Source organism: Flexivirga sp. YIM B11880, from assembly GCF_058148645.1.
In genome coordinates, this window is the sequence record NZ_JBMAMH010000001.1 from 505,816 (window position 1) to 967,188 (window position 461,373).

The following is a 461,373-nucleotide window of genomic DNA, read 5'->3' on the forward strand; positions in this document are numbered from 1 at the left end:
GGGGCCTGCGATCGGCAACAGCGGACGACGACCCGGTCGGGCGCCAGCGTCGAAGCGCATGATCAATAGTGCACGCTCAGCGGGGATCTCCGGCAGTTATTCGCAGAACTGCGAAGCCGCTGAAAGCTCACTGCACGACGGAGTCCGAAGGAGGCGGGGTGATCGTCATCGGCAGCATTTCCGGCACGTCCGTGGACGGCATCGACATGGCCGAGGTCGTCAGCCGACTCGTGCCGGGCTGAACGCCGCCGAGCTGCGGGCGTAGCCGATCGCCAGCACGACGGCACCGGCGATCACCACGGTGCTCGGTGCCAGGGTGGCGGCGAATCCGCCTGCCAGCACGACGATCCCGGGATGCATCGCCCACAACACGCCCATCCCCCGGCCGGGACCGGTGCCCATCAGCCCGCCGGGCGCCGGACCCTTGTGTGCGTAGAGCAACTGCCCACCGCTGATCAGCAGCGCCGCGCCGAGGCCGTATGCCGCGGCACTCGCGCCGGATCCGGTCAGCACACCGACCGCCGTGACGATCACGAACTGCAGCACCGCCACCGGCGCCAGGTGCAGGATCGCTTCGTGCGACCAGGACAACCCGAGCAGCGACTGGTCCCCGGCCGCGGCGGCCTGCCCCTGGAGCCCTCGGGTGAGTCCGGTCGCTGCGATGTGCGCGAGCACCAGCACAATGGGCAGCAGCAGCGGCGAGCTGGCGTTCTGCACGGCGTGCAGCCCGACGACGACGAGGGCGAGGAGCTCGAGCACGGCCCAGCCCAGGGACGAGGTCCAGGTCCGCAGGATGCCGTAGACGTCGGCCATGATCACGGTCAGGTGGGGACCGGCGACCCGGATCTGCTCCGGCGTGTGCCGCAGTTTCAGCGAGAACGCCTGCGCCCGCGCGCGTCTGGTGTCGGACACGATCAGCGACGAGGTGACGGCCTCGGACAGCAGCGACTGGCGCAGCAGCTCCGGTCCCGGCAGCGCTTCGACGAGCGGCCAGCTCGCCATACGGCCGATCGGGGCGTGACCGCGCGCTTGTCCGCGCAGCCAGGACTGCACGATTAACAGGCCGCCGAGCAACCCGATCACGGCGCCGATCGCGAGCGCGACCGGAGCACCGCCGGACATCGCGAAGCCGATCGGGATCGCGACGCCGAGGCACAGGCAGGCGGTCATCACCATCAACTGGCTGCCCCACCACGAGTCGCGCAGCGTCAGCCGGCGCGGAAGGTCTGTCGCCACGACGAATTCGATGTGCCCCGGCTCGGGCAGCACCGGCCCTCTGGCGGCGCCGACCTTGAAGGCGACGGCCGCGAGCACCAGCACGGTGAGGATCGCGATGCCGATGGTGGCGAACGGCTGCTGCTGGAAGAAGCGCCGGATGCCCGGCCACTCGTCGAAGAGGTAGTGCGCCAGCATCGAGCCGTACACCGTCCCCACCAGCGCCGCGAGGTAGGCGCCGAACAGTGACGACGACATCGGGCCGCCGTCGCCGCGATAACGCAATTCGTAGGCGTCGGAGAGCCTTTCGCGTTCCTCGGGTGTTGCCTTCGTGGTGGGCATCACTTGCCCTGCGGGAAGCGGACGATGCGGGTGGCGGTCGAGTCGGCGAGCGCCTTGTCGTGGCAGACCCAGACGACCGCGCCGCCCGCGTCGGCCCGCTCGCGCAGCACCTCCCCGAGCAGGGCACGGCGTTCCTCGTCCAGGCGCTGCTCCGGCTCGTCGAGCACGAGCAGCGCCGACGGGCGCAGCAGCACCATCGCCAGCTCGACGAGTTGTCTTTGACCGGAGGACAGTTCGGCCAGGTAGCGATTGCCGAAGCGCATGATGTCGAGCCGGTTGAGCACCGCGGCGATGCGTTCGCCGGCGCCCTCCCGGTCACCGCCCCAGGTCTGGTCGATGAGGATCAGGTGGTCGGCGACGGTCAGGTCCCGGTAGCCGGCGACCGGGCCGATCAAGGGCGCGATGACCCGCCGGGTGGCCGGGTCGCGTTCGTCGATGGGCTGGTCGTCCATCGTCACCGTGCCGCTGGTGGGCTGCAGGTTGCCGGTGAGCACGCGCAGAAAGGTTGTCTTACCGGCACCGTTGGCACCGACGATCGCGATGTTCTCCCCGGCCTTCACCGTCATCGAGGTGGGCGGCAGCATCGTCACCTCGCCCTGCACACAGGTGACCTTGTCCGCCTTGATCCGCTGGAAGGTGGGCACCGCGATGCTCATGAGAGCCACCCGACGTGGCCGACCAGCACGGCATACCCGACGAAGGCGACCGAGTCGAGGATCGTGTGGGTGATGATCAAGGGAAGAACTCTCCTGGTGCGTAGATAGACGGTGCCGAGGATCAGCCCCATCACGATATTGCCGGCGAACCCGCCGAACCCTTGGTAGAGGTGGTAGCTGCCGCGGATCAGCGCCGAGCAGACGACGACCGCGGGCAGCGCCCACCCCGCCTGGCTCCAGCGGGTGTAGAGGTAGCCGACCATCACGACCTCCTCGGCGATGGCGTTCTGCGCCGCGGAGAGCAGCAGGATCGGCGTCACCCACCAGTGGCTGCCGAGATCGGCGGCGACGACGGTCGTGTTGAGCCCCAGGTCGCGGGCGACGACATACAGCCCGAGCCCCGGGATGCCGATCAGCGCCGCCATCCCCGCGCCCCAGGCCAAATCGGTGCGCCAGTGGGTGGTGTCGATGCCGAGATAGCGCCTCGTGCGCGGGATGTCGCGTGCCAGCAGATGGATGGCGAGCAGCGCCGGCACCACGCCGAGGACGATACCGACCAGCTGGTAGACCAGGTCGAGCCACGACTGGCTGGTCGCCGAACTGTTGAGCGAGGAGGTCTGCTGGTTGAGCGCGACCGTCGACTGCAGGTCGCGAATGATCGACAGGATCGAGTAGATCGCCGACGCGCCGAGACTCAGCAGCAGCAGCAGAATCGTCTCGGTGACCAGCGTCGGTCGCCGTAAAGAGGTCGACGGCACTCGCAGCGGTCCGCGCCACAGCGTGCGAACTTCACGCGTCAGGGCCGTCACCCGGCCATATAACCACCTGACCCTGGGCCGACGCAGGCGCGTCTGCCCAGGGTCAGGTCGGGGCGACTACCTCTTCAGGTGGTCCCAGTGCTTGAAACCGGCCGCCTTCGCGGACTCCTCGTCGGTGAACCACACCTCGGCCTCGGTCTGCTCGTAGTGCGGGCTGTCCGGTGTGTGGAAGAGCATGGTGTCGGCGTTGCCCTTGATCGTATGGCGAGCCGACGGCGCGCTCCCGTCTTCCCGGGGCGAGGCGGCGCCCTCCCCGAACTGCTCGCGCATCGGGTCAGGCTGCGCGGTTTCGTCGGCCGGGAGCGCCGTGGACTGCTCAGCCTGTGCGGGTGGTTCTTCCGGCTCGGCGGGCAGCGCCGTCGACTCCTCCACCTGCGCCGGCGACTCGTCCGGCTGGGCCGGCAGTGGCGACTCCTCGGCCGGTGCCGGCGGTTGCACCGGTTCGGTCGGCAGCGCGGAGCCGGGCTTCGTGACGTCCTGCTCACGTGCCGGCATCGCGCTCTCCGTCGGTGCGGCATCGCCGACCGGTGGCTGGGCCGGGATCGCGCTGCCGCGCTTCTCACGGTCCCAGTGGGCGAAGCCGGCCGAGGTGGCCGCCGCCTCGTCGGTGAACCACACCGCCGGGCTGGTCGCCTCGTAGCGCGGGCTGTCCGGCGTGTGGAAGAGCATCGAGTCGGCGTTGCCCTTGATCGGGTGTCCCACCGGCGCAGAACCGTCCGGCCGGGGGGACACAGCTCCCACGCCGAACCGCTCGGTCATCGGGTCGACGCCGGACTCGTCGGCAGCCACCGCCTCGTCGGCGCCGCCGCCCACCGCGGCGTAGCCGGTGCTCTCGCGGCTCTGGTCGGCGCTCTCTTCGCTCGACGGCGGTGCCGTCGAGACGTCCTCGGCGGCTGGCTCGGCGGCAACCGGTTCCGGGGTGGTCGGTTCGGCGGCAGCCGGTTCGGAGGTGGTCGGCTCCGGGGTGACCGCTTCGGAGGCAGCCGTGTCCGGCGCTTCGGCTTCGCTCGCCGACCCGAGTTGCCCCTCGGCCGGCTGCTCCACCGGGGTTTCCGGCAACGAGGCGTCGTCGTGCTGCACGGCCTCGGCGGCGGTTTCGCCGGGGGCGCCCGCCGGGCGGATCATCGGGTCGTCGTTCTCCGCGGCGACCTCCGCGTCGGCGGCGGCGCGGACCTGGGCATGGTCGTCGCCGGCGGCGGTGCCGCTCGCGACCACCTCTTCGTCACCCAGCGAGCCGGTGTTGTGCACGACGGGTTCGGGCGCGCCGGACGCTCCACGCGCAGCCTCGTCGGGGCGGGCGACATATTCCGGTTCACCGGCTTCGTTCGGCCGGCCGACGTCCTCCGCCGCCTCTTCCTCGGCGCCCACCGGTTGACCGCCCAGGTCGGTGCTCGGACGCTCGGCGCGTGCTTCCTGGTCGAACACCGGTTGACCCGTGGTCCCCGCGGCGGCTCCGGCCGCTGTCGTGTCCGCGGGGCGGTCGCTCGACGCCACGTGGCGCCCGATCGTGGCCTGGCCACCGGCACCGCCCACGCTCTTGCGACGGGACAGCAGCCACCAGACGATCAGTGCGATCACGATGATGGCGATCACAATCCAGATCCAAACCATTTCTGACCGACCCCTTTCAGTGAAGAACGTTGACGAATGGCGCCCGGGAGACGGGCTGCCGACCGCCGTTTCGCTCACACTACGGGTAGAACGTGCGGGCGCCGGGTTAGCGCGCCGCGCCTTTCCATCCCTCCTTAAGCTGGCGCTCGTGTCAACACTTTTCCGTCATCCGCGCATCTACACCGGCAACGCGGAGCAGCCGTTCGTCACCGGACTCCTCGTCGAGGGCGACCGGATCATCGCCGCCGGAACGTACGGCGAGCTGGCCGCCGGCCACGCGCCGGACACGACCCTCGATCTGCCCGGGGCGCTCGTGCTGCCGGGGCTGCACGACGCGCACATTCACACTGCCGGCGTGGCGCGTGCACTGGCAGCGGTCGACCTGCGGGCCGCCCGATCCCTGGCCGAGGCGCTCGAGCTGGTCCGCGCCCACGTCGAGGGTTTGCCTTCTGGCGCCTGGGTCTTCGGCGGCCGCTGGGACACGAACAAGTGGGAGCGGCCGGTCCTGCCGACGGCTGCCGACCTCGACGCGGTGAGCGGCGATCACCCGGTCGCCCTGTCCAGCATCGACGGGCACACCTTGTGGGCCAACACGGTGGCATTGCGGGCCGCCGGCATCGACGCGTCGTGGCCCGACCCGCCCGGTGGTATGGCGGTGCGCGACACCGCAGGCAACCCGACCGGCATCCTGCGGGAGAACGGCCAGGACCCGATCGGTGAGATCGCCGCGGGGCCCGCACAGGGTGACTTGCGCGGGCCGTTGCTGGCCGCTCAGGAGCACTTCCTCTCGGTCGGCCTGACCTCGGTGACCGACCTCAACGGCGAGGAGACCCGGGCGGCATACCTCGCGATCAAGGATGCCGGACAACTGAAGATCCGTGTCACCAAAGGCATTCCGATGGAGGCGCTGCAGACGGCCATCGGCGAGGGGCGGCGCACCGGGGACGGGGACGACTGGTTCCGGGTCGGGCCGGTGAAGTTCTTCAGCGACGGGGCACTGGGGTCGCGTACGGCATACCTGAGTCAGGGCTACGCCGACAACCCGGCCAATCGCGGGATGCCGGTGATGACTCACGAGCAGTTGTATGACGCCGCGCGCGCGGCCGTCGAGGCCGGGATCGCGGTGGCAACGCACGCGATCGGCGACGAGGCCAATCATGTGGTGCTCGACGTCTACGAGCAGGTCCGCCGCGACACGGGCACGACCTTGCCGCTGTCGATCGAGCACACGCAGTTCCTCCAGCCGGGCGATGTGCCGCGGCTGTGTGAGCTCTCGGTCACCGCATCGATGCAGCCGACCCATTGCACCAGCGATATCGACCTGGTGACCGCGCTGCTGGCCGACCACGATCTGGTCGGCTACGGCTGGCGCAGCGTCCTGGATTCCGGTGCCGAGTTGGCGTTCGGCTCGGACGCGCCGGTCGAGGAGGCCAATCCGTTCCACGGCATCCACGCGGCGGTGACCCGGCAGCGCGCGGACGGCTCGCCCGAGGGTGGCTTTCAGGCGGCCGAGCGGATCACCGTCGCGGAGGCCATCGCGGCATACACCACCGGTCCGGCGAAACTCACCGGCGCAGCGAGCGTCAAGGGCACGCTCATGCCCGGCCGGCTGGCGGATTTGATCGCGGTCGACACGGACATCACGGATCCAGCGGTGCTGGTCGACGAGCCGCTGCGCATCCGGGAGACCCAGGTGCTGCAGACGATCGTCGGCGGCGAAACCCGCTGGCACCGCGACTAGTCCCTCTTGCTTGCGTTGTGAACCTGCGCCGCCGCCGAGTGGCACAGTTGCCACCGAGTGGCACAGCTGCAGCTGTGCCACTCGCGAGTTGCTGTGCCAGTCGGCGGCGAGCAGGCCCGCACCTCAATCCGCCGCGCGCTGCTCCCCCGGCCGCACGAGGCCCGCTTCGTATGCCGCAATGACCGCCTGTGCGCGGTCCCGGGCGCCGAGCTTGGCGAGGATCCGGTTGAGGTGCGTCTTCACGGTGCCTTCGGACACGAAGAACAGCTGCGCGATCTGCGCATTGGAGCGCCCGTGCGCCACCTCGCGCAGCACCTCGCGTTCCCGAGCGGTGAGCGCTGCGAGGGCAGCCGCGTCCTCGCCGGGCGGCGGGTGCCGGGTGAAGTCCTCGATGAGCCGGCGGGTGATGCTCGGCGCGAGCAGTGTGTCACCGGCCGCCACCTGGTGCACCGCGTCGACCAGCCGGTCCGGCGGCGCGGTCTTGAGCAGGAACCCGGCGGCCCCGGCGCGGAGCGCGGCATACACGTACCGATCGGTGTCGAAGGTCGTGAGCGCCAGCACCTTCACCGGCAGGCCGGCGTCGCGCAGCGCGGTCGTCGCCTCGACACCGTCCATGCCCGGCATCCGCAGATCCATGAGCACGACGTCCGGCCGGTGCTCGCGGCATGCGGCCAGCACCGCGCGCCCGTCCTCCGCCTCCGCGACCACCTCGATGCCGGGGTCACTCTGCAGGATCATCCGGAAACCGGCCCGCACCAGCGCCTGGTCATCGGCGATGACCACCCGCAGCACCTCGTCCGAGTTCACCGCTGCTCCACCGGAATCCGCGCGCAGACGCGGAACCCGCCGGCCGGCGTACGGGTAGCGTCCACCGTGCCGCCATACACCTTGGCCCGCTCACTGGCGCCGCGCAGCCCGAACCCGCCACCGGGTGTGGCCGGCTGTTCGTCGCGCGCCGGCCCGTCGTCGTCCACGGTCAGTTGGAGTATGCCGTCGACGAGACGCACCTGCGCCCGTGCCGACGGTGCGGCCGAGTGTTTGCGCACGTTGGTGAGCGCCTCCTGGACGATCCGGAACGTCGCCAGTTGCGGCCCGACCGGCAGCACCTGGGCGAGCTCCGGCGCAACGTCGGCCTGCACCACGACGCCCGCGGCAGCGGATCGCTCGAAGAGTTCCGGCAATGCACTGAGGCCCGGTTGTGGTCCCAGCCCTAGCGATTCGTCTCCGTCCCGCAGCACGCCGAGCAGCCCGGCGAGCTCACCGAGCGCCTGCCGGCCGACCTGCTGGATGGTGCGCATCGCCGCGGCCGCCGAAGGGTCGCCGTCGCCGGTCCGCTCCGCCGCACCGGCCTGCACGACCATGACCGTGACGGAATGCGAAATGACGTCGTGCAGTTCCCGTGCGATCCGGCTGCGTTCGCGCTCGGCGGCATCCCGTGCCTGCAGCTCCAGCTGCGCCTCATGTCGGACGGCCGCCTCACGCAATCGCTCCGCCTCAGCTGTGCGCGCCCGGATGGTCCAGCCGGCGACCAGCGTCGCGATCACGAAGACGAAGCCGAAGAGCCAGTTGCCGATGCCGTTGCCGAACGACCAGGTCTGAATTGCGAAGGCTGCCAGAAAGATTGCCGCCGCGATGAGGGCGGTCCGGGTCGACGTCCAGGCGCAGACGGTGTAGACAGCGACCACCGGCGCCAACAGCACCATCATCCCCTGATTGAGCGGGACCCCGGACACCGTGTCGCACACACCGGCGAGCGCCACCACCACGACCACCGCCAGCGGCCGCACCCTCCGGAAGGTCAGGGCCGCCGCCATCACGACCTCGGCGAGCAGAGCCGGCACCTTCGGCGCGAGAGCAGGAGTGCTGAGAACCTCCACCACCGCACCGGCCGTGAGGGATCCGCTGAGCGCGATGTCGAAGAGCGACGGGCGGGTCGGGCGGTCCATCCCGACATCGTCGCGCCGATCGGGCGCCGGCGCGTCCACTTCCGGTTGAATGCGCCCTCCACCCACGGGTCGAGACCGGCACCACCGGACGTCATACCGCCACGACGGCGAGTTCCGACCACAGGCAGACGCGCACCACTGCCCGTCCGCGACACCGTAGGTCGTGCCGGCGAACGACCGGCAGCCGATCCCGGCACAACCGACGGATCACCTTGACGGAGAAGGGGATTACCCAATGCGCACATTCACTCGCACCTCGCTGACGACCACTGCGATCGCCGGGCTGCTCACCGCCGGCGCGGCCGGGGTCGCGCACGCAGCGCCGGCCGGGACCGCCCAGGCCTTCCAGCTGCACTACAACTCGGCCGTTTCCGAACAAGTCGGCCAGGTCATCGGGCACGGACCGATCAGCGGCGCCGGCACCGACGTGGAGAACATCGGCGACACCGGTGGCCAGGCGACCTTCACCTTCCGCGACGGCACCGTCGTGCTCAACGTGCGCATCGGCAGCGAAACGCCGGCGCTGAATCTGACCGCCTGCCAGGCGAAGGTCGCCCTCGAAGGAACCTGGGACATCGACCACGGCACCGGGGCGTATGCCGCCGCCACCGGCAGCGGCACCTACAGCGGCTCCCGGATGATCTACGGCACCCGGATCAAGGGCGTCTGCCAGGGTCCCGACTCGGGGGTGGAACCGCGCATGTCGACCGAGAACGTCGTCCTCACCGGTGGCGTCTCGGCCGGCTAACCCCCACTACGTCACGTCCTGGATCCGTCGCCAGGGCCGCGCCTCCTCGAGCTGCAGCGCCAGCCGCAGCAACATTGACTCGGTGCCGTGGTTGGCCGAGAGCATGGCGCCGATGGGCAGCCCGTCCTCGGTCGTGCCGGCCGGGACGGAGAGGGCGGGAGCACCCGTTGCGTTGTGCAGCGGGGTGAATCCCGCGTATTCGACAAGCCGGCGGAAGTGCTCTTCGGCGGGCAGGTCCGCGGCGAGGTAGCCGAGCTTCGGGGTGGTGTGCCCGACTACCGGGCTCAGCACGACGTCGGGTCCCTTCGCGAAGGCGGCCCGCGATGCCACGGACGACGCCAGCAGCCGGGAGAGGTAGACCGGTGCCTTCCAGAGCCGCCGGCGGCCCGCCGCGGCGAGCCCGAGTGTGAGCGGCTCCAGCTTGTCCCGGTCGAAGCCCGGTCCGAAGACCCGCGGGCCGGTGGCCGCCAGCACCATGGCCAGGAATCGCCAGTAGTCGACGAAGTCGTCGCGGAAGAACTCGGGCACCGGCAGCTCATAGGGCTCGACCTGGTGGCCGAGCGTCTCCAACAGGTCGGCGAGGGACTGCACGGCGGCGCGGGTCGGACCGTCGGTGGGCGCGGTGACCGGTGAATCGAGCAGCAGGCCGATGCGCAGCGGCCGGTCGATCGGCCGGTCGACAGCCTCGATCGGTGGCAGCAGCCGGTTGCGGTGCACCCCTTGCGCGGCGAGGTAGAAGTTGGCGACGTCCCGGACCGACCGGGCCAGCACGGAGTCGGTCACGATTCGCACCGGCATGGCCTCGCCGCCGTCGGTCAGCCGCAGCCGCCCACGGGTCGGCTTGAGCCCGATCAGACCGCAGGCCGCGGCCGGGATCCTGATCGAGCCGCCGCCGTCGTTGCCGTGCGCGATCGGGACCACGCCGGCCGCCACCCAGGCCGCCGAGCCGCCCGAGCTGCCGCCGCTGGAGTGGTCCAGATGCCACGGGTTGTGTGTCTGCCGGCTGAGCGTCTCGGTCGTCGCGGTCCAGCCGAACTCGGGCATGGTCGTCGTGCCGATCGGGATGATCCCGGTCTGCCGGAATTGCCTGACGACGCGTCCGTCCTTCGCCAGCGGAGTGGCCGGTATGGCGGCCGAGCCCTCCCTCATCGGCATACCGCCGACTCTGACGTTGTCCTTGAATGCAGCGGGCACGCCCGCGAATTCGGCACTTCCCGGCGTCCGGGCGCGGGCCCGCGCACGCTCGAAGTCCGGACACGCGAGAGCCTGCAACGCCTCCTCCACCCGCTCGGCGCGCGCAATGGCCGCGTCGACTGCTTCGGCGGCACTGATCTCACCGGACCGGATCCGGTCGGCGACACCGGTCGCGTCCAGGTCACCCAGGGCGTCGTCGGTGAAGGCGTGGACTCTGGTCGTGGTCTCCCGAGTGGTCACGCCGCCAACTTACTCGTCGGTATTTACGGAACAGACAAACGCAAGCCGCGGGCCCGGCTTGGCAGTGACTCCGCCGGACTCGCGGCTTGCGCCATTGGGGTCATCGAAAGGGAGAATGACGACCCGACAGGTGACCGGAGAAGTTGCCTCCGCCGGCCACCTGCTTGGTTGGGCGAGGTGACGTCAGCTCACCCAGAGATCGGACAGGCTCGGCATGCTGATCAGCGGGTCCATGACCACGTTGTGCACGTTCTTGCCGTACGTCGCGCTGTTCATCGAGTAGTTGTCCGGCAGCGACGGCACGTAGGTCGTCATCAGCTCCTTGTCCAGGGCAGCCCACTTGGGAGCTGCCGCGGTCGGGCTCAGCGCGCCGATGGCGTCCATCTGCTTGTTGACGGCGGCGTTCTTGAACTGACCCACCGACAAGCCGGAGGAGATACCGGCACCGTTGAAGAGGACCGGGTAGACCGAGTCACCGGTCGGCCAGTCGTAGCACCAACCCGGCGTGCCCTGGCCCATGTTCACCGGGGCGCTCGGGTCCGCGATCTTCTTCTCGTACTCCGCGGTCGAGACCGGCAGGTCCTTGACCTTGAAGCCCGCGGCCGTGAGGCCGGCCTTCAACGCGTTGTTGGCGTTGACGGCCGTCGGCTTGTCGCTGCGGAAGTAGTAGGACAGCTGGAAGCCCAGCTTGTTGTCCTTCTTCAGCATCGCTTTGGCCTTGGCCGGGTCACCGTTGCCCTGACCGGTGGCGTAGGGCAGCGGCGGGTACTTCTTGAAGCCCTGCAGGCTCGGCGCCGCGAACGTGGTCGCCGGCTGGTAGCTCAGCGAGGACAGGCCCTCCGCCTTGCGGATCTCGTTGAACGGCCACGCGTAGCCGATCGCCTTGCGGATGTCGAGCGGCACCTTGCGGCTGTCGATCTCCACGAAGTACTCACACGAGGACGGGCCGAGCGCGAACTGGTTCTTCTGCGCACCGGTGACCTTGGACGCCAGCGAGGAGTCGATCGGGTCGATGTTGACCGTGTTGGTGCCGACACCGCTGTTGGACAGGATCCGCTGCTGGGAGGGCAGGTCGACGATCGAGAAGTTGATCTGGATCTTGTCCGGGTAGGCGTGCCGCACCGGGTCGGTGTTCGCGTTCCAGTTGTTGTTGCGCACCAGGACCATCTTCTGGCCCTTGGTGAAGCTCTGCACCTTGTAGGGACCGGTGGTGACCGGGTTGCTCTGGTAGTTGCCCTTGGTGTCCTTGGCCTTGGGGACCGGACTGAACTCCGGGAAGGATGCGAAGTAGTTGAACGACGGCATCTTCTTGGTCAGGTGGAAGACCAGCGTGTCGGTGCCCTGGGTGGTGACACCCGGGAACTTCACGTTCGGCTGCGCGTAGGGGCCCTTGTAGGTGTCGCCGCCCTTGAGGAACTGCATCTGGTAGTTGGTGCCGTTGGCGCCGACACCCTTGGTGTCGAAGGTGCGCTCCATGCCGTAGACGAAGTCCTGGATCTTGACCGGCGACCCGTCGGAGTACTTCAGGCCCGGGCGGATCTTGAACGTCCAGGTCAGGCCGTCCGCGGACGGGGTCCCCACGTTGGTCGCCAGGTCGGGCACCAGCACCGGCTTGCCCTTGACGATCTTGTACTGCGTCAGCGCCCGGTAGAGGTACTGCGTGGCGAACGCGTTCGAGTCGATGTAGTAGATGCCGGCCGGGTCCATCGTCGGCGGGTTGGAGCCGTCGTCGATGTACAGCGTGCCGCCCTTCTTCGCCCCCGGAATGGCCGGCGCCGGACCCTTGAGGTTCGGGTCGGTGGCGGCCACCGCCGCCGAGGTCTGCTGCGATGCCGCGGTGTTGTTCCCGCCTCCACCACTGCTCCCGCTGCCCGACGGGCCGCCGCTGCTACAGGCGGCCAATGACACAGCAGTGGCGCCCGTGGCCGTCAGCACGACCATTTTCGTCCAGCGCATTGTGATTCTCCTTTTGATCGTCACTTCCTGGGGTTGCCAGGAAGAGTCGGTTCATCACTCCGCCCCCAGACCCCCGGCTCGCACCACGCACTGAGCAGTCCAGGTCACTGCTCAGGCCACGTGGTCAGGAGGTGGAACCAACATTCGCGAAAAGTAACGCCGGACTTTGGGGACTTCCTGGACGGTTTCTGAACGTTCCGAGTTCGATGCCAAGTCGTAATGGGCGTGCTCTTGCGGGTCGATGCGGAACGTTACTCAGCTGTTTCTCAGCTGACTCCCTCATCGACGCCAGGACGTGCTGCTGCACGCGCCAGATCCCATCGGCGCACACCCTCAGTGTATGCCGGAACCGCGGCCAGCCGGTCGTGTTCGACCGCGGCATCGAGCCACCCCAGCAACGACGGATCCGCTTGCTGCACAAAGAAGCTCAGCTGCCCGGCGTCGAGCGACAACACCCGGCGGCAGAGCCGTGCATTGGGCGCGAAGCGCCGGCCTGCAGCGATGTCCAGCAGGTCGCTCGGACCCTCGATCGCGGCCTCGTTGAGGATCGACTCGATTTGGGGGCTGTCGGCGAAGCGCGTCGCGTCAACGACATACAAATGCAACATTTCGGCGACGCCGGCCGCCGCGAGACAGCGGTCGACGGCGAGCTCGTGGTTGCCGGTGACCCGGATGTCGTCGAGCGCCAGGACGAACGCGCCGGCGAGGTCACGCTCGGGGGTCAGGTCGCCGGCGCCGATCGCACCGCGCCGGTCGGCCACCGTCATCCGGGCATAGTCGCCGTTGCTCACCCCATCGCGCCTGATGCGGAAGGTCCCGACCTCGAGGTCGGGCCGCAGGGCTCGCAACTGCTGCACGAAGGGCGCGAGCAGGCTGTATGCCGCGGGCGGCACGTGCCCGAAGGCCGAGGTCGTCACCAGCACGGGGCGGCTCGGCAACCGCTGGGCGGCCAGCGCGGCCAGCGCCACCGCGAACCGCCGAGCGACCGCCACGTCGCCGTGCTTGAAACGGGAGTAGCCGCGGGCGTCGACGACCGTTGTCCGCAGCAGTCCCGGGCCTCCGGCGGACGGATCGAGGGGCGCCGCGTCGGGCAGCCCCTGCGCCGACGACAGCTCGGTCAGGCAGATGCGCGCCGCACCCTCAGCCATGACGTGCTCCTTCCGGCGTCGCAGCGGACCGTCGGTCCGACTCGGCGAACAGTGCGGCGGTTCCGGCCGGATAGCCGGCCAGGAAGTCCGGGCCGGTCGCCTCGGCATCGGCCCGGAAGCGCTGCACGAGGTCCGGTGGGCACTCCGCGAGGAAGTCGCCGACTCCGGGGTCGGCCAGCAATCGTTTGAGGAAGCGGATCGTGGGGACGAAGTCGCCGCGGTGCACGGACGGCAGCATGTCGTGGACCGTGCGGACCCCCGCGTGGTTGAGGGCTGCCTCCACGCTCGGGTCGGCGGCCAGTTGCTCGTCGCAGGTCGCGATGTATGCCGCGACGATCTCGCCGATGCCGGCGTCCTGCAGCAGATCGAGCATCACCCGCTCGGCCAGTCCGGTGACGCGCACATCGTCGACGACGACGGCCACCGCGTCCCGCACCGGCTCGGTGAGCCGGAAACCAATACGGGCCAGGTCGTTTCGCCGGTCCTCCGCAGATGATGCCGCGTAGTCGATGTGCGTCACGGCATCCTTCCGGACCTGTATGACGCGCGCCTCCGGCGCGTCCGGCCGCAGCTCGCGCAGCCGGGCGGCGACCCGGTCGGCGAGGTAGCGACACGCGGGCGGCGCGACGAGGAAGGCCACCGGCAGGACCACCGGTCGCGGATCCGCGAGCAACCACGGGCAGTCCGCGATCAGCGCATCACTGACCTCGTCGGCGAGCCGGTGCATGGCCGGCAGGTCACCATGCTTCATCAGGGAGTAGGTGCGGGTGTCGAACGGCGCACCCGTGCGCGCGTCGACCGGCTGCGTCACGGTGCCGGTCAGCGCGTGGGCCGTGACGCGGGTGACCCGGGTGATCATCGGAATGCCTTCAGCACGCGCAGCGTCGAGACGTCGTCCGGCTGCACCAGGGTGGCGGCGAGACCGGCGGTCCGCGCGCCAGCGACGTCTGCGGCCGGGTTGTCGCCCACGTGCAGCACGCGCGCCGCCGGCACACCGAGCGTCGCGCACGCCTCGGCGAACATCCGCGGATGCGGCTTGGCGACGCCCAACTCGTTGGAGAAGACGGCGGGTAGGCCGCCGAAACCGGCTCGCACCAGCAGTTTTCGCATCAGCTCACCGCGCAGCATGCCGGTGTTGCTGGTGAGCACCACCGGCATCGGCAGCCGGGACACGGCCGCGGGAAGTTCCACGTGCAACGGCCGCGGCGGATGGGCCAGTGCGAGGCGCTGCTGCGCGTCATACAACTCCTCGACGCGGCCGGGGAGCGGGGCGGTGGACAGTCCGAGTGCCAGCAGCGTGGCCTCGATCCGTCCGGCGAAGCCGACGTCGACGCCGTCCCGCACGCAGCGGTCGTCGACGTCCCGGTCGGCCTGCCGCATGGCCGCGTGGAAGACACCAGCCGGCACGGAGGGCGCCAGCGCGTCGCGCAACATCGTGTTGCGGGCCGGTTTGAACGCCGGGTCACTGGCGAGCAGCGTGCCCCAGATGTCCAGACTGATCCCCGCGGGGCGCGCCGTCGCCATACGTAGACCTCTACAAGACGCCGAGCGCCAGCGGCTCCAGGTCACGTGCGGTGCGGCCGTTGCCCGGGGCGCCGATGGCGGTGAACGCCCAGCCGGCCGGCGTCCGCGAGACCCGCGCCATCACCAGTGCGGTGTGCGTGCCCGAGCCGGTCAGCTGGAAACGAGCCAGCTCGGTGTCACCGGCCATCGAGTCGACGACCCGTACGAACGCGTTGTCGATCTCGGTGAAGTTCTCGCCGCTGTAGGAGTTGACGACGAAGACGATGTGCTCGACCGAGCTGTGCACGGCGGCCAGGTCGACGTTGATCGACTCGTCGTCGCCCTCACCCTCGCCGGTGAGGTTGTCACCGGTGTGCTGGATCGCGCCGTCGCTGGAGCGCAGCTTCCCGAAGTAGACGGTGTCGAGCACCCGGCCACCGCCGATCACGAGGGCGGACGCGTCCAGGTCGATGGCTCGCTGGACCTGCTTGGTGCCCCCGAAGAGGGTCTTCTTGGTGATCACCTTGGTGTCCCAGCCGAGGCCCATGCGGACCCTGCTGAGGGTGCCGCCGTCCTGCTTGCGCAGGTCGACCGTCTGACCCTTGGACAGGCTGATGCTCATGCCGACTCCCTCCTGCGTCGGGAGTTGGCATTCGCCCTGTGCTTATTCGATCGTGCGCTTCGCTCACTCATGTGTGTGCTCCCTCGTTCTCGATTGCTGCCGCAGCCCCCTCGGCCGCCGCATCACGTTTGTTGGCCTGGATCGAGCTGAACCACGCGGCCACGATGAAGGCGATGCCGATGCCGCCGATGACGAATTCGTCCAGATTGACCCGGATGCTGAGCACCAGCATCACCGCCAGCGCGCCGATCGCCCAGTGGGCGCCGTGCTCCAGGAAGCGGTATTCGGCGAGCGTCCCCTGGCGGACCAGGTAGATCGTCATCGACCGGACGTACATCGCACCGACGCCCAGGCCCATCATGATGATGATCGGGTCCGGTGTGATCGCGAAGGCACCGATGACTCCGTCGAAGGAGAACGTCGCGTCGAGCACCTCGAGGAAGATGAACATCGAGAACGCCGCCTTGCCGGCGAGCAGCACCTTCTGGCCGGTGGAGGAGTGCGCGTCGGCCTCCTCGAACTCGTGGTCCTTGCTCTCCTCGCGCGCCTCCATCATGGTCGACAGGCCGTTGACCGCGAGGTAGCCGATGATGCCGAGCAGGCCGGAGAAGAGCACGATCGAGCGCATCTGCGTCTCGGTGTGCACGTGCGTCTCGTGCACCAGCGTCTCGCTGGCGACCAGCAGGAAGATGCCGGCGATAACGACGGACAACACGTCCAGCTTCCCGAGGCGCTGCAACGGCTTCTCGATCCAGCGCAGCCAGTGGACGTCGCGCGCCTCGTCGAACATGAAGTCCAGGAAGAGCAGCAGCAGGAACATGCCACCGAACGCGGCGATCGCCGGATGTGCCTCGGTGAGGATGTAGCCGTAGGTGCCCGGCGTGTGCGGGTCACCCTTCTCCAGCGCCAGGTGCAGGGCCCGGATCGGGCTGATCGACCCCGACACACAGACGATGACGAACGGGAAGACCAGCCGCATCCCGAACACCGCGACCAGCACGCCGACGGTCAGGAACATGCGCTGCCAGAAGTCGTTCAACCGGTCGAGGTACTTGGCGTTGACCGCCGCGTTGTCGAACGAGAAGACGATCTCGACGACGATCAGGATCGCGGTCAGCCCGACGCCCGCCCACGCGTCGTAGAGAAAGGCGACGGCCAGCACCGCTGCGGTGATGACGAAGTCGATGCGGAAGTGCTTCAGCGCTTGCAAAAGGTGTGCTCTCTCGAGGTGACGGGCGGGCGGGTCGGTCGTATGACGGCAGGCATGCCCGCGAGGTTTCCCCACCGTTGCTCCGGTTGGGCCAACGGCGCAGCCCGCCAGGGAGTTCCCAGGAAAGATCCTCAGGGAGGTGGGTAGTGCCTCAGTCGGGGCCCCCACGAAGTATCGGGGGAGCGAGCGGGGTCCCCACGAAGTATTCGGAGGAGCGCAGCGGGGGAGAAACTTCGTGGGGTGCCGGAGCGAAGGAGAACTTCGTGGGGTGACTTAGCCGACGTGGAGGCCGAACTGGGTGATCACGTTGGCCAGACCCCCGGCATACCCCTGCCCGATGGCGCGGAACTTCCATTCGCCGCCGTGCCGGTAGAGCTCGCCGAAGATCAGCGCCGTCTCGGTGGAGGCGTCCTCGCCGAGGTCGAAGCGCACACCCTTGGTGGTGTTGTTGGGGTCGTCGGCGTCGAAGATGCGGATGTAGGCGTCGGCGACCTGACCGAAGTTCTGGCCGCGCGCGTCGGCCTGGTCGATGGAGGCGACGACGACGATGCGCTGCACGTCGGGCGAGACCTGGCTCAGGGCGACGTGGATCTGCTCGTCGTCGCCCTCCCCCTCACCGGTGCGGTTGTCACCCTGGTGCTGCACCGCACCGTTGTCTCCGGTCAGGTTGTTGTAGAAGACGAAGTCGGCGTCACCGCGGACCTTGCCGTTCTCGGCGAGCAGCAGAACGGACGCATCGAGGTCGAACGGCGCACCGTCGGTCGTGCGCGGGTCCCAGCCGAGGCCGATGACGGCGTTCGTCATACCGGGTGCGGCCTTCTCCAGTGAGATGTTGCCGCCCTTGCTGAGGCTCACTGCCATGGTGATTCCTTTCGGTCGTGACTCGTCAGACGAGTGGGGTGTAGGGGTCGCGCCAGGAAAGCTCGCGATAACCGTAGGCCGCGCAGACCTGCTGCAGCGTGCCGGAGTAGGGATCGTGCTCGGCGCGCAGGACCAGACGGCCCTCGACGACATACCCGCTGAGCAACGCCTGGGCGCCGAGGGTCGGCCCGGCAACCAGCGGCAGTTCCAGCCGGGAACCGCCGTAGGTCGTCACCGTCACGGTGCCGCCCGGCAACTGTTTGCTGGGCCGGGTCGGCACTGCGAAGAGCAGCAGCCGATGTATGTCGGTGACGCGCCGCAGGTTGACCGCGACCCCGGCGGAGGTGGCCCGGAAGGTGGGTCGGCGCGGATCCGGTCCCTGCTGGGAAAGGCCCGGTAGGACGAGGGATTCGCGGCGGTCACCAGTTTCGAAGACCACGCCGAGCACGACCTCGGACGGGTTGGCCACCGCGACCCTCGCTTCGAGCGCGCCCGCCGCGGACTGCATCCGGGTGAGTTCGACGACCGGCTGCTGCTCGGTCAGCAGCCGGCGCTCGTCGGCCTTGATCCCGGGCAGGCCGAGGTCGTGGTCGGGAGTGCGGGTATGCCGACCGGCACCCACGCCGGTCGAGTAGGGCGAGCGCCGTCCTGAGTAGTCCGGAGCTTGCGACGGACGTATCGAAGGGCCGCTAGGCGAGCCCGTATCGAGACCCGAGGCACCGAGATCGAGCGATGTACCGCTGCTTGGTCTCGATACACCTCCCCCGCTGCGTTGTTGGCTCAGCTCCTCGCGCCCCGGCTGTGCCGCTGGGCTCGCAAGCTCGCTGCGCGCCACATCCGCGGCGGTCGTCGCTTCGCGGTGCTCCTCCGGCACTCGACCAGCGCTCTCCTCCGGCACTCGACCAGCGGGCTTTGCACCGGCGGAACGCAGACTGCGGGCACGCAGGTAGGGTAGGTCGGTGCGTTGCGTCACAGCGCAACCCCGAATTCGTTTGCCACTCCATGCAATCCGGACGAATAGCCCATGCCGAGCACGCGCAGCTTCCACTGCCCGCTGTGCCGATAGAGCTCGGCCAGCTTGAGCGCGGTCTCGCCGGTCAGACCTTCGGCCAGGTCCACCGAGGAGACGATCGAGGCGCCGCCGTCCAGGTTGAGCAGCCGGACGACGAGATGCTTCAGCTGGCCGAGCGTGCGGCTGCTGCCACTCCCCTCCGACAGGTAGAGCACGAAGACGACCTTGGCGACCTCGTCGGGCACGCCGGTCAGCTCGACCTCCACCTGTTCGTCGTCACTGCCGAGTGCCTGCTGGAGCTGCGCGGTCGACAGGTCCGCCGAGACCAGCTGGTTGAAATGGACGACGTGGTCGGGCGAGAGCGCCATACCGTTCGCGCCGACGAGCACGGTGAGCAGCGTGAGGTTGTCGTCGAGCACGCGCTCGCCGCCGGTGTCCCAGTCGACCCCGAACACCACGCCGGTGAGGTCGGGCAGCTCCCGCTGCAGCGCGATGTTGGCTCCCTTGGCCATCGGGCTCACGGCCTGCACCTCTCCACTGTCGAATTCACCGGTCAGAGATTCAGCTCTGACTCGCCGAACTTGTCCTCCAGGAACCGGCCGTGCACCTGCAACGCCTGCAGGTCGCGGCTCCGGCTCGCCTCGGCCAGCTGCTCCACGCTGCGCCGCAGCGTGGTCAGCTGTTCCACGAGCGCGTCGGTCGCCGAGTCTTGGTCTCGATACCGTGCGCCGCTGCGCTCCCCCGCTATCCGACCAGCGGCTCCGGCCGTCGCGGCCCGCACGGCCCCGACATACGCCCTGATCGACCCGGGCAGGTAGTCGGTCAGCGTGCCGTTGATCGCCACGCGCACCCCGATGTCCAGCCGGTCGGCGTCACCGGAGGTCAGCACCTCCCGGATGGTGTCGGTGACGGCACGGGCCAGCACCACTCCGATGGTCGGCAGATCGCCGGCACTGCTGTTGATCTCCAGGATCAGCGACTGGTTCTTGCGCAGCAGCGCGTCCACTGAGTCACCGGAAGGATCGGTGACCGCCTCGCTCACCGCGTCGAAGCGGGTCTGGGCCTGCGCACGCAGCCGACTCGACGAGCCGTCCGGGTCGAAGAGCCGCGACAGCAATCCCATGGAACGGCGACCTTACTGGTTGCCACCCGGCAGCTGCTGATTGCTTCCGGTGGGCTGGAAGGTCGCCGCGGTGCGGGCGTCCAGACCCTGCGCCCGCATCGACCGCTCCAGGTAGGGCTTGGCGCGTTGCACCTGGCCCTCGAGCGCACCGATCGTCTGCGCCATGGACTGCGTTGCCTGCGAACGGAACTGGTCGATCGCATCCATCGTCGCGAAGACGTTGTCGAACGCCGCCTGCAGCTTGTCGATCTCGATGGTGCTCGACGCCGCCTGCTGGTTGATCTCCGCACCTTGGGTGCGCAACTGCTGCGAGGTCTGCTCGATCATCGTCGAGGTGGTGCTGTTGAGCGCGGTGATCTGGTCGAGGACGACCTTCTGCTGCGCCAGAGCCTGGCTCACGATGACCGCGGTGCGCAGGGCAGCGATCGTGGTCGTCTGCGCGCGGTCGACGCCGCGGATCAGCTCCTGGTTGTTCTTGCGGACCAGGTCGAGCGCGAGATAACCCTGCACCGACACGGCCATCTGGGTCATGATGTCCTGCCGCCGCTGGCGGACCGCGAAGAGCACGTCGGACTTCATGATGTCGGCGTCCTCGGTGCGCCCGCTGGTCTGCAGCTCGGCGATCTTGCCCTCCACCGCCGAGTCGAGCGCCGTTGCCAGCTGGTTGTATTCGCCCAGCTTCTGCATGGCCTGCCACATGTTGTTGCGCTCCACCTCGATCGAGGCATTGTCCTTGCGCAGCTCGTCCTGGCCGGCCGACAGCGACCGGATGATCGAGTCCAGGTGGCTCTGCGCCGACTGGTATTTCATGAAGTAGTTCTCGATCTTGTTGCCGCCCGGCAGCCACTTCAGCAGCTTCTTGGGACCCTTCAGGTCGGCCCGGTTGGGATCGAGGTCGGTGATGGTGCGTCGCAGGTCGATCAGCGTGCCGCCCACCTTGGACTGCGCGGAATCCTTCCCGGCCTGCGCGGCCGGACGCTGCAACATCCGGTTGGACACGTCCGAGGACCGGCGAATCTCCGAGTCGCCCATGTTGACGATCGAGTTGACCTTCTCGGTGAACGCGGGCGCCTTCATGTCCATCGCGGTCAGCTCGTTGACGAACGCCTGAGCCTTGCGCTGCAGCTCGGTCTGCGCCTCCGGTGCGACGGGCACCGCCTGGACCGCCTGCTGGTCCTGGATCACCGGGACGGGAGCGGGCGCCTCGAGCACCAGCCCGCCCGATGCGGGCGCCGAGACGGCGGGCATCGCCGGAGCCGGGGCGGGTGCCGTCTGGCTGGGCGGAGCCGCCGGCGGCTGCTGGGGTGCGACCGGTTGTTGCTGCGGACCCGGCGACGGCTGCTGCGCCCCACCGGAGTTCTGCTGCTGGAACTGGTCACCGAGCCCACCGCTCAGATCGAGGTTGGACATGTTGCAAGCCTCCTAGCTGCCGCGGAACCTCCGCGAATCCCCGAGTGATCCCTCTTACCTTATGTAGTCGCGCACAGCGGCGCAGCCCGTGCACGTCATACGACGCACGGGAGCCGGTCGCGTTCCACTCCACGGTCCAACGTCCGGCGGGTGCGCCTCGTGCCCCGTCCGGTCTAGGGTCGCGCGGGTGAGTTCTCTGCGGATCGCGTTCATCATCGGCAGCACCCGGCCGGACCGGGTCGGCCCCACGATCGCCGACTGGGCGTTCGAGCACGCACGCAAGCGCGGCGACGCCACATACGACCTCGTCGACCTGGCGCGGGTCGCCCTCCCGCTGCTGGACGAACCGGAAGCGGCCGCCGCGCACCACTACCGCCACGAGCACACCAAGCGGTGGTCCCGGCTGATCGACTCGTATGACGGCTTCGTGTTCGTCGCGCCCGAATACAACCGTGGTGTCTCGGCGGCACTGAAGAACTCGATCGACTACCTCTACTCGGAGTGGAACGACAAGGCGGCCGGGCTGATCTGCTACGGCTCCAGCGGCGGCCTGCGGGCCGGCGAACAACTGAAATCCACCCTCGGCGAGGTGCAGATCGCGACCGTGCGCGCGCAGGTGTCGCTGTCGATCTACGACGACATGGTCGACTTCGTGCAATTCACCCCGCGGGACTACCAGCTGGGCAACCTGGACGCCATGCTGGACAGCCTGCTGCGCTGGGCGGCCGCGCTCCGGGCGTTGCGCGCCGGGCTGGTCACGCCGTGAGCGAGCGAAGCGAGCGACTCAAAGGCACAGGGCGAATCGGACGAGACCCGAGGGACGAGGGGATCGTCATTCGCTGAGCACGTCGTTCGGGAAGCCGGGGCTGCGGTGCCCGTCGCGGCCGATCATCGTGTCGGCCGCAACCAGCACGTTGACGACGGCTTCCTCGGTCGCCTGCACGACTGCTTCGTAGAGAACGTCCATCGCCGGCCACGGCACGAAGTCGAGGTGCCGCAATCCGCTTCCTGCGCCATCGATTCCGCTGTCGAGTGCGCCCGCATTGGCCGTCGAGAACGCCAGGAACACGTCGCCGGAGAAATGACTGCCGGTGGTGCCCGTGCGAGCCAGGCCGTGGGACACGCGCCGGGCGAGCGCCTTGCACTGGCCGGGCAGCAACGGCGCGTCCGTCGCGACGACCGCGATGCACGAACCGGATCCGGGCGGCGGCAACCAGTCCGTGTCGTCCTCCATCGGATTGTCGTCCAGCAGCTGGACGCCGAGCCGCCGCCCTCGGACGACCAGTTCCTTGCGCGAGCCGAAGTTGGCCTGGGTGAGAACGCCGACGGCATACGACCGCCCGGCGACCGTCACGATCCGCGAGGCGGTGCCCGTGCCGCCCTTGAAGCCGTAGCAGTTCATCCCGGTGCCGCCGCCGACGTTGCCTTCGGCAACCGGCCCGGACGCCGCGGCGTCGAGGGCCGCGATCGCAGTCTCCTCCCGGACGTGCCGGCCGTTGATGTCGTTGAGATAGCCGTCGAAGGTCTCGCCGACCACCGGGAGATGCCAGCGGGGCTGGAGCGCAGGGTTCCGGGACAATGACCACTCGAGCACGCCGCGGTGCACGGGACCGACCGCGTGCGTGTTGGTGATCCCGATCGGCAGCGCGAGCGACCCGCTCTCCTCGACCCAGTGGCTGCCGGTCAACTCACCGTTGCCGTTGAAGGAGAACATTCCGGCGGCGACGGCAGTGCCCACTCGGTCGCGACCCAGGGGCAGGATCGTCGTGACTCCGGTCCGCACCGGACCCTCCCCGGGAACCAGAGGTCCGTCCCCCTGGATCAGCGTCGTACAACCCACCTCGACGCCGGGCACATCCGTGATGGCGTTCCACGCTCCAGGGGTGCCGTCGAAGTCGACGTAGTCGCGAGCCCTCATGCTTCCTCCGGGTGTCGGGTGGTGTGGATGCCACTCAACCAGCTTCTCGCCCGAGCACTGCGCCGGTTCAGCGATAGCCGGCGGCCTGCAGGCTGTAGAGCGCGGCGTAGTGCCCGTCGACCGCCATCAGTTCCTGGTGGGTGCCCTGCTCGGCGACCGTGCCGTCGGCCAGCACGATGACCCGGTCGGCCGAGGCGACGGTGGAGAAGCGGTGGGTGACGATGAGGGTCACTCCCCCGGCGCGCGACGTCTCCCTCGCCGCGGCCGCGTAACGGTCGAAGAGCGCGTGCTCGGTGGCCGGGTCCAGCGCCGACGTGGGCTCGTCGAGCACCAGCAGCAGTGGCGACTGCCGCACCATGGCGCGGCCGATGGCGAGGCGTTGCCACTGACCGCCGGAGAGATCGACGCCCCCGGGCCAGGAGGAGCCGAGGCGGGTGTCCAGACCGTCCGGGAGAGCGGTCAGCACATCGGCTGCCGCCGCGTCGTCGAGCGCCTGCAGCAGACGGTCGTCGTCGGGTATGGCGGTGTCGGGGCCGAGACCACCCACGCCGATCGCCTCGCGTGCGGTGAGTTCGAGCTTGAGGTGGTCCTGGAAGGCGCCGGCACAGCGCAGGCGCCAGTCGTCCAGCGAAAGGTCTTGCAGATCGGTTGAATCCACCAGGACCCGGCCGGCGCTCACGTCATACATGCCGGTGAGCAGGCCGATCAGGGTGGACTTGCCCGCGCCGTTCTCGCCGACCACCGCGACCACTTCGCCGGCCGGAAGGTGCAGGTCCACATCGTGCAGCGCTTCGCGATCGGCGCCGGGGTAGCGGAAGCCGACTCCCTGCAGGGTCAGCCCCTCGCGCAACACCGTGGGCGCAGAACGGCTTCCCGGATGTGCGGCAGCCGCCTGCTCGCCATACGCCTCCAGCCAGCGGTAGCGCTTGACCGTGCGCAGCGTCTGGCCGAGGAAGTGCACCGTCGACTGCAGGCTGCCGACCACGTCGCGCAGCTGGCCGACGACGAGGACACCGGTGGCGAAGCGGGCCGGTGAGACGCGGCCGTGCAGGGCGTCGTGCGCCATCCAGAGGAGGATCGCCATGGCAGCGGCGACATATACCAGAGTCACCGCGCTGGAGAACGCTGCTCCGCGAGCTTCGGCCCGCGCGAATGGCTTTCGCCACTCGTCGGCCTCCCGGCTGAGCAGACGGAGCAGGAGGTCGCGTGCTCCGAAGATCCGCAACTCGGAGGCGGCGACCGGGTCGACGGCCAGTCCGGAGAAGTGTTTGCTCCGCCGGCCCGCTGCCGCCGAGCCGTCCTCCGCCTGCTGCTCCCAGCGCATCGTGCAGCTGGCCCACCAGGTCGCGGGAGCGCCGATGAGCAGGAGCAGCAGCAGCCGGATGTCGGCACCGGCCGCGACGATGATCGTCGTCACTGGCGCGACCAGGTTGTTGACGGCGTTGATCAGCGAGTTGTACGCCATACCAAGGGCGCCCATCCGCTCACGCAGTGCGTGGATCTGGTCGCGGTAGCGCGGGTCCTGCAGGTGGTCGAGCGTCGCGGCGGTGCCGCTGATCCGCGCCACCTGGGAGTCGAAGTGGTGACCGATCCGCTCGTTGAGACCGACGCGCGCCTGAACACCCGAGACGCCGAGGACGAAGCCGAACGACTCGGTGAAGGCGAACCCGCTGAGCCCGAGCACCACCAGGGGCAGTTGGCGGGTGGTCAGGCCGCCGACGATCAGGCCGAAGAACAGCGGCCGAAGATACTGCAGCACCCGGCCGACGGCTTCGAGGAACGCGACGATCGTCGCAGTCCGGTTGATGCTCCACGATGTCCGCAGGATCAATCCGATGGACTGCAGGTGATATCGAATCATCAGTGCTCACCGGCCATTTCCGTTGCGCCGGCGGCCGCGAAGCGTGCCGCCTGCAGGCGAAACATGTCGGCATACGGGCCGCCGACGGCGAGCAGTTCCAGGTGTGAACCGTCCTGCACGACCCCGTCCGGGCCGAGCACCACGATGCGCTCGGCGTGCCGCACGCTGGAAAGACGATGGCTCACCAGGATCGTCGTCACCCCGCGCGTCACCTCCAGGAACCGGCTGAAGATCTCCGCCTCGGCCCGCACGTCCAGGGCTGCGGTGGGTTCGTCGAGGACCAGGACTCCGGCGCCGGCGGCGACCGCCGCGAGTGCTCTGGCGAGCGCGACGCGCTGCCATTGACCGCCGGAAAGATCTGTGCCGCCGGCGTATCCCGGCTCCAGGATGGTGTCCCAGTTGTGGTCCAGCCGAGTCAGGACGTCGGCGCCTGCCGCGTCCCGCAGCGCGCTGTCGGCCGTATGACGCAGTGCGGCCGGGTCGGCCTCCGACGCAAGGAGCGGCAGGGCGACGTTGTCCTCCAGGCTGAGGTGGTAGCGCACGAAGTCCTGGAAGATCGTGGCGACCCGCCGACGCGCCCGATCGTCCTGCGCCGGGTCCTGGCCGTCCACCCGCACGGTTCCCGAGTCGGGAGCGTAGAGGCCACACAGCAGTTTGATCAGGGTGGACTTGCCGACGCCGTTCACACCCACGATCGCGACGGACTGGCCGGCCGGGATGTGCAGGTCGAGGTGCCGGAAGACCGGCTCGGTGCGTGACAGGTAGGTGAAGCTCACGTCGGTGACGTCGACAGTCGCGGCCGCCGGCTCGTGGTTTCGATACGCCTCCCCCGCTTCGCTCCTCCGGCTACCCGTCGATATGCCCGTCGCAGGCTCCGGGCTACTCAGGACGGCGCTCAACCGACGAGGTGATGGGCCCAGGCCGTGGTCGGCACGCAACTGCCGGATCTCGTTCTCGTAGAAGCGCGCTCGCACCGCTTGCACGTTGATGTCACCGAGCGCACCGAGCGCGGCCATCTGCATCAGGCCTTGCAGCACGGTGACGGTCGCGCCGACGGCGAGGCTGCCGGTCCAGGCCGCGTGACCGACCCAGACGTATGACGCGACCAGCATCGTGCCGGACACTGTGCAGCCGATGAGCGCACCGCGCAGCGCGCGCGACCGGCGCTGCCAGATGCCGGCGAAGGCTTCCGTCCAGACCTCGGCGTAGCGCCGCAGCACCCACGGCGTCATCCCGAAGAGCCGCAATTCCTTGCCACCCTCCCGTTCCAGCGGCAGGGAGCGCAGGTAGTCGGCCTGTCGCCGCCCGATGCTGCCGTCCTCGACCAGGTCCTTGAGCAGAACGTTCAGGTATGCCGTCCACGTCACGTGCAGCAACCGGAAGGCGAGCAGTGTCCAGAGCGCCGCCGGCCAGGACCACTGCGCCACGGCCACGAGACCACCGATCCCGACGGCGGCATACCCGATGACGGCCCACACGGCATACATGGCATTGACGCCGAACATGCCGCGCACGTAGTCCTCGATGTCGCTGAACCTCGCTCGCAGCTCTGGCTTTTCGAGGTGCCCGATGCCGTGTGGTGCGTTGGCGGCCTCGGCCAGCAGCAGCACCTGCTGGCGGGTGAAGCGTCGCTGCAGCGCGACCGCACCGGACATCTGCCAGGCCTCCGCCAGCGGCTCGACGCCGATGCCGACACCGGTGAGCACCAGCCACAGCCACACGTCGCCGGAGCGCTCGGTGACCGCTTGCAGCGCGTGTCCGCTGGCGTAGACCATGAGCCAGATCGCCGCCCCGCGCAGCGCGACGACGACGAACAGGGCGCACACGAGCCGCGGGCTCGAGCGCCACATCATCCGCCAGAAGTGTCGCTCCACACCCGCCCAGCGCAGCATCCATCCCCTGAGACGCGATATATCGAGAGTCCGCACAAAGGGAATGTAAACACGAAGCTACTTCGATTGCTACTGCATATTCTGAGTAGGTGAAGGTCACCGATCCGGTCATGGTTCGCTCGCTGCTCCGGGATGAGGCGGCGCACTATCTCGCGCCGTTCCTGCACGAGGACCACTCGGTGGCCGAAGCCGCGGACTTGTTGCACATGCCACTCGGCAAGGTGCACTACTGGGTGCGGAGCTTGTATGACGCGGGCATTCTCACGGTGCTCCGCGAGGTTCCCCGCAAGGGACGTCCGATCAAGCGATACCAGGCCGTCGCAAGGGAATTCGTCGTTCCCGCGGAAGCACTTCCAGATGACTACTTCGCGCGGGTGATGCGCCGGTCCAACGCCGAGATGACCGAGGCGATCGCAGCTGCGGCGCCGGAGTGGGTGATCGGCGGGGACTTCCGGATCAGCGCGTCGTCTCCGGTCCGGGGCAGCCAGGACCGGCTGCAGCGCGAGGGCACGGGGTCCGGCATACCGACCCATCAGAGCGGGTGTGCGCTGCGCATCAGCGACGACGCGGCGCTGGAACTGACCGCCGACCTCAGGGCGTTGCGCGACCGGTGGATCGCCCGCAGTGCCGACGAGTCTGACCTGCCGCTCTACCAGCTGAACATCGCGTTCGCCCCGATGCCCGGCTGATTGACCGGCATACCGATGCATTCAGCGGCGTACGGAATCAGCTCGATTCGGTATGCCGGTCGATACATCGGTATGCCGGTCAATCGTGCGAGAGTCGCTGCTGGAGGGCCTCGTGCAGCACGATGGAGGCGGCGGTCGCGGCATTCAGCGAGCTGGCCGAGCCGACCATCGCGATGCTGACGATCCGGTCGCTCGCCTCGCGCCAGGCGCGGCTCATGCCACGCGTCTCGTTGCCGATCACGATGACCGACGGGCCGGTGAAGTCGATGGCGCGCAGGTTGGTCTCGCCTCCCTCGTCGGTGCCGAAAACGGTGTAATCGACTCCCGATCGGCGCTGTCGGCCGATCCACGCGAGCACGTCGTCCGCCGACGGCGAGCGCACGGTCGGCACGGCGAAGAGTGAACCGGTCGAGGCCCGCACGGCCCGCGGGTCGTAGGGGTCGGCGCCGTGTCCGCACACGACGAGGCCGGTGCCGCCGAAGGCGTCGAGCGACCGGATCAACGTGCCGATATTGCCGGGACCCGAGGGCCGGTCGAAGACCGCGACGAGCGGCGTGCTTCCCGGGACGACGAGCCGGTCGAGGTCGTCGGGCGGCATCCGCACGATCGCGACCAGCTCCGGCGGCTCGCCGGAGTCACGTTCGGCCAGCTCGGCGAGCAGCTCCTCGGGGAGCTCGTAGCGGCGGCCGGGCGCGTCGCGCCATACCTCCTCGGCCCACCGCGACGGGCGCGCGCCGACCGGCCGCAACAGCGCACTGAACTCCCAATCATGCTGCAGAGCCAGCGAAATCGGCCGCACGCCCTGCACCACGAATTCGCCGGCACGATGCCGCTTCGTGCGGTTGCCGAGCAGCGCCTCCCACTGCTGGAAGGTCGCGTTGCGGGTCATCACTCGCTGCACCACGTCACCATGGTGCACGGTGGCACCGGGCGGAAGCCTGACGGTCGAACAAAGGCCTGACGGTCGAATCGGACCGTCAGCCCTTGTGTCGACCGTCAGACTCGACGAGGAGGTCGCCGCCCTCCGGCAACGCCGCCGAGGCCTGCGGGGCCGACCACACGCTGACACCCGCCGGGTCGACGTCCACCCGCACGACGTCGCCGACCGCCGGCCGGGCGGTGCCGGACGGCGAAATCACTTGATGGGCCTGAAGATCCAACCCGTGCGACCACCGCAGGTGCAGCAAGAGGTGGCTGCCCAGGTCGGCCACGTCGGAAACCGTCGCCGCGTGCTCGCCGGACGCCGCGAGGCGCACGTGCTCGGGCCGGACGCACCAGGTCACCGGGGTGTCCGGGGCGATCGTGGCGTGCGTGCGGATCCGGACGCTCTCGCTCTCCAGCACACCGTCGGCCCGCATCACCCCGTCGCGGACGTTGGTCAGACCCAGCAGCCGGGCCACCGCGGGCGACGCCGGCGCGTCGAAGACCTCCCGGACCGTGCCCGCCTGCGCCACGCGACCCTCGGCGATCACCACGATCTCGTCGGCCAACATGGCCGCCTCGACCGGGTCGTGCGTCACGAGGACCGTCGCGAGAGAGTCCTGCTGCTGCTGCAGCCGACGGACCAGCGCGGTCAGCTCCTGCCGCACCGGGTAGTCGAGCGCGGAGAACGGCTCGTCCAGCAACAGCAGCCGGGGCGATCCGGCGAGCGCGGAGGCGATCACCACCCGCTGCCGCTGACCGCCGGACAGTTGCTGCGGCAGGCGGTTCTGCAGGCCGTCGAGCTGCAGTCGCTGCAGCCACCAAGCCGCCACGCCGGGGTCCGCGTGGACGCCGAAAGTGGCCTGCTGCCAAGCGGTTCGGTCCGGGAAGAGCCCGTGCTGCTGCGGAACGTAGCCGAGCTGCCGGTCCTCCACGGCCACTCCGGACAGCTCGACGTCGCCGAGCCGGACCACCCCGACGTCCGGGCCGAGCAACCCGGCGAGCGAGCGCAGCAGCATCGACTTGCCGGCACCGGATGCGCCGAGCACGGCGATGCGAGGACTGTGCGCGGTGTGCGCCACCTGCAGCCGGAAGTCGCCGACCCGGGTGTCGATGTCGAAGGACACCGGCCGGGCGGCGATGCCCGGTGGCCGGGTGGGTTCGACCATCGGCGCGGGTCGGTGCAATCGGTCCCGGATTGCGCGCGGTAGCCGAAAACCGGCCAGCAGCAGGACGACCGCCGCGATGAGGAGCGCAAGGGCGGTGGGTGCCTGCGTCGTCGGGATGCCGGTCGACGAGAACTGCACGTAGGTGAAGACCGGCAGCGTGTAGGGGTGGTAGGAGAGGAGGACGGTCGCGCCATACTCCCCGAGCGCACGCAACCAGGTCAGCAGGAGCCCTGCCCGGATCGCCGGAGCGGCGATCCGCAGGTCCACCCGCACAAAGCGGGACAGCGGACGGTGCCCGAGCGTGGCCGCGACGTCCTCCAGCCGCGGATCCACCGCCTCGAACGCCGAGCGCGCGGCGATGATCAGGAACGGCGACGCGACGAACGTCTGCGCGATCACCACGCCGGCCACCGACTCGGTCAGGCGGCCGTCGAATCGCTCACCGAGCCACGTGTAGGGCCCGACGACGTAGACCAGCACGATGCCGCTCATCACCGGGGGCAGGGCCAGCGGCAACTGCACGAGCACGCCGACGACGCGGTGCAGCGGCCCCCGCGAATGCGCCAGCCAGTGCGCGAGCGGGACTCCCAGCAGCGTCACGATCGTGGCGCTGATGGTGGCACTGATCGCCGAGGTGCGCGCGGCGTCGAGCAGGCCGGACTCGCCGAACCCGCGATCGCCCGCGCCGGCCAGTCGGACGACGAACGCGACGAGCGGGATCGCCAGGTAGAGGACGAGCAGCGCCCCGAGGGCCGCGACCGGGCCGCTACGTCGCCTGCCGATCACGGGCCGGACAACACCTTGCGGACCGTGTCGGGCACGCCCGTGCCGGTGACGGTCGGCGGGGACACCAGCTCGAAACCGTCCCTGCGCAGCATCTTCCGGGCCTCGGCACCCAGCAGATAGGCCACGAACGCCTCGGCACCCGCCTGGTTCGGAGCATTCTTGACCACCGTTGCAGTGTAAGCAGCGGCCAGCTTCTGGCCGGTCAGCTGCACGGTCGGTATGCCGGCCGTCGTGGCCTCGCTGGAGTAGAAGAAGCCGGCGTCCAGCTGCCCGGACTGCAGGTCGGCGACCAGCGTCTCCTCGGGGAAGACGATCTTGTCGTTGTCCGCGAGGTCCACCAGCTGCGGGTGCTGCTTGCCGGCGTCCAGCAGCGCTCGGTGGGCCAGCTTGCCCTTCGGGTCGGCCTGCGGGTCGGTGGTGCCGACGCGGAAGCCGTGCTGGGTGATCACGTCATACCAGGGGCCGGCCTTGATCTTCGCCGCGAACCTGCTCTTCGGGTTGTAGCCGAGCACGAGTGGCGAGCTGGCATAGCGGACGTACCAGCTCACCCAGTCACCGCCCGCCGTTCCCATCAACTCGGCGTCCGCCGTGGGACTGGCGCTGACGAACACGTCCGCCTTGCGGACCTTGCCCTTGATCTGGGCGGCGAGCGCGCTGGACCCGGCGCCGAAACCGGCGAAGGTGTAGCCGGTCTCCTTCTCGTATGCCGGGCCGAGTTGCTTCTCCATCAGCGTGACGAGCGAGCCGGCGTAGAGGACGTTGACGGTGCCCGATCCGCGAGCGGCGCCGGTGCCACCCCCTGAGGTGGCACCGGCACCGGACGCCGGATCCGAGCCGCCGCCCGACGAGCCGCAGGACGTCAGTGCCGCCGCAGCGCCGATCAGTCCGAGGGCCAGCAGTCCGCGACGGGGAATCTCACTCATGGGAGCCGAAGCTAGCAGTGAACTAGTCACACTGCGACTAGTCCCTGTGCCGGTCCGCTGCGGCGTCCGATCAGCGCGCGTCGAGTGTTTCCAGGAAGTCGAGGATCGCTCGCGTCGAGCTGACTCGCCAGAGTGCCAGGGTGCGTTCGAAGCTGCCCGGCTCGGCGGCGCCAGCGCGCGCCTCGAGTTCGCCGAGCCGGGCGGCGAACACCTCGTGCTGCGCGGCGATCAGCCGCCTCGGGTCGCCACCGCTGCGGTCGTGCAGCGCGAGCTTCAGCAGGAGCGCCGAGCGGGCATCCCGCGCGCGCGGGACCGGCTCGTCCAGCCACCGGCCGAGTCGGTCACGCCCCGCGCGGGTGATCTGCACGATGGTCCGGTCCGGCCCCGGCCCGTCGGTCTCCACGCCGGCCGCATGAACCAGCGCGGCGTCGGTCAGCCGGCCGAGTTCCCGGTAGACGACGGCACGCGGGATGCGCCATACCCGGCCCAGCTCGCCGTCGGCGGCGAAGAGCGCCGCTACCGCGAAGCCGTGCGTCGGTCCCTCGGCGACCACACCGAGCACCCCGAACGCTGCGGTGCTGACTTCCGACATGGACCCACTCTGACATGCGGGTCACAGGAGCGAGACGCGTCGGATTCCTGCTCCGCTGGTGCTGCCGGTGTCGAAGTGCCAGAACTTGACGGTTGTCTTACCAACTCGGGCGAATTTCCTTACACCCCAAGACCATCGGCCGTAGGTGACGCATGGGACGATTGAGAGGTGACACAGCCTCTGCGCAACTCCACGACCGGCGATGCCGACGACGACATGCACGAGGGCCGACGGCGCGATCTGGCCGTCGCCGCGCTGCACACGTGGAGTGAGCACGGCTATTCGCAGGTGTCGGTCCGCAATGTCGCGCGGCGCACCCGCTTCTCGCACGGGATGGTGCACTACTACTTCCACAGCAAGGACGCGCTCGTCGCCGAGTGCGTCCGGATGATCGCCGACGCGCACATCTTCGCGTCCGACGGCGCCGAGACGGCGGACGTCACCGACTACTCACACAAGCTGGCGGCCGCGCTGAGCGAGAGCTTCCGCTCCAACCGCCGGATGCACCGGATCCGCTACGACCTGCGCAACCAGAGCCAGTTCGAGCGGAGCCTGCGCGAATACGCCGCCGAGGTCGAGGACGGCCGCGAGCGCTGGCAGCAGGATGTGCAGCAGCGCTACGAGGCGATGGGCTGGAGGTTCGACCCGCCGTTCGAGCTGCTCGCCGAGCAGGTCGACGCGCTGCTCGAACGCGCGGTGCGCGACGAGTTGCTGGGGGCCGACCTGGCCGACACCACCGAGCAACTGCGCCGCGACCTGCTCAAGATCCTGCCGAGGCGCGGCTGATTCAGCTCGTCGGGATCGCTCCGGCCAACTGGTCCCGGGTGATCGTGCCCGCGCCGGAGCGGGCGATCATGTCACGTGCCTTGCCGGTGGAGTCCCAGACGTTCCAGAGCAGCACGCCGCGCACGGTGTCGTCGCGCAGGTAGTAGACGACCGCGGCGGTGTGGTCGTCGTTCCAGTCCTCGACCGTGTCCAGCCGCGAGTCGAGCTCGCCGACCGCTTCGTAGCCGTTGTCGAACAGGTCGGACCAGAAGATCGGCGTGTAGTCGTAGGGCTCGTCGGCACCGGCGAGGTTGCGGCCGGCCTTCTTGCCCATCGCCTCCGCGTTGTCGACGTGCTCCACGCGACGCCTGCCCAACAGGGCGTCGTCGTAGCTCGCGACGTCGCCTGCGGCATACACGTCGGCCGCGGAGGTGCGCAGCCGGTCGTCGACGACGATGCCGTTGTCGGTGGTGATGCCGGCCTGTTCGGCGAGTCGCACGTTGGGGGTGACACCGACTCCGACGACGACCGCGCCGGCCTGGACCAGCGAGCCGTCGCCGACCCGGATGCCGACCCGGTCGTCGGCGAGCTCGCCGCCGGACACCGTCTCCTCGGTCAGCAGCCGCACACCGTGATCGATGAAGTCCTTGGTGATCAGCTCCGCGAGGGGCTGCGGGAACAGACGCCGCTGCACCAGGTCCTCGTCGAAGATCATCGTGACCTGCACGCCGTTCTGGGCCAGTGCAGAGCCGATCTCGGCGCCGATGTAGCCGCCGCCGACCACGGTGACCGGAGTGTCCTCATCGGCGAGTTCGCGCAGCCGCCGGTAGTCCTCGGCGGTGCGGTAGTAGATGATCCGGTCGGAGTCGGGCAGATCGAGCCGGCGCGGGCTCGACCCGGTCGCGAGCAGTAGCTTGCCGTAGGTGATGGTGGCGCCGCCGGCTTGCACGGTGTGGGCGCCGGGGTCGATCGCGGTGACCGGGGTGCTGGTGTGCAGATCGACCTGCTGCCCGTCGAGGAGCCACGCCTTGTCCAGGCTCGCGTCCTTGTCGAGCCAGAGCTTCTTGGACAGGTCGGGTCGATAGACCGGGCCGTCGGGTTCGGCGCCCAGCACGAGCACCGAGCCGCTCTCGTCGAGCTCGCGAATGCCGCCCACCGCGGCTGCCGCCGCCACACCGCCACCGACGATCACGTAGTCGTAGTTGCTGTCGGAAAGCTCCGTCATGACACTCCTCGGGTCGCGCGAACGCGCAGGTTGCTGCGCTCAACCTGATCGTATGCCGGGAGCGGTCGCGCCGCCCAGGCCCGTCCAGCAGGCGCTTCTATTCCCATGTCGACGTGTGAACTTTCTTACCGCGCAATGGTTTTGCTGCCGGTTGGCCGGCGCTCCGGCGAGGTCTATCGTCGTTCGTATGCCGACAACCACACCTGCACTGTCCGTGTCCGCAGCCGGTGAGAGCTTCGCTCCGATCGAGCTGGAGCGCCGTGACCTGCGCGACGACGACGTCCGCATCGACATCGCCTGGGCCGGGATCTGCCACAGCGACATACACACCATCCGTGAGGAGTGGGACGGGACGCGCTTCCCGCTCACGCCCGGCCACGAGATCGCCGGCGTGGTGAGCGCCGTCGGGACCGGCGTGACGCGACACAAGGTCGGCGACCGCGTGGGGGTCGGCTGCCTGGTCGACTCGTGCGGCGAGTGCGAGCAGTGCAAGAACGGCTTCGAGCAGTTCTGCGAGCGCGGGTCGGTCGGGACCTACAACTCCACCGGGTATGACGGACAGCTCACGCAGGGCGGCTACGCCCAACAGGTCGTGGTGTCCGAGCGTTTCGTGTGCCGCATCCCCGACGGCATCGAGCTGGACGTCGCGGCACCGTTGCTCTGCGCGGGCATCACCACCTATTCGCCGCTCAAGCGGTGGGGCGCCGGTCCCGGCACGACCGTGGGCGTGCTCGGCATGGGCGGCCTCGGCCACCTCGGCGTCAAAATCGCCGCGGCGCTCGGCGCGGAGGTCGTCGCGCTGTCCCGTTCGACCGCGAAATCGGCTGATGCCAAGGAGTTCGGCGCGACCGACCATCTGGCGACCGCCGACGCCGCCGTGTTCGAGGACAATGCCGGCCGGTTCGACCTGATCCTCAACACCGTCAGTGCAGATCTGCCGATGGAGGACTACCTGCGGCTGCTGAAGCCGAACGGCGCGCTGGTGTCCGTCGGCCTGCCGACCCAGCCCTACGCGATCCGTCCGGGCAGTCTGATCGGTGGCAACAAGGTCGTCGCCGGGTCGATGATCGGCGGCCTGCCGGAAACCCAGGAGATGCTCGACTTCTGCGCCGAGCACGGCATCGGCGCCACCGTCGAGCGGATCAGCGCCGACCAGGTCGACGAGGCCTACGACAAGGTCGTCGCGGGTGACGTGCGCTACCGCTACGTGATCGACACCTCGACCATCCAGCCCCGCGCCTGACCGCCGAGAGGCCCACATAACGCCGACAGGCCCAGAACTACGGCTCGAGAGGACCCGTATTTCTGGGCCTTTCGGCGTTTGCTGAGCCTGTCGGTGAGAGGCGCGAGGTGCCTCAGCTACCGGGCGGGGTCGATGATCGTCATCCCCGCCGGCGCGGCGGTCGCCATGGCGGGCAGCAGGTCGGCGGCCTCCTCGAGACCGACGACCCGCTCGATGAGGTCCTGCGGTGCGAGCGCGCCGGAGGCGATCAGCGCCAGCATGCCGGGATAGTCGGCGGCTGCCATGCCGTGGCTGCCGAGCAGGTCCAGTTCCCAGGCGATTGCGCGCGCCATCGGGACGCGCGGGTGCCCGTCGACGGGTGGCAGCAGGCCGACCTGCACGTGCCGGCCGCGCCGGCGCAGGCTGAGGATCGAGTCGGCGCAGGTCTGTTCGGTGCCGACGGCGTCGACGGCGACATGGCTGCCGCCGGTCAGTCCGTGGATCCAGGCGGGTATGTCGCAGCCGTCCTCCGCCAGCATCAGATGGTCGGCGCCGAGCTGACCGGCCTTGGCCAGCGCCGTCTCGTGGCGGTCGACCGCGATCACTTGTGCGCCGAGTGCTTTGGCGATCATGACGGCAGAGAGCCCGACGCCGCCGGCGCCGACGACCGTCACCCACTCCCCGGCGTGCAGCCGCGCGCGCCCGACCAGCACCCGGTAGGCCGTGGCGAACCGGCAGCCGAGACTGGCCGCGGCCTCGAAGGTCACCTCCTCCGGGATCGCGACCAGGTTCGTGTCGGCGGCGTGCAGGGCCACCTGCTCGGCGAAGGATCCCCAGTGGGTGAAGCCGGGCTGCTCCTGATCGGGGCAGACCTGGGCGTTGCCCGTCATACACCACTCACAGCGGCCGCAGCCCTCGACGAACGGGACCGTGACCCGGTCGCCGACCCGCCAGCGCGTGTCGCCGGCGCCGACTGCCGAGACGACGCCGGCGAGCTCGTGACCGGGCACGTGCGGCAGGGTGATGTCGTCGTGGCCGGCCCAGGCGTGCCAGTCGCTGCGGCACAGGCCGGTGGCGTGCACCTGCACCACGACACCGCCGTCGGGTGCCGCCGGCGCCGGCACCTCGCGCACCGCGAGCGGCCCCGCGATCCGGTCCATCACCAAGGCGCGCATCACGGGTCGATCATTCCTCGTCGTCGTCGAAATCGTCGGTGTCGTCCGGCTGCCGGCCACGACCACGGGTCAGCAGGATGAGCACTGCCCCGGCGACACCCGCGACGACGATCACGATGACGGCGACCACGGCAGCGCTGGGAACGCCTCCGCTTGTTGATTTCTCGGCTGTCGATGCGCGTGCCGTGCATGTCTTCGGAACGGCGGTGCCGGTCCGCCCGGTGGCTTTTCCGGTATAGCTGAACGAGATGGTGTCGGACACGGGATGGCCGTCGGCGGAGACAATCCGCCAGGTGATCGCGTAGCGGCCGGCCGGCCCGAGCGCGATCGGGGTGGTAACGACCCGGTCGGCGACCGTGCCGCACCCGGTCTCGTAGTAGCGCCCGTCGGGGCCCTTGACGGTGACCTGAGGGCGCGCCGGCCGGCTGAGGACGATGTCGTTGAAGGTCAGCGTCACCTTGGTCGGCGCGGTCGCGACCGAGCCGTTCGCCGTGGGGGTGCTGCCGACCAGGTAGTCGTGCGCCTGGGCGGCCGGTATGACGCCGCACACGGCCACGAGGAACGCGATGACCGCGAGGACTGCGCGCCGCGGCGTCATCCGTTCACCGGGTCCGCCGGGTGGCGGCATACAGGGCCACGAGCAGGGCGACCACGCCGACCGCGATGCCGCCGACACCGAACCACACCGCGCTGCCGGAGTCGCTGCTCGAGGACTTCGGGGCTGCGGTCACCACGGACGGGACGGTCCTCGGTGAGGCGGTGTTGCTGGGCTCGGCACCGATTGTGAGGACCGGCGCGGGGTGCTCGGGTTCGGCCTGGCCGGCCTTCGTCGGCTGGTCCCACTTCACGACCGAACCGTCCGAATAGGTCTGGATGGCAGTGAAACTCACTGACGGCACATTCGGGACGACACCGACGGACACCGGAAACTGCTGGAACTGGCCGGGTTTGATCGCGGCAGCCGGTGTCGCGGTCCAGACGATCTTGGTCGGCGCCTCGGTGATCGTGCCGTCCTCGGTCTTGACCGGTGTGGTCAGCTTGGCCGTCGTCACCACGGTTTTCCACCCGGCCACCGGCTGGTAGGACACGGCGGTGAACGGGTGCGCCGTCGGCAGATCGATCTCCAGCTTGGTGGTCGATGCGTCGGCCTTCTCCGTCGGCACCTTGAAGACCAGCGTCGCGTAGGAGCCGGCGGCAGCGGTGTCCGGGTTGACCGTCACGTGGGCCTCCGCGGCGACCGGGATCGCCACCAGCAGTCCGGAGACGGCGATGGTGGCGCCGGCGCGCACAAGAGAGCGTCGATGGGGAGTCATGAGGTCAACACTACGTTCGGTAGTAATGGCGCACCCGGGCGGCCTCGTTACCGCTCAGCGGAAGGCGGACTCGCCGGTCAGCGCCTGCCCGATGATCAGCTGATGCACCTCGCTGGTGCCCTCGTACGTCAGCACCGACTCCAGGTTGTTGGCGTGCCGCATGACCGGGAACTCCAGGGTGATGCCAGCCGCCCCGAGGATGGTCCGGCACTCCCGGGCGATCGCGAGCGCCTCCCGCACGTTGTTGAGCTTACCGAGCGAGACTTGTTGGGCAGCAAGCTTTCCGGTGTCCTTGAGGTGTCCCAGGTGCAGCGCGAGCAGCATGCCTTTCCCGAGCTCGAGCGACATGTCGGCCAGCTTGGCCTGGGTGAGTTGGTATGACGAGAGCGCCTTGTCGAAAATCTGCCGGTCCGCGGCATACGCGATCGTCGTCTCCAGGCAGTCCCGAGCAGCGCCCAGCGCACCGAAGACGATGCCGAAGCGTGCCTCGTCGAGGCAGGACAGCGGTCCGCGCAGCCCGCGAACCTCCGGGAGCGCCGCCGAAGCGGGCAGTCGCACGTCGTCCAGCACGAGCTCACCGGTGACCGACGCCCGCAGCGACAGCTTGTGCTGGATCTTCGGCGCCGAGAATCCACGAGTGTCCGTCGGAACGACGAATCCTCTGATCTCCCGGGCCGTTTCGCCGGTCTGCGCCCACACGACGGCGACGTCGGCGATCGGGCCGTTGGTGATCCACATCTTCGTGCCGGTCAGCACCCAGTCACCGCTCGAGGCGTTGCGGCGGGCGCGGGTGCGCATGCCGGCCGGGTTGGAGCCGAAGTCCGGCTCGGTCAGGCCGAAGCAGCCGATCGCCTCGCCGGTGGCCATCCGTGGCAGCCACTCGTCCTTCTGCTCGTCGCTGCCCCAGCGATGGATGGCGAACATCGCGAGCGACCCCTGCACCGACACCAGCGAGCGGATGCCGGAGTCGGCCGCCTCGAGCTCCATGCAGGCCAGGCCGTATGCCGTGGCCGACGTCCCGGCGCAACCGTAACCGTCCAGGTGCATACCGAGGACGCCGAGTTCGCCGAGCCGACGGGCCAGTTCGCGGGCGGGAAGGTCACCGGCTTCGTACCAGCCCGCGAGCTGTGGCTTGAGCTCGGCGTCGACGAAGGTCCGGACCGCATCGCGCAGTTCGCGGTCGTCCTCGGCGATCAATCCGTCGGTGGCGAAGAGTTCCAGTGGGGTCTGGGTCATGCCTTCCATGATCGCCGAAGACCTGGACGGCGCACACCGCGTCCGCCGACTGGCACACTTTCCGCCGAAACACAGCAGCAGCTGCGTCACTCGGCGCTGGCTGCGCCAGTCGGCGCGCGTCCCGCCCAGCGACCACGCGTCTGCGCGATGTGCCGCTTCATCAGCCGGGACACCAGGCGCTTGTCCCGCTGTTCGATGGCATCGAGGATGGCGTGGTGCTCTGCCGCGCTGTCGACCAGTTGGCCGTCGCCGGAGATTGCGGTGAGGCCGTACAGCCTGGTGTGCGCGCGCAGTTCGGAGATCAGCCCCGTCGCGCGCTGGTTGCCGGCATACTCCAGCAACCGCAAGTGGAACATCCGGTCGCTCTCGGTGTAGTCGATGAGGTCACCCCGCTCGGCGCCGCGCACGATGGCATCGGCCATGCGTCGCAGCTCCGCGAAGTCGGCCTCGGGCACTACTCCCGCCGCACGGGCCACGAGCGGCGGCTCGACCAGCATGCGCAGCTCGGTGATCTCGTCCAGCTGCTCGTCGCTGATCGCCGTGACCCGATATCCCTTGTTGCGCACGGTGACCACGAGGCCCTCACGGACCAGGTCGAGCATGGCCTCGCGCACCGGAGTGGCGGAGACACCGAAGCGTTCGGCGAGGGACGGTGCGGAGTAGAGCACGCCGGGCACGAGTTCGCCGCTGATGACGGCAGCGCGCAACGCGTTGGTGACGTCCTCGCGCAGCAAGCCCTTCTGCAGCGGCTGGAATTGGCCCGACATGTGACACATCGTAGGTGTGCGACGGGGGCTCGGCGGGTCACGCTCTCCGCAGACATGTGAAATGTACAATTGCACTGCCACTCGACCGTCGCACCATCGTTCGGAGCATCCGATGACAGAGCAGCCACCTGACGTGCCGGACGTGCGGATGCGCGGCCTCATCCCGCTGGGCGAGGCACCGGGCTTCCAGGACGGCATCCGCACCGGCTGGGCACGGCCGGCGCGCGACGCCCAGATGGTCCGCGGCGCGCCTGCCGCCGCGGCGGAGCACCGGCGACGGCTCACCGAGGCGTTACCCGGACGGGTCATCGTGATCGGTGCCGGGCGGGCGCCCGTGCGCAACGACGACAACGACTACGAGTTCCGCGCACACTCCGACTTCCTCTGGCTGGTCGGCGCACCGATCGCGCGTGCCGTGCTGGTCCTTCGCGGCGCGAACCCGACCTTGTATGTCGCGCCGCCCGCCGTTCCCGGCGACCCGGGCTTCTACTCGGACAGCACCTACGGCGAGTTGTGGACCGGGCCGTCGCCCCACCTGGCCGACTGGCGGCGGGCACTCGACGTCGACGTGCAGCCGCTGGACAAGCTGGCCGGGTCGCTGGCGGCCGAGTCCGACGTGCTGGTCGGTGGTTTCGTCGAGGACGACGTCATCGGCGCCGTACGTCGGGACGACACCAGCATCCTCGGCGAGACGTTGTCGCGGCTACGGATGATCAAGGACGAGTGGGAGGTCGAGCAGTTGCGTGCGGCGGTGGATCTCACCGTGGGCGGGTTCCGCGCGGTCGCGGCCGAGATCCCCGCCGCCATCCGGTCGGGCGGCGAGCGATGGCTGCAGGGGACCTTCAACCGCTATGCGCGCACCTACGGCAAGGACGTCGGCTACGGCACCATCGTCGCGACCGGCCGGAACGCCGCGGTGCTGCACTGGACGCGGTGCGACTCACCGCTGGGTGAGCAGGACGCACTCCTGTTGGACATGGGGGTGGAGGGCAGGAGCTGCTACACGGCCGACGTGACACGTACGGTGCCGGTGTCCGGCACCTTCACCCCCGAGCAACGGATGGTGCACGACCTCGTCGAGAAATCGCACCGTGCCGGCCTGGACGCCGTTCGCCCGGGACGCACGTATGTCGACTTCCACCACCGCTGCCTGGAGGTCATCGCGCAGGGGCTGCACGACTGGGGTCTGCTGCCGGTGTCCGTGGACGAGGCGCTGTCACCACACGGTCAGCAGCACCGCCGTTACATCGTGTGCGGCATCGGCCACCACCTCGGGCTGGACGTGCACGACTGCTCGAAGTCGACGGTCGAGGACTACCAGCTGGGTCCGATCGCCCCGGACATGGTGCTGACCGTCGAGCCCGGGCTCTACTTCCACGCCACCGACGAGACCGTGCCGCCGGAGCTGCGCGGCATCGGGGTGCGGATCGAGGACGACGTGCTGGTCACCGAGACGGGCATCGATGTCCTGTCCGACGTGCTGCCGATCACCGCGACCGGGCTCGAGGAGTGGACCCGCGCCCAGCGAAGCTGAGGGACCGAATCTGCGAGGAGGGGCGTGCCGCCCCTCCTCGCACGTCGAGAGGCTCAGCGGGCATTCCGCCGCTGCGCCACACCCCACGGGTTGTCGTCGCGCAGCGGCTCGGGCAGCAGCTCCTGCGGCGCCGACTGAAAGGCGACCGGGCGCAGCAGCCGGCTGATCGCGGCGCTGCCGACGGAGGTACCCGTGTCATTGGTGGTCGCCGGCCACGGACCGCCGTGCTGCATGGCGGGGGTGACCGCGACACCGGTCGGCCAGCCTCCGACCAGCACCCGGCCGGCGCGCTGCGCGAAAAGCTGCACCAGATCGGCGATCTGCGGGTCCGACGCCTCGTCGGTGGTGCAGTGCACGGTGGCGGTCAGGTTGCCCGGGAACAACTCCCCGAGACGCGGGGTCAGCGCACCGAGGTCGTCATACTCGACGATGATCGAGAGCGGGCCGAAGGATTCCTCGAGGAGCTCGTCGCGGTGTGCGACCAGCTCCGCGAGTGTGACGCGCACCAGAGTCGGTGTGGTCCACGCGTTTTCGTCCTCGTCGACGCGTACGCTGCCCTCGGCCACCACGTCGACGCCCGCGCCGAGCACGTCGGTGCGCCGCTGCTGGTACCCCTGCGAAATAGCGGGGTTGAGCAATCGGTGCTCGGCGACCTGAGCTGCCTCGGTGCGCAACGCGTCGTCCAGCTCGTGGCCGGCCGGCGCGAAGAGGAAGCCCGGCTTGGTGCACAACTGACCCGCGGATCCGCTGACGCTGGCGACGTAACCCCTGACGATGTCGTCGGCGCGCTCCCGCAGTGCGGCAGCGGTCACCACGACCGGGTTGACACTGCCGAGTTCGCCGTAGAACGGGATGGGGTCGGGGCGGCCGGCGGCGATGTCGGCGAGCGCGCGGCCCCCGCGGACGGAGCCGGTGAAGGTCGCGGCCCGGATCGCGGGGTGCCGGAGCAGCTCGACGCCCTCGTCCTGGCGGTGGACGAGTTGCAGGGTGTCCGCCGGCATCCCGGCGGCGACCAGCGCCCGCGCGGCCAGAGCGGCGCAACGGTCGGACAACCGGGGATGTCCGGGGTGTGCCTTGACGACGGTGGCGCAACCGGCCGCGAGCGTCGCCGCGGTGTCCCCACCGAGCACGGAGAAGGCGAACGGGAAGTTGCTCGCGGCGAAGTTGAGGACCGGCCCGACGGGCAGCAGGCAGCGGCGCACGTCCGGGCGCGGGCCGAGCGCGAAGTCGGGGTCGGCCTCGTCGATGCGAACGTCGAAATAGCTTCCGTCCTGGACGGTTTCGGCGAACGCGCGCAGCTGGTATGCCGTGCGCTTCACCTCACCGGTCAGTCGCGTAGCGCTCAGGCCGGTCTCGGACTGCGCGATCGGGACGACCTCACCGTCGGACTCGAGCGCGTCGGCGACGGCGGTCAGCGCGCGGGCCCGTGCGTCCGGCGCTGTCCGGGAGAAGATCGCGTGCGCCTCCTGGGCGCGGCGGGCGACGTCATCGGTGGTGCTGGTCACGATGCTCCTTTTTGGGGAATCGGCTTGGGTATCTTCAGAACTCGAAGCCTGCTGGGAAGGGGTCCGTGGGGTCGAGCAGGTACTGACCGATGCCGGTCACCCAGGCGCGTCCGGTGATGGTCGGTATGACGGCCGGTCGCCCGCCGATCTCGGTCTCTCGCACGAGGCGGCCGACGAACCGGCTGCCGATGAACGACTCGTTGACGAAGTCGGTGTCCAGCGCCAGTTGCCCGCGCGACCACAGCTCCGCCATACGGGCGGACGTGCCGGTGCCGCACGGCGACCGGTCGAACCAGCCGGGATGGATGGCCATCGCGTGCCGTGAGTGTTGTGCTGTCGAGCCGGGTGCGATGAATTCGACGTGGTGGCAGTGGTTCACGCCGTCGATCGTCGGATGCTGTGGCGGCGCTTCCTTGTTGATCTGGTCCATGATCGCGAGGCCGGCCTCGAGGATCTCCTGCTTTCGGGTCCGGTCGAACGGCAGTCCCACGTCGGCGAGGTCGACCATGGCGTAGAAGTTGCCGCCGAACGCGAGGCTGTAGGGCACCGTGCCCAGCCCCGGCACGTCGATCGTCTCGTCGAGCCGGTCGGTGTAGCTGGGAACGTTCTCGATGGTGGCCGAGTCGGCGTGTCCGTCGGTCACGGCGACCCGCGCGACGACCAGCCCGGCGGGTGTGTCGAGCCGGATGGTCGTCACCGGCTCGGTCACCTCCACCATCCCGGTCTCGACGAGCACCGTTGCCACGCCGATGGTTCCGTGCCCGCACATCGGCAGACAGCCGGACACCTCGATGTAGATGACGCCGTAGTCGGCATCCGGTCGCGTCGGCGGCTGCAGGATGGCGCCGCTCATGGCGTTGTGCCCGCGCGGTTCGGTCATCAGCAGCCGGCGCAGCTCGTCGTGCTCGGCGATGAAGCCGAGCCGCTTCTCGTTCATCGTCGCGCCCGGGAAGACGCCGAGGCCTCCGGTGACGACACGCGTCGGCATACCCTCCGTGTGCGAGTCGACGGCGCTGATGACCTTGCTGGTGCGCATGCCCTCAGTCTCCGTCAGGCACGTGACGCGCAGTAGTCGAGGGCGCGCTGGGTGTCACGGCGCACGATCTCGGCCTGCTCGGCCGAGAGCGGGCCGCGCGGCGGTCGGGTGCGGCCACCGTAGCTCTCCCCGGCGACGTCGATCGACAGCTTGATCGCCTGGACGAACTCGGTGCGCGAGTCCCACCGGAAGATCGGCACGAGGTGCTCGTAGAGCGTCCGCGCCTCATCGATCTTGCCGCTCGTGATGAGTTCGTACAGCTCCACCGCCTCGCGCGGAAAGGCATTGGGGTAGCCGGCGAACCAGCCGACCGCACCCGCGACCAGTGACTCGAAGAGCAGATCGTCGGCGCCGGCGATCACGTCGATGTCGCACAGCTCCTTGATCTCCAGCACCCGGCGCACGTCGCCGGAGAACTCCTTGACGGCGACCACGTTCTCCAGTTGGGCGAGTTCGGCGACGATGTCCGGCGTGAGATCGACCTTGGTGTCGAACGGGTTGTTGTAGGCCATGATCGGCAGTCCGACCTCGTTGACGGCCTTGTAGTGGTCGATGATCTCGGCCCGGTTGGCGCGGTAGACGATCGGCGGCAGCAGCAGCACACCGTCGGCGCCGTCTTCCTTGGCGCACTGCGCCCAGTGCACCGCTTGATGGGAGCCGACGCCGTGGACGCCGGCGACCACCAGGCCGCGACCGCCGACCGCCTCGACGGCGGTCCGCACGACCTGGCGGCGCTCGTCGTCGGTCAGCGACGAGTATTCACCGAGCGATCCGTTCGGGCCGACGCCCCGGCAGCCGTTGTCGATCAGCCACGAGCAGTGCGTGGCGTACTTCTCGTGATCGACCGCCAGACCGGCCGGCGCCGATGCATCCTCCCTGAACGGCAGGGTGGTGGCGACGACGACGCCGCCCAGATCGAACTTCTCGTGGGACATGCGGTTTCCTTTCCGAAGCTGTTGTTCTTGTCAGAGGATGTCGTTCAGTCGCGCGCGAATTCGCCGAGCCGCAGCGGCGCCGCGATCGGTCGTCGGTCGGTGGTCGTGTCGCCGAGCAGCCCGGAGCCTCGGCGCAGAAGCTCTTCGACGGTGCGTCCGCAGGTGCGTCCCTGGCAGATCCCGAGACCGGCCCGAGTGGCCAGTTTGGCCGCTCGCAGGGAGCGGCTCGAGTTCGCGTCGGTCGCGAGCGCGGCGTACGGCACGTCCTCGCAGCGGCACACGACCGTGTCCTCGCGCAGCCAGTCCGTCCAGCCGGGCCGGATGCCGTGCGCGCGTTCGATGCGTATGGCGAAGGCGCGCTGGCGGGTCCGTTCGGCGCGCAAGCGCTGCGGTATGGCGGCTCCGGTCGCAGCGAGTCCCGCGATGCTGCCTTCCGCCGCGGACAGCACCATCCCGCCGATGCCGGTGATCTCGCCGGCGGCATATACACCGGCCACGGTGGTGGCCTGCTGGTCGTCGACGGCGACGAACCGATCCGCGGTGATGGTGCAACCCGCGGCGATGGGCAACTCGAGACGCGGCGTGAAGCCGTGGCTGACCGCGACCGCGTCCACGGGGATCTCGCGCTCGCTGCCGGCGACCGGCCGCCACTGCTCGTCGAGGCGGGCGACCCTGGCCGACTCGACGCGGCCGGCGCCCTCCACGGCGACGATCGCGCTGCCGACGACGTAGGGAATGCGCTGTCTCAGGTGCAGCGCGGTGTATCCGGCGAACTCCTTCAGTTTGCTGGCGGATCGAGCCAACTCCCAAGGGCGGGACAGCCATCCGTGACCGAGCGCCCGCGCACCGGCTGCCTCGTGCACGGCGATGACCTGTGCACCCGTCGCCGCCAGCGAGGCCGCGGTCGCCAGCAGGAACGGTCCCGCTCCGGCGACGAGCACCCGGCTCCCGACGGCGACCCGCTCACCCTTGGCGAGGGCCTGCGCGGCACCGGCGCTGAACACTCCCGGCAGGTCCCAGCCCGGGAAGGGCAGCACCCGGTCGTGGGCACCGGTCGCCAGGACGAGGCGGTCCGGTCGGAGGAGAATCTCGTCGCGGTGCGCGCTGCCGCACGGTCCGGTGAGCGCATGGACGCGGGCGGCCGCGCCGGCCGTGCCCGGCTCGATCGCCCAGACCTCGGTGCCGGTGAGGATGCGGCAGCGCGGGTGGGAGTGCAGCCGAGCACGCAACTCCTGGAACGACTTCCAGTTGTGGTGCAGGACTTCCTCGTGCGCTACCGCGCGCTCCGCGGGCAGGTGGCGCCAGAACTGTCCACCGAGGTCGTCGCTCGCGTCCAGCAGGGTCACATCCGCGCCCTGGTCGGCTGCGGACAGCGCCGCGTGCAGGCCGGCCGGCCCGGCTCCGATGACGAGCACGTCACTCATCGCGTGCACCACCTTGACTCATCACCGCGTCGCCCTCGGCCGCCCGCCGCTGACAGAGCCGCACGTCGCGGAGGCCGTTGACGGTCGCGATGCAGTCGAAACACACCCCGATGCCGCAGAAGACGCCACGCGGTTCACCGGAGACCGAGTTGCGCCAGCTCAGACAGCCGGCGCCCAGGAGAAGGCCGGCGAGGGTCTGGCCGGCGGTGCCGGTGTAGGACCGGCCGTCAAGGGTGATCGTGACCGGGTCGTCGGCGGGCGGGCCGACGCGGTCACCTGCCGTTGCGAGCCGCCGGGAAGTCATCGCGCCACCTCGACCTGCAGATGAGATTGCAGCGTCGCTCGGTCCAGGGCGAACGGCGCCGGATCGATGGCGCACCGCCGGCCGGCCATCAGGTCGCCGATGAGTTCCGCTGTGCCGAGCGACAATCCGATGCCGGCGCCCTCATGGCCGGTCGCGTGCCAGAGGCCGGGCAGCCGCGGGTCCGGACCGATCACCGGCAGGTGGTCGGGCATGTAGGGGCGGAAGCCGCCATACGCGCGCATGACCGGCTGTCCGGCGAGGAACGGGAACAGTCGTATGGCGCGCGCCGCGATCCGGCGCAGCACATCGACCTGCAGCGTCTCGTCGAAACCGATGCGCTGCCGCGAGGAGCCGATGAGAACTGTTCCAGCAGCAGTGGATTCGACAACGCTCGACACCTGGACGTCCGCGTCGTCGGACGCGACGGCCCCGACATAGTCACCGTCATAGACCTTGTGCAGGATGCGGTGCGGCATCCGGCTGGTGACGAGCACCATCCCGCGGCGCGGCAGGACGGGCAGGCGCACTCCCAGGCGTTCGGAGACCGTCGTCGACCACGGTCCCGCGGCCACGATCACCCGGTCCGCGGCGAGATCACCGGCCGACGTGCGTACGCCGCGCAACCCGCCGGCGCTGTCGAGCAGCGGCCCGATCAACTCGTCTCCTTGCCGGATCCGGGCGCCCCGCCGCCGAGCCGACTCCAGGAACGCCTGGGTGGCGGCGACCGGCTGCACCTGGGCGTCCTGCGGGTAGTGGACAACACCGGTGACTGCGTCGGTCAGCCACGGCTCGTGCTCGCGCGCCTGCGCCGGGGTGATCTGCCGGGCCTCGACACCCGCCCGGCGCTGGCCGGCCGCGAAGTCCGCGAGCGCCTCGGCACCCTCGTCGGTCAGCGCTGCGACGAGACCACCCTTGGCGTCATACTCGATCGCCGGCTCGTGGCCGAGCTCGTCGGCCAGCTGCGTCGCGAGCCCGGCCCACAAGCGCGCCGACAGCTGGGCGAGCTCCAGCTCCGCACCCGGGCCCTTGTCCGACACCAGGAGGTTGCCCTCGCCCGACGCCGAGGTGCCGTTCGCCGCCCCGGCGCGGTCGATCACCGTGACGTCGTGCCCGTCGGCCGCCAGGCGGCGAGCACAGGCGGCACCGACGATGCCGGCACCGACCACCACGATGTGCACACCGACTCCCTCTGCGCGATCCTTTCCGAACCAGTGCAATGTTACATGACACAACGTGTCGGGTAAATCGATGGCGCGGCCGACGGACGACAGCGTTGACTGTCGGTATGACGAACTCCACCGGGTATGACGGCATGTGGCTCCCCGTCGAGGACGACCCGCGCAGCTACGAGAATCCGCAGGGCGAGCTGGCGACATACCGCCAGTACCTCGGCAACTACCGCGCCACGCTGCAGCTCAAGTGTGCCGACCTCACACCCGGGCAGCTGGCGACGCAGAGCGTGCCGCCGAGCACGCTGAGCCTGCTCGGGCTGGTCCGGCACATGGCGCGGGTGGAGAACGCGTGGTTCACCTGGTTCCTGCAGGGCAAGTGGGAGACGCCGCGCCTCTACAAGACCGAGGCCGAGCCGGACCTCGACTTCACCGGCGCCACCGGGACGCAGGAGTGCGTCGACGACGCGTTCGCGGCCTGGGGCCGGGAGATCGCCGCGGCGGACGCCTGGCTCGACGAGCTGACCGAGGACCGGCTAGGTGAGGAGTTGCGCTTCCCGGACGACCGTGACAAGGCGAGCATCCGCGACGTGCTGGTGCACATGATCGAGGAATACGCCCGGCACTGTGGCCACGCGGACCTGCTGCGTGAGTGCGTCGACGGCCGCACGGGGCAGTAGGACCGTCAGCCGCCGGTGCTGTCGTCGGCGACGGCGCGCACGAGCGCTTCGATCGGGGCGCGGTCAGGACCCATCTCGGGGTGCCACTGGACGCCGACACAGAACACCGAGTCGCCCTGAGATGTATGGCGTTCCATCGCCTCGACGGTGCCGTCGGCAGAGCGGCCGGTGGCGACGAAGCCGGGGTGAGTGGCCACCGACTGATGGTGATGACACGGTGCGACAACAGTCTCGGGCTCGACGGCGGCGAGCTGCGAGCCGGCGTCGAGCTCGACGTCGATGCTGCCGAAGACATCCCCGCCCGGGGAATGCCCTGTGTGGCCGACGGCGTCCGGCATGTGCTGCTGGAGCGTGCCGCCGGCGTGCACCGCCATCAGCTGCATGCCTCGACAGATGCCGAGGGTGGGCAGCCCACGTGCACCGGCCGCGTCCAGCAGGGCCAGCTCCCAGGTGTCGCGGTCCGGCCGGATGCCACCGGTCGCGGGATGCGGCTGCTCGCCATACCGATCCGGGTCGATGTCCGCCCCGCCGGCGATGATCAACCCGTCGAGCCGGGCCACCACCGCCGCCGCCGCGCGCCCGGGATCAGCGCCGGTCACCGGGGCCGGCGTGAGCAGCACCGGCACGCCTCCCGCCTCGACGACTGCATCGGCATACTGCACGAACTGCACGTCGGCGCGCTGGTGCCAGACACCCCAGGACGCGTCCTCCCGGTAGGTGCTGATCCCGATGACCGGCAGCGAATCTTCTTCGATCACAACGGAGTCACGTAGGCCCCGGAGATGCCGCCGTCCACCAGGAAGGTGTTGGCGGTGATGAAGCTGGCGTCGTCGGAGGCAAGGAAGAGCACGGCGCTGGCCATCTCCTCCGGCTCGCCGAAGCGTCCCATCGGCACGTGCACCAGCCGGCGGGCGGCGCGTTCGGGGTCGGAGGCGAAGAGTTCCTTGAGCAGCGGGGTGTTGACCGGGCCCGGGCACAGCGCGTTCACGCGGACGCCTTCGCGGGCGAACTGCACACCCAGCTCGCGAGTCATCGACAACACGCCGCCCTTGGACGCCGAGTAGGAGATCTGCGAGGTCGCGGCCCCCATCACCGCGACGAAAGAGGCTGTGTTGATGATGGATCCGGACTTCTGCTCGAGCATGTAGGGCAGCGCCGCCTTGCAGCACAGGTAGACCGAGGTGAGGTTGACCTCCTGCACCCGGCGCCACGCGTCCAGGTCGGTGTCCAGGATCGAGTCGTCCTCGGGTGGGCTGATGCCGGCGTTGTTGAACGCGATGTCGACCGCGCCGTAGGTGTCCTTGGCAGCCTTGAAGAGCGCGTCGACCTGGTCCTTGTCGGTCACGTCGACGTGTACGTAGGTCGCGATGTCGGCGCCGCCGAGGTCGGTCACCAGCTTGGCGCCCGCATCGTCGGCGATGTCGCCGATGACCACCTTCGCGCCCTCCGCGGCAAAACGTTGCACCGTCGCCAGCCCGATGCCCGAGCAGCCGCCGGTGACCACCGCGACCTTGCCGTCAATGCGTCCTGTCATGGTCTGAATCCCTCAATTCCTTGTGTTGACTTCATGTCGGTCGAGTAGGGCGAGCCGCTGGGCGAGGCCGTATCGAGACCACGCGAGCGGCACGTGGTCTCGATACACCTCCTCCGCTGCGCTCCCCCGGCACTCGACCAGCGTGTTCGATCGTTACTCGACCGGCGTGGTGGCGAAGAAGACGTTCTTGACCTCGGTGAAGCCGTCGGGTGCGTCGGGGCCGAGCTCGCGGCCGAGGCCGGACTGCTTGAAGCCGCCGAACGGCGTCCAGTAGCGCACCGCGGAGTTGCTGTTGACCGACAGGTTGCCGGACTCGACGCCGCGCGCGACGCGCAGCGCGCGGGCCAGATCGCGGGTGTGGATCGACCCGGCGAGGCCGTAGTCGGTCTGGTTGGCGAGCGCAATTGCCTCCTCCTCGTCCTCGAATGTCATGACCGACACCAGCGGCCCGAAAACCTCCTCGCACCAGGTCGGTTCGTCGGTGGACTTCGCCTCGGCCACCATGGCGGGCAGCCAGAAGCCGCCGAGGTCGGGCGTCTCGCCGCGGATGACGACGTTCGCGCCGTCGACATACGACTGCACCTTGTCGCGGTGCGCGGCCGAGATGAGCGGGCCCATCTCGGCTCGCTCGTCGGTGGGATCCTTCACCTGGATGCCGAGCACCGCGGGCTCGAGGTGCGACATGAATTCGTCATACGCAGAACGCTGGACGAGGATCCGGGAGCGCGCGCAGCAGTCCTGGCCGGCGTTGTCGAAGACGCCGTATGGCGCCGCCGCCGCGGCCGCCGGGATGTCCGCGTCCGCGAACACCAGGTTGGAGTTCTTCCCGCCGAGCTCGAGGGTCACGCGCTTCACCTGCTCGGCACAGCCGGCCATGATCCGCTTGCCCACTGCGGTGGAGCCGGTGAAGCAGACCTTGCGCACCAGGGAGTGCGTCACAAAGCGTTCTCCGACAACGCTTCCCGCGCCGGGCAGCACGGTGAAGACGCCCTCGGGGATGCCCGCTTCGATGGCCAGCTCGCCGAGCCGGATCGCGGTCAACGGCGTCAGCTCCGCCGGCTTGAGCACCACCGTGTTGCCCGCGGCCAGCGCCGGAGCGAACCCCCAGCCGGCGATCGGCATCGGAAAGTTCCACGGCACGATGATGCCGACCACGCCGAGTGGCTCCCGGAAGGTCACGTCGACACCACCCGGGACCGGGATCTGGCGACCGAAGAGGCGCTCCGGCGTCGCGCTGTAGTAGTTGAGGACGTCCCGGACGTTGCCCGCCTCCCAGCGGGCGTTGCCGATCGTGTGACCGGCATTGCGGACCTCGAGCTGGGCCAGCTCCTCCAGGTGGTCGTCCACCACGGCGGCGAACGCGCGCAGCAGCCGGGCGCGTTCGCCGGGCGCCACGGCGCGCCAGGAGGCGAACGCGTCGTGCGCGCGCTCGATGGCCGCGTCGGTCGCCGCGACGTCCAGCAGCTCCACCTCCGCGAACGCGTCGCCGGTGACCGGGCTGATCAGGGTATGAGTCGTCAACTGCGTCAGTGCCTTTCGAGTGAGAGCGGTTCGAAACTCAGAGCCGTTCGAAACCGCGGCGGCGCTCCCAGTCGGTCACCGCGGCGCCGAACGCCGCGAGCTCGACGTCCGCCATGTTCGTGTAGTGGTCGACCACCTCTTCGCCCAGGGCTGCACGCGCCACCTTCGAGGAACTGAAGACGTCACGCGCGGCCGCCAGACTGTCCGGCACACGCGGCAGGTCGGTGAGGTACGCGTTGCCCTCGACGGGCGGCGGCAGGGGCAGGTCCTCCTCGATGCCGTGCAGGCCGCCCGCGATCATCGCGGCCAGTGCCAGGTAGGGGTTGACGTCGGCGCCCGGCACGCGGTTCTCCATCCGCGCCGCCGCGCCGTGTCCGACCAGCCGTACCGCGCAGGTGCGGTTGTCCTGTCCCCAACCGATGGTCGTCGGGGCGAACGTACCGTCGGCAAACCGCTTGTAGGAGTTGATGTTCGGCGCATAGAGCAGCGTGAACTCCGCCGCAGTGGCGAGCACGCCGGCGACGAACTTCTCGTAGAGCACGCTGCGGCCGTCCGCGTCCGGGCGGTCGGGGTCGGTGAACACCAGCGAGCCGTCGGCACCCCGCAGCGACAGGTGGATGTGGCAGGACGAACCCTCGCGCTCGTCATACTTCGCCATGAAGGTCAGTGACTTCCCGTGCTGTGCGGCGATCTCCTTGGCCGCGGCCTTGTAATAGGCGTGGTTGTCGGCGGTCACGAGCGCCTCGTCGTACAGGAAGCCGATCTCGTGCTGGCCGAAGTTGCACTCACCCTTGGCGGACTCCACGTTGAGCCCCGAGTCGTAGAGCCTGTTGCGCAACTCGCGCAGCAGCGGCTCGATGCGCGCGGTCCCGAGCAACGAGTAGTCGACGTTGTACTGGTTGGCCGGCGTCAGCCCGTGGTAGTCGCGGTTCAGGGCGTCCTCGTAGCTGTTCTCGAAGACGATGAACTCGAGTTCCGTTCCGGCGTATGCCGTCCAGCCGTGGTCGGCGAGCCGGTCCAGCTGGCGGCGGAGTATGCCGCGCGGCGACGCCGCGACCGGCCGATGGTCCGGCCAGACGAGGTCGCACTGCAGCATGGCGGTGCCCGGCTGATGTGCCACCCGACGGGCGGTGTCCCAGTCGAGGACGAACTCCATGTCGCCGTAGCCCTTGTCCCACCCGCTGGTGGCGTAGCCGTCGACGGTGTTCATGTCGACGTCCACCGCCAGCAGATAGTCGCAGCCCTCGGTGCCGTCGCTCGCGACGTGGTCGAGGAAGTGCCGCGCGTGGAATCGCTTGCCCTGCAAGCGACCCTGCATGTCGGTGAAGGCCGTGACGACGGTGTCGATCTCACCGGCCTCGATCAGATCCTGCAGTTGTTGTCGGGTCAGATGACGATCGTTGCGCAAAGCCATGACGTCCTTCCTGATGTCTGTGGCGGTGTTCATCCGAGCAGGCCGCGCAGGAGTGCTGCGGTGTCCGAACAGTGTTGGTGCATGACGCGTTTGGCGCGGCCCTCGTCACCCGCGAGGATCGCCGTGACGATGGCGCGATGCTGGCTCGCGGAGTGCTTGATGTTGCGCGGCAGGACCGGGATCGCCTGCAGCATGGTGTGCAGGTCGTCCTGCGCGTCGGTGACGGCGGTGATCAGCCGGGGCGACCCGGACAGCCGCGCGATGGTCAGGTGCAGGATGCTGTCGGCGCGGCGGTGGATCGCCTCGTCCGGCGCCCGCTCGACCGTCTCGAGAGCGGCCTCCAGCGCGGCACGATCGTCCGCGCTCAGCTCGTCACGGGCCGACCGGGCAGCCGCCACTCCGGCGGCTCCCGGCTCCACGATCGCCCGAAACTCCAACGCATCTCGCAGATCCTCCTGGCGACCGGCGATGGCCGACCGGTGCCCTTGCGCAGGCATGACGTCGAGCACCTCCGTGCCGCCGCCGCGACCCCGGCGGGTCTGCACCACGCCGGCTGACCGCAGCGCGGTGATGGCCTCGCGCAGCGTCGCCCGTGAGACGGCGAGCAGCTCCGCCAGGTCGCGCTCCGGCGGCAGCATGCTGCCGGGTGGGTAGATACCGAGCCGGATCGCGATCGCGAGCTGTTCGACGCAGGCCTCGAAGGCGTGGTGTGCCCGCACCGGGCGCAGCACCACCCGATCGAGCCGGTCGGAGTCGGTCACGACGCCACCTCCGCCTCCTTCTCCACCTCGTCCTCCGGCTCGATGGTCTTGAGCATGAAGTGGGTTCGGCCCCCGGCATACCACGTGGCGATCGCGAACGCGGCCACGACGAGCACGGCGATCGGTGCGTAGTTGAAGTTGTCGACGGTGACCGGCGAGGCCGGCGGCAGCACGAAGAGGATGCAGATGAAGACCACCCAGACGACCGCCACCCAGCCGACCAGCGGACTCCACCTGCCGAGATTCCACGGACCGGGGTTGAAGTCGGGCTGCCGGCGGCGCAGGAAGACCGGCACGACATACGCGATGTAGAGGCCGATCACCGCGATCGACGTGACGGCAAGGTATGCCGTGGTGCTGAACAGCGCCGGCGAGGTCAGGATGATCGACAGCACGATGCAGAACCAGATGGAGTTGGTCGGGGTCCCGGTGCGCGGGTTGACCTTCGCCCACAGCTTCGACCCCGGCAGCGCATCGTCGCGTGAGAACGCATAGGTCATGCGGGAATTGGCGGTCACGGACGCCATACCGCAGAAGAACTGCGCGACGCAGACGATGAAGAGCAGGAACTTCGCCATGAAAGGGTTGTTCAGCGCGTCGAGGAAGACCTGGGCAGGCGGCAGACCGGTGTTGCTGCCGGCCAGCTTGTCGAGGCCGGCGGACGAACCGTTCTGGATGGCCGCAGTGATCGAGAAGAGCAGCAGAAAGCCACCGATCACCGAGATGACGACGCTCATCACGATGCCGCGCGGCGCTGCCTTGGCGGCGCCCTTGGTCTCCTCGGCGACGTGCGCGGAGGCGTCATACCCGGTGTAGGTGTATTGCGCCATGAGCAGGCCCATCAGGAAGACATAGGGTCCGAAGCTCCAGCCGGTCGCGTTGTGCGACTCGGTGAGCGTCCAGCCGATCGACTGGTGGTGGTCCGGCAGGATCCAGAGCACCGCGACGATGAACAGCGCGCCGACCACGTGCCACCAGGCGGAGACCATCGACAGCAGGCTGACCAGGCTGACGCCGAAGGTGTTGAGCAGGCCGTGGACGATGATGATGCCGACGAACAGCAGGAACGTGCCGGTCGCAGTGACACTCGTGCCCCAGGTGAGGTTCATGAACGCCATCCACGTCGTGGCACACCCGAAGTCAATCGCCGCGGTGACTGCGACCTCGCCCATGAAGTTGAACCAGCCGACGAACCAAGCCCACTGTCGGTTATTGCGTTTGGCCAGTCGGCTGGCCCAGAAGTAGAGACCGCCGGCCGTCGGGTAGACCGAGCAGACCTCGGCCATCGCCATCGACACGCAGATCACGAACACGCCGACGATCAGCCAGCCGAGCGTGATCGCCGCGGGCCCACCGGAGTTCAGGGCGATGGCGTATGACGTGATGCAGCCGGCCAGGATCGAGATAATCGAGAACGACACGGCGAAGTTGGAGAAGCCGGACATCCCACGATGGAGCTCCTGCTTGTAGCCCATCTCCGCCAGCAGGCGGGCGTCGTCGTCGAGATGGTCCTGGGCTGATTGCGTGTCGTGGCTCACTGCAGGCTCCCGTGCTCGCGGATGCGGACGGTTCACGAGTGTGGCGCAGATCACGCCGATTGGTCAATGGTTGAACTTCAGACCTTTACTTACTTCGCGCGACGCTCCAGCAGGTTCGCCTGCACGTAGGCGACCAGCACCTCACGCATCGCGCTGATGGTGATGTCGGGTGCTCCGGTGAGTACCTGGATGGCGATGCCGTCGGTGAGCGCGGTCAGCTGCAGTGCGGTGAGGTCGGGATCGGCATCGCTGCGGAACTCGCCCTGCCGCTGTCCTCGCTCCACGATCCGGACGACGGTCTCGCGCCACCGCGCGTAGAACTCGTTGTGCGCAGGGCGCAACTCGGGCCGGATGGTCGCTTCGGCCCAGTACTGCATCCAGATGGTCCATTCGTCGCGCACCTGGCCGAGCTTCGGCAACTGCATGTCGATCAGCCGCAGCAGCCGCTGGTGGGCGCTGTCGATCTTGCGCAACTCCTCGCTCTGCCGCTCGAACGCGCGGTTGACGCCGTGCTGCAGAGCCAGCGTGAGCACGTCGTCCTTGCCGGGGAAGTAGTAGTGCACCGCGCCACTGCTGCTGCCCACCGCGCGAGCGATGTCGGCGATGCGCACCGCGTGGTAGCCGCGCTCGGCGATCAGCTGTGCTGCTGCGTCCAGGATCGCCGTCTTGCGCCGGTCCTCGACCGCGGCTTCGACCGTCATGTGCACTCCTCGCTCTCGCGTCGCCTAGGAGACCTTCTCGAGGCCCCCTCACCCAAACGAACCCTCTGCGCTCAAAGTATCCCGGACCGCACTGAACATCCAGTCATCAATCCATGGTCTGACTCATGCGTCAGATTTTCTCGGTGAATTTTTCTGCGCCCTGCGGATCGGACAGCAACGGCCACGTCATCGAAACGTGATGATCGGCAGAGGTTTTGGCGGCACGCGTCCCATGCTGTCCGACGAGAAAGCGTCAGCCATGAAGGCTTGACGTGATCCGGATCACCTGTTTGACTGGCGCATCAGTCAGACATGTCAACCAGCTGAAGGACGACCCATGAACTCTCCGGCCACGCACCCGGACATCCGGGAGATGCTGCACCCGCAGCTGCTGCGCGACCGCGTTGCCCTCGTCACCGGCGCCGGCAGCGGTCTCGGTCGGGCGATCGCGATCGACCTGGCCCGCCTCGGCGCGAGCGTGGTGCTCGCCGGCCGGCGCCAGGAGCCGCTGGAGAAGACCGCCGCCGCCGTGCACGAGTCCGGCGGCCGGGCGCTGGGGATCGCGACCGACATCCGCGACGAGGAGCAGGTCACCGCCATGGTCGACCGGGCCCTCGCGGAGTTCGGCCGCATCGACGTGCTGGTCAACAACGCCGGCGGTCAGTTCATCGCCCCAGCAGAGGAGATCACCCCGAAGGGCTGGCGCGCTGTGCACCGGCTCGCAGTGGACGGCAGCTGGACGGTGACCCAGCAGGTCGCCACGAAGTCGATGATCCCGAACCGTTCCGGCGTCATCTTCTTCATCGCGTTCTCGCCGCGGCGCGGCATACCCGGCATGGTGCACGCGACCAGTGCCCGCGCCGCGCTGGAAAACCTCGCCGCCGGCCTCTCCCTGGAGTGGAGCCGCTACGGGATCCGGTCGATCTGTGTCGCCCCCGGCACGATCGTCACCGAGGGCCTCGCGGAGAACTACTCCGAGACCGACCGCGCCGGCTGGGCGCAAGGAGTTCCACTCGGCCGCCTCGGCGAGCCGGGCGACGTCTCGGCGCTGGTCGGCTTCCTCGCCTCGCCGGCCGGGAGCTACGTCACCGGCACCACCGTGGTTGTCGACGGCGGCACGGACGCCTGGGGCACCGGCCGCCCGGTCCCCACCCTCGAGACGCACCCCACGGAGGACAGCGCGCAATGAGCCGCAGCATCGACGCACTCTTCGACCCGACCTCCGTGGCGATCGTCGGCGCGAGCAACGACCACACGAAGTACGGCAATTGGCTGAGCGTGCAGGCACTGCGAATGGAGGGGCGGCTGCCCGTCCATCTCGTCAACCGCAAGGGCCTGCCGGTGCTCGACCGCCCAACCGTCACCTCGCTCGGCGAGATCGACGGCGGCGCGGACCTCGTGGTGCTCTGCGTGCCGGCCACCTCGTTCGAGCAGGCCGTGATCGAGGCACTCGAGACCGGCGCCCGGGCGATCGTCGGTGTCACCGCCGGCTTCGCCGAGCTCGGGCCCGAGGGCAAGGCGCTCCAGGACCGAGTCACCGAGCGGGTCCGCACCTCCGGCGCCGTCCTGCTCGGACCCAACTGCCTGGGCGTTGCGGACTCGACCTCGGGTCTCACCCTGACCTCCAACCCGCTCCCGGAGGGCAGCGTCACGCTGCTCTCGCAGAGCGGCAACATGGCCCTGGAGCTGAGCCAGTTCCTGGCCGGCCACCACCTCGGCTTCGCCCGGTTCGCCTCGCTCGGCAACCAGGCGGACCTCGGGGCCGCCGACCTGATCCGAGCTTGCACCGATCACGAGGGCACCAAGCTGATCGCGCTCTACTGCGAGGACTTCGGCGACGGCCGCGACTTCGTGGCTGCAGCGGCGGACGCCCGGCGTCATGGAAAACCGGTGCTACTGCTCACGGTTGGCGGCAGCGAAGCCTCCATCCGCGGTGCACAATCACACACCGGCGCGCTCACCTCGGACTCCGCCGTGATCGACGCGGCGTGCCGCGCGGCCGGCGTGCACCGCGTGTCCAGCCCACGCCAGCTGGCCGACGTCGCGGCACTGCTGATCGGCTCCGGCACCGCCCAGGGCGGACGCGTCGCCGTGCTGGCCGACGGTGGCGGCCACGCCGGTGTGGCGTCGGACGTCGCCGAAGCCGCGGGACTGTCGGTGCCGGAGTTCTCCGCCGCGACCGCGAGCGCGCTGCGGGCGGAGCTGCCGCCGTCCGCGGGGGTCCGCAACCCGATCGACCTGGCCGGCGCCGGCGAGCAGGACATCACCTCGTTCGCCCGGGTTCTCGACATCACACTGCGCGACCCGGACGTCGACGCCGTACTGATGACCGGCTACTTCGGTGGCTACGCGGAGTATGGCGAGGGCCTCGGCCAGCGCGAGATCGAGACGGCTGAGCGGATGGCCGAACTCGCCGCCGCAGCTGGAAAACCGGTGGCAGTCCACACGATGCGGCCGGACAGCAAGGCAGCCGCCGTGCTCGCGGACCATGACCTGCCGGTCTACCGGGCGGTGGAGGACGCCGCAGGAGCACTGGCGCTCATCGCCGCCACCGGTGAACCCCGCCACCCCGCCTGGGCCGCCGTCGAACCCAGCGACCCGATCACCGACGACGGCTACTGGGCGTCGCGCAGCGTGCTCGCCGGGGCAGGCCTGACCTTCCCGCACGCCGAGCTGGTCGACACCCTTCCCGCGGCGCTCGAGGCCGCCGATCGCGCCGGTTACCCCGTCGTCCTCAAGGCGATGGGACTGTTGCACAAGTCGGACGCCGGCGGCGTCGCCCTCGGCATCACCACGCCGGAGGCACTCACCGCGGCATACGAGGACATGGACGAGCGGCTCGCCGCACCGAGCTACTGCGTGGAGGCGATGGCCGACCTGCGCGACGCGGTCGAGCTGATCGTCGGCGTCCAGACCGACCCGCGCTTCGGCCCAGTCGCGATGGTCGGCCTGGGCGGCGTGCTCACCGAAGTGCTCGGCGACGTGGCCTTCGCGCTGGCACCGGTCGACGCCCGCACTGCCCGGCAGATGCTCGAATCCTTGCGCACCGCAGCGGTTCTGCACGGTGTGCGGGGCAAGCCCGCGGTCGACATCGACGCCGCCGCCGAGGCCATCGCCACAATCTCCACCCTCGCCGCCGCCCACCCGGAGATCAGCGAGTTCGAGGTCAACCCGCTGCTCGTCACCACGACCGGTGCCACCGGGCTGGACGCGCGCATCGTGCTCAGCCGGCCCACCACCACGAACTAGCAACAACACATCGAGAGGAACCATCCATGGACTTCGCCTACACCCCGCGGCTGCTCGAGCTGAAGGAGGCGGCCCGCACGCTCACCGAGAAAATCCTCCCCTTCGAGGACGAGTGCGAGCGCAACAACGGCCTGTCCGCCGAGTCGCACGCCACCATCAAGGCGGCGGTGCTCGAATCCGGCCTGCAGGCGATCAACACGCCCACGGAGTTCGGCGGCGCCGGCCTCACCGTGCTGGAGCAGGTCGTCGTGCAGGACGAGCTGGGCAAGCTGACCAACGCCCTCTGGGACACCGTGTGGCGCCCGGCCAACCCGCTCTCGCACGCCAGCCCCGAGCAGCGCGAGCGCTACTTGATCCCCGGCTGCCGCGGTGACCGCCGCGACGCCGTCGCGATCACCGAGGCCGACTCCGGCTCCGACTTCTCCAAGGCCGGCACCACCGCCGTCCCGGACGGCAACGGCGGCTACGTCATCAACGGCGAGAAGTGGTTCGTCACCGTCGGCGACGTCGCCGACTTCCTCATCCTGCTGGCGTATGTCGAGCCGGAGCACGCACCCACGATCTTCCTGGTCGACACCGACACCCCGGGCGTGGCGATCACCAACGTCCCGCGCTTCACGCACACCTTCGTCTACGAGCACCCGGAATACACCCTCACCGACGTCCACGTCGGCCCCGAGGCGGTGCTCGGCGGTGTCGGCGAGGGCCTGGAGCTGACCCGCGACTGGTTCACCGAGGAGCGGCTGATGATCGGCGCGCGCACCATCGGCGCCGCCGAGCGGGCGCTCGAGCTGGCCATCGACTGGGCCAAGAACCGCGTCCAGGGCGGCGAGCCGCTGATCAACAAGCAGCTGATCCAGGGCATGATCGCCGACTCGGTCGCCGACATCGCGGTCAACCGCGCCTACACCCACCAGGTCGCCTGGGAGTTCGACAACGCGGACCCGAACGACGACAACGTCCGCAAGACGCTGCACGCCAAGGCCGCCACGGTGAAGCTCGCCGCGTCCGAGGCCTCCAACCGGGTCGTCGACCGCGCCCAGCAGATCTTCGGCGGCCGCGGCTACATCCGAGACTACCCGGTCGAGCGGCTGTGGCGCGAGCTGCGCGTCGACCGGATCTGGGAGGGCACCTCCGAGATCCAGCGGCTGGTCATCGCCAACGAGACCAACAAGCGCGGCCTCACCGGCCTGGTCGCGCTGCCGACGAAGGGCAACTGAGCCATGTCGGCCGAGAGCACCGGCACCGTGCAGGTCGAGGTGACCGACGACGGCATCGCCGTCGTCCGCCTGCAGCGCGAGGCCAAGCGCAACGCGCTGTCGACCCACCTGGAGGCACAGCTGCTCGACGCCCTGTCCGGCGATGCCGTGCTCGGCAGTCGCGCGGTGGTCGTCACCGGCGGTGACCAGGTGTTCTCGGCCGGCGCCGACGTCACCGAGCTGCGGGAGATGACCCCGCAGGCGATCGCGGACTACTACCGCACCACCGGCTCGGTCTACGAGCGTCTCGCGCAGTTGCGGATGCCGACCGTCGCCGCCATCGCCGGCTACTGCCTCGGCGGCGGACTCGAGCTGGCCCTCGCTGCCGACTTCCGGGTCGCCGACCCGAGTGCGCAGTTCGGCTTCCCCGAGATCGGCATCGGCATACTGCCCTCCTCCGGCGGCGTCACCCGGCTCGTGCGAGACGTCGGGCCGGCGCGCGCCCGCGACCTCGTGCTGCGCGGCCGCCGGTTCGGCCCGGACCTCGCCGAGCGCTGGGGTCTGATCACCGAGGTCGCCGCACCCGGCGAACACCTCGCACGCGCCCTCGCCATCGCCGGCGAGGTCGCCGCCGCACCACCGCTGGCCGTCGAGCTGACCACCCAAGTCATCGACGCCGCGGCCGAATCCTCGCACCGGACGGCCCTGCTGCTGGAGCAGCTCGCCTACTCCGCGCTCAACCGGACCAACTGACAGCGCGGGCCCCACCCGCGCTGCCACCACTTCCCTCCCTGGAGGAATCATGATGGACACAGTCAAATCGCCATCGACCGAAAACGGCCACATGCCAGCACAATCCGGGCTCGCCAGCCGACTCGAGACGCACTCGATCGACTACGTCCCGCTGCGTGAACGGCACGGCAAGGTCTGGCACCTCTTCCCCGTGTGGTTCGCCGGTGACGCCCACCTGGCCACCATCGCCGTCGGCGTCATCGGCATCACGCTCGGCAGCAACCTGATCTGGACCGCGATCGCCGTCGTCCTCGGCGGCGCCTTCGGCACCTTCTTCATGGCCTTCCACTCCACCCAGGGCCCGCAGCTCGGATTGCCCCAGATGGTCCAGTCCAGGCCACAGTTCGGGTATGTCGGAGCGCTGCTCGTCTGGCTGGTCGCGCTGGTGATCTACATCGGCTACACCGGGTTCAACGAAATCCTGGTCGGCAGCACGCTGCAGCACTTCGGTGGCGTGCCGGTCGGAGCCAGTTACGTCGGGTATGCCGTCATCGGCGTCGTCCTGGCGATCGTCGGCTACGACCTGATCCACAAGGCGTCCCGCTGGCTGACCTACATCGTGATGGCCGTGCTGGTGGTCTTCTCGGTCGGCATCGTGGCGCTGCACCCCTTCACCTCCGCCCAGCTGGACCTCACGCACTTCTCCCTGGTGCCGTTCCTGGTGCAGTTCTTCACCGCCGCGGTCTACCAACTGTCCTGGGCCATCTACGTTTCGGACTACTCGCGCTACCTGCCGCCGAACGTCGGTGTGCGCTCCTCGTTCTGGTGGACCTACATCGGTGCCTGGGTCGGTGGCGCCTGGATGATGCTCGTCGGCACCGCCGCCGCGGGCCTCTTCCCCAAGGCCGAGGTCGTCGATGCAGTGGTCTCCTCCGGTGACCGGATCTTCTCCGGCTTCGGCAACATCCTGCTGATCGCATCGGTGGTCCCGCTCGTGACCATCGGCACGCTCAACTTCTACGGCGGCAGTCTGACCCTGTTGTCGGCGGTCAGCTCGGTCAAGAAGTTCACACCGACCCTGCGCAGCCGGATCGTCTCGCTGCTGGTCATCGGCGTGCTCGCGACGCTCATCGCGTTCACCTCGACCGAGAGCTTCGTGACGCAGTTCGGCAACTTCCTCACCGTCCTGGGCTACCTGCTGACCCCGTGGACCGCGATCAACCTGATCGACTTCTACCTGGTCCGGCACGGGCACTACTCGATACGGGAGATCTTCAACCCCAACGGCATGTACCACCGCTGGAACTGGCGCGGTCTCGCGGCATACTTCGTCGGCTTCGCGGCGATGATGCCGTTCGCGATCGTCGGCAGCGTCGAAGGTCCGGTCGCCAAGGCGTTCGGCGGCATCGACCTGTCGATGATCGTGGGTCTGGTCGTGTCGTCGATCGTCTACCTGATCGTGTGCCGCGGGGTCGACCTGGCCGCCGAGCGCGCCCGGGTCGAGGCAGCGGACGCCGGGCTCGAGGACGAGGCCGCCGTCGCTCCGATCGCCGGCTGAGGCGCTCGCTGATGTCACGCCGTCCCGGCAGCGCCACGGACCAGGTCCGGGTCAGCTGCCGGGACGGTGTGCGTCTGGCGACCGACGTCTATCTGCCGGTCGTCCGGGCGACGCGGGTGCCCGCGGTCCTGGTGCGCACGCCGTACGGCAAGAACGCGCCGGAGTCACTGCTGCCGTATGTCGCCGAGCGGCTCGCCGACGCGGGGTATGCCGTGGTCGTGCAGGACGTGCGCGGCCGCGGCGCGTCCGAGGGTCGCGCGGTGCCGTTCGTGCACGAGCTCGATGACGGCGCCGACACCCTGGGGTGGCTTATCACTCAACAGTGGTCGAACGGTGACGTCGCATGTTGGGGCAACTCCTACTACGGGTTCACCGCCTGGGCAGCGGCCGCGTCCGGGCATCCCGCGGTGCGCGCCCTGGTGAGCCGGCTGACGACTCCCCGGCCGACGGCGTTCAGCCACGACGGTGGCGTGCTGCGACTCGGGCCGATGGTGGAGTGGCTGCGCTCGACGTGGGACGGCCCGGACAACATCGTGCCGGTGCTCGACTGGTCGACCCGACCGCTCGGCGAGCTGCTCACCTCCGACCAGCGCACCGTGCTGCAGGACACCGCCGGCACCTGGCAGCGGATCGGGCGCGCGGTCGGCGCGGCGCTCGGCCGGCTGCCGACACTGCACTGGGCCGGGTGGTTCGACCTCTTCCAGCGCGCCCAGCTGCATGACTGGCGGACGATGTCCACGGTGGCCGGGCAGTTCCTCGTCGCCTCCGCGAGCGACCACCAGGACGACAGCTGGACGGCCACCGGATCCGGACCGGACCACCTGGTCGACGCGGCCGCGCGCGACGCCGTGCTGGACCGCACGATCGACCCGGTTGTCGAGTTCCTCGATGTGCATCTGCGCGGTGCCTCCGGTCGATTGCCCTCTGTGCGCTGGGAACTCGCCGGTCACACCGGTTGGCAGACGTCGCCGGCGTGGCCCCCGGCAGGCGTGGCCCGTCATACCTTGCGACTGTCTCGTTCCGGACGGCTGCTGCCCGACACCGATCCGGCTCCGCCCGGAACGGCCGGCTGGGAGCACCTGCCGGAGCAACTGGTCCCGATGCCCACGACGGACTGGTGGCGTCCGCTGCTGCGGCAGGGTGATGCCCGGTCCTGGTCCCGCCGGGACGACGTCTGCACGTTCAGCACCGAAGCCGCCACGGCACCGCTCGACCTGGCCGGTCCGGTCACCGTGCAGCTGGCGGTGCGGTCGACGGCCCCGGTCCACCACGTCGTCGCGACGTTGTGTGACGTCGCGGCGGACGGCACCAGCCGGGTGGTGCTGCAGACGGCCCGACGACTGCCCGGCTTTGCCCAGCGGGCCGTCATACCGTTGGGGGACACGGCTTTTCGACTCCACGCCGGACACCGGCTGCGGTTGCACGTGGCGTCGAGTTGCTTCCCCCTCTACCTGCCGCACTCCGGCTCGTCGGCCGATCCGCTGACGACCCGCGCACTCCGACCGAGCCGGCAGCAGCTGGACCTCGGGCAGTGCACGCTGACCCTCACCGTCCTGCCCTATCCCCACTCCGCCGATCGAGAGGTGCCGTCATGACAACCAACGCGAAAGCCTTTGAAGCACAGGTGCGTTCCCGGATGGCCGGGTTCGACCACCGCGAGCTGCCGGTGACCGACCTACGGGCCGCCGCGGTGTGCGTCGCCATCGCCGTCCACGTGGGCGAGCCGGTCGTCTGGCTGGAGGAACGGGCTCCGACGCTGCGTTCGCATGCCGGCCAGTTCGCGCTGCCCGGTGGCCGGATCGATCCCGGCGAGACTGCCGAAGAAGCGGCGCTGCGCGAACTCGAGGAGGAGCTCGGCGTACACGCCGAACCTCACCAGATCGTCGGACGACTGGACGACTTCGCGACCCGGTCCGGCTTCGTGATCTCGCCGTTCGTCGTCTGGCTCGGGGAGCTGCCGAACGCGCCGCAGTGCAGCCCGGCCGAGGTCGCCCGGCTGCACGTGATCACCCTGCCGGAGCTGGATGCCGAGCCGTGGTTCGCCGAGCTGCCCGATGTCGAGGGACCGGTCTTCCAGTGGCCCTACCAGGGTGATCCGATCCACGCGCCGACCGCCGCGATCCTGCACCAGTTCCGCGAGATCGTGCTGCACGAACGGCACACCCGCGTCGCACACTTCGAGCAGCCGCGGTTCGCCTGGAAATAGGGCCGGCGGTCGTTCGAGCGGCGACGGGCACGGCAGCCCACAGTGGCGTCCGGTCCCGGTACGGCTCACCGGCAGACAGCGCGCGAGCGGAGGCGGCGGTCCCCCTGAGACCGCCGCCCTCACTGATAGAGAACGGCGAGTCTCGAAAGTGTGACGCTGCGGTGTCGCTGGTGCGCGCGATCGGTCGTCAGCGTTCCGGCAGATCGGCGAAGGCCTGCTTCATGTCGCGGTACCAGCCCATCGACTTCTTCGGGTGCCGCCAACGACCCTTCATCTCCTTGCGCGCCGCACGGTGGGTCGTGTCGCCGGCCTGCTCCGCGTCCTTCAGGTGCTGGTCCTGTGCCTTGATCACGTCGTCGGCGGTCTCACCGCGGTGCTCGAGGTCGCACGGGCCGCCCAGCTGGCGACAGGTCATCGTCTTCATGGTTCTTCCTCCCGGTGTCGGATGTTCACCTGGATGACGAGCGGCCACCCGAAAGTGTGACCGCGGCCGAGGGATTGCACCCGACTGACGCGTCCTGGAGTGGGCCGTCAAACTCCGGCATACCTTCGCTGCTCGACGAATTCGACCCGGCCGCCGATGGCGACCGTTCCGTCGGCGGCCGGCCGGACGACGATGCGGGAGCCGACGCCCTGGTGGATCGTCAGCGGGCGTTGCAGCAGTGCGCCGAGGCGGATGGCGGCAGCGCCGGTCGCCTCGTCCTCGGCGATGCCCATGCGGGTCGGGAAGACCCGCACCCGCACGGTGCCGGCCGACTCGTCCTGCCACGCCCACACCTGCAAGTGTTCGCCCGGTCCTGCGCCCGGGTGAGCGTCGACCTCGGTGGGCGAGGCCAATTGACGCATGTCGAACTCGGGCGCCCACTCCGGACGGGCGCTGATCCAGATGTCGTCGCCGTCGGCCCAGGTCGGTACGCCGCCGGCCGGCGGTCGTAGCACCGGAACCTCGAGGCCCTCCCGGTGCAGCAGCCATGACGTGCCGACCAACGGGTGCCCGGCCAGCGGTAACTCCACCGCCGGCGTGTGGATCCACAGCTCGCCGCGTGCAGCGTCCCGCACGAACACGGTCTCGGAGAAGCCGAGGTCGGCGGCGACCGCCTGCCGCTGCTGGGCCGGCCAGTTCCCGGCGTCGAGGAAGACCCCGAGCGGGTTGCCCCCACCACCGTCCTCGCCGACGAACACCTTCACCACGTGCAACAAGGTCATGGCCCGAAGTTAGTCGCTGCGGACGCTGCGCCATACGAGCGCCGCCCCGGAGAGCACGGGCTCACCGGGGCGGCGCGTCGCCATACCGAACGGGTGACCGCTCAGTTCAGGTTCGACGGTGCCGAGTCGGTCTGGCGCTGCTGAATGCGCTCCAACTCCCGCGCCGCCGCGTCCCGGCCGCCGAGCCCGAACGCGATCGCGGCAGCCGCCGCTCCACCGATCACCAGCGCGCCGAAGGCGAGGTTGATGATCGAGTTGGCCAGCCCCATGTAGCGCAGCCCGACCGCGGCGAACAGCACGATCGTGGCGATCTTGACGATGTCGCCGGTGCGCCCGCCGACCATCGTGGCGAGCAGGCCGGCGATGAAGACGCCGGCGACGATCACCGCGGCACCGAAGACGACCCGGCCGCCCAGGTTGAGGACCGTGTTGAGGATCTCGGTGATCTGCGGGAAGTGCAGCACGTTCGCGGCCGCGACCGCGAAGAAGAGCACGATCGCGACCTGCACGATGCGGGCGGCGATCTTCGGCACGTCCGTGCGCTGTGGGTCGATGCCGAGGTTGCTCAGCGCCGTGCCGGTGTTCATCCCGCGCAGCAGGTTCTCCACCAGGCTGCCCACGAACTTGGCGATCAGCCCGCCGATGACGAGCAGGATCGCGGCGCCGACGATGAACGGGATCGCGTCCAGCAGCAGCTGCAGCATGTGGGTCGCCGGACCGGAGATCGACTTGATGTCCAGCACCTGCAGCGCAGCGATGCCGACGACCAGCAGGATGACCGTAAAGACCAGCTGGCCCACCATCGACGAGATGCTGACCGTGTCAGTCGCGTCGTACCGACTGCCCAGGCTCGGGTTGGTGGTGTCGGCGGCCGGTCGTCCGTCGACCTGCCTGCCTGCCGTCTCCGAGGTGCGCTCCCCGACGCGCTGCATGAATCGGTCCGCGTTGGCGGCGTGCAGCGCGGTCACGACCAGCTCGCGTGCGATCTTCGCCAGCACGAACCCGATGAACAGCACGATGCCGGCGCCCAGGATGTTGGGCAACGCACCCAGGATGCCGTTCAGCATGCCCTGGATCGGCGTGACGACCTGCGTCAGCGCGAACAGGTTGAGCACCGCGATCAGCCCGAACAGCCAGACGATCAGTGCGGCGATGCTGCCCAGCGACTCCGCCAGCGTGCCGTCACCGCCGTCCGTCGTGCGTTGCAGTGCCTTGACCTTGCCGAGTTGGCGGGTCAGCAGCTTCTTGAGCAGCTTGGCGATCAGCGCGGTGATCACCACGATGATGATCGCTGCCACCACTTTGGTGATCATGTCGGACCAATGGAAATCACTGAGGTTCATCACATCTCCTGCCAGGTGATCGGTGGCGACGTCACATCGCCCGTCCGGAGGAGAAGAGTCGTGACCGGTCGTTGTATGACGCGCGTCGCGCGTCAGCGGCCGATCCCGTCCTGCCGTGAGGTGCCGGCCCGGCATACAAAAAGTCCCGAGTCGGACATCGGAGATGTCTCGACCCGGGACCAAACGTGCGCGAGGGGGGATTTGAACCCCCACGCCCTTTCGGACACTGGCACCTGAAGCCAGCGCGTCTGCCGTTCCGCCACTCGCGCGAGTGCCGGACCAGTGTGCCTTGTTCAGCCGCGGAACGCCAAATCCGGCGCAGAGCGGGGCACTCTGACGGTCCGATTCACGGTTGACGGGCGAATTCGAGCGTCAACTGTGAATGCGGCCGTCACGGTGGCGCGCCGCCCGCGATCGGGAGGATCCCAGCGCGTATGCCGGGCCGTCATACGCCACACAGTTACCATGGCGTGCGCGGCGCGACCGCCACGACGCACGACCCGTCACGACCGGAGCAAGGAGGCGACGCGTGGGCATCTTCGACAAACTGGAGCGCAGCATCGAGCGCGGTGTCAACGGCGCCTTCGCGCGGGCCTTCCGCTCCGAGGTGCAGCCGGTGGAGATCGCCAGCGCCATGCGACGTGCGATGGACGACCGTGCGGTGAGCGCCGGCAAGGGCAAGCGGCTGATCGTGCCCAACCTCTTCGTCATCGAGTTGTCGAGCACCGACTACGAGGCGCTGGTCACCGAGCACGAGGACGACCTCGCCGACGATCTGATCGCCACGGCGTCCGAACACGCCGAGAGCCAGCGCTACCAGCCGGGCGGACCGGTCAGCGTCCAGTTCACCGAGGACGAGAACCTCGAGACCGGTGTCTTCCGGCTGCGTCCGTCCACCGCCCGGCAGGTCCAGCCCGGCATGCGGCACATGCCCGAACGTATGCCGCCCGCGCGCACTCCCGACGACCCGCGCGCGCCGGTGGGGCACGAGCCACCACACGGGGCGCGGGACCTCGATACGGGCTCGCCTAGCGGCTCGCCCTACTCGGCCACCGCGATGCCCCAGGCGAGCGCCACACCAGCTCGCAAGCGCGAGGATCACCGGCCGTCACCGGCCGCACCCCGCCGCCTGCGCCAGCGCCCGTGGCTGGACATCGACGGCGACCGCTACCCTCTCCTCGGCGCGATCACGGTGATCGGCCGGGACGACGACGCCGACGTCGTGCTGGACGACCCGGGTGTCTCGCGGCGACACAGCGAGATCCGGATCACCTACGACGGGCCGCACCAGGTGATCACCATCCGCGACCTGGGCTCCACCAACGGCACCTACGTCAACGGCGACCCGATCACCTCCACCCACCTGTCCGACGGCGACCGGCTCACCATCGGGCGCACCCACCTGCTCCTGCGCGAAGGCGGGGCCCGGTGAGCGAACTCACTCTCACGGCGATCCGGCTCGGGTTGCTGGCGCTGCTCTGGGCGTTCATCTTCAGCATCGTCAGCGTGCTGCGCGGCGACCTCTACGGCACGCAGGTGGCGCCCCGTGCGCGGGGCGGGTCGTCGCCGGCCCGACCGGCCAAGCCGATCCGCCGGGGCCCCACCCGGCTGGCAATCATCGAGGGCCCGATGCGCGGCGGCAGTGTGCCGCTGACCGACAACGGCGTGTTGATCGGCCGCAACCCGGAGTGCACGCTGGTGCTGTCCGACGACTTCGCCAGCGGCCGGCACGCCCGGATCTACCGCGACGGCGACGGCTGGCTGATCGACGACCTGGGTTCCACCAACGGCACGTTCGTCGGCGCCGAGCGCATCGGCCAGGGGATGCCGCTCGGGGAGGGCGCGCGGGTGCGCATCGGCCAGACCGTCCTCGAGGCCAGGAAGTAGTCCATGTCGATCTCTCTGCGGTATGCCGCCCGCACCGACCTCGGTCTCGGCAGCAAGACCCGCAACGAGGACTCGGGGTATGCCGGGCCGGACCTGCTGGTCCTGGCCGACGGCATGGGCGGCCACGCCGCCGGGGACATGGCGAGCTCCACCGTGGTCACCGAACTCATCGGCCTGGACGGTGAGTCCTACGGCACCGACGAGGCGCTGCGCCGGCTCGCGACAGCGGTCCACAACGCCAACTCGCGGTTGCGCGCGGAGATGGACGACGACCCCGACCTGGAGGGCATGGGCACCACCCTCATCGCCTTCCTGCGCAGCGGAAACATGTTGGCGCTGGCCAACATCGGCGATTCCCGTGCCTATTTGGTCCGCGACGGCGTCTTCAGCCAGATCACCAAGGACCACAGCTTCGTGCAGACCCTGCTCGACGAGGGGCGCATCACCCCGGAGGAGGCCGAGCACCACCCGCAACGGTCCCTGGTCACGCGGGTGCTGACCGGCCGCGACGACGACGAGCCGGACCTCTCGCTGCGTGAGGCGAAGCCCGGCGACCGGCTGCTGCTGTGCTCCGACGGATTGCCCGACTACGTCGCCCATTCGACGATCGAGGAGATCGTCACCGGCGACGGCACACCCGCCGAGATCGCCGACGCGCTCATCGCGATCGCGCTCAAGGCCGCGACCCGCGACAACGTGACGGTCGTCGTCGCCGACGTCGTGAACGGTGACGACCACACCGCCCACCCCACGACGCCGCAGATCGTCGGCGCCGCGGCCGCCCACGACACCGACGGGTCGGGCGCCGACTCCGCACCGCGCACCCCCGCCGAGAAGGCCGCCGCCCTCAGCCGGGAGGTCAACGCACCCCAGACCGACGACGAGGACGATGACGACGATGACGGCCGTCCGTTGCTCGCGGAGGAGGGGCCGCGCCGCTTCGCCTGGCTGCGCCGCGGGCTGCTCGCGCTGCTGATCGTCGCGGTCCTCGCCGCGATCGCCGTCTTCGGGTATGCCGCAAGCCAGCGGCAGTACTACATCGCCGAACACAACGGCAAAGTGACGATCTACCAGGGCATTTCGCAGAACCTCGGGCCGATCCGCCTGCACTCGGTCAACACCGTCAGCGACATCTGGGTGGCCGATCTGCCCAGCTACGACCGCAGCAAGGTGTCGTCGCGGGGCATGACCGCGAGCAACCGCGAAGCCGCCATCGGCATCGTGGAGAACCTCCGCGCCGACATGGTGACCTGTCAGACGCAGGTCGCGGACGGAAGCAGTTGCTAGCGTGAGGATGCGGACCGCTGCACCGAGGACCCGTCGCAACACCGAGCTGGTGTTGCTGGTGGTCGCCGTCGCGATCGTGCTCGTCGCCTACGCCAACGTCGGGTTCGCCGTGAACAACTCGCTGCCGGTCGACTTCTACACCCTCGGCGGCGGTTTCGCGGTCGTCGCGTTCATCTTCCACCTAGTGCTGCGCTGGAAGGCGGCATACGCCGACCCGGTGCTGCTGCCGATCGTCACGCTGCTCAACGGCCTCGGCCTGGTGATGATCCACCGCATCGACCTGGCGCCGGGGTCGCCGCACGCCGCGCCCAAGCAGCTGATGTGGACCGCGGTCGGAGCCGCCGCCGCGGTCGCGCTGATCTTCTTCGTGCCGGACCACCGGCGACTACGGCGCTACACGTTCATCTTCGGGCTGGCCGGATTCGTGCTGCTCCTCACGCCGCTGCTGCCCGGGATCGGCCGCAACATCAACGGTTCCCGGGTGTGGATCGGCCTCGGCGGCTTCTCCTTCCAGCCCAGTGAGATCGCCAAGATCCTCATCACCATCTTCTTCGCCAGCTACCTGGTGCAGACCCGCGACGCCCTGTCGCTGGTCGGCCGGCGGGTGCTGGGGCTGCCGTTGCCGCGCGCCCGTGACATGGGCCCCATCCTGATCGCCTGGATCGCCTCTCTCGGCGTGCTGGTCTTCGAGTCCGACCTCGGCACCTCGCTGCTCTTCTTCGGGCTGTTCGTCGGCATGCTGTATGTCGCGACCGAGCGCCGCTCCTGGATCATCATCGGCCTCGGCCTGTTCCTGGTCGGCGCCTATACCGCCTACCTGCTCTTCGCGCACTTCCAGGAGCGGGTCTCCTTGTGGCTCGACCCGTTCCAGCCCAACCTGTCCGACCAGATCGCCAAGGGGCTGATGGGTATGGCGGCCGGCGGCCTCTTCGGCACCGGGCTCGGGCAAGGTCACCCGGAGCTGACCTACTTCGCCAACAGCGACTTCATCATCCCGTCGTTCGGCGAAGAGCTCGGCCTGGTCGGTCTGTTCGCGATCCTGGTGCTCTACGGCCTGATCGTCGAACGCGGCCTGCGCACCGGCATCGCCTCCCGGGACGGCTTCGGCAAACTGCTCGCGACCGGACTCGCCTTCTCCATCGCGTTGCAGGTGTTCGTGGTCGTCGGCGGTGTCACCCGGGTGATCCCGCTGACCGGGCTCACCACACCGTTCCTGTCCGCCGGCGGTTCCTCGCTGCTGGCCAACTGGGTGATCATCGCCATCCTGTTGCGCATCAGCGACCAGGCCCGCCGGCCCACCACGGACGCCCGCGCCGAGCGACTGAACGACGACGACACCCAGATTGCGAAGACCCGATGAACGCCCCCATCCGCCGCCTCGGGCTCGTGGTCGCCGGCATGTTCTGTGCCCTGCTCATCTCCACCACGCTGATCCAGTTCGTGCAAGCCCGCGCCCTCGACAATCGCCCGGGCAACCGGCGCACGCTGCTCGCGTCATACAGCAAGGAACGCGGCTCGATCCTGGTCGGCGGTGACGCGGTGGCCGTCTCGAAGAAGACCGACGACCAGTTCAAGTGGCTGCGCAGCTACCCCAAGGGGCCGCTGTATGCCGATGCCACGGGCTACTTCTCCTTCACCTACGGCAGCACCGGGATCGAGCGCAGCTACAACGACTTCCTCAACGGCAGCTCGGACAAGCTGTTCTACCGACGGCTGACCGACATCATCACCGGCCAGTCCGCGCAGGGCGCCAGCGTGCAGTTGACGCTCAACGCCAAGGCACAGCAGGCCGCGGCCAAGGCGCTGGGCAACCAGCGCGGCGCAGTGGTCGCGCTCGATCCGCGGACCGGCGCGATCCTGGCAATGGTGACCAGCCCGACCTACGACCCCAACCTGCTGGCCAGTCATAACCTGGACGAGGTGCAGTCGGCGTTCAGCAAGCTGTCCAAGGACCCCGCGCAGCCGCTGCTCAACCGGGCGATCAACGGCAATCTCTACCCGCCGGGTTCGACCTTCAAGCTGGTCGACACCGCCGCCGCGCTGGAGTCGGGCAAATACACCCCGAGCTCCGTGCTGCCCGGCCCTGCCAAGCTGCGGCTGCCCGGCACCAACAGCTACCTGCCCAACGACTGGCCGGGCAACTGCGGCGCGAACGACAAGGTGACCCTGAAGCGGGCGCTCACCATCAGCTGCAACACCGCCTACGCGTCGCTCGGCATGAGTCTCGGCCAGGACGCGCTGCACAGTATGGCGACGAAGTTCGGCTTCGGGCAGCCCCTGTCGATCCCCATGTCGGTGACGCCGAGCGTCTTCCCGAGCAACGTCAACGAGCCGCAGCTGGCACAGTCGGCCATCGGTCAGTTCGACGTGCGCGCCACACCGTTGCAGATGGCAATGGTCAGCGCGGCGATCGCGAACGGCGGCAACGAGCTGACGCCATACCTGGTCCAATCGGTGCGCGACAAGAACCTCGACGTCATCGAGACGACCGACCCCAAGACCTTCTCCACGCCGATCTCGAAGGGCACGGCCGACGCCCTCACGAGCATGATGGAGTCCGTGGTGAGCCAGGGCACCGGAACCAACGCGGCCATCCCAGGCATCAAGGTGGCGGGCAAGACGGGCACCGCAGAGCACGGTCAAGGAAGGAACGCCGACGTGTGGTTCACCGGGTTCGCACCCGCGGACAACCCGAAGGTGGCGGTGGCCGTCCTGGTCGAGAACGGCGGCACGGTCGGACAAGAGGCGAGCGGCGGTCTGGTGGCAGCACCGATCGCCAAGCAGGTGATGGAAGCCGTGATCGGACGATGACTGAATCACGCGACTCGGGCAGGGACCCGATGACCGACACGCACGACGCGAGGAAATCGATATGAGTCAACCCGGGGACCTCATGGGAGGGCGCTACCGGCTGACGGACCGCATCGCGGCAGGCGGCATGGGCGAGGTCTGGCAGGCGCGCGACGAGATCCTCGGCCGCACCGTCGCGATCAAACTGCTCAAGGAGGGGCTGACCGACGAGGAGGGCTTCACCGCGCGGTTCCGCAACGAGGCGCGCCTGTCCGCGGCCCTTGCCCACGGCAACATCGCCCAGGTCTACGACTACGGCGAGGAAGGCAACCTCGCCTATCTGGTGATGGAATACGTCCCGGGCAAACCGCTGTCGAAGATCCTGCACGAACGCGGCCCGATCTCTGCCGCGGACACCGCCAACCTGATGGGGCAGGCGGCCGCCGCGCTGCACGCCGCACACCGGGCCGGGCTGATCCACCGCGACGTGAAGCCGGCCAACATGCTGGTCACCTCCGACGGGGTGGTGAAGCTGACCGATTTCGGCATCGCTCGGGCGGTCGGCTCGGCCGCGATGACGCGCACCGGTGAGGTGATGGGTACGGCGCAGTACCTCGCGCCGGAGGCCGCGATGGGCCGGGAGACGACGGCGCTCACCGACGTCTACTCGCTCGCTGTGGTGACCTACGAAATGCTCGGTGGGAGAAGGCCGTTCAACTCCGACAGTGCGGTCGCCCTCGCGCTCGCGCACGTCAACGAGGAGCCGCCGCCGCTGCCGACCGAGGTCCCCGCGCCGATGCGTGCGGTCGTCCACGCCGGGCTGCGTAAGGATCCGGCCGAGCGCCCGGACTCCGCGCAGGAGTTCGGCCGCGCGCTGCGTCAGGCGGTCACCGACAGCGAACAGATGGGCCTGAACGTCTGGGCCACCGCTCCGCGCCCTGCCCCGGCGGCAGCCGGCGGTCCGTCCGGGCCGAACTCCTGGCCGTCCGGCCCGCAGTCGGCAGCGCAGTCCGGTCCGCAAGCCGGGCAACCGTCCGGAGGTCAGCAGGCGGTGTCACGCGCGCAGCGGCGGCAGTCCGGGCCGCAGCCCGCCGCCACGTCCGGTGCTCAGCCGGTCCCGGCGAAGGCCGGCGCGCGGGGCAAGCTCTGGCTGATCATCGGTGCCGTGGCAGCCGTCGCGGTCGTCGCGATCGTCGTGGGCGTCATACTCGGCAGCGGCGGGGGAAGTCCCAGGGTGCCCACCGCACCGGACACCGGCCCGTTCAACAACAACCTCACCACCTACTCCCCGGAGGGCTCATCGTGACCGATGGCCTGCCACGCATCCTCGGCGGCCGCTACGAGGTCGGTGAACTCATCGGCCGTGGCGGTATGGCGGAGGTGCACCTCGGACACGACAACCGGCTGGGCCGCACCGTCGCCATCAAGATGTTGCGCGCCGACCTCGCCCGGGACAGCACCTTCCTGACCCGCTTCCGCCGGGAGGCGCACGCCGCCGCGGGCCTGTCGCACCACGCCATCGTCGCGGTCTACGACTCCGGCGAGGACACCTTCACCGAGACCGGCGGCGCGAGCGTCGACATCCCCTACATCGTCATGGAGTATGTCGACGGCCAGACGCTCCGCGAGATCCTGAACGAGGAGGGCAAGCTCTCTCCCGACGAGGCGGCCCGCGTCACGATGGGCATCCTGTCGGCGCTGGAGTATTCGCACGACAAGGGCATCGTGCACCGCGACATCAAGCCGGCCAACGTGATGCTGACCAAGGGCGGCAGCGTCAAGGTGATGGACTTCGGCATCGCGCGTGCGCTCGCCGACACCGGCGCCACGATGACGTCCGCGCAGGCCGTCGTCGGCACCGCCCGCTATCTGTCGCCGGAGCAGGCGCAGGGTGAGACGGTCGACGCGCGCTCCGACCTCTACTCCGCCGGCTGCGTCCTCTACGAACTGCTGACCGGCCGCACGCCGTTCGTCGGCGAACCGGTCTCGCTCGTCTACCAGCACATCACCGACCCGCCCAAGCCGCCGTCGGTCTACGAGCCGTCGGTGCCCCAGCCCATGGACGCGGTCACCCTGCGGTCGCTCGCCAAGGCGCGCGACGACCGCTACCAGACGGCCGGCGACTTCCGGTCCGACCTGCAGGCGGCCCGGACCGGCGCCCCGCTGAGCGTCGGCGCGACGGCGGTCCTCAGCGCGGCCGCGGTCGGCGGCGGCGCCCTCCTGGACCGTGAGCCGCAGGCGCCGGTGCCGCCGCCGCGCCGAGACCACACCCGCGAGATCCACGAGAGCGAGCCGCAGCGCAAACTGACCGGGCTGTGGGTCGCCGCCGGCGTTGTCGCGTTGCTCGCCATCCTCGGCATCGGCTACCTGGTGATGAACGGCCGCGACAGCGGCACGCCGAACGAAGTGATCCCCAACGTGGTCAACCAGTCGCAAGCAAGTGCCGAGCGGATCTTGCGCGAGCACGGCTTCGACCACGTCCAGGCCCACACGGTCAGCAGCAACGACGTCGCCAAGGGGTATGTCGTGGGGACCGACCCCAAGAACGGCACCTCGGTCGACCCCGCCAATCTCGTCCTGCTCAACGTGAGCGGCGGGCCGAGCCTCGCGTCGGTGCCGGATGTGTCCGGTATGATGGTCGACCAGGCCACCCAGGCACTCCGCAAGGCGGGCTTCAGCAAGGTCACGGCCGCGTCCCATGAGGTCTCGGACACCGACTACGACAAGGGCCGGGTCGCGTCGACCCAGCCGTCCATCGGGTCGTTGGCCGATCCCAGCCAGACCGTGACGCTGCACGTCAGCAACGGCAAGGTGCACGTGCCGGACGGACTCCTCGGCCAGGAAGCCGGCGACGCGCAGTTCGCGCTGCGCCAGGCACACCTGAAGTGGAAGACTCAGCAGGTGCCGGTGGCCGACGCCGGTCAGGGCGGCAAGGTGCAGAAGGTCTCACCCGCCCAAGGAACGCTGGTCGACAAGGACTCGACCGTCACCCTGACCATCGGCGTCTACTCGCCCACGGTCAGCGCGACGGTCACCGTCACCCAGCCGCCGAGTTCCACCAGTTCACCGAGCTCGCCGAGCAGTTCGCCCAGCAGTTCGCCGACCTCACCGAGCAGCTCGCCGTCGTCGACGACGCCGACCAAGACCCCCGGCGCCGGCGGGGGGTGACCGGGGGCGGTATGCCGGGCCGCTACCGCGCCGCGGTGTGCACCAGCGGAGCCAGCCCGGCGGACCGCTCCACTGCACCGGCGAGCCCGCACAGCTCCAGCCAGTTGGCGAGCATCCGGTGCCCGCCCTGGGTGAGTACGGACTCGGGGTGGAACTGCACCCCGTGCAGTGGCAGCGTGCGGTGCTGCACGCCCATGACGACTCCGCTGTCGGTCCGGGCCGTGACGACCAGCTCGTCCGGCACGGTCGCGGATTCGATCGCGAGCGAGTGGTAGCGCGTGGCCGTGAACGGCGTGGGCACGCCCTCGAGCACACCGGTGCCGTCGTGGACGATGCGCGACGTCTTGCCGTGCAGCAGCTCCGGCGCCCGCCCGACCGTGGCGCCATACACGACGCCGAGCGCCTGATGCCCCAGGCACACGCCGAACATCGGCTGCGATCGCTCGGCGCACGCCGCGATCATCGCGGTGGAGACGCCCGCCTCCTCCGGGGTGCCGGGCCCGGGCGAGACCAGCACGCCGTCATACGCGGCACCCTCCGCGGGGGTGACCGCGTCGTTGCGCACGACCGTCGTCTCCGCGCCGAGCTGCTGTAGGTAGCCGACGATCGTGAAGACGAAACTGTCGTAGTTGTCGATCACCAATATCGAGGTCACTTCTGCCCTACTTCCCGACTTTCGCGTATTTCAGGTCGAGCGCCCCCTGGTATGCCGGGAACGTCTCCTTGCCGGTGGTCTGCACGTCGTAGCCCAGACCGGCGAGCGGCACGTAGGCCTGGTAGTTCTGCACGTCCGGGTTGTCGTCGAGTGCCTTCTTCAGCTGTGCCGGATCACCCATCGCCTTGATGACGAACGGCGGCGAGTAGACCCGGCCCTGGAGCAGCAGCGTGTTGCCGACACAGCGCACGGCGGAGGTGGAGATCACCCGCTGGTCCATCAGCATCATGGCAGTTGCCCCACCGGCCCACAGCGCGTTGACCACCGCCTGGACGTCCTGCTGGTGCACGACCAGCCAGTCGAGGTTGGCGCCCGCCGGCAGGGTCGACGGATCCCGGCTCGAGTCGTTGAGCGAGACCGTGACGACCGGACCGGTGACCGCGTTCAGGCCGGCCGTTCCGGCGTAGCCGTCGGCGGTCCGGACCGTCGTGCGCAGCTTCGACGAGCCGGGGGCGTCCCGCTGACCGAGTCTGGCCACCTGGGTCTGCAGCGCCGCGACCGTCGCCGCCTGCCCGGCCACCTTCCGGTTGCCGTCCTGCACCACCTGCACCAGATCGCGGGTGCCCGGCCGCAGATCCGAGCCCTGGGAAGTGGCGGCGCTGACCCCGAAGAGCAGCCCCGCGGCGACACCGATCACCGGCACGGCATACGCCCATCGATTGCGTGGTCGCCACATCTCGCACACCGCCATTCAGGTCGCCGGGCACCGGCGTCACACCGCCGATGACTAGTCTTGTGCGCGATTCTTTCATTCCGCCGTAAGAGAGCGATCCTGCTGTTATGACGAAGCCCGACAAGCGAGCCGACGAGGCCGACACCGACGAGGCCGAGCTGATCGCCGAGCAGGAGTCGCGCGCCGCGACGAGCGACAAGGGCGCGGTGGCCGCCGAGGCGATCGACGACCTGGCGGCCAAGAAGGCCGCCAACCTGGCCGCCCAGCGCGAGGCCGAGAAGGAAGCCGCCCGCGAGGCCAAGAAGGCGGCCCGTCGCGCGGCGGACGCCGAGCGCGAGGAGAAGCGCGCCGCCAAGGCCATCGACGCCCCGAGCCCCGGCTGGTGGGTGCCGACGTTGTGCACCTTCATGGTGGTCGGGCTGTTCTGGCTGGTGGTCTACTACCTGTCCGCCGAGAAGTACCCGATCCCCGGCATCGGGCTGGCCAACATGGCGATCGGTTTCGTGCTCATCCTCGTCGGCTTCGGTATGACGACCCGCTGGCGCTAGTCAGCCGGTCCCGACGCCGGACCGGCCTGGCGTTACCCACAGGTTTTTCCACAGGTGGTGGAAAACTACACCGTTGTGATTCACCGCTCGGAACACTGGGACCCGGGGCGGTGTGACCTGCCACGACGCCGCTGAGCTGCGATGTGCGGCGCCATACCGACCGCTATTCGTCAACCGTCACGCAGATTTTCGGGCCCACATGCCGGCTCGGCGCGATTACACGGCGGCATACCTCGTCTCCGAAGCCAGCTGGTGTGCCGTTGTCCACAGGGTTGTCCACACGCAGTGGAAAACGACATGGGTGTAACTTCGATCGGGTGAACGACCCGGTGCGTGAGGTCTGGACGATCGGCCACTGGACCAGTCCGCCCGCCGACTTCCTCGCGCAATTGCGGCGGCACCGCATCGATGTCGTGGCGGACGTGCGCGCCCATCCCGGCTCGCGGCGCAACCCGCAATACGGCGGCGACGCCATGGCACGGTGGCTGCCGGACGCCGGCCTCGACTACCTCCAGCTCCCTGCGCTGGGCGGCCGCCGTCCGCGGCAGGACGTCGACCCGTCACTCAACGCCGGCTGGCAGAACGCCAGCTTCAGAAACTATGCCGACTACGGCCTGACCCGCGACTACGAGCGCGGCATCGAGCAGCTCACCGAGCTGGCCGGCACCCGGCGGGTGGCGATCATGTGCGGCGAGCCGATGCCGTGGCGCTGCCATCGGCTGCTGATCGCCAACACGCTGGTGGCCCGCGGCTGGACGGTGTGGGACATCCTGCCGGGCGGTGAGGCGCGCCGGCACGACCTCGGCCAGTGGGGTGCCGAACCGGTCGCCGACGAGCGCGGCCGGCTCACCTATCCGCCGCCCGCCTCAGAGGTATGACGTCACGCGACGAGCAGGTGCACCGACTCGAAGCGCACGGCCGCGAGCACGACGAGCAACGCGCTGATCGCGGCGAGCGCCGGCCACTGCCAGCGGGCGCGCTCGCGACCGAGCAACGCGATCGCGCCGGCGCACAGACCGCCGGTGACCGCACCGCCGAGATGTGCCTGCCAGGCGATGTCCGGCAGCACGAAGCCGATGACGGCGTTGATGACGATCAGCCCGATCATCGGGCCGCTCTGCAGGCCGAGGTGACGGTTGAGCACGACCACCGCGAGGAACAGCCCGAAGACCGCCCCGGACGCGCCGACCGTCGGGGTGAACCAGCCGGTGTTGACGTCGTTCACCGAGTGCGGAGTGGACGCCAGCAGCTCGTAGCCGACGGATCCGCCCACCGCGGAGATCAGGTAGAGCGCGAGGAAGCGGGCACGGCCGAGCATCGGCTCCAGATACTGCCCCACGATCCAGAGGGCATACATGTTGAACAGCAGGTGCAACGGGGTGTCCGGCGAGTGCACGAAGGCGGCGGTCAGGAAACGCCACGGGTCCGCGCCGGAGAGGACCGGCGCGTAGAGCATGTCGGCGGTGACGGTCGGGTCGACCTTCTGGCCGATCCACACCACGACGCAGATCGCGACGAGCCCGATCGTCACCACCGGCCGCCCTTGCACCGCCCGGCCGCCGAACGCGGTGACCAGGCCCCGGGACTGTCTCCGCTGCGCCCTCACACAATCGACGCACTGCACCCCTACCGCGGCCGGACGCTGACATTCCGCACAGGTCGGCCGGCCGCAGCGCTGGCAGGACACCAACGCCACCCGGTCCGGGTGGCGTGGGCAGCGGGGCAGGTCCCCCATGCTGTTCGTCACTTCTCGATGGTGACCTTCTCGATCACCACGGGCTCGACCGGGCGGTCCTGCGCACCGGTCCGGACCGCTGCGATCTTGTCGACCACGTCGCGGCCGGCCTGGTCCGCGACCTCGCCGAAGATCGTGTGCTTGCCCTGCAGCCAGGTCGTCGGCGCGACGGTGATGAAGAACTGCGAACCGTTGGTGCCGTGGCCCCCGCGCTTGCCGGCGTTCGCCATCGCGAGGATGTATGGCGCGGAGAAGTTGCGGTCCGGGGAGATCTCGTCGTCGAACTCGTAGCCGGGACCACCGATGCCGATGCCCTTGGGGCAGCCGCCCTGGATCATGAAGCCAGGGATGATCCGGTGGAACGTCAGACCGTCGTAGAACGGCGTCGGGTTGGTGCGACCGGCGTCGTCGCGGTATTCCTTCGTGCCCTCCGCCAGGCCGACGAAGTTCTCGACCGTCTTGGGCGCGTCGTTCGGGAAGAGGTTGACTTTGATGTCGCCGTGATTGGTGTGCAGCGTTGCGATCATGCGCCCAGTCTTGCATCCCCGCGACGTCATACCGTCCGGGCACCGGCCCCGGCATTGCCGCTGTGCGGACGGGCTTGGCAGGATGACATGGAACTCACATGTCTAGGAGGGCTCCCGTGCTCAGCAAGACCTCGCGCAAGGACGTGGCGAAGGACAAGGTTTCCGAGGCGGTGGCGGCAGCAGGCGACGCGGCCGAAGCCGGTCGGGAGAGGATCGCCCCGGTCGTCGAGACCGCCGCCGCCACGCTGGCCGACGCCGCCGACGCAGTCGAACCGCAGCTCACCAAGGCGAAGAAGTCGGCCCGCAAGGCCGCCCGGAAGACCTCGGCGGCGCTCGCCGACGTGGCCAGCGCCGCCGAACCGGAAGTCAGCACCGCGACGAAGTCGGCGCGCAAGGCTGCCGAGAAGGCCGCGAAGGAGGCGGCGAAGAAGGCCAAGGTCGCGAGCGACCAGCTGTATGCCGCCCTGCCCGAGCAGGCGCGGACCACGGTCGAGCTCGCCGTCCCCGCGATGGCGACGAAGCGGCGCACGAAGGGCAAGCTGTTCATCGCGTTCGGCCTGCTCGCCGGCGCCGGAGCGGTGGCGCTGTTCCTCAACGGCAAGAAGAAGTCGGCCGGCTCGACCTCGGGCGAGTTCCCGAAGATCGAGCGTCGCGACGCGCTGGCCGCCGAGGCGGTCGACGACGGGCCGGCACCGGTCAGCACCACCGACGACGCGGTGGGCACGACGGAGGAGCAGGTCGACGCCGCGGTGTCGGGGACCCGCCGCGGCCGCCACGCCGCCCGGGAGTGACGCGCGCCGAGCAGCCTGAGGGGTCGCCGGCGCTCGAGGAGATCTTCGAGCGGCCGGCGGTAGGGCCGTTGACCGGCGTTGTGGTCGCCGATCTCAGCCGCGTGCTCGCCGGTCCCTACTGCACGATGTTGCTGGCTGATCTCGGCGCCCTCGTCATCAAGGTCGAGAGCCCGGGCGGTGACGACACCCGTCGGTGGGCGCCGCCGCGCTGTGGTGCGGACAGCACCTACTACTTGTCGGTCAACCGCAACAAGCACTCGATCGCGCTCGACTTCACGGTCCCGGACGACCTCGCGGTCGCGCGGCGCATCATCGATCGCGCCGACGTGGTGATCCAGAACTTCAAGCCCGGCGGACTGCGGAAGTTCGGCCTCGATCAGGCCAGCCTGCGATCGACACGACCCGACCTGGTCTACGCGTCCATCTCCGGGTTCGGCACCGAAGGCGGCGCGCACCTGCCCGGCTACGACCTGCTGGTGCAGGCACTCTCCGGTCTGATGGACCTCACCGGCCTTCCCGACGGCGAGCCGACCCGGGTCGGGGTCGCCGTCTTCGACGTCATCACCGGACTGCACGCCGCGGTCGGCATCCTGGCTGCGCTGCGGGTCCGCGACGAGACCGGCCGCGGCGACCACGTCGAGGTCAACCTGCTGTCGTCGGCGCTGTCCGGGCTGGTGAACCAAACGGCCGCGTATGTCGCCGGCGGCGTGGTGCCCTCCCGGATGGGCAACGAACACCCGAGTCTCTATCCCTACGAGCCGTTCTCGGCCGCCGACAAGGAGATCGTGATCGCGGTCGGCAACGACACGCAGTTCTCTGCGCTGTGCCGCTGCCTGGACGTGCCGGAGCTGGCGGGCGACCCCCGCTTCTCGTCCAACGAGGCTCGCAACGCCCACCGTGCCGAGCTGCGGCCGCTGCTCACCGAGCGATTGGGCACTCGCCCGGCGGGCGAGTGGTTCGAGCTCTTGCAGGCGGCGAACGTGCCGGCCGCCCCCATCCTGACCGTGGCGGAGGGCACCCGTTTCGCCGAGCAGCTCGGACTGAAGCCCGTCGTCGAGACGGGTCGTGGAGACCGGCGCATCCCGACCATCGGCAACCCGATCCACTTCGCCGAGAGTGCGATGGACTACTCCAAGGCGCCGCCGTCGTTGGGCGCGGACCGGGATCGGGTGCTCCGCTGGCTGGGCACACCCGACAACACCTGAGCCGTCGAGCGTCCGCGCGTGCCGCGGCGGGCTCAGGCGGCGGTGTAGGCGTCGGCGCGCCAGCCGGGCATGGCGCCTTCAATGAGGTGCCAGACGACGCCGCGGTTGGTGACGGTGGCGTAGTAGCCCTTGCGGTGGACTATCTGGTGGTGGCGGCAGCAGACCAGCGCGGAGTTGAGTAATGAGGTGACTCCGCCGGCCCACCACGGCGTGAGGTGGTGGACTTCGCAGTATCCGGGTGGCCGGTCACACCCCGGGAAGGTGCATCCGCGGTCTCGATGGACGACGGCGGCGCGCATGCCCTTGGTGACCAGGCGTTTCTCGCGGCCCACGTCCAACGGTTGGGACGGTGTCCCGAGAACGATCGGGATGAGCTTCGCATCGCATGCGAACCGGCGCGCTGCAGCGGGGTCGAGGGTGTCGCCGCTGATGGTGGTCGCCCCGTTGATGCGGTCGATCAGGTCGTTCAGGCCCATGGTGAGCAGCACGGTGGCGCCGGCACCGACACCGGTGCCGTCCCCAGAGGCGGTCTTCGCCCCGGCAGAGACGAGGTCCAGTAGGGCGTCGGCGCGTCGTTTGCCCGGGGTCCGCTCATCGCGCAGCTTCTCAGCGGTGCGGTCCTCGTCGACTTCCTCGTCGGATGCGTGTTGTTCCCTGGCCGGCTGCGGCGCGGAGAGGCTGCTAATGGCTTGTTTGACTATGGCGGCGCTTGCGGGTGAGAGGTCGGCAACCAAGCGAATTAGGCCGGTCGGCAGGGTCCGCCACGTGAGGGTTTCGACCCCTTCGAGCTTCGCGTCCTCTGCCGAGAGTTTGTCGGCGTCGTAGCGGGCGATGATCCGCCGGGTCAACTCATTGACGCCGCGGAACCCCAGGGAGGGATCCAATTGGAGGAACCAGGACTGGATCTCCTCCCGGGTCGCGGTCGGGACTACTTCAGCGACGCGCGCGGTCTGCTGCACCGCGGCGCGAGCTGTGGCCAGCGTGCAGCAGCCCTCTCGCACCGCCGCGGTCGCGACCTGGTTGCGCCTGTCCCGGCACGACTGGGCGACGTTGGCGATCAGAGACGCATCACGGGGTTCGACCGGCACACCCGCGCTGGCAGCGCAACTTTGCACCCACCCGGTCGGGTTGGCCGCGGTCGAGGCGCTGATCACCCCTCGGCTGTCCGCATCCGCGACCACCAACGCACCCACCTGGCCGGCCCGTGCATGCAACCGCAGCAGCACACCCATCAACTCGGTGATCTGCTCCTGCCCCAGCTGCCCTAGCACGTCCGGCGTTTCGTCCAACAGCTCGGCCGCCTGGCTGAGTGCGGTCAACACCTGCGGTCCACGACCCGGGGCCGGCCGCTCATCCACCGCGACAATGTCCCACCGATCCGTATCCGGTCGAATCGGCTTGGGTTGTTCCGGAAATCGCAAGGGAGAATCGATCGACATGATCGCGAACTCCCTCCCCTTGAAGTGTTTTCGTTGCTCACCAGACTATCAGCGAACCGCTGTCGTGTACATCATTTTAGCGAACTGATTTTCGATTTGATTGACAAGAAATCGCCAGCGGGGATCAACGACCGACGACGCCGATACGCGTTCGACGAGGTCTCCTCTGCATGTCCAGCGGTCAGTCCGCCTGCCCGGTGCTCCGGGGGCGTGGTAATGCCAGCGCGGCAGCAGCGCAGCCGCCCGTTCAGTGCGAGTCGAGCTGGGGCGCGCTGAAGCCTTCGGACCGGCCGAGCAGCACGGCCCTGGTCACCGCGCCGCTGCCGAACTTGTCCCGCACCGCATCGAGCGCTCCGTCGAGCCGGCTCGGTGCGTCGGTCGCGAACGGCAGCTCGAGCTGCTCGTCGGCTGCCTCGTCGAGTCCGGTGATGCTGATGCCGAGCAACGTCACGCCGCGGTCGGCGATCAGCGGCATCGCTTCCTGGAGCAGCGTCCGGCCGGCGGCCAGCCAGGCATCGGTGCCCGCCGTCGCCCGGCGTACCGTGCGAGACCTGGTCACGCGGGTCATGTCCTCGAAGCGCAGGCGCAGCACGAACGTGCGGCCGATGCGCTCTCCGGACCGCATCCGCCGAGTGACCCGGTCGACCAGGCTGACGAGCGTCGCGTCGAGTTCCTCGGCGGTATGACGGCCCCGGCCGATCGCCCGCTGCGCGCCGATCGACCGGCGACGACGCCCGGTCTCCACCCGACGAGGGTCGTGTCCGTGCGACAGGGCGTGCAACTGCCGGGCACTTCCCGGCCCGACGATGGCGGCAAGCGTCGGCTCGTCCAGCCGGGCCAGCGCCCCGACGGTGGCGATGCCGCGGTCATGCAACCGGCTCGAGGTGACCTTGCCGACGCCCCACAGCGCCTCGATCGGCAGCGGATGGAGGAAGTCCAGCTCGGCGCCGACCGGCACGCTGAGCAGTCCGTCCGGCTTGCTCGCGGCGCTCGCCACCTTGGCGAGGAACTTACTGCTCGCGATGCCGACCGAGATGGGCAGGCCCACCTCCGCCTTGACCCGACGCCGGAGCAGCGCACCGATCCGGCTGGGCGAACCGCTGAGCCGGGCGAGGCCGCCGACATCGAGGAACGCCTCGTCGATCGAGATGCCTTCGACAACGGGCGTGATGTCCCGGAAGACGGCGAAGACCGCTCGCGACGCCTCGACATACGCGGTGAAGGTCGGCGGCACCTCGACCAAGTCAGGGCAGAGCCGGCGCGCGATCCGGCCGGACGTGGCGGTGCGCACGCCGCACGCCTTGGCCTCGTAGCTGGCGGCGAGCACGATGCCGCCGCCGACCACCACGGGCCGGCCGCGCAGTGACGGGTCGTCACGCTGCGCGACACTGGCATAGAACGAGTCGAGGTCGGCGTGCAGGAAACTTCCCTCTGCCACGAACTCATGTTCGCACCCAGCTCGGACACCATGCCATCGCCGGAATGCCGCTAGCCTGGCCTGCCATGAACATCGTCTTCGTCGAGCCGAACTTCCCGCGCAATCAGCGCGAGTTCGCGCGAGCGCTGCACGAGGTGGGCGCAACCGTCTTCGCCGTCGGGGAGACCCCATGGGAGTGGCTCGACGAGCAGTTGCAGTCGTGGATCGACCACTACTACCAGGTCGGTTCGGTCACCGACGTCGACCAGTTGCGCACGGCGGTCGAGCATTTCCAGTCGATCGCCTGGATCGACGGCATGGAGGCGACGATCGAGGCGCACACGCTGCCGGCAGCGATCGTGAGGGAGGCCCTCGGCATACCGGGGACGTCGGTGCGGACCACCTGGCTGTGCCGGGACAAGCCGGCGATGAAGGAGGCGTTGCGGGCGGCCGGCGTGCCGACCGCCGCGTCCGCCGCGGCGCACGACCTGGACGACCTGCGGGACTTCGTCGACGAGCACGGTTATCCGGTCATCCTCAAACCGCGGGCCGGCGCCGGCGCCGCGGGCACGACCCGCGTGGACAACTACCGCGAACTCGTCGAGGCGGCAGCGACTTTCGGCGCGGCCGACTCGATCGCGATCGAGGAGTTCGTCGAGGGGCACGAGGGCTTCTACGACACGTTGAGTGTCGACGGCGCGATCGCGCTCGACTTCGCGTCGCACTATTACCCCGGCGTGCTGGAGGCGATGCGCAACCGGTGGATCAGCCCGCAGTTCGTGGCGACCAACCGGGTCGACTCCGAGCCGTTCTACGCTGAGCTGCGGGCGCTGGGTGAGCGGGTCAACGAGGTGCTCGGCATCCGCACCGCGCCGACCCACATGGAATACTTCGTCAGCCCGAAAGGCTTGCGGTTCAGCGAGATCGGCGCGCGGCCTCCGGGTGTGGGTTGCTGGGACCTGTATGCCGCCGGCAACGACATGGACATCTACCGCGCGTGGGCCGACTCGGTGGTGCACCACCACGTGTGGCACGTGCCGAGCAGGGCGTATGCCGCGGGGATCATAGCCCTGCGGCCGGACCGGGACGGCATCATCACCTCGATCGACGGCCTGGACGAGGTCAACGCGCGGTTCGGCGAGTGGATCCTCGACTCCCACCTTCCGGTCGGCGCGGCCACACAGCCGATCGAGGCCGGCTACATGGCCAACGCGTGGATCCGCATGCGCCACGGCGACTACGACGTCCTGCGCGGCATGCTGGACGAGGTGGGGCGCAGGGTGCAGGTGCACGCGGCGTGATTCCGGATCGTCCGTGGATGGTGCTGCTCGGTCCGCAGCGCCGTCCGTCACTCGACAAGGTCGTCGCCGGGCTCCACGTGGACGGACCGTTCGCGACCGTCACCGCGGGCTGGCTCGAGCGCGAGGTCGTCGACGACGAACTGCGCGAGCACCTCGGCGGGCGAGCGGTCAATCTGGCGCTCTGGACCCGTCGGCAGGACGTGCTCGACCGGGACCCCGACTTCGCCGCTGCGCACCGGGCGCGCCAGGCGGAGCTGTCCGACATACAAGATCTCTATCTCATCGGAGTAGGTCACACCTCCCGGGCGATCACCGAACTGCGCGAGCAGACCGAGCGTTCACCGCGCGCCCAGGAGCAGGCACTGCGTGACGCGGAAGAAGTGCTGCGCTCGCTGGACCGGCGGCACCTGGAGCGGGTGCGGGAGGCCAACGCCGAGTTCTACGCGGCGACCCAGCCGCACGAGCATCCGTTGGTCGCCGCCCACCGGGCGGAGGTGGCCCAGATCCTCGCCGAGACGCAGGCTGTGGTCATCGCCGGTGGTCATGTCGGTGAGCTGCTCGACGCGCTGCACCTCTTCAACGTCGTCCCGGCCGGCCTCGACCGGCTGCCGATCATCGCCTGGTCGGCCGGCGCGATGGTGCTGACCGAGCGCGTTGTCCTTTTCAACGACAACGCGATTCGCGGACCGCGCGCACCCGAGGTGTATGACGACGGACTCGGTCTGCTGTGCGGGACCGTCGTGCTGCCGGCAGCGCACAAGCGCCTGCAGATGGCCAACACGGAGCGAATGTCGTTGCTCGCCAAGCGGTTTGCCCCGGCAATGTGCGTGCCGCTCGATCCGGGAGCGCGCATATCCGTGGCGGCGGACGGTTCACTACCCGGAGACACACCGGTCATCGGGCGATCCGGTGAGATGTCCACTGTCGCTACAGCTTCCGAGGGTGCCGTCGATGGCTAGACAACTGGCGATCCACCGGCTCCGCTCGCGGAAGCCGTTGGACGAGAACGCCATCGACCGCTTCCTGCACCAGCACGACGTTCCGATCGTGGAGGGCGAGCGCTGCACCTTCCTCTACCGAGGGGACGCCGACGAAGTCTGGGTGCGGCACCGAATCGTCGGGCAGCAGCAACGGGTACCGATGCAACGCCTCGCCGACACGTCCCTGTGGTACGTCGTGCTGGAGCTGCCGGCCGGGTCTCGGGTCGAATACCAGCTGGAAGTGCGACACGGCGAACATCACGAGCAGGGCAACGATCCCCTCAATCCGCACGTGGCCAACAGTCCGGTCGGGTCGTCGTCGGTGTGCCAGGCCACCGGGTATGTCGTGCCCGACTGGGTGCACCCGGACCCGGACGCGCGACCGGGTGAAATCGTCGATCTGACAGTGCAGTCCAAGGCGCTGCGGCGACGCAGCGAGTGCCGCGTCTACCTCCCGGCACGGTTCCGCAGCACGCACCGTTATCCGCTGCTGATCGTGCACGACGGCGACGACTTCCTGCACTACGCGGCGATGAAGACCGTGCTGGACAACCTCATCCACCGGCTGGACATGGCCGAAACCGTGGTGATCTTCACCAACCCGGGCGACCGCACTCGCGAATACGCCAACTCCGTCCAGCACGCCCGCTTCATCGCCAAGGAGCTGCTTCCGACGGTCGAGGACGAGTTTCCTTTGCTTGCAACACCTTCCGCCCGCTGTCTGATGGGGGCATCGTTCGGTGCGGTGGCGAGCCTGTCCACGGCATACCGCTATCCGGACGTGTTCGGCTCGCTCATCCTGCAGTCCGGCTCGTTCGTCTTCACCGACATCGGCACGGACCATGGAGGTGGTCCGGCCTTCGACCCGGTCGTCCGCTTCATGAACCGCTACCGCGCCGCACCTCGCAAGGTCGCCAGTCGCCTGTTCGTTTCATGTGGAACCTACGAGGACCTGATCGTCTACGACCGGTCGATGGTGCCGGTCTTCGAGCGGGCCGGTATGCGGGTCCGGTATGTCGAGGCGCGTGACGGTCACTCCTGGGAGGACTGGCGCGACCGCCTTCGCGACGCTCTCTCCTGGGTCTATCCCGGTCCGCACAAGTACGTCTACGAGTAAGTCACCTGCGCTGCGTCGGCTTCGCAGTGGTGTCGCAGTGAGCTCGCAGCGCTGCTGAGCAGGCTGACTCCTGACCCCACGACCCAGGAGGAAACCATGCGCAGGACACATTTCAAGCTCACCGCAGCGCTGGTGGCGGCACCCACGCTGCTGCTCGGTGCCGGCGCGCTCGCCGCGTCGCCGGCTCACGCGGCGACCGCCCGCAACGGGGTGTGTGAGAGCGGCGAGTTCTGTCTCTACTACAACTCGGATGAGGCCGGCTCGGTGTCGGACTTCACCACTTCGATCAGCGACTACGGCGCGACCCAGCCCAGCTGCTACGAGTTCAAGGGGCCCGGCGCCGGGCAGGGTCTGTGCGTCAAGAACAACGCCGCGTCGGTGTGGAATCGCACGAGCAAGCCGGTCACCGTGTTCTACAACTCCGGCTATGCCGGGCACTCGCAGACCTTCGCGGCCGGCGTGAAAGGCAACCTCGACGCGACGCTGAAGAACAACAACGCCTCCCACCGGATCGGCGCGGCGACCGCCAGCGTGCACGGGATCGACGTCAGCGACAACAACAGCACGATCAACTGGGCCGGTCAGTACTCCTCGGGGGTCCGCTTCGCCTATGTCAAGGCCACCGAGGGCAGCACCTGGACCGACCCGACCTTCGGGACGAACTACCAGGGCTCGCGCAACGCCGGACTGGTCCGCGGTGCCTACCACTTCGCCAATCCGGCGGGCGCCTCCGGCACCCTGCAGGCCGACTGGTTCGTTGCACACGGCGGCGCCTGGCGGGCCGACGGCTACACGCTGCCCGGCGCGCTCGACGTCGAGGGCACGTGTTACGGCAAGACGCCGACGGCGATGGTCAACTGGATCAAGGCCTTCGTGGCCGAATACAAGCTGAAGGAGGGCCGCACCCCGGTCATCTACACCAACCGCTCCTGGTGGCAGGACTGCACCGGCGACAGCACCGCCTTCCACAGCAGCGCGCTCTGGTTCGCACACCCGACCACTGTGGGCACGCTGCCCGGCGGCTGGGCCAAGCAGACGATCTGGCAGTACGGCATCACCAACGGCATCGACCAGGATCGGTTCAATGGCCCGATGACCGCGCTCAAGGCGTTCGCGAACAACAGCTGACCCACCGACGACGCGCCGCCTCACTCATTCGAGCGGGGCGGCGCCCGGTCGTCCGCGGTGCGTATGACGAGGCGAGCACCCCCACCCAGCGCTACTGTGAGGGCTCCAGGGACCGGTGGCACCGGTGGCCGACGGCTGTCCACGACATCGGAGAACGAGGGGACCGGCAGTGAGCGAGCGCAGCGAGCGACCGGACGGGTACCGGACGAATGCCGACTCCCGAAGCAGGAGGGAGCACGCGTGAGCAGCGCCACGTGGGAACACCTCGCCCTGCGTCGACTCAGTGCGCTCATCTCACGCGCCGCAGCCCAACCGAGCCTCGGCGAGCTGCTCGATCTGGTGACCTCGGGCGTCTCGGACATCGTGGGGTTCCAGGTTGCGGCCGTGAGTCTGTTGCAACCGGGCGACGAGTTCGAGGTCGTGGCGGTGGCCGGTGATGAAGACGCGCGGACTCAGCTGATCGGCGCGCGCACCCCACGGGCGCAGATCGAGTCCGAGTTCGCCGAAGCCGAACGCTGGGGCAGCCTGTGGTTCCTCCCGCACGACCGGCTGCCGGCCGACCACCTCGCCGGCTGGGTGTCACCGGACTGGCACACAGCTGATCACGGCGCTCTGCCCGAAGCCGAGCTGTGGCACCCCGAGGACACGCTGATTGCGCCATTCTTCTCGGCGTCCGGCTCGATGCTCGGCTATCTCTCGGTCGACCTGCCGGACGACGGGCGGCGACCAGGAGAACTCCGCCGGGGGGTGCTGGAGGTGTTCGCGGCCCAGGCGGGCATCGCGATCAGCCACATGCGGCAGCGGGCTGCGCTGGCCGAACGCGACCGCCTGGTCGGGGCCGTGCATTCGGTCGTGCGTGCCTCGCAGCAGTCGCTGGAGATCGACCAGATCCTCACCGACACCATCAGCGGATTGGCCGACGGGCTGCGCAGCCAGCGGATGTGGGTGAGGGTGTTCGCGGGCATCGACGACGCCGGGGACCACGGTCACCAACGGCAGTACCCGGACGGCATGTCCGCCGAGATCCCGCCGGCTCTGCGCAAACTCGCCGGCCGGATGGCGCAACACTGCTGGCTCAGCCAACGCCCGGCCATCGTCGCGCACCGGCACATGGAGCCGCGCGAAGCACTCTCCGAGGACGAGGCCCGGCTGGTGCTGGACTTCATCACCGGGATCGGTTCGCACTCCCTGTTGCTGGTGCCGTTGGGTGCCGCGACCGAATGCGTCGGCTATCTGGTGATGACCCGCGAGGCGGCTTTCCCGACCTGGAGTCCGCAGGAGGTCGACGGTGCCATGGAGGTCGGCCGGGACCTGGGTCGCTCGGTGCTCAACGCCCGTCTGCTCGAACGCGAGCGCCACCTGGTCGGAGTGCTCCAGGACGCCAACCGGGCCAAGAGCACCCTGCTGGCGACCGTGTCGCACGAGTTGAAGAACCCGCTGAGCTCGATCCTGGGACACGTCGAGGTCCTCACCGAGGAGATCGGTGAACGGCAGGGCCGTATGCCGAGCCGATCCCTCGCGGTGATCGAACGCAATTCCCGCCGTCTGTTGTCCCTGGTCGAGGAGCTGCTGTCCTTCTCCCGGCTGAGCGACCCGGACCGGCCGCTGGAGCGTGTCACCGTGGACCTCCACCAGGTGATGTCGGACACGGTCGAGGTGCTGTCGCCGCTGGCCACTGCGGGTGACGTCCGGATCGAGGTGCAGCTGCCGGCCGGGGGGTTGGCTGTGGAGGCGGACGAGGACCAGTTGACGGCCCTGGTGCTCAATCTGGCGAGCAACGCGGTGAAGTTCAGTCCACGCGGCTCGACGGTCCGGCTCAGCGCCCACCCGGTGCCCGATGCGGTCGAGATCCGCTGCGTGGACGAAGGCATCGGCATCTCCGAGGACGACCAGCGCAAGCTCTTCGCGGAGTTCTATCGCTCGAGCAACCCGGCGGCCCACGAGATCGCCGGCACCGGCCTGGGCCTCAGCATCGTCAAGCGCATCGTGGAGCGACACGAAGGCCACATCGCGGTCTCTTCCCGACTGGGCGAGGGCAGCATGTTCACCGTCACGCTGCCGACCGCCTGCCAGGTGCCCCGGCCGGCCCGGCGATTCGGTGCGCCACAGGACGCTGCGCGGACTCCGTGACGGTTAAGGTGTGGCTGTGGTGGAGGAGATCCGCCAGAACCCGCCCCGGCTCGCGGTGCTCGATGTCATGATGCCCGGCTTGTCCGGCCTCGATCTGCTGCGGACCATCCGCGCCGACGAACAATTGGCCGACGTACGCGTCGTGCTGCTGACCGCCCGGACCCGCGACAGCGATGTGGATGCCGGCTTCTCGGTGGGCGCTGACGACTACGTGAGCAAACCGTTCAGCCCACGAGAGCTCGTCCACCGGGTTGCCGGTCTGCTGGGGCGGGGTGCGTGACAGCACCCTCGCTGATCAGCAGCGGGCTGCTGCACATCGTGGCGATCGTCGTAATCGCGCTCTGCGTGCTGCTCGCGGTAGTGGTGGTGCTGAGCAAACTGATCACCAGCCGCCGGGAGGCGGCGACTCGTTCCCGAATGGCACCGCTGCGACCCGACGTGCTGGCGGTGGCCGCCGGAGAGGACGGCGACGGCACGGCGCGTGCCCGGCTCATCGCACACCCGGATCAACGCGGCGAACTCGACCGTGCGCTGGTCGGTGTGTTGACCAAGGTGCGTGGGGCGCCGGCCGACACCCTCGTCGACGTGCTCCGCGGCCGGGACGCGGTCACCCGGACGGTCCGCGCAACCCATGCCACCTCGAGTGTCCGGCGCGCACGCGCCTTCCGCACCCTGGGGCTGCTCCGCGACCCGGACCTCACCTCCGATCTGCTGCGCGGCCTGCACGACCGCTCGCCGGAGGTCCGGCTCGTGGCGGCTCGAGCGATCGGAGCGGTCGGGCCGCCGGCCGGGGCCGATGCTGCGCGTGCGGTGCTGCGGGCCGTGCGCACCCATCATGCGCAACCCGGTGTGGCCGCCGGCACGGCGACCGATGCGCTGGTCCGGCTGGGTGTCGTCGCAGAGCCGGCGATCCGCGACGGAGTGGCGGACGAGGACTCGGGCGTGCGGCTGGTCGCGGCGAAGGTGGCCGGGCGGGGACTGTTCAGCTCGTGCGCGTCGCAACTGGCCGCGCTCGCCGGCAGCGACCCCGACTCATTGGTCCGGGTCGCCGCCACCACAGCGCTCGGTGAACTCGGCCGCCCGGCGGACGGACCAGTGCTCACTGCGCTGACTGGCAGCGGCGAACCGTCGTCGGTACGTCGTGCCGCGGCGACCGCACTGGGCAAGCTCGGCACCGCCGACGCTGCGGTCGCACTCGCGGCCCTGCTGTCCGACTCCGACCGGCGGCTCGCGGCGGTCGCCGCCGCTGCACTCGGAGACTCCGGCGAGGGCCGGGCGGCGTTGCGACGCGCGGCCGCCGACGCGGACAACTCCCCGTCGGCCGTGCGCGCAGCCAGAGCCACCCTCGAGGTGTTGCGGCTGCGCGGTGGAGAGGAGGCCTGATGGACTGGCAGGCGTTCAGCGACAGCCTGCGTGACGTGGTGCTCACCGCCCTCGGAGTGGTGCAGTGGCCGATCCTGATCTATTTCCTGGTCATCAACACCTCCTACCTGATGCTGATCGGCCTGGCCGCCTGGGATTTCGTACACCACCTGCGCCGGGTGGAGCAGTCCGGCCGGCCCGAGCGCATCGCCGGTGACTACGCACCGTCGGTGGGCGTCGTGGTGCCGATGCACAACGAGGCTGCCGGCATCGTGTCCTCGCTGCAATCCCTCCTCGCACTGCACTACCCGCACCACGAGGTGGTCGCGGTCGACGACGGCAGCACCGACGACACCTTCGCGGTGCTGCAGCAGGCCTTCGACCTGGTGCCGGTGGACCGGGAGATTCCCATCGAAGTGCCGGTCAACGCCGAGATCCTCTCGGTCAACATTCCGCGCGACGGACGCACACCGCTGACCGTCGTCCGCAAGACCAACTCGGGCCGCTCGGACGCGGTCAATCTCGGCATCAACGCAGCCAGCACCGACCTGGTCGTCTTCGTGGACGCCGATTCGATCCTCGACCCCGACGCCCTGATCACGGTCACCGTCCCGTTCGCCGACGACCCGAACCGCATGGTCGCCACCGGCGGTGTCGTCCGTGCCGCCAACGGGAGCCGGATCGTCGCCGGCCGCCTGGTCGAGGCGCGGATGCCCCGTCAGTTGCTCCCCCGCATCCAGATCGTGGAATACCTGCGAGCGTTCCTGCTCGGCCGCACCGGGTGGTCCCGCATTCGCGCCCTCCTGCTGATCTCCGGTGCGTTCGGCGTCTTTCGCCGGGACGTGCTGGTGGAGGTCGGCGGGCTGGACACCACCAGCATCGGTGAGGACTTCGAACTCGTGATGCGCGTGCACCGTACGATGCGCCGCGAGGGCCGCGACTACCGTGTCCAGTTCGTCGGTGAACCGGTGTGCTGGACCGAGGTCCCGTCGACCCTCAAGGTGCTGCAGAAGCAGCGCGCCCGCTGGCACCGAGGTCTCTGGGAGACGCTGTGGAAGTACCGCGGCATGGTGTGCAACCCGCGCTACGGCCGCCTCGGCATGATCGCGCTGCCCTTCTACTGGGCCTTCGAATTGATCGCACCGTTGCTGGAGTTCGCCGGGCTGCTGCTGATGGTCCTCGGTCTCGCACTGGGCGTCGTCAACGTCCCCTTCGCGCTGTTGTTCCTCCTCATCGCGTACGGCTACGCGATCCTGGTGACACTGGCCGCGATGACGGTCGAAGAGCTGACGTTCCACAAGTACACGCGCTGGCGCGACCTGGGCGCGATGGTCACCGCCGCAATCGCCGAGAACCTCGGCTACCGCCAGCTCACCGCCTGGTGGCGGCTGCAGGGGTGGTGGGCCAGCCTGCGCGGCAAGAAGCAGGTGTGGGGCACCATGACGCGCGTCGGACTGGGCGAGAGCACCGACCAGTAACGACGCCCGGACTCACCGGTTCCGTCCGGCCACTCCCTGCTTGGCCATCGCACCGGCCGCCCGCCGTCGCGGTTGCTCGACCGGCAGTTCGACACGGAAGGTCGTGCCGACGTCCTCGGTGCTGCTCAGCGTCAACGTGCCGTGATGCGCCTCGACGATGGTCTTGACGATCGTGAGGCCGAGCCCGACCCCCGGTATGGCGCGGCCGACAGCGGTGGACGCGCGGAAGAAGCGCTGGAACATCAGGCGCTGCTCGTCGGCCGGTATGCCGATGCCGGTGTCCGTGACCTCAATCGCGACGCCGGGGCCCTCCGCCGCCAGTTTCAGGTCCACCCGTCCTCCGGACGGGGTGAACTTCAGCGCGTTCGACAGCAGGTTGTCCAGCACCTGCCCCAATCGTCCCGGGTCGCCGGTCACCGTGGGCAGCTCGTCGGCCTGCACCTGCAGCGTGATGTCACTGGCCGCCGCCCGGGGCCGGGCCGCCTCCACCGCCGCGGCGGCCAAGGCCTCGACATCGACCGGTTCGAGTTCGAGGGTGACACTGCCGGCGTCGATCTGCGCGGTGAGCAGCAGGTCGCCGACCAGCCGCAGCAGGCGGTGCGCGTTCCGGTCGATGGTGGCCAGGAACTGCAGCTGGGCATCGCTGAGATTGTCCGTGTCGTCCAACAGCATCTCGAGGAATCCGATGATCGACGTCAACGGCGTGCGCAACTCGTGCGAGACAACCGCGAGGAACTGGTCCTTGAGATGCTCCGCGGCGCGCACCTCCGTCAGGTCGCGGGTGATCAGACTGAAGCCACGCAGCTGCCCTGCCGTGTCGTGGATGGCGGTGATGACGACGCCGGCCCAGAAGACGCTGCCGTCCTTGCGGGCGATCCAGCATTCCTCCGCGAATCGGCCGTGCTCCGCGGCCTGGGTCAGCGCGCGGTCGAGATCCGTCCCGGTCTTCTGACCGGGCGGGTACAGCGCCGAGAAGTGCCGCCCCACGATCTCGTCGGCCGCGTAGCCCTTGAGCCGCTCCGCGCCGGTGTTCCAGGTCTGCACCCGTCCGTCGGGGGCCAGCATCAGGATGGCGTAGTCGGTGGTGGCGTCGATCAGCAACCGAAGACGTTCTTCGCTGTCCCGGACCGCCTGCTCGGCTTCCCGGCGTTCGGTGATGTCGTGCATCGCCACCACGGCGCCCAGCACGCTGCCGTCACTGCGGATGATGCGCTGACCGTGGACCACGGTGCGACGCGGGGGGCCGTCGACCGGCGTGACCACGATCTCCTCGTCCTCCACCGGCTCACCCCGCAGCACGCGCGCCAACGGTGCGTCGGCGGCAGGGATCGGGGTCACGCCGTCGGCGGCGAACAACCGGAAGCCGCCCCCCGGCTCGCTCACCGACGTGCTGATGCCGTGGAAACCGTTCGGCGGACCGGAGCCGTGGATGGCGCGGGCCGCATTGTTCTCCAGGCTGGGCCGCCCGGCCGCGTCGCACGCGGTGATGCCGACGTCCACGCTGTCCAGGACCGCTTGCAGGAAGACCCTGCTCGTTTCCAGATTGTCGGCCAGGGACTCCTGTTCCTGCACCAGCCGGTGCACGGTGTATCCCACGATGGTGGCGAGCACCGGCCAGAGGATCACCCGGGTCCACTCCCGAGGCGGGTAGTCGGGTGCGCCGACGACCAGGATGGGCACCAGGAACGCCACACACGCACCGACGACCGCCACCGTGAGTTGCCGCCACGTGCCGTAGAGAGCGACCCAGAGCACTGGGAGGATGATCAGCGCCGACAGCTCCGACCGACTCGCGCCGTCTGCATCGCGCAGCAGCGCCGCCACGGCGAGAAACGCCACGGGTATGACGACCTGTGCCCGTGCCGGCAGCGCTCTCCACGGCAGCGCCACGACCGCAATCGCCAACACGCAGGTCAGCACCACGGCTGCGGCCAGCGTTGACCCACGAAGCTCGTGGCCGGGCAGAGCGAGGGTGACGAACGCGACGAGGGTCGCGCCGGCAAAGGGCAGGATGCGCCGGGTGCGCCCCGGCCCGACCAGCGGACCTCGGGAGCCGGTGGGCGACGCGTGCGTCACGCTCGGCTGCTGCTCCATGTCGCGCGCCGAACCGCCGGTCCAGCCTCTCCGTGTTGCCCGGCTCGTCCCGCTCATCCGGCGTTCTGCGCGATCAGGGAGGTCAGCAGGTCCTCGAGTTCACGGCGGGTGAACGGCTTGGGCAGCACGGCGTCCGCCGTCGACGGATAGCGGTCGGTATCGAGCACCGAGGTGATCACGACGCGGCAGTGTGCCGTCTCGGGATCGGCACGCAACTCACGCATCACCTGCTCGCCGGGGATTCCGGGCAGCCGCAGGTCGACGATCGCGATGTCGGGTCGCTGCAGCCGCGCCGCGGGCATGGCTTCCTCCCCACTGCCCACGCCGACCACGCTGCAGCCCAGCCGGCGTAGGTGGGAGCTGAACAGGACGCGGGTGTCGACGTCGTCCTCGACGAGGAGCACACGTGGCTCGCCGACTGCGTTCGCCGCAGTCGACCGGGGGTCGTCCTGATCGTGCTGGGTCATGAACTTCCTACGAGATCTGCTTTCCGGAGGCGCTACAGCCCTGGCAGCGTCTTCACTACCCGGTTCCGAACGGCCCGACCCTGTTGTGAGCACTCAGGATAGGGGTCGGGAGGCGGCCAGAGCGCCTTTGTGCACCCCGAACCTATGACGGAATCCCGAGATGGCGGACAAGTTGCTGACCGGCACGCTGCCGTCGGCCAACCGGGCGTTCTAGCTGGAGCCGGGTGGGCGTAGGGATCGTCGGGCTTCCCGAGCGGCAAGATCGGTCGCCTCGCTTGCGGACCTCGCGGAAGGGCGTTGCGACCGCGGACACGAAAATCCCGGACCGCGTCATACGGTCCGGGATCAGCCGGTGGAGCCAAGGGGACTCGAACCCCTAACCCCCTGCTTGCAAAGCAGGTGCGCTACCAATTGCGCCATGGCCCCGAAGGGACGGCCACCCGAGGGCGGCCGAAGGTGTCAGTTGCCGGCGGGTTTGTCGGCGGCCTGCGCCCACAGGTCCTTGGTGTCCTTCTTCTGGGACAGCTTCTGCTTGGCCACGACGGCCAGGCCGGCGACGCCGAGCAGCAGGACGAGCTTCTTGAACATTGGCGGACTCCGATCGGCTCCGGGGGAGGGTGGTGGTGGGCCTAACAGGACTTGAACCTGTGACCTCTTCCTTATCAGGGAAGCGCTCTAACCGACTGAGCTATAGGCCCGTGCACCGTCCGGCGTCCCGCGGCTGCTTGCCCCGGGCGCCGGACGAGACTATCTCACCGAGGCGGGCAGCACCAAAACGAGGTCGTATGGCGCCCGCCCGCGGCCGCTAGTCGTCGGACAGCGTCATCTGCACGCCGCCGACCAGCGAGGCACAGATGTTGTAGAGGAACGCCACCAGGGTCGCGAAGGCCGTCATCAGCAGCACGTCGACCACGGCGATCACGACCGACAGCGACACGACGCGGCCGAAGCCGACGTAGTCCATGATGTCGAAGCTCTTGCCGTTGGTCTCCAGGGTGCGCAGCAGGGCGTTGATGTTGTCCCAGACGCCCATGCCCTTCAGCACGATCCAGAGCATCGCGATCATCACGACCATCGCGATGCCGATGGCCACGGACAGCAGGAACGCGATCTTCATGACCGACCACGGGTCGATCCGGGAGAGGGTCAGCCGCACCCTGCGGGGTGTCGTCCGGCCCGGTCGTCGTGGTGCGCCAGGGCGCTGCGGCGCGGCGCGACCGGGCGTCCTGGCGGCGGGTTTGCCGCCGCCGCCCTTGGCAGCGGGCCGCGGCGGGGTGGCGCGTGTGGTGCCGCCCGCGGCCGCGGCCGGCAGCTTCACCGCCCCGGTGTCGGTCGCCGTCGTCCCGGCGCCCTGGGCGTCGGATCCGTCAGTGCTGCTCACTCATCGTCTCCCGGCTCGTCCGGAGTCTGCTCGACGTCCGCCTCCGCCGACCCGTCGGTGACGGGGGCCTCGGCGACCGTGGCACCGTCCTGCGGCACCTCGGATGACGGTACGCCATCATCCTGGTCGTCTTCGACCTCCTGCTCGGCGTTCCGGGCGACGGCGACGATCGAGTCGTTCTTGTCCGGGGTCGCGAACTGCACACCCTGGGTGGACCGGCCGGTCCGTCGGACCTCGACGACGGGGGAGCGGACGATCTTGCCCTTCTCCATGACGACGAGGACCTCGTCGGTCTCGTGGACGGTCAGCGCGCCCACCAGGTCACCCCCGCGATCGGAGATCGCCGCGACCTTCACCCCGAGCGTGGCCCGACCCTTGACCGGGTAGTCCGAGGCGGCGGTGCGCTTGGCCAGGCCGTTCTCGAAGACGACGAAGACGTCCGGGTCGGTGCCGGCATGGATGACGTTCATCGACAGCAACTCGTCGCCGGCGCGGAACTTCATGCCGGTCACGCCGGACGTGGACCGGCCCATCGGCCGCAGCGTGTCGTCGGTGGCGTGGAACCGCACCGACTGTCCCTTGCGGGACACCAGCAGCACGTCGTCCTCGGAGCTCGTCAGTCCGGCGCCGACGAGTTCGTCGCCGTCGCGCAGGTTGACCGCGATGAGACCGCCGGTGCGCGGCGAGTCGTAGTCGGTGAGCCGGGTCTTCTTGACCAGGCCCCGCTTGGTGGCCAGCAGCAGGTAGGGTGCCTGCTCGTAGTCGCGCAGCTGCATGACCTGGGCGATCTGCTCGCCCGGCTGGAAGGCCAGCAGGTTGGCGACGTGCTGACCCTTGGCGTCCCGGCTGCCCTCGGGCAGCTCGTAGGCCTTCGCACGGTAGACCCGACCGGCGTTGGTGAAGAACAGCAGCCACTGGTGGGTCGTCGTCGTGAAGAAGTGCTCCACCACGTCGTCACCGCGCAGGCTGGCGCCGCGGACACCCTTGCCGCCACGGCGCTGCGAGCGGTATTCGCTGGTCTTGGTCCGCTTGGCGTAACCGCCACGGGTGATCGTGACGACGACGTCCTCCTCGGGGATGAGGTCCTCCATCGACATGTCACCGTCGAAGGGCACGATCTGGGTGCGCCGGGCATCGCCATACCGGTTGACGATCTCGCCCAGCTCGTCGCTGACGATCTGCCGCTGCCGCTCCGGCTTGCCCAGGATGTCGCGGTAGTCTTCGATGGCGCGCTGCAGCTCGTCGTGCTGGTCGACGATCTTCTGCCGCTCCAACGCCGCCAGGCGGCGCAGCTGCATGTTGAGGATCGCGGTCGCCTGGACCTCGTCGACGTCCAGCAGCTGCATCAGGCCGGTCCGGGCCTCGTCGGCGGACGGGCTCCGCCGGATCAGCGCGATGACCTCGTCGAGCGCGTCGAGCGCCTTGAGGTAGCCGCGCAGGATGTGGATCTCTTCCTCGGCCTTGCGCAGCAGGTATGCCGTCCGGCGGCGGATCACCTCGATCTGGTGCTCCACCCAGTAGCGCACGAAGGCCGAGATCGGCAGCGTGCGCGGTACACCGTCGACCAGCGCCAGCATGTTGGCGCCGAAGCTCTGCTGCAGCTGGGTGTGCTTGTAGAGGTTGTTCAGCACCACCTTGGCGACGGCGTCGCGCTTGAGCACGATCACCAGGCGCTGACCGGTTCGGCCGGAGGTCTCGTCGCGCAGGTCGGCGATGCCGCCGATGCGGCCGTCCCGGACCAGCGCGGCGATCTTCTCGGCGAGCGCGTCCGGGTTGACCTGGTAGGGCAGCTCGGTGACCACCAGGCACTGCCGGCCCTGGATCTCCTCGACGTTGACCACCGCGCGCATGACGATCGATCCGCGACCGGTGCGGTAGGCGTCCTCGATGCCCTTGTGGCCCATGATCAGCGCGCCGGTCGGGAAGTCCGGGCCGGGGATGATCTCCAACAGCTTGGCCAGGAACTCCTCGCGGCTGCACTCCGGGTGCGCCAGCAGCCACTGGGCGCCGGCGGCGACCTCGCGCAGGTTGTGCGGCGGGATCTGCGTCGCCATACCGACCGCGATGCCGGCGGCGCCGTTGACGAGCAGGTTGGGGAAGCGCGCCGGCAGCACCGTCGGCTGCATGGTCTTGCCGTCGTAGTTCGGCTCGAAGTCGACGGTGTCCTTCTCGATGTCGCGCACCAGCTCCATGGCCAGCGGCGCCATCCGGCACTCGGTGTATCGCGGCGCGGCGGCTCCGTCGTTGCCGGGCGAGCCGAAGTTGCCCTGCCCGTCGATCAGCGGGTAGCGCATCGACCACGGCTGCACCAGACGGACCAGCGCGTCGTAGATCGCGCTGTCACCGTGCGGGTGGTACTGACCCATCACGTCGCCGACCACGCGGCTGCACTTGTTGTAGCCGCGGTCCGGGCGGTAGCCGCCGTCGAACATCGCGTAGACGATGCGGCGGTGCACCGGCTTCATCCCGTCGCGCACATCGGGCAAGGCGCGGCTGACGATGACCGCCATAGCGTAGTCGATGTAGCTGCGCTGCATCTCGGTGTTGAGATCGATGGGGTCAATCCCGGTGCGGGTGATCGCCTCGTCACCCACCTGGTCCGAGCTGCCCACGATCTCGTCCGCGTTGTCGTCCGGCGGAGTCTGGCCGTCGTCGTCGCTCATCGATCTCCCTCAGTTCCCAATGCAATTCGAAGTTGTTGTATGGCGCTTCACGTCGGTCGAGCGTTGTCCTGAGTAGCCGGCGAGGTACGAGCCGGCGTATCGAAGGGTGCCCGGGGGAGCCAAGCGGAGGAGGTGTATCGAGACCACGTGCCGCCTCGGGTCTCGATACGGGCTCCGCTGGCGCTCCGCCCTACTCGACCAGCGAGGCGTCAGATGTCAAGCCCTTACGACATCTTCCTCGTACTCCGCTACGGCCGGACACTCGCTGCGCTCGCGTCCAACCTCCGCTGCGTCCTTCGTCAGATGTCAAGCCCTTACGACATCTTCCTCGTACTCCGCTACGGCCGGACACTCGCTGCGCTCGCGTCCAACCTCCGCTGCGTCCTTCGTCAGATGTCAAGGAACCGCACGTCCTTGGCGTTGCGCTGGATGAACCCACGCCGGCTCTCGACATCCTCACCCATCAGCACCGCGAAGATCTCGTCGGCGGCGGCCGCATCGTCCAGGGTGACCTGCAGCAGCGTCCGGTGCTCGGGGTCCATGGTGGTTTCCCACAGCTCCTGATAGTTCATCTCGCCGAGACCCTTGTAGCGCTGCACGGCGTTGTCCTTCGGCAGCCGCCAGCCGTTGCTCTCACCGATCTTGATCAGCCCGTCGCGTTCCTTGTCGGAGAACGCGAACTCGTGCTCGTGGTTGCTCCACTTGATCCGGTAGAGCGGCGGCTGCGCCAGGTAGACGTAGCCGGCCTCGATCAGCGGCCGCATGAAGCGGAACAGCAGGGTCAGCAGCAGCGTGCGGATGTGCATGCCGTCGACGTCGGCATCGGCCATCAGCACGATCTTGTGATAGCGCGCCTTCCCGATGTCGAACTCTTCGCCGATGCCGGTGCCGAACGCCGAGATCAGCGATTGCACCTCGTTGTTGGCCAGCACCTTGTCGATGCGGGCCTTCTCGACGTTGAGGATCTTGCCGCGGATCGGCAGGATCGCCTGGTTGAAGGGGTTGCGGCCCTGCACCGCCGAACCACCGGCCGAGTCGCCCTCGACGATGAACACCTCGGAGATCGTCGGGTCGTTGCTCTGGCAGTCCTTCAGCTTGCCGGGCATCGCCGCGGTGTCCAGCAGGCCCTTGCGCCGGGTGGCCTCGCGCGCCTTGCGCGCCGCCATCCGGGCCGCCGCGGACTGGATCGCCTTGCGGACGATGCCTTGACCCTCGCGCGGGTGCTGCTGCAGCCAGTGGTCGAACTCGTCACGCACCGCCGACTGCACGAAGCCCTTGACCTCCGAGTTGCCCAGCTTGGTCTTGGTCTGCCCCTCGAACTGCGGCTCGCCGAGCTTGACCGACACGACGGCCGTGAGGCCCTCGCGGATGTCGTCGCCGGTGAGGTTCTCGTCCTTGTCCTTCAGCAGCTTCTGGTTGCGGGCGAAGGTGTTGACCAGCGACGTCATCGCCGCCCGGAAACCCTCCTCGTGGGTGCCGCCCTCGTGGGTGTTGATCGCGTTGGCGTAGGTGTGCACCGACTCGCTGTATGCCGTGGTCCACTGCATCGCGATCTCCACGGACAGCAGCCGATCCGGGTCCTCGTGCTCGAAGGCGATGATGTCCTCGTGCACCGGCTCACTCTTCTTGGAGGAGTTGAGGTGCTTGACGTAGTCGATCAGGCCGTCGTCGTAGCGGTAGGTGACGGTGCGCGGCTTGCCCGACTCGTCCTCCACCTCGTCCTTGGCCGTGGCACCCGCGAGCGCCTCCTCCTCGGCACCCTCGTCGACCTGCTGCACCCGCTCGTCGGTCAGCGTGATCGCCAGGCCCTTGTTGAGGAAGGCGTACTGCTGGAAGCGGGCCCGGATCGTCTCGAAGTCGTAGTCGACCGTCTCGAAGATGGCCGGGTCGGCCCAGAACGTGATGGTCGTGCCGTGGTCGGACGGATCGGTCTCGCCGATCACCTCCAGCGGTGCCTTGGGCACGCCGTGGTCGAACTCCATGTAGTAGATCTGGCCGTTGCGCCGGACGTCGGCGGTCAGCCTGGTGGACAGCGCGTTGACGACCGACGAGCCGACGCCGTGCAGTCCGCCGGAGACCTTGTAGCCGCCGCCGCCGAACTTCCCGCCGGCGTGCAACTGGGTCAGCACCAGCTCGACGGTCGAGACGCCGTAGGCCTCGTTGATCGCCACCGGTATGCCGCGAGCGTGGTCACGCACGCGCACACCGCCGTCGGCCAGGATGGTGACCTCGATGTGGTCGCCATACCCCGCCATCGCCTCGTCGACGGAGTTGTCGACGATCTCGGTGACCAGGTGGTGCAGGCCGCGGATACCGGTGGACCCGATGTACATGCCGGGGCGCTTGCGGACCGCCTCGAGGCCCTCCAGCACCTGGATGTCCTCGGCGCCGTAGGTGGAAGCACCACCGTCGTCTGCTGCTGCCGGCCGGGTTTCCGGCTCATTCGTGGACGAATCGTGCGCAGGCGTGTCGGTCACAGTGCTCCTTCGAGGCGATGCGAGACGAATCCGAGCCGGGCACACGTGCGGCTCGCCGAGTGGCGAGCCGCAGGAGGGGGCGACAATGCTCAGATTTCGTCTTCCAGCATACCTTGCTGGGCACGCAGAACGGCACGTGAGGTGTCGTCAATGGCATTTTGCGGGCCGGACGGACCACTTCTCGACTCCCCACACATGACCGGGGGCGGCAGTGCGCTCACGCCGCGTTCAGCGGTGGCTCACTGGTGCAGCACGTAAACGATCGCTCCGGTCTCCGTCGTGCAGGTGACGTAGGAGTCCTCGTGGCAGGTCACGGCGTACTTGTCGTGCGTCTCCGGTGACTTCGCGCGGAACGACGCGTCGCCCGCGCTGTTCTTGTTGGCGTTGTAGAGCGTCGCCACGACCGCGGCGAAACTGCACGACGTCTTGGGCCCCGTCCCGTAGGTGCTGGATCCGGGACAGGGGGACGCCGAACCGGGCAGTGTGGTCGCGTAGCTCGGACTGGAACTCGAACTGCTCGACGCGTGCGAGGACGACGACGAGGACGGCGCGGACGACGACGGGGCCGACGACTGCGACGGTGTCTGCGTCCTCGTCTTCGTCACGGTGGCCGTCGGCGTGAACGCGCCCTCGGTCATCCGGCCGGTCGAGTTGTTGAGAATGATCGCGATGACCACCGCGACGATCGCGAGGGAAACCACGATGACCGCCACCGGCGCCCACACGGCACCCTTGCGCTGCGGCGGCTCCTCGTAGAAGGCCGCCGGCTGGTAGTGGGTCTGGTCGGCCGGTTGGTACTCGTCATACGGCTGCCGCCCCGGCTGCGGAGCCGGGCGGGCGTAGGTCGCGTGCTCGCTCGAGCGCGTCCGGTCGCTGTCGTATGGCGGGCCGGCCCACGCCGTGGCATCCGGGTCGTGCGCGCTTGTCGAAGTGCTCTGATCGCTGAAAAAGTGGTCGAACTCATCCCGGCCCCCGCCCGGGTTGCTGCCCTGACCTTCGTGGTCATGACTCACGTCGAAACTGCTTCCTGCCGCTAGGGGTCGGTGTGCACAAACTCGACCCACTGTACGTGGCGGTCCCCTGCAGCGGCCAAATGCGAGCTGCGAGCTGAATCACCCGTAGGTGTCTCGCGGCCCCCGCCCGTCCCGCACCACCCGTGGTCCCTTCTTCCAGCTGGGGGCGTTGGGACCGACGATCCGCAGCGACCGCACCACGTCCGCACCGACGGCCTGCTCGATGGTGCCGAGCAGCGTGGAGGTCAGCAGGCGCAGCTGGGTCGCCCAGGCCGTGGAGTCGGCCCGGACGGTGAGTTCGCCACCTTCGAACGACACCGCCTTGGAGTGCGCCGCGACGGCCTCGCCGGCGATGTGCGGCCACCGGTCCATCACCGAACCGGCCGCGACGTCCACCTGCCAGCCCCGGTCGACGAGCAACCGGTCGAGCTGGTCGCCGATCGGCGCCGGGTCGCGTCCGTCGTCCCGCGCGCGGCCGGTGCCGAGGTCGGCAGCCGTCCGGCGGCGGCGCGGTGCCGGTGAGCCCGGCCGAAAACCCTTCTCCCGGGCGGCAATCCGAGCGCGGCGGAGCGCTTCACGCACCGCGTCCAGTGGGTCGGGTGCGTCGGTCTCGTCGGGTGGCCGCTCCGTCATACCCTCTGCACCGAGCCCAGTGTCACGCTGAACTGGCTGCCGGTCAGCGACTCGGGCACGTCGTCGTCGACGGCGGCCGTGATGAGCACCTGCTCGCAGTCGGCGACCATCAGCGCGAGCCGGCGGCGCCGGCCCACGTCGAGTTCGGCGAAGACGTCGTCGAGCACGAGCACCGGATCGGTGCCGATGTCGTGCCGCAGCAGCTGAAAGGCCGCGATCCGCAGGGCGAGCGCGAACGACCACGACTCACCGTGGCTGGCGTAACCCTTGGCCGGCAGGTTGCCGAGACGAAGCACCACGTCGTCGCGGTGCGGTCCCACGAGCGTCTGCCCCCGCTCCACCTCGGCGCGATGCTGCTGCTCGAAGCTCTTGGCGAAGCCGGCCTCGAGTTCGGCCACCTCGGGCACTTCGCCGGCGGCGAGCTGGGCGGCGAGTTCGTCGTACAACGAACTCTTGTATGTCGTGCGTGCCTCCGACTGCCCCGCGCTGACCTCGTCATACGCCAGCTGGAGGTAGGGGTGCAGGTCGCGCAGCAGCCGCAGCCGGGCGTAGACCAGGTTGGCGCCGACCGACGCGAGATGGCTGTCCCAGACCGGCAGCGTCGCGAGCGCACCGGCGCGGTCGGGGGCGGTGCGTGCGGTCTTCAGCAGCGCGTTGCGCTGCTTGAGGATCTTGTCGTAGTCGCTGCGCGCGCCGGCCCACCGCGGCTGGCGCGCCACCAGCAGGTCGTCCAGAAACCGGCGGCGCTCGCCGGGGTCGCCCTTGACGAGGGCGAGGTCCTCCGGCGCGAACAGCACCGTTCGCAGTGCCCCGAGGATGTCACGAGGCCGGGTCACCGGCGACTTGCCCAGCCTGGCCCGGTTGGCGCGGCCGGGGTTGATCTCGAGTTCCACCTGTTGCTCGCGACCGTCCCGGACCACGGCACCCCGGACGATCGCCTGCTCCGCTCCGGCCCGGACCAGCGGCGCGTCCTGTGCGACCCGGTGCGACGACAGGGACGCGAGATAGCCGATCGCCTCGACGATGTTGGTCTTGCCCTGACCGTTCAGTCCGACGAAAGTGCTGACGCCGTCGGTGAGTTCGAGGTCAGCGGACTCGTAGGACCGGAAGTCCCGAAGAGTCAGATGCCGCACGAACACACAGCTGAGTCTAGGTTGCCCAGCACCACCGGACGCCCGCGCGACGACGACCAGGTCAGCCGGCGGCGCGAGCGAGCCGCGCCGCCGGCTGACCTGCGAGGAGTCGAAGCAGAGGAATCAGTGGTCGGTGACGATGCCCTTCTCGCCCTTCTTGGTGACGGCGTGGCCACCGAACTCGTTGCGCATTGCCGCGACGGCCTTCATGGCGGGGGAGTCGGTGCCCTGCCGGGAGAAGAAGCGCTGGAAGAGTGAGGCGGAGATGACCGGCATCGGCACGCCGTACTCCACACCTTCCTGGACGGTCCACCGGCCCTCGCCGGAGTCGTTCACGAAGCCCTCGATCCCTTCCAGGCCCGGGTCCTTCTCGAGCGCTGCCGAGATGAGTTCCTGCAGCCAGGAGCGCACGACGGTGCCCCGGGTCCAGGCCTTGAACGCCGCCGGGACGTCCTTGACGATCTCCTTGGCCTCGAGAAGCTCGTAGCCCTCGGCATAGGCCTGCATCATGCCGTACTCGATGCCGTTGTGGACCATCTTCACGTAGTGGCCGGCGCCGACGTCCCCGGCGTGGCAGAAGCTCTCGTCGCGAGGACCCTCGGGACGCAGCGCGTCGAAGATCGGCATCAGCCGCTCGATGTTCGTGTCTGAACCGCCGGCCATCAGCGCGTAGCCGTTTTCCTTGCCCCACACGCCGCCGGAGACACCGCAATCGGCGAATTCGATGCCCTTCTCCGCGAGTTCGGCCTCGTGCCTGGCGTCGTCGGAGAACTTGCTGTTGCCCCCGTCGATGACCAGGTCGCCCTCGTCGAGCAGGCCCTTCAACTCGTCGATGACCGATTGGGTGATCTTGCCTGCGGGCACCATCACCCACACGTTGCGGGGGGCGTCGAGCTTGCTGACGAGCTCCTTGAGGTCCTTGACGTCCGAGACCTGGGGGTTGGTGTCGTAGCCGACCACCTCGTGCCCGGCCGCCTCGATGCGGCCGCGCATGTTGCCGCCCATCTTGCCCAGGCCGATCAAACCGAGTTGCATGCCGCGCCTTTCGTCGATGTATGTCGTACGTCGTGCCCGACGCTACTCCGGAAGCGTGTTGCGGGCTGGCGCCCGCCCCAAGCTTCCTCCGCCTGTGTCGGAAAACTTCAGCGCGCACCTCACGACGCGAAGCGCACCGGCATCAACACGTAGCGGTAGGACTCATCGGCGTCGCCGTCCGCCTCGGCCTGCCCGGACAGCACCGCCGGACTCTTGGGCTGGGTGAACGACATCCGGGCGAACTGCGTGCCGAGCGCACCGAGGCCGTCCAGCAGGAACTGCGGGTTGAACGCGATCTCGATCTCCGGGCCGGTGAGGGTCGACTCCACGGCTTCGGACGCCTGCGCGTCGTCGCCCTGGCCCGCCTCGATGGCCACCTGGCCGTCCGAGAAACGAAGCCGCACAGGGGTGTTGCGCTCGGCGACCAGCGAGACACGCTTGACGGCCTCGCTCAGTGCCGCCGTCTCGATGACCGCGACCGAGTCGACGCTGCTGGGGAAGATGGAGGAGACCTTGGGGTATTCACCGTCCAGCAAGCGGGTGGTCGCCCGGCGCTGGCCGGCCTCGAATCCGACCAGCCCGTCGCCGCCGGCAGCGTTGCCGAGCGCGACCTGCACCGAGCCGGAGGCGCCCAGAGCCTTGGCAGTGTCCAGCAGCGTGCGCGCCGGGATCAGCGCCGTCTGCTCCGCGTCGGCGTCGGTGGGATTCCAGGACAGCTCCCGCAGCGCCAGCCGGTAGCGGTCGGTCGCCAGGAGGCTCAGCTTGTCGCCTTCGATCTGCAGCTTGACGCCGGTGAGGATCGGCAGCGTGTCGCTGCGATCGGCCGCAATGGCGACCTGCGACACGGCCTGCGTGAAGACGTCACCGGGCACCGATCCGGTCGGGTCCGGCGAGGTCGGCAGCGTCGGGTAGTCGGCGGTCGGCATCTGCTGCAAGGAGAAGCGGCTGGACCCGCAGGTGAGCTCGACCTTGTGCTCGTCGGCGGTGATGGTGACCGGCTTGTTCGGCATCGACCGGGAGATCTCGGCGAGCAGCCGGCCGAGCACCAGCACCTGGCCGGGCTCGTCGACCTGCGCGTCGACGGTGACCTTCGCCGACACCTCGTAGTCGAACGCGCTGAGGGTCAGCCCCTCGTTGGTGGCGTCGAGCAGCACGCCGGCCAGCACCGGCACCGGCGGCCGGTTGGACAGGCCGCGGACGGCCCAGGTCACGGCCTCGGCCAGGACATCGCGATCGACGATGAGCTTCACGTACAAACCATCCTTGTTCCTCAAGGCTGCCGTCGGGTATGACGAGGCGCCTTCCGTGGCGGTGCTTCACGCTCGACCTGCGTCCCCCCGCGAGCTGCACGGGACGGTCCGGGCGCACGATGACCCTAGTCGCCGTGTCTCACCGGCCGCTACCGCGGTCTGATGTCTCGGGTCAGCCGTCCGGCTTCGTCCGGTTGGCGGCCACCATGGCGTCATACACCTCGACGAGCGCGCGCCGCTGTGCCGCCGTGAGTGACCGGTCGGCCTTGATCGCTGCGCGCAGGTCCGGCTCGATCGGCTCCTCGTCCTCCACGCGCAGGTCCTCCGGTGACAGCCCGAGCGAGCGGGCGATGTTGTCGAGCACCTGCTCACTGGGCGCACGCAGGCCGTTCTCGATCTGGGACAGATAGGGATTGGAGATGCCGACCATGCTCGCGAGCTGGCGCATCGGGAGCTCGGCCAGCTGTCGCTGCTTGCGGATGAGCTCGCCGAGACTGGACGGGAGATCGTCGATCGGGTCCTTGCCGGGCACGGTCCCAATCTAGTCGCAGCTTCCCGGACCCTTGGCATGCTGCCGTTTTCAGCGCACGATCGTTCTCATCACTGACATCCGAGGAACGAGGGGACCGGCATGACGACCGACAGACGCGAACCGGATCTGATCACCAGGGTGCAGGCCAAGCTCGACCCGCTCGGCTGGACGACCGCCACGGCGACCGCCTTCGGTCACGCCGTGCGCAACCCGGCGCCGATGGCCGTGGCCGGGGTCCGGCTGATGACCGGTCTGGCCACCTTGCCGTTCGCCGCAGCCGGGAAGGCGCTGGCCATGCCGGTGGCGCCACCCGTCGCACCCAACCCGAAGGACCGGCGCTTCGCGGACCCGGCGTGGGAGGAGAACGCCTACTACTTCGCGGTGCGGCAGTTCTACGACCTGGTCTGCCGGTATGTCGACGAGGTGCTCGCGGCCGGCAGCACCGACGACCTCACGGACCTCAAGGCCGCGCTCACCACGCACCTGCTCACCGACGCCGCATCACCGACCAATTTCCTGCCGACCAACCCGGTGGCGCTGCGGACTGTCCTGGAGACCGGCGGCAGGTCGCTGCTCGACGGTGCCAGACTCGCCCTGGCCGACCTGATGGAGCGCAAGGGTATGCCGGAGAAGGTGGACGCCTCCGGTTTCCGGCTCGGCGAGGATCTGGCCGCCACCAAGGGGTCGGTGATCTTCCGCAACGACCTGATCGAGCTCATCCAGTACGCCGCGCAGACGGGGCAGGTGCACGCCATACCGCTGCTCGGCAGCCCGCCGTGGATCAACAAGTACTACGTCATGGACCTGGCGCCCGGACGCAGCCTGGTGGAGTGGGCGGTGCAGCACGGCCGGACGGTTTTCATGATCAGCTATCGCAACCCCGACCGGTCGATGGCCGACGTCACCATGGACCACTATCTCGAGCAGGGCGTGCTGCAGGCGATGGACGTCGTCCAGGAGATCACCGGCAGCGACACGATCGACGTGGTCTCGCTCTGCCTGGGCGGTGCCATGGCGTCGATGGCGGCCGCGCACCTCGCCGCCCGCAACGATCCGCGGCTCGGCTCACTGACCCTGCTCAACACCATGCTCGACTACTCCGAACCGGGCGAGCTGGCGGCCTTCGTCGATCCCGAGTCGCTGGACCGCATCGACGTGCGGATGGGTGAGACCGGCTTCCTGGACGAGGGCGACATGGCGCTGGCGTTCGACCTGCTGCGCGCACGGGACCTGATCTTCCGTTACATCCCCGAGCGCTGGCTGCTCGGCAAGGCGTCGCAGCCGTTCGACATCCTCGCGTGGAACGGTGACGCGACCCGGATGCCGGCCGCGATGCACTCGTCATACCTGCGGTTCTTGTATGGCGAGAACCGGCTGGCCCGCGACGAGATGGAGCTCGCCGGCGAGCGGCTGCACCTCGGGGACGTGCACTCCGACGTCTATGTGGTCGGTGCTGTCAACGACCACATCGTGCCGTGGATGGCGTCATACCAAGCCACCCGGCTGTTCGGCGGCGACGTGCGTTACGTGCTGTCCTCCGGGGGCCACATCGCCGGCGTCGTCAACCCACCGACGCCCAGGGCGTGGTTCGAGGTGCTGCCGGAGGCTACCGGCAATCCGAGCGGCCCCTTGCAGTGGCGCGAGGAGGCGATCCGGCACGAAGGCTCCTGGTGGGAGGACTGGATCGGCTGGTCGGTGGCCCGCGCCGGCGCGCTGGTCGCGGCTCCCAAGAAACCGGGAAATCGGAAGTATCGTCCGCTGGAGGACGCGCCAGGCACCTACGTGCGCCGCTAGTTAGCAAGATGTTGCGATGTTAGCCAATACTTGCTAACCTATGGCCAAGAGGTTCCGGCGCAGCGCCGGCGCCGCAACGAGAGGAATCACCGAGATCATGGCCGCTTCCAAGAACGACCCCGCCGACGCGTTCACTCCCGACTTCGAGGCCGCGGCCGAGCGGGTCCGCGAACTGAACGAGAAGATGATCGATGCCGCCAAGAAGAGTGGCAACCTGACGCTCGACGCCTACGAGAAGACCCTGCAGGGTCTCGTCGAGTTCGAGGAGAAGGCCGCCGGGGCGTCCCAGCTGGACTTCGTCAACGCGCTCGCCAAGGCGCACGCGTCCTTCGTCACCGAGGTCAGCAAGGCGTTCACCTCCGCGGCGCGCGACGCCCTGAAGTGACCGATCACGAGCGGGCTCGCTCTCAGCCCGAACGCTGGATGCAGGCTCCGGTCGATGCAGCGTTCGCGGTCTGGGGCGGCTGGCTCGACTACGCGTCCTCCGCACTGGCGCACTCGCGGCTGACACCGCTGGGCGTCGCGGAGGACGCGTTGCGTTGGTGGGAGGTCGTCGCCGACCGGCGGGAGCCGTCGTGGGCGACCCGGCACCGCATCATGCGCCGCTGGCCCCAGGCGCGACTGCTCGACTTCTCGACGGCCGACCAGGGCACGCCGACGCTCCTCCTGCCGCCGCAGGCCGGGCACGCTTCGACCATCGTGGATTACTCCGCGGCCCAGAGCCAGGTGCGCACCGCACGCCGGGCGGGCTTGGAACACGTCTACGTGCTGTCCTGGAATCCCGCGACGCCGGAGACATCATCGTCCTCCATCGAGGACTACATTGCCATCCTCGACGAGACGGTGCAGCACCTCGGCGGGCGGATTCACCTGGTGGGCGACTGTCAGGGCGGCTGGCTGGCGACGATCTATGCGGCCCTGCGTCCGCACGCTGTCGCGTCGCTCACCGCCGCCGGCGCGCCGATCGACTTCCACGCCGGGCACTCGGCCATCCAGGAGTGGGTGCGCAACCTCAGCGCGCGCGGGGAGATGCGCTTCTACGAAAAGCTTGTCGAGTTCGGCCGGGGCAACCAAATGGGCACCAGCCAGATCATCTGCTTCAAGATGCTCGAGCCGGCCGAGGAGCCGGCCCGGCTCGCGGGGCTCTGGGGGCACATCCACGACGACGCCTACGTGCAGCGCTACACCGACTTCGAGAACTGGTTCGCCTGGGGCCAGGATCTCCCCGGCGCCTTCTACCTGTGGATCGTCCAGCACCTCTTCATCCGCAACGAGCTGGTGCAGCGAAAGTTGCGCGTCGGCGCCGAGATCGTCGACCTCGGCGCGATCTCCTGTCCGGTGTTCATGCTCGCCGGGACGACGGACCACATCACGCCGGTGGAGCAGATGTTCGCGCTCGCGGATCACGTGGCGACACCGCAGGCCGACCAGCAACAGCACCTGGTCGGGGCCGGACATCTGGGCCTCTTCATGGGCCACGCGGCGCTGGACGGTGCCTGGACGGACGTGTTCCGCACGATTGCCGCACTGGACCATCCCCAGCCGTCAATGGCGAAAACGCCATCTTTGTCTCGTCAGTAGTCGTAGTAGCAGGTGTGGAAACTGTGGACAACCAGCGCGTGGCGCACGATTCTCGACATCGGGCCTGTGGACAACCTGCTCGTTTCCGCTGTGGACAGCTGCCGAGGCTGGGGGGCGGACGGCGTTGTCCACAGGTCGTCCGCAGCCCCGGTGTGCGGCCGGGGGAGGTTATCCACAGAATGACGACCCTTGTCAGCAAGGGCTGTGGAGGGCGCCTCGTCGTCGGCGCGCGCAGCCGCTCCCGGCTACCCACACGTTTATCCACAGGATGTGGACGACGCGACGGGCAGCACCGGGTGTGGGCCGGCGGGGGCAGAGTCAGGCTGCCGGTCCCGCGACGGTCCGGACCCGCGCTCGGCATACCGGAGAGAGGTTGTCCACAGATGGTGTGGACAACGTCGTGAGGGGTGGCTTGATCAGGCGGTGGCGCGTCGGATCTGGGTGGTGAGTTCGCTGATCTGTTCGTAGAGGTGCGCCCGCTCGCCCATCAACTGCCGGATCTTGCGGTCGGCGTGCATCACCGTGGTGTGGTCCCGACCCCCGAACTGCTGACCGATCTTGGGCAGCGACAGGTCGGTCAGCTCGCGGCACAGGTACATCGCGATCTGCCGGGCATTGACCAATGTCCGGGATCGCGAGGAGCCGCACAGCTCCTCGACGGACAAACCGAAATACTTGGCGGTCTGCCGCATGATCGCCATCGCGCTGATCTGACCGGAGCCCGAGCTGGGCATCAGATCCTTGAGCACCCGGCCGGCCAGCTCCTCGGTGACCCGTTGGTTGGAGACGGACGCGTAGGCGGTGACCCGGATCAGAGCGCCCTCGAGCTCGCGGATGTTGCTCGGCACCTTGCTGGCGATGAGGCTGAGCACCTCGTCCGGCAGTTTCATCGAGTCGGCGACCGCCTTCTTGCGCAGAATGGCGATGCGCGTCTCCAGGTCCGGCGGTTTGACATCGGTGGTCAGGCCCCACTCGAAGCGCGACCGCATCCGATCCTCCAGCCCGGACAACATCTTCGGCGGCTGGTCCGAGGTGAGCACGATCTGCTTCTCGCTGTTGTGCAGCGCGTTGAAGGTGTGGAAGAACTCCTCCTGGGTGCCGTCCTTGCCCTGCAGGAACTGCACGTCGTCGATGAGCAGCACGTCGACGTTGTCGCGGTAGCGCTTCTGGAAGCTGGACGCCTTGTCGTCACGGATGGAGTTGATGAAGTCGTTGGTGAACTCCTCGGAGTTCACGTAGCGCACGCGCATGTGCGGGTAGTAGTTGCGCACGTAATGACCGATGGCGTGCAGCAGATGCGTCTTGCCCAGACCGCTGTCGCCATACACGAACAACGGGTTGTAGGACCGGGCCGGCGTCTCGGCGACCGCCTGCGCGGCCGCACAAGCGAAGCGGTTGCCGGCACCGATGACGAAGGTCTCGAAGGTGTATTTCGGATTGAGCCGGGCGTCCTGCACCGGTTCGGTGGTCGCCGGTGCCCGATCGCGCGCGGCGGCTGCGGTGAAGAGATCCTCCTCGGCATCGGACAACTCCGGAACGGCCGGACGCTGCGGCTCGTGGACGTCGTCCTCGGCCGGCCGCAGGCTTTCGTCGACGGTGACGGCGAGCCGTATGTCGGCGCCCAGTTGCGCACCGAGGGCGTTGCAGATGGGGTCCTTCAGCGTCGTCTCGACGAACAGTTTCGTGTGATCGAACGGGACCGCCAGCAGCGCCGTGTCCCCGACCAGACCGGCCAGTCTGGCCAGCCGCAGGTAGGCCCGGTCGCGGGCGGGTATGCCGGAGTCCTCGATGCCGAGCATCGCGCCGTGCCACACGTGAGCGAGATCGATGTCCGGTTCGCTCACGACTACTGCGTCCTCCCTGGCAGATGGCGATGGTCACGGTGCGGTGAAAGCAGGCTTTCGACGGACATGCTACGCCGTCGTCCACATGGTTATCCACAGGCTGTGAATGAACGAGGGTACGGCAGCCGTGCAGGGTGCGAACCGACCGGGAAGACGCCGACGCTAACAAGGTGGACGGCTGTCCGGCAAGCGGGTGACGAAGATTTATTTCACTCCTCGGCGTGTCGCGTGGAAATGTCTCGGAAAGGACGGTTTCATGTCCGGTTCGCCATCTGCGGCACCTGGAGGGCTCGGTTTGACCCTGTCTGCCGCGGCCCCGTATCGTGGATCGGAACCATCTTCGCTCGTGCCTGCCTCGACCATTTCGGTTACTTCCGGCAGGTGGGCCTGACCTGTCCTGCCCAGGCGAAGACCCATGACCGAAGCACGACCGGGCCGCCATCGGCTCGCACATTCCGACGGAGACGACAGTGAGCAAGCGCACCTTCCAGCCGAACAACCGCCACCGCGCCAAGACGCACGGATTCCGCCTCCGGATGCGCACCCGCGCCGGCCGCGCCATTCTGTCCGCCCGACGCGGCAAGGGCCGCGCCAAGATCTCGGCCTGAGGGACACCCCGGGGGCCTGGCTGGTCGGGCACGTGTTGCCGACGAAGCATCGACTGCGCGACAGTGCGGATTTCACCGCAGTGTTGCGCAGTCGTCGTTCCGGCCGGGCCGCGGGCAGCCAGCTGGTCGTCACGGTCGCCGCACCCCAGGGCGCTTGCAGTCGGGTCGGCCTGGTTGTGTCGAAGGCCGTGGGCAACTCGGTGGTCCGCAACCGCACCAAGCGCGTGCTGCGTCACGAGATGGCGGCGTTGTTGCCGTCGCTGCCCGGTGACCTCGACATCGTGGTCAGGGCGACTCCCGCGGCCGGCGCGGCGTCCTCCGTCGTTCTGCGGTCCGAGCTGAACCGCGTGCTCGACGTCGCCGTCCAGCGCTGGCGGCGGTGACCCATCGTGTCGCCACGTCACCTGCTCGCCCGCCCGTTGATCTGGCTGGTCCGCCTCTACCAGCTGCTGATCTCCCCGCTTCTCCCGCCGAGCTGCCGGTTCACGCCGTGTTGCTCGACCTACGCGATCACCGCGCTGACCCGCTTCGGGCTCTTTCGAGGTAGCTGGCTGACCGTTCGCCGGTTGGCCCGGTGCCACCCCTGGAACCCTGGCGGCGTCGACCACGTTCCGCCTCTTGTCACCGCGGACGACTCCGGCGCACCTGCGCCGGCGCCGCTCAACTGAAGGACCCGCCATCTACGACTTCTTCGACACGATCCTGTACCCACTCGAATGGTTCGTCGCCTTCGTCATGGTGGGTTTCCACAGGATCTTCACCGCCATCGGCATGCCCGCCGCCAACGGCTGGACCTGGGCGCTGTCCATCGTCGGCCTGGTCATCCTGCTGCGCATCCTGCTGATCCCGCTGTTCGTCAAGCAGATCAAGTCCTCGCGGCGGATGCAGCTGATCCAGCCGGAGATCCAGAAGATCCAGAAGAAGTACAAGGGCAAGAAGGACGCCGAGTCTCGTCAGAAGATGACTGAGGAGACGATGGAGCTCTACAAGAAGACGGGGACCAACCCCTTCTCGTCCTGTATGCCGATCCTGCTGCAGTCACCGTTCTTCTTCGCGCTCTTCCGGGTGCTGGACCGGCTCAAGGACATCGGTCACGGCACGCATCACCCGATCGGTGTGATGACGAAGAGTCTCGCCGCGCAGGCGGAGAGTTCCACGCTCTTCGGCGTGAAGCTGTCGTCGGCATTCCTGCACCCCGCGGATTCGCCGGTGGGCGCGACTCGCATCCTGACGATCCTGTTGATCGTCATCATGTCGGTGACGGTTTTCACCACCCAGCATCAGTTGATGCGCAAGAACATGCCGGCATCCGCGCTGGACAATCCGCTGGCCAAGCAGCAGAAGTACATCATGTACATCATGCCGGTGTTCTTCGCGATCTCCGGCGTGAACTTCCCCATCGGTGTGCTTCTCTACTGGGTGACCACCAACCTGTGGACGATGGGCCAGCAGTTCTACACCATCCGTCGGATGCCGGCTCCCGGCTCGGCCGCCGAGAAGGCGCTGGAGGAGCGCCGGAAGGCCAAGGGCAAGGCGATCACCAAGCTGAGCATCCCGGGGCTGCACACCGCCGAAGACGAGACCGCCGACTCGGCCGCCGTGGAGCTGGCCAAGTCGAAGACACCACCTGGCAGTCCGGGCCTCGTGACCGCGGAGGGCGGCACGGCCGGCAAATCCGGCGGCCAACGCGTGCAGCCCAAACGCAACAAGAAGCGCAAGCGGTAGCGCAGCGCGCGCACGGCACCGGACGGGTTGTTCGGCGCTGCCGGCAGGTCGTCCCGCACGGGATGCCGCCAATTCGATCACTGAGACCAACCGCACCGGGAGTGAAGAATGACTGACGTGACCACCCAGGACGCGCCATCCGAGGACGAGTCGTCCGTCGGGCAGCCGAGCAAGACCGTAGACCTCGACCGTGAGGGCGAGGTGGCCGCCGACTTCCTGGAGACCCTGTTGGACATCGTCGACATGGATGGGGACATCGACGTGGACGTCGACGGAGACCGTGCCTCGGTGTCCATCGTGGACTCCGAAGAGGGCCGCGTGCCACGTCGGCTGGTCGGTCCCAATGGCAAGGTGCTCGACGCGCTGCAGGAGCTGACCAGGCTTGCCGTCCAGGCGGAGACCGGCAACCGCAGCCGGCTCATGCTCGATATCGCCGGCTTTCGCGCCGACCGCCGCGCCGAGCTGGTGAAGCTGGCCGAGGAGGCCGTCGCGTCGGTGAAGGCGAACGGCGAACGCGTCTCGTTGCAGCCGATGTCGGCGTTCGAGCGCAAGGTGGTCCACGACGCGGTGCTGGCCGGTGGGCTCCGATCGGAGTCGGAGGGTGCGGAGCCGCGGCGTTTCGTGGTTGTTCTGCCGGCGGACGACTGAGGCGTTCCACGTGAAACTTGATTCCGGGCAGCACTCCGAGGAGCTGGAGACCGCCGACGTCCCGCCGCCTCCCGCAGCTGCAGACGGAATCTTCGACGGGCGACTGCCCGTCGCGCAGCGGTATGCCGAGATCCTCGCGGGCTCCGGTGTGATTCGGGGCCTGCTCGGCCCGCGGGAAGCGCCGCGACTCTGGGAGCGGCACATCCTCAACTGTGCGGTCATCACCGAGCTGATCGAGGAGAACAGCACCGTCATCGACGTCGGGAGCGGAGCCGGACTGCCCGGACTGGTGATCGCCATCCGGCGGCCGGACCTTCGGGTCACGCTGATCGAGCCGCTGTTGCGGCGTACCCGCTGGCTCGACGAGGTCGTCGAGGAGCTCGAGTTGTCGAACGTCACCGTGTGCCGGGGTCGCGCGGAAGCGTTGTGGGACGAGTTGCCGCCGACGGACGTCGTCACCTCTCGAGCGGTTTCGGCGCTGGAGAATCTGGCAGTGTGGTCCGTCCCGCTGGTGCGCCCGGGCGGCTGGTGGCTGCCGATGAAGGGCGCGTCGGTGGCGGACGAGATCAACGGCTGCCGGGATCTGCTCACCGACGTCGGCATCACCTCGATCGAAATCATCGAATGCGGCGCCGAACTGCTCGACGAGCCGACCACCGTGGCGCGCCTGGGAGTCGGCACGCCCCGACGGCTCCGCCGTTCCAGTGCGAAGAAGGCAGGCGGCGCGAAGCTCGCCCGCCGGACGAAGAGAGGCGAACGGTGACCACCAGCTCATTGCCCACGGGGTGGCTCGGCGCAACCGAGCAGGTAGCCTCGCCGGAGCCGGTGGGCTGGCGCAACGCGGCCCGACTGCACCCCACCGTGCAGCTCGGCCCGCTGCATCCGGTGCCCGCCGGCGCCGCGGAACGACCGAATGTTTCACGGGAAACCACAGCAGCCGCTTCCCGTGAAACAAGCGAGCCGAGCGCCCCGCCTATGCCCTCGTCGCCGCTTGCCGATGAGCTGGTCGACCAGGCCCGGCGCCGAGCCGCCCTGAAGGACGGCACCGTGCCGAAACCGACCGAGCCGCGTGTCCTCACGATTTCGAACCAAAAAGGCGGTGTCGGAAAGACCACGACGACGGTCAATGTCGCAGCGGCACTTGCGCAGTTCGGGATGCGCGTCCTCGTCATCGACATCGACCCGCAAGGCAATGCGAGCACGGCGCTCGGCATTCCCCACCATGCCGAGGTCCCGAGCATCTACGACGTCGTGGTCGATGACCAGGAGCTGGCCGCCGTGCTGCAGCAATGCCCTGACGTCCCCGGCCTCTGGTGCGCACCGGCGACGATCGACCTCGCCGGCGCCGAACTCGAGTTGGTGTCCTTGGTCGCTCGCGAATCCCGGCTGAAGCGGGCCATTGATCACTACCAGGACCATCCCGGAGCCGCCGGCGTCTTCGACTTCATCCTGATCGATTGTCCGCCCAGCCTGGGGCTGCTCACGGTGAATGCCTTCGTGGCGGCGCGCGAGGTGTTCATCCCGATCCAGTGCGAGTACTACGCACTGGAAGGGCTCAGCCAGTTGCTCAAGAACATCGAACTCATCCGGGCGCACCTGAACCCCGAACTGCACGTCTCGACCATCCTGTTGACCATGTATGACGCCCGGACCCGCCTGTCCGCGCAAGTCGCCGACGAGGTCCGCACCCACTTCAGCGATCAGGTGCTCAAGGCGACGATTCCGCGCTCGGTCCGCATCTCCGAAGCACCGAGCCATGGCCAGACGGTCCTGACATACGACCCCTCGAGCAGCGGCGCGCTGTCGTACGCAGAGGCTGCCAAAGAGCTGACCGCGCGTAGCACTACGATGACGCGGTGAGTGAAAAGCGACGCGGACTGGGGCGCGGCCTCGGTGCCCTCATCCCGACAGCACCAGCCCCGTCGACAGGCGCATCCCGTCCGTCCGATGTGTTCTTCCCCGGCGCCACCAGCCCGACGGCGGCTACTGAGGCTTACGGCGACACGCTGCGCGATGGTTTCACGGGAAACACTCACCGCGCCGATCAGGACGGCCCGCACGACGGGAAGTCGGCAGAGGCTTCGGTTCCGGAGCCTCTGGACACCGACGCGTCAGCTGCTGAGGAGTTGCAGGAGGTTCCGGGCGCAACCTTCGCCGAGCTGCCGGTGGACACGATCCGGCCGAACCCGCGCCAGCCGCGCACCGTGTTCGACGAGGACGAGCTGGCCGAGCTGATCCACAGCGTCCGCGAGATCGGCGTGTTGCAGCCGATCGTCGTTCGTCGATTGCCCGCGGAGGACGCGGCGTCTGCGGGCGTCGACTACGAACTCATCATGGGCGAACGCCGTCTGCGCGCGAGCAAGGGCGCGGGCAAGGAGACGATCCCCGCGATCATCCGCAGCACGGACGACGACGCCATGCTGCGCGACGCTCTGCTGGAAAATCTGCACCGTGCGCAGTTGAACCCGCTCGAGGAGGCTGCGGCCTACGGTCAGCTGCTGGACGACTTCCAGTGCACCCACGAGGACCTCGCCGCACGGATCGGCCGGTCCCGTCCCCAGATCAGCAACACGCTGCGCCTGCTCAAGCTGCCGGCCCTGGTCCAGCGGCGCGTCGCGGCCGGCGTCCTCTCGGCCGGCCACGCCCGAGCACTGCTCGGCCTGCCCGACGCCGCCGCCATGGAGCGACTCGCCCAGCGCATCGTCGCCGAAGGGCTGTCGGTCCGCACCACCGAGGAGATTGTCGCGCTCGGCGGAGACCAGGAGAAAGCCACGCGCCGCTCCCCCCGAACTGGCCAGCACCACCCGCAACTGGACACCCTCGCCGCGAGCCTCTCGGACCGACTCGACACCCGCGTGAAGATCGCCCTCGGCAAGACCCGCGGCAAGCTCACCGTCGAGTTCGCCAGCGTCGAGGACCTCAACCGCATCATGGACCAGCTCGGCGTCCACCACGCGGTGGACTGAGTAGCGAAGCTTTGCAGGCGGATTGACTAGCGAACCAGGGAGAAATAGAAACCCGCTGCGCTGCAACGCATTTCGCGCCATCGTGGTTACGATGGCGGGTGGTTGCCTTGTGGGGTGCTGAGTCCGCCGCGTGGCCGGACTCACTCCGCTGCGTTCCGCTAACGCTCCACTTCGCTGCATAGGCCCGGCCCCACGACGAACTCAGCACCCTCGGTGCGCACCTCGTCGTGTGAGCGGATCTGCTGTGGCTCGCAACGTTCAGTTCTCGTCCTGCTCGGCGAGCTGGCACGCACCAACGACAACTGGCACCGCGCGGCACTCACTCGATGCACCACGCGAACATGCCAATGCACGCGATCGCGCCGGCACCAAGCAACAAAGGCGAGGTGAGCGCGAGGCGAGTAGCGAAGGCGACGGGTGTGTCGTCGGGCCCGGCCTATGCAGTGGAACGGAGCGCTAGCGGAGTGCAACGGAGTGAGTCGGGCACGGCGGCACAGCCGCCGCCCCACCAAGGTGACCAGACGACGGCGACAACCAGGCATGGGGAACGAAAAGCGGTGCCCCCGAAAGCGATTCGGGGACACCGCTAGTCAAGCAGTGGCCGTCAGCCGATGAAGGGCTCGAGCTCCTTGACGAGCTTCGGCTTCGGCATGACGCCGACGATGCTCTTGACGACCTCGCCGTTCTGGTAGACGTTGAGCGTCGGGATGCCGGTGATGCCGTACTTCGCGGAGGTGGCCGGGTTGTCGTCGGTGTTGAGCTTCACGACGGTGAGCTTCTCCGCGTTGGCCTCGGCGATCTCGTCGATGATCGGGGCGATCATCTTGCACGGCCCGCACCAGGGCGCCCAGAAGTCCACGAGCACCGGCTTGTCGCTCTTCAGGACGTCTGCCTCGAAGGTGGCGTCGGACGTTTCCTTGGTGTGTGCACCCATGGTGTGTGGGTCCTTTCGTGTTATCGGTTACCGCTGAATTACGTTGTTAATTAAGGAAATTAGCGCACTCAGACGCTGACCGCAGCAGCGGTCTTCGGGTCGTTCGCCGACTCGTGATCGGCCAGGAAGCGCTCGGCGTCGAGTGCCGCCGCGCAGCCGGAGCCGGCGGCGGTGATGGCCTGGCGGTAGGTGTGGTCGACCAAGTCGCCACAGGCGAACACGCCCGGCAGGTTGGTGGCCGTGGTGCCCTGGCCGACGAGCACGTAACCCTCGGCGTCGGTGTCGACCTGGCCGATGATCAGTTCGTTGCGGGGCAGGTGCCCGATGGCGACGAAGACGGCGGACGTGTCGACGTCGCGGGTCGCACCGGTCTGGGTGTCCTCGAGCGTGATGGAGCTGACCTTCGGGTTGCCGTGGATGCCGACCACCTGGCTGTTCCAGGCGAAGTCGATCTTGTCGTTGGCGAGTGCGCGATCGGCCATGATCTTGGAGGCGCGCAGCTCGTCGCGGCGGTGGACGATGGTGACCTTCTTGGCGAAGCGCGTGAGGAACGTCGCCTCCTCGATCGCGGAGTCGCCGCCGCCGACGACCATGATGTCCTGGTCGCGGAAGAACGCTCCGTCGCACGTCGCGCACCAGGAGACCCCGTGCCCGGAGAGGCGCTTTTCGTCCTCCAGGCCGAGTTCGCGGTATGCCGACCCCATCGCCAGGATGACCGCGGTCGCCTCGTGGACGTTGCCCTCGCCGTCGGTGACCCGCTTGACCGGACCGGTCAGGTCAACCGCGGTGACGTCGTCACGGACCAGGTCTGCGCCGAAGCGCTCGGCCTGCTCGCGCATCTGCATCATCAGCGCCGGGCCCATGATGCCGTCGGCGAAGCCCGGGTAGTTCTCCACCTCGGTGGTGTTCATCAGCGCGCCACCCGCGGTGACCGAACCCTCGAAGACCAGCGGATGCAGGTTCGCGCGGGCGGCATACACGGCGGCGGTGTATCCGGCCGGACCAGAGCCGATGATGATCAGGTTGCGCTCGCTCACGGCAACTCCCTCCTTCGTCGGGAGTGGCCGTTCGCCCTGAATTCGATTGGTCGCTCGCTGCGCTCGCTCACGGAATCTTCCTTGGGGTCGGGTGACAACTGCCCTGCCGGCATGCAGCAGCGCACGCCTTGCACAACAGATCGTAGGCGGCGGATGTTCCGCGTCCCGAAGAGACTCTCAGACGGTGCGCGGGGCGGCATAGGGCTGGTCGCCCTTGCTGCAGGTCGCGGAGACCGCGAAGGCCGTCTGCTTGCCCGCGTTGGTCACCACGACGATCACTGCCGGTTTGCCCTCGAAGGTGGCCAGGTCGACCTTGATGCTCGAGGGGTTGTCGAGCAGCGTGCCGCCGATCGAGCGGGCGCAGGCGAGCAGTGCGCGCGGCTTGGTGATCGACCCGAACTCGGTCACCACCGAGGGATTCGGGCTGCTGCTGGCGGACCTGGTCGCCATACTGGCGGCCTGCGCGTTGAACGACGCCGGTGTGTAGTTGGTGCCGGTCGTCTCGACCTGCATGCGGCCGGCCAACTGGTCTCCGCTGACCGAGGTGTGCGCGGTCACCGAGGGCAGCGCCGACGTGGGGGCGTTGTTCTGGGTCAGCGACCGGACGCCGACGACCGCGACCGCGGCGACCGCCGCCGCTGCGACCAGGCCGCCGACCGCCTGCATCCAGCGGCGCCCGGCCGGCTTGCCGACGCCGGGGCGTCCGGTGCGGGTGAGCGGTGTGACGGTGCTGTGCTCGTTCCCCGACCTGCCGCGCTGCTCCTCTGCCAGAGCAGCGGTGATCCGGTCGGTCACGTTCTGCGGCATCGGACCCGGATCGGGCAACGACCGCAGCAGGTCACGCATGCCTGTCGGGTCGTTCTCGAAAGCATCGCTCTCGACGTCCTCGGGAGGTGTCGTCACGGCTTTCCTCCAATCGGTTCAGCAGCTGAGACGACGAATGCACGGTCGGGGTTCCGGCTCTCCGAGCGGAAAGTCGGTTGTGGGGACACCAACATCAGTCGCGGGTATGACGAGTCACGGACGCAGCCGGTTCCATGGGCCATCAGGTGCCGCCGACGTAACCGTCACCGTGCTTGTCGCGCAGCAGTGCGGCGAGCGCGGACCGGCCTCGAGCGCACCGCGACTTGATGGTGCCCTCGGCGACACCGAGCACCTCCGCCGCCTCGGCGACGGGCAGACCCTGCATGTCGACCAGGGTCAGTGCCAGCCGCTGACCCTCCGGGATCTTCCCGAGCGCCTCCTGCACGTCCAGCCGGACGACCGTGCTGGAATGCGCGTCGTGCCGATCGGCGAGGTCGTACTCGGGAAGCTCCGAGGTCGGCTTGATCCGGCGCAACCGGTCCAGGCAGGCATTGACGATGATGCGGTGCAGCCAGGTCGTCACCTGGGCGTCACCGCGGAACGAGTCGGCCCGGCGGAACGCCGAGATGAAGCCGTCCTGCACCGCGTCGGCCGCGATCTCCGGGTCGCGGGTGGTGCGCAGCGCGACCGCCCACATCCGGTCCTTGTGCCGCCGGAACAGCTCACCGAACGCGTCCGGATCGCCGGCACAGTGCGCCGAGAGCAGCTCACGGTCGGTGTATTGGGCGAGCTGGGTCACGGGAACACCTTGACCTCGTTGATGCGCTCCTGGAACGACCCGTCGGACTGCTTGCTCAGCGAGGTCACCCACAGGGTGATGTAGCGCGCCTGCACCCCGTGCAGGTCGGCGGTCTGTGCGCCGCTGCCCTTCAGGGTGGTCTCCGGTTGCCGGGTGCTCACCGGCTGGATGGTGTCACTGACGAAGAACTCGATGTTCGATGCGCCGCCCGAGGTCGTGATCTTCAGGTCTTTCACCGTCTTCACGCTGCCGAGGTCGATCAGCAGGCCGGTGCCGCCGCCGCGTCCGCCCAGGTCGGCGGAGGCGTACTGGGCGGTGTTCCAGTAGGTGTCCGGGTTGCCGTCGGTGGCGTTCTTGGCCAGCGCGTTGTTCTCACCGCCGTTGATCCCGTATGACGTGATGCGGTTGATCGTGAGCGGCGTCGCTGTCGGCCGCGGTCGTGCGGAGGTGCTGGTGCCCGACGCCGACGAGGAAGCCGTCGACCGGGTCGGCGACGCAGCGGTCGTGGACTGCGGCGAGCCGGACGACCGGCCGATGCCGCGCAGCCCGATGCCGGCGAAGATCACCGCGATGATCACGAGCAGCACCACCAGGGCCAGCGCCAGCCGGCTGCTGCGGTGGTCCGGCTCGAAGTGGCCGCCGAGGCCCGGCACGGGTGGCTCCAGCTCGGTGAACGTCGGGTCGTAGTCGTCGTCGAGATCGTCCGGCGGCGGCGCGGCCGCGGTGCGCTCGCGCGCCTTGATCAGGTCCGAGTGGGAGATCTGCGCGGTCTCGTCGCCGTCCGGGATGGTGCTGGTGGCGGCCCGCGGCAGGGCCGTCTTCGCCGGCAGTTCCGTGGTGGGGTCCGCCGACCCCGTGCCGGGCGCATCGGCCTTCGACGGCCGCACGACCTGCGTGCGGTCGCCACCCGGGACGGCCCGCAGTGTCGCGCCCGACCGACCGTCGGCGGCGGTGTTGCGCCGGGCCCCGCCGGTCACCCGCTCGGAGGACCACGGTGCCAACTGACGCGCGAGTTCGCCCGGCGTGCGCGGCCCTTCGCCGGCGTTCAGCGTGGTGCGGCACAACGCGTCGAGGTCGCCCGGCACGCCGGACACGAGTTCGCTCGGCGCCGGCAACTCACCGTCGGCGCGTCGAGCCACGTCCCGCAGCCCCGGCACCGCCTGGTCGCCGGGCCAGAACCCGGTCAGTCCGGCATACACGATCTGGACCAGGGCAACGGTGTCGGCGCGCGAGGCGTCCTCGGAGGACAGCTCGTCGGCGCCGGCCAGCGCGGCGTCCGTGGGCAGGCCGAGCACCGAGACGGCTCCGTCCGGCGAGCAGACGATGTCGTGCGGGGTGAGCTGCAGATGGTGCAGACCGCGGGCGGCGGCCGCCCCGAGGCCGCTCGCCGATTCACCGACCAGCCGGCGGACCTCCTCAGCGGGTAACGGGTCGAACTGCAGCATCGCGGCGATGGACTCCGCGCCGTGCAGCGCCTCGGAGATGACGTATGCCGTGCCGTTCTCGGTGCCGACGTCCAGCACGCGGGGCAGGTGGTGGTCCTCCACGCCGGCGGCGCGCCGGGCGCTGTCGAGGGCCGCCTCGGCATGGACGAAGTCGGCCGGGAAGATGGTCGCGGTGACCTCGCGGTCCAGGGTGGCGTCGGTCGCGATCCACAGCTCCTGATCGGGCCGCCCCGCGAGCTTGCGGGTCAGCGTGTAGCGCTGTGCCAGCACGGTGTTCTCGCCGATGGCTTGCACTGACTCGGTGCTCCCTGTTCGCCGTGACGGTCACCGCTGCTGCGCGGCACCGATGGTCGAGGACGGTGCAGCAGGCACCGACACACCGCCACATACTAGGAGGCTGCGGCTGGTCACTCCGCGCGGACACGCGCCAGGTCGGCCGATCAGCGGCCCACTAGCCGTCGGGCACCGCCCAGTTTGCTGCCCACGGCGTCCATGAGCTCCTCGACTTCCTTGACGTGCAGGCGCCGAGAGAAGACGACATACAAGGCCGCGAAGACCACCGCGGTCGGGACGAGGATGATCAGGTTCGTCGCTCGCGAGTCGGTGCCGACCGCCGCGCTGAGCAGGAAACGAACGACGAGCGCAACGACCACCGCGAAGATCGAGGCGACGATCAGCCGGGCCCACGTCTGCATGACGCCGACCATCCGCAGCTGCGGCAGCCGCTTCCGGCGCAGCGACCGGAAGCCGATGGTGGCTTCGACGAAGTAGGCGATCGAGCCGGCCAGGCAGACCCCGAATCCGATCCAAGCATTCGGCAACAGCAGACAAGGCAACGCGAGAGCGGCGGTGATGATCGTGCACCACACCTGCATGACGAACGGTGTGCGCGCGTCCTCGTAGGCGAAGAACGCGCGCTGCACGACGACACAGACCGTGAACGGCACGAGCCCGAGGAGCAGTGCGATGCTCTGCCGCTCGACCGCCGTTGCGAACGGCGGGTAGAAGAAGCCGGCCAGCGGACCGGCGATCGCCAGCATGCCGATCGTCGCCGGAATCGTGGCCACCGCGGACAGCCGCAGGGAGAGGGCGGAGTCATCGGTGACGGCCTGTGTCCGTCCTTCGTGTGCCGCGCGCGACATCCTGGTGAACAGCACGGTGATCAGACTGAGCGTCACCAGCGAGTGCGGCAGCATGAAGAAGAGGAAGGCGTTGGTCTGGGCCTGGCTGGCCGACGGCACCTTGTTGAGGATGTTGCTCGTGACCAACAGGCCGGCCTGCTGCACGATGACCGCGGCGAAGGCCCAGCCCGCCACTGTCGAGGTACTGCGCAGGCCCACGCCCCGGAAGGAGAAGTTCGGTCGCCAGGTGTATCCGGAGCGACGCAACGGAATGATCAGCACCACAGCCTGGGCGACAATGCCAAGTGTCGTGGAGCCGCCGAGCACCAGGATCATCGGGGTGGTCCAACGGGCTGGCTCGGTGAGGTGATGTGGATAGGCCGCCAGCAGCCAGATGAGTCCCGCGATCGCGAACACGTTCGCGAGGACCGGTGACCACATCGGAGCACCGAATCTGCTCCGGGCATTGAGAATCTCGCCGAGCATCGTGTAGAGGCCGTAGAAGAACAGCTGCGGCATGCACAACAGGCTGAAGATGATGCCGAGCCGCCAGGTGGCCCCCGTGGCATCGAGGAAGAACACCTTGAAGATCAGCGGCGACGCCGCGGTCAGAATCAGCGTGGCGCCGAGCAGGATCGACATCGCCAACGTCAGGACTCGGTCGGTATAGGCCTGCCCCCCGTCCTCGTGTTTGAGGGCCCGAGTGATCTGCGGGACGAGTACCGCGTTGATGACGCCGCCGGCGAGCAGCAGATAGATCATGTTGGGCAGCTTGTTCGCGGTGTCCCAGACGTTGCCGGCCACGTCGTAAATGACCACGCCGAGCAAGATCGTGCGGACGAAACCCAGAGCTCGTGAGGTGAGCGTGCCGAGAGCGAGTATGGCGCTCGCCCGGCCGATGCCGCCCTCTGCGGCGACCACCGGCTCCGCCGCCGGAGCGGCATACGGGATCGCCTCGGGGTCCTCGCCGCGCGCGATCGCGTCCTTGCGCGCCCGCACGACGTCGGCGTCCGGCAACGGCAGGTAACCGGAGTCCTCGCCGATCCATGACGAGTACAGCGCCCCCAGACTGGCGCCGCCGTCCGCTGCACCCTGGGGGACGAGCGGCCGGGCACCGGACTCGGCATACAGCTGCCCCAGGCTGGGCCGGCTCTCGTCAGTCATCGGTCTCCCGCGGTCTTGTCGTCGGTCGGCTGCTGAGTGGTCGGGCCGGCGTCGACGATGGCTTCGTTCGGCGTCGGTTGCCCGGCCGGCGCGGGCCCCGAGGCGGTCCGGGGGCCACGGCGTACGGCGCGCCACAGGCCGATCACCAGGATCAGCGCCGCGAGAGCGCCCAGAACCCACATGATCCACCCGGACGTGGGATGAACGTTGATCTTCAGCTGCGACGGCGCGCCGAGCGGCCCGAGGGGGGCGCCGTTCGGCGCGTGCAGCATGGCGTCGACCGGCACGGTGCCGCCGCCCACGGCCTTGATGTGGAACCGTGCGGTGGCGTGGGCGCCGGCCTCGATGTCGATCGTCTTCTCGTCGTCGGTGACCTGGACCAGATATTTGCGCGGCTGCAGGTGCAGCAGGACGCCGTGCACCGGCCGCGCCAGCTGGTTGGAGATCGTGACGCTGATGTCTCCGGAATCGGCGAAGAAGTTGATGGTGGACGACCGGATCGACAGCTTCGCCAGCATCGCCGACACCGCCGCGTCGTCCCGGTCCGCGACCGACTCCAGCTTGGCGGCGGCACCGCGCCACCGGGCGGAGCCGATGATGTCCAGCGCCCGGACGCGTTGCGGCAGCACCTCGTCACCGCCGACCATCACGCTCTGCAGCGCGGCCAGCCGGTCGCGGGACAGGTCCAGGTCGCGCAGTTCGCCGGTGCTGACCGCCTTGCCGGCGGCCGTCGGGTAGGGAGCGCCCGCGCGTGGCGTGCCGAGCACCGTGGTCGCCGTCGCCTTGGTGAGCGCAGTCCCGGTCTGGGCGCCGGTCCGCAACGTGACCCAGGCGGCGGCCTGCAGGGCAGTGACCTGGGCGGCCAGCTGGGTCGGGTCGGCGGCACCGGTCCGCGGAGCGACCAGGGCCAGGGACCGTGGTGTGCCGGGTGACTGCTGGTAGACGGCGAGCAGTTGGGTGAGCAGCCGGCCCGCCTGGGTCCCCGGCGAGGTGGACGGAGCGCTGAAGATCCGGGAGAGGCGCTCGTCATACGTGAGGACACCGGAGGTGCTCGACAACCGGTGCGTCGCGCCCGAGGCGGACACCGGGAGGCCGCGATCGGGCAGCAGGGCGATCGCGCGGTTGCCGTGAGCCGCCAGTTGCGTTGCCGAGGAAGTGACGACCGACCCCGGTGCGTCACCGATCGGCCAGACGACTCGGACGGCGCCCGCCTTGCGCACCGCCTGGGGAAGCGGACGGGTGAGGTCGCGGGCCAGCAGCGCCCGGCCCCGTGGGCCGGCCGCCTGCAGGGCAGCGAGGTCCGGGTCGTCGGCCGGGAGCCACCACACCGAGTGAGCGCGCTGGAGATTGGCGATCCGATCGGTCAGGCTGTCGACGGCGGCGGTGATCCGGCCGGACGGTGTGGTCGGCGGGGCGGTGCTGCTGCTCGTGGACGACGACGGCTCCGAGGCGCCGGACGACTCCGGCGAGGTCGAGCCGCCGGTGCCGGTGCCACCGCTGGTGGCGCCGCTCGTGGTCGAGTCCGGGGCCGTGGTGGCCGGCGCAGCAGCGCCGGTGCTCGTCGGCGTGGGCGAGGACGGAGTGCCGGAACCGGTGCTGCCGCTCGCCGAGCCGGTGCCGGGGCTGCCCGACGACGAGGTCGGGCTGGGTGTGGGCGCCGGCACGTTGTCGTCCGCGGCCGCGGGTGGGTCGATCAACTCCGGATCGACGGCGAAGACGACCGGCATACCGGCGAAGGCGTCGAGCGTCTGCTGCACGGTCGACTCCGGCCCGACCGCACGCTCCCACGCTGCCGCGCGCGCGGCACCCGCCGGACCGAAGAGGTCCGGGTCGGCCGGCAGGGTCAGCGGTATGACGACGCTCAGCTGCAGCGGTGACCGGACGGTGGTGTTCTGCTGGTGCAGCGTGCTGCGCGCCGTCCCGCGGATGGCCGACGCTGCCGCCGACCGTCCGTCGGTGACGGTGATCGAGAGGGGCAGCGAGGCCAGGCCGTAGGAGAATTTCAGCTTCGTGCCGGGAATGGTGACGGCGAAGGACGTCGTGCTGCCCGGGGCGACCGGAGCCGTGCTGCCGGTGGCGACCTGGGTGACCGGCACGTCGAGCTTGCCCGACATCCAGTCCTCCGCGGTGGATCGCGTGTCGAGCAGCTGGGTGCTGTTGAGCAGGACGTGCACCACCGGGTCGTTGATCGTGGCCGAACCGGTGTTGGTGATGGTGCCGGAGACGACGACCGGCTGACCGGAAGCGGAGACCTCGGGGACGTTGGCGTCCAGGGAGATGCGCGCCGAGGTCGAGTTGTCGGCGGCCACCGCGCGGGACGTGCCGAAGGGCAGGAGGCAGAGCGCCAGGGTGAGCAGCGCCGTGCACGCGGCTGCGAGATGCCTACGCCGACGGCGCCAGGTGCTGCCAGGCGGTCTGGACGATGCGTCGCTCATTGGGAAAGGTCAGCTTCCGCTGCACCCGGTCCAGGCGGAACCAGCGTGCGTCGACGGCCTCGTGGTCGGGGTCGCCGTCGATGCTGATCTCGCCACCGAGTGCCTCCAACATGTAGTGATGGACCCGCTTGTGGATGCGTAGTTGCGGGGTGCTGAACCAATAGTCGATCGTGCCGAGGGTGAGCAGGGCACGTCCGATGATGCCTGTTTCCTCCCTGACTTCGCGAACCGCGGTCTCGACGAGCGTCTCGCCCGGCTCGACGTGGCCCTTGGGCAGACACCACTCCAGCCGGCCGGCGCGGTTGTGCCGGGCGATGAGCGCGATCCACGCGAAGCCACCGGCCACGTCGATGATGACGCCGCCGGCCGAGGTCTCCTCCACCGCAGGCAGCCGCCGCAGGGGGCGGTCGGCGCGCGGCGGATAGAGCGTCATCTCAACACTGTAAACCGCCTCCGCGCGGGCACCGGGCCGATCTGTCGATTCATCGGCGGGCGGGCGGCCGGTTCATGGCCGTGGTCGGTGGGTGTCGCTGCTCGCCATACCCTGTGATGGTGCGAGAAGCCCCGCGAACCGACGATTCCTTGTCCCTCGGCGAGCTGCAACGGCGCGCCGTCGGGCAGCTGGCGCCGGCGCTGCCGCTGCTCCGTGAACTCGGCGACCTGTTCGCCGGCGCGGGGCACGAGCTGTCCCTGGTCGGTGGGCCGGTCCGGGACGCGTTCCTCGGGCGGACCTCGCAGGATCTGGACCTCACGACGTCCGCCCGCCCGGACCGGATCGAGGCGCTGCTGAAGCCGTGGGCCGACACCACCTGGGACATCGGGCGCGACTTCGGCACGATCGGTGCCCGCAAGGGCGACACGATCGTCGAGGTGACGACGTACCGTGCGGACGCCTACGACCGGCAGACCCGCAAGCCGGTGGTGAGCTTCGGCGACTCGCTGACCGACGACCTGGTGCGTCGCGACTTCACGGTCAACGCGATGGCATTGCGACTGCCCGAGCTGGAGTTCGTCGACCCGTATGACGGCATGGCCGCTCTCGCCGGGCGGACACTGATGACCCCGTCGGCACCGGAGGTCTCCTTCGGCGACGACCCGCTGCGGATGATGCGGGCGGCGCGGTTCGCGGCGCAGCTGGGGTTCACCGTCGACCCGCGGGTGCGTGCCGCGATGACCGAGCTGGCCGCGTCGATCCAGATGATCTCCGCCGAGCGGGTGCACGACGAGCTGGTGAAGCTCATCCTGGCGCCCGACCCCCGGGCGGGGCTGACGCTGCTGGTCGACACCGGCATCGCCGACCACGTCCTGCCCGAGCTGCCCGCGCTGCGGCTGGAGGTGGACGAGCACCACCGGCACAAGGACGTCTACGAGCACTCGCTCACTGTGCTGGAGCAGGCGATGGCACTGGAGGGGAGACGAGTGGTGCCCGGTCTGGAGTCGCCCGAGCTGGTGCCGGGCCCGGACCTGGTGCTCCGGCTGGCCGCGCTGCTGCACGACATCGGCAAGCCGGCGACCCGCCGCTTCGAGAAGGGCGGCGGTGTCTCCTTCCACCACCACGAGATGGTCGGCGCCAAGCTGGTCCGCAAGCGACTGCGCGCGCTGCGCTTCGACAAGGAGACGATCAAGCAGGTCGCGCGGCTGACCGAGCTGCACCTGCGGTTCCACGGGTATGGCGGACCGGGTGTCCCGTCGCCGGAGGCTGCGGGCGGTGTCGACTCGCAGTGGACCGACTCGGCGGTGCGTCGCTACATCACCGACGCGGGCCCGCTGCTGTCCCGGCTGCACCTGCTGACCCGGTCCGACTGCACCACCCGCAACCGGCGGAAGGCAGCGGCGCTGTCGGCGGCATACGACAGCCTCGAGGTGCGGATCGCGGCGCTGCGCGAGCAGGAGGAGCTGGACGCGGTCCGCCCCGAACTCAACGGCAATCAGATCGCCGAGGCGCTCGGCATCAAGCCGGGTCCGGTGCTCGGCAACGCCTACAAGCACCTGCTGGCGTTCCGGTTGGACAACGGGCCGGTCGGCGAGGACGCGGCACGCGAGGAGCTGCTGCGGTGGTGGGCCGACCAGCCGGAGGCGCAGTGATCCCACCCCGAAGGGGTAAGGACGGTCAGGTGCCGGCCAGCGAGACGGGGGCCGGCTTGTTGCTGCGCCGCCAGCGGGAGGAGAGGACGGCGTCGACGACGTGGTCGGCGTCCAGGCCGTATGCCGCGAGCAGGTCTGGCCGGTTGCCCACCGGCACGAACTCCACCGGCAACCCCATCGGGATGACGCGCGTCGCGAGGCCGGCGCGGTGCGCCGCCATCGACAGCGCCGCACCGAGTCCGCCGCCGATCGCGTTGTCCTCGAGGGTGAGCACGACCTGGTGGTCGGCGACCAGGGTCATCAGCTCCGGTGAAACCGGGTGGATCCAGCGCGGGTCGGCCACCGTGGCTGAGACACCCATGCCGGCCAGCCGGCGCGCGGCTTCCACCGCCACCGCAGCCATCGGTCCGCTCGGCACCATGAGCACCTGACCGCTGGACTGAAGTGGCGTGAGCAGGTCGACCGAGCCGATCCGGTTGTACACGCAGATCGGCGCGGGCGCCGTCCCCTTGGGATAGCGCAGGACGGTCGGGCCGGACTCGTGCGCCAGTGCTTCTCGCAGCAATTCGCGCAGCCGGACCGCGTCGCGTGGCGCGGCGATGCGGATCGCCGGGACACCGCTGAGCATCGAGACATCCCACATGCCGTGGTGCGAGGGGCCGTCGGGGCCGGTGATGCCGGCCCGGTCGAGCACGAAAGTCACCGGCAGGCGGTGCAATCCGACGTCCATGAGGATCTGGTCGAACGCGCGCCCGAGGAACGTGGAGTAGATCGCGACGACCGGGTGGAGACCGGCCGTCGCCAGCCCGGCGGCACAGGTGACGGCATGTTGTTCGGCGATGCCGACGTCGACGATCCGGTGCGGAAAGCGCTCACCGAAGGGTCCGAGCCCGGTTGGCAGTCGCATCGCGGCCGTGAGCGCGACCACGTCCGCTCGCTCCTCCCCGATGGCAGCCAGCTCACGGCCGAAAACCGTTGTCCACGCTTCCGTTCGGGGCTGGCGCGTCGTGTCGGCGACGACTGCGGCCGGTGGTGCGGCCGGGCTGATCGAGTGCATCCGGTCGTTCTCGTCCTGCTCGGCCGGCGCATAGCCGCAGCCCTTGCGGGTCGCCACGTGCACCACGACCGGCCCGGTGTGTTTCCGGGCGGCTCTCAGCGCCTTGTGCAGCGCCCGGAAATCGTGCCCGTCGACCGGGCCGATGTAGCCGAATCCCATCGATTCCAGAAGGTTCGACGTGGCGGTTCCCGCGCGCAGCTCGGCCAGATGCCGGGAGAAGGCGCCGACCGTCGGGTCGTAGGACCGGCCGTTGTCGTTGAGCACGACGATCACGGGGCGGTTGCTCGCGCCGATGTTGTTGAGGGCCTCCCACGCCATACCACCGGTGAGCGAGCCGTCACCGACGACCGCGACGACCCGGCGGTGCCGGCCGGTCAGCTCGAAGCCCCGGGACAGTCCGTCGGCGTAGGACAAGGCCGTTGAGGCGTGGGAGTTCTCGACGATGTCACAGTCGCTCTCGGACCGAGAGGGATAGCCGGTGATGCCGCCGGCGGTGCGCAACTGTTCCAGCCGGTCGTCGCGGCCGGTGAGCATCTTGTGCACGTAACTCTGGTGACCGGTGTCCCAGACGATCGCGTCCTTGGGAGCCTCGAACTCCCGGTGGATCGCGATGGTGAGCTCGACGACGCCGAGGTTGGGGCCGAGGTGGCCGCCGGTGCGGGTCACGACGTCGACGAGGCGGCGCCGGATCTGTGCGGCCAGCTCGGGAAGTGCTTCTCCTGGCAGGACTTTCAGGTCACCGGGGGAGGTGACGTGATGCAGCAGCTCCGGCGCGGACATCACGCCACCGCCGCCCGGATGGTCTCCTTGAGGGACCCCATCGTCGCGATCACGGCGGTCGGCTCGTAGCCGCAGTGCGCCATACAGTTGGCGCAGCGCTCGTCCTTGCCGCGACCGAACGCCTCCCAGTCGGTGTCCTCGATCAGCTCCTGGTAGGTCGACACGTAGCCGTCGTCGAGCAGGTAGCAGGGCCGCTGCCAGCCCTTGAGGCTGTATGACGGGATCGCCCACGGAGTGCACTCGTAGTCGACCTTGCCCTCCAGGAAGTCGAGGAAGAGCGGCGAGTGGTTGAGCCGCCACTTCTTGCGCCGGCCCTCGCCGAACGCCTTGGCGAACAACGTGCGTGTCTCCTCGACGCCGAGGAAGCCCTCCTGGTCCGGCGCCTTCCAGTAGGCGTAGCCGGGCGCGATCTGCATGTTGTCGACCTTGACCTCGTCGTTGAGGTAGTTGAGCACGTCGATCACGTCCTGCGGCGAGTCGCTGTTGAACACAGTGGTGTTCGTCATCACGCGGAAACCGCGGGACTGGACCAGTTTGATCGCGTCGATGGCCGCCTCGAAGCCGCCCTCGTGGCTGACCGACGCGTCGTGGCGCTCCTTCATGCCGTCGACGTGCACCATCCAGGAGAAGTTGCGGTGCGGCGTGAACTTGTCGATGTGCCGTGCCATGAGCAGCGCGTTGGTGCACAGGAAGACGATCTTCTTACGGTCCAGGAGTTCCTGGACGATCTCGTGGATCTGCGGGTGCATGAGCGGCTCGCCGCCCGCGATCGAGACCATCGGCGCACCGCATTCCTCGATGGCGGCGACGGCTTGTTCGACCGGCATACGTTGTTTCAGCATCGCGGCCGGTTCCTGGATCTTGCCGCAGCCGACGCACTTGAGGTTGCAGGCGAAGAGCGGTTCGAGCTCGACGAGCAGTGGGAACTTGTCGCGCCGGGCGAGCTTCTGCTTCATGAGGTACTGCCCGAGGCGAACGGACTGGCGGAACGGCATGTGTGGCATCAGACAACCTCTCGGGGCAGGGTGAATTGGATGGTCTCGGTGACGCCGCCGACGCGGGTGACCTCGAGGTCGCCGAACGCGGAGAGCGCGTCGATCAGCTCGGTGACGAGCGATGGTGGTGCCGATGCGCCGGCGCTCACGCCGATGCGGCGCACGCCGTGCAGCCAGCGCAGCCGGAGGTCGGCCGCGTCCTCGATGAGGTGGGCGCGGGTGCCTGCGGCACGGGCGACTTCGGTGAGCCGCATCGAGTTGGAGGAGTTGGGCGATCCGACGACGAGAACGAGGTCCGTCACCGCCGCAACTTCCCGGATCGCCTGTTGCCGGTTGCTGGTGGCGTAGCAGATGTCGTCGCGGCGCGGCGCCTGCAGGGCCGGGAAGCGCTCGCGCAGCACCGCCGCGATCTCGTCGGCCTCCTCGACGGACAGCGTCGTCTGCATGACGTAGGAGACCTGCTCGGGGTCGCGCACCGCTACGGTGCGTGCGTCGTCGACCGACTCGACGAGCACGACGTGGTCGGGCGCCTCGCCCTGGGTGCCCACGACCTCCTCGTGTCCGGCGTGGCCGATGAGGAACACCGTGCGGCCGCCGCCGGTGAAGCGGCGTACCTCCTGGTGCACCTTCGCGACCAGGGGGCAGGTCGCGTCGATCACCTGCAGGCGACGCTCGGTCGCCTGGACCCGCACCGACGGCGCGACCCCGTGCGCGGCGAGCACGGCGACCGCGCCCTCGGGCACCTCGTCGAGCTCCTGCACGAAGACCGCGCCACGGCGTTCCAGCTCCGCGACGACGTGGGTGTTGTGGACGATCTGCCGCCGGACGTAGACCGGTGCACCGTGCCGGGCGAGGGCGCGCTCGACGATCTCGATGGCGCGCTCGACGCCGGCGCAGAAGGACTGCGGCTCGGCCCGGACGATGGTGCGGTCGCCGCAGGCGTCCAGCCAGTCCTGCACGACCGGGCCGGCGTGCCGCAGACTGCGCAGTGCGGCGACACCGCGTTTGAGCGTGCCCGGGTGCACGAGCGGGTCCTCGCCGGTGTCGACGACGGCGCGGATCACGGCGAGGTGCTTCGGGTCGAGTTGGGTTGCCAGGTAACCGGATTCGGTGTCCACGGCCAGCGCGCCCCGCTCGGCGAGGTGACGCCGCTCCGCACCGGTCACGACGTGGTCGGTGGTCTCGATGGTGCCCACGTGCACGGTGAGCCCCGCCCGGCGCAGTTCGCCGGCGAGCACGGGTGCGGAGGGCAGCACGACCTCGGCGGAGTCGGTGCGCACCCGGTCGGCGACGACCAGGTCGGCGGGGCGAACGTCGGGCGACAGCGCTCCCGCGACCCCTGCGACCACGGTCGGCAGGTCCGTCTGCGGCGCGCGCCCTGCTGGACCGCGGCCCGAAACGTATGGCGCTCGGCGCATTCCGTGCTCGAGCGCCAGTCGCTCGATGCGCAGCGGGGTGAGGACCTGTCCACTCATGCAGAACCCCTCCTTCGTCGGGCTTCTGCCTTCGTCTGAACCGTTGTTCGCTCGCTGCGCTCGCTCATACTGACCCCCTGGCCGCGAGTCTCAGGCTGGGCCGGTCACCCTGCTCGCCGCCGTGCAAGGCGCGTACGGCGCGGCCGAGTGCCCAGACCGGGAAAATGATCCGGTAGAGGTGATAGGCGATGTAGAAGTCACCGGGGAAGCCGGTGCCGGTGAACTTCTCCTCGTCCCAACCACCGTCCGACCGTTGGGTTTCCGCGAGATGCACGATGCCTCGTTGCAGCGGCTCTCGGAGCTCACCGGCCGCGACCAGCGCCATGAGGGCCCAGGCGGTTTGGGATGGGGTGGAGTCACCGCGGCCGATCCACGCCGGGTCGGCATACGACCGCAGGTCCTCCCCCCACCCGCCGTCGGCGTTCTGGTGCGCGATCAGCCAGCGGACGGCGGCACGGATCGGCGGGGAGTCGGCCGGGACACCTGCGGCGACGAGCGCGGGCACGACAGCGCCGGTGCCGTAGACGTGGTTGGCGCCCCAGCGGCCGAACCAGGAACCGTCGCGCTCCTGATGGTCCAGCAGCCACTGCACGCCGCGCTTGCAGCGCGCACCGCGGGAACGCCCCACTGCGGCAAGCATTTCCACCACGTGTGCGGTCACATCAGCGGACGGTGGGTCCGTCACGGCTCCGAAGTCGCAGAACGGCAGCCGTGCGGGCCAGCGACTGGTGTTGTCGGCGTCGAAGGCACCCCAGCCGCCGTCCGCGGACTGCATGCCCGCCGTCCAGGCGATGCCGCGCGACACGGACTGCTCCTGCAACGGACCTTTCGTCGTCATCACTCGGTTGAGCGCCATGACGATGATGGCGCTGTCGTCGGTGTCCGGGTAGGTGTCGTTGGCGTATTCGAAGGCCCATCCGCCGGACGGCAGCTTCGGGCGGCGCACCGTCCAGTCACCCTGTACGGTGATCTGCTCGTCCATCAGCCACTCGGCGGCCTTGCGCAACGCCGGATCGCGAGCGTCCACGCCGGCGTCCAGCAGTGCGTTGAGCGCGAGCCCGGTGTCCCACACGGGCGACTGACAGGCCTCGAGACGACGTAGTGGGCCGTCCGGGGTGTCCTCGGTGATGGTGAATCCGTCGAGCCCGTCGATGGCCGCCTTGAGGACCGGATGGTCGAGCGGGTAGCCGAGCGTGCGCAGCGCGAGAATGGAGTAGACCCAGGGCGGTTGGATGCCGCCCCACCCGCCGTCGGCCTCCTGACGGGCGACGATCCACTCCGCCGCGCGACGCAGGGCGTTGCGGCGGACCGGCCCGATGGCGTGCTGGTGGTAGGCGTGCAAGCCGGTGTCGAGGCGGTCGAAGAAGCCGCGACGGCGATCGAGTATGCCGGCCACCTTCCGTCCTCGCCGGGTCGAGCCCTCGCCGCCGCCGACGCGAATCTCGTCGAGCTTCCATGTCATCCGGCGCTTCGGCCGTAGGGTGCAGACGACGGTGAGTGGCACGACCGTCTGGCGTGCCCAGCAGCCCCAGTCGTAGATGTTCAGCGGGATCCGCTTGCCGAGGTAGATCAGCTCGGGCGGCATGGCCGGCAGGTCCTGCCAGTCCCACCAGCCGAACAGCGCGCACCAGACGCGCGTGAAGACCCGCGTCCCTTCCAGACCACCGGCGCCCAGGATGAATTCGCGGGCACGCACCATGTGCTCGGCGCTCGGCTTGTCGCCCGCCATCCGCAGCGCGATCCAGGCCTCGACCGTCGTCGACAGGTCGCCGGGGCCGCCGGCGAACGTGGCCCACGTGCCGTCGGCGCGCTGCTGGCTGCGGATCCACCGGGCGGTCTGGTCACGCGTTTCCGCGGTGTCGATGCCGAGGAAGACACGCAGCATCATGTCCTCGGCGTCCATGGTCACGTTGGTCTGCAGCTCGCCCTTCCAGGCTCCGGACGGCAGCTGCAGATCGCGCAGTCGTCGGACCGCGCGATCGAGCGTTGCGCGGGCGATGTCCGCGATGCTGTCCGTGGCTGTCTCAGCCAGCACTTCTGCCATGTGTCAGACGTCCCTTCCGGCGACGTAGTGCGCCACCTCGGTGAGTGCGACGATCGCGTCGCTGTCCAGGTCGGCGTCCCGCAGTGCCGAGATCGCTTCGTCGACCGCCTGGTCCGCGCTGGTGCGGCACCAGCGGCGCGCGCCGATTGTGTCGAGTTCTGCTGCTGTTCGGGCCAGCTCGTGCTCCGACGTCTCACCCCTCGCGAACCAGTCGCGCAGCGACTCCGTGCCCGGTTGTTCGAGCGCCCAACTGACCGGCAGCGAGTGCTTCTTGGCTCGCAGGTCCGAGTGATTCGACTTGCCGGTCACCTCTGGATCTCCCCAGATGCCGAGCAGGTCGTCCACGAGTTGGAATGCCACACCGAGCGACCGCCCGTATGCCGCCAGCGCGCTGCGCTGCTCGCGGTCGGCCCCGGCGAGTACTGCGGGCAACTCGGTGCTGCAGGCCAGCAGCACACCCGTTTTGGCGGCGGCCATCGCCCGGCAGTCGGCCAGGGAGACCTGAGCGCGCCGCTCGAACTCCATGTCGAGCATCTGCCCGTGGATGAGTTCCTGCGTGGTGGCGGCGAGTAGGTGAGCGGCGCTCGCCGCGTGCGGGCTCGGATCGGCGAGCAGCGTCTCGAAACCGAGCGTTTGCAACGCATCTCCGGCGAGTATGGCGGTCGCCTCGTCCCACACCGACCACACGGTCTCCCGGTGCCGCCGGGTGCGGTCGCGGTCCATGATGTCGTCGTGGACGAGCGAGAAGTTGTGCACCAGCTCGACGGCCACGGCCGCGCTGACCGCCTGGGCGGGGTCGACGCCGACCGCGGCGGCGCTGAGCAGCGCGAGGGTCGGCCGCAGCTTCTTGCCGCCGTCCTCCTCGACCGGATTGCCTTGGGTGTCCACGAAACCCAGGTGGTAGGCAACCACCAGACGCTCCTGCCCGGTCAGGGTGTCGACCGCCTTGTGCAGCGCGGGCGTGACGAGGGTGCGGGTGAGTTCCTGTGCCTTGGCGAACGTGGTCATGGCGAGGTCCTCCGTTTCGTGTCGCCGGTGGCGCCGGCCGAGTGGCTCCTGCCGGAGATCGGCGGAACCCTGCCCCGCCAGCACCACGGCAGCGGCCGAATGCCCGCTCAGCACAGCGCCTTCCATGGTTGCGGGCCAGCCGGTCGCGGTCCACGCTCCGGCCAGCACGATCCGCGGCTGAGTGGTCCGTGCGGCCGGCCGCAGCCGCGCGCTGCCCGGCGCCGCGCGGAACGTCGCCTCCGGCTCGCGCGTGACGAAGAAGTCCCGGATCTCCGCATCGTCGATGCGGGGCAACAGGTTTCGCAGATGCGGCAGCCCCCACTCGCGCAACTCGGCGTTGGTGAGTCCGATCAGCTGGTCCGCCGCGGAGAGCGACACCGCGAGGTATTGCCCGTCCGACAGTCCCGCGGCCGTCGTGCGGTCGAAGACCCACTGCAACGGACTGTCGATGGCGGCAACGAATTCGGTGTCGAGCACCGGGCGGTCCAGCACGACGTGCAGATTGATGATCGGCGAAAGACCCAGCCGTCCGGCGATGTCGGCGGGCAGGCCGAGCACGGTGGGATCGAGCACTCGCGCAAGCGCTCCGGGAGGTATGGCGAGCACGATCGCGTCATACAGCTCGTCCGTGGTGCCGGTGACGACGCGGACTCCGCGCTCCTCCGGGAGGACTGCACTCACCTTGGCCCGCAGCCGCACCTCGCAGCCGACCTCCGCGAGCGCGCGCGCCGCGGCATCACCGTGCAACTGCTGCAACGGAACTCGCGCCCAGCCGAGGTCGGACGCGCCCTTGTCCTGCAGCATGCCCAGCTGGAAGACCGTTGCGGCGAGGGCCAGCGAGCACGCGTCGGCGTCGGCATTGAGGGTGGCCTTCCCGATCAGCTCCCACAGCACCTCGATCGACCGGTCGTCGGCGCCCTGGGAGCGCAGCCAGCCGCCGAAGGACTGCGCGTCGACGCTCGGATCGTCCGGGTCGAGGCGACCAAGCGCGAGGGCGATCCGGCCGACGAGCAACCGCTGCCGCAGCGGCATCCAGCGGTGCCGCAGCAGGGAGCCGGTCAGGTGCAGCGGGGCCGGTAAGTCGTTGCGACGCAGGTGGGTCCGCTGCGCCGACGCCTCACTGGCGATCGGGACGTCGAGCCGGTCCTGCAGGTAGGTGAGGTGGCGGACACCCAGCCGGTCGAGCAGCCCGAGGTATGCCGTGCAGCAGCGCAGGAATGCGTGCTGGCCGCCGTCCACCCAGAGCTCACCGCGCCGGAAGGAATGGGTCAGCCCGCCGAGCCGGGCGCGCGACTCCAGCAGAGTCACGTCCAGGCCCTGGTCGGCCAGGTCGAGGGCGGCCGTGATCCCGGCGAGGCCGCCGCCGACCACGCAGACCGAGGTGCGCACGGTGCCCGTCATACCGGCAGCACCGCCCGGGTCAGGGCGGTGAGCGCGACACGGCCCTTTTCGTGCGCTGGCAACGACATCCGTCGCTCGTAGACGACGGTCGGGTTCTGCTGGATGCGCAGCAGCAGGTGGTGGTAGATGCCCGACATCGCCGCGCAGCAGGCCGCGCTGCGGTGGTCGAGCTGCGGCAACAGGCGCAGCCCGAGTTCGTACCAGTGCTGCGCGCGGTCGGCGGCGAACCCGATGTATGCCGCCAGTCGCGCGTCCGGGTCGTGCAGCGTGCCCTGGTCGTCCAGCTGCAGCCGCACACCGAACTCGTCCAGCTCGGCCGTCGGCAGGTAGACCCGGCCGAGCAGCAGGTCCTCGCGGATGTCGCGCAGGATGTTGGTCTGTTGCAACGCGATTCCGAGTTGGTCGGCGAAAAGTGGCGCCCGCGGGTCGGTGCCCTTGCCGAAGATCGACAGGCACAGTCGGCCGATCGACCCGGCGACGCAGCGGCAGTAGAGCCGCAGGTCGTCGAAGGTCTCGTAGGTGCTGCCGTCGAGGTCCATCTCGACGCCGTCGATGAGCTCCTCGAACGCTTCGAGCGGCACCGGGAAGCGGCGTGCCGTCTCCGCGACGGCGACCAGCACCGGGTCGGTGGCCGAGTCGATGTCGGACAGCTGCTTGCGGACCAGGGCCAGCGCGGCACGCTTCTGCGGCAGCGGTGCTTCCTCGTCACCGATGTCATCGATGCGCCGGGCGAGCGCGTAGAGAGCGCACAGTCCCTGGCGTTTGCGCGAGGGAAGGAGACGGATGCCGTAATAGAAGTTGCGTGCTTCGGTGCGGGTCACCGTCTCGGCCGCGAGGAACGCCTGATCGATGGTCATCTCTCATGCCCTCCTGGTCAGCAGCAGCCGAATCCCGTGTCGCAGCATGGTGATCCGTGAAGGTTTCACGGGTGCGTGCGTGACGACGTCCCCTCGTGCGCGTTCGATCGCATCGGCGGTGGCGAGCCCGCCTGCGACGTAACCCGCGACCGCGAGTCGCCCCCAGCCGCGCAACTGCGCAACGAGCGGCGTGCCGGCCCGCAACATGTCGCGTGCCGACCTCACCTCTCGCAGCACTACCCGGCGCAGCGCCGGCGCATTCGCCGGCCGCAGGAGGGTGGCGTCGGTGAGCCCTTCGTCGGCCAGGTGGTCCTGCGGCAGGTAGACCCGTCCGGCGGCTCGATCCTCGGCGACGTCCTGACAGTGCTCGAGCACCTGCAGCGCGGCGCACACCGAGTCACTCCAGCCAGCGCGTGCGGGCGTGGACTGCCCGAACACCGCGAGGACGAGCCTGCCCACCGGATGCGCCGAGAGCGCGCAGTAGCCGAGCAACGCGTCGAACGTGGCATAGCGGGTCACCCGCTGATCCATCACGTTGGCTTCGATCAGATCGTCAAAAGACTGCAATGGCAAGGCAAATCGGAACGCGTATGGCGCCAGATCGCGCAGCACCTGCTCTGACGGTTGCTGCCCGTCACGCAACCGGCGCAGGTCTGCTCGGAACGCCGTGAGCGCCGCCACCCGGTCGCCCGGTGCGGCATCGCCGAGTTGGTCGATGGCGCGTGCGACCTCGTAGATCGCGAAAAGTGCTCCCCGGTAGCGAACAGGCAGGATGCGCAGCGCAACCGGGAAGTTCTCGGTCGCTGCCGTGGGCGCGCCGTCCGCGTTGACGACGCCGGATGAGCAGGCTGCGTCGATCATTTGATCTCAGGATCTCTCGGATGAATCTCCGGGCGCTGCACCGGAAGGTGTGGCGTCGGGGCAGATTGTTTGTCACCAAGTGATAGATCTGACGAATCTATGGGAGCCTTGACCTGATGGGGCAGACGCTGCAGGTTGCCGGGACACCAGGGCCGCCACCCGAGTTGCGGATCCTGCAGACACGCCTGCAGACGCGGTTCGCCGAGATCATGGCCGCGGTCGCCGAAGAGCTCGAGGTGCTGTGGCCGGCGTGCCTCGCGTTCGCGTCGGAGCGCGGCACGACGCTCGCCGAGGCTGCGGATCAGGTGATTCCGCGACTGCTCGCGACGATCAACGGAGCGGCGCTGGAGCGTCCGGTCGTGGCACCAGAACTCGATCCGTTGCTGGTGGCGATGTTCGATCAGCTGGGACGTGCGCAGTTCCAGCAGGGACGCGACCTGAACGGCATTCTCACGGCATACCAGGCGGGCGCCCGCGTCGCGTGGGCGCACATCTCGCGGGAGGCGATGGAGGTAGGGCTCGACACTCGCAGGCTGTCGCGGCTTGCCGAGACGCTCTTCATGCTGACCCACGACATCTCGGCACGCACCACCGACGGCTACGTGCGCGAGCAGTCCGAGCGCGGGCTGGTGTCACACCGGGCGCGTGGCGAGTTGTCCGGTCTGCTGATGTCGACGATTCCGGACCGCAACGCCGTGCTGCTCGCGGCCGATCAGGCCGGCTGGGTGGTCCCGGACGAGCTGGCGTTCGTCCTGCTGCGCGATCAGGACGACCCGCCGCTCACGACCCGCCCGCGGCTGGACCCGGAGTGGCTGGTCGTGCACGTGGGCGACGTGGTCGGCTGGCTGGTCCCCTGGGTCGCGGGGATCGGGCCCCGCCTCCAGCGCGCGCTGGGGGAGGTGCCGGCCGTGGTCGGCCCGCCGGTCCCGGTCACCGAGGCGCGTCGCAGCATGCGCGTCGCGCGCAGCGCACGCCGTCTGCAGGGCGCCGGCGTGCTGCCGGCACGGGTGATCTTCGTGCCGGAGCACATCGACACGATGCTGGTCCACCGCAACCCGGAACTCTTGGCAGCGTTGCGTTCTCGGGTGCTGACCCCGCTCGACCGGCTGCCCGGCGGAAGCCAGGAACGGCTGGTCGAGACCCTCACCTCGTGGCTGCGGCACTTCGGCTCCCGGGCCGCCGTGGCCGAGGAACTGCACATCCACCCGCAGACGGTGCGCTATCGCCTCGACCAGCTCCGCGGAGTGTTCGGCGACGCCCTCGACGACCCCGAGCAACGCGCCCAGCTGTTTCTCGCACTCGTGTGGGGCGCGCCCGCGGAGTGAGGCCAGCCGGGGCTCAGTGCAGCGCCATCTCCGCACCCTCGTCGCCGTCGAGCAGCGGTGACTGCAGCACCCGTTCCTGCAGGACCTGCGCGAACGCGCGCGCATCGAGCACGTCCGCGTCGGTGACGACGGTGATGCCGAGCGAGCCGTTCCAGCTGAGTGCTCCGACGGTCAGTGGTATGCCGGGGGCCGGCGGCAGGATCGGGTGCACGCGCACGAGCGGGCAGCCGACCATGGTGAACTCCTGGTCCGGGCCCGGCATGTTGGAGACGATCGCCTGAAAGAACTTGCGCCCGTAGACTGTTCGGGCGAACAGCCGGCGGCCGCGGTGCGGCACCGCGCGCAGCGCCGAGGCCATCACCCACCGGGCGGCCAGTGCCCGGGTCGGCGTGCGCAGGGCGGATCCGGCACGGCATACCTCGTCGTGCACGGCGTCGATCGACGCTTTCCGGGCCGGTGTGTCGACGATCACCGCGCCGGTCAGATTGCCACCGTCGTCCGACCCCGCGCCGGGCGCCCGCAGCATGACGGGCACCGACACGCGCAGCCGGTGGTCGCACGCGCCGGCCAGCCCCGGGTCGACCTCGGCGAGGGCGATGCCGGTCGCGGCGAGCAGTAACTCGGTCACCCGCATCCGGTGACCACGCGCGACCTCCTGCACCGCCGGGAGCGGCACCTCGACGGTCGCGAAACCGCGCCGCGGCCCACCCGGTGGCAGCAGCGCGGCCGGCTTGCCGTCCGTCGCCAACTGCGCCAACCCCTGTATGACGCCGCCGCCGCGTTGCAGCAACGTCGGACCCGGACGGTCCGGGATGGGCAGTGCATGGTGGGGCTGCAGCAGATTCAGCAGCTTCGCGACCGCACCGATGCCGTCCGCCATGCAGTGGTGCATCACGATGCAGAACGCCACCTGGTCACCGGCCCCGCGGATCAGCCAGACCCGCCAGAGCGGCCGGTCCCGCGGCAGCTCTTGTCCGGTGAGTTCACCGACCAGCGCGTCGAGATCGGCGCCGGCCGGCAGCGTTCGCTCCACCAGGTGGTACGACCAGTCGATCGGCCCGGCCGGCACCCAGCGGTAGGTGGTCGGTGCGACCAGCCGGTCGGTGAAGTGCGGCAACGCCCGCAATTGCGCGGCCAGGTTGTCGCGGATCGCCGCGTAGTCGGGTGTGCCCTGCAGCATCGCGAGTCCGCCGACGTTCTGCGCGTGGCCGGGCGACTCGACGTCCAGGAAGAAGGCGTCCGACGTCGGCATCGGCTCCTCCCCGGGTCGCCGACGGTCCCACCACTCGGTCGCCGCCACGGCGACCACTACGACGGCCGCCGCCCCGACGGCGTCCAGCAGGTAGTGGTTGGCGGTCGCGAGCACGACATACAGGGTGACACCCACGTGGACGGCGCTGGTGACCTGGAGCCACGCGCTGCGCGACATCCGGGCCAGCATGACGCTCACCCAGAGCGCCCAGGCCATGTGCAGCGATGGCATCGCGGCGAGCTGATTGGCCCCCGCGACCAGCGGCGAGCCCCATGAACCTACCGTGCCGCCCGTCGCGACCGTGTCGACGAAGTCGGGCAGCATCCGGGGAGGCATCAGCGGCAGCGCCGCGAAGCACACGAACGCGATGAGGTTGAGCACGATGAACGAGTTGCGGGCCTGCCGGTAGAGCGGCGGCGCCCACACATAGGTGATCACCAGCAGCAGCGCTGCTGACACGAGGTAGGTCGTCGCGTATTCGTAGTTGGCGGCGGTCATCAGCGCCGGGTGCCCCGCGAGCCAGCTGTTCAGGCCGCGCTCGAGGTCGAGGTGCAGCCATTGCTCCAGCCGGAGCAGCTGCTCCCCATGGGAGCGGGCGGCGGCCGTGCGGGCGGGTGTGTGGAACGAGTCGACGAAGAGGTATGCCGCGAAGAGTGCGGCGCCCAGCGCGAGTTCCCCGAGGAGACGCGGTCGCCGCGCCTGGGGCACGGGCGGTCGATGTGGATGCGGCAGGCGGGTGTGCGTCGCGCTCACGCGGACTCACCGCCGCGAAGAGCTCGATGCCTCCGTAACTTCGTGGGGCTCAGGCGAAGGCGATGGTGAAATCGGGCATCCGGCGCAGCCGGCTCCAACCCCAGGCGATGCACACCGCGATGGTGAGGACAGTCAGCGACGTGCTGAACAGTCCACGCGACAGCAGGGCATTGCGTGCTCCGAGGTGCAGGAAACCCATGCTCATGCCGACGTCGATGAGCCGTGAGGCGCCCCACAGGATGCAGACCTGGCTGAACATCCGGTGCGCCCGCTTGTCGTGGAAGAGCATCTGCGGCAGCGCGACGAAGTCGCGGCACAGGTGCTTCGTGATCGGTTTGCCGATGGCCGCACTGCCGAGGAAGATCACTGCCATCATCAGCGATCCGGCGATCGGCTGCAGCAGGTAGATGTAGATGCTGGACAGGGCGAGCGACAGCGATGTGCGGCCGACCAGCATCAGCACCGCGATGAGCAGGGTGCGGGGCACGGTGGACTGGCTGCGCACGCGGACCGCCACGATGAGGCCGGACCAGACCAGCACCGAGATCAGCCCCCAGAGCTGTCCGACGGTGGCGAGGGCGGCATACAGCAGCAGGGAGGGGATCACTGCTGCTTCGAGCGCCAGGCGGCCCGCTCGGAGCACGGAAGCGCGCACGAACGCCCTGTCGATGATCAGCTGACAGGCCGGCGAAGCCGCGGCTGGTGGCAAAGGCATAGTCCACTATGGCACCGCCACCTGTGAAGGAGCCTCGCTCCGGCTGCGCGTGAGCGGCGAATGGGCCAGTCCGCTGATCCCGATCCCGATCAGGACTGCGGTGACCGACACTGCGGCGAGCGCTCCCGGCGAGTGCGGTGCGGTGACGTGGAAGCCGAAGATGCCGGCCAGGTAGCTGATGACCGGGTTGGTGATGCTCATCGCGGCGACCGCCCACGGCAGCGAGCCGTGTGCGAAGGCCGCCTGCTCGATGAGCAGCCCCGACGCCGTGGCGACCGCCAGGCTGTAACCCGGCCAGTCCAGCGCGGTGTGCAGCACGCCGGGCCCGAAGAGGTCCTCGGTGGTCAGCTTGATCAGCACCGCGTTGCCGGCGAAGCAGATGCCCGCCGCGATGGCCAGCAGCAGGCTGGCGGCACGCGCACCGGCCTGCCCCCGGGCGGACGCGACGAGCACGACCACGCACGCGGCCATCGCGAGCAACACCCAGATGACCCGCTCCCGGTCGGGCGCGCCGTGCAGCGGCGCCGCGCCGCCCACGGAGAGCAGCACGACAAGGCCGACGCAGATGCACAGCACGTAGAACCAGTCCTTGGCCGTCGGGCGCAGCCGGCTGCCGAGGCCGGTCAGCAGCAGTGCGAAGAGCACCTGGCTGACCATGACCGGTTGCACCACCGCGACGCTGCCCACGTGCAGGGCGGCGGCCTGGATGAGGAAGCCGACGTTGTTGATCACGAAGCCGGTCAGCCACAGCTTGCGGCGGACCAGTGCCCGCACGAAGGCCGAGAAGCCGTGCACGGTGTCGAGCGAGTGTGAACTGTTGGCCTGGGAGGCGGCGCGCTGCTCCAGCATGGCGGAGAGTGCGAACGCGAACGCGGCCGCGCACGCGAGCAGCAACACCAGCCAGAGCATGCTCAGCCGTCCCCTTTCAGCCTCGTCTCCTCACCCCAACGCCCGGCCAGTCGGTTGTATGCCGTGGGCCACATCGCGCGGATGACGGGGGCGACCCGGAGTGCTGGATCACTCCATCGCTCGATACCACCGGATGCGATGAGCGAAACGACTTGCCGGGCAACGCGTTCCGGGTCGCGGGGCTTCGGAGAACGGCGCTCGTACGGCGCACCGCGGTGGGTGAAGAACTCGGTGTCGACCACGGCGGGGACGAACGTGCTGACCTCGACACCGCTCCCGGCCGCTTCCAGCCGCAGCGAGTCGGCGAACGTGTCGAGGCCGGCCTTGCCGGCGGCATACACCGCCTCTCCGGCGACACCGGAGCGGCCCGCGATGCTGCTGATGAAGCACAGATGGCCGCAGCTGCGCTGGAGCATTCCCGGCAAGACTGCGCGGGTCAGCAGGATCGGCGCGGTGAGATCGGTTGCGACGAGTTCGGTGACGCGCTGCGGTGGCATGGTGTCGAAGCTGCCCTGCCAGCCGATGCCGGCGTTGTGGACGACCAGGTCGAGCCGGCCGTGGGCCGCGGTCGCCTCCTCGGCGATGCGCTGCACTTGCGCGGGATCGGTGAGGTCGCCGACGACCTGCGCCGCATCGAGTTGTTGTGCAACGCTTTTGGTGCGTTCGGCGTCTCGGCCGTGCACGACGACGCGCACTCCGTGCCGGGCGAGCTCGCGTGCGACGGCCGCGCCGAGGCCGCCGCTGCTGCCGGTCACCAGAGCGAAACTGCCGCGCAATCTCATTGGTGCACAAGACCTTTCCGCTCGTCGATGGCTGAGGGTGGACGGTGACCGCTCGAGCGGTGACGTCAATCCTCCACGGACCCAACCATATTGGAGGGGGCACGCCGGATCGACGGATTTGCTCAGGCCTTCACGCCGACGATGCGCGCCCAGGCGGCCAAGGTCGGCTCGGCGGCCAGGTCGGCGAAGCGCACGACGCGACCGGTCAGCCGCGACCAGCGCTCGGCCAGCTGGATGACCCGCAGTGAATCGATGCCGTGTTCGATGAGGTTCGCCTGGTCGGAGAGTCGCTCGATCGGCACGTCCACCAGACCGGCGATGGCAGCACGCAGATCGGCGGCCCGCAGCAGGGCTCTCCTCGACGTATCAGCGGTCGACATGCGACTGAGGTTACCCTTACTTCCTGAGCGTTTGCAGCCAATCGTCCGACACGGTGCTCAGCAGCGCGGCACCGGCGCGCTGTAGCCGGTGCTGCTCCGGTCGACGACGTAGTAGTCGCTCACCCAGCGGCCGTTGTCGAGCTGGTCCCAGATCTTCGTCGTCGCGACCTGCTGACTGCTGCGCTGGCACCAGACCCGAGCCAGCCCGCCGTTCGGGATCGTCCCGACCACCCCGTATGCCGTCGACGGCCCGGACCGCACGTTGAGCGTGTCGGCGACCGCCACCTGGTAACTGTGCGCGCACCGCGGCGCCCCGGACCAGGTGGTCCGGGACGGGGTGCTCACCCAGTAGTCGCTGACGTAGGTGCCGTCGGTGAGCCGGTCCCAGATCCGCGTGGTGGCGACCAGTTCCCCGCTGACCTGACAGAGCACCTGCAGGCTGCTGCGCGGTTGATGGGTGCGCACGACCGGGTATGTCGTGGCCGGTCCGGACCGGGCGTTGAGCGGCACGCTCGAGGTGACCGTCCATGCGCCGGCGACCGATGCGACCGGCGCGTCCCACTGGTCGGTGTCGATGTTGATCGTGACACCGCCGTAGGTCGCGTCGTGGCCGCCGAGATACTGCTTGCCGCGTTGGTGGAAGGCCCAGTAGGTGCTGCTGATCCCCGACCAGCCGGTGGTCGAGCCGACTCCGTCATACCGGGCCACCCACAGCGCATCCGGCCGCGCGTAACCCGTCGAGTTGTAGACCGCCGCGAGGTCCGTGGCACCCAGGGTGAGGTTCAGATACACCCCGGCCAGGTAGCCGCGGGCGTGCAGCCGCGTCGTCCACCCAGAGATGAAGGACAGCACCGCGGTGCGACAGGTGGTGTTGTTTCGCGCGTAGTTCTCGATGTCCAGGTAGAACGCGCTGCCGGCTCGCAGGCCGAGCGTGCCGGCCTTGCTCACGGCGTCGTCCGCGCTGGCACTGCCCTGCGCGAGCGCGGTGGACGGGTTGATCTTCGGGTCGGTCGTCCGCCCACCGCACGGTGGTTGCAGGCCCTTGTAGATCGGGATCAGCCGCCAACCCATCCGGCTGGCCTGACTGACCCATGATGCGGTCAGGTTCGGCTGGCTGCAGGTGCGGCTCACGCCACCGAAGTAGATGCCGATGCCGCGATAGGGAGACGCGAGCCAGGCCCGCATGGCGGTGATGGACGGCGCCGCGCACGCGTCGAACGCCTTGCCGGCGAACCTGTTGGTGGTGGACGCGGCCGGGTAGCCGATGGAGGTGGCCGGGTCGGCCACGGCCGCCGGCGCCCAGATGAGCGCTGCGGACGTGGCCAAGCCTGAGCCGATGACTAGGGTGCCGAGCCGGCCGACGCGCGAGGACAACAGCATGGCCGCCTCCTCTCGGACGGTGACGGGGATATTCATTGAACTCCCAGTCGTCTCACAGCACCAGAGGCTGGTTTCAGCCGATCTCCAGGGCAATCTCCTCCGTGTCCCGCAGCTGTTCGACCGGCTGGGCGGCGTCCCGCGCCGCCGCACCCCGCGCCGGCCGCCGCATGACGAGCAGCACGAGCGCGAAGGCCCCGAACAGCATCAGCCCACCGACCTGGAAACCGCGGTCGACGCCGGCCACGAAGGTGTGTATGGCGTGCTCGCTCGCCCCTGGCGCGACGGCCGGATCCTTGCCCGCCGTGGCGAACACCGTGACCAGCACCGCGAGCCCGAGCGCGCCGCCCAGTTGCTGGGTGACGTTGACCAGGCCCGAGGCGACCGAGGTGTCCGACGGCTCGACCCGGGACAGCCCGGCGGTGGTCAGCGGCACGAAGGCGATGCCGTTGCCGAGGGCGAAGACGACGAACCCCGGCAGCATCTGCAGGTAGGTCGTGTGTGCGGTCAGCGTGGTCAGCATCAGCATGCCGACGGTCGACAACAGGGTGCCCACGGCGGCGATCGCCTTCGTCGAGTAGTGATTGGAGATCACCCGGGCGACCAGTTGCGAGCTGACGAAGATGGTCACCGGGAAGGGCAGGAACGCCACCCCCGACTGCCACGGCGTCCAGCCGAGGACGATCTGCATGTACTGGCTCATGAAGAAGAACGAGCCGAGCGAACCCGCGACGAGCATCAGCCGGGCGAGGTATGCCGTGGCGCGATCGCGGTCGGCGAAGAGTCGCAGCGGCATCACCGGTGCGGTGGCCCGCAGCTCGACACCGAGGAAGACGGCGAGCAGTGCGATGCCGGCGCCGAAGGCAGCGAGCGTGCCGCCGTCCGTCCAGCCGTCGGAGGCTGCACGGATGAATCCGTAAACCACGGAGGTCATTCCGACGGTGACGAGCAACGCACCCGCCACGTCGACGGAGCCGCGCACACCCTTGTCGCGCGAGAGCGAACGCCAGCCGGCGGCCAGCACCGCGATGCCGATCGGAACGTTGACGAAGAAGACCCAGCGCCAGGAGGCGACCGAGGTGAGGATGCCACCGGCGAGCAGGCCGGTCGCGGCGCCCGACGCCGAGACGACGGTGTACCAGCCGATGGCGCGGGTCTGCTCCGCGCCGGGCTTGTAGAGCGACATCAGGATCGCGAGCGCGGAGGGTGCGGCGAACGCGGCACCGGCTCCCTGGAGTGCCCGGGCGGCGAGCAGGAGCCCCTCACCCTGGGACACGCCCCCGGCGAACGACGCGGCGACGAAGACCGCCATACCGGCCAGGAAGGTGGTGCGCCGGCCGAGGATGTCACCGGCACGGGCGCCGAGCAGCAGCAGGCCGCCGAAGGCGAGCGTGTAGGCGTTGACGATCCAGGACAGCGAGGCCGACGTCATGTGCAGCTGGCTGCCGATGTCCGGCAGCGCGATGTTCACGATCGCGGCGTCCAGCACCAGCATCAGCTGGGTCACGAGCACAGCGGTCAGCACCAGCCCTGTGCGGTGGGGGCGCTCCCGGTCGCCGAGCCCTGTCGTCGCTGGTCGAGTAAGGCGAGCCGCTAGGCGAGCCTGTATCGAGACCCGACGTCGGTGGCGCCTGTTATCGGATTCCCCGTTTGTGGGACGAGACTTGGTAGTAATGGTCACGAGTGATGTCCTTCGCGAGAGCGAGGCGTACCATGAATATGGAAGCGGAGAGGATCTCCGCTTAGAACTATACGGAGGCATCCTCCGGTTTTGCAACCGGGTATGCCGTTGAGGTGTGAGGACGATGGCCCGAAGCGGCACGGCAACGACGCCCAGAGCGACGGCGAAGAACGCGCGCGAAACCCCGGAAAGCGCTGATAAGGCAACGGATTCGGCCTGCGGTGGCAAGCCGCTACGGGCCGACGCGGCGCGCAACCGGCAGAAGCTCATCGATATCGCGACGAAGGCCTTCACCGAGGACGTCGACACCCCGCTGGACGAGATCGCCAAGCGTGCAGGGGTGGGCATCGGGACCCTCTACCGGCACTTCCCGACCCGCTGCGAGTTGGTGCTGGCGGTCTACGGCGATCAAGTGGCCGGTCTGGAGCAGCGGTCCTACGACCTGCCCAAGGAGCTGGAGCCCGGCGAGGCGCTGCACGAGTGGATGCGCGGCTTCGTCGAGTACTACGCGGTGAAGATGGGCCTCATCAATCTGCTGCGGTCGATGACGCAGGGCAATCCGGAGACCTTCGAGTCGGCGCGTCGGGTGATGCGGGAGTCTGCCGAGCGGGTGTTGCAACCGGCGATCGCAGCCGGTGTGGTGCGCCCGGACGCCACGGCGGAGAAGCTCACCCGGGCACTCGGCGGCATCTGTCTGGCGTCCACCACCCCGGAGGGCCAGCAGACCTCGCTCGCCGTCGTGGACCTCGTCTACGACGGCCTCCGCTTCGGCGCCCCGAACGCCGTCCCCGCCGACTAAGCACAACACGCCGCTCGTCCCCCTTGCCGAGAGGCTCAGAAAGGGATCGAGAGGCTCAGCAAAGCCGGCACTTCGGCGCGCTCGTTCTGGGCCTCTCGGCATTTACTGAGCCTGTCGGTCACGGGGGCCTCAGGGGGTCGACCGGTCCACCACCTGTACTTCGGCCATGGCGTTGAGCGCGGACTGCGCCTTGTCGAGCGTTTCCTGCCACTCCGCTTCGGGTTCGGACAGCTGGGTGATCGCGCCGCCTACTCCGAGCACGAACCGGTCGCCGGTCAGTTGGAGCGTGCGGATGGCGACGTTGAGGGTGGCGGTGCCGTCCAGCCCGAGCAGCCCGATGCTGCCGGAGTAGACGCCGCGGCGCTCGCCTTCGAGTTCGCCGAGGATCCGCACCGAGCGTTCCTTGGGTGCGCCGGTCATCGAGCCGGGCGGGAAGGTGGCGCGCAGCAGCTCGACCACACCGGTGCCGGCCGGCAGGTCGCACTCGATCGTGCTGACCAGCTGCAGCACGGTGGGGAAGCGGCGGACGTCATACAAGGCGGTGACGGTGGTCGACCCCGGCACGGCGACGCGGTGGAAGTCGTTGCGCATCAGGTCGACGATCATCAGGTTCTCGGCGCGGTCCTTGCGTGAGCCGGCCAGTTCGGCCGCGGTCGCCCGGTCGGTGCCCGCGTCGACGGTCGCAGGACGAGTGCCCTTGATCGGCTCGGTGCGGGCGTGGCCGGCGGAGTCGACCGCGAGGAAGAGTTCCGGTGAGCCGGACACCACGACGTGCTCGTCGTCGAGGCGGAGGTATGCCGCCCGCGGCACCCGGCCGCCCGCCCGGAGCGCGCGGAACAGCCGCACCGCGTCTCCGCCGAAGGTGCCGTGCAACCGGTTGGTGAGGCACAGCTCGTAGGACTCACCGCGGGCAATGGCGTCCTGGCACGCGCCGATCAGCCGCAGGTATTCGTCGTGCTGCCAGCGGAATTCGACGGCCGGCGGCGTATCGGTCCTCGACTGACCGGCCGGCACGCGCGCAGCGGACAACCGGTCACCGGTTGCGTGCAGCCAGGTGTCCAGCGCGGCAACCGACGCCGCGTTGTCCGGGTCGTCCAGTCCCGCTACCCAACAGGTGTCTTCCGGTCCGACGACGACCGCCCGGGTCACCAGGGTCCACCAGGCGTCCGGCCAGTGCGGATCCGAAGCACGCGGGACGTCGAGCCCGAGCAGCTCGAATCCCATTTCGTACCCGAGGAATCCGGCATACCCGAGCGCGATGGCTCCCGCGCCGTCCTCGATCACGCCGGGCCGCAGCCGGCGTTGCAGCTCGTCGAGCACCGACGAGGAGACCATGGTTGCGGTGCCGTCCGGGTAACTTGCGCGCGTCCCGCCGCCGGCCACTCCGGACAGCTCATGCGACCAGGGCGAGTCCCAGCCGAGGACGGTGACCGGCCCGGCGGCACTCTCGATGCCGTCCAGCACGATGCGCGGCCGTTCGCCGATCCGGTCCAGTACCTGCTCCACCGAGCAGCGTCCCGGCAGCGGAACGGAGCGCTGCCGCGACGGCATCGGGGCGGCCGGACCGCGTGCAGCGGTCGCGGCCGCGGCGAGGAAGTTGCCGATCAGGGTGGCGCCGTGGTCGCTCCCGATCGACTCCGGATGGAACTGCACGCCCCAGCGCGGCCGGTCGCGCAGCCGCAGCGCCATGAGGGTGCCGTCGTCGGCATACGCGAGGGGGACGATCTGCTCGGTGAGTGTCCGCACGTCCAGGCTGTGGTAGCGCACCGCGGTGAATTCCGTTGGTATGCCGTCGAACAGCGCATCACCACGGTGTATGACGGTCGACGTCTCGCCGTGCCTCGGATGCGGTGACCGGTCGACCACCCCGCCGGCGAGCAACGCCAGCAACTGGTGCCCGAGGCACACGCCGAGCACGGGCAGGTCGCTGTGCTCGAGCACCACGCGCGAGATCCCGACGTCGCCGTCGACCGCCGGATGACCCGGTCCGGGCGAGATGACGACCGCGCCATAGCGCGTCGACCAGTCGGCCGGCAGTGGGGCATCGTTGCGCAGCACGTCGACGGTGACACCGGGCACCGCACTCACCAGCTGCACCAGGTTGTGCGTGAAGCTGTCGTGGTTGTCGATCAGCAGGACCCGCACGAGGCGCTCCTCACGACCGGTCGCCGGGCCGACTCGAGCGCCGCCTGCAGCGACTTTCGCAGCTCATGATCCGGACGCAGCGTCCGCGGCCCGAGACGCTGGACGACCCGCACCCCGTGCAACGCCGAGAGGAGCAGCAACGTGTCGGCTGCGCTGACCGCCGCCATCGTCACCTCTTCGTCGCGGACGGACCAGCCGAGTGCCGGCGCCTGCTCGCGCAGCACTGCCAGCGTGACGCTCGGCAGTCGTGGAGCGTTCGGCACCACCAGCTCACGGCCCCGTATGACGACCAGTGTCGCGAAGACCGCCTCGCTGACCAAGTCCTCGGCGGTGACGAACAGCCGGTCGTCGTACCCCTCGGCGACGGAGTCGCGGCGCCGGCCGAGCTGCCACAGGTGGTCGATTCCCTTGACACGAGGCTGTTCTCGCTCGTCTGCCACCGGCTCCGCCGCCAGTGTCGCGGCGGTGCGCAACTGTTCCACGGGAAACGGCCGGACGCAGCACCGAAGGCCGGCGTTCGTCCAGACGAGCGCCGGGAACCACGAGCCGGTCCGCGGCAGGTGAGTCAGGGCGTGGTCGTATGCCGCGCGCGCTGCCTCGCGTCCCACACCGAAGATGGCGGCCGCGTCGGCGGTGAAACGCTCCCGATGGCGGTCCACCGCGACAGCCGCGCCGTCATACAGCTGCCACGAGTCGAGCACGATCGGCGACTCGCGGGCCAGCTCTTCGACGGTGCGGTCGGTGAGTACCGCGCATGCCGAGCCGCGCGTGCACGCCATCGCGGATGTCATGCCTGATGAGTAGCACACCGCGTGTGACGTCGGGCGGGACGGCCGAGGTTCGGCATACTCGCGAGGAGTGCCCTGGTCAGGGGCGAGGTGAAGGTGAGGAAGACGTGAGCATTCAAGGCAGGCGAGGACGCATCGCGGTGGTCGCGCTGGTCGGCGCGATGGCGATGGCCGGGTGCAGCAGCACTGGCGGCAAGAAGGCGACGGAGCAGCAGAGCGGCAGCGGCGGGCACGCCAACACGCCACGCTTCACCGCGGCGCTGATCACGCACTCGGCGCCGGGCGACACCTTCTGGGACATGGTGCGGAAGGGCGCGCAGGCGGCCGCCGACAAGGACAACGTCGACCTGCAGTACTACTCCGACCCGGACGCGTCCAAGCAGGCCAGTCTCGTGCAGGCAGCGGTGGACAAGAAGGTCGGCGGCATCGCGGTGACGCTGGCCAAGCCGGATGCGTTGAAGAGCGCGATCAAGAACGCCGAGGCCGCCGGCATTCCGGTCGACGGGCTCAACTCCGGCACCGACCAGATGGGGCCGATGGGGCTGATCGGCTTCTTCGGGCAGGACGAGAAGGTTGCCGGCGAGGCGGCCGGCACCCGGCTGAAGGAGGCCGGCGCGAAGCACCCGATCTGCATCATCCACGAGCAGGGCAACATCGGGCTGAACGACCGCTGCAACGGCGTGAAGGAGAAGGTGCCGGGCACCCAGATCGTCTACGTCAACGGCGCCGACCTGCCGTCGGTCCGGTCGACGATCACCGCAAAACTGCAGCAGGACAAGCAGATCGACTGGATCATGGCGTTGCAGGGCGACGTCGCGCTGAACGCCGTCCAGGCCGTCAGCAGCACCGGATCCAAGGCGAAGGTGGGCACCTTCGACACCAACGCCGGCATCGTCAAGGCGATCACGGCGGGCAGCGTGCAGTTCGCGGTCGACCAGCAGCCGTGGCTGCAGGGCTACCTCGCGATCGACGCGCTCTGGCTCTACCGCACCAACGGCGACACGATCGGTGGCGGCAAGCCCACCCTGACCGGGCCGGCATTCGTCGACAAGTCCAACGTCGATGCCGTCGCCGCGTATGCCGAGAAGGGCACCCGCTGATGGCGAGCATTGCGACGGCCACCGACACCCGCACCGCGCCGCGCTCGCCGATCGCGACGCTGCTCGGCAAGCCGGAGATCGGGGCACTGCTCGGCGCCATCGCGATCTGCGTGCTGTTCCTGTCAGTCGCTCCGGCGTTCCGCGGGCTGGCCAACGTCGGCACGATCCTCTACCAGGCGTCGGCGATCGGGATCATGGCGGTGCCCGTGGCGCTGCTGATGATCGGCGGCGAGTTCGACCTCTCCGCGGGCGTCGCAGTGACGAGTTCGGCGCTCGCCGCCTCGATGCTGGCGTGGGAGTTCAACTTCAACATCTGGGTCGGCGTGTTCCTCGCGCTGGTGGTGTCGCTGCTCGTGGGTTTCGCGAACGGCTGGTTACTCCACCGCACGAAGCTGCCGAGCTTCCTGGTGACCCTGGGCACCTACTTCGTGCTGCAGGGCGCCAACCTCGCGGTGCCGCGGCTGATCGACGACAACGTGACATCCCCGAAGATCGATGACATGGCCGGATTCGGCTCGGCGCACGCCGTTTTCGCGTCCAGCCACACGTTCTTCAAGTCCGGCTCGTTCGAGGGCGTCACCATCAACATCTCGGTGCTCTTCTGGCTGCTGCTGACCGTCGTCGCGGGCATCGTGCTCGCGCGGTCGCGCACCGGCAACTGGATCTTCGCGGCCGGCGGCGATGCCGAGGCGGCGCGCGCGAGCGGCGTGCCGGTGGTCGCGACCAAGATCGGGCTGTTCCTCTTCGTCGGGTTCTGCGCCTGGCTGCTGGGGATGCACACGCTCTTCAACTTCGCGACGGTGCAGTCCAATCAGGGCGTCGGCAACGAGTTCATCTACATCATCGCGGCAGTGGTCGGCGGCTGCCTGCTCACCGGCGGCTTCGGCTCGGTCATCGGCGCCTCGATCGGCGCGCTGATCTACGGCATGACCAACCTCGGCATCACCTATGCCGGCTGGAACGTCGACTGGCTCAAGACGTTCCTCGGGATCATGCTGGTGCTCGCCACGCTGATCAATCTGTGGGTGCGACGACAGGCGGAGCGGCGATGAGCGCCGACCGAGCCGAGGACACGAACGGTCGGGGTCCCCGCGAAGTATCGGAGGAGCGCAGCGGGGGAGAACTTCGTGGGGTGGCTGAAGTGAGGCCCGGAGGCGAGGGAGAAGAGATGAGCGCCGAAAGGTCGGTCGGTCGAGTGCCGGAGGAGCGCAGCGGGGGAGGTGTATCGAGACCAGGTGTATCGAAAGCCGCTCCCGTCATACGCATGGACGGCGTGGGCAAGTCCTACGGCACCGTGCGCGCCCTGTCCGGCGTCGACCTGCAGGTGCGCGCCGGGGAGGTGACCTGCGTCCTCGGCGACAACGGCGCCGGCAAGTCGACGCTGATCAAGATCATGGCCGGGCTGCACGACTACACCGCCGGGACGATGGAGATCGACGGCACTGCGCGGCATTTCGGCAGCCCCCGGGACGCGGTGGACGCCGGCATCGCGACGGTCTACCAGGACCTCGCGCTGGCCCCCTTGATGTCGGTATGGCGCAACTTCTTCCTCGCGCACGAGCTCCGCAAGGGCCCGCTCCGGCTGCTGGACTCGGCCGCGATGCGCCGGATCACCCAGGACGAACTGGCGAGGATGGGCATCGACCTGCCGGACGTCGACCGCCCGGTGGGCTCCCTCAGCGGCGGTCAGCGGCAGTGCGTCGCCATCGCCCGCGCCATCTACTTCGGCGCCAAGGTGCTGATCCTGGACGAGCCGACCGCCGCGCTGGGCGTGAAGCAGTCGGGCGTCGTGCTGAAATACATCGCCAAGGCTGCAGATTCGGGCCTGGCGGTCGTGTTCATCACGCACAACCCGCACCACGCCTACCTCGTGGGCAACCACTTCGTCATCCTCAAGCTCGGGCAGATGGTGCTCGACCGGCCGCGGGACCAGATCACGGTCGAGGAGCTCGCCGCCCAGATGGCCGGCGGGGACGAGCTGGCCGAGCTGGAGCACGAGCTGCGCGACGCCTGACCCGCGACGCGGACTGCGATCCGCGGTCGCGGTCAGTCCACCGGTGACACCCGGATCAGGTTGCCGTCCGGGTCGGCGGCGACGAAGGTGCGCCCGAAGACCTCGTCATACGGCGGCTCGACCACGGTGACGCCCTTCGCCGCCCAGTTCCGGTGGACGGCGTCGATCGCCTCGGGTCCGCCGGGGATCATCAGCCCGACTTCGCAGGTCCGCGGCAGCTCGCGGCTGACCTGCTCGCTCCGGCCGGTCCAGACGGCGAACGTGTCATGTTTCCCGACCGAACCGGTGGGGGGAAGGCGTCCGGCATACGGCTCAGCCATGACCGACGCCAGGCTCGAGTCATGACATTCGGCACAGGTGCATCGGCCGATCGCTGTCTAGCGTGGAGACCAGTTGCGGAGGACTGACTCGACAAGGAGCGAACACGATGGCACCGATCCGGTTGCACCGGTCGCAGTTGTGGCTGCTGATTCCACTCGGCTGGATGCTCGTCTCCGCCGTCGGATCGTGGCTGGTCTGGCCGATGGTGATCCTCACGGTCGTCCTCGGCAGCGGTGGTCTGTCCCGGTGCGGTGGCCGCACCTCCCGACTCGAACGACGGCAGCAGCAATGGCGGTGGGACGAGGAGCACCTGGCTGAGCACCGCGCTCGCTGGGAGGGGTTCGATGCAGCCGAACCACATGTCCCGGCACCGCGGGTCGACCTGACCAAGCGGCTGCCGGCCGACACGCTGGTGGGTCTCAGCGGCGTGGCGCGGATGCCGGCCGACATCCGCGAGCGTGCCCAGCGGCTCGACCGGGAATGCGTCAGCATCCTCACCTACCTGCGTGAGCACGGCGCACCCACCGAGCAAGTCTTCGAGGTCGAGCAGATCCAGACCGACTTCGGGCCGCAGGCGCTGCGCTCCTATCTCGCGCTGGCACCGGGCACCGAGGACACCGATCCGGTGCTCGACGGCAAGACCGGACACCAGCTGATCGTCGAGCAACTCGACCTGCTGCTCGACCAGGTCGCGGCCCAGCTGCACCGGGCGTCCCGGCTCGGCAGCGACGAACTGCTGGCGAACCACCGCTTCCTCACCGAGAAGTTCGGCCATCGGGGCGACTCGGAGCTGACCATCTGACCGACGCCGGAGACCTGCGTATGGCGCTGCACCTCGGGGGTGCGGCGCCATACGTATGCCGTGGCCGCGCGGCGTCAGCGCAGGCGGACGGCGAGCTGCCCGTTGTCCAGGAGTTTGGTCTCCAGCAGGTCGTCGTGGCTCTCCACGAACGCCCGGAACGACGAGAACCCGAGCGATTTCTCCTTGAACGTCGAGTCCAGCCGCTGCATCTGACTCTTCAGGCTGGAGGAGTGTTGCCAGCCGTCCTCGCTCTTCTCGGCGCCGATCTGCAACGCCCGCCGCAACAGTGAAGTCGCCTGTGCTTCAGCGGTTTTCGGTGTCTTCCGAGCCGACGATGACTTGGTCTTCTTCGCCGCGGGCTTCGTGGCGGCCCTGGCCGGCGCTTCGTGGGTCGCGTCGGTGACGCCCGGGAGATCGCCATACGAGCTGAAGTCGTCGCACGCCGCGACCAGCGCGCGGCTCGTCGACCCGGCGACCCCGATGCCGACCACGAACCGGCCCATCCGCTTGCACCGTTGGGCGAGCGCGATGTAGTCGGAGTCCCCGCCGACGACGACCACGTGCGTGAGGTCGGCGTGCTGGAAGAGGTCGTCGACCGCGTCGATGGACAGCCGTATGTCGGCACCGTTCTTCGTCCCGGACGTCGCGAAGAGCTGAACGAGGTCGACCGCACGATCGGTCAACTGCCGCTTGTATGCCGCATTCGCCGGAACCGACCAGTCGGCATACGCGCGCGTCAGCGCAACTGTCCCGAACGACGACGCGTAGTCGATGATCGCGCCGAGGTCGACCTCGGCCTCGATGAGCCGCCGGGACACCTCGTTGTCCCCCTCGTCCGGCGCGTGGTGCCACGCGTCGTCCTTGCGCCAGCGGCCCGACCCGTGCAGGGCGTCGTAGCGGGAGATCACCATGTTGTCGAAGTCGATGTAGACCGCGACGCGGGCTCCGTCACTCATGAGCCGACCCTAATGCGCAGGTCGGAAGTATGGCGTCGCGTGACGCGCTGCCCGGTCCGGCGCAACCTGGAAACGAGGTGCTCGAAAACCCTCCGGAGAGGGTTGCACAGGTCTTCAATGTGATGTGGCACACACCTCGCCACACTCTAGGAGCTCCCATGTCCCGTGCTTCGCTCTCCCTCAAAGTCGGTGTCACCTCCGCCGCGCTCGCACTCGGTTTCGTCCCGGCGCTCGCCGCACACGCTGCGGGCATCAACTATGTCGCCCTCGGTGACTCCTATTCCTCCGGCGTCGGAGCCGGCAGCTACATCAGCAGCAGCGGCAGCTGTGACCGCAGCACCAAGGCCTATCCCGCGCTCTGGGCTGCGGCGAATCACCCCACGTCATACACCTCGGTCGCCTGCTCGGGCGCGAAAACCACTGACGTGATTGCAAATCAGCTGCCTGCGCTGTCCAGCAGCACGACACTGGTGAGCATCACCGTGGGCGGCAACGACGAGAATTTCAGCACGATCATGGAGGACTGCGTCATCTACGGCACGTCCACCTGCGTGAGCGAGGTCGACGCCGCCGAGGCGGACGCCCGCGCGAACCTGCCCGGCAAGCTTGCGAACGTCTACAGCGGCATCAGGGCCAAGGCGCCGAACGCGCACGTCGTCGTCCTGGGCTATCCGGACTTCTACGACCTCACCAAGAACTGCATCGGCATCAGCCAGACGTCCCGCACCGCGATCGACGGCGGCATCAACCTGCTCGACTCGATCACTCAGACGGCAGCCCAGTCGGCCGGCTTCACGTATGCCGACGTGCGTCCCGCCTTCACCGGCCACGAGATCTGTGACAGCAGCAGCTGGCTGCACTCGGTTGACTGGTGGGACATCAGCGAGTCCTACCACCCGACCGCGACCGGCCAGGCGAGCGGCTACCTGCCGACGTTCGCGGCCAAGGCCTGATTCGCCGAGAGGCTCAGAAACGCACTGAGAGGCTCAGTAATCCGGGCGAAATCCGCTCCGATTACTGAGCCTCTCGGCGTTTGGTGAGCCTCTCGGCGGGAGGGTCAGCGCGGTTCGTCGCCCTTGATGAACGCCTCGAGCTTGGCGCGGCCCTCGGTGTCCTCACGCTGCTCCGGCGGGGACTTCATCAGGTAGGCGGCCGGCGACAGCAGGGGGCCGCCGATGCCGCGGTCCTTGCCGATCTTGGCGGCGCGGATGGCGTCGATGATGATGCCGGCCGAGTTGGGCGAGTCCCAGACCTCGAGCTTGTACTCCAGGTTCAGCGGCACGTCACCGAACGCGCGACCCTCGAGGCGGACGTAGGCCCACTTGCGGTCGTCCAGCCAGGCGACGTAGTCGGACGGGCCGATGTGCACATTGCGGTCGTCGACCTTGCCGCCGAGCGGGCCGGTCAGGTTGGAGGTGACGGCCTGGGTCTTGGAGACCTTCTTGGACTCCAGGCGCTCGCGCTCGAGCATGTTCTTGAAGTCCATGTTGCCGCCGACGTTCAGCTGGTAGGTGCGGTCCAGCGTGACGCCGCGGTCCTCGAACAGCTTCGACATGACGCGGTGGGTGATGGTGGCACCCACCTGGCTCTTGATGTCGTCGCCGATGATCGGCACACCGGCGGCCTCGAACTTCGCCGCCCACTCGGGGTCGGAGGCGATGAAGACCGGCAGCGCGTTGACGAAGGCGACGCCGGCGTCGATGGCGCACTGCGCGTAGAACTTGTCCGCCTGCTCGGAGCCGACCGGCAGGTAGGAGACGAGCACGTCGACCTTGGCGTCCTTGAGCGCCTGGACGACGTCGACCGGCTCGCTGTCGGACTCGGTGATCGTCTGGGCGTAGTACTTGCCGATGCCGTCCAGCGTGGTGCCGCGCTGCACGGTCACACCGGTCGGCGGCACGTCCGCGATCTTGATGGTGCAGTTCTCCGAGGCGTTGATCGCCTCGGCGAGGTCGAAGCCGACCTTCTTCGCGTCGACGTCGAACGCCGCCACGAACTCCACGTCGCTGACGTGGTAGTCACCGAACTTCACGTGCATCAGGCCGGGCACGGTCTCGTCGGGCGACGCGTCCTTGTAGTACTCAACACCCTGCACGAGGGAGCTCGCGCAGTTGCCGACGCCGACGATGGCGACGCGAATGGAACCCATTTCTTACTCCTTGTCGGATTTTTCGCGGGGTCCGGAAGGCTGCTCCGGGAGATCCCCATCGACCGGCTGCTCGGCTGGCGCCGTGCTGCCGGGGTTGGTGGTGCGGTATGCCGAGCGTTCGGTCTCGATCAACTCGCTCAACCACCGAACCTCACGCTCGGTGGACTCGAGGCCGTGGCGGTGCAGCTCGGCCGTGTATTTGTCGGTGCGCTCACGGCGCTCGCGGGACTGCTCCCGCGAGGCGTCGAGGCGCTCCTCCAGCCGACTGCGGCGACCCTCCAGGATGCGCAGCCGCACATCACTGGAGGCCCGGCCGAAGAAGGCGAAGTGGACGTCGAAGTTCTCGTCCTCCCACGACGCCGGGCCGGTCTGGGACATGAGCGTCTGGAACTGCTCCTTGCCCTCCGCGGTCAGCTCGTAGGTGATCCTGCTGCGCTTGCCGGTCAGGGCCGCGGTCATCCGGTCGTCCTGGTCGGACGCGGTGCGCTCGGTGATCCAGCCGCGCTCGACGAGTCCGCGCAAGGCGGGGTAGAGCGAGCCGAACGAGACCGCGCGGAAGGCGCCGAGCACGCCGGACAGCTGCTTGCGCAGCTCGTAGCCGTGCAACGGCTGATCGTGCAGCAGGCCGAGAATCGCCAGCTCGAGTATGGCGCCGCGACGTGACATGCGAAGCCCTCCTCGAGGTGTCGGTGTCCCGGTGGATGTGCGACCACCATACAGCACTCGATGTATCGGTTCGATACATCCGACATACATAGCGTGGTGCCACACGAAGGATTCCCGCTTCCAAGCCGCGGCGGTTACTCTGCACCGGTGACGGATGAGCCTGATGTGCCCTCGCCGGGCCGGAACACGCCGCGTGGCGCGCCGCGGCCGCAGCGACCGAAGAAGCAGCACGGCCTCTTCTTCAAGGTCTTCTGGCGAACCGTCCTCGGCTTCCTCGTCCTGGGGGTGCTCTGCTTCGTCGCGCTGGTGATCATCTACCTGCGCACGCCGATCCCGCAGCCGCAGGCCGACGCCGGCAACCAGGTGTCGATCATCTACTACAGCGACGGGCACACCAAGCTCGGCTCGTTCGGCGCGATCAACCGGCAGGACGTCAAGCTGGACCAGATCCCCAAGACGGTGCAGCGGGAGTTCCTGGCGGCCGAGGACCGCAAGTTCTACAGCGAGCCGGGCGTCTCGGTCACCGGCACGCTGCGCGCGGCGTGGAGCACGCTGTCCGGCGGGCAGGAACAAGGCGGCTCGACCATCACCCAGCAGTACGTCAAGAACTACTTCCTGACGCAGGACCGCTCGGTGAAGCGCAAGGTCAAAGAGATCATGATCGCGCTGAAGATCGACCAGAAGTACTCCAAGGACCAGATCCTGCAGGACTACCTCAACAACATCTACTTCGGCCGCGGCGCCTACGGCATCGAGGCCGCCTCGCAGGCCTACTTCGGCGTGGACGTCGAGAAACTCGACCCGAGCCAGGGTGCGTTCCTGGCGTCGGTGATCAACGCACCCGGTCTCTACGACCCGCAGTACGGCGCGGCGGCAGCGGCCCGCGCGAACGCCCGCATGGCCTACGTCCTGGACGGCATGGTCAAGGAGGGCTGGATGACCCAGGCCGAGCGCAACAAGCAGCAGATGCCGGTCTTCAAGAAGTACAACCCCAACTCAGCCGTCGTCTCCGGCCCGAACGGCTACATCGTCGCCGCGGTGCGTCACGAGCTGCAGAGCAAGCTGAAGCTGACGCCGGAGGACATCGACCGCGGCGGCCTGCGGATCACCACCACCATCGACAAGAAGTCGCAGCAGGCCGCGGTCAAGGCCGTCGCGCAGAACGTGCCGAGTCAGACCGCCCGGCTGGACGCGCTGCACACCGGCCTCATCGCCGAGCAGCCGGACGGCGCCATCGTGGCGATGTATGGCGGGCAGGATGCCGCCAAGGACATCAGCGCGGCGAACGACGCACAACTGCAAGGTGGTTCGAGCTTCAAGGCGTTCGCGCTGGCGGCCGCGTTGCAGGACGGCATGACGATGCAGACGCAGTTCAGCGGCGCGTCGCCACTGCGGCTGAGCATCAAGGACCGGAACGGCAAGCCGGTCACCGTCACCAACGACAACGGCGAGCAGTTCGGCATGCTCACCCTGAAGCGCGCCTTCGCGGTCTCGTCCAACACGGCGTTCGTCCGGCTCAACGAGGCGCTCGGCACCGGCAAGACGCTGGCCGCTGCGCAGCAGCTCGGCATACCGGCGAAGTCACCCGGCATGAACGACCCGGTGCCGACCGACGTGCTCGGCAGCGCCGCCGTCCGGGTGATCGACATGGCCAACGCCTACAACACGATCAGCGCGAAGGGGAAGAAGGCCGACCCCTACTTCATCCACAAGGTGAGCAGCGTGGTCGGCGACTACGGCTACGACGCGCACCCGGCGACCACGCAGGCGATCTCGAAGGACATCGCGGCCAACCTGGTCAACGGCATGACGGGGCCGCTGCGCGACCCCGAGGGCACGGCGTACCACACGGCCGGGCAGTTCAACCGTCCCGCGGCCGGCAAGACCGGCACGTCGAGCCACTACGTCTCCGCGTGGTTCACCGGTTTCACGCCCGACCAGCTGACCGTTTCGGTCGGCATGTATGCCGGCACCGGCAAGAAGGCCGGCACCGTCGGCCTGGACAAGGCCACACACAACGCGTCGTTCTACGGCGGCGACACCCCGGCGACCATCTGGCTGGACTTCATGCGGGCCGCGCTCCAGGGCAAGCCGGTCGCCAAGCTGCCGGCGACCAAGCAGGTGACGTCGAGCACGACCTACACGCCGAGTTCGCAGCCGACCAGCACCTCGAGCGCCCCGCCGACCACGCCGTCCAGCACGCCGTCCAGCACACCGTCCGGCACGTCCTCGACGACGTCGACGACGTCCTCGACCTCTCCGACGCCCACGACCACCACCAGCAGCACGACGACCACGACGACCTCGCAGCCGCCGAGCCCGACGTCGTCGCCGACGACCACCCGGTCGAGCCTCCCGATCACCCCGCCCCCGATCAACCCGGGCGGGCAGCCGTCGTCCCGGGAGCCGCAGCCGACCCCGTGACAGCCGGCGCCCGGCACGGGATCGCGGGTTAGGCTCGCGATCGTGTCTTCGCCCACTCGCCTGACCGCGCCCAGCCGCGGCGAGGAGCCGGCGGCGCTCGCGACCGGCATCATCGGCGGCCCGGTCGGCCGCTTCGCCGCCGTCGGCCGCCGCGGCTGGATGTTCGTCGCGGCGATGCTCTCCGCGCTCGCGTCGGTGCTCGTCGCGCTCGGCGTACTGCAGAAGGGCCACTGCGTCGAGGACGGCTGGGGATCGCCCGGAGCGCTGTGGCGGGCGTGTTATTCCGATCTGCCGGTCGCCTCCGGCGGCTCGCACGGCGGCACTCCGTGGGCGATCGGCGGTCCCGGGCACACCCAGCCGGTGCTGACCGCGATCCTGACCTGGATCGTCAAGCAGCTCACGCCGACCGGTAGCGGCCTCGCAGCCCAGCAGATCTACTTCGCGATCGGGGCGGCGGTCATCGTGCTGCTGGTCGCTCTCGCCACGGTCGCGACGGCGTCGATGATGCCCACGACCCCGTGGCTCGCGGCGCACGTCGCGCTCAGCCCGGTGCTCATCACGGCTGCGCTGGTGTCCTTCGACGTGCTCGGTGTGGCGCTCGCGGCGGTCGGTATGGCGCTGTGGGCGCGCAAGCAACCGCTCGCCGCGGGCATCCTCCTCGGCGCAGCGGTGATGGCGCGCACCTATCCGCTGGTCGTCCTCGGGGCGATCGTGCTGATCGCGCTGCGGGACGGCGCACGGGACGCGCTGGGTCGATTGCTCGGCGGTGCCGCGGCGGCGATCGCGGTCTGCATCGCCCTCGCCTACCTGTGGGGCGGTGACTCGCTCGATCCCTATCGCGCGTGGTGGCAGCAGGATCCGGGCTACGGCTCGCTGTCCTACCTGCTCACCGTGGCGCACCACGCGCTGCCGGCCACGTCGGCGTCGATCATCGCGGTGCTCGGCTGGGCGATCGCGTTCCTGCTCGGGCTCTACCTCACCGGCCGGCCCGCCGAACGCACCCAGCTCGCGCCGCTCGCCCTGACGATGCTGGTGATCGTGCTGCTCACCGGCAAGTCGATGCCGGTGCAGACCTGCCTGTGGGTGCTGCCGCTGATGGCGCTGTCCGCGCTGCGCTGGCGCGAGCACCTGATGTGGGCGGGCGCCGAGATCGTCTACTTCGTGATGGCCTGGATGTACATCGCCAGTCCGACCAACCCGGCCAAAGGTATGCCGGGCGCGGCATACAGCTTCTTCGTGCTGATCCGCGCGATTGCGTATGTCGGCATCGCGTGGGCCTCGTGGGAGTCGGCGCAGGACCTGCCGCGCGACCCGGCCGAACCGTACAGCGCGCCGGTGGCGGACGGCTGGGCGCGGGTCGACGCCGCCGCTGCCACGGATCGACCGGCATCCGCGGCCGATTAACGCCGGCGACCCGCCAGCGGATAAACTCGCGCCTGGCCCATTGCCATCGACCCTGTCGGTCGAGGGCGGCATACTCCCGGGAAACACCGGAAGCGGTGACGACCCGGGGATGCGGGGCCACGCTGCAACCCTCCTGTCACGGAGAGACCGTGACCGCTTGAGACCGAAGGAGGTGGGTTAACGCATGCGTCAGTACGAATTGATGATCATCATCGACCCCGAGCTCGACGAGCGCACCGTCCAGCCCACGCTGGACAAGTTGCTCAAGGTCGTGACCGCCGAAGGCGGCAAGATCGACAGCACCGACATCTGGGGCCGTCGTCGTCTTGCCTACGACATCAAGAAGAAGTCCGAGGGCATCTACGCCGTTGTGACGATGACCGCCGAGTCGGCTACCGCCAAGGAGCTCGACCGTCAGCTGTCGCTCAACGAGCAGATCATGCGCACCAAGCTGCTGCGCGTGGACGCCTGAGACTCGCAACGACACCCGAGGGAGCTCACGCATGGCCGCAGGCGACACGCAGATCACAGTCATCGGCAACCTGACCCAGGACCCGGAGCTGCGGTTCACCCCGTCAGGGGCGGCCGTGGCCAACTTCACCGTTGCGTCCACGCCGCGTTACATGGACCGGCAGACCAATGAGTGGAAGGACGGCGAAACGCTGTTCATGCGCTGCTCGGTCTGGCGGGAGGCGGCGGAGAACGTCGCCGAGTCGCTGGTCCGTGGATCGCGCGTGATCGTGTCGGGCCGGCTGAAGTCCCGCTCGTGGGACGACAAGGAAACCGGTCAGAAGCGCACCACCATGGAGCTGGAGGTCGACGAGGTCGGCCCGTCCCTGCGCTATGCCACCGCGAAGGTCAACAAGACCCAGCGGGGCGGCGGCCAGGGCGGTTTCGGCGGCGGTGGCCAGCAGGGCGGTTTCGGTGGTCAGCAGGGCGGTGGCTTCGGTGGCGGACAGCAGTCCGACCCGTGGGCGACCGGCGGTCAGGGCGGCCAGCAGGGCGGGGGCCAGCAGGCTCCGCAGTCCGGCGGCGGCCAGGGCGGCTGGAGCACCGGCCCGTCATACGACGAGCCCCCTTTCTAAAACGACGAGCCCCCTTTCTAAAACACAGTTCAACCCCATCCCGAGTGAAGGCTCGGGCTCTCGGAAACGAAGGAGAGCACCACGATGGCTAAGCCCGTCATTCGCAAGCCCAAGAAGAAGGCCAACCCGCTGAAGCTGGCCAAGGTCGAGCAGATCGACTACAAGGACGTCGCGCTGCTGCGCAAGTTCATCAGCGACCGTGGCAAGATCCGCGCCCGTCGGGTCACCGGCGTCTCCGTCCAGGAGCAGCGGCTCATCGCCACGGCGGTCAAGAACGCCCGCGAGATGGCCCTGCTGCCCTACTCCTCGTCGGCACGCTGAGACCGCCGAATCGCTGAAGGAAGACAGATATGAAGATCATTCTGACCCACGAGGTCGCCGGTCTCGGCGCTCCGGGTGACGTCGTCGACGTGAAGGACGGCTACGCCCGCAACTACCTGCTGCCGCGCAAACTGGCCACGCCGTGGACCAAGGGCGGCCAGAAGCAGGTCGACGCGATCACCAAGGCACGGGCCACCCGTGCGGTGAAGTCGCTGGAGCAGGCGCAGTCGCTCAAGGGCAACCTCGAGTCGTCGGTCGTGACCCTGGCGGCGCGTGCCGGCCAGTCTGGCCGCCTCTTCGGTGCCGTCACCACCGCCGAGATCGCCGACGCGGTCAAGGCTGCCGGTGCCGGCGAGATCGACCGTCGCACCGTCCAGGTCGCGCAGCCGATCCGTTCCGTCGGCAGCCACGAGGTGCGCGTCAAGCTGCACCCCGAGGTCGAGGCCACGGTGAAGCTGGCGGTCGTCGCCGCGAAGTGACGTCCCGAGCCGAGAGCCGGTCACCCCTGTCGGGGTGGCCGGCTCTTCGGCATGGTTTCCGGTTGGCTCACGTTCGCGGCTATGCCCATCGCGCGGTATGGCGCGCGCTCGGCATAGCCGAGACGTTCTTGGTGCGCGTCAGACGCCGGTCACCAGCCACCGGTCCGACCGGGCGCGTAGCCCGAGCGCGACGAGCCGCAGCACCATGAAGCCGGTGAACGCCCACCACAGCATCATCAGCGCGTGTGCCGGGCCGGCTGCGCGCAGTGCGGTGGCGTGCACGTGCACCAGCCAGATCAACGGCAGGTATGCCGCCAGCACCACGACCTGGAGCCAGGCCAGCGCCGTGCCGTCCCCGGCACCGATGAGCACGCCGTCCAGCACGAAGACGACGCCTGCGATCGGCTGGCCGACCGCGACGATGAGCAGGGCGACGCCGAGCGTGTGCCGCACGTCGCCGTCGGCGGTGAAGACGATCGGCAGCACCGTGTGGGTGGCCGCGACAAGTACGCCCAGCACGATGCCCATCCACCACCCCCACCAGAGCATCAGCCGGGTCGCGGCCCGGGTGCCGTCGACGTCCCGGGCGCCGAGGGTGTGGCCGGTGATCGCTTGCGCCGCGATCGCGAGCGCGTCGAGGGCGAACGCGAGGAAGCCGAAGACCGTCATCGCGACCTGGTGCGCGGCCAGCGGGACGTCGCCGAGCTCGGTCGCGACCCAGGTGCTGGCCAGTATGGCGCCGCGCAGCGCCAGGGTCCGCACCAGCAGCGGCACACCGAAGCGCGCCGCGGCCAGCACACGCCCCGGATGCGGCCGCAGGCTGGTGCCCAGCCGGTGGGCGCGTCGCAGCACCACGAGCAGCAGTCCGGCGGCGAGCCCGGTCTGGGCGAGGACGGTGCCGAGTGCGGAGCCGGCGATGCCCATGCCCACGCCATACACCAGCAGGACGTTGAACAGCAGGTTGACGCCGAACCCCGTGGTCGCCCCGATCAGCGGTGTCCGGGTGTCCTGGAAGCCGCGCAGCACGCCGGTGGCGGCGAGCACCGCGAGCATCCCCGGGATGCCGAACGCGCTGGTCCGCAGGTAGATCGTCGCCTCGTCGGCGACCGCCGGAGATGCACCGAAGAGGTTGCAGATCGGTCCGGCGAAGACCGCGACCACGACCGTCGTCGCCGCCCCCAGCACCACCGACAACCAGATGCCGTCCACGCCCGCACCGACGGCCGCCGACTCCTGCCCGGCACCGAGCCGCCGCGCGACGAGGGCGGTGGTGCCGTAGGCGAGGAAGACGTAGATGTTGGCGGCGGTGAGCAGCGCGGCGCTGGCGACACCGAGGCCGGCGAGCTGGTCGGTGCCCAGGTGCCCGACGATCGCGGAGTCCCCGAGCAGGAAGAGGGGCTCGGCGACGAGGGCGAGGAAGGCCGGGACGGCGAGGGCGAGGATCTGCCGGTGGATCGACGTGCTGGCTGCCGCGTCGGGCGCCGCGGGAGTGACGGGCACCCGAGCAGCCTATGGTGCGGGACCGACGTCGCAGGCGCGCGGTCTCCCGGTGTCGTCGCCCGCCAGCGTCTCGGCATACGAACTGTGGATATCTCATATCGCAGACAACGCGAAAAGTGCTTCCGAGCGGTCGCGAGCGTTGGCCGCGAAAGCCGTCAGCTCCCAGCATTCCGCGGAAAATCACGGAATGATCACGGCCGCCGCATGCCGCCGAACGCCGCGGCTGCATCCGACGCCATGAACGGTTGTCCACAGATATCCGGGAACGACTTTGGTATGCCGCGCGGGTGCGTCATAGTCGTTGACCGTGCCACCGGCGATTCGGGGAGTCGGCTGCACAGCGTGGGTGGGGTGAACGATCCCGGGGCGACGACGCCCGCACCCGTTGCTTGTCAATGCAGTCCATCTGAAGGGTCCCTGATTCATGCGTTCGTACTCCCCGCGCCACCTGCAGCGTGAGTCGAAAGTTCTCAGCAAGATCGGGCGGCGCGGTGCGGCGATCGCCGCCGCCGGTGCCGTCGTCGTCCCCCTCGCGGGCATGGAGAGCGCCTCAGCTGCGCCCGCCACTGGTTTGGCACAGACCGCCTCGCAGACCGCGGCCGTGAGCCACGTGTCGGCCGTCAGCTACCTCGCCGCCTCGGTGCGGATCGGCCCCACGGTGCGCTACGGATCCCGCGGTTACGCGGTGAAGGTCGTGCAGCGCAAGCTCGGCGGTCTGACCGTCGACGGTGTCTTCGGTGCGCGCACCCGAGCGAAGGTGCGCGCGTTCCAGCGCCGCCACCACCTGGCTGCGGACGGCATCGTCGGACCGCACACCTGGGCGGCGCTCGGCGGTTACCCGGGGTCGACCCCGGCTCCGGCGCCGACATCGCACTCGTCGGTCGTCAGCATCGCGATGAGCCTGCGCGGGACGCCCTACCGGTATGGCGGTGCCTCGCCCGCCGGCTTCGACTGCTCGGGCTTCACGTCATACGTCTTCCGGCGCGCCGGCGTCAGCATCCCGCGCACCGCGTCGGGCCAAGCGGCCCGTGCCACGCGCGTCTCCTCGCCGCGTCCGGGCGATCTGGTGTTCTGGGGCTACCCGGCCTACCACGTGGCGATCTACATCGGCGGGGGCAAGATCATCGCCGCCCGGCGCCCGGGCACCGTCGTCGGTGTGCAGAACCTCTGGGGGAGCCACTACTTCGGCCGCATCTGAGGCGGCCGCTTCGAGCCTTCCGTCCTGACCGCGATCCGCACGGGTATGTGCCGAGGACAACTTCATCGTCGGTCACGATGTGCGGCGGCGATCGAGGCCGCCTGCGGCACGATGCCGCTGCGCCGGGGCACCGATACCTTTGCCCACCGGAGGTTGCGGCTCTGGTGGTATGACGGGCGCCATGACATGAGGCGGCCGGACTCCCGTTGATCGGGGTCCGGCCGCCTTTCGCGTCCCGCTGCGATGGCACTGGCTGCCGCCATACCACCTCGTCTGTCTCACATTGTGAGATGTGTGTAGAAAGATTTCACTTCGGCGTGTCGTTCGAACAATTTCGCGGTCGAGGCTGCTAAAGGGCCGGTTTTTCGTCATAGATCGTTGAAATTGCAATGCACCGCCACTTTGACGCCTCGAGAACCCACCAAATCCCATCAGTCACAGCAGCAACACCTGTCACGACGGCCCATTTGCCCTCATATTTCGCGCCTTTCACAGCTTCGGGGACCCCGGCATAGTGCTTCTTCGTGCAGCGCCTTCTTCGGGGAAGGAGTAGGCGACATCGGGGGATGACACGGCACGCGCGTCATCCCCTTGCGCGCGTTGACGGACCGGACGAGGACCGAGAGGGTCACATGACCACGATTACTACTCCCAAACATCGCAAACCACGGCCTGGCTTATCCGCCAAGGTCGCCCCGGCGATCACGTCCCGCAAGGGCCTGGTGGTGACCGGAACGCTGCTCAGCGTCCCGGCCACCGCCGCCAGCCTGGTGCAGGCCGCACCGTCGTTTGCTGATCCCAGCGGCGGCGCGACCAGCAGCAGCACGGGACACACCACGGCGGCCACGGGCAGCGGGCGGACGACGGCGGCCACGGTGACCATCGTCTACCTGCGCTACGGCTCGACCGGCAGCCTGGTGAAGACGGCTCAGCAGCGGCTCGGGGGGCTGCAGGCGGACGGCGTCTTCGGCTCGCTGACGCTGGCCAAGGTAAAGGCGTTCCAGCGCAGCAAAGGGCTGGTGGCCGACGGCGTGATCGGACCGATGACCTGGAACGCCCTCGGTGGCTTCCCGGGCAACACCACGCCGCCGCCGGCAACCAATCCGACGCCGACGCCGACGCCGCCCACGCCGCCACCGGCACCTACGCCGCCGCCGTCGTGCAGCGTCCAGGTGTTGCGCTACGGCTCGACCGGCAGCAACGTCAAGGTCGCCCAGCAGCGGCTGGGCGGGCTGGTTGCCGACGGGGTCTTCGGGGCCGCCACGCTGTCGAAGGTGAAGTCGTTCCAGGCCAGCAAGGGGCTGTCGGTGGACGGCATCATCGGCCCGGCCACCTGGACCGCGCTGGGGGGCTTCCCGTGCGGCACCGGTGGCACGAATCCGACGCCGACACCCCCGACGCCGACACCGCCGCCGCCTCCGTCGACCAACCAGGGCGTCGACGCGGTCGTCTCGATCGCGAAGAAGTACCTCGGCATCCCGTATGTCTGGGGTGGTTCGTCGCCGTCGCAGGGCTTCGACTGTTCGGGCCTGACGTCATACGTCTACAAGCAGGCCGGGCTCTACATCCCGCGGACGGCCAGCCAGCAGCAGGCGTTCATGAAGAAGACCACGAACCCGCAGCCGGGTGACCTGGTGTTCTTCGGCTACCCGGCGTATCACGTCGGCATCTACGTCAGCCCCGGCATGATGATCGCCGCGCCGGTCCCCGGCGACGTGGTCAAGTTGCAGACGATCTGGATGACGCCGACCAACTACGGCACGTTGCGCTGACCCCCGGACTCCGGTCCACGCGGCCACGGTCACCTCTCGAGGTGCCCGTGGCCGCGGTCGTGTTCCCCGCTGACGGTTGTGTCCGCCGCTGACGGCTGAACCCGCCGTTGACGCCGCAGCTGCATCGTCAGCGGCCGGTTCGGGCGTCAATCGCGCGACGGGGAGGCCCAGCGGTGTCGAAGTCTCCGGTGGTGGCCGCGTAGTTGGGGCAGCGCCGGCGTCAGGGCCGTCCAGTAGGCCCGGGGAGCGCAGCCGAGGAGGCCGTATCGAAACCAGCGCCACCACCCATTCAGAATCACTGTGGATAACTTCTGCGCCGAATCGTCTCGAAAGCGCATGATGCCGAGATGTCGTATGACGAGCCGCCCGCGGCTCTTGACCGAAACTTTAAGGAGCGGCCTTCCAGTGGAGGGCGCTGCTCGCGGATAATCACGGGGCATTCAGGTTTCGCTCAGGGAGGGACACACCGATGCGAACGAGACGACTCATGGGTCTAACCGCGCCGCTGGTCGCCGTGTTCGCGACTGCCGGCTGCAGTAGCGGCTCCGGCGACAAAGCCGCGACGTCCCAGTCCACCACGGCGACGCACAGCGCCTCCTCGACGACTTCAGTGAGGCCGACCAGGAGCTCGACGTCGCCCAGCCCCACTTCGAGCGGGACAGCTGCTGGCGCACCTGGTGTGCCTGGGCCCGCTCGTCAGCACACCAAAGCTGGCGCAAAGGCGTTCACAAATTACTATCTAGACAGATCAAATAAACTCTTCCGGAATCCACAATTGGGAACAACCGAGGACCTGGAGCTGCCCAGTTGCCAGGCCTGTGCTACCAATACCGCCGCCTTGAAGGACATGGCTGCCAAACACCAGCACTTCGATCGGGATCAGGTGGCATTCAAGACGACTCGGGTGTTGAGCGTCGATACTGATTGGACCAATGTCTTCGTCGACATGAAGCAGAATCGCGCGCGCCTCCTCGACGCGACCGGGAAAGTGGTCAGCGTTACTCCAACGCCTCACGTCAAAGCTGTCGTGTTGTTGACTTGGATTGATCAAAAGGGTTGGCGGATCAGGGACCTCGGTCATGAATGACCGGCGAGCTAGGCTCGGCGACTGGCACCTTCGCTTGACCGGTCTAGTGGTTGCCTCCTTGATGCTCCTCATACCATTCCCAGCAAAGGCTAATGCTGCGGAAGGATCAGGCGCTCCATGCTTTGCATGCGGATTTCAGGGAAGCGATGCATACGTGGGACTTTCTGAGGAGATGACGAGACAGCTGCCGAGGCAGGGGAGAACAACCGTCACGGAGAAGGGAAAGACCGTCGTCAAGGTCGTGTCTTATGAATACCGAACACCGCTTGCTTGTCCGTCCAATGACGCTGAAACTGAAAACGAGGTCGGCTGCGAGAAGGCATATAAGACCTGTGTGGACGTGAAGAATGCGGTTGGTCCACTGGTGTCCGTCTTCCAGCGTCTGGCGATGCCTAAGGGGCAAGAGAAGCCATGGACCAAAGTCGGCGAGACGTGTTGGCCGAATCTCGTCCCGAACGCCAAGCAGCGGCCACAGCTGACGGTGGCGATGATTACCGCAGCCTTCGCGCAGACCCCGTTCGTGAAACCCCGGGTTTCCGTGGAGCCGGTCGGCAACAAGACCCTCGTGAACCTGCCGACGTACTTCGCTGCCGACTTCTCAGGTCCGGGTTATGGGCCTGACGAAGTACGCACGGTGACGCTGCTCGGCCACAAGGTGCAGATCAAGCCGGTGTTGAAGTCCAACACGTTCCACTTCGGCGACGGCAGCAGCTTCGGCCCGACGACATCGCGTGGCGGCACGTACCCAGACGGCGACGTGAAGCACACCTACCTCAAGCGCGGAACGGTCGCGACCTCGATCACGACGGTCTATGGCGGGCAGTTCGCGGTGGACGGTGGCGACTTCACCGATCTGCCAGGAACAGCCACCGTGACCGGCCCGGTGCAACAACTCCAGATCCTCGAGGCGACCGATCACCTCATCCGGTAGGCGGCTCAGCGAGGATGGCCGCTGCGCGATCCGGCTGTCCCCGGGGCTCCGTCGAAGCATCCGATCGTCCTCTCTGTCAGCACTCGAGCGCCATCGCAGCATCGCTCAAGGGTCAAAGTGGACCATTCGCGCGCCCGCCTAACTGACCGATCCATCGATCCGCTCAAATGAGCTGTTTTGTGACCGCTGTACCGGCCCGATGCAGCTGCGTCCTGTGGGTAACTCCCAGCCGGCAAGATTGCGAAAACCAATTCTTGTGCACAGCCGATGGATGACGTTTCCGCAGGTCACAGTCCTGCAGTCCCGTCAAGTGTGAGGATATCCACAACGTTTCCCACAGGACGTGCACCGGCATACCGGCGATATCCACAACTTGTCCGCAAGTGCTCCACAGGGCCGGTGGACGGGGGGTTTGCCGGGAAGCGGTGAGGGGTTCTAGCGTGGCGTTTTCGCGTGTCGCAAGCACCCTGTCAGTGTTGTCGGAGGTCGGTGGTGCAATCGACGCATGTTCGAAAACAGCTTCGAGGAGTGCCTGCGTGGCGATTGCTGAACTGCCCCCTGACTACACGCATGAGGGGGCGCAGGGGGGCGGCATGGTGCCGCCGCAGGATGTTCCGGCCGAGCAGTCGGTGCTGGGCAGCATGCTGCTGTCCAAGGACGCGATCGCTGACGCGGCCGAATGCGTCGACGGGCGCGACTTCTACCGGCCGGCGCACGAGGCGATCTACGAAGCGATCATCGACCTCTACGGCCGCGGCGAGCCGGCCGACGCCATCACCGTCGCCGACGAGCTGACCAAGCGCGGCGAGCTGAGCCGCATCGGTGGCCAGGCCTACCTGCACGAGCTCATCCAAGGCGTCCCGACCGCCGCCAACGCCGGCTACTACGCCGAGATCGTCGCCGAGCGCGCGGTGCTGCGCCGCCTGGTCGCGGCCGGCACCCGCATCGTGCAGATGGGGTATGCCGACGGCGGCGGCGACGTCGTCGACGTCATCAACGCCGCCCAGGCCGAGGTCTTCGGCGTCACCGCCGGCAAGGAGGCCGAGGACTACGTGCGGCTCGGCGAGATCATCGCCGAGACCGCCGACGAGATCGACGCCGCTTCGAGCACCGGGGGTCAGATGACCGGTGTGCCCACTGGTTTCACCGATCTCGACGCGCTCACCAACGGATTGCACCCGGGGCAGATGATCGTGCTCGCCGCACGTCCCGCAGTCGGCAAAGCCCTCGCACTCGACACGCCGCTTCCCACGCCGACTGGCTGGACCACCATGGGTGAAGTCCAGGTTGGCGATCAGCTGATCGCGGCCGACGGCACGCCGACGAAGGTCGTCGCAGCGACCGAGGTGATGACCGAACGTCCGTGCTACGAGGTCGAGTTCTCCGACGGCACAGTGATCGTCGCGGACGAGCAGCACCAGTGGCTCACGGACACGAGGGCCAGCCGCAAGTCCGAGCAGGCCGCACGGGACCACCGCAATCGGACAGTCAACCAGCGCACTCTTCCGCAGGTTCGCACCACGATTGAGATCGCCGGAAGCGTTCGAACCAGGACTGCGGATGCTCGGTTGAATCACAGCGTGCGACTCGCAAAGCCGCTCGAGCTGTCGGACGCGGAGCTGCTCGTGCCGCCCTACGTCCTGGGTGCCTGGCTCGGGGACGGCACGACGGCGGCGGCTGCCATCACGACCGCCGATGATCAAATGGTCACCCTGCTCGAGGCTCAGGGCCTGCACCTCGTCAAGACCTCAGCGCCGATGCGCTACTCCATGCGACTGCCCGTTCCGGAGATCGAGACTCGGGAATGCGTAGTGTGCGGCGCGGTGTTCGTGCCGCACACCAGCGACGTGCGCACCTGCGGCCGAAGCTGTGGCGGCAAGGCGAAGGGCATCGGTCGGCGGGTCTTGCCCACCTGCCCGGACTGCGGCAGTCCATCGAGTGGTTTGCGGCTGTGCCAGGTATGCCGGGACGATCACGGCACTCTCCACGCTCGACTGCGGAAGCTTGGCGTTCTTGGAAACAAGCACCTGCCGGCGGCATACCTCCGCGCGAGTGCCTCGCAGCGGTGGGACCTCCTGGCCGGCCTGTTGGACACCGACGGCACCGTGACGGCGTCGGGCTGCGTGCAGTTCACGACGACCGATCGCCGGTTGCGTGACGGTGTGGCGGAGTTGCTTCACACACTGGGGCTGCGGTTCGGGATTTCGGAGAAGAGGGTGCGCGGCCGTTCGGCACAGACGTCGACGGCGTTCACGTTCACGTTCTCCACCGACGAGGACGTCTTCCGGTTAGATCGCAAAAAGCTGCTGCACAAGGAGCGGCGCGCCCGCACCTTTCAGCGACGAAACTCTGTCTTCATCGTCGATGTTCGGCCCATCGCGTCGGTGCCCGTGCGATGCGTGGAGATCGACCATCCAGATCACCTCTACCTCGCCAGCGAGGCGATGATCCCCACGCACAACTCGACGCTGGGTCTGGACATCGCTCGTGCGTGCTCGATCAAGGCCGGCCTGACGTCAGCGATCTTCTCGCTCGAAATGAGCAAGACCGAGATCTCCATGCGTCTATTGTCTGCCGAGGGCGGTATCCAGCTCCAGCACATGCGCAAAGGCACGATGCGCGACGAGGACTGGACGCGCCTCGCGACGACCATGGGCAAGGTCGCGGATGCCCCTTTGTTCATTGACGATTCGCCGAACATGTCGCTCATGGAGATCCGCTCGAAGTGCCGGCGGCTCAAGGAGCGCAACGATCTGAAGCTCGTGGTCATTGACTACTTGCAGCTGATGACGTCCGGAAAGCGCGTCGAGTCGCGCCAGCAAGAAGTGTCGGAATTCTCCCGTGCGCTGAAGCTCCTAGCCAAGGAGCTCAATGTGCCGGTCATCGCGATATCGCAGCTCAACCGTGGTCCCGAGCAGCGCACAGACAAGCGGCCGCAGATGTCCGATCTTCGCGAATCGGGCTCGATCGAGCAAGATGCGGACATGGTGATCTTGCTCCATCGCGAGGATTCCTACGACAAGGAGTCCGAGCGAGCAGGTGAGGCCGATCTGATCGTGGCCAAGCACCGCAACGGCCCGACCGACACGATCACCGTTGCCTTCCAGGGGCACTACTCGCGTTTCACGAACATGGCGCAGAACTTCTGAGTCGTCTGTCGAGATGCAGCCAAGATTGACCAACTGGTCGCTGTAGTTAATCATTACTAACTGTTATTGATATGAATCCAAGTGTTATATCAGGCAGTGTCGGTGCGTTGGTTCGCGCTACTGCAAGCCGCGGTGCGACTGCCCATAACCGACCGACGGCAGCGGGGCTGCCACAAGTCGGGTCAAGCAGCGGGGCCCGCCGCGCTCATCGTGCCAACGACGAACGCATCAACCGATTCCAGCTTGACCCGCATCAGCACCCCGCCATTGCCGGGTGCGAGCTGTCCATTGCTCGCCATCCATTTCGCGTTCGCGAGGTTGACGAAATAGGGTCCGCTGTTTTCGAGAAACTCCCTGTCGTCATCCGTCGTCGGGATGTTGTCTTCGCGGCTGAGTAGTTCGCGGACGCGCTGCTCGTCGGCCTTGGCCTGCTCGGCGCAAAGCGCAAACGGACCCCGATCGTCCGTGCCTTGGTCCTTCCCTTTGCCGAAGTCTTCGAGCATCTGCCAGGCCGGTATCAGATTGCCTGTGATGACGTGTCCGTTCACGAACAGCGTCACGTCGACCCCCTTAGATGGCTCGATGCGCTCAGTCTTCGCGTTCATGATGTTCACGTAGGTGGTGAGGGTGATGTCGTTTGGCATGCCCTCAACGTACGCGACGGCTCCGACATCCGGCCGTCGCTCCCTGAACACCGACATTTGTAACGTTTCGAGTGTCGCTTATCGGCGGATTGCCTTGACGTTTTCATGGACAAGTTCTGCCAGAAGCCTGACTAGCTGGACCTTGACCCTCTCGTCAGTGAAGAAGTAGTCGACCATCTTGTTGTGGCTGGTCTGGTTGCCAGCGACCGCGTCGGTGACGGCGTCGGTCAGGTCTGGTGACTCGACGAATTGGCGGACACTGTTGGCGCGCGCCTGGGTGGTGACGGTCTCGTTGTCGAGCAGGACGGTAACGATGCCCTCGACCCACGATTGCTGCTCGCCGGGGGTGAAGTCCTCCCCGGCAAACAGGTCATTGACCTTTGCCAGCACCTCAGCCAAGCGCACCATTCGTGGATCCCGCGCGGCTCCCGTCCCCGTTGCGGCGACCGGTTGCAGGTGACGCGTCTCGCCACCGGCGAGGTCCAGGTCGTGGTCTCCAGAGCGAGCTTGTTTGATGTGGGTGAGTTCGACCGTGCTGAAGTCGACTGCGTCCGCTCCTGTCCGCCCTGTCAGTCGCCGCTGCAGGAACCGCAAAAACAGTGAACGTTTCTCCAGGTCGGTGTCCTGGTAGTTGATGATCTGCGACAGGAAGTCATAGAGCCTCACGAATGAGCCGACATCCTTGCGGAACAGATCCAGCTGCTCCGCCGCGGTCTTGTCTTGGGATGCGAGAGCTGCCGCGTATTGGTCGTTGAATCGATCAGCGGCCGACTTCAGCGGCGCGCTGATGGCACCGTGCTTCCCGCTGAGGTAAGCGGTAGTGAACCTCGACTTCGCCGTCGGTGTAGATCCCGGCTGCGTCGAGTTTGGCCTGCAGGTCATGGACGATGTCGGGGTCCGTGACGTCTTCGAGGCTGGCCTGCCGGTAGTACGGTTTGAACGACTCAAGGATCTCGTCGGGGTCGTTGACGAAGTCTAGGACGTATGTCGTGTCCTTGCCGCCGGCCGAATAGGTGCGGTTGAGCCGGGAGAGCGTCTGTACGGCGGTCACGCCGGACAGACGCTTGTCGACATACATCGCGCTCAGCAGCGGCTGGTCGAACCCAGTCTGGTACTTGTTCGCGACGATCAGGATCTGAAAGTCATCGGTCCCGAACGCGACGGGCAAGGTTCGGCCTCGTAGTCCGCTGTTGAGGTTGGTCTCGGTGTAGGGCTGCTCGACTCCGGCAAAGGTGACGTCATCGAGTTCGATCGATCCGGAGAACGCGACCAGCGTCGCGAGCGGGTAGCCGCGTTCGGCAATGTACGCGTCGATCGCTTCCTTGTAGCGCACGGCGTGCTCGCGAGACGAGGTGACCACCATCGCCTTGGCGTGCCCGTCGAGCAGGTGCCGCACGTTCGCGCGGTAGTGCTCGACGATGATCTGCACCTTCTGGGCGATGTTCGTCGGGTGCAGCGACACCCACCGCATCAGCCCCTTGGTCGCTTCGGTCTCATCGACCAGCCTCACCTCCTCCAGGTGCCGCTTGGACTTCTCCGCGATCTGGAAGGCGGTGTTGTATGTCGTGTAGTTGCGCAGCACGTCGAGGATGTAGCCCTCCTCGATCGCCTGCTGCATCGTGTAGGTGTGGAACGGCTCCGGTCGCCCGTCTGCGCCTGGCCGACCGAACAACTCCAATGTCTTGTTCTTCGGGGTCGCGGTGAACGCGAAGAACGACAAGTTGGGTGACTCCGCCCGCGACTCCATGTCTGCGGCGAGGATTGCCTCGGTGTCGATCTCGCCACCATCGGCCAGCGCCTCCAGCTCCTCCGACGAGAGGACTGCCCGCAGCTTCTTCGATGCCTGCCCGGTCTGGGACGAGTGCGCCTCGTCGGCGATGATCGCGAATCGTTTGCCCTGCAGGCCCTTGTTCTCCCGGATCGTTTGCAACGCGAACGGGAACGTCTGCATGGTCACGATCACGATCAGCCGGCCGGCGAGAAGTTCCGCAGCAAGCAGCCCGGACTTGGACTTGATGTCGTCGCTGCCGGCGTTGCGGACCTCGTCGGCGTTGATCTGCGCGACGGTACCGTCGACCCCTTCGATCTGCTTGATCGCTTTCTGCAACTGGTCGTCCAGCACGGTCCGGTCGGTGACGACGATGACGGTGTCGAAAACCCGCTGGTTCTGCTCGTCGTGCAGGGTTGCCAGCCCATGTGCGGTCCAGGCGATCGAGTTTGTCTTGCCCGACCCGGCCGAGTGCATCGCCAGGTAGCGGTGTCCAGTGCCTTCTGCTCGGACGGTCCCCAGCAGTTTGGTGACCAGCTCCCATTGGTGGAATCGCGGGAACAGCAGTGTCGTCTTGCGGGTCGCCTCGCCCGTGATCGGGTCGATGTCGGTCCGCGTTTCGAGGTGCAGCAGACGCCCGATGATGTGCAACCAGGCGTCTCGCTGCAGCACGCGCTCCCACAGGTATGACGTCGCCGCGCCGCCCGGGTTCACCGGGTTCCCCGCGCCACCGTCGTGACCAATGTTGAACGGCAGGAAGTGCGTCGCAGTTCCGGCGAGGCGGGTGGTCATTGCGACTTCGTCGTTGGAAACGGCGAAGTGCACCAGGCAACGGTTCGCGAACCCCAGCAACGGCTCCCCCCGCGGGTTGCGGTCCAGCCGGTACTGCGTCGTCGCGTCCTCGATCGACTGCGTATTGTCTGTCTTCAGCTCGATCGTCGCGACCGGCAGACCGTTGACGAAGAGAACCAGGTCGATGCTGTTTGCGGTCGTCGTGGAGTAGTGCACCTGCCGCATCACTCGGATTCGAACTGCCGAATACCGTTCCAACGCAGAGGCGTTCAGCGTTGTAGCCGGTTTGAACTGGCACATCGAGAACCGTGCTGGGGTCTTCTTGAACCCACCCCGCAGCACGTTCAACGTGCCGCCGCCCGCATCGAGAGGAGCGTCCAACGTCTTGACCAGTCGGTCAAGTAGTTGGTCGCATGCCCGTGCCAGCTCTTGCGCAGACATCGTCGGTTTGACGACCTTCGCTAGCGCGTCCGGTTGCGTCTCCTCCAACCAGGCGAACACGTCCTGCGGAAAGAGCGCGCGCTGCTTGTCGTAGCCGTCGTCGTTCGCGGAGTACAGCCAGCCGTTCGCCGCGAGGTGCGCGCAGATCTCGTCCTCGAACGCTTTCTCGTGCTCGACTGCCATCAGGCCACCTCCCCCTGAACGTCGAGCTGCCCGGTCACCGCGGCCGTGATCAGGGCGGAGCGCCGTTCCTTTGACAACTCGATGAACTGTTCGGCCTTCTCGATCAGCGCATTCGATCTTCCCAACTTCGGCTCGACCAGTTTGAAGACCGTCGCGTGGCGCACCGCTTCCACCAACAGGGTTGGTCGCAGCGCGACATCGCGGCACTCCTACACCTCACGCAGCCGCGCGTGCATCGAATGCTGGCTTACGTTGAAGAGTTCGGCGACGAGGTGACTCCCGAAGAAGTGATCCTTCGCGCCGCCGTCGATGGCACCGACCGCGACGAGCTGGTGAGCGTGTTGTCGGAGATGAGCTACACGTTCACCGAGCACCCGCCGGGGTTGCTGGCAGACGGGTCGAAGCCGGGCACATGGACTGACCTGAGCGTCGCTGTGGCGGGCGGATACCTGAGCCATGAAGAGTTCGCACGTGTCTGCAATGCAGTGCAACCGCCGACCTCATGACAGACCGATCACGCTCCAAGTGGTCCCGGTCGGCCGAGTTCGCTGAGGAATCGATCAGCGCAACGGCCCCTCGTCGCGCCGGACGCGAGTCTGCCTCATGACCCATACGAGGTTGTTGTCACCGGATGCCATCGCTCTAGAGGTCACGCCGGACGGTCGGCCACGATGCCGCCCAGCCCACAGATCATGCGAGCGGCAACCGGTCTCATCTCCGCCCAGCGGTAGTCGTCGAGAGCGTTTCGAACCGTCGAGGAGACGGCTTCACTCCACTGAGGTTCGGTTGTCGCAAATACCACCTCATCGGCCCGGAGCAGTTCGGCGACGAGCAGTCGCTTGTCGATCGCCTTCGTCAGAGATGCTCCCCTTCCAAGGTCGCTGTTGCTCTTGGCTTCGGCGACCACGAGCCTGTCGTCGATGAGGGCGATCAGATCGATCTCTACACGCGAGGTGCCGTCCTTCTTAAACTCCAGTTCACCGATATCGGCATATCGGGTCGTCGGCCTCGTGAGGTGGTTGGCGAGGAGGAATGGCACGTCGCTGTGGCTGGTCAGCAAATTGGACGCGAGAGGGTGGGCGTCATAGAACCATTTCGGTTCAGCCGTCGGCATTCTCCAGCTGGTCCGAGCTAGGGGGATGTCTGCGAGGCATCGGGTACACCTGCTCAGCTGGCCAAGGTCATCGATTGCGATGAAGTCCAGGCGGGTGCAACCGGGGCATCGCAGAAGAAGTCCTCGCCGGAAGATCCCTTTGATGGTCAACTCGTCGATGAGATCGCGGACCGTCTCCTCCGCGGTTCCTTCTGGCCAGCAGGCATGCATTCCCTGGAAAGTCATGACACCGCGATTCGCGTCCAGACGAACGGCTTGGCCTTTCAGGTAGGAGTCGCCTTTGCCTCGTGGCGGTGTCGCCAGCTGCCGTAACACCTCACGCAGGGGCCCGTCGAGCGCGGCGGTCATGGCCGTCCGCCCGCCCCATAGCTCCGCGAGGAGTTCGCTCTTGCGGCCGGCGTCGGACAAGGACACTTCGTACCCGGCCTGGTGGGCCATCTGGTCGACCCAGGCACGAAGACTAGGCAGCTGCAGTTGCGGCGTGGCCAGTTGCCCGTGATTCGTTGCTCCAGCAGCAACGAAGTCGAAACGATGCGCCTGGTAAGAGACGGCGTCGCGTCCACTGCGCACCCAGGTGTGCCAATCGTCGCGCACGAGCATCACATGGCCGTCGAAGCCGCGCCCGGTCGGGAAGAGGGGGTCATCGAGTCCCAGATCTACCTGGTACGGCAGCAGCGCGGCCTGGCCGGTCGTGGTGTTAGGCAGCGGAAGGGTTGCCGCGATCGTGACACTGCTGTCGGCCCTGGTAACAACGGGGAGGGGTATCTGCTGGTCAAACTGGTCACTGGCGGCCAGGTGAAGGTTGCGTTCTCGGTCGGGCCACGGCCCTCCGATGCTTACCTGCCGGATCTCGTTCGCAGGAGGTCGCAGGGTTCCGCCATCGAGTTCCCACGCACGCCTTCCGAGGCCTCGCAGCACGTCAGCCCACGGTCGCAGTTGTTCGGCGGTCCTTGAGGTCGACAAGATGCTCAGCGAAGTCCAGCGCGTTGACGGGGCGTGAAACCAGTTGCTGGTGGCTTCCTCGACTACGCGGGCGACTTTGGTTTCGCTGCCGGGTAGCCAGTCTGGGTGCATCCAGAAGGTGTTGGCGCTGATCCGGTTCAGGATCATTGCCAGCGAAAAGTCGTCGGCGCTGTCCCCGACGACATACCGGAACGGGTGGGGTAGCCGGCGAGAGCGGCCTACCCAGGTGAGGCCCACCTGTGTTGTGTCTAGGGCCCGTGGCACGAGCGCAGTGTCAAATCCGAGATCAAGACCGGACGCGGAATGGACGAGTCCGGCTGGTAGACCGTGGAGCCACTTCACTCCCCAGGAGTGAGCGAGAACGTCCGCTACGTCATCGTCGCCCAGCTCGATCGTGTCTTCGGCAGGCTCGTCGATTACCCCGAGTGCAACGGCCGCTGCGAGGGCGGCTGGTCCGCGCCAGTTGGCGGGTACCGCTAGGCGTGGTGAACCGTCAAATGTGACGGCAGTCGACGGGATGCTGGTTGTCGATGCCAAGGCAAACGACCCGTAGTCCCGGCTCTCGCCTTCTCGACGCAGATACGGGCTGCACCAAGCAGCGAGACTCTCCGCAGCGTGGTGTGCCGGCGCGTCCTGACGGATGTGGTCGCCGCTGGTGCGCAGCAGTTCGGCAGCCTGTTCCTCCGTGCAGTCAGTCACCATCGAACGAATGGACCCTGCCCTGAGCGCCTCGAATTGTCGCAGCCTGCGCTGCGCAGGGACGACGAAGTCCGGGTCGTACGCGCGTACCGCTTCCGCGAGAGTTGGGTTCACGACGCCGTTGTTGTGTGGCACGAGCACGAAGCCTGCTCCGCCCCAGGTGTTCGTAACATCGCGCATAGCGGTCAATGCCCAGAACTGCCAATCGTCCCCGCCATCGAAGACGACTGCCACCCGCGGTGCACGCAACGTGAAGTGGGCAGACTCGTAACTCATGGCACTGGACGCTGCAATCTCACCTGTCGTCACAATGGCGATTCTGCACGGTAACCCGGACAGGCATACCCCCTGTCTGAGGATCCAGCAGCGGCACACGAGCTCGCGGAAGAACGATGCTGAACATGCAACGCGAACGCATGTGTTGCGGTCGGACGGCGCGTCCGACGCCCTCGGGCGTTCTAGTTCCGATCCGCTTCGTCCTCCGTTTCTCGGGCCGTGTCGAACTCCGCGGGCTTGTCGCCGTCGCGCGGATGTGCGAGCGGGGGCGGCGCGAACATCGGCGTGCCATCGAAGTCCATGTCGGCGAGGCCACCACTCGCATGGATGTTGATCAGGTCTGGGTCGGGCAGGTTCTGTGGGACGAATCGTTCATCGTCCGGGTGGAGGTACACGTATTCCCTCGCCGACTGCACGGTGTGCTCGTTGAACAGCTTCTCCATCGCGGTCGTGCCGACCTCGGGATGGTCGACTTCCCCCGCGAGCACGCGGGCGTGAACCTGACCCAGGAGCGGGCCATCGGCTGTGATACCCGGCAACGCAGCCAGTACGTCGGTCATCAGGAGCCCCAGCTTGCGGGTGAGCGGGAACGTCACGCCCCACGCCGTTCCGAACCCGACCCCATCCCAGGGCAGGCCGTCCTGCCCGCGCACCAGGCCGACAGGAGCGTCCGACGTGATGAGGGAGCGCCTGTCGAAGCGCACGAGGGTCCACGGCCGGCCCAGGAGGTACGGCGTCAGGGCCTCTGCGGTCTGGACGGCGTTCCGGATGTGGGCCAGGTTGGAGTAGGTGATGGGCGGACCACCAGGCCGTGTGGCTTCCTCCCAGATGCGAGCCTCCTGCTCTGGAGACGGGTCGAACCCGAGGCGGGAGCGGATCCAGGCACCGACATTTTCTCGCCCGCCCACCCCCACTTCGATCCGGACCATGCGCGCGCTGACGTACTCCGACATTGTGCGCGTGTCCGGCCCGCGCGCGATCTGCATCGCGACGTAGAAGGACAAGATCCACCTGTCATGCTCGGACGGGGGAAATTCGCCCCGCTCGAACCGCCTTAATGACGCCCAGTGCGTTGCTCTCCAGCTCGCTTAGCGCCTTCTCGAACGTGTCCGGCTCCTCCAACTCATTGACGGTGTAGAAGTGGTTCTGAGCCGCGATGTTCTTCACACCGGGCGTGAATGGCTTTCGGGAGCGGTCGAGCGGCACAACCCGGATGCACTCCTCCGGAGTGGCGAAGCCGCGGAGGTATGCCTGGGGCACGTAGTGGTGGAGCTTCGCCGTGGTCTTCTTGCCGGTCACGCGTGCTGTCCTTCCCGCCAAAGTGCCGCTGCTTCCTACGATATGAGTCGGTCGTTCATCGACAGCAGGGGCACCTCCCCGCGTATCCGTGGGGAGGTGCAGGTGCGTGTATAAATTCGTTGCGAACGCAAGCCAGGAGGCGCTGACCACGAATACAGTCCGCCATGAAAGATGCGCACACGTCATCCAGCAGCCCCAACGGGCAGGCACCCTTCCGAGTAGTCGACGGACCCGGACGGTCACGGTGGTGCTCGGCGCAATCACCCAAGCCACCAATATCGACCGAGTTGCAGTCCTACTCGCCGGCAAACCCACGCAGCTCGCTCGAAAAGTCGTGAAAGAGAACGGAATCGACGCAGACGTCATCTGGTGGAACGGCATCATGTTCCAGCACGAAGCCTTCGCGTGACGACGTATCGGGTCCGCGGAAGCATCAAGCCGCAGGAACCGAGACCGATCTATCGATCGCTGGCATCGCCTAGTCTTGCTGCCCTCAGTTCTTGGTGCCGTGGTGTCGGACCTCGCCGCCATCACCACGACACTCAGCGACCTGCGGTGGCCGAGTACGCGGCAGCCAAACCAAGCAGGCGAGGTCTGCGGTCACCACCACGCCTGAGCGCGCGTTCGTAAGACCGTAGCGAGCTGGTCGAGTTCCCGCACGCTACTCAGTTGTATCGGACCGGAGCGGGTCAGGAGAGCGCGGTGGAGCGTCTTTAGCGCTCGGTCGACGTCACTCGAATGCTCGGCACGGGTCGGGCTGTCGCCCACTCGCTTGTGTAGCTCGTCCCACCGTCGCCGGTCCGCCCGGGTCAGGCAGTGGCGGTCGTTTGAGTGCACGGTGTCGCGAGCGAACTCCAGCGCAGACGCGGAGTAGCCCCGGCGGTCCAACGCCCAGACGAGCAACTCGGCGGACTCCAGCATCGACCACTCTCCGAGGAAGCTGTCCTCGCGAGCCGACAGCCAGTAACCGACGAGGGCGTCAGGCACTGGAGTTGTGTCCTTCTGCAGCTGACGGAGCCACATGACTTCTCTGCCCCCGGTGATCTCGTCGTCGGTGAGCATCTCGTGAGCCTTGCTCAAAGCCTCGTCGACCACGCTGCGATGTTGTCCGGTCACCATGAGCATGCGCACAACGCGTGCCGTCGCCGCAAACCATTCGTCGTCGACGTCATCGAGTGTCTCCTTCTGGTAGATCTCGACAGCCTCTGACGGGCGGTCCAGCTCTAGCAGCGCGCCGATGCCGGCGTGATACGCCGCTCCACGAGCGAACTTCAGTCGGCGGCGCTGCAACTCAGTGTGCGTCGCGGTCATGGCCGCGTCGAAGCTCTTGCCCGCCACAAGGGAGAGGCGGAGCAGCAGCCGGGTCTGCGACTCGACTTTGCCTTGTTCGCCTGCCAGTTGCGAGGCCCGGCCCGTCGCGCCTGGCGAACCGGATGCCGGGTGCTCGGCACCCAGGGGTGGCCCGAGCAACAGATCCGTCAGGTCGACGTCGTTGACGCCTGCGCGGTAAGCGGAGTCCGCGATCGATTGCAGCAAGCGCGGAGTTACCGCTCGCAGCCCGCCGTTGACTGTTGGATTCTGCACTATCGCGGCAGCGATGATCTCGCGGACAGCCGGACCGTTCTCAACGCCGATCTGTCCTAGGCCGCGGAGGCGTTGGGATAACTTCAGCAAGTCCTTGTGCGGGGCCGTTTCGATGTCCTCTGCCAAGCGCCAGAGGGCGCGGTCCCACTGGTCGAGCGCTACGTCTTCCGCGACGTAGTCGCCGAGTTCGTCGCTGCGCCAGAGGGCCTCAGTAAACATTCGTTCGACCACTTCGTGGCCTCTCGATCCGGAGTCTGTCGGCGCTCCCCAGTACTTACGGAAGGTCTTCTGGTTGTGCGCGGGGTCCGGCTTACGAACTGTGTACTCGCCGACATCTCGATCAGGTATCCGTTGGATCGCCCGCGCCGCGACCGTCAACCCGTCGTTGACCTGGAGGGAACCGTGCGTGTAGGCGATCAGCGCGCGCCGCAGGATGCTGAGATGTCCAGTTCGTGCCGGACCCGGCATGGCTCAGACCTCCGCCATTGCGAGTGGATGAGCATGGGCAGAACCGCCCGAGAGGTGCTCCATGACTTCGATCACGAGCGCCACAGCACATTCAGCGACTCGATACGGGACTCCGATCGCCTCAAGAAGCACGGCCAGGCCCGACGCGAGCAGCCCGGGTATCTGCAAGGAGCGGTCTCCGTCCGACCGCTCCGTCTTGCCACCATCGGCTCGTACGAGGGCGTTGCCCCGACGTGCTGAGCCAACTTCGACTCGGCTCAGAATGTCCCTGATTCTGAGGTAGGCACGCTTCAGGAGCTCAATCACGGCATCTCTCCTTCGAGCTGGTGGAGCCGCGTGTCGGCTCCACGAACTCCTACTGTCCTGCCACCAACCAGGGCCAAACAAGGACAGGATTTTGGGATCTGTTCGTCCAGTCGTATCTGTAATAGGCGGGTCGGGGACCCGCGCGGCTAGCGACGCAGCCGTACGCGCCGGTCCGCGGGCACCTGCAAAACGTCAGATTCCTGATCATGGTGCGCGAGCAGGACACCGAGATGTGGGATATGTGGGCTTCTCAGGCGAACGAACACCTGCAAGCAGGATCTTTCCGCGCGGGTGACCGAGTCTGCCGCGTAGAAGGCAGAGCGATCGAGCTCAGCCACCACGAGTCCCGCTGCGCCGCCGGTCGTGCAGCTTCTCGGCGGCGCATAATGCCGACGCTACGGCCGACGATGCTGTGCTGACCCACCCTGGAACCGTGGTCTGCCGGAGAGGACTTAACGGCCACTGTCCAGAACGCAACACCATTTGAAGGAGGATCCAGCGCCACCATCCGCCCGCGTAGCGAGCCGTGACGCTGCTCGGCCTTGGTCGATGGTTGGGCCTGCGCGAAAGTTCTCGTTCCACGAACCTTTCGCGGAGTTTTCAGGCGCGGGACAGCAAGTGTGATGTACGCGACACTCTGATCTCGATGTGCAGATCACAGGCACCTTGCCGGTTCTTAGCTGCAGGGGGACGGGATCTCGGCAGCCTCGGTTCGCGTCAGACTGGCAGGCGGATCGTTGAGGTCGACATCTTGCGTTTCGCTGCTTTGGCTGCTCCGACCTCAGCCCGTCGGCGCCTCTATGAGTGAATGCGACCGTCCGAGCGGCACTCGTCGAGGGCGTCTGGCAGCATGACGGCATGGCGAGTAGAACGTGCTGGCACTGCGACAAAACAGCCCTGATGACGCCGCAAGAGAAGGGTGCGTACCGGTTCACCGACGACGACCCGTGGGCACCCCGGGGGCCAAAGCAGGCCACGTTCTACGCCTGCCCGGGCTGCGGGTACCCGAGCATTGGCCTCCTGGACGTCGATCCCGCAGAGTCTCGGCGGGTGGTGGATTTCGCTCGGACGAAACAGGACGCGTGGCTGCCCTTTGCGCCCGGAGGAAAAGACTTCCCGGACGTGCCGCCCGCGATCGCCGCAGCCGCCGACGAGGCGCACCGCTGCCACTCGATCGACGCGCACCGGGGCACCCTGATCCTTGCCCGCGCCGTCATCGAAACGACCTGTAAGGACCAAGGCGTGAACGGGAGCAACCTGGAGACGCGCGTCGATAAGCTCCACGAGCTCGGAAAGATCAGCGAGGACGTGCGCGATGAGGCGCACGAGATCCGCCACATCGGCAACGATATGGCGCACGGCGACTTCGAGGTGGGGGCGACCGAGGAGGACGCTGCCGAAATGCTGGAGTTCATGGCTGACATCCTCGAAGCGGTCTACCAGCGGCCAGAGCGGGTCAAGCGCCGCAAGGGCGCGCGAGAGGCGGCGAAGGAAGCACGGGCGGGCGACGCCGCGGGCTGACGCACGCGGTGCCGTCCGGTGCTTGACGGGACTGTTAACCACTGTCAGTCGGTGTCGGCTAACGGTCAGCTCGAACCACCCTCAGCACCAACGGTGTTCGCGGCCGCCTCGCACCTTCGTTCCCTCCCAACGAGACCGGCGAAAGCGTCGAACCGCGTTGCCCCTCAACGAAGCCTGAGGCAGCGTCTTTGCCTCAGGCCTCGCGCTGGGGCGCTCGGGGGCCACAACTTTCACGCACAACCTGACGGGCCCTGCGGGCTGGGACGTAAACCTCGACTGAGCTCGCGAACACCTCGTCGGTTCGACTTTGCCCTGCTTCTTGCAGGCGACCGATCGCAACGTCCGATCCCACGCCTCCCGACTCGTGTCAAGAGGACACGCCACCTTCGGGACAGATTGGCCAAGTTTCTACTTGGCGCGATCTGGTCAGTCTTCAGGGCGTGTCGTGGTCAATCTTGGTTGCATCTCGACAGTCGTCGTCGTGGTGTGCAGCGCTCGCGCAGCGCCGGACTCGAGTGCTGAGCGTCGGAGAACCTCTCTGTGGATTTGCACACACCGTTTCGCGGGCTCGTTCGGGTGTCCGCCGTGGTTGCTGCGTCCTACCGCCCAGAATGACGTGCCTCCGCCAACCGTGGTCTCACGGGGATAGGTTCTGGTTGTGTGGATCCGCGATGTAGATGTCCCAGGTGAGTTGGTCGAAGCAGCCCGCGCCGGGCGGCTCGTCGTCTTCGTCGGCGCCGGCGCGTCCGTGGACCCACCGGCCAACCTTCCGGACTTTAAGGGCCTCGTGAAAGAAGTTGGTGCCCGTGCCGCTACCCCGCCGACGGAGGCCGAACTCAAGCGCCTCGACAAGTTCCTTGGCGAGCTGGAGGACCGCGGCATCAGGGTCCACGACCTCGTCGCCAAGGCGATCGACATGCCGAACTCACGACCGAACCGCCTGCACCAGGCGATCATCGATCTCTCGCGCGCGCATCCACCCGTACGGATAGTAACGACCAACTACGACCAGCACTTGACCACTGCTGCAGCAGCGGTCGGACTCGATGTCGAGGTTTTCCGCGGACCGGCGCTACCGGTGGGTGACGACTTCAAGGGCATCGTTCATCTCCATGGGGCACTGCACCAAGAGCCCCGCCGCCTTGTGGTCACCGATACCGACTTTGGGCACGCGTATATCCGCGAAGCATGGGCAGCTCGATTTCTCGACCGGATGTTCTCGGCCTTCACGGTCCTGTTCATCGGCTACAGCTACGGCGACCTGGTCATGCAGTACTTGGGTCGCTCGCTGGGACGCGTTGGCAAACGGTTCGTGTTCACCCATCGCGAGGACTTGCCCGAGTGGAAGTCGTACGGCCTCACTCCGGTCGTGTACCGGGCGCCTGAAAACTCGCACATTGCGCTGTCCGAGACGCTGGAGGCATGGGCTCAATCCGCAACGCGCGGACGGGCGGAGCACCGCCGCCTGATCGCCGACCTCGTCACCACAGGCCCCCCAGTCAACCCCGCTAACGACGACGACCTTGTCGAAGCGGCTAGCGTCCTCCCACCCGAACGCGTCCTCACGCCTGAGGAGAGCTCCTACCTCGAGGAGAGCCTCGGCGACCCCGAACGAGTCCAGTACTTCGTAGAGAAGGCGCGGGGGCATGACTGGCTCTCGTGGGTCGCTTCGCGTCCCGAGTTCACTCGGCTGTTCGCAAACGCGGAGCCGAAAGACGAACGGGCCTTGGCCGTCACTCAAGCCATCATCGCATGGGTCGTGAACCACTACGTGATCGTGGAGGGCGAGTCACCGGCCGCACTACGGGTCATGCGCGATCGGGAGTGGTCGCAGTTCACCCTTGCGAGCATCACGCGGCGGCTGTGTGCTCAAGACGGGGTCGTACCGGTCTGGCAAACACCATGGCTCCTGCTCGCCTTGCAGCAGGCGCGCCTAGGCCGCAACGACGCGCTCGACATGCTTCTCACCAAGGAGGGCTGGAGAGAGAGGCTGGACCTCGCTCTGCTGCTTTTTGAGCACCGCACCCGCCCGATCCTCGCCTCCGGTATCGACTGGGGCGATACAACGACCCAGCCGAGCTTCGACATCGACCTCGTCGGCACGGAGTACTGCCTGACCTCCGCCTGGACCAAGGTGTTCGTGCCGATCCTCGATGAGCACGCCCACGCGCTCCTCGACCTGGTGACCGGCCACCTGTGGACTGCCCACCGAATGCTGCGATCTATTCGTCCAGATGCCATATCCGACATCATCAGCTTGGGTCGGTCAGCCATCGAGCCGCACCAGCAGGATGAGATCCGCGAGTCTATGGATGTCCTCATCGACGCCGCACGCGACTGCATCGAACGGATGCTCGTCAGCGATCCACTCGCGGCCACAGCCTATCTCGATGGATGGGCGAGGGCGGCCAATGCGCTCTTTCGCCGGCTGGCGGTCCATGGCTGGAGAATGCGCACAGACCGCGGCGCCGACGAGAAGCTCAGCTGGATCTGCCAGCAGAACATGCTCTACGACCTCGACGTACAGCACGAGGCGTTCCTACTCCTAAAGCAGGCGGTCCCTAGCGCCACACCTGATGCGGTGCAATCCCTTGTAGAGCGGGTCATTGACGGGCCTCCCACGGGTGACGACGGGGACCCGTCTCCGTACCGCAAGTACAACCTCCTCGCGTGGCTTGCCCGAGTCGCTCCTCAGATCTCTGCCGTCACGGACGCCTTCGACAAGGAACAGGAGGAACACCGTGAGTACGCGCCGCGGGCGGACCCCGACCTCAACATGGTCATGACGGCAGGCATTGTCGAGGATGCCGAACCATTCACAGTCGATGAACTTCACGCCAAGATTCAGAACGCCCCCGAGGCAGCGATGACCGAGATACATACCTTCCAGTCCGTCGACGAATTCCAGCTAACTGGACCAACCTGGCATGGAGCGGTCGGCACCGTCCGCGGCTGCGTCAAGAAGTACCCTGCCGACGGCTTGCTCGTAGCAAGTCACCTCGACGAAGATGATCGGGACCTGCGCTGGGCGCTGATCGACGGTTGGGCTGAGGCCGAACTGGACGACCGACAGATCACGGCCGTGATCGATACGACCAGTGCTTGGCCGACCGGACAGATCCGAGGGAACGCGGCACGGATGCTCGCGAACGGCGGCCGCGACGGGCGCCCCACCGCATGGCATCAGTACGAGTCAGCGCGCGAACTGGCGACCCGCCTCTGGCCTGTCGAGGAGGTCACCGCGAACCTTTCTGGCGGCGACGACCGCGTCCTCGAGGCCATTAACCATCCGGCCGGCAACCTCGCCCAGTTTTGGACGAAGGTGGTCAAGTTCGAGTGGGGTTCAGATCAAGGCGACTGGTCTGGACTGCCAGATGAGCTAAAAGGTCAGTTGGACCTCCTGGTCGAGGCCGAACGTCGTAATGGCCTTCTCGCTCGCACAGTTCTCGGGTCAAACCTGCGCTTCTTCTTCGCGGCCGACCCGGAGTGGACAAGCGCAAACCTGCTGCCTCTCTTCGATTGGAGTACCGACCGGACCGACACGCCAGCTGTTTGGCAGGGGTTCCTGGCCAGAGGACGTCCCGACGACGGTCTCCTAGAGGCTGGCCTGCTCGACCTTTACCTGCAGTCGTGCCAACATACCGAGGACCTTGGACGAGAACAGTCCCGAACCCAGCTCGCAGACCACTTCGCCTTGATCGCGATGTTCACGTCGGTCGATGCCGACACTTGGCTTCTACGCTTTGTGACAACTGCCTCACCAGAGCTGAGGACAGCTTGGGCCAGCCGCGTTGCCGCCCGCCTGTCAGACCTCAATGACGACGACGCCACGCAGCAGTGGACCCGATGGATTCGCAAGTACTGGACGGGCCGCGCCGAGTCCGTCCCGCTACCGCTCACAGTCGAAGAGGCGTCGGTAATGGCTCGGTGGGTGCTCGAACTCCGGAGCGAACGGGCTGCAGCGGTCGGCTTGATCAAGCAGTCAGACGCCAGATTCGTGAACCACGACCTGCTGCTGCACCGTCTCGCCGAGGAGGACCTAGTCGCCGAAGCCGAGACCTGGACGGACTTCATCACACAGCTTCTCAGCGGCACTACCGAACAGCTCTGGCAGCTCGGGCACTATCTGCCCCAGATCGTGGAGGCCCTCAAGAACGGAGACCCGCGTCCCGATCTGTCGGCGCTGATCGACGAGGCGATGCGCCTCGGCTGCACCGACGCAGCAGAGTGGTGAGCCGTATCGCCTCTGCCCGATGTATGTAGAAACTCGATTTGGGCCCGCCGGGGTGCCTGCGAATGAGGCGTAAACGACGTTCCTGGTCGACGCAATGCAGTCCGAACCAAATGGATCGGCAGACCTCCCACCATGAGCCGCTTTGCTATCTAGGTGCCGCGACCCGTTGCCCCGGCGACATCCTTCACGATCGCCAGGCGGTCTGCAGCGAAACCGTGATCACTCAAAGTGCCGGTTTCGACACCTGCGACGCTGCCGCAGTTCCACCCGGCGACGCTCGACGGGTGTGTGCTTCCTGGTGGTTCTCTGCGCCCCCGGTGCCACGCCGGAAGCGCGGCATACCGCCGCCAGGTTCGTGGGTGCGTCACCGGTCTGAGGAACGTAGCGTCGTTGGTGTCCGAGTGCCCGACCCGCGCTGGCGGCGAGCGGGTTTCGGACGTCATCTTCTGCGCCGCAGGGTGACCTCATGTCCGCAACCACCATCGTTTCGCCGTTCCAACCGGCGACAATGTCGGCCGCCCACTTGGCGGCAGTCTCCTTCCTCGCCCGATACTCCGGCCGAACCCACACCCTCTACGCCTTCCAACTACGAGAATGGTTTACCTGGTGCGAGACCAACGGCCTGGAGCCGTTGACCGGCATCCAACGTGCCCACGTCGAGCTCTACATCCGCAGCCTCGGAGAACGCGGCCTGATGGACTCCTCGATCAACACGATGATGCACGCCGTGCGCGGATACTTTCGCTTCGCGCACATTGACGGTCTCATCGGCTCCGACCCAGCCGTGTACGCGCGATTGCCCAAGATCCACCGCGACGAAACCCGCACCCAAGGGTTGGACCGGCTCGAGCTAATCCGCTTCCTGCAGGTCGCCCAAACCATTACCGTGCACCACGGCGCCCTCGCGTATCTACTGGGCATCAACGCGTTACGCGCCTCTGAAGCGGCCGCCGTACGGATCGAGGACTACACCGACACTCTGCGCGGGTACCGGGTGCTGCACCTGGTCGGCAAGGGCAACAAGCCAGCGACCATGCCACTGACCGTCCCGGTACTACGGGTGCTGGAAACCTGCCGCGGCCAGCGCACCACCGGCCCCCTGATCCTGCGACCACTCTCCGGGAAACCCATCGACCGTCGCGACGTATACCGGATGGTCACCCGCATCGCTCATGCCGCCGCGATCCCACGACACATCAGCCCACATTCGCTGCGCCACGCCGCGATCACCAACGCCCTGGACGCCGGAGTCCCGTTACGAGACGCGCAGATCCTGGCCCGGCACGCCGACCCACGCACCACCGAACACTACGACCGCGCCCGCGGCAACCTCGACCGCCACGGCGTCCACTTCCTCACCGCCTACGTCGCCGGCGTCTGAGCAACCACTCGGCGACGCCGGATCCGCCCAGATAGACCAGTAGGCGAAGCGTTGCGTGGCACACAAGTACTGAAAGTCCACATATGGTAGGGTGTATGTATGGATAGTGACTCGGAACTGCTCAGCGTCCGCGAGACCGCCCGTCGGCTTGAGGTGCACGAGAACACCGTGCGGGCGTACGCCAGGCAGGGACTGCTCCCGGACGCGCGGGTGCCGGGGACGTCGTTTTACAAGTTCCGCGCGAGCGACGTAGAGCGTCTCAAAGCGCAGCGTGGAGCGCCGGCCGTGAGTCTCACCGCCGAACGACGAACTGCCAGTCCCGAACTTGCGACAGCAAGCCAGCTCGCGCTGTGGCCCCAGACCAATGCTCGCCAAGCTCAGGATCGGCTTCCAGAGTTGGTGCGCAGGCTGTTGTTCGAGACGCCCGGGGCTGGCCAGATATCGATTCGGACTAGGGATGGAGTCGCCCTGGCCGGTAAGGACGGCGTAGCGACCCTCGAGGGGCAGACGCAACTGTTGCCGGCCGGACAGATTTGGTTCGAGTTCGGCACCGACAAGGACCCTAAGCGCAAAGCCACCAAGGACTACGACGAACGAAAGGGCGAGGCATCGCAAGATGTGACCTTCGTCTTCGTGACAGTCCGTCGTTGGCAAGGCAAGGACACGTGGGCCGCCGAGCGACGAGCCGAGCAACTCTTCAGGCACGTCCTCGTCCTCGATGCGGATGACCTCGAAACCTGGCTGCAGGTTGCGCCCGCCGCGCACCTGTGGATCTCGGAAACTCTCGGTCTTCGACCCCGGGACGCGCTGACTCTGGAGGCTTGGTGGGCCCGCTCTTCCGCTGCGACCGAACCGGCTCTTCCGCTGAAGCTCTTCATCGCCGGGCGAGCTAAGGAGGCCCAGCAATTGCGCTCACTGCTTGGCGAGGAGCCGAGGATTACGTCGATCCAGACCGAGTGGGTAGACGACGCCTTGGGGTTTCTGCACGCGTGCCTCACGCCCGACGACGATTATTCGAGTGAGCCCGCCGCCGTCACAATCGTCCGGTCGACGGACGTCTGGGATCGAATGGTGGCACTCCCCGGGCCCGGCATCTTGGTGCCCGACTTCGACAATGCAGAGGTGACCCGCGCCCTCGCTAGCGGTAGGCATGTCGTGTCCATCGTCGATAGCGGCTCTGCCGTGCGCCGCAGCGTCGACATTCGCCTGCCGAGGGTTGGCCGAAACGAGGCGGCCGAGGCCTTCCGAGCAGGCGACGTCGAATGGCGCCAAGCCGATCGCCTCGCGGTACTTGCTCGTCGGAGTATGCCCGCATTGGCGCGCCGCCTTTCGCGCTCACCCCGCGTGCAGCAGCCCGCGTGGTCTCAGCCGCCGCTGGCCGACACGCTCGCCGCACTGATGCTAGCCAGTCGTTGGACCGATCTACCCGAGGACCTGCACCTCCTAAGCGAACTGGCCACCGCCCCCCTGGTCGAACTGCAGCGCGCCATCGCCGACGCCAGCCGCGGATCCGATCCGGCGATCCGGAATGTGCGGAACGTCTTTGTATTCACCTCCTTGGAGGAGGCGTTCCTCGAGTTCGGCAACCGGGTGTCATCAGATCTGGCGTCGCGATGGGCAGAGATCGCAACCAGCGTTCTTCTGGACCCAAATCCCTATGAAGGCCTCACTTCACACGAGCGGATCGCGGCTCAAATGAAGGGACAGCGCCGAACCTACTCGCCTGCCCTGCGGCGCGGCATCGCCGACAGTCTCGCCCTGGCAGGAGCGATCGAATCAGTCCCCGGTGGCACCAACCACGCTTCCTCAGTGGCCGAACGCGTCGTACGCGACGTGCTGCGTCAGGTCGTTGCCGGCTCCGAGGGCCACACCTGGGGAGCGATCGCCGACGTGCTTCCCCTTCTTGCCGAGGCCGCTCCTGACACCTTCCTCTCGGCGCTCGAAGATGACCTTGCAACCAGCGAGCCGACCGTCGGCCGCATGTTCCAGGCTATTGACGATCCGCTGGCACTGGGGCCGTCGGGTCAACAGCATCACCTGTTGTGGGCCTTGGAAGTGCTCTGCTGGTCGCCGGGCCACCTCGTTCGCGCAACACAAATCCTGACCGCACTCTGCCGCTACGACCTGCCGAAGAACTCCGGCAACACTCCCCTCGCAAGCATGTCGACCGTCCTTTGCGGTTGGATTCGGAACACCGGCGCAGATCTTGCGACCCGGCTCCAAGCGCTCGATGCGTGCCGGGTCGTGAGCGCGACGACAGGTTGGGCTTTGCTCAAGGCGCTGTGGCCCGACAGCAATGCCTGGGTCTCGCCGCCCAATGAGCCGCGCTATCAACTCTGGAAGCCCCCCAGCGACCGGATGCCGAACAGCGAATGGTTCGCGTTCGCGACGAGCCTGGTCGACCGAGCACTCGAATGGGTCAAGGCCGACCGCACCGCCCTGCCCTGGCTTGTGGAAGCGCTCTCCACGGTTGGCCCAGACGAAGCGAATCGGATCATCGAGTTCCTCGAGGAGGAAGCATCGCGGAGCGACTTGGATGAAGACGTTCGACTAGCCCTGTTCGAACAGGCCCGAGAGACCGCAGCGCGGCACGAGCGATTCCAAGACGCCGACTGGGCGATGCCAGCGGAGCGACGCGCCCGCTTACACAACCTGGCCGAATTGCTCCAACCCGCTGATGACCTACGCCAGTTCGCATATCTCTTCAATTGGCACCCCGACCTGCCGGATGCAGACCTGAATGACTACGAGCACTACCGGACAGCGCTGGAAGCCAAACGGCGCGAAGCACTTGACCTCCTGTTTGCCCGCCCCGACGCTTGGGAACAACTCGCCGCAGTGACGGCCCGGACTGAGGCTCCGACACAGGTCGGTTGGGCGCTGTCAACCTACGAGCCGGTTGATGCTCTCGGCACCATGCTGGAATGGCTGGCATCGGAGAGCGCAGCGCTCCAGGGAGCCGCCGCGACGTGGGTCCGTAGCCACCTCGCGGTCGATGGGCCAGCGGATCTCAGGCGAGCGCTCGAGCGGGGCGACGCGGGGAGCGAGGCCCTGAAACGATTCGTGCTCAATGTCCCGACGGCGAGCCGGTTTTGGGAGATTCTCCGCGAGTTCCCAGATGCTGAAGCCCTCTTCTGGTCCGAGGCGCCTTTCGAGGTCGTTCCCCATGAAGATCTCATTGGAGCTATCGAGTTGCTCCTTGAGCGAGCACGAGCTTGGTCAGCGATTGCGATCGCAAGCCACGGCATCTTCAACCCGACAGCAGACCAAAAAAAGCATCTCCCGAGCGCCACGCTGGTCCTATCCGTCTTGCGCGCGGCGATCACCCAGGACCCGGGTGGGGCGGGGATATCACAGATGACCGGCCACTACGTGGGGACATTGCTGGACTACCTAGCCGCAGCCGACGTGTCGGTTGCCGACTTGGCATCTCTGGAGTTCGGCTATTTCAGGATCCTCGAGCACAACCGCGAGCCACGCGCCCTCAACCGGGCACTTGCCTCGGACCCCGCCCTGTTCGTAGATCTCGTTCAACGAACGTTCCGGGGTGCAAACGAGCCTCGCCGTCAGAGCAAGAGCGCGGATCCGCTAACTGAGCACGCTTGGTGGGTCCTTCGCGGTTGGCACGGCTTCCCGGGACGACAGGAGGACGGCACACTTAGTGAAGCCGCGATGCAGGAGTGGATCAGGCAGGCTCGTCTGCAACTATCCGACCTCGACCGAGCGGACATCGGTGACGAACTGATCGGCCAAACCTTTGCCCACGCGCCGGTCGACGCCGACGGAATCTGGCCACCAGTTCCAGTTCGAGATCTCATCGAGTCGATCGGGAGTCGCAACCTAGAGAATGGCGCAATCACCGGCCGACTGAACAACCGTGGTATTACCTGGCGTGGTGCCTACGACGGCGGCAGCCGGGAGCGAACACTGACTGAGCAGTACAAGCAATGGAGTCTGGCGGTCCAGGTGCAGTGGCCACGAACTGCACGAATTCTGCGCGCCATAGCAGAGTCGTACGAACGGGACGCCATCCGTGAGGACCTACGAGCCCAACTGGACCAAGACTTGGACTGACCTAGCTGGCAACCTAGCGATGAGCGCCATGGCCGTCGCTGCAGTCGTCGCCGATTTCCGGCACGCCCGAGGTCCGCCTCTGCCATGAACGATCGTTCTCCGACCTGCGTCACACCGCCGCGAGGGACGCGCTTTACTGGCAAGTGCCGACTTCGTCATCGACGACGCCCAAGGCCATTCGGACGAGTGACTCCAGGAGTGGTTCACCGTGCCAACGGGTGGCGGTCAGGTCGTGACCCCACATCGCCGTCGGTTGGATTAGCGGCCGCTTAGCTGTCACGCGGGCACCGAGTCACCCGGGAAGCTGACGCAGGCGAACACCTCGCAGCTCATCATGCCGGCCTGGACGCACGGGTCGTCGGCCACGATCTCCTCGGCTCGCTCCGGCGGCACGGTCAGTATCGCCATCCCGGCCAGCGTGTCGGACAGGACCGGGCAGAGGATCGCGATCACTCCGTCCGCGCGCAAGCCCACCATGCGTCGCTGGTGTTCCAGCTCGATGGCGTCGGTCCCGTCGCGGTGGCGGTCCGGCGTCCACCGCAGCTGCACGAGACTGAACGGTTTGGCCGACGCCGCCACCTCCTGGATCCGTTCATCGGTGACTTTCGCGCTCATCGGCTCACATTCCGATCTGCTCGTGGTCGACCTCGATCAGGCCGACGACGCGCTCGACCTCCCGGCCATACGGACCGCCGATGTACTTGGTGGCGATCTCGTCCACCAGCTGCCAACCCTGTTCGCCGGCCAACCATCCGACGAGCCGCCCGCGGAGTATGACGGGCGAGAACGGCTGGTCCGGCGGGGTGAGCGAGATCGCGACCCTGGGATCGCGGCGCAGATTGCGCGCCTTCCGGGAATCCGGCCCGGTCATGATCGCGACCCGGTCACCGACGGTGGCGATCCAGACGGGGACCGAGTGCGGCGATCCGTCGGGCAGTGTTGTCGCCAGGTGGGCGATCGGGGTGCCGTCGAGCACCGAGCGAAGGTCGTTGCTGAGCATCGTTGTTCCTTACTTGTCGATCCGGTAGTGCAGGTGTGTGACACCGCGGCCGGCCACCACGTCGATGAGCGTGAGCGGGATCTGCTGGGAGAGTTGCCCGAAGAACGGCCGGCCTTGGCCGAGCAGGACGGGCACCTGGTGCAGGATCAATTCGTCGACCAGGCCGGCCTCCAGCGCGGCGGTCACGGTGACGCCGCCCTGGATGCCCACGTCCTTGCCCTTTGCGAGTTCCGTGCCGCGCGCGATGCCCTCCTCGATCGAGCCGGTGAAGACCTGGCGCGGCGACTCGGCATACTCGCTCGGCTGCGGGCGGTGGCTGACCACGACCATCGGGGCGGTCGGGTGCGGGCTGCCGCCGGCGAAGCCCTCGCAGTCGTCGTAGGTCGTGCGCCCGGTGACGACGGCCCCCACCCGATCGGCGAGTTGCTGGTAGACGGCGGCGTTGCCGGCCTCGCCATACCAATCGAACAGCACGCTGCCTTCGCCGAGCTCGTGGCCGGGCCGAGGGTTCCTGCCGGTGATGTAGCCGTCGACCGAGACCGCCAGCGCCGCGAAGACCGTGCTCATGCCGTTCCTTTCAAAGTTCCTTGAAGAGACGCTCAGCACGCTATCGCATCAAGTTCCTTGAGGGAACCCCAAATGCTAGATTGAGGGTATGCAGCGCACCCAGTTCGGCGAGATGGCCTGCTCGATCGCGCGGACATGGGACGTGATCGGCGAGCCCTGGTCGGCACTGATCGTGCGCGACGTCTGGGTCGGCATCCGCCGGTTCGATCAACTGCAGGCCGACCTGGGCATCTCCCGGAAGGTCCTCACCGAACGCCTGAACCACCTGATCGACCGCGGTGTGCTCGAGCGACGACCGTATGGCGCCCGCCCGCGCTTCGAATATCACCTCACCGAGAAGGGGACCGAGCTGCTCGACGTGCTCATGGTCATGGTGCGCTGGGGCGATCACTGGCTGGCCGGCGAAGCCGGACCGCCGGTGCTGTACCGGCACCACGCCTGCGGCCAGATCGCCGACGTCGACACGCGCTGCAGCAACTGCGGCGCCCGGATGCACGCCGACGACGTCGACGTCCTCCCCGGGCCGGGATCGGCCCGGTGACCTCGACAAGCATGACCGCCAACGGGACGGCGGTCGTCATCGAGCAGCAGCCCTGAGTGCTACGCGCCGCCCGCGGAGACGATGGCGTCGGTGAGGAAGCCGGCGAGCAGCCCGATGAGCAGGCCGTAGGCGACCAGGTCGGCGCGCTTCGCACGGGCGGCGACGCCCAGCAGTTGGGCGATGACGTAGACGATGGAGCCCGCGGCCAGGGTCAGGAAGACGACGCTGACCGGCTCGGAGGTGAAGTTGTAACCGACGGCGGTGCCGACGAAGGTAGGGCCGCCGCCGATGGCGGCCATCGCCAGCAGGAAGCCCCAACCGGGCCGATCCGCGTCACCGTCCCGGTTGGCCGTCATCGGCGCCACGATGCCGAACCCCTCGGTGGCGTTGTGCAGCGCAAAACCGATCACCAGGACGGTGGCCAGCGCGATCGCGTTGCTGGCCGCCGCCTGCCCGATCGCCAGACCCTCGGCGAAGTTGTGCAGCCCGATCCCGACCGCGATGAGCAGCGCCATCCGACGTGCAGCTGACCAGCCGGCCGGGCCGCGCCCCGGCGCCGGCTTCTCGGTGATCGCCATGGCGCCCGGGCCGGCGTGGGCGGTGGTGCGGGTCGCTCTGAACATGTAGCGGTCGTATGCCACCAGGCCGAGCAGCCCGACGCCGAGCCCGCCCGCGAAGAGCGCGCCATACCCGACCGCCCGGCCCACACCCCCGTGTCCGGCATGTATGTCGCCCAGCGCGGCAACGATCGGTTCCCACGCGGCGGACAGCACGTCCCAGAACAGGAACATCAGCACGCCGACCGCGACCGCGTTGAGCACAGTGCGCAAGGACGGCGCGGGCCGACGCAACCGGCCGATGGGCAGGCCGAGCAGGATGGTCACCCCGGCGATGAAGCCGAGGAGCAGGGTCGCCGGGAAGCTCATATGCAGCATCGTACCTGCCGATTAGGTATGCCAAACCTAACGAAAGCTGAACGCCGGTCACGGTGCCGCGCACGACCAGGCATCCCGTCAATATCCGCACCGTCCGCGTTAAGAACGCGTCAAGATCCTGGTCGGCCGGATCATCGTCGACCGACGCTGAGGACATGAGACGAAATGCTCCGGATGCCATGGCGACTCGGCCCGCGAGGTCGCGATGACCTCGGGCACGGCGGATGCCCTGAAGCGACTGGTGGTCGGCCGGGCGCTGGCCAGTCACCGGCTCGGTGACACCCTGCTGCCGAAACGCCTGGCGCTGCCGGTGTTCTGCTCGGACCCGATCTCGTCGGTTGCGTACGCGACCGAGCAGATCCTGCTGGTGCTGGGCACGGGCGGCGCCGCGTCGCTGCTCGGCCTGTCGATCCCCGTCGCGGCCGCGGTCGCGCTGTTGCTGGTCATCGTCGTCGCGTCATACCGGCAGACCTGCTTCGCCTACCCGTCCGGTGGCGGCGCGTATGTCGTCAGCCGGGAGAACCTCGGCACCCGGCCGGCGCTGGTCGCCGCGTCCGCGCTGCTCGTGGATTACGTGATGACCGTTGCGGTCTCGGTCGTCGCCGGGGTCGTCGCGATCACCTCGGCGGTGACCTCGCTGGCGCCATACGCCGTCGAGCTGTCGGTGGGTTTCGTGATCCTGCTGGCCGTCATCAACCTGCGCGGAGTGAAGGAGTCGGGGACCGCGTTCGCGCTGCCGACCTACGCGTTCGTCGCGCTGACCCTGCTGTTGCTCGGCTCGGCCACGGTTCGCGCCCTCGTCAGCGGCATCCCGCAGGCCCCGAGCGCCCAGCTGACCCTGGTGCGTACCGAGCACGTCGGCGGTGTGTTCACGCTGTTGTTGTGCCTGCGGGCGTTCTCGTCCGGCTGTACGGCGCTGACCGGCGTGGAGGCGGTGAGCAACGGTGTCCCGTCGTTCCGCAAGCCCAAGAGCCGGAATGCCGCGATGACGCTGACCATCATGGGCGGTCTCGCGGTGATCATGTTCGTCGGCATCACGGCGCTCGCGCTGGCGACCCACGTGCGCGCCTACCCGACCGGAAACCCCTCGGTCATCAGCCAGATCGCGCAGACCGTATGGGGCCGCGGGCTGCTCTATTACGCCTTCCAGACGGCGACCGCCACGATCCTGGTGCTGGCGGCCAACACGGCGTTCAACGGGTTTCCGACCCTTGCCTCGATCCTGGCGCAGGACGGGTTCCTGCCCCGGCAACTGCACAATCGCGGCGACCGGCTCGCCTTCAGCAACGGCATCCTCCTGCTCGCCGCGGTCTCCGTCGCTCTCATCGTCGGGTTCGGCGCGAACATCGACGCACTGATCCACCTCTACATCATCGGTGTCTTCACCTCCTTCACCCTGTCCCAGGTGGGCATGGTCCGGCACTGGAACGGCGAGCTGGCCGGCGTCACCGCCGGGGCCGCCCGCCGCCGGATGCGGCGCGCGCAGATCGTCAACGCCGTCGGTGCGGCCGCGACCGCGCTGGTGCTCGTCCTGGTGGTCGTCTACAAGTTCGCCGGCGGTGCCTACCTGGCGATCGCGGCCATGCTGGTGCTGTTCTTCGTCATGCGCGCGATCCGCCGGCACTACGAGCGGATCCGGGCCGAGCTGGTCCCCGGGCCGGCCGGTGTGCTGCTGCCGAGCCGGAACCACGCGGTGGTCCTGGTCTCCAAGATCCACGCGCCCACGCTGCGCGCGCTCGCCTACGCCCAAGCCACCCGGCCGAGCGACCTGACCGCGCTCACCGTCGCGGTCGACCCGCACGAGGTCGAGACGCTGCGTGCCGAGTGGGACGCGCGGGAGATCCCGGTCCCGCTGACGGTCGTGGCCTCGCCGTTCCGCGAGGTCACCCGGCCGGTGCTGGACTACGTCAGCCGGATCCGCCGGGACAGCCCGCGGGACGTGGTCACGGTGTTCATCCCCGAGTGTGTCGTCGGCCACTGGTGGGAGAACCTCCTGCACAACCAGAGCGCGCTGCGGCTCAAGGGGCGGCTGCTCTACCAGCGCGGCGTCATGGTGACGTCGGTGCCGTTCCAGTTGCAGTCGTCCGGTTCGCTCGTCCGGCCGACCGCCCGCAAGGACGACGCCGCCCCAGCCGGAAGGTGAGATCCTGGGACCGTGTCGACTCCGCAGCGAGTGGCGTCTCCCGAGCACGGTGTCCGCGCTCTCCCCGAGGCGACCGGTGGCCTGTCTCGCACCCGTCGGGCGCTCGCGGGCGGGGTGCTTGTCGTCGGGCTGCCCGCCCTGACGGCGCTGATGGTGCCGCACCGCGACTCGGTGTCCTACGCGACCCCGATGCTGCTGGTGCTGATCCTCGTGGTGACGGTTGCGCTCATCGGCGGCATCTGGACCGCTCTGCCCGCCGCGGTCGCCGGCGGCTTGGTCCTCAATTGGTTCTTCACGCCACCGTTCGGCACCCTCGCCGTCGACCGCTCCGATCAAGGGCTGGCCCTCGTGGTCTACCTCGGTGTCGCGGTCGCGGTCAGCGTGATCGTCGATCTGGCGGCGCGGCGGACGGCCGAAGCAGCCCGCGCCCGGGCCGAGGCACGCGAGCTCAGCTCGCTGGCCGGTTCGTCCCTCGTGGGCGCAGACTCGTTGCCGGACCTGCTCGAGCGGGTGCGCACGACGTTCGGGATGCAGCGCATCAGCTTGCTCGAACGAAGCGGCGAAAACGCTTCGGATCATTGGGTGGTCGTCGAGTCGATCGCCGCCGGCACACCCGATCCGCAGCACGTCGAACTCCGGGTGCCGGCCGGCAGCGAACTCGTCCTCGTGGCACACGGTCCCGAGCTCTTCGCCGAGGACAAGCGAGTGCTGCGCGCGTTCGCCGACGCGGCGGCGACCGCACTGGAGGGTCGCCGACTCGCCGCCCGCGCCCAGCAGAGCGCGCAACTCGAGGCGGTCAACCGGCTGCGCAGCGCGTTGCTCGCGGCCGTCGGGCATGACCTGCGGACACCGCTCGCGGGCATCAAGGCGGCGGTCAGCAGCCTGCGCCAGACGGACGTCGAGTTCACCGCTGCCGAACGCGACGAACTGCTGGAGACGGTCGACCTGGCCACCGACCGGCTGCAGCAGCTGCTGGCCAACCTGGTCGACGCGTCGCGCGTGCAGGCCGACGCCGTGCCCGTCCAACTGGAACCGACCGGCGTGGCCGATGTCGTCGGGGGAGTGATCCGCACGCTCAACCCCGCAGACCGGCAGCGGCTCGACGTCGAGCTGCCGGCCGAGTTGCCGGACGCCGCCGCCGACCCGGGACTGTTCGAGCGGGTCGTGGCGAACCTGCTCAGCAACGCGTTGCTCCACACGTCGGCGGACCGACGGGTCGCGATCGTCGCTCGGGCCGGCCGGACGAGTGTGGTGTGCGACATCGTGGACCACGGCCCGGGCGTTCCGGCGGGCGACCGTGAGGCGATGTTCGCGCCGTTCCAGCGGTTCAGCGATCGCGCACCGGGCGGGATCGGGCTCGGCCTCGCGGTGGCGCGCGGTTTCACCGAAGCGATGTCCGGGACGCTGGAGCCACTCGAGACGGACGGTGGGGGATTGACGATGCGGATCACGCTGCCGCAGGTGCGCTTCGCTGTCGCGCCGGACCGGCATACATCGGCACCGACGGTGCAGGCGCCGTGACCAGGATCCTGGTCGTCGACGACGACGAAGCGCTCGCCCGCGCGCTCCGGATCAACCTACGCGCCCGCAAGTATGACGTCGACGTCGCGACGACCGGTGCGGGCGCGTTGCGCGCCGCCGCCCAGCGACCGCCCGACCTGGTGATCCTCGACCTCGGTCTGCCCGACCTCGACGGGACCGAGGTGATCGCCGGCCTCACCGGCTGGAGCACCGCTCCCATCCTCGTGCTGTCCGCGCGGGAGACCCAGGCGGACAAGGTCGCAGCTCTGGATGCGGGGGCTGTCGATTTCGTCGTGAAGCCGTTCGGGATGGACGAACTGCTGGCTCGCGTCCGGGCCGGCCTGCGACGCTCCCCGTCGCCCGGCACCCCGGTCCTGCGCACCGCCGCGTTCACCATCGACCTGGACGCGAAGATCGCGACGCGCGACGGTGCGACCGTGCACCTCACCCCGACCGAATGGCGGCTGCTCGAAGTGCTCGCCCGCCATCCGGGCCGGCTCGTCGGGCACCAGAAACTGCTGCAGGAGGTGTGGGGCCCGGCATACGACGAGCAGACCAACTACCTCCGGGTCCACATCGCCGCGCTGCGCCGCAAGCTCGAACCCGATCCCGCGGCACCCGCGCACCTGCTCACCGAGCCGGGCATTGGCTACCGCCTCGAGCCGGGCCCGGGAGGCGGGGCTTAACCCCTGGTCCGCGTGCGCTGTAGACGGAGCGCGGCCGCATCCGCTGCGTCAGTGGAAGACGACCGTCCGGCCGTTCCCGAGCAGCACGCGGTGCTCGCTGTGCCAGGCGATCGCCCGGGCGAGCACCTGAATCTCCACGTCGCGGCCCCGCGCGATCAGGTCGTCCGGCCCGAGTGAGTGCTCGGCCCGCGCCACGTCCTGCTCGATGATCGGGCCCTCGTCCAGGTCCGAGGTGACGTAGTGCGCGGTCGCGCCGATCAGCTTGACCCCGCGCGCATACGCCTGGTGATAGGGCTTGGCGCCCTTGAAGCTCGGCAGACAGGAGTGGTGGATGTTGATCGCGCGCCCGGACAGCCGCTCACACAGCCCGTCGGACAAGACCTGCATGTAGCGCGCCAGCACGACCAGGTCGATCGACAGGTCGTCGACCAGCGCCAGCAGCTGCGCCTCCGCGTCGGCCTTGGTGTCGGCGGTCACCGGGATGTGGTGGAACGGAATGCCGTATGACGTGACGAGGTCCTCGAACTCGCGATGGTTCGACACCACGGCCGGGATCTCGATGTTCAGCGCGCCGATCCGGTTGCGGTAGAGCAGGTCGTTGAGGCAGTGCCCGAACTTGCTCACCATCAGCAGGGTCCGCGTCGGCTCGGACGAGGCGTAGAGGTGCCAGTCCATCTGGAAGGGCTGGGCGATCCGGCCGAAGTCGGCGCTCAGTGCCTCTGCGTCGTCGCGGAGCAGGCTGAACTGCACCCGCATGAAGAACAGACCGGAGTGGGGGTCGTCGTACTGCTGGCTCTGCCGGATGTCGGCCGAGTGCTGGACCAGGAAACTGCTCACGGCGAAGACGATGCCCGGAGTGTCCTTGCAGGTCAGCGTGAGGACGTATTCCGACAGCTGCGGGGTGTTGTCCATTGCGCTCCTTCAAACTGTGCGACATGCGCAACACGATGTACCATGCGCAACAGTGTCAGACCGGTTGTCGCCCTGTCAACGCTTCGTTCGGCGCACGAGGTCCCGGCAATGTGACCCTTGACACATCGCCGAAGCCCCGTCATGGTTGCATATCGAGCAATCATTCTCGCGATAAGCAACACCGCACTGCGATGTCCTACGACGGGAGAACCGATCCGTGGCAACCCTCTTCATCGACGGCGAGTGGCGTAGCGCCGTCGCCGGCGGGACCCGCCAGATCTGCTGTCCCGCCGATGGCCGTCCGGTGGTCGTTGTCGACGAGGCCGGCCGCGACGACACGGTCGCCGCGATCCAGGCCGCCCGGGCCGCGTTCGATCACGGGCCGTGGCCCCGCCTCCCGGAGCGCGAGCGCGGCCGCATCCTGTCGACCGCCGCCGACCTGCTGGTGGCGCGCAAGGACGAGTTCGCCCGCGCCGAGTCGCTGGACACCGGCAAGCGACTTGTCGAGGCCGAGTACGACATGGACGACATCGTCAGCTGCATGCGGCACTACGCGGGCATCGCCGGCACTCAGGCAGGACGTGTCATCGACACCGGACGCACCGATGCGATCAGCCGGGTCGTTTACGAGCCGGTCGGCGTCTGCGGACTCATCACGCCGTGGAACTACCCTCTGCTGCAAGCGATCTGGAAGGTCGCGCCGGCGCTGGTGGCGGGCAACACCTTCGTACTGAAGCCCAGCGAGCTGACGCCCTCGACGTCCGTGCTGCTGATGGAGATCCTCGCCGAAGCCGGTATGCCGGCCGGCGTCGGCAACCTGGTCCTCGGCGCCGGCGCCGACACCGGTGGCGTGCTCGCCGAGCACCCGGACGTCGACCTGGTCTCCTTCACCGGCGGGCTGCACACCGGGCGCACGGTGATGGCGGCCGCGGCGGCGACCGTCAAGAAGGTCGCGCTCGAGTTGGGCGGCAAGAATCCCAACGTGGTGTTCGCCGACGCGGACCTCGACCTCGCGACCGACATGGCGCTCACCGCGATCTTCCTGCACTCCGGACAGGTGTGCTCGGCCGGTTCTCGGCTCATCGTCGAGGAGTCGCTGCACGACATACTCCTCGAGCGGCTGGTTGAGGGCGCCGGGCAGATCCGGCTGGGCGGCCCGTTCGACGCGGACGCGCAGACCGGCCCGCTGATCTCCGCAGCACACCTGGCCAAGGTCGAGCAGTATGTCGCGGACGGCATCCGCGAGGGCGCCCAGCTGCGCTGCGGCGGCCGGCGACCCACCGACCCCCGGCTGGCCGACGGATTCTTTTACCCGCCAACGATTCTCGACGGCTGCGACACCAAGATGCGCGTGGTCCAGGAGGAGTCGTTCGGACCGGTGCTGACGGTCGAGACGTTCCGGACCGAGGACGAGGCGGTCACGATCGCCAACGACACGAAGTACGGGCTCGCCGGCGCGGTGTTCACCGCTGATGTGAGCCGGGCGCAGCGAGTCGCTCACGGGCTGCGGCACGGAACGATCTGGATCAACGACTACCACCCGTATGTGCCGCAGGCGGAGTGGGGCGGTTTCAAACAAAGCGGCATCGGCCGCGAACTCGGCGAAGCGGGCTTGGACGAGTACCGCGAGGCCAAACACATCTGGCAGAACATCGATCCCCAGCCGCAGCACTGGTTCCCGACCGCGGACACCGATCCGCAGCCGGCCCCCTGAGCGCGGACAGAAGGTGAGCTTTTCATGAGTTCGACATCGAACGAGTCCGTCGTCGACCTGGCTCCTCCCACGGCCGGCGACGAGCAGGACACCGGCACGCTGTTGTGCGTCCGCAAGCTGTGGAAGGTGTTCGGGAAGCGTGCCGCCGAGGTGCCCGGCTCCGAGGAGTTGCGCAGCCTGTCCCGGCGGGAGCTGATCGAGACCACCGGGTGCACGGCAGCGGTCCGGGACGTCAGCTTCGACGTCGCCCGCGGCGAGGTCTTCGTCATCATGGGCCTCTCCGGCTCCGGCAAGTCCACCCTGATCCGATGTCTGACCCGGCTGATCGAGCCGACCGGCGGCGAGATCGACTTCGACACCCAGGATCTGCTGCGCGCCGACGCCAAGCAGCTGCGCGACCTGCGCCGCCGCCAGGTCTCCATGGTCTTCCAGCACTTCGGGCTGCTGCCGCACCGGTCGGTGCTGGACAACGTGGCCTACGGACTGGAGATCCGCGGCGCGGGCAAGGCCGAGCGGCTGGCGCGCGCCGCCGAGATGGTCGACCTGGTCGGCCTCACCGGCTACGAGAAGTCCTTCCCGCACCAGCTGTCCGGCGGCATGCAGCAGCGGGTGGGGCTGGCGCGGGCGCTCGCCGTCGACCCGCAACTGCTGCTCTTCGACGAGCCGTTCTCCGCGCTCGACCCGTTGATCCGGCGGGACATGCAGGCCGAGGTCATCCGGCTGCACCACGACATGGGCAAGACGATGGTCTTCGTCACCCACGACCTGTCCGAGGCGCTGAAGCTCGGCGACCGGATCCTCATCATGCGCGACGGCGCCGCCATCCAACTCGGCACCGGCGACGAACTGGTCGCCAACCCGGCGGACGACTACGTGCGCGACTTCGTCCGCGACGTGCCCCGGCAGGACGTGCTGACGCTGCGCTGGGTGTCGACGCCCGCCATACCCGGTGAGGACCTGTCCGGCCCGGCGCTGCCCGTGCACACGCTGCTCAAGGACGCCATCCGGCCGGTGTTCGAGTCCACCGCCCGAGTGCGGGTCATGGACGGCGACCAGCTCCTCGGCCTGGTCGGTCCCGACGAGTTGCTGCCCGTGCTGACCTCGGATCCGGCATGACGACGGTGACCGCCACCGCCCGCTCGGTGCTGCACCGCACGCGGTCCCGGTGGGCGTGGCCGATCCTGATCGCGGGCTGGCTGCTCGGGCTGGCGGCGTTCCACGACACCCTTACCCTGCCGCTCGGCGCGACCTCGACGACGACGCTGCACGACAAGCTGAACGCCTTCAACAACAACATCTCCGGCGGTCGCAACTCCAACCCGATCTTCCTCTACGGGATCAACTACCTGCAGGTCGGGATGACGCACTTCGTCGACTTCCTGCAGTCCCTGATCTCCCAGCCCGGCTTCGGCCGGCCGGCGCCGCTCATCGGCTGGTTCGGTGTGCTGGCCATCGTCGGGTTCGTCACCTGGCTGACCGCCGGATGGAAGTATGCCGTGCTCGGCGTCGCCGGGTTCTACTTCCTCGGCCTGCAGGGTCTGTGGCAGGAGAGCATGGACACGCTGGCGCTCACGCTGGCCGCGGTGCTGATCGCGGTGGTGCTCGGCATCCCGCTGGGCATCTGGATCGGCACCCATGACCGGCCGCGCCGATTCGTGCTGCCGATCCTCGACTTCATGCAGACGATGCCGAGCTTCGTCTACCTGGCGCCGCTCACCCTGCTCTTCCTCATCGGCAATGCCTCGGCGACCATCGCGACCCTCATCTTCGCGATTCCGCCGGTCATCCGGCTCACCGATCACGGGATCCGCAGCGTCTCGGAGTCGACGATCGAGGCCAGCGAGTCGCTCGGGTCCACACCCTGGCAGCGGCTGACCAAGGTGCTGCTGCCCATGTCGCGGCGGACCATCGTGCTCGGCATCAACCAGACGATGATGGCCGCCCTGTCGATGGTCACCATCGCGGCACTGATCTCCGCGCCCGGACTGGGCCAGGTGGTGATCAACGCGCTGCAGACCCTCGACGTCGGCACCGCCTTCAACGGCGGCCTGGCCATCGTGGTGCTGGCCGTCGTACTGGACCGGATCACCACCGCGGTGGGCGAACGCGCCGGCCAGCCGGCGGTCGAGCACCGGCTGTCCCGGACGCAGCGCCGGGTCGTCGAGGCGGCCGCGCTCGCGGTCACCGGGTGGGCGGTCGTCGAGTCGGCGATCTTCGTGTGGGCCAACAGCTTCCCGTCCTCACCCGACATCGGTCCGAACATCGTGAGCGCCGCGACCAACACGTCGAACTGGGTGCAGAACACCTTCTCCGGGCTCACCCAGGGCCTGCGCTCGGCGGTGACCGACGGCCTGCTGAACCCGTTGCAGGAGCTGCTCACCCGCTCGCCGTTCTGGCTGGTCATCGTGGTGCTCTGCCTCATCGCCGCCGTGATCGCCGACCGGTGGGCCGTCCTCGCGACGCTGGTCTGCCTGTTGCTGATCGTCGCGCTCGGCGTCTGGCAGGACGCCATGCAGACCCTCGCCATGACCCTGGTCGCCACGGTGCTGACGATGGTGCTCGGGCTGGTGTTCGGCGTCTGGATGGGCCGGCGACGATCGGTCGAACGCGTCCTGCGGCCGATCCTCGACGCCTTCCAGGTGATGCCCGCGTTCGTCTACCTGGTGCCGTTCCTCGCGCTCTTCGGCGCGTCCCGCTTCACCGCGATCGTCGCCGCCATGGCCTTCGCCGTGCCGGTCGCTGTCAAGGTGGTCGCCGACGGCATCCGGGGTGTGCCGGAGACCGTCGTCGAGGCCGCGACCGCCGCCGGGTCCAACACCTGGCAGCTGATCACCCAGGTCCAGTTGCCGATGGCCATGCGCTCGATCGCGCTGGCGACCAACCAGGGCCTCATCTACGTCCTCTCGATGGTCGTCGTCGGCGGCATGGTCGGCGCCGGCGCCCTCGGATACGACGTCTACAGCGGCTTCGTGCAAGCCCCCTTGTTCGGGAAGGGACTGGCCGCCGGTATGGCGATCGTCCTGCTCGGGGTGCTGCTCGACCGCATCAGCCAGGCGGCCGCCGGCCGTCTCGACCCGAGTCGCAGATGACCGGAAACCACAGCAGGGAGACAGTCATGAAGATCAGTCGGTTCCGGTTCGTCCCGGTGGCTGCGGCCGCGGCCGCGATCGCGCTGGGCGTCGCCGGGTGCGGTGGCGCCCGGGTCGGCGGGGTGAGCGGTGGCGGCGGCGGTGCCGTCGCGGGCAACTTCCGCTGCGGCCAGGTGAACCTCGCGATGAACGACTGGGTCGGTTACACCGCGGACGCCGCCGTCTACACGTATGTCGCCGAGCACGGCCTCGGCTGCTCGGTGAAGCAGACGCCGCTCGCGGAACAGGTGGCCTGGCAGGGCTTCTCGACCGGGCAGATCGACCTGGTCCTGGAGAACTGGGGCCACCCGGACCTGGTGAAGAAGTACATCACCCAGCAGAAGATCGCGGTCGACCTCGGGCCGACGGGCAACATCGGGCAGATCGGCTGGTACGTCCCGCCGTGGATGGTGAAGGCCTACCCCGGGATCCTGGACTGGCACAACCTCAACAAGTACGCGTCGATGTTCCGGACCTCCGAGTCCGGTGGCAAGGGTCAGCTGATGGACGGCGACCCGTCATACGTCACCAACGACGCGGCCCTGGTGAAGAACAACCACCTCAACTTCAAGGTGGTGTATGCCGGCAGCGAAGCGGCCCTGATCACGTCGTTCCGCCAGGCGCAGGCGCAGCACAAGCCGATGATCGGCTACTTCTACAGCCCGCAGTGGTTCCTCTCCGAGGTCGCGTTGCGCAAGGTCAGCCTGCCGCCGTACAAGACCGGCTGCGACAGCAACCCGCAGACCATCACGTGCGACTACCCGACCTACGACCTGAACAAGGTGGCGGCCGCCCGGTTCGCCAAGCAGAACCCGGCCGGGTTCCTGCTCGCCAAGGCGTTCCGCTGGACCAACAACGACCAGAACACCGTCGCGAAGTACATCGCCCAGGACAAGATGTCGCCGGCCGCGGCCGCCGAGAAGTGGGTCAAGGCCCACCCGGACATCGTGAACAGCTGGCTGCTCGGCATACCCGGCGCCAAGCAGCTCTGACCAGCTCGACCCCACAGACCAGGCGAAGGAGCCTACGCATATGCCACACCCCAAGGTTGTCGTCATCGGCGCCGGAGTCGTCGGAGCCGCACTCGCGGACGAGCTGACGGCGAAGGGCTGGACCGACGTCACCGTCGTCGACCAGGGCGACGTGCCCGCGACCGGCGGATCGTCCTCGCACGCACCCGGTCTGGTCTTCCAGGCCAGCGGCGCCAAGACCCTCACCGACCTGGCCCGCTACACCGTGGAGAAGTTCTGCGCGCTGGAGCTGGACGGCGAATCCTGCTTCTACCAGGTGGGCGGTCTGGAGGTCGCCACGACGCCGGAACGGCTGCGCGAGATCCAGCGGCGGCACGGCTGGCTGCAGTCCTGGGGCATCGAGGCCGAGCTGCTCGACGCCGAGCAGACCGCGAAGCGGCACCCGCTGCTCGACCCCGCACTCGTGTTGGGCGGCCTGTTCGTCGCCACCGACGGCCTCGCCCGTGCGGTCAACGCCGTGCAGGCGCAGCTCGAGCGGGCGACGAGCCGCGGCGCGACCGTGCTGCCCCGGCACGAGGTGCTCGACGTGCGCGTCGAGGACGGTGCGGTCCGCGCGGTGGTGACCGACCAGGGTGAGCTGCCGGCCGACATCGTGGTGTGCTGCGCCGGCATCTGGGGTCCGAAGGTGGCGGCGCTGGTCGGTCTCGACCTGCCGCTCACCCCGCTCGCGCACCAGCTGGCCTGGACCGGCCCGGTGCCCGCGCTCGCCGGCGCGACCGCCGAGGCCACCCTGCCGATCCTGCGGCACCAGGGACAGGACCTCTACTACCGGGAGAAGTTCGACCGGATCGGCATCGGCTACTACGGCCACCGGGCGATGCCGATCGACGCCCGGAAGATCGCCGCGATCGACGCGGCACCGGTGATGCCCTCGGTCCTCGAGTTCACGCCTGAGGACTTCGCGCCGGCGTGGCAGGCCACCCAGGAGCTGCTGCCGGCCATGCGGGAGGCCGAGATCGAGTCCGGCATCAACGGGCTGTTCTCCTTCACCACCGACAACATGCCGCTGATCGGCGAGTCGCCGGACGTGTCCGGGTTCTGGGTCGCCGAGGCGGTCTGGGTCACCCACTCGGCCGGTGTCGGCCGGGCCGTCGCGGAGGTGCTGGTCGACGGCTGCAGCACCAGCTTCGACCTGCACGGCTGCGAGCTGTCGCGCTTCGAACCGCACCAGCTGGCCCCGGACTACGTGCTGGCTCGGGACTGCCGCAACTTCGACGAGGTCTACGACATACTGCACCCGCTGCAGCCGCCGACCGACCTGCGGCCGATCCGGGTGTCGCCCTTCTACCGCCGGCAGGTCGAGCTCGGTGCCGAGTTCCTGGAAGCCGTCGGCTGGGAACGACCGCAGTGGTATGACGCCAACAAGGACCTGCTCGAGGACCACGAGGCACCGCAGCTGGACGACTGGGCCGGCGCGTTCTGGTCGCCCATCGTCGCGGCCGAGGCGCAGGTGACCCGCGAGCGGGTCGCGATGTACGACATGACCGCGCTGAAACGGCTGGAGGTGTCCGGCCCGGGTGCGACCGAGTTCCTGCAGGGCATGGTCACGGCGAACATCGCCAAGTCGGTGGGTGGCGTGACCTACTGCCTGATGCTCAACCCGGACGGCGGCATCCGCAGCGACGTCACCGTGGCGCGGCTCGGCCGGGAGCACTACCAGGTCGGCGCCAACGGGAACGCCGACCTGGACTGGCTGCGCCGGCACCTGCCCGCCGACAGCGCGGTCCAGGTCCGCGACATCACCGCCGGCACCTGCTGCATCGGCCTCTGGGGACCGGCGGCGCGCGACGTGCTGCAACCGCTCACCTCGGCCGACCTCGGCAAGGACGGGCTGAAGTACTTCCGCGGTGCCTCCTTCTACGTCGGCACCGTGCCGGTCACCGCGCTCCGGCTGTCGTATGTCGGTGAGCTGGGCTGGGAGCTCTACACCACCGCCGATCACGGCGAACGGCTCTGGGACCTGCTCTGGGAGGCGGGCCGCGAGCACGGCATCATCGCCGCCGGACGGGGCGCGTTCAACGGGCTCCGGCTGGAGAAGGGCTACCGCTCGTACGGCGCCGACATGACCGCCGAGCACGACCCGTTCGAGGCCGGAGTCGGTTTCGCCGTGAAACTGGACAGGGACTTCATCGGCCGGGACGCGTTGGTGCGCCGCCAGCAGAACGTGACCCGCAAGCTGGTCTGCCTGGTGCTCGACGAGCCGGGCACCGTCGCGATGGGCAGCGAGCCGGTGCTCTCCGGCGGGCGCCCGGTGGGCTATGTGACGAGTGCGTCATACGGCTACACCGTCGGTGCCGGGGTCGCGTACGCCTGGGTCCCGGCCGAGCTCGCCGAGGTCGGCACCCAGCTGGAGATCGGCTATTTCGATCGCCGGCTCCCGGCCACCGTGGCGGCCGAACCGCTCGTCGACCCCGGCATGGAGCGGCTACGGGGCTGACCGGACGTGCCGCCGGCGGGCGGGACGGGTCAGGGCCGCAGGTAGCCCAATCGGGCGCTCGCGGCCCGGCCCGCCTCCTGGACGGTCTCGATGATCTCCGGCAGCCGGTCGTCCTCGAACCGGTAGGAGGGCCCGGACACCGAGATCGCCGCGACGACGTCCCCGGTGTGGTCGCGCACCGGGACGGCAACGGCGCGCAGGCCGAGCTCGTATTCGTCCTCGGTCTGCGCCCAGCCGCGTTCGGCGGCCTCCTTCAGCTGCGCCTCCAGCACCGCGCCGTCGGTGATCGTGTGGTCGGTGTATGCCGTGAGGTCGCGCAGCAGCGGCGCACGCTCCTCGGGTGCCAGCGCCGCCAGCAGCACCTTGCCGCTGGACGTCGCGTGCGCGGGGGTCAGTTCACCGATCCAGTTGTGCGCCGCGACGGCCGAGCCACCGATGGACTGTCCGACGTTGACGACGATGTGGTCGCGCAGGACGGCGACGTTGACGGTTTCGCCGAGCCGCTCGGCGAGGTCGTCCATCACCGGCCGGGCCTGCCGCACCAGGTCCATCTGACCGGTGACGGCGCTCGCCAGCCGCTGGATGCCGAACCCGAGCTCGTAGTGGCCCCGCGATTCGGCCTGGCGGACCAGGTCGTGCTCCTCGAGCGCGGCGAGCAGGCGGAAGGCGGTCGACTTGTGCACGCCGATCTGTTCGGCGACCTCGCTGACGCCGGCACCCCCTGTAGCGGCCAGGATCTTCATGGCGCGGATGGCGCGATCCACGGACTGCACGCCCCCGAGGGTGCTGCGGGCCTTGCCGCCGCGAGCCGCCGTGCCGGTGTCCGGTCGATCATCGTTGTTGGACGGCCGTTCGTTGCTCATGACGCAACCGTACCTGATACTGCGCTGAACGCCCTGGGGATGCTCGATAAGTTGCGTATTACGAAGACTAGTGCACATGACGCAATTGCTGTTACCGTGAGGTGCAGCAGGTGACGCAGACCACATCGATGGCGTTGGGAGTACACATGGACGAGCGGTTCGACTACGTGATCGTTGGCGGCGGCTCGGCGGGCTGTGTCCTGGCCAACCGGCTCTCCGCCGACCCGGAGAACCGCGTGCTGGTCCTCGAGGCAGGTCGTCCCGACTCGCTCTGGGACGTGTTCATCCACATGCCGGCGGCGCTGACCTTCCCGATCGGCAGCCGCTTCTACGACTGGAAGTACGAGTCGGAGCCGGAGCCGCACATGGGCGGCCGGCGCGTCTACCACGCCCGGGGCAAGGTGCTGGGCGGCAGCAGCAGCATCAACGGGATGATCTTCCAGCGCGGCAACCCCATGGACTACGAGCGCTGGGCAACGGTGCCGGGCCTGGAGGAGTGGGACTACGCGCACTGTCTGCCCTACTTCAAGCGGATGGAGAACGCCACCGCCGCTGCCCCGGACGACCCGTGGCGCGGCCACGACGGACCGCTGGTGCTGGAGCGCGGACCGGCGAAGAACCCGCTCTTCGAGGCGTTCTTCGCCGCGGCGGAGCAGGCCGGCTATCCGCGGACCGAGGACGTGAACGGCTACCGGCAGGAGGGGTTCGGCAAGTTCGACCGCAACATCAGCCGCGGCCGCCGGCTGTCCGCGGCGCGTGCCTACCTGCACCCGGTCGAGAGCCGACCCAACCTGGAGGTCCGCACCGGCGCCCTGACGACGGGCATCCGGTTCGAGGGCAAGCGGGCCGTCGGGGTGACCTACGACCAGGGCCGCAAGCGCGGTCAGTCGGTGGACGCGGGCACGGTGATCCTCTGCGGCGGCGCGATCAACTCGCCGCAGCTGCTGCAGCTGTCCGGCGTGGGTCGGGCCGAGGAGTTGCGGACGCTCGGCATACCGGTGGTCCATGACCTGCCGGGCGTCGGCGAGAACCTCCAGGACCACCTCGAGGTCTACATCCAGCACGCCGCCAAGCAGCCGGTCACCATGCAGCGCTACCTCAAGCACCGCTACAAGCCGTGGATCGGCGCCCAGTGGCTCTTCGGCCGGCGCGGTCCCGGCGCGACCAACCACTTCGAGGGCGGCGGCTTCGCCCGCAGCAACGACGACGTCGCCTACCCCAACCTGATGTTCCACTTCCTGCCGATCGCGGTGCGGTATGACGGGTCGTCGCCCGAGGGCGGCGAGGGCTACCAGGTGCACATCGGGCCGATGTACTCCGACGCGGTCGGCTCGGTGAAGATCACCTCCCGCGACCCGCGGCGCAAGCCGGCGCTGCGGTTCAACTACCTGTCGACCGAGCAGGACCGGCGCGAGTGGGTGGAGGCCGTTCGGGTCGCCCGGGACATCCTGGGCCGGCCGGCGCTCGCGCCATACAGTGCCGGCGAGATCTCGCCGGGGCCCGAGGTCGAGACCGACGAGCAGATTCTCGACTGGGTCGCCAAGGACGCCGAGACCGCCCTGCACCCGTCCTGCTCGCTGCGGATGGGCACCGACGAGAACGCCGTGGTCGACCCGGCCACGATGGCGGTCCACGGCCTCGACGGCATCCACGTCGTCGACGCCTCCGTGATGCCCTACGTCACCAACGGCAACATCTACGCCCCGGTGATGATGCTCGCCGAGAAGGCCGCCGATCTCATCCTCGGCAACGAGCCGCTGGCCGCCGAGCACCTCCCGTTCTACCGGCACGGCGCCGGCATGGACCTCAACCCGCCATCCACTCTGACTTCTGTGAGGTGATCCAGATGCTCTCCGTCTGTCCGCTGTCCGAGCTCGCTCCCGGCGACGCTGTCCGTGTGCCGGTCAACCCGCCCATCGCGGTCTTCCACACCGAGGAGGGCGAGCTCTACGCGATCGACGACACCTGCACGCACCAGGATGCCTCGCTGGCCGACGGCTGGGTCGAGGGCTGCGAGGTCGAATGCCCTTTGCACGCATCCCGATTCGACCTTCGCACCGGTGCCGTCGACGCGCCCCCCGCGAAGCACCCGGTCCGCGCCCACCGGGTCGAGGTGTCCGACGGGATGATCCAGGTGGAGCTGTCCACCGCCGTCCCCGTGCTGCCTCCCGGCGTCCCCGGATACGACGCTCATGCGTGACATCACGATCGTCGGTGCCTCGCTCGCCGGCCTGTCCACCGCGCGGGCGCTCCGCGCCGAGGGGTATGACGGGCGCATCACGCTGATCGGCGACGAGCCGCACCGCCCCTACGACCGGCCGCCGCTGTCCAAGGCGTTCCTCGCCGGCACCTGCACCGAGGCGGACCTCGCGCTGGAGGAGGCCGACGAACGACTCGACCTGGTGGAGCTGCTCGGCCGGCGAGCCGTTGCGCTGCGCCCGGACCGGGTCGTCGAGCTGGACGACGGGACCCGGGTGCCCGGCGACGCGGTCGTCCTCGCCACCGGGGCGCGGGCGCGCCGGCTGCCGTGGGGCGAACACCTCGCCGGTGTGCACGTGCTGCGGACCCTGGACGACTCCCGCGCGCTGCGCGCGGAGCTGCTGCCGGGAGCTCGGCTCGTGGTGGTCGGCGCCGGATTCATCGGCGCCGAGGTTGCCTCGACGGCCAGCACGCTCGGCCTCGACGTCACCGTCCTGGAGGCGGCACCCACCCCGCTCGCCGGACCGCTCGGCGCGCAGCTCGGCGCGGTGCTGGCCGGCCTGCACCAACGCGCCGGTGTCACCCTGCGGACCGGCGTCGCGCCGGTCGGCTTCGAGGGGGAGCAGCGCGTCTCGGCGGTGCGACTCGCGGACGGCACTTCGGTGGCCGCGGATGTGGTGGTCGTCGGTGTCGGCGCGGCGCCGAATGTCGAGTGGCTCGAGGACTCGCCGCTGACCCTGGCGAACGGCGTCGCCTGCGACGAACACGGCGCGACGAGCGTGCCGGGGGTTTTCGCGGTCGGCGACTGCGCCGCCTGGCACGACCCGTCCTCGGGCAGCCCGCGCCGGGTCGAGCACTGGACCGGCGCGCTGGAACGCCCGACGATCGTGGCGCAACGGCTGTTGCACGGCCGGGCGCACGGCTCGCCGCGGCCGGTCTACTTCTGGTCCGACCAGTACGGCGCTCGCATCCAGTTCGCCGGTTCGATCGCCGGCCACGACGCCGTGACGGTCGAGGACGGCGACCTCGAGGAGCTGCGGTTTCTCGCGACATACCGGCGCGACGGCGAGGTGATCGGCGTCCTCGGTGTCGACAGCGTGCGGCAGTTCACCCGCTGGCGCCGGCAGCTGACCCCCTTGGCCCAGCCAGCCTGAGCGAGCGCAGCGAGCGACCAACACGACTCAGGGCGAATGCCGCAGCCCGACGAAGGAGGGCAACGGCATGAGCGCCTCCGACGAAGCATCCAGCCATTTCCCGTCGACGACAGTTCGTCGACCCAACTCACCTAGGAGCGACGTGACCACGACGACCCAGCCCGGATCGACCCCGGACCTCACCGACGGCACGCAGGGGAGCCTGCTGCGGACGCTGCCCGGCAGCACCTATGTCGACCCCGAGTTCTTCGCCACCGAGCAGGAGCGCATCTTCGAGCAGCTGTGGTTCTGCGCGGCACGCGGGGCCGACCTCACCGGCCCCGGCTCCTTCCGGACCGTGCAGATCGGCCGGGAGAGCGTGCTGCTGACCCGCAACCGCAAGGGCGAGGCCAAGGCGTTCTTCAACATCTGCCGGCACCGCGGTGCGAAGCTGTGCACCGAGGACTCCGGCGAGGTGAAGCGGGCCTTCCAGTGCCCCTACCACGCGTGGACCTACGACCTCGACGGCAAGCTGATCGCCGCGCCCAACCTGACCAAGATGCCCGACATCGACCGGGTCGAGTACGGCCTGCGCCGGATCGCGGTGCGCGAGTGGCTCGGGTACGTCTGGGTCTGCCTGGCCGACGAACCGCCGTCGTTCGAGGAGACCGCCATGCAAGAGGTGATCGACCGGCTCGGCGACCTGGAGTCGATCGAGCACTACGGCCTGGAGAACCTGCAACTCGGCCGGCGTATCACCTACGACGTGCGCGCCAACTGGAAGCTCATCATCGAGAACTTCCTGGAGTGCTACCACTGCGCGACCATCCACCCGGAGCTCACCGAGGTGCTGCCGGAGTTCGCGGACGGGTATGCCGCCCAGTACTTCGTGGGTCACGGCGCCGAGTTCGGTTCGGACGTCCAGGGTTTCACCGTCGACGGGTCCAGCGGCGTGGAGCGGATCGCCGGTATCGGGGAGGACCAGGACCGTCGCTACTACGCGATCACCATCCGGCCGCAGGTCTTCGTCAACCTGGTGCCCGACCACGTGATCTTCCACCGGATGTACCCCCTGTCCGCCGACCACACGATCGTGGAGTGCGACTGGCTGTTCATGCCGGGCGTGGTCGAGTCGGGCGTCGACACCGACGCCTCCGTGGAGCTCTTCCACCGGGTCAACCAGCAGGACTTCGAGGCGTGTGAGCGCTGCCAGCCGGCGATGTCGTCGCGCCAGTATGCCGAGGGCGGCGTGCTGGTGCCGAGCGAGCACCACATCCGCGCCTTCCACGACTGGGTGCTCGACAAGGTCGGCGACCCGCAGTGACCCTGGAGCTCGCCGAGCCGCCGGTCCGCGCCGTCCGGATCGACGGCCAGGCGGTCGCCGCCCAGATCAAGCAGGACCTCGCCGAGCGGGTGGCCCTGCTGCACATCCAGGACGTCCGTCCCGGGCTGGGCACCATCCTGGTCGGTGACGACCCGGCCAGTCACAGCTACGTCGCGGCCAAGCACCGCGACTGCCGGCAGCTCGGCATCGCCTCGTTGCGGGTCGAGCTGCCGGCGACGGCCACCCAGGACGAGCTCGAGGACGCGATCCAGGGGCTCAACGACGATCCGGCGTGCACCGGGTTCATCGTCCAGCTGCCGCTGCCGGACCACCTGGACATGCACCGCGCTCTCTCGCTGGTCGACCCGGCCAAGGACGCGGACGGCCTGCACCCGAGCAACCTCGGCAAGCTGGTGCTGGGGATGCCGGCGCCGCAGCCGTGCACCCCGCGCGGCATCGTGGAGCTGTTGCGCCGGGACGGGGTCGTGCTGGAGGGTGCGCGTGTCTGCATCGTCGGCTGCGGGCTGACCGTCGGCCGGCCGCTGGCGATGATGCTGACCAGCCCGGCGGTCAACGCCACGGTCTACTCGTGCAACGAGGCGACCGCCGATCTGCCGGCGCACACAGTGAGCGCGGACATCGTGGTGGCCGCCGCCGGCGTCGCGCACCTGGTCCGGCCGGACTGGATCCGGCCGGGCGCGACCGTCCTGTCGGTGGGACTGACCCGGACGGTCGAAGGCGTGCTCGGTGACGTCCACCCGGATGTGGCGTCGGTGGCCGGGCGGCTCACGCCCACGACCGGCGGCGTCGGCCCGATGACCCGGGCGATGCTGCTGTCCAACGTCGTGGAGATCGCCGAGTCGAGCGGCGCGGCAGCGTCCTGACCGCGCTCGTCCGGACTTGTATTTCATTCACTCACAAAGGAGTTCGTCGTATGCCGTCAACCGTCAAGGGTGTCATCGCTCGCGCCAAGGGTGCGCCGGTCGAGCTGGTGGACATCGTCGTCCCGGACCCGGGACCTGGTGAGGTCATCGTCCGGGTCGAGGCCTGCGGGGTCTGCCACACCGACCTGCACTACCGAGAGGGCGGGATCAACGACGAGTTCCCGTTCCTGCTCGGCCACGAGGCAGCCGGCACGGTGGCGACCGTCGGCGAGGGAGTCACCGACGTAGCCCCCGGCGACTTCGTCATCCTCAACTGGCGGGCGGTCTGCGGTCAGTGCCGCGCCTGTGCGAAGGGCAAGCCGTGGTACTGCTTCGCCACGCACAACGCCGCGCAGAAGATGACGCTCACCGACGGCACGGAGCTGAGCCCGGCGCTCGGCATCGGTGCCTTCGCCGAGAAGACGCTGGTCGCCGCCGGCCAGTGCACCAAGGTCGACCGGGACGCATCGGCGGCCGCGGTCGGCCTGCTCGGCTGCGGGGTGATGGCCGGCTTCGGGGCGGCCGTCAACACCGGTGGCGTCGGGCGCGGTGACAGCATCGCCGTGATCGGCTGTGGCGGAGTCGGCGACGCGGCGATCGCCGGGGCGGTCGTCGCCGGCGCCACGACGATCATCGCGGTCGACGTGGACGACCGGAAGCTGGACACGGCGCGGGAGTTCGGCGCCACGCACACGATCAACTCCCGGTCGACCGACCCGGTCGAGGAGATCCGCCGGCTGACCGGAGGACACGGCGCGGACGTCGTCGTCGACGCCGTCGGCCGGCCGGAGACCTACCGGCAGGCGTTCTACGCGCGGGATCTGGCCGGCACCGTCGTGTTGGTCGGCGTGCCCGACCCGGTCGCGACGGTGGAGCTGCCGTTGATCGAGCTGTTCGGCCGGGGCGGCGCGCTCAAGTCCAGCTGGTATGGCGACTGCCTCCCGTCGCGCGACTTCCCGATGCTCGTCGACCTCTACCGCCAGGGCCGGTTCGACCTGGACCGGTTCGTCACCGAGCGGATCGGCATCGGCGACGTGGAAGCGGCGTTCGACAAGATGCACTCGGGGGACGTGCTGCGTTCGGTCGTCATCCTCGACGAGGCGACGGCGGACTGAGCGGGCGCGGCGTCAGACGCGGGCGTAGCGCACTCGCAGCAGCATGTAGACACCGAAGGTCGCGATGCCGAGGCCCATCAGGGTGAGCAGCACCTGCCCGCCGACCGCGTGCCGGAGGGTCAGCAGTGCACCGTCCAGGCCGCTGGCGTCGGAGGACCGGTGCTGCACAGCGGCGATCACGAACAGGACGCCGACGATGCCGAGCGCGACGCCCTTGGCGACATACCCGATCCGGCCGATCCAGGTGACCGGCCGGCCCGGGTCCTCGCGCAGGTCCTTCAGGAAGCGCTCCCGCACGCCCTTGTAGGCGTGGTAGATGCCGATCGCGAGGATCACCAGGCCGACGATCGCGATCAGCCAGCGGCCGCCGGGGTGCTTCATCACCGTGGCGCTCAGGTCGGTGGACCGGTGCGCGCTCGACTTGCCCTTGTTCCGGGCGAACGAGAACGCCGTCCACGCCATCACCAGGTAGACGACGGCCAGCGCCACGCACTTGAAGCGGTCGACGATGCCGTCCTGACGGCCCTCCCCGAGGACCGCCAGGGACAGCTGCCACAGGGCGAGGGCGACGAAGCCGATGACGAACACGATGAGCAGCGCCTTGCCGGCCGGGTGCTGCGCGAGCGTCGCCAACGCGCCGGACTGGTCGGTTTCCTTGCTCGCCTTGCCGAAGGCGACGCGCACCGCCAGGTAACCGATCAACAGGTGGAGCACTCCGCTCGCGGCGAATCCGGCCCGAGCTCCGACGTCGAGCGCGGTGCTGTGCCTGATCTGCCGGGCGCCGTCCCGTGCCTCGTCAATGCTCACGATGGGGGCAAACGTACCCCGCCGCGGGGCGCGGCACACCCTTGTTGCGCTCGGTCAGTGGCCGGTGAGGAGCGACAGCGCTTTTCCGAGTTTCGCCGGCCGGCCGGTCAGCCGTTCCTCGCGGTCGGCCCACGCCGCCACCTGCAGGCCGGCGTTGATCCCGAGCCAGCGGAACGGCTCCGGCTCCCACTGCTTGGAGCGGTGCTGCACCCAGGGAAGTGCGGAGATCGTGGTGCGTTGCCCGGTGACCAGCTCGGCAATGGTGCGGCCGGCGAGGTTCGTCAGGGCGACGCCGTCGCCGACGTAGCCGCCGGCCCAGCCGAGCCCGGATGCCGGGTCGAACCCCACGCTCGGTTGCCAGTCGCGCGGTATGCCGAGCGCGCCGCCCCACGCGTGGGTGAACCGAACCCCGTCGAGCACCGGGAACATCTGCCGCAGCGAGGATTTCAGCGTTGCGAAGACCTTGGGGTCCTCGTCGAACTCCGGCCGGATCCCCGACCGGAAGTGGTATGGCGCCCCGCGCCCGCCGAAGACCAGCCGGTCGTCGACGCTGCGTTGTCCGTAGACGATGACGTGCCGGTGCTCGCTGAACGTCTCGGCATCCGCGAGCCCGATCTGCGCCCATTGGTCGGCGTTCAGCGGCTCCGTCGCCACGATCAGCGAATAGACCGGTGCGACAGCGCGACTCGAGCCCGGCAGGTGCGAGGCCCAGGCCTCCGTCGCCCGAATGACGTTGGGGGCGTGGATGACCGGACCGGCCACCGTGCGCGCCATACCGCTCTCGATCGAGGCCACCGCCGTGTGCTCGACGATCCGGCCGCCCAGCCGCTCCACGGCGGCGGCGAGACCGTCCACCAGGCGGCGCGGCTGCACCCGTGCGCAGTGCGGGTTGTAGGTGGCGCCCGACGTGCCTGTCGCAGAAAGCCGTTCGGTCGCCTCCTCGCGGTCGAGCAGGACCGTTCCGAGCCCCCACTGGTCCGAGTGGGCGACCTCCTCCTCGGCACGGACGAGCTGTGCGCGGCTGCGCGCGACCACGACCGTGCCGCCCTGGCGGAACCCGCAGTCGATCCCTTCCGCCTCGACCACCCGGCCGACCTCGGCGACGCTCTCGCGGAGCGCGGCGTACTGGTCACGCGCCGCGGCCGCACCGTGCGCGACGGCGAGCACCTCGGGCGACGTCGGATAGAGCGCGGACACCCAGCCGCCGTTGCGGCCGCTCGCGCCGAAGCCGGCGTGCTCGGCCTCGACCACCAGCACGGACAGCGACGGATCAGTCCGCAGCAGATAGTAGGCCGACCAGAGGCCGGTGAAGCCGGCGCCGACGATGCACACGTCGACGGTGGTGTCGTCGGTCAGCGAGGGACGGTGGGTCGGCGGGGTGTCCTGCCACCAGAGAGGTCGGGCCGTCATACCGGTGATCCTCCCGGAGGGCACCCGTGGCTGACAAGCCGATTTGCAACGAAATCCGAAGTGAAAACCGGCATCTGAGACATACATCAGCAATTTTTGCCGCATCTCTTCACGAGAACCGTTGTCGCAGGCTAGTGTGACTGCCCACACAACCCCTGTGCCCAACCCCCCCCATGACGTGATGGGAGCCGACGGATGACCAGTCAGGCCGATGAGCAGCAACACGAGACTGCGTCGGAGGTCGACACCGCAGCGATCGATCTGCGTGGTGTCGAGAAGACGTTCTTCTCGAAGAACGAGACCTTCCGGGCCGTGCAACACCTCGACCTCTCGATCGGCGAGGGCGAGTTCTTCAGCCTGCTCGGGCCGTCCGGGTGCGGCAAGACCACGACGCTGCGGATGATCGCGGGCTTCGAGGAGCCGACCGCCGGGGAGATCCTGCTGCACGGCCGCAACATGGTCGGCGTGCCGCCGTACAAGCGGGACGTGAACACGGTCTTCCAGAGCTATGCGCTCTTTCCGCACATGACGGTCGCGGAGAACGTCGCGTTCGGTCTGGAGCGCAAGCGGATCGACAAGGCGGAGGTACGCGCCCGGGTCGCCGAGATGCTCGAGATCGTCGGCCTCGGTGAGCGCGGCAACCGGCGCCCGCAGCAGCTGTCCGGCGGTCAGCAACAGCGGGTCGCCCTCGCTCGCGCGCTGGTCAACCGGCCCAGCGCCCTGCTGCTCGACGAGCCGCTCGCGGCACTCGACCTCAAACTGCGGCAGGCCATGCAGGTGGAGCTGAAACGCATCCAGCGCGAGGTCGGCATCACCTTCGTCTTCGTCACGCACGACCAGGGCGAGGCGCTGACGATGAGCGACCGGATCGTGGTGATGAACGCCGGCCTGATCGAGCAGGTCGGCACGCCGCAGGAGCTCTACGAACGACCGAGAACCCGCTTCGTCGCGGGGTTCCTCGGCACCTCGAACATCATGGAGGGCACCGTCACGGCGTATGACGGCGGCGTCGCCCTCATCGACGCCGGCGCCGACGGCCGGGTGCTGGTGCCGACCGACAGCGCGTCCGTCGGTGAGCGGATCACGGTCAGCGTCCGGCCCGAGAAGATCGTCCTGTCGCACGCGGAGCCGCCGGCCGGCGACCGGCGGTGCAGCGTGCAGGGCACCGTCACCGAGATGGTCTACCTCGGCACGTCCAACACCTACGAGGTGCGCCTCAACGGCGGCGAGACGATCACCGTGCTGGAGCAGAACGGCTCGACCGCCGACGCGACCGCCCGCCGCGGCGACACGGTGTGGCTCAGCTGGCGGCCGCAGCACTCGCTGCACCTGGTCGGTGCGCCGGCGGCCGACGGAGGTGCGCTCGATGATGCCGGTTGAGCCGACTCCGGACCGGTCGGCGGACCTGCGCGGCCGCACCCAGCGGCGCTTCAGCCGCCGCGACCTGCTGCAGGCGGCGGCGTTGCTGGCCGGTGGCGGTCTCCTCGCGGGCTGTTCGGTGCCGGGAGCGCGGGCGAGCGCCATACCCGGCGACTACTGGGACGGCAAGCAGCCGAGCAAGTACCTGGAATGGGCCAACTGGCCGCTCTACATCGACGTGGGCAAGTCCGGCGGCAAGACGGTCCACCCCTCGCTGGTCGAATTCACCAAGCGGACGGGCATCAAGGTCAAGTACGAGGAAGTCATCCAGGACATGGACTCCTTCGTCGGCACCATCCGGCCGGTGCTGGCCTCCCACCAGCCCACCGGCTACGACCTGATGGTGCTCACCAACGGCATCTACCTGACCCAGATGCGCGAACTGAATTACCTGATCCCCTTGGACCACGCGCGCATGCCGAATTTCTTCAAGTACGCCGACAAGACGTCCAAGGACCCGACCTACGATCCGGGCAACAAATACACGGTGCCCTGGCAGTCCGGCATGACCGGCATCGCGTACAACCCGAAGTACGTCAAGCGGCCGATCACCAGTTTCGACGATCTCTTCGACCCGGCGTTCAAGGGCAAGGTCGGCATGTTCGCCGACAATCAGGACCTGCCCAACTTCGCACTCGTCGGCATCGGCGTGGATCCGGCCAAATCCACCGAGGCGGACTGGCGGCGGGCCGCCAAGAAGCTCACCCAGCAGCGGGACGAGGGTTTCGTCCGGGCCTATTACCAGCAGGACTACATTTCGCCACTGTCCAAGGGTGACCTGTGGATCACCATGGCGTGGTCCGGTGACATCTTCCAGGCCAACGCCTCCACTCCCGGACTGGACCTCAAATTCGTGGTCCCCGAGCAGGGTGCGGTCGTATGGACCGACAACCTGTGCATTCCTCGCTATTCCAGCAATCCGGTCGCGGCCATGGAGCTGATCAACTTCGTCTACCAGCCGCAGATCGCCGCGATGATCGCCGAATACGTCAACTACTTCACGCCGGTGCCGTCGGCCAAGAAATACATCCTGGCCGACGCGAAGGCGGCGACGGCAAAGGCCGACCGGGAGTCGCTGCTGGAGATCGCCGACAGTCCCCTCGTCTTCCCGACCGCGGCGATGGAGTCCAAGCTCTACCGCTATGCCACCTTGACGCCGGAGGAGGTGCCGGTATGGAACCAGATCTTCGAGCCGGTGTACGAGTCGTGAGCGACGCAATGAGCACCGACGACGTCCGGTTCAGCCCGCTGCGGGCGCGCCTCGGGCGGCTCACGGCATACTGGCTGGCGCTGCCGGGCGGACTGTGGCTGGCGATCTTCTTCGTCATACCGATGATCTATCTGCTGTCGCTGTCGCTGATGACCGGCGACTTCATCCACGGCTTCACCCAGACGTTCCACGTTTCCACCTATTGGCACACGATCAGCCTCTATCACGACCAGTTCATCCGGTCGATCATCTATGCGGTCATCGTGACGCTGCTCACCATTGCGCTGGCCTATCCGATGGCCTACTGGATCGCGATGCGCGGCGGCCGGCACAAGTCGACCTATCTGCTGATCATCCTGCTGCCGTTCTTCGTGTCCTTCGTGATCCGGACTCTGCAGTGGCAGTTCATCCTGGCCGACAACGGATTCGTGCTCGGGACCTTGAAGGACCTGCACCTGGTCGGTTCCGACTTTCACCTGCTGGCCACCCCGGTCGCGGTGATCTGCGGGCTCACCTACAACTATCTGCCGTTCATGGTGTTGCCGCTCTACGTCTCGATCGAACGGCTGGATCCGCGATTGATGGAGGCCGCGAACGACCTGTATGCCAGCAAGCTGCAGGCGCTCCTGCGGGTCGTGTTCCCACTGACGGTGCCGGGCATCTTCGCCGGCGTGCTGATGACGTTCGTGCCGGTGGCCTCCGACTTCGTCAATGCGCAACTGCTGGGTGGCGCCAGGACGACGATGATCGGCAACGTCATCTACACGCTCTATCTCACCAATAACGACTATGCCGCCGCGTCGGCGCTGTCGTTCACCCTGATGGGTGCGTTGTTGATCGGCATCTTCGCCTATGCGCGGGCGCTCGGCACCAAGGACGTGATGGAGGCGGCGGCGCTGTGACGATGACCAAGCCTGCTGCGGCCACACCGGGTGCTGTGCGGCGCAAGCCGAAACACAAGTGGACCCACTACATCCTGCCCGTCTACACCTGGGCGGTCCTGCTCTACCTGTGCCTGCCCATCTTCGTGATGATCCTGTTCGGCTTCAACGACACCAAGGGCCGCTACAACATCACCTTCCAGGGCTTCACGCTCAAGTGGTACAAGCAGCTCTTCGCGATCGACGGACTGACCAATGCGCTGATCAACTCGATCACCATCGCGGTCATCGCCACCATCGTGTCGGTGTCGATCGGCGGCGCGCTCGGGATGGCGCTCGGGCGCTATCGGTTCCGCGGCAAGGGGCCGCTGTCGCTGGTGGTTTTCGCCCAGATCGCCACGCCGGAACTGGTGCTCGGCACCTCGCTGCTCTCGCTCTTCCTGACGCTGAACATCCCGCGCGGGTACGTGACGATCCTGCTGGCGCACATCATGTTCTGCATCCCCTTCGTCGCGGTCACCGTGCAGGCACGGGTGGCGGGGCTGGACGGTTCGCTCAAGGAGGCGGCGCTCGACCTGGGCGCCACGCCGGCCGTGGCGTTCCGCAAGGTCACCCTGCCGATGATCATGCCCGGCATCCTGGCCGGTGCGCTGTTGTCCTTCGCGCTGTCGATCGACGACTTCGTGACGACCAGCTTCAACGCCGGGCAGACCGTGACCTTCCCGCTGTGGGTCTACGGTGCCTCCCGGCTCGGGATCCCGGCCCAGGTCAACGTGATGGGCACGTTGATCTTCCTGTTCGGGCTGATCCTCGCGGCATACAGCGTCCTGGCCGGGCGCCGCAAGAAGGACTGACCGGGCGCGTATGACGACGATCGACGCGCGCATCGGAGCGGCGCGCCGCGCACCGTTCTGGCTGGACACCCCTGACCGCCCGGCCGCGCGACCCCCGCTCGACGGGGACACCTCGTGCGAACTCGCCGTGGTGGGAGGCGGATTCAGCGGGCTGTGGACCGCCGTGCTGGCCAAGGAGGCCGACCCCGACCGGGACGTGGTGCTGCTCGAGGGCGGCCGGCTGGCGTGGGCAGCGACCGGCCGCAACGGTGGGTTCTGCGCCGCGAGCCTGACGCACGGCTACGACAACGGTGTCAGCCGGTTCGGCGAGACGGCGCAGGCCGAGCTGGACCGGTTGGGGCGGTCGAACCTCGACCAGATCGAGGAGGCGGTCGCGCGCTACGGCATCGACTGTCACTTCGAACGCACCGGTGAGGTGGACGTCGCGACCGAGCCCTACCAACTCGCCGACGCTGCAACGGCTTCCGACGGGGTCTATCTGGACCGGGCGGCGGTGCGGGCGGAGCTGGACTCACCCAGCTTCCTCGGCGGCGTGTGGGACAAGCAGGGCGTCGCGATGCTCGATCCGGCCCGGCTCGCGTGGGGTCTCGCCGATGTCGCCGAGCGGCTCGGGGTGCGGATCGTGGAGGGGACTGCGGTTCGCGAGCTGCGCAAGCACGATCGCGCGATCGAGTTGCGTACCGACCGCGGGACTGTGCGTGCGGAACGAGTCGCCTTGGCCACTAACGTCTTTCCGTCGTTGCTGCGCCGGCTGCGGCTGTTCTGCGTGCCCGTCTATGACCACGTGCTGGTCACCGAGCCGCTCACCGGGGAGCAACTGGCGGCCATCGGCTGGGAGCATCGGCAGGGTTTCGGGGACAGCGGCAACCAGTTCCACTACTACCGGCTGACCGCGGACAACCGGATCCTCTGGGGCGGGTATGACGCGGTCTATCACTTCGGGCGCCGGGTGAGGCCGGAGTATGACGACCGGCCCGCGACATACCGCACGCTCGCCGAGCACTTCGACGCGACGTTCCCGCAGCTGGCCGGCATCGGCTTCAGCCACCGCTGGGGCGGGGCGATCGACACGTGCACCCGGTTCTGCGCGTTCTTCGGGGCGGCACACGACCAGCGCGTGGCCTACGCGCTCGGTTACACCGGCCTGGGCGTGGGCGCCTCGCGCTTCGGTGCGCAGGTGATGCTCGACCTGCTGGACGGCGCCGACACCGAGCGCACCCGCACGCCGCTGGTGCGCACCCGGCCGCTGCCGTTCCCGCCGGAGCCATTGGCGTTCCTCGGGATCGAGGCAACGCGCCGGTCGCTGGCCCATGCCGACGCACATGCGGGCCGCCGCAACCTGTGGCTGCGCACGCTCGACCGGCTGGGCCTGGGTTTCGACTCCTGACCCGCGATCACACCATCGCCGAGGACAGCGCTTCCTCCGACGCGGCCACCGCGCGCTCACCGTGGCGCCGGCGTTCCCAGTGGGCGATGGCATCCGAGACCGATTGCAGCGCGATGTTCACCAGCATGAACAGCACGGCCCCGATCACCAGTGCCTGCAGCGAGGACTGGCTGTAATAGGCACCGATGACGGTCGTGGTGTGCAACAGCTCGAGGTATCCACCGAGCACGTACGCGAGCGCAGTTCCCTTGAAGATGATGACGAGTTGGCTGACCAGGGCGGGCAGCATCCGTCGGAACGCCTGCGGCAGCAGGAAGGTCACCATGGTGCGGCCCGGGGAGAAGCCGACCGCCGCCGCGGCCTCGGACTGGCCCCGGGGAAGTGCCTGTACGCCGGAGGCGACGAGGTCGCCGATCGACGCACCGCTGTACGCGGTCAGCGCGATGACCAGGAACCAGAAGTCGGGCAGGTCCAGGCCCCACGCCGGAAGGGTCAAGGAGGTGAAGAACAGCAACAACAGGACCGGGATGCTGTTGAAGACGGCGGTCAGTGATCCGCATGCGATGCGGATCGCTCCCGTCTGCGCGGTCAGCCCGAAGGAGAGGACGACGCCCACTCCCGTCGACAACACCATCGCCACGAGTGCAGCTGAGATGTTGTGCCAGAGGCCCGTTCCGATCAACCGCCAGACGCCCGACTGGCGGAGCGGTGCCCAGGACCGAGCGGCGAAGAAGCCCTCCGACGACAGCTTCGTCACCAGGCCCACCACGGCGGCGGCCACGATCAGGACGGCCACCCCCTCCAGGATGCGATGACGTCGCAGGGCGACCGGTCCTGGCTCGTCGAACAACTGCGGACCACTCATCGTGCGAACGCCACCTTCTTGTTGGTCAGGGTCACTCCACGCCGCAGCAGCAACCCGATCACCACATACGTGAGGGCGGCAGCGCCCAGGACGATGAACGGTTGCACCTCGGCGATCGCCACCTTGTTCGCCGTGAAGGTGAGTTCGCCGACGCCGACGACGGCTGCCACCGAGGTGTTCTTGAACGTCATGATCAGCAGATTGCCCATCGGGACCACCGTTGACGTGAACGCCTGCGGCAGCAACAGATAGCGGGTGGTCCCGATGGGTGAGAAGCCGAGTGCCCGGCTGGCCTCCAACTCGCCGGCGCTCACGTTGTTGACTCCGGACCGGAGCATTTCGGCGATGAACGGCGCGGTATAGACCATGAGCACCGCCAGCGCCGAGATGAACAACGAGAACTTGATCCCGATGAGTGGGAAGCCGAAGGCGAACGCCACCATCTGCACCGGTAGCGGAATGTTGCGGAAGACGAGGACGAATCCCGCCGCGATGAATCGTGCCGTGCGGATCGGACTGATCCGCATGGTGGCGATCAGCGCACCGAGCACCGTCGCGCCGATCCAGCCGGCGAAGATCAATTCGATCGTGAGCCACAAGCCATGGCGGAAATCCGCAAGGTGCGAGGTCAGATAATGCATGGCAAGCGCCTGTCCGTTCCTCTGCTGCGTTCTCAGTACAGGATTGCCGGTGGCTTCGGCGAATCCTTCGCAACGGTGCCGACGGTGCTGTCGTAGATCTTCTTCCAGCTGCCGTCGGCCTCGATCTGCTTGAGGAAACTGTCCAGGTAATCGTGGAAGGCCTTCTCGCCCTTCGGCAGGCCGATGGAGTCGTTGTCCGTCACGGTCTTGCCGTCGATGCGCAGGTCGGCACCCTTGGCGATCTCGAACTTTCCGGGGTTCTGGCTCATCAGGCCGAGCAGGATGGAGTTCGTCGTGACCACCCCGTCGACCCGACTCTGTTCGAGCGACTGCATGCACTCGGTGATCGAGCCGAGCGAGAGGAGTTTGGCCTTCGGCGCGACCTTCGGCACCTTGGTCTCCGCGCCGGAGCCGGTGGTCACACAGATCGGCTTGCCGTTCAGATCCGTCTGGGACTTGATGCCGGTGTAGCCCTTCCGGACCATCGTCGAGACGGGGCTCATCAGGTAGGGACCGGCGAAGTCGACGGCCTTCTGGCGCTCCGGGTTCGGTGGGTAGGTTGCGATCACGACGTCCACCTTGTGCTGCTGCAGGAACGCTTCGCGGTTTCCGCTGGTCACCGTCACGTACTGGACGTTGGCAGCGCTGCCGGTGATCGCCTTGGCGAGCAGCCCGGCGAGCTGAATGTCCATCCCCTCCAACTTGCCGCTGACCGGATTCTTCATGCCGAAGAGCGGAAAGTCGTCCTTCACGCCGACGATCAGCTTGCCGCGCTTCTGGATGGCGGCCATCGGAGTGCCCGCTGTAAAGGCGGTCGGCTTCACCGACGACGTGTCGGTGACCCCGCCGCCTCCGCCGCTCGCGTTGCCCAGCCCGGAGGAACCGGAGGCCCCACAGGCGGCGAGGCCTGCCGCGGTGGCGATGGCAAGCGTGACGGTGGCGAGTTTCTTCGAGCGGGACATGGATCGTTCCTCCTGGATTTGTGGGTTCAATACGTATGTTGGGAAAGGTGATTCAGTGGACTTTCGACAGGAATTCGGCCGCTCGCACCGATCTCGGCGCGCTGAAGAATTCATCCGGCTCGGAGTTCTCCAAGATTTCGCCGTCCGCCATGAAGACGATGCGGTCGGCCACGCTGCGGGCGAACGACATCTCGTGCGTCACCACGAGCATCGTCGTGCCCTGCTTCGCGAGGGTCCGCATGACACCGAGGACGTCCTGTGTCGCTTCCGGGTCGAGTGCCGACGTCGGTTCGTCGAAGAGAATGACCTTGGGGTCCATCGCGAGGGCGCGGGCGATCGCCACGCGCTGAGCTTGGCCTCCGGAGAGTTGGGACGGCAGTGAGTTCGCCTTCGACCGGATCCCGACCATGTCGAGCAGCTCGTGGGCGCGGTCGCGGGCCTCGTCCTTGTTCTTGCCGAGGATCTTGCGGGGCGCGATGGTCACGTTGTCCAGGGCCGTGCGGTGCGCGAAGAGGTTGAACGACTGGAAGACCATCCCGACCTCGGTCCGGAAGCGGTACAGCGCTTTGCCTTCGGCCGGTTGCACATGGCCGCCGACGAGGATCGTTCCGCTGTCGATGACCTCCATCCGGTTCACCGTGCGGCACATTGTCGACTTGCCTGAGCCGGACGGCCCGAGCACGACGACGACCTCGCCCTGACCGACGGTGAGGTTGACGTTGCGCAACGCCTCCACCTGGCCGAAGCGCTTGCAGACGTCACGCAGTTCGACGACTGGTGTAGCGGGGTCGGTCTTTTCGGGCATGGGGTATCTCCGTTGGTGGTGAGGTGCAGGAGCGTGGTGTGCGCGGTCGTCGTTACGCGGCCGAACTCACTGAGGGTTTGGGTAGCCGGCGAGTGATCCGGGCGTTGATCCGTTCCTGTTCGGTGAGGAATCTGGTGAATGCGTCTCCGGGCTTGAAGGCATCGGTCCAGCCGTTGACGGTCAGAGCCTTCTTCCACAAGGCGGACTGGTGAACCCGGCGCAGCAGTTCGACCCAGTGGTTTCGTGCAGCGGGTGAGATGCCCGGCGGCGCAAGGACGCCGTGCCAATTCATGAACGTGAGGTCGATGCCGGCCTGTTGCAGCGTGGGGGCTTCTCCCGATGGGTCCGGACGGGGCGAGGACACGGCAAGCACGCGCAGTTGTCCGGCGTGGATCTGCCCGCGGTACTCGGCCAGTCCGGCGACCCCGAACGTCACGCGGTGATCCAGCAGCGCCGGCAGGAGCTCGCCGTTGCCGGAATACCCCGTGTATTGCGCACCGGAAGCGATTCCGACCTGATGCGCGAGTTCTTGGGCGAACACGTAGTACGGCCCGCCTTCGCTCGAACCACCGCCGACCGCGAACCGGTAGGGATGCTGGCGCCATGCGGTGACCAGTTCACCGATGGAGCGGTATGGCGAATCCGCGGGGACCACCACGATGGCCGGCTGCTCGGTGAGCTCGGCGATCGGCGTCGCGTCGGACGGTCGGCAGGTGGCGCCTGAGGCATTACAGGAGCCGACCATGCCCAGACCCATCACCATCATCAGGTTGTCGTCGCCGGCTTCCTTCATCAGCCGGGCCATCGCGACCGTCTCGTTCGAACCGGTGACGTTGAAGACGTTCAGGTGGCCGACGATGCCATCGCGTTCCATGACGCTGGCGAGTGTGCGGCCCGTCGTGTCATACCCGCCGCCCTGTGCGTTGGGAATCATCAGGCTGGCCGGATGAATCGTCCCGTGGCCTGAGAAGGCCGAACATCCCGCGGTCAGTGCGCACGCCAGGACGAGGACACTCGCCCCGTGTGATCGACGCATCTGGACCTCCTCGTGATGTCGGCCGGGATTACTCTGCTTCCACGGAGGATCCTGATCGACGCCGTGACCGGTGTCACTATTTGTCAACCAAAGAAGGTTACGGTCTTTGTGGTCTCGCAACCCGGGGCGCCGGCGGCAGCCGGGTCGGCGTCGCCGTATGTCATTGTCCGGCAGGGTGTTCGGCCTGCAGATCGTGGTGATCACGGCGGTCCTGCTTGCCGTCACGTTCGTGTCCATCGCGCAGTCGCGCTCCGACTTCCACAACGCGCAGGGGCAGCGGATGCTGTCGAGCGCGGAGAGCTTCGCTTCGTCACCGCAGGTGGTCAGTGAGATCGGCCGGCCTCAGGCGGCATTCACTCTCGCACCGGGCATGGAGCGCACACGTGACCTGTCCAATGCATCCACCGTCGAGATCGTTGACCCGCACGGAAAGGTCGTCGCGTCCTCGGACCCGACGACGGTGGGAACCCGATCGGGGCTCGTGTCGCGGTCCGCGCTGACCGGCCGCTCGTGGGCAGGCGACGCCACGGACCACGGCCGGAAGTTCGTTGCTGCCGACGTCCCCGTCCTCACCTCGTCCGGAGACGTGGCGGGCATCATCGTCGTCGCGCAGGAGTACCCGCCGCTCGGGTCGGAACTCGCTGCGGCGGTGCCCAATTTGGCGCTCTTCCTCGGGATAGGGGCGGCGCTGGGCATCATCGGTTCGTGGGTCCTGTCTCGCTTGGTACGTCGAGGGACGCGCGGTTTGGAACCTCACGAGATCACCGAACTCGCCGACTACCGCGAGGCGCTGCTGTTCAGCATCCGCGAAGGAGTCGTCGGAGTCGACACCGCCGGACGAGTCACCGTCATCAACCAGAGCGCTCTGGAACTACTCGGCTTGCCGGAGTCCGTGTCCGGACAGCGCATTTCGACACTGCCCATCGATACGCACATTCGCGAGACCCTGCTGCAAGGTGCCGGGGAAGGTGACGTTGTCGCCAGCAACGACGCCCGCATCCTGGTGCTCAACCAACGCAGTGTCATCAGTCGCGGCAGCCACGTCGGAACGGTCACCACGCTGCGCGACCGCACCGAGCTCGCCGAGCTGCAGAGCCAGCTCGCGATGAATCGCAGCATCACCGAGACGATGCGTGCGCAGACGCACGAGTTCTCCAATCACCTGCACACGATTTCCGGGCTCGTGCAGTTGAAGAAGTACGACCAAGTGCACAAGTTCATCGGCGCCCTGTCGAGACGCAGCGCAGAGATCGTCGACGAAGTCGCCACGCGCATCGGTGATCCTGCAGTCGCTGCGTTGTTCGTTGCCAAGGCGAGTTTCGCTCGTGAGTCGAGGGTGACGCTGACCCTCGATCCCGAGAGCCGGTTGGGAGCCCTGGAACCCTCGTTGACCGCCGACGTGATCACCGTGGTCGGCAATCTCATCGACAACGCGATCGATGCCACGTCCGGGACGCCGGAGGGGGTCGTGTCGGTCAGGTTGACCCAGCACCGCGGGGACGTGTCGGTGACCGTTGTCGACAGTGGCCCCGGCATACCCGACGGTCTGATGGAGCAGATCTTCAATCGTGGATTCACCACCAAGCCCGCCGGTGTCGCGGGGCGCGGCGTCGGTCTGGTGCTCGTGCGGATGATCTGTACGCAGCGGGGTGGGAGTGTCTCGGTGGAGAAACGGATACCGCACGGAGCGTCCTTCTGCGCCAAACTGCCCTGTTCGGACGGAGTCTCATGATCCGTGTCCTCGTCGTGGATGATGATCCCAACATCGCCGACATCCACTGTGAGTTCGTCAACCGCACCGACGGCTTCTCCGTGGTTGCAGTCGCACACTCGGGTCAGGAGGCCGATCGAGCGCTGCGCGAGTCCACCCCGGATCTCGCGCTGCTCGACATCTACCTGCCGGATCGCACCGGCCTCGACGTGCTCCGTGACTGGCGGGCACATCGAGTGACCACAGGGGTCATCGTCATCACCGCCGCTCGGGACGCTGCAGCGGTGCGGACCGCGATGGCGGGCGGCGCGCTCCGCTACCTGATCAAGCCGTTCGATTACGAGGATCTCGCGCAGGCATTGCGCGACTTCAGGACGCAGCACGATTCGGTCAACGCCATGACTGTGGCATCCCAGGAAGACGTTGATCGGCTGTTCCGTGCACGGCACGGCCGACCCGAGCACGACGGGCGTCCTCTCCCCAAGGGAATCAGCGCCGAGACGGCCGCTCTGGTGCGCGAGGCGCTCACCGCCGATTCGGAACTGTCGGCCGCAGCGTGTTCGGAGAAGACCGGCGTCTCGCGCGTGAGCGTGCGGCGTTACCTGGAGTACTTCGTGAAGAACGGGATCGTGAGTGTCCGGCTGGAGTACGGCAAGGCCGGCCGTCCGACTCGGTATTACCGGTTGCGGTCCGAGGGCTGAATCTTCGGTTGCCGTAAAAGGCCCCGCAGGGTGTCTGTCAGGACGATACTTGTTTACGTCCGGGCTCACCCCCTGGAGCCCGGTGACGAGGAGGTCCACGAGATGGGTCAGCAATTTCCGATCAGCCGTCGCACTGTGCTTCGCGCGGGAGGGGTGATCGGCGGCAGCCTCGCACTCGGCGTCGCGGCGACGCCCGGCGCCCACGCCGACCCGCCGTGGTTCGTCGAACTGTCGCCGGAGCAGCAGGTCGGGCAGCGGGTGATCTTCTCGTACCCGGGGCCCGACCCGTCCGACGAGATGTTTCAGCTGATCAGGGACGGCCTGGTCGGCGGGCTGATCTTCTTCGGGGAGAACATCCCGAGCCTGTCGCACATCGCCGACGTGGTGAGTGAATTGAAGGCCGCACACGCGCAGAGCCCGACGAGTTCGTCGCCGCTGTTGCTCATGACCGACCAGGAGGGCGGCTACATCCGCCGGCTCCGGGGTCAGGAGCCGGTGCTCTCGGAGAAGCAGATCGGCGCGTCCGCCGATCCGCTGGCGGAGGCGACGAAGGCCGGGTCCGGTGCGGGCGCGGCACTCAAGGCGGTCGGCATGAATCTCAACCTCGCACCGGTCGAGGACGTCTACCGCGAGGAGGGCAACTTCGACGACCAGTGGGAGCGCTCCTACAGCTCCGACCCGGTCGTGTGCGGCGAGCTGGGCGCGGCATTCGTCCGGGCCCAGCAGGCGACCGGTGTCGCAGCCACGGCGAAGCACTATCCCGGGCTCGGGGCGGCGACCCGGGCCCAGAACACCGACCTCGGGGTCGTCACGCTGACCCAGTCCGCGGACGAGATCCGATCGGTCGACGAGCTCGCGTTCGCTCCTGTCATCGCGGCGGGGGTCGACCTGGTGATGACGTCGTGGGCGACGTACCCGGCGATCGACCCGACCTACCCGGCCGGTCTGTCGAAGATCTTCGTCGAGGGCGAGTTGCGCCGGCGGCAGCAGTTCCGCGGTGTGACGATCACCGACGCGCTGGAGGCCGGCGCGCTCGACCCGTTCGGCGACACCGGTCAGCGTTCCGTCCTCGCGGCGGACGCCGGCATGGACCTGCTGCTCTGCTCGGGTCGCGACGTCGGTCAGGGCCAGGCGGCCGTGAGCGCGGTGACAGCTGCCCTGCAGACCGGACGGCTGAACCCGGGCCACTTCAAGATCGCGCTGACCCGCGTCCGGCGGCTGCGGGACAGCCTGGGCTGACGGCCCGCAGATCTTGATCATTTCTTGAGCTTCGGTCGGACGGGACTTGAAACAGCAGCCGTTGACTGGATGCAGTCCCCAAGACCTACTGCATCAGGAGCTGCCGCATGTCTCGTTTCACCTTGTTCCGTAGCCGTTTCCGGCTCGTCATCGCGCTGCTGGCCGCATGGTGCGCCATCGGTGCCGGCAGCGTGATGTATGCCGGATCCGCTTCCGCGGCAACGACTCCCAGCCGGGCGATGTGGGTGTGGTCCAAGGCGAGCCCGACCGATGTGGTGTCCTTCGCGCAGAGTCACGGCGTGTCGCAGTTGTTCGTCGCGGTGCCGTGGAACGTCGCGAACTCCTCGGATCTGCCCCGCCTGCAGCAGCTCTCCGCGGCGGCCAGGGCGGCCGGGATCCGGGTGGATGCGCTCGGCGGTGACCCGACCTGGACCACCAATCCGTCGGCCGCGGTCACCTGGGAGCGTGGAGCCATCGCCACACGTCTGTTCACCGGTGTGCACGTCGACATCGAGCCCTATGCCCTCTCCGGCTGGAGCAATCCGTCCACGCAGGCCTCGCTCGTGACGTCATATCTGTCGACGTTGAGCAGCATGCGGTCGACGGCCGCGGCATCCGGCATGCCCCTCGAGGCCGACGTTCCTTTCTGGTACAACACGATCGCGACCGGCTCGACGACGCTCGCCGACGGAGTGCTGGCGCGGGTCGACGCGGTCACCGTGATGAGCTACCGCAACGTGGCGACCGGGCCCAACTCGATCACCGACATCGGTTCGGACATGATCGCCCGTGGCGCCGCGGCGGGCGTGCCGGTGCGCCTCGCGGCCGAGACGAACCCCCTGAGCGACTGTCCGACCTGCACCTTCGCCGGCACCTCGGCCGCCACGCTGAATGCGGCGCTCGCCGCGGTCGATGCGGCGGAGGCGGGCTCCTCGTCATACGTCGGTATGGCGGTCGAGGACTACGACGGATGGCGTGCGCTGCCTGCCACCTCGTGAGGAGGAGGGCTTACCGTGGCGACGATGCCTGAGACGAACAGCGCCGGACCGGCGTCCCTGCAAGGACGGGCGCTCGTGGTGGAGGACGACCAGGACATCCGTGAACTGCTCGCGATCGCGCTGACGTCAGCCGGACTCGAGGTGCAGTCCACCGGGTCCGGACGGGCCGCCGTCGGCCTGGTCCCGGACGGTCATTTCGACCTGATCACCCTCGACCTGTCACTCCCGGACCTCGACGGGATCGCGGTCTGTCGAGCCATCCGGCCGCTGACCAACGCCTACATCGTGATGTGCACGGCTCGGGGTGCTGAGGCCGACCGGGTGACCGGGCTCGACGTCGGTGCCGACGACTATCTGTTGAAGCCGTTCGCGATCAGTGAGTTGCGCGCTCGGATCGCCGCCATGCTGCGCCGACCACGCACCCTCCTGGACGGCTGACCGGCAACCTGCGAATGTCGAAAGCCGTTGTGACGGCGTGAGTTCCCTATCCTTGTGACGGTCTTGTCGAAGGAGGCGACCACGCTGAGTACGACGGCACCGCAGGCGACCACCCGCACCGCGCTGGTCATCGAGGACGACGCCGACACCCGCAGTCTCATCGAGTCGCTTCTGCGCAGCTCCGGGTTCGTCGTCTCCTCGACCGGCAGCGGTGCCGAAGGGCTGCGGTTGGCGCGGGACCTGGCACCCGACTTGGTGCTGCTCGACCTCGGCCTGCCGGACCTGCATGGCACTGAGGTATGCCGCGAGCTGCGCACCTTCACCGACACCTACATCGTGATCGTGAGCGGCCGGGGCGACGAGATCGACCGGCTTCTCGGACTTGAAGTGGGTGCCGACGACTATGTCGTCAAACCGTTCTCGCCGCGGGAGCTGCAGGCGCGGATCGCCGCAATGTTCCGCCGTCCCCGCCGGATCGGCGCCTCGTCCGACGGTCATCCGATGATGATCCCGGCGTTGCACGTCGGCGATCTGACGGTCGACATGGAGGCGCGCGAGGTGCGTGTCGCCGGTGAGAAGGTGCAGCTCACCCGGATCGAGTTCGAACTGCTCGCGGTGCTGGCGAGTCGGTCGCGCAGGGTCTGGGAGCGCGAGACGTTGGTGCGGCTGGTCTGGAAGACCGACTGGATGGCCGACACGCACACCGTGGACACCCATGTCGCCAATCTGCGCCGGAAGCTCGCTGCGAGCCGACCCGGTCCGTGGATCCAGGCCGTGCGAGGTGTCGGGTATCGGCTGGTCACACCGTCGTAGCCGCGGGACTGGTCAGCTGCCCTGCCAGGCATCGTCGACCGGGCGATAGCCGAGCGTGCGGCAGGTCTCGTCGAGGTCGGCAGCGCGAAACCGGTTCGCCGAAATTCCGTTGGCCACCAGGAAATCGAAGCTGCTCTCTGTTTCGACGGCGGCACGGACAAGTTCCGCCGCGTCCCGTGGGCTGAGCCACGCGGACAGTTCGTGGTCAGAGCTGGCTGGGTCGGGTCGGGTCTCGTGGAAGTAGCCGATGCGCAGGGCGACGACGGACACCGCGCTCGTGGCGGCGACCCATGAACCCAGCGCCTCTGCCCAGGCCTTCGTCGCGCCGTAGAGGTTCCGCGGACGGGGTGCGTCGCTCACGCGAGACTGCCTGTCGTCCGGCAGAGCGGCGACCGCTTGCACGCTACTGGCCAGCACCAGCCGGCGTACCTGGCAGTCGGCGGCGGCTTGGGCGACGTGGTGCGCGCCGACGACGTTCGCCGGCAGCAGGGATTCCCAGTCCGCGCTCGGGTCGGGGACTCCGGCCAGGTGAACGATTGCATCGGCCCCGGCGAACGTGCGCCGACAGGCTGCGAGGTCGGTGATGTCGAGTGCGTCGACGTCTTCGTCAGCGACCAGGTCGGTTCGGTGAAGCTGCCAGGTAGTGGGCAGTAGGGGAGCGATGGCTGTGCCGATCCGGCCCGCCGCGCCCGTGAGAACGACCTTGCGCGGTTCGGGTGTCATGCCGGCAGCGTAGCCGTGGCAACGGTCCTCGCCGGATCGGTCGTCACCGGATCGGTCGTCGCTGCAGCAGCACCGGTCGGTCAGAACGGCGGTTTGGTTTTGGGGAGTTGGACGTGTGGTCCGTTGCATCGTTGGATGCGCAGGTGGTAGCGGCGGGTGAGGTAGCGGCGTTCTCGTTCGTGTTCGCTGTCTTCGTCTGTGTCGTGCAGAAGGTGCAGGTCTTCCAGGTCGGTGAAGACGTGGGGTATCAGGTCGTGTTCGTGGTGGGCGGCCAGGAGGATGCCGATCTTTTGCTCGATCGGGCTGACCCAGGGTGGTGCCTGATCGTCCGGGAGGTGGTGGTCGAAGGCGGTGGTGCGGAACCGGCGGGTGAGGGTGTGCCAGCTGATGGAGGCGTCATCGTGTTGTCGGCTGGCCCAGAATCGGCCGGTTTTCGGGTCGTGGTGGCCGCGGTGCGCGGCGTGCAGGTTGTCCGGGTGGGTCGCCCCGTCTCCGGGGTGGGTGGCGCCGGGCTGGTAGGGGGTGTCGTGGTCCAGGTCCGCCTCGGCCGCGGGGACGGCGCAGTCGCCGGGTGCCCGGCAGGTGTGGTCGCGGGCGCGGACGAGCCGGTCCATTACTGCGGGTGCCCGGTAGGTGGCGGCGGCGTCGATGACGTGTCCGGTGACCGGGTCGGTGACCAGCCGCGCCCAGGTCGACCCGGCCTGTAACGCGACGGCCCGGACCTGGTCGGGGGCGAGGAATCCGAGGCCGGGGACTTCGGCCAGTCCGAACCCGGCACCGGTGACGCTGGGCGGCCCGTGCTGCGTCGCGCCGCCGTCAGCGGCAGCGCGGGCGGCATCCGTGACGAGGTCGTCGGGTAGTAGGGCGGCGAACGGGACGATCACCTGTAGCCGGCCGGCGGGTGCGTCGCCGAGGTGCTGGTGGTCGGGCACGACGCCACCGATGAGGAGGTCGAGGGCCAGGTCGGCGCGCAGCTGGGCCAGGGTCCGGGGGTCGCCGGAGGCTTTCGCGGCCCGGGCCAGGTCGGCGAGGCGTTGTTGGGCGGTGAACACGTTGGTGGCGTCCCCGGTGACACCGAGGGTGGCGGTGCCGTCCCGGCCGGGGAAGGTGCACGCGTCGCGGGCCTCCAACGCTTCGGCGTGTTTGCGGGCCCGGTCGGCCTTGACGCTGTCGATGAGGGCGAGTTGGCGGCGGATCCGCGCGCGGAACCCGGCGTGCGAGACCGCGATCCCCGGGTCTTCGCCGGCGGGGCCGGTGGTGCGCTGCGGGGGTGCGAGCAGCCGGTCGATGATCTGCCCGGACAGCACCGGGTCCAAGTGCGCTGTTTCGGCGTAGGCGATCCGGGCCCGGTCCCAGGTGCAACCACCGGCCCGCAGCAACGCGTGCGCGGCGCCGACGCGTTCGGGGAGGGCGGTGGTGAACCGGACCCGGTCGCGGGCCGCGGTCAGGGTGGAGCCGGTCAGCAGTTGCAGTTCGTGGACTACGGCCCGGCAGGCGGACTTGCGGTGCATGGCCACCTTGCGCGCATACCGGGGGTCGTCTCGCGGGATGCCGTGGTCGGCGGCGACGTCGGTGACCAGCGCGGCGATCGTGTCCAGCAGGCACGCTTCGCCGAATGATTTGACGGCGTCTCGGCGGCCTGGATCAGGTCGCCCAGGTGCGCCCGGAACGCCTCGGATCCGGCCGCACTCTTCCCAGTCCCGGCGGGCTCCGGGCCGTGCCGGTGCGGGCGGGTCTGTTGCTGGGTGACCAGGGCTGTGATCGCGTCCGCGACCGCCGGCGGCAAGGCCGACACATCGACCAGCCGTGCACCACCGCCGCCGTCGTTGACACTCATTGCCGCCTCACCTCACCCCGTGTGGTCGTTGTCCGATGCGTTGAGTCTAGGGGCGACCACCGACAACCCTCGCCGACGAAACCGCAATACTGCCAGCGGTTCCCGACGCGCTGCGGGGGTCTCGATACGGCTCGCCTGGCGGCTCGCCTACTCGACCGACGTGCTGCGCGGGTCTCGATACGGCTCGCCTAGCGGCTCGCCTACTCGACCGACGTGTTCGGCTGGCGCCTCGGGCTACTCAGGCGGTGCTCGACCGACGCGCAGCGCGGGTGACCTTGCGTGATCGACGCACGCTCGCGGGCGAGTACCGACCAGGTGCGTGGGTGGGTGGCGGGCCGGCACGCCGGCGGCGTCGCCGCCCCACGAGAACCGAGCCACGGTGAGACGAAGACGCAACCAGTGCCAGCGCCGCACGGGTCTCGATACGGCTCGCCTACCCTTCGATACGCGCGTCTAGCTGCCCAAGCGCTCTGCCAGCGGACCGAGGCCGGCAACCAGCTCGTCCAGTTCGTCCGCGGTCAGCAGGTCATACGCCGGAGCCGCAAGTTCATCGGTGAGCGCCTCGATCCGATCGCGGGTGCGCCGGCCGGCAGCGGTGAATCGGTCTGCCCCGTCGACAAGTCCGCGATCCCGCAACCCGTCGATCACCGCACGCAACCGCGCCCTGGGCAGGTGGTGGATCCGGCCGAACTCCTGCGGTCTCATGCCGAGCCGGAGTGCCATCAGCACGTGCGACTCGGTACCGCCGATGCCGTGGGCCACGAGTGCTGCGTTGTGCCCGTCGCCGCGATGCTCACGCAGCAGGGTCGCCGCGTGCCACAACTGCGCGACCGGGTCGACAGGAATGTCGAGGGCACGGAGCCCGGCATACAGGGGACGTCCTTCGGTCGGCGCGCTGAGTGCCGCACGGGTGGTGAGGTCGGCCAGCCGACCGAGACCGGGTGAGTCGGCCGGCGTGCCGATCTTCTGCCGCAAGGCGTTCGCGCTCCCACGTTCACGGATGGCGATCGCGTCCTGCGGGGTGATCTTGCCCCAGACCCACGGGATGTGGCGCGCCACCTCGCCGTCGGCGAAGTTGTAGAACACCGCATGCACCACGTCGGCGGGCGCCATACCGAGCGGTGCCGCGCGGCCGGCGAAGTAGCCGTCCCAGTAGTTGCGCATTCCGACCGCCCGGAACTCCGCGTCTGCCACTTCGGTGAACGTCATCGTGCCGATCGCCTCGACGATCTCGAACATCCGGTGGATCTTCGCCTGCGCGTGTCGCATTCCGTTCATCTCCCTGTGGTCGGGTGGCCACTTCGCGCGACCGTCTCACCCTGACGACGAACGAGACTGCCCGAATCCGACATCGCGTCCCACTCGGCGAACAACCCAGCTCAGCACCAGCCGCAGGTGAATACATTGAGAAAGTCGTCGAAAAGAGCGAGGAGCCTCACGTGTCAGCCAGCACGCACCGTGCGCCCGACCAGCTCGCTCCGGCAGGGGACTCCGGTGTGGTGGCGCGCGCCGCGGCCGACATCGAGGGCCTGGCGGTGCGAACTCCGTTGCAGGCCAACGATCGCCTCACCGAGCTGGTCGGCGCACGTGTCCTGCTGAAGCGCGAGGACCTGCAACCGGTCCGCTCCTACAAGATCCGCGGCGCCGTGAACCTCATCCGCGGTCTCAGCGAGCAGGAACGACAGCAGGGTGTCGTCTGCGCGAGCGCCGGCAATCACGCTCAAGGTGTCGCGCTCGCCTGCGCCGAGCTCGGCGTCCGGGCCCGAATCTACTTGCCACGCAACACTCCTCGACAGAAGCGGGACCGGGTCAGTCAGCTGGGCGGCGAACATGTCCGGCTGATTCTGCACGGTGATACGTATGACGACGCGGCCAAGGCCGCTGTCCTGGACGCCTCTCGGACGGGTGCGACGCTGGCCCCCGCGTTCGATGATCCGCGGGTGATCGCCGGGCAGGGCACCGTCACTCGGGAGATCCTGGAGGAGCTGGGCCGGGCGCCCGACATACTCCTCGTGCCGGTGGGCGGCGGTGGCCTGCTCGCCGGGGCGCTGCTGGCACTCGCCGAGGCGCCCGCCGGCTTCGCCGCCGACCGGTGCCGGGTGATCGCGGTCGAGCCGGTCGGTGCCGCCAGTCTGCAGGCGGCCCTCGCCGCGGACCGGCCGGTCGACATCGGTCAGATCGACACGTTCGCGGACGGGACCGCGGTTCGCAAGGTCGGGGAGCACACCTTCGGGATCATCCGGCGCGCCAGGGTGGACATCGCCACCGTCGAGACGGGTGCGATCTGCCAGGAGATGCTGCGGCTCTATCAGGTCGACGGCATCATCGCCGAGCCGTCCGGCGCCATGTCGATGGCCGACCTGGACCGGCGCGGGATTCCCGCGGGCGCGACGGCCGTCGCGATCCTCTCCGGTGGCAACAACGACGTCAGCCGGTATGCCGAGGTCATCGAGCGCGCGCTCGTGCACGAAGGCCGCAAGCACTACTTCCTGGTCGACTTCCCGCAGGAGCCGGGCGCCCTGCGCCGCTTCCTGCAGGACATCCTCGGACCGGACGACGACATCACGTTCTTCGAGTACGTCAAGCGCAACAACCGTGAGTTCGGTCCGGCACTCGTCGGCGTCGAGTTGGGTGACCCGTCGACGTTCGACGCGCTGCTGGCGCGCGCCAAGGCCTCACCCCTCGTGGTCGATCCGCTGCCGCCGGACAGCCCGATGCTGCGCTACCTGATCTGACCTGGTCCCCGGCTCACAACCGCGGCGTGCGGGGCGGCGCGGTGCGCCGTGAGCCCAGGGCCTCGAAGCCGGCGGCCATCCGGAGGAGTGCGTTGTCGTCATACGCCCGGCCGGCGAAGGTCAGGCCGACCGGCATCCCGATGTCGGCCATCACGCCCAAGGGCACGGTGACCGTCGGTATGCCGAGGTGGCGGATGACCAGGTTGCCGTTGGCCACCCAGGTGCCGTTGCGCCAGGCGAGGTCGGCCGAGGCCGGATTGACGTCGCTGTCCGCGGGTCCGACGTCGGCGACCGCGGGGAAGACCACCGCGTCCAGCGCCTGCGCGATCAGCCATTCCTCCAGGTCGACCTCGCGGGTGCGTTCGAGCCCGGGGAGGCCGTCCGGCAGCGTCCGGAAGTCCTTGAGGGTCGCGTCGGGGTGTTCGCGTACCCAGTCGGGATAGGTCGCGATGTCGTCCGGGAAACCGGTGTAGCGATCCAGCACGCCCGGCGGCTGCGGAAAGATCGTCGCACCGTCGACGGTGACCAGCGAGGACAGCGCCGGGTCGCCGTTGGCGGCCAGGAAGTCCTCCCACGCCCACGCAGACAGGCCGTTGATCTCCTCGGTGAGGAAGTCGGGGCTGACGAATCCCCGGCTGCGGATCGTCGGCGCACCGGCCCGGTCCCCCTCGTAGTTGGACACGACCGGGAAGTCCACCTCGACCACCTCGGCACCGGCCGCCTCCAGGTCCGCCCGGGCCGCCTCCCACAGGGCGATCACGGACGCACGGGTCTCGATGCGCTCGCCGGTCGGACCGCCGATCGTCGTCCCGGTGCCCGCGTCGGGGTCGGCGTTGATGTACATCCGCGGTATGCCGAGCCGTAGGCCGGAAAGCGAAAATCCCTCTGGTAGCGCGGGATAGGACATCGGACGGACCTCCGATGACGCAGGGATCGACACCCACGGCTGCACCCGCCAGAAGTCGCCGCGGGTCTCGGCGTCGTCGGCGACGATGACGTCCAGCACCTCGAGCAGGTCGGCCATGGTCCGCGTGTGCGGCACCACGACGTCCATCGTCGGCACCAGCGGCCAGTTGCCCCGCACCGAGATCACTCCACGTGAAGGCGTGTAGGCGCACAGGCCGTTGTTGGACGCCGGGCCTCGACCGCTGGACCACGTCTCCTCGCCCAGCCCGAAGGCGGCGAAACTGGCCGCGGTGGCGGTGCCGGAGCCGTTGGACGATCCGGAGGCGAAAGGTGCCGTCAGGAACTCGGCGTTGTAGGGACTCTCTGCCCGGCCGTAGAGGCCGCGCTGCATCCCGCCGTTCGCCATCGGCGGCATGTTGGTCAGCCCCAGACAGATCGCGCCGCCGGCCCGCAGCCGCTCGATGGTGAACGCATCACGTTGCGCCACCAGGTCCCCGAAGGCCGGGCTGCCGGCTGCCGCCGTCAGGCCCTTGACCAGGTAACTGTCCTTGGCCGTGTAGGGAATGCCGTCCAGTGGTCCCAGCAGTTCGCCGCGCTCGCGGCGCCGGTCCGACGCTTCCGCCTCGCCACGGGCGTCCGGGTTCGCCACGATCACGGCGTTCAGGGCGGTCGACGTGCCCGGTCCGTCGTATGCCGCGATCCGCGCGAGGTAGGCATCGACGAGTTCGACCGCCGTCGTCTCGCCCGCGTCGAGCGCGGCGCGAAGATCGCTGATGGAACGTTCGAGGACATCGATCACGAGGGCATTCTCCTACCGGTTGACGGGTCGAGGGGTTCGGCGCTGAACGAGTGCATCGCGTCCAGCACACTTCGGACCAGAGGGACTTCGTGCGTGCGGTAGATCCCGGTGCCGCCCAGATGAGCCAGGACCGCGAAAATCCCCTCAGCACTGCGGAACTGGTCCTCGAAGATGTCGAACGCGTGCGGCAGCGCGTGACAGACCGGCACACCGAGCTGCCGCAGCCGGAAGCTGTGCAGCAGCGCAGTCGCCTGATGCCGGGCGCGGGCCCGCTGGTCGTCCAGGCGAAAGCCGAAGCCCAGCCCCGGATCGATCGCCAGGCTCGTCACCCCGAGTTCCCGAGCCCGCTCGATCCGGGCACCGAACACCTCCAGCATGCCCGGCACCGGATCGGGATCGACGTCCTGACCGGTCAGCGCGCGAGCGTTCGGGCCGAGGACGTGGCAGAGCACGACGCCGGCGTCATACTTCGCCGCGAGCGCGAACATCCGGTCGTCGTCGTCCGACCCGGTGAGGTTGAGGACGCAGGCCCCGGCCGCCAGCCCGGCGCGGGCGACCGGCTCCGCGTAGGCCTCCACGGACACCGCGATGCCCTCGGCCGTGAGCTGCTCGATGACCGGCGCGAGCAGCCGCTGCTGGGCCGTGCTGTCGGCCCGTGCCGCGGTGGCGCGGCTGGACTCGGCGCCGATGTCGATCAGATCCGCCCCGGCCGCCGCCTGCACGCAGGCCTTGCGGACCGCGGATTCGCTGCTCACCGCGATGCTTTCGCGGTATGACGAGTCGCGCGACAGATTGACCACTCCCATCAGCACCGGGTGCGCGTCGGTGTCGATCGACCGGCCGGCGAGCTGCAGCGGCGCAACCGGAGCCTCCAGCTCGGCGGCGTGCTCGACGGCCAGCTTGGCTAATGCGGCAAGCGAGATCATCGGTCGGCCAGGTAGCGCATCATCAGCGCTCCGTCACCCTGCAGGACGTGCGCCAGGCGGAACCCGGAGACGTGCGCGAGCACCGGCGTCGTCGGTGAGCCTGCGGTGCCGGCGAAGACCGGACTGACCGTGATGTCGGCCTCGTCCACCAGCTCCGCCGCGACGAGCTCGTGCAGCAGCCGGGGACCGCCCTCGCACACGATCCGGGTGAGCTTCCGCTCCCCGAGCGCCGCGATGATCGCCGTCGGAGTGATGTCGTCCAGCGTGATCACTGCCGCGTGCTCGCGCGCCATCGCCAGCTGACTCGGGTCGGCGTGGGCCGAGGTGAGCACCAGGGGACGGTTGGCCGACTCCCGCCATACCGGAAGGTCCCAGGGGAGATTGAGCGAGCCGCTGACCACGGCGATCACGGGTGCCGGCAACTGCCCGGCCGCCGCACGCTGCGCCGTGTCGGCGGCCTTCGCCTTCATCGGGGTGTATTGCTCGGCGCGCAGCGTCCCCGCGCCGATCAGGACCGCGTCCGCGTGCCGGCGCACCGCGTTGAAGACCAGCTGGTCGGCCGGTGAGGAGACCGACCCGCTCAACCCGTCATGACCGACCGCCGCGCCGTCGAGCGTGGTCACCATCATGGCGCGCACCCACACCCCGGCGTCCGGCCACGGGTATGCCGCGGCCACCTCGTCGGCGCTCAGCGGGTCCCCGGGGCTCAGCGCCAGCGGGCCGTACACGTCCTCTGCGTCAGACACTCCTGCAACTTACCCGGCGCACCGGTCCGGTTCCGGCTCAGATCGGCGGTTCGGGCTCCGGGTGGGGCTCGGGCGGGTCCGGGATCGGGCCGGTGTCCGGGGGCGTCGGGGGAGCGGGCGGCTGCGGCTCCCCCGGCGGGAACGGATCCGGTGGCATCGGAGTCGACCCGTCCATCATGTTGCGGTCACTCATCTTTCGCACCTCCATCGGAATCGGTCAGTGCAGGAATCGGTCGGCTGTGATCGGCAGGTCACGCACCCGCACGCCGGTCGCGTGATAGGCCGCGTTGGCGATGGCGGCCGCAGCGCCGACGATGCCGATCTCGCCGATGCCGCGTGTTCCCATCGGGTTGACGTGCGGGTCGGACTCGTCCAGCCACACCGCCTCGATGTCACCCACATCGGCGTTGGCGGCGATGTGGTACTCCGCGAAGTCGTGGTTGACGATGTGTCCGAACCGCGGATCCATCACGCTGTGCTCGAAGAGCGCCATCGACAGGCCCATCGTCATACCGCCGATCAGCTGGGACCGGGCGGTGCGCGCGTTGACGATCCGGCCGACCGAGAAGACACCCAGCATGCGCGGCACGCGGACCTCCCCGGTGTCGCGGTGCACGCGCACCTCGGCGAACTGCGCTCCGAACGAATGTGGCGCGAATTGCTCCAGCGCAGGGTTCTCCGGCGTCTCCGCCTCCGTCGTCGCGCCCTCCGCCGGGTCGTAGCCGTGCTCCTTGCGGAACTCCTCCGCCGCGGCGACGATCGTCGAGCCCCACGAGCTGATGCCGGACGAGCCGCCTTCCACGGTCGCGGTCGGCAGGTCGGTGTCGCCGATCTCGAGTGCGACCTGATCCGCCGGGCACTCCAGCGCGTCGGCGGCGATCTGGGTCAGCGCCGTCCAGGTGCCGGTGCCGATGTCCGCGGCGCCGATCTGCACGACATACCGGTCGCCGCTGTAGCGCACCCGCACGGTGCTGCCCGGCATCGTGTAAGCCGGGTATGTCGAGCTCGAAACACCAGTGCCGACACGCCATTCGCCATCCTGGCGAATGCCGGGCCGCGGGTCACGGTCCGCCCAGCCGAACCGCCGGGCGCCCTCGCGGAGGCATCCGGCCAGGTCGCGATGGGTGAACGGCTTGCCGGTCTCCGGATCGACGTCGGTGTCGTTGCGGAGCCGCAGCTCGATCGGATCGAGGCCGCAGGCCTCGGCCAGCTCGTCCATCGCCACCTCCGGCCCGAACATTCCCGGGCACTCGCCGGGTGCCCGCATCCAGAACGGGAGCGGCACGTCGAGGCGGGCGTAGCGGTGCGTGGTCAGCCGGTTGGGCGCGGCGTACATCGTGCGGGTCGGCAGCGCCGTCTGCTCGGTGAACCCGACGACGGTGCTCGTCTGCCCGATCGCGTCGTGGCTGATCGCGGTGAGCCGGCCGTCGTCGTCGGCGCCGAGCCGGACGCGGGAGATGGTGGGCGAGCGGTAGCCGACCAGCTCGAACATCTGCCGCCGGGTCAGCGCCGTCTTGACCGCCCGGCCCGGCACCGCGCGCGCGGCGAGCGCGGCGAGCACCGCCGGCGCGTGCGGCTTCCCCTTGGAGCCGAAACCGCCTCCGACATAAGGGGAAACGACCCGGACCTGCGCCTCGTCGACCCCGAAGAGCGGCGCCATCGTGGACCGCACCGTGTGGACACCCTGGGTCGAGGTGTACATCTCCAGTCGGTCACCGTCCCATCGTGCGGTCGTGGTGTGCGGCTCCATCGGGTTGTTGTGCTCGGTGGGCGTCGTGTACGTCTGCTCGACGGTGACCGAGGCGGTCGCCAGCGCGTCCTCCACGTCGCCTTCCGCCATGCGGCCCGGCGCCCCGCCGTCCAATTTCTCCGGCGCGAAGAGATCGTCGCGGTCAGGGCGCAGCTCGGCGTCGTGCGGCTCCTCGGCATACGTCACCCGCACGAGATCCGCTCCCTGCAAGGCGATTTCGGGTGTCGTCGCGATGACGCCGCCGATCAGCTGGCCGCGGAACGCCACCTCGTCCGACTGCAGCACCAGCATCTCCGGGTCGTCGATGTCGTGCAGCCGGAAGGCGTTGCGGTGCGTGATCACTGCGAGCACACCGTCGAGTGCCTCGGCGTCGGAGGTGTCGATGTCGATCGCCCGGCCCTTGGCGATGGTGGCCTGCACCGGGTGCAGGTATGCCGGGTCGTCGACCGGCTGGTCGTAGGCATATGGCGCGGTCCCGGTCACCTTGGCGCGGCCGTCGATGCGTTCGACGGAGGCACCCACTGCGGGGGCGGTGCGCTGGTCGGTCATCGCTGCTCCTCCTCCGTGCGGTGGCCGAGCGGCGACGAAGGAGCCTGTCGAGGTCCCGCTGACGTCAGGTCGCGCAGCACGGACACCATCGTGTTCCGCAGCATCGGCACCTTGAAACCGTTTCCTGGCAACGGCTTTGCGTCCTCCAGCTCTGCGTCCGCGGCGGCCCGGAACGCGTCGTCGTCGGCGCGGGATCCGCGCAGTGCTTCCTCCGCGCGGCGAGCGCGCCATGGTTTGTGCGCGACCCCGCCGCAGGCGATCCGCACGTCGTCGATCGTGCCGTCCTCAGCGAGGTCGAGCGCCGCTGCCACCGAGACCAGCGCGAACGCGAACGATGCGCGGTCCCGCACCTTCCGGTATGCCGAGCGCGTCGCGAAGGACGATGCCGGCAGGTCGACGGAGGTGATCAGTTCGCCGTGGTTGAGCACGGTGTCGTACTGCGGCTCGTTCCCGGGCAGCCGGTGGAAGCGGTCCAGCAGGATGCCGCGCTCGCCGTCCGGCCCCTGCACCCGCACGATCGCGTCCAGAGCCAGCAGCGCGACGGCCATGTCCGAGGGATGCACGGCGACACACTCCGGAGAGGCGCCGAAGATCGCCTGGTAACGCTGGTAGCCGTCCAAAGCCGAGCAACCACTGCCCGGTTCGCGCTTGTTGCACGGTGTCGTGACGTCCTGGAAGTAGACGCAGCGGGTGCGCTGCAACAGGTTGCCCGCGGTCGTGGCCAGGTTGCGCAGCTGGCCGGACGCGCCGGAGAGCAGCGCCCTCGACAGCGCCGGATAGTGCCGCCGCACCCGTTCGTCGCTCGCCAGGTCGCTGTTGCGCACGGCCGCTCCGATCCGCAGCCCGCCGTCCGGCAGGTCCTCGACGGCGTCCAGCGGCAGGTGGCTCACGTCGACCAGCAGCTCCGGTTGCGCAACGCCCAGCCGGAGGTGATCGACCAGGTTGGTGCCGCCGCCGAGGAAGGTGGCGCGCGGCGCCCCGGCGACCGTGGCAATCGCCTCGTCGACGCTGTCGGCCCGCACGTAGTCGAACGGCCTCATGCCCCGGCCGCCTGCCGGATCGCGGCGACGATATTGACGTATGCCGCGCAGCGGCACAGGTTGCCGCTCATCCGTTCTCGGATCTCGTCATCGGAGAGGTCCGCGTCATACTCCAGGTCTCCGGTGACATAGCTCGGATCGCCGCGCTGCAGCTCCTCGAGCATGCCGACTGCCGAGCAGACCTGGCCCGGCGTACAGAAACCGCACTGGAAGCCGTCCTGATCGAGGAACGCCCGCTGCACCGGGTGCAACTCACCGTCGCCGCCGGCGAGTCCGCGCGCGGTGACCACCTCGGCGCCGTCACACGCGACGGCCAGCGACAGGCAGGTCGTCACCCGGCGGCCGTCGCGCAGCACGGTGCAGGCACCGCACTGCCCGCGGTCGCAGCCCTTCTTCGGGGCGGTGGCACCCAGCCGGTCCCGCAATGCGTCGAGCAGGCTAGTACGGGTGTCGACCGTCAGGGTGTGTGGTTCTCCGTCGACGGTCAGCGTGATGCGGGACTCCATCTACCTCTCCTCGGGTGGCGGCGCTTCTCAGCGCGAGGTACCCGCTGCACGCTGCCCAAAACGCGCAGCCCCCGGGGGAGTGATCAGGAACAGAAGAGCAGTCCGTGCTGGGACTTCAGGGTGAGCACGCGATGCACGGCCGCGCTGACCTGTGCGGCGAAGGTCGGACTCGAGGACATCTTCGCCAGGATCGCCGACGACATCGCCGGGATGTCGGTCGCCGCACCGGTGAGCGCGATGTCACCACCGGCCGCGATGAACTCCACCGCCCGGTCACCGACCGGGATGTGTTGCACCGCAACGGCACTCAACGAGTCGCTCACCACGACGCCGTAGAAACCCAGATTGCCGCGCAGGACGGTCGTGATGATCGTGTGCGAGAAGGCCGCCTGGTTGGCGGCGTCGATCTTGGGATACCAGGCCAGGCTGATCATCACCATGCCGGCGCCGGCGCTGATGCCCGAATGGAACGGCGTCAGGTAGGGGTCGGTCGAGGTCGTCGTGTAGTCGGTGATGCCGGTGCTCGAGGTGTCGGTGTTGTTCTGGATCCGCCCGAGTCCGGGGAAGTGTTTCAGGGTGGCGATCGCCCCGCGCGAGTTCAGCCCGTGGACGATGTTGGTCACCGCCCGGGACACGGTGCTCGGGTCGTAGCCGTATTCGCGGTAGTAGTGGCCAATGGGCCCATTCGCCGTGCCGAGCGATGCCGGCACGGTGTCGGACACCGGCGCGAGGTTGACGTTCACTCCCACATTGCGCAGTTGCTGCCCGACAGTGGCGGCCACCGACTCCTGCTGGGTGGAGGACCAGGTGCCCTGTGTCAGCGCCGTCGGCAAGGTGGTGAAGCCGGTGCCGGTCAGCTGCTGGACGTAGCCGCCCTCCTGGTCGGCGGCGATGAACAGCGGCACGTTGCCGGTCCAGCTGCTCGAGGTCAGTCCCTGGTTGGCGTCGGAGATGGGCCCGACTGTGCTGTCACCGCTCCACCCGCCGAGATAGACGATATTGCCGACGTGGTCGTAGTGCATCAGCACATGCACGTACGTCTGGTTGTCGTGGGTCAGGCCCACCATGAGCAGCTGCCCGACGCGCTGCGCGGGCGTCAGCTCGCCATACTTCTCGGTGACGCAGGCGGAACCGGTCGGCCCGAAGCTCTCCAGCGCCTTCCAGGTGAGCCGGTCGACCACTCCGGTCGGGTCCATGTGCCGCGCGGCCTGGAAGCTCTCGACCGCGGACCGGGTCGCCGCCCCGAAGATGCCGTCCGCGCCGGACGAGCCGACCGAGTAGCCGTGCTTGATCAGCAGCTGTTGTGCGAGTTTGACGCACGCCCCAGTCGACCCGTAGTAGATGACCGGATTGGTGGTGCAGGTGGACGTCGTCGCGGCCGTGGCCGCGTGTGACGGCGGTGACGCGGCGAGCGTCATACCGGCCGTTGCCATGGCGAGCACGGTGCCGAGCGCCAGTGACCGCCCCCCGAAGATGTTCATGATGTGCTCCTTAGCTCCAGTGCTCATCCGGTATGACGTGCAGGCGCCCCGCGGGGTTGTGTGTCGACGGCAGGGTTGGCGGCTCGAGAAAACGGACGGTCGCGGCCGGTATCAACCGGTGGCGGTGGAACTCCTTCTGATTGTCCGCCGCACCGGCGGCTCGTGCGTTGATCCCGCCGGTCGCGGCGCCCAGCGGCGTCGCGTCGAACCCCTCTCCTGGGTGGCCTCGAGGTGGGAAGCTGCAGTCATGAAGAGCACGATGCAGCAGACCCCGCTGCTGATCTCGACCCTGCTGGAGTTCGGCACCACCGCGCACGCCGAGAGCGAGGTGATCACCTGGACCGAGGCCGGGCCGCGGACCACGACCTATGGCGACCTCGGTCGGCTCTGCGCGCAGCTCGCGAATGCGTTGCGCGGGCTCGGGATCGACGGTGACCAGCGGGTCGGCACCTTCATGTGGAACAACGCCGAGCACCTGGCGGCATACCTCGCGGTGCCGTCGATGGGGGCGGTGCTGCACGCGCTCAACATCCGGCTCTTTCCCGAGCAGCTGGTCTACGTGACCAACCACGGCGGGAGCGATGTGGTGATCGTCGACGACACACTCGCCGAGCCGTTCGGCAAGCTGCTCCCGCACCTGCCGAAGGTGCGGCACGTCATCGTCAACGGCGCGATCCCGGATGTGTTGCGGGACAGTCTTGCTCAGCACGCGGAGGTGCACGACTGGGCCACGCTGGTGGGCGGACAGCCGACGTCATACGACTGGGTGACCGAGCTGGACGAGAACGACGCGTCCTCGCTCTGCTACACCTCGGGCACCACGGGGAACCCGAAGGGTGTGGCCTATTCGCACCGCTCCAACTACCTGCACGCCCTCGCCGGCGCCGCCACCTTTCAGTGGTCGGCGGCCGACAGGCTGCTGGTGGTCGTGCCGCTCTTTCACGCCAACGCCTGGGGATTCCCTTACGTGACAATGCTTTCCGGCGCCTCCCTGGTGATGCCGGGCCGCTACCTGCAGGCCGAGCCGCTGGCCACGATGATCCAGCAGTTGCGCATCACCGGGGGCGCCGGAGTGCCGACGATCTGGAACGACCTGCTGCGCTACCTCACCGAGCACGACGTCGACGCGTCCACCGTGCGACGCCTCGTCGTCGGCGGGTCCGCGGCGCCCGAGTCGCTGATGCGGCGCTATCACGACGAACTGGGCGTCGAGATCACGCATGCGTGGGGTATGACGGAGACCTCGCCGATGGGGTCGGTCGCCATACCACCCGCGCGGCTGGCGGAGGGGAGCGACGAATACTGGCACTACCGCTCGTCACAGGGCCGGCTGCTGGCATCCGTCGAGGGCCGCATCGTCGGACCGGACGGCACGGTGCAGCCGAACGACGGCGTGAGCGTGGGCGAGCTGGAGATCCGCGGGCCGTGGGTCGCCGGCTCCTACCTGACCAACGAGGGCGACGCGCAGGCCGACGTCGACGACCGCGCGTCCCGCTTCACCGACGACGGCTGGTTCCGCACGGGCGACGTCGGCGCGCTGACCCCGGACGGCTTCCTGAAGCTGACCGACCGGTCCAAGGACGTCATCAAGTCGGGCGGTGAGTGGATCAGCTCGGTCGAACTCGAGAACCACATCATGTCCCACCCCGACGTCGTCGAGGCCAGCGTGGTCAACATCCCGGACGAGAAGTGGGGCGAGCGACCGCTGGCGACCGTCGTCATCCGGGACGGCGCGACGATCACCACCACCGAACTGCGAAACTACTTGTCCGACAAGGTCGCTCACTGGCAACTGCCCGAGCGGTGGGCGGTCATCGACGAGGTGCCCAAGACCAGCGTGGGCAAGTTCGACAAGAAGCGGCTGCGCGAGCGCTATGCCGCGGGCGAGTTGCAGGTGGAACAGCCGGCCGACTGACCCTGGCCGTCAGAGTGCGCCGTGCTGGTGCTCGGTGTGCCCGATGGCCTGCTCGATCAGATCGGCGACATGCTGGTCGGCGAGTGAATAGATCATCGATCGGCCGTCGCGTTCGCCGCGGATCAGACCCAGGTGGCGCAGGATCCGCAGCTGGTGCGAGCACGCGGACGCCTCGAGACCCGCACGATCGGCGAGTATGCCGGCCGCGCACGGCCCTTCCACGAGCGTCGCGAGGATCCGCAGCCGGGAAGGGGTCGCCAACGCCTGCAACGTGGTGGCGACCTCGGACACGCCGACCCGGTCCAGCCGCTCGCCGATGGTGGCCTCGCTGAGGGTGCCGGCCCGGTGTCCCATGCCGTCGATGGTAGCTCCTGACAGTTGAAGAACTGTTCAACTGTTCCGGTAACCTGGGTCGGGTCGGCATACCCGAGGTGAGGACCGGATGAGCACCACGACGATCGAGCGGCCGCATTCCGCCGCGACCCAGTCGACCAGCGCGCTGCGCCGCACGCGGCTGTTCGCCCTGCCCGAGGTGCGGTGGGCGACAGCAGCGCTGCTGCTCTTCCTGGTCGCGTTGCCGCTGCAGCTCGGCGGCGCGCCCGGGTGGATCTGGGCGCCGCTGTATGCCGCCACCTACGTGACGGGCGGCTGGGAGCCGGGCTGGGCGGGGCTGCAGGCGCTGCGCGCGAAAACGCTCGACGTCGATCTGCTGATGGTGGTGGCCGCGCTCGGTGCGGCCGCGATCGGGCAAGTGATGGACGGCGGCCTGTTGATCGTCATCTTCGCGACGTCGGGGGCACTCGAGGCGCTGGCCACGGCGCGCACCCAGGACTCGATCCGCGGTCTGCTCGACCTGACGCCGAGCACCGCCACCCGGCTGGCCTCGGACGGCACCGAGCAGATCGTGGCTGCCGCTGAGCTGGTCGCCGGCGACGAGATCCTCGTGCGGCCCGGCGAGATGCTCGCCGCCGACGGCACGGTGCTCGGCGGCGGCAGCGATGTGGACCAGGCGAGCATCACCGGCGAGCCGCTCCCTGTGGCGAAGGGCGTCGGCGACCAGGTCTTCGCCGGCACCCTGAACGGCTCCGGATCGCTGCGACTGGAAGTCACTCGCGATCCACAGGATTCGGTGATCGCCCGCATCGTCGCCATGGTCGAGGAGGCGTCGGAGACCAAGGCACCGACCCAGCTGTTCATCGAGAAGGTCGAGCAGCGCTACTCGATCGGCATGGTCATCACCACGCTGGCCGTCTTCGCGGTGCCGCTGCTCCTCGGCGCCGACCTGACCGGCGCACTGCTGCGGGCGATGACGTTCATGATCGTCGCCTCCCCGTGTGCGGTCGTGCTGGCGACGATGCCGCCGTTGCTGTCCGCGATCGCGAACGCCGGCCGGCACGGCGTGCTGGTCAAGTCCGCGGTTGTCATGGAGCAGCTCGGCCAGGTCGACCAGGTCGCGCTCGACAAGACGGGCACGCTGACCGACGGCACGCCGACCCTCGCGCGGATCCGGCCCGCAGCGGGTGCCGCCACCAGTCGGCAGGTGCTCGGCTGGGCGGCGGCCGTCGAGCACCCCAGCGAGCACCCACTGGCCCGCGCGATCGTCGCGGCCGCCCGCCGCGACGGCCTCGAGCTGCCGCCGGTGGAAGGCTTCCGGTCGACGCCGGGCGCCGGGGTCCAGGGTGCCGTCGACGATGTGCCGACGGCCGTCTGCTCGCCGGCACAGGCCCGCGTCATACTCCCCGACGACCTCCGCGCGGAGGCTGACGAGCTCGAGGCGGCCGGCCACACCGTCGTCGTCGTGCTGCGCGACGAGTCGCCGGTCGGCATTCTCGCCCTCGCCGACACGCTGCGACCGGACGCACCTGCCGCGGTGCGGGAGCTGGCCGCGATGACTGCCGTCGCCCCGGTGCTGGTCACCGGCGATAACGCGGCGGCCGCAGGGCACGTCGGGTCCGCGGTGGGCCTCGCCGACATCCGCGCCGGACTGCTGCCGCAGGACAAGGTCGCCACCATCCGTGCCGCGCAGGCCGCCGGACGCAAGGTGGTCGCGATCGGTGACGGCGTCAACGACGCCCCGGCGCTCGCGAGCGCCGAGATCGGCGTGGCGATGGGCCGCGCCGGAGCCGATCTCACCCTCGACGCGGCCGATGTGGTCATCGTCCGGGACGAGCTGACCGCCGTTCCCGCCGCTGTGCGGCTGTCGCAGCGAGCGCGTCAGATCGTCGTGCAAAACCTGGTGATCGCAGCGGTGTTCATCACCGGGCTGGTGCTGTGGGACCTCCTCGGCACCCTGCCGTTGCCGCTCGGTGTGCTCGGGCACGAAGGCTCCACAGTCATCGTCGGCCTCAACGGCCTGCGGATGCTGCGCAGTAGCGCTTGGGATCAGTCGCGCGCCCGGTCGAGCCGATCGGGCAGGCCGAACCGCTCGTAGGTCGACTCCAGCGACCGCGTGTCCATCGGCTGCTCCGGGAAGCGCTGGTATGCCGCATCGTCCGTCGCGCCGGTCGACCGCACGATGAACGCCGTCACGTCGCTCACCCGGTCACCGCGCAGCGTGAGCACGTTCAGCGCGAACGGCAGATAGGCACCGGCAGCGTCGTCCCAGGAGTAGAACGCGAGGGCCGTCTGCGCATTGGCACTGGAAAGGGCCACGCGCCAACGCCATTCGCCGGTCAACGACGACTCCCGAGCCCACACCTCGATCGTCGAGCGCGGGGCATACCAGGTCGACAGCGGCGGCATCGCGAACGTCGCGTCCTCGGTCAGCAACGCGGTGAACGCCGGCACGTCGCAGCTCTCCCAGGCTGCGACATACCGCTCGACCAGCGACCGCAACCGGCTGTCCCCGAGGGCGCGCACGGTCGCCTGCTGGGTGTGTGCCGGCACCCGCTCGCCGACGGCAACCCGGGCGCGCTGCAGGCCGCTGTTCACCGACGCGACGGTCGTGGACAACGTGCTTGCCGTCTCAGCGGCGCTGAAACCGAGCACGTCCCGCAGGATCAGCACCGCTCGGTGCCTCGCGTTCAGGTGCTGCAGCGCGGCGACGAAGGCCAGCTCCACCGCCTCACGCCGGTCGTATGCCGCCTCCGGGGATGCCTTCCCCGTAGGCACCGCATCGTCGGGATACGGCTCGATCCACACGGATTCGGCCGCCGGTGCACCCGGCGGCGTGTGTGGCTCGGCGGCCGGGGAGAAGTCGTGCGGCAGCCCGCGCCGCTGCCGTCGCCGCAGCTCGGTCAGGCAGACGTTCGTCGCGATCGTGTAGAGCCAGGAGCGGGCAGCGCCCGCATCGCGAAGCCCGCCGGCGCCCCGCCACGCCCGGATCATCGTCTCCTGGAGGGCATCGTCGGCATCGTGCACCGAGCCGAGCATGCGGTAGCAGTGGGCGTGCAGCTCAGCTCGGTGCCGGTCGACCAGAACCTCGAACTCGCTGTCCTGGCCGTCGTTCTCACTCAGACTGCTCCACCACCATCAGGCTGTGCCCGGTCGGGTCACGAAACCAGAACATCGGCGGCACGGGGTCACCCATCCGGGAGACCTCCGCGTCGACATCGACGCCCTTGGCGAGCAGGTCGGCGTGCACGGCGTCGATGTCGGCGGTCGTGAGGGTGATGCCGGTTTGCACCGGCTCGACGGGGGCATCGCCCGGCGGCGGCGCCAAGGCGATGCCCGTCGAGCCCTCGGGCGGATACATCTCGATCCAGCGGTAGCCACCGCCGAAGGGTGTGTCGGTCCGCTTCTCGAAGCCGATCGACTCGTAGAAAGTCACCGCCTCGTCCTGCTCCGGCGTTGACACGCAGACGAGGCTGATCTGACGGATTCCGGTCGGTTTGGTTGGCATCGTGCACCTCCTGGAAAGGAAACATGCTGGCACGACATACGACTCGCGTCACCGGTGAAACTCATCGGTGTGCGACGCAAACCTTTACTGCTCCACGTAGAACAGCCGCTTGTTGAGGAACTCCTCAATACCCAGCGGGCCGAGCTCCCGGCCGAAGCCGGACCGCTTGGTACCGCCGAACGGCAGGTCGGCGCCTTCGCCGGCGGGCGTGTTGACGTTCGCCATACCGACCTCGAGGCGGGCGGCGACTGCGCGGGCGCGCTGCTCGTCGGTGCTGAACACCGCGCCGCCGAGGCCGTAGTCGACGGCGTTGGCCAGCTGGACCGCCTCGTCGTCGGAGGACACCTGGTAGACCACGGCGACCGGACCAAAAAGCTCCTCCCGGTACGCGCGCATCTCGGGCGTCACGCCGGTGAGCACCGCAGGGGAGTAGTAGGCGCCCTTGCCGTCGGACAGCTCACCGCCGACATGCAACGTCGCGCCCTTGTCGACGGCGTCCTGCACCTGCTCGTGCAGCCGCTCCGCCGCCGCGCGCGACACCATGGGCGAGTAGGTCTTCGGTGAGTCGTCACCGGGTTCGCGCGGGGTTGCCGACGACGCCAATTCGGTGAGCTTGGCGACGAATTCGTCATACACGCCATCGGCGACGATGATCCGCTTGTTGGAGTTGCAGGCCTGACCGACGTTCTCCATGCGGGTCACCCACGCGGTCTTGGCCGCGGCGGTGACGTCGTCGCTGTCCAGAATGATGTAGGGGTCGGAGCCGCCGAGCTCGAGCACGACCTTCTTCAGATGCCGGCCCGCCGTCTCCGCGATGACCCGGCCCGCACGTTCGGAGCCGGTGAGTGACACGCCCTGCACCCGGTCGTCGCCGATCATCGTCGCCACCTGCTCGTGGGTTGCGAAGAGATTGACGTAGACGCCGTCCGGGACGCCCGCCTCCCGCATGATGTCGGCAATCGCGAGGGCGGACGTGGGGCAGTTCTCGGCGTGCTTGAGCAGCACGGTGTTGCCGGCTACCAGGTTGGGTGCGGCGAACCGCGCGACCTGGTAGTAGGGGTAGTTCCACGGCATGATCCCGAGGATCGGGCCGATCGGGAGGCGCTCGACGTATGCCGAGTCGTGTCCCGGCAGCGGCGTCGGCGCGAGCAGTGCCGGACCGTTGTCGGCGTAGTAGCCGAAGATCTCGCCGCTGAACTCCGCCTCGCCGACCGCCTGCGTGGGCCGCTTGCCCATCTCGGTGCTGATCAGCGCGCCGAGCTCGGTCGCGCGCTCGGTGAAGAGCTCCCCGACCCGCTTGACGATGGCCGCGCGCTCCTCGATCGGGCGATCCCGCCACGACTGGTAGGCGGTCGCCGCAGCGGCCAGTGCGTCCTCGATCTCGGCATCGGTCGCGAACGGGAAGGTGGCGCCGACCTCGCCGGTGGCGGGGTCGGTCACCTGGTATGTCGGGGTCGTCGTCATGTGCAGTTCCTCCTGGATGCTGGGCTCTTGGGACAACCCTGCTCCACGGCCGGGCTGCGGGTCCATCGGGGTGGTCGAGTGCTGCCGGTTCAGGCGCCTTGCAGGGTGACGCTGGGCGCGACGCCGTAGGTGGCACGGTAGGAAGCGGCGAAACGGCTCGCGCTCGCGAAACCCCAACGGCCGGCGATCGCTCCCACCGTCGCCCCGGTGCTGGGGTCGGCGGCTCGGAGCTCCTCGTGAACGTGCTCCAGCCGGATGCGGCGCAGCTGTGCCATCGGCGTGGTGTCGAGCTCGCGGCGGAAGGCGAGCTGGAGCGTCCGCACCGAGACGTGGCACGCCCGGGCGATGTCCGCGACCCCGAGGTCCAGATCGGGATTGCTCTCCAGGAAGGCGACCGCACGCCGGACGGTGCTGTCCGGGGCCGGCGCTCCCGCGCCGTGCTGATCGGCGGTGAGGTCGAACGTCGCGAGCAGCGTCGCGGCCAGCAGGCGGCCCAGGGCGCCCAGCACCAGCGGGTCCGTCACCGCCTGGTCGCACGGGTCGGCCACCTCCCCGAGACGTGCGACCGTGCGCTGCCAGGTGACCGCGGCCTGCGGAGGTAGTGGCCGCTGGGTCAGTCGGCGCAGCCGTTCGTCGATGGCGTCGGGACCGCCCTCCTCGGCGAGCTGCGCGAGCAGCGGCAGGTCGACTCCGACGAGCTCCAGGTGCGCGCCGTGCACTCGCGTCCGGTAGGGCCGGTCCGCCGGGGCGACCAGCACGACCTGACCGGGCCCGACCCGCTGCTCCTGGCCGTCGGCGGCCACGATGTCCATCGTGCCGCGGTGGACGCGGCATACGACCAAACACCCCAGCGGCTCCATGGAGTACTGCGTGGTCATCGTGTTGTGGAAGCTGTCCAGCCGCACCTCGCCCAGATCGTGGCGTTGCTGGTGGAAACGGAAGTTCTCCGTGCTGCCGCTGACGCGGAGCGAGTTGTCGGCGTAGGCCTCGGCGACGAGTGCGTGGGCCTGCTCCGGATCGCGGGTCGCGAGAGCGGTGGTGATCGGCCTATGCATGGGCTGACCTCATGCCACCGAACGTACGGCATGAAGATGAGCGGTAGGTGATTGCGTTGCGTTTCGCGGCTGAGCGTGCTGCGTTTTGTGTCCTAGCCAGGACAGGTTCGCCCATCATCTACTAGCGACTGCGTGAGCGCGCCGCACTCGCGGCGCTTCGCGTGCCCAACTGGACAGGGGGACTCCACGGAAATGGACGACAACACTGTGTCGCGCCCCGCTCGCCCCACGTCAAGCGTTGGGGGACGAACGACCAGCTTCCGACTCGACCCCCGCGAGTTCGCCGACCTGGCGCAGTCCTTGGGCAGTGCGCAGACCATGGAGCAGACCGCCGACCAGGTGGTTGAGCATGCCCGGGTGGCCCTCGGGGCGGACCACGGCGGCATCACTGTGGTGCGCCCTCGCCGCCGGCTGCAGACCATCGCTCCCTCGGACGATGTGGTGGTCAAGGCGGATGAGTTGCAGTTCGACGTGCAGGACGGCCCGTCGTACGACGACTCGTGGCACGGCACCACGCTGGCCAGTCATTCGCTGCAGCACGAGCACCGATGGCCGCGCTGGGCGCCGGTGGCCAGTGGCCTGGGCATCGGCGCACTGCTCGCCGCAGAGTTGACGGACATCGACACGGGTCGGCTGGGCGCGCTGAACCTCTACTGGAGTGAGCCGGTCACGTTCAGCAGGGACGATCTGGCATACGTCAGCATCTTCGCGACCCACGCGGCAATCGCGCTCGCGTCGTCCATGCAGGAGATGCACCTCAACACCGCGCTCGACACGCGCAAGCTCATCGGTCAGGCGCAGGGCATCCTGATGGAACGTCACAACCTGTCCGTCGAGCATGCCTTCGAGGTGCTGCGCCGCTATTCGCAGGACCACAACCTCAAGCTGCGTGAGGTCGCGCGCCAGTTGGTCGACACGCGGAAGTTGCCGTCCCGCCAGGAGCGCAAGGGCTGAGTTCCACGCCAGGAAGGGTGCCGGCGAGCGCTGTCGCGGTCAAACCCGGTCGCAACGGGTAGGGAGAGATGCATGCCGACCGAGCGTGAGCCCGATGCCGACCCCGACCGGTGGCGGCAAGAACTGATCATGAGCAGTCCAGTCGCCCAGCTCGTGGTCACTCCAGGCCGGCAACTGGCGCTGGTCAACGACCGCGCCGGAACGCTGCTCGGCCTATCCGAGCGCGACATCGGCCGGCCGTTCTCCGACCTCGACATCGCCGACACCATCGCCGAGCTCGGGTCCCGTATGGCGGCCGCCCTGGACGGCCGGGACACCCTGGCCCTGCACGGGGTGCCGTGGCGGCGCCCAGCTGCGGCGCCGGCCTTCGTCGACATTCAGCTGGTTCCGCTGCTGGACATCGGCGGCAACGTGCTGGGTCTGTCCATCTCGCTGACCGACGTCACCCGGTTGTACGACCTGCAGGTCGAGGTCGAGACGGCCAACCGGCAGTTGGAGACGGCATACCAGGAGTTGCGGTCGACCAATGAGGAACTGGGGACCTCCAACGAAGAACTCCAGTCCACGGTCGAGGAGCTGGCGACCGCCAACGAGGAACTTCGGTCGACCAACGAAGAACTCGATACCAAGGAGTTCATCCTGTCGATCTTCAACAGTCTCGACGCAGCCGTCATCGTGGTGGACCGGGACCTCGTGGTGCAGCTGTGGGGTGGTCGGTCGGAGGAACTCTGGGGCCTGCGCGAGCAGGAGGTGCTCGGCCATCAGCTGCTCACCCTGGACAACGAACTGCCGGTCGAAGAACTCCGTGCTTGGCTGCTCGACGTCGTGGGCGGCGGCCGGAACGCGCGCGCCTACGGCCACCACATCTCGACGATGAACCGGCACGGGCGTCAGGTCGAGCTGCGCGTCACGGCGACGGCTATGTGCGGGGACTCCACGGGGCCCACCGGTGCGCTGGTGTTGCTCGAGGAACTGCCTTCGGACGATGTGGACGAAGAACAGGCCTGAGCCGATGTCATTCGAGACGCAGCCGACCGGCTTGCGCGAGCTCACCCACCTCGGCGAGCGTCATACCAGCACCGAACGCGTGTGCGCGTAGGCGCGACTCGGCCTCCTCGACCGGGATGTCGAGCTGCACGGCAGCGATGCCGGCCGCGACATGGAAGCAGAACCAATCCCGGTCCGCTACCCCCTCAACGGGCGCGTTGTGCCAGTCCACGAGCAGCGTCGCCGTTGCGAGATCGGCCAGGGCGGCGAGGTCTCTGGGACTCGGACCATCCTCCCCGAGAGCGCTGTGGCCGTACAGCGTGAGGACGCCGGCGACCAGGCCGTCCACACGCAACGGTGCGGCGAGGACACCTCGGACGCCGTAGTCAGAACTCGCCGATGCGTAGCCCTGCCACTGCACGCGTTCGGCGGCGAAATCGTCGACGACCACGGTCGACCGGTGCTCCTGCGCTGTGGTCGCCGGGCCCTCACCGACGAGCAGCTCCAACTCCTGCAACCGGGCCGACCACGCATCGCTTGCCGCCACAAGCTCGGAACCGTCAACACCGCCGATGCAGATGGCGGCCCCTCGAAGTGCCGGGAACGTGTCGACGATTGTCGTGCAGGTGGCATGCGACCAATTGCGCCATTCGGCGCGCACAGCCTGTTGCACGACCGATGCGGACAACGGATGCCGACGTTCGGCCTCGTCCGGATCGGTTCCCCCTGTCCACGCAAGCATCGCAACCAGTGCGGCGCGGATGCGGGTCACCTCCCGCGTGTGGCTGCACGGGGAGTCCCGGCACTGCTCGGGGGCGGAGCCGCTCACCCGCTCCTGGCGATCTGTTGCAGCCCGACGCGATGCCAGCAACCGATTCTTCGCGCTCACAAGCGCTTCCGCCTGAGCACGGGCACGCTCCTTGGCCAACACGACGTCCTCCCGGGTGCAGGGTTCGCCGCGCTGCAGTCGCTCCATGCGTTCCCTCAGTTGCACCAGGCGATGTGCTGCTACGGCGGCTCGAGTGCCTGCGTGCCCGGTCGAAACCAGCGTCATCGCGATCACCTCCGTCTGCCACGTTACCCACATTGGGGCGGTCCGAACGCTCTGGCAGAACTCTGGGCGAGGCGAGTGCGGGTCAGTTCGACGCGTCGTTGACGCCGACCTTGTTGCCGGCCGAATCGTAGACGTACCAACCGCGTCCGGTCTTCCGCCCGAGGTGCCCGGCTTCCACGCGCTTGGCGAGTGACGCGGTGGGCTTGTCCTTGGGGTCGCCGCTGTCGGCGAATCTGCCCATCGCGGTGTAGTAGCCGATGTCCAGGCCGGTCAGATCCTGCAGCTCGAACGGTCCCATCGGGTGCCCGAGCGCGCTCTTGCACGCGGTGTCGACGGCCTCCACCGACGCGTAGCCGCCGTCGACCAGGAACATCGCCTCCCGGCGGATCTCGGTCAGGATCCGGTTGGCGACGAAGCCGTTGATCTCCTTGTCCAGCAGCACCGGCAGCTTGCCCAGGCTCTTGGTGAGCTCCACGGTGGCCTCGATGGTTTCGTCCGACGTCGCTTCGCCGCGGACCACCTCCACGCACTTCATCACCAGGGCCGGGTTGAAGAAGTGCATGTTGCAGACCCGGTCCGGGCGCCCCGTCGCATCGGCGATGCGGGAGGGGACGAAGCTGGAGGAGTTGGAGCTGAGTATGGCGTGCTCCGGGCACAGCTGGTCCAGCCGCGCGAACAAGTCCCGCTTGACGTCCAGCTTCTCGACGGCGGCCTCGATCACGAAGTCCACGTGCTGCGCGGCAGCCGCCAGATCGGTCGTGAACGTCATGCGGCCGAACGCGGCGTCGCGCTCCTCTTCGGTGAGCCGGCCCTTGGCCACATTCCGATCGATGCGCGAACGAAGTTGCTCTTCCGCACGTTTCAGGCTCTCATCGCTGATGTCCTGCACGCGGACCTGGTAGCCGGAGAGGGCGCAGACCATCGCGATCTGCGAGCCCATGGCGCCGGACCCGACGACCAGGATGCGGGAAATGTCGGTCACGAATCTCTCCTCGTTCAGTTGCCCCGGAAGTCCGGGCTGCGCTTGTCCAGCATGGCGGCAATGCCCTCCTGCTTGCCGGCCGACTCGTGCAACAGTGCCTGAGCGAGTCGCCGACTCCAGGCTCCACGCGCAGGCTGACGAATGTGCTCGCCAAGGCTCTCCTTCGAGGAATGGCGGCAGCGTCGCGAGGTGACGGATCGTTCGTCAGCCGGCGCGGTGTGCCCTGTGCAGGAAATCGTCGACCGGTACCCCCTCCTCCGGACCGTCGACGACCCAACGGAAGTCGTCTCCGTCCGGAATGCCGCGGACGATGCGGCGGACGGCGGACGGTGGCGCGGCGGCGAGCGCTCCCGCCACGGTTTCATGACGCGCGACCGCGTGCAGCGCGTCAGCGGTGGCGAGCATCATCGGAATGTCGCCCCGTTCATAGCGCGACAGCGTGTCTCGCACCGGGAGCCAAGCGGCGGTGTCGCTCTCTTCGCGGAAGTCGCGGCATTGTGCACCGTCCGGGAGAGCCGCGGCGAAGAAGCGAGTGTCGTAGCGACGCGGCGAGAAGATCGGAGTGATCCACCGCCCGAGCGGGCGCAGCAAATCCGAGCGCGCGACGAGATGGTGCTGCTCCAGCAGCGCGGACAGTGTGGGCTCGCCGCGCGCCAGGGCCGCGCGTCGGCGCTCCCACTCCCCACCGATGGCGGAGCAGGTGGAGGACGCGTCGGGGCCGGCAAGTAACACCCCACACTCCTCGAAGGTCTCGCGGATCGCCGCACACACGAGTGACTCCGCCAACGATGGTGGGGCGTCCAACGCCCGTGCCCACTCGTCCGCGGAGGGTCCGACCACGGCTGCTGGTGAAAGGTGGTCATGGTCCTCCACCGCTCCACCGGGATAGACGAAAACGCCTGGAGCAAAAGCCATTTCGCGATGCCGGCGGAGCATGTAGACCTCGAGGCCGGCGTTGCCGTCCCGAAGCAGTAGCACCGTGGCGGAGTCACGTGGTGTGACAGGCTCCCGCCCCTCGGCGAGGTAGCGCCGCATGCTGGCGGACCGGTCGGCCATCGTGCTCCTTTCCGTCCGCGGATCAGACCGCGGTATCCCTCTGCCGGGCGGGCAGGTGTTCGACGTCCAAACCGATCGAACGAGCCCAGATCATCGCGATGGTCTCGACGACCTCTTCCGTGTCGTACCTGGGCTCGTCGGCCAACACGATGTTCATATAGGCGAAGTTGTGCAGCATCGACACGATCGCCTCTGCCACGATCTCCGGATGAGCGCCTGGATCGGCCAGGCCTGCCTCCTGTAGTCGCTCGATGCCGTGCAGGATCCGGGTGCGGAACGCGCGCCGGATCTCCAACCGGTGTCGCCGCGTCTTGTCATCGATCGTCGCCGCCTGCTCCAGGGTCTTGGTCCACTCTGGGTGAGTGGTCATGTCTTCGAAGTATCGAGTCAGCGTGTAGGAGAACCGGTCGTATGCCGTGCCGCCGATGTCGGCGGGTGCGGTCGTGACCACCTGGCGCATCGTGGCGCTCCGGTCGACCAGCGCGTACCAGATGTCCTCCTTGCTCTTGAAGTAGATGTAAAAGGTCCCGTGCGCCGCGCCGGCTTCCTTGCAGATATCGCTGACGTTCGTCTCCAGGAAGCCCTTGCGTTCGAAGACGGCCAGCCCAGCGGTCAACAGCCGCTCGCGCGTCGCGCGTCCGCGTTTGGTGTTCGGTTCGTTCTGCGAGTCGGACAACGCTCCGGGGAGGGGGATCCGCGCGGCCTTCTTGGACGTTGTGCGCTTCTTCGCGGAGGTGCTGCTCTTCTTCACGGCGCGCTCCGCCGTGCTGGTCTTTGCAGCAGCACGCTCCTTGGCCGTGGCCTTCGCAGCCGTACTCTTTTTCGCCGTCGCCATCGGATTGCTCCCCTTCGTCTCGCGGTTCGCGTGCGCCGCACGCTCTCGACATCCGGCGCCACGCGAGCAAATCGTCTCACTCAGCGGCGCTTGCCGTGATTCTCCAGGCTGATCGCAAGGTGCTGGTTCTGCAGCTCCGGGGAGTTGCCGAACTCCTCGGACGAGCATGTCAGGACTTGGCGCCCGGAGTCGAGCACGCAGACGCGCTGCGTCGCCCCGAGGACGAATCGCAGGTTCTGTTCGGCGATGAGGACGGTGATGCCCGACTTCGACAGCTCGACGACCGAGCGCTGCAGCGATTCGACGATGATCGGCGCGAGCCCTTCTGCAGGCTCGTCGAGCAGCATCACTTTCGGCCGTGCCACGACGGCGCGCGCGATCGCCACTGCCTGCTGCTCTCCGCCGCTGAGCTGAACGCCTTTGCGTGGCAACAGTTTCTCGACCAACGGCACCGCGGCGACCGCCTCGTCGACGGCTTGCTTCGCCTCGCTGCTTCGCTCCCTGCTCGCCAGGAGGAGATTCTCCCGCACCGTCAGTGTCGTGTAGATTCGCCGGTCGTCTGGAACCCAGGCGATGCCCCTGCGGGCGATGGCGTCCGCCCGCAGCGCGGCGATCTCCTCGCCGAAGTAGCGGATGGAGCCCTTGCGACGGACGGCGCTGCCGACGATTCCGCGCAGGGTGGTGGTCTTTCCCGCCCCGTTGCGCCCCAGGATGCCGACGGCTTCACCGGCCGCGACCGTGAGCGAGAGTCTGAACACCGCCGTTGCAGACCCGTAGGTCAGCGTGACGTCATCCAGCACGAGCGCGTCGTCGGCCATCAGGATGCTCCCAGGTAGGTGGTGCGGGCGATTTCATGACGGGCGACTTCTTCCGGGGCGCCATCGAGCAGGATTCGCCCCTGCCCCATCAGCAGGATCCGGTGTGACAGTGCGAACACCACCGACATGTCGTGTGCCGTGAGAATCAGACACAGGTCCGGGCTGCTGGTCATCACGTCCTTGAGCACGTCGACGGTGATCACGCAGTCCTCGTCCGTCATACCGGCGGTCGGCTCGTCGAGCAGCAGCACCCGTGGATCCTGTGCCAGCGACATCGCCAGCTCGAGCCGTTTCCGGTCGCCCTGGGGCAACGTCCCCGCCGTGCGCCCGAGCAGGTTGTCGAGGCGGGTCACCTCCGCCAGTTCGTGAAGGTAGGGCGGGACGGTCCTCGGCAGGAAGGCTCGCCAGGGGCGCCACCACTGACCCAACCCGGCCTGATAGGACAGCAAGAGGTTCTCCAGGACCGACAGCGAGGAGAACTGTCGGGCGACCTGGAAAGTCCGGGCGATGCCCGCCCTGGCCCGGCGATCGGCGTCCCACTTGGTGATGTCGTCGCCGTCGAACACGATCACACCGGCGGTGGCCCGGTGCTCGCCTGCGAGGGTGCCGAAGAAGGTGGTCTTTCCGGCACCGTTGGGACCGATGAGCGCGGTCACCTGCCCGGTCTCGAAAGCTGCCGACGCATCGATCACGGCGGGAAGCCCGTTGTAGGACTTGCACATTCCGTGGGTCTCGAGCAGTGTCATGACGCCCTCCGGACCGAGATCAGTCGGCTCCTGAGTCCGCCGAAGAGTCGCTCGACGAGGCCCATGATGCCGCCGCGCACCAGCACCACGACGACCAGAAGCAACAGGCCGATCCAGATGGTCGAGGTCGTGGAGCCTTGAAACAGCCGCGTCGTGAGGTAGGTGTAGATCAGTGCGCCGACGAACGGTCCCCACATGCTGGTCGTCCCGCCGAGGAAGACCATGAAGATGACGCTACCGGACATCACGGTGCCGAGCAGACCCGGTGAGGCGCCGGTCTGCTGTTGGGAATACAGCACGCCGGCGATGCCCCCGACGAAGCCGGAGATCATGAACGCAGCGGTGCGTGCCACCCGCACCGAGGTGCCCAGGGCCGCCGCTTTGATCGGATCGTCCCGAACCGCGGTGAAGGTCTTGCCCAGCTGCGACCGGTGGATCCCGTAGAGGATCAGCGCGAAGACAGCTGCGACGCCTGCCGAATACCACCAGAAGTTGCGCTGGTCGAAAAGGTTCATTCCGAAGAGCGGCTGGGCCATGATGCCGAAGATGCCGTCATCGCCTTGGAAGACGCCGCGGAAGGTGAACAACAGCTGGTAGAGCACCTGACCGAGCACCAGCGTCAGCATCGCGAACTGTATGCCGCTGCTGTTTCCGGCGAGCAGTGCGACGATGAGCGCGAGGACCATCGCGACGAGGGCGCCGATGAGGAGGACCACCAGTGGATTGAGGTGCTGATCCTTCAACATCGCCGCCGTGTAGGCGCCGGTACCGAAGAACGCCGCCTGACCGAACGATCCGAGTCCGACCCAGCCGAAGAGCACCAGCGCGCTCAGGGCGAACAACCCGTAGATCACCGCCGTGGTGGCCAGTGCGAGATTTGAACCGGTCAGCACCGACGGCACCAGCACGATCAGCACCATCGCGAGGATTGCGTGTGGCAGCAGGCGATTTCGCGCCATACGCTGCCACGTAGGGCGGCCGCTCTCGAGGGTTGCCGCGATGTCGACCGCGGGCTCCGATGCCGAAGGTGTGCCGAGGGGCTGCAGGTTTGCCTCTTCCGTGGGTTGCACGTTCATGCGGGGACCTCCGGTTGTGTCGAGCGCGGTCGGCGAGCGCGGAAGGCGATCGCCAGACCCTGCGGGCGAAGCATCAGCACCGCGGCCATGGCGACATAGAACCCGTAGCCGGACAGTGAAGGCGCATAAGTCGCCAGGACGCTCTCGAGCAGGCCGAGCAGCAGTGAGGCGCCGAAAGCGCCACCGATCGAGCCGAAGCCGCCGAGGATGATCACTGCGAAACTCTGCAGGACAAAGAGCTGGTCGAGACCGGGAGCGATCGAATACTGCGGTGAGGCAAGGCCACCCGCCATACCGGCCAACAGCCCGCCGGCCGCGAAGACACCGATCGCCACCCAGCGGACCCGGATGCCGAGCGCCTCGGCCATCACCGGGTCGCCCGCGACTGCTGTCGCCTGCTTGCCGAACGACGTGCGGTTGAGCAGTGCCCACAGGCCTGCGGCCAGCACGAGCCCCATGATGATCATGAAGATGTCGTTGTGCGCCAGGACCACGCCGCCGAAGCTCCACGAGCCGGAAAGCAACGGAGGTGCCGGTTGCGTCTTCGCTTCAGCGCCCCAGATCTGCACGACGCCGCCGGCGATGATCAAAGAGAGGGCATACGACGCCAGCAACGACAGCATGTGCTGGGAGGGGTCCAGCCAGCGGAAAATGATCTCCTCACACGCCGCGGAGAAGATTGCGACCACGATGCCGGCGATGACCACCGCACCGAGGAATGCCCAGAATCCGTGCACCTCCCCGCGCAGCGCACTCGTGGCGACATACGCGCCGACCATGAAGAAGCCGCCATGGGCGAAGTTGATCACGCGCATCACGCCGTAGATCAGGGTCAGGCCGCTCGCGGCCAGGAACAGCGGCATGGCGAGGGCCAGCCCGCTGACGAGGGCATTGAGTAGTTCGACCATGGCGGCTGCTGCTCACTGCGCCTTGGTGATGCTGTTGACGGTGCTGTTCGACCCGTCCTTGTAGGACGCGTCCTTCGGGTTGACGATGACGGTGCGCAGGATCTTGACGCCGTCGGGGGCTGCGGCGTCACCCTCGAGCTTGCTGAGCACCTGGTTGTTGTCCGCCTGGTGCGTGGTCGCGTCGATCGTTGTAGTGCCCTGTGTCGACTTGAAGCTCAGTCCGCTCAGCGCGTCCGCGACCTTGCTCGGGTCGGACGACTTGGCCTTCTTCAGCGCTGCCGCGTACGCCATCACTGCGTTGAACGACTCGGCGGCGTTGGCGCCAGGCATGTGGCCGTAGGACTTCCGGAAGTCCTTGACGAACGTGTTGTTGGTCGGGTTGTCGTATGCCGCCCAGACGTAGTCGTAGTCGTTCCACACCGTCGGGAACTTGCCCTTCAGCGCACTGAAGACGTCCCACGGGTCGCCGGTCGTCCAGATCATGTTGTATTTCGACAGGAAGTTGAAGCTGTCTGCCTGCTGCAGGAACGATCCCGTGCCGACGCCGTACGTGCCGAGGAACAAGCCGCGGCCGGTCGGGTCGCTCTTGACCGCCGCCGCCAGCTGGGAGACGTACGGCCGGAAGTTCTGCGAGGTCAGTGGGATGAACACGTTTGACCCGAGCTTGGGGTTTCCGGGCACCGACTTCAGGTTCGTCTTGAAAGTCGACGACTGCTGGTGCCCGAAGGAGTAGTCGTACCCGAAGTAGTCCCACGTCTTGGTGTTGGGAGCCAGTTCGTTCATAATCTTCGGAATGTTCTTGTCCACCGGCTGGTCCGGCGAGGAACGCAGGCCGGTGCGGAAAACGCGATCCGTGCCCTTCTGACCGGGGCCGCCTGTGACCTCCCCGCTGACGCAGGTCGGTGCCAGATACACGCCACCGGTGGAGGCGATCAGGCTCTTGACGGCGAGGCACTCGGTGCTGGTGTAGGCACCCATGATCAGGTTGTGACCGGCGCTGGCGAGATCGCGTGTCGCCTGGGACGTCTTGGTCGCGTCGGAGCCGTCGTCGCGGATGTCGAGCGAGAGTTTCTTGCCGCTGATGCCGCCCGACGCGTTGATCTCCTTGACCGCGACCTTCGCGCCATCGCTCATGTCGACGCCGGCCTGGGCGAACGTGCCGGTCAGCGGCGCCAGCATGCCGAGCGTGATTTTGTCGCCGGAGTTCCCGGAGTTGCCGGAGCCGGACCCGCCCGAGCCGGAGCCGCACGCGGCTGTGAGGCCGGTGACGAGGACTGTTGCCGTCACAGTGGCCAGAACGTTCGTCCGTCGCATGGTGTGACCTTCCTGGTGTTCTTCTCGCCGGCGGGAGAGTGCCGAACGGGATTGCGGGCATGTTGAATCGGAGACTTTGCGGTACCCCAGGTGCCGCGATGGATTGGTTGCCCGGCCGTGCCACCGGCCCTGGCGAGAGTGACGAGTTTCACGTCGTCGTCGTGGAATCAACCATGACGCGTGTGTCATGTTTCGTCAAGAGATTCCGGGTGATTTTCTGACACGAATATCATGTCTGCTTCCCGGACACCGCCGACAACGGCGAAAACCCGCGTCAATGATCGGGTTCAGGACATTGTGGAGCTGCCCAAGACGGCCGGTCGGCACGGAGCCCGACCGGCCGGAGGGCCGAGTTTTGGTCAGGCGATCAGTGGAGGCCACCGACCACGAGCAGCTTCAGCTCGGTGTAGTGGTCGATGCCATGCGACGAACCCTCGCGCCCGGAGCCGGACTCCTTGACCCCACCGAACGGTGCCACCGGCGTGGCGATGGCGACGTCGTTGAGCCCCACCATGCCGAATTCCAGCGCCTCTCCGACCTGCCAACCCCGCCGGTAGTCCTGCGTGAACAGGTATGCCGCCAGGCCGTATCGGGTCGCGTTGGCTCGTGCGACGACCTCGTCGTCGGTGTCGAACGAATAGACCGACGCCACCGGGCCGAAGATCTCGGTGCATGCCAGGTCTGCGGTCTCTGGCGTGTTCGTCACGACGGTCGGCGTGAAGAAGCGGTCGCCGGCGGCTGCACGCGTGCCGCCGGTGACGATCGTCGCGCCGTGCGCGGTGGCATCCTGCAGCAGAGCTTCCAGTTTGCCGACGGCGCGGTCGTCGATGAGTGGTCCGACGTCCGTGCCCGGCTCCAAGCCGTTGCCGACGACGAGCCGTTCGGCGGCTTCTGTGAGCCGGTGGACGAATTCGTCGTGGACGGGCGCCTCGACATAGACGCGGTTGGCCGAGATGCAGGTCTGGCCGGCGTTGCGGAACTTTGCGCCCACGGCACATCGCACAGCGAGATCCAGGTCGGCGTCCGCGAAGACGACGAACGGCGCGTTGCCGCCGAGCTCCATGGTGACCCGCTTGACGGTGTCCGCGCTCTGGCGGCTCAGCAGCTTGCCGACGGCGGTCGAGCCGGTGAAGGACAGCTTTCGGACCGCCGGGTTCGCCGTCATCTCCTCGCCGATCGGTGCCGGTTGCCCGGTCACCACGTTCAGCACACCGGACGGCAAGCCGGACTGCTCTGCGATGCTGCCGAGCGCGAGCGCCGAAAACGGGGTCAACTCAGCGGGTTTCACTACCACGGTGCATCCTGCGGCGAGCGCCGGAGCGATCTTGCGCAGGATCATCGAGCTGGGGAAGTTCCACGGCGTGATCGCGGCGACCACCCCGATCGGCCGCCGCAGCACCATCAACCGCCTGCCGTGCGCGTCCGGTGCGAGGATCTCCCCGTTGACCCGCCGGGCCTCCTCCGCGTAATACTCCAGGAAACTTGCGCCGCTCAGTACCTCGGCCCGTGCCTCGGCGAGTGGCTTGCCCTGCTCGCGAGTGAGCAGCTCAGCGAGTTCGTCGGCGCGCGCGGTCATGGAGTCGTGCATCCGCATCATGACGGTGGCGCGTTCCTTGGCGGTCAGTGCGGACCACCCGGGCAGCGCGTCCGCAGCGGCCAGGATGGCGTCCCGGCACTCGGCGCGGCCCATGTCGGGCACAGTGCCAACGAGTTCACCAGTCGCGGGGTCGGTCACGTCGAAACGCGCGCCGGAGTCGGCCTCACGCCATACACCGCCGATGAACGCCTTGCCGTCGATCGTCTCGGTTGCGGTCACGGACATCTGTGTCTCCTCAGGGTGCGACGGTCACGACGGCATCGGCGGCCCAGCAATCGTCGACGCCGACGATCAGTGGGTTGATCTCGACGGTCTGGTACTTCTCGAAGTGCTCGCCGGTGAACGCCTCACACACCGACTCGACGACCGAGACGGCCTTGGGGTGGTCAACGACACCGACGGCCGCGAGCAGTTGCTGCGCCTCACCGCCGGCGAGCGGTAGCCGCCGGGTCGTGGACCGCGCTGCGATCTCGGTGGCCGACCCGCCCAGTCCAACGACCACGTAGCGGCCGAGCACCGGATCGCTGTTGAGACCGACCAGGATCTCCCGGCCGAAGACCATCTCCTCGACGAGGCAGCCCTCCACCTGATCGGCGGAAAGCCCTGCTCGCACGACGTTCTCGGTGATCTGCCCGATGGCGGCGGGCAGTGCATCCCGGCTCGGGACGCCCAGCAGGACGCCGCCGATTGCAGCCTTGTGGCTCACGGGCGCGATCACCTTCACCGCAAACGGCGCATCGAGGTCCGCGGTGGCGACGACCGGGTCCTCACCCGTTGCGACACGCACGCCACCGGCCACGGGAACGCCTGCGCCCGCGACCAGTTCACGCGAGTCGGCCTCGCTCAGCACGCCAGCCTCCGGAGCCGCGGTGTGCGCCGATGAGTGCTTCCGGGCCGCTGCCGGGAAGAGCTTGCCGAGTGCGGCAAAGGTGAGGTGCAGGTTGTCCAGCACTGCGACATGTGGGTGCCGCTCGCGGTACGTGCGGGTGAAGTCCGTGTCGGGCACCGGAGCCATCGAGGTGATGATCAACGGCATGTCGTGCTCGGTCGAGAGCCTCGCCAGATCATTCCAGTTCCACGTGTGCACCGACTCGTGGACCGTTTCGGACGGGAACTGCACACTCCACGGCATCAGCACCAGCCCGGTGTTCGGGTCAGCGAAGACCAGGCCGTTGACGCTCTCATCCCCCTCGCGCCGCTTCACGCCGATGACGTCCAGCGGATTGTCGATCAGCGACCCCGGGCCGGCGAGGGCGCGGATCCGCTCGATCGTCGAGCCGGCGAATGTCGTGAGCTGCACGCCGTACCGCTCGGACAGGTCGCTGCTGAGGGCGGCGGCGCCGCCCGATCCGCCGAGCACCGAGACGGCGCGGTCGCGTCCGTCCTTCACGCCGAGCAGCACCAGGGTTGCCAGCCGCACCAGCTCGTCGACGCCGTCGGCGCGCAGCACGCCGTGCTCGCGCAGCAGCTCGGAGAAGACCGAATCCGTGCCTGCGATGCTCGCGGTGTGCGACATGACCGCCTTCTGGCCGCGCTCGGACACACCGGACTTCAGCACGATGATCTGCTTGCCGAGTTCTTGCGCCGTCCGGAAGGCAGCGGTCAACCGCTCGACCTGATCACCGCGGACGCCCTCGATGTAGGCGCAGACGACCTGGCTCGTGTCGCGCCGGAGCGCTATCTGCAAGGCCTCGGGGACCGCGTTCACCGCGCCGTTCCCCGTCGACACGCAGAAGTCGAGTCCGAGGCGTTCCTGGGCCGCGGCGGCCACGAAGGCCGATAGCAGCGCCCCGCTCTGCGAGACGATCGAAACCGGACCCGGTTTTGCCTCCAGCCAGACGGGCTCGGCGACCGCGCAGATCTTGTCCGCGAAGTCCGCGAACCCCACGCAGTTGGGCCCCCAGAGCCGGGTCTGCGTGCCGGACACGATGTCGACGAGCTCCTGCTGCAGTCGCGCGCCCGTGTCGTCGCCGCGCTCGACGAATCCGTCCGTGACGCAGACGATGTCGGGGGTTCCGGCAGCGGTGAGGGCTCGGACGGCCTCCACCGCGGCCTCACGGCGGATGGCGATGATCGCCGCACGCGGAGTGTCCGGGAGCGCGGACACGTCGGGCACCGTGGGCAGTCCCTGGATCTCCCCGTGGTTCGGCGTCACGGGGACGACCCTCAAGTCCGGGTTCAACGTGGTCAGGTTGTGTATGGCGCAGGTCGTCCAGAAGTTGCGTGGTGACGCACCGACGACGGCGACGAGTTGGCGATCCATGGTGTGGTTGTCTCCTGGACGGTGGTCAGTCGGTGGCGGCCGCTGCTTCGGCGGCCTGGTGGATGGAGCCGCCCTCGGCATACCACTGGCGGGCGGCCTTGATGCCGAGCTCAGCGAGCCTGGCCGACATGTGCTCGTTGCCGGCGGAGGTGTGGATGAGGGCATCCCAGTTGGCGCAGACCTCCAGTGTGTCCCGGAAGCCTTGTCGGTTGAGGACGTCGTTGGCGGCGAGCTTCTTGATCTCGAGCATGTCGCGCGGTGTCTTGGAGACTTCGCGTGCGAGCTCGCGTGCCTTGCTCAGCACCTCGTCCTCCGGCACTGCGTAATTGGCGAACCCGCGCTGGGCGGCTTCCGGGCCCATCATGAAACTGCCTGCGGTGTAGGACAGTTCCCGCGCCTTCTTGGAACCGATCGCGTATGTCGAGACCGGTCCCAGCATCCCGCCGCCGATCGGTAGGACCGGCCAGCCGATCTTGGTGTCGTTGCCGACGACGGCCAGATCGGAGCAGTTCGGGATGAGCGTGGCGCCGCCCATGCAGAAGCCGTGCACTGCGGCGACGACGGGCTTCGGGAAGTCGAAAACGGCTGTGAATGCGCGTAGTTGAGGGCGCAACCGCAGCCAGTCGGCATGCGCGATCCGCTGGTGGTAACCGCTGTCGTTCCGGTCGGCAGAGGGCTGCCTGCCGACGTCCCAGCCGACGCTGAACGCGCGTCCTTCGCCGCGGACGATCACGACCGACACGCCGTCGTCGGTTCTGAGTGCGGACAGCGCGTCCTCGTAGGCGGCGAAGAGCTCGGCGTTGAACGCGTTGAGTTTCTCGGGTCGGTCGAGCACGACCTCGGCGACGGCGTCGTGTCGCTCGATGCGGACTAGTGCCATGGGGTTTCCTCCGGTCTGGTGTCGTGGTGGCGTCATACCCGGCCCGTGTCGCCGAAGATGACGCGCGGGTTGTCGACGAGCATCGTGTCGATCTGCCACTCGGTGACGCCTGCGGCGCGCAGTGCCGGCAGCACGTCCTCGCTGATGTGCCCGAAGCGCCAGTTGGGCAGGTGCGCTGCGCGGTAGTCGGCCGGGAAGTTGTCGCTGTGGCACGAGGTGTCGTGCGACAGGACCAGGCGGTCGGTATACCCGCGTTCGACGAGGTCGACCACAGTCTTGACCCGGCGCTCGAAGTCGAGCCGGCTGTCCAGGCCGAACCGGTCCATCCCGAGGTACGAACCGTTGTCGAGCAAGCGTTGCAGGTAGTCCAGGTCGTCGGTGTCGCCGCTGTGCCCGATGATGACTCGGGTCAGGTCGACGCCTTCCTCGACGAAGATCTGCTGCTGCTCCAGCCCGCGTTCCTTGTGCGGATCGGTGTGGGTGGAGATCGGGGCACCGGTCGCGACATGCGCCCGGGCCACGGAACGCAGCACGCGCTCGACATCGGGTGTCACGCCCGGCTCGTCGGTGGCGCACTTGAGGATGGCCGCCCGGATGCCGGTGCCTGCGATGCCCTCGGTGAGGTCGCGCACGAACATGTCGACCATCGGCTCCTCGACGTCGACCAGCCGGCCCGGCCCGCGCAGCCGCAGGTAGGTCGGCAACTCGGTGAACGTGTAGAACCCGGTCGCGGCAATGATGTTGACCTCGGTCCGCTCGGCCACCTCACGAACGCGCGCGATGTCCCGCCCGAGTCCGAGCACGGTCAGGTCGACGATGGTGTCTATGCCGGCGCCCTTCAGCGCATCGAGTTTGGCGACGGCGTCGGCGATGCGCGTGCCGTGGTCCCAGCTCTCCGGATAGTTCACCTCGTACTCGTGATTGAGAACGAAGACGTGCTCGTGCATGAGGACCCGGCCGAGTTCGGTGCTGTCCTTGTTGCCGGCGACGGTGGGAACGCTCATCATTCGGGTCTCCTTCGTTGTTCGTGCCGCTGATCCGGCTGAAATCGAATGCTCTTGCGCAGCAACGGATGGCCGCCGTTCACAGCGGTCCGGTCGGTGCAGATCAGAGGTGTTCGCCATTGACAATGACGCGCGTGTCATGTTTAGTCAAGAGCGACTTCCGAAGAGCACCCGATCCGTGGGCTCGCCGCAGCTGGGTCGCTCGACCCAAGCTCCTCACCGATAACTGGAGTTGACATGACCGACCTATCGAAGCCGCATTACGGAATCTTCAGCCTCTCGAACGTCCCGCCGTGGAACACCCATCACGAGGTGGTCCAGAAGGCGATCGAGCAGATCCAGGTGGCAGACAAGCTCGGCTTCGAAGAGGCCTGGGTCGCCGAGCACAACGGCCGGCGCTACGGCATCGTCACCTCGGCGCAGCTGCTGCTGGCAGCCGCTGCCGCGTCGACTGAGCGCATCCGGCTCGGATCGGGCGTCTCGCGGCTGCCGATGCACCACCCGCTGCGACTGGCGGAGGAGTACGCCTACGTGGACCAACTCAGCAACGGGCGACTCAACTTCGGCATCGGCAAGGCGTATGACCGGCTGGAGTTCCAGGCATACAGCATCCCGGAGTCCGAGCGCGACGAGCGCTACGAAGAGGTCTTCGAGATCGTCATGCAGGCGTGGACGACCGGCAAGGTGAAGTATCAGGGCAAGCACTACCAGGTGCCCGGGCCCGGAGACGTGACCGACGAGATCGAACTCTTCCCGGAGGTCTACCAGAAGCCGACCCCGCCGGTGTTCGTCATGGTTTCCGCCAGCGAGGAGTCGCTGCGTATGGCGGCCCGTCGCGGCTTTGCCTTCGTGCTCGGCCAGCGGCCGACCCGCGACGACGTGAGCCGGCTCGTCGAGGTCTACCGCGAGGAGGGTCGCGCGGCCGGCCATTCGTTCGACTCGATCGACGAGAACATCGCGCGTTCCTCCCAGCTGAAGGCGATCCACGTCGCGGACAATCGCGAGCAGGCGGTGAAGGAGTACCACGACGGCTACATGTGGTACGTCGGCATCCTCACCAACCGGGCGAAGGTGGGGCTCGGCATCGACGAGTTGACCTTCGACGAATACATCGAGCGCAAGGCGCTCATCCTCGGGTCGGCCGACGACGTCGCGCAAGAGCTTGCGGACTTCCACAGCCACACCGGGCTCGGCGGCCTCGTCGCCTGGTTCGACGCCGGAAGCCAACCGCAGGAGCAGGTGCTGCGGTCCATGACGGACTTCGCCGAGAAGGTCCGACCCCAACTCTGATTTCACGAAATGGATTGCGGTACGTCCTGGACAGGGGTACCGCAACCCCGGCATGCCCGCATCGGGCCCCCACCCACTCTGCACTCCGCGTGACGGAGCTGCGAACGAAAGGAGCTCCGCGTGGACTTCGAAGTCCCCGAAGAGGGCCGGGAAGCGGCGAAAGGACTCAACGAGTTCGTCGACCGTTACGTCATCCCGCTCGAAGAGAAGAACGCCGACCTGCTCGCCACCGAACGCTCGCGGTATGATGCGACCGGTCGCTATCGGCCCGAAGTGCTCGATCTGCGCAGACAGGTGCGCATCGAGTCGGCCAAGGCCGGCTTCTACACGATGTTCGGCGACTCGGAGCTCGGCGGCGGTGGACTCTCGCCGACATCCCTCGTGCACGTTCAGGAGGAGCTCACCCACCATGTCGGGCCGCACCGTCCGCTGATCCACGAGAACGTCGTGCCGTCGGTCTTCACCAATGGGCTGAGCCCACTGTTGCTGCACCTGCAGCCACAGGTCAGGGACAGATATGTCGACGGCATCGGCTCCGGTGAGAAGACATTCTGCTTCGGGCTGTCCGAGCCGGGCGCCGGCTCCGATGTGCAGCGGATCCGCACCAAGGCGGTCAAGGACGGTGACGAGTGGGTCATCAACGGCACGAAACAGTGGATCTCGAATGCGCCGTACGCCGACTACTGCGTGCTGTTCGCCGTGACCGACCCCGATGCGAACAAGGCTCGCCGTGGCGGCATCACGGCATTTTTCGTGAACACCTCGTGGGAGGGCTTCGACTGCAGCGGCGTCGTCACGATCCTCGGGCACAGCGGGACGAACATCGGCATCCTGACGCTCGAAAACCTGCGAGTACCCGACGATCACATCATCGGTGAGGTGCACAACGGTCTCGCTCTCGCGTTGCTCGGCATCAGCCGTGGCCGGCTGTCGATGTCGGCGCTGTGCATCGGCACCGCCCGCTGGGCGCTCGCTCAGGCGGTCGACTACGCGAACCAGCGCCAGACCTTCGACAAGCCGATCGGGCAGCACCAGGCCGTCCAGATGATGCTGGCCGAGATGGCGATGGACATCTACGCCGCGAAGTCCACCGTCGCGCGCACCGCCTGGCTGGTGGAGACCGGCCGGAAGGCCGTCAAGGAGACGTCGATCACCAAGGCGCTGTGCACCGAAATGCTCGGCCGGGTCACGGACAAGGCGATGCAGGTGCACGGCGGGATGGGCCTGACCAATGAGCTGCGGATCGAGGAGGCCTGGCGCCACGCCCGCGCGCTGCGCATCCCGGACGGCACTGCGGAGATCCAGCGCCGCACCATCGCGATGCGTTTGCTGCGCGGCGACACGGACCTGTAGGAGTTGCGGGTGGCACACACTGACACGCACGACCTGCCGGCGTACAAGGACCTGCCCCGGCTCGACGACATCGGATCCAACCACTCCTGGGGCGTCTTCGGTGATGAGGACGACTTCGGCGCACTCAATCTGCTCACGCCCGAACGAGTGCGGGATGCGATGACGAACGTGCGCACCGGAGAACGGGTTTCGTTGACTCTCACCCTCGACGAACCCGATCCGCCGCTGTTCCGCCGACAGCCGTTCGAGCACACCGTCACGAAGTTCGGCAGCATGTATGACGACCGCCTGGACAACTTCTTCCCGCAGGGCTCGACCCAATGGGACGGCTTCCGGCACCACCGGGTGCGCCAGCACGGGTTCTACGGCGGTGTCACCGACGAACCGGCGACCGGCAATCGGCGGCTCAGCATCCACCACTGGGGTATGACGGGCATCGTCGGCCGGGGCGTGCTGATCGACCTCGAGGCACAGCTGCGCTCGGACGGCTACGACCCGCTCGCCGAGCGGCCCATCACCGCGGACGAGGTTCGCGCCGCGGCGGATTCGCAAGCTGTGGAGGTGCGGCCCGGTGATGTGTTGTGCATCCGCACCGGGTGGTTGAACGCCTACCGCAAGCTCGACGACGAGGCAAAGGCAGCGATCGCAGCGAAGAAGTCGGGTCTGTTCTCGGCCGGTCTGCGGGCGGACGAGGAGATCGCCGAGCTCCTCTGGGACTGGCACATTTCCGCGATCGCCGCTGACAACCCCGCTGTCGAGGCAACACCCGGGGATGCCGCCATCGGAAGTCTGCACCGGCGGGTGCTCGCGATGCTCGGCATCCCGCTCGGGGAGCTGTTCGACTTCGAGCAGCTGCGCGGCAAGCTCGCCGAACAGCGGTGCAGCGACTTCGTCTTCACGGCGGTGCCGCTCGCCCTCGTCGGCGGTCTCGGGTCACCCGGCAATGCGATCGCCGTGCTGTGACCCGAGCCCGCCGACGGGACGGGGTCTGTGTCCCTCAGTGGCGCAGGCCCTGCGCAGTTGCGAGGTGCTCGGTCAGCGGCCACGCGACGTCCGCCTCGCCGCGGGCCCCACGCGTCCAGCTGTCCGGTGCCGGCATGCCCGGCCCGCCGTTGCCGCGCTGCTCCCAGTCGAGCAGGACCGTGCGGTGGGCGATGCGCCATACACCGCCCCGCTGCTCGAAGACGTCGAAGTAGCGCAGTCCCTGCATCAGGATCTCCGCCTCCGGGTCGAGCAACTCGCGCCGGTAGATGCAGTAGGTCTCGACGAACGCCTTGCCAGGGTCGCCTTCCGCTCCGACGACGATGTGCGGCGCACCCATGAAGTGGTAGGTGGCGCGCAGGTCGGCGCCATACCTGCCCAGGAAGGCGAGGACCTCGTCGACCGGGCCGTTGGCGCGGCCGTGGTTGTCGATCGCGTCCGGGTGGTAGCAGGTGCGCATCAGCTCCCGGTCGCCGCGATCACAGGCGTGCTGGTAGCGCGCAAGGACATCGGCTATCTCGGCGCGGGCGATCAGCTCCGCCAACTCGATCACGTGCTCGGCTCCTGCCTGGCGACCGTGAATGGATTCACCATCGGAAAGGACTCACCACAATGACAATTCAACGATCTACTCCTACTCCGCGACGTCGTGTCGCGCTCGTGACCGGTGCTGCTTCGGGTATCGGCGCCGCGGTGGTGCGGCAACTGTGCGAGGACGGGCTGGCCGTCGGACTCGTGGACCTGGACGCTGCCCGACTTGCGACCGTCGCGGAGTCCGTGGGTGACGCCACAGTGATGACCGCGGCCTGTGACGTCGCCGACGCCGCCGCAGTGCGCACGGTCGTCGACGCGATTGCTGCTTGGGGCGGCGGTCTCGACGTGATCGTGAACGGTGCCGGCATCCTGGTGCGGGCCGATACGGACGACACCACTTCCCAGATCTGGGACCGAGTCATCGACGTCAACCTGAAGGGGACCTTCCAGGTGATCCAAGCAGCCCTGCCGCACCTTCGGCACGGCGCCGGGACGGCGGACCGGCGCATCGTGAACATCGCTTCGGGCGCAGCAACGCGTGGGTATCACTACCCGGCATACAGCGCCTCCAAGGGCGGCGTCACCGCGCTGACCCGCCAGATCGCTTGTGAGGTGGCACCGCTCGGGATCACCGTCAACTGCATCAACCCCGGCGTCGTGCGGACCGGCATCAACCGTGGATCCTGGGAGGACGACGCGGTGCGCGACCGCTGGGAGAAGCTGATCCCCGTCGGGCGGCTCGGTGAACCCGAGGACATCGCCGCACTGGTGGGCTTCCTCGCCTCTCCGGCTGCCGGCTTTCTCACGGCCGAGGACATCGCGGTGGACGGCGGCCGGTCGAACATCACCGTGAGTCCCTGGTGATCGGGTGTCGGCGCCCGCCGCCGACAGCCTGCGGTCAGCTCTCACTGTCGACATACGACAGGGCGTCCGAGCACACTCGGGCCGCGTGCACGAGCTGATCGATCTTGGCCATCATGCCGTCGTACGAGATCAATCCGGACGGACCCCACAGGGTGATCGTGAACACGAGACCGTGCCGTGGGTGGAAGACCGGAGCGGTCGCTGCGTGGAACTCGTATTCCCTTTGCGGACTGAGGAATTCAATGTTGTAGCCGTCGCTGGCCCGGCGGATCGTGTCGCGGAACTCGCGTAGTGCCTCGGCGCTTTTGTCGCGTGCCCTACGCTGCCCCATGGCTTCGATCGCCCTGCCGACCTGATGACCCACCGTGAAGCCATAACCCCGGTCGCGGATCGTGTCGAGCATCCGCTCGGCACGGGCGGCTTCGGCTGTGGCGTTCGGGGGCAACTGGGACAGCCAGTAGCTCCGGATACTGTCGGCGCCGTATGCCGCGTGCACTGCGCCAACAGGCGGCAGAAAAGGCGTCTGGCGTCCCACTCGTAGACGCGACATGTGCGAGCCGTCATTCGCCGCTGCGGTGGTGATCAGGTCCCCCTCGTGCAACACGAGAGCGGTGATCTCGTGTCCGGTGTCGGAGGCGAGCCGCTCGATGATCGGGCGGGCGACGTCGACGAAGCGCAATTGGTCGAACAGCTGGGGTGTGCCGACAGCGAGCGACCGTGGGCGGAAGGAGCCGTAACCTCCGCGGAAGAACAGCAGCGACTCGGTCGGGCGTTGCACTCCCATCTGGACGACTTCGCCCAGCACCAGGTCATGGTCACCGGCGTCGCGGACTTCGGCGACCTTGCACTCCATGTACGCGACACAGCCGTCGAGAATCGGTAAGCCAAGCGGGGATTCGTGCCAGGCGACATCCTTGAACTTGTCGGCTCCTGACGATGCGATACGCCGGCAGACGACCTCCTGGTCAGCGGCGAGGATGTTGACCCCGAAGGTGTCACCGCATTCGCGCAGCGCAGCCCAGGAGCTGGAGCTCTTGGACGGCAGGAACGCGATGAGTGGTGGGTCCAGCGAGACCGAGGTGAACGAGCCGACCGTCATACCCGCCGGAGTGCCGTCCGCCTTCGTTGCGGTCACGACAGCGACACCGGTCGGGTAGTGACCCAGCGTCTGACGGTAGATGCCCTCGTGCGGCGGATACAGGTTGTCCATCGTCACACCGCCGTGTATCCGCCGTCGATGACCAGTTCCGAGCCGGTCATGTATCGCGATTCGTCGGAGGCGAGGTAGAGCACGCCGTACGCGATGTCGCGCGGTTCGCCGCGGCGCCCCATCGGGATGGTGGCGAGCACGCGATGGTTGTACTCCTGTGCCGCATCGGAGCGGTCCGCACGCACCGACGCCTTGGAGCCGGTCTCGATGGAACCCGGGTGCACGGAGTTGACCCGAATGCCCTGCGCTGCGTACGTCGCCGCGTCGGCCTTGGTCAGCAGCCGGATCGCGCCCTTGGTGGCGTGGTATGTGGGAATCATCGAGTTGCCCACCAGGCCGTACATGGACGACATGTTGACGATGCTGCCGCTGCCGACGGCAAGCATGTGAGGCACCACGTATTTCGTGCACAACCACGTGCCCCTTACGTTGATGCCGAAGACGTGATCGAACTCCGCGGCGGTGACCTCGTGAGACGGCTTCCTTGGGCCCGGAACCCCGGCGTTGTTGACCAGCACGTCGACGCGGCCGTGGGATTCAGCGACGCGCGCGACTGCGGCGGAGACGGCGTGCTCGTCGCTGACATCCACGGCCCACAGGAGGTCGTCGGCGTCTTCTCCGGTGTCGCGGTCGAAGCCGATGACGGTCGCTCCTTCGTCCCGAAGCAGGGCCCGGCTGGCGGCCCCGATCCCGGATGCTGCGCCTGTGACGATGCACACCTTGCCGTCGACTCTGGGCATGACGACCTCCTTCTCACCGTTTCGGTTGTCGGCCTGCATTGACAATGACGCGCGTGTCATGTTTAGTCAAGGGCGGCCGTGGAAGTGTCTTGCGCAACGGTCGAATCGCCCTGGCAGCGGCCATGAAACGGAGGTAGCCGATGGGACCGTTCGCCGGAGTCCGGGTGGTCGAGTTCGGTCAGTACATCGCGGTCCCGGCAGCTTCCCAGACGTTGCTCGATCTGGGCGCCGATGTCGTGAAGATCGAATCGCCGAGCGGTGACGCGTCGCGACACATCGGCGAGCTCGGCGAAGGCATCGTGCGTGCGCACAACCGCGGCAAGGAGTCGATCTCGCTCGACCTCCGAAACCCTGACGACTGGCGGCTTGCGCACAACTTGGTGATGGGTGCCGATGTGGTCGTTCAGAACCTGCGCTATGGCGCACTCGAGGCGCTGGGCCTCGGTCCGCAGCGGCTGCGCGCCGAAAAACCGGAGCTGGTCTACGTTTCCGTGACTGGTTTCCCGCCTGGAACGGAGTCGCAGCATCGGTCCGGCCTGGACATCGCGGCCCAGGCGGAGAGCGGCATCATGTCGCTCACCGGTGAAGGCGGGGGTGATCCGCAGCGAGTCGGGTTCCCGGTGGTCGACGCAGCGACCGGATACGCCGTCGTGCAGGCTGTGGCGGCCGGCCTCTTCCAGCGGGAACGAACCGGCGAGGGTATGACGTCACACGTCTCGCTGTTGCAGGTCGCGATCCACCTGCAGTCGCCGATGTGGGGCGAGTGGTCCGTCGCGGGCTCGATGCCCGTGCGCAAAGGCAACGGTCAGGATGCCATGGCGCCGGCGGCGGATCTCGTCGCCACGGCGGATGGCATGGTCATGCTGTCGGCATACGTGCAGAGCCATTTCCGGAAGCTGTGCGAGACGCTTGGTCACCCGGAATGGGCTTCTGATGCGCGCTTTTCGGTCAACGACGCTCGGCGCGCGAACCGCGCCGAGCTGCTGGACCTGCTGCACGGAGTGCTAGGGCAATGGACGACTGCAGAGTGCGTCAAACGACTCGGTGACGCGGGAATCGTGATCGCCGAGGTGCGGGACTACGCCGCCGTGCGCGATGCGCCCGACGTGATGGACGCGGGCCTGCTCGTCGACGCAGTGGACGAGCAGGGCGGGCATTTCCAGATCCCGTGTCTGCCGTTCTCGATCGACGGGTATGAGGCGCCCGTCGGCGGACGGGTTCCCCGCGTGGGCGAACACTCCGAGCGGTTCGCCGAACGTGCCTGGCCTTCCTGATCGCTCCGGCGAACCACGTCAGCTGAACTCCGGCTCGACCCGCCCCGCGAAGACGTCCGGAAAGTCGGCGTTGATCGTCCGGGTGAACACGGCCGGTCGTTTCTCCAGGAACGCGGTGACTCCTTCGTAGGCGTCGCTGCTGCCACCTTGGATCCCCAGTGCCCGAGACTCACAGATGTGTGCCTCCATGGGATGTGCCGAGCCCAGCATGCGCCATACCAGCTGACGGCTCAGGGCGACCGAGACGGGCGCCGTCTCGTCGACGATCTCGGCGGCGAGCGCCCGCGCTGCGGGCAGCAGGTCGTCGCTGTCGTGGGTGCTGCGGATCAGTCCGGAGTCGAGTGCTTCCTGTGCATCGAACAACCGCCCGGTGTAAAGCCATTCGAGGGCGCGGCTCACGCCTACCAGTCGCGGGAGAAACCAGCTGGAACAACTCTCGGGCACGATGCCGCGCCGTGTGAACGGGAACGAGAATCGAGCGGAGTTGCCGGCCAGCCGCAGGTCCATCGCCAGCGTCATGGTCGCTCCGACTCCGACGGCCGGACCATTGATCGCGGCGATGACCGGCTTCCGGGAATTGAATATTCGCAGCGTGACGATGCCTCCACCATCTCGGTGCGGTCCGGTTGCGGCGGCGTCGGGCGCGAACCGTCGGCCTCCTTCGGTCAGGTCCGCGCCCGCGCAGAAGGTGCGGCCCGCGCCGGTCACGATGACTGCTCGGACGTCGTCGTCGGCATCCGTCGCGTCGAATGCCGCGACCAGCTCGTCCCGCATCTGCTTGGTATACGTGTTGAGCTTGTCAGGGCGGTTGAGTGTGATGGTCGCGATGTTGTCGCGTACGTCGACGATGATGGTCTCGAAGTCCGACATGAGGTCTCCTTTCGCGGATGTCATCCGAGCAGCGTGGGGAGTGCACGGGCAAGGTTGCGCTCGTGAATTTGCGAGGCGCCTTCGTAGATCCGCAGTGCACGCACATCTCGCCAGATTCGTGGCACCGGACTGGATCCGACGATGTCCTCGCCGCCGAGCACCTGCAACGCACGATCGGCGATCACGGTTGCCGTCTCGGTGCAGAAGAGCTTGGCTGCCGAGATCCGGTGCCGCGGCGGCCCGGCCCGATCGAATTCGCGGGCACAGTCCAGCACCAGGGCCCAGCCCGGCCTCGAGCTCGGAGTAGCTTCGCCCGAGCATGGATTGGATGGCACCGAGGTCGGCGAGGGGTCGTCCGAATTGATACCTGCTGTGGGCGTGCGAGTGGCTTCCTGCAGAACACGCAGCACCGCGGTTGCCGCCACGTGGAGGCGGGCGTGGCTGATGCCCCGCATTGCCTGTCGCAGGCCCTGGCCTTCGACGCCGCCGAGCAGGGCTGTGTACGGCACGCGTCTCCGAGGTCGCCGCCGGGATCCGTCCGTCGCGGGTGTACGGATATCTTGACTCGTAGTCCGGAGGGATCAGGACGTGCTCGACCGTCCACACCGACTCGAAACCGGCCTCCTCGGCCTGGCAGACCAGCTCACGGGCGGCATCGGGATCCGTGTAGGGACCGGTGTTCGCGTACCGAATTCCGAATTTCACCATGTGCTCCCGCGGTTGATGCTGGGCGCTGGCCGCCCCGGGGGTGAGCCACTGTGCCTGTCGCGAGGGCCAGTCCTCGTATCCTGAAGGAACATGACGCGAGTGTCAATATTGCTGCCGCTGTCATTCGGCATGTCCGGCCGACCTTCGTCCGCCTCGTGCACGCGGGAAGATCTGCGGTATGACGACTGAGCGTGCCGCATCGCCCGACTTCGCCGGACTCGGGTTGGACCCCGCGGACCATCCCGGCTGGGCGGTCCGCGCGTTGCGGCCGGCCGACGCCTCCGCCGTCGCGGCGGCGATGGCTGCCTCCGAGTTGCACGACATCGGCGTGGTCGCGATCGAGGAGGCCGACATCGTGGCCGACTGGCAACGCCCGTCCTTCGACGTGGGCGTCAGCACGGTCGGCGTGTTCACGCCGACCGGTGAGCTCGCCGCATACGCGGAGTATCAGGGTGGCGACAGGTATGACGCCACAGTCGGACCGGCATACCGCCGAAGGGGTTTGGGCACCGCGCTCGCCCGATGGGTGTGCGCCAGAGCGCGGGCAACAGGGGCGAGAACGGTCGGGATGCCCGTGCCGCAGGGCTCCGACGGCGAACGTCTGTTGCGCGGACTCGGCTTCACCGAGCGCTGGACCTCCTGGACGCTGCGGCTGCCTCCGGAGATGCAGGTCGAGCAGCCGACGCTTCCGGACGGGTGCCGGATCCGGAACGCGTCGTCGCCACGGGACCGGGCTGCGGCATACGACATCATCGAGGACGCCTTCCTCGAGTGGTCCGACCGCGACAAGGTGTCGTATGCCGACTTCGCGGCTCAGACCTACGACCGGCCGGGCTTCGAGCACTGGCACATGCGCATTCTGTGCTGTGACACTCCGGACGGCGAACAGGTTGTCGGAGCGGTGTTTTCGTTCATCGACACGAACCAGGGTGCGCTTTACGTCGACCGGCTCGCGGTTCGCGCCGACGCACGCGGGCGCGGCTTTGCCCGCGCGCTGCTGGCGGACGTGTTCGCGATCGGCCACGACCACGGCGTCACCGGCTGCGAGTTGTCGACCGATTCCCGGACCGGCGCGCTCGGCCTCTACACCGGGCTCGGCATGCAGGTCACGAGCACCTGGGTGAACCTGGCCGCACAGTTGGAGCCGGGAGCGCCACTCACTCCGGCTTGACCGCCCGGATCAGTGCCGAGTGCATCCCGGGCGCCGCTTCATGGGTGAAAGTGACGGAAGCCTCTACGAATCCAGCGCTCGTCAGACCGTCCAGGTATTCCGCCCGGGACAAAGCGCCGGCGATGCAGCCGACGTACGAGCCACGCTCGGCGCGGTCGGTCGGGCTCAGGTGATCCTCGGCGACGACGTCGGAGACGCCGATGCGGCCGCCGGGGATGAGGACCCGGAACATCTCGGCGAGCACGGCCGGCTTGTCCGTGGACAGATTGATGACGCAGTTGGAGATCACAAGGTCAACGGACCCGTCGGGCAGCGGCACGTCTTCGATGGTCCCCTTGAGGAACTCGACGTTGGTCGCGCCCGCCTTGGCCTTGTTCGCGTTTGCTAGCTCGAGCATCTCGTCGGTCATGTCCACCCCATACGCGAACCCGGTCGGTCCGACTCTGCGCGCCGAGAGCAGCACGTCGATGCCACCGCCGGATCCCAGGTCCAGCACCTTCTCACCCCCGTGCAGTTCTGCGACGACCATCGGGTTGCCGCAGCCGAGCGAGGCGGCGACGGCTTCCGCCGGCAGCTCGTCCTGCTCGATGGCGGAGTAGAGCGCGGAGCCGAACGCGTCGTCCACTTCACCGGATCCGACGCAGGACGAGCCGTTTTCCGCGGCACTGCAGCACGATGACGCCGCACTGACGACCTCGAGCGCATCGCCCCGGGCACGCGTGACGGCGGTGGCCGCCGCGGCATACCGGCTGCGCACCTGATCGCGGATCTCGTTCCCGATCAACACCAGCCTCCTATTGAAGAACTTCGATGGGATATATCGTGCAAAACGCATCGACGTTCGTCAATGGGTCGAGATACGCTTCTCGCATGGCTACCCGCACCGAGTTGCCGACCATTCCGGTCGGCACTGCTGCCTGCTGTTCACCACTGACCGGCGGCGCGCTCGATGAGGCAGCTGCCGAGCAGTTGGCGCGAGTGTTCAAGGCGCTCGGGGATCCCACGCGCGTTCGTCTGGTCTCCTTGATCGCCGCAGCGGACGGCGCGGAGGCATGTATCTGCGATCTGACCGAGCCGGTCGGTCTCAGCCAGCCGACTGTGTCGCACCACATGAAACTCCTCGCCGACGCAGGGCTCGTGACCCGCGAGCAGCGAGGCAGGTGGGCGTATTACCGGCTGGCGCCTGATGCCTTCGAGGCACTCCGCCGGGTGGTGAGCCTACGCTCCTAATCCTCTTGCTCAGCCTGCTGCGGCAGTGAGGTCCAGTAGCTGAAGGTGATGTCCATGAGGGTGCGTTCGGCGTAGGACCGGGTGGGTGGCGGGAGCCCGGGTGGGGCCGGCGGGTGACTGGTCGTGATCAGGCCGCCGATAGTGAAGGTCGTGGCAGCGGCGTCTCCGGTCACCTGGTAGTCAGGGTGTTCTTTACCGAGATTGCAACGGGCGCACATGCCTTCGCCGTTGCGTTCGCTGGTCGGACCGCCTTCAGCGTGCGGCTGAATGTGGTCGAGGTGTCGGATCGGGGCCGTGCAGAACGGGGCGCGGCATGTCTGGTCGCGCAGCTTGATGAACTTCGCCAGGAGCCCCGTGTAGGTGCGGGACCGGGAATCCATTCCGACCAGGTCGCCGGTGCCGGGGTAGGTGAACAGCCGACGCACCTGCACGGCCTGCTCGGGGTCGGCCACCCAGTCGCGGGCCAGGTCGGCAGGGATCGGGCCGTGGTCCGGCAGGTATGCCGGTGTGTCACCGGTAAGGGTGTCCAGGGGCATGAGCAGGTTGACCTGCACCTCCGGCCGGTCGGCGGGTGTCCGGCCGGTCACCCGCTCCACGAGGGTGTCGGCCATGACTTGCCCTCGTGGGTGCTCAGCCGTGGCGGTGGCGGCCGCGACGGCCGAGAGAGCGGCGTAGCAGGCGACGCCGTCCTTGACCGGCAGCAAGGGGGTCAGCCGGGTCATACAGTCGGGTGCGGGGCGGAGGGTGACCCGGCGGTCGGATTCGGTGCGGGCCCGGCGGCCCGTGATCGAGGCCGGGTCGGCCCGGTAAGCGTGCGCCTGGGCGGACGCGACCAGCCGTCGGTGACTCACGCTGCCCAGTTCGTCGGCGATGGCGGCGTCCACGCCGGCCCGGTCGTCCCGGGTCAGGCACGCGGTTTCCTGACACACGGCGGTGGCGTCCCATTCGCTGATCACGCCGGCGGACAGGGCCGCGAAGGTGTGCGGCAGCTCCTCCACGAGGGCGTGCGCCAACCCGAGCAGCCGCGACCCGAGGTGTGGTGCGCACCGGCGGGCGGCCGCGACCTGAGACCCGACATACCGGGCGGTCTCGGCCTTCGGCACACCGCGCGGCACGTCACGCGCCCGCTGCTTGTCGTGCGCGGCCACGGTCAACCGGGCCTGCAGCGCTGCCAACGCGTTTTTCGCTTCCTCGCAGGCCCGGATCGTGGCGATCGGATCGGTGGTGTCGAGGTCGCCGGTCAGCCGGTCGTGGAACGCGCGGACCCCGGACGCGTCGAGCGCCACATGCGATGCTATATCGTCGCGGAAGTTGCCGTCCATGTGTTCGAGTATCGCACGGATTAGGTTGGGAGGCAACGACTTTGACTGCAGGATGTCGTCCACACCCATCGATGTTTTGCCGCGCTGTCCACAGCCTGGGTAAGCGTGACCGAACGGGTTCGCCGCGGAGGACACCCGGACTGTCTACGCTCGACGAGCAGGATCGCGTCCTATGGCGCAGTCACGCTCGTCAACGGCGCCGCGTCGATAGCGGTGATGCCGCGGGTCATACTTCCCGGGCAGCTGCAGCGTGCCCACGCCCTGCTGGACGGCTCGGACGCCGTTGCGCAGAACGCCGGACCGCGGACATCTCGGTCGCGACGTAGCGGGTGGAAGCCGCCATACGGCACGCGCCGAGGTGCTAGACCTGAAACCGACATCTCGACGTGGTCACCGCGGATCCGATGACCACCCGGCCGCGAAGGAGCACGCACCAGTGAAGATCGCAGTCCCGACAGAGGTCAAGGCGGGCGAGCACCGGGTGGGGATCACGCCCGTGGGAGTGCACGAACTCGTGCGCAACGGGCACGACGTGCTCATCCAGCGCGGAGCGGGCGAAGGCAGCTCGATCGCCGACGAGGCGTATGTCGCCGAGGGTGCGCGCATCGTCGAATCGGCCGACGACGTGTGGGCCGACGCCGACGTCGTACTGAAGGTGAAGGAGCCGGTGGAGGAGGAATACCACCGGCTGCGCGACGGACTCACGCTCTTCACCTACCTGCATCTCGCCGCCGACGAGACGCTCACCCGGGAGCTGGTGAAGTCGAAAGTGACCGGAATTGCTTACGAGACGGTGCAATTGCCGTCCGGCATGCTGCCTCTGCTCTATCCGATGAGCGAGGTGGCCGGCTGTCTGGCGCCGCAGGTCGGCGCCCACGCCCTGATGAAGGCGCAGGGCGGGTCCGGCGTGTTGATGGGCGGTGTCGGAGGCGTGGCGAGTGCGAAGGTCGTCGTGCTCGGCGCCGGCGTCACCGGACAGAACGCCGCCAACATCGCGCTCGGCATGGGTGCGGACGTGACGATCCTCGACACCGACCTCGAGAAGCTACGGCTGACGTTCTGGCGCTACGACAACCGGGTCCGCCAGATCGCTAGCTCGACGATGGCGGTGCGGGAGCAGGTGCTGAGCGCCGATCTGGTCATCGGTTCGGTGCTGATCCCCGGTGCGCGCGCGCCGAAGCTGGTGACCAATGAAATGGTCGCCAACATGAAGCCGGGATCGGTGCTCGTGGACATCGCGGTCGACCAGGGTGGCTGCTTCGAGGACACCCGCCCCACCACGCACGACGACCCGACCTTCCGGGTGCACGGCAGCACCTTCTACTGCGTCGCGAACATGCCTGGTGCCGTGCCGAATACGTCCACCTGGGCCCTCACCAACGCCACCCTTCCGTATGTCGTGCAACTGGCGAACCAGGGCTGGCGGGACGCCTTGCGTGCCGATCAGGCATTCGCGCGCGGTCTGAACACGTATGACGGCGACGTCGTCTGCAAGCCGGTGGCCGAGGCACACGACCTCGAGTATGTCGATCCGGCGGTCGTCCTGGGCTAGCGACGTAGTGAGTCAGTCGTCGGCGACGTCACTCGCTGACGCGGCGGGCGAGGAGCGTCGAGTCGTCGATGTCGATCGTCGCGCCGTCGCGCACCACCGTGCGAGGCCGCTGTTCCACCACCAATGCCTCGAAACCGGCCGGCAATCCGGGCAACAGTTCCGCGGCGAGGAACATCGCGCGGCGCTTCTCCTCGGACAGCTCGGTGAAGTGCGCCACCGGCGAATGGCCGACCACCAGCAGGTGGCCACCCGGAGCTACAGCAGTGGCGAGCCGGCTGACGGCGTCGACCATCCCGCCGTCCGGCAGGTGCAGGAAATGGGTGGTGACGAGGTCGAATGACCGTCCGGCCGCGTCGAATCGGCGGGCATCGACCTGCCACCACTCGGTGCGGTCGGCGACTCCGGCCTGTTCGGCGTGCTGCGCAGCCCGCGCCAAGCCGTTGGCCGAGAAGTCGGCGCCGGTGACCCGCCAGCCCCGCTGCGCCAGCCAGATGACGTCGCCACCCTCACCGCAGCCGACGTCGAGCGCGGTGCCCGGCGGCAGTTTGCCGGCCTCGGTCTCCAGTTGCGGGTTCGGCCGGCCGCTCCAGACGGACTCGTCCCCGGCATACCGTTCCTCCCACGCCGATGCCTCGAAGTCGTTGGCGTCGTCGTGCCGGTGCGTCTGCATGCTGCCAGGATGCCCACGCCGGTGACGTGGACGCAACGGATGGTGCCGTCAGACGCCGCTCGGCGGGGGCGGGCCCGGTGTCGGATCGACGGGTGGGACGTCGCCACCACCACCGGTACCCTCGACCGGGTTGTCCGGGTGACTGCCCGGCCGCTGCTCGGCGAGCTTGTCGGCACCTTTCAGTGCCGCGTCCTGTGCCTTGGCGAGCTTGTCGTGGTATTTGCCCTGCGTCTTCTTGTCGATCACCGACGTCAGCTTGCCGAGCGCCCCGGCGATCTTGTCGCGGTTGTCGTGCGCCAGCTTGCCAGCCTTCTCCTTGGCCTGCTGCGCGGCTTCTTCGGCGTTCTTCTTGAACTGTTCACTGTTTGCCACGGTCGGTCTCCTTGCTGGTCGGGACCTGCTTCCAGACTTCAACTATTGATTGGGGCTGTCCAACATGCAAGCCCGGCTGACGTCGGTGGCACGTCATAAGGTCATCGCGTGACGTTGATCCTGCACCGCGCCGAGCGCACCGACGCGCTCGCCGACGGGCTGGCGCGGCTGCTGGCCGAGCCGCTCGCCGACCCGTTCGTGCAGGAGTTGGTCATCGTTCCCACTCGGGGGGTCGAGCGCTGGCTGGCCCAGTCGCTGTCGCACCACCTCGGCGTGGGCCCGCGCGGTGGTGACGGCATCTGCGCCGGCGTGCGGTTCGTCGCCCCGCGCTCGCTGGTCGCGCTGCTCAGCGGTCGGGAGCGCGACGACCCCTGGGAGCCGGACCGGCTGGTCTGGCCGCTGCTCGACGAGATCGACGCGCACCTCGACGAGTCCTGGTGCCGCACGCTCGCGCGGCATCTCGGGCACGGCGACAGCGGTGAGCTCGGCCAGCACCGGGCCGGCCGCAGGTATGCCGTGGCGCGTCGCGTGGCCGGGCTCTTCGGGTCGTATGCCGTCCAGCGTCCGTCCCTGCTCACCGCCTGGAGTCGTGGCGAGCTGTCCGACGGTGCAGGCGGTGCGCTCGACGACGACCTCGTGTGGCAGGCCCGGCTGTGGCAGCTGCTGGTCGATCGGGTGGACGCCCCGCCGCCTGCGGCGCGTCATACGAGCACGGTCGCCGCACTCCGCGCCGGACGCGACACCACGCCCGATTCATCGCTGCCGCCACGCATCTCGTTCTTCGGGCATACCCGCGTGCCGGTCACGGAGATCGAGCTGATCGACGCCCTGGCGGCGCACCGGGACGTCCACCTGTGGCTCCCTCAGCCGTCGGCCGCGCTCTGGGCGGAGCTGGCACCGACGCTCACCGAGCGCGTCATACCCCGCGCCGACGACCGGAGCGCGGAGCTGGTCCGCCACCCGTTGCTCGCCTCACTCGGCCGCGACGCGCGCGAGCTGCAGCGCGCGCTGCCGGTGGTTCACGACGCAGCGGCTGCGCAGCCGGGCGAGCCGGCCCCGGTCACCGTCCTCGGCCGGCTGCAGCACGACCTGCGCCGCAACACCATGCCCGACCGAGCGACTCGCGCGCAGCGTGCGGTCGGCGCGTCCGACCGGTCGGTGCAGGTCCACGCGTGCCACGGCGCGGCACGTCAGGTCGAGGTGCTCCGTGAGGTCCTCACCGGCATGCTGCAGGACGACCCGACGCTCGAGCCGCGAGACATCCTGGTCATGTGTCCCGACATCGAGAGTTACGCGCCGCTGATCCAGGCTGCCTTCGGCCTCGGCGAGGGCACCGACACCGGCCTGCACGGCGCTCATCCCGCGCACCTGCTGCGCGTCAAACTGGCTGACCGGTCACTCGCCAGCACCAACCCGCTTTTCGAAATCGCCACCGATCTCGTCGACTTCACCGTGGGCCGGCTGAGGGCCAGCGATCTGCGCGCGTTCATCGCCCGCGAGCCGGTGCGCCGCCGGTTCCGGCTCGACGAGGAGGACCTGGAGCGGCTCGCGGGCTGGATCGAGGACGCCGAGATCCGGTGGGGCATGGACGGGACTCACCGTCGGCAGTTCGGGCTGCAGGACGTCGAGCAGAACACCTGGCGCTTCGGCCTCCGGCGGCTGCTGCTGGGTGTGGCGATGAGCCCGGCCGGTGGATCCGCCGTCGGCGACGTGCTGCCGGTCGGCGAGGTGGAGAGTGCCGGCGTCGACCTGGTGGGACGCTTCGCGGAGCTGCTCGACCGCGTCGACGCCACCATGAGTGCCCTGCGCGACGCCCGTAGCAGCGCCGACTGGATGGCCGGCCTGCTCGACGGTGTGGCTCGGCTTGCCGACGTGTCGCAGGAAAATCTCTGGCAGACCGCGCAGTTCGACCGTGAGCTCGAGTCGGTCCGCGCGATGGCGGCGGCGGACACCACCCTGCAGGTGGCCGACGTCCGGGAGCTGCTGCGCGCCCGCCTCGGGGGACGGGCAACCCGGGCCAACTTCCGCACCGGCACCATGACGGTGTGCACGATGCTGCCGATGCGGTCGGTGCCGCATCGCGTCATCTGTCTGCTCGGCCTGGACGACGGTGTCTTTCCACGCACCAGCGGCATCGACGGCGACGACGTGCTCGCCCGCACTCCGCTGACCGGCGAACGTGATCTGCGCAGCGAGGACCGCCAGCTACTGCTCGACGCGGTGCTCGCCGCCACCGACCGGCTGGTCGTGACCTACACCGGCGCCGGCGAGCACACGGGCGCCGAGCGTCCCCCCGCGGCACCGCTCGGCGAGCTCATCGACGCCGTGCGGCGCACCGCTGCCTGGCCGGTCGGGAGGGACGTCGTGGTGCAGCATCCGTTGCAGCCGTTCGACACGCGCAACCTGGTGGCCGGCGCGCTCGACACGCCCGAGCCGTTCAGCTTCGACCACACCGCGCTGGTCGGGGCGCGCGCCGCCCAGCACCGGCGGCCGCGGCGATCCCGGTTGCTGGCGACAGCGCTGTCGGCGCTGCCACCGGACGACATCGGGTTCGCCGAGCTGGCGCGCTTCTTCGAGGACCCGGTCCGCGCCTTCGTGCGTGACCGGCTCGACGTCGCGCTGCCCTACGACGAGGAGGAGAGCGGCGACGCGATCCCCATCACTCTGGACGGGTTGCAGCAGTGGAAGATCGGTGACCGTGCCCTCAGCGCCTCGCTCGCGGGCACCGGACCCGACGACATCACGCGCATGGAGCGGCTGCGTGGCGGCATACCTCCTGGTGCGGTGGGTGACGACGTGCTGCAGCGCACCATCGACGGCGTGACGGCACTGCGAAAGCCGATCGTGGAGTTGCTCCTGCGTGAGCCGTCGAGCGTCGATCTCGACGTGCGGTTGCCCGACGGCCGGCGGCTCACCGGCACGATCGGTGACCTGCGCGGCGAGGTGCACCTGGCGCTCAGCTTCTCGACGCTCCGTGCCAAGCAGCGGTTGCAGTCCTGGCTCACGCTCCTCGCACTCACCGCCGATCACCCCGACCGTCCGTGGCAGGCCGTCACCGCGGGCTGGTTGCGCGGCGGCGCCAACCGGCGCGCCGGCTACTACCTGACCGGTGGACTCGACCAGCAGACCGCGCTGCGGCACCTGGGCGACCTGGTAGACATCTACGACCGCGGCATGCGCGGCCCGATCCCTTTGCCGCTCAAGACCTCCCTCGCTTACGTCGACAAGCTGCGCCAGCGTCCCGGCAGTGAGCGATCGGCCGCTGCCTTCGCGCAACGCGAGTGGGAGAGCACCGGCTTCGGAGAGCGCCGCATCGACGGGGAGAGCGAGACGGCGGCGCACCGGCTCGTCCATGGCGGGACGATTCCCTTCGCGGAGCTGCTCGCCGAGCGCCCCGAAGCTGACGAGGCCTGGAACTCAGCCACGAGCAGGCTCGGCCAATACGCCCTCCGCGTCTGGGGTCCGCTGCTCGACGTCCAGGAGTCGCACTAGATGACCGATACCCTCCGGCCGACCGAGACGTCGTTCGACATACTCGGCCCGCTGCCGAGCGGCACGACCGTGCTGGAGGCCAGCGCGGGCACCGGCAAGACCTGGACGATCGCCGCGCTGGTGGCGCGCTATGTCGCCGAAGGCGTGCACGCTCTCGATGAACTCCTCGTCGTGACCTTCGGCCGCGCGGCATCGCGCGAGTTGCGTGAGCGCGTCCGCGAGCAGCTGGTCGCCTGCGCCGAGGTGCTCGACGATCCGACGGCCATCCCGGCCGATCCGGTGCTCGCCGCTCTCGCCGACACCGAACCGGCCGAGCGCGCCTCGCGGGCGCGACGGGTTCGCGACGCCCTGACCACCTTCGACGAGGCGACGATCGCGACCATCCACCAGTTCTGTCACCAGGTGCTGCGCGGGCTCGGCATCGCCGGCGACAGCGACCCCAGTGCGACGCTGGTCGAGGACGTGGACGACCTGCTGATGGAGGTCGTCGACGACCTCTACCTGCGCGGCTTCGTCCGGCAGCAGGGCGGGCCGGCCTTCTCGCTCGACGAGGCGCGGCGCATTGCGCGCAAGGTCGCCGAGGACCCCAGCGCCGCCATCGTGCCGACCGAGCCCGCGCCGGGGTCGCCAGGGGAGCGCCGGGTGCGGTTCGCGCACGCCGTCCGTGCCGAGCTGGCCAGCCGCAAGCGTCGGCTCGGCATCCTGACCTACGACGACCTCCTCTCGCAGGTCGCCGACGCGCTGCGCGACCCCGCCGGTCCGGCGCGCGAACGGCTGCGCCGGCAGTGGAAGGTCGTGCTGATCGACGAGTTCCAGGACACCGATCCGGTCCAGTGGGAAGTATTCGACCGGGCGTTCCGCGGCCACGCGACCATGGTGCTCATCGGCGATCCGAAACAGGCGATCTATGCCTTCCGCGGCGGTGACGTCACGACTTACCTGCGCGCCGCGCACACGGCGGGCGAACGCCGCACCCTCGACACCAACTGGCGTTCGGACGCCCCCCTGGTGACCGCGCTCGGGCGCTTCCTCGGCGACGCGGCCCTCGGCGATCCCGACATCCGGGTGCTACCGGTGCGCGCGAGCTGTTCGGGCAGCCGATTGCACGGCGCGCCGGCGGCGGCACCCTTCCGCATCCGGTTCCTCGGCGCCGACCAGTTCAGCGCCGCCCAGCTGACGCGAGACGACACCGTCCGAGTCGGCGACTACCGCGCGCGAGCCGCCGCCGACGCGGCCCAGGACATCGCGGCGTTGCTGAGTTCCGGTGCCACCTACCAGGATCCGGCCGGCACCCGGCCGATCGAGCCGAGCGACATCGCGGTGCTCGCATCGCGCAACGACCACCTGGTGCTGATGCAGCAGCAACTGCGCGAGGTCGGCGTGCCCGCCGTCCTGAGTGGCGCCGGCAGCGTCTTCCGGACACCGGCTGCCGAACACTGGCGGACCTTGCTCGAGGCGATGGACCAGCCGCACCGGTCATCCCGCGTCCGCGCCGCCGCCCTCACCCCATTCATCGGGCTGACCGCCGAGCAGCTCGACAGCGACGGTGAGGCGGCCACCGCCGCCGTCACCGACCAGGTGCGTCGGCTGGCCGCGCTCTACCAACGGCGGGGGATAGCAGCGGTTTTCGAAGTCTGCTCGATCGGCGGCCTGCCGGAGCGAGTGCTCGGGCAGATCGGCGGCGAGCGCGACCTCACCGACCTGCGGCACATCGCGGAGGCACTGCACGCGGCGGCCGCCTCCCGCATCGCTGGCCTGCCCGCGCTCATCGCCTGGCTGCACGACCAGGCCCAGCTGGACCGGCCCGCGTCCGGCGACGCGCGGGCGAGGCGGCTGGACAGCGACGACGACGCCGTGCAGCTGCTCACCGTCCACGGCAGCAAGGGTCTCGAATTCCCGGTGGTCTACCTGCCGTTCGCCGCCGACCGATGGGTCGGCGAGGAGGACAACCCGCTCTTCCACGCTCCGGCCGCGGATGGCGCACCGGCGGTCCGGTCCATCCACATCGGCCGACCGGGAGCCGACGTCCGGCGGCTGGCCCGGCAGGAGGACGCCGGGGAGTCGCTGCGCCTCTTCTATGTCGCGCTGACCCGCGCCAAGTCGCAGGTCGTCGCCTGGTGGGGGCAGGGCAACAACGCCCCCGACTCCGCCATCCACCGGATGCTCATCGACCGGGACCCAGCGGGACCGAGCGCCGACGGCACGATCGCCGACTCCCGCAGCCACCGCAGCACCGAGGAGTCGCTCGCCCTGCTGCAGCGTTGGGCCGACGCCGGCGGCCCCTCCTGGGAGAAGGTCACCAAGGCCGGTGTGCCGTCGCTGCAGCACGCCGGCACGCCGGTCGACCTCGCAGTCCGCCGCTTCACCCGGGTCATCGACGAGGACTGGCGGCGCACCTCCTACTCCGCGCTCAGCCGGGTGCTGGAGCAGCTTCCCACCGACAACGTGAGCACCGAGGCGGAGGCCGACGTGCGCAGCGACGAGCCGGCGATCGTGCTGCCCGAGCAGCGCGCCGGCGCGCCCGCTGGCGTGCCGGATGACGCGCTCGCGACGCCGTCCCCGATGGGCACGCTCCCGGTCGGCGCGACCTTCGGCTCCCTGGTGCACGCCGTGCTCGAGACGGCCGACCCGACGGTGCCCGATCTCGGTGACGAGCTGCGCCGGCGGATCCGCGAGCAGCAGGTGCGCTGGCCCGTCGACATCGACGTCGACCTGCTGGCCGATGCGCTGATCGCCGTCTACACCACTCCGCTCGGACCGTTGGCCGACGGTGTGACGCTGCAGTCCGTGGGCCGCAACAAGCTGGCCGAGCTGGAGTTCGAGATCCCGCTCGGGGCACGCGACGGGGACCGCAGGGTGCGGCTCGGTCAGCTGTCCGCCATCCTCCGCCGGCACCTCCCGCCCGGTGACCCACTGCTGCCCTACGCCGACCTGCTCGACACCGAACTGCTCGGCGGGCAGGTGCTGCGCGGCTACCTGACCGGGTCGATCGATGTCGTGCTGCGGGTCGGCGAGCGCTATCTGGTGGCCGACTACAAGACCAACTGGCTCGGACCGGCCGATCAGCCGCTGCTGCTCGGCGCCTACGGTCCCGAGCCGCTCGCAGCCGCGATGGGTCACTCCGACTACCCACTGCAGGCCCTGCTCTATGCCGCGACGCTGCACCGCTATCTGCGCTGGCGGCTGCCCGATTACGACCCGGACCGGCATCTCGGCGGTGTTCTCTACCTCTACCTGCGCGGTATGGCGGGCCCCAAAACACCCCTAGTGGGAGGAAATCCGACCGGTGTCTTTTCCTGGAAACCGCCCACCGAGCTGGTGATCGAGCTGTCCGACCTCCTCGACGGCGAAGGCGGCGTGTGATGGACGCGGTCACCGAAGACCCACGGCTGGCGCTGCGGGCCGACGGTGTGCTCGCCGATGCCAACCGCGCCGGCGTGCTGGACGCTGCCGATGTGCACGTCGCGCAGACCCTGGCCGACGTGGTCGACGAGCCCGACCAGAGCGTCGTGCTCGCCCTCGCGCTCGTCGTGCGCGCCGTGCGCCGCGGGTCGGTCTGCCTCGACCCGCGCGACGCTCTCACCATCCCGGCCGACGCGGACTCGGCCGAGGACGACATGCCGGAAGCCGCGCCGGCCGATCGAGCTGCCCGAGATGCGCTCGCCGCCCGCTGGCCCACGGACGCCGACGCCTGGCTTCGCGCTGTCGAGGACAGTGCGATCTGCCGATCCGGCGTCTTACGCGTCGAGTTCCGCCTGCTCTACCTGGACCGCTATCACCGCGAAGAGCTGCGAGTCGCGCAAACCCTGCGCGAGCGCGCGGCCGAGACGCCGCCGCCGGTCGACTCCGGCGTGCTCACGGCCGGTCTCGAGCGGCTCTTCCCGGAGGCGGCATACGCCGAGCAACGCACGGCAGCCTCGCAAGCCGTGCACCAGTGGACCACCGTGCTGACCGGTGGGCCCGGCACCGGCAAGACCTCGACCGTCGCCCGGCTGCTCGTCCTGCTGGACGAGCAGTGGCAGCGCCAGGGACACACCCGGCCGATGCGGGTGGCGCTCGCGGCTCCGACCGGCAAGGCCGCCGCGCGGCTCAAGGAGTCGGTGACCCAGGCTGCCTCGCTCCTCGCACCCACCGACGCCGCCCGCCTGCAGCACCTCGACGCGATGACGCTGCACCGGCTGCTCGGCTGGCGGCCACGCGGCGGCGACACCTTCCGGTTCAATGCCGCCAACCGGCTACCGCACGACGTCATCGTCGTCGACGAGACGTCGATGGTCGCACTGACGATGATGTCGCGCCTGCTGCAGGCGGTCCGGCCGACGAGCCGGCTGCTGCTCGTCGGCGACGCGGACCAGCTCGCCTCGGTGGACGCCGGCGCTGTGCTGGCCGATCTGGTCGACGGTTACGAGCAGCTGGCCCCGGCGACGGTCTGCCGGTTGACCACCTCGCACCGGTTCGACACCGAGATCGCCGCACTGGCCGCAGCGGTCCGCGGTGGTCGCGCCGACGAGGTGATCGACCTGCTACGTGCCGGTGGCACTGCGGTCGGCTTCATCGAGGACGACGATCCCGCACCGGCGCTGCGCGACACCCTGCTCCGACACGCCCTTCGACTGCGCGAGCGCGCACTGGCCGGCGACGTGCCGGGGGCCTTGGCGGTCCTCGGCGAGCACCGCCTGCTGTGCGCCCGGCGCTCCGGTCCGCGCGGCGTCCGCACCTGGAACTTCCTGGTCGACGAGTGGCTCTCGGAGGCGACCGGCGACCCGCTCTGGGAGCCGATGTATGCCGGCCGCCCGATCCTGGTCACCCGCAACGACTACGCGCTCGCCGTGCACAACGGCGACACCGGTGTCGTCATGGGCGGCGAAGGACCGGCAATCGCGCAGATCGGCACCGCCGCCGGACCGGTCCCGATCGCGGCGAGCCGGTTGTCGGACGTCGAGACGATGCACGCCATGACGATTCACAAGAGCCAGGGAAGTGAAGCCCAGGAAGTCACCATCCTCCTCCCAGACAACGAATCCCCATTGCTCTCAAGGGAACTGATCTACACCGCGATCACCCGCGCGCAGCGACGGGTGACGATCGTCGGCAGCGAGCAGACAGTCCGCACCGCGGTCACCGCTCAGATCCGTCGTGCCACCGGGCTGCGCCGGCGGCTCGCGGACCGCTGAAGCGCGCGCCACGTCGCGGGCGGTGATTCGGTCGCCGGGCAGGTGGGTAGAGGCCTCGCGTGTCCTGGGTGAGTGATGTGCCGCGCCGACTGCGGCCGAGTCGTCCCGGCCAGGGCGAAGTGGCCCTGTCCGTACTGAAGGCGAGCTGCGGTATGGCGGTGGCCTGCCGCCACTCGCTGCTCGATCGATTGCAGGGCGGCCGGATGGTGGTCCAGGGGGCGGCCGAGTTGTGGTGCGGCGGCGTGGGCCGGTCCGGTGACGCGGTGGCGGATCCGAGCACGATCTACACGGTGTCCGCAGCGGTCGACGGGCTGCACGGCATCTCGATGCTCGTGCTCGCCGCACTGCCCGGGTGGCGTCGGCACGCCGGGGCGTCCGCGGTTCTCGCGCTGCTCCTGGCGGCGGGGGACCTGGTGGTGGCACAGGCCGCACGACCGACGGTGGGTGCTCACCGCGGTGCAGATCGCTGATGGAGGTATGAGATGTCCTTGTTCCGCATGGGTCCCGGCGAGCCCGGAGTGGTCCATCTGATCGACCGCGCCGTTGCCAACGTCGAGCACGGCCGGTTCGAGCGCTCGTTGTCCGGGCTGACCGCGGTCGCGGCCCTCGTGACGACCGCGGAGGTCTACTTCGAGCACTACAAGGCCGGCTTCGGCAACAAGTGGATGTGGTCGCCGATCCTGGTGACGCCACCGGTCGTCGTGGCCGGGGTCGCCGGAGTGTTCAGCAAGAAGTGGGCGAAAACCGCGCTGCCGGTGACCGCCGCCGCCTACACCCTGAACGGCCTGGCGGGCGAGTACTTCCACGCCCGGGGCGTCTCGCGCAAACCCGGCGGGTGGAAGCTCGCGTCATACAACGTGCCGATGGGGCCGCCGATCGCCGCGCCCGGGCTGATGTGCATCGTCGGCGGGATGGGTCTGCTCGCGGCGATCCTGCGCCGGGAAAAGTGACGTGATGGCGGATCGGATCGACAAGGACAAGGGCCAACACCTCCCGCACCTGCGTTCCAACGGCGAGCCGCCACCGGCCTCCTGGCTGCCGCGGCAGCGGCGCGGCATCACGCCCCAGATGATCGGGCGCTACCCGGACTACGACGTGCTGGACAACGCCGACAACTGGGACGACGCCACCCGCCGGGTGGTGCTGGCCAGGCTGGAGCCGCCCGGGCCAGTGCGCTTCTTCGCGCCGTCCGAGGAGGCGACCCTGCGCGCCTTCTGCGACGTCACCACCGGGCAGGACGGCGACCCGCGGGTGCCGGTCGCCGAGACGGTCGACGGCTATCTCGCTGACCATCAACTGGACGGATACCAGTACGCCGACATGCCACCCGACGAGGAGACCTGGCACCGGGTGCTCGCCGGCCTCGACGAGTCGGCGCAGGACCGGTTCGAGTCGCCGTTCGCGCAGTGCCAGCGGCCGCAGCAGGAAGAACTCGTCGCGAAACTCGCCGACGGTGACCTCTCCGGCGGCTCCTGGGACGGGCTGAACGTCGGGCGTGCCTGGTCGGTGTGCATGCGCTCGATCCTGTCCGGGTTCTACTCGCATCCCTGGGCGTGGAACGAGATCGGCTTCGGCGGGCCGGCATACCCGCACGGCTACATGCGCACCGGACCGCTGAGCACCACCGAGCCCTACGAGAGCCCGGGCGCGACGGGTGAGGACCCGGTCGAGACGGTGAAGAAGGAACCGGAGGTCTTTCCCGGATGAGTTTCCGCAACCTGCTGAAGGGTTCGATCGGCCCGAAGGACAACGACTCTCGGTACTTGCTCGACGTCCACTCCCGGGCGCTGCCCGGCCGGCGGACGATGCGGCAATACCGCGACGACGATGAAGTGGACCTAGTGATCGTGGGCGCCGGCGCCGGTGGCTCGGTGCTGGCCCAGCGGCTGGCCCGGCAAGGCTGGCGGATCGTGGTGATCGAGGCCGGACCGTTCTGGGACCCGGACGAGGACTGGGTCTCCGATGAGGCCGGCGCACACGACCTCTACTGGACCAGCAAACGGATCATCGGCGGCAAGGACCCGATCGAGCTGGGCAAGAACAACTCCGGCCGGGGCGTCGGCGGGTCGATGGTCCACTACGCCGGTTACACGCCGCGGTTCCACCCGTCCGACTTCGAGACGTTCAGCCGTGACGGTGTCGGCGCGGACTGGCCGCTCAGCTACGAGGAGCTGCGCCCGCACTACGAGCAGGTCGAGCGGGAGCTGCCGGTCGCCGGGCAGGACTGGCCATGGGGACACCCGCACAGCTACCCCTTCAGCCCGCATCCGGTGTCGGAGGCGGCCAACGTCATCTGGCGCGGCGCGAACAAGCTCGGCATCCGGATGCGGGTGGGACCGGTCGGCATCGTCAACGGCACCTTCGGCAACCGCCCGCACTGCATCTACCGCGGCTACTGCCTGCAGGGGTGCAAGGTCAACGCCAAGGCCAGCCCGTTGGTCACCCATCTGCCGGACGCGTTGGCACACGGCGTCGAGATCCGCCCGGACTGTATGGCGTCCCGCGTCGAGCTGGACGAGACCGGCCGGGCCCGCGGCGTCGTCTATCTCTCCCAGCCGGGAGGGCCGGAGCGCCTGCAGCGCGCGAAGTTCGTTGCGGTTGCTGGATACTCGATCGAGACGCCCAGGTTGCTGCTCGCCTCGGCGTCGTCCCGGTTCCCGGACGGCCTCTGCAACGATCACGACCTGGTCGGCCGTTACGTCATGGTGCAGGGCGCGACGCAGACCGCCGGCCGGTGGCCGGAGGAGTTGCGCATGTACAAGGCGCCGCCGCCCCAGGTGTCCAGCGAGGACTTCTACGAGACCAACCAGACGCGCGGATTCGCCCGGGGCTTCTCGATCCAGACGGTGTCCCCGCTGCCGATCGGCTGGGCCGAGCACGTGCTCGCGCACGGTCACTGGGGGCGGGCGATGCGTGAATACATGCGCGACTACAACCACTGGTCGACGGTGGGCGTGCTCAACGAGCTGATCGCCGACCCGGACAACCGGGTGACCCTGGCCGACGAGGTCGACGGCTACGGCCTGCGCGTGGCGCGGATGGACTACAGCCTGACCGACAACGACAAGGCCAACATGGACTACTCGACCAAGGTGATCGGGGACATCCTCGAAGCCGGCGGCGCACAGGACGTGCTGACCATCCATCGCTACGCGCACCTGATCGGCGGCGCCCGGATGGGCAGTTCGCCGGAGACCAGCGTGGTCGACGCCAGCCAGCGGTCCTGGGCGGTGCCCAACCTCTTCCTCGCCGACGGGTCGGTGTGTCCCACGCAGGGCGCCGCCAACCCGGCGCTCACCATCATGGCCCTCGCCTCCCGCCTCGCTGAGCGTATGGCGGACGGCTCGGCGATGTCGGACGATCCGGAGCAGCGGGCCGGTGGGGTGCGAGCCCGGCAGCCCGTCGGGTAGGCGGCCCGCCATACGACATCGAACTGCACTGCGGAACAAGGAGATTGGAACATGAGCGACACTGTCAGCGATTTCGTCATCGACCGCCTGATCGAGTGGGATCTGCATCAGTTCTACGGCTTCCCGGGGGACGGCATCGGCGGCTTCGACGGCGCCCTCGAGCGGGGGGAGCGGGACGGCAAGGCGTTCCGCTACATCCGCCCGACGCACGAGGAGATCGCGGCGTTCATGGCCTCCGCGCACGCGAAATTCACCGGCGAGGTCGGTGTCTGCATCGCCACCTCCGGTCCGGGTGCGATCCATCTGCTCAACGGCCTCTACGACGCCAAGATGGACAACCAGCCGGTGGTCGCGATCGTCGGGCAGCAGGGTCGGGTCTCGTTCGGCAGCGACACCCAGCAGCAGGTGAACCTCGAGCGCGTCTTCCAGGACGTGGCCGGCTATGTGCAGACAGTCATCACGCCGATGCAGGCGCAGCTGGTCGTCGACCGCGCCGTGCGCATCGCGTCGTCGCAGCGCTGCCCCACCGTCGTCATCCTGCCGGCCGACGTGCAGAACCTGCCGATGGAGAAGCCGGCTCCCGAGCACTGGGTGTCGCGCACCGGCATCGGGCACGGGAGCAATGCGGTGACGCCACCGGAGGACGAACTCCGCCGGGCGGCAGAGGTGCTCAACTCCGGGACGAAGGTGGCCATGATGGTCGGGCAGGGCGCCCGGGGTGCCACCGACGAGGTGATCGCCGTCGCCGAGAAGCTCGGCGCGGGCATCGCGACCGCACTGCTCGGCAAGGACGTGGTCCCCGGCGATCTGCCGTACCACACCCAGCAGCTCGGCCTGCTCGGCTCGAAGGCGAGCTACGACATGATGCAGGACTGCGACACGCTGCTGATGATCGGCACCAACTATCCGTATGCCGAATTCCTGCCCAAGACCGGCCAGGCCCGTGGCGTCCAGATCGACCTGTCACCACGGCATCTGAGCCTGCGCTACCCGATGGAGGTCAACCTCGGCGGCGACGCCAAGGCGACGCTCGCCGCGCTGCTGCCGTTGCTGCAGCAGAAGGACGACCGCAGCTGGCAGGAGCAGATCATCGAGAACATGAAGGACTGGGAGGAGGTGGTGCGGGAGGAGGCCGAGGCGGAGGCCGACCCGATCAACCCCCGCTACGTCTACCTCGAGCTGAACAAGCGGCTGCCGCACAACGCGATCGTCACCGCCGATGCCGGATCCACCGCGGACTGGTACGGACATCACATCAAGCTCGGTCGGGACGCGAGCGGCAACCTGTCCGGCATGCTCGCCTCGATGCTGGCCGCGATGCCGTATGCCGAGGCCGCCAAGTTCGCCCATCCGGAGCGGCCGGTCATCTGCACCATCGGCGACGGCGCTTTCCAGATGCTCGGCATGAACGAGATGATCACAATCAAGCGCCACTGGAAGTCCTGGAACAACCCGCAGTTCATCGTGCTGATCCTGAACAACGGTGATCTGAACCAGGTCTCGTGGGAGATGCGGGAGGCAGGTGACCCGCGCTACGACACCTCGCAGCTGGTGGAGCGCATCGACTACGCCGGCTACGCCAAGCTGCTGGGTTTTGAGGGGATCACCGTCGAGCGACCGGAGGACGTGCCCGGCGCCTGGGACAGGGCGTTCGCCGCCGACCGGCCGGTGGTGCTGGACGTGCACACCGACCCCAACGTGCCGCCGCTGCCGGCGCACGTCTCCCTCAAGCAGGCCAAGGGTTTCCTGGAGGCGATGCGCAAGGGAGATCCGGCCGAGGCCTCGGTCATCCGCGATTCGATGCGCGCCGTCGGAGCGGAGCTGAAGGCCGGCGTCAAGAACGCGCTGGGTCAGGACGATGACTGATCAATCCGGCTCCGGTCGCGCGGTCCCGGTCGAGAGCATCGACGTCTCGGTTTACCGATTCCCCACGGACGCACCGGAATCCGACGGCACCTTCGCCTGGGACGCCACGACGATGGTGATCGTGCAGGTGCACGGCGGCGGGCACACCGGCATCGGCTACACGTATGCCGGGCCTGCCGTCGCCACCGTCATCCGCAACACCTTGACCGACGTCGTGTGCGGTCGCGACGCCATCACACCGGTGGCGTCGTGGGCGGCCATGCAGCACCAGGTCCGCAACATCGGCAAACCCGGCGTCGCCGCCGAGGCCATCGCCGCCGTCGACATCGCGCTGTGGGATCTCTACGCCACCCTGATCGGGCAGTCGCTCTCGGTGGCCGCCGGTGCAGTCCACCAGGGCGTGCCGGTCTACGGCAGCGGCGGCTTCACGTCATACGACGACGAGCAGCTGGCCGACCAGCTCAGCGGCTGGGTGGAGGCCGGGATCCCGCGGGTCAAGATCAAGGTGGGGCGGGACCCGGATCGCGACGAGCACCGAGTTCAGCTGTCGCGCAACGCGATCGGCCCGGACACCGAGCTGTACGTCGACGCCAACGGCGCCCACCAGCGCAAGCAGGCCCTGGCCTGGGCGCAGCGCTTCGCCGAGTATGACGTGCGCTGGTTCGAGGAGCCGGTCAGCTCCGACGACCTGGAGGGTCTGCGGCTCATCCGCGATCGCGGACCGGCCGGGATGGACATCGCGGCCGGCGAGTACGGCTACGACCTGCCCTACTTCCATCACATGCTGGAGGCCGGCGCGGTGGACTGCCTGCAGGCGGATGCCACCCGCTGCCTCGGCGTGAGCGGCATCCTGCGCGTCGCGGCGCTCGTCGATGCGCGCAGCATCGACCTGTCACTGCACTGCGCACCGCAGGTCAGCGCGCACGTCGGCACCACGATCTGGCATCTGCGTCATCTGGAGTACTTCCACGACCACGCACGGATCGAGCGGCTGGTCTTCGACGGTGTGCTGCAACCGGACTCGCACGGCGTGCTGGTCCCGGACCGCGGGCGGCCCGGGCTGGGCGTCACCCTCCGCGAGCAGGACATCACCGACTACCGCATCGACTGACGAGCTCATCTACCCCACGCCGGGGCTGACCGGGCGGCATACGCTTCGGCGAGCAGCTCGACCGCGATGTCGCGCGGCAGGGAGCCCCGCCAACCGGTCGCTGCATCGGTCAGTTGCACTGTGCCATCTGCGATCTCGGTCTCGCCGAGGACGCCGAACGCGTAGTCCCGCCGTGCCCGACTGCCCCGGATCCGGCTGCCCAGCGACCCGGTGACATCGAGTTCGGCACGCAGGCCACGAGCGATGAGCACATCCACGAACTCCCGCGCGACGGCATCCGCCGACTCGGCCACGGGCAGCACACGCAGCTGGACAGGATTGAGCCACAAGGGCATTCGCCCGTCATACCGCTCGAGCAGCGCTGCAGTGACGCGCTCCATCGAGCCGACGGTCCCGCGGTGGATCATCACCACGAGGTGGCTCTCCCCGTCGGCGCCGTCATACCGGAGGTCGAAACGCTCCGGTTGCGCGAAGTCCAGCTGCACGGTAGCGATGGTTTCCTCCTGGCCGTTGCCGTCGACGACCTGCAGGTCGAGTTTCGGACCGTAGAACGCCGCCTCACCGACCGCCTCGACGAGTGAGAGGCCGTGGGCCGCCAGGTCGACGACGGCCGCTGCCTGACGCAGCGCGTCGCTCGCTTCGTCCCACAGCTCTGGTGCGCCGAGGTAGCCGGCGCTGTTGTCGCGCAACGAGAGCCGGACGTAGTCGACCGGCATCCCGAGGACCTGCTGTGCGTGGAGTGCCGAGCGCAGTGCGCTCGCGGCCTCCTCTGCGACCTGGTCGGGGCGGCAGAAGACGTGGGTGTCGTCCAGGCTGATCTGCCGCACCCGGGTGAGTCCGGAGACGACACCGGATCGCTCGGCGCGGAACATCGGGGCGAGTTCGTTCAGCCGGATCGGCAGCTCACGGTAGGAGTGCGCCCGCGCGGCATAGACCATCGCGTGGTGCGGGCAGTTGGCCGGCCGCAGCACCAGCTGGTCCGCGGGCGGCTCGTCGCCCAACGCCATGGGCGGAAACATGTCGTCGGCGAATTTGGCCCAGTGGCCGGACTTCTCGAAGAGCGCGCGCTTTCCGAGCACCGGGGTGTGCACACCGACGCAGCCGTCGGCGCGGGCGATGTCGCGGGCCAGCCGCTCGAGCTCGTCGCGGATGACCGAGCCGGCCGGAAGCCACAGCGGCAGGCCGGAGCCGACGAGCGGGTCGGTGGCGTAGACCTCCAGATCCCGGCCCAGCCTGTGGTGGTCCGGTGCTGAATGCGGTGTGGAGTCAAGCGATTCCATGATGTCCTCGGGTTCAGGGTCCCGGACCGCCCCGGCAGGCAAACGCCCCGGAGACGACTCCGGGGCGTTGTGGGCGGGTGGTTCAGCGCAGCACAGCGGGGCCGGAGGGATCCGGCGTCGTCGTGCGCTGCGCGTCATACATCGTGGTCAGCGTAGCGGGCGGTCCACGCCGTGCGCACGCGAGATTTCAGCCGCGGTCCGCCACGAGGTATGACGCGGCGCCGCTGACCGCTGCCGCGACGAAGACCGACGGCCACGCGCCGATCTTCTTCGCGAGCGGGTGCGACGCACCGAACGACCCGAGGTAGAGGGCGCTCAGCGCCGCCGTGCCGACCGGTCCGGACTTGGCTAGCCAGGTGCGGCCGGCATATGCCCCGGCGGCGGCGAGCACGACACCGCCGAGCGGACGGATGCCGGTCTCCCGGGCGGCGATGAAACCGCCGACCAGCCCGAGGGCTGCGACGGGTGCGGATTGAACGTCGGTTGCGTTGCGAAGACCCATGCTTTCGACCATAGGCCGGACGGCTGAGCGGTCAGTTGTTGGCCCAGGAGATCGTGACGCGCCGGTTCTTCGCGCGGCCTGCCGGCTTGTCCGAGCCGTCCGGCTCGGTGTTGGCGGCCACCGGCTTGGTCTCGCCGTTGCTCGAGACCGTCAGCTTCACCCCGGGCAGGTCGTGCCGCAGCTGCGCGGCGACGGCGTCGGCCCGCTGCCGGCCGAGCTTGAGGTTGAAGGCGGCACTGCCCGTGGAGTCGGTGTTGCCGACCACGGCGATGGTCTTGCCGTCGACGTGCGACCGGATCGACTTCGCGGTGTGGTCGACGACCTGTTTGCCGGCCGTGGTGACGGTGGCGCTGCCGTAGGCGAAGAGCACGTCGGCGTTGAGCTCGACGGTGGAGGTGTTGCCGACGTTGCAGACCACGTAGCGTCCGGCGAGCCGGCCGCCGGCGGGTGGCTTGCCGACGACGGTCTTCTTGCCGGTCTTGTCGACGTAGAACAGGCCGCTCGTGGAGGCGGCGCCTCTGGTGCCGTTTGAGCCCACGAACTGCAGGCCCTGCTTGGTGGCGCACGTCACCGAGCCGTCCGGCAGCACCCCGATCACGCCGGAGGAGTCGGCAATCACGCCGGCGCCCTCGGTGTCGACCGTGGAGGGCTTGCCGTCCGCGGACAGCCAGGTCGCCCGGGTCGGCGTCAGCGTGAGGGTGCCCTTGGCGGTGGTCGTCTTCGCGTGTCGCAGGTCGCTGATCGGCGCACCGGTGTCCACGCTGTAGCGGATGCCGTTGTTGTAGACGAAGGTGATCGTGCTGCCCTCGGCATACCACCCGCCGTTGCTGGTCAGCGTGCCGGCGCTGGACCCACCGTCCGGGCCGCCCACGGCCGCAGCGGAACTCGATGCGGCGGCGGTGGACGAACTCGCCGTGCCGGTCGACGTCGCTGCGCCGGTGTTCGTCGACGAGGATGTGGCGGACCCGGTGGCGATCGTCGGCCCTTCGTCCTGCTGGTTGCACGCCGACAGCATCGTCGCGGCCACCAGCACCGCACCGGCCGCCGTGACCGACTTCGATCGCTTCATCTCCGCTGATCCTTCCGCTCGCAGGGTGCGAACGGTATGACGCGGCGCGTCCGCGATCCGCTCCACACCCGGCCGCGCCATACGATCGAACCATGTCACCACGCATCGCCACTGCCCAGCGCGTCGGCCGTGCCGAGCTGCTGGACTTCGTCCGTAGCCGGCACCGGGCCACGCTCGTCACCCGCAAACGCAGCGGCGGACTGCAGTTGTCGCTGGTCACCTGCGGCGTCGGACCGGACGGGTCCGTGCTCATCTCGACCTACCCGCAGCGCGCGAAGGTCGCGAACATCCGTCATACCGCTGAGGTTTCGATGCTGATCCAGTCCGACGACTGGGACGACGCCTACGTCCAGCTGGACGGCACCGCCACCGTGATCGACGGCGAGGACGCGGTCGAGCCGCTGGTCGATTACTTCCGGTGCATCTCGGGAGAGCACCCGGACTGGGCCGAATACCGTCAGGCGATGCGCGACCAGGGCAAGGCGCTGATCAGCGTGACGATCACCGGCTGGGGGCCGATCGCCACCGGCGGTTTCCCGCCCGAGGTCGCCCAGCGCTGATCGAGCGCACCGCCCGCATGGAGAGGACCCCGAAGTCCACCTGGACTTCGGGGTCCTGTCGATCAGCAGAAGGTCAGTGCATCATGACCGGCGCGACGTCCTCCTCGGCGGCCTCCGGCAGCGGCTTCCGCGGCAGCATCAGCGCCGGCACGATCGTCAGCAGGCACAGGATCGCGGCGACCCAGAAGGTGTTGCCGAAGGCGTGTCCACCGGCGTTCTGCGCCTCCTTGAGCACTGGCGCGAAGATCTCCATCGCCTGCTTGGGGTGCGCCGCCAGGTCGGGCAGCTTGGCGGCGACCGACGGGAAGTGCTGACTGAGGTAGGTCATCTGGTCCGGGCTCAACTTCGGCGTGCTGTGCGAACTCTTCTGCTCGCCGAGCGACTGCGCGATGCCGACGGCCTTGGAGCCCTTCAGATGGTTGGTCAGCACCGTCGAGAGCACCGCGACACCGACCGAGGAGCCGATCTGCTGGATGATGTTGATCAGCGTCGATCCTCGCGCGACCTCGTGGTGCTTCAAGGTCTTCAGCGCCGACGTCATGATCGGCATCATGGTGGCGCCCATGCCGAGGCCCATGATGAACAGCACCGGAATGATGTAGCCCCAGTAGCTGCTGTGCCCGTCGATCTGCGTCATGGCGAACATGCCGCCGATGATCAGCACCAGCCCGACCGGCACGATGCGGCCGACCGGGAACTTGTCGGCCAGCGCGCCGGCGATCGGCATGGTCAGCATGGCGCCGATGCCTTGCGGGGCGACCAGCAGGCCGGCGTGCAGGGTGGACTCGCCGCGGATCTGCTGGAAGTAGGTCGGCACCAGCAAGAGCCCGCCGAAGAACGCCGCCACGAAGAGGAACATCGTGATCGTCGACAGCGACAGCAGGCGGTTCTTGAAGAGCCGCAGGTCGAGCAGCGGGTGCTCGGGCCGGAAGGTGTGGAAGACGAACGCGATGATCAGCGCGATGCCGATGACGGCGGGGATGATCACCTTGGCCGAGCCGATGCCGTCCGACGGGATCGACGAGACGCCGTAGAGGAAGAGCGCGAGGCCGGGCGACATCATCAGCATGCCGACGAAGTCGAAGGACTCCGACGGGGTGGGCCTGTCGTTCTCGAGCGCGAACCACGCGTAGGTGAGCGCGATGATGCCGATCGGCAGGTTGATCAGGAAGATCCAGTGCCAGCTGGCGTGCTCGATGAGGTAGCCGCCGATGATCGGGCCGAGGATCGGGCCGAGCAGCATCGGGACGCCGAGAATCGCCATCAGCCGGCCCATCCGCTTGGGACCGGCGGCGTGGGTCATGATCGTCATACCGAGCGGCATCAGCATGCCGCCGCCGAGGCCCTGCAGCACGCGGAAGCCGATCAGCATGCCGATGGACTGCGCGAGCGCGCAGAGCGCCGAGCCGAGGGTGAAGAGCACGATCGCCAGCATGTAGAGGCGCTTGGTGCCGAACCGGTCAGCGGCCCAGCCGGTCAGCGGGATCACCGTGGCGAGGGACAGCGTGTATGCCGTGACGGTCCACGCGACGGTCGAGTAGGCCACGGGCTGGCCGCCCGAACCGAAGACGTTCTGGAAGGTCGGCAACGCGACGTTGACGACTGTGATGTCGAGGATCGACATGATGGCGCCGAGGACGACGACACCGGCGACCTTCAGCACCGCCCCGTCGATGTGCTCTGGGTACTCGGGTGCGGTCTGCGACACGCTCCCCCTCCTTCAAAACGTGATGGTCTCGTCAGCCTCGCGGCTGGGGTGCGGCCGCAAATGTGAGGTGGCTGATCGATGCACTCCGGATAAGAAAAGTGCAGCGCTTCAGGCTAACTCTCAGCACTGACACATGCCAATCAATAACGGAGGCTTCCTCCGGTGGCTTGCCGTCGCTCAGCGGGCGAGCAGGGCGGCGATGCGTTGGACGGTCGCCGCTGTTGCTTCGGCGTCACCGTCGGGCAGGTCCGGGTCGGTGAACAGATGCCCCTTGCCGGGTGTCACGAAATCCTCGAAGGCCGCCCCGGATGCGCGGACCGCGCCGGCCAGCGCCTCCAGGTCCGCCTCGTCGACGAAGGGGTCCTCGGCATACCGATGCACCTGCACCGGCTGGCCGCTCCATGCACCGCCACGGGGCGCCGCGACGCTGTGCATCAGGATGACGGCACGCGCCTCGGGGCGGTCGGCGGCGAGCCGCTGCGCGAAGGCCGCGCCGAGCGAGAACCCGGCCAGCACCGTGTCCGCCGGCAACCTGTCGACCACCGGTCGCAGGCCGGCGAGCAGTTTCGCCGGCCCGACGTCGTCCCGGTGGGAGAGTCCGGCACAGGTGTCGTCGAAGACGTGCCCGCCGTAGTAGTCCGGTGTCACGACCTGGTGGCCGTGCTCCCGTAAGGCGTCGGCGAACCGGGTGACCGCCGGACGCAGGCCGAATGCCGAGTGGAGGAGCAGGATGGTGGTCATGTGCCGGTGCCTCCTTCGGGCTCGAGGACTCCGGCAGCATTCTCGTCCTTCGCCGGCGGTGCCGCACCCAGCAGCACGGCGATCAGCCCGCCGACGACCATCACGATGCCGACCAGCCAGAGGCCGGTCTTCTCGGTGCCGGTCCCGTCCTTGAGCCAGCCGGTGAAGTAGGGCGCGAAGAAGCCGGCCGAGTTGCCGACCGAGTTGATCAGCGCGATGCCGCTGGCTGCGGCGGCACCGGACAGGAAGTTGGTCGGCAGCGCCCAGAAGGTCGGCAGCGCGCACATGATGCCGGCCGCGCAGATCGTGACCGCCACCATCGCCGCGAACGGGCTCCCCAGATAGAGCGTGATCGGTATGGCGATGCCGCCCACGATCGTCGGTCCCGCCACGTGCCAGACGCGTTCGCCGGTGCGGTCGCCGTGCAGCGCCCACGGGATCATCACGATCGCGCCGACGACATACGGGACGGCATTGATCAGCCCGCGCTGGACGATCGAGTAATCGGTGCCGTACTGCTGCGCGAAGCCGGAGATGATCGTGGGCAGGAAGAAGCCGAGCGCGTAGAGGCCGTAGACGACCCCGAAGTACACGAACGCCAGCGCCCACACCCGCGGGCGGCTCAGCGACTGCCAGACGGTGACCTGGTAGGCGCGGCTGCGGCCCAGCTGCTCGGCGTCGAGCGTGCGCTGCAGTGCGTCGCGTTCGGCGGCGGGCATCCACAGCGCGCTCTCCGGCCGGTCGGTCAGGAAGAACCACGTGACGATGCCGAGCAGGATGGCGGGCACGCCCTCGAGCAGGAACATCACCCGCCAGCCGTCCAGCCCGAGCCAGCCGTGTGCGTGGTCGATCAACAGCGACGAGATCGGGGTCCCGATCGCGCTGGACAGTGGCACCGCAACCATGAAAAGCGCTGTCATCCGGGCGCGCTCGCGTTGCGGGAACCAGAACGTCAGGTAGAGCACGATGCCGGGGAAGAAGCCCGCCTCGGCGATGCCGAGCAGGAAGCGCAGCAGGTAGAGCGTGCCGGCGTTGGGCACGAAGGTGATCGCGGCCGCGACGATGCCCCAGGTCACCAGGATGCGCGCGATCCAGCGGCGTGCGCCGAACTTGTGCAGCGCCATGTTGCTCGGCACCTCCAGCAGGAGGTAACCGGCGAAGAAGATGCCGGACGCGAAGCCGAACATCGAGCCGGTGAGGTGCAGATCGGCGTTCATGCCGTTGGGACCCGCGAAGCCGATGTTGGTGCGGTCCAGATAGTTGATGAAGTAGAGCAGGGCGACGAACGGGACCAGCCGGCGGACCGAGCGACGCACCGCGCTGCGGAGCGCGGGGTCGTTCTGGTCCGGTGCCGCGTCGGCGAGGTGCTTGGTGAGATCGGGTCCTCCAGCGCGCCACTGCGTCATGTCCTCAAACGTATCGGCTCACGCGGTAGAACTGTGGGGTGGACGACACACAGGTCTGGCATGTGAGAGACGGCGAACTCGTTGGGGATCGCCCGGATTCGTGGGTCTATGTATGGCAGCTGCCCGACAGCGTCGACCAGCGGGCGAATATCGTCTACCTGGGTACGACCGGGATGCCGCCGGCGCTGCGGACGTGGCTGCACCTGCACTCCAAGGACAAGGAGGTCGGCCGGGTCCGTAAGCGCTTCCCAAGGATTGCCACCGAACCGGCGGACGTCTACGCCTTCCCCGTGCCGCCGGGCATGCCGCGGCCCGAGGTGAAGCATGCGCTGGTGCACGCGCTCGCCGATGCCGGACTCCTCGCGCCGGAGTACGTCGGGCCGCCGCTCGAGGGCGCGGTGAACGTGTCCGACGCCGTCGCGTCATACGTGGCCGAACTCGTCGCCGCGCTGACGGCGTAACGAGAGGTTATGGTCGCCCCGCGGTAGGCCGCGGTGGCCGAGTAGGCGAGCCCCCAAGGGCGAGCCGTATCGAGGTCCCGTGCCCTACCCGAAGAGAATCGCGGCCTCGTCCCAGCGCTCGCGGGGGACCGTCTTGAGCACGGTCGTCGCGGAGTGCAGGTCGACCAGCTCGATGCTGGTGCCGATCAGCGAAACCATGTTGCCCCAACGCTTTTCGACCACAGCGTCGACGGCGGCGGTGCCGAAGCGGGTCGCCAGGACCCGGTCGTATGCCGAGGGGACGCCGCCGCGCTGCAGGTGTCCGAGCGTGGCCGCACGCGTCTCGATGCCGGTGCGTTCCTCGATCTCCGGCGCCAGTCGTTCGCCGATGCCGCCGAGCCGCGGTCGCCCGAACGCGTCCAGCCCGCGCGGCGCGTGGAGGTGCTCGTCACCGGAGGGGGCGAACCCTTCGGCGACGACGATGACCGGCGCGCGACCGCGGTCGCGGGCCTGCTCGACCCAGCCGCAGATCTCCTCGATCGACACCTCGACCTCGGGGACGAGGATCGCGTGCGCACCCGCGGCGATGCCGGCGTGCAGGGCGATCCAGCCGACGTGCCGGCCCATGACCTCCACGACCATGCAGCGGTGGTGCGACTCGGCGGTGGTGCGGAGCCGGTCGATCGACTCGGTCGCCACGGACACTGCGGTGTCGAAGCCGAACGTGTAATCCGTTGCGGACAGGTCGTTGTCGATCGTCTTGGGCACGCCGACGACGGGGATGCCCTCGTCGGCCAGCCGCCGAGCGGCGGTGAGGGTGCCCTCGCCGCCGATGGCGATGAGGCCCGTCATACCCCGCGACTGCATGACCTTGCGGATTTGCTCGACGCCGCCGTGCTCGAACGGATTGGTGCGCGAGGTGCCCAGGATCGTGCCGCCGGCGCGCGAGATGCCGCGCACGTCATACCGCGGCAACGGCGCGATGTCGTCCTCGACGAGGCCGCGCCAGCCGTCCCGGATGCCGAGGAACGACACGTTGTGGATGCGGTCGCCCTTGATCACTGCCCCGCGGATCACCGCGTTGAGCCCGGGGCAGTCACCACCGCTGGTCAGGATTCCGATGCTCACGAGGTCCATGGTGGTCGGTCGGGACGGTGCGGCGTGCGGATGTCCACGATGTTGTCCGACGACGAGACGCAAATCACAGCCCGGCGACGACGCGGGGAAGGCCGGTGCGCCGGCGTGCGGTCCGGCGCGGCATGCTGGCCGGTGATGATGACACCGATGTGCCTGGTCTTCCTGCTGCGTGACACCGGCCCCGCGCAGGAGGTGCTGCTCGGGCTGAAGCAACGCGGTTTCGGCACCGGTCGCATCGTCGGCATCGGCGGGCACGTCGAGCCGGGGGAGACCGACGCGGAGGCCGCGGTGCGGGAGACCTTCGAGGAGACCGGCCTGGTGGTCACGCCCGCTGACCTGTATGACGCGGGGCGCGTCGTCTTCCACTTCCCGGCGACGCCGGGCACCGACATGGCGGTGCAGCTCTACCGCGCCACCCGGTGGACCGGTGAGCTGACCGCGTCCGACGAGCTGGACCCGCAGTGGCACCCGGTGGCCGCGCTGCCGACCGGCCGGATGTGGGACGACTCGCGGATCTGGCTGCCGCACGTGCTGCGGGGCGAGCTGATCGACGCGGACATCACCTACGACGACGCCGGCGGCGCGGTCGCGCAGGTGTCGATGACGGTCCTGCGGAGTGCGGCGCTGCCGTGACGCCCGCCGCACGCCGGCGGTGGGTAACCTGGGACGGACCTGTCCGCGCGTCGAGGCGCCATACAGGTCCCACATGACACTCCACAGGTCCCGTGACCCGGCCGGCGAGACGAGGTGCAATGAGTTCCATTGATTACACACGGGCGGGGTCCGGTGATCCACTGGTGCTCATCCACGGCATCGGCCACCAGCGGTCCGCGTGGGGGGACACCTTCGAGCTGCTCGCACGTGACTTCGACGTCATCGCGATCGACCTGCCCGGTTTCGGCCGGTCGCCGGCGCCGGCACGGCCGCACAGCTACCGGATGGACAGCTACGTCGACCAGCTCGAGGACCTCTTCACACACCTGGGGCTGGACCGGCCGCACGTGGCGGGCAACTCACTCGGCGGCATGTTCGCGCTGGAGCTCGCCGCTCGCGGCTCGGTGACGACGGCCACCGCCATCTCGCCCGCTGGCTTTTGGGGACCGCTCGGGCTGGTCAACGCGGTCGCGAACCTGTCGACGATGAAGGTGTCCGCGCACGCGCCGCGCCCGCTGCTCAAGCTCTTCTCCCACAGCAAGGCGCTGCGCAAGGCCACCCTGCGGGCGCTCTACGCGCATCCGGAGAAGGTCCCCGGTCACATCGCGTATGACGACGCCCTCAACCTGCGCACCTCGCCGGGCTTCTTGCCGGTCGCCTGGCACGCCACGCGCACTCGCTACCGGCGGCAGCCACTGGTGCCTGTCACGATCGCCTGGGGGACCAAGGACCGGTTGTTGCCGCCGTCGCAGGCGGTTGCGGCGCGCCGGCAGCTCCCGATGGTCTCCCACCTGACGCTGCCCGACTGCGGCCACGTGCCGATGATCGACAACCCGGAGCTGGTGGCCGGCGCCATCGTGCAGACCGTCGTCCAGGCCGCGGACCGTGCCGGGCAGCCGCTGCTGCACTTCACCGGGGCCTGAGCTCGCCTTCGCGTCGAGTGGCACAGGAAACGCCGAGTGGCACAGCAGCAGGTGTGCCACTCGACGGTGAGTGTGCCAGTCGGCATTCGGCGCACCTACTGGACCATGCCCGACAGCGCGACCGAGAATGAGCGGCGTGACCGAGGACCACTCCTACCGCACGACGTTGACCTGGTCGGGCTCGACCGCTGTGGGGTATGACGCCTACCCGCGCGAGCACCACGTCGCTCCCGATGGGCTGAGCCCGCTGCCGATGTCGTCCGACCCGCACTTCCGCGGTGACCCGGCATTGGTCAATCCGGAGCAGTTGCTGGTGATCGCGGCGAGCAGCTGCCAGCTGTTGTCCTTCCTTGCGGTGGCGGCGCGTGCTCGGCTCGACGTGCTGGATTATCTCGATGACGCCAAAGGCGTAATGCCCCAGGCCAATTCGCCGATGTGGATCGCCCGCATCGAGTTGCGGCCGGTGGTCACCCTCGCCCCCGGCAGCCGGCTCGACCAGCTCGAGCGGTTGACCAGGGTCGCGCACCAGGAGTGCTTCATTGCCAACTCACTGCGCTCGGAGATCGCGATCGACGCACGCTTCGTCATTGACGGCGAGACGGTTGCCACCGCCCACGTCTGACACGGAGACCCGCCACCCCTCCTTGCCGAAAGGCTCAGAAAAGTTCGACAGGCTCAGAAAATCGGCCTGCCGACGCCCGGGTTTTCTAGGCCTCTCGGCGGTTTCTGAGCCTCTCGGGTGAGGGGTGCCTGGGCGGGGACCCGGACGCGCGGTGTCGACCAGGCTCAGGCGGCGACGGGCAGCCCGAGTGAGCGCCAGGCGGTGAAGCCGCCGATCACGTCGGTCGCATGACGAACGCCCAGCGATGCCAAGACATGTGCGGCATCGGCCGAGGCTCGGCCCTCCTGGCAGACGACGACGACCCGCAGCTCGGAGGACGCGATCGGCAACCGTTCGGCGCTGCGCGGGTCCAGCCGCGCGCGAAGCGCTGCGTGCTCGATCGCCAACGGTGTCAACGATGCCGGCAGCTGTCCCTCGGCGCGGCGTTGCGCCGGCGGTCGTATGTCGACCAGCGTCGCCCGGCCCCACAGTGCTTCCTGGAAGGCCGCGCGTGGGCTGAGCCGCGGGCGAACGCCTCGCCCAGCGGCTCCGCTCCACACCGGCCGGGTGGAGGCGAAGAGCTCTGATTGCCACGTCATTTCGCTGGCCGCAACGGTGCGGGTGAGCGGCGAACTGGTCGGTGTCATGGTGATCCTTGGCAGCTGTCTGGTGAATCGCGTGATCCGAGAACGGAATTCGTCCGGTTCGACGGTGGAGGTCGAGGTCAGGAGACCAGACAGCGACGCATGGCCCCGCGGCGCAGTGGCCGGCTGGAATCACGTGTCATGATGCGTTGCATAACGTCAGGTTACCGGACTGAGAAAACCGCGGCAACCTGCGAAGTCCGCATGCCGAACAGCCCACTGCCCCCGTGCCATGCTCTGACCCATGCCCGCAGACGATTCCGTGACCCTGCTCATCCTCGGTGCCGGTGGAGACCTCACCCGCCGGTTGCTGCTGCCCGGTGTCGGCAGTCTGCTGAAGGTCGAACCTGCGCGGAAGGTGACGATCGTCGGCGCGGACCGCACCGACCTGAGCGATGCCGACTGGAAGAAGCGGGTCGAGGACGCTTTCGCCGACGTCCCGGTGCCCGCTCGTCCGACGCGGTCGGTGCTCTCCCGCACGCGCTATCAGCGCACGAATGTGCTCGACGCCAGCGAGCTCGCCGACCTGATCGGCTCGCTCACCGGCCCGCTGGTGATCTACTTCGCCCTGCCCCCGGTCGTCTCGATCGGTGTCTGCAAGCTGCTGGAGGACATCGACCTGCCGGCCGACACGCGGCTCGCGCTGGAGAAGCCGTTCGGTTCCGACGAGAAGACCGCGCAGGCCTTCAACGAGCAGTTGCACCGGGTCGTCCCGGAGGAGCGGATCTTCCGCGTCGACCATTTCCTCGGCCAGTCGACGGTGCTCAATCTCATCGGCCTGCGTTTCGCGAATCGGATCCTCCAGCCGGTCTGGAGCGCCGAGCACATCGAGCGGGTCGAGATCATCTACGACGAGGATCTCGCGCTCGAGGGCCGCGCCGGCTACTACGACGGCGCCGGCGCGCTCAAGGACATGCTGCAGTCGCACCTGCTGCAGGTGCTCGCCGTCTTCGCGATGGAGTCGGTCGCCGAGCTCACCGCCACGGAGGTGCAGGACCAGAAGTCGCAGGTGCTGCGCTCGACGCACCTGTGGGGCAACAGCCCCAAGCGGTCCAGCAAGCGTGCCCGTTACACCGCGGGATCACTGGGACGGCGCAAGATTCCGGCATACATCAAGGAAAAGGGTGTCGACGCGAGTCGCGGCACTGAGACGCTCGCCCAGGTGCAGGTCGAGGTGCGCAACAACCGCTGGGCGGGCATCCCGTTCACGCTGCGCAGCGGCAAGGCGCTCGGCACGCCACGCAAGCAGGTCGTCGCCTACTTCCGCCCGGTCCCGCACGTGCCCGACGGCTTCGAGAACAACGCCGAGCCCGACAAGCTGATCATCGACCTGAAGCCGGGCGCCGTGTCGTTCGTGCTGACGATGAACGCCGAGGGCAGCCCGATGGAGCTGGAGCAGAAGGAGTTGCGCGCCGAGCTCGCGCCGGGCTGGATGCTCCCCTACGGCGAGGTGCTCCGCGAGATCCTGGACGGTGACAGCATGTTGTCGGTGCGCGGCGATGCGGCCGAGTCCTGTTGGCGAATCATGGATCCCGTCCTCAAGGCATGGAAGGCCGACAAGGTGCCGATGGAGGAATACCCCGCCGGGTCGAGCGGTCCGGACGGCTGGTTGCCCGAGGACTCGGTGGTCGGCTAGCGCGCACGTACGATTGGCCGCATGTCTGATCCGTATGGCGGGGCACCCGGCGACCGCGGTTTTCATGAGCAGGAGACACGGACTCAGCCGGCGGTCGATCCGTATGCCCCGCCGTCGTCCGGCTCCGCCAATCCCTACCCGGGGAGCCAGCCGGCACACGGCCAGCAGGGGTACGGCCAGCCCGGTTTCGGGCAGCAGCCGTACGGCCAGCAGGGGTATGGCCAGCCCGGTTACGGGCAGCACCCGTACGGCCAGCAGCCCTACGGCCAGCCGCCGTACAACCCCTACGGCGCCTACCAACCGCAGCCGAGCAACGGCATGGCCATCGCGTCCTTCGTCACCAGCCTCGCGGGCACGTTCGTGCTGTGCGGGGTCTCGGGCATCGTCGGCATCATCCTGGGCGTCATTGCCCTGCGGCGGTCCAAGACCATGCAGGACGCCGGCCGAGGTATGGCGATCGCCGGCATCGTGATCGGCGTCGTGCAACTGGTCCTGGTCCTGGCGTTCGCCATCTTCCTCATCGCGGTGAGTGCGCACGACGGCTCGTCGGGCGGCACCAGCGTCTGAGAGATCACCAGCGGTTCATCGCCGCCAGCGCGAGCCGCACCGACGGGTGCCGCACGACGCCGCCGAGCGTCGTGTCGCCGCGCGTGATCCCGGTGAAGACGCGCCAGCCCGGGCGGGTCCGCAGCATGGTGTGGAACGCCAACGGGTGGCGTTCGAACGCGCGCAGGGTGCGCTCGCCGGCGCGCAGCTCCGCGCCGAGTTCGTCCCCCACCTGCCGGGTGTATGACGCCAGCCCCTCCCGCGCAGTCAGGAGGCCTGCCGCCACTCGCGCGGCACACGCTCCGGCGATCCGGCCGGACCGCACGGCATACGAAATGCCCTCTCGCGTCCACGGCTCGAGCAGCCCCGCGGCGTCCCCGGCGACCAGCACCCGACCCACCCCCAGCGGTGAGTCCGCCGCGCGGCAGCGCGTCAGATGACCCGACTCGCGCACCACGCGCAGGTGCGAAAGCCGCTGGCGAACAATGAGATCGGCGAGGTACTGCCTGGTCTCGGCGGGACGTCCCTTCGCCATGATGACCCCGACGGTGAGCACGTCGCGCTTGGGGAAGACCCATGCATAGGAGCCGGGCGTCGGTCCCCAGTCGAGGTGCACCCGGCCGGCCCACTCGTGCCCGGCGGCCGCGTCCGGGGCGAGCTCGACCTCGAGGCCCAGGTCGGTGTGGCGCAGCAGAACCCCGGCATACCGGCCGATCCGGCTCGCCGCCCCGTCGGCGCCGACCACCGCGCGGGCTCGCACCTCACCGCGGGAAGTGGTGACGCAGACCGACTCGTCGTCCTCGGTGATCCCCGTGACCGTCACGCCGGTGTGCACCTGGGCGCCGGCCTCCTGGGCGGTGCGCAGCAGTGCGGCGTCGAAGTCGGCGCGGTTGACCAGGCTGAGGATGCGCTCGTTGCTGCTCCGCTCGAACGCGGCGCGACCGTGCAGGGTGAAGGACGCGCGGGTGATCTCCTGCTGGACGGGCACGCTCAGGCCGTCCGGCAACGACGCGAGCGCCGGACCGATCAGCCCACCGCCGCACGTCTTGTAGCGCGGGAACTCCGCACGATCGAGCACCAGGGTGCGTGCTCCCGCGTTCGCGGCACGGTGCGCGGCGCTGCTCCCGCTGGGGCCGGCGCCGACGACGAGCACGTCATACACCTCGGGCTGGGTCACGCTGCCCGATGCTAGCCAGGGCCGGTCAGGCCGGTGATCTACCCTGGCGGTCCGCGCTGGCGACCGAAGTGACCCACGAGTAACTTGGACTGGAACCGCCCCCGAACCGGCAAGCCGAGGAGACGCGATGCCCGTGCAGGACCACTACGACGTGCTCGTCGTGGGCGCCGGCCTGTCCGGCATCGACGCCGGCTACCGGATTCAGACGATGTGCCCCGGAGCCGACTACGCGATCCTCGAGGCCCGTGAGGCACTCGGCGGCACCTGGGACCTGTTCCGCTACCCGGGCATCCGGTCCGACTCCGACATGTTCACCCTGGGGCTGCCCTTCGAGCCGTGGACGGGCGACAAGTCGATCGCCGACGGTGCCGACATCCTCCACTACCTCGAGCAGACGGCCGCCAAATACGGCATCGACAAGCGGATTCACTACTCCACCAAGGTGACCGCCGCGGACTGGTCGAGCGCCGCGGCACGGTGGACGCTGACGCTGGACACGCAGGACGGCCCCCGGCAGGTGAGCGCCGACTTCATCTATCTCGCCTGCGGCTACTACAACTACGACGAACCCTACCGACCCGACATCCCGGGCCTCGACGACTTCGCCGGCGAGGTGATCCATCCGCAGCTCTGGCCGGAGGGCGGGCTGGACGTGGCCGGCCGGAAGGTCACCGTCATCGGCTCCGGCGCCACCGCCATGACGCTGGTGCCGGCGCTCGCGGGGCAGGGCGCACACGTGACGATGCTCCAGCGCTCACCCACCTACGTGATGAGCCTGCCCGCCCGCGACGCGATCGCGCACGCGCTGCGCAAGGTGCTGCCGACCCGGCAGGCCTACCACGCGATCCGGCTGAAGAATGCCGCCACGTCGCTGGGCTTCTACGAGTTCTGCCGGCGGGCGCCGGGTGCGGCCACCAAGGTGTTGCGCAAGGGCGTGGCGCGACAGCTCGCGGGCAGCTCGGTCGGTATGGCGGACTTCACGCCCCGCTACAAGCCGTGGGACGAGCGGCTCTGTGTCGTGCCGGACGCTGACCTCTTCACGGCGATCCGGCGCCACCAGGTCGAGATCGTCACCGACACGATCTCTCGAGTGGATTCCAATGGTATTCGGACGGATTCGGGCCGCGAGATCCCGTCCGACGTCATCATCACGGCGACCGGGCTGAACCTGCTGATGGCCGGCGGCGCGACCCTCTCGGTGGACGGCGAAGTGTGCGAGCCGGGCGAGCGCTACATCTACCGCGGGCTGATGCTCGAGGGCCTGCCCAACGCGGCACTCTGCATCGGCTACACCAACGCCTCGTGGACACTGCGAGCCGACCTCTCGGCGAAATACTTCTGCACGTTCGTCAACCACGTGCGTTCGCACGATTACGCCTACGGCTATCCGACCGTGCACGAAGCGATGCCGAGCTCGCCGGCGCTGGACCTGGCGTCCGGTTACGTCCGTCGCTCGCTGGCCGCGCTGCCCAAGCAGGGTGACCGCAAGCCGTGGTTCCTCAAGCAGAACTACTTCGCCGACCGGCGCGACGCGAAGCGTGCGGACGTCACCGCGGACATGACGTTCGTGCGACGCGGCGAGGTCCCGTCGTCGCTGCCGGACCTGCACACCGTGGCTCGGGACGTGGAGCGCGTCGGGTGAGGATCGCGCTCGCGTCATACCGCAGCAAGGAACACTCCGGCGGTCAGGGCATCTACGTACGCAACCTGTCCCGGGAGCTGGTGGCGCTCGGGCACGAGGTCGAGGTCTTCAGCGGGCCGCCCTACCCGGTGCTGGATCCCGGGGTGCGCTTCACGCCGGTGCCGAGCCTGGACCTCTATCGTGCCGACGAACCGTTCCGGCGGCCGCCTCTGCGGGAGTTCCATTCGGCAATCGACCTTTTCGAGTATGGCGTGATGTGCACTGCAGGCTTCCCGGAGCCGCGCACGTTCGGGATGCGGCTGTCCCGGCTGCTGCGCGGCCGGATCGGTGACTTCGACATCCTGCACGACAACCAGACGCTCGCACCAGGGCTGCTGGCGCTCGAGCGGCGCGGCCTGCCGCTGCTCACGACGATCCATCACCCGATCAGCCGTGACCGCCGGTTGGAGCTGACGGCCGCGACCGGCTGGGGCCGGGTGTCCAAGCGCCGGTGGTACGGCTTCGTGCAGATGCAGCGGCGAGTGGCGCGCCGCAGCACCCACGTGCTCACCGTGTCCCAGGTGTCCGCGCGCGACATCACGGCCGACTTCGGCGTGCCGCCTGAGCGGATGAGCATCGTGCCGGTCGGTGTCGACGTCGAGCGGTTCCGGCCCCCGGCGCAACCCCGCGTGCCCGGGCGGATCGTCTCGATCATGAGCGCGGACGTGCCGCTGAAAGGTATGGCGGTGCTCGTCGACGCACTCGCCGCGCTGCCGCGGGAAGCCTGGAGCGAACTGATCGTGGTCGGGACTCCTGGCGACGCCACCGAGAAGCGGCTGGCCCAGGCCGGTCTCGTGGACCGCGTCCGCTTCCGCGGCGGCATCAGCGACGACGAGCTGGCGGCGCTGATCGGGTCCGCGCAGGTCCACGTGATTCCGTCCCTCTACGAGGGTTTCTCGATCCCGGCGGTCGAGGCCATGGCATGCGGCACGCCGGTCGTCGCGACGGACGTCGGCGCGCTGCCCGACCTCCTTGCTGACGGCGTGGGGCAGCTGGTGCCCGCGGGCGACCCCGCGGCCCTGGCGCACACCCTGGCCGAGGTGCTCTCCACTCCGGGGCAAGCTGCTGTGATGGGCGCTGCAGGCCGTGCCCGGGCCGCGAGCACGTACAGTTGGGCGGCCGTGGCCCGCGCGACCGCGGCTGTCTACGCCGAGGTGATCGCCGCGAGCGGCCACCCTCGACCCCCGGTGTCCGGAGCACCGGACCTGAAGGAGCAACACCGATGATCACGATGGATTTCGACTCGGTCTTCCCGATGTCGCCCGGCATGACCGTGCTCGACGTCGGCGCCGGCCAGGGCCGCCACTCCTTCGAGGCGCTGCGCCGCGGTGGCCTCGTGACCGCGTTCGACCAGTCCGAGTCCGCCCTGGCGGACATCAAATCGATGTTCGGCGCCATGGAGCTGGCGGGCGAGGTGCGCGCCGGTGCGTCCGGCACCGTCATGCACGGCGATGCGCGCTCGATGCCGTTCGAGGACAACACCTTCGACCGGGTCATCGCCTCGGAGATTCTTGAGCACGTGCACGAGGACGAGCAGGTCATCGCCGAGATCTTCCGGGTCGTGAAACCGGGCGGCCTCGTCGCGGTCTCCGTTCCGCGCAGCTGGCCGGAGCAGGTCTGCTGGAAGCTCTCCGACCCCTACCACGAGGTGGAGGGCGGCCACATCCGGATCTACCGTGCCTCCGAGCTGGTCGCGAAACTCGAGGGGGCCGGGCTCGCGGCATACGGACAGCATCACGCGCACGCGCTGCACGCGCCCTACTGGTGGCTCAAATGCGCTGTCGGCCCTGACAACAACGACAACCCGGCGGTCCGCGCCTACCACCGCCTGCTGGTGTGGGACATGATGAAGGCGCCGTTCGTCACCCGCGCCGCGGAGCGCGCGCTCAACCCGGTGCTCGGCAAGAGTTTCGTGGTCTACCTCGCCAAGCCGGAGGTGGTCGGATGACGGTCCTCGCGCCGCGATCGGGCGGTCTCGCGGTCCCCGGCGTGCTCAGCGCCGAACAGTGCGCTGCCACAGCGCGTTTCGTGCTTCGACAGCAACGTGCCGATGGTTCGATCCCATGGTATGACGGCAGTCATCTCGACCCCTGGGATCACATCGAAGCGGCGATGGGACTGACCGTCGCCGGCCACTGGTCCGCCGCATGGCGCGCTCTGGAGTGGTCCGCATCGACCCAGCGCAAGGACGGCTCCTGGGCGATGGTGCTGCGCGACGGGCAGGTCGAGGATCCCGGCGCGGACACCAACCAATGTGCGTATTTCGCAGTCGGACTGTGGCACTACTTCCTGGTGACCGGGCACACGGACGCACTGGCGCGGTTGTGGCCGACGGTTGAGGCGGCGATCAATTTCGTCATTCGCGCGCAGCATCCCGGCGGCGAGCTCGGCTGGGCCGTCGGGGAGGACGGCCGGGTCGCGGACTTCGCGCTGCTGACCGGCAGCGCGAGCGCGTTGCAGTCGATCGAGTGCGCCTGCCACATCGCGGCGACCCTGGGCCACGACCGGCCGCGGTGGCGCTGGGCCGGCAACCGGCTGGCGGAGGCGCTGCGGGCCCGACCGAACTCCTTCGCGGACCGGTCACGCTTCTCGATGGACTGGTACTACCCGGTGCTGGCGGGCATCGTCCGCGGTGCGGCGGCCCGTGCGCGGATCGACGCCGCGTGGGCGGACTACGTGCGACCGGGATACGGCGTGTGCTGCGTCAGCGATCAGCCGTGGGTGACGTCGGCCGAATCGGCGGAGCTCGTCGCCGCACTGGACGCGATGGGCGACACGGATCGGGCGCTCGCCGTGCTGGCCGACCTGCAGGGACTGCGCGACGACGAAACCGGTGGCTACTGGACCGGCCGCAACCTGCCGGACATGGTCATCTGGCCGCGTGAGCAGACCTCCTGGACAGCAGCGGCGGTGCTGCTCGCGGCGGACGTGGTCACCCAGACGACGGGCGGCGCCGCCCTCTGGCGGGATGCCGGCTGGCCCGGTGACGCGAGCGCCGCCGTGTCGGAGGCGTTCGTGCGCGACGAAGCGGCCGGCTGATGCCGGTGCCACCCGATGTGGCCGAACTCGTCGAGAAGACAGCGGGTTTCATGCCCGCCGACGAGGGTGAGGCGCTGCACGACCTGGCGCTCACGGCGCGGCCGGGCACCTGGCTGGAGATCGGCACCTACTGCGGCAAGTCGACGCTGTTGCTCGGTGCCGCCGCGCGGGCGGTCGATGCGCGGCTCGTGACCGTCGACCACCACCACGGCTCCGAGGAGAACCAGCCGGGCTGGGAGTGGCACGACGCCTCGCTGGTCGATCCACACACCGGCCGGCTCGACACGCTGCCGCACTTCCGGCCGGTGCTCGACTCGCTGGCCGACGTCGCCTCGGCGGTAGTGGGCAGCACGGAAGTCGTTGCTCGCTGGTGGAACTCGCCGCTCGAGCTGCTCTTCCTCGACGGCAACCACACGGAGGAGACGGCGCAGCACGACTACCGCGCCTTCGCCCGGCACCTGGTGCCCGGTGGGCTGCTCCTCGTCCACGACGTCTTCCCTGATCCTGCCGATGGTGGTCAGGCACCGTGGCACGTCGTGCGGGCCGCGCTCACGGACGGCTTCGGCGAGATCGCGCAGCACGGCTCGCTGCGCGTGCTCAGCGCGCCCGCTCGGCAAGAATGACGGCATGCCTCGATGTCCCCGGGCCGCTGTCGGTATGACGCTGCTCCTGCTCGGCGTCGCGGCATGCGGCACGACCAGGAGTGCCGACGGCGCCAGTAGCCCGTCGACGGCTTCGACGGCGTCGCGCGTCCGGCCCGGAAGCCCGAGCGCCGCAGCCACGAAACCGGCTGCCAGCCGTAGGAGTTCGGCATCCGAGGGGCACGGCCCGCCATACATTGCGCGGGTGGTGTGGGTAAGCCTGCCGAGCGGCCGCAGCCTGCAGGTCTACCCGACGGCGAGCGGCCGGGTGACGACGGCCGATGGTGCCGAGGACGAGGCCTGGCGCGAGGTGGTGCGGAAGGCGCGAAATGCCGAAACGCCAAGCATGCGAGCGCAGTTCGACTGTCACTGGGCGTTCGCCCGGCTCGCGGAGCCCCACAAGCCTAGCTGGAATCTCGAGCCGTGGCGGCCGGTGGTCTCCGCGCAGCAGATGTATGACGACCGCTGCAACCCCGGCGCCCCCGAGGTGTGAGTCACCCCACGAATGTGGTGGATCCGCGAGGCCTACGCCTCGCCGTCGGGATTCTGGTCCTGCTTGGCCTGCTCCTCCGCGACCTGCTTGCGGACCTCGTCCATCGGCAGTTTGCGGGTCTGGTCGATCAGCGAGGACAGCTCGGGACCGGGCAGGGCGCCGGCCTGCGCGAAGACGCGAATACCGTCGCGGAAGATCATCAGCGTGGGGATCGAGGTGATCTGCAACGCCTGGCTGAGTGCCGGCTCCGCGTCGGTGTCGACCTTGCCGAAGGTGATGTCCGGGTTGCTCTCCGACGCGTCCTCGAAGATCGGCGCGAACATCTTGCACGGACCACACCAGTCCGCCCAGAAGTCCACCAGGACGATGCCGTCGGACTGGACCTCCTGCGCGAAGGTGTCGGTCGTGAGGATCTTGGTTGCCATGCTTCTCTCGTTCCTTGTCGGACGATGCCGATCGGGCACCGTTCCTCTCGCAACGACCGGATGGCCCAGAACCTTCCATCGGAAGTAATCACCGCGATCCGCATGCTGAACAACCGTCTCTTGATCCGAGATGAGATGAAACGTGTTTGGCAAAAGGGTCCGCGGCATGTTGTGCTGTGGGCATGTCTTCGCACGCCACGCAGTTCATGCGCATCGCCAACCGGCGACGCATGACGACGTGGCATGTCTGCCGACTTTGAGCCGACCGTCGCTCAGCTCGCCGCAGACCACTGTGCCCCACGAGGCGCGTCCGCCATACCGCAACGGAGACTTCGATGACCACCACCTCACCCGGCGTCCGGGACTTCACCACCGACCAATTGGTCCGGATGGCGCGCCTTTTCGCTCACGAGTCGGGAGTCACCAGCACCATCGAGCGCAGCGGTGACGAACGCAAGCGCCACCAGCTGACCAAGACGCCACACCTCGAGGTCTGGGTGATGACCTGGCCGCCCGGAGCCACCACCGACTGGCACGATCACGGCAAGGCCGCGGGCGCGATGGTCGTCGTCGAGGGCGAGCTGATCGACCGGCAGTGGCGCGGCGGCTCCGAACACTGGACCGAGCTGCGACCGGGTGACGAAGGATCCGTCGCAGCAGGAACCCCACACAACCTGACCAATGTCGGCGACGGCTACGCCGTGACCGTGCACGCCTACGCACCGGGGCTGACCGAGATGACGCCATACGCCTGGGAGGACGGCCGGCCGGTCGCCATCGACGCCGGCTCCTGACCGCTCGGGCGCCGGCCTGCGAGGATTCAGCGCATGACCGAGCGATCAGCAGGTTCGGGCTTCACCCGGTTGTCGCCCGACTCGTTCCGCAGGCGCCTCGTGCCGATGCGCGGGCGCGACCCGGAAGAGGGTGAGCGTGCCTCGACGCCGTTGGAGTTGCTCTTCGACCTGATCTTCGTGGTCGCGGTCGGCACGTCGGCCGCGAGCTTCGCCGGACTGGCGGCTGACGGCCACCTCGCTCGAGGGGTCTTCGCCTTCCTCTTCGCGATGTTCGCGATCTGCGTGGCGTGGATCAACTTCAGCTGGTTCGCGTCGTCGTTCGACACCGACGACTGGCTCTACCGGGTGCTCACCATGCTCACCATGGTCGGCGTCGTGATCTTCGCGCTGGGGCTGCGGCCGATGTTTCACTCGATCGGCGAGGGCTCGCGCGTCGAGACCCGGCTGATGGTCATCGGCTATGTCGTGATGCGGATCCCGCTGGCCGCGCAGTGGTTCCGCGCGTCCCGGCAGGCACCGGACTACCGGCAGGTCGCGGTGCGCAACATCCGGTGGATGCTGATCGTCCAGGCGGGCTGGGTGATCTTCGGTTTCGTGCCGATGGCGCTCGCGCTCACCGTGGTGGTCGGCGTCTTCCTCGGCGCCTGCGAGCTGCTCATCCCGGTGCTCGCACAGGGCGGTGCGAACGGCACACCCTGGCACCCGCACCACATCGCCGAGCGCTACAGCCTGCTCGCGATCATCGCGCTCGGTGAGGGCATCGTCGGCACGATCGGGTCGTCCCAGGGGCTGCTCGGCGGCGCGGCCGGCGAGCGGTGGACGTGGAACGCCGTCGCGGTCGTCATCGCCGGCATCGGGCTGACCTTCGGCATGTGGTGGGTCTACTTCATGATGCCGTTCGGCACCCTCTTGGAGCACCGCCCGACCTATGGCTACTTCTTCGGCTACGGACACGTGCTGGTCTTCGTGGCGATCGCCGGCACCGGTGCCGGGCTGCACATCCTGGGCCTCTACCTCGAGGGTCACTCGACACTGACCGAGCCATCGGCCGTGGCGCTGCTGACCGTTCCGGTGGCGATCTACCTGACCGTCGTCTACACCCTGCACGACGTGCTGATCGGCCGGTTCGACCCTCTCCACCTGGTCAACATGCTGCTCACGGCGGCACTGCTGGCCGCCGCGATCGTGCTCGCCGTCGTCGGCACACCCATCACGGTCAGCCTGCTGCTCACGCTGGCGGCTCCGTTCGTGACGATCATCGCTTATGAAGCCGGCGCGCATCGCTGGCAGGAGGAGCAGCTGCACCGCCTCGCGGCCCGCTCTCGACCTCCTAGGATCGGTCGATGAGCAACATCGACGTGGCCGTGTCGGGCGGCATCGCAGACGTGCGCCTGGATCGGCCCGACAAACTCAACGGTCTGACCCTGCCGATGCTGCGGGACCTGGCCGCTGCTGGGCGGAACCTCCGCGCCGACAAGGAAATCCGGGCAGTCGTCCTGTCGGGGACGGGCGACTCGTTCTGTGCCGGACTGGACTTCAAGACGGTCACCGCTGACCCCAAGCAGTTGCCGCTCGGCATGCTGCCGCGGCCCTGGCGTGGGACCAACGTCTTCCAGGAGGCGTGCTGGGTATGGCGGCGCGTGCCGGTGCCGGTGATCGCGGCGGTGCACGGCCATTGCTACGGCGGCGGACTGCAGATCGCGCTCGGTGCCGACCTGCGGGTGACCGCGCCGGACGCCAAATGGTCCGTGCTGGAAGGGAAGTGGGGGCTCATCCCGGACATGAGCGGCGTGCAGGCGCTCTCCGAGCTGGTCGGCATCGAGACCGCCAAGCGGCTCACGATGACGGCCGAGATCATCTCCGGCGAGGAGGCCGCACGGCTCGGACTGGTGGGCCAGGTCGACCCAGCGCCGTATGACGCGGCGCGTTCCCTCGCCGAGTCGCTCGCGCGGCGGTCCCCGGATGCCGTGGTGGCAGCCAAGCGGCTCTTCGACGCGACGTGGCGGTCCTCGCCACGGCGGACCTTCGCCCGTGAGCGCTGGGAGCAGGCGAGGTTGTTGCTCGGCAAGAACTTCCGGATCGCCCGCACCGCCGGCCTGAAGCGGGAGGATCCGGTCTTCCAGCCGCGCCGCTGACCGCTCTGCAGCACGACCCGCCATGCGCCGGCGCCCGAGCAGGGCCGCGCCTTCTCCGCCGAGAGGCTCACAAAGTGCCGAGAGGCGCAGAACGAAGCCGTTCTCGGTCGGTGATTTTCTGAGCCTGTCGAGCTTTGCTGAGCCTTTCGGCGAAAAGGGGGAAGGAGGGCCGGGGGCCGGGGCAGGTGGTCGGCGGTCGGCGGGAGGACGGTGCGCGTCCGGTCAGTCGGGGAGGCGGAGGATGCGGCGGACGTGCGGCCAGGCGAGCGCGCCGAGTTCGCGGTTGGTGTCGTCGGTGCCGCCGCGGCGCATCGCCTGGCCGGCGCTGACCGGCTGCTCGCCGGGCAGCAGGGTGCGGTGCCCGGCCTTGCGCGCAGTGACGAGATCCGTGCGCAGGCCATGACTCCGGCGGCGGGCCGCGATGTCTTCGGCGAAGTCCACGGACGGCCAGACCTGGTCGTCACCACCCGCGACCAGGAGCAAGTCGCTGATGCGTTCGGTCGGGATGGTCGCGGCGACAACCGTTTCCGGGTCGGCGGTGCGCACGCTCTGCCGATACATGCCCACGTAGGCCGGCGGATCGGTGTCCGGCGTCCAGCGCACGTCGAAGGGGATCGCCGGGAGCGGCCGGCCGTCATACGACCAGTGCGAGACCTGCGATCCGGCCGGGTCGACATAGCTCCACACGTACGAACTCGGCGCGAATCCGATACAGCCGTCGACTCGTTCGTCATGTGATGCCACGAGCAGCGCGGCTTCCGCACCGAAGGACGTCCCTGCGATCACCAGCCGGTCGCATTCCGGGGCGAGCCGGTCGAGTGCGTCGGTGAAGGTTTCCAGCGGCACGAGCCGCGGGCCGTTCGGTTGCCCCGGCCCACCGAACCAGCGGATCGACATGGCGAGCGCGCCGTGCGCCGCGAGCACCCGTGCCCGGTCGTCATCGATCCGGCCGCTGGATCCACCGATGGTGAGGACCGCTGTCCCACAATGCTTTTCCGGTATGACGAGCAACCCGTCCGGGGCGGTGAGTGTCTCTTCCCGCATGAGCCGACCCTAAACCGCAGGTCTCACCACGCGCTCGGCACGCACTGCCGCGAGCAGACTGAGTACCGCCGGCCCGGCGAGGCCGAGCAACACCACTCGCTCCGGCCAGTGCTGCACGAGCACCGAGACGATGGTCGGCACCGTGAACCCGGCATAGGTCAGCGAGTAGAAGACGGCGTTCGTCATGCCGAGTTCGGTTGACGGAGTGGAGCGTTCAACGGCGGTGAGACCACCGACGAGCGTCAGGCCGTAGCCGGCACCGAGCACCACGGACGCAACGAGGACGAGAGCCACCGAGTGCCGGCTCACGGTCAACACGGTGAGCAGCACGCCGAGCACTGTTCCGAGCATGCCGAGCACGGTCACTCCGCCCGGCCGACCGGCTTCCAGTCGGCGGGCCGGCTGCTGCACCAGCACACCGGTGCCGAGGGTCAGACCGCAGACGATGCCGGTGAATGCCACTGCGAACCCTGCGATCTCCGCCTTGATGAGCGCCGGCAGGATGACCATGCTGATGCTCGGGCAGGCGAAGACCCACACCGCCATCGGCGCGATGCGCATCGAGAAGTGCCGGCTGAGCCATTGGCTCGACTCCTCGCAGCCCGGCCAGGGCGCGGTGCTCGCAAGCTCGCTGTGCGCCCTGTCCGGGCTGGTCGTCGTCTCGCGTCGCCATTGGCTCGACTCCTCGCAGCCTCGTTCCTCGGCTGCGACTCGATCCAGGTCCTCGCCGCTTACTCGGCCACCGGGGACAGATGCTCGGCCGCCGGCGTTGGCAGGTACGGGTGCGTTCCAGACGAGCGCGCCGGCAACGCCGGTGAGCGCGAGGTGCACGACATACGGCAGCACCTTCGGATCCGGCAGCCACTGGGCCATGAACCCGGTGAGGAACGCCCCGCCGCCGAATCCCGCTGACAACGCGATCGCGGCCCGCCGTGCGCCGGTGCCGACCGGCGCATCGGCGGACAACTCCTTGACCCAGGTGGTGCCGGGCGCCATGGCCGCGCCGGTGCACACGCCGTACAGCACGCGGCCGGCGAAGAGCGGGGCGGCCGACGATGCGCCGATCGCGAGGAGCAGGGACGACACGGCGGTGAGCACCATCATCGGGCGGAGCACCGCGCGGTGCCCGAACCGGCCGGCGAGCTCGGCGGACAGTATCAGCGCCGGCACGAGTCCGAGGATGTATGCCGCGAACATCGACGTGACGAGCGTCTGCGAGTAGTGGTCGGTCGCGCGATACACCAGCAGCAGCGGCGTGAACTGGTTGGCTCCCCAGCCGACCACGAACATCGCGAAGGCGACTCGGAACCAGCCGGGGAGACGCATGGGTCCAGCATGGCAGTGCACTGCTGAGACACTGGCAAGCATGAACTTCTTCTCGGCATACGACCAGGGCTTCGCACGCATCGCCGCGTGCACGGTCCCGACGGCGATCGCCGATCCGGCGGCGAATGCCGCAATGATCATCGACCAGGTGCGCGGCTGTGACGCCGACTCCGTTGCGGTCGCGGCGTTCCCGGAGATGAGCCTTACCGGCTACGCGATCGACGACCTGGTGCTGCAGGACGCCGTGCTCGACGAGGTGGAGGCGGCGATCGGCGAAATTGCCGCAGCCACAACCGAGTTGCTGCCGCTGGTGATCGTCGGTGCTCCGCTGCGGAAGGGTTTGCGCCTCTACAACTGCGCGGTGGTGATCCACCGTGGCGCGGTGCTCGGCGTGGCGCCGAAGAGCTATCTGCCCAACTACCGGGAGTTCTACGACAAGCGCTACTTCGCGCCGGGTGACGACCAGCGCGGAGAGTCGATCACGGTTGCGGGGGTGAGCGTGCCGTTCGGCCCAGACATCCTCTTCACCGCGGAGGATCTGCCGGCACTGACCGTGCACGTCGAGGTGTGCGAGGACATGTGGGTGCCGATCCCGCCGTCCTCGGTGGCGGCGCTCGCCGGCGCCAACGTGCTGGTCAACATCTCCGGCAGCCCGATCACCGTCGGCCGGTCGGCCGACCGGCAGGCGCTCGCGATGGCACAGAGCGCCCGATGCCTCGCTGCCTACGTGTATGCCGCCACCGGGTATGGCGAGTCCACCACCGACCTGTCGTGGGACGGCATGACGATGATCCACGAGTGCGGCACGTTGCTCGGGCAGAGCGAGCGTTTCCCGCAGGACGCGACACGCACCACGGTCGACGTGGACCTGGACCGGATCCGGCAGGACCGGTTGCGCGACGGATCGCTGGCGGACAATGCGCGAACCTTCAATGATGCCGCTGATTTCCGACGGGTCGGTTTCCGGCTCGACGCCCCGAGCAGCGACATCGGGCTGTGGCGCAAACTGCAGCGGTTCCCTTTCGTGCCCGACGACCCGGAGCACCTGGCACAGGACTGTTACGAGGCCTACACGATCCAGGTAACGGCGCTGAAACAGCGGCTCTCGGCGATCGGCGGGCCGAAGATCGTCATCGGCGTCTCCGGCGGACTCGACTCGACGCACGCTCTGCTCGTCGCTGCCCGGGCCATGGACGACCTGGGCCGCCCGCCCACCGACATACTCGCCTACACCATGCCCGGTTTCGCGACCGGCAGCGCGAGTAAGTCGGCCGCCACCGACCTGGCCGCTGCGATGGGAGTTTCCTTCCACGAGCTCGACATTCGGCCCGCGGCGACGCAGATGTTGCGCGACATGGGCCACCCGGCGGGGGAGGGTGAGCCGGTCTACGACGTGACGTTCGAGAACGTCCAGGCGGGGCTGCGCTACGACTACCTGTTCCGGATCGCCAACAACGAGAACGGCATCGTCCTCGGCACCGGTGATCTCTCCGAGCTGGCGCTCGGCTGGTGCACGTATGGCGTGGGTGACCAGATGTCGCACTACAACGTCAATGCCGGCATCCCGAAGACGATGATCCAGCACCTCATCCGCTGGGTCATCGGATCGGGACACTTCGACGACTCCGCGACCCGCACGCTGCAGACCATCCTCGACGCGGAGATCAGCCCCGAGCTGGTGCCGGCCGGTACGGACGAGAAGCCACAGTCCACCGAGGACGCGATCGGCCCCTACGCGCTGCAGGACTTCAACCTCTTCCACACGCTGCGCTTCGGCATGCGGCCCAGCCGCATCGCGTTCCTGGCGTGGCATGCCTGGCACGACCCCGCCGTGGGTGACTGGCCGCCCGGTTATCCGGAAGACCGCCGGATGGCCTACTCGCTGCCGGAGATCCGCTCCTGGCTGGAGCTGTTCATCAAGCGCTTCTTCGGCTTCAGCCAGTTCAAGCGATCCGCTCTGCCCAACGGCCCGAAGGTCGTCGCCGGCGGTGCGCTGTCACCGCGCGGCGACTGGCGCGCACCCAGCGACGGCAATGCGCACGCGTGGTTGCGTGAGCTGGAGGCCAACGTCCCGAAGAGCTGAGGTACGTCAGGATTCGGCTATGCACATCGTGCGGTATCGCGCGTTCGGCATACCTCTGGTCGACGACGCGCTCAGCCCTTGCCCCAGTCCAGGATCCGCCAGCGGTCCGAGCTGTTGTTGCGGACCAGGAAGTAGGACCACGACTCGCGGTGCGGGTCGTCACCGCTGGCCAGGCTCTTCACGTGACGGAACGTCGAGAGCGTCTTGACCACGACGCACTGGCGCCACGCCGCCGCGATCTTGGGCCCGCACGCCGCTCCCGTCCTGACCGGCCCGGTGTGGATGATCCGCAGCTGCTCGATGCGTGGGCCGTGCAGGTCCCACCAGCCGGCGTCGACCCCGACCTTGTTGCCGACGACCATGTTCTTCGCGGCAGGGAAGTCACGGTCGTTCAACGCTTTGGCGAAGGTCTCGACGACCGCGCCAGGAGTGGTCTGCGCCGACGGCAGGGCCACCGAGGTGCGGGGCTTGCCCCACAACCAGAGCCCTAGAACGCCGAGCAGGACGACGATTGCCAGGCCGAGTCCCACCGCGCTCTGAGTCCTCCGCATAGAGCCCGAGTATCCGACGCGCAGCCGTGATCCTCAAAGCGTTGTCCAGAATGCTCACCGTTCACAGCCGACACAGGGCATCCACAACCGGCGCGCCACCGCTCGCGACTGTCAGCGGTGACGGCTACCGTCGGGACCGTGATCAACGCGACCGAGCTGCAGCTGCGCGGCGCGGAGTGGGTGCGCCGGGTGACGCCCGAGCAGCTCGCGGAGCGGATGGGCGAGCTCACGCTTGCCCGTGCGGAGCTGTATGTCGACTCCGAGCGGGTCCAGTCGATCAACACCGGCGACCGCGGCCGACTGCTGCTCGCGACCGTCGAGGGCAACCGCGAGCGGCCCTACACCGTGATGATCACCCGGATGAAGGACTTCGAGGGCGCGCCCGAGTGGCACTCCCGGTGTTCCTGCCCGATGGCGACCGAGTGCAAGCACGTCGCCGCGACACTGCTCACGGCCCGCGACCAGCTCGGCGGCGGCACCCCGGAGCTGCCCGCGTGGCGCCGCTTCGTCCAGGAGCAACTCGACGGTCCGACGGTCGACCACGCCGACGACGGCGTGCGGCTGGGCCTGCGCGTGACGGTGAGCCGCGAGTTGCGCGGCCGCCGCCGGGTGACCCGCGTCGGGCTGACCCTGTCGCACCGCACCAAGGCCGAGCGCTGGTCCAAGCAGGCGTCCTGGGACGAGGTCGGCCTCAACCGGGTCCGGCGCCGGTTCCACGTCGCGCAGGCCGACGCCGTCACCGCCCTCCGCGACGTCGCGGCGGGGCGCCAGCACGCCTGGGCGATGTCCGTGCCGCTCATCCAGCTCGACGAGAGCAACACCGGCGTGTGGCCGGCGTTGCGCGAGTGCGTCGCTGCCGGGGTGGAGCTGCTCCCGGCATACAACGGGCACGGTGTGGTGCGTCTGGCGCCGGACCCCACCCACGTCGTCGCCGACTTCGACCCCCAGGACGACGGATCGCTGCGCGGCGCCGCGACCGTCCTCGGCCTGGCCGACGCGACGGGCGAAGTCGTCGTCCTCGGCGACCCGGGCCACGGCATCGCGCACGTCGCGCCCGACGGCAGCATCACGCTGGCCGCGCTCGACGCGCCGCTGAGCACCGCCGCGCGGGCCCTGCTGCTCGACGGTCCGGTCGAGGTGCCGGCGGACGACGCCGAGGAGTTCCGCGACCTCTACTACCCGCGGCTGAGCCGGCAACTGCACCTCGTCGCCAGCAACGGCCTGCCGGTGTCGGCCCCGATCCGGCTACGGCTCACCCTCACCTCGCCCGAGCCTCAGGCGATCGAGGTCGCCGCCGAGATGCTGTATGCCGGGAAGCATCCCAAACCGGTCGACCTCGACGTCTATGACCACACCCGGGACCGGGCCGCCGAGCACGCGCTCGTCGGACGGCTCGAGGAGACGCTCCGTGACCTGGACCTGATGGAGCTCGTCGGCGGACTCGGCTGGTGGCCGATCGGCCGCAGCGTGCTGCGGGGCTGGCCGGCGGTGCGTTTCGCCGAGCGACTGCAGGAGCTGGCGGACTGCGACGATCTGGAGCTGGTGGTCGACGCAGAGCTGCCGAGTTTCGAGGAGAGCCGGGTCGCGCCGCAGATCACGATCGGGGCCACCGACAGCGAGGACAACGACTGGCTCGACCTGCACGTGACGGTGTCGATCGAGGGTGAGGAGGTGCCGTTCGCTGCTCTCTTCGCCGCGCTTGCACGAGGTGATGAGGCGATGCTGCTCGCGTCGGGCACCTGGTTCAGCCTCGACCGGCCCGAGCTGCGCCAATTGGAGCGGCTGATCGCCGAAGCCCGGGAGATCGCCGACAAACAGCGAGAAGGCTTGGCCATCAACCGCTTCCATGTCGGTCTCTGGGACGAGTTGGAGTCGCTCGGCGTCATCGACGAGCAGAGTGAGCGCTGGACCCGCCAGCTGGAGCGAGTCCGTGCGCTCGACCGGTTCACCGCGCCGAGCGTGCCCGCATCGCTCGAGGCAACGCTCCGCGGCTACCAGCTGGACGGCTTCACCTGGCTCGCCGCGCTCTGGGACTGCGCGCTCGGCGGAGTTCTCGCCGACGACATGGGCCTCGGCAAGACGTTGCAGACCCTGGCGCTGCTGGCCCGCGCGCAGGAGGAGGGCGAGCTGGACGTGCCGGTCCTCGTCGTGGCGCCCAGCTCGGTGGTCGGCACCTGGGTCAGCGAGGCCGCGCGCTTCACCCCGACACTGCGGGTGCTCCCGCTCGCCGAGACCAGCAAGCGCCGGGGGACCACCGTCGCGCAGGCCATCGGCGATGCGCAGGTCGTCGTCACGTCATACGCCGTGCTCCGGCTGGACGCCGACCAGTTCGCCGCGGTGGGCTGGAACGGCCTCGTCCTCGACGAGGCGCAGTCGGTCAAGAATCACCAGTCCAAGACCTTCCAAGCGGCCAAACGCATCGGCGCACCGTTCACGCTGGCGATCACCGGCACCCCGCTCGAAAACTCACTGATGGACCTGTGGTCGATGCTGGCGCTCGCGGCGCCCGGGCTCTATCCGCGCCCGGACTCCTTCACGCAGCGCTACCGCAAGCCGATCGAGCGCGGCGAGACTCCGGAGCTGCTCGACCAGCTGCGTCGCCGGATCAGGCCGCTGATGCTGCGGCGCACCAAGGAGCAGGTGGCGAGCGACCTGCCGCCGAAGCAGGTGCAGGTGCAGGCCGTCGAGCTCGGTGTCAAGCACCGGCAGACCTACGACCGCCATCTGCAGCGCGAGCGGCAGCGCGTGCTCGGGCTGCTGGAGGACCCGGACGGCAACCGCGTCGCGATTCTGGCCGCGCTCACCCGGCTGCGGCAGCTCGCGCTCGACCCGCGGCTGGTCGACGACGTGCCGAGCAACGCAGGCGAGACCTCGGCGAAGCTCGCCCTGCTCGTCGAGCAGATCGGCGAGCTCGCCGCCGAAGGGCACCGGGCGCTGGTCTTCAGCCAGTTCACGTCGTTCCTGAAGCTTGCGCGCGACGCGTTGTTTGCGGCCGGTCTCACGTCGTCCTACCTCGACGGACGCACCCGCAACCGGCAGCAGGTGATCGACGGCTTCAAGAACGGCGACGACGCGGCCTTCCTCATCTCGCTCAAGGCCGGGGGCGTCGGCCTGACCCTGACCGAGGCCGACTACGTCTTCGTGCTCGACCCGTGGTGGAACCCCGCCACCGAGGCCCAGGCGATCGACCGTGCACACCGGATCGGGCAGGACAAACCGGTGATGGTCTACCGGCTCGTCAGCGCCGGCACCATCGAGGAGAAGGTCGTCGCGTTGCAGGAGCGCAAACGCGCTCTCTTCGAGAAGGTGGTCGACGGCGATGGCGGTGCCGGCGGCGCCATCACCCCCGACGACATCCGGGAGCTGTTGCGATGACCCTGGTTACCGATCGGTAACCGCGTTTAGGCTGGGCGCATGCGCATTCTCTCCTCGAAACCGGTCCGCTCGTATGCCGCCGCACGGTGCCTCGTCACCGGTGGTTGCTCCGGGCTGGGGCAGGCCCTCGTCGCCCTGCTGGTCGCCGACGGTGCCCGGGTGCTGGTCGGCGACGTGCACGAGACCGCACCCGAGGGCTCGCTGCCCGAGGGTGTCGACTACCGCAAGCTCGACGTCAGCAGCGAAGAGGACTGGGCGAGCGCGCGCAACTGGGTGGAGAGCGCGTATGGCGGACTCGACCTGCTCGTCAACAACGCCGGCATCGCGGCGGGTGGCCGGATCGACGTCGCCGACATGGCGGAATGGCGCCGCATCGTCGACATCAACCTGCTCGGTGTCGCGTGCGGCTGCCACACCTTCGTGCCGATGATGAAGCGGCAGGGGAGTGGTCAGATCGTCAACACCGCATCGCTCGCGGGGCTGGTCCACGCGCCCGCGATGGCGTCATACAACGCCGTGAAGGCGGGTGTGGTCGCGATCAGTGAAACGTTGCGGGCCGAGCTGGCGCCGGCGGGCATCACGGTCTCGGTCATCTGCCCGTCGTTCTTCCGGACCAACCTGGCGCAGTCCTTCGCCGGCAAGGACGTGGACATGGAGGCGAGCGGGACGGACCTGATCGCCAAGGCGCCACGATCGGCGGATCAGGTTGGCGCTGTCGCGTTCGCGGGGATGAAGGCCGGGAAGTTCCTCATCCTGACCGACCGTGACGGACACGTCGCCTATGCCGCGAAGCGCTTCGCGCGGCCCGTCTACGACCGCGCCATGCTGGCCGCGGGCCGTAACCTGGGTAGGGCACGCACGCCGGTGCCACCGGTGCTCGACAAGCTGCGCAGGGTCGGATCACGGAAGAAGCGGGGATCAGCATGACAACGGTCGCGATCATCGGCGGACACGGCAAGGTGGCGATGCTGCTCGCCCGGCAGCTGGTCGGCGAAGGCCACCGGGTGCGATCGCTGTTCCGCAACGAGGATCACGCGCCGGAGGTCGCGGCGACCGGTGCCCAAGCGGTGGTCGCGGACATGGAGCACCTGGACGTGCCGGCGGTCGCCGAGTTGCTGTCGGGTGTGGATGCGGTTGTCTGGTCCGCCGGCGCGGGCGGCGGCAACCCCTCGCGAACCTATGCCGTCGACCGGGACGCGGCCATTCGCAGCATGAACGCCACCGCCTCCGCCGGCATCGACCGTTACATCATGGTGTCCTACTTCGGCGCATCGCCGGATCACCGCGTGCCCGAAGGAGATTCGTTCTTCGCGTATGCCGAGGCGAAGGCCGCGGCCGACGAATACCTCCGCGGCACCGGCTTGTCCTGGACCATCGCCGGTCCCAGCACACTCACCGACGATCCACCCACCGGGCGGATCGAGGTCCGTGGCCAGGACCATCCCGACCTCGCCGCCGGCTCGGTGTCCCGCGCCGATGTGGCCGCGGTTGTGGCTGCACTTCTCCCCGCGAAGAACAGCGTCGGCGCCTTCGTGCAGTTCAACAACGGCGACACCCCGATCGCCGAGGCCGTGTCCGCGATCCGCTGAGCGCGGACGTCAGCTCGGAGCACCCGCGCCGTTGGCACCGGGTGCACCGGACGGCATCGCACTGGGTCCGCCGGCTCCCGGACGGAAGTTGCGGGCGTTGCCGAAGCCGCGTGGACCGCCCACTCCGGTGCCCGCACCCGAGCCATTCGGCACCGCTGCGGAGGCCGTGATCGCACCGGCCGACGACAGGCCGATCGCCAGCGCGGCGACGACCGCGGTCTTCTTCCCCGACCAGCGTGGCTGGCGCAGTGCGGGTGAGGTCGCAGGTGAGGCGGCGGGCGACACGACCGGCGTTGGCACCGGCGTCGACTGATCGGTCGGATCTGGCAGCTGGCCTGGGTGCTGGGTCATGAACGATGTGTCCTTCGCGTCTCGGCGGTTCCTCGTCGCCCACGAACCTGGCCGGGCGTGCTGTGCCCATCCTTTGCGAATCCGCTGCCATGGCTGGCAAGTCGGCGGTCGCACGATCGGCTCATGGTCATCGCTGGCACATGCCACAGCAGGGCCACAAACATCGCCGACAAGGTCGGCGGCATGGATTCAGCAACCGCCCACTTGCGGACCTCAGATCACGCGATCCGCAGCGAGTCGCCGACCGACGACAGGTCGTCCCGCGCTGTCGCGGGGACACGACGACTCGGCCGGTGGTGGCGCGGGCACGCGGATGATCCGGCCTGGGCCCGTCCGTCGGCGCTCGGCCTGCTTGTCGGGACAGCCGTCCTCTACTGCTACAACCTGACCGCCAGTGGTTGGGCGAACTCCTTCTATTCCGCGGCGGCACAGGCAGGTTCGGTCAATTGGGAGGCGTTCTTCTTCGGTTCCTCCGACGCCGCCAACGCGATCACCGTGGACAAGCCACCGGCCGCCCTCTGGGTGATGGCCCTGTCGGTGCGGGTGTTCGGCCTCAACTCGTTCGCGCTGCTGATGCCGGAAGTGTTGATGGGTGTCGCGACCGTCGGGCTCGTCTACACAATGGTCCGGCGGCACTTCGGACCCCTGGCGGGGTTGCTGTCCGGTGCGGTGCTGGCATTGACCCCGGTGGCGGCGTTGATGTTCCGCTTCAACAACCCCGATGCGTTGCTGGTGCTGCTGATGACGCTCGGGGCCTGGGCGACCTTGCGAGCGATCGAGAAGGGCTCCGTCCGGTGGATGGCCCTGGTCGGGCTCTTCCTCGGCTTGGGGTTCCTCACCAAGACGCTCCAGGTCTTCCTCGTCGTGCCGCTCTTCGCCGTCGCCTACCTGATGGCCGCCCGGACCACCCTGCAGCGCCGGCTCGCCGGGCTGCTCGCCGGGGTGGGCGCCCTGGTCCTCGCGGGTGGTTGGTGGGTGCTGGTCGTGCAGCTGGTGCCGGCCAGTGTCCGGCCGTACATCGGTGGCAGCCAGGACAATTCGTTCTGGAACCTCACCTTCGGCTACAACGGGTTCGGCCGGATCACCGGCAACGAGACCGGCTCGGTCGGTGGTGGCGGTGGCAACGGCGGCGGCATGTGGGGCAGCACCGGCATCACCCGCATGTTCGGCTACGAGGTGGGCGCCCAGATCTCCTGGCTGCTGCCGGCTGCGCTCATCCTGCTCGGTGCCGGCATCGCTCTCCGTGGCCGGCGGCCGCGCACGGACGGCCGCCGGGCGGCATACCTCGTGTGGGGCGGCTGGCTGGTGGTCACCGGCCTGACGTTCTCCTTCATGGCCGGGATCTTCCACCAGTACTACACGGTCGCGCTCGCGCCGGCGATCGCGGCACTGGTCGGGATGGGTGCCCGGGAAGCGTGGGAACGCCGTCATCAGGCGGTCGGCTCGATCACCCTGGCAGCGGCCACCGCGTCCGCGGCGACCTGGTCGTTCATCCTGCTGACCCGCACCACCGCGTACGGCGACTGGCTGCGCGCGTCGGTCCTCGCGGTCGGTATGGCGGCAGCGTTCCTCCTTCTCGCGCTGAACTGGTTGCACCGTAAGGCGATTCCCCTGGTCTTGGCCGGCGCGATCGCAGCCGGGCTCGCCGGGCCGGCGGCATACACCTGGAGCACGGTGAACTCCGCACACACGGGTTCAATCCCGACCGCCGGGCCGGCTGGCGCGGGCGGCTTCGGTGGCGGCGCGGGCGGCTTCGGTGGCGGCATGCCTACCCAGGGCGGCGCGATGCGCGGGGGCGGCATCGGCGGTCTGCTCGACGCGAGCACCCCGGGCACCGCGATCGTCACGGCACTCGACGCCGACGCAAGCCACTACACCTGGGTCGCGGCGGCGATCGGCAGCAACAACGCGGCCGGGCTCCAACTCGCCACCCAGCGGCCGGTCATGGCCATCGGTGGCTTCAACGGCAGCGATCCGTCCCCGACCCTGGCGCAGTTCCAGGCCTACGTGACGGCGGGGAAGATCCACTACTTCATCGCCGGCGGCGTCGGTGGCAACCGGATGGGTGGCTCCACCGTGACCCAACAGATCACCAGCTGGGTGGAGGCGCATTACACGAAGGTGACGATCGGGGGATCGACCTTCTACGACCTCACCCAGCCGACCAGCTCCGCAACGAGCAACTGAGGACTCATCATGATGGAAACCGTTGAAGTACAAGGCGATGCGGTGCGGTCACAGGACGCATACCGACCGCGGCCGATCGTGCTCGACGTCGTCATCCCGGTGCACAACGAGGAGCACGTGCTGGCCGCCAGTGTGCAGACCGTGCGAGCTCTGCTCCAGGAGCAGTTTCCCTATCCCTTCCGCATCACCATCGCGGACAGCGGCTCCACCAACGGCACGTTGCTCGTCGCGCGCAGGCTCGCCACAGCACTGCCGGAGGTGCGGCTGCACGTCATGAGCCGCAAGGGCCGCGGGCTGGCGCTCAAACAGGCCTGGCTGTCCTCGGACGCACTCGTGCTGGCGTACATGGACGTGGACCTGTCGACCGACCTGAGTGCCGTGTTCCCGCTCGTCGCGCCGCTCCTCTCGGGGCACTCGGACTTGGCGATCGGCTCCCGGCTCACACACGGTGCGCGGGTAGTGCGTGGCGCGAAGCGCGAATTCATCTCGCGCAGCTACAACTTCATCTTGCACCAGACGCTGCGCGCCCGATTCTCCGATGCGCAGTGTGGTTTCAAGGCGATCCGCGGGGATGTCGCGCATGCCCTGCTCCCGCTGGTGCAGGACGAGGCGTGGTTCTTCGACACCGAATTGCTCGTCCTGGCGCAGTGGTGCCGGTTACGCATCCACGAGGTGCCGGTCGACTGGTTTGACGATCCGGACAGCCGCGTGCAGATTGTCAGCACGGCTCGCGACGACCTGCAGGGTGTATGGCGCCTGCGCCGCTCGCGGCCCGCGCTGCGACCTGAGCTCGAGGAGCTGCGGAAGTCGCTGGGACGACTCGGCATTCAGGACTTCCAGGGTGGCCAGCTGCCGACCGAGCTGCCCGCATGACGAGCCACCGCTGCGGAAGCGCGCCGCGCTGGGCGGCGGTTCGGGCACGAGCTATTCGGCGTCGTCCGGCGGCGGCTCCGCTCCCTCGCGCTCGTCCCGCTCGGCCCACTCCAGGAGCGTGTCGAGCCGGAATGCCTCGTCGTCGATGCCCGACCAGAGATCGCCCTTCTCGGCATACCGCTCCGGCACGGTGGCGATGGTCCAGTCGCGCGGGTCGATGTCGTCGAGCTCGTCCCAGCTGAACGGAGTCGAGACCGTCGCGTCGGGGTTGCCGCGCACCGAGTAGGCGGCGGCGATCGTGTGATCGCGGGTGTTCTGGTTGTAGTCGACGAAGACCTGCTGTGGATCGCGGTCCTTGCGCCACCAGGTCGTCGTCACGTCATCCGGGGCGCGCCGCTCCACTTCGCGCGCGAACGCCAGCGCTGCACGCCGGACGTCCTGGAACCCCCACTCCGGCTCGATGCGCACGTAGACGTGCAGCCCGGAGCCGCCCGACGTCTTCGGATAGCCGGTGATCCGGAGCTCGTCCAGCAGCTCGCGAGCGACGTGAGCGGTGCGCCGCACCCGCTCGAAGCTCGCCTCCGGCATGGGGTCGATGTCGATCCGCCATTCGTCCGGCCGCTCGACGTCGAAGCGCCTGGAGTTCCACGGGTGGAACTCCACCGTGGACATCTGCACCGCCCAGACCACCGCGCCGATCTCGGTGACGCACAACTCGTCCGCCGTGCGGTTCCACCGCGGGAAGTGAATCCGCACTGTTTCCAGCCAATCCGGCGCGCCGCGCGGCAACCGTTTCTGGTGAACCTTCTCGCCGGTCACTCCGGTCGGGTAGCGGTGCAGCATGCACGGCCGGTCGCGCAACGCCCGGACCATGCCGTCGCCGACCGACAGGTAGTAGCGGGCGAGGTCGAGCTTCGTCTCTCCTCGCGAGGGGAAGTAGACGCGCTCGGGGTGCGAGATCCGGATCGTGTGCGCGCCGGCTTCGAGCTCGACCGCGGGTGTGCTGCCCTTGGCTGCCATGCCCGCCAACCTAACGTGGACCGTCACGTTCTGCTGCGGTCTGCGGTCGTGCCGAGCTTCATCCCAGCTCCTTCGGCTCGGACAATCAGCACTCGAACCGACAGTGCTGCCCGATTTCGGGCAGATATTTGGTATTCGTCGCCGCCGCCGGCATGATCTGCTGGTGGCCGATGACGAGTTGATTGCACAGGTCGCGGCCACGACCGGCCTGGCGCCCCTGGTCGCCGCCCGGGTGATCGACGACGTGCTCGCCTGGTATGCCGAGCCGGTCGAGGAGTTCGTCCGCCGACGCCATGCGCACCATCGAACCTACGGCAAGCGCAACGAGGAGATCTTCGAGTTGATCGCCGCCGAGCTCGCCCAACGGACGGTGGCGGCGCCGGCGCTCACGACGCGACAGCTGCGGCGCATCGTCTACGGCTGATCGGCCGGACACACGAGCAGCGGCGGGGACGTCGCGGACAGAACGGAGCAGGGACATGTGCGGGATCGTCGGGTATGTCGGGCACGGCAACGCCGTGCCGGTGTTGCTGGAAGGTCTGTCGCGTCTGGAGTACCGCGGCTACGACTCAGCGGGAATCGGCGTGATCACGGCCCGCGGACCGAAGGTGGTACGTGCCGTCGGGCGCGTCCGCGACCTGCAGCGCGCCCTGCCGGCACGGTTGACCGGCAAGGCAGGGATCGGACACACGCGGTGGGCGACCCATGGGCCGGCCTCGGAAGCGAACGCCCACCCACATCGTGACGCATCCGGCCGGATCATGGTCGTGCACAACGGAATCATCGACAATGCAGCCGTGCTGCGGAAGCGCCTCGAGGCCGAGGGCGCGCGCTTCGGGTCCGACACCGACACGGAGGTGCTCGCGCACTTGATCGCCGGCTCCGAGGCGAAGTCCTTGCCGGACAAGGTGTTGGACGCGCTCGGCCAGATCACCGGCACCTACGCCATCGCAGTCCTGGACGCCGAGACGCCGGGCGAGCTCGTCGTCGCACGGCAGGGCTCGCCGCTGATCCTGGGAGTGGGCGACCGGGAGATGTTCGTCGCGTCCGACGCGGCGGCGCTGGTGCGGCACACCTCCTCGGTGGTGCATCTCGACGACGGTGAGTTGGCGGCCGTCACCGCGTCCGGTTTCCGCACCTTCACCCGCGACAGCGCCGACACCGGGAAGCAGCCGGAGCAGATCGACGTCGACCTGATCGACCTCGAGCTGGCCGAGGGGACGTTCATGCGCAAGGAGATCCTCGAGCAGCCGGCGTCACTGGAGCGGATGCTGACCGGGCGCCTGGACGACCGCTTCGGCACGGCCCGGCTGGACGGTCTCGGCCTCGAGCCGCGCGAGCTGCGAACCTTCAAGCGCGTCAAGGCGATCGGCTGCGGATCCGCGTTGTATGCCGGGCAGATGGGCGCCGACCTGATCGAGGCGACGGCACGCATTCCGGCCGACGCGGAGGCGGCTTCGGAGTTCCGCTATCGCAACCCGGTCATCGAGCCGGACACGCTCTACGTCGCGGTCAGCCAGTCCGGCGAGACCGCCGACACGCTGTTCGCGGTGCGCGAGATCCGGCGCAAGGGCGGGCGCGTCGTCGGCATGGTGAACGTCGTCGGCTCGTCGATCGCCCGGGAGTGCGACGGCGGCATCTACCTGCACGCCGGTCCGGAGGTCAGCGTGTGCTCCACCAAGGCCGTCACGCACATGACGGTCGGGTTCGCGCTGCTTGCGCTCGCGCTCGGCCGGGTGCGCGATCTGTCGCACGCCGATGGCAAGCGACTGGTCGACGCGCTGCACGCGCTGCCCGGACAGGTCACCGAGATCCTCGCTACCGAGGACCAGATCGCGGCAGTGGCAAAGGAACTCGCCGATGCCCGCAGCCTGTTCTTCATCGGTCGGGTCAACGGGTTCCCGGTAGCCAGAGAAGGCGCTCAGAAGCTGAAGGAGATCAGCTATCAGCACGCCGAGGCCTATCAGGCCAGCGAGCTGAAGCACGGTCCGCTCGCCCTGATCAGCGCCGAGATGCCGACCGTGGCGATCGTGCCGGCCGGTGAGCTGGCCGAGCGCAACGTCGCCGGGCTGAGCGAGATCGCGGCACGCGGCGGCCCGATCGTTGCGGTCACCCACCAGGACGTTGACTTCGGCGACCTACCCGTGCGCCGGATCGACGTGCCGGGCAGCGCTCCGGAGCTGGACCCCATTCTGCTGACGATCCCGTTGCAGCTGTTGGCTTTCCATGTCGCCACGGTGCTCGGCCGCGACATCGATCGGCCGCGCAACCTCGCGAAGTCCGTCACGGTGGAGTGAGCCGGTCCACCGGTTGCAGCCGCAGCGTCTCGCCGGTCCAGCGCCGCCGGATCCAGCGGTCGTGACTGGCGAGTATGACGGTCACCGGACTCTGCGCCAGCGCCGACTCCAGCTCGTCGACCAGTGCCAGCGACAGGTGGTTCGTCGGCTCGTCGAGCAGCAGCAGGTCCGGTTGCCGCGCGATCAGCAGCGCCAGCTCGACCCGCCGCTGCTGACCCAGGCTCAACTCACCGAGCGGCCGCCGATGATCCCGCGGGTGCAGCAAACCGAGCGACGACAACGAGATCCGCGCATCGAGCCGTTCGAACAGGTCGGCCGCCGACGCGGACGGGTCGGGCAGCGCGACGTCCTGGGTGAGGAGCCCGATCTGCCGCGCTCGCACCTGGACATCGCCTGCCGGCGGGGTCAGCCGTCCGGCGATCACGTCGAGCAACGTCGACTTTCCGGCACCGTTCGTGCCCGTGACGAGCAGGTGCTCGCCCGGGCTGACGTCCAGCCGCTCGCAGCGCAGCCGGCCCGGCACCAGGACCGACCGCAGCATCGCGCCGGCGATCGGTTCCCGGTCGAAGGTGCCCGAAAAGCGCATTGGCGCGGGCGGTTTCGGGATTCGATCCCGCTCGAGCAACTCGATCCGCTGCTCGGCGTTGCGCCGTCGCCGGCTGACCGTGGCCTGGACGCGCTGCCCCTTGAAGCCGTAGATGAACTTGTCGTTGTCCCGCGGGCCGCGGTTGTGTGCGATGTCGGTGTTCGTGGTGTGCGCGGCGACCCGCAGGTGATTGAGTTCGTCCTGTTGCGCCTCGAACTCCTCCTGCCAACGCTCCCGCGCATCGCGCTTGGCCGCGAGGTAGTCGCTGAAGTTGCCCGAGAAGAGCCGCCCGCCCCTGCCGTCGGTGCCGAAGTGCGACGGGTCGAGGTCCACCACGGCGGTGCAGGTCCGGTCCAGGAAGACGCGGTCGTGGGAGGCGACCAGAGTTGCCGCAGTCATCGAACCCAGCTCTGCTTCGAGGAAGTCCAGCGCGTCGTCGTCGAGGTGGTTGGTCGGCTCGTCGAGCAGCAGGACACCGGGGCGTCGGGTCAGTAGAGCGGCCAGCGCCAGCCGGGAGCGCTCGCCACCGGACATCGACGCCACGGTGCGCGACCGATCGATGTCGCCGAGCCCGAGACGGTGCGCCGCCACTTCGGCACGCCGGTCGGCGTCCCACGCGTCGTGCTGCACCGCCCAGTCGAGCACGTCGGCATAGTTGGACGCAGCCCCCGCATCGTCGCCCATCCGTTCGGCGAGCTGCTCCAGTCGCTCGACGGCCGAGTGCAAGGGCGTGAGGGCGTCATACAGGACCTGACCGAGCGTGGCTGACGGGTCGAGCCCGCTGTCCTGGCTGAAGAAGCCGAGATCTGCTGAGGCCACGACGGATCCACCGTCCGGCTCTTGCAGGCCGGCGACCACGCGCAACAGGCTGGACTTGCCGGAACCGTTCTCGCCGACCAGGCCGACGGTCGCGCCGTTGGCAACGGACAGGCTGATGCCGTCGAGGACGCGGCGGTCGGCATACGAACAGACGAGATCGGTGATGAGCAAAGACATGAGAGACCAATTCCACGAAGGTGGGAGCACTCGCCGGGGACGGCCACGGACGCGAGCGATGACGGGTCTCAAAGCTTCATGATGGCCACACTGTGCCACGTGTCGCGTGTTCAGCACAAACGCGATCGGTGCGCGCGAACCACCGCCACGTTGGTTACTGGTGAGTACAGTGAAGAGTTCCGGGAGCCGCGCCTGCGACCAGCAAGGAGTACGTCCAGTGAGTCCACAGACCCGTCAGCGCGTCAGTCTGCTCGACCTCGGGAAGGGAGCGCTCGGGATCGTGCCCGATCTGCCCCTGCTCGCCCGGGAAGCGCCGGGCCTGCTGCTCCGCAAGCCGACGGCGAAGAACTCGCTCGGCCTCATCTTCCAGAACGCCGCAGCACGGCACCCCGAGCGTGTCTTCCTCAAGGGCGAGGGCGCCGACGGCGGCGTACGCACCGTCTCCTACGGCGAGGCCAACGCGATCGTCAACCGCTACGCGCACGTCTTGCAGTCGCTCGGTGTGGAGCGGGGCGACGTCGTGGGAGTGATGGCGCACAACGGGATCGACAACCTGCTGGTGCAGCTGGCGACCGTCAAGCTGGGCGCGATCGCCGGGCTGCTCAACTACAACCAGCGCTCCGAGGTGCTGGCGCACAGTCTCGGGATCCTGGGCGCCCGCATCGTGGTCGTCGAGGATGCCTGCACCGACGATCTCGGGAGCGCCGGCGACGGTGCCCAGGCGCAGCACGTGCTGACCTTCAGCGATCTCCAGGAGGCGGCGGCCGTCGCGCCGGAGGACGACCCGGCGGCCTGCGCTCAGACGATCGCCCACGAAAAGGCCTTCTACATCTTCACTTCCGGCACGACGGGGCTGCCGAAGGCATCCGTCATGAGCCACTTCCGGTGGCTGAAGTCCTACAGCGGGCTGGGTGCTCTCGGCGTGCGGCTGAAGTCGACCGACACGATGTATTGCCCGCTGCCGCTCTACCACAACAACGCCGTCACGGTCGCGCTGAGCGCGGTGCTGGTCAGCGGCGCCGCGATGGCCCTGCCCCGCAAGTTCACCGCGAGCGGCTTCTGGGACGACTGCATCCGGTATGACGCGACGGCTTTCGTCTACATCGGAGAACTGTGCCGCTATCTCCTGGCGCAGCCGGAGAAACCGGCCGACACTCAGCACGCAGTGCGCGTGATCGTCGGCAACGGCCTGCGCCCGGACATCTGGGCGCAGTTCCAGGATCGTTTCGGCATCAAGCGAATTGCCGAGTTCTACGGGGCCAGCGAGTGCAACATCGCCTTCATCAACGCCTACAACGTCGACCAGACCGCCGGCACGTGTCCGCTGCCCTACGCGGTGGTCGCCTACGACACCGAGACGGGAGCCGCAACCCGTGACGTGAAGGGACGGCTGCGCAAGGTGAAGAAGGGCGACGTCGGGCTGCTGCTCGCCAAGGTCACCGAGCGGGCGCCGTTCGACGGCTACACCGACGACGACGCGACCGAGGCGAAGCTGCTGCGCAGCGGCTTCAAGAACGGCGACCTGTGGTTCAACACCGGTGACCTGGTGCGCAATCAGGGCCTCACGCACGTCGCGTTCGTCGACCGGCTCGGCGACACCTTCCGGTGGAAGGGTGAGAACGTCGCGACGACCGAGGTCGAGTCGGCGCTCGGCGAGCTACCCGGCGTCGCGGAGAGCTCGGTCTACGGCGTCGCCGTGCCCGGCGCCGACGGCAAGGCCGGGATGGCGGCCGTCGTTCTGGCCGAAGGAGGTTCGGTGGACGGCCCCGCGTGGGCCGGGCAGCTGGCGCGCACGCTGCCGTCATACGCGCTGCCCCTCTTCGTGCGGATCACCGACTCCCTGGAGCACACCTCGACCTTCAAGAGCCGCAAGGTCGAGCTGCGCAACCAGGGCTTCGAAAGGCGAGGCGGCGACCAGGTTTTCGTCCTCACCGACGCCGAGCGCGGATACGTCCCGTTCTACGACGGCTACGTCAGCGACGTCGCGTCCGGCACGTACCCGTGTCTGCGAAAGCCGTGATGGCGAGGATCGAGCGGGGTATTCGAAGGAGCGTACGGGGGAGAAACGTCGTGAGTGTCCTCAGCGGACGGTCGCGAGCTTTGCCTCCGGCAGGTGGCCGATCTCGTTGTAGGTCAACAACTGCGGCAGCCCCTCCTTGTCCAGCTGCAGCCGGGTGACCCCGGTGTTGTAGCCGGCCATGGAGGTCGCGCGCCAGATGTTCTCGATCGCCAGGTCGTTGGTGTCGGGACGCTCCGGGTCGCGCACGTCGCGGTCCCACGGCTCACGGACGAGAATGCGCGCGACGATCCAGGAGATGAGCCCGACGCTGGAGATGACCAGCGTGCATTCGGCATCGTGCTCCAGCAGCGCTGACATCGCGGTGCGCACGCGGTGGTCGAAGGCGGAGAAGCTCTCGGTGTAGTCCTCGTCGTGCTCGCCGCTCGCCCAGCGGGCGATCGCCTGGGTGAACATGTCCTCGAACGCCGCGCGGGGCCGCAGGGTCCGGACCATGTCGGCCTTGAGGACAAGCATGTTCTTGTATGCCGGCTTGAGCGTGTTGATGATCTCGACGTGGTCCAGCTCGTTCCAGGCGTCGTCGACGTCGGTCGGGGTGAGCCAGCCGGCCGCGACGCACATCCCGGCGGCCGTCTGCCGCTGCCGGTGGAGGCTGCCGCTGACGATCCGGTCGGGTCTGACGTCACGCGTGGCAAGGAACTGCCCGAGCAACCGTGCCTGGGTGCGTCCGACGTCGCTGAGCTGGTCGTAGTCGCTCTTGCCGAACGACGCTTGGCCGTGCCGGACCAGGAGGATCGAACGTGGCATGACCTCAACCTATCCGGGGCCCGGTGGCGCAGGTGGTTTCACTGGTGGAACCGACGGGTAGCCGGAATTCGCAGGTAGTGGACCTGGCCTGCGAGCGCACCTGATCAGGAATCGAGATGAGCGCCATGCGATTCAATCTGTTGCACAAACACGAGGACGCCGCGGCCGATGGGGGCGTGCTGCCGGCCGCTGGGGCACGAAACGACAATGTTGCTCCGGAGGACAACGTCACGGACGACAACGTGCGAAACGGCAATGTCCGCGACGCCGGCTACCGAAACCGCGATCTCCGGGACGATGAGGGCGACACCCGGCCGGTGGGCCGGAACGCCGCCGATCCGGCTCCCGCCCGGCGGGAGGCGGTCGCGTCGCCGACTCCCGACGTGGTGACCGAGAAACGGCGTATCGCGCCACGGGCGCCGCAGATCGGCAGTGGGCTGTGCGGCTTCCTCGCCGCCGTCGGTGGCTACGTCGTGATCGCGGCGATCGTGCACGCCGTGGCGGCGAAGGTCGGCACCGGACACCGGATCGCGAGCGCGCTCGACGGCGCACGCCTCACCCAGCCGGCGGGTGTCAGCTGGAGCGGCGCGATCGCGCTGCTGGTGCTCGCCTTCGTGGTGTGCCTCATCGGCGGCTACGTCTGCGGCACGATGGCGCGACGGAGCGGTCTGATCGCGGGGCTCGCAGTCTGGCTCTGGGCTGCGGTGGCGGCCGTCGTGGCGTCCCTCATCGTCGAGTTCGCCAGCTCGAAGTATGCCGTGCTCTACCAGTTCGACCTGTTCCCGCGGATCCACGTCGGGTCGTTCACCGGTATGACGGGCGCCATCGTCAGCGCGATCATCCTGGCGGCGGCGGGCCTGATCGGTGCCCTGTTGGGCGGGACCACCGGGGCGGTGGCTCACCGCCGGGTTCACGTGGTGGAGACCGACTCCCGGTCACGCTGGTAGGTCCGGCGGGCGATCGTCACCAGGACGACGCCTTCGCCGATCAGTGCCAGCAGAGTGACGGCGAAGGCGTCGCGCAGTCCGTGGTGCCCCGCGAAGACCGTACCGGCGAGGAAGCCGAAGAGCAGCGGGCTGCCGCCCTCGGCCCCGTCGCGCAGCAGGGTGCGGACGGCCTCGGCGCGACCCCAGGTGTTCGCGCGGACGATGTCGAGCCGGGCCGCGTCGAGCGGGGCGGTGGAGGCACCGACCGCGGCGCCACCGGCCAGCAGCAGTGGTATGGCGATCCACAGCTGGGTGACGAAGATGCCGGGCAGGAAAGCCGCCGTGGCGAGGAACACGCTGCACGCGGGCACCACGATGCGCGCGTTCGGATGCCCTTGGTGCAGCAGCCGGTCCGCCAGCTGGCCGCCGACGACGAGGCCGCCGACAGCGGCGACGCCGATGAAGAGTCCGACGAGCACCGCGACCGGTTGCGGCAGCCCGTACTGCTGCTCCGCGAACTGCACTGCGAAGCCACGCACTCCGGCGAAGAAGAGGTAGCCGAGGGCAGATGCGACGATGAGCACCACGTTGGTCTTGATGCTCAGGACGTAGCGCACCGCCTGCCACAGCGAGAGGCGCTGCTGTTCTCCGTCGCTTCCGGTCTCCGCCTGAGCGCCGCGCTCCGGCTCGGGCAGTCGGTGCAGCAGCCAGCACACCACGAAGGTCGGAATGGTCAACGAGACCAAGGGGATACGCCAGCTGATGGTCGCCAGTTCGCCGGCTACGACGAGACCGAATCCGGCGCCGATCAGCTCGCCGCACAGCACGTAGCCGTAGATGTGCGCACGATGTTTCGCCGGCACGTAGTCGCCCATCAACGACGCGACGGCCGGCCCCGCGACGGCGGCGACACCGCCGAGGCCGATCCGGCTGGCCAGCAGCCACCGGTAGTCGGCTGCTGCCGCCGACGCCGCCATGGCGACGCCCCAGCCGGCGACGGCCCAGGCCAGCAGCCGGGTCCGGTTGACCCGGTCCACCAGCACACCGGCCGGCACTGCCATGACGGCGCCCACGATGATGCCGACGCTCAGCAGTAGCCCGATCTGGGTGACGCCGATGCCGAGGCCGGTCTCCAGCGCCGTGGCATCGGAGCCGATCGCCGACCCGTCGGCCGATTGCAGCCCCAGCACCGCGGCCAGCGTCACCACGACGCGGACGGGAACCTGCCGGGTGATGTCCTTGCGGACAGCGCGCACACGCGTGCCGATCAGTGCACGGATGCCGCGGTGGCTCACGCGCCGTGCCGCCGGCGTGGGTCGGTCGCGCGCTCGCTCATGTCGGATCGTCAACTCGCAGGGACACGGTGCAGATGTATGCCGGTGGCTACCCGCGAGGCATCCGGCGGAAACACGCCCGGCATACCCGCCGGATGACGTCCGGAACAGCGGCGGACGCCCGAACCATCGGCTGACGCCGCAGCGGGGCCGTCAGCCGCCGGTTCAGCCGTCAACGGGTGTCAGACGTCCGTCCTCACCGACGACGAATCGTGCAGCGGCGGCTCGACTTTCGGTCGGCAGCGCGGTGGGGCTGGTGCCGGCGGGGTGGCCGGTCCGCTGCGACGAGATGTGCTTCAGCCCGGTGGCGACACCGGCCGCCGACGCCTGAGCGGCTGGTATGGCGCCCGCCCCGACGATCAGGATGGCGGCGCCGCCGAGCACGGCCCGGCCGGCTCGGCGCAGCACACCGTAGTCGTCGCTCGGTTCGGACAGATTGAGGGCTGCGGTGGTCTCCATGACGGTCACTCAACCGTCGGGCGCTTGGCCCCTCCTGTGCCGCCGCTATGCCGCCGGGATGGGCTGGGCCGCCTTCAGCGCGGCCTTCGCGCGACGCCGCTTCGCCTTGTTGGGCGAATAGACGGCCTTGACCGTCTCCCAGCGGTTTTCGTCCGGCAGCGCGAGCTGGCAGATCTTCTTCCAGGTCTGGAAGAGCTGCTTCGGCAGCGGACCCGTGGTGTAGGGCAGGTCGTACTTGCGGCATACGGCACGCAGCTTCGGCGCGACCTCGATGTAGCGGTTGGACGGCAGGTCCGGGAAGCAGTGGTGCTCGATCTGGTGCGACAGGTTGCCCGTGAGGATGTGGAAGAGCTTGGAGCCGGAGAGGTTCGCCGAGCCGAGCATCTGGCGGATGTACCAGTCGCCTCGGGTCTCGCCGTCGATCATCTCCTCGGTGAAGACGTCGACGCCGTCCGGGAAGTGACCGCAGAAGATCACCGCGTGCGCCCACACGTTGCGGATCATGTTGGCCGCGACGGTGCCGGCCAGTCCGCGCTTGAAGGAGTTGCCGACCAGCAGGCCCGCCGCCGGCGTCGCGATGTAGTCCTTGGCGACCTGGCGGATCGCCTTCTTCTTCAGTGCGGCGAGGTCGGAGTTGAACTCCTCCTTGGTCTTCACACCCGCCTTGACCATGTCCCACTCGAGGTCGTACGACGCGATGCCCCACTCGAAGAGCGGCGCCAGGGCCGCGTTGACGACGGGGTTCCAGACGTCACGCGGCTGCCAGGGCTGGTCCTCGCTGACGCGCAGGATGTTGTAGCCGACGTCGCGGTCCTTGCCCAGCACGTTGGTCCAGGTGTGGTGAATGTCGTTGTGCGTGTGCTGCCAGCCACGCGCCGGCGCGACGAAGTCCCACTCCCAGGTGGTCGAGTGGATGTCCGGGTCACGCATCCAGTCCCACTGGCCGTGGAGCACGTTGTGGCCGATCTCCATGTTTTCCAGCACCTTCGACAGCGCGATGGCGCCGGTGCCGGCCGCCCAGCCCAGCTTGGTCTTGCTGAAGGTGAGCGCGATGCGGCCGCCGACGTCCAGGCCGCGGGCGATCTTGATCACCCGGCGGATGTATGCCGCGTCCGACGCGCCGCGTTCGGCGATGACCTCGTCACGGATGGCGTCCAGCTCGGCGCCGAGTTGCTGCACCTGCTCGTCGGTGAGGTGCGCCGCGTCGGAGGGCCGGACCAGGGGGGCGCCGGAGGTCGGCAGCACGCCGGTGCGCTTCTTGGCGGCGACGGTGGTGGTCTCGGTCGTTTCGGTCGTCAGGGTCACGAGATTCAGATCCTTGATCAGATGTCGAGGTGGCAGTTCCCGGCGGCAGCCGAGATGCAGGTCTGGATGAGGTCGCCTTCGGTGTCGATGATGTCGCCGGTGCGCAGGTCGCGCACCTGGCCGGACAGCAAGGGGGTCAGGCAGGTCCGGCAGATGCCCATCCGGCACCCGCTCGGCATGAGGACGCCCGCTTCTTCGCCGACCTCGAGCAGCGGAGTGCTCGCGTCGGCGTGGACTTCACGGTCGGACTTCTCGAAGATCACCGTGCCGCCGTTGCCGGCGACCTGGGTCAGCTTGGCCGTCTCGAAGCGTTCAACGGTCAGGCTCTCCGGAAGGTTCGCGTCCAGCCAGAGTTTCTCGGCATCGTCCAGCATCGCCGCCGGCCCGCAGACGTAGGTCTTGCGGCTGCGCCAGTCGGGGCACAACCCGTCGATGTCGCGCGTGGTCGAGAAGTCGATGCGGCCGTCGTCCGAGGTGTAGCGGTGCACCACGTGGAAACCGTCGTGCTGCGCCGCCAGCTCGGCCAGCTCGTCACCGAACAGTGCCGATTGGCGGTCGCGGGCGGAATGGATCAGCACCACGTCGGCGTCGGCGCGCTTCGGCAGGAGGGTGCGGACCATCGACACGACCGGCGTGATGCCGCTGCCGCCGGTCAGCATGAGGAGCGGACGCGGGCCGGTCGGCAGCAGGAACTCGCCCTGCGGCGGCGCCAGGAAGAAGATGTCGCCGACCCGGGTCTGGTGCGCCAAATGCGCCGACACCTTGCCGCACGCGGTCACCGTGATCTCCGGGTCACCGCCCGCGGGCGCGGACAACGAATAGGACCGCCATTGGCGCACTCCGTCGATCTCGACACCGATCCGGGCCCACTGGCCCGCGTCGTGCGGGGACCAGCCCGAGCCGGGCCGGAAGGCGATCGTGGTCGACTGCGGGGTCTCCGGACGCACCGCGGTCACGACGCCGCGCAGCTGCCGCGCCGAGGACAGCGGGTTGATGAGGGCGAGGAAGTCATGGGGCGGCGCGGGGTGCGTGAACACCGAGGCTGCGCGCAGTGCAGCGGACTTCAAACCCATGGGTCCACTCTAATTGGCTCGTGGCGCTGATTCATCCACCCGCGACCTACAATGGAGTATCTGGTTTTATCACCGCACCACAAAGGACGTCGTATGACGAGCACGCAGCGCCCCGTCCCGGGCAGCTCGATCGGCTACGAGATGCCGTGGTCGGAGCTGCCGCGGGACGTGAGCCGGCTGCTCGCGGGCTCCCTGCCGGAGCTGGTGGAGGAGATCGTGCTGCGCATCCCGCAGGAGGTACCCGAATACTCCCGGCCGCTCGAGGGAGAGTTCGGCGCGTCCGTGCGACGCGGGGTGGAGATCGCGCTCGGCCGGCTGTTTATCGACCTGCCCGGCCGCGACGAGCCCGCGCTGATGCCGGCCACGCGTGCGATCTACCGCCAGATCGGCGTCGGCGAGGCCCGGACCGGCCGCTCGCTGGAGGCGCTGCTGTCGGCATACCGGCTGGGCGCCCGGGTGACGTTTCGCGCCGTCTCGGCGATCGCCGACCGCGTCGGGCTCGAACCGCGGCTGATGCTGCCGCTCGGCGAGTCGATCTTCGTCTACATCGACGAGATCTCCGCGGCGAGCATCGAGGGCTTCACCGAGGAGCAGTCGCGCCAGGTGGGGGAGCGGGACCGGCGGCGGGAGTCCCTGTTGCGCCGGATGCTCGCGGGCAACCTGTCCGATGTGGAGGCCCGCCGGCTGGCGGCCCGGGCCGGCTGGCCCATTCCGCCGCGGGTGGTGGCGGCGGTGCTGCCGCCGGAGGACGCAGAGGGCCTGCGGGCCGCGCTCGGCGACGACGCCCTGATCAGTGGCCGCACCGGCGAGGTCGTCGTGGTCCTCGCGGCACCCGGCTCTGCCGCCGAGCGCGCCGAGGTCGGCGAGGTGCTGCGGGGCCGGCACGCGTGGATCGGTCCCGCGCGCGGGTGGGAGACGGCGGAGGAGTCCTATCGCGCCGCCGCGCTCGCGGCGGCCACCCCGGCGCTCGCCGACCCGGCCGGCGACGCGCGGTGGGTGGACGACCATCTCACGATGATCGCGTTGCGGGCCGATCCGCTGGTCATGCGCGACCTCGCGGCGCGGAGCCTGGAGCCGATGGCGCGGCTGCGTCCCGAGCAGCGGGACCGGCTTGCCGAGACGCTGCTGGTGTGGCTGAAGCACCGTGGGGAACGCGGCCGGATCGCGGAGGAGTTGCACGTGCACCCGCAGACCGTCGGCTACCGCCTGGGCCAGCTCCGCGACGTCTTCGCCGACGACCTGGACGACCCCGACCGGCGCTTCGAGCTCGAACTGGTGCTGCGGGCCGGGCACCGGCCGGACTTCGGGGAGACCGAGTGATCGACATACCAGGCCCGTGCGCGCCGGCCGAGCCACACCACGGCTCCGTCTCGTAGGTTTGTCGATCGTGACGACTGCGAAACTCGGCCACCGATACGTCGACCTGGATGGCACCAGGGTCCACTTCGTAAGCGAGGACGGCCCCCAGGACGGCCCGCGCTTCGTGCTGGTGCACGGGCTCGGCGGCTCCTGGACCAACTGGGCCGACGTCATGCCGCTGCTCGCGGAGCGAGGGCGGGTGGTGGCACTCGACCTCGGCGGTCACGGCCTCACCGACGTGCCGCCCGAGCGGGCCAGCGTGCCGGCCAATCTGCAGCTGCTGCAACGGTTCGTGCATTACGTCTGCGACGGACGGCCGGCGATCGTGGCCGGCAACTCGATGGGCGGTCTGCTGGCGGCGCAACTCGCGGCAGTGGACAAACGAGCCGTCGCGGGTGCGGTGTTGATCGATCCCGCCATACCTCCGACTGCGGTGAGCCGGCCGCATCCGCTCGTGCTCCTCGGGTTCGGGATCGAGTCGCTGCCGGTCGTCGGCCCGCGCTTCCTCGCCCGCCAGGGTGTGCGGGTGCCGTTGGAGAAACAGGTCGACTTCACCATGCGGCTGGTCACGAGCAACCCCGACCGGATCAGCAAGCAACTGCGGTTGCAGCACCTGGACGACACGCTGCAGCGGAGGGACCGGGTCGCCCGGGCCGACGCGCAGCATCTCGTGGCGACCCGGTCGCTGCTCTGGCAGCTCTTCCGGCGGGACCGGTACGCCGCGGCCATGGACCGGATCCTGCAACCGGTGCTGCTGATGCACGGTGCCCGGGACCGGCTGATCCACGTCGGCACGGCGCGCGCCCTCGCCGCCGCCCATCCGCACTGGACGTATGTCGAGGGCGCCGACAAGGGGCACACGCCGATGCTCGACTACCCCGACTGGGTGGCCGAGGAGATGCTCGCCTGGCTGGACTCCCAGGCCGCGATGACCCGGAAGGTGACCCTCGCACGGAGCGCGTGACGGGCACCACGCGATTTGCTGCCGGCGCGACGGTGCAGGCATGGTTGAGGGCATGAGTGACAGTCAGAACCGCTCCCGCGCGCTCGGCGTCGTCGCGGCCGCCGCCTGCGGGCTCCTCGCCCTGAGCGCCTGCTCGAGCAGCGGCTCCGGCGGCAAAACCTCCTCCTCCGCCAGCACCGTGTCGAGCACCGCGACCTCGTCCAGCAGCACGCCCTCGGTGAGCAGGTCGGTCCTGGCCTCGACGTCGTCGTCCGGCTCGGCCACGTCGTCCTCCTCCCGCGCCACACCCAGCAAGAGCACCGCGCACGCCGACCCGGTCGGCGCCTGCCTCACCGCCAACAACGAGAACAACGCCGCCAGCACGCAGTGGAACTCCGCGGTCAACTCCCAGTCGGCCAGCAAGCTGGACGCCGCGGCGAAGCATTTCCGCACCACCGCGGACGGCCTGCGCAAACTGCCCGCAAAGTCGGCGGACAAGGGCTTCGCCAGCCGCATCAAGGTGGTCGCCAATGACCTGGACGCAATGGCGAGGGCCCGGCTCGACGGCAAGACCGTCGACACCACGACCTACAACAAGGATTCCGAGAAGCTGCGGTCCTACTGTCAGACGCTGATCACGAAGGGCTGACCGCGCTGCGCGCCGCGGCCACCGCCTGCTCGGCGGCGGCGCGCGCCGCACCGGCCCGGTCGACGCGCTCGCGTGCGTTCTTCGCGGTCCGCTCGGCGGCGGCGAGTGCTCGTTCGGCGAGCTCGGCGGCCTCCCGGGCCGACTCCTCGTGCCGTTGCGCCTTCGTCAGTATGGCGAGGGCTTCCTCCAGCCGGCGTTCTGCCGCGGCCCGGGCTTCCTGAGCGTGCTTCTCCGCGGAGTCTCGCGTGCCGGCTTTCCCACTTGTCGGGGGCTTCTCGTTCGTCTCGCCCTTCTCGGCGCGCCGCGTGCCGGTGTCCGGCTGCGCCACCGGCTGCTTCCTGTCGAGCGGCACCGCGACCGCTTCGCTCAGGTCGACCTCGCCGAAACCGCTGTAACTGAGGGCGGCGACCAGATGACCGCTCAGCACCGCACGTGCCGCGTCGGCATCGGCCACCGCCGCGGTGAGCGTCTGGCCGAGTTGCTCACGGACGGTCGCGGTCAGCTCGTCCCCGGACTCCTCGGCCTCGGCGGCGATCGCGTCGATGACCGCGTTGATGCGCGGCGTGCGTTCGGCGCTGAGCGAGCGCAGCGCCGGCGCGTCCAGCTTCTGCTGCGCGGCACGCAGCTGCTCGCCGAGCTCGATCAACGCGTCCAGGTCGTCGCTGTCGCCGGCCCTGCGGTGCCGGTTGAGCAGGCCGGCCGCCGCCGTCGGGCGGCGCAGCTGCTTGATCCGATCCGCCAGCTCCCGGTCGCCTGCTGCCCGGGCCCGCTTGACCGCCGCGTCCCGTGTCTCGATGAACTCTTCGGGCGGCCCGCCATACAACTCCTCGACGGTGGTCTCGAAGTCGTCGCTCGCCATCGGTCCAGTCAACCGCACTGCTCGCGGGTTAGGTTGGAGCCCCGCGACTTCGAAAGGTGCTCACGCTCATGGACGCTGACGTCATCATCGTCGGGGCCGGCCTGGCCGGACTCGTGGCGGCCGGCGAGCTGATCACCGCCGGTAAGAAGGTCGTCGTCGTCGAGCAGGAAAACGCCGCAAACCTCGGTGGTCAGGCGTGGTGGTCCTTCGGCGGGCTGTTCTTCGTCGACTCGCCCGAGCAGCGCCGCATGGGCATCAAGGACTCGGTCGACCTCGCATGGCAGGACTGGCAGGGGAGCGCCGGCTTCGACCGGCTGGACGACGAGGACAGCTGGGCCAGCAGATGGGCTCGCGCATATGTGGAGTTCGCGGCGGGGGAGAAGCGCGCCTGGCTGAAGGAACGCGGCATGGGCTGGCTCGCGATCGTCGGCTGGGCCGAGCGGGGAGACGGCCGCGCGGACGGGCACGGCAACTCGGTGCCGCGCTTCCACATCACCTGGGGCACCGGGACGGGAGTGGTCAAGCCGTTCGTCGACGCGGCGCTGGCCGCCGCGGAGAGGGGGCAGGTGCGTTTTCTGCACCGGCACCGGGTCGACGAACTGATCCGGGACGGGTCGGCCGTCACCGGTGTGCGGGGACGAAACCTCGTGGACGACAACGCAGCTCGTGGTGAGGCGTCGTCCCGGGAGACGATCGGCGAGTTCGAGCTGACCGCGCAGGCGGTGATCGTCAGCAGCGGCGGCATCGGCGGCGATCACGACCTCGTCCGCCGGTGGTGGCCGTCCCGGTTGGGCACCGCACCTCGGCAGATGATCACCGGTGTCCCCGCGTATGTCGACGGCCGGATGATCGAGATCGCCGAGCAGGCCGGCGCGCGCACGGTCAACCGCGATCGGATGTGGCATTACGTCGAGGGCATCCAGAACTGGGCACCGGTCTGGCCACAGCACGCGATCCGGATCCTGCCCGGGCCCTCGCCGATGTGGTTCGACGCGCTGGGTCGCCGGTTGCCCTATCCCTACCTACCGGGCTTCGACACCCTGGGCGCGTTGCGCTACCTCCGGACGACGCCGGAGCTGGCGCCGTACGACCACTCCTGGTTCGTGGTGACGCAGCGGATCATCGAGAAGGAGTTCGCGCTCTCCGGCTCGGAGCAGAACCCGGACATCACCAACAAGGACCTCAAACTGCTGGCGTCGCGGGTCCGCAAGGGCGCACCTGGGCCGGTGGAGGCGTTCAAGCAGCGCGGCGCCGATTTCGTTGTGGCGGGCGATCTTTCGACCCTCGTTGACCGGATGAACGCGCTGACACCCGAGCCGTTGCTGGACGTTGCGGAGCTCGAGCGGCAGATCGTGGCGCGCGACCGGGAGGTGGCCAACGCGTTCAGCAAGGACGCCCAGATCACCGCGATGCGGGGCGCCCGGCGCTACCGCGGCGACCGGCTGATCCGGGTCGCGAAACCGCACCGCATCCTCGATCCGGAGGCCGGTCCGCTGATCGGCGTCAAGCTGCACGTGCTCACCCGGAAGTCGTTGGGTGGCTTGCAGACCGACCTGCAGTCCCGCGTGCTGGGGCCGACCGGTGCACCGGTCGACGGGCTGTTCGCGGCGGGTGAGGCGGCCGGCTTCGGCGGTGGCGGAGTGCACGGCTACAACTCGCTGGAGGGCACCTTCCTCGGTGGGTGCATCTTCTCCGGTCGCGCCGCGGGCCGGGCAGCGGCGGCACAGGTCGGCTGATGTCCCACGAGCATCCAGGTCCGGTGCGGCGCTTGGGTTTACGCATTTTCCGGCTCAGTCCGGCCCGGGCGGTCTGGCCGGTGATCCGGATCGCGACGCCGACCTTCACGGTCGGCGCGATCGCGCTCATCGAGTATGACGGCAAGCTGCTCGCACTGCGGCAAACCCACCGGCAAGGCGTCAGCCTCCCCGGCGGACTGGTCGAGAAGGGCGAGCAGCCGGCGGCCGCCGTGGCCCGGGAAGTGCTGGAGGAGACCGGAATCCGGATCGACCCCGGCGATGTCGTCGCGACGACCTTCGAGACGAAATTGCGGCACATCGACGTGTTGTTCCGGGTGACATGCGACGCGGAGCCCACGGTGCGCGTGGCGAGCGAGGCGACGTCATACGAATGGCTCGGGCTGGACCAGTGGACCGACGTCGACCCGGCGACCCAACGCATCCTGCACGCCGTCCGGGCGGTGCACCACGAGCCGCGCCTCGGCTCGGTGCTCCCGGCCCAGAGCTGACCCCCGTAAACCGGTTGCCATGGGATAGCCGGGTCGGGATAGTCGTCGGTATGGCGCCTGAACGAGCCCGCAGTTTCGGGTCGGTCGCTGCCGCCTATGAGCGTTACCGGCCCGAGTACCCCGAGTTGCTCGTCCGACTCGTCCGCGAGTATGCCGCGCGCCCGATCCGGTCGGCACTGGAGCTCGGCGCGGGCACCGGCAAGGCGACCAGAGTCTTCGTGAAGCAAGGGATTCCGGTGATCGCGACCGACCCGGACCCGGCGATGCTGGCGGAGTTGCGACGGGCCGTTCCCGGGGTGCAGACCGTCGAGGCGACGTTGGAGCAGTTGCCGCAGCTTGGCCCGTTCGACCTCGTCCTCGTCGCTGCGGCTCTGCACTGGACCGAACCCGACGGCAGGTGGGACCGGATCGCCGGGCTGCTCGTGCCGGGAGGGGTCTTCGCCAGCTTCGGTGGCGCGCCATACCTTGCCGACACCGGGCTGCACGAAGCGGTGAAAGCGGCTCAGCGGCCGTGGCTCGTCGACGAGTCGCCGCCGGGACCGACGACCGTCAGCGACGGAATGCACTGGCCCGGAACAGAACTCATGGCAGATCCGCGCTTCGAGGAGGTGCGGGAAACGGTGATCGAGCGGCGTCTGCAGCTGACCGCGGACGACTGGGTGGGTTATCTGTCGACCGTCTCGGCATACCTGGTGCTGAGCGAGACGGACCGGGCGGCCGCACTCGACGCCATCGCCGACAACCTGCCCGAGGTGGTCGAGGTGACCGCAGACATCACCCTGCATTTCGCCCGTCGGATGTGAGCCGGCGCACGGGAGCAACTTCAGGGTGGTTCCGGAGCGACTGACTCGAGCGCCGTCTTCGTCAGTCGCGGGGAGAGGGGGCGAGCGTCGGCGGGATGCCTCAGATGGCGTAGGGGTAGACACCCAGCATGTAGGCGCCGAACCAGGTACTCACCACGGTCGTCGCGACGGCGACGGTGACCTGGGTCATCCGAGAGCGCTGGGCGAGCGCCAGTGCGACCGGCGTGAGCAGCACGAACGCGGGAAGCAGCAGCCGCACACGGGAATTCATCAAGCCGGTCGACAGCAGCACCGTCGCGGCGGCAAGCGTGCCGTAGAGCGCCACCTGCCACGGCAGCCGGGTCGCGAACGTGAGGACGATCAGCACCAGCGTCGCCAGGATCACCCACGCCGTGAAGACATCGCCGGCGGTCTGGTTGGTCGCGAACGTGTCCCTCAGGTACCGGAGCGTGGCCCACCCGAAGTCGACGCCGGTGTCCCAGCCGTTGCCCTGGATCTGGAACCAGCCGGTCACCGATCCGGTGCGAACCGCCACGGCGGCCATCCAGGCGAGCCAGCCGAGCGGCGCCAGGACGATGCCGGCCCAGGGACGCCAGCCCGAGCGCCGGTCGCGGAACGCCGCAACGACCACCACCGCGATCAGCGCGACCGCCGTGGCGCGTGTCAGGCCGGCGCACAGGCAGAGCAGTCCGGCTGTCAGCCAACGCTTTTCGAGCACCATCCACAGCGCCCAGCCGGCCAGTGCGCAGTAGATCGCCTCGGTGTAGGCCATCGACAGGACGACGCTCATCGGTGTGGCCGCGAACAGCACCGCCATCAGCACGCCCGCCTGGTCGGCCCGGTCGTCGTCGCCGGGCCACTTGCGCGCGGCGCACCACGTGCCGATTCGGTATGCCGCCACGGTGGCGGCCGCTCCGCAGACCAGGCTGGTCGTAATGGCCGCGGCATAGGTGCCGATGCCGAGGAAGCTGACAGCGTGCACCACCCCCGGATAGCCGGGGAAGAACGCGTATGCCGTGTCGGCCGTGTGCCGGCCCTGCGCATCGGTCAGCGTGACGGGGACGCCGGAGTAGCCGTGCTGCGCGAGTGCGAGCATCCACTGGCCGTCCCAGGACGCCAGCATGTCGTGCAGCGAGCGGTTGTTGCGGTGTCCGACATACATCAGCCACCAGATGCCGATGACGCGCACCACCAGGAACAGGCCGATCCCGGCGAGCCACGACCGGCCCGCGAGGCGGTCCGCCCAGCCGGGGCCTGTGACAGTGTCCGCCCGAGTGGTCAGAGGTACTGCCCGGTCGGGCCGGCTGGTCCCTCGGTCGGCATCGGGTGCGGGACCTGATGCCCCGGGGGCAACCCACGCCGCATCGCCTGCAACTGTGCCTGAGCCGCCATCTGCTGGGCCACGATCGCCGTCTGGATGCCGTGGAAGAGGCCCTCCAGCCAGCCGACCAGCTGAGCCTGCGCGATCCGGAGCTCGGCGTCGCTCGGCGCGTCGTCGGTGAACGGCAACGCGATGCGTTCCAGCTCCTCGACAAGCTCCGGGGCGAGACCCTCCTTGAGTTCGCCGATCGACCGCTCGTGAATGTCGGCGAGTCGCCGGCGGCCGGCGTCGTCCAGCGGCGCGTTGCGCACTTCTTCCAGCAGCTGCTTGATCATCGAACCGATGCGCATGACCTTCGCGGGCTGCTCGACCAGGTCGGCGGGGTTCTCCTCCACCGTGCCCTCGGTCGTCTCGCCGTCGTCGCCGGAGTCGCCGCTCGACGGCGACGCGACCCCCATGCCGTCCTGGGTCACGACGACGATCCGTTGCTGGTCGTCCTGGTTCTGCTCGTCAGACGTCATGGCGTCCATCCTGCCAAATGGAGTTCAGGCTCTGCCGACCGTGAGCAGCACCTTGCCGATGTGCTGCGACTCGGCGAGCACGCGGTGCGCATCGCCGGCCCGGTCCAGCGGCATCGTCTCGTGCACGATGGGTCGCACGGTGCCCGCTTCGAGCAGCGGCCAGACGTGCTCGCGCACCTGCCCGACGACCTTGGCCTTGTTGGCGCGGTCGCGGGCTCGCAGGCCCGTCGCCATGATCGATCCGCGTTTGCCCATCAGCGCGCGGATGTCGAGTTCGCCGGTGTTGCCGGCCTGCAGGCCGATGATGTCGAGCCGCCCGTCCATCGCGAGCGCAGCGATGTTGCGTGCCAGGTACTTTGCACCGATGACGTCGAGGATGACGTCGGCGCCGCCCTCCGCGGACACGACCTCGACGAAGTCCTGCTCGTTGTAATTGATGAGTATGTCGGCGCCGAGTTCCGCACACCGCCGCAGCTTCTCGGCGGATCCGGCCGTCACCGCGACGCGCGAGTGAAACGCCTTGCCCAGCTGGATCGCCATGGTGCCGATGCCGCTGGATCCGCCGTGGACCAGGAGGAGTTCGCCCGGTTGCAGGTGCGCCGTCATGAAGACGTTGGACCACACCGTGCACACCACCTCGGGCAGCGCGGCGGCCTCGACGAGGCCGACGTCACCCGGGACCGGCAGCAGCTGACCGGCGGGGACTGCCACCTGCTCGGCATACCCACCGCCGGCGAGCAGCGCGCACACCCGATCGCCGACCGACCAGCCCGTGACGTCCTTGCCGAGGGCCGCGATCGTGCCGCTGACCTCGAGGCCGGGAAGCTCGGACTCGCCCTTCGGCGGCGGGTAGAACCCCTGCCGTTGCATCAGATCCGCCCTGTTGACACCGGCTGCGGCGACGTCGACGAGGACCTCGTCATCGCCGATCGTCGGGGTGGGGATCTCGCTCAGGGTGAGCACGGACTCATCGCCGAAGCTCGGCAGGGTGATCGCACGCATGGGTCAGACGTTACGCGGCGAGCAAGACCCTCGGGGACGACGCCTGACGACCGTCACCGGCTGCGCAGGATCGCCCACTGGTAATGCAGGTCGCTCTCCACCTCGGCGGGCCAGGTCTCGAAACTCTCGACGCTGCCGTGGCGCACGAGCGCGGCGCGGAGGTCGCTGTCGCTGCGCAGCGCGAAGAACCGCGGCGGCCCGTATGCCGCGTCACCCCAGCGCTGCTGCCGCGTCGTCGTGGCGCCCCAGAGGCCGATCGCGACCGGTGCTCCGGGACGCACCACGCGAACCAGCTCGGCCAGCGCGGTGTCGAGGTCCTCGTCGGCGACGTGCAGCAGGGTGCTGGCGGTGTATGCAGCGTCGAACTCGCCTGTCCCGAAAGGAAGGTCGAGAGCAGACGCCACCTGGACGTCGAGGCCTTCCGCCTGGCACAACTGGACGCTCGCCGGCGCCAGATCGACGCCTCGCACCGTGAGGCCGGCCGCCTGGAAGGCGAGTGAGTCGCGTCCGGGACCGGTTCCCACCTCGACGACGGACGTCCGCTGTTCCTGCCCCAGTTGCGCGATGAAGGCGTCCCGGTGCTCGACCCGCGCTGCCGGGAGCGGGTTGTCGCGCCGGTGCTCGGCCTCGTTGTCGTAATAGGTGCGCAGGTCCGCCTCGCGCTCGGCACGGGTCTCGGGCACTGGTGGTCCTCTCCGTCGGGTCGTCCGACCCTAGTGCGCTCGGGCGTCACCGGGTACCCGGAATGACGGGTCCCCGGAAGTTGTTCAAATTTGTATGGCTTCCGATGTCACGATGATCCGACGGAAGGCGGTCGTCGTGGGTGCCGGGCAGGCGGGACTGTCGGCGAGTCACTTTCTGCGCACGGGCGGCCTGCGGCCGGGCACCGATTTCGAGGTGTTGGACGCCAATCCCACGCCGGGCGGCGCGTGGAGTCACCGCTGGGACGCGCTGACACTGGGGGACGCCCACGGCATACATGACCTGCCCGGCTTCCCGCTGGGACAGCCCGATCCGACCGAGCCCGCGCGCGAGGTGGTCAAGCGTTACTACGGCGCGTATGAGCGTCACGAGGCGCTGCAGGTGCGGCGGCCGTGGCGGGTGACGGGGGTCGAGGACTCCGGGGATGGGCCGCTGCTGCTGCATGCCGAGCACGACGGGCGGCGTCGCGACTATCTCGCCGATGCGGTGATCAGCGCCACCGGCACCTGGGACCGGCCCTATGTGCCGCGCTACCCCGGGCACTTCGCCGGACGGCAACTGACCACGCGTGACTTCCGCACACCGGAGGACTTCCGCGGCCAACGCGTGCTGGTCGTCGGCGGGGGCGCGTCGGCGGTGCAATTCCTCCTCCTGCTCGAGCGGTATGGCGTCCCGACGCTCTGGTCCACGCGCCGGCCGCCGCAGTGGACCGACCGCACCGCGGGGCCGCGCTGGGGCGCTGAGGTCGAGCGGCGGGTCGCCGCCAAGACCCGCGCCGGACTGCCGGCCGGCTCGGTGGTCTCCAACACCGGCCTGCTGCGACGGCCGGAGTATGCCGCCGGCATCGCGCGCGGCACGCTCGTCAGCCGGGGCCGCATCGCACGCCTCACCGAGCACGGCGTCGACTTCGCCGACGGCAGCCACGAAGAGGTCGACGTGATCCTCTGGGCGACCGGATTCCGTGCCTCCCTAGGGCATTTGACGCCGCTCAAGCTGCGTGAGCCGGGCGGCGGACTGCTGGTCGGGGACGACGACGTCTCCCTGGTGAAGGAGCCGCGGCTGTTCGTCGTGGGTTATGGCCCGAGCGCTTCCACGCTCGGCGCTACACGGGCCGGACGGCGTGCCGCGCGTGGCGCGCTACGGGTGCGTGACCGACGCGCGGTGGCCTAACCGCCGGCTCAGCTCCGCTGCGGCTGAGCGAACCGCTGCGACGAGCGAACCTTCCGCCGGCGGATCGTCGGCCGGGTAGGTGACGGCGATGCCGGCGGCCGGGCCGCCGTTGTAGTCGAGTGCGGCCATCGCCACGGAAGCGAAACCCGCTGATACCGAGTCGGTCTCGACGGCATACCCACGCCGGCGGACTTGCGCGAGCTCCGAGTTGAGTGCGGTGAGCGACGTCGGGCCGCGGTCGTTGCGCTGCACGAAGGATGCCCGGTCCGGATAGAGCGCACGGACCTGCTGGGCGGGCAGCGCCGCGAGCATCGCCAGGCCGGACGCCGTGAGTGCGGCGGGCAGCCGCACGCCGACATCGGTCACCAGTGAGGGCCGCCGCGGAGCGCGCTCCTCGATGACGTAGAACACGTCGCGGCCGTGCAGCACCGCCAGGTGAGCATTGTGCGTGGTGCTCTCGACCAACCGGCTGAGAACCGGTCGGGCGATCCGCTGCAGTGGCGCCTGCCGGACGTATGCCGAGCCGAGTTCGAACACCGCGACGCCGAGTCCCCACCGGTGGTCGTCCTGCAGGTGCGTCACGAAGCCGGCATCCGAGAGCACCGACAACAGGTGGTAGGTCGACGAGCGCGGCAGGCCGAGCTCGCGGGCAATCGCCGCGGCGGGCATCGGCTCGGCGTGGCGGGCGAGCAGCTGCAGCAGAGAGACCGCGTGACCGGCGGCGGGGGCGTTCGCCATACGAGCATCGTCTCAGATATGAGACACAAACGGTGGTGTGGCGGGGGTTGGCTGATTGGCGCGGGTATCCAATGGAAGACATGAGCCAATCGATTGTTGTGGGAGTGGGTCCGCTGTCCATCGCCGATGTCGTCGCCGTCGCCCGGCACGGAGCGCGCGTCGAGATCTCTGCGGAGTCGCTCGCCGAGGTGGCCCGGAGCCGCGCCATCATCGAGCAGCTGGCGGACGACCCGATCCCGCACTACGGCGTGTCCACCGGATTCGGTGCGCTCGCCACCAAGCACATTCCCGTCGAGTCGCGCGCTCAGCTGCAGCGTTCGCTCGTCCGCTCGCACGCCGCCGGGTCCGGGCCCGAGGTGGAGCGCGAGGTGGTGCGCGCCCTGATGTTGCTGCGCATCAGCACCCTGGCCACCGGCCGCACCGGCATCCGGCCCGAGGTGCTCGAGACGTATGTCGGGATGCTCAACGCCGGCATCACCCCGGTCGTCCACGAATACGGCTCGCTCGGTTGCTCCGGTGATCTCGCGCCGCTCGCACACTGCGCGCTCGCGCTGATGGGCGAGGGTGAGGTGCGGAACGTCGACGGCGAACTGCTCCCGACCGCAGACGCGTTCGCTGCTGCCGGGCTGACACCGGTCGAGCTGCGGGAGAAGGAGGGGCTCGCCCTCATCAACGGCACGGACGGCATGCTTGGGATGCTCTGCCTCGCGATCACCGACCTGACCGCGCTGACCAAGGTGGCCGATCTGACCGCCGCAATGTCGATCGAGGGACTGCTCGGCACCGACGACGTCTTCGCGGCCGACCTGCACGCTCTGCGGCCACAGCGCGGTCAGGCACTGAGTGCCCAGAACCTGCGGAACATCTTGCGGGACAGCGAGATCCGGGAGAGCCACCGCAATCCGGCGGCGTGCACCCGCGTGCAGGACGCCTACTCGCTGCGTTGTTCCCCGCAGGTCGCCGGCGGCGCACGCGACACCATCGCGCACGCGAGTGCTGTCGCCGATGCCGAACTCGCTTCCGCGGTCGACAACCCGGTCGTCACCAAGGACGGCCGGGTCGAGTCGAACGGGAACTTCCACGGTGCGCCCGTGGCGTACGTGCTGGACTTCCTCGCGATCGTGACCGCCGATCTGGCCAGCATCAGCGAGCGTCGCACCGACCGCTTCCTCGACGTCTCCCGCAGCAACGGCCTGCCGCCGTTCCTCGCCGACGACCCCGGTGTCGACTCCGGTCACATGATCGCCCAATACACCCAGGCGGCAATCGTTTCCGAGCTCAAGCGGCTCGCCAGCCCGGCATCGGTCGACTCGATCCCGTCGAGCGCCATGCAGGAGGATCACGTCTCGATGGGCTGGTCCGCGGCCCGCAAGCTGCGCCGCGCGGTGGACGGTCTGCGCCGGGTGCTGGCGATCGAGCTGCTCACCGCGGCCCGCGGCATCCGGTTGCGTGAGCCGCTGCGTCCGGGGCCCGCGACCGCCGCGGTCATCGATGCACTGCCGTCGATCGGCGTCCCCGGACCCGACCGCTTCCTGTCCCCCGAGATCGAGCAGGCCGTCGAGTTCGTCGCCACCGGTGACGCGCTGGCCGCTGCGGAGAGCGTCACCGGCGCACTGGTCTGACGCCGCGACATACGAAAACACTTGTGATTGAAAGGATCTGACGATCATGGAAGGTGCACGACCGGTCCGCGCCCCGCGCGGCACGACCCTCACCGCCCAGTCCTGGGCCACCGAGGCGCCGATGCGCATGCTGATGAACAACCTCGACCCGGAGGTTGCCGAGCACCCCGACGAGCTGGTGGTCTACGGGGGCACCGGCCGCGCGGCGCGCGACTGGCGCTCCTTCGACGCCATGGTGCGCACCCTGCAGAACCTCCAGGCCGACGAGACCATGCTGGTGCAGTCCGGCCGGCCGGTCGGCGTCATGCAGACCCACGAGTGGGCGCCGCGTGTGCTGATCGCCAACTCCAATCTGGTCCCCGACTGGGCGAACTGGCCGGAGTTCCGCCGGCTGGAGAAGCTCGGCCTGACGATGTACGGCCAGATGACCGCGGGGTCCTGGATCTACATCGGCACCCAGGGCATCGTCCAGGGCACCTATGAGACCTTCGCCGCGGTGGCCGAGAAGCGTTTCGGCGGCACGCTCGCCGGCACGCTGACCCTGACCGGCGGCTGCGGTGGCATGGGCGGCGCGCAGCCGCTCGCGGTGACGCTCAACGACGGGGCCTGCCTGATCGTCGACGTCGACGAGTCGCGCCTGCGCCGCCGCGTCGAGCACCGCTACTTGGATGAAGTTGCCGAGTCGCTCGATCAGGCGATCGAGAAGGCCGTCGCGGCCAAGAACGAGCGGCGTGCGTGGTCGGTCGGTGTCGTCGGCAACGCGGCCGAGATCTTCCCCGAGCTGCTGCGCCGCGGTGTGCCGATCGACATCGTCACCGACCAGACGAGCGCTCACGACCCGCTCTCCTATCTGCCCGAAGGCATCTCGCCGGACGACTGGCACGACTACGCGGCCAAGAAGCCCGAGGAGTTCACCGACCGGTCGCGTGCATCGATGGCCAAGCATGTCCAGGCGATGGTGGAGTTCCAGGACGCCGGCGCCGAGGTGTTCGACTACGGCAACTCGATCCGCGACGAGGCACGGCTCGGTGGTTATGACCGGGCGTTCGAGTTCCCGGGATTCGTGCCGGCATACATCCGCCCGCTGTTCTGCGAGGGCAAGGGCCCGTTCCGCTGGGCGGCGCTGTCCGGCGACCCCAAGGACATCTACGCGACCGACAAGGCCGTGATGGACCTCTTCCCGGACAACGACCGCCTGCAGAAGTGGATGCGGGGCGCCAAGGAGAAGATCGCCTTCCAGGGCCTGCCGGCACGCATCTGCTGGCTGGGCTACGGCGAGCGCGACAAGGCCGGCCTGGCGTTCAACGACCTGGTGGCTCGCGGCGACGTCAGCGCGCCGATCGTCATCGGCCGGGACCACCTGGACTGCGGGTCGGTGGCGTCGCCATACCGCGAAACCGAAGCAATGGCAGACGGATCGGACGCGATCGCGGACTGGCCGCTGCTCAACGCGCTGGTCAACACCAGCTCCGGTGCGAGCTGGGTGTCCATCCACCACGGTGGTGGCGTCGGCATCGGTCGCTCGATCCACGCGGGTCAGGTCTCGCTGGCCGACGGCACCGAGCTGGCCGCCCAGAAGCTGGCGCGGGTGCTCACCAACGACCCCGGCATGGGCGTCATCCGGCACGTGGACGCCGGCTATGAGCGGGCAGAGGAAGTCGCGACCGAGCGCGGTGTCCGCGTCCCGATGCGGGAGGACTGAGCCGTATGGCGGTCGGCGGCGCACAGTTCGAGAAGCGCAGCATCGAGGTCGTGCCCGCGACGGAGCGGCACGGTTCTCCGATCAACCAGTTCACCCTGTGGTTCGGCGCGAACATGCAGATCACCGCGGTGGTCGACGGTGCGCTCGCAGTCGTCTTCGGCGCCGACGCCCTGTGGGCGATCATCGGGCTGCTGATCGGCAACCTGCTCGGAGGTGCGGTCATGGCACTGCACTCCGCGCAGGGCCCGCATCTCGGACTGCCGCAGATGATCAGCAGCCGTGCGCAGTTCGGCGTGCTCGGCGCCGCACTGCCGCTGGTCCTCGTCGTGATTATGTATCTCGGCTTCGCCGCCACCGGCACGGTGCTGTCGGGGCAGGCGATCAACACGATCCTGCACGTGGACACCAAGGCCGTCGGGATCATCATCTTCGGCCTGCTGACGTTCGTGGTGGCGGCGTTCGGTTACCGGTGGATCCACACGCTCGGTCGCATCGCGACCGTGCTCGGCGTCCTCGGATTCGCCTGGCTGACGTTCCGTGTCTTCCACGAGAACGGCGCACACACCCTGCTGGGTAGCCCGCACTTCGACGGTGCGCCGTTCCTGCTCGCGATCGCGCTGGGCGCCGGCTGGCAGCTGACCTTCGGTCCGTACGTCGCCGACTACTCGCGCTACCTGCCGCGCACCACCACGATCGCCAGCACCTTCTGGGCCACGTTGGGCGGCAGTGTCATCGGGTCCATGTGGTCGATGTCGCTCGGCGCGCTCATCGCGTCGGTGCCGAAGTCGACGTTCCTGGACAACCAGGTCGGCTACGTCGGCGACCTGGCCGGCGGTGGGCTCATCGCGTTCGTGATCTACGTGGTGATCGTCGTCGGCAAGTTGACCGTCAACACGCTCAACGCGTATGGCGGCGCGATGACCCTGCTTACGACGACCACCGGCTTCACCCGGCGCAAGCAGGTGCCGCCGCTGGCCCGGATCGCGTTCGTCTTCGGCTTCCTGATCGTGTCGATCCTCATCGCGTGGGCCGGTTCTGCCGACTTCCTGGACAACTTCAAGAACTTCGTCCTGCTCCTGCTGACGGTGTTCATTCCATGGAGCGCGATCAACCTGGTCGACTACTACCTGGTCTCCAAGGAGCAGGTGGATGTGCCCGGGCTGTATGACGAGAACGGTCGCTACGGCCGCTACAACATCTGCGGTCTGGCGACCTACGTAATCGGCGTCGTCGTGCAGATCCCGTTCCTGTCCCAGAGCCTCTACACCGGTCCCATTGCCAAAGCCATTGACGGCGCGGATGTTTCGTGGATCGTGGGTCTCGTGGTGACGGCGCTGGTCTACTACCCCTGGGCACGCGCAACCAAGCGCTCGCCGGAGCGCACGATCCTGCCGGACGACCTCGAGAGCATGGAGGAGGAACTCGTATGACGGGTCTCGACACCGGCTCGGCCGACGCGACCGGCACGGCCTTCGACCGGATGTGGGCCGACCTCGCCCCGGTCGGCCGTGCGCCCTCCGGTGGCTACCGCCGCTTCGCCTGGACCGCCGAGGACCACACGCTGCGCGAGTGGTTCGCCGGGGAGTGCGCCGCACGCGGTCTCGACCTGGTCGAGGACCGCATGGGCAACCAGTGGGCGTGGTGGGGCGACCCGGACGCGGACGGTCCGGGCGTCGTCGTCGGCTCGCACCTCGACTCGGTGCCCGACGGCGGCGCGTATGACGGGCCGCTCGGCGTCGTCTCGGCACTCGCCGCGGTGGACGCCTTGCGGGCCAGTGGTTTCCAGCCGAACCATCCGATCGCGGTCGTCAACTTCGGCGACGAGGAGGGTGCGCGGTTCGGCGTTGCGTGCGCCGGGTCCCGGGTCATCACCGGCGAAATGACAGCGGAGCGGGCGCTCGGTCTGACCGACGCCGACGGCGTAAGCATGGCCGAGGCGCTGCGCACGGCCGGTCGCTCTCCGGACGGGATCGGCCGGGACGACGAAACGCTGCGTCGGATCGGGCAATTCGTCGAGTTGCACGTGGAACAGGGCCGCGCGCTTGCCGACCTCGACCCGGCAACCTCGGCCGTCGCGATCGGCACGGACATCTGGCCGCACGGTCGCTGGCGGATCGACCTGCCGGGTATGGCGAACCATGCAGGCACCACGGCGCTCGCGGACCGGCAGGACGCGATGCTGTCCGCTGCCGAGGTGGTCCTGGCGGCCCGTGCGGCGGCGACGGCCAACGGCTGCGTGGCGACGACGGGCAAGATCGCGGTCGAGCCCGGCGGCGTGAACGCCATACCGTCCCATGTGCGGCTGTGGCTGGACGCGCGCGGATCCAACCGGAATGCTGTCCGGGCAACGGTTTCCGCGGTCGAGGAGGCCACCCGCGGGCTCGGCGGCACGCTGACCGAGGAGTCGTGGACCGACACGACCCGCTTCAACGCCGACCTCTCCGGCCGGCTACGGCGGATCCTCGGCGAGGAGACGCCGATGCTCGGCACCGGCGCCGGCCACGACGCCGGTGTGCTCGCGACTGCGGGCGTCTCCACCTCCATGCTGTTCGTGCGCAACCCGACCGGCGTCTCGCACTCGCCAGAAGAGTTCGCCGAGCGCGACGACTGCCTGCGCGGGGTCGAAGCTCTCACTGCCGTCCTGAAAGACCTTGCGCAATGACGACCTACTGGGCCGAATACGCCTTGCTTCCAGGCGGACTCGCTCGCAATGTGCGCTTCCTCATCGCCGGTGACGTGTTCGACCGGATCGAGGTGGGTGAGCCGCAGGGCGATGCCCACCGGCTGCCCGGTGTCGTGCTGCCTGGCCTGGCGAACTCCCACAGCCACGCCTTCCACCGCGCGCTGCGCGGGCGCACGCACACCGGTGGCGGCACGTTCTGGACCTGGCGCGATGTCATGTACGACGCGGCCCGCCGCCTCACGCCGGACAACTACCTGGCCCTCGCCCGCGCCACCTACGCCGAGATGGCGCTGGCCGGCGTCACGAGCGTCGGTGAATTCCACTACGTCCACCACAACGCCGACGGCATGCCGTACGACAACTCGAACGCTATGGGGGAGGCGCTGCAGCAGGCCGCTCGCGATGCGGGTGTGCGGCTGACCTTGCTCGACACCTGTTATCTGGCAGGCGGATTGACGGCTGACGGGCACCAGCCGCTCGCGCCGGAGCAGCGGCGCTTCGGCGACGGCGACGTCTCGCGGTGGGCCGAGCGCGTGTCTCGTCTGTGGGACGACGCGACCAACCGGGTGGGCACCGCGATCCACTCCGTCCGCGCGGTGCCGAAGGACCAGCTGCGCGACTTCGTGCAGTACACCCACTTCGGGCAGACCTGGCAGACCACCCATGCACACGTCTCCGAACAGCCGGCCGAGAACGACGCGTGCCTGGCGTTCTACGGCATGACTCCGGTGCAGTTGCTTGCCGGCGTCGGCGCGCTCGGTCAGGACTTCACCGCCGTGCACGCCACCCATCTGACTGACGCCGACATCAAGATGCTCGGTGGTGCCGGCGCCGTCGCATCGTTCTGCCCCACCACCGAACGCGACCTGGCGGACGGTATCGGCCCGGCACGCGAACTTCTCGACGCCGGAGCACGATTGAGCCTCGGGTCGGACCAGCACGCGGTCATCGATCCGTTCGAGGAAGTGCGCGGCCTCGAGTCGCACGAACGCCTCCGCACCCTGCACAGGGGCCGGCTCGGCCAGGACGAGCTGCTGGCAGCGGCCACCGCACACGACACGATCGGCTGGCCGGAGGCCGGCACGCTGAGCGCCGGCGCGAAGGCCGATCTGGTCGCCATCGACCTCGAGTCGCCGCGAACCGCAGGGGTGCCGCCGGAATTCGTGCTGACCGCCGCCACCGCGGCGGACGTGACCGACGTGATCCGGGACGGCGACGTGGTCGTCGCCGGCCGCCAGCACCGGCTGGGCGACGTCGGCCGGCTGCTGCGTGACGCGATCGACGAGTTGTGGGAGGCGGAGGTATGACGAGCACCGCGTGGACCGGTATCGGGGAACTGGTCACCAACGACCCGACGCACCCGGAAGGTGACGGCTCTCCATTGGGGCTCATCCAGCACGCGGCGGTCGTCGTCGAGGACGGCCGGGTCGCGTGGGTGGGTGCGAAGCACCGGGTGCCGGACACGGACGAGCGCCGAGACCTGGGCGGCCGCGCCGTCATACCGTCCTTCGTCGACAGCCACAGCCACCTGGTTTTCGCCGGCGACCGGTCGGCGGAGTTCGCGGCGCGGATGACGGGCGAACCGTACGACGGCGGCGGCATCGCCGTCTCGATGGCTGCCACGCGGGCTGCGACCGACGACGAACTGCGGGCGCTGGTCGGCGCGCGGGTCGCTGAGATGCGCGCCCAGGGCACCGGTGTGGTCGAGATCAAGAGCGGCTACGGGCTCGACGTCGAGAACGAGGCGCGTGCGCTGCGCATCGCTCGTGAATTCACCGACGAAACAACGTTTCTCGGCGCACACGTGGTGCCGCCCGAGTTCCGGGAGAGTCCCGCCGGGCGGAGCGACTACCTCGACCTGGTCTGTGGCGAGATACTGGCGGCCTGTGCGCGATACGCGCGCTGGATCGACGTCTTCTGCGAGCCGAACAGCGCCTACGCGTTCACCGGTGAGGAGTCCGAGCAGGTGCTGCGGGCCGGCGTCGGTGCCGGACTCGAGGTGCGCGTGCACGGCAACCAGCTCGGCCACGGCCCGGGCGTCCGGCTGGCGGTCGAACTCGACGCGGCCAGCGTCGATCACTGCACGTTCCTGTCCGATGACGACATCGACGCCCTGGCCGGATCCGCAACCGTGGCAACGCTGTTGCCCGGCGTGGAGTTCTCCACGAAGTCGCCCTACCCGGACGCCCGCCGGCTGCTCGATGCCGGTGTGACGGTGGCGCTGGCGAGCGACTGCAACCCCGGCACCTGCTACTCCAGCTCGATCCCGTTCGCGATCGCGGTCGCCGTGCGTGACATGGGTATGACGCCCGCCGAAGCCGTTCACGCCGCGACAGCGGGGGCGGCGACGTCGTTGCGCCGCAACGACATCGGGGTGATCCGGGTCGGTGCGCGGGCCGACCTCACCGTGCTCGATGCGCCGTCATACCTGCACCTTCCGTACCGCCCGGGCGTCCCGATCGCCAGATCACTGACCGTCGGTTGACCGAGACCCGGTCGGTCAGTAGGCGGCTTCCGCCCCGAGCGCGTCGCGGAACGCGTTGAAGTCGGAGGCCGACACCTTCGTGAAGGCCGCGACGGTGCGGCAGTAGCTGGTGTAGCTGAGCGCGAGATCTCCGCTGCGGTAGCCGATGACCTCGGCACGGGCCGGCCCGTAGTCGACGATCGCGTCGGCCATCCGCACCTTCGCGACGTCGTCGATGCCGCGCACGTAGCTGATCATCATGATCGTGCTGCGCTTGCGGTAGACCGGTTTCGGTTTACCCGGAAACGATGCGGAGTTGTCCTTCGCGGTCCAGTCCACGACATCTTGTGACGTCGTGCGCGGGTCGTCACTCGCGCCGGACAACTGCCACAGTCGGACCCGGCAGCCCGGCTTGACGTGCCACTCCTGCTTGCCGTTCTGAGTCTTCGGCAGCTTCGTCCAGGTCCGGGTGACCGGGATCCGCCATACCAACTCCTTCGGCGGTTTGCCGGCGTCACGCGCCGCCCGGATCCGCTGCTGCTCCGCGGTGGAGTCACCGGCCGCCGAGGTCGACACCGCAGCGCTCGGGAGCGAACTCGTCGGCACCGACGTAGAAGGGGCCGGCGGCGTGGTGACGGCGCCGGCTGCATGGTCGTTGCAACCGGCGAGGCCTGCGGCCAGCAGCGCGACGACGCCGGCCACCGCGATCGGTCGTCTTCTTCCGGGTGCGTGCATGACCGCAGACCCTAGCGTGGCCTCACAGCCAGTTGCGCCGCTTGAAGGCGACATACAACAGCAGCGCGATGCCGAGGATCACGCCGGTGCTCGTCCAGAAACCCCACTCCTGGCCGAAGCCGGGATAGGGCACGTTCTGGCCGTACCAGCCGGTGATCGCGGTCGGCACGGCGATGATCGCCGCCCACGAGGTGAGCTTCTTCATCACGTTGTTGAGTGCCGCGTCGCCCAGCGCGAGATTGGTGTCCTGGATCGACTCGATGGTGTCGCGTAGCGACTCCGACCACTCCGCGACGCGCATCGTGTGGTCGTAGAGATCCTCGTAGTAGGGCACCAGTTCGTGAGTGCCGCCCTCGGCGCTGGTGCGGCGCAGCATGGTGGTGACGACCTCACGCATCGGCAGCGTGACCCGGCGCATCCGGCCGATGCTCTTGTGCAGGCTGAACGCGTGCCGGGCGATCGCCGGTCCGGCATGGTGCTGGTCGAAGAGCGTGCTCTCCAGGTCGTCGATCTGGTTGTCGAGGCGGGTCATCACGTCGTAGTAGCCGTCCACGACCGTGTCGAGCAGCATGTGTAGCAGGGCCTTCGAGCCGAGCCGGACCAGCTGGTCGTCGGCGCAGAAGGTCTCTTCGACGCTGTCGACGGGGAAGTTGGTGCCGAGCCGGACGGTGACCACGGCACGCGGCAGCACGATGATCGACAGGCGGTGCAGGTCGTCGTCCTCCGCCATACCTTCGACGGTGAAACAGGTGACGAAGAAATAGGAGTGGAAGCGCACGGCCTTGGGTCGTTCGCGCTCGCTCAGTGCGTCCTCGACGGTGTGCCGGTCGAGACCGATCGCGGCCGCGAGTTCCTGCACGTCGTCGGCGTGCGGGTCGAGCAGGTCGACCCAGGTGAGTGTGTCCTCCTCGCCGAGCAGCGTCGGCAGCTGGCTCAGGGGGACGTCGCGGTCGCTGAGATTGCCCGCGCGCCATACGCGGGTGCGGCGCTCACACGACATCAGCCCTGCTTGATGCTGTAGCTCACTTTGTTGCCGTCGACCTTGTTGACGACGGCGGTGACCTTCTGGGTCTTGCCGTCGATCTGGACGGTGCAGTCGGTGCTTGCGTTGACCTTGGCCTTCAGGTTGCCGTCGCACTTGACGTCGCCGACCTTGGAGCCGGTCGCCGCGGCGCTGACCTTCTCCTTGATCTGGTTCTGCAGGTCGCTCTTCTTGACGACCTTGTCGCCACATCCCGCGAGCAACCCGACGATTGCCACCGCTGCCGCAAGACCGGCCCCGCCGCGTCGCATCGATGTCTTCATGGAGCCTTCCGCTGTCATGCGCATCACGGCGCGAGTTTACGGGACGATGCCGTGGGGTATCGCGGCCCGCTCACACGTCGCCGAGCAGTTGGAGCGGGCGCTCCACGGCGTCGGCGACGAAGCGCAGGAAGCCGCCGGCGACCCCGCCGTCGCACACCCGGTGGTCGAAGGTCAGGCCGAGCTGCACCACCTTGCGCACGGCCAGCTGCCCGTCGATCACCCACGGACGGTCGATGATGCGGCCCACGCCCAGCATCGCCGCCTCGGGGTGATTGATGATCGGCGTGCTGCCGTCGACCCCGAAGACGCCGTAGTTGTTGAGCGTGAACGTCCCGCCGGTCAGGTCCTGCGGTGCCAGCGTGCCGTCGCGTGCGGCGTCGACCAGTTGGACCATGCGGTCGGCGAGTTGCCGGGTCGTGAGCAGGTGGGCGTCGTGCACCACCGGCACGACCAGGCCGCGCGGCGAATCCGCAGCGAAACCAAGATGTATGGCGCCGTGCCGCACGATCTCCTGCGTGGCGGTGTCCACCGACGCGTTCAGCTCCGGATGGCGGTGCAATCCCGCGACGCAGATCCGGCCGAGCAGCGCGAGCAGGCCCGCACGTTCGAGGCCGATGATGCGGCGGGCCTCGACCAGCTCCGTGGCGTCGGCGTCGACCCACGTCGTCGCGTCCGGAATCTCCCGGCGGGACGTGGTCAGTTTGTCGGCGACGGCGCGGCGGATCCCGGTGAGCGGGATGCGCTGGTCCTGGTGAGCTCCCCCGCTGCGCTGGTCCTGCGTCGGTCGAGCCCCCCAGGGCGAGCCCGTATCGAGACCATGCTTCGCAGTGGCCGGTTCCGTCGTCGTGGTGATGGCCGCAGCCGCCTCGACGTCACTACGCCGGATGACACCGTCCGGGCCGGGCGTGATGGTGCGCAGGTCCAGGCCGTGGTCGAGGGCCAGCTTGCGCACGATCGGGGAGATGACCTTCGGCGCGCCGCCGTTGACGGTCTTGACAGCGGCTGACGGCGCAGCTGCGCCGTCAGCGGCTGGTTGGGCCGTCACCGGCGACGAGGGGCGCCGCGCGCGACGCCGCGCGGCACGGCGCCCGGCCGATCCGGACGCGTCGGTGTCGGTCGTGCCGTAGCCGACCAGCACCGCACCGGACTCGCTCTTCGCTTCCGCCGCCGAATCCACGGTCAGCAGCGGCGATCCGACCTCGATCGTGTCACCGACGGCGCCGTGGCGGGTGTGGACGCGGCCGGCATACGGGCAGGGCACCTCGACGGTTGCCTTCGCGGTCTCCACCACGACGACGTGCTGGTCGATCGCGACCTCGTCGCCGTCGGCCACCAGCCACTCGACGAGCTCGGCCTCGGTGAGTCCTTCGCCGAGATCGGGGAGCTTGAAGGTCTGCTCAGCCACGGGCGCCGACCTCCGCGTAGGTCAGGTCCGGCTGGTCGTCCCACTGCAACCGCGCAATCGCGTCGAGGATGCGTTCGACGCCGGGCAGGTAGGTCTTCTCCAGCATCGGCGCGGGGTATGGCGTGGGCAGTCCGCTGACGCGCGCGACCGGGGCGGCCAGCGAGTGGAAGCAGCGCTCGGTCACCCGTGCCGCGACCTCGCCGGCGACACCGGCAAAGCCCTGCGCTTCGGCGACGACGACGCACCGGCCGGTGCGGCGCACCGACTCCACCACGGTGTCGTCGTCGAACGGGACGATGGTGCGCAGGTCGATGACCTCGACGCTCCAGCCCTCCTGGCGCGCGGCCTCGGCCGCCTTCAACGCAGTCGGCACCGACGGGCCGTAGGTCACCAGCGTGACGTCGTCGCCGTCGCGGCGGATCTTCGCCGTGCCGAACGCCGGTTGTTTGGTGGGAAGTTCGACGTCCTGCTTGGACCAGTAGAGCGCCTTGGGCTCCATGAAGATGACCGGGTCCGGGTCGTCGATGGCTTCGCGCAGCAGGCTGTAGGCGTCGGCCGCGTTCGACGGTGTGACGACCTTGAGGCCGGGGGTTTGCGCGTAGTAGCCCTCGCTGGAGTCGCAGTGGTGCTCCACGCCGCCGATGCCACCGGCGTAGGGGACGCGGATGACCAGCGGCAGCCCGACCCGGCCGGAGGTGCGGTTGCGCATCTTGGCGACGTGTGAGGTGATCTGCTCGAAGGCCGGGTAGGCGAACGCGTCGAACTGCATCTCGACGACCGGTCGAAACCCGGTCAGGCACATGCCGATCGCGAAGCCGACGATGCCTGACTCGGCGAGCGGGGTGTCGAAGCAGCGTTCCTCACCGAACTGCTGGGTCAGGCCGTCGGTGATGCGGAAGACCCCGCCGAGGGTGCCGACGTCCTCACCGAAGACCAGCACGTCGTCGTCGGCTGCGAGTGCATCGCGCAGTGCGGCGTTGAGAGCGCCGCCCATGGTGACCGTCATGTCAGACCTCCGCCTCGATCTCGTCAGCGACCATCGCCCGCGCTTCCTCCAGTTGCGGAGTGCGCTGCGCAAAAACGTTGTCGAACAACGACATCGGGTCAACCGCCGGCTCGGAGTTCATCCGGTCGCGCAGCTCCGCGGCGTTCGCCTCGGCTTCGGCGTTGGTCGCGGCGACGATGTCGTCGTTGAGTTCGCCGCGAGCCCGCAGCCACGTCTCGACCCGGGCGATCGGGTCGCGCTGCAGCCAGGCGGTCACCTCGTCGGACGAGCGGTAGCGCGTCGCGTCGTCGGCGTTGGTGTGCGCGTCCAGCCGGTACGTGTGTGCCTCGATGAGGAACGGGCCCGTGCCGCTGCGGCAGTGTTCCAGCGCGGCGTCCATCACCGCGAGCACGGCGGCGGGGTCGTTGCCGTCGACCTGCTCGGCGGGGACGCCATACCCGATCCCCTTGTAGGCCAACGATGGTGCCTTGGTCTGCTTCGAGAGCGGGACGCTGATCGCGTACTTGTTGTTCTGCACGAAGAAGATCGCCGGCGCCTGGAAAACGGCGGCGAAGTTGAGCGCCTCGTGGAAATCGCCCTCGCTGGTCGCACCGTCGCCGATGAAGGCCAGGGCGACGTGGTCGGTGCCGCGGCGCTTCTCGCCGTATGCCGCGCCGGCGGCGTGGATGAGCTGGGTCGACAGTGGGGTGCACTGGGCGGCGGTCTTGGTCGCGATCGGGTCGTAGCCGCAATGGCTGTCACCGCGCAGCAGGGAGAGGACCCCGACCGGGTCGATGCCACGGGTGACCAGCGCCATCGACTCGCGGTAGGTGGGGAACACCCAGTCGTCACCGGTGATCGCCAGGATGGCGCCGACCTGGCAGGCCTCCTGCCCGCGGGAACTCGGGTAGACCGCGAGCCGGCCCTGCTTGGTGAGCGCCGTCGCCTGAATATCGAAGCGGCGGCCGAGGACCATGGCGCGCCAGACCTCGCGTAACCGGGCCGCGCTCGGCATCCGGTATTCGCGCCGGGCCCCGGCCTGCTCCACCTCGGCGCCGGTCGGGTCGATCAGCTGCACCGGATTGGGCGACGGCAACAGCGCAGCCGTCACCGCCTCGACTGTGGTCTCCATCACTCCAGTGTGCCGTCATCTTGGCAAATTGCCTTGATCCTCGGCGTCATACAAGACGTTTGGCGGCATACTCTCGGTATGACCTCCCAGGAGTCCAGCAAACCGCCGCGCAGCCCCGCTTCTCCCGGACAGTCGGCCGCGCCGCGCGCCCTGGACGAGGTCGACCTGCGGATCGTCGGGGCGCTGGAGCGTGATGCACGCCTGTCGGTGCGATCGCTCGCGGAGCAGTTGCACCTCTCCCGGGCGGCCACGTATGCGCGGCTCCAGCGGTTGCTCGACGAGGGTGTGATCGCCGGCTTCGCCGCGCGCGTCGTGCCGCACTTGGCCGGGTTGCACACCACGGCCTACATCGCGCTGCAGATCGAGCAGAACACCTGGCGGACGGTCTCCGCGGAGCTGGCGAAGCTGGACTACATCGACTCCATCTCGCTGCTGGCCTCGGAATTCGATGTGCTCGCGCTCGCGCACGCACCCGACAACCAGGCGCTGCGGACGCTGGTGCTGGAGCGGATCCAGGCGATCCCCGGTGTGCTCGGCACCCGAACCTGGCTGGCGTTCGAGGAGATTCGCGGCGCGGGTGCCCCCTGGGAGAGGTGACCTCGGTGATCGACCGGCATACCGATGTCGCGAGAGGCCTAGCGATTCCGGCGGAATCGGTACGCCGCTCAATCAGTCGATATGCCGCTCAATCGCGGGAGTGGGCGGTGGGCCGTCTCAGCGCAGCAGGTCGCCGCGGCCGAAGAGCTCGGCGGTGGCGGCGGCGGACGGCGAGCCGGTGTTGACGTCGGCGCCGGCGTCGAGCAGCAGCCAGACGATGGTGTCCTCACCCTTGAAAACGGCTCCCGCCAAAGGCGATTGGCCCCGGTCGTTGAGCCGGTTGACGTCGGCGCCGCGCTCGAGCAGCGCCGACACCGCGCCGGCGTGCCCGTGGTAGGCCGCGAGCATCAGCAGTGTGTTGCCGCAGGAGTCGGTGAGGTCGACCGGCATACCGGCGTCGAGTTGCGCGACGAGCCCGGCGACGTCCCCGTCGCGCGCGAGATCGGTGCGCGGGTCGGCGTGGCCCACCGGCGCCCCGTGATCCGTGGTCGCGTCGCTCATCAGGTGAGCCTAACCGACGATCACGCGTCAGCAGAAGCCGTGAAACGGCTCAGTGCTTCGACGTGCCCTTCTTGCCGGCGATGGCATCGACGGCGGCCTTCTCCCGGGCTTTCTGGACGGGCGGGGGTAGGTGACCGGTCGATTTGGTGTAGTAGTCCGACGCCTTGCGCTGCGCGTAGGCCCGGAAGCCGCCCGCGATCGCGGACGCCAGGATCGTGAAGACCGCCACCTGCGCCGCGGAGTAGTTGGGGTCGTGCTTGTTGACCGGCGGGGTGCCGCCGGTCGCCGCCTTCCACGTGGTTGCCGTGACTTGCCGCGCGGCCCGCCCGGCCGCGATGCCGGACACCGCGATCAGTGCCTTGTATGCCATCCCAGCCATCGCTCTGCGATCTCCGTTCCGTATGCCGACGTGCTCCTCGCCTTCGGCTCCGAGCCTGCCACGCGAGCGGCGTGACGTCACGCCGGGTCCGCCCTCACGTCATACCCACCTTCCGTGGGTGGGGAATCCACCGGCCGGGCATGGAGTGTTTGTCTACTATGTTTCGAATGGTCACCGCAGGGGAGGAAAGCGTCCCCACTACGTTCTCCTCCCGGCTGCCGTGGGACACGGTGCGGTGGATGGCGATCGGCCTGTATGCCGCTGTGCTCGCCGCTTCCTGCGTGACCCGTGGTGTTCCGATGGACCGGGTCGGTCTCACGCTCTGGATCATCGCCGGGCTGAGCGCGGTCTGCGTCGGAAGGGGCTGGCGGGCGTGGGGCCGGATGATGCTGGATTGGCTTCCGTTCCAAGGGATTCTGCTGGCCTACGACTACAGCTACGGCGCCGCGTCATACTTCAGCGGCGGCTTCAGCGCTGGTTTCCCGCTCGAGGGTGCGGTGAACCGCATCGGCATGCCGCTGCACGTCACCTTCCCGATCCGGATGGACGAATGGCTCTTCGGTGGCACCCTGCCCAGCCAGTGGATCCAGCAGCACCTCAGCGACGCGGTGACGGACGCGCGCTGGTGGTCGGTTTTCGTGACCCTTTGCTACTGCAGCCATTTCGTGGTCTCGCCGATCATCGCGGCGGTGCTCTGGATCCGGTCGCGCGAACGGTTCCGCGCCTGGGCGGCGCTGGTGGTCGCCCTCGCGGTGGCCGGGGTCGCGACCTACTTCCTCTTCCCGATGAGCCCGCCGTGGCTGGCGTCCCAGCAGGGTTACATCTCCGGAACCGAGATCTATCGCATCCCGGGGCAGGGCTGGGCGTGGCTGGATTTCCATGTCGCCGAAGAGGTGCTCGGCGATGCGCAGGCCCGGTCCAATCCGGTCGCGGCCATGCCGTCGCTGCACATGGCGACCGCGACACTGGTGGTCGGCTTCTTCTGGTTCAGCGTGCGGCGGTGGATCCGGCCCTTGCTGTTGCTCTATCCGGCGCTGATGGCGTTCACCCTGGTCTACTCCGGTGAGCACTACGTCACCGACGAAATCGCCGGTGTGCTCTACGCGCTCGTGCTGCTGGGCGTGTGGCGGGTGCTGCACCGGCGGCCGCTGCACCTACCCCGAGGCCTCGGTGGCTCGGGGGTCCTATCGAGTTGGAAAGTGCCGCACCGTGAGGCACTGCTCGACCCGGCCGACCGGCCCATGGATGTCGTTCAGCACTGAGGACGTCAGGCCGAGGCCGTTCGGACCGAAGGTGACGCTCGTGTCCAGCCCGACCAGGGTGGGGTCGGGCTCCCGCACGAAATGCAGCGTCAGATCGACATTGGGGAACATCAGCTTCGTCGGCCGCACCCGGGTGGCGATGCCATTGGCGGTGTCGACGAGCATCGTGTATGCCGCGATCGGTGCCACCTCCACGCCGTCGATCAGCTCGCAGTCGGTGCTCACCCACACCTGGCGGCGCCCTTCGCGACCGCCCGGGACGGCCTGGAGTTGCAGCGACCGGATGTAACCCCCCGGCCACTCCGAGGCGCCGTCGAGGGTCTCCGTGTCGTCCGGGCCGGGCATCGAGGGAAGCTCGTATCCCTCGACGTCAGTCAGGTCGGAGACGGCGAGCCGCCAGGCGCGGGCACGGATGATGGTGCGTCCGCCGATCGTCAGCGTTGCCTCCAGCAGCTCGATCGTCCGGCCCGGACGGATCGTCTCGACGTGAACGGTGCTCTCCTCCAAGGGGATCATCCCGAAGACGTCGAAGCAGATCCGTCCGATCTGCATGTCCTCACGCTGCTCGTGCTGCGCCAGTTCGTGCGTGATCAGTCCGCTGACCGGTGCCAGGTGCTGCTCGGTCTCCTGCCAGGCGCCTTGCACGTGCATCGTCGGCTGGTAGACCCCGGGCGCGACAGGGACGTAGAAGGCATTCGGGTCGGTGCTGCGGTTGGTCACGGAACAGCAGCGTAGGCGACCGACTGGGAATATACCCATGGGGGGTATAGTTGGCGTCGACTGGAGGTGACGACATGACAACGGAAAGTCCCGCACCGGTCCACGAGGTGGAGCTGGGCATCACCGGGATGACGTGCGCGTCGTGTGCGATGCGCATCGAGAAGAAGCTGCGCAAGCTGGACGGCGTCGACGCCACGGTCAACTTTGCGACGGAGAAGGCCAAAGTGTCCTACCCGGCGGGTGTTTCGACCGAGCAGCTGGTCGGCGTCATACAGGCGGCGGGGTATGACGCAAGGCTTCCCGAGCCCCCCGCTGCCACCGGCGAGGCGCCAGCGGAGGAGCCGGACGAGACCGCCGGGCTGCGCCACCGGATGACCGTGAGCTGGCTGCTGGCCGCCCCGGTCATCGTGCTCGCGATGGTGCCGGCCTTCCAGTTCCGCAACTGGCAGTGGTTGTCACTGGTGCTCACGGCCCCCGTGGTGGTGTGGGGCGGGCTGCCGTTCCACCGCGCGGCCTGGGCAGGCCTGCGGCACCGCACCACGACGATGGACACGCTGGTGAGCGTCGGCACGCTGGCAGCCTTCGGCTGGTCGCTCTACGCGCTCTTCATCGGTGACGCCGGTATGCCGGGCATGCGGCACAGTTTCTCGCTGACCACATCGCCGGGCGAGGGCGCGAGCACGATCTACCTGGAGGCGGCCGCCGGCGTGACGGCGTTCCTGCTGACCGGCCGCTACCTGGAGGCGCGCTCCAAGCGGGCAGCCGGAGCGGCGTTGCGCGCGCTGCTCGAGTTGGGCGCCAAGAGCGTCTCGGTCGTCCGCGACGGACGCGAATCCACTGTGCCTGTCGAGGAACTGCGGGTCGGAGATCTCTTCGTGACGCGCTCGGGGGAGAAGATCGCCACCGACGGCGAGGTCGTCGAGGGCAGCTCGGCGGTCGACAACTCGGCGATGACCGGTGAGTCGGTCCCCGTCGAGGTGGCGCCCGGTTCGCCGGTGACCGGGTCCGCGGTGAACGCGGGCGGCAAGCTGGTCGTGCGCGCGACCCGGGTGGGCTCGGACACCGCGCTCGCGCAACTCGGCCGGCTGGTGGAGGAGGCGCAGACCGGCAAGGCGCAGGTCCAGCGCCTCGCGGACCGGGTCTCCTCCGTCTTCGTGCCCGCGGTCATCGGGCTGGCGCTGCTGACGTTCCTCGGCTGGGTCGTCTTGGACGGCTCCGTCGTCACCGCGTTCACGGCCGCTGTCGCGGTGCTGGTGATCGCGTGTCCCTGCGCGCTCGGACTTGCCACGCCGACCGCGCTGCTGGTCGGCAGCGGCCGCGGGGCGCAACTGGGCCTGCTGATCAAGGGTCCGGAGGTGCTGGAGAGCACCCGCACGATCGACACCGTGCTACTGGACAAGACCGGCACGGTCACGACGGGCGTGATGCGGGTGGCGCGCGTCATACCGGCTACGGGTGAGTCGGCCGACCAGGTGCTGGCGCTCGCCGGCGCCCTGGAGCACGGGTCGGCGCACCCGATCGCCCGGGCGATCACCGACGCCGCCGAAGCGGGGGGCGCCCTCGCCGCGGTCGAGCGGATGGCGGATGTCAGCGGTCTCGGTGTCACGGGGTCCGTGTCCGGCCAGGACGTCGTTGTCGGCCGACCGAACCTCTTGGCTCGCAGCAACATTCACCTGCCCGAGGACCTGACGTCGGCGATGGCGAATGCGGAAGCGGCGGGAGAGACCGTGGTTGCCGTGGCCTGGGACGATGTGGCCCGTGGGCTGATCGCCGTCGCGGACGAGATCAAGCCGACGTCGGCCGTCGCGGTGAGCGACCTGCGACGGCTCGGGCTGCGGCCGGTCCTGCTGACCGGCGACAACGAGGCGGTCGCCCGGACGGTCGCCGCGCGGGTCGGCATCGACGACGTCATCGCCGGCGTGCTGCCCGAGGACAAGGCGTCCGAGGTGCGTCGGCTGCAGGACAAAGGGCGTGTCGTGGCGATGGTCGGCGACGGCGTCAACGATGCGGCGGCGCTCGCCCAGGCCGACCTCGGCATCGCGATGGGCACCGGCACCGATGTCGCGATCGAGGCCAGCGACCTGACCCTCGTCCGCGGCGACCTGCGCGGCGCCGCCGACGCGATCCGGTTGTCACGCAGCACGTTACGAGTGATCAAGTCCAACCTGGTGTGGGCGTTCGGCTACAACGTCGCGGCGATCCCGCTGGCGATGAGCGGCCGGCTCGGCCCGATGGTGGCCGGCTTCGCGATGGCCTTCTCGTCGGTGTTCGTGGTGCTGAACTCGCTGCGGCTCCGGCGCTTCCGTCCCCTCTCGGATTGAGCGGCATACCCGCACATTGACCGGCATACGGAATCGGCCCGAATCCGGATGCCGGTCAATGCGACGCTGTGCCGCTCAATCAGAGGAGGGCGCGGCTACGGTCAGCCCGAGCGCGTCGACCATCGCCGGCAGCCCGGACTGCCAGCCGGCGGACACATTGCGGATCTTCCACGCGTCGCCGCGGCGATAGACCCGTACCAGCAGCGCCGCGCGCTCGTCGGTCAGCTCGGCGGGCAGCCGGAATTCCTCACGCTGCTCACCACTCCCGGCATACAACGTGGTGCGCAGGTCCGCGAGGTCACCGAGTATGGCGGGCGGGTCGACCGCCATACCGACGACCACCGCGTGCACCTCGGGTCCGAGCGCGGCGGCATCGAACTCGACCCGGCCCGAGTCCAGCAACCGGACGACGCCGTCGCGCGAGGCCCGGTTGTTGAAGAAGACCAGGCTGTCGTCGCCGAGCGCACGGTCGTCGGCGCCGAGCTCACAGGCGATGAGGTCGACGGTCGCGCCGCCGGACGCCTCGACCCGCAGCGACAGCACGGTGGACGACAACGGGGCGTTCTGCCCGCGGGACAGCGTGAACACCGCCTGCCGGGAGGGCCGACCGGCGACGGTCTGCGGCACCGGCGTCGTGGGATGGGCGTCGGGCAGGTGCGCGACGCGGACCGGGGCCATGCGGTGGGTCGTCGGTGCAGCGACGCCGATCGCCGCCTGCAACTGACGCGCGAACTCCACCGCACCTCGCGGGCGGTCGTCGGGGTTCTTCGCGAGCGCCGCATCGATCACCGCGCGCAGTGGTGCCGACACGGAGTCCGGCAGCGGCGGCACCGGCTGCTGCACGTGTGCGAGCGCGAAGCCGACCGCGGTGTCGGCGTGGAACGGCAGATGCCCGACGAGCATCTGGAAGGCCACGACGCCGAGGGAGTAGATGTCCGATTCCGGCGTCGCCTCCTTGCCCATGGCAGCCTCCGGGGCGAGGTACTGCGGCGTCCCCATCACCTCACCTGCCCGGGTCATCGATGAGGCGTCCAATGCCCGTGCGATGCCGAAATCGGTGAGTTTGGCGATGGATTCGTCGTCGACGACGATGTTCGCCGGCTTGACGTCACGGTGCACGATGCCCTTGGCGTGGGCGGCGTGCAGCGCGTTCGCGGCCTGCACGAGCAGGTGCACGGCGTCGTCCTCGGCCATCGGCGCGCGTTCGGCGATGACCTTCGACAGCGGATCGCCCTCGACCAGCTCCATGACGAGGTATGCCGTGCCGCTGTCCTCTCCGTAGTCGTAGACCTGCGCGATGTTGCCGTGGTTGAGCCGGGCGGCGTTGCGCGCCTCGGTCCGGAACCGCGCGAGGAACTCCGGGTCGTCGGTCAGCCCGGTCTTGAGCAGCTTGATCGCCACCGGCCGCTCCAGGACGGTGTCGGTGCCTCGCCATACCTCGCCCATGCCGCCACCGGCGATGCGCGACTCGAGCAGGTAGCGGCCACCCACCTGCGTGCCCTTGGTGCGCTGCATGTCCTCCGAGCCCTCCGCCTTGTCGCTGCAGCCTAACGACGTCCGCGGGACGGTGGCACGTTCCATCCGTTCGGCCGTGACGTTTACATTGGGGTGCGAATATTTCGAGTCGGAACAGGAGCCGAGTGACCAGGCTGCGCAGCATGTTCGCGGACACCAGGCCGTTGCAGGTGCCCGCTTTCCAGCGGCTGTGGACCACCAACATCATCACCGTCGTCGGCGCGCAACTGACGGTGGTCGCCGTCCCCGCCCAGATCTACGCCGAGACGGGCAGTTCGGCATACGTAGGGCTGACCGGTGTCTTCGGGTTGGTGCCGCTGATCGTCTTCGGGCTGTATGGCGGCGCGCTCGCCGACGCGATGGACCGCCGGCGGCTGCTGATGATCTCCACGGCCGGGCTGATCAGCTGCAGCGCGCTCTTCTGGCTGCAGGCGGCGATGCACGCGAACAACGTCTGGCTGCTCCTGGTCCTGTTCGCGGTGCAACAGGCGTTCTTCGCCGTGAACCAGCCGACCCGGACGGCGATCCTGCCGCGGCTCATCCCGATGGACCAGCTACCCGCGGCCAACTCGCTGAACATGACCGTCATGCAGTTCGGCGCGATCGCCGGGCCGCTCATCGGCGGCGCGCTGATCCCGGTCCTCGGATATCAGTATCTCTATCTGACCGACACGATCTGTCTGTTCGCGACACTGTGGGCGGTCGTCACCCTGCCGGCGATGCCGCCCGAGCACGAGGACGCGCCGAGGGCCGGATTGCGTTCCGTGATCGAAGGATTCGGCTATCTCCGCAACCACAAGGTGCTGATGATGTCCTTCCTGGTCGACATCATCGCGATGGTGTTCGGTATGCCGCGCGCCCTCTTCCCGCAGGTCGCGCACCAGAGCTTCGGCGGTCCCACCGACGGTGGTCTCGCCTTCGCGTTGCTGTTCGCGGCGATTCCCGCCGGTGCGGTGCTCGGCGGCATCTTCTCCGGCTGGGTGTCGCGGGTGGAACGGCAGGGGCTGGCCGTGGTTTGCGCGATCGTGGTCTGGGGCGCGGCGATGGTGCTCTTCGGCGTGGGCGTCGGTCTCGCCGACGGCAGCGCGGACGGCTTCCTGATCGTCGCGGTTGCCGGTCTGGTCATCGGCGGCGCCGCCGACATGGCGTCCGCGGCGTTCCGGTCGACGATGTTGCAGGAGGCCGCCGGGGACGCGGTGCGCGGCCGGCTGCAGGGTGTCTTCACGGTGGTGGTGGCCGGCGGTCCGCGGATCGCCGATGTGGCGCACGGTGGTGTCGCGGCGCTCGCGGGCACCGCTGCGACGGCGGCGGGCGGCGGGGTCCTCGTGGTGGTGCTGGTGCTCCTCGCCGCCTTCGCCATACCGGTGTTCGTGCGGTATCGCGTGACACGCCCGTCGCCGGCAGCCGCTTCGCCTGCCCACTGACTCACCGCGGCGCTGACTCCCGCGGATTCGTGGTTGTCTGGAAGACATGGCTGACATGGCGGAAGTGACGACAGACCTGCTGCTCGACGCGTTCACCCGCGTCCATGACCAATTGGCTTCCCAGCTGGACGGGTTGACGGGGGACGAGCTGCTCTGGCGCCCGGCGCCGGCGGCGAACCCGATCGGTTGGCTCGCATGGCATCTCGCACGGGTGCAGGACGACCATCTGGCGGGCATCGGCGGTGTGGAGCAGGTGTGGATCAGCGCCGGGTGGGCGGAGCGATTCCGATTGCCCTACGACGTGCACAGCATCGGTTACGGCCAGTCCAGCGAGGACGTCGGAGCGTTCTCGGTGACCGATGTGACGTTGCTGATCGGCTATCACACGGCGGTGCAGGAGCTGACCAAGCAGCTCCTCGGGCGGATGACCGGGCCGGCCGACTACGAGCGGATCGTCGACGAGCGCTGGGATCCTCCCGTCACCGCTGCCGTCCGGGTCGTCTCGGTGATCGGCGACATCACCCAGCACCTCGGCCAACTTGCTTATGTCAGAGGCCTTCTCGACCAAAGGTGACCTTTCCGGCCCCAACCTGCGGGCATGGTCAGGCGTCATACCTGTGAGAGGTCGATCGACGAGAGATCGATCGTGAGCAGGGGATGATCACGATGATTCGCACGTCTGCACGCACTGCTCTCACTGCAACCGGCGCCGGTATGGCGTTGCTCCTCGCCGGCTGCGGTTCGCCGGGCTCCGCCTCCGCCGGGCACACCTCGGCACGCGTGTCGTCTGCCGCATCCAGCGAGAGGCCCATGCCGCAGACGTCGACCGGGACGCCGAGCGGCGGCTCGTCGTCGAATCCCGGGACGCCGAGCGCGCCGGTCTCCACCGCGTCCGCCCAGCAGCCGTCGGCCACGACGTCCGCCGGTGACAAGCCGGTGCCGCGCTGCACGGTCGACCAGTTGAAACTGTCGATCGGCACCGGCAACTCGGACATGCAGGGCGCCCACCGCCCCTTGCGGTTCACGAACATCAGCCACACGGTGTGCAAGCTGACCGGTGCGCCGGGGGTGTCGTATGTCGCCGGCGACGACGGTCATCAGGTTGGGCTCCCGGCGGACCGCGTCGTCGGGCATCAGCCGGTGGTGCTGATCCCGAACGCGACGGCGTCAGCAGGACTGTTTCTCTCGAGTGCGCCACGCAAGAGCGATTGCCAGCAGGTGAACGTGCGCGGCATCCGCGTCTATCCGCCGGACTCCTATCGCGCGGCATACCTGCCGCTGCCGGAGGTCACCTGTCAGCCACCGCAGAGCCGGTCGTACCTGAAGGTCGGTCCGGTCCTGCCCGGCCCGGACAACGCCACGGTCTGATCCGCGAGCAGACTGGTCGTCCATGAGGCTTTTGGCGGAGGACGACGCACGGCGGTTGCAGGCGCTGCCGCTGACGTATGCCGAGGCCGGAGCAACCCTGGGTCCGGCTCTACCGCAAGGGTTTCGGCTTGTGCGACGCGAACGCGCGTGCCCGGACGGGGTCGACTTCGCTGCGGCCCGCCGCGCGCTTTTCGGATGGGAGGTCCATGAGCGGGCCGGTCTCCAGGTGCACGCGTCGGGGCCGGCCGCCGTGGGGGCCGTCGTGTTGTTGGGACTTCGGCTCGGCCCCTTCGTCGCCCACGCGCCGTGCCGGGTGGTGGTGCTGATCGACGAGCCGGACCGCGCCGGCTTCGCCTACGGCACGCTGCCCGGTCATCCGGAGTCCGGCGAGGAGCTGTTCGACATTGCCCTGTATGACGGACGTCCGGTGGTGCGGATCACGGCGTTCTCCCGTCCTGCGCGGCTGCACACCAGGCTTGCCGGTCCGTTGGCGCGCCTGGTCCAGGACCGGATCACCCGGCGTTACCTACGGGCGCTGGACTGATCCAGCAGAGGATGACCCGGTCCAGTAGTTGGTGCGCCATACCGCACGAACTACTGGACCGTGCTGCGAGATGAAGAGCGCTCAGCTCACCACCGCAAAAGGAAAACCCCCGGGGCAAGCTCCCGGGGGTTCCAGTGTGGCGGTGGCGGTGGGACGTTATTCGAAATTTGGCGGTCTCCGTAGCGACGCGGAGCGTCTTCGGAAGCTGACTGAGGCTAAAATCATGCCCGTCATGCGTGCGCTTGAGCCTGCCACAGGCGAACCACACCACGTGCACGCCTTGCGACGGCGGCTGGGAGCTGAGGCACTTCGCATGGCCGCCGACAGGTACCGAGCGGGCGAGTCGGTGGCGGGGATCGCCATTGACCTCGGGGTTTCCGACAGTGCGCTGTACGAACAGTTTGCTTGGCTGGGCGTTCCCCGCAAACGCCATCGGCTCAGCAACGCCGATGTGGTCGAGATTTTGCGCCTGCGGGAGGAGGGGTGGAGTCATCAGCGCATCGCGGAGCAGCTGGGCGTGACGCGCATGGCCATCAGCAGGCACCTTCGGACTGCGGGAGCCGTGGACGTCGATCGCTGATGCTGCGCTCGTGCAGACGCGATCTCTCGTGGCGAACTGCGCTCGGAGATGGCCTTCTGGTCGTGGCACGTCAGGGAAGGTCGGCGAAAAATCTTGCAACGTCGAAGTTGGCGATTAGGCGCGCCAGTCCGACAGGGGTCTGGCCACTCTTGTTCACCTTGAAGGGGTCTGCCCCGTGCTCCCGCAGGAGGTCGATCGCTTCGCCTTCGCCTCTTGAGTTGAATACGGCGACGAACAGTGGTGTGTTTCCGAAGGCGTTCGGACGGTCGACGTCAGCACCATGACACAGCAGCGTTCGCATCGCGTCCGTCGCTCTATTCTGGGCAGCCAGGTGCAGCGGTGTGAACCCTAACCGGTCACCCGCATTGACATCGTCGCCAAGCTCGATCCGTTCGATTGCCTGGTCGGAGTTGTTATCCAACGCCGCGTAGTGCAGCGGCAGTCTGCCCTCTCGGTCCGGCTTGCAGGTCATGGTTCCTCATACAGGTGGCTTCGGTTAGAACTGGGGTCTTCGATTCGATAGTGGCTTGGATCGTTCTCATATTCGATAATGTCTCGTCGAGTCCAGCCTTCCCGTCTGGCTAGTTGCTGAGTGCGCCACCATTCATACCCCGGCGCGTGTCCATAGTCGAATGGACCCTCCTGGGGAATCACCTGGAAAGTGTTCGGATCGATGAAGTCGCCGTCAGCTGTTCTCGGTGCTGCGTCCCGAATCGCTCCGCGTGTGGATTGACGCAGGTACACGCGACGTGCGGCGGGGTCGGTCGTCGCACCCTCGTCGCAGACAGCCGACGAATCACTCTCCTCTGTGATGTCAGCTGCATCCGCTTCGGCGGCCGTCTCGTCGGCTGCGGTGCCGACGGCCCCATCGATGCCGAGAATGGCGGCATCTTCTTCTGGCAGGAACGGGGTCGCTGCCCCCTCGGTGGCGACTTCCTCAACAGCGTCGACTGTCACAACTTCGGCGACTGCGGCGGCGGTTTTGACTTCTGGGCTCCAGCTGAAGGGGTTCCACCAGCTCAGGCCGAGCGAGTCCTCGGCGTTGAGCGGGTCTCCGCCGGCGTACGCATACGGCTGATGGGTGAGGTTGAGCAGTGGGTCAGGCGTGGTGAATTGTGCGGTGACAGGGTCGTAGTAGCGGTTGCGCAGGTAGTAGAGGCCGGTGTCGGGGTCTTGGTATTGGCCGTTCCAGCGAAGTTGAGTGGTGGCCGTGCCGGTGTGTGCGATGGTCTGGCCGGTCGGCGTGTAGTCGTAGGCGCCGACCGTGGTGCCATGGGTATCCGTCAGGAGACGGGTGGAGCCGTACTGGTCGACGTGAAGGTAGGTGATGGCACCGGCCGCACTGACCTGTTCGATGGGCTGCCCGCTGGGACCGTAGATGTAGTCGTTGGTTGAGTCGGACAATAAGGCCGGAACGATGCCGACGCTGGCGGCCCAGGTCATGTTCTGGGTTGTCCCGGTACCGGGTCCTGCAGTATTGGTGGTGAGGGTCGTGCGCAGACCGTCGCCGTTGTACGTGTAGCTGTCGGTTTGGGCCGTGCCGGCGCTGGTGATGGTGGCGGTGGTCATGCGGTGGGCGCCGTCGTAGCCGTATGTGGTCGGGTCGCCGGCTGAGGTGAGTCCGGTACTGCGGTCTCCGTTGCTGGTGTAGGCCAGAGCGGTGGTCGTCCCCGTGGGCGGGGTGTACCCGGTGGCCTGATCGATGGCGTTGTACGTGAGCGTCGCACTGTCGGCTAACGTGGTCGGGTCGCCGTCGGCGTTATAGCTGTAGCTGCCGGCACCGACTGGTGTTGTGTTGTTGGTTGCAGTCCCGAGGTGCCCCAGAGCGTCGTAGGTGTAGGTCTGGGCGGGCTGGCCGCCGGCGTTGGTGTCGCTCTCGGACGTTATCTGACCGCCGGCATTGCGGCTGTAGCTGAAATCTCCGAGCACCGTCGCCGCGCTACCCGTCCCGCTGGTCACAGCGATGCCGGTGGGTAGGTCGTTGGCGTTACTCGTAATTGTGGTGGTGACGCCGTTGGGGTAGGTCTCGGTGGCCAGGGAGTTTTCGGGGTCGTAGGTGAAGGTTGTGGTGTTGCCCGCGTTGTCGGTGACGGAGGTGAGATTGCCGCTGGCGTCGTAGCCACGATGGACGGTGGTGCCGTCGGGGTAACCGATCGCGGTGGGCTGTCCGTTGGGGTCGAGGGTGTAGGTGACGGCGTCGCTGTTTCCGTCCACCGTTTTGATCAGTTGGTCCAGTCCGTCATAGGTGTAGCTGGTGGTGCCTGTGCCATCCTGCATGCTGGCCCGCAGTCCGTCGACCGTGTAGGTGTAGGAAACGGTTGGCGTGTTGTCGGAGTAGCTGGCTTTTGTCAGCTGCCCGTCGGCGTCGTAGGTGTTCGTGGTGACGACGCCGCCCGCGGCAATCTGGCTGGTTTGGTCGCCGTCTCCGTCGTACCCGTAGGTGATGGTCCGGTTCGCCGGGTCGGTACTGCCGGTGAGTTGTCCGAGTTGGTTGTATGTGTAGCTAGTGGTGTTCCCGGAGGGGTCGGTGTACCCGGTGCGGTGACCATTGGCGTCGTAGCCGTAGGCGATGCTGGTGTTGTCCGGGCGGGTGACCGTCGTTAGTTCGCCGTCGGCGTTGAAGGCGTTGGTCGTGGTGAGCCCGTTGGCGTCGGTGCTGCTGGCTTCGTGTCCGTCGGCGTCCCATGTCGCGGATGTCTGACCACCATTGGGCAGGCCGACGCCGGTTAGCTGACCGGCCGCGTTGTAGGTGTAGGTCGTGGTTTTGCCGCGGCCGTCGGTTGTCGAGGTCTGTTCACCGACGGCGTTGTAGACCGCTGTTGTGGTGTTGCCGTCGGGATCGGTGATGGAGATCTGGTCGCCGTTGGTGTCATAGGTGTAGCTGGTCGTGTGCCCGGCGGGGTCTTTGACCGCGGTGGCTTCGTTCGGGTGTGCCGGATCGCCATAACTGTAGTGCGTTGTTTGCGTGGTCGCGCCGTCGGCGGAGGTGTTCGTACGCGAGATGATGTTTCCGGCCGCGTCATAGGTCCAGGCGGTCACGATTCCGGATGGCGCGGTCTGAGTGAGTGGCTGGCCGGCGCTGTTATAGGTGGTCGTGGTGACGTGACCCTTGCCGTCGGTACTCGTCAGGACGTTGCCATCGGCGTCGTAGGTGTGTTTGGTGACGTTGCCGACCGGGTCGGTCTCGGTTGCGATGCCGAGGGTTGCGGGATCGTAGGTGTATGACCAGGTCGCGGCCACGCTGGCGCCCGAAGCTGCGACTTTCGACGCGAGGACACCGTTGACGTAGTTGTACTTAGTGACGTTGCCGATCGGGTCGGTGGCGGTCGTGGTCCCGGAGGCGTATGCGTAGGTGGTTTGGTGACCCATCGGGTCGGTTTGGGAGGTGACCCGGTTCGCGGCGTCGTAGGTGTTGGAGGTGACTGCACCGCCGGGGCTGGTGGTGGAGGTCAGCAGGTTTGAGGCGTCATAGGTGTAGGTGGTGGTCCGGTTGCCGGGTCGGGTGACACTAGTCAGCCGGTCGGCGGCGTCGTAGCCGTAGCTAACGATTCGCCCGGCGGAATCGGTCGCCGAGCTGATCTGTCCGTCGCTGTCGTAGGCGAAGGTGATGGTGCGCCCGGCGGCATCGGTTGCACTCGCGACTTGGCCTGCAGAGTTGTGTTGGACCGTGACAGTGTCGCCGGCGCGGTCATCGATGGATGTCAGATGCCCAGCGGTGTCGAAGGTGAAGGTGGTGGCGTGCCGCCGCACGAACGTCCACGTCCCGTCCGCGTTGGCGGTCAGGGACGCCAACACTCGGGAGGGCGCCGTGTAATTTCCGGAGCTGTCGGCGGTAAATGAGACAACCGATCCGTTCTCCTGCGTGACGGTGGCCGTGCTTCCCGGTGCTCCGACCGTCCCAGTAGTCGTGATGTGCATGGCGTAAGGGGTGTTCCACCCGTAGCCGAAGGGCCCGGCAACATCGGCATATTCGGAGGAGTAAGTTCGTGCCGCCTCTAGTTTTGGCCCTGCTTCAGGGAAAGCCAGATCGGCCGCAGATTCGAAGAACTGCCCAGTCTGCGTGTTGATCGGGTCGCCCGCGCAGGCGTAGCACTCGTTCAGCTCCGATGCGTTGTTCCCGCCCGCCGTCTCCCCGGGCCAGCCTGGACCATCCAGGCTGAGCTCTGTCGAAATTGCGTAAATCTTCGATGGTGGGAACGTGTTGGTCGGCGCGGGGCTGACGACTGCGATGAACTCGTCGGCAGGGTGCGGGATGTTGCTCGGGGTACAGGCCGTGCCGTCTGCGCTCCCCTGGGGCGGACCACCACAGTCCGCCACATACGTGACCCAGGTCTGCGGCTCGCTGATGTCAAAGATTTCAGTGAAGATGGCGGAGTTATTCCGCGAATAGTTCGATGTTGCGGTCATCGACCCGTCCCCACTGGGTGCGAGGCTGACGTGCCACTTCGGTGGAGTCACGGACGCCGATTGCGCCCACATTTTCCCGGCTGGATACGAGGCGTACGTGTTGGATGCAGGATTGCCGACGACTGCGACGTAGGTGCTCGGACTCTCGTTCGGGACGCTGGAGGCCGTACACGTGGTGGACGAACAGGAGGTGTTCAGGTATGTGGTCGAGGCGCTGCTCGAGATGTCAAAGATCTGGAGCATGGCCGCGGCGGAACCATTGAGCAGGTAGTTGGTGGTAGCGGTAAATGAGTTGACTGTGCCGTAGGCGTACGTCAGGCCGACTGACCAGGCGGGCGGAGACGCCACGCTCGACTGGGCGACAATGTCGGCGGCAGGATAGGTGGCGTAGGTATTGGCGAGGGTGGACCCCAGCACCGCGACGTACTGGCCTTGCGCTTCCGAAGGGACGGTGACTTTCGTGCATGTCGTACCTGTCGAGCACCACCCGAGATATGTCGTCGAGTGAGTGCTCGCGATGTCGAAAATCTCGACCCACATACCCGAGCTATCCAAGGGCTGACTGACGGTCGCCGTCAACGTCACCTGAGTGTCCGCGGTATATGACAATGACACTGACCAACCAGACGTAGCGGCCGAAACATTCGCGGCCTTTGCTGCGACCTGAGCTTTCGCCTGGCCTCGAGTCACCGTGTGAACCACGCCGGCGCGGGGGCGCGCAGTCCTCATACGCGGCAAAATGTTTTTTGGGCGAGACCTGTGTCCATAGCCTCTTGCGGCGGCGGGAGAAGACTTTGCGGACAGGCTTGGATGCCCCGTGGGAGCCTGGGATCGCCCTGGGTGGCTGGTTGAGGGCAAAGGAGCTATCGCCGAGGCCGATCCCGAGCCAAAGACGAAAAGCGCCACCAGAACGGTGGTCACCAACCAGATCGGACGCAGCTTGGCATACATGCGCAACTCCCTATCCGCGCGCCTTTGCCGCTAAAGCCAGCGAGACCACGCCCCTGAATCGACCACACGCAAGTCGCCCCATTGGTCGATTGGCTCATCATGCCAGCGGACTGACGCATCCGCGAGCGTTTTAGACGAATAGATGGTCACCTAGTGCATCCTGTGCATTTTGTGTATGAACCCCGATTGGTTGCTGGGTAACTTAGTGACCGCTCCGATATGGATGGGCTGAGAACTGAGTGCCTGAAGCGGTGACGTCACTCGCTCGTTGTGTTGAAGGGCCGGCAGCGGGTTTCCGGCCGCGAGGCAGTTGTGACATCCGTGCGGGTGGTGTCGTGATGGTGCTGGGCGGTATTCGAAATCTGAGGGACTGCAGCGCTTCCGCCAGCGTCTCCGCCGACGACTGGACCCCGACGACGACGCGACGGACGGCGGAACGAGCCGCGGACGTTCCATAGCCTGCGGAGTCGGCTCGGCGATGATGAACTGTGTGCGCTCGGGAGCCGATACTCCGCCGGAGAGCCTGCGACGACGTTGGCGGCGGAGGCACGGATAGCGGCGTCAGCGCTCTACGAGCACCTTGCGCGGCTCGGCGTTCCTCGGAAGCGCCGCTTCATCCCTGAGGAGGCCCTTCCCGAGCTGGTTCAGCTGCGGAAGGCGGCTGGACGTACCAGGCTATCGGCGAACGATATGGTGTCACGCGGTCGGCGGTCTCATCAGGGCTGAGAGCATCGGCCAGAAATTGATCTTCAGGAGGGTCTTGCGGGCTACCGCGTCATTCTTCGCTGTCAAAGGCGCCCGTGCGTGAGGCAGTCTCGGTTAGACCACCCAGCTCGGCGCCGACCTGCTTCTGGGCGTTGCTCAGGCTGTTGGATCCAGACTGTTTCAGATACACATCAAGCAGCGTCTTCGTCTCGCCAAGCTTGTCATCGTTCCAGTCACTGGTATCGCTTTGCTCAGTCAGCGAGACCACGATACTCGTGAACCCAATCGCCGGGAAAGACCAATCCTGCAGTTCACCTACACCGAAAGGGTCTACGAGGAATCGGCGTTCAGCGAGTTCGGGAGTGGCACCCGAGGTCAGCACAAGGCCTTCGACCACTGCTGCGCCAAGTGAGGCGAACTCGGGCAGACCCAGATCGCCGCTGTCGTCCTTGAGTCGGAACCCGATCACCTCCATCATGTCGGCGTAGAAGGCAACCATGGCGTCGAGGAAGGCGCGTTCACTGTCCGCTAGTGCCTTCTCAAGTGTGCTGCGGTAGTCGTTGCGCGGCAGGGACAAGAGCGCGGCGTGCAGCGTCATGTAGATGTGCCAGTCGGGGCGGTCGCGGAGAGCTTCGAAGTTCTGGAGGGCACCAAGGCGGCACATTTCGACTAGGAGCCGTCGACGGCCGACAGCTGTCCGGAACCAGGTGAGGTGTGCGACCGCTACCCGCACGGCAGTTGCTGGGGTGCCGAGGTCGAACGCTCCCTGGGCGGGGTGTGTCTCGCCAGCTAGTCGGAGTAGCAACTCGGCGTAGTACATCTCCTTGCGTGGCCAACGCTTGTAGACGGCGGAGCGCGAGACGTTCGCCTCGGCGATGACGTCCTCAATGCGCAGAAGGTCGAAGCTGACGCGCAGTCCGGCCGTGTTGACCATGCGCACACCGGCGCTGAGCATCCGCTCCACCGTCTCCGCCTCGTCGAGCCGCCGCCGTGGTTCGCCTAGGCCGAAGGGATCGGTTGCGAACTCAGCCATCGCACCATCTCCGACTGAGGACATCATGTCTGAAGTCTTGTGCTTTCCGTCGTGTGTCTGTCATAGTGGTGCCACGCTACCAGCGCGGCTACGAGAAGGCCGGAAGGATCTGGTCGAGCGAGTCAAGGGAAGAAGGGAGGTGAAGTCCAGTGGGAACATTCGATAGCTCTTCATTCTCTGACAAGGTTGGGAACGACGGCGATCGCGACATCCTCTTCAATGGTCCCGGAGATGGTGCTGACCATGGGCACGTTGTGATCGACCCGGAGGGTAATTACAAGTACGCACGCGATGTCGAGGGCAACGAGTACGACGTCGAGGGAAAGCCCTCGTGATATCTGCATGACCCGCCCATATCGATTCGTCAATTTGATATGGGCGGGTCATGTTCTTTGTTATAATGAGGGATGCATGGCGAACGTGTTTTCGAGATTAGATCACATTCCACCTTACCCGGATGATCGACGCATCCTTGTCCGGCATCTTAAAGATGTTGCCGTGAAGCTTCGAGATGGAAACGGAGATCGGCATACGATTGTGAACGAGACGGCTGGACTTTTGGCTACAGCCTACTGTCGGAACCTCTCACACGATGACCCTATTATCGCGGCCCTAGAACTTTGCGCACGTCGAGAACTTCGCGAGGATAGGGCGCCAAGCTGGAGCGAACTCGCAGCAATTTTGGAGCGCCTCTAGCGGTCGTCTGGAACATTTCCATACACTCTCCCTCCTGCCACCGCGGCAGTACCCGAGGCCCTGTGGCAGGCCTAGCGCGGACGGCTTGCTGCCTGACACCACTACGTCGCCGGCTGATCGATCCGCTCGTGGCCGACGGTGCCTGCGCGAGGCGGACAAGGACGAGATCGTTCGGTGCTCCACCGCGGGCGAGAATGCCCGGGTTGAGGAACTCGGCTTCGTCATGTCCGCCGTGCTACGGATCCTGCGCCAGCGTGGCACCGAGACCGGACCCGCGGAGTGCGCGATCGGTAGCGAATGCGGCTGAGTTGATGGGATGTGGGTAGACCGTGCGATCACCTCATCTTCGAGCGTTGCCGACATGGGTCCCAAGCGGCGGTAGGACAGAAGGAGCTGAGCGATGGTGTGACGGCACGCGGGAGGCTAGAGCCACCTTCCGCAAGGGCTTCGCGATAGGGTTGACTGTCATCGGACGCTTGTCCGAAGAGGAGGCGCGGCGTGGCAGCGAGCAACATCGAGTGGACCGAGGTGACCTGGAATCCCGTAACTGGGTGTGACCGCGTCGCAGCCGGGTGCGACAACTGCTATGCGCTTGCGCTCGCGAAGCGTCTGAAGGCGATGGGCGCTGAGAAGTATCAGAACGACGGTGACCCGAGGACTTCAGGGCCGGGCTTTGGTATCACCGTCCATCCGCAAGTACTCGGTCAACCCTTCCGCTGGCGAGGCAGCAAGGTCGTCTTTGTGAACTCGATGAGCGACCTGTTTCATGCCAAGGTTTCGATTGGATTCATCCGTGACGTCTTCGACGTCATTCGGGAGACGCCGCAGCACACGTATCAGGTGCTGACAAAGCGATCGCTACGACTCTTGCGCATGTCAGATCGGCTCGATTGGCCGGACAATCTCTGGATGGGGGTCTCGGTGGAGTGCACCGATGTCGTTGGGCGCATCGACCACCTTCGCGAGACCGCCGCGAGCATCCGGTTCTTGTCCTGCGAGCCATTACTGTCGGCACTCCCGAATCTTGATTTGGATCGCATCGACTGGGTAATCGCGGGAGGGGAGTCGGGCCCAAGAGCACGCCCAATGGACCCAGCGTGGGTTGCCGACATCCGTGATCAGTGCGTGGCGTCGGGCGTCGCTTTTTTCTTCAAGCAATGGGGCGGCCGGACGCCCAAGCAGCATGGTCGCGAACTCGATGGACGTCGTTGGAGCGAGATGCCTGAGTCGGCATTGGCGTATTAGGCGAAATCGATGGTAACTCCAGCTGCGAACTGACGCTTCCCGTTCGGCCGGCTCACCGTGAACGGCGCGGACTCTGCCCTCTCGAGCTCTCTCAGAGCCTGGGTGAGGTGAGGTTTCCGATAAGGCGTGTGAAGGACGACCCACTCTTGCAGGTCTGGGTTCACCATTACATTTTTCTGTCCGGCATATGTCTCGACGAGAGACGTGCGCAGGGGCTCAAGGCTCGGCTCAGGTTGAAACAAGACCTCCATGCCCGCAAGCCGATCCGAAAATGAGTAATCACCACCGGGGGCGGTCTTCCACATCGCGTCCTTCATTTTCTCGACACCGAGCACGGAGCGAGTTCCGTGGAGAAGGAAGTAACCAACGTTACCTGTGCGGTTTCGCATGGCAAACCAGCGCACGTAAGTGAACCCTGCTACGTCGAGCAACTGTCGTATGTAGACGTCACGGAGGTGCTCGACTCTGTCGCCACCCTTGTAGTCCGCGATGATGGCATCCACGTCAAGGCCGAACAGGTCGTTCATGTTGCCGCCCTGGTGCGGGTGCGTAACGAAGCGGTTCACGAAACCAACCATGAAATTGATAAAGACCTCGCAGCTCCGGTAGTTGAGGAGTCGCGCAATCAGTGACATCGGCATGCCGGTCCAGCCGAAAGGGTCGAGGAACGCAAACGTGGGCGCAAGGCTGGCCTGCTGCACATCGAGGTAATCGCAGATCTCAGTGGCGTGATCAGTGAAGGTACCTTCGCGTATCTCGTACTTGACATTGCCCGGCCAGGAGCCGTTCTCCGCTTCCCAAGTTGCGCGGAAATGATCGATGGCGTTTCTTAGGGAGGCGACGTTATCCGCGTCGTGTTCGATGAAGAGGAACACAAACTCGCGACGGCTCATGCGACTCCACGCCGAATGCCTTAGAAGCCTTCCCATCGCAATTATGGGCGATCCTGCGGAGCCATCGTTGTATACGCCTCGACCTGCGAAGCCGTCGATGAACAGCACGCGCCCAAAGCCGCTTGCGAGTATAGGGTACCAAGCGTCCAAGTAGGTGCCGAGGATGTCGTGCTTCGCCGCGGTGTGCTCCGGGTAGTCCCACATCTTCGGGTCGGAGTCGTCGACCATGTATCCCCCTGCGTGTGAACCGGATTCCCCGAGCTGAAATGCTGACAGCCTATCTGCACTCGTTGACGAGGATGTCTTGTTGCCGAAGGTTTCATGGGGACAATCGCATGGAGAGCACGGTCGATTCTGGGGATGCTCGGTCAGTAGCCCTACGTCGGCCAGGTCACAACACAGCAAGGGTGCTACCACCGTCTGTCATAGAGGTTGAGATGGTCTGTACCTTGAAGGCATCGGAGATCGTTGTTGGCGCCGGGCACGTGCCCAGTTGGCAACCAGTGGAGTAGGGGAACCAGATGGCGACACCGAGGCACGAGAAGACGATCGCCCTCTACGACATCCTGGATGCGGGCAGCGCGAACTTGATGCCGTACGACCGCGCGCTTCGCTGGGACGCGGCTCTCAATCACCTGGCAACGAAGCCGCTCACCGAGAGGACGATCGTCAGCACGTCTGGGCGAGACGTCATCGGATCACCCACCCCAGGCAACGAAGCAACGCATCTTCTGCTGCACAAGGCACGTGCCGACGGCGATTGGATGTCACGCGCCAACCTCCGCACCGGCACGGTCCAAGAGCTGATTGCGGCTCAGAACGAACGTTACGTGGACTCAACCGTGATCTGCTTCATGCCGGGACGAAACCGCGTTGCTGTGCTGCGCGGAGGGAACGCGGCACCGACGCACAACGACCTCATGCACTGGCTGAATGCGATGCACATGTTCCCCGACACGACCTTCGCGGTCGAGCCGGTGGTACGCGAGGCGGAGGTAGCGCGGCTCAGGTCCGCCGATGCCGCGCAGAGGATTGACGTGCGCTTCACCCCGGAGTCCCACATCGACGAAGCTGATGGATACATCGCAGATCAGGTTAGCCAGCTGCTCGACCGCTACCCGGGTGCAAGTGTGACGCTCACTGTCTCCATGGGCCGGAAACGCTACCGTGGCGGTGACCAGGATCCGCGTCGGACGTTGAAGGAAGACATGGTCGGGCTGCTGCCAATCCTCAGTCCCAGCGATCGAGCCTCCGTTGGACTCCTGTTCGAGGAGGGTCCGAACTACTCCAAGCAGCAGTTGGTAGATCTCGTCGAGCATGATCTCACCCTCAAAGCCAACCTCGTTGAGGGCGGCGACGACCGTCCGCTCCGTCTACTGAGCGCGGTTAATTACGTCGAGAGCCTCCTGCTGTTGCACCCCGAACTTGGAGACTGACGAGCGTCGGTCCGCGCCCCTACATTGGGCGGTATGACGACGGTTGGCCAGCGCGGGAACAGCTGGGCCACACCACTCAAGTGGTGGGGCGATCACCCATGGCCAGACGTCCTACTCGCCGTTGTGATCGCGCTCGCTTCTTATGGAGACTTGGTGCCTCATCCTTCAGTTATGGACCGTGCAGCGCGCCTCGGGATCTACTCGTCTGCCGGCAACATCGTCGCTGTAGTCGGTGGTCTCGCTGGCATATCCGTCTCCGCATACCTGGCTATGGCGGGAGCACGAGCACGAGCGTTGCGCGCGGGCGCAGGCAGGGCACTCACGAGGAACTGGGTTGAGACAACCCTCGCGACCGCCCTCAGCGCCCTGGTGTGCTGGGCCGCTCAAGTCGCAGACGTGACACACGGAGCTCGGTTGGCGTGGTCCGTCGCCTTTGGCGGTGTCGCCTGGTGTGTCATCACCAGCTTTAGGCAGGCGTGGCTTCTCCGGCTGTTGCTGCGTGTAGCCGCAGCGGATGACGCAGGACCTATGCGGTCAGGGTCGGTACCGGCCCCGGAGCCACTTCTTGGCCGGACGCAGACGTCGGCCTCATCTCAAACAGAAGCATCTCGTTCGACCGACGACGATGCGGATCCAGGTCAGCCATTTCGTCTGTAGCCCGGTTAGTAGCGCGCAGTTTCGATCCTTCATCTCGCCGTCCAGCTTAGAGAGCATGGCCGCACCAGGTGCCAGGACCATCGCTGATGAGCCTAGCTTTGCCACGTCCACAGTGCTGCGGATTTTGCAACAGCGTCGCATGGAGGTGCGGTCTTGGATGTGCGGTATCGCTAGGCCTTATGTCGCTTCTTGCACTCATCCAGCCTGTTCGTGAGCGATTGGCGGCAGAGGACGATTGGCGGGCTCGCTGAGACGGACGCCTCGGCTAGTGCCAGGACGTCTCGAAGCCTCATGGGCTTCAGGATGTTCGACGCTGATGCGTCGGTGGCCGCTGTTGCGGCTGCTATTCGGTGACGCCAGATCTGTTCGCGGTCGGCATCATTTGTCGCTGTTTGAACCTTGAGCTGCACGAACTTCTGCCTGGTTCTGTCCGAGTCCGACGTGGCCACCGCCATCTCCACGGGCTCAGGAGTCCGGAACGAGTTGTCCCGGAAGAGGGTTCCGAGGGCGAGCTGAGCTTCATCGACCGTCCGTTCACCGGATCTCCGTGCGACGCTCATTTTTGGCATGCAAGGAGTCTTTGCTTGAGATGCACGATGACGGTGATCCTCCAGGACGCCATGAACTGGAATCCTTCGGAGGAATAACGGGGCTTGTTCGCTCGCTCGCTCGGCAGTGGGCGCACCATCTGACCGGACGTCTAGGTCTCCCGCCGCTTACTCTTCCGATCATGTTGCCACACCATGACGGGTCGCGGGAGAAGCGGAGCACTTAGACCGGGATATCGGCAGGAGGTCAACGCGTGCGAATTTCGGCGCGTCGCCCCAAGCGAGGTGAGCTTACTCAACCCACCCTTTCAGGCTGTCTATTGAGCGCTTTGATCAGCGCCCAATAATTGAGAACTCGTACGCCGTGTCGTCCTCGAGTCCCGCCGCAGGCGCCACGCCAAGCACTGCGCTTCGCGCGAGCGTCCGAGCGCGCATACGTGCTTCCATAACCGAGCGTACGTTTGATGCGACCTATCGCGCTGATCGGCGTCGCGTGGAATGGGTAGCACGAGTTCCTGCCAGCGTGTACCAAGTGTGTCGATGATGTCCTGGGTAAATCGCTTCGCCCATATTTGTTCCTTGACAATCGGTGAAGAAATAACAGCCAAGAAAAGATGTGGGTCGATGGTAGATGCATCATTTACCCGAAATTTTAAAATATGACTTTGATATACTATTCGTTTATCGAGTTCCGACACCATCCCCGCCGTTCCGACAAGATACGTGCCATCACGTACCATCAAAATATCGTTCGGTCTAACATCTTGGCGTTGTGATAGTTGCTGGTATATCTCTAGACTTATCCCGTGTTTTGGGTCACTCTTCAGTTCCCAATTGACGATATCCGATGTACGGATGAAGGGAATGGGGCCGGTGCCATACGCAAGCTTTCCAACTTCGTCACCGCTCGTGACGCTGATTGTCCCGCTACTGGCAAAGACTGCCAAGCGTCACCAATTCATGCGTGTCGTTAAGGCGAGCGAGTCGCTCGTTTAGTTCCGGGTTGTAGTATTTCGGGAGGTAGATATGGTCGCGGATATCTTCTGAGGACGTTGTAAATCCAAGGTGATCGAACTCGAGCAGCGAGCCATTCCGGTAAGACTTGAATCGCTCTTCAATTCGAGGTAGGTCGTCATGGGGAATGTGCGTACCTCGCGAATCGTGGCCCACCCACCGAGCGGCCGCCATGAAGATCTCGTATCTTTCCTTGGGTTTAGATTTTTCGATCACCACAATGCATGTCTTCGCATGCGTATACGGTTGGAACACTTCCTCCGGTAGCGAGACGACTGCGGTGATCCGAGCTCTGGACAGGATATATTGCACAATATAGCGATGCGACGGGTTGCAGACCATGCTTTCTGGAAGGATCAACCCCATACGGCCGCCCTCCGCGAGCAAATCCAAGCATCTCTCAACGAACAGTATTTGGGGCGTCTGGCTCTTCATTGGCTTGTCGGTGACTGTTGCGACGCCAGTCGAGCGATCAACCTTCCAACGATGTCCCAGGTCGTATTGGTGGAGAGTCTCGGCATCTCCAACCTTCAGCTTCTGCCCAAAAGGTGGATTGGTGACGATGACGTCGAACTTTGATGGGACAACTTCCTGGCGCGCCTTTGCTGACCATCGGTCGGGCGGCAGGAGAGAATTCTCGCAGTAGATGCCGCCGCGGCCATCTCCTAAGATGGCCATATACGACTTTGCCACTTTGGAAAGAAATTCGTCCTTGTCGATCCCGCGCAAGCCACGGATTGCCGTCTTTTGCTTCTCGGCCTCGATCTCTGCGTCGGGCCACGAATACTTTTCACCGTCACGCTCTACGGCGGCCCACATATGTCGGAGCGCCTCAACGAGAAATCCCCCGCTCCCGCACGCTGGATCGAGCACGGTTTCTGTATATTGGGGATCAACGAGCGCCTGGACTAGAGCAACAACATTTCTTGGTGTGAAAAATTGTCCTTGTGCGCCCTTAAGTGACGGACCGATGAACGTCTCAAATGCATCGGCTACTGCATCGCGGTCGCTTTCCATCAGTGAATAGGGCTGAAGCTCGCCGACGATGTATCGGACAGACTCATCGTCGAGTCGAATCTTGTCAGAGCGCTCGAACACGTCGTTGTAGGTCTGCTTCACTTTCTCGAACAACGAATGTGCACGCGTGGCGATGTCCTTAGCCGGCTCTTCGAACCCAGCTCGGAGAGTCATCATGTCTTGGGCGCGAGTGAACCTCTCGTCATAAATCTTGCAGAATATGAGATTAATGAGTTGCTGTGCGAGCGCCTCGTCCCGTGTCATCCCGATCGCGTTTGCAGCCAGGTAATTTCGGATCGCTCGGAACACCGGTCGAAGATTTCGAGTCGGCAACAAGTTGGATCGCGTGTAAAGGCCGACGTCCTCAACTCGCTCCCCGTATCGGGGAATGTTCGGCAGTTCGCGGAAGGTTACCCGCCCGGCTCCTTCTAGCTTCTGTAAGAAGAGCCGTTCACTTCCATTAAACCACACGCCAAGTCCTGCGGATGACAACCGCATGTAATCCTCGAGCTGATCACGACCGTCTTTCCTGTTAGGCTGCTTGCATTCGACAACCATAAACAAGTTGGCGTCGACATGATTAGAGCCGGAGAAGACGGCGATGTCGACAGGATACTCTTTCCGGCGATCCGAGGGCCGCGCCTTTACCCGCCACTGTGGACGGCTGTGGATATGAGCCTTCGGGTAACCGTAGTCTTCGACTAGCTGTCGCAAGAAGGGTTGAACGGCCTCGACTTCTTCGGGCGTCGCGGGAACCAGTTGACCGGAGATCAGATCCGGGATCCTGCTGGCGGCGAGAGACGGACTTGGCTCGTCAGGCGTTGCGGCATCCATCGCTGTCTCGGTCATGAGGCCAAATGTAGACGGGAGCACAGACGGGCGGTGGGAGCGGCCCACCACAGGCATGGCTAAGCGGCTGGATGCCGTGCGACGGGCGATCCTTTGGCGCGCTCGATGATGAGTGCGCATCCGGAACCGGTGACGCGTGCGGATGACCATCTGAGATTGTGAACGACCCAGCGGGTCGCAACCGGGTAGCCTGCCTGCCGTGGACCGTGATGTGACGCCGAAGCAGCGTGAGGTGCTCCTGTGGATCGCGGACGGCTGCCCGCCAGGGAGGTGGGAGCCAGACGATCTATCGTACAAGATGAACTCGACGGCACTCGCCAACCGAAGGCTCATCTCGCAGCATGGCAAGGGACGGAATTGGGCAGCGTCGATCACTGAAGACGGCACCTACTTCCTTGAACATGACGAGTTCCCACAAGGACACCCCCTGGCGCCGAAGCCGAAGCCGGAGGTCAAAACTGCTGACAACAGCACGGGCGAGCCGAAGAGGCGTTCGGCAGCCACCACCCGTCGCGGCCGCCGAGGACGGAGAAAACCAGCGCCCGAGCCCGAGTTCCCTATTGACTCGCCCAAGAACGTGCGGACACGCGGTCGAGACGTCACGCGCGATCTACCCGACAGTGTCCGAGAGCATCCCTGGGACGGTCGCGTCTTAATTTCCGTCAAGGAAGGGGCCTGGCTGTTGAGTGTCAGCGAGCACCTGATTCGCGAGGCCGTCCGGCGGGGCGACATCGACCGGGTGTTTATCGGTAGTGAGACATCGCGGTACCGAATCGTGCACGCGTCGCTGCTGGCGTGGGTGAACACCATGCCGACTGAATCGAATCGGCACTACGGCTGGTGAGCAAGCGCTTCGAGGAGCCCCTCGTCAAGCCGCTCTACATCACGATGAGCCGAGCGGCCGAGTTGCTTGACGTCCCGTACTGGAAGATGCACGGGCTGTCGTTCTGCATCGGTCGACGCTATTTCGGCGCTGAGGGCGGAGCACCGCGACTGTTACTGGCAGCCGTCGAGGAGTACAAGCAGTTGCGAGACGCCGGCCACGATGCCGCACGAATCATGAGTGCGCGCCAAGGCGTTACTAACCGCTGCTCAAACTATCCGCCGTTCGGCGACAACCAGGTAACGTCATGGCGTCCAATAACGACGCGGCGGCGTCGTCGGCGCCGCTGGTAGCGTGAGGCTTCTCGATCATCCGCGGCGTGGTGCCACGATGAGATCGGCGAGCTGCTCCGCCAGTTCGTCCGACGCATATGTCAGGGCGGCTCGCGGACCGACGCGGAGTGACTTGGCGGCCTCGTCGATGTGCAGGTTGAGTAGTTGGTCGATGAGGACTGGATCGACGTCGATGCGGCCCTTGCGGGCGCATGCTCGGTGGGTTTCCTCGGCGAGTTCGCGGAACCGTCCCGTTCGTCGCGTGATAGCCATTTCGATCGCCGGTTCAGACGAGGCTGGAGGCGGGCCAGTAGCAGGACCCTGTCTCGTTGGCATGGCGGCGCTTCGCCTTGAGCATGTCGTCGAGGCGCACCCGTCCATCGAGCACCAGGAATAGATCCGCACCGTCCATCGTGATGAAGGAAGTTCCGGTGCTGTAGGTCTCACGTAGCGGCAGCGAGAAGCCGTCAATGGCAACGAAGAGACCCAGCGCGTTCTTGCCCTTGCGCTGCACCTTTGCGGCGAACGCGTCGCCGGCGGCGCGACCGACAGGGCCTTTAATCCACTTGGCTTCAAGCACGTAGTCGTCGGTGTCGAAGCTCAGCGACCCGTCGATCTGCTCGGTGTCGGTGGAGTACGCCAGGTGCGGTTCCATGTCGAACAACAAGAACAGGTCGCTGAGCAGCGTCTCGAGTGCATACCCCCGTTGCTGGTGGTCTGCGCTGATCTGGAGTTGCAGGAATCGATGTTTGAGCGCGGCGACATCGTCGTCGAACCGTTGCAGTGCTTCGGCCTGGACGCGCCGCGACTCGGCTTCGGCCGCGACTCGCTCCTCCCCGTCCCGACGCTGCGAAAACTCCGCGCCAACCTCCTTCAGCCGCGCGAGCCGATTGCTTCGCCGCCGTCAAACGTGTCGAGCGATCCGGCTCGTCCATCCGCTCGATGTCCGGAAATGAGGTCATGTCCGCGAGGTCACCGATGAGGCTGATGGTGACTGCCTGGTATCGGGTCTCGTCCTGCATCAGGCGATTGACCACGGTATCGGCAACGGCACGCTTCGTGTCTGAGAAATTCAACGGTGAGAGCAGCTCAGGGTTAGCCCGGAGTGTAGTCCGAAGAAACTGCTCGAACGGCCGCTTGTACCAGGTCACCGATGGAAGAGCATCCCGTAGCGCCTGGTAGGCAGCAGTCGAGATCCGCTTCACGCTGGCGAGTCTATCCGCGGCGAGGTACACATCCGGTCACTCAAGGGGTCAGCCCACGCACCAGCTCACCCGGATCGATGTCCAGCGCCGCGGCGATCTTGACGATGTTGTGCAGTGACAGGTTCCGCTGGCCGCGCTCTACTTGCCCGACGAAGGTCCAGTGCAGGTCGCCACGCTCGGCGAGTGCCTCCTGGCTGAGGCCGAGCTCTTGCCGCCGGGCGCGTACCCGGGCGCCAAACTCGGCGGTTGCGGGCGACAGGGGCGGCTTTCCTGCGGGTTGGGGCACCGCCCAACCCCATCCGTCCCAAGCCTTTTCATCCAGAGACGTTGCGTCCCAACTGTTTACGTCCTATTGTCCAAGCGTCGGCCACCGAGGCCGGCGCGGTGGCGAAAGGGGCAGGAAATGAGCGGTGGCGGTGGCATCACGTTGACGCCGGAGATTCAGCCGTCTCCAGTGGTCAGGCTGCGCGCCTGGCTTCGTCGTGCTCTGACGTCTGCTCGCTGAGCAGCGTCCAGACGAAGGTAAAGCCAGCACGAGGCAGTAACCATCCGGGCAGGTCGGCGCTAATCACACGAGCGCCGGCCTGTTCCGGTAGGCGCGAGATCTGACTGCGCTGGCTACTGCTGACCAGATCCATCATGGTGAGACGCTCGATCTCCTGCGCGTTGGTGTAGTCGAAGGTCAGCGACGGGTTGTGGCACGGCTGCGGGATCTCGAAGAAGAGGTAATGGCCCACCTGGCTGGTGACCACCCGATAGGTCTGCCGGATCCGCACCGGCTTGCCGGCGTCGACCACGTCTTGGCCGATGCTCGCAACGTACGTCTGGCCGGTCTTGCGCGCTTGGCGCCGGATCGAGGACTCATTACCGTCGACAGTGAAGCTCAGTAGCTCGAAGCAGTCTCTCGAGCTGGCGTCGAGCCCGGGTCGACGTGTCATGAACCAGGTGCTCGTCGCCGGGATGTCACCAACCAGCTCGTCATACTCGGAGCGATCGGAGGTGCAGGCAAACCGCCGAACGGCGTGGCTCGGGACAGTGGTGTATTCCCACTGGACAAGTACGTCAAAGAGAGGAACACCTGCGGTGTTCCTCTCTACTGCTGTAGAGAGCCGGATGTCGATCTCAACGTCCTCCCACCGCTCAGCGGCACGAATTGCCTGGTCGCGGACGTCGGCATAGATCTCCTGAGCAAACTGCTCGTCGCCAAGCCGCAGGCTCATGGCATTGGTCGCGATGCTGTCCAGGAGGTCCGGGGTGGCGACACGCCTCAGCGCCTCCGGACTGACGTCAATGGCGTGCAGCACGGCGTCGACGTAGTTGGGGATCATCTGCTCTTGGACCTCTCGCTGGATTGCGAGATCCTTGGCTTCTCGCTCGCGTCCGGTGACGAAGTCGAGGAGGATGCCAAGCGCGCCAGTGAAGATGACCGCATCGCCGAGCGCGTTGACCGCGGAGACGAGCAGGTGGTTGACGCCATTACTACTAAGCCAGCCGCTCAGCACATTGCAGAGCAAGCCGACAATTACGAGCACCGCTCCCACGATGGTGAGCTTGAGACGATAGATCTTGGCTGTCGATGATTCGTGGTCCGTCATGTACTAGCACTATCTTATGATAGACCCGGCTCTACAACAATAGCGATATGCGACCTACCGGTGTACAGCACTCTGAGTTGACTTTTCTGTCGATCGTGACAAGGTTGCGAACTGACAGATACCAAACTTCACCTGAATGACTCCCAGGGCCCAGCGCGTGCAGGTTGTTACTGTCGACGACATCACTGGCGAGGAAGTAAGTGACGGAGGCGAAACAGTCCAATTCGGTCTCGACGGCGTCCAATACGAGATCGACCTGACGCCAGATAACGCTGCGCAGCTCCGTGATGCGCTGCAGACCTACATCGAGCATGGCCGTCGGGTTGGTGGTCGTAAGGCGACCCCGACTCGTGCAGTAAGCCGATCAACCAAGACGGACCCGGCCAGCTGGCGGCAATTCGAGAGTGGGCACGGGACGCTGGTTACAAGGTTTCGGATCGTGGCCGGATCTCTAAGAAAATTACGGCGGCGTTCGACGCTGCACACTGAGCAGACGCCTCCTCCGGCAACTACACGAGTGTTCGAGAGCGCGGGCGTCACCTCGTCAACCGATGATGAAGCGAGACTGATCTTCGGAGAAACCCATGACTTCGCCTCGCACCCAACGGGGATCGCTGTGCCTGAACCGCGCGCTACCTCAATGCCGAACAAAGCGGCGCCTTTATCCAGAAGACGACTCTTGTGGGTATGCAAGTAGCAAGGCGGATGGGGGAATCCAGGCCTCGGATAATTCTGTATTACCACAGAGAAACCGAGTATGCTAATTCTCGACAGAATTGCACAGCGTTGCATCTCCAGCTTCCGCGCGGTCGTACATCAGTACGTTATTCTCACTTCGACTCGCGACAGGTCACCGTCAATGTCGCGTGCTTGTTTCTCCTCCAAAATGAGGCGCCTGGTCAACGAATAAAACCTTCGCGTGACCCGGATCGAGAAGTAAGCAACAGTCACCCAAGCAGCGAGCATAAGCGCCATGCCAAGCTCCTCGAGATACCAATAGAAATTGGAGACGTGGCGAGCTGGCCCAAATTTAGCTGGCTCCAAGAACCACAGAATCACTGAGCAGTAGTATGCCGCTAGAGAAATCACGGAGTATCGCCGCCAAGGCCGCAGGATATTCCAACGCATGGCGTGTTCTCCGGGGCGTGATAGATACGCCAAGATAGCAGTAGGAATGATTCCGAGAACGGCGAGAATCAACGCCGTGTCTTGGTGGGCTGCTCGATTGATCGGCGAGAACGAAACGAGTGCGCCGCACAGCACGATCACAGAAACCAAAATGGTGCATATACGAAACGGGTTTACAAAATCCCGTTGCTCCGGGACTATAAAGACTCGGATGGCGCCGTCACCACGCTTCTCGCGTGTTGAACGAAAGACAAGACGTCCTAGAGTTGGCTGCTCGAGGTATTCAATGTCTTCTATATTGTAATCCCATACCATGTCACCACCAACAAACATAGTCCCCTTTGGGGCGACGATTCTGTAATGCTCGCTCCGTGCTCGTGCCATGTCCGTTATCGTATGGACAAATGTGCGACCAATTCGATTCTCTGGGGCCTTGTCCACCTGCTCTTGACGAGATTCCTGGAACAACGATTCCTGCCCACGGATCTTGAAAATCATTGAGTCGCTGATCTTCGGCACGCGAACACAGGCGATAAAACAGTCAGCGAAGCTCCGCACCAACTGGCACCACTCGGTAGAGTAGCAAGCATTCACCCACCAGCGGCGACCAGTCTCGCTCAGCGAGGCGTAGGCGCTGCCGGCAAAGTCTATTTGGCCAGCGGCGCCACGGGAGGAAATATTCGAAGAGGGCCAATCATGTTGAAACCCTTTAGAGATGTCGAGCAATAACTCCCGAACATCAGACGGCGCAGGAACTGAGACTCCACTCCAAGCTTGAGCGCCGCGCTCAAGAATAGCTGCGGCAATCTGGGAGTCAAGAGAACTCGGAAGTAGAGATACCGAACTTCCATTCACAGTGATATCAAAGTCAAGACGAAGCGATTTTGGAAGCAAAATAAGTGGTACCAACTGCGGTCGCTCTTCTAGCGGAACCCCATGTAGATCACTGGTGGAGAATTTGCGCAACACTTCAGCACTTGCATCGAGCGATATGTGCCGCTCGATAAGTACTTCAGTTGGGTACGATATCACTTCCACCCTACGTTGGAATAGAGTCTCGTTATTAAAGATTTGCCAGAGAGACTCGGTGCACCATCCATCCTCCATGGTGCACGTACACGCTATTGTCACTTCTTGCGAGCGGAACGCTTGGTTACAACGGTTACTGAGCCAGACTTGCTGTATACTTCGCGGAAGTCGTTTTTCATCAGATCAAGAACCTCGACGCTGAACAACTCTTTCGCGTCACCAACAATCTTAAAATTTTCCGTGGGTGAGCTAGAGGTGGTCTCGACCGGGTTGGCATTAAGTCTACGAGCCATGGCGCCCAGCCTTCGACATAGATAAAGAGCCGCAGATAGCGGTGGGCCCCGTTCTCGTTCGTGCATCATCTTGCCTGCATGGCTGCTCCGTCACAGTGAGCGGTGTCAGCAGCCGGCGCTCACCGGGCACTACATATGTAGTTGTCTGCCATACACTATGAACTTCCTGTGAACGCATGTCAAGCCTCCGGCCTGTGCGCGGACATGCAATACGGGCCGCCTGCGCCCACGGCACTGTCAACGGCAGTCGACCCATAGCCACACCGTAGGGAGGAACGGGCACGCGGCTTGGGATGCGCGCGGCGCGTCATATCCGCATCTCCGTACCTCGATCCGTCGTTACCACCAGAAAAAGACGAAACTGCCGACCACGACCCGCGCTCGGGCGTGTCCTCGTCGACAGGTTCACCATCTTGCCTGGTACAACGACCCGCTGTATAGAGAAATGCCCAAACTGCCAACCGCTGCAAGATGCAGTAGCTGACTGCTGGTGCCGCCATGCCACTGCGCTGGCGCAATCCGGGCGTGCTGCGCGGATCATGCCCTGTCAAGCGTGCAACGACGCTGGCGGCAGTGAGTCGCCGTTGTCTCGCCACGTCACCGTCGCCTCGGCTGCACGCTCCCGGAACGTCTGCAGCCGTACTACAAAGCGTGGATCGGCGACCCACCCTGTGAGTTGCCAGACGGGCCAGATCGGCATGTCCCAGGCGACACGGAGTCGCAGGCACGGTTCGTACGGCTCGACGCTCAGGTCGAGCGGTAGGTCGTCGAGGACACGCCGATACTGGTAACGACCCTCCCAAGTGTCCTCGTGCTTGTGGAGCACGAAGGGCTCGTCGACGACTTTGGTGCCGTTCACGGTTATGACTGGCTCCCGATACGACTCATGGCTCATCCATAGATCGATCACGGCCGTGGCCGTCATGCCTCCCTGAAACATCCAGAGCATGGCGACCGGCCGGTCGGTCTCGGTCCGGTCTCGCAAGATTCCGGCCAGCGCGGCGATACCTCGATCACTGCGCCGCAACCCAGTGCGCGGGTCACACGCGAACCTCGCGCCGTAGTCATCGAGACGAGTCTCAAGGGAAGCCTTGTTCCCGGCGACGCCCTGTGCGGTCAGCCAGTAGAACCCGCCGATGTCTGAATCCGGTTCGTTCGCGTACTCCGCCATCTGCGTCTCAAGTACCTGAACTGCGCGCTCGAGCACGCCGAGCCCCGCGCAGTCGATCAGCCAGGGCAGGGTGGCGAGCTGGACGGTCAGCTCGCCGGTTCCCCGGCGCAGTGCCCGAAGTTCCGCGATCAGGCCGGCCCGCAGCGGATCAACGGTCTGTGGCCGGGTGGGGCGTTCCATGGCCCAATGCTGACGTGATCGACGATCGGCTGCCCCGTTTTGCGTCAGTTTCCTGTCAGTGACCGCCTCCGCAACAGAAATTAGCGTCATTCCCAGGTCGCCGGTCACCACAGCCGCACTTCGGAGGCGGCGGACCGGCTGGCTGGGAAGGAGCCTGAATATGGCTTCGGATCTCTCCCTGTTCGGCGGCGGCACCTCGAGCGCCGTCACCGGGCAGTCGATCGGGCGCGGTGTGGCCAAGCAGGTCAAGAAGAGCACCGATCTGGTGCTCGGTCGCGCCGAAGTGGCGTATGCCACCGACGCCGCACGCGCGGCGCTGACCTACGGGGCGCTCAACAACATCGGCACGCTGGTCGGCGCTGCCGAGCAGCTCATGCAGGTGGCCCCCGCAGGCCAGGCGTACTACGAGGCATGCATCAACGCGTACGCGCTCGGTGCGGCCAACTCGATCGCCCGGTTCCAATGAGCGTGGCGACCGCATCATGGTGGCGACGTTGGCGCTGCTCGGCGCATTTGTGCTGCTCATCGCATTCCTGGTCGGCACTCTCTACCGGGCAGTCGTGACCGGGCAACTCGCGGCGCTGTTCCAACGCCGCATGGTGCAGAAGCGGCGCGCCGAAGTGCTCGCCGAAGCTGTTCGCATCAAAACGGGCCTCGCTGACGAAGCGTTCGCGGCTCACCGACGGATGGTCGAGCACGCCACCGCGATCAGTCGAGAGGGGCGCCAGAACCGGTGCTGAACCGTTTTTCTTGACAGGCCCTCCACGATGAGTGCCGTCCCGCATTTTGTCAGGCAACCGCCGCGCTGTCGGCGGTACGAGCCGTACCCGCCCGAAGGGCGCCTCGGAGGAGACGCGTTGCAGCGCCTCTCCTCCGAGGACTTCGGACACCGAACAGCACACCACCCTCTGCCGAAGAGAAATGGAGAACGTCCATGTCCACTACCGAGCCTACGGGCAACCCGGCGCTGTCGCTGGAACTCGTCTTCGCCCGCAATGACGTGACCTTGTTCGTGCAGCAGCAGGCCCGCGAAGCGGCCGCTCGCGTCGGCTTCAGCTACGAAGCCTGCCCGGATGCGCCGAGCACCTACCAGCAGCTGCGCGGCGCCTACGAGGAAAGCACCGCCAACGGCACACCGCTGCCGATCTCGAACTTGTTCTGCGACGACACGATCTACTTCACCGTCGAAGACAACGTCCAGTTCCGGTTCTGGCACGACCTCAGCCACGTCGAGCACGGCCTCAGCTTCAGCCTCGAGGACGAGACCGAGCTCGCCCTCTGGCAACTCGGCCAAGTCGAGAAGTTCGGCTTCGCCAAGGGGACGCTGCACTGGCGACTGCTGCACCACGATTTCATCGGGCAGATCCACCTCATGGCCCTCATCCGGCGGTTCCCGATCAACCAGCGCCGCTTCGTCACCGATTGCATCGAGTACGGCTACGACGAAGGACTGCTCGAAGAGATCCGCCGCGTTCCCGAACCCGACGCGCCGGCCCAGGTGCGCTCCAACACCTTGGTGACGGCATGAAGACCGGCATCCGCACCCCGATGCCGTTCTGCCCGCTGTGCTTCCGCTACCTGACGCCCGCCCAAGCCCGCGCGCACACCAAGCACGCCCGGGTCATCCGGTGGCCCCAACGCCGCCCCAAGAAGTAATCCCCGTGAACGACGACTACCAAGGCATCGTCAGCCGGATTAGCCGAGCCTGCGGAGCGATCTTCATGGCCTGCATGGCCCTCTACGGCGCCATCTGGATACTGGAGACGATCTGGCTGCCGCTATGCATCGTGGCGTTCGCCGTCATGGTCGGCGTCGGCAGTTGGTTCGGGATTCGTCGCTGGCGCGGCTGGTGAAATCTCCATCCCAAAGTATTGGCGAAATTGCCGTCCAAATTCGCCAATGATATCCCCGTCAGCGCCCGTCCGCTCGGCGTTGTGGAATAGACAAACTGTATTGACCGTGCAGAATCCTGCACGCATAGTAAGGCATAGCAAAACGTGCAGACTTCTGCACGGATCGCAAAATCATCAACCAATGCGAAAGGAGGGTTTATTCGTCATGCCTAAAAATAGGAACCATTCAAGTAATAGCAGGCGTCCGCAGTCGCCGAAACCACGTCGCGACTCGCAGGGGCGGTCGAGCGCACGGTCGCGGCGCGGCCGGGAACGGCATCTGAGCGTTCGTGGTGAGCTGCGTGACAAGCCGGACGTGCAGAAGATTGCCCGGGCGGTCATCGCTATGGCTATGGCGCAGGCCGAAGCGGAAGCGCAAGCTGCCGCTGAAGCAAATAGCGAGCGCACTGAGCCGACGGACGACAACCCAGAGCGCGAGGCGACAGATGGGTAAGCCGACAGTCGTCTGGCGCGAGCTGGAATTCGCCGAAGCGCTGTCGCCCGACACCGCCCGGGCCGTCTTCCTCGGTCTGGCAGCACTGGCTCGACAACCGCGTCTGGTACTGGAAGTCACCAGCAGCGGTGGCACGGTGACCTGGCGGCTGGGTGCCGACGACGACGTGGCGCTGCGTAAGGCACTGCATGTCCTGCGCACCCACGTCCCGGACGTGCTCGTGTCTATGTCGCAGGCCGAGCTGCCGGTCCGAGAAGACGACGTCCGGCTCGCAGCGACGCTACGCATTTCAGCGCATCGGGCTCGGCCGCTGCGTGCCGACGCGGGCACCGAACAGTTGGCCGTCACCCGCAGCCTGCTGGCCGCACTGGCACAAGCCGGCACCAAAGAAGTGCTGCGCTTCCAGCTGGTGCTCGGTGCCCGCACCTGGCCGCGGACACCGCCGACGGCGAACGGTCACAAGGCACCGGCGGACGAGTCGGCCAAGCTCGGCCAGCACGGCTTCGGCTGCTGCATCCGGGTTCTGGCAGTCTCCGGTAACAAGGAGCGCGCCGGGCACCTCATCGGGCAGGTCGGTGCCGCGCTTCGGGGCTTGGAAGCACCCAATCAGGCGGTTCGTCTTGTCGCCTGTAGCCCGAAATCGGTCGAGAAGGCCGCGTCGCCGTTCCTGTGGCCGCTCAAACTCAGCGTCGCCGACCTGGTGCCACTCGGACTGCCGGTGGCGGATAAGCCCGACACGCCGCTCCCCGGGCTGCGACCGCGGCACCCCCGGCTTCTACCCGCCACCAGTGCGCATCCCAAGACGGGCGGCATCTGCTACGGCTTGGCAACGCGCGCCGTCGAGCGCGGCCAGGAACGTGAGGTCCATCAGCCAATGCGGGACGGGTTGCAGCACCGGCACGTGCTCGGCCCGACTGGCGTCGGCAAGTCGACGCTGCTGGCGCAGCAGATCCTGCAGGAGATCGACGCGGGGCTCGGGCAGATCGTCATCGACCCCAAGTCCGACCTCATCACGGACGTGCTGGCCCGGATCCCCGAGCACCGAGTACACGACGTCGTGGTCCTCGATCCGTCGTCGGCGCGACCGGTCGGGTTCAACAGCCTCGGCAGCGTCAGCAGTCCGGCCGAAGCTGACCTGGTGGCCGACCAGATCGTTACGGTGTTCAGCTCGCTGTTCGGCAGCGGCCTCGGCCCGCGCTCGACCGACCTCTTGCACTCGGCAGCGCTCAGCCTGGCCCGCTACCACCTCAAAGGCGGGAAGGCGTCGCTGGCCCTCATCCCGCTGCTGCTGACCAACCCTGGCATGCGTCGCAAGGTCATCGGTGCGGTCGGGCCGGACGACCCGCTTGGCCTCGGTGCCTTCTGGGCGGAGTACGAGGCACTGAGCGACGAGGCTCGCGCTGTCGTCATCCGGCCGCTCATGAACAAGCTGCGCACCGTGCTGCTCAGGCCGTCCTTGCGGGCCATCGTCGGGCAGCTCGAACCCAGCTTCCGCATCGAGCAGGTCTTTCATGAGCACAAGATCCTGCTCGTCCGGCTCGGCAAAGACCGCATCGGGCAGGAAGCCGCCTCGTTGCTGGGTGCGCTCATCGTGGCCGACGCATGGCGGGCCGCACTGACGAGGCTGCAAGTACCGGCAAGTTCGCGCAAGCAGGTCGGCATGGTCATCGATGAAACCCAGGATTACCTCAGGATCCCCGGCTCGCTCGACGATGCGCTGGCGCAGGCCAGATCGCTCGGCATGAGCGTCACCATGGCGCACCAGTACCGAAAGCAGCTCGGTGGACTGGTGAGTGGGGTCGACGCAAACACCGGCACCAAGATCGCCTTCCGCCTGTCCGGTGACGATGCCAACGTCACCGCAAACCTCTTCGGCGACAGCATCCTCGTCAAGCACGACTTCGAGGCGCTGCCGCGATACCAGGCGTATGCCCGGCTGCTGGTTGACGGCTCGACCGTGCCGTGGGTGTCGATGACCACCCGAGCCTTACCGGAGCCGCTGCGCGACCCGGCCGAGCTGCAACGCCAATCGGAAGCAACGTTCGGGCAGCCGGCCAGCGAGACGGAAGCCACATTGGCTCGGCTGGCAGGTGGTACATCGCCGGTCAGCCAAAACAACAAAGGGACAGACCGGATCGGCCGCTCCCGGCGCTCGGCAGCGAGCACAGGAGAGGAAACAACAACAAACGAAACGAGGAAGGAGGACGAGTCATGAGTAGCGAAAACAGCATTTCCAACAGTGACCAGAGCAGTCCGTTCGTCCGTCCGGCCGCCCCTGGTGCTTCTCCCGCATTTGCCGACGGCACGGCCACACCGGCCGCTTCCTCACCCGCGAATACTTCGCCCCTGTCGGGGGCGAAGAACCCCAGCCGGCGCCGGCTGGTCGGTACCGTCGCCCGGAGTCGGCTGCGCGCCGATCTCGCCGACCGTGACCGTGCCATCCTGGCCGTTCTTGGCATGCACCGCTTCCTGAGTACCCACCAGGTACAGCGCTTCTGCTTCCCGACCAGTAACCAGCTGCGGCTCGACTCGGCTGCCCGCGAAGCCCGCCGCACGCTGCTCCGGCTCAAGCGAGCCGGTGTGCTGCAGACTGTAACCGCACGCCGGGTTGGCGGCATCGAGGCCGGCTCAGGCGTCCAGATCTGGCAACTGGCCAGCGCTGGCCACCGCCTGGCGATGGAGACCGCCAAGCCCGGCACCGAGCCATCCTGGCGCTACCGAGCCGACGCGCCGACGACACGCTTCCTGGCGCACGAACTGGCGATCGCCGACGCGCACCTAGCGGCGATCCAGGCCGCGACCGACATGCGCGCTGCCCTGCAGGTGCAGATCGAACAGCGTGCCAGCCGTACCTACACCGGACTCGGCGGTGCGGCGCTGCGGCTGACCCCAGATCTAGCGCTGTGCCTTTCGGGTAAGGACGTCGAGGGAGGCTACGAAGACCGCTGGTTCGCCGAAGTCGACTGTGGGACCGAGTCGCTGCCGACGCTCATGCGCAAGTGCGAGCAGTACGAGGCCTACTACCGCAGCGGGAGCGAGCAGGCGAATGGTGGCGCGTTTCCGCTGGTGCTGTGGATCTTTCACGGGACGAGGGCGATCGATCGGGCGCGAACGCTCGCCCAGCGTGTTCAGCGCTCGGGCCGGCTCAATCCGTCGCTGTTTCGCGTCGCCACCCGCGAGACCGTGGTCGCCATGCTGGCGAGCGGAGGCGACGCATGAGTCGGGTTCATCCGCTGGGTGGCACAGGCATCTCGCAGCGCTCCGTCTCGGTGGCGATTAGGGACCACTTCCAGTCGATACGCACAATTGGCGTTCCGCCGCCGAAGGAACCCGCGGCGAAAATCTCGTACGCGGTGCCGACCGGCCACTCTGGGACTGGATCCGGGTTTGGGCCTTCGAAGCGGGCGGCATTTGGCGACGACAGCATCACCTCGTATGCGGTGGCGTTCCCGGTGTTCTGGACGTGGAACGTCTGGCCCGTCGCTGGTGTGATCGTCCAAGCCGCTGACCGTCTGGGGAAGAAGTCGTCAAGCTGCGCCTCGACCCGATCGGTGCGCGTGGCCAGCGCCTGCAACGACGCGGCCATCGAATCGTGCGAGCCGGTGGATCGTTCCGCCGCTGACGCAGAACGCTCCGCTGCGGCAGCAGCGCGCTCGGCGATGCGGCGAGCTTCAGCGGCATCAGCCTCCGCCGCCGCGGCTGCCTTGCGGTTGAGCCACCATCCGGTGGCGGACCCGATCAAGGCGATTGCCGACAACAGAACCGCCACTCGATCGGTGTTGAACCAGCTCACCCGACGAACGGTACTGCTAGGCGCCGACAGCGGAGGTGCGTCATGAAGTACCACACCATCCTGGCCGACCCACCCTGGGACATCGAGCAGAAGGGCAAGCGCGGTGCTGGTGAGCATTACCAGCTCATGAGCTTGGAGCGGATCAAGCAGATGCCGGTCGCCGATCTGTCTGCCGACGACGCGCACCTGTGGCTCTGGGTCACCAACGCCACCCTCCGGTACGGCTACGACGTTGCCGAAGCCTGGGGATTCACCGTGCGGAGTCCGCTGACCTGGGTCAAGTTCCGGCTCGGCCTGGGCAACTACCTACGCAACTCCACCGAGCACTTGTTGTTCGCTACCAAGGGCAAAGCGCCGGTCCAGTACCGCTCGCAGCCGACCTGGATCCAGGCGCCGGTGCAAGACCACTCGCACAAGCCCGAAGAGCAGTACGCCCTAATCGAGCGCATCTCGCCGGGGCCGTACCTCGAGTTGTTCGCTCGCAGGCGACCGCCGCACACGCCGGGCCAGCCGCCTTGGCACGTCTGGGGCAACCAGATCGAGAGCGACATCCGGCTGCGGCGCTACCCGGTGCCGCAGGAGCCAAGCGACATCGCACACACCAACCAGCAAACGAAAGGAGGCACAGCATGAGCGAATACGAACCAACCCGAAACAGGCCACGCGGCGGCGACCCGACGCCCGAAAGGCAGCCGCCGCACCGGAACCCGCGCATCGAACTTACTCCATTCGCTGGTGACGTCCCGCTTAGCGATCGGTCGGAGTGGACCGCGGCGGCGGTCGATGACAACACCCTGGAGCAGTGCGCACGGCGGCTACTTGAGCGCTACCGCGAGGCCGGAGCAACGGCTGTTGCAGTGTCCGATGCTGTCGACTTCGCTGATTTCAAAGTCCGCCCCGACGACGACCTCGCACTTGTCGCCCGAGTCGCCCGGGGTATCCGAGACCACGGCGATGCATTCGCGTTCTGGGCTGAACTCCACGACGGCGATCCCGGCATGCTCGATTCCTACGCAGACGCCTATCTGGGGGAGTGGGAAAGCCCGGGTGCCTGGGCAGAAGCCGAGTTCAGGAGGCTCAACGCATCCGTCCCTCCGAATGGCTGGACCTACGACGAGGTAGCACAGCAGCTCTGGTTGGAAGGGCAGATCCACATCGCTCACAACGACCAGGGCCGAGTCTGGGTCTTCAAGCAAAACCTCTGATCGACAGACGAGCGCGCCCGGCCGCGCCACAACCCGGTCACTCCCCGTCGCCGGGTGGCTGCAGTTGCTTGATCCCGAAGGATCGAGGGCTGCACCACCCCGAGGACGGTGGCCTGTCGTTCGTCGAGTAGCGAAGGACGGGAACAAGACCCTCAGAAAGGAGAAGTCCGCCATGAGCGACACCAAGACTCTGGCGGTCCGGCTGGACGGCGAGCTACACGTTCGGCTGACGATCCTGGCCAAGCTCTCCGGCGTTTCGGTCACCGATGCGATCCGCACCGCGATCGAGCAGCAGGTCGAGCAGATGGCACGCAACCCGGAAGTCGCAGCCAAGGCTGCCGAATACCAGGAAGCGATCACGCGCGAGGCCGATGAGCAGCGCGCAGCCATCGAGGCTCTGTTCGGCACCAAGCCGGGCAAGGCTACGGCCCGGAAGGGTACGACAGCCAGCAACAGCTGAGCGGTCCAACTCCTGCACCGGGTGGGAATCAGGTTGAGGCATCCCGCCTCCCTGATTCCTACCCGAACACAACTAAAGAAAGGACGCCTAAATGGCGCAAAAATGTGTTGTAGAAAAAGAGAAAACGCGTGCAGAATTCTGCACTTGAAGGTAAAATAAATGTATGAATTCAAAGAAAGAAAAGACATTTGGCAGCATCATCCGAAAAGCTCGCATCAAGGCGGGGCTGACCATGGCGCAGACTGCCGAAGAGGCTGGCATCAGCAAGTCGTTACTGCGGTTCTGGGAACTCGACGCGCACAAGGCACCCGCCTTCGACGGAATCCTCCGCCTGGCGTCCGTACTCGAACTCGACCCCCTAACGCTGGCCGAAGCGGCCGGCTACGACGTCATCGGGGCTTTGCCAAGCGTACGACCATACTTCCGAAACAAATATCTATCTCAACGTCAAGGAGGACTTCGAAGGCCGACAGGTTAGCTCCGTGATCATCGATCCAGAACGCGGTCCGTTGGTGCGGCGGGCTTTCGAGCTGTACGCAACTGGCGGCTACTCGATCCAACGCCTGACGGGGCAGATGGCCGATCTGGGACTCCGCCTGAAGCCGACCCGAGCAACACCGACGCCGAAGCCACCAGCCCCGGCCAAGTGGCACCGCATCCTGCACGACCCCTACTACTTCGGCATGGTCCGCTACAAAGGCGAGCTCTTCCAGGGTCGGCACGAGCCACTCATCAGCCACGACCTCTTCGAGCGGGTACAGACCGTGCTCGCCGAACGCTCGGCACCGACGCGCCGGGACCGCACCCACTTCCACTACCTCAAGAAGCAATTGCACTGCGATCGCTGCTACCGGCGAGGGAAGATCCGCAAGCTGATCTACACCGAAGCCAAGGCCAGAGCTGGCACCTATTCCTACTTCGTCTGTGCCGACCGGCTCCGAGGCATCTGCGACCTGCCGTACCTGCCCGTGCCATTGGTTGAGGACTTCGTGGCACGGCACTACCAGACGCTCGAACTTCCGCACGCAGTTGTCGACACCATCATCCGTCAGATCGACGCGGTGGTTGCCCATGAGGAAGAGAGCCTGGCGGAGATGAAGCAAGCACTCGACGCGCAGCTGAGGGAGCTCGATCAGCGAGAAGAACGACTCATCGACTTGGCTGAACAAGGTTTGCCAGCCAGCAAGATCCAGCAACGGCTCAACGCGCTGCGCACCGACCGCGCGCGGATCACCGCGCAGCAAGTCGACGCTCGGAGTCGGCTCGAAGTGGGGGCAGCGGCCCTCCAGGCGGCGCTTGGTTTGTTGCATGAGCTGCCGCCGCTTTACGCCACTGCGAGCGACGAGTGCCGTGGCCTGATCAACGATGCGCTGTACAAGCGGCTCTACCTCAATGAGGTCGCCGTGCAGGCGACGGAGTTCAAGGACCCGTTCGGTGAGATCGCGCAACTGACTACACCGTCTGGAGCTGCCGGGCGCAGGGCCGAATCGGATCGCTCGTGGCTTCGCGACCTACTCGACTCCCCGAAGGCAAGTCCTCCGGGGAGTTCGAATAAGGTCGATCTGGCGGTGGCGGTGGGATTTGAACCCACGGTGGAGTCGCCCCCACACAACATTTCGAGTGTTGCACCTTCGGCCGCTCGGACACGCCACCGCCGAAGAGGCTACCTGACAAGGCCGTTCACGCCAAAACGAACGGGCTGGGGTTCGTGGTGCGCGGTCGCAGCGCTGGTCTCGATACGCATCTCCCCCCGCTGCGCTCCGCCGCTACTCGACCGGCGCCCCCTGCTACTCGACCGGCGCCCGCTGCTACTCCACCGGCGCCCTCCGTTACTCGACCGGCGCGACCGTGCTGCAGCCGGGCGGCGGGGCGACGGTCGTCGGGGGAGCGGACTTGATGGCCGGAGCCTGGTTGCCGAGCACCAGGTCGACCGAGTCGTCGGTGCGTCCGTCCTGCACCATCGTGGCGCCGGGAAGGTACTTCTTGACGTATTCCAGGGCGTTCTTCTTGCCCTTCGGCCCGAACCGGATCTGGCCCACGCCGTCGATCGACTCCTTGTAGGGGTCGTTGCTCACGGTGCCGACGTTGAAGCCGTGCGACTGCATCGCGGTGCTGGTCCGCTTCGCCACGCCGCTGTCCGAGGACGCGTTGTAGACGTTGAGCACGAAGATCGACTGCGGCGGAGGAGTGCTGGTCACGGCGCACGACGAGGACGCGGTCGGGTTCGCCTTGTCCGACGTACTCATGTAGCCCCAGGCGTAGGCGAAGGCACCGAAGACGAGGACCACGGCGACCACCAGCACGATGATCGACCGACGCTTCCGTCGGCGCCGCGCATGCGCGAGGCCGTCCTCCCGCACGTAGCTCACAGCAGCAGCACCCGGGCGTGCAGCACGGGGCGTTGCTGCAAGGCGGCCCGCAACGCCCGGTGCAAACCGTCCTCCAGGTAGAGGTCGCCCTGCCACGACACGACATGCGCGAAGATGTCACCGTAGAAGGTCGAGTCCTCGGACAGCAGCGTGTCGAGGTCCAGCGTCCGGTTGATCGTGACAAGTTCGTCGAGCCGGACGACTCGCGGCGAGACCGTCCGCCAGTCCTTCGGACTGACGAGGCCATGATCCGGGTAGGGCCGCCCCTCGCCCACCGCCTTGAAGATCACAGGCGACAGCTTAGGTTGCCCGGCTGACCGGAACCCTTCGAACCGGGGCGTGGCGCCGCTATTCTCAGGCAACGTGACGGATACCACAGCGAGCGACCAGCTCGAAGAGATCAAGAACGGTTACTCGTTCGACTCGGCGGCTGTCGAGCTCGGAGCAGCGGTCATCGACGACACGGCTCACGCGGACGTCCCCGTCCGGCTGCCGATCGCGATGATGAACCGGCACGGCCTGGTGGCCGGGGCCACCGGCACCGGCAAGACCAAGACGTTGCAGCTGATGGCCGAGCAACTCTCGGCCGCCGGTGTGCCCGTGTTCCTCGCCGACATCAAGGGCGACGTGTCGGGCATCGCCTCGCCCGGTCGGGACGGCGACAAGATCCAGCAGCGCGCCAAGGAGGTCGGCGAGCATTGGGAGGCCACCGGCTTCCCGACCGAGTTCCTCTCCCTCGGCGGGCAGGGCAAGGGCGTGCCGATCCGGGCCACGATCACCTCGTTCGGCCCGACGCTGCTGTCCAAGGTGCTCGGCCTCAACGACACCCAGGAGTCCTCGCTCGGCCTGGTCTTCCACTACGCCGACAAGCGCGGCCTCAGCCTGCTGGACCTCAAGGACCTCACCGCCGTGATCACCTACCTGACCTCCGACGAGGGCAAGGAGGACCTGAAGGGTCTCGGCGGTCTCTCCGCGGCGACCGCCGGCGTCATCCTGCGCAACCTGATCGCGTTCTCCGATCAGGGCGCCGACGCGTTCTTCGGCGAACCGGAGTTCGAGACCAAGGACCTGACCCGCACCACCGACGACGGCAAGGGCGTGGTCAGCTGCCTGGAGCTGCCGGGCGTACAGGACAAGCCGGCCCTCTTCTCGACCTTCCTCATGTGGCTGCTGGCCGACCTGTTCCACGAACTGCCCGAGGTCGGCGACGCCGACAAACCGAAGCTGGTCTTCTTCTTCGACGAGGCGCACCTGCTCTTCACCGGTGCCTCCACCGCGTTCCTGCAGTCGATCGAGCAGACGGTCAAGCTGATCCGCTCCAAGGGCGTCGGCATCTTCTTCGTCACCCAGACGCCGAAGGACATCCCGAACGACGTGCTCTCCCAGCTCGGCAACCGGGTCCAGCACGCGCTGCGCGCCTTCACCCCGGACGACGCCAAGGCGCTGCGGGCCACCGTGCAGACCTTCCCCACCAGCGGCTACGACCTGGAGAAGCTGCTGATCTCGCTCGGCACGGGTGAGGCAGTCGTCACGGTGATGTCCGAGAAGGGTGCGCCGACACCGGTCGCCTGGACGCGCATGCGGGCACCGGTGTCGTTGATGGCGCCCTCTCCGGACGCGACGATCGACGACATCATCGCCCAATCGTCTCTGGCCCCGAAGTATTCGCAGGCGGTCGACCGCGAGTCGGCATACGAGATGCTCAACAAGAAGCTCGCCGGCGCCGGCACGGCACCGGCCGAGGCCGCGCCGCAGCAGCGCGCCGAGCCGAAGCAGAAGGCGAAGGAGGAGCCGAGCATGGTCGAGCAGGTGATCACGTCGTCGGCGTTCAAGTCGATGCTGCGCTCCGCCGGGACCGTCGTCGGCCGCGAGATCACCCGCAGCATCTTCGGGACCGCGCGGCGCCGGTGACCGACCGCCCTACTTGCTGATCGGCGAGCAGGTGGGTGACGGCGACGAGGGCGTCGGCTTGGGCGTCGCCTGGGCCGCCGGCACGACGGCGCCGTCGGTCCACTTGCTGCCGATCACCACGTCCACGGTGGCGCTCGTGCGCCGATCCTGCTCCATCTTGACGTCCCGGAACTGCAAGGCGACCCGACGGGCGGCGGGCTCACCGCGCAGCCCGTAGCGGACGATCACCGCGTTGTCGGGATAGAAGTCCTGGGTGTTGCCCACCGTGGCGACGTGAAACCCGCGTTTGCGCATCTGCGCGGCCACGTCGGATGCCGTGCCCGGTATGACGAACGCGTTGAGCACATTGATGGTGATCCGCGACGGCGCGGGTGGCGGCACCGGCGCCAGCGCGAAGTGCGTGCCGATCACGATGTCGATGCTCGGATTGGTCCGGTCGTCCTGCTCGAGCTTCGCGTCCTTGAGCTGCTCCGCAACGGTGAGCGCGATCTGCTTGCCGACCGCGCCGTAGCGGATCTCGGCATGTTCCGGGGCCTGCTCGTTGGTCGGGTCGTTGCCGGTGGAGATGATCTTCAGGCCGCGCCACGACAGCTGCGACGCGATGCTGGCCGCCAGGCCGTTCCGGCCGCTGGCGTTCCACACGTTGGCATGGATCGAGCTGAGGGGGATCTTCATCGTCGGCGTGGCCGGCAGGAGTGAACAGCTCGAGATCGTCGTATGACGGGGGTCGGCACTGCTGCACGCGACGACCATGGGCAGCAGCAACGCGGCCGCCGCGGTGGCGCTCACCGCGCGCCTGCCGGTCAAGCCCATCGTGCCCACCCCGTGCCCCGAACGAAATCTTGTCGACACTCAGTATGAGTGGTCGATCCTGGGAACCCGCGCAGCCCGATGTCACGCGTCGGTCACATCGGCGCCAGTCTCGCCCTGCGAGAAACGCACCCGCCGGTCAGTGCCGGCGCGGGCGCTCCAGCCGGAAGGTCTCGAAGGCCGACAGCCGGCCGCCCACACCCGTCACGTCGTAGTACGTGACCGTGATGGACGTCTTGTGGCCCGGCTCGCCGGGGTCGACGGTGAAGGACGCGAATCCGTAAGAGTGTGCCGGGTTGCGCACCGCCGACCAGGCTGCGTCCTCGTGCACGTAGTGGGCGGGGCGTCGGCCGGCCGCGTCTGGGGCGCCGACCGAAGTGATGACGCGGCAGGCCGGCGGGTCGAAGAACAGCTCGTTGGACGTCAACGACGACCCACCGCCGCCGATGATCATGTGCACCGTCCCCGTGCTGGTGTCGACGACCTGGGTGTCGGTCGCCCGCGGGACGGGTGTTCGCGTCCGGTTGCGCCGGTGCCCCCGGATCGGGTGTGACCGCTCGTAGTGGTGCTCGTGGCCGCACACGACCAGGTCCACGCCATACCGATCGAAGAGCGGCAGCCACTCCTCGCGGACCCCGAGGTCGGCGCCGTTGAACTTGTTCGCCGTGGAGATCGCGACCTGGTGCATGCAGACCACGATCCAGTCGATGCCCGGGTCGGTGCTGGCATCCCGCAGCGCCGACTCGAGCCAGCCCTTCTGCGCACCGTGTGAATAGCCGCGCACGTAGCTGCTGCCGGCGTCCTGGTAGCAGATGTCGTCGTTCGCCAGGGAGATGACGCGGACCGCGCCCGCGGTGAACGCGTACCAGAGCCCGCGTGTGGTGTCGGTCTGCCCCGGCGTGGGCGGCAGCTCGAAATACGTCTGGTAGGCGGCATATCCGATCGGGCCGTTGCCCAGTTCGTTCTCGTGATTGCCGGCCGCCGGCATCCACGGACGGTGGCGAGCGCTGCGGCTGTTGTTCTCCCAGAAGTCCCACCAGGTGCGGACCCGGTCGGTGGCGAGGCTCGCATACGACAGGTCGCCGTTGAACAGGTGGAACAACGGGCGGACCCGCTCGACGCCGAGCACGGTGTCTCCCGCGGCATACGACCCGCGATTGTCGTTGGCCATCATCGTCCGGCCGTCCGGCTGGGTGATCGCCTTGCCCACGGTCGGCGTGCCCTGGTCGCCGAAACTGGTGAAGGTGAACGGCTCTCGGCCGCGCGGTGCGGTGCGGAAGCTGCCGCCCTCCGGGGCGGCTCCGGCATGTACGGCGAGATAGAGGTAGTCCGAATCAGCCTGTAGACCAGTGACTTCGGCGTGGTGCGCATAGACGGTCCAACCGGACTTGGCGTCGACATAGCTGCGGGTGACGGCCGGGAAGGAACGGTGATATCCCTCCTCGCTGCCGAGCAGCACCCGAGCCTGCGTGACCGGCTCGAGAGTGTGCCAGGAGACCACGGCTTCTCGACTCGCGTCCGCGCCGAACTGCGTGTGCAACCCACTCACGGGAGGCGCCGTGCCCGCGGACCAGGCGGGACCGTGGCTCGCACTCACGTCGGGCGCGACAGCCTGCGCATCCGACGAGGTGAGCAGAGCCGCCGTCGTGACAGTCGCGGCCACCCCGGTCACCAGCTGCCGGCGACTCAGCCGGGCAGCGAACACGGCGGCGTCCGACGCGTCGTGGAAACCCGAGGAGCCGCCCATGACCGCGATCCTGTCCGGCGGCGGTGAGAGCCGCCCGACGGTTCGCTGAGCGTCCGATGACAGCTGGCAGCCACAGAAGGAACCCCTCGCGCACCTGGAAGAGCTCTCCTACCCTTGCTGCATTCCTGCCCTGGGGGAGTTCGGAGAGGTACCACCGCACGAGGGGTCCGGCGCCAACTGTAGAACACGCTGCCTCGGCATACGCAATCGAGACCGGCTGTCCGGCCCGATTCGGTGCGCGGGCCGCGAGCAGGTATTCTCCTCCGCGGAGGATTCGCATAGTGGCCTAGTGCGCACGCTTGGAAAGCGTGTTGAGTGAAAGCTCTCAGGGGTTCGAATCCCCTATCCTCCGCTCACCGGAGAAAGGGCGCCATCCAACGGGTGGCGTCCTTTCGCAACTCATCCACCGCTCGGTGTGGGCGACGGAGACTTGGCGGGCGAGACACACCCCGGTGCCTTCGACCGGGCCGGGGTGAAGTCGCTGGACAGCCGGATCCGCTCGGTGGTCGGCACGGTGACCTGCAACCACCCGTTGTTGTTGACGATGCACGCCGTCAGGGGCTGATGGGTGCTCGGGTCGCTGGCACCGACGTAGGCGGAGTAGCGGACCTTGAGCTCGATGGTCTTGTTGGCGGTCGCGTCGAGCAGGACACCGTGCGAGTCGATCTCGGCGACCCTGGCGCCGGTGGCGAGCGGCGCCGGATTGATCACCCGGAACAACCGCCAGTCCGAGTTGCTCCAGGTGAGTCGCAGGTAGGGGAGTCCGCCGAGCACCAGCTCCGCCTCCTGCTTGGATGCGTAGTCGATCGGCGCCTTGGGCACCGCCACCCAGCCGACCGCGAGCGAGTCCAGCCACTGCCGATAGCTCACCGGGTTGAGCTGCTGCGGCTGGTAGAAGATCGGGTTGTCCGCCTTGTCGGCCTGCCGGTCCCAGCCACGGGCCAGTGAGAAGGTCGTGAGGTATGCCGAGCCCCAGTGGTTCTTGGTGTCGACGACTTCCACGCGCCGGCCGATGACCTTCGAGCCGAGCGCGCGCTGGTCGGCCTTGAGCGCGGTCGCGAGCGGCTTGTAGAACACGTAGTTGCTGGACGGTTGGTGCGCCAGTTGCAGCTGGTTGACCAGGTCGCTCACCGGCCAGATCGCGACGACCGACGCACAGATCCAGACGAGCGACTCGCGGAGCTCGGCATAGGCGACCACGACCGGCACCGCCCCGAGCCAGGCGAGCCGCGTGGCGTTGGTGCCGATGGCGAGCGGCACGATCAGCAGCGGGATGAACGAGACCGCGAGCACCACGGCGACCGCCCTGATCAGCCTGTGGTGGCAGACGCCGAAGACGACCAGGCAAGAGAGCATCGCCGGTGCTGCGTCGGTGATCGGGAACGGCATCTTCCCGGTGCCCGGGAAGAGGATCGCCATCGCGATGCCGGCGACGACGAGCGCACCGGCGCAGATGAGCGCGGTCCGCCGGCGTTCCGGCCGGAGCACCGCGACCACCACCATCACCATGCCGATGAAGAACCCGGCGAGCGGGGACCCGAGGAACGACAACAGCGCCAAGACGAGCGCGCTCTTCTCGTACCGCCGCCGTAACGCGACGAGTGACCAGATGCCGAGCGCCGCACCGACGGTGAAGGTCACCCTGCCGTTGAGCAGGTCGGCCGCCTGGGCGAGTGCGATCGCGACGGCTCCGGCGCGCGGTCGGGGGGCGCCGGCCACGAGCAGTGCGCCACCATACGCACTGAGCACGACGGCGATCACGCCGGTGACCCGGATACCGAAGGTGGCCATCGAGAACGGTACGAGTGCGCTGTAGTTGGGCAGCGTGATGCCGCCGAACCAGCCGCCCCACCAGACCGGCGCACCTCCGAGGCGGGCGACGTTGGCCCGGGCGACCTGCGCTGCGAGATCCGGGACCTGCGGCGTCCAGAAGACGTAGAGCAGCGCGAACACGATCGCGCAGGCCGTCGCCAGCGCCGTCGGCGTGCGCAGCCGACGCCAGGAAAGCATGACTTCCACGCTACCTTTCGACCCCGAGATGCCGCCCGGCGAACGGGCGAGGCGGCACGACCGAGCCCATTCTGCCTCGTCGGTGCTGCATCGCGGCCACACCTGTGACCCACGTCCCGGGTGATACTTCCCGTCGCGGTGGGCCGGCAAACCGTGCCCGTCGGACCGCGGGCGGCGCACGTGGCACGCCTGTGGGCGAAGGCGAATAGAGTCGGCACTGTGACCACCGCCCTGTATCGCCGCTACCGGCCGGAGACGTTCGCCGACGTCATCGGCCAGGAACACGTGACCGAGCCGCTGATGCAAGCCCTGCGCACCGGGCGGGTCAACCACGCCTATCTGTTCAGTGGCCCGCGCGGGTGCGGGAAGACCACTTCGGCGCGGATCCTGGCCCGGTGCCTCAATTGCGAGCAGGGGCCGACGCCCACCCCGTGCGGTGTGTGCGAGTCGTGCGTGGCGTTGTCCCGCGGCGGATCCGGCACGGTCGATGTCATCGAGATCGACGCGGCCAGTCACGGTGGTGTCGACGATGCGCGTGATCTGCGGGAGCGGGCGTCATACGGTCCGGCGCAGTCGCGCTACAAGATCTACATCATCGACGAGGCGCACATGGTGACGCCGCAGGGCTTCAACGCGCTGTTGAAGATCGTCGAAGAGCCGCCCGAACACGTCAAATTCGTCTTCGCGACGACCGAGCCGGAGAAGGTCATCGGGACGATCCGGTCACGGACGCACCACTACCCGTTCCGGTTGGTGCCGCCGGCCCGGCTGACCGACTACCTGCAGCAGTTGTGCGACGCGGAGGGCGTCGCCGTCGAGCCGGGCGTGCTGTCGTTCGTGACGCGGGCGGGCGGCGGGTCGGTGCGTGACTCGCTGTCCGTGCTCGATCAGTTGATCGCGGGGTCCGGTGAGGAGGGTCTGACCTATGCCGGAGCTGCTGCACTCCTCGGATTCACCGACGGTGAGCTGCTCGACGCGACGGTGGACGCACTGGGTTTGCGCGACAGTGGCGCGGTCTTCAGGCAGATCGACCGGGTCGTCGAATCCGGCCATGACCCCAGGAGATTCATCGAGGACCTGCTGGAGCGACTGCGTGACCTGATCGTCATCGCCGCGGTGCCCGACGGTGCGGCGCAGGTGCTTCGCGGCGTGCCGGAGGACCAGCTGGAGCGGATGCGGCAGCAGGCCGCGTCGTTCGGGCCCGGCGAGTTGTCGCGTGCCGCCGACATCGTCAACACCGGCCTGTCGGAGATGACCGGCGCCACCGGCCCGCGCCTGCAACTCGAGCTGATCTGTGCGCGGGTGCTGCTGCCCGCCGTCTCCGGTGAGCAGGGGTATGCCGCCCGCCTCGACCGCCTCGAGCGTCGCATGGACATCGGCGAGCCACCCAGCGGTGGCCGAGGAGCGGAGGAGCCACCGAGCGGTGGCCGAGTAAGCGGTGAGGAACGAGCCGCGCATCGAGGTCCCGCGCCGGTCGCTGGCCGCGAGCAGCCACCCAGCGGTGGCCGAGGAGCGGAGCAGCCACCCAGCGGTGGCCGAGGAGCGGAGGAGCCACCCAGCGGTGGCCGAGTAAGGGATGAGGAACGAGCCGCGCATCGAGGTCCCGCGCCGGTCGCTGGCCGCGAGCAGCCACCCAGCGGTGGCCGAGGAGCGGAGCAGCCACCCAGCGGTGGCCGAGGAGCGGAGGAGCCACCCAGCGGTGGCCGAGTAAGGGATGAGGAACGAGCCGCGCATCGAGGTCAGCGGCCCGCCGGCGCCGCCGCACCGTCACCTGCGGCGGAGCCCACACCTCCGGCACCGCAAGAAGCAGCACCGTCCGGCGCGCTGACCGCGGAAGCCGTGCGCCGTGCCTGGCCCGACGTGCTCGATCGCATCGCCCGCGCCAAGCGGGTCACCTGGGCGCTGCTCAGTCAGCACGCACACGTAGCCGACTTCGACGGCCAGACGCTGGTCCTCGGCACGAGCAGCCCGGGACTGGCCCAGGCGGTCGAGCGGGCACCGCACCCCGACGTGGTGGCGGCGGCACTGTTCGACGCGCTCGGCATACGCGCTCGGGTCACGGCCCGCCCGGACTCCGGTGCGCCGGCGCCCACTCTCCCGACCGAGCCGGACGACACGCCGAGCGGCGTGTCAGGGCCGCCCGGCGATGCACCACCGGCGACCGACGGACCGCCGCAGAACGACCGGCGACCGGCCGGTCACGACGACAGTCCGGTCGATGGTGGTGGCAGCGCGTCGGCGCCCCCCGAGCCACCGGCCTCCCGCCGGTCCCGGGCGGCCGAGGCCCTCGCCCAAGCAGGCCTGGCCTCGGGCGCTGCCGCGAGCGACGGCGGTGGCGGCTGGGGTTCGGTCAATGCGCCGCCACCGGAGTGGGCGACCGCCCCAACTCCTGCCGCCACAACCAAATCCGATACTGCTCGGAAGCCGAAGGCCGAAGACGAGATCACCGAGTCGATGGACGACGAGGACGTCGACGACCCGGGCGAGGTCGGGCTCCCGGTCATGCAGGCGGTGCTGGGCGCGACCGTGATCGACGAGCAGGTGGACTGATGGGCGGGGGGCCGCTCTATCCGTTGTCGCGGATGACCGTCGCGCCTCTGTTGCGTGCGATCTGGCGTCCCCGCGTGGAGGGTCGCGACAACGTTCCGAAGACCGGCGGCGTACTCATCGCCAGCAACCACCTCACCTTCATCGACAGCGTCGTCATCCCGCTGGTCGCACCCCGCAAAGTGGTCTTCCTTGCCAAGGCCGAATACTTCACCGGCACCGGCGTCAAAGGGCTCGTGTCGCGCAGCTGGTTCAACGCCATGGGGATGATTCCGGTCGAGCGTGACGACTCGCGGGCCGCGGTCAATTCGCTGGAGCAGGCATTGCGGGTGCTGCGCGAGGGCGAGGCGTTCGGCATCTATCCGGAGGGCACGCGCTCACGGGACGGCCGTCTCTATCGTGGGCGAGTGGGCGTTGCGCACCTCGCCATGGAGGCCGGTGTGCCGGTCGTGCCGGTGGGCCTCATCGGCACGCCGAACGTGCAGCCCAGCGCCTCCAGCATGCCCCGCCTGGCGAAGGTCACGGTGAAATTCGGCGCGCCGCTCAGCTTCGGCGACGACTTCAAGGCCATGCCCGCCGGCAAGGCCCGACGGATCGCCACCGACCGGATCATGGACGCCATCGCGCAGCTGTCCGGCCAGGAACGCGCCTCGTCATACAACGAACGACCGACGGCCTGACCCATCGCCTTCCCCACGCCCATGGCGCTTTTCGCCCGTGGCGGTCAACGGAACCAGCGTGGTCCGTCGGTGTCGGCCGGCGGCGGCGTAGAGTCGCGGCAGCAGCGACGGGGAAGGATCCGCTGCGGTCGTGGCGTAACGGCCCAGCGCGTCATCACGTCCGATCACGGTTCGTCGTCTTGAGGAGAGCGGATGTCTGCAGGTGCCGCCCGCACGTCCGGCGTCTCGCCGGGCGACGATCCGCACGCCGCCGGCCGACGCGACCACCGCCCGCCGGCGATGACGGACGTCGCGCGGGTGGCCGGTGTGTCACACCAGACCGTTTCGCGTGTGCTCAACGGTCACCCCAATGTCAGCGCCAAGACCCGCGCCCGGGTTGAGGCGGCGATCGCACAGCTCGGTTACCGACCCAACCGGGCCGCACGGGCGCTCGTCACCGGTCGCTCCCAGGTGATCGGCATCGTCGCGCAGAGCTCCGCACTGTATGGACCGGCGTCCGTGCTCACCGCCGTCGAACGTGCGCTCAGCGACGCCGGATTCGCCGTTGGCGTCGCGAGCGTGCCTTTGCTTGATCGGGATTCGATCGCACTGGCTGTCGATCGGTTGATGGAGCAGCGGGTCGGCGGCATCGTGGCGATTGCGCCGATCATCTCCGCGAGCAACGCGATCGCCGACCTGCCGCCGGACCTGCCGCTCGTGTCGATCGACGGAGACCCGCACTCGACCTCACGGCTGGTGACGGTCGATCAGCAACTGGGCGCGCGGATGGCGACCGAGCATCTGCTCGCCGCAGGACACGAAACCGTCTGGCACGTGTCGGGGCCGAGCGGCTGGTTCGACAGCGCCGACCGCGTCACCGGCTGGCGCGCCACGCTCGCCAGCGCGGGAGCACCGGAACCTCCTGTCATCAAAGCGGATTGGAGCCTGGCTTCCGGATATGAAGCCGGCCAGACCCTCGCCCGGATACCCGATGCACACGCGATCTTCGCCGCCAATGATCACCTGGCGCTCGGCGTCATGAAGGCCATGCGCGAGGCCGGCCGGGCGGTGCCGGACGACGTGAGCATCGTGGGTTTCGACGACATCCCCGAGGCCGCTTATCTGGATCCGGCACTGACCACTGTGCGGCCGGACTTCGCCGCGGTGGCCGATGACGCGGTGCGGATGCTGCAGCTGCAGATCGACGGCGTCGACGAGCTGCCGGCCTTCGACGCCATTCCGCCCGCCCTCGTCGAGCGCAAGAGCGTGGCCCGCCCGCCCCGCTGATCCTCGGGCGGGGCGGGCGGGCAGGTGCCGGCGACGGCGGCCGGAGATCGATATCGACATAGGTCTTGACAGCATGATTGTGAGCGCTAACAATTGCCTGCAACGTGACGCGCGACACAGCCGGTGTCGCCGGGCGTCGTGGACCGAGTGTCATGCGCACGCGGACTGACAGCCGCCGACCTCGTCGGCCGAACGGGAGAACCGATGTCGAGATCAACACGAAGCGCCTGTGTGGCCCTCGCCGCTGCCCTTACGGTCGGCATGGCTGCCTGCAGCACGAACAGCAGCGGCACCACCGCCGCCAGCAGCGGAGACGGCGGAAACGCAACATCGACCGCAGGATCGGGCGCGTCAGCAGTCAAGGCGGCAAGCTCCAGCTTGATGGGCGACATCTCCTTCAACGACACCAAACTGGCGCAGCTGCGCGACAAGCTCAAGGCGGCGATGAAGGGCAAGAGCCTGCAGGGCGTCGATCCAGCCGTCGTGGTCAACGTGACCGCCGCCTACTGGGACGCGGCCAAGCAGGGCGTGAAGAACGCCAACAAGGAGCTGGGCATCAACGCCAAGTTCCAGGAGCCGACGACGATGGACATCAATCAGCAGTTGTCGATCGTTAACACCCTGCTTTCGCAGAACAGCAGCGGCTTCGCGATCTCGGCGATCCAGCCGTCGTCGTTGTCCAGCTTCATCAGCTCGGCGCAGGGCAAGAAGGTGCCGGTCATCGCCATCGACTCCCCGCTCAACACCTACAAGAGCGTGCCGCTCTATCTCGGCACCCCCAACTACGACGCCGGTCACAAGGCCGGCGAGGCGATGAAGGCCTTGCTGCCCAACGGCGGCGACGTCGCGATCCTGGTCGGATCGCTCACCGCACTCAACGCGGTGCAGCGCATCCAGGGCTTCAAGGACGCGCTGAAAGGCACGAGCATCAAGGTGTTCCAGACCTACAACGACAACGGCGACCCCAGCAAGGCGTTGCAGAACGCATCCGCGGCGTTCGCGGCGGACAAGAACATCAAGGGCTTCTACGGTGTCTATTCGTATGACGGCCCCTCCGCCGGACAGGCTGTGCAGTCGGCCGGCAAGACGGGAAAGACCGTCATCGTGGCCGACGACTCCGAGCCCAAGACGCTGTCCTTCGTGAAGTCCGGTGTCGTGCAGGCCATGGTGCTGCAGCAGCCCTACCAGCAGGGTTACCTGAGCGTCTACATCCTGGCTGCCATGAAGGTGCTCGGGGTCCAGCAGACGATGAACATCATCAAGCCCTATCTCAGCGCGGACAACCTGACGCTGTCCTCCGGGGTCGGCCTGGTCACCAAGAGCAATCTGGCGGCATACAACAAGAAGTTGGCGAGCTTCGGGCTGAGTTCGTCGTGACTGGCGCGCCCGACGTCGCGGTCGAGTTGCACGATGTCCAGAAGATCTACGGCCCGGTCCGCGTTCTCAGCATCGACGAACTCACGCTCTATCGCGGCCAGATCGTGGCTCTCGTCGGTGAGAACGGTGCCGGCAAGTCGACCCTGATGGGCTCGTTGGCCGGGACGGTCAAGGCCGACGCCGGGCGGATCACCGTGCGGGGCGAGGATCTTCCGATCGGCAGCCCGGCGGCCTCGGCCGCGGCAGGCATCGCGATGGTGTCCCAGGAGTTTCCCCTGGTCGGTCAGATGTCGGTGGGCGAGAACCTCTTCCTCGGCACCCGGCCCCCGGGTACCCGGCGCGGGCTGATGAATTTCGCCGAATTGCACCGCGCCGCACAGCGACTGCTCGACGACCTCGGCATCGCGATCGACTCCCGCGACCGCCTCGAGACGCTCTCGGTCGCCCAGCGACAGCTCGTCGAGATCGCCAAGGCGTGGCAACGCAAGCCGCTGCTGCTGATCCTCGACGAGCCGACCTCCGCGCTCGGGCAGGTGGAGGCCGCGCTGGTGCTGGAGCTGGCTCGCAAACATGCCCGTGCGGGCGGGCTGGTGCTCTTCATCGGTCACCGGCTGGACGAGGTGCTCGACGTCTGCGACCGGATCATCGTCCTGCGCAACGGCGAGAAGGTGGGCGACCTGCCACGGTCGGAGGCGACCGAAGACCTGCTCATCAAGTACATGGTCGGGAAGGAACTCGCAGCGCGCGACGACGCTCCGGTGCGCGCGCCCGGCGCGACGGTGCTGAAGGCCGACGGCCTCACCGCCGAAGGTCTCGGCCCGATCGATCTGGAGCTGCGCGAGCGCGAGATCGTCGGAGTGGCCGGTCTGATGGGCTCCGGCCGAAGTCGCTTGGTGCACACGGTTTTCGGTGCACAACCGGCCACAGGCGGCATGATGACGCTCGCCGGCCGTCCGCACCAGCCCCGCTCCGCCAAGGACGGCATCGACGCAGGCATCACCCTGGTGCCCGAGGATCGTAAACAGCAATCCCTGCTGCCGGACGCACCGATCCGGTGGAACGTCAGCCTCGCCGACCTGCCGCGGCTCGCGACCGGGGGTTACCTCAGTCCACAGCGGGAACGCCGGCTGGCCCGCAAGGTGATCCAGGACTACGCGGTCCGTTGCCAGTCGGGCGAGCAACCGATCCGGGCGCTCTCCGGCGGCAACCAGCAGCGGGCGATCTTCGGCCGCGCCATGGTCACCTCGCCCCGGCTGTTGCTGCTGGACGAGCCGACCCGCGGGGTCGACGTCGGAGCGAAGGCGGAGATCTACCGCCTCGTGGAGCGCGCGGCCGACGACGGCGCCGCCGTGCTGGTGGCCTCCTCGGAGCTGGAGGAGCTGATGCACCTCTGCTCGCGCATCGTCGTTCTGTCCGGTGGCCGCATCAGCGGCGAATTCACCCGATCCGAGTTCAGCAAGGAAGCAATCATCGGCGCGGCTGCGACGTATGTCGAGCCGGCGACCCCAGGAGGATCCCGATGACCACCATGACCACGAAGACCAGTCTCCCATCGGAGGATTCGCACATGGCACCGGTCGCATCACGGCTGAGCCGCCGGTTGTCGGAGACGCCCGAGATCGGTGTCGTCGCAGCGTGCGTGCTCGTCTTCGTCGGCGTCTTCCTCGCGAAGTCCTCCTTCGCGGACGGCGCCAACCTGCAGGAGATGGGTCGCAACCTCGCGGAGTTCGGCATCCTCGCCGTCGGAGAGAGCTTCGTCATCCTCACCGGTGGCATCGACCTGTCGGTCGGCGCGCTGGCTGCCCTCTCCGGTGTCTTCTCCGCGTGGTTGTTCGTCAATGAGGGCCTACCCCTCGGAGCAGCGGTCGTCCTCACCATCGTGTTGTGTGCGGTCGTCGGGCTGATGCACGGGTTGTTCGTGACCCGGCTCAACGTGCCGCCGTTCGTCATCACCCTGGTCACCTATACCGCCGCCCGCGGTGCCGCACAGGCGATCACCCAGTCGGTGCCGATCACCGTGTCCGGCAACGGCTATCTCGGCCTCAGCCGTAACGGCATCGCCGGGATCCCGTTGCCTGCACTCATCTTCATCGTCGTCGCCGTCGGCGCCTGGTTCGTGCTGGAACGCACCTACTTCGGCCGCCAGGTGTATGCCGTCGGCGGCAACCAGGAAGCCTCCCGACTCGCCGGCATCAACACCTCTCGCCGCATCGTGAGCACGTATGTCGTGAGCGCCGTACTCGCCGGCATCGTGGGCATCCTGATCACCGCCCGGCTCGGTGTGGGCGACCCGAGTGTCGCGACCGGTTACGAGCTGGACGCGATCGCGGCGGCCGTCATCGGTGGTGTCAGCCTCTTCGGCGGCCAGGGCCGAATCCTCGGGATCGCAGCCGGCGCAGTGCTTCTCGTGCTGATCAACGACGGCATGATCGTGCTCAACGTCTCGCCGTACTACCAGCAGATCGTGCTGGGTCTCGTCCTCGGTATCGCGATCACCGCAGACCGGTTGCGGGCCAAGCGGATGGGCCGACCGCGCCGGCTGCAGCTGCTCAAGGGGCAGGCACCGAAACCGGCCGATGTCACGTCGCCGGACAGCAAGAGCAGCGCGTCACCACCCGGCGTGGGCTGAACACTGCACGCTCCGGCCTGACCTCCGCACCGAGCGACCACGAGGTGCCCACCTCGCGGCGCCAGCCCTACCTGCCCGAATTCGCAGATCCGACAAGGGGAACCGACCATCATGTCCGACACACACATCGACCGGCGACCGTACGACGGTGCCACGGTCCGCTTCCTCACCGGGAGCCAGCACCTCTACGGACCTGAGACGCTCAAGCAAGTTGCCGCTCAGTCCGCCGAGCTGGTCGATGGCCTCAACGCCGACCCGGCGCTGCCGGTGCGGATCGAGTGGCAGCCGGTGCTCACCGACGCCGACGCGATCGAACGCGCCTGTCGGGACGCGTCCTCCGATCCCGGTTGCGTCGGTGTCATCGCGTGGATGCACACCTTCTCCCCGGCGAAGATGTGGATCCGGGGGCTCGGTGCGCTGGACAAGCCCCTGCTGCACCTGCACACGCAGGCCAATGAGCACGTGCCGTGGTCGACGCTCGACATGGACTTCATGAATCTCAACCAGGCAGCGCACGGGGACCGCGAATTCGGCTACATCGAAACCCGGCTCGGCATCGGCCGGGAGACGGTGGTCGGCCACGTGAGCGACGCCGCAGTCCGGGATCGGGTGACCCGCTGGACGCGGGTCGCCGTAGCCCGCCAGGCGCTGCACGGCATGCGGCTCGCCCGGATCGGGGACAACATGCGTGGGGTCGCGGTGACCGAGGGCGACAAGGTGGAAGCCGAGCGCCGGTTCGGCACCGCGGTCAACACCTACCCGGTGGGTGAGCTGGTGGCGGTCGTCGACGCGGTCGGTGAACCGGAAATCGATGAACTGGTCGCTGCTTACCTGGACGAGTATGACGTCGCCCCCGAGCTGCGGCCCGGCGGTGACCGGCACGACTCCCTGCGCTACGGCGCGCGCATCGAGGCGGGTCTGCGCCACTTCCTCGAAGAGGGCGGATTCGAAGCATTCACGACCAATTTCGAGGATCTCGGCGGCCTGCGGCAACTACCCGGCCTCGCCGTGCAGCGGCTGATGGCCGATGGCTACGGCTTCGGCGCCGAAGGCGACTGGAAGACCGCGATCCTGGTGCGGGCGGTCAAGGTCATGGGCGCCGGCCGGGCCGGGGCGACCTCCTTCATGGAGGACTACACCTACGACTTCGGTGCCGGGGAGCAGCGGATCGTCGGTGCGCACATGCTCGAGGTCTGCCCTACCATCGCGCAGCACCGGCCGACGCTGGAGATCCACCCGCTGGGGATCGGGGACCGGGAGGACCCCGTGCGGTTGCGCTTCACCGGCGCACCGGGGGACGGTCTGGTCGTCGGCATCTGCGACCTCGGCAACCGGATGCGCTTGGTCACCAACGTGATCGACGTCGTCGAGCCCGACCACCCGCTGCCGCAACTGCCGGTCGGATGCGCCGTGTGGACCCCGCGGCCCAGCCTGCCGGTATCGGCCGAGTGCTGGCTGACCGCCGGCGGCCCGCACCACACCGTGCTCTCGACCGCGGTGGACGAGTCGATGATCGAGACGTTCGCCGTGATGACCGGGACCGAGTTCGTGCTCATCGACGAGTGGACGACGGCCCGGGACTTCGCCCGCGACCTGCGGGTCAACGACCTCTACTACGCCCTCGCCACGCGCTGAGCGGCGTGCTGACGACAAGGAGTGGACATGCCCAGGGATGACAGCGCCGGCACCGAGCGATATGTCGTCGGGGTCGACTTCGGCACGCTGTCCGGTCGCGCGGTGGTCGTGCGCGTGCGCGACGGCCGGGAAATGGGTTCTGCTGTCCACGAATACCCCCACGCGGTGATCGACGACCGCCTCCCGGACACCGGTCCGGCCCTCCCGCCGGACTGGGCGCTGCAGGACCCGGCCGACTGGATCGGGGTGCTCCAGCACGCCATACCCGACGCGGTGGCCGCATCGGGCGTCGCGGCGTCGGCGATCATCGGCGTCGCCACCGATTTCACTGCGTGCACCGTGCTGCCGACCACCGCCGCTGGCGTGCCCCTGTCTCAGGTCGACGGCTACGAGCAGCGCCCGCACGCCTGGCCGAAGCTGTGGCGGCACCACGCGGCGCAGCCGCAGGCCGACCGGATCAACGATCTCGCGCACGCCCGCCGGGAGCCGTGGATCGCCCGGTACGGCGGCAAGATCTCCTCCGAGTGGCAGTTCGCCAAGGCGCTGCAGGTGCTCGAGGAGGACCGCGAGATCTATGACGCGACCGACCGCTGGATCGAGGCTGCCGACTGGATCGTCTGGCAGCTGACCGGTCAGGAGAGCCGCAACCCGTGCACCGCGGGCTACAAGGGCATCTTCCAGGACGGTGAGTATCCGTCCAAGGACTACCTGTCCGAACTGAACCCGTGCTTCGCCGACTTCCCGGCGACCCGGCTCGAACACCCGTTGACCCCGCTCGGCGCCTGTGCAGGACAGTTGACGGAGACCGCGGCGAGGTGGACCGGCCTGCGAGCCGGCACCGCGGTGGCCGCGGGCAACGTCGACGCCCACGTCAGTGCTCCGGCCGCAGGAGCGGTCCGCCCCGGTCAGCTGCTGGCGGTGATGGGCACGTCCACCTGCCACGTCATGTCGTCCGACGTGCTCGTCGAGGTGCCCGGCATGTGCGGTGTCGTCGACGGTGGCATCATCGACGGGCTCTACGGCTACGAGGCCGGTCAGAGCGGCGTCGGCGACATCTTCGCCTGGTGGGTCGAGCACAACGTCCCGGCCGGCTATGCGGACGCGGCCCGGGAGCGTGGCATCTCGTTGCACGAACACCTCACCGAGCTGACCGCGTCGGATCCGGTCGGGGCACACGGGTTGCTCGCGCTGGACTGGCAGAGCGGCAACCGGTCGGTGCTCGTCGATCACCACCTCAGCGGCCTCGTCCTCGGCCTCACCCTGGCGACCAGGCCCGAGCAGGTCTACCGCGCGCTGCTCGAGGCGACCGCGTTCGGCACCCGGCGGATCATCGACGAGTTCACCGCGGCCGGTGTACCGGTCGCCGAATTCGTCGCGTGCGGTGGGCTGTTGCAGAACTCGGTCCTCATGCAGCTGTATGCCGACGTCCTGGGCCGGCCCATCTCGGTCGCCACGAGCGCTCAGACGCCCGCGCTGGGGTCGGCCATCCATGCGGCGGTCGCTGCCGGTGCGTATCAGGACGTGCCGGCGGCGGCCGCATCCATGGGCAGCGTGCAGCGTGACGCCTATCTGCCGGACGCGAGCCGGCATGCGGCATACAGCGCCCTGTACGAGGAGTACTGCCGGCTGCACGACTACTTCGGCCGGCCCGAGCCGGACGGTGGCAACGAGGTCATGCACCGGCTTCGCGCGATCCGGGACGAGGCCGGGAAATGACGACGGCGCAAGGGCTTCCGGACATCGCCGAGGCGCGGGCGCAGGTCGCGCGGCTGCACCAGGAGCTGGTCCGCTACCAGCTCGTGGCCTGGACCTCGGGCAACGTCTCCGCCCGGGCGTTCGACGGCGAATGCGAGGTGCTGGTGATCAAACCGTCCGGCCTGTCGTATGACGACATCACGCCGGACGCGATGGTCGTGTGTTCGCTGGACGGCGAGCTGCTGGACGGCGAACTGGCACCGTCGAGCGATACCGCCTCGCACGCCTACGTCTACCGCCACATCCCGGACGTCGGCGGTGTGGTGCACACGCACTCGCCATACGCCTGCGCCTGGGCGGCCGTCGGCGAGCCGATCCCGTGCGTGCTCACCGCGATGGCCGACGAGTTCGGCGGCCCGATCCCGGTCGGGCCGTTCGCCGTCATCGGCGACGACTCCATCGGCCGCGGGATCGTGGAAACGCTTGCTGGCCAACGGTCCCCGGCGGTGCTGATGGCCGGACACGGTGTCTTCACGATCGGTCCGGACGCGCGCTCGGCGGTGAAGTCGGCGGTGATGTGTGAGGACGTCGCCCGCAGCGTGCACCTCGCCCGCCAGCTCGGGACACCGCGTCCGATCCCCGCCGAGATCGTCGACCGGCTCTACGACCGCTATCAACACGTCTACGGCCAGAAGCTGGCCGCCTCAGGCAACTCGAATCGCTGAAAACCCCCACCAATGCAAGGAGTTGACCGCAATTGTCCAGATTTACCCGACCCTTCACGCGACGCCGTGCCGCACTCGCGGCCGTCGCAGTCCCCGTCCTGATGACCGGTGCGCTCGCCGTCGGCGGCGGGTCCGCTCACGCCACCCCGGCCAAGCAGGGCCCGTGCGACATCTACGCGCAGGGCGGCACACCCTGTGTCGCTGCCCACAGCACCACCCGGGCGCTCTACGGGGCGTATGACGGGCCGCTCTACCAGGTGCAGCGCGCCTCGGACGGCGCGACGTACGACGTGCGGCCGATCAGCCGAGGCAGCTACGCCGACACCAAGACCCAGGACAGCTTCTGCGCCGCGACCAGTTGCGTGATCACGGTCATCTACGACCAGTCCGGCCACGGCAACGACCTCACCCAGGCGCCGCCCGGCGGTTTCTCCGGGCCGGAGGCGGGCGGCTACGACAAGCTCGCGGACGCCACCGCGGCGCCGGCATACATCAACGGGCACAAGGTGTATGGCGTGAAGATCACCCCGGGCACCGGCTACCGCGACAACCACACCAACGGCATCGCGACCGGTGACGACCCCGAGGGAGAGTACGCGATCCTGGACGGCACGCAGTACAACCGCGGCTGCTGCTTCGACTACGGCAACGCCGAGACCGACAGCCACGACGACGGCAACGGGACGATGGAGGCGATCTACTTCGGCAACAGCCCCTACTGGGGATCGGGTGCCGGTGCCGGGCCGTGGATCATGGCCGACCAGGAGAACGGCCTGTTCTCGGGGGTCAACCCGGGCCAGAACGTCAACGACCCGTCGGTCCGTGACCGCTTCCTCACCGCGATGGTGGACGGCGGCCACAACGAGTGGTCGATCCGGGGCGGCAACGCGCAGACCGGTGAGCTGAACACCTATTACCACGGTGTCCGGCCGGCGGCAGCGGGTTACAACCCGATGAAGAAGCAGGGCGCGATCATCCTCGGCATCGGCGGCGACAACAGCGTCAGCGCCACCGGCACGTTCTACGAGGGCGCGATGACCTCCGGCTACCCGACTGAGGCGACCGAGAACGCCGTACAGGCCAACATCGCCGGGACGAAGTACACCGCGCCCGCCGTACCGCTGCAGGACGGGAAGAAGGTCTATCTGGAGGCAACCGGTCCGGGCGAGTCGGGCAAGTTCATGACGGCAGATGTGACTGGCGACGCCGTCGACGTGGAGGCGGTCACCAGTAGCAGCCCGGCGGACGTGCAGCTCGCGGCGCAATGGGTGGAGACGCCGGGGCTGGCCGATCCGTCGTGCGTCTCGCTGGAATCGGTCGCCGACCCGGGCTACTACCTGCGGCACTACAGCTGGGTCGCCAAGGTCGAGCCGAACGACACGACCACGCAATACGCACAGGACGCGACGTTCTGCCCGAAGACCGGCAACAGCGGCACGGGGACGTCGTTCCAGTCGGTCAATTACCCGACACGCTACCTGCGCGACTACCAGGGCGCGGTCGACGTGGCCAGCAACGGCGGCTGGCTCGCCTGGGACGACCCGACCAATTGGGCCGCGGACAGCAGCTGGCTGGAGCTGACCGCCCTGCCCTGACGGCAGACCGACCCGCCGCCCCGCGCCCTTCCCGTCACCGACGGGAAGGGCCCGGCACGGTGCGCCGCCGCAGGTGACATCGCGGCCGAGGATTAGGCTCGATCACTGTGTATGAAGGTGTGGTCCAGGACCTGATCGACGAGCTCGGCAAGCTGCCGGGCGTGGGTCCGAAGTCGGCGCAGCGCATCGCCTTCCACCTGTTGCAGGCCGACCCCGCCGACGTGACCCGGCTGACCGAGGTGCTCACCGTCGTGCGGGAGAAGGTCCGCTTCTGCGAGCGCTGCTTCAACGTCGCCGAGGACGCGCTCTGCCGCATCTGTCAGGACCCGCGTCGCGACGACAAGTTGATCTGCGTGGTCGAGGAGCCCAAGGACGTCGTCGCGGTCGAGCGCACCCGGGAGTTCCGCGGCCGTTACCACGTGCTCGGCGGCGCCATCAGCCCGATCGACGGCATCGGCCCGGACGACCTGAAGATCACCGAGCTGGTCCGCCGCCTCGGCGCGGAGCCGATCGAGGAGGTCATCCTCGCCACCAACCCCAACCTCAACGGCGAGGCCACCGCGACCTACCTCTCGCGGCTGCTGCGCACCATGGGATTGCGCGTCACGCGGCTGGCTTCCGGGCTGCCCGTCGGGGGAGACTTGGAGTATGCCGACGAAGTGACCCTCGGCCGAGCATTCGAAGGACGGAGAGTTGTCGATGCCTGAGACACCTGACACCGAAGCCCTGCAGGTCGGAGCACTGGCCGCGGAGACCGCGCAGGACGCGCGGGCCTTCTGTGAGTCGGTCCGCCAGCTCGCCGCGGGGTCGGCGCCCGACACGGCACTGCCGCTGATGCTGCTGATGTTGTCGGAGCTGCAGGTCGCCGGGGCGCGGCTGGGCGCCATACAGGACGTGCTGCCCGAGGAGCGTTATGAAGCCGACCCCGGCCCCGAGAGCAACCTGGACGCTCTGCGAATGGGGCTGGCCAACATGCTCGACGGCATCGACGACTACGCCGACGTCGTGGACCCGGTGACCTCGATCGAGCCGGCGCGGGGTGCGCTGTCCGACGATCTGGCCGACATCGTCGGCGCCCTCGAGCACGGGCTCGCGCACTTCGAGAGCGGCCGACTGAGTGAAGCGCTCTGGTGGTGGCAGTTCAGCTACCTGTCGCAGTGGGGCGTGCGCTCGTCGTCCGCGCTGCGCGTGGTGCAGACGATCCTCGGGCACCTGCGGCTGGACGCCGACGAGGAGACAGTGGCCGACGCGGAGTTCGAGGCGCTCCACCCCTGAACGTCGCCGTCAGACGGCGGACGGGGCTCGGTCGTCCTCGGCGGGAGCCACGATGTCCGGCGTCTCCTCGGTGCGGAGGAGCTCCTCCTTGCCACGCGCGGGACTCCACGGGCTGTGCCCGAAGAGCAGCCACGCGGCGAAGACCGAGACGGCCACGCAGAGGTAGCCGGCGAACGCGTCGAAGATGAAGTGGTTGGCGGTCGCCATCACCACGAAGATCGTCCAGCACGCATAGAGCAGGCCGACCGTGCGGACCAGCCGGTGGCGGGCGACGAAGAAGAGCGACAGGCCGACCCACAGCGCCCACGCGCAGTGCAGGCTCGGCATTGCGGCGTAGAGGTTGGAGTGATCCGAGACCGTCGTGCTGGCCCAGGACCCCGGGGTGTGGAAGTAGACCACCGTGTCGACGAAGCCGCTTCCCTGCAGCAGGCGCGGCGGTGCCATCGGGAAGATCCAGAAGCCGCTCAGTCCGAGGATGGTGGTGAACGCGAGCACCGTGCGCGCGGTCTTGTAGACCCGGCGGTGCTGCCAGAACAGCCAGATCAGGACGCTGCCGGTCACCGGCAGGTGGAAGAACGAGTAGTCGTAGTTGGCCAGTTGCGCGAGCCAGTGGTGATGCATCACGAACCGGTTGAGCATCAGCTCGACGTCGAACTCGATGGACTGCTCGAAGTGGAACAGAGCCCAGCCATGGTCCATCGCCGCCTGCCGGTGCAACGGCACCAGGTCGCGGAGGTATTCGTAGACCATGTCGAGCGCGACGACGAGGATGACCTCGAACCACCAGCGCGGCGGTCGGTAGGCGCGCCAGCCGAGCGGCAGCAGCGCCGGGCCGGACTCGGCGCGACGCTGCGGGACAGTGAGGTCGCCGACCCCCTCCGGACTACTCGACACACGCCGATTCTGTCACCGATGTCTCACACGTCGAAATCGCGGCGCGGCCACGGTGTGTTCACCGCCGGGCAGTCGGGCGCGCGGCTGAACGTACGTCCACAACCTGGACAAACGGTCCGCCATACGGGCGCCGGAATCGCGACCAGGAGCCGCCGGTAGACTCGGTGTCCCGCCCAGCAGGTCCGTGTGAGCCCTCGGGTGGTTGTGCAACCCGACCCCCGAAGGGAATCTCGAGCAGTGCCTCTCGTGGTCCAGAAGTATGGCGGATCCTCGCTCGCGGACGCCGAAAGCATCAAGCGAGTCGCCCGACGCATCGTCGACACGCGCAAGGCCGGCAATCAGGTCTGCGTCGTGGTCTCGGCCATGGGAGACACGACGGACGAGCTGCTCGAGCTGGCCGACGCGGTGTCGCCCGCGCCGCCGGAGCGCGAGCTCGACATGTTGCTCACGGCCGGTGAGCGGATGTCGATGGCGCTGGTCTCGATGGCGATCGCCAATCTCGGTGATTCGGCCCGGTCGTTCACCGGCTCGCAGGCCGGTGTCATCACCGACGACACGCACGGCAAGGCGCGCATCATCGACGTCACACCGGGCCGCATCACGGACGCGCTCGCCGACGGCCACATCGTGATCGTCGCCGGCTTCCAGGGCGTCAGCCAGAACACCAAGGAGATCACCACGCTCGGTCGCGGCGGCTCCGACACCACCGCGGTGGCGCTCGCGGCGGCCCTCAAGGCGGACGTCTGCGAGATCTACACGGACGTCGACGGCATCTTCACCGCCGACCCGCGCATCGTGCCCACCGCACGCAAGATCGACCGCATCAGCAACGAGGAAATGCAGGAGATGGCCGCGTCGGGCGCCAAGGTCCTGATGTTGCGCTGCGTCGAATACGCCCGACGGTTCAACCTGCCGATCCACGTACGCTCCTCGTTCAGCTACCGCGAGGGCACCTGGGTCCATCCCGCAGCAGAAGGAGAAGACGACGTGGAAGCCCCGATCATCGCCGGTGTGGCACACGACCGCAGCGAGGCCAAGGTCACGGTCGTCGGTGTCAAGGACACGCCGGGCAGCGCCGCGGCGATCTTCAACCTGATCTCCGCCCAACAGGTCAACATCGACATGATCGTCCAGAACGTCTCGGCCGTCGCCACGGGCCGCACCGACGTGTCGTTCACGCTCCCCAAGACCGACGGGCAGCGCGCGGTGCAGGCACTGCAGGACGCCAAGTCCGAGCTGGGTTTCGAGTCGCTGCAGTATGACGACCAGATCGGCAAGCTCTCGCTCGTCGGGTCCGGCATGCGCAGCCACCCAGGTGTCTCGGCCACACTCTTCCAGGCGCTCGCCGACGCCGGCATCAACATCGAGATGATCTCGACCTCGGAGATCCGGGTGTCGGTCGTGACCAAGGGCGACCTGCTGGACGACGCGGTGCGCGCCGTGCACACGGCGTTCGGACTGGACTCCAGTGAAGGGGAAGCAGTGGTCTACGGAGGCACCGGACGATGAAAGTCACCCCACAAAGTTCTCCTCCGCTCCGTCACCCCACGAAGTTCTCCCCCGCTCCGCTCCCCCGATACTTCGTGGGGACCCCGACTCGCTCGTCCGATACTTTGCGGGGACCCCGATCGTGACTGAAGGAATTCCATGGGATTGAACATCGGTGTGGTGGGCGCCACCGGACAGGTCGGCGGCGTCGTGCTGAAGCTGCTGGCGGAGCGCAACTTCCCGGTCGGTGAGCTGCGGCTCTTCGCCTCGGCTCGCTCGGCCGGCCGCGAGATCGACTGGCAGGGCAAGCGTTTGGTGGTCGAGGACGCCGCAACGGCGGACCCGGCCGGACTCGACATCGCGATCTTCTCCGCGGGCGCGACCACCTCCCGCGAGCAGGCGCCCCGCTTCGCCGCTGCCGGCGTCACGGTGATCGACAACTCATCCGCCTGGCGCAAGGACCCCGAGGTGCCGCTCGTCGTCTCCGAGGTCAACCCGCAGGAGATCGCCGATCCGCCCAAGGGCATCATCGCCAATCCCAACTGCACCACGATGGCCGCGATGCCGGTGCTCAAGCCGCTCGCCGAGGCCGCCGGGCTGCGCCGGCTGATCGTCGCGAGCTACCAGGCCGTGTCCGGATCGGGGCTCGCCGGTGTCGAAGAGCTGGCCGGGCAGATCCGTCAGGGCGTCGAAGGCAATCTGGAGGCGCTCACACACGACGGCGACGCCGTCGAGCTCGGCCCGGCGAAGAAGTATGTCGCCCCGATCGCCTACAACGTGCTGCCGATGGCCGGGTCCATCGTGCCGGACGGCAGCGAGGAGACGGACGAGGAGCAGAAGCTGCGCAACGAGTCGCGCAAGATCCTCGGGCTGCCCGACCTCGCGGTCGCCGGCACGTGCGTGCGGGTGCCGGTCTTCACCGGGCACTCCCTGGCGATCCACGCCGAGTTCGACAAGCCGATCACCCCGGACGAGGCGCGCGAGCTGCTCGCCGTCGCACCGGGCGTCGTGGTGACCGACGTGCCGACGCCGTTGGAGGCGGCCGGCAAGGATCCGTCATACGTCGGACGCATCCGGCAGGACCAGTCAGTGCCCGACGGCAAGGGCCTGGTGCTCTTCGTCTCCGGTGACAACCTGCGAAAGGGTGCTGCCCTCAACACGATCCAGATCGCCGAGGTCATCGCCGCGGGGCGCTGAGCATGGTCGGGGGCAAGCCCACGCTCGCGGTGGTCGGTGCGACCGGCGTGGTCGGACTGTCGCTGCTGTCGCTGCTACCGACCCGGGACGACCTCTGGGGCGAGATCCGGCCGATCGCGTCCAGCAGGTCGTCGGGTCGCCGCGTGTCGATCCTCGGCAAGGACACCGTCGTTCGTGAGCTGAGCGTCGACTCCTTCGTCGGCGTCGATGTCGTGGTCATGGCGGTGCCCGCCATGGTGGCGGCCAAATGGGCGCCCATCGCCGTGGAAGCCGGGGCGGTCGTCGTCGACAGCTCCGGCAGCTTCAGCCACGAGTCGGACGTGCCGCTCGTCGTCCCGGAGATCAACCCGGATGCGGCGCGGCAGCCACCGGCCGGCATCGTCGCCAGCCCGAGCGCCGCCACCCTGATGATGGTCGGTGCGCTCCATTCGCTGCACAGCGCCTGGCAGCTCACGTCGGCCGTGGTCACCACGTTCCAGGCAGTGACCGACGCGGGGGTGGGCGGCGCGTTGCGGTTGTACGACGAAACCATGGAACTCGCCGGCAACCAAAGTGTCGGCCAGTCACCCGGCGACGTGCGCCGGATGCTGTCCGACCTCGGCGCGTCACCGTTCCTCGCGCCGATCGCGTTCAACGTCATCCCCTGGGTCGGTGACGAGGCGGATGCCGGAGCCACCACCTCCGAGAGCGCGGTGCGTGACGAGTTACGCACGCTGCTGCGCGTCTCGCATCTGCCGGTCGCGGTCACGTGCGTCCAGGTGCCCGTGGTGCGGACACACTCGGTGTCCGTGCACGCGACCTTCGCCGCCGACACGGACCGCGACGACGCGGTGCGGATCCTCACGGAGTCGCCGAACTCCGTTGTGGTCCTGGATGATTCGGCCCAATCAATGGATGACGCGTGGCCGACGCCGGTGGACGTCGTGGGCGCGGACCCGATCTTCGCGGGCCGGGTGCGCCGAATCCCCGGCTTTCCCAACTCGATCGAGCTGTTCATCTGCGCCGACAACCTGCGCAAGGGATCGGCCCTCAACCTGTTGC

The 461,373-nt window shown here is 68.2% G+C and carries 409 protein-coding genes, 5 tRNA genes, 1 other RNA gene and 3 pseudogenes (1 of these 418 only partly in view); 200 read left to right on the forward strand and 218 right to left on the reverse strand.

Features of this window, described 5'->3' with window-relative positions; translation table 11 throughout:
* Positions 1-219 precede the first annotated feature (219 nt).
* From ACN8HC_RS02430 to ACN8HC_RS02445, 4 genes are all read right to left on the reverse strand, one after another.
* A complete protein-coding gene (locus ACN8HC_RS02430) occupies positions 220-1,557 on the reverse strand; it encodes a hypothetical protein (protein WP_490073273.1) in 1,338 nt (445 codons plus the stop codon).
* A complete protein-coding gene (locus ACN8HC_RS02435) occupies positions 1,557-2,213 on the reverse strand; it encodes an ABC transporter ATP-binding protein (protein WP_490073274.1) in 657 nt (218 codons plus the stop codon). Before ACN8HC_RS02435 ends, ACN8HC_RS02430 begins: the two co-directional genes overlap by 1 nt.
* Positions 2,210-3,022 carry a CPBP family intramembrane glutamic endopeptidase gene (locus ACN8HC_RS02440; RefSeq protein ID WP_490073275.1) on the reverse strand — a complete coding sequence of 271 codons (813 nt, stop codon included), beginning with the start codon at positions 3,020-3,022 and terminating at the stop codon, positions 2,210-2,212. Before ACN8HC_RS02440 ends, ACN8HC_RS02435 begins: the two co-directional genes overlap by 4 nt.
* A gap of 66 nt (positions 3,023-3,088) precedes the next feature.
* Positions 3,089-4,642, reverse strand: coding sequence for a sunset domain-containing protein (locus ACN8HC_RS02445; RefSeq protein WP_490073276.1), 1,554 nt, complete (start codon positions 4,640-4,642; stop codon positions 3,089-3,091).
* Positions 4,643-4,790: 148 nt separating this feature from the next.
* Here ACN8HC_RS02445 and ACN8HC_RS02450 point away from each other — a divergent pair, with 148 nt between their 5' ends.
* Positions 4,791-6,383 carry an amidohydrolase gene (locus ACN8HC_RS02450; RefSeq protein WP_490073277.1) on the forward strand — a complete coding sequence of 531 codons (1,593 nt, stop codon included), beginning with the start codon at positions 4,791-4,793 and terminating at the stop codon, positions 6,381-6,383.
* 123 nt (positions 6,384-6,506) lie between these two features.
* On the opposite strand, the gene ACN8HC_RS02455 is transcribed toward ACN8HC_RS02450, so the two are convergent.
* Together ACN8HC_RS02455 and ACN8HC_RS02460 are read right to left on the reverse strand one after the other, a co-directional pair.
* Positions 6,507-7,190, reverse strand: a complete 684-nt coding sequence (locus ACN8HC_RS02455) for a response regulator transcription factor (RefSeq protein WP_490073278.1) — start codon at positions 7,188-7,190, stop codon at positions 6,507-6,509.
* Complete coding sequence (locus ACN8HC_RS02460; protein WP_490073279.1) at positions 7,187-8,329, reverse strand: sensor histidine kinase; 1,143 nt, start codon at positions 8,327-8,329, stop codon at positions 7,187-7,189. The genes ACN8HC_RS02455 and ACN8HC_RS02460 overlap by 4 nt, the downstream gene beginning before the upstream one ends.
* Positions 8,330-8,564: 235 nt before the next feature.
* Between ACN8HC_RS02460 and ACN8HC_RS02465 the strand changes: the two genes are divergently transcribed.
* Positions 8,565-9,077, forward strand: a complete 513-nt coding sequence (locus ACN8HC_RS02465; protein WP_490073280.1) for a hypothetical protein — start codon at positions 8,565-8,567, stop codon at positions 9,075-9,077.
* Between the two features lie 6 nt (positions 9,078-9,083).
* On the opposite strand, the gene ACN8HC_RS02470 is transcribed toward ACN8HC_RS02465, so the two are convergent.
* The 12 genes from ACN8HC_RS02470 to ACN8HC_RS02525 all read right to left on the reverse strand — a co-directional run bounded on the left by ACN8HC_RS02470 (position 9,084) and on the right by ACN8HC_RS02525 (position 21,356).
* On the reverse strand, positions 9,084-10,511 hold the full coding sequence (locus ACN8HC_RS02470; protein ID WP_490073281.1) for an amidase: 1,428 nt from the start codon (positions 10,509-10,511) through the stop codon (positions 9,084-9,086).
* 183 nt (positions 10,512-10,694) lie between these two features.
* A complete protein-coding gene (locus ACN8HC_RS02475; RefSeq protein WP_490073282.1) occupies positions 10,695-12,467 on the reverse strand; it encodes an ABC transporter substrate-binding protein in 1,773 nt (590 codons plus the stop codon).
* Positions 12,468-12,733: 266 nt separating this feature from the next.
* Complete coding sequence (locus tag ACN8HC_RS02480) at positions 12,734-13,615, reverse strand: phosphoribosyltransferase family protein (RefSeq protein ID WP_490073283.1); 882 nt, start codon at positions 13,613-13,615, stop codon at positions 12,734-12,736.
* Positions 13,608-14,474: a phosphoribosyltransferase family protein gene (locus ACN8HC_RS02485; RefSeq protein ID WP_490073284.1), complete on the reverse strand. Its 867-nt coding sequence runs from the start codon at positions 14,472-14,474 to the stop codon at positions 13,608-13,610. The genes ACN8HC_RS02480 and ACN8HC_RS02485 overlap by 8 nt, the downstream gene beginning before the upstream one ends.
* Positions 14,471-15,139 carry an HAD family hydrolase gene (locus ACN8HC_RS02490; protein WP_490073285.1) on the reverse strand — a complete coding sequence of 223 codons (669 nt, stop codon included), beginning with the start codon at positions 15,137-15,139 and terminating at the stop codon, positions 14,471-14,473. Before ACN8HC_RS02490 ends, ACN8HC_RS02485 begins: the two co-directional genes overlap by 4 nt.
* Before the next feature lie 10 nt (positions 15,140-15,149).
* Complete coding sequence (locus ACN8HC_RS02495) at positions 15,150-15,740, reverse strand: TerD family protein (RefSeq protein ID WP_490073286.1); 591 nt, start codon at positions 15,738-15,740, stop codon at positions 15,150-15,152.
* Positions 15,741-15,807: 67 nt separating this feature from the next.
* Positions 15,808-16,950, reverse strand: a complete 1,143-nt coding sequence (locus tag ACN8HC_RS02500) for a DUF475 domain-containing protein (RefSeq protein ID WP_490073287.1) — start codon at positions 16,948-16,950, stop codon at positions 15,808-15,810.
* A 273-nt stretch (positions 16,951-17,223) separates the two neighbouring features.
* Complete coding sequence (locus tag ACN8HC_RS02505; RefSeq protein ID WP_490073288.1) at positions 17,224-17,811, reverse strand: TerD family protein; 588 nt, start codon at positions 17,809-17,811, stop codon at positions 17,224-17,226.
* A 25-nt stretch (positions 17,812-17,836) separates the two neighbouring features.
* Positions 17,837-18,433 (reverse strand): hypothetical protein, encoded by a 597-nt coding sequence (locus ACN8HC_RS02510; protein ID WP_490073289.1) that lies wholly within the window; start codon positions 18,431-18,433, stop codon positions 17,837-17,839.
* A 347-nt stretch (positions 18,434-18,780) separates the two neighbouring features.
* On the reverse strand, positions 18,781-19,335 hold the full coding sequence (locus ACN8HC_RS02515) for a TerD family protein (protein WP_490073681.1): 555 nt from the start codon (positions 19,333-19,335) through the stop codon (positions 18,781-18,783).
* Positions 19,336-19,376: 41 nt separating this feature from the next.
* Positions 19,377-19,946, reverse strand: coding sequence for a hypothetical protein (locus tag ACN8HC_RS02520; protein WP_490073290.1), 570 nt, complete (start codon positions 19,944-19,946; stop codon positions 19,377-19,379).
* A 12-nt stretch (positions 19,947-19,958) separates the two neighbouring features.
* The gene (locus tag ACN8HC_RS02525; protein ID WP_490073291.1) at positions 19,959-21,356 is read right to left on the reverse strand and encodes a toxic anion resistance protein; all 1,398 of its coding nucleotides are present in this window, start codon (positions 21,354-21,356) and stop codon (positions 19,959-19,961) included.
* Positions 21,357-21,543: 187 nt separating this feature from the next.
* On the opposite strand from ACN8HC_RS02525, the gene ACN8HC_RS02530 reads away from it, so the two are divergent.
* Positions 21,544-22,122, forward strand: coding sequence for an NADPH-dependent FMN reductase (locus tag ACN8HC_RS02530; protein WP_490073292.1), 579 nt, complete (start codon positions 21,544-21,546; stop codon positions 22,120-22,122).
* A 66-nt stretch (positions 22,123-22,188) separates the two neighbouring features.
* On the opposite strand, the gene ACN8HC_RS02535 is transcribed toward ACN8HC_RS02530, so the two are convergent.
* The 3 genes from ACN8HC_RS02535 to ACN8HC_RS02545 form a co-directional block, all read right to left on the reverse strand.
* Positions 22,189-23,274 carry a DmpA family aminopeptidase gene (locus tag ACN8HC_RS02535; protein WP_490073293.1) on the reverse strand — a complete coding sequence of 362 codons (1,086 nt, stop codon included), beginning with the start codon at positions 23,272-23,274 and terminating at the stop codon, positions 22,189-22,191.
* Between the two features lie 67 nt (positions 23,275-23,341).
* Complete coding sequence (locus ACN8HC_RS02540) at positions 23,342-25,135, reverse strand: ABC transporter ATP-binding protein (RefSeq protein ID WP_490073294.1); 1,794 nt, start codon at positions 25,133-25,135, stop codon at positions 23,342-23,344.
* Positions 25,135-26,988, reverse strand: coding sequence for an ATP-binding cassette domain-containing protein (locus ACN8HC_RS02545; protein WP_490073295.1), 1,854 nt, complete (start codon positions 26,986-26,988; stop codon positions 25,135-25,137). The genes ACN8HC_RS02540 and ACN8HC_RS02545 overlap by 1 nt, the downstream gene beginning before the upstream one ends.
* A 128-nt stretch (positions 26,989-27,116) precedes the next feature.
* Here ACN8HC_RS02545 and ACN8HC_RS02550 point away from each other — a divergent pair, with 128 nt between their 5' ends.
* On the forward strand, positions 27,117-27,716 hold the full coding sequence (locus tag ACN8HC_RS02550; RefSeq protein ID WP_490073296.1) for a hypothetical protein: 600 nt from the start codon (positions 27,117-27,119) through the stop codon (positions 27,714-27,716).
* A gap of 79 nt (positions 27,717-27,795) precedes the next feature.
* Here the strand turns inward: ACN8HC_RS02550 and ACN8HC_RS02555 are convergent, their stop codons facing one another.
* The 4 genes from ACN8HC_RS02555 to ACN8HC_RS02570 form a co-directional block, all read right to left on the reverse strand.
* The gene (locus tag ACN8HC_RS02555) at positions 27,796-28,620 is read right to left on the reverse strand and encodes a TrmH family RNA methyltransferase (RefSeq protein WP_490073297.1); all 825 of its coding nucleotides are present in this window, start codon (positions 28,618-28,620) and stop codon (positions 27,796-27,798) included.
* A gap of 73 nt (positions 28,621-28,693) precedes the next feature.
* The gene (locus tag ACN8HC_RS02560) at positions 28,694-30,592 is read right to left on the reverse strand and encodes an ATP-binding cassette domain-containing protein (RefSeq protein ID WP_490073298.1); all 1,899 of its coding nucleotides are present in this window, start codon (positions 30,590-30,592) and stop codon (positions 28,694-28,696) included.
* The gene (locus tag ACN8HC_RS02565) at positions 30,589-31,515 is read right to left on the reverse strand and encodes an extracellular solute-binding protein (RefSeq protein WP_490073299.1); all 927 of its coding nucleotides are present in this window, start codon (positions 31,513-31,515) and stop codon (positions 30,589-30,591) included. Before ACN8HC_RS02565 ends, ACN8HC_RS02560 begins: the two co-directional genes overlap by 4 nt.
* 70 nt (positions 31,516-31,585) lie before the next feature.
* Positions 31,586-32,107: a PadR family transcriptional regulator gene (locus ACN8HC_RS02570; RefSeq protein ID WP_490073300.1), complete on the reverse strand. Its 522-nt coding sequence runs from the start codon at positions 32,105-32,107 to the stop codon at positions 31,586-31,588.
* A gap of 168 nt (positions 32,108-32,275) precedes the next feature.
* On the opposite strand from ACN8HC_RS02570, the gene ACN8HC_RS02575 reads away from it, so the two are divergent.
* Positions 32,276-32,893, forward strand: a complete 618-nt coding sequence (locus ACN8HC_RS02575; protein ID WP_490073301.1) for a TetR/AcrR family transcriptional regulator — start codon at positions 32,276-32,278, stop codon at positions 32,891-32,893.
* A 1-nt stretch (position 32,894) separates the two neighbouring features.
* Here ACN8HC_RS02575 and ACN8HC_RS02580 read toward each other — a convergent pair whose 3' ends face one another.
* Positions 32,895-34,097, reverse strand: a complete 1,203-nt coding sequence (locus ACN8HC_RS02580; protein WP_490073302.1) for an NAD(P)/FAD-dependent oxidoreductase — start codon at positions 34,095-34,097, stop codon at positions 32,895-32,897.
* A gap of 187 nt (positions 34,098-34,284) precedes the next feature.
* Here ACN8HC_RS02580 and ACN8HC_RS02585 point away from each other — a divergent pair, with 187 nt between their 5' ends.
* Positions 34,285-35,340 (forward strand): NAD(P)-dependent alcohol dehydrogenase, encoded by a 1,056-nt coding sequence (locus ACN8HC_RS02585; protein ID WP_490073303.1) that lies wholly within the window; start codon positions 34,285-34,287, stop codon positions 35,338-35,340.
* Between the two features lie 116 nt (positions 35,341-35,456).
* Here ACN8HC_RS02585 and ACN8HC_RS02590 read toward each other — a convergent pair whose 3' ends face one another.
* From ACN8HC_RS02590 to ACN8HC_RS02610, 5 genes are all read right to left on the reverse strand, one after another.
* Positions 35,457-36,494 (reverse strand): zinc-binding dehydrogenase, encoded by a 1,038-nt coding sequence (locus tag ACN8HC_RS02590; protein ID WP_490073682.1) that lies wholly within the window; start codon positions 36,492-36,494, stop codon positions 35,457-35,459.
* A gap of 10 nt (positions 36,495-36,504) precedes the next feature.
* Positions 36,505-37,092: a copper resistance CopC family protein gene (locus tag ACN8HC_RS02595; protein WP_490073304.1), complete on the reverse strand. Its 588-nt coding sequence runs from the start codon at positions 37,090-37,092 to the stop codon at positions 36,505-36,507.
* A gap of 4 nt (positions 37,093-37,096) precedes the next feature.
* Entirely contained in the window at positions 37,097-37,807 is a 711-nt protein-coding gene (locus tag ACN8HC_RS02600) for a YcnI family copper-binding membrane protein (RefSeq protein ID WP_490073305.1), read from the reverse strand.
* Between the two features lie 54 nt (positions 37,808-37,861).
* Positions 37,862-39,043, reverse strand: coding sequence for an acyl-CoA dehydrogenase family protein (locus ACN8HC_RS02605; protein WP_490073306.1), 1,182 nt, complete (start codon positions 39,041-39,043; stop codon positions 37,862-37,864).
* Positions 39,044-39,129: 86 nt separating this feature from the next.
* Positions 39,130-39,810, reverse strand: coding sequence for a GntR family transcriptional regulator (locus ACN8HC_RS02610; protein WP_490073307.1), 681 nt, complete (start codon positions 39,808-39,810; stop codon positions 39,130-39,132).
* Positions 39,811-39,922: 112 nt separating this feature from the next.
* Here ACN8HC_RS02610 and ACN8HC_RS02615 point away from each other — a divergent pair, with 112 nt between their 5' ends.
* Entirely contained in the window at positions 39,923-41,344 is a 1,422-nt protein-coding gene (locus ACN8HC_RS02615) for an aminopeptidase P family protein (protein ID WP_490073308.1), read from the forward strand.
* 53 nt (positions 41,345-41,397) lie between these two features.
* Here the strand turns inward: ACN8HC_RS02615 and ACN8HC_RS02620 are convergent, their stop codons facing one another.
* From ACN8HC_RS02620 to ACN8HC_RS02645, 6 genes are read right to left on the reverse strand one after another with little or no spacing between them, the layout of a single operon-like run.
* Positions 41,398-42,849: an aldehyde dehydrogenase (NADP(+)) gene (locus ACN8HC_RS02620; RefSeq protein WP_490073309.1), complete on the reverse strand. Its 1,452-nt coding sequence runs from the start codon at positions 42,847-42,849 to the stop codon at positions 41,398-41,400.
* A 34-nt stretch (positions 42,850-42,883) separates the two neighbouring features.
* On the reverse strand, positions 42,884-43,885 hold the full coding sequence (locus ACN8HC_RS02625; protein WP_490073310.1) for a proline racemase family protein: 1,002 nt from the start codon (positions 43,883-43,885) through the stop codon (positions 42,884-42,886).
* Between the two features lie 14 nt (positions 43,886-43,899).
* Entirely contained in the window at positions 43,900-44,820 is a 921-nt protein-coding gene (locus tag ACN8HC_RS02630; protein WP_490073311.1) for a dihydrodipicolinate synthase family protein, read from the reverse strand.
* A gap of 44 nt (positions 44,821-44,864) precedes the next feature.
* The gene (locus ACN8HC_RS02635; protein ID WP_490073312.1) at positions 44,865-46,244 is read right to left on the reverse strand and encodes an FAD-dependent oxidoreductase; all 1,380 of its coding nucleotides are present in this window, start codon (positions 46,242-46,244) and stop codon (positions 44,865-44,867) included.
* A complete protein-coding gene (locus tag ACN8HC_RS02640) occupies positions 46,237-46,548 on the reverse strand; it encodes a (2Fe-2S)-binding protein (protein WP_490073313.1) in 312 nt (103 codons plus the stop codon). The genes ACN8HC_RS02635 and ACN8HC_RS02640 overlap by 8 nt, the downstream gene beginning before the upstream one ends.
* Positions 46,545-47,726 (reverse strand): NAD(P)/FAD-dependent oxidoreductase, encoded by a 1,182-nt coding sequence (locus ACN8HC_RS02645; RefSeq protein WP_490073314.1) that lies wholly within the window; start codon positions 47,724-47,726, stop codon positions 46,545-46,547. The genes ACN8HC_RS02640 and ACN8HC_RS02645 overlap by 4 nt, the downstream gene beginning before the upstream one ends.
* A 107-nt stretch (positions 47,727-47,833) precedes the next feature.
* On the opposite strand from ACN8HC_RS02645, the gene ACN8HC_RS02650 reads away from it, so the two are divergent.
* On the forward strand, positions 47,834-48,397 hold the full coding sequence (locus ACN8HC_RS02650) for a DinB family protein (RefSeq protein ID WP_490073315.1): 564 nt from the start codon (positions 47,834-47,836) through the stop codon (positions 48,395-48,397).
* 5 nt (positions 48,398-48,402) lie between these two features.
* Here the strand turns inward: ACN8HC_RS02650 and ACN8HC_RS02655 are convergent, their stop codons facing one another.
* From ACN8HC_RS02655 to ACN8HC_RS02685, 7 genes are all read right to left on the reverse strand, one after another.
* Complete coding sequence (locus ACN8HC_RS02655; protein ID WP_490073316.1) at positions 48,403-49,155, reverse strand: gamma-glutamyl-gamma-aminobutyrate hydrolase family protein; 753 nt, start codon at positions 49,153-49,155, stop codon at positions 48,403-48,405.
* The gene (locus tag ACN8HC_RS02660) at positions 49,152-49,931 is read right to left on the reverse strand and encodes a 3-oxoacyl-ACP reductase (protein ID WP_490073317.1); all 780 of its coding nucleotides are present in this window, start codon (positions 49,929-49,931) and stop codon (positions 49,152-49,154) included. Before ACN8HC_RS02660 ends, ACN8HC_RS02655 begins: the two co-directional genes overlap by 4 nt.
* 153 nt (positions 49,932-50,084) lie before the next feature.
* On the reverse strand, positions 50,085-51,452 hold the full coding sequence (locus ACN8HC_RS02665) for an aldehyde dehydrogenase family protein (RefSeq protein ID WP_490073318.1): 1,368 nt from the start codon (positions 51,450-51,452) through the stop codon (positions 50,085-50,087).
* Positions 51,453-51,489: 37 nt separating this feature from the next.
* Positions 51,490-52,866 carry a glutamine synthetase family protein gene (locus ACN8HC_RS02670; RefSeq protein ID WP_490073319.1) on the reverse strand — a complete coding sequence of 459 codons (1,377 nt, stop codon included), beginning with the start codon at positions 52,864-52,866 and terminating at the stop codon, positions 51,490-51,492.
* 29 nt (positions 52,867-52,895) lie between these two features.
* Positions 52,896-53,627 carry a FadR/GntR family transcriptional regulator gene (locus tag ACN8HC_RS02675; RefSeq protein ID WP_490073320.1) on the reverse strand — a complete coding sequence of 244 codons (732 nt, stop codon included), beginning with the start codon at positions 53,625-53,627 and terminating at the stop codon, positions 52,896-52,898.
* Positions 53,624-55,165, reverse strand: coding sequence for an amino acid permease (locus ACN8HC_RS02680; protein WP_490073321.1), 1,542 nt, complete (start codon positions 55,163-55,165; stop codon positions 53,624-53,626). Before ACN8HC_RS02680 ends, ACN8HC_RS02675 begins: the two co-directional genes overlap by 4 nt.
* A gap of 89 nt (positions 55,166-55,254) precedes the next feature.
* Positions 55,255-55,866 (reverse strand): TetR/AcrR family transcriptional regulator, encoded by a 612-nt coding sequence (locus tag ACN8HC_RS02685; protein WP_490073322.1) that lies wholly within the window; start codon positions 55,864-55,866, stop codon positions 55,255-55,257.
* Between the two features lie 337 nt (positions 55,867-56,203).
* On the opposite strand from ACN8HC_RS02685, the gene ACN8HC_RS02690 reads away from it, so the two are divergent.
* From ACN8HC_RS02690 to ACN8HC_RS02720, 7 genes are all read left to right on the forward strand, one after another.
* Positions 56,204-57,055, forward strand: a complete 852-nt coding sequence (locus tag ACN8HC_RS02690) for an SDR family oxidoreductase (protein ID WP_490073323.1) — start codon at positions 56,204-56,206, stop codon at positions 57,053-57,055.
* Positions 57,052-59,115: an acetate--CoA ligase family protein gene (locus ACN8HC_RS02695; protein WP_490073324.1), complete on the forward strand. Its 2,064-nt coding sequence runs from the start codon at positions 57,052-57,054 to the stop codon at positions 59,113-59,115. Before ACN8HC_RS02690 ends, ACN8HC_RS02695 begins: the two co-directional genes overlap by 4 nt.
* Positions 59,116-59,141: 26 nt before the next feature.
* The gene (locus ACN8HC_RS02700) at positions 59,142-60,335 is read left to right on the forward strand and encodes an acyl-CoA dehydrogenase family protein (RefSeq protein ID WP_490073325.1); all 1,194 of its coding nucleotides are present in this window, start codon (positions 59,142-59,144) and stop codon (positions 60,333-60,335) included.
* A gap of 3 nt (positions 60,336-60,338) precedes the next feature.
* Positions 60,339-61,067: an enoyl-CoA hydratase/isomerase family protein gene (locus tag ACN8HC_RS02705; protein WP_490073326.1), complete on the forward strand. Its 729-nt coding sequence runs from the start codon at positions 60,339-60,341 to the stop codon at positions 61,065-61,067.
* Between the two features lie 91 nt (positions 61,068-61,158).
* Positions 61,159-62,604: a purine-cytosine permease family protein gene (locus ACN8HC_RS02710; protein ID WP_490073327.1), complete on the forward strand. Its 1,446-nt coding sequence runs from the start codon at positions 61,159-61,161 to the stop codon at positions 62,602-62,604.
* Between the two features lie 11 nt (positions 62,605-62,615).
* The gene (locus tag ACN8HC_RS02715; protein WP_490073328.1) at positions 62,616-64,199 is read left to right on the forward strand and encodes a CocE/NonD family hydrolase; all 1,584 of its coding nucleotides are present in this window, start codon (positions 62,616-62,618) and stop codon (positions 64,197-64,199) included.
* A complete protein-coding gene (locus tag ACN8HC_RS02720; RefSeq protein WP_490073329.1) occupies positions 64,196-64,810 on the forward strand; it encodes an NUDIX hydrolase in 615 nt (204 codons plus the stop codon). Before ACN8HC_RS02715 ends, ACN8HC_RS02720 begins: the two co-directional genes overlap by 4 nt.
* 187 nt (positions 64,811-64,997) lie before the next feature.
* On the opposite strand, the gene ACN8HC_RS02725 is transcribed toward ACN8HC_RS02720, so the two are convergent.
* The 4 genes from ACN8HC_RS02725 to ACN8HC_RS02740 form a co-directional block, all read right to left on the reverse strand.
* On the reverse strand, positions 64,998-65,234 hold the full coding sequence (locus ACN8HC_RS02725; RefSeq protein WP_490073330.1) for a DUF1059 domain-containing protein: 237 nt from the start codon (positions 65,232-65,234) through the stop codon (positions 64,998-65,000).
* Positions 65,235-65,341: 107 nt separating this feature from the next.
* Positions 65,342-66,016 carry a PhzF family phenazine biosynthesis protein gene (locus ACN8HC_RS02730; protein WP_490073331.1) on the reverse strand — a complete coding sequence of 225 codons (675 nt, stop codon included), beginning with the start codon at positions 66,014-66,016 and terminating at the stop codon, positions 65,342-65,344.
* A gap of 101 nt (positions 66,017-66,117) precedes the next feature.
* Positions 66,118-67,359, reverse strand: a complete 1,242-nt coding sequence (locus tag ACN8HC_RS02735) for a mechanosensitive ion channel (protein WP_490073332.1) — start codon at positions 67,357-67,359, stop codon at positions 66,118-66,120.
* 186 nt (positions 67,360-67,545) lie between these two features.
* Positions 67,546-67,628: transfer RNA gene (locus ACN8HC_RS02740), tRNA-Leu, on the reverse strand.
* A gap of 260 nt (positions 67,629-67,888) precedes the next feature.
* Here ACN8HC_RS02740 and ACN8HC_RS02745 point away from each other — a divergent pair.
* The 7 genes from ACN8HC_RS02745 (at position 67,889) to pknB (ending at position 76,491) form a co-directional block, all read left to right on the forward strand.
* Positions 67,889-68,791, forward strand: a complete 903-nt coding sequence (locus tag ACN8HC_RS02745; RefSeq protein WP_490073333.1) for an FHA domain-containing protein — start codon at positions 67,889-67,891, stop codon at positions 68,789-68,791.
* Positions 68,788-69,246, forward strand: a complete 459-nt coding sequence (locus ACN8HC_RS02750; protein WP_490073334.1) for an FHA domain-containing protein FhaB/FipA — start codon at positions 68,788-68,790, stop codon at positions 69,244-69,246. The genes ACN8HC_RS02745 and ACN8HC_RS02750 overlap by 4 nt, the downstream gene beginning before the upstream one ends.
* Before the next feature lie 3 nt (positions 69,247-69,249).
* A complete protein-coding gene (locus ACN8HC_RS02755; protein WP_490073335.1) occupies positions 69,250-70,533 on the forward strand; it encodes a PP2C family protein-serine/threonine phosphatase in 1,284 nt (427 codons plus the stop codon).
* Positions 70,534-70,540: 7 nt separating this feature from the next.
* The gene (locus tag ACN8HC_RS02760; RefSeq protein WP_490073683.1) at positions 70,541-71,893 is read left to right on the forward strand and encodes an FtsW/RodA/SpoVE family cell cycle protein; all 1,353 of its coding nucleotides are present in this window, start codon (positions 70,541-70,543) and stop codon (positions 71,891-71,893) included.
* The gene (locus tag ACN8HC_RS02765; RefSeq protein ID WP_490073336.1) at positions 71,890-73,344 is read left to right on the forward strand and encodes a peptidoglycan D,D-transpeptidase FtsI family protein; all 1,455 of its coding nucleotides are present in this window, start codon (positions 71,890-71,892) and stop codon (positions 73,342-73,344) included. Before ACN8HC_RS02760 ends, ACN8HC_RS02765 begins: the two co-directional genes overlap by 4 nt.
* 61 nt (positions 73,345-73,405) lie before the next feature.
* Entirely contained in the window at positions 73,406-74,629 is a 1,224-nt protein-coding gene (locus tag ACN8HC_RS02770) for a protein kinase domain-containing protein (protein ID WP_490073337.1), read from the forward strand.
* Positions 74,626-76,491, forward strand: a complete 1,866-nt coding sequence (gene pknB / locus ACN8HC_RS02775; RefSeq protein WP_490073338.1) for a Stk1 family PASTA domain-containing Ser/Thr kinase — start codon at positions 74,626-74,628, stop codon at positions 76,489-76,491. The genes ACN8HC_RS02770 and pknB overlap by 4 nt, the downstream gene beginning before the upstream one ends.
* 22 nt (positions 76,492-76,513) lie before the next feature.
* On the opposite strand, the gene ACN8HC_RS02780 is transcribed toward pknB, so the two are convergent.
* Positions 76,514-77,146, reverse strand: a complete 633-nt coding sequence (locus ACN8HC_RS02780) for an aminodeoxychorismate/anthranilate synthase component II (RefSeq protein WP_490073339.1) — start codon at positions 77,144-77,146, stop codon at positions 76,514-76,516.
* A 7-nt stretch (positions 77,147-77,153) separates the two neighbouring features.
* Complete coding sequence (locus ACN8HC_RS02785) at positions 77,154-77,882, reverse strand: DUF881 domain-containing protein (protein ID WP_490073340.1); 729 nt, start codon at positions 77,880-77,882, stop codon at positions 77,154-77,156.
* 104 nt (positions 77,883-77,986) lie between these two features.
* On the opposite strand from ACN8HC_RS02785, the gene ACN8HC_RS02790 reads away from it, so the two are divergent.
* Both ACN8HC_RS02790 and ACN8HC_RS02795 read left to right on the forward strand, forming a co-directional pair.
* A complete protein-coding gene (locus ACN8HC_RS02790; RefSeq protein WP_490073341.1) occupies positions 77,987-78,427 on the forward strand; it encodes a cell division protein CrgA in 441 nt (146 codons plus the stop codon).
* Positions 78,428-78,744: 317 nt separating this feature from the next.
* Entirely contained in the window at positions 78,745-79,305 is a 561-nt protein-coding gene (locus ACN8HC_RS02795) for a DUF488 domain-containing protein (protein ID WP_490073342.1), read from the forward strand.
* Between the two features lie 2 nt (positions 79,306-79,307).
* Here ACN8HC_RS02795 and ACN8HC_RS02800 read toward each other — a convergent pair whose 3' ends face one another.
* Together ACN8HC_RS02800 and ACN8HC_RS02805 are read right to left on the reverse strand one after the other, a co-directional pair.
* A complete protein-coding gene (locus ACN8HC_RS02800) occupies positions 79,308-80,174 on the reverse strand; it encodes a rhomboid family intramembrane serine protease (RefSeq protein WP_490073343.1) in 867 nt (288 codons plus the stop codon).
* On the reverse strand, positions 80,171-80,689 hold the full coding sequence (locus ACN8HC_RS02805) for a peptidylprolyl isomerase (protein WP_490073344.1): 519 nt from the start codon (positions 80,687-80,689) through the stop codon (positions 80,171-80,173). Before ACN8HC_RS02805 ends, ACN8HC_RS02800 begins: the two co-directional genes overlap by 4 nt.
* Before the next feature lie 116 nt (positions 80,690-80,805).
* Here ACN8HC_RS02805 and ACN8HC_RS02810 point away from each other — a divergent pair, with 116 nt between their 5' ends.
* Both ACN8HC_RS02810 and ACN8HC_RS02815 read left to right on the forward strand, forming a co-directional pair.
* Positions 80,806-81,480 carry a hypothetical protein gene (locus tag ACN8HC_RS02810; RefSeq protein WP_490073345.1) on the forward strand — a complete coding sequence of 225 codons (675 nt, stop codon included), beginning with the start codon at positions 80,806-80,808 and terminating at the stop codon, positions 81,478-81,480.
* On the forward strand, positions 81,477-82,685 hold the full coding sequence (locus tag ACN8HC_RS02815) for a CaiB/BaiF CoA transferase family protein (protein ID WP_490073346.1): 1,209 nt from the start codon (positions 81,477-81,479) through the stop codon (positions 82,683-82,685). Before ACN8HC_RS02810 ends, ACN8HC_RS02815 begins: the two co-directional genes overlap by 4 nt.
* Before the next feature lie 32 nt (positions 82,686-82,717).
* Here the strand turns inward: ACN8HC_RS02815 and ACN8HC_RS02820 are convergent, their stop codons facing one another.
* A complete protein-coding gene (locus ACN8HC_RS02820; protein ID WP_490073347.1) occupies positions 82,718-84,043 on the reverse strand; it encodes an HNH endonuclease signature motif containing protein in 1,326 nt (441 codons plus the stop codon).
* A 328-nt stretch (positions 84,044-84,371) separates the two neighbouring features.
* Positions 84,372-85,562 (reverse strand): DNA polymerase IV, encoded by a 1,191-nt coding sequence (dinB, locus tag ACN8HC_RS02825; RefSeq protein ID WP_490073348.1) that lies wholly within the window; start codon positions 85,560-85,562, stop codon positions 84,372-84,374.
* A 65-nt stretch (positions 85,563-85,627) separates the two neighbouring features.
* Between dinB and ACN8HC_RS02830 the strand changes: the two genes are divergently transcribed.
* The 8 genes from ACN8HC_RS02830 to ACN8HC_RS02865 all read left to right on the forward strand — a co-directional run bounded on the left by ACN8HC_RS02830 (position 85,628) and on the right by ACN8HC_RS02865 (position 95,037).
* On the forward strand, positions 85,628-86,842 hold the full coding sequence (locus ACN8HC_RS02830; protein WP_490073349.1) for an ATP-grasp domain-containing protein: 1,215 nt from the start codon (positions 85,628-85,630) through the stop codon (positions 86,840-86,842).
* Positions 86,839-87,801, forward strand: a complete 963-nt coding sequence (locus ACN8HC_RS02835) for a Type 1 glutamine amidotransferase-like domain-containing protein (protein ID WP_490073350.1) — start codon at positions 86,839-86,841, stop codon at positions 87,799-87,801. Before ACN8HC_RS02830 ends, ACN8HC_RS02835 begins: the two co-directional genes overlap by 4 nt.
* Positions 87,794-88,939 (forward strand): alpha/beta hydrolase-fold protein, encoded by a 1,146-nt coding sequence (locus ACN8HC_RS02840; RefSeq protein ID WP_490073351.1) that lies wholly within the window; start codon positions 87,794-87,796, stop codon positions 88,937-88,939. Before ACN8HC_RS02835 ends, ACN8HC_RS02840 begins: the two co-directional genes overlap by 8 nt.
* 96 nt (positions 88,940-89,035) lie before the next feature.
* A complete protein-coding gene (locus ACN8HC_RS02845; protein ID WP_490073352.1) occupies positions 89,036-90,067 on the forward strand; it encodes a GH25 family lysozyme in 1,032 nt (343 codons plus the stop codon).
* Between the two features lie 240 nt (positions 90,068-90,307).
* The gene (locus ACN8HC_RS02850; RefSeq protein ID WP_490073353.1) at positions 90,308-92,197 is read left to right on the forward strand and encodes a sensor histidine kinase; all 1,890 of its coding nucleotides are present in this window, start codon (positions 90,308-90,310) and stop codon (positions 92,195-92,197) included.
* Between the two features lie 10 nt (positions 92,198-92,207).
* Positions 92,208-92,477, forward strand: coding sequence for a response regulator transcription factor (locus ACN8HC_RS02855; RefSeq protein WP_490073354.1), 270 nt, complete (start codon positions 92,208-92,210; stop codon positions 92,475-92,477).
* Positions 92,474-93,580 (forward strand): HEAT repeat domain-containing protein, encoded by a 1,107-nt coding sequence (locus ACN8HC_RS02860; RefSeq protein WP_490073355.1) that lies wholly within the window; start codon positions 92,474-92,476, stop codon positions 93,578-93,580. The genes ACN8HC_RS02855 and ACN8HC_RS02860 overlap by 4 nt, the downstream gene beginning before the upstream one ends.
* A complete protein-coding gene (locus ACN8HC_RS02865) occupies positions 93,580-95,037 on the forward strand; it encodes a glycosyltransferase family 2 protein (protein ID WP_490073356.1) in 1,458 nt (485 codons plus the stop codon). The genes ACN8HC_RS02860 and ACN8HC_RS02865 overlap by 1 nt, the downstream gene beginning before the upstream one ends.
* A 12-nt stretch (positions 95,038-95,049) precedes the next feature.
* Here the strand turns inward: ACN8HC_RS02865 and ACN8HC_RS02870 are convergent, their stop codons facing one another.
* The 14 genes from ACN8HC_RS02870 to ACN8HC_RS02935 form a co-directional block, all read right to left on the reverse strand.
* Positions 95,050-97,131 carry a PAS domain-containing sensor histidine kinase gene (locus ACN8HC_RS02870; RefSeq protein WP_490073357.1) on the reverse strand — a complete coding sequence of 694 codons (2,082 nt, stop codon included), beginning with the start codon at positions 97,129-97,131 and terminating at the stop codon, positions 95,050-95,052.
* Between the two features lie 53 nt (positions 97,132-97,184).
* Positions 97,185-97,598: a response regulator gene (locus ACN8HC_RS02875; protein WP_490073358.1), complete on the reverse strand. Its 414-nt coding sequence runs from the start codon at positions 97,596-97,598 to the stop codon at positions 97,185-97,187.
* Between the two features lie 353 nt (positions 97,599-97,951).
* Positions 97,952-98,024 (reverse strand) — tRNA-Ala (locus tag ACN8HC_RS02880).
* A 33-nt stretch (positions 98,025-98,057) separates the two neighbouring features.
* A complete protein-coding gene (locus ACN8HC_RS02885; protein ID WP_490073359.1) occupies positions 98,058-98,186 on the reverse strand; it encodes a DLW-39 family protein in 129 nt (42 codons plus the stop codon).
* 33 nt (positions 98,187-98,219) lie between these two features.
* Positions 98,220-98,296, reverse strand: a tRNA-Ile gene (locus ACN8HC_RS02890).
* 107 nt (positions 98,297-98,403) lie between these two features.
* On the reverse strand, positions 98,404-98,979 hold the full coding sequence (locus tag ACN8HC_RS02895) for a DUF3566 domain-containing protein (RefSeq protein ID WP_490073360.1): 576 nt from the start codon (positions 98,977-98,979) through the stop codon (positions 98,404-98,406).
* On the reverse strand, positions 98,976-101,642 hold the full coding sequence (gyrA, locus tag ACN8HC_RS02900) for a DNA gyrase subunit A (RefSeq protein WP_490073361.1): 2,667 nt from the start codon (positions 101,640-101,642) through the stop codon (positions 98,976-98,978). Before gyrA ends, ACN8HC_RS02895 begins: the two co-directional genes overlap by 4 nt.
* Before the next feature lie 389 nt (positions 101,643-102,031).
* Positions 102,032-104,119 carry a DNA topoisomerase (ATP-hydrolyzing) subunit B gene (gene gyrB, locus ACN8HC_RS02905; protein WP_490073362.1) on the reverse strand — a complete coding sequence of 696 codons (2,088 nt, stop codon included), beginning with the start codon at positions 104,117-104,119 and terminating at the stop codon, positions 102,032-102,034.
* Positions 104,120-104,358: 239 nt separating this feature from the next.
* Positions 104,359-105,132: a hypothetical protein gene (locus ACN8HC_RS02910; RefSeq protein WP_490073363.1), complete on the reverse strand. Its 774-nt coding sequence runs from the start codon at positions 105,130-105,132 to the stop codon at positions 104,359-104,361.
* 99 nt (positions 105,133-105,231) lie between these two features.
* Entirely contained in the window at positions 105,232-105,765 is a 534-nt protein-coding gene (locus ACN8HC_RS02915) for a DciA family protein (protein ID WP_490073364.1), read from the reverse strand.
* On the reverse strand, positions 105,762-106,904 hold the full coding sequence (recF, locus tag ACN8HC_RS02920) for a DNA replication/repair protein RecF (RefSeq protein ID WP_490073365.1): 1,143 nt from the start codon (positions 106,902-106,904) through the stop codon (positions 105,762-105,764). The genes ACN8HC_RS02915 and recF overlap by 4 nt, the downstream gene beginning before the upstream one ends.
* A 117-nt stretch (positions 106,905-107,021) precedes the next feature.
* A complete protein-coding gene (gene gnd, locus ACN8HC_RS02925) occupies positions 107,022-107,951 on the reverse strand; it encodes a phosphogluconate dehydrogenase (NAD(+)-dependent, decarboxylating) (RefSeq protein ID WP_490073684.1) in 930 nt (309 codons plus the stop codon).
* A gap of 101 nt (positions 107,952-108,052) precedes the next feature.
* Positions 108,053-109,183: a DNA polymerase III subunit beta gene (dnaN, locus tag ACN8HC_RS02930; RefSeq protein ID WP_490073366.1), complete on the reverse strand. Its 1,131-nt coding sequence runs from the start codon at positions 109,181-109,183 to the stop codon at positions 108,053-108,055.
* 172 nt (positions 109,184-109,355) lie between these two features.
* Complete coding sequence (locus tag ACN8HC_RS02935) at positions 109,356-109,715, reverse strand: helix-turn-helix domain-containing protein (RefSeq protein WP_490073367.1); 360 nt, start codon at positions 109,713-109,715, stop codon at positions 109,356-109,358.
* A 99-nt stretch (positions 109,716-109,814) separates the two neighbouring features.
* On the opposite strand from ACN8HC_RS02935, the gene ACN8HC_RS02940 reads away from it, so the two are divergent.
* The 3 genes from ACN8HC_RS02940 to ACN8HC_RS02950 all read left to right on the forward strand — a co-directional run bounded on the left by ACN8HC_RS02940 (position 109,815) and on the right by ACN8HC_RS02950 (position 113,090).
* A complete protein-coding gene (locus ACN8HC_RS02940; RefSeq protein WP_490073368.1) occupies positions 109,815-111,509 on the forward strand; it encodes a PHA/PHB synthase family protein in 1,695 nt (564 codons plus the stop codon).
* A 97-nt stretch (positions 111,510-111,606) separates the two neighbouring features.
* Positions 111,607-111,894, forward strand: a complete 288-nt coding sequence (locus tag ACN8HC_RS02945) for a hypothetical protein (protein WP_490073369.1) — start codon at positions 111,607-111,609, stop codon at positions 111,892-111,894.
* On the forward strand, positions 111,891-113,090 hold the full coding sequence (locus tag ACN8HC_RS02950) for an alpha/beta fold hydrolase (RefSeq protein WP_490073370.1): 1,200 nt from the start codon (positions 111,891-111,893) through the stop codon (positions 113,088-113,090). Before ACN8HC_RS02945 ends, ACN8HC_RS02950 begins: the two co-directional genes overlap by 4 nt.
* Before the next feature lie 416 nt (positions 113,091-113,506).
* Here the strand turns inward: ACN8HC_RS02950 and dnaA are convergent, their stop codons facing one another.
* A complete protein-coding gene (gene dnaA / locus ACN8HC_RS02955; RefSeq protein WP_490073371.1) occupies positions 113,507-114,934 on the reverse strand; it encodes a chromosomal replication initiator protein DnaA in 1,428 nt (475 codons plus the stop codon).
* Between the two features lie 470 nt (positions 114,935-115,404).
* On the opposite strand from dnaA, the gene rpmH reads away from it, so the two are divergent.
* The 8 genes from rpmH to ACN8HC_RS02995 all read left to right on the forward strand — a co-directional run bounded on the left by rpmH (position 115,405) and on the right by ACN8HC_RS02995 (position 120,881).
* Positions 115,405-115,542 (forward strand): 50S ribosomal protein L34, encoded by a 138-nt coding sequence (gene rpmH / locus ACN8HC_RS02960; RefSeq protein ID WP_183322113.1) that lies wholly within the window; start codon positions 115,405-115,407, stop codon positions 115,540-115,542.
* A gap of 32 nt (positions 115,543-115,574) precedes the next feature.
* A complete protein-coding gene (rnpA, locus tag ACN8HC_RS02965; RefSeq protein WP_490073372.1) occupies positions 115,575-115,925 on the forward strand; it encodes a ribonuclease P protein component in 351 nt (116 codons plus the stop codon).
* A gap of 6 nt (positions 115,926-115,931) precedes the next feature.
* The gene (gene yidD, locus ACN8HC_RS02970; protein WP_490073373.1) at positions 115,932-116,210 is read left to right on the forward strand and encodes a membrane protein insertion efficiency factor YidD; all 279 of its coding nucleotides are present in this window, start codon (positions 115,932-115,934) and stop codon (positions 116,208-116,210) included.
* 10 nt (positions 116,211-116,220) lie between these two features.
* Positions 116,221-117,267 carry a membrane protein insertase YidC gene (yidC, locus tag ACN8HC_RS02975; protein ID WP_490073685.1) on the forward strand — a complete coding sequence of 349 codons (1,047 nt, stop codon included), beginning with the start codon at positions 116,221-116,223 and terminating at the stop codon, positions 117,265-117,267.
* Between the two features lie 108 nt (positions 117,268-117,375).
* Entirely contained in the window at positions 117,376-117,915 is a 540-nt protein-coding gene (locus tag ACN8HC_RS02980; protein WP_490073374.1) for a Jag family protein, read from the forward strand.
* 10 nt (positions 117,916-117,925) lie between these two features.
* The gene (gene rsmG / locus ACN8HC_RS02985; RefSeq protein ID WP_490073375.1) at positions 117,926-118,678 is read left to right on the forward strand and encodes a 16S rRNA (guanine(527)-N(7))-methyltransferase RsmG; all 753 of its coding nucleotides are present in this window, start codon (positions 117,926-117,928) and stop codon (positions 118,676-118,678) included.
* A gap of 212 nt (positions 118,679-118,890) precedes the next feature.
* Positions 118,891-119,775 carry a ParA family protein gene (locus tag ACN8HC_RS02990; RefSeq protein WP_490073686.1) on the forward strand — a complete coding sequence of 295 codons (885 nt, stop codon included), beginning with the start codon at positions 118,891-118,893 and terminating at the stop codon, positions 119,773-119,775.
* Positions 119,772-120,881 (forward strand): ParB/RepB/Spo0J family partition protein, encoded by a 1,110-nt coding sequence (locus tag ACN8HC_RS02995; RefSeq protein WP_490073376.1) that lies wholly within the window; start codon positions 119,772-119,774, stop codon positions 120,879-120,881. Before ACN8HC_RS02990 ends, ACN8HC_RS02995 begins: the two co-directional genes overlap by 4 nt.
* A 604-nt stretch (positions 120,882-121,485) precedes the next feature.
* Here the strand turns inward: ACN8HC_RS02995 and trxA (ACN8HC_RS03000) are convergent.
* From trxA (ACN8HC_RS03000) to ACN8HC_RS03035, 8 genes are all read right to left on the reverse strand, one after another.
* Positions 121,486-121,815, reverse strand: a complete 330-nt coding sequence (gene trxA / locus ACN8HC_RS03000) for a thioredoxin (protein ID WP_490073377.1) — start codon at positions 121,813-121,815, stop codon at positions 121,486-121,488.
* Between the two features lie 68 nt (positions 121,816-121,883).
* Positions 121,884-122,852, reverse strand: a complete 969-nt coding sequence (gene trxB, locus ACN8HC_RS03005) for a thioredoxin-disulfide reductase (RefSeq protein WP_490073378.1) — start codon at positions 122,850-122,852, stop codon at positions 121,884-121,886.
* Between the two features lie 177 nt (positions 122,853-123,029).
* Positions 123,030-123,755 (reverse strand): hypothetical protein, encoded by a 726-nt coding sequence (locus tag ACN8HC_RS03010; RefSeq protein ID WP_490073379.1) that lies wholly within the window; start codon positions 123,753-123,755, stop codon positions 123,030-123,032.
* Positions 123,756-123,897: 142 nt separating this feature from the next.
* Positions 123,898-124,455, reverse strand: coding sequence for an RNA polymerase sigma factor SigM (gene sigM / locus ACN8HC_RS03015; protein WP_490073380.1), 558 nt, complete (start codon positions 124,453-124,455; stop codon positions 123,898-123,900).
* A complete protein-coding gene (locus ACN8HC_RS03020; protein WP_490073381.1) occupies positions 124,452-126,194 on the reverse strand; it encodes a discoidin domain-containing protein in 1,743 nt (580 codons plus the stop codon). The genes sigM and ACN8HC_RS03020 overlap by 4 nt, the downstream gene beginning before the upstream one ends.
* Positions 126,195-126,340: 146 nt before the next feature.
* Positions 126,341-128,185, reverse strand: a complete 1,845-nt coding sequence (gene murJ / locus ACN8HC_RS03025) for a murein biosynthesis integral membrane protein MurJ (RefSeq protein WP_490073382.1) — start codon at positions 128,183-128,185, stop codon at positions 126,341-126,343.
* A complete protein-coding gene (locus ACN8HC_RS03030; protein ID WP_490073383.1) occupies positions 128,182-130,620 on the reverse strand; it encodes a DUF6049 family protein in 2,439 nt (812 codons plus the stop codon). The genes murJ and ACN8HC_RS03030 overlap by 4 nt, the downstream gene beginning before the upstream one ends.
* Positions 130,568-131,053: an NUDIX hydrolase gene (locus ACN8HC_RS03035; RefSeq protein ID WP_490073384.1), complete on the reverse strand. Its 486-nt coding sequence runs from the start codon at positions 131,051-131,053 to the stop codon at positions 130,568-130,570. Before ACN8HC_RS03035 ends, ACN8HC_RS03030 begins: the two co-directional genes overlap by 53 nt.
* 116 nt (positions 131,054-131,169) lie before the next feature.
* Between ACN8HC_RS03035 and ACN8HC_RS03040 the strand changes: the two genes are divergently transcribed.
* Entirely contained in the window at positions 131,170-132,705 is a 1,536-nt protein-coding gene (locus ACN8HC_RS03040; RefSeq protein WP_490073385.1) for a CCA tRNA nucleotidyltransferase, read from the forward strand.
* Positions 132,706-132,730: 25 nt separating this feature from the next.
* On the opposite strand, the gene ACN8HC_RS03045 is transcribed toward ACN8HC_RS03040, so the two are convergent.
* From ACN8HC_RS03045 to ACN8HC_RS03075, 7 genes are all read right to left on the reverse strand, one after another.
* On the reverse strand, positions 132,731-134,542 hold the full coding sequence (locus ACN8HC_RS03045) for a 1-deoxy-D-xylulose-5-phosphate synthase (protein WP_490073386.1): 1,812 nt from the start codon (positions 134,540-134,542) through the stop codon (positions 132,731-132,733).
* On the reverse strand, positions 134,542-135,546 hold the full coding sequence (gene hpnH, locus ACN8HC_RS03050; RefSeq protein ID WP_490073387.1) for an adenosyl-hopene transferase HpnH: 1,005 nt from the start codon (positions 135,544-135,546) through the stop codon (positions 134,542-134,544). Before hpnH ends, ACN8HC_RS03045 begins: the two co-directional genes overlap by 1 nt.
* Positions 135,546-137,012, reverse strand: a complete 1,467-nt coding sequence (gene ispH / locus ACN8HC_RS03055) for a 4-hydroxy-3-methylbut-2-enyl diphosphate reductase (RefSeq protein ID WP_490073388.1) — start codon at positions 137,010-137,012, stop codon at positions 135,546-135,548. Before ispH ends, hpnH begins: the two co-directional genes overlap by 1 nt.
* 64 nt (positions 137,013-137,076) lie before the next feature.
* Positions 137,077-139,056: a squalene--hopene cyclase gene (gene shc, locus ACN8HC_RS03060; RefSeq protein WP_490073389.1), complete on the reverse strand. Its 1,980-nt coding sequence runs from the start codon at positions 139,054-139,056 to the stop codon at positions 137,077-137,079.
* Positions 139,057-139,059: 3 nt separating this feature from the next.
* Positions 139,060-141,465 (reverse strand): hydroxysqualene dehydroxylase HpnE, encoded by a 2,406-nt coding sequence (hpnE, locus tag ACN8HC_RS03065; RefSeq protein WP_490073390.1) that lies wholly within the window; start codon positions 141,463-141,465, stop codon positions 139,060-139,062.
* Positions 141,462-142,322: a presqualene diphosphate synthase HpnD gene (gene hpnD / locus ACN8HC_RS03070; protein WP_490073391.1), complete on the reverse strand. Its 861-nt coding sequence runs from the start codon at positions 142,320-142,322 to the stop codon at positions 141,462-141,464. The genes hpnE and hpnD overlap by 4 nt, the downstream gene beginning before the upstream one ends.
* Positions 142,323-142,325: 3 nt before the next feature.
* A complete protein-coding gene (locus tag ACN8HC_RS03075; protein ID WP_490073392.1) occupies positions 142,326-143,183 on the reverse strand; it encodes a squalene/phytoene synthase family protein in 858 nt (285 codons plus the stop codon).
* Positions 143,184-143,299: 116 nt separating this feature from the next.
* Between ACN8HC_RS03075 and ACN8HC_RS03080 the strand changes: the two genes are divergently transcribed.
* Positions 143,300-144,508: a PucR family transcriptional regulator gene (locus tag ACN8HC_RS03080; RefSeq protein WP_490073393.1), complete on the forward strand. Its 1,209-nt coding sequence runs from the start codon at positions 143,300-143,302 to the stop codon at positions 144,506-144,508.
* 13 nt (positions 144,509-144,521) lie between these two features.
* Here the strand turns inward: ACN8HC_RS03080 and ACN8HC_RS03085 are convergent, their stop codons facing one another.
* The 7 genes from ACN8HC_RS03085 to ACN8HC_RS03115 form a co-directional block, all read right to left on the reverse strand.
* Entirely contained in the window at positions 144,522-146,513 is a 1,992-nt protein-coding gene (locus ACN8HC_RS03085; protein WP_490073394.1) for a bifunctional phosphatase PAP2/O-acyltransferase family protein, read from the reverse strand.
* A gap of 49 nt (positions 146,514-146,562) precedes the next feature.
* Positions 146,563-147,228 (reverse strand): DUF3159 domain-containing protein, encoded by a 666-nt coding sequence (locus tag ACN8HC_RS03090; protein ID WP_490073395.1) that lies wholly within the window; start codon positions 147,226-147,228, stop codon positions 146,563-146,565.
* Between the two features lie 6 nt (positions 147,229-147,234).
* Entirely contained in the window at positions 147,235-148,137 is a 903-nt protein-coding gene (locus tag ACN8HC_RS03095) for a DMT family transporter (protein WP_490073396.1), read from the reverse strand.
* Positions 148,138-148,139: 2 nt separating this feature from the next.
* A complete protein-coding gene (locus ACN8HC_RS03100) occupies positions 148,140-148,919 on the reverse strand; it encodes an SDR family NAD(P)-dependent oxidoreductase (protein ID WP_490073397.1) in 780 nt (259 codons plus the stop codon).
* A gap of 122 nt (positions 148,920-149,041) precedes the next feature.
* Entirely contained in the window at positions 149,042-149,299 is a 258-nt protein-coding gene (locus ACN8HC_RS03105; protein WP_490073398.1) for a phosphopantetheine-binding protein, read from the reverse strand.
* A gap of 57 nt (positions 149,300-149,356) precedes the next feature.
* On the reverse strand, positions 149,357-150,715 hold the full coding sequence (locus tag ACN8HC_RS03110; protein ID WP_490073399.1) for a glycoside hydrolase domain-containing protein: 1,359 nt from the start codon (positions 150,713-150,715) through the stop codon (positions 149,357-149,359).
* A 37-nt stretch (positions 150,716-150,752) separates the two neighbouring features.
* Positions 150,753-152,201 carry an MFS transporter gene (locus ACN8HC_RS03115; RefSeq protein ID WP_490073400.1) on the reverse strand — a complete coding sequence of 483 codons (1,449 nt, stop codon included), beginning with the start codon at positions 152,199-152,201 and terminating at the stop codon, positions 150,753-150,755.
* A gap of 280 nt (positions 152,202-152,481) precedes the next feature.
* Here ACN8HC_RS03115 and ACN8HC_RS03120 point away from each other — a divergent pair, with 280 nt between their 5' ends.
* Positions 152,482-153,156, forward strand: coding sequence for a TetR/AcrR family transcriptional regulator (locus tag ACN8HC_RS03120; protein ID WP_490073401.1), 675 nt, complete (start codon positions 152,482-152,484; stop codon positions 153,154-153,156).
* 129 nt (positions 153,157-153,285) lie between these two features.
* Here ACN8HC_RS03120 and ACN8HC_RS03125 read toward each other — a convergent pair whose 3' ends face one another.
* Together ACN8HC_RS03125 and ACN8HC_RS03130 are read right to left on the reverse strand one after the other, a co-directional pair.
* Positions 153,286-155,301, reverse strand: coding sequence for a chorismate-binding protein (locus ACN8HC_RS03125; RefSeq protein ID WP_490073402.1), 2,016 nt, complete (start codon positions 155,299-155,301; stop codon positions 153,286-153,288).
* Positions 155,286-156,092, reverse strand: a complete 807-nt coding sequence (locus ACN8HC_RS03130; protein WP_490073403.1) for an aminotransferase class IV — start codon at positions 156,090-156,092, stop codon at positions 155,286-155,288. Before ACN8HC_RS03130 ends, ACN8HC_RS03125 begins: the two co-directional genes overlap by 16 nt.
* Before the next feature lie 104 nt (positions 156,093-156,196).
* Between ACN8HC_RS03130 and ACN8HC_RS03135 the strand changes: the two genes are divergently transcribed.
* The 3 genes from ACN8HC_RS03135 (at position 156,197) to ACN8HC_RS03145 (ending at position 159,203) form a co-directional block, all read left to right on the forward strand.
* Positions 156,197-157,189, forward strand: a complete 993-nt coding sequence (locus ACN8HC_RS03135; RefSeq protein ID WP_490073404.1) for a substrate-binding domain-containing protein — start codon at positions 156,197-156,199, stop codon at positions 157,187-157,189.
* Positions 157,189-158,241 (forward strand): ABC transporter permease, encoded by a 1,053-nt coding sequence (locus ACN8HC_RS03140; protein ID WP_490073405.1) that lies wholly within the window; start codon positions 157,189-157,191, stop codon positions 158,239-158,241. The genes ACN8HC_RS03135 and ACN8HC_RS03140 overlap by 1 nt, the downstream gene beginning before the upstream one ends.
* A 212-nt stretch (positions 158,242-158,453) precedes the next feature.
* Positions 158,454-159,203 (forward strand): ATP-binding cassette domain-containing protein, encoded by a 750-nt coding sequence (locus ACN8HC_RS03145; protein ID WP_490073687.1) that lies wholly within the window; start codon positions 158,454-158,456, stop codon positions 159,201-159,203.
* A 32-nt stretch (positions 159,204-159,235) separates the two neighbouring features.
* On the opposite strand, the gene ACN8HC_RS03150 is transcribed toward ACN8HC_RS03145, so the two are convergent.
* On the reverse strand, positions 159,236-159,523 hold the full coding sequence (locus ACN8HC_RS03150; protein ID WP_490073406.1) for a VOC family protein: 288 nt from the start codon (positions 159,521-159,523) through the stop codon (positions 159,236-159,238).
* A 107-nt stretch (positions 159,524-159,630) separates the two neighbouring features.
* Here ACN8HC_RS03150 and ACN8HC_RS03155 point away from each other — a divergent pair, with 107 nt between their 5' ends.
* Positions 159,631-160,326 (forward strand): hypothetical protein, encoded by a 696-nt coding sequence (locus tag ACN8HC_RS03155; RefSeq protein WP_490073407.1) that lies wholly within the window; start codon positions 159,631-159,633, stop codon positions 160,324-160,326.
* Between the two features lie 74 nt (positions 160,327-160,400).
* Here the strand turns inward: ACN8HC_RS03155 and ACN8HC_RS03160 are convergent, their stop codons facing one another.
* On the reverse strand, positions 160,401-161,282 hold the full coding sequence (locus ACN8HC_RS03160; RefSeq protein ID WP_490073408.1) for an NYN domain-containing protein: 882 nt from the start codon (positions 161,280-161,282) through the stop codon (positions 160,401-160,403).
* A gap of 158 nt (positions 161,283-161,440) precedes the next feature.
* On the opposite strand from ACN8HC_RS03160, the gene ACN8HC_RS03165 reads away from it, so the two are divergent.
* The gene (locus ACN8HC_RS03165) at positions 161,441-162,235 is read left to right on the forward strand and encodes an SGNH/GDSL hydrolase family protein (RefSeq protein WP_490073409.1); all 795 of its coding nucleotides are present in this window, start codon (positions 161,441-161,443) and stop codon (positions 162,233-162,235) included.
* A 104-nt stretch (positions 162,236-162,339) separates the two neighbouring features.
* Here ACN8HC_RS03165 and ACN8HC_RS03170 read toward each other — a convergent pair whose 3' ends face one another.
* Both ACN8HC_RS03170 and ACN8HC_RS03175 read right to left on the reverse strand, forming a co-directional pair.
* The gene (locus ACN8HC_RS03170) at positions 162,340-163,431 is read right to left on the reverse strand and encodes an inositol-3-phosphate synthase (protein ID WP_490073410.1); all 1,092 of its coding nucleotides are present in this window, start codon (positions 163,429-163,431) and stop codon (positions 162,340-162,342) included.
* 3 nt (positions 163,432-163,434) lie between these two features.
* Complete coding sequence (locus ACN8HC_RS03175; RefSeq protein ID WP_490073411.1) at positions 163,435-164,097, reverse strand: PadR family transcriptional regulator; 663 nt, start codon at positions 164,095-164,097, stop codon at positions 163,435-163,437.
* Between the two features lie 147 nt (positions 164,098-164,244).
* Between ACN8HC_RS03175 and ACN8HC_RS03180 the strand changes: the two genes are divergently transcribed.
* From ACN8HC_RS03180 to rplI, 6 genes are all read left to right on the forward strand, one after another.
* Positions 164,245-166,521 (forward strand): transglycosylase domain-containing protein, encoded by a 2,277-nt coding sequence (locus tag ACN8HC_RS03180; RefSeq protein ID WP_490073412.1) that lies wholly within the window; start codon positions 164,245-164,247, stop codon positions 166,519-166,521.
* A gap of 42 nt (positions 166,522-166,563) precedes the next feature.
* Positions 166,564-167,925, forward strand: a complete 1,362-nt coding sequence (locus ACN8HC_RS03185; RefSeq protein ID WP_490073413.1) for a glycosyltransferase 87 family protein — start codon at positions 166,564-166,566, stop codon at positions 167,923-167,925.
* 184 nt (positions 167,926-168,109) lie between these two features.
* Positions 168,110-168,397, forward strand: coding sequence for a 30S ribosomal protein S6 (gene rpsF, locus ACN8HC_RS03190; protein ID WP_490073414.1), 288 nt, complete (start codon positions 168,110-168,112; stop codon positions 168,395-168,397).
* Between the two features lie 31 nt (positions 168,398-168,428).
* Positions 168,429-169,010, forward strand: coding sequence for a single-stranded DNA-binding protein (locus ACN8HC_RS03195; RefSeq protein WP_490073415.1), 582 nt, complete (start codon positions 168,429-168,431; stop codon positions 169,008-169,010).
* An 84-nt stretch (positions 169,011-169,094) separates the two neighbouring features.
* A complete protein-coding gene (gene rpsR, locus ACN8HC_RS03200; RefSeq protein WP_490073416.1) occupies positions 169,095-169,331 on the forward strand; it encodes a 30S ribosomal protein S18 in 237 nt (78 codons plus the stop codon).
* A gap of 29 nt (positions 169,332-169,360) precedes the next feature.
* Positions 169,361-169,810: a 50S ribosomal protein L9 gene (gene rplI / locus ACN8HC_RS03205; RefSeq protein ID WP_490073417.1), complete on the forward strand. Its 450-nt coding sequence runs from the start codon at positions 169,361-169,363 to the stop codon at positions 169,808-169,810.
* A 138-nt stretch (positions 169,811-169,948) separates the two neighbouring features.
* Here rplI and ACN8HC_RS03210 read toward each other — a convergent pair whose 3' ends face one another.
* A complete protein-coding gene (locus tag ACN8HC_RS03210; RefSeq protein WP_490073418.1) occupies positions 169,949-171,310 on the reverse strand; it encodes an MATE family efflux transporter in 1,362 nt (453 codons plus the stop codon).
* 424 nt (positions 171,311-171,734) lie between these two features.
* On the opposite strand from ACN8HC_RS03210, the gene ACN8HC_RS03215 reads away from it, so the two are divergent.
* Positions 171,735-172,508: a C40 family peptidase gene (locus tag ACN8HC_RS03215; RefSeq protein WP_490073419.1), complete on the forward strand. Its 774-nt coding sequence runs from the start codon at positions 171,735-171,737 to the stop codon at positions 172,506-172,508.
* Positions 172,509-173,140: 632 nt separating this feature from the next.
* Positions 173,141-174,280: a C40 family peptidase gene (locus tag ACN8HC_RS03220; protein ID WP_490073420.1), complete on the forward strand. Its 1,140-nt coding sequence runs from the start codon at positions 173,141-173,143 to the stop codon at positions 174,278-174,280.
* Between the two features lie 748 nt (positions 174,281-175,028).
* Here ACN8HC_RS03220 and ACN8HC_RS03225 read toward each other — a convergent pair.
* The gene (locus tag ACN8HC_RS03225) at positions 175,029-175,361 is read right to left on the reverse strand and encodes a hypothetical protein (RefSeq protein WP_490073421.1); all 333 of its coding nucleotides are present in this window, start codon (positions 175,359-175,361) and stop codon (positions 175,029-175,031) included.
* Between the two features lie 178 nt (positions 175,362-175,539).
* Here ACN8HC_RS03225 and ACN8HC_RS03230 point away from each other — a divergent pair, with 178 nt between their 5' ends.
* Positions 175,540-176,298 (forward strand): hypothetical protein, encoded by a 759-nt coding sequence (locus ACN8HC_RS03230; protein ID WP_490073422.1) that lies wholly within the window; start codon positions 175,540-175,542, stop codon positions 176,296-176,298.
* A 593-nt stretch (positions 176,299-176,891) separates the two neighbouring features.
* Positions 176,892-179,447, forward strand: coding sequence for a replicative DNA helicase (dnaB, locus tag ACN8HC_RS03235; protein ID WP_490073688.1), 2,556 nt, complete (start codon positions 176,892-176,894; stop codon positions 179,445-179,447).
* 182 nt (positions 179,448-179,629) lie between these two features.
* On the opposite strand, the gene ACN8HC_RS03240 is transcribed toward dnaB, so the two are convergent.
* The 4 genes from ACN8HC_RS03240 to ACN8HC_RS03255 all read right to left on the reverse strand — a co-directional run bounded on the left by ACN8HC_RS03240 (position 179,630) and on the right by ACN8HC_RS03255 (position 183,439).
* On the reverse strand, positions 179,630-180,091 hold the full coding sequence (locus ACN8HC_RS03240; protein ID WP_490073423.1) for a hypothetical protein: 462 nt from the start codon (positions 180,089-180,091) through the stop codon (positions 179,630-179,632).
* Positions 180,092-180,169: 78 nt separating this feature from the next.
* Positions 180,170-180,757: a hypothetical protein gene (locus ACN8HC_RS03245; protein WP_490073424.1), complete on the reverse strand. Its 588-nt coding sequence runs from the start codon at positions 180,755-180,757 to the stop codon at positions 180,170-180,172.
* A gap of 94 nt (positions 180,758-180,851) precedes the next feature.
* Entirely contained in the window at positions 180,852-183,275 is a 2,424-nt protein-coding gene (locus ACN8HC_RS03250; protein WP_490073425.1) for a type I restriction endonuclease subunit R, read from the reverse strand.
* The gene (locus tag ACN8HC_RS03255) at positions 183,275-183,439 is read right to left on the reverse strand and encodes a hypothetical protein (protein WP_490073426.1); all 165 of its coding nucleotides are present in this window, start codon (positions 183,437-183,439) and stop codon (positions 183,275-183,277) included. Before ACN8HC_RS03255 ends, ACN8HC_RS03250 begins: the two co-directional genes overlap by 1 nt.
* Between ACN8HC_RS03255 and ACN8HC_RS03260 the strand changes: the two genes are divergently transcribed.
* Positions 183,431-183,781 carry a hypothetical protein gene (locus tag ACN8HC_RS03260; protein WP_490073427.1) on the forward strand — a complete coding sequence of 117 codons (351 nt, stop codon included), beginning with the start codon at positions 183,431-183,433 and terminating at the stop codon, positions 183,779-183,781. The two genes, ACN8HC_RS03255 and ACN8HC_RS03260, sit on opposite strands and share 9 nt — an antisense overlap.
* A gap of 143 nt (positions 183,782-183,924) precedes the next feature.
* Here ACN8HC_RS03260 and ACN8HC_RS03265 read toward each other — a convergent pair whose 3' ends face one another.
* Together ACN8HC_RS03265 and ACN8HC_RS03270 are read right to left on the reverse strand one after the other, a co-directional pair.
* Positions 183,925-186,327, reverse strand: coding sequence for a hypothetical protein (locus ACN8HC_RS03265; RefSeq protein ID WP_490073428.1), 2,403 nt, complete (start codon positions 186,325-186,327; stop codon positions 183,925-183,927).
* Positions 186,328-186,509: 182 nt separating this feature from the next.
* Positions 186,510-187,812: pseudogene (locus ACN8HC_RS03270) on the reverse strand (DUF4238 domain-containing protein).
* On the opposite strand from ACN8HC_RS03270, the gene ACN8HC_RS03275 reads away from it, so the two are divergent.
* Positions 187,733-188,035, forward strand: coding sequence for a hypothetical protein (locus ACN8HC_RS03275; protein ID WP_490073696.1), 303 nt, complete (start codon positions 187,733-187,735; stop codon positions 188,033-188,035). The pseudogene ACN8HC_RS03270 and the gene ACN8HC_RS03275 sit on opposite strands and share 80 nt — an antisense overlap.
* 191 nt (positions 188,036-188,226) lie before the next feature.
* Here ACN8HC_RS03275 and ACN8HC_RS03280 read toward each other — a convergent pair whose 3' ends face one another.
* Positions 188,227-189,678 (reverse strand): hypothetical protein, encoded by a 1,452-nt coding sequence (locus ACN8HC_RS03280; RefSeq protein ID WP_490073429.1) that lies wholly within the window; start codon positions 189,676-189,678, stop codon positions 188,227-188,229.
* A 1,206-nt stretch (positions 189,679-190,884) separates the two neighbouring features.
* Here ACN8HC_RS03280 and ACN8HC_RS03285 point away from each other — a divergent pair.
* From ACN8HC_RS03285 to ACN8HC_RS03300, 4 genes are all read left to right on the forward strand, one after another.
* On the forward strand, positions 190,885-191,505 hold the full coding sequence (locus ACN8HC_RS03285; RefSeq protein ID WP_490073430.1) for a DUF4145 domain-containing protein: 621 nt from the start codon (positions 190,885-190,887) through the stop codon (positions 191,503-191,505).
* Positions 191,506-192,196: 691 nt separating this feature from the next.
* Positions 192,197-195,739, forward strand: coding sequence for a DUF4020 domain-containing protein (locus ACN8HC_RS03290; RefSeq protein WP_490073431.1), 3,543 nt, complete (start codon positions 192,197-192,199; stop codon positions 195,737-195,739).
* Positions 195,740-196,205: 466 nt separating this feature from the next.
* Positions 196,206-197,120 carry a tyrosine-type recombinase/integrase gene (locus tag ACN8HC_RS03295; protein WP_490073432.1) on the forward strand — a complete coding sequence of 305 codons (915 nt, stop codon included), beginning with the start codon at positions 196,206-196,208 and terminating at the stop codon, positions 197,118-197,120.
* Positions 197,121-197,219: 99 nt separating this feature from the next.
* Positions 197,220-201,194: a helix-turn-helix domain-containing protein gene (locus tag ACN8HC_RS03300; RefSeq protein ID WP_490073433.1), complete on the forward strand. Its 3,975-nt coding sequence runs from the start codon at positions 197,220-197,222 to the stop codon at positions 201,192-201,194.
* Between the two features lie 276 nt (positions 201,195-201,470).
* Here ACN8HC_RS03300 and ACN8HC_RS03305 read toward each other — a convergent pair whose 3' ends face one another.
* From ACN8HC_RS03305 to ACN8HC_RS03315, 3 genes are read right to left on the reverse strand one after another with little or no spacing between them, the layout of a single operon-like run.
* Positions 201,471-201,809 (reverse strand): YciI family protein, encoded by a 339-nt coding sequence (locus ACN8HC_RS03305; RefSeq protein WP_490073434.1) that lies wholly within the window; start codon positions 201,807-201,809, stop codon positions 201,471-201,473.
* A 4-nt stretch (positions 201,810-201,813) separates the two neighbouring features.
* Positions 201,814-202,194, reverse strand: coding sequence for a TIGR03618 family F420-dependent PPOX class oxidoreductase (locus ACN8HC_RS03310; protein ID WP_490073435.1), 381 nt, complete (start codon positions 202,192-202,194; stop codon positions 201,814-201,816).
* Positions 202,195-202,203: 9 nt separating this feature from the next.
* Positions 202,204-202,761 (reverse strand): dihydrofolate reductase family protein, encoded by a 558-nt coding sequence (locus ACN8HC_RS03315; protein WP_490073436.1) that lies wholly within the window; start codon positions 202,759-202,761, stop codon positions 202,204-202,206.
* 88 nt (positions 202,762-202,849) lie between these two features.
* On the opposite strand from ACN8HC_RS03315, the gene ACN8HC_RS03320 reads away from it, so the two are divergent.
* Entirely contained in the window at positions 202,850-203,302 is a 453-nt protein-coding gene (locus ACN8HC_RS03320) for a winged helix-turn-helix transcriptional regulator (RefSeq protein ID WP_490073437.1), read from the forward strand.
* Positions 203,303-203,361: 59 nt separating this feature from the next.
* On the opposite strand, the gene ACN8HC_RS03325 is transcribed toward ACN8HC_RS03320, so the two are convergent.
* Positions 203,362-204,228, reverse strand: a complete 867-nt coding sequence (locus ACN8HC_RS03325; protein WP_490073438.1) for a ZIP family metal transporter — start codon at positions 204,226-204,228, stop codon at positions 203,362-203,364.
* A gap of 214 nt (positions 204,229-204,442) precedes the next feature.
* Here ACN8HC_RS03325 and ACN8HC_RS03330 point away from each other — a divergent pair, with 214 nt between their 5' ends.
* The 3 genes from ACN8HC_RS03330 to ACN8HC_RS03340 are packed head-to-tail and all read left to right on the forward strand — an operon-like array spanning position 204,443 to position 208,587.
* Positions 204,443-206,380 (forward strand): APC family permease, encoded by a 1,938-nt coding sequence (locus ACN8HC_RS03330; RefSeq protein WP_490073439.1) that lies wholly within the window; start codon positions 204,443-204,445, stop codon positions 206,378-206,380.
* Between the two features lie 12 nt (positions 206,381-206,392).
* Entirely contained in the window at positions 206,393-207,901 is a 1,509-nt protein-coding gene (locus tag ACN8HC_RS03335; protein ID WP_490073440.1) for a sensor histidine kinase, read from the forward strand.
* Positions 207,898-208,587, forward strand: coding sequence for a response regulator (locus tag ACN8HC_RS03340; protein ID WP_490073441.1), 690 nt, complete (start codon positions 207,898-207,900; stop codon positions 208,585-208,587). The genes ACN8HC_RS03335 and ACN8HC_RS03340 overlap by 4 nt, the downstream gene beginning before the upstream one ends.
* A 48-nt stretch (positions 208,588-208,635) precedes the next feature.
* On the opposite strand, the gene purU is transcribed toward ACN8HC_RS03340, so the two are convergent.
* On the reverse strand, positions 208,636-209,499 hold the full coding sequence (gene purU / locus ACN8HC_RS03345; RefSeq protein WP_490073442.1) for a formyltetrahydrofolate deformylase: 864 nt from the start codon (positions 209,497-209,499) through the stop codon (positions 208,636-208,638).
* Positions 209,500-209,716: 217 nt separating this feature from the next.
* Here purU and ACN8HC_RS03350 point away from each other — a divergent pair, with 217 nt between their 5' ends.
* From ACN8HC_RS03350 to ACN8HC_RS03370, 5 genes are read left to right on the forward strand one after another with little or no spacing between them, the layout of a single operon-like run.
* Entirely contained in the window at positions 209,717-211,213 is a 1,497-nt protein-coding gene (locus ACN8HC_RS03350) for an aldehyde dehydrogenase family protein (RefSeq protein ID WP_490073443.1), read from the forward strand.
* 24 nt (positions 211,214-211,237) lie between these two features.
* Positions 211,238-212,329, forward strand: coding sequence for a quaternary amine ABC transporter ATP-binding protein (locus ACN8HC_RS03355; RefSeq protein WP_490073444.1), 1,092 nt, complete (start codon positions 211,238-211,240; stop codon positions 212,327-212,329).
* On the forward strand, positions 212,326-214,302 hold the full coding sequence (locus tag ACN8HC_RS03360; protein WP_490073445.1) for an ABC transporter permease: 1,977 nt from the start codon (positions 212,326-212,328) through the stop codon (positions 214,300-214,302). Before ACN8HC_RS03355 ends, ACN8HC_RS03360 begins: the two co-directional genes overlap by 4 nt.
* Before the next feature lie 26 nt (positions 214,303-214,328).
* Complete coding sequence (locus ACN8HC_RS03365; RefSeq protein WP_490073446.1) at positions 214,329-215,333, forward strand: ABC transporter substrate-binding protein; 1,005 nt, start codon at positions 214,329-214,331, stop codon at positions 215,331-215,333.
* A gap of 40 nt (positions 215,334-215,373) precedes the next feature.
* The gene (locus tag ACN8HC_RS03370; RefSeq protein ID WP_490073447.1) at positions 215,374-217,809 is read left to right on the forward strand and encodes a GcvT family protein; all 2,436 of its coding nucleotides are present in this window, start codon (positions 215,374-215,376) and stop codon (positions 217,807-217,809) included.
* Positions 217,810-217,838: 29 nt separating this feature from the next.
* Here the strand turns inward: ACN8HC_RS03370 and ACN8HC_RS03375 are convergent, their stop codons facing one another.
* Positions 217,839-218,672, reverse strand: a complete 834-nt coding sequence (locus ACN8HC_RS03375; RefSeq protein WP_490073448.1) for an IclR family transcriptional regulator — start codon at positions 218,670-218,672, stop codon at positions 217,839-217,841.
* A gap of 146 nt (positions 218,673-218,818) precedes the next feature.
* On the opposite strand from ACN8HC_RS03375, the gene betA reads away from it, so the two are divergent.
* The 6 genes from betA (at position 218,819) to ACN8HC_RS03405 (ending at position 225,366) form a co-directional block, all read left to right on the forward strand.
* Positions 218,819-220,513: a choline dehydrogenase gene (betA, locus tag ACN8HC_RS03380; protein WP_490073689.1), complete on the forward strand. Its 1,695-nt coding sequence runs from the start codon at positions 218,819-218,821 to the stop codon at positions 220,511-220,513.
* A 5-nt stretch (positions 220,514-220,518) separates the two neighbouring features.
* Positions 220,519-220,872, forward strand: coding sequence for a bifunctional 3-phenylpropionate/cinnamic acid dioxygenase ferredoxin subunit (locus tag ACN8HC_RS03385; protein ID WP_490073449.1), 354 nt, complete (start codon positions 220,519-220,521; stop codon positions 220,870-220,872).
* Entirely contained in the window at positions 220,865-222,025 is a 1,161-nt protein-coding gene (locus ACN8HC_RS03390) for an NAD(P)/FAD-dependent oxidoreductase (RefSeq protein WP_490073450.1), read from the forward strand. The genes ACN8HC_RS03385 and ACN8HC_RS03390 overlap by 8 nt, the downstream gene beginning before the upstream one ends.
* Before the next feature lie 142 nt (positions 222,026-222,167).
* A complete protein-coding gene (locus ACN8HC_RS03395; RefSeq protein WP_490073451.1) occupies positions 222,168-223,328 on the forward strand; it encodes an aromatic ring-hydroxylating oxygenase subunit alpha in 1,161 nt (386 codons plus the stop codon).
* Positions 223,325-224,212, forward strand: coding sequence for a bifunctional methylenetetrahydrofolate dehydrogenase/methenyltetrahydrofolate cyclohydrolase (locus ACN8HC_RS03400; RefSeq protein ID WP_490073452.1), 888 nt, complete (start codon positions 223,325-223,327; stop codon positions 224,210-224,212). The genes ACN8HC_RS03395 and ACN8HC_RS03400 overlap by 4 nt, the downstream gene beginning before the upstream one ends.
* Before the next feature lie 50 nt (positions 224,213-224,262).
* Positions 224,263-225,366, forward strand: coding sequence for an S-(hydroxymethyl)mycothiol dehydrogenase (locus tag ACN8HC_RS03405; RefSeq protein WP_490073453.1), 1,104 nt, complete (start codon positions 224,263-224,265; stop codon positions 225,364-225,366).
* A gap of 12 nt (positions 225,367-225,378) precedes the next feature.
* On the opposite strand, the gene ACN8HC_RS03410 is transcribed toward ACN8HC_RS03405, so the two are convergent.
* The gene (locus ACN8HC_RS03410) at positions 225,379-226,173 is read right to left on the reverse strand and encodes a DUF1206 domain-containing protein (RefSeq protein ID WP_490073454.1); all 795 of its coding nucleotides are present in this window, start codon (positions 226,171-226,173) and stop codon (positions 225,379-225,381) included.
* Positions 226,174-226,227: 54 nt separating this feature from the next.
* A complete protein-coding gene (locus ACN8HC_RS03415) occupies positions 226,228-227,583 on the reverse strand; it encodes an NAD(P)/FAD-dependent oxidoreductase (RefSeq protein WP_490073455.1) in 1,356 nt (451 codons plus the stop codon).
* Between the two features lie 195 nt (positions 227,584-227,778).
* On the opposite strand from ACN8HC_RS03415, the gene ACN8HC_RS03420 reads away from it, so the two are divergent.
* The 5 genes from ACN8HC_RS03420 to ACN8HC_RS03440 are packed head-to-tail and all read left to right on the forward strand — an operon-like array spanning position 227,779 to position 233,334.
* Positions 227,779-228,963 (forward strand): ABC transporter ATP-binding protein, encoded by a 1,185-nt coding sequence (locus ACN8HC_RS03420; RefSeq protein WP_490073456.1) that lies wholly within the window; start codon positions 227,779-227,781, stop codon positions 228,961-228,963.
* Positions 228,950-230,212 (forward strand): polyamine ABC transporter substrate-binding protein, encoded by a 1,263-nt coding sequence (locus tag ACN8HC_RS03425; RefSeq protein ID WP_490073457.1) that lies wholly within the window; start codon positions 228,950-228,952, stop codon positions 230,210-230,212. The genes ACN8HC_RS03420 and ACN8HC_RS03425 overlap by 14 nt, the downstream gene beginning before the upstream one ends.
* Positions 230,209-231,114, forward strand: coding sequence for an ABC transporter permease (locus ACN8HC_RS03430; protein ID WP_490073458.1), 906 nt, complete (start codon positions 230,209-230,211; stop codon positions 231,112-231,114). The genes ACN8HC_RS03425 and ACN8HC_RS03430 overlap by 4 nt, the downstream gene beginning before the upstream one ends.
* Positions 231,115-231,116: 2 nt before the next feature.
* A complete protein-coding gene (locus ACN8HC_RS03435) occupies positions 231,117-231,947 on the forward strand; it encodes an ABC transporter permease (protein ID WP_490073690.1) in 831 nt (276 codons plus the stop codon).
* Positions 231,948-231,957: 10 nt separating this feature from the next.
* Positions 231,958-233,334 (forward strand): NAD(P)/FAD-dependent oxidoreductase, encoded by a 1,377-nt coding sequence (locus ACN8HC_RS03440; RefSeq protein WP_490073459.1) that lies wholly within the window; start codon positions 231,958-231,960, stop codon positions 233,332-233,334.
* Positions 233,335-233,341: 7 nt separating this feature from the next.
* Here ACN8HC_RS03440 and ACN8HC_RS03445 read toward each other — a convergent pair whose 3' ends face one another.
* The 5 genes from ACN8HC_RS03445 to ACN8HC_RS03465 are packed head-to-tail and all read right to left on the reverse strand — an operon-like array spanning position 233,342 to position 237,643.
* Positions 233,342-234,199: an amino acid ABC transporter permease gene (locus tag ACN8HC_RS03445; protein ID WP_490073460.1), complete on the reverse strand. Its 858-nt coding sequence runs from the start codon at positions 234,197-234,199 to the stop codon at positions 233,342-233,344.
* Positions 234,196-234,840 (reverse strand): amino acid ABC transporter permease, encoded by a 645-nt coding sequence (locus ACN8HC_RS03450; RefSeq protein ID WP_490073461.1) that lies wholly within the window; start codon positions 234,838-234,840, stop codon positions 234,196-234,198. The genes ACN8HC_RS03445 and ACN8HC_RS03450 overlap by 4 nt, the downstream gene beginning before the upstream one ends.
* A gap of 32 nt (positions 234,841-234,872) precedes the next feature.
* Entirely contained in the window at positions 234,873-235,802 is a 930-nt protein-coding gene (locus ACN8HC_RS03455; protein ID WP_490073462.1) for a glutamate ABC transporter substrate-binding protein, read from the reverse strand.
* Between the two features lie 52 nt (positions 235,803-235,854).
* Complete coding sequence (locus ACN8HC_RS03460) at positions 235,855-236,607, reverse strand: amino acid ABC transporter ATP-binding protein (protein WP_490073463.1); 753 nt, start codon at positions 236,605-236,607, stop codon at positions 235,855-235,857.
* Between the two features lie 52 nt (positions 236,608-236,659).
* Entirely contained in the window at positions 236,660-237,643 is a 984-nt protein-coding gene (locus ACN8HC_RS03465) for a Bug family tripartite tricarboxylate transporter substrate binding protein (protein ID WP_490073464.1), read from the reverse strand.
* Positions 237,644-237,818: 175 nt separating this feature from the next.
* Here ACN8HC_RS03465 and ACN8HC_RS03470 point away from each other — a divergent pair, with 175 nt between their 5' ends.
* The 6 genes from ACN8HC_RS03470 (at position 237,819) to ACN8HC_RS03495 (ending at position 243,543) form a co-directional block, all read left to right on the forward strand.
* Entirely contained in the window at positions 237,819-239,375 is a 1,557-nt protein-coding gene (locus tag ACN8HC_RS03470; RefSeq protein WP_490073465.1) for a sensor histidine kinase, read from the forward strand.
* Entirely contained in the window at positions 239,372-240,055 is a 684-nt protein-coding gene (locus ACN8HC_RS03475; RefSeq protein ID WP_490073466.1) for a response regulator, read from the forward strand. The genes ACN8HC_RS03470 and ACN8HC_RS03475 overlap by 4 nt, the downstream gene beginning before the upstream one ends.
* 102 nt (positions 240,056-240,157) lie before the next feature.
* A complete protein-coding gene (locus ACN8HC_RS03480) occupies positions 240,158-241,294 on the forward strand; it encodes a glycoside hydrolase family 3 N-terminal domain-containing protein (RefSeq protein WP_490073467.1) in 1,137 nt (378 codons plus the stop codon).
* A 107-nt stretch (positions 241,295-241,401) separates the two neighbouring features.
* Positions 241,402-242,292: a hypothetical protein gene (locus ACN8HC_RS03485; RefSeq protein WP_490073468.1), complete on the forward strand. Its 891-nt coding sequence runs from the start codon at positions 241,402-241,404 to the stop codon at positions 242,290-242,292.
* A 24-nt stretch (positions 242,293-242,316) separates the two neighbouring features.
* Positions 242,317-242,730, forward strand: a complete 414-nt coding sequence (locus ACN8HC_RS03490) for a response regulator transcription factor (RefSeq protein WP_490073469.1) — start codon at positions 242,317-242,319, stop codon at positions 242,728-242,730.
* A 54-nt stretch (positions 242,731-242,784) separates the two neighbouring features.
* Positions 242,785-243,543, forward strand: a complete 759-nt coding sequence (locus ACN8HC_RS03495; protein ID WP_490073470.1) for a response regulator transcription factor — start codon at positions 242,785-242,787, stop codon at positions 243,541-243,543.
* A gap of 12 nt (positions 243,544-243,555) precedes the next feature.
* Here ACN8HC_RS03495 and ACN8HC_RS03500 read toward each other — a convergent pair whose 3' ends face one another.
* The 4 genes from ACN8HC_RS03500 to ACN8HC_RS03515 form a co-directional block, all read right to left on the reverse strand.
* Positions 243,556-244,266, reverse strand: coding sequence for an NAD-dependent epimerase/dehydratase family protein (locus tag ACN8HC_RS03500; RefSeq protein ID WP_490073471.1), 711 nt, complete (start codon positions 244,264-244,266; stop codon positions 243,556-243,558).
* 80 nt (positions 244,267-244,346) lie between these two features.
* Entirely contained in the window at positions 244,347-245,777 is a 1,431-nt protein-coding gene (locus ACN8HC_RS03505) for an HNH endonuclease signature motif containing protein (RefSeq protein WP_490073472.1), read from the reverse strand.
* The gene (locus tag ACN8HC_RS03510) at positions 245,747-246,103 is read right to left on the reverse strand and encodes a hypothetical protein (protein WP_490073473.1); all 357 of its coding nucleotides are present in this window, start codon (positions 246,101-246,103) and stop codon (positions 245,747-245,749) included. The genes ACN8HC_RS03505 and ACN8HC_RS03510 overlap by 31 nt, the downstream gene beginning before the upstream one ends.
* A gap of 453 nt (positions 246,104-246,556) precedes the next feature.
* On the reverse strand, positions 246,557-247,372 hold the full coding sequence (locus ACN8HC_RS03515) for a MarR family winged helix-turn-helix transcriptional regulator (protein ID WP_490073474.1): 816 nt from the start codon (positions 247,370-247,372) through the stop codon (positions 246,557-246,559).
* 170 nt (positions 247,373-247,542) lie between these two features.
* Between ACN8HC_RS03515 and ilvA the strand changes: the two genes are divergently transcribed.
* The gene (gene ilvA, locus ACN8HC_RS03520; RefSeq protein WP_490073475.1) at positions 247,543-248,838 is read left to right on the forward strand and encodes a threonine ammonia-lyase IlvA; all 1,296 of its coding nucleotides are present in this window, start codon (positions 247,543-247,545) and stop codon (positions 248,836-248,838) included.
* Between the two features lie 13 nt (positions 248,839-248,851).
* Here the strand turns inward: ilvA and ACN8HC_RS03525 are convergent, their stop codons facing one another.
* The 8 genes from ACN8HC_RS03525 to ACN8HC_RS03560 form a co-directional block, all read right to left on the reverse strand.
* Complete coding sequence (locus tag ACN8HC_RS03525) at positions 248,852-250,543, reverse strand: amidase (protein ID WP_490073476.1); 1,692 nt, start codon at positions 250,541-250,543, stop codon at positions 248,852-248,854.
* A complete protein-coding gene (locus ACN8HC_RS03530; protein WP_490073477.1) occupies positions 250,540-251,469 on the reverse strand; it encodes a dihydropteroate synthase in 930 nt (309 codons plus the stop codon). The genes ACN8HC_RS03525 and ACN8HC_RS03530 overlap by 4 nt, the downstream gene beginning before the upstream one ends.
* On the reverse strand, positions 251,466-252,215 hold the full coding sequence (locus ACN8HC_RS03535; protein ID WP_490073478.1) for a dihydrofolate reductase family protein: 750 nt from the start codon (positions 252,213-252,215) through the stop codon (positions 251,466-251,468). The genes ACN8HC_RS03530 and ACN8HC_RS03535 overlap by 4 nt, the downstream gene beginning before the upstream one ends.
* A 37-nt stretch (positions 252,216-252,252) precedes the next feature.
* The gene (locus ACN8HC_RS03540; RefSeq protein ID WP_490073479.1) at positions 252,253-252,408 is read right to left on the reverse strand and encodes a hypothetical protein; all 156 of its coding nucleotides are present in this window, start codon (positions 252,406-252,408) and stop codon (positions 252,253-252,255) included.
* 24 nt (positions 252,409-252,432) lie between these two features.
* A complete protein-coding gene (locus tag ACN8HC_RS03545) occupies positions 252,433-254,514 on the reverse strand; it encodes a xanthine dehydrogenase family protein molybdopterin-binding subunit (RefSeq protein WP_490073480.1) in 2,082 nt (693 codons plus the stop codon).
* Positions 254,511-255,554: an FAD binding domain-containing protein gene (locus tag ACN8HC_RS03550; protein WP_490073481.1), complete on the reverse strand. Its 1,044-nt coding sequence runs from the start codon at positions 255,552-255,554 to the stop codon at positions 254,511-254,513. The genes ACN8HC_RS03545 and ACN8HC_RS03550 overlap by 4 nt, the downstream gene beginning before the upstream one ends.
* Positions 255,551-256,060, reverse strand: coding sequence for a 2Fe-2S iron-sulfur cluster-binding protein (locus ACN8HC_RS03555; RefSeq protein WP_490073482.1), 510 nt, complete (start codon positions 256,058-256,060; stop codon positions 255,551-255,553). The genes ACN8HC_RS03550 and ACN8HC_RS03555 overlap by 4 nt, the downstream gene beginning before the upstream one ends.
* 83 nt (positions 256,061-256,143) lie before the next feature.
* Positions 256,144-257,541, reverse strand: coding sequence for a glycoside hydrolase family 3 N-terminal domain-containing protein (locus ACN8HC_RS03560; protein WP_490073483.1), 1,398 nt, complete (start codon positions 257,539-257,541; stop codon positions 256,144-256,146).
* Positions 257,542-257,788: 247 nt separating this feature from the next.
* Between ACN8HC_RS03560 and ACN8HC_RS03565 the strand changes: the two genes are divergently transcribed.
* Complete coding sequence (locus ACN8HC_RS03565; RefSeq protein ID WP_490073484.1) at positions 257,789-259,456, forward strand: long-chain fatty acid--CoA ligase; 1,668 nt, start codon at positions 257,789-257,791, stop codon at positions 259,454-259,456.
* 9 nt (positions 259,457-259,465) lie between these two features.
* Here ACN8HC_RS03565 and ACN8HC_RS03570 read toward each other — a convergent pair whose 3' ends face one another.
* Entirely contained in the window at positions 259,466-259,810 is a 345-nt protein-coding gene (locus tag ACN8HC_RS03570) for an ArsR/SmtB family transcription factor (protein WP_490073485.1), read from the reverse strand.
* Positions 259,811-259,898: 88 nt separating this feature from the next.
* Here ACN8HC_RS03570 and ACN8HC_RS03575 point away from each other — a divergent pair, with 88 nt between their 5' ends.
* Positions 259,899-261,887 (forward strand): heavy metal translocating P-type ATPase, encoded by a 1,989-nt coding sequence (locus ACN8HC_RS03575; protein ID WP_490073486.1) that lies wholly within the window; start codon positions 259,899-259,901, stop codon positions 261,885-261,887.
* On the opposite strand, the gene ACN8HC_RS03580 is transcribed toward ACN8HC_RS03575, so the two are convergent.
* The 4 genes from ACN8HC_RS03580 to ACN8HC_RS03595 form a co-directional block, all read right to left on the reverse strand.
* A complete protein-coding gene (locus tag ACN8HC_RS03580) occupies positions 261,839-262,912 on the reverse strand; it encodes an RNA polymerase subunit sigma-70 (RefSeq protein ID WP_490073691.1) in 1,074 nt (357 codons plus the stop codon). The two genes, ACN8HC_RS03575 and ACN8HC_RS03580, sit on opposite strands and share 49 nt — an antisense overlap.
* On the reverse strand, positions 262,905-263,297 hold the full coding sequence (locus ACN8HC_RS03585) for a VOC family protein (RefSeq protein WP_490073487.1): 393 nt from the start codon (positions 263,295-263,297) through the stop codon (positions 262,905-262,907). The genes ACN8HC_RS03580 and ACN8HC_RS03585 overlap by 8 nt, the downstream gene beginning before the upstream one ends.
* Positions 263,298-263,381: 84 nt before the next feature.
* Positions 263,382-264,761 (reverse strand): NAD-dependent succinate-semialdehyde dehydrogenase, encoded by a 1,380-nt coding sequence (locus tag ACN8HC_RS03590; protein ID WP_490073488.1) that lies wholly within the window; start codon positions 264,759-264,761, stop codon positions 263,382-263,384.
* Between the two features lie 89 nt (positions 264,762-264,850).
* Complete coding sequence (locus ACN8HC_RS03595) at positions 264,851-265,816, reverse strand: helix-turn-helix transcriptional regulator (protein WP_490073489.1); 966 nt, start codon at positions 265,814-265,816, stop codon at positions 264,851-264,853.
* A gap of 192 nt (positions 265,817-266,008) precedes the next feature.
* Here ACN8HC_RS03595 and ACN8HC_RS03600 point away from each other — a divergent pair, with 192 nt between their 5' ends.
* Together ACN8HC_RS03600 and ACN8HC_RS03605 are read left to right on the forward strand one after the other, a co-directional pair.
* Positions 266,009-266,770, forward strand: coding sequence for a GAF and ANTAR domain-containing protein (locus ACN8HC_RS03600; protein ID WP_490073490.1), 762 nt, complete (start codon positions 266,009-266,011; stop codon positions 266,768-266,770).
* A 72-nt stretch (positions 266,771-266,842) separates the two neighbouring features.
* Complete coding sequence (locus ACN8HC_RS03605) at positions 266,843-267,778, forward strand: PAS domain-containing protein (RefSeq protein WP_490073491.1); 936 nt, start codon at positions 266,843-266,845, stop codon at positions 267,776-267,778.
* A 7-nt stretch (positions 267,779-267,785) separates the two neighbouring features.
* Here ACN8HC_RS03605 and ACN8HC_RS03610 read toward each other — a convergent pair whose 3' ends face one another.
* From ACN8HC_RS03610 to ACN8HC_RS03670, 13 genes are all read right to left on the reverse strand, one after another.
* Complete coding sequence (locus ACN8HC_RS03610) at positions 267,786-268,811, reverse strand: GAF domain-containing protein (protein WP_490073492.1); 1,026 nt, start codon at positions 268,809-268,811, stop codon at positions 267,786-267,788.
* Between the two features lie 82 nt (positions 268,812-268,893).
* Positions 268,894-269,793 carry a 3-hydroxyacyl-CoA dehydrogenase family protein gene (locus ACN8HC_RS03615; RefSeq protein WP_490073493.1) on the reverse strand — a complete coding sequence of 300 codons (900 nt, stop codon included), beginning with the start codon at positions 269,791-269,793 and terminating at the stop codon, positions 268,894-268,896.
* Between the two features lie 204 nt (positions 269,794-269,997).
* Positions 269,998-270,849 (reverse strand): NUDIX hydrolase, encoded by an 852-nt coding sequence (locus ACN8HC_RS03620; RefSeq protein ID WP_490073494.1) that lies wholly within the window; start codon positions 270,847-270,849, stop codon positions 269,998-270,000.
* Positions 270,850-270,871: 22 nt separating this feature from the next.
* Positions 270,872-271,684, reverse strand: a complete 813-nt coding sequence (locus ACN8HC_RS03625) for a TetR/AcrR family transcriptional regulator (protein ID WP_490073495.1) — start codon at positions 271,682-271,684, stop codon at positions 270,872-270,874.
* 80 nt (positions 271,685-271,764) lie between these two features.
* On the reverse strand, positions 271,765-272,502 hold the full coding sequence (locus ACN8HC_RS03630) for an ABC transporter ATP-binding protein (RefSeq protein WP_490073496.1): 738 nt from the start codon (positions 272,500-272,502) through the stop codon (positions 271,765-271,767).
* Positions 272,502-273,248 carry an ABC transporter ATP-binding protein gene (locus tag ACN8HC_RS03635; RefSeq protein WP_490073497.1) on the reverse strand — a complete coding sequence of 249 codons (747 nt, stop codon included), beginning with the start codon at positions 273,246-273,248 and terminating at the stop codon, positions 272,502-272,504. Before ACN8HC_RS03635 ends, ACN8HC_RS03630 begins: the two co-directional genes overlap by 1 nt.
* Positions 273,245-274,324: a branched-chain amino acid ABC transporter permease gene (locus tag ACN8HC_RS03640; RefSeq protein ID WP_490073498.1), complete on the reverse strand. Its 1,080-nt coding sequence runs from the start codon at positions 274,322-274,324 to the stop codon at positions 273,245-273,247. Before ACN8HC_RS03640 ends, ACN8HC_RS03635 begins: the two co-directional genes overlap by 4 nt.
* Positions 274,321-275,232: a branched-chain amino acid ABC transporter permease gene (locus ACN8HC_RS03645; protein WP_490073499.1), complete on the reverse strand. Its 912-nt coding sequence runs from the start codon at positions 275,230-275,232 to the stop codon at positions 274,321-274,323. The genes ACN8HC_RS03640 and ACN8HC_RS03645 overlap by 4 nt, the downstream gene beginning before the upstream one ends.
* Before the next feature lie 12 nt (positions 275,233-275,244).
* A complete protein-coding gene (locus tag ACN8HC_RS03650) occupies positions 275,245-276,546 on the reverse strand; it encodes an ABC transporter substrate-binding protein (RefSeq protein ID WP_490073500.1) in 1,302 nt (433 codons plus the stop codon).
* Positions 276,547-276,913: 367 nt separating this feature from the next.
* Positions 276,914-278,368 carry an NAD-dependent succinate-semialdehyde dehydrogenase gene (locus tag ACN8HC_RS03655; protein ID WP_490073501.1) on the reverse strand — a complete coding sequence of 485 codons (1,455 nt, stop codon included), beginning with the start codon at positions 278,366-278,368 and terminating at the stop codon, positions 276,914-276,916.
* Between the two features lie 10 nt (positions 278,369-278,378).
* A complete protein-coding gene (locus tag ACN8HC_RS03660; RefSeq protein WP_490073502.1) occupies positions 278,379-280,406 on the reverse strand; it encodes an acetate--CoA ligase family protein in 2,028 nt (675 codons plus the stop codon).
* Between the two features lie 25 nt (positions 280,407-280,431).
* Entirely contained in the window at positions 280,432-281,286 is an 855-nt protein-coding gene (locus tag ACN8HC_RS03665; protein ID WP_490073503.1) for an enoyl-CoA hydratase/isomerase family protein, read from the reverse strand.
* 32 nt (positions 281,287-281,318) lie between these two features.
* Positions 281,319-282,290 (reverse strand): phosphotriesterase family protein, encoded by a 972-nt coding sequence (locus ACN8HC_RS03670; protein ID WP_490073504.1) that lies wholly within the window; start codon positions 282,288-282,290, stop codon positions 281,319-281,321.
* 237 nt (positions 282,291-282,527) lie between these two features.
* On the opposite strand from ACN8HC_RS03670, the gene ACN8HC_RS03675 reads away from it, so the two are divergent.
* From ACN8HC_RS03675 to ACN8HC_RS03685, 3 genes are all read left to right on the forward strand, one after another.
* The gene (locus ACN8HC_RS03675) at positions 282,528-283,580 is read left to right on the forward strand and encodes an LLM class flavin-dependent oxidoreductase (RefSeq protein WP_490073505.1); all 1,053 of its coding nucleotides are present in this window, start codon (positions 282,528-282,530) and stop codon (positions 283,578-283,580) included.
* Positions 283,581-283,700: 120 nt separating this feature from the next.
* A complete protein-coding gene (locus tag ACN8HC_RS03680; RefSeq protein ID WP_490073506.1) occupies positions 283,701-284,933 on the forward strand; it encodes an acyl-CoA dehydrogenase family protein in 1,233 nt (410 codons plus the stop codon).
* Between the two features lie 9 nt (positions 284,934-284,942).
* Positions 284,943-285,896: a cyclase family protein gene (locus ACN8HC_RS03685; protein WP_490073507.1), complete on the forward strand. Its 954-nt coding sequence runs from the start codon at positions 284,943-284,945 to the stop codon at positions 285,894-285,896.
* 34 nt (positions 285,897-285,930) lie between these two features.
* Here the strand turns inward: ACN8HC_RS03685 and ACN8HC_RS03690 are convergent, their stop codons facing one another.
* Positions 285,931-286,467 (reverse strand): nuclear transport factor 2 family protein, encoded by a 537-nt coding sequence (locus ACN8HC_RS03690; RefSeq protein WP_490073508.1) that lies wholly within the window; start codon positions 286,465-286,467, stop codon positions 285,931-285,933.
* Between the two features lie 59 nt (positions 286,468-286,526).
* On the opposite strand from ACN8HC_RS03690, the gene ACN8HC_RS03695 reads away from it, so the two are divergent.
* Positions 286,527-287,312 carry an SDR family NAD(P)-dependent oxidoreductase gene (locus tag ACN8HC_RS03695; protein WP_490073509.1) on the forward strand — a complete coding sequence of 262 codons (786 nt, stop codon included), beginning with the start codon at positions 286,527-286,529 and terminating at the stop codon, positions 287,310-287,312.
* A gap of 34 nt (positions 287,313-287,346) precedes the next feature.
* Here ACN8HC_RS03695 and ACN8HC_RS03700 read toward each other — a convergent pair whose 3' ends face one another.
* Together ACN8HC_RS03700 and ACN8HC_RS03705 are read right to left on the reverse strand one after the other, a co-directional pair.
* A complete protein-coding gene (locus ACN8HC_RS03700) occupies positions 287,347-288,522 on the reverse strand; it encodes a flavin reductase (RefSeq protein ID WP_490073510.1) in 1,176 nt (391 codons plus the stop codon).
* A 2-nt stretch (positions 288,523-288,524) separates the two neighbouring features.
* Positions 288,525-289,262 carry an SDR family NAD(P)-dependent oxidoreductase gene (locus ACN8HC_RS03705; RefSeq protein ID WP_490073511.1) on the reverse strand — a complete coding sequence of 246 codons (738 nt, stop codon included), beginning with the start codon at positions 289,260-289,262 and terminating at the stop codon, positions 288,525-288,527.
* A 140-nt stretch (positions 289,263-289,402) separates the two neighbouring features.
* Between ACN8HC_RS03705 and ACN8HC_RS03710 the strand changes: the two genes are divergently transcribed.
* A complete protein-coding gene (locus ACN8HC_RS03710; RefSeq protein WP_490073512.1) occupies positions 289,403-290,536 on the forward strand; it encodes a CaiB/BaiF CoA transferase family protein in 1,134 nt (377 codons plus the stop codon).
* An 18-nt stretch (positions 290,537-290,554) separates the two neighbouring features.
* On the opposite strand, the gene ACN8HC_RS03715 is transcribed toward ACN8HC_RS03710, so the two are convergent.
* Together ACN8HC_RS03715 and ACN8HC_RS03720 are read right to left on the reverse strand one after the other, a co-directional pair.
* Positions 290,555-291,406: an enoyl-CoA hydratase-related protein gene (locus ACN8HC_RS03715; RefSeq protein ID WP_490073513.1), complete on the reverse strand. Its 852-nt coding sequence runs from the start codon at positions 291,404-291,406 to the stop codon at positions 290,555-290,557.
* A 20-nt stretch (positions 291,407-291,426) separates the two neighbouring features.
* Complete coding sequence (locus ACN8HC_RS03720; RefSeq protein ID WP_490073514.1) at positions 291,427-291,915, reverse strand: acyl-CoA dehydrogenase family protein; 489 nt, start codon at positions 291,913-291,915, stop codon at positions 291,427-291,429.
* A 377-nt stretch (positions 291,916-292,292) separates the two neighbouring features.
* Here ACN8HC_RS03720 and ACN8HC_RS03725 point away from each other — a divergent pair, with 377 nt between their 5' ends.
* Positions 292,293-293,285, forward strand: coding sequence for a GNAT family N-acetyltransferase (locus ACN8HC_RS03725; protein WP_490073515.1), 993 nt, complete (start codon positions 292,293-292,295; stop codon positions 293,283-293,285).
* Here ACN8HC_RS03725 and arsM read toward each other — a convergent pair.
* Positions 293,272-294,066 (reverse strand): arsenite methyltransferase, encoded by a 795-nt coding sequence (gene arsM, locus ACN8HC_RS03730; protein ID WP_490073692.1) that lies wholly within the window; start codon positions 294,064-294,066, stop codon positions 293,272-293,274. The genes ACN8HC_RS03725 and arsM overlap by 14 nt on opposite strands.
* A gap of 89 nt (positions 294,067-294,155) precedes the next feature.
* Here arsM and ACN8HC_RS03735 point away from each other — a divergent pair, with 89 nt between their 5' ends.
* Positions 294,156-294,515 carry an ArsR/SmtB family transcription factor gene (locus tag ACN8HC_RS03735; RefSeq protein ID WP_490073516.1) on the forward strand — a complete coding sequence of 120 codons (360 nt, stop codon included), beginning with the start codon at positions 294,156-294,158 and terminating at the stop codon, positions 294,513-294,515.
* Here ACN8HC_RS03735 and ACN8HC_RS03740 read toward each other — a convergent pair.
* The gene (locus tag ACN8HC_RS03740) at positions 294,512-295,837 is read right to left on the reverse strand and encodes an HNH endonuclease (protein ID WP_490073517.1); all 1,326 of its coding nucleotides are present in this window, start codon (positions 295,835-295,837) and stop codon (positions 294,512-294,514) included. The genes ACN8HC_RS03735 and ACN8HC_RS03740 overlap by 4 nt on opposite strands.
* 436 nt (positions 295,838-296,273) lie before the next feature.
* Between ACN8HC_RS03740 and ald the strand changes: the two genes are divergently transcribed.
* Positions 296,274-297,389 (forward strand): alanine dehydrogenase, encoded by a 1,116-nt coding sequence (ald, locus tag ACN8HC_RS03745; protein WP_490073518.1) that lies wholly within the window; start codon positions 296,274-296,276, stop codon positions 297,387-297,389.
* Positions 297,390-297,417: 28 nt separating this feature from the next.
* Here the strand turns inward: ald and ACN8HC_RS03750 are convergent, their stop codons facing one another.
* Both ACN8HC_RS03750 and ACN8HC_RS03755 read right to left on the reverse strand, forming a co-directional pair.
* Positions 297,418-298,059 (reverse strand): class I SAM-dependent methyltransferase, encoded by a 642-nt coding sequence (locus ACN8HC_RS03750; protein WP_490073519.1) that lies wholly within the window; start codon positions 298,057-298,059, stop codon positions 297,418-297,420.
* A gap of 48 nt (positions 298,060-298,107) precedes the next feature.
* Positions 298,108-298,431 (reverse strand): antitoxin, encoded by a 324-nt coding sequence (locus tag ACN8HC_RS03755; RefSeq protein WP_490073520.1) that lies wholly within the window; start codon positions 298,429-298,431, stop codon positions 298,108-298,110.
* A 108-nt stretch (positions 298,432-298,539) separates the two neighbouring features.
* Between ACN8HC_RS03755 and recC the strand changes: the two genes are divergently transcribed.
* Genes recC through ACN8HC_RS03800 form a run of 9 tightly spaced genes read left to right on the forward strand, consistent with a single transcriptional unit; the run spans position 298,540 to position 313,484 of the window.
* Positions 298,540-301,923, forward strand: coding sequence for an exodeoxyribonuclease V subunit gamma (gene recC, locus ACN8HC_RS03760; protein WP_490073521.1), 3,384 nt, complete (start codon positions 298,540-298,542; stop codon positions 301,921-301,923).
* Positions 301,924-305,286 carry a UvrD-helicase domain-containing protein gene (locus ACN8HC_RS03765; protein ID WP_490073522.1) on the forward strand — a complete coding sequence of 1,121 codons (3,363 nt, stop codon included), beginning with the start codon at positions 301,924-301,926 and terminating at the stop codon, positions 305,284-305,286.
* Positions 305,286-307,097, forward strand: a complete 1,812-nt coding sequence (recD, locus tag ACN8HC_RS03770) for an exodeoxyribonuclease V subunit alpha (protein ID WP_490073523.1) — start codon at positions 305,286-305,288, stop codon at positions 307,095-307,097. Before ACN8HC_RS03765 ends, recD begins: the two co-directional genes overlap by 1 nt.
* 59 nt (positions 307,098-307,156) lie before the next feature.
* Positions 307,157-307,567 carry a hypothetical protein gene (locus ACN8HC_RS03775; RefSeq protein WP_490073524.1) on the forward strand — a complete coding sequence of 137 codons (411 nt, stop codon included), beginning with the start codon at positions 307,157-307,159 and terminating at the stop codon, positions 307,565-307,567.
* A 12-nt stretch (positions 307,568-307,579) separates the two neighbouring features.
* Complete coding sequence (locus ACN8HC_RS03780) at positions 307,580-308,047, forward strand: hypothetical protein (protein WP_490073525.1); 468 nt, start codon at positions 307,580-307,582, stop codon at positions 308,045-308,047.
* Between the two features lie 4 nt (positions 308,048-308,051).
* Complete coding sequence (locus ACN8HC_RS03785; protein ID WP_490073526.1) at positions 308,052-308,804, forward strand: gluconate 2-dehydrogenase subunit 3 family protein; 753 nt, start codon at positions 308,052-308,054, stop codon at positions 308,802-308,804.
* On the forward strand, positions 308,801-310,507 hold the full coding sequence (locus tag ACN8HC_RS03790; RefSeq protein WP_490073527.1) for a GMC family oxidoreductase: 1,707 nt from the start codon (positions 308,801-308,803) through the stop codon (positions 310,505-310,507). The genes ACN8HC_RS03785 and ACN8HC_RS03790 overlap by 4 nt, the downstream gene beginning before the upstream one ends.
* A gap of 51 nt (positions 310,508-310,558) precedes the next feature.
* Positions 310,559-312,373, forward strand: a complete 1,815-nt coding sequence (locus ACN8HC_RS03795; protein ID WP_490073528.1) for a thiamine pyrophosphate-requiring protein — start codon at positions 310,559-310,561, stop codon at positions 312,371-312,373.
* Positions 312,366-313,484 (forward strand): enolase C-terminal domain-like protein, encoded by a 1,119-nt coding sequence (locus tag ACN8HC_RS03800; RefSeq protein WP_490073529.1) that lies wholly within the window; start codon positions 312,366-312,368, stop codon positions 313,482-313,484. The genes ACN8HC_RS03795 and ACN8HC_RS03800 overlap by 8 nt, the downstream gene beginning before the upstream one ends.
* A 5-nt stretch (positions 313,485-313,489) precedes the next feature.
* On the opposite strand, the gene ACN8HC_RS03805 is transcribed toward ACN8HC_RS03800, so the two are convergent.
* The 3 genes from ACN8HC_RS03805 to ACN8HC_RS03815 all read right to left on the reverse strand — a co-directional run bounded on the left by ACN8HC_RS03805 (position 313,490) and on the right by ACN8HC_RS03815 (position 316,335).
* Positions 313,490-314,764 (reverse strand): aminoacyl--tRNA ligase-related protein, encoded by a 1,275-nt coding sequence (locus tag ACN8HC_RS03805; protein ID WP_490073530.1) that lies wholly within the window; start codon positions 314,762-314,764, stop codon positions 313,490-313,492.
* A 187-nt stretch (positions 314,765-314,951) separates the two neighbouring features.
* Complete coding sequence (locus ACN8HC_RS03810) at positions 314,952-315,266, reverse strand: hypothetical protein (RefSeq protein WP_490073531.1); 315 nt, start codon at positions 315,264-315,266, stop codon at positions 314,952-314,954.
* A 31-nt stretch (positions 315,267-315,297) separates the two neighbouring features.
* A complete protein-coding gene (locus ACN8HC_RS03815; RefSeq protein ID WP_490073532.1) occupies positions 315,298-316,335 on the reverse strand; it encodes an OmpA family protein in 1,038 nt (345 codons plus the stop codon).
* Between the two features lie 92 nt (positions 316,336-316,427).
* Here ACN8HC_RS03815 and ACN8HC_RS03820 point away from each other — a divergent pair, with 92 nt between their 5' ends.
* A complete protein-coding gene (locus tag ACN8HC_RS03820) occupies positions 316,428-316,895 on the forward strand; it encodes a PPOX class F420-dependent oxidoreductase (RefSeq protein WP_490073533.1) in 468 nt (155 codons plus the stop codon).
* A gap of 73 nt (positions 316,896-316,968) precedes the next feature.
* Here the strand turns inward: ACN8HC_RS03820 and ACN8HC_RS03825 are convergent, their stop codons facing one another.
* The 3 genes from ACN8HC_RS03825 to ACN8HC_RS03835 form a co-directional block, all read right to left on the reverse strand.
* A complete protein-coding gene (locus tag ACN8HC_RS03825; protein WP_490073534.1) occupies positions 316,969-318,603 on the reverse strand; it encodes a DHA2 family efflux MFS transporter permease subunit in 1,635 nt (544 codons plus the stop codon).
* A gap of 177 nt (positions 318,604-318,780) precedes the next feature.
* Positions 318,781-319,344, reverse strand: a complete 564-nt coding sequence (locus tag ACN8HC_RS03830) for a dienelactone hydrolase family protein (protein WP_490073535.1) — start codon at positions 319,342-319,344, stop codon at positions 318,781-318,783.
* Positions 319,341-320,750 carry an MFS transporter gene (locus ACN8HC_RS03835; protein ID WP_490073536.1) on the reverse strand — a complete coding sequence of 470 codons (1,410 nt, stop codon included), beginning with the start codon at positions 320,748-320,750 and terminating at the stop codon, positions 319,341-319,343. The genes ACN8HC_RS03830 and ACN8HC_RS03835 overlap by 4 nt, the downstream gene beginning before the upstream one ends.
* Before the next feature lie 38 nt (positions 320,751-320,788).
* Here ACN8HC_RS03835 and ACN8HC_RS03840 point away from each other — a divergent pair, with 38 nt between their 5' ends.
* Complete coding sequence (locus ACN8HC_RS03840; protein WP_490073537.1) at positions 320,789-321,211, forward strand: hypothetical protein; 423 nt, start codon at positions 320,789-320,791, stop codon at positions 321,209-321,211.
* 84 nt (positions 321,212-321,295) lie between these two features.
* Here ACN8HC_RS03840 and ACN8HC_RS03845 read toward each other — a convergent pair whose 3' ends face one another.
* Positions 321,296-322,318: an ATP-dependent 6-phosphofructokinase gene (locus tag ACN8HC_RS03845; RefSeq protein ID WP_490073538.1), complete on the reverse strand. Its 1,023-nt coding sequence runs from the start codon at positions 322,316-322,318 to the stop codon at positions 321,296-321,298.
* Positions 322,319-322,357: 39 nt separating this feature from the next.
* Between ACN8HC_RS03845 and ACN8HC_RS03850 the strand changes: the two genes are divergently transcribed.
* The 3 genes from ACN8HC_RS03850 (at position 322,358) to ACN8HC_RS03860 (ending at position 324,526) form a co-directional block, all read left to right on the forward strand.
* Positions 322,358-322,960, forward strand: coding sequence for an 8-oxo-dGTP diphosphatase (locus ACN8HC_RS03850; protein ID WP_490073539.1), 603 nt, complete (start codon positions 322,358-322,360; stop codon positions 322,958-322,960).
* A gap of 119 nt (positions 322,961-323,079) precedes the next feature.
* Positions 323,080-323,904, forward strand: coding sequence for an alpha/beta fold hydrolase (locus ACN8HC_RS03855; RefSeq protein WP_490073540.1), 825 nt, complete (start codon positions 323,080-323,082; stop codon positions 323,902-323,904).
* Between the two features lie 136 nt (positions 323,905-324,040).
* Positions 324,041-324,526 carry an OsmC family protein gene (locus ACN8HC_RS03860; RefSeq protein ID WP_490073541.1) on the forward strand — a complete coding sequence of 162 codons (486 nt, stop codon included), beginning with the start codon at positions 324,041-324,043 and terminating at the stop codon, positions 324,524-324,526.
* A gap of 164 nt (positions 324,527-324,690) precedes the next feature.
* On the opposite strand, the gene ACN8HC_RS03865 is transcribed toward ACN8HC_RS03860, so the two are convergent.
* Positions 324,691-325,152, reverse strand: coding sequence for a rhodanese-like domain-containing protein (locus tag ACN8HC_RS03865; RefSeq protein ID WP_490073542.1), 462 nt, complete (start codon positions 325,150-325,152; stop codon positions 324,691-324,693).
* A 241-nt stretch (positions 325,153-325,393) separates the two neighbouring features.
* On the opposite strand from ACN8HC_RS03865, the gene ACN8HC_RS03870 reads away from it, so the two are divergent.
* Both ACN8HC_RS03870 and ACN8HC_RS03875 read left to right on the forward strand, forming a co-directional pair.
* The gene (locus tag ACN8HC_RS03870; protein ID WP_490073543.1) at positions 325,394-326,785 is read left to right on the forward strand and encodes a glucose-6-phosphate dehydrogenase; all 1,392 of its coding nucleotides are present in this window, start codon (positions 325,394-325,396) and stop codon (positions 326,783-326,785) included.
* A 21-nt stretch (positions 326,786-326,806) separates the two neighbouring features.
* On the forward strand, positions 326,807-327,352 hold the full coding sequence (locus ACN8HC_RS03875; RefSeq protein ID WP_490073544.1) for a DUF4190 domain-containing protein: 546 nt from the start codon (positions 326,807-326,809) through the stop codon (positions 327,350-327,352).
* A 4-nt stretch (positions 327,353-327,356) separates the two neighbouring features.
* Here the strand turns inward: ACN8HC_RS03875 and ACN8HC_RS03880 are convergent, their stop codons facing one another.
* The gene (locus ACN8HC_RS03880) at positions 327,357-328,508 is read right to left on the reverse strand and encodes a geranylgeranyl reductase family protein (protein WP_490073545.1); all 1,152 of its coding nucleotides are present in this window, start codon (positions 328,506-328,508) and stop codon (positions 327,357-327,359) included.
* Between the two features lie 127 nt (positions 328,509-328,635).
* Here ACN8HC_RS03880 and ACN8HC_RS03885 point away from each other — a divergent pair, with 127 nt between their 5' ends.
* Genes ACN8HC_RS03885 through ACN8HC_RS03910 form a run of 6 tightly spaced genes read left to right on the forward strand, consistent with a single transcriptional unit; the run spans position 328,636 to position 334,362 of the window.
* Positions 328,636-330,150: a flavin-containing monooxygenase gene (locus ACN8HC_RS03885; RefSeq protein ID WP_490073546.1), complete on the forward strand. Its 1,515-nt coding sequence runs from the start codon at positions 328,636-328,638 to the stop codon at positions 330,148-330,150.
* Positions 330,147-331,415 carry a glycosyltransferase family 4 protein gene (locus tag ACN8HC_RS03890; RefSeq protein ID WP_490073547.1) on the forward strand — a complete coding sequence of 423 codons (1,269 nt, stop codon included), beginning with the start codon at positions 330,147-330,149 and terminating at the stop codon, positions 331,413-331,415. Before ACN8HC_RS03885 ends, ACN8HC_RS03890 begins: the two co-directional genes overlap by 4 nt.
* Entirely contained in the window at positions 331,412-332,137 is a 726-nt protein-coding gene (locus ACN8HC_RS03895) for a class I SAM-dependent methyltransferase (RefSeq protein WP_490073548.1), read from the forward strand. The genes ACN8HC_RS03890 and ACN8HC_RS03895 overlap by 4 nt, the downstream gene beginning before the upstream one ends.
* Entirely contained in the window at positions 332,134-333,228 is a 1,095-nt protein-coding gene (locus ACN8HC_RS03900; RefSeq protein ID WP_490073549.1) for a prenyltransferase, read from the forward strand. The genes ACN8HC_RS03895 and ACN8HC_RS03900 overlap by 4 nt, the downstream gene beginning before the upstream one ends.
* Positions 333,228-333,851 carry a class I SAM-dependent methyltransferase gene (locus tag ACN8HC_RS03905; protein ID WP_490073550.1) on the forward strand — a complete coding sequence of 208 codons (624 nt, stop codon included), beginning with the start codon at positions 333,228-333,230 and terminating at the stop codon, positions 333,849-333,851. The genes ACN8HC_RS03900 and ACN8HC_RS03905 overlap by 1 nt, the downstream gene beginning before the upstream one ends.
* A 4-nt stretch (positions 333,852-333,855) precedes the next feature.
* The gene (locus ACN8HC_RS03910; RefSeq protein WP_490073551.1) at positions 333,856-334,362 is read left to right on the forward strand and encodes a DUF2599 domain-containing protein; all 507 of its coding nucleotides are present in this window, start codon (positions 333,856-333,858) and stop codon (positions 334,360-334,362) included.
* A 32-nt stretch (positions 334,363-334,394) separates the two neighbouring features.
* On the opposite strand, the gene trxA (ACN8HC_RS03915) is transcribed toward ACN8HC_RS03910, so the two are convergent.
* Complete coding sequence (gene trxA, locus ACN8HC_RS03915) at positions 334,395-334,787, reverse strand: thioredoxin (RefSeq protein ID WP_490073552.1); 393 nt, start codon at positions 334,785-334,787, stop codon at positions 334,395-334,397.
* 335 nt (positions 334,788-335,122) lie between these two features.
* On the opposite strand from trxA (ACN8HC_RS03915), the gene ACN8HC_RS03920 reads away from it, so the two are divergent.
* The 3 genes from ACN8HC_RS03920 to ACN8HC_RS03930 are packed head-to-tail and all read left to right on the forward strand — an operon-like array spanning position 335,123 to position 337,716.
* Complete coding sequence (locus ACN8HC_RS03920; RefSeq protein WP_490073553.1) at positions 335,123-335,581, forward strand: cysteine dioxygenase; 459 nt, start codon at positions 335,123-335,125, stop codon at positions 335,579-335,581.
* Between the two features lie 33 nt (positions 335,582-335,614).
* Positions 335,615-336,928, forward strand: coding sequence for a low temperature requirement protein A (locus ACN8HC_RS03925; protein ID WP_490073554.1), 1,314 nt, complete (start codon positions 335,615-335,617; stop codon positions 336,926-336,928).
* Positions 336,925-337,716 carry a crotonase/enoyl-CoA hydratase family protein gene (locus tag ACN8HC_RS03930; protein ID WP_490073555.1) on the forward strand — a complete coding sequence of 264 codons (792 nt, stop codon included), beginning with the start codon at positions 336,925-336,927 and terminating at the stop codon, positions 337,714-337,716. The genes ACN8HC_RS03925 and ACN8HC_RS03930 overlap by 4 nt, the downstream gene beginning before the upstream one ends.
* A 222-nt stretch (positions 337,717-337,938) precedes the next feature.
* On the opposite strand, the gene ACN8HC_RS03935 is transcribed toward ACN8HC_RS03930, so the two are convergent.
* Both ACN8HC_RS03935 and ACN8HC_RS03940 read right to left on the reverse strand, forming a co-directional pair.
* Positions 337,939-338,760 (reverse strand): alpha/beta fold hydrolase, encoded by an 822-nt coding sequence (locus ACN8HC_RS03935; protein ID WP_490073556.1) that lies wholly within the window; start codon positions 338,758-338,760, stop codon positions 337,939-337,941.
* A 9-nt stretch (positions 338,761-338,769) separates the two neighbouring features.
* Positions 338,770-340,086 (reverse strand): MFS transporter, encoded by a 1,317-nt coding sequence (locus ACN8HC_RS03940; protein ID WP_490073557.1) that lies wholly within the window; start codon positions 340,084-340,086, stop codon positions 338,770-338,772.
* A 40-nt stretch (positions 340,087-340,126) separates the two neighbouring features.
* Here ACN8HC_RS03940 and ACN8HC_RS03945 point away from each other — a divergent pair, with 40 nt between their 5' ends.
* A complete protein-coding gene (locus ACN8HC_RS03945) occupies positions 340,127-342,169 on the forward strand; it encodes an NAD(+) synthase (protein WP_490073558.1) in 2,043 nt (680 codons plus the stop codon).
* 71 nt (positions 342,170-342,240) lie between these two features.
* Here ACN8HC_RS03945 and ACN8HC_RS03950 read toward each other — a convergent pair whose 3' ends face one another.
* On the reverse strand, positions 342,241-342,720 hold the full coding sequence (locus tag ACN8HC_RS03950; RefSeq protein ID WP_490073559.1) for a hypothetical protein: 480 nt from the start codon (positions 342,718-342,720) through the stop codon (positions 342,241-342,243).
* Between the two features lie 138 nt (positions 342,721-342,858).
* On the opposite strand from ACN8HC_RS03950, the gene ACN8HC_RS03955 reads away from it, so the two are divergent.
* The 3 genes from ACN8HC_RS03955 to ACN8HC_RS03965 are packed head-to-tail and all read left to right on the forward strand — an operon-like array spanning position 342,859 to position 347,684.
* Positions 342,859-346,095 carry a DEAD/DEAH box helicase gene (locus ACN8HC_RS03955; RefSeq protein ID WP_490073560.1) on the forward strand — a complete coding sequence of 1,079 codons (3,237 nt, stop codon included), beginning with the start codon at positions 342,859-342,861 and terminating at the stop codon, positions 346,093-346,095.
* Positions 346,096-346,134: 39 nt separating this feature from the next.
* Entirely contained in the window at positions 346,135-347,022 is an 888-nt protein-coding gene (locus ACN8HC_RS03960) for an SDR family NAD(P)-dependent oxidoreductase (RefSeq protein WP_490073561.1), read from the forward strand.
* Positions 347,019-347,684 carry an NAD(P)H-binding protein gene (locus ACN8HC_RS03965; RefSeq protein ID WP_490073562.1) on the forward strand — a complete coding sequence of 222 codons (666 nt, stop codon included), beginning with the start codon at positions 347,019-347,021 and terminating at the stop codon, positions 347,682-347,684. Before ACN8HC_RS03960 ends, ACN8HC_RS03965 begins: the two co-directional genes overlap by 4 nt.
* Positions 347,685-347,693: 9 nt before the next feature.
* Here the strand turns inward: ACN8HC_RS03965 and ACN8HC_RS03970 are convergent, their stop codons facing one another.
* Complete coding sequence (locus tag ACN8HC_RS03970; protein ID WP_490073563.1) at positions 347,694-348,035, reverse strand: hypothetical protein; 342 nt, start codon at positions 348,033-348,035, stop codon at positions 347,694-347,696.
* Between the two features lie 183 nt (positions 348,036-348,218).
* Between ACN8HC_RS03970 and ACN8HC_RS03975 the strand changes: the two genes are divergently transcribed.
* A complete protein-coding gene (locus ACN8HC_RS03975; protein ID WP_490073564.1) occupies positions 348,219-350,222 on the forward strand; it encodes an ArnT family glycosyltransferase in 2,004 nt (667 codons plus the stop codon).
* Between the two features lie 9 nt (positions 350,223-350,231).
* The gene (locus ACN8HC_RS03980; protein ID WP_490073565.1) at positions 350,232-351,095 is read left to right on the forward strand and encodes a dolichyl-phosphate beta-glucosyltransferase; all 864 of its coding nucleotides are present in this window, start codon (positions 350,232-350,234) and stop codon (positions 351,093-351,095) included.
* 51 nt (positions 351,096-351,146) lie between these two features.
* On the opposite strand, the gene ligD is transcribed toward ACN8HC_RS03980, so the two are convergent.
* Complete coding sequence (gene ligD, locus ACN8HC_RS03985) at positions 351,147-352,115, reverse strand: non-homologous end-joining DNA ligase (RefSeq protein WP_490073566.1); 969 nt, start codon at positions 352,113-352,115, stop codon at positions 351,147-351,149.
* A 163-nt stretch (positions 352,116-352,278) separates the two neighbouring features.
* Here ligD and ACN8HC_RS03990 point away from each other — a divergent pair, with 163 nt between their 5' ends.
* Together ACN8HC_RS03990 and glmS are read left to right on the forward strand one after the other, a co-directional pair.
* A complete protein-coding gene (locus ACN8HC_RS03990) occupies positions 352,279-352,539 on the forward strand; it encodes a hypothetical protein (RefSeq protein WP_490073567.1) in 261 nt (86 codons plus the stop codon).
* 55 nt (positions 352,540-352,594) lie between these two features.
* Positions 352,595-354,412, forward strand: a complete 1,818-nt coding sequence (glmS, locus tag ACN8HC_RS03995) for a glutamine--fructose-6-phosphate transaminase (isomerizing) (RefSeq protein ID WP_490073568.1) — start codon at positions 352,595-352,597, stop codon at positions 354,410-354,412.
* On the opposite strand, the gene ACN8HC_RS04000 is transcribed toward glmS, so the two are convergent.
* Positions 354,399-355,994 carry an ABC-F family ATP-binding cassette domain-containing protein gene (locus ACN8HC_RS04000; RefSeq protein WP_490073569.1) on the reverse strand — a complete coding sequence of 532 codons (1,596 nt, stop codon included), beginning with the start codon at positions 355,992-355,994 and terminating at the stop codon, positions 354,399-354,401. The two genes, glmS and ACN8HC_RS04000, sit on opposite strands and share 14 nt — an antisense overlap.
* 217 nt (positions 355,995-356,211) lie before the next feature.
* Here ACN8HC_RS04000 and ACN8HC_RS04005 point away from each other — a divergent pair, with 217 nt between their 5' ends.
* Complete coding sequence (locus tag ACN8HC_RS04005; RefSeq protein WP_490073570.1) at positions 356,212-358,014, forward strand: long-chain-acyl-CoA synthetase; 1,803 nt, start codon at positions 356,212-356,214, stop codon at positions 358,012-358,014.
* Between the two features lie 60 nt (positions 358,015-358,074).
* Here ACN8HC_RS04005 and ACN8HC_RS04010 read toward each other — a convergent pair whose 3' ends face one another.
* Positions 358,075-358,818: a histidine phosphatase family protein gene (locus ACN8HC_RS04010; protein ID WP_490073571.1), complete on the reverse strand. Its 744-nt coding sequence runs from the start codon at positions 358,816-358,818 to the stop codon at positions 358,075-358,077.
* 116 nt (positions 358,819-358,934) lie between these two features.
* Here ACN8HC_RS04010 and ACN8HC_RS04015 point away from each other — a divergent pair, with 116 nt between their 5' ends.
* Positions 358,935-359,765: a hypothetical protein gene (locus ACN8HC_RS04015; RefSeq protein ID WP_490073572.1), complete on the forward strand. Its 831-nt coding sequence runs from the start codon at positions 358,935-358,937 to the stop codon at positions 359,763-359,765.
* Here the strand turns inward: ACN8HC_RS04015 and ACN8HC_RS04020 are convergent.
* The 4 genes from ACN8HC_RS04020 to ACN8HC_RS04035 form a co-directional block, all read right to left on the reverse strand.
* Complete coding sequence (locus tag ACN8HC_RS04020; RefSeq protein WP_490073573.1) at positions 359,729-361,039, reverse strand: MFS transporter; 1,311 nt, start codon at positions 361,037-361,039, stop codon at positions 359,729-359,731. The two genes, ACN8HC_RS04015 and ACN8HC_RS04020, sit on opposite strands and share 37 nt — an antisense overlap.
* A gap of 204 nt (positions 361,040-361,243) precedes the next feature.
* A complete protein-coding gene (locus ACN8HC_RS04025) occupies positions 361,244-361,537 on the reverse strand; it encodes a hypothetical protein (protein ID WP_490073574.1) in 294 nt (97 codons plus the stop codon).
* A 45-nt stretch (positions 361,538-361,582) separates the two neighbouring features.
* Entirely contained in the window at positions 361,583-362,842 is a 1,260-nt protein-coding gene (locus tag ACN8HC_RS04030) for a fatty acid desaturase family protein (RefSeq protein WP_490073575.1), read from the reverse strand.
* Positions 362,843-362,859: 17 nt separating this feature from the next.
* Positions 362,860-363,915, reverse strand: a complete 1,056-nt coding sequence (locus tag ACN8HC_RS04035; RefSeq protein ID WP_490073576.1) for a ferredoxin reductase — start codon at positions 363,913-363,915, stop codon at positions 362,860-362,862.
* Positions 363,916-364,008: 93 nt separating this feature from the next.
* Here ACN8HC_RS04035 and ACN8HC_RS04040 point away from each other — a divergent pair, with 93 nt between their 5' ends.
* The 3 genes from ACN8HC_RS04040 (at position 364,009) to ACN8HC_RS04050 (ending at position 366,866) form a co-directional block, all read left to right on the forward strand.
* Complete coding sequence (locus tag ACN8HC_RS04040; RefSeq protein ID WP_490073577.1) at positions 364,009-365,235, forward strand: PucR family transcriptional regulator; 1,227 nt, start codon at positions 364,009-364,011, stop codon at positions 365,233-365,235.
* Positions 365,236-365,302: 67 nt separating this feature from the next.
* Positions 365,303-366,238: an alpha/beta fold hydrolase gene (locus ACN8HC_RS04045; protein WP_490073578.1), complete on the forward strand. Its 936-nt coding sequence runs from the start codon at positions 365,303-365,305 to the stop codon at positions 366,236-366,238.
* A gap of 52 nt (positions 366,239-366,290) precedes the next feature.
* Positions 366,291-366,866, forward strand: a complete 576-nt coding sequence (locus ACN8HC_RS04050) for a hypothetical protein (RefSeq protein WP_490073579.1) — start codon at positions 366,291-366,293, stop codon at positions 366,864-366,866.
* On the opposite strand, the gene ACN8HC_RS04055 is transcribed toward ACN8HC_RS04050, so the two are convergent.
* The gene (locus ACN8HC_RS04055; protein WP_490073580.1) at positions 366,853-367,725 is read right to left on the reverse strand and encodes a hypothetical protein; all 873 of its coding nucleotides are present in this window, start codon (positions 367,723-367,725) and stop codon (positions 366,853-366,855) included. The two genes, ACN8HC_RS04050 and ACN8HC_RS04055, sit on opposite strands and share 14 nt — an antisense overlap.
* A 56-nt stretch (positions 367,726-367,781) precedes the next feature.
* Here ACN8HC_RS04055 and ACN8HC_RS04060 point away from each other — a divergent pair, with 56 nt between their 5' ends.
* The 3 genes from ACN8HC_RS04060 to ACN8HC_RS04070 are packed head-to-tail and all read left to right on the forward strand — an operon-like array spanning position 367,782 to position 370,773.
* Entirely contained in the window at positions 367,782-369,461 is a 1,680-nt protein-coding gene (locus tag ACN8HC_RS04060) for an FAD-binding dehydrogenase (protein WP_490073581.1), read from the forward strand.
* 32 nt (positions 369,462-369,493) lie between these two features.
* Positions 369,494-369,970 carry an NUDIX hydrolase gene (locus tag ACN8HC_RS04065; protein ID WP_490073582.1) on the forward strand — a complete coding sequence of 159 codons (477 nt, stop codon included), beginning with the start codon at positions 369,494-369,496 and terminating at the stop codon, positions 369,968-369,970.
* A 50-nt stretch (positions 369,971-370,020) separates the two neighbouring features.
* Positions 370,021-370,773, forward strand: a complete 753-nt coding sequence (locus tag ACN8HC_RS04070) for a class I SAM-dependent methyltransferase (RefSeq protein ID WP_490073583.1) — start codon at positions 370,021-370,023, stop codon at positions 370,771-370,773.
* 100 nt (positions 370,774-370,873) lie between these two features.
* Here the strand turns inward: ACN8HC_RS04070 and ACN8HC_RS04075 are convergent, their stop codons facing one another.
* From ACN8HC_RS04075 to ACN8HC_RS04090, 4 genes are all read right to left on the reverse strand, one after another.
* Positions 370,874-371,965 carry a hypothetical protein gene (locus tag ACN8HC_RS04075; RefSeq protein WP_490073584.1) on the reverse strand — a complete coding sequence of 364 codons (1,092 nt, stop codon included), beginning with the start codon at positions 371,963-371,965 and terminating at the stop codon, positions 370,874-370,876.
* Between the two features lie 86 nt (positions 371,966-372,051).
* Positions 372,052-372,615, reverse strand: a complete 564-nt coding sequence (locus ACN8HC_RS04080; RefSeq protein ID WP_490073585.1) for a bacterial proteasome activator family protein — start codon at positions 372,613-372,615, stop codon at positions 372,052-372,054.
* Between the two features lie 24 nt (positions 372,616-372,639).
* Positions 372,640-373,617, reverse strand: coding sequence for an NAD(P)H-quinone oxidoreductase (locus ACN8HC_RS04085; RefSeq protein ID WP_490073586.1), 978 nt, complete (start codon positions 373,615-373,617; stop codon positions 372,640-372,642).
* A 53-nt stretch (positions 373,618-373,670) separates the two neighbouring features.
* The gene (locus ACN8HC_RS04090; protein ID WP_490073587.1) at positions 373,671-374,300 is read right to left on the reverse strand and encodes a class I SAM-dependent methyltransferase; all 630 of its coding nucleotides are present in this window, start codon (positions 374,298-374,300) and stop codon (positions 373,671-373,673) included.
* A 94-nt stretch (positions 374,301-374,394) separates the two neighbouring features.
* Between ACN8HC_RS04090 and ACN8HC_RS04095 the strand changes: the two genes are divergently transcribed.
* Positions 374,395-375,489: a flavin-containing monooxygenase gene (locus ACN8HC_RS04095; RefSeq protein WP_490073588.1), complete on the forward strand. Its 1,095-nt coding sequence runs from the start codon at positions 374,395-374,397 to the stop codon at positions 375,487-375,489.
* Here ACN8HC_RS04095 and ACN8HC_RS04100 read toward each other — a convergent pair.
* Positions 375,457-376,227, reverse strand: coding sequence for an IclR family transcriptional regulator (locus tag ACN8HC_RS04100; RefSeq protein WP_490073589.1), 771 nt, complete (start codon positions 376,225-376,227; stop codon positions 375,457-375,459). The genes ACN8HC_RS04095 and ACN8HC_RS04100 overlap by 33 nt on opposite strands.
* Before the next feature lie 71 nt (positions 376,228-376,298).
* Here ACN8HC_RS04100 and hutH point away from each other — a divergent pair, with 71 nt between their 5' ends.
* The 6 genes from hutH to hutI are packed head-to-tail and all read left to right on the forward strand — an operon-like array spanning position 376,299 to position 384,719.
* Positions 376,299-377,849, forward strand: a complete 1,551-nt coding sequence (gene hutH, locus ACN8HC_RS04105; protein WP_490073590.1) for a histidine ammonia-lyase — start codon at positions 376,299-376,301, stop codon at positions 377,847-377,849.
* A 46-nt stretch (positions 377,850-377,895) separates the two neighbouring features.
* The gene (gene hutU / locus ACN8HC_RS04110) at positions 377,896-379,551 is read left to right on the forward strand and encodes a urocanate hydratase (protein ID WP_490073591.1); all 1,656 of its coding nucleotides are present in this window, start codon (positions 377,896-377,898) and stop codon (positions 379,549-379,551) included.
* A gap of 5 nt (positions 379,552-379,556) precedes the next feature.
* Positions 379,557-380,981 (forward strand): purine-cytosine permease family protein, encoded by a 1,425-nt coding sequence (locus tag ACN8HC_RS04115; protein ID WP_490073592.1) that lies wholly within the window; start codon positions 379,557-379,559, stop codon positions 380,979-380,981.
* A complete protein-coding gene (locus ACN8HC_RS04120; RefSeq protein ID WP_490073593.1) occupies positions 380,978-382,213 on the forward strand; it encodes an allantoate amidohydrolase in 1,236 nt (411 codons plus the stop codon). The genes ACN8HC_RS04115 and ACN8HC_RS04120 overlap by 4 nt, the downstream gene beginning before the upstream one ends.
* Entirely contained in the window at positions 382,210-383,541 is a 1,332-nt protein-coding gene (locus tag ACN8HC_RS04125) for a formimidoylglutamate deiminase (RefSeq protein WP_490073594.1), read from the forward strand. The genes ACN8HC_RS04120 and ACN8HC_RS04125 overlap by 4 nt, the downstream gene beginning before the upstream one ends.
* Positions 383,538-384,719 carry an imidazolonepropionase gene (gene hutI / locus ACN8HC_RS04130; protein ID WP_490073595.1) on the forward strand — a complete coding sequence of 394 codons (1,182 nt, stop codon included), beginning with the start codon at positions 383,538-383,540 and terminating at the stop codon, positions 384,717-384,719. The genes ACN8HC_RS04125 and hutI overlap by 4 nt, the downstream gene beginning before the upstream one ends.
* Positions 384,720-384,734: 15 nt before the next feature.
* Here hutI and ACN8HC_RS04135 read toward each other — a convergent pair whose 3' ends face one another.
* The 6 genes from ACN8HC_RS04135 to ACN8HC_RS04160 are packed head-to-tail and all read right to left on the reverse strand — an operon-like array spanning position 384,735 to position 390,260.
* A complete protein-coding gene (locus ACN8HC_RS04135) occupies positions 384,735-385,433 on the reverse strand; it encodes a hypothetical protein (RefSeq protein WP_490073596.1) in 699 nt (232 codons plus the stop codon).
* Between the two features lie 22 nt (positions 385,434-385,455).
* On the reverse strand, positions 385,456-386,433 hold the full coding sequence (locus ACN8HC_RS04140) for a magnesium transporter CorA family protein (protein ID WP_490073597.1): 978 nt from the start codon (positions 386,431-386,433) through the stop codon (positions 385,456-385,458).
* On the reverse strand, positions 386,433-386,762 hold the full coding sequence (locus ACN8HC_RS04145; RefSeq protein WP_490073693.1) for a DUF4333 domain-containing protein: 330 nt from the start codon (positions 386,760-386,762) through the stop codon (positions 386,433-386,435). The genes ACN8HC_RS04140 and ACN8HC_RS04145 overlap by 1 nt, the downstream gene beginning before the upstream one ends.
* Positions 386,763-386,808: 46 nt before the next feature.
* Complete coding sequence (locus ACN8HC_RS04150) at positions 386,809-388,143, reverse strand: dihydrolipoamide acetyltransferase family protein (protein WP_490073598.1); 1,335 nt, start codon at positions 388,141-388,143, stop codon at positions 386,809-386,811.
* Positions 388,136-389,149 (reverse strand): alpha-ketoacid dehydrogenase subunit beta, encoded by a 1,014-nt coding sequence (locus ACN8HC_RS04155; RefSeq protein WP_490073599.1) that lies wholly within the window; start codon positions 389,147-389,149, stop codon positions 388,136-388,138. The genes ACN8HC_RS04150 and ACN8HC_RS04155 overlap by 8 nt, the downstream gene beginning before the upstream one ends.
* A gap of 1 nt (position 389,150) precedes the next feature.
* On the reverse strand, positions 389,151-390,260 hold the full coding sequence (locus tag ACN8HC_RS04160; protein WP_490073600.1) for a thiamine pyrophosphate-dependent dehydrogenase E1 component subunit alpha: 1,110 nt from the start codon (positions 390,258-390,260) through the stop codon (positions 389,151-389,153).
* Between the two features lie 78 nt (positions 390,261-390,338).
* On the opposite strand from ACN8HC_RS04160, the gene ACN8HC_RS04165 reads away from it, so the two are divergent.
* A complete protein-coding gene (locus tag ACN8HC_RS04165; protein ID WP_490073601.1) occupies positions 390,339-390,857 on the forward strand; it encodes an Lrp/AsnC family transcriptional regulator in 519 nt (172 codons plus the stop codon).
* 117 nt (positions 390,858-390,974) lie between these two features.
* On the opposite strand, the gene ACN8HC_RS04170 is transcribed toward ACN8HC_RS04165, so the two are convergent.
* Complete coding sequence (locus ACN8HC_RS04170; protein WP_490073602.1) at positions 390,975-391,358, reverse strand: ankyrin repeat domain-containing protein; 384 nt, start codon at positions 391,356-391,358, stop codon at positions 390,975-390,977.
* Between the two features lie 49 nt (positions 391,359-391,407).
* Positions 391,408-391,737 (reverse strand): DUF4235 domain-containing protein, encoded by a 330-nt coding sequence (locus tag ACN8HC_RS04175; RefSeq protein WP_490073603.1) that lies wholly within the window; start codon positions 391,735-391,737, stop codon positions 391,408-391,410.
* A 167-nt stretch (positions 391,738-391,904) separates the two neighbouring features.
* Here ACN8HC_RS04175 and ACN8HC_RS04180 point away from each other — a divergent pair, with 167 nt between their 5' ends.
* Positions 391,905-392,999, forward strand: coding sequence for a phosphatase PAP2 family protein (locus ACN8HC_RS04180; protein ID WP_490073604.1), 1,095 nt, complete (start codon positions 391,905-391,907; stop codon positions 392,997-392,999).
* Here ACN8HC_RS04180 and ACN8HC_RS04185 read toward each other — a convergent pair.
* A complete protein-coding gene (locus tag ACN8HC_RS04185; protein WP_490073605.1) occupies positions 392,922-393,719 on the reverse strand; it encodes a thioesterase family protein in 798 nt (265 codons plus the stop codon). The genes ACN8HC_RS04180 and ACN8HC_RS04185 overlap by 78 nt on opposite strands.
* Before the next feature lie 74 nt (positions 393,720-393,793).
* On the opposite strand from ACN8HC_RS04185, the gene ACN8HC_RS04190 reads away from it, so the two are divergent.
* On the forward strand, positions 393,794-396,040 hold the full coding sequence (locus ACN8HC_RS04190; protein ID WP_490073606.1) for a heavy metal translocating P-type ATPase: 2,247 nt from the start codon (positions 393,794-393,796) through the stop codon (positions 396,038-396,040).
* A 75-nt stretch (positions 396,041-396,115) separates the two neighbouring features.
* Here the strand turns inward: ACN8HC_RS04190 and ACN8HC_RS04195 are convergent, their stop codons facing one another.
* Positions 396,116-397,621 (reverse strand): protein kinase domain-containing protein, encoded by a 1,506-nt coding sequence (locus tag ACN8HC_RS04195; protein ID WP_490073607.1) that lies wholly within the window; start codon positions 397,619-397,621, stop codon positions 396,116-396,118.
* A gap of 77 nt (positions 397,622-397,698) precedes the next feature.
* Here ACN8HC_RS04195 and ACN8HC_RS04200 point away from each other — a divergent pair, with 77 nt between their 5' ends.
* Together ACN8HC_RS04200 and ACN8HC_RS04205 are read left to right on the forward strand one after the other, a co-directional pair.
* Entirely contained in the window at positions 397,699-398,979 is a 1,281-nt protein-coding gene (locus tag ACN8HC_RS04200; protein WP_490073608.1) for an MFS transporter, read from the forward strand.
* A 46-nt stretch (positions 398,980-399,025) separates the two neighbouring features.
* On the forward strand, positions 399,026-399,553 hold the full coding sequence (locus ACN8HC_RS04205; RefSeq protein ID WP_490073609.1) for a mycothiol transferase: 528 nt from the start codon (positions 399,026-399,028) through the stop codon (positions 399,551-399,553).
* 28 nt (positions 399,554-399,581) lie between these two features.
* Here the strand turns inward: ACN8HC_RS04205 and ACN8HC_RS04210 are convergent, their stop codons facing one another.
* On the reverse strand, positions 399,582-399,974 hold the full coding sequence (locus ACN8HC_RS04210) for a hypothetical protein (RefSeq protein WP_490073610.1): 393 nt from the start codon (positions 399,972-399,974) through the stop codon (positions 399,582-399,584).
* On the opposite strand from ACN8HC_RS04210, the gene ACN8HC_RS04215 reads away from it, so the two are divergent.
* The 3 genes from ACN8HC_RS04215 (at position 399,940) to ACN8HC_RS04225 (ending at position 401,471) form a co-directional block, all read left to right on the forward strand.
* Positions 399,940-400,347, forward strand: coding sequence for a DUF4232 domain-containing protein (locus tag ACN8HC_RS04215; protein WP_490073611.1), 408 nt, complete (start codon positions 399,940-399,942; stop codon positions 400,345-400,347). The two genes, ACN8HC_RS04210 and ACN8HC_RS04215, sit on opposite strands and share 35 nt — an antisense overlap.
* 22 nt (positions 400,348-400,369) lie before the next feature.
* The gene (locus ACN8HC_RS04220; RefSeq protein ID WP_490073612.1) at positions 400,370-400,891 is read left to right on the forward strand and encodes a DUF1990 domain-containing protein; all 522 of its coding nucleotides are present in this window, start codon (positions 400,370-400,372) and stop codon (positions 400,889-400,891) included.
* 313 nt (positions 400,892-401,204) lie between these two features.
* Positions 401,205-401,471 (forward strand): helix-turn-helix domain-containing protein, encoded by a 267-nt coding sequence (locus ACN8HC_RS04225; RefSeq protein ID WP_490073613.1) that lies wholly within the window; start codon positions 401,205-401,207, stop codon positions 401,469-401,471.
* Between the two features lie 70 nt (positions 401,472-401,541).
* Here the strand turns inward: ACN8HC_RS04225 and ACN8HC_RS04230 are convergent, their stop codons facing one another.
* The 3 genes from ACN8HC_RS04230 to ACN8HC_RS04240 all read right to left on the reverse strand — a co-directional run bounded on the left by ACN8HC_RS04230 (position 401,542) and on the right by ACN8HC_RS04240 (position 408,567).
* On the reverse strand, positions 401,542-401,943 hold the full coding sequence (locus ACN8HC_RS04230; RefSeq protein ID WP_490073614.1) for an ankyrin repeat domain-containing protein: 402 nt from the start codon (positions 401,941-401,943) through the stop codon (positions 401,542-401,544).
* Complete coding sequence (locus ACN8HC_RS04235) at positions 401,940-406,463, reverse strand: GH-E family nuclease (RefSeq protein ID WP_490073615.1); 4,524 nt, start codon at positions 406,461-406,463, stop codon at positions 401,940-401,942. Before ACN8HC_RS04235 ends, ACN8HC_RS04230 begins: the two co-directional genes overlap by 4 nt.
* Positions 406,464-407,604: 1,141 nt before the next feature.
* Positions 407,605-408,567 carry a TetR/AcrR family transcriptional regulator gene (locus ACN8HC_RS04240; RefSeq protein WP_490073616.1) on the reverse strand — a complete coding sequence of 321 codons (963 nt, stop codon included), beginning with the start codon at positions 408,565-408,567 and terminating at the stop codon, positions 407,605-407,607.
* Positions 408,568-408,716: 149 nt separating this feature from the next.
* On the opposite strand from ACN8HC_RS04240, the gene ACN8HC_RS04245 reads away from it, so the two are divergent.
* A complete protein-coding gene (locus tag ACN8HC_RS04245) occupies positions 408,717-408,902 on the forward strand; it encodes a hypothetical protein (protein WP_490073617.1) in 186 nt (61 codons plus the stop codon).
* Between the two features lie 859 nt (positions 408,903-409,761).
* Positions 409,762-410,508: a DUF5131 family protein gene (locus ACN8HC_RS04250; protein WP_490073618.1), complete on the forward strand. Its 747-nt coding sequence runs from the start codon at positions 409,762-409,764 to the stop codon at positions 410,506-410,508.
* Here the strand turns inward: ACN8HC_RS04250 and ACN8HC_RS04255 are convergent.
* Positions 410,505-411,629, reverse strand: coding sequence for a three-Cys-motif partner protein TcmP (locus ACN8HC_RS04255; protein WP_490073619.1), 1,125 nt, complete (start codon positions 411,627-411,629; stop codon positions 410,505-410,507). The genes ACN8HC_RS04250 and ACN8HC_RS04255 overlap by 4 nt on opposite strands.
* 293 nt (positions 411,630-411,922) lie before the next feature.
* On the opposite strand from ACN8HC_RS04255, the gene ACN8HC_RS04260 reads away from it, so the two are divergent.
* Entirely contained in the window at positions 411,923-412,837 is a 915-nt protein-coding gene (locus ACN8HC_RS04260; RefSeq protein ID WP_490073620.1) for a hypothetical protein, read from the forward strand.
* A gap of 827 nt (positions 412,838-413,664) precedes the next feature.
* Here the strand turns inward: ACN8HC_RS04260 and ACN8HC_RS04265 are convergent.
* Both ACN8HC_RS04265 and ACN8HC_RS04270 read right to left on the reverse strand, forming a co-directional pair.
* Positions 413,665-414,054, reverse strand: coding sequence for a hypothetical protein (locus ACN8HC_RS04265; RefSeq protein WP_490073621.1), 390 nt, complete (start codon positions 414,052-414,054; stop codon positions 413,665-413,667).
* 915 nt (positions 414,055-414,969) lie between these two features.
* Entirely contained in the window at positions 414,970-416,922 is a 1,953-nt protein-coding gene (locus ACN8HC_RS04270; RefSeq protein ID WP_490073622.1) for a type I restriction-modification system subunit M, read from the reverse strand.
* Positions 416,923-417,121: 199 nt separating this feature from the next.
* On the opposite strand from ACN8HC_RS04270, the gene ACN8HC_RS04275 reads away from it, so the two are divergent.
* A complete protein-coding gene (locus ACN8HC_RS04275; protein ID WP_490073623.1) occupies positions 417,122-417,766 on the forward strand; it encodes a hypothetical protein in 645 nt (214 codons plus the stop codon).
* The gene (locus ACN8HC_RS04280) at positions 417,763-418,098 is read left to right on the forward strand and encodes a hypothetical protein (protein ID WP_490073624.1); all 336 of its coding nucleotides are present in this window, start codon (positions 417,763-417,765) and stop codon (positions 418,096-418,098) included. The genes ACN8HC_RS04275 and ACN8HC_RS04280 overlap by 4 nt, the downstream gene beginning before the upstream one ends.
* Positions 418,099-418,113: 15 nt before the next feature.
* Here ACN8HC_RS04280 and ACN8HC_RS04285 read toward each other — a convergent pair whose 3' ends face one another.
* From ACN8HC_RS04285 to ACN8HC_RS04300, 4 genes are all read right to left on the reverse strand, one after another.
* Positions 418,114-418,350, reverse strand: coding sequence for a hypothetical protein (locus ACN8HC_RS04285; RefSeq protein WP_490073625.1), 237 nt, complete (start codon positions 418,348-418,350; stop codon positions 418,114-418,116).
* A 13-nt stretch (positions 418,351-418,363) separates the two neighbouring features.
* A complete protein-coding gene (locus ACN8HC_RS04290; RefSeq protein ID WP_490073626.1) occupies positions 418,364-418,744 on the reverse strand; it encodes a hypothetical protein in 381 nt (126 codons plus the stop codon).
* A 578-nt stretch (positions 418,745-419,322) separates the two neighbouring features.
* Entirely contained in the window at positions 419,323-419,568 is a 246-nt protein-coding gene (locus ACN8HC_RS04295) for a helix-turn-helix domain-containing protein (protein ID WP_490073627.1), read from the reverse strand.
* A 172-nt stretch (positions 419,569-419,740) separates the two neighbouring features.
* A complete protein-coding gene (locus ACN8HC_RS04300) occupies positions 419,741-420,877 on the reverse strand; it encodes a hypothetical protein (RefSeq protein WP_490073628.1) in 1,137 nt (378 codons plus the stop codon).
* Positions 420,878-421,013: 136 nt separating this feature from the next.
* Here ACN8HC_RS04300 and ACN8HC_RS04305 point away from each other — a divergent pair.
* Both ACN8HC_RS04305 and ACN8HC_RS04310 read left to right on the forward strand, forming a co-directional pair.
* Positions 421,014-421,145 (forward strand): annotated as a pseudogene (locus ACN8HC_RS04305) (Lsr2 dimerization domain-containing protein); the annotation flags it as partial.
* 128 nt (positions 421,146-421,273) lie between these two features.
* Positions 421,274-421,366, forward strand: coding sequence for an Lsr2 family DNA-binding protein (locus ACN8HC_RS04310; protein WP_490073694.1), 93 nt, complete (start codon positions 421,274-421,276; stop codon positions 421,364-421,366).
* Positions 421,367-421,693: 327 nt separating this feature from the next.
* Here ACN8HC_RS04310 and ACN8HC_RS04315 read toward each other — a convergent pair whose 3' ends face one another.
* Positions 421,694-422,974 carry a hypothetical protein gene (locus ACN8HC_RS04315; protein ID WP_490073629.1) on the reverse strand — a complete coding sequence of 427 codons (1,281 nt, stop codon included), beginning with the start codon at positions 422,972-422,974 and terminating at the stop codon, positions 421,694-421,696.
* 900 nt (positions 422,975-423,874) lie between these two features.
* Positions 423,875-424,786, reverse strand: coding sequence for a hypothetical protein (locus tag ACN8HC_RS04320; protein ID WP_490073630.1), 912 nt, complete (start codon positions 424,784-424,786; stop codon positions 423,875-423,877).
* A 52-nt stretch (positions 424,787-424,838) separates the two neighbouring features.
* Here ACN8HC_RS04320 and ACN8HC_RS04325 point away from each other — a divergent pair, with 52 nt between their 5' ends.
* The 7 genes from ACN8HC_RS04325 to ACN8HC_RS04355 all read left to right on the forward strand — a co-directional run bounded on the left by ACN8HC_RS04325 (position 424,839) and on the right by ACN8HC_RS04355 (position 430,243).
* Complete coding sequence (locus tag ACN8HC_RS04325; RefSeq protein WP_490073631.1) at positions 424,839-425,144, forward strand: hypothetical protein; 306 nt, start codon at positions 424,839-424,841, stop codon at positions 425,142-425,144.
* Positions 425,145-425,172: 28 nt separating this feature from the next.
* The gene (locus ACN8HC_RS04330; RefSeq protein WP_490073632.1) at positions 425,173-425,418 is read left to right on the forward strand and encodes a hypothetical protein; all 246 of its coding nucleotides are present in this window, start codon (positions 425,173-425,175) and stop codon (positions 425,416-425,418) included.
* Positions 425,419-425,612: 194 nt separating this feature from the next.
* Complete coding sequence (locus tag ACN8HC_RS04335) at positions 425,613-426,206, forward strand: hypothetical protein (RefSeq protein WP_490073633.1); 594 nt, start codon at positions 425,613-425,615, stop codon at positions 426,204-426,206.
* Positions 426,203-426,334, forward strand: coding sequence for a hypothetical protein (locus tag ACN8HC_RS04340; RefSeq protein ID WP_490073634.1), 132 nt, complete (start codon positions 426,203-426,205; stop codon positions 426,332-426,334). Before ACN8HC_RS04335 ends, ACN8HC_RS04340 begins: the two co-directional genes overlap by 4 nt.
* 5 nt (positions 426,335-426,339) lie before the next feature.
* Positions 426,340-426,531 (forward strand): hypothetical protein, encoded by a 192-nt coding sequence (locus ACN8HC_RS04345; RefSeq protein ID WP_490073635.1) that lies wholly within the window; start codon positions 426,340-426,342, stop codon positions 426,529-426,531.
* A 485-nt stretch (positions 426,532-427,016) separates the two neighbouring features.
* On the forward strand, positions 427,017-429,239 hold the full coding sequence (locus tag ACN8HC_RS04350) for a type IV secretory system conjugative DNA transfer family protein (RefSeq protein WP_490073636.1): 2,223 nt from the start codon (positions 427,017-427,019) through the stop codon (positions 429,237-429,239).
* Positions 429,236-430,243, forward strand: a complete 1,008-nt coding sequence (locus tag ACN8HC_RS04355; protein ID WP_490073637.1) for a replication-relaxation family protein — start codon at positions 429,236-429,238, stop codon at positions 430,241-430,243. Before ACN8HC_RS04350 ends, ACN8HC_RS04355 begins: the two co-directional genes overlap by 4 nt.
* Before the next feature lie 7 nt (positions 430,244-430,250).
* Here the strand turns inward: ACN8HC_RS04355 and ACN8HC_RS04360 are convergent, their stop codons facing one another.
* Positions 430,251-430,817 (reverse strand): hypothetical protein, encoded by a 567-nt coding sequence (locus ACN8HC_RS04360; RefSeq protein WP_490073638.1) that lies wholly within the window; start codon positions 430,815-430,817, stop codon positions 430,251-430,253.
* 42 nt (positions 430,818-430,859) lie between these two features.
* Here ACN8HC_RS04360 and ACN8HC_RS04365 point away from each other — a divergent pair, with 42 nt between their 5' ends.
* The 5 genes and pseudogenes from ACN8HC_RS04365 to ACN8HC_RS04385 all read left to right on the forward strand — a co-directional run.
* On the forward strand, positions 430,860-431,450 hold the full coding sequence (locus tag ACN8HC_RS04365; RefSeq protein ID WP_490073639.1) for an MT-A70 family methyltransferase: 591 nt from the start codon (positions 430,860-430,862) through the stop codon (positions 431,448-431,450).
* Positions 431,447-432,022, forward strand: coding sequence for a hypothetical protein (locus ACN8HC_RS04370; RefSeq protein ID WP_490073640.1), 576 nt, complete (start codon positions 431,447-431,449; stop codon positions 432,020-432,022). The genes ACN8HC_RS04365 and ACN8HC_RS04370 overlap by 4 nt, the downstream gene beginning before the upstream one ends.
* Positions 432,023-432,194: 172 nt before the next feature.
* A complete protein-coding gene (locus ACN8HC_RS04375) occupies positions 432,195-432,482 on the forward strand; it encodes a hypothetical protein (RefSeq protein WP_490073641.1) in 288 nt (95 codons plus the stop codon).
* A gap of 163 nt (positions 432,483-432,645) precedes the next feature.
* Positions 432,646-432,960, forward strand: a complete 315-nt coding sequence (locus tag ACN8HC_RS04380) for a helix-turn-helix domain-containing protein (RefSeq protein ID WP_490073642.1) — start codon at positions 432,646-432,648, stop codon at positions 432,958-432,960.
* Positions 432,961-432,994: 34 nt separating this feature from the next.
* A pseudogene (locus ACN8HC_RS04385) lies at positions 432,995-433,201 on the forward strand (recombinase family protein); the annotation flags it as partial.
* An 844-nt stretch (positions 433,202-434,045) separates the two neighbouring features.
* On the opposite strand, the gene ACN8HC_RS04390 reads toward ACN8HC_RS04385, so the two are convergent.
* From ACN8HC_RS04390 to ACN8HC_RS04400, 3 genes are all read right to left on the reverse strand, one after another.
* Positions 434,046-434,135: transfer RNA gene (locus tag ACN8HC_RS04390), tRNA-Ser, on the reverse strand.
* Positions 434,136-434,311: 176 nt separating this feature from the next.
* Positions 434,312-434,851 (reverse strand): LytR C-terminal domain-containing protein, encoded by a 540-nt coding sequence (locus ACN8HC_RS04395; protein ID WP_490073643.1) that lies wholly within the window; start codon positions 434,849-434,851, stop codon positions 434,312-434,314.
* Positions 434,848-435,141 (reverse strand): type II toxin-antitoxin system VapB family antitoxin, encoded by a 294-nt coding sequence (locus tag ACN8HC_RS04400; protein WP_490073644.1) that lies wholly within the window; start codon positions 435,139-435,141, stop codon positions 434,848-434,850. Before ACN8HC_RS04400 ends, ACN8HC_RS04395 begins: the two co-directional genes overlap by 4 nt.
* Positions 435,142-435,214: 73 nt before the next feature.
* Between ACN8HC_RS04400 and ACN8HC_RS04405 the strand changes: the two genes are divergently transcribed.
* The gene (locus ACN8HC_RS04405; protein WP_490073645.1) at positions 435,215-436,762 is read left to right on the forward strand and encodes a helicase HerA-like domain-containing protein; all 1,548 of its coding nucleotides are present in this window, start codon (positions 435,215-435,217) and stop codon (positions 436,760-436,762) included.
* Positions 436,763-436,771: 9 nt separating this feature from the next.
* On the opposite strand, the gene ACN8HC_RS04410 is transcribed toward ACN8HC_RS04405, so the two are convergent.
* The 3 genes from ACN8HC_RS04410 to ffs all read right to left on the reverse strand — a co-directional run bounded on the left by ACN8HC_RS04410 (position 436,772) and on the right by ffs (position 439,490).
* Positions 436,772-437,575 (reverse strand): LytR C-terminal domain-containing protein, encoded by an 804-nt coding sequence (locus tag ACN8HC_RS04410; RefSeq protein ID WP_490073646.1) that lies wholly within the window; start codon positions 437,573-437,575, stop codon positions 436,772-436,774.
* A gap of 136 nt (positions 437,576-437,711) precedes the next feature.
* Positions 437,712-439,319, reverse strand: a complete 1,608-nt coding sequence (locus ACN8HC_RS04415; RefSeq protein WP_490073647.1) for a fibronectin type III domain-containing protein — start codon at positions 439,317-439,319, stop codon at positions 437,712-437,714.
* Positions 439,320-439,393: 74 nt separating this feature from the next.
* An RNA gene (ffs, locus tag ACN8HC_RS04420) (signal recognition particle sRNA small type) lies at positions 439,394-439,490 on the reverse strand.
* 96 nt (positions 439,491-439,586) lie between these two features.
* Here ffs and ACN8HC_RS04425 point away from each other — a divergent pair.
* Positions 439,587-439,671 (forward strand) — tRNA-Ser (locus ACN8HC_RS04425).
* A gap of 47 nt (positions 439,672-439,718) precedes the next feature.
* On the opposite strand, the gene ACN8HC_RS04430 is transcribed toward ACN8HC_RS04425, so the two are convergent.
* Entirely contained in the window at positions 439,719-441,329 is a 1,611-nt protein-coding gene (locus ACN8HC_RS04430; protein ID WP_490073648.1) for a hypothetical protein, read from the reverse strand.
* Positions 441,330-441,548: 219 nt separating this feature from the next.
* Between ACN8HC_RS04430 and ACN8HC_RS04435 the strand changes: the two genes are divergently transcribed.
* From ACN8HC_RS04435 to ACN8HC_RS04445, 3 genes are all read left to right on the forward strand, one after another.
* A complete protein-coding gene (locus tag ACN8HC_RS04435) occupies positions 441,549-443,879 on the forward strand; it encodes a DNA polymerase III subunit gamma and tau (RefSeq protein ID WP_490073649.1) in 2,331 nt (776 codons plus the stop codon).
* Positions 443,879-444,556, forward strand: coding sequence for a lysophospholipid acyltransferase family protein (locus tag ACN8HC_RS04440; RefSeq protein WP_490073650.1), 678 nt, complete (start codon positions 443,879-443,881; stop codon positions 444,554-444,556). Before ACN8HC_RS04435 ends, ACN8HC_RS04440 begins: the two co-directional genes overlap by 1 nt.
* Before the next feature lie 192 nt (positions 444,557-444,748).
* Positions 444,749-445,822: a LacI family DNA-binding transcriptional regulator gene (locus ACN8HC_RS04445; RefSeq protein WP_490073651.1), complete on the forward strand. Its 1,074-nt coding sequence runs from the start codon at positions 444,749-444,751 to the stop codon at positions 445,820-445,822.
* A gap of 86 nt (positions 445,823-445,908) precedes the next feature.
* On the opposite strand, the gene ACN8HC_RS04450 is transcribed toward ACN8HC_RS04445, so the two are convergent.
* Positions 445,909-446,214 carry a hypothetical protein gene (locus ACN8HC_RS04450; protein WP_490073652.1) on the reverse strand — a complete coding sequence of 102 codons (306 nt, stop codon included), beginning with the start codon at positions 446,212-446,214 and terminating at the stop codon, positions 445,909-445,911.
* Between ACN8HC_RS04450 and ACN8HC_RS04455 the strand changes: the two genes are divergently transcribed.
* From ACN8HC_RS04455 to ACN8HC_RS04495, 9 genes are all read left to right on the forward strand, one after another.
* Positions 446,204-447,199 carry a substrate-binding domain-containing protein gene (locus tag ACN8HC_RS04455; protein ID WP_490073653.1) on the forward strand — a complete coding sequence of 332 codons (996 nt, stop codon included), beginning with the start codon at positions 446,204-446,206 and terminating at the stop codon, positions 447,197-447,199. The two genes, ACN8HC_RS04450 and ACN8HC_RS04455, sit on opposite strands and share 11 nt — an antisense overlap.
* Positions 447,196-448,722, forward strand: coding sequence for a sugar ABC transporter ATP-binding protein (locus ACN8HC_RS04460; protein ID WP_490073654.1), 1,527 nt, complete (start codon positions 447,196-447,198; stop codon positions 448,720-448,722). The genes ACN8HC_RS04455 and ACN8HC_RS04460 overlap by 4 nt, the downstream gene beginning before the upstream one ends.
* Before the next feature lie 44 nt (positions 448,723-448,766).
* A complete protein-coding gene (locus ACN8HC_RS04465) occupies positions 448,767-449,828 on the forward strand; it encodes an ABC transporter permease (protein WP_490073655.1) in 1,062 nt (353 codons plus the stop codon).
* A 111-nt stretch (positions 449,829-449,939) separates the two neighbouring features.
* A complete protein-coding gene (gene araA, locus ACN8HC_RS04470; RefSeq protein WP_490073656.1) occupies positions 449,940-451,463 on the forward strand; it encodes an L-arabinose isomerase in 1,524 nt (507 codons plus the stop codon).
* A 27-nt stretch (positions 451,464-451,490) separates the two neighbouring features.
* The gene (gene araB, locus ACN8HC_RS04475; RefSeq protein WP_490073657.1) at positions 451,491-453,179 is read left to right on the forward strand and encodes a ribulokinase; all 1,689 of its coding nucleotides are present in this window, start codon (positions 451,491-451,493) and stop codon (positions 453,177-453,179) included.
* A complete protein-coding gene (locus ACN8HC_RS04480; RefSeq protein ID WP_490073658.1) occupies positions 453,176-453,883 on the forward strand; it encodes an L-ribulose-5-phosphate 4-epimerase in 708 nt (235 codons plus the stop codon). The genes araB and ACN8HC_RS04480 overlap by 4 nt, the downstream gene beginning before the upstream one ends.
* Positions 453,884-453,915: 32 nt before the next feature.
* A complete protein-coding gene (locus ACN8HC_RS04485; protein WP_490073659.1) occupies positions 453,916-455,478 on the forward strand; it encodes an alpha-L-arabinofuranosidase B in 1,563 nt (520 codons plus the stop codon).
* 107 nt (positions 455,479-455,585) lie between these two features.
* Positions 455,586-456,185 carry a recombination mediator RecR gene (gene recR / locus ACN8HC_RS04490; RefSeq protein ID WP_490073660.1) on the forward strand — a complete coding sequence of 200 codons (600 nt, stop codon included), beginning with the start codon at positions 455,586-455,588 and terminating at the stop codon, positions 456,183-456,185.
* The gene (locus tag ACN8HC_RS04495) at positions 456,178-456,753 is read left to right on the forward strand and encodes a DUF5063 domain-containing protein (RefSeq protein ID WP_490073661.1); all 576 of its coding nucleotides are present in this window, start codon (positions 456,178-456,180) and stop codon (positions 456,751-456,753) included. The genes recR and ACN8HC_RS04495 overlap by 8 nt, the downstream gene beginning before the upstream one ends.
* A gap of 9 nt (positions 456,754-456,762) precedes the next feature.
* On the opposite strand, the gene ACN8HC_RS04500 is transcribed toward ACN8HC_RS04495, so the two are convergent.
* The gene (locus ACN8HC_RS04500) at positions 456,763-457,647 is read right to left on the reverse strand and encodes a phosphatase PAP2 family protein (RefSeq protein ID WP_490073662.1); all 885 of its coding nucleotides are present in this window, start codon (positions 457,645-457,647) and stop codon (positions 456,763-456,765) included.
* 237 nt (positions 457,648-457,884) lie between these two features.
* Here ACN8HC_RS04500 and ACN8HC_RS04505 point away from each other — a divergent pair, with 237 nt between their 5' ends.
* The 3 genes from ACN8HC_RS04505 to ACN8HC_RS04515 all read left to right on the forward strand — a co-directional run.
* Positions 457,885-459,156: an aspartate kinase gene (locus tag ACN8HC_RS04505; RefSeq protein WP_490073663.1), complete on the forward strand. Its 1,272-nt coding sequence runs from the start codon at positions 457,885-457,887 to the stop codon at positions 459,154-459,156.
* Positions 459,157-459,294: 138 nt separating this feature from the next.
* A complete protein-coding gene (locus tag ACN8HC_RS04510; protein WP_490073664.1) occupies positions 459,295-460,332 on the forward strand; it encodes an aspartate-semialdehyde dehydrogenase in 1,038 nt (345 codons plus the stop codon).
* 2 nt (positions 460,333-460,334) lie between these two features.
* On the forward strand, positions 460,335-461,373 hold the 5' portion of the coding sequence (locus ACN8HC_RS04515; RefSeq protein WP_490073665.1) for an aspartate-semialdehyde dehydrogenase. 23 nt of this gene lie beyond the right edge of the window; 1,039 of the gene's 1,062 nt are visible here — the first part of the coding sequence; its start codon is at positions 460,335-460,337; its stop codon lies off the right edge, out of view.

Bases quoted from the DNA above. Each gene is read 5' to 3' on its own strand.
- ACN8HC_RS03485 (WP_490073468.1), top strand. From the start codon at position 241,402: ATGTCTCGTTTCACCTTGTTCCGTAGCCGTTTCCGGCTCGTCATCGCG.
- ACN8HC_RS02465 (WP_490073280.1), top strand. From the start codon at position 8,565: ATGCGCACATTCACTCGCACCTCGCTGACGACCACTGCGATCGCCGGG.
- ACN8HC_RS03165 (WP_490073409.1), top strand. From the start codon at position 161,441: ATGTCCCGTGCTTCGCTCTCCCTCAAAGTCGGTGTCACCTCCGCCGCG.
- ACN8HC_RS03530 (WP_490073477.1), bottom strand. From the start codon at position 251,469: ATGATCTCGCTTGCCGCATTAGCCAAGCTGGCCGTCGAGCACGCCGCC.
- ACN8HC_RS02940 (WP_490073368.1), top strand. From the start codon at position 109,815: ATGACGACCGACAGACGCGAACCGGATCTGATCACCAGGGTGCAGGCC.
- ACN8HC_RS04160 (WP_490073600.1), bottom strand. From the start codon at position 390,260: ATGGAGACCACAGTCGAGGCGGTGACGGCTGCGCTGTTGCCGTCGCCC.
- ACN8HC_RS02515 (WP_490073681.1), bottom strand. From the start codon at position 19,335: ATGGCCAAGGGAGCCAACATCGCGCTGCAGCGGGAGCTGCCCGACCTC.
- ACN8HC_RS02585 (WP_490073303.1), top strand. From the start codon at position 34,285: ATGCCGACAACCACACCTGCACTGTCCGTGTCCGCAGCCGGTGAGAGC.
- ACN8HC_RS03100 (WP_490073397.1), bottom strand. From the start codon at position 148,919: ATGAGATTGCGCGGCAGTTTCGCTCTGGTGACCGGCAGCAGCGGCGGC.
- ACN8HC_RS02695 (WP_490073324.1), top strand. From the start codon at position 57,052: ATGAGCCGCAGCATCGACGCACTCTTCGACCCGACCTCCGTGGCGATC.
- ACN8HC_RS03950 (WP_490073559.1), bottom strand. From the start codon at position 342,720: ATGCGGAGGACTCAGAGCGCGGTGGGACTCGGCCTGGCAATCGTCGTC.
- ACN8HC_RS03965 (WP_490073562.1), top strand. From the start codon at position 347,019: ATGACAACGGTCGCGATCATCGGCGGACACGGCAAGGTGGCGATGCTG.
- dnaB (WP_490073688.1), top strand. From the start codon at position 176,892: ATGGTGCCGCCGCAGGATGTTCCGGCCGAGCAGTCGGTGCTGGGCAGC.
- ACN8HC_RS03445 (WP_490073460.1), bottom strand. From the start codon at position 234,199: ATGAGTGGTCCGCAGTTGTTCGACGAGCCAGGACCGGTCGCCCTGCGA.
- ACN8HC_RS04155 (WP_490073599.1), bottom strand. From the start codon at position 389,149: ATGACGGTCACCATGGGCGGCGCTCTCAACGCCGCACTGCGCGATGCA.
- ACN8HC_RS02870 (WP_490073357.1), bottom strand. From the start codon at position 97,131: ATGGAGCAGCAGCCGAGCGTGACGCACGCGTCGCCCACCGGCTCCCGA.
- ACN8HC_RS02595 (WP_490073304.1), bottom strand. From the start codon at position 37,092: ATGACGCCGCGGCGCGCAGTCCTCGCGGTCATCGCGTTCCTCGTGGCC.
- ACN8HC_RS03030 (WP_490073383.1), bottom strand. From the start codon at position 130,620: ATGAGCGACGCATCGTCCAGACCGCCTGGCAGCACCTGGCGCCGTCGG.
- ACN8HC_RS03855 (WP_490073540.1), top strand. From the start codon at position 323,080: ATGAGTTCCATTGATTACACACGGGCGGGGTCCGGTGATCCACTGGTG.
- ACN8HC_RS04070 (WP_490073583.1), top strand. From the start codon at position 370,021: ATGGCGCCTGAACGAGCCCGCAGTTTCGGGTCGGTCGCTGCCGCCTAT.
- ACN8HC_RS03540 (WP_490073479.1), bottom strand. From the start codon at position 252,408: ATGAGTGACCGCAACATGATGGACGGGTCGACTCCGATGCCACCGGAT.
- ACN8HC_RS03700 (WP_490073510.1), bottom strand. From the start codon at position 288,522: ATGGACAACCTGTATCCGCCGCACGAGGGCATCTACCGTCAGACGCTG.
- ACN8HC_RS03250 (WP_490073425.1), bottom strand. From the start codon at position 183,275: ATGGCAGTCGAGCACGAGAAAGCGTTCGAGGACGAGATCTGCGCGCAC.
- ACN8HC_RS03900 (WP_490073549.1), top strand. From the start codon at position 332,134: ATGACGGTCCTCGCGCCGCGATCGGGCGGTCTCGCGGTCCCCGGCGTG.
- ACN8HC_RS03195 (WP_490073415.1), top strand. From the start codon at position 168,429: ATGGCCGCAGGCGACACGCAGATCACAGTCATCGGCAACCTGACCCAG.
- ACN8HC_RS03040 (WP_490073385.1), top strand. From the start codon at position 131,170: ATGGTGCGAGAAGCCCCGCGAACCGACGATTCCTTGTCCCTCGGCGAG.
- ACN8HC_RS03710 (WP_490073512.1), top strand. From the start codon at position 289,403: ATGGGACCGTTCGCCGGAGTCCGGGTGGTCGAGTTCGGTCAGTACATC.
- ACN8HC_RS04165 (WP_490073601.1), top strand. From the start codon at position 390,339: ATGACCTCCCAGGAGTCCAGCAAACCGCCGCGCAGCCCCGCTTCTCCC.
- ACN8HC_RS03075 (WP_490073392.1), bottom strand. From the start codon at position 143,183: ATGATCGACGCAGCCTGCTCATCCGGCGTCGTCAACGCGGACGGCGCG.
- ACN8HC_RS04040 (WP_490073577.1), top strand. From the start codon at position 364,009: ATGACGAGCACGCAGCGCCCCGTCCCGGGCAGCTCGATCGGCTACGAG.
- ACN8HC_RS03635 (WP_490073497.1), bottom strand. From the start codon at position 273,248: ATGACACTGCTCGAGACCCACGGAATGTGCAAGTCCTACAACGGGCTT.
- ACN8HC_RS03080 (WP_490073393.1), top strand. From the start codon at position 143,300: ATGGGGCAGACGCTGCAGGTTGCCGGGACACCAGGGCCGCCACCCGAG.
- ACN8HC_RS02570 (WP_490073300.1), bottom strand. From the start codon at position 32,107: ATGTCGGAAGTCAGCACCGCAGCGTTCGGGGTGCTCGGTGTGGTCGCC.
- ACN8HC_RS03455 (WP_490073462.1), bottom strand. From the start codon at position 235,802: ATGTCCCGCTCGAAGAAACTCGCCACCGTCACGCTTGCCATCGCCACC.
- ACN8HC_RS02785 (WP_490073340.1), bottom strand. From the start codon at position 77,882: ATGTGGCGACCACGCAATCGATGGGCGTATGCCGTGCCGGTGATCGGT.
- ACN8HC_RS04085 (WP_490073586.1), bottom strand. From the start codon at position 373,617: ATGCGTGCGATCACCCTGCCGAGCTTCGGCGATGAGTCCGTGCTCACC.
- hpnE (WP_490073390.1), bottom strand. From the start codon at position 141,465: ATGACGGGCACCGTGCGCACCTCGGTCTGCGTGGTCGGCGGCGGCCTC.
- ACN8HC_RS04025 (WP_490073574.1), bottom strand. From the start codon at position 361,537: ATGGAGACCACCGCAGCCCTCAATCTGTCCGAACCGAGCGACGACTAC.
- ACN8HC_RS02590 (WP_490073682.1), bottom strand. From the start codon at position 36,494: ATGCGCGCCTTGGTGATGGACCGGATCGCGGGGCCGCTCGCGGTGCGC.
- ACN8HC_RS02660 (WP_490073317.1), bottom strand. From the start codon at position 49,931: ATGACAGGACGCATTGACGGCAAGGTCGCGGTGGTCACCGGCGGCTGC.
- ACN8HC_RS04240 (WP_490073616.1), bottom strand. From the start codon at position 408,567: ATGGCTGAGTTCGCAACCGATCCCTTCGGCCTAGGCGAACCACGGCGG.
- ACN8HC_RS04095 (WP_490073588.1), top strand. From the start codon at position 374,395: ATGGCTTCCGATGTCACGATGATCCGACGGAAGGCGGTCGTCGTGGGT.
- ACN8HC_RS02945 (WP_490073369.1), top strand. From the start codon at position 111,607: ATGGCCGCTTCCAAGAACGACCCCGCCGACGCGTTCACTCCCGACTTC.
- ACN8HC_RS04410 (WP_490073646.1), bottom strand. From the start codon at position 437,575: ATGGGCTTGACCGGCAGGCGCGCGGTGAGCGCCACCGCGGCGGCCGCG.
- ACN8HC_RS03935 (WP_490073556.1), bottom strand. From the start codon at position 338,760: ATGCGGGAAGAGACACTCACCGCCCCGGACGGGTTGCTCGTCATACCG.
- ACN8HC_RS03315 (WP_490073436.1), bottom strand. From the start codon at position 202,761: ATGAGCACGGTCTTCGCGGCGCTGGCGGTCTCGGTCGACGGCTACATC.
- ACN8HC_RS04050 (WP_490073579.1), top strand. From the start codon at position 366,291: ATGAGTGACAGTCAGAACCGCTCCCGCGCGCTCGGCGTCGTCGCGGCC.
- ACN8HC_RS03565 (WP_490073484.1), top strand. From the start codon at position 257,789: ATGAAGAGCACGATGCAGCAGACCCCGCTGCTGATCTCGACCCTGCTG.
- ACN8HC_RS02630 (WP_490073311.1), bottom strand. From the start codon at position 44,820: ATGTCCCACGAGAAGTTCGATCTGGGCGGCGTCGTCGTCGCCACCACC.
- ACN8HC_RS03390 (WP_490073450.1), top strand. From the start codon at position 220,865: ATGCGTGACATCACGATCGTCGGTGCCTCGCTCGCCGGCCTGTCCACC.
- rpsR (WP_490073416.1), top strand. From the start codon at position 169,095: ATGGCTAAGCCCGTCATTCGCAAGCCCAAGAAGAAGGCCAACCCGCTG.
- ACN8HC_RS02640 (WP_490073313.1), bottom strand. From the start codon at position 46,548: ATGACTTCCCGGCGGCTCGCAACGGCAGGTGACCGCGTCGGCCCGCCC.
- ACN8HC_RS03835 (WP_490073536.1), bottom strand. From the start codon at position 320,750: ATGACGCAGTGGCGCGCTGGAGGACCCGATCTCACCAAGCACCTCGCC.
- ACN8HC_RS03310 (WP_490073435.1), bottom strand. From the start codon at position 202,194: ATGCTCAGCAACGACCTTCGCTCGGTGCTCGACGGCACCCCGATCGCC.
- murJ (WP_490073382.1), bottom strand. From the start codon at position 128,185: ATGACTGACGAGAGCCGGCCCAGCCTGGGGCAGCTGTATGCCGAGTCC.
- ACN8HC_RS03500 (WP_490073471.1), bottom strand. From the start codon at position 244,266: ATGACACCCGAACCGCGCAAGGTCGTTCTCACGGGCGCGGCGGGCCGG.
- ACN8HC_RS02625 (WP_490073310.1), bottom strand. From the start codon at position 43,885: ATGCGCACCAGCAAGGTCATCAGCGCCGTCGACTCGCACACGGAGGGT.
- ACN8HC_RS03300 (WP_490073433.1), top strand. From the start codon at position 197,220: ATGGATAGTGACTCGGAACTGCTCAGCGTCCGCGAGACCGCCCGTCGG.
- ACN8HC_RS03895 (WP_490073548.1), top strand. From the start codon at position 331,412: ATGATCACGATGGATTTCGACTCGGTCTTCCCGATGTCGCCCGGCATG.
- shc (WP_490073389.1), bottom strand. From the start codon at position 139,056: ATGGCAGAAGTGCTGGCTGAGACAGCCACGGACAGCATCGCGGACATC.
- ACN8HC_RS03665 (WP_490073503.1), bottom strand. From the start codon at position 281,286: ATGGCACTAGTCCGCATCGAGCGACACGACGCCGTCGCCGAGGTCGTG.
- ACN8HC_RS02485 (WP_490073284.1), bottom strand. From the start codon at position 14,474: ATGATCACCCGGGTCACCCGCGTCACGGCCCACGCGCTGACCGGCACC.
- ACN8HC_RS03150 (WP_490073406.1), bottom strand. From the start codon at position 159,523: ATGGCTGAGCCGTATGCCGGACGCCTTCCCCCCACCGGTTCGGTCGGG.
- ACN8HC_RS03640 (WP_490073498.1), bottom strand. From the start codon at position 274,324: ATGAACGTGCAACCCACGGAAGAGGCAAACCTGCAGCCCCTCGGCACA.
- ACN8HC_RS04200 (WP_490073608.1), top strand. From the start codon at position 397,699: ATGTTCGCGGACACCAGGCCGTTGCAGGTGCCCGCTTTCCAGCGGCTG.
- ACN8HC_RS04210 (WP_490073610.1), bottom strand. From the start codon at position 399,974: ATGTCCGAGTTGCCGGTGCCGATCGACAGTTTCAACTGGTCGACCGTG.
- ACN8HC_RS03740 (WP_490073517.1), bottom strand. From the start codon at position 295,837: ATGGACGGCAACTTCCGCGACGATATAGCATCGCATGTGGCGCTCGAC.
- ACN8HC_RS03330 (WP_490073439.1), top strand. From the start codon at position 204,443: ATGACCTCGGGCACGGCGGATGCCCTGAAGCGACTGGTGGTCGGCCGG.
- ACN8HC_RS03460 (WP_490073463.1), bottom strand. From the start codon at position 236,607: ATGCCCGAAAAGACCGACCCCGCTACACCAGTCGTCGAACTGCGTGAC.
- ACN8HC_RS03820 (WP_490073533.1), top strand. From the start codon at position 316,428: ATGTCACCACGCATCGCCACTGCCCAGCGCGTCGGCCGTGCCGAGCTG.
- ACN8HC_RS03850 (WP_490073539.1), top strand. From the start codon at position 322,358: ATGTCCACGATGTTGTCCGACGACGAGACGCAAATCACAGCCCGGCGA.
- ACN8HC_RS03360 (WP_490073445.1), top strand. From the start codon at position 212,326: ATGACGACGGTGACCGCCACCGCCCGCTCGGTGCTGCACCGCACGCGG.
- ACN8HC_RS03975 (WP_490073564.1), top strand. From the start codon at position 348,219: ATGGATTCAGCAACCGCCCACTTGCGGACCTCAGATCACGCGATCCGC.
- hpnH (WP_490073387.1), bottom strand. From the start codon at position 135,546: ATGCCACACATGCCGTTCCGCCAGTCCGTTCGCCTCGGGCAGTACCTC.
- ACN8HC_RS03215 (WP_490073419.1), top strand. From the start codon at position 171,735: ATGCGTTCGTACTCCCCGCGCCACCTGCAGCGTGAGTCGAAAGTTCTC.
- ACN8HC_RS04220 (WP_490073612.1), top strand. From the start codon at position 400,370: ATGAGGCTTTTGGCGGAGGACGACGCACGGCGGTTGCAGGCGCTGCCG.
- ACN8HC_RS04230 (WP_490073614.1), bottom strand. From the start codon at position 401,943: ATGACCTGCAAGCCGGACCGAGAGGGCAGACTGCCGCTGCACTACGCG.
- ACN8HC_RS03110 (WP_490073399.1), bottom strand. From the start codon at position 150,715: ATGAATATCCCCGTCACCGTCCGAGAGGAGGCGGCCATGCTGTTGTCC.
- ACN8HC_RS02705 (WP_490073326.1), top strand. From the start codon at position 60,339: ATGTCGGCCGAGAGCACCGGCACCGTGCAGGTCGAGGTGACCGACGAC.
- ACN8HC_RS04270 (WP_490073622.1), bottom strand. From the start codon at position 416,922: ATGACCGAGACAGCGATGGATGCCGCAACGCCTGACGAGCCAAGTCCG.
- ACN8HC_RS03810 (WP_490073531.1), bottom strand. From the start codon at position 315,266: ATGGGTCTTCGCAACGCAACCGACGTTCAATCCGCACCCGTCGCAGCC.
- ACN8HC_RS03705 (WP_490073511.1), bottom strand. From the start codon at position 289,262: ATGCCCAGAGTCGACGGCAAGGTGTGCATCGTCACAGGCGCAGCATCC.
- ACN8HC_RS03160 (WP_490073408.1), bottom strand. From the start codon at position 161,282: ATGAGTGACGGAGCCCGCGTCGCGGTCTACATCGACTTCGACAACATG.
- ACN8HC_RS03715 (WP_490073513.1), bottom strand. From the start codon at position 291,406: ATGTCGGACTTCGAGACCATCATCGTCGACGTACGCGACAACATCGCG.
- rpsF (WP_490073414.1), top strand. From the start codon at position 168,110: ATGCGTCAGTACGAATTGATGATCATCATCGACCCCGAGCTCGACGAG.
- ACN8HC_RS04225 (WP_490073613.1), top strand. From the start codon at position 401,205: ATGGCCGCCGACAGGTACCGAGCGGGCGAGTCGGTGGCGGGGATCGCC.
- ACN8HC_RS04465 (WP_490073655.1), top strand. From the start codon at position 448,767: ATGGCACCGGTCGCATCACGGCTGAGCCGCCGGTTGTCGGAGACGCCC.
- ACN8HC_RS04010 (WP_490073571.1), bottom strand. From the start codon at position 358,818: ATGCCACGTTCGATCCTCCTGGTCCGGCACGGCCAAGCGTCGTTCGGC.
- ACN8HC_RS03570 (WP_490073485.1), bottom strand. From the start codon at position 259,810: ATGGGACACCGGGCCGGCACCCTCAGCGAGGCCACCATCGGCGAGCGG.
- ACN8HC_RS03220 (WP_490073420.1), top strand. From the start codon at position 173,141: ATGACCACGATTACTACTCCCAAACATCGCAAACCACGGCCTGGCTTA.
- ACN8HC_RS04335 (WP_490073633.1), top strand. From the start codon at position 425,613: ATGTCCACTACCGAGCCTACGGGCAACCCGGCGCTGTCGCTGGAACTC.
- ACN8HC_RS03780 (WP_490073525.1), top strand. From the start codon at position 307,580: ATGTCCTTGTTCCGCATGGGTCCCGGCGAGCCCGGAGTGGTCCATCTG.
- ACN8HC_RS03750 (WP_490073519.1), bottom strand. From the start codon at position 298,059: ATGCAGACGCACCGGCACGACGACGCCAACGACTTCGAGGCATCGGCG.
- ACN8HC_RS03170 (WP_490073410.1), bottom strand. From the start codon at position 163,431: ATGGGTTCCATTCGCGTCGCCATCGTCGGCGTCGGCAACTGCGCGAGC.
- ACN8HC_RS03695 (WP_490073509.1), top strand. From the start codon at position 286,527: ATGACAATTCAACGATCTACTCCTACTCCGCGACGTCGTGTCGCGCTC.
- ACN8HC_RS03785 (WP_490073526.1), top strand. From the start codon at position 308,052: ATGGCGGATCGGATCGACAAGGACAAGGGCCAACACCTCCCGCACCTG.
- ACN8HC_RS04190 (WP_490073606.1), top strand. From the start codon at position 393,794: ATGACAACGGAAAGTCCCGCACCGGTCCACGAGGTGGAGCTGGGCATC.
- ACN8HC_RS03675 (WP_490073505.1), top strand. From the start codon at position 282,528: ATGACCGACCTATCGAAGCCGCATTACGGAATCTTCAGCCTCTCGAAC.
- ACN8HC_RS03225 (WP_490073421.1), bottom strand. From the start codon at position 175,361: ATGACCGAGGTCCCTGATCCGCCAACCCTTTTGATCAATCCAAGTCAA.
- ACN8HC_RS04080 (WP_490073585.1), bottom strand. From the start codon at position 372,615: ATGACGTCTGACGAGCAGAACCAGGACGACCAGCAACGGATCGTCGTC.
- ACN8HC_RS02715 (WP_490073328.1), top strand. From the start codon at position 62,616: ATGTCACGCCGTCCCGGCAGCGCCACGGACCAGGTCCGGGTCAGCTGC.
- ACN8HC_RS03090 (WP_490073395.1), bottom strand. From the start codon at position 147,228: ATGCCTTTGCCACCAGCCGCGGCTTCGCCGGCCTGTCAGCTGATCATC.
- ACN8HC_RS03905 (WP_490073550.1), top strand. From the start codon at position 333,228: ATGCCGGTGCCACCCGATGTGGCCGAACTCGTCGAGAAGACAGCGGGT.
- ACN8HC_RS03660 (WP_490073502.1), bottom strand. From the start codon at position 280,406: ATGGATCGCCAACTCGTCGCCGTCGTCGGTGCGTCACCACGCAACTTC.
- ACN8HC_RS02490 (WP_490073285.1), bottom strand. From the start codon at position 15,139: ATGGCGACGGCGCGCCCCGCGGGGATCAGTCTGGACATCTGGGGCACG.
- ACN8HC_RS02600 (WP_490073305.1), bottom strand. From the start codon at position 37,807: ATGACTCCCCATCGACGCTCTCTTGTGCGCGCCGGCGCCACCATCGCC.
- ACN8HC_RS03435 (WP_490073690.1), top strand. From the start codon at position 231,117: ATGACCAAGCCTGCTGCGGCCACACCGGGTGCTGTGCGGCGCAAGCCG.
- ACN8HC_RS02540 (WP_490073294.1), bottom strand. From the start codon at position 25,135: ATGATTCGATATCACCTGCAGTCCATCGGATTGATCCTGCGGACATCG.
- ACN8HC_RS02845 (WP_490073352.1), top strand. From the start codon at position 89,036: ATGCGCAGGACACATTTCAAGCTCACCGCAGCGCTGGTGGCGGCACCC.
- ACN8HC_RS03420 (WP_490073456.1), top strand. From the start codon at position 227,779: ATGACCAGTCAGGCCGATGAGCAGCAACACGAGACTGCGTCGGAGGTC.
- ACN8HC_RS03365 (WP_490073446.1), top strand. From the start codon at position 214,329: ATGAAGATCAGTCGGTTCCGGTTCGTCCCGGTGGCTGCGGCCGCGGCC.
- ACN8HC_RS02840 (WP_490073351.1), top strand. From the start codon at position 87,794: ATGGCTAGACAACTGGCGATCCACCGGCTCCGCTCGCGGAAGCCGTTG.
- ACN8HC_RS04180 (WP_490073604.1), top strand. From the start codon at position 391,905: ATGGTCACCGCAGGGGAGGAAAGCGTCCCCACTACGTTCTCCTCCCGG.
- ACN8HC_RS04480 (WP_490073658.1), top strand. From the start codon at position 453,176: ATGACGACGGCGCAAGGGCTTCCGGACATCGCCGAGGCGCGGGCGCAG.
- ACN8HC_RS02535 (WP_490073293.1), bottom strand. From the start codon at position 23,274: ATGAGGGCTCGCGACTACGTCGACTTCGACGGCACCCCTGGAGCGTGG.
- ACN8HC_RS04355 (WP_490073637.1), top strand. From the start codon at position 429,236: ATGAGTAGCGAAAACAGCATTTCCAACAGTGACCAGAGCAGTCCGTTC.
- ACN8HC_RS03940 (WP_490073557.1), bottom strand. From the start codon at position 340,086: ATGCGTCTCCCCGGCTGGTTCCGAGTCGCCTTCGCGATGTTCGTGGTC.
- ACN8HC_RS03925 (WP_490073554.1), top strand. From the start codon at position 335,615: ATGACCGAGCGATCAGCAGGTTCGGGCTTCACCCGGTTGTCGCCCGAC.
- ACN8HC_RS03130 (WP_490073403.1), bottom strand. From the start codon at position 156,092: ATGACATCCGCGATGGCGTGCACGCGCGGCTCGGCATGCGCGGTACTC.
- ACN8HC_RS03585 (WP_490073487.1), bottom strand. From the start codon at position 263,297: ATGCCAACCAAACCGACCGGAATCCGTCAGATCAGCCTCGTCTGCGTG.
- ACN8HC_RS03605 (WP_490073491.1), top strand. From the start codon at position 266,843: ATGCCGACCGAGCGTGAGCCCGATGCCGACCCCGACCGGTGGCGGCAA.
- ACN8HC_RS02690 (WP_490073323.1), top strand. From the start codon at position 56,204: ATGAACTCTCCGGCCACGCACCCGGACATCCGGGAGATGCTGCACCCG.
- ACN8HC_RS03450 (WP_490073461.1), bottom strand. From the start codon at position 234,840: ATGCATTATCTGACCTCGCACCTTGCGGATTTCCGCCATGGCTTGTGG.
- ACN8HC_RS04495 (WP_490073661.1), top strand. From the start codon at position 456,178: ATGCCTGAGACACCTGACACCGAAGCCCTGCAGGTCGGAGCACTGGCC.
- ACN8HC_RS04255 (WP_490073619.1), bottom strand. From the start codon at position 411,629: ATGGTCGACGACTCCGACCCGAAGATGTGGGACTACCCGGAGCACACC.
- ACN8HC_RS03145 (WP_490073687.1), top strand. From the start codon at position 158,454: ATGGACGGCGTGGGCAAGTCCTACGGCACCGTGCGCGCCCTGTCCGGC.
- ACN8HC_RS04100 (WP_490073589.1), bottom strand. From the start codon at position 376,227: ATGGCGAACGCCCCCGCCGCCGGTCACGCGGTCTCTCTGCTGCAGCTG.
- ACN8HC_RS02755 (WP_490073335.1), top strand. From the start codon at position 69,250: ATGTCGATCTCTCTGCGGTATGCCGCCCGCACCGACCTCGGTCTCGGC.
- ACN8HC_RS03095 (WP_490073396.1), bottom strand. From the start codon at position 148,137: ATGCTCTGGCTGGTGTTGCTGCTCGCGTGCGCGGCCGCGTTCGCGTTC.
- ACN8HC_RS02525 (WP_490073291.1), bottom strand. From the start codon at position 21,356: ATGTCCAACCTCGATCTGAGCGGTGGGCTCGGTGACCAGTTCCAGCAG.
- ACN8HC_RS03630 (WP_490073496.1), bottom strand. From the start codon at position 272,502: ATGGCCGACGACGCGCTCGTGCTGGATGACGTCACGCTGACCTACGGG.
- ACN8HC_RS03610 (WP_490073492.1), bottom strand. From the start codon at position 268,811: ATGACGCTGGTTTCGACCGGGCACGCAGGCACTCGAGCCGCCGTAGCA.
- ACN8HC_RS02865 (WP_490073356.1), top strand. From the start codon at position 93,580: ATGGACTGGCAGGCGTTCAGCGACAGCCTGCGTGACGTGGTGCTCACC.
- ACN8HC_RS03865 (WP_490073542.1), bottom strand. From the start codon at position 325,152: ATGACACCGACCAGTTCGCCGCTCACCCGCACCGTTGCGGCCAGCGAA.
- ACN8HC_RS03830 (WP_490073535.1), bottom strand. From the start codon at position 319,344: ATGACCACCATCCTGCTCCTCCACTCGGCATTCGGCCTGCGTCCGGCG.
- ACN8HC_RS02700 (WP_490073325.1), top strand. From the start codon at position 59,142: ATGGACTTCGCCTACACCCCGCGGCTGCTCGAGCTGAAGGAGGCGGCC.
- ACN8HC_RS03285 (WP_490073430.1), top strand. From the start codon at position 190,885: ATGACGCCGCAAGAGAAGGGTGCGTACCGGTTCACCGACGACGACCCG.
- ACN8HC_RS03440 (WP_490073459.1), top strand. From the start codon at position 231,958: ATGACGACGATCGACGCGCGCATCGGAGCGGCGCGCCGCGCACCGTTC.
- ACN8HC_RS03980 (WP_490073565.1), top strand. From the start codon at position 350,232: ATGATGGAAACCGTTGAAGTACAAGGCGATGCGGTGCGGTCACAGGAC.
- ACN8HC_RS02445 (WP_490073276.1), bottom strand. From the start codon at position 4,642: ATGGTTTGGATCTGGATTGTGATCGCCATCATCGTGATCGCACTGATC.
- ACN8HC_RS03805 (WP_490073530.1), bottom strand. From the start codon at position 314,764: ATGGAATCGCTTGACTCCACACCGCATTCAGCACCGGACCACCACAGG.
- ACN8HC_RS02520 (WP_490073290.1), bottom strand. From the start codon at position 19,946: ATGGGATTGCTGTCGCGGCTCTTCGACCCGGACGGCTCGTCGAGTCGG.
- ACN8HC_RS03795 (WP_490073528.1), top strand. From the start codon at position 310,559: ATGAGCGACACTGTCAGCGATTTCGTCATCGACCGCCTGATCGAGTGG.
- ACN8HC_RS03815 (WP_490073532.1), bottom strand. From the start codon at position 316,335: ATGAAGCGATCGAAGTCGGTCACGGCGGCCGGTGCGGTGCTGGTGGCC.
- ACN8HC_RS03655 (WP_490073501.1), bottom strand. From the start codon at position 278,368: ATGTCCGTGACCGCAACCGAGACGATCGACGGCAAGGCGTTCATCGGC.
- trxA (WP_490073552.1), bottom strand. From the start codon at position 334,787: ATGGCAACCAAGATCCTCACGACCGACACCTTCGCGCAGGAGGTCCAG.
- ACN8HC_RS03385 (WP_490073449.1), top strand. From the start codon at position 220,519: ATGCTCTCCGTCTGTCCGCTGTCCGAGCTCGCTCCCGGCGACGCTGTC.
- ACN8HC_RS02915 (WP_490073364.1), bottom strand. From the start codon at position 105,765: ATGACGGAGCGGCCACCCGACGAGACCGACGCACCCGACCCACTGGAC.
- ACN8HC_RS02650 (WP_490073315.1), top strand. From the start codon at position 47,834: ATGACGAACTCCACCGGGTATGACGGCATGTGGCTCCCCGTCGAGGAC.
- ACN8HC_RS03480 (WP_490073467.1), top strand. From the start codon at position 240,158: ATGGGTCAGCAATTTCCGATCAGCCGTCGCACTGTGCTTCGCGCGGGA.
- ACN8HC_RS03765 (WP_490073522.1), top strand. From the start codon at position 301,924: ATGACCGATACCCTCCGGCCGACCGAGACGTCGTTCGACATACTCGGC.
- ACN8HC_RS04195 (WP_490073607.1), bottom strand. From the start codon at position 397,621: ATGGAACGTGCCACCGTCCCGCGGACGTCGTTAGGCTGCAGCGACAAG.
- ACN8HC_RS03650 (WP_490073500.1), bottom strand. From the start codon at position 276,546: ATGCGACGGACGAACGTTCTGGCCACTGTGACGGCAACAGTCCTCGTC.
- ACN8HC_RS03910 (WP_490073551.1), top strand. From the start codon at position 333,856: ATGCCTCGATGTCCCCGGGCCGCTGTCGGTATGACGCTGCTCCTGCTC.
- ACN8HC_RS04170 (WP_490073602.1), bottom strand. From the start codon at position 391,358: ATGAGCGACGCGACCACGGATCACGGGGCGCCGGTGGGCCACGCCGAC.
- ACN8HC_RS02735 (WP_490073332.1), bottom strand. From the start codon at position 67,359: ATGAACCTCAGTGATTTCCATTGGTCCGACATGATCACCAAAGTGGTG.
- ACN8HC_RS03930 (WP_490073555.1), top strand. From the start codon at position 336,925: ATGAGCAACATCGACGTGGCCGTGTCGGGCGGCATCGCAGACGTGCGC.
- ACN8HC_RS04510 (WP_490073664.1), top strand. From the start codon at position 459,295: ATGGGATTGAACATCGGTGTGGTGGGCGCCACCGGACAGGTCGGCGGC.
- ACN8HC_RS02610 (WP_490073307.1), bottom strand. From the start codon at position 39,810: ATGTCGGGCCAATTCCAGCCGCTGCAGAAGGGCTTGCTGCGCGAGGAC.
- ACN8HC_RS03555 (WP_490073482.1), bottom strand. From the start codon at position 256,060: ATGGAGTCCCGCATCACGCTGACCGTCGACGGAGAACCACACACCCTG.
- ACN8HC_RS03550 (WP_490073481.1), bottom strand. From the start codon at position 255,554: ATGAGGCCGTTCGACTACGTGCGGGCCGACAGCGTCGACGAGGCGATT.
- ACN8HC_RS03505 (WP_490073472.1), bottom strand. From the start codon at position 245,777: ATGCACCGCAAGTCCGCCTGCCGGGCCGTAGTCCACGAACTGCAACTG.
- ACN8HC_RS03875 (WP_490073544.1), top strand. From the start codon at position 326,807: ATGTCTGATCCGTATGGCGGGGCACCCGGCGACCGCGGTTTTCATGAG.
- ACN8HC_RS02435 (WP_490073274.1), bottom strand. From the start codon at position 2,213: ATGAGCATCGCGGTGCCCACCTTCCAGCGGATCAAGGCGGACAAGGTC.
- ACN8HC_RS04175 (WP_490073603.1), bottom strand. From the start codon at position 391,737: ATGGCTGGGATGGCATACAAGGCACTGATCGCGGTGTCCGGCATCGCG.
- ACN8HC_RS04350 (WP_490073636.1), top strand. From the start codon at position 427,017: ATGGGTAAGCCGACAGTCGTCTGGCGCGAGCTGGAATTCGCCGAAGCG.
- ACN8HC_RS04135 (WP_490073596.1), bottom strand. From the start codon at position 385,433: ATGCACGCACCCGGAAGAAGACGACCGATCGCGGTGGCCGGCGTCGTC.
- ACN8HC_RS02495 (WP_490073286.1), bottom strand. From the start codon at position 15,740: ATGAGCATCAGCCTGTCCAAGGGTCAGACGGTCGACCTGCGCAAGCAG.
- hutU (WP_490073591.1), top strand. From the start codon at position 377,896: ATGGAAGGTGCACGACCGGTCCGCGCCCCGCGCGGCACGACCCTCACC.
- ACN8HC_RS03415 (WP_490073455.1), bottom strand. From the start codon at position 227,583: ATGACGGCCCGACCTCTCTGGTGGCAGGACACCCCGCCGACCCACCGT.
- ACN8HC_RS04145 (WP_490073693.1), bottom strand. From the start codon at position 386,762: ATGCGCATGACAGCGGAAGGCTCCATGAAGACATCGATGCGACGCGGC.
- purU (WP_490073442.1), bottom strand. From the start codon at position 209,499: ATGGACAACACCCCGCAGCTGTCGGAATACGTCCTCACGCTGACCTGC.
- ACN8HC_RS02770 (WP_490073337.1), top strand. From the start codon at position 73,406: ATGAGTCAACCCGGGGACCTCATGGGAGGGCGCTACCGGCTGACGGAC.
- ACN8HC_RS03155 (WP_490073407.1), top strand. From the start codon at position 159,631: ATGGCACCGATCCGGTTGCACCGGTCGCAGTTGTGGCTGCTGATTCCA.
- ligD (WP_490073566.1), bottom strand. From the start codon at position 352,115: ATGGCAGCCAAGGGCAGCACACCCGCGGTCGAGCTCGAAGCCGGCGCG.
- ACN8HC_RS02505 (WP_490073288.1), bottom strand. From the start codon at position 17,811: ATGGCAGTGAGCCTCAGCAAGGGCGGCAACATCTCACTGGAGAAGGCC.
- ACN8HC_RS03625 (WP_490073495.1), bottom strand. From the start codon at position 271,684: ATGGCGACGGCGAAAAAGAGTACGGCTGCGAAGGCCACGGCCAAGGAG.
- ACN8HC_RS04375 (WP_490073641.1), top strand. From the start codon at position 432,195: ATGAGCGACACCAAGACTCTGGCGGTCCGGCTGGACGGCGAGCTACAC.
- ACN8HC_RS02830 (WP_490073349.1), top strand. From the start codon at position 85,628: ATGAACATCGTCTTCGTCGAGCCGAACTTCCCGCGCAATCAGCGCGAG.
- ACN8HC_RS02710 (WP_490073327.1), top strand. From the start codon at position 61,159: ATGCCAGCACAATCCGGGCTCGCCAGCCGACTCGAGACGCACTCGATC.
- ACN8HC_RS03465 (WP_490073464.1), bottom strand. From the start codon at position 237,643: ATGCGTCGATCACACGGGGCGAGTGTCCTCGTCCTGGCGTGCGCACTG.
- ACN8HC_RS03355 (WP_490073444.1), top strand. From the start codon at position 211,238: ATGAGTTCGACATCGAACGAGTCCGTCGTCGACCTGGCTCCTCCCACG.
- ACN8HC_RS04055 (WP_490073580.1), bottom strand. From the start codon at position 367,725: ATGGCGAGCGACGACTTCGAGACCACCGTCGAGGAGTTGTATGGCGGG.
- araB (WP_490073657.1), top strand. From the start codon at position 451,491: ATGCCCAGGGATGACAGCGCCGGCACCGAGCGATATGTCGTCGGGGTC.
- ACN8HC_RS04205 (WP_490073609.1), top strand. From the start codon at position 399,026: ATGGCTGACATGGCGGAAGTGACGACAGACCTGCTGCTCGACGCGTTC.
- ACN8HC_RS02475 (WP_490073282.1), bottom strand. From the start codon at position 12,467: ATGCGCTGGACGAAAATGGTCGTGCTGACGGCCACGGGCGCCACTGCT.
- ACN8HC_RS04440 (WP_490073650.1), top strand. From the start codon at position 443,879: ATGGGCGGGGGGCCGCTCTATCCGTTGTCGCGGATGACCGTCGCGCCT.
- ACN8HC_RS04300 (WP_490073628.1), bottom strand. From the start codon at position 420,877: ATGACGGACCACGAATCATCGACAGCCAAGATCTATCGTCTCAAGCTC.
- ACN8HC_RS02720 (WP_490073329.1), top strand. From the start codon at position 64,196: ATGACAACCAACGCGAAAGCCTTTGAAGCACAGGTGCGTTCCCGGATG.
- ACN8HC_RS03510 (WP_490073473.1), bottom strand. From the start codon at position 246,103: ATGAGTGTCAACGACGGCGGCGGTGGTGCACGGCTGGTCGATGTGTCG.
- ACN8HC_RS03140 (WP_490073405.1), top strand. From the start codon at position 157,189: ATGGCGAGCATTGCGACGGCCACCGACACCCGCACCGCGCCGCGCTCG.
- ACN8HC_RS03325 (WP_490073438.1), bottom strand. From the start codon at position 204,228: ATGAGCTTCCCGGCGACCCTGCTCCTCGGCTTCATCGCCGGGGTGACC.
- recD (WP_490073523.1), top strand. From the start codon at position 305,286: ATGGACGCGGTCACCGAAGACCCACGGCTGGCGCTGCGGGCCGACGGT.
- ACN8HC_RS03800 (WP_490073529.1), top strand. From the start codon at position 312,366: ATGACTGATCAATCCGGCTCCGGTCGCGCGGTCCCGGTCGAGAGCATC.
- ACN8HC_RS02990 (WP_490073686.1), top strand. From the start codon at position 118,891: ATGCCCTCGTCGCCGCTTGCCGATGAGCTGGTCGACCAGGCCCGGCGC.
- ACN8HC_RS03575 (WP_490073486.1), top strand. From the start codon at position 259,899: ATGAGCACCACGACGATCGAGCGGCCGCATTCCGCCGCGACCCAGTCG.
- ACN8HC_RS03045 (WP_490073386.1), bottom strand. From the start codon at position 134,542: ATGTCCGCGCCGGAGCTGCTGCATCACGTCACCTCCCCCGGTGACCTG.
- ACN8HC_RS03645 (WP_490073499.1), bottom strand. From the start codon at position 275,232: ATGGTCGAACTACTCAATGCCCTCGTCAGCGGGCTGGCCCTCGCCATG.
- ACN8HC_RS03490 (WP_490073469.1), top strand. From the start codon at position 242,317: ATGCCTGAGACGAACAGCGCCGGACCGGCGTCCCTGCAAGGACGGGCG.
- ACN8HC_RS03305 (WP_490073434.1), bottom strand. From the start codon at position 201,809: ATGAGCGCGAAAGTCACCGATGAACGGATCCAGGAGGTGGCGGCGTCG.
- ACN8HC_RS02765 (WP_490073336.1), top strand. From the start codon at position 71,890: ATGAACGCCCCCATCCGCCGCCTCGGGCTCGTGGTCGCCGGCATGTTC.
- ACN8HC_RS03970 (WP_490073563.1), bottom strand. From the start codon at position 348,035: ATGACCCAGCACCCAGGCCAGCTGCCAGATCCGACCGATCAGTCGACG.
- ACN8HC_RS02685 (WP_490073322.1), bottom strand. From the start codon at position 55,866: ATGACGGTCGAAGCCGCGGTCGAGGACCGGCGCAAGACGGCGATCCTG.
- ACN8HC_RS04265 (WP_490073621.1), bottom strand. From the start codon at position 414,054: ATGAGCGTCGCACGGAGATCCGGTGAACGGACGGTCGATGAAGCTCAG.
- ACN8HC_RS02635 (WP_490073312.1), bottom strand. From the start codon at position 46,244: ATGAGTGACGTGCTCGTCATCGGAGCCGGGCCGGCCGGCCTGCACGCG.
- ACN8HC_RS04340 (WP_490073634.1), top strand. From the start codon at position 426,203: ATGAAGACCGGCATCCGCACCCCGATGCCGTTCTGCCCGCTGTGCTTC.
- ACN8HC_RS03920 (WP_490073553.1), top strand. From the start codon at position 335,123: ATGACCACCACCTCACCCGGCGTCCGGGACTTCACCACCGACCAATTG.
- ACN8HC_RS04260 (WP_490073620.1), top strand. From the start codon at position 411,923: ATGGCGACACCGAGGCACGAGAAGACGATCGCCCTCTACGACATCCTG.
- ACN8HC_RS03560 (WP_490073483.1), bottom strand. From the start codon at position 257,541: ATGAACATCTTCGGGGGGCGGTCACTGGCGCTCGGCACCGTGCTCGCC.
- ACN8HC_RS03265 (WP_490073428.1), bottom strand. From the start codon at position 186,327: ATGAGTTACGAGTCTGCCCACTTCACGTTGCGTGCACCGCGGGTGGCA.
- ACN8HC_RS04125 (WP_490073594.1), top strand. From the start codon at position 382,210: ATGACGACCTACTGGGCCGAATACGCCTTGCTTCCAGGCGGACTCGCT.
- ACN8HC_RS03105 (WP_490073398.1), bottom strand. From the start codon at position 149,299: ATGTCGACCGCTGATACGTCGAGGAGAGCCCTGCTGCGGGCCGCCGAT.
- ACN8HC_RS03735 (WP_490073516.1), top strand. From the start codon at position 294,156: ATGGCTACCCGCACCGAGTTGCCGACCATTCCGGTCGGCACTGCTGCC.
- ACN8HC_RS03280 (WP_490073429.1), bottom strand. From the start codon at position 189,678: ATGCCGGGTCCGGCACGAACTGGACATCTCAGCATCCTGCGGCGCGCG.
- ACN8HC_RS03960 (WP_490073561.1), top strand. From the start codon at position 346,135: ATGCGCATTCTCTCCTCGAAACCGGTCCGCTCGTATGCCGCCGCACGG.
- ACN8HC_RS02460 (WP_490073279.1), bottom strand. From the start codon at position 8,329: ATGGACCGCCCGACCCGCCCGTCGCTCTTCGACATCGCGCTCAGCGGA.
- ACN8HC_RS04455 (WP_490073653.1), top strand. From the start codon at position 446,204: ATGGGCGACATCTCCTTCAACGACACCAAACTGGCGCAGCTGCGCGAC.
- ACN8HC_RS02430 (WP_490073273.1), bottom strand. From the start codon at position 1,557: ATGCCCACCACGAAGGCAACACCCGAGGAACGCGAAAGGCTCTCCGAC.
- ACN8HC_RS02480 (WP_490073283.1), bottom strand. From the start codon at position 13,615: ATGGCTGAGGGTGCGGCGCGCATCTGCCTGACCGAGCTGTCGTCGGCG.
- ACN8HC_RS02875 (WP_490073358.1), bottom strand. From the start codon at position 97,598: ATGACCCAGCACGATCAGGACGACCCCCGGTCGACTGCGGCGAACGCA.
- ACN8HC_RS03375 (WP_490073448.1), bottom strand. From the start codon at position 218,672: ATGAGCAACGAACGGCCGTCCAACAACGATGATCGACCGGACACCGGC.
- rplI (WP_490073417.1), top strand. From the start codon at position 169,361: ATGAAGATCATTCTGACCCACGAGGTCGCCGGTCTCGGCGCTCCGGGT.
- ACN8HC_RS02545 (WP_490073295.1), bottom strand. From the start codon at position 26,988: ATGATGTGGCGCTCGAGCCCGCGGCTCGTGTGCGCCCTGTTCGTCGTC.
- ACN8HC_RS02565 (WP_490073299.1), bottom strand. From the start codon at position 31,515: ATGAGTGAGATTCCCCGTCGCGGACTGCTGGCCCTCGGACTGATCGGC.
- ACN8HC_RS04325 (WP_490073631.1), top strand. From the start codon at position 424,839: ATGGCTTCGGATCTCTCCCTGTTCGGCGGCGGCACCTCGAGCGCCGTC.
- ACN8HC_RS03620 (WP_490073494.1), bottom strand. From the start codon at position 270,849: ATGGCCGACCGGTCCGCCAGCATGCGGCGCTACCTCGCCGAGGGGCGG.
- ACN8HC_RS03945 (WP_490073558.1), top strand. From the start codon at position 340,127: ATGAACTTCTTCTCGGCATACGACCAGGGCTTCGCACGCATCGCCGCG.
- ACN8HC_RS03295 (WP_490073432.1), top strand. From the start codon at position 196,206: ATGTCCGCAACCACCATCGTTTCGCCGTTCCAACCGGCGACAATGTCG.
- ACN8HC_RS04285 (WP_490073625.1), bottom strand. From the start codon at position 418,350: ATGGCTATCACGCGACGAACGGGACGGTTCCGCGAACTCGCCGAGGAA.
- ACN8HC_RS02805 (WP_490073344.1), bottom strand. From the start codon at position 80,689: ATGATCGCAACGCTGCACACCAATCACGGCGACATCAAAGTCAACCTC.
- hutH (WP_490073590.1), top strand. From the start codon at position 376,299: ATGGAAGACATGAGCCAATCGATTGTTGTGGGAGTGGGTCCGCTGTCC.
- ACN8HC_RS04430 (WP_490073648.1), bottom strand. From the start codon at position 441,329: ATGCTTTCCTGGCGTCGGCTGCGCACGCCGACGGCGCTGGCGACGGCC.
- betA (WP_490073689.1), top strand. From the start codon at position 218,819: ATGGACGAGCGGTTCGACTACGTGATCGTTGGCGGCGGCTCGGCGGGC.
- ACN8HC_RS03370 (WP_490073447.1), top strand. From the start codon at position 215,374: ATGCCACACCCCAAGGTTGTCGTCATCGGCGCCGGAGTCGTCGGAGCC.
- ispH (WP_490073388.1), bottom strand. From the start codon at position 137,012: ATGAGTGGACAGGTCCTCACCCCGCTGCGCATCGAGCGACTGGCGCTC.
- ACN8HC_RS02980 (WP_490073374.1), top strand. From the start codon at position 117,376: ATGACTGACGTGACCACCCAGGACGCGCCATCCGAGGACGAGTCGTCC.
- ACN8HC_RS04450 (WP_490073652.1), bottom strand. From the start codon at position 446,214: ATGTCGCCCATCAAGCTGGAGCTTGCCGCCTTGACTGCTGACGCGCCC.
- ACN8HC_RS03870 (WP_490073543.1), top strand. From the start codon at position 325,394: ATGCCCGCAGACGATTCCGTGACCCTGCTCATCCTCGGTGCCGGTGGA.
- ACN8HC_RS04120 (WP_490073593.1), top strand. From the start codon at position 380,978: ATGACGGGTCTCGACACCGGCTCGGCCGACGCGACCGGCACGGCCTTC.
- ACN8HC_RS04115 (WP_490073592.1), top strand. From the start codon at position 379,557: ATGGCGGTCGGCGGCGCACAGTTCGAGAAGCGCAGCATCGAGGTCGTG.
- ACN8HC_RS04015 (WP_490073572.1), top strand. From the start codon at position 358,935: ATGAGCGCCATGCGATTCAATCTGTTGCACAAACACGAGGACGCCGCG.
- ACN8HC_RS03515 (WP_490073474.1), bottom strand. From the start codon at position 247,372: ATGCGACACGCGCAGGCGAAGATCCACCGGATGTTCGAGATCGTCGAG.
- ACN8HC_RS03035 (WP_490073384.1), bottom strand. From the start codon at position 131,053: ATGACGCTCTATCCGCCGCGCGCCGACCGCCCCCTGCGGCGGCTGCCT.
- ACN8HC_RS03595 (WP_490073489.1), bottom strand. From the start codon at position 265,816: ATGCATAGGCCGATCACCACCGCTCTCGCGACCCGCGATCCGGAGCAG.
- ACN8HC_RS03405 (WP_490073453.1), top strand. From the start codon at position 224,263: ATGCCGTCAACCGTCAAGGGTGTCATCGCTCGCGCCAAGGGTGCGCCG.
- ACN8HC_RS03230 (WP_490073422.1), top strand. From the start codon at position 175,540: ATGACGAGACAGCTGCCGAGGCAGGGGAGAACAACCGTCACGGAGAAG.
- ACN8HC_RS03425 (WP_490073457.1), top strand. From the start codon at position 228,950: ATGATGCCGGTTGAGCCGACTCCGGACCGGTCGGCGGACCTGCGCGGC.
- ACN8HC_RS03885 (WP_490073546.1), top strand. From the start codon at position 328,636: ATGCCCGTGCAGGACCACTACGACGTGCTCGTCGTGGGCGCCGGCCTG.
- ACN8HC_RS04445 (WP_490073651.1), top strand. From the start codon at position 444,749: ATGTCTGCAGGTGCCGCCCGCACGTCCGGCGTCTCGCCGGGCGACGAT.
- ACN8HC_RS03320 (WP_490073437.1), top strand. From the start codon at position 202,850: ATGCAGCGCACCCAGTTCGGCGAGATGGCCTGCTCGATCGCGCGGACA.
- ACN8HC_RS02725 (WP_490073330.1), bottom strand. From the start codon at position 65,234: ATGAAGACGATGACCTGTCGCCAGCTGGGCGGCCCGTGCGACCTCGAG.
- ACN8HC_RS04380 (WP_490073642.1), top strand. From the start codon at position 432,646: ATGAATTCAAAGAAAGAAAAGACATTTGGCAGCATCATCCGAAAAGCT.
- ACN8HC_RS04140 (WP_490073597.1), bottom strand. From the start codon at position 386,433: ATGTCGTGTGAGCGCCGCACCCGCGTATGGCGCGCGGGCAATCTCAGC.
- ACN8HC_RS04000 (WP_490073569.1), bottom strand. From the start codon at position 355,994: ATGTCTTTGCTCATCACCGATCTCGTCTGTTCGTATGCCGACCGCCGC.
- ACN8HC_RS03175 (WP_490073411.1), bottom strand. From the start codon at position 164,097: ATGTCACGTCGCGGCGCCATACTCGAGCTGGCGATTCTCGGCCTGCTG.
- ACN8HC_RS04370 (WP_490073640.1), top strand. From the start codon at position 431,447: ATGAGCGAATACGAACCAACCCGAAACAGGCCACGCGGCGGCGACCCG.
- ACN8HC_RS03725 (WP_490073515.1), top strand. From the start codon at position 292,293: ATGACGACTGAGCGTGCCGCATCGCCCGACTTCGCCGGACTCGGGTTG.
- ACN8HC_RS03240 (WP_490073423.1), bottom strand. From the start codon at position 180,091: ATGCCAAACGACATCACCCTCACCACCTACGTGAACATCATGAACGCG.
- ACN8HC_RS04365 (WP_490073639.1), top strand. From the start codon at position 430,860: ATGAAGTACCACACCATCCTGGCCGACCCACCCTGGGACATCGAGCAG.
- trxA (WP_490073377.1), bottom strand. From the start codon at position 121,815: ATGGGTGCACACACCAAGGAAACGTCCGACGCCACCTTCGAGGCAGAC.
- ACN8HC_RS02760 (WP_490073683.1), top strand. From the start codon at position 70,541: ATGCGGACCGCTGCACCGAGGACCCGTCGCAACACCGAGCTGGTGTTG.
- ACN8HC_RS04035 (WP_490073576.1), bottom strand. From the start codon at position 363,915: ATGGGTTTGAAGTCCGCTGCACTGCGCGCAGCCTCGGTGTTCACGCAC.
- ACN8HC_RS02615 (WP_490073308.1), top strand. From the start codon at position 39,923: ATGACAGAGCAGCCACCTGACGTGCCGGACGTGCGGATGCGCGGCCTC.
- gyrA (WP_490073361.1), bottom strand. From the start codon at position 101,642: ATGAGCGACGACGACGGCCAGACTCCGCCGGACGACAACGCGGACGAG.
- ACN8HC_RS04415 (WP_490073647.1), bottom strand. From the start codon at position 439,319: ATGGGCGGCTCCTCGGGTTTCCACGACGCGTCGGACGCCGCCGTGTTC.
- hutI (WP_490073595.1), top strand. From the start codon at position 383,538: ATGACGAGCACCGCGTGGACCGGTATCGGGGAACTGGTCACCAACGAC.
- ACN8HC_RS02790 (WP_490073341.1), top strand. From the start codon at position 77,987: ATGACGAAGCCCGACAAGCGAGCCGACGAGGCCGACACCGACGAGGCC.
- ACN8HC_RS03545 (WP_490073480.1), bottom strand. From the start codon at position 254,514: ATGACCGACCAGCGCACCGCCCCCGCAGTGGGTGCCTCCGTCGAACGC.
- ACN8HC_RS02670 (WP_490073319.1), bottom strand. From the start codon at position 52,866: ATGGCTTTGCGCAACGATCGTCATCTGACCCGACAACAACTGCAGGAT.
- ACN8HC_RS02605 (WP_490073306.1), bottom strand. From the start codon at position 39,043: ATGACCCAGACCCCACTGGAACTCTTCGCCACCGACGGATTGATCGCC.
- ACN8HC_RS02580 (WP_490073302.1), bottom strand. From the start codon at position 34,097: ATGACGGAGCTTTCCGACAGCAACTACGACTACGTGATCGTCGGTGGC.
- hpnD (WP_490073391.1), bottom strand. From the start codon at position 142,322: ATGACCATCGATCAGGCGTTCCTCGCGGCCGAGACGGTGACCCGCACC.
- ACN8HC_RS02885 (WP_490073359.1), bottom strand. From the start codon at position 98,186: ATGTTCAAGAAGCTCGTCCTGCTGCTCGGCGTCGCCGGCCTGGCCGTC.
- ACN8HC_RS03670 (WP_490073504.1), bottom strand. From the start codon at position 282,290: ATGAGCGTTCCCACCGTCGCCGGCAACAAGGACAGCACCGAACTCGGC.
- ACN8HC_RS03590 (WP_490073488.1), bottom strand. From the start codon at position 264,761: ATGACGACGACCCCGACATACCAGGTGACCGACCCCGCCACCGGCGAG.
- ACN8HC_RS02730 (WP_490073331.1), bottom strand. From the start codon at position 66,016: ATGACCTTGTTGCACGTGGTGAAGGTGTTCGTCGGCGAGGACGGTGGT.
- araA (WP_490073656.1), top strand. From the start codon at position 449,940: ATGTCCGACACACACATCGACCGGCGACCGTACGACGGTGCCACGGTC.
- glmS (WP_490073568.1), top strand. From the start codon at position 352,595: ATGTGCGGGATCGTCGGGTATGTCGGGCACGGCAACGCCGTGCCGGTG.
- ACN8HC_RS03475 (WP_490073466.1), top strand. From the start codon at position 239,372: ATGATCCGTGTCCTCGTCGTGGATGATGATCCCAACATCGCCGACATC.
- ACN8HC_RS03120 (WP_490073401.1), top strand. From the start codon at position 152,482: ATGGCCCGAAGCGGCACGGCAACGACGCCCAGAGCGACGGCGAAGAAC.
- ACN8HC_RS03790 (WP_490073527.1), top strand. From the start codon at position 308,801: ATGAGTTTCCGCAACCTGCTGAAGGGTTCGATCGGCCCGAAGGACAAC.
- ACN8HC_RS03600 (WP_490073490.1), top strand. From the start codon at position 266,009: ATGGACGACAACACTGTGTCGCGCCCCGCTCGCCCCACGTCAAGCGTT.